Origin of the sequence: Cohnella cholangitidis (assembly GCF_014107495.1) — a bacterium.
GTDB lineage: Bacteria > Bacillota > Bacilli > Paenibacillales > Paenibacillaceae > Cohnella > Cohnella cholangitidis.
Window position 1 is genome coordinate 1,485,001 of the sequence record NZ_CP041969.1, and the last position, 461,373, is coordinate 1,946,373.

General features: G+C 51.7%; 398 protein-coding genes, 19 pseudogenes and 4 riboswitches (2 of these 421 cut by a window edge). Of the genes and pseudogenes, 88 read left to right on the top strand and 329 right to left on the bottom strand.

Features of this window, described 5'->3' with window-relative positions:
* Window positions 1-660, bottom strand: partial view of a nucleotidyltransferase-like protein gene (locus FPL14_RS07340; RefSeq protein ID WP_229263825.1) — the 5' portion only. 237 nt of this gene lie to the left of the window's left edge; the window shows 660 of its 897 coding nt (coding positions 1-660); the start codon lies at window positions 658-660; its stop codon lies beyond the left edge, outside the window.
* 198 nt (window positions 661-858) lie between these two features.
* Between FPL14_RS07340 and FPL14_RS07345 the strand changes: the two genes are divergently transcribed.
* The gene (locus FPL14_RS07345; RefSeq protein WP_182303897.1) at window positions 859-1,248 is read left to right on the top strand and encodes a DUF2614 family zinc ribbon-containing protein; all 390 of its coding nucleotides are present in this window, start codon (window positions 859-861) and stop codon (window positions 1,246-1,248) included.
* A 60-nt stretch (window positions 1,249-1,308) separates the two neighbouring features.
* On the opposite strand, the gene FPL14_RS07350 is transcribed toward FPL14_RS07345, so the two are convergent.
* The 9 genes and pseudogenes from FPL14_RS07350 to gatC all read right to left on the bottom strand — a co-directional run bounded on the left by FPL14_RS07350 (window position 1,309) and on the right by gatC (window position 9,056).
* A complete protein-coding gene (locus FPL14_RS07350; protein WP_229263826.1) occupies window positions 1,309-2,652 on the bottom strand; it encodes a glycosyl hydrolase family 18 protein in 1,344 nt (447 codons plus the stop codon).
* Window positions 2,598-3,056 carry a stalk domain-containing protein gene (locus FPL14_RS29805; protein WP_229263827.1) on the bottom strand — a complete coding sequence of 153 codons (459 nt, stop codon included), beginning with the start codon at window positions 3,054-3,056 and terminating at the stop codon, window positions 2,598-2,600. Before FPL14_RS29805 ends, FPL14_RS07350 begins: the two co-directional genes overlap by 55 nt.
* 140 nt (window positions 3,057-3,196) lie before the next feature.
* Entirely contained in the window at window positions 3,197-3,628 is a 432-nt protein-coding gene (locus tag FPL14_RS07355; RefSeq protein WP_182302374.1) for a Fur family transcriptional regulator, read from the bottom strand.
* Between the two features lie 114 nt (window positions 3,629-3,742).
* Window positions 3,743-4,450 (bottom strand): hypothetical protein, encoded by a 708-nt coding sequence (locus FPL14_RS07360; protein WP_182302375.1) that lies wholly within the window; start codon window positions 4,448-4,450, stop codon window positions 3,743-3,745.
* Between the two features lie 19 nt (window positions 4,451-4,469).
* Window positions 4,470-5,174: an MgtC/SapB family protein gene (locus FPL14_RS07365; RefSeq protein WP_182302376.1), complete on the bottom strand. Its 705-nt coding sequence runs from the start codon at window positions 5,172-5,174 to the stop codon at window positions 4,470-4,472.
* Window positions 5,175-5,263: 89 nt separating this feature from the next.
* On the bottom strand, window positions 5,264-5,740 hold the full coding sequence (locus FPL14_RS07370; RefSeq protein WP_182302377.1) for a GNAT family N-acetyltransferase: 477 nt from the start codon (window positions 5,738-5,740) through the stop codon (window positions 5,264-5,266).
* A 102-nt stretch (window positions 5,741-5,842) separates the two neighbouring features.
* A pseudogene (gene gatB / locus FPL14_RS07375) lies at window positions 5,843-7,277 on the bottom strand (Asp-tRNA(Asn)/Glu-tRNA(Gln) amidotransferase subunit GatB).
* A 12-nt stretch (window positions 7,278-7,289) separates the two neighbouring features.
* Complete coding sequence (gatA, locus tag FPL14_RS07380) at window positions 7,290-8,750, bottom strand: Asp-tRNA(Asn)/Glu-tRNA(Gln) amidotransferase subunit GatA (protein ID WP_182302378.1); 1,461 nt, start codon at window positions 8,748-8,750, stop codon at window positions 7,290-7,292.
* Window positions 8,751-8,768: 18 nt separating this feature from the next.
* Window positions 8,769-9,056 carry an Asp-tRNA(Asn)/Glu-tRNA(Gln) amidotransferase subunit GatC gene (gatC, locus tag FPL14_RS07385; RefSeq protein ID WP_182302379.1) on the bottom strand — a complete coding sequence of 96 codons (288 nt, stop codon included), beginning with the start codon at window positions 9,054-9,056 and terminating at the stop codon, window positions 8,769-8,771.
* Window positions 9,057-9,205: 149 nt separating this feature from the next.
* Here gatC and FPL14_RS07390 point away from each other — a divergent pair, with 149 nt between their 5' ends.
* On the top strand, window positions 9,206-10,282 hold the full coding sequence (locus FPL14_RS07390; RefSeq protein ID WP_182302380.1) for an EAL domain-containing protein: 1,077 nt from the start codon (window positions 9,206-9,208) through the stop codon (window positions 10,280-10,282).
* 57 nt (window positions 10,283-10,339) lie between these two features.
* On the opposite strand, the gene FPL14_RS07395 is transcribed toward FPL14_RS07390, so the two are convergent.
* From FPL14_RS07395 to FPL14_RS07490, 20 genes are all read right to left on the bottom strand, one after another.
* Window positions 10,340-10,723: an ATPase gene (locus tag FPL14_RS07395; RefSeq protein WP_182302381.1), complete on the bottom strand. Its 384-nt coding sequence runs from the start codon at window positions 10,721-10,723 to the stop codon at window positions 10,340-10,342.
* A 102-nt stretch (window positions 10,724-10,825) separates the two neighbouring features.
* On the bottom strand, window positions 10,826-11,599 hold the full coding sequence (locus tag FPL14_RS07400) for an ABC transporter permease (protein WP_182302382.1): 774 nt from the start codon (window positions 11,597-11,599) through the stop codon (window positions 10,826-10,828).
* Entirely contained in the window at window positions 11,596-12,507 is a 912-nt protein-coding gene (locus FPL14_RS07405) for an ABC transporter ATP-binding protein (RefSeq protein WP_182302383.1), read from the bottom strand. Before FPL14_RS07405 ends, FPL14_RS07400 begins: the two co-directional genes overlap by 4 nt.
* A 2-nt stretch (window positions 12,508-12,509) precedes the next feature.
* Window positions 12,510-12,704 carry a PLDc N-terminal domain-containing protein gene (locus FPL14_RS07410; protein ID WP_182302384.1) on the bottom strand — a complete coding sequence of 65 codons (195 nt, stop codon included), beginning with the start codon at window positions 12,702-12,704 and terminating at the stop codon, window positions 12,510-12,512.
* A complete protein-coding gene (locus FPL14_RS07415) occupies window positions 12,697-12,954 on the bottom strand; it encodes a transcriptional regulator (RefSeq protein ID WP_182302385.1) in 258 nt (85 codons plus the stop codon). Before FPL14_RS07415 ends, FPL14_RS07410 begins: the two co-directional genes overlap by 8 nt.
* Complete coding sequence (locus FPL14_RS07420; protein ID WP_182302386.1) at window positions 12,947-13,288, bottom strand: DUF5345 family protein; 342 nt, start codon at window positions 13,286-13,288, stop codon at window positions 12,947-12,949. The genes FPL14_RS07415 and FPL14_RS07420 overlap by 8 nt, the downstream gene beginning before the upstream one ends.
* Entirely contained in the window at window positions 13,275-13,808 is a 534-nt protein-coding gene (gene sigY, locus FPL14_RS07425; protein WP_182302387.1) for an RNA polymerase sigma factor SigY, read from the bottom strand. The genes FPL14_RS07420 and sigY overlap by 14 nt, the downstream gene beginning before the upstream one ends.
* A 149-nt stretch (window positions 13,809-13,957) precedes the next feature.
* Entirely contained in the window at window positions 13,958-15,166 is a 1,209-nt protein-coding gene (locus FPL14_RS07430; RefSeq protein WP_182302388.1) for a M24 family metallopeptidase, read from the bottom strand.
* A gap of 398 nt (window positions 15,167-15,564) precedes the next feature.
* Complete coding sequence (locus tag FPL14_RS07435; protein WP_182302389.1) at window positions 15,565-16,047, bottom strand: hypothetical protein; 483 nt, start codon at window positions 16,045-16,047, stop codon at window positions 15,565-15,567.
* Window positions 16,048-16,065: 18 nt separating this feature from the next.
* Entirely contained in the window at window positions 16,066-16,497 is a 432-nt protein-coding gene (locus FPL14_RS07440) for a hypothetical protein (protein ID WP_182302390.1), read from the bottom strand.
* The gene (locus FPL14_RS07445) at window positions 16,494-16,640 is read right to left on the bottom strand and encodes a hypothetical protein (protein WP_182302391.1); all 147 of its coding nucleotides are present in this window, start codon (window positions 16,638-16,640) and stop codon (window positions 16,494-16,496) included. The genes FPL14_RS07440 and FPL14_RS07445 overlap by 4 nt, the downstream gene beginning before the upstream one ends.
* Before the next feature lie 22 nt (window positions 16,641-16,662).
* The gene (locus FPL14_RS07450; protein ID WP_182302392.1) at window positions 16,663-16,812 is read right to left on the bottom strand and encodes a hypothetical protein; all 150 of its coding nucleotides are present in this window, start codon (window positions 16,810-16,812) and stop codon (window positions 16,663-16,665) included.
* A gap of 15 nt (window positions 16,813-16,827) precedes the next feature.
* Window positions 16,828-17,721 (bottom strand): hypothetical protein, encoded by an 894-nt coding sequence (locus FPL14_RS07455; protein ID WP_182302393.1) that lies wholly within the window; start codon window positions 17,719-17,721, stop codon window positions 16,828-16,830.
* A gap of 18 nt (window positions 17,722-17,739) precedes the next feature.
* On the bottom strand, window positions 17,740-18,675 hold the full coding sequence (locus tag FPL14_RS07460; RefSeq protein WP_182302394.1) for a type II secretion system F family protein: 936 nt from the start codon (window positions 18,673-18,675) through the stop codon (window positions 17,740-17,742).
* Window positions 18,672-20,081, bottom strand: a complete 1,410-nt coding sequence (locus FPL14_RS07465) for an ATPase, T2SS/T4P/T4SS family (RefSeq protein ID WP_182302395.1) — start codon at window positions 20,079-20,081, stop codon at window positions 18,672-18,674. Before FPL14_RS07465 ends, FPL14_RS07460 begins: the two co-directional genes overlap by 4 nt.
* On the bottom strand, window positions 20,078-20,914 hold the full coding sequence (locus FPL14_RS07470) for a CpaE/TadZ family protein (RefSeq protein WP_182302396.1): 837 nt from the start codon (window positions 20,912-20,914) through the stop codon (window positions 20,078-20,080). Before FPL14_RS07470 ends, FPL14_RS07465 begins: the two co-directional genes overlap by 4 nt.
* On the bottom strand, window positions 20,914-21,621 hold the full coding sequence (locus FPL14_RS07475) for a CpaB family protein (RefSeq protein WP_182302397.1): 708 nt from the start codon (window positions 21,619-21,621) through the stop codon (window positions 20,914-20,916). Before FPL14_RS07475 ends, FPL14_RS07470 begins: the two co-directional genes overlap by 1 nt.
* A gap of 172 nt (window positions 21,622-21,793) precedes the next feature.
* Window positions 21,794-22,420 (bottom strand): MBL fold metallo-hydrolase, encoded by a 627-nt coding sequence (locus FPL14_RS07480; RefSeq protein WP_182302398.1) that lies wholly within the window; start codon window positions 22,418-22,420, stop codon window positions 21,794-21,796.
* A gap of 12 nt (window positions 22,421-22,432) precedes the next feature.
* Entirely contained in the window at window positions 22,433-22,999 is a 567-nt protein-coding gene (locus tag FPL14_RS07485; protein WP_182302399.1) for a thioredoxin family protein, read from the bottom strand.
* 38 nt (window positions 23,000-23,037) lie between these two features.
* Complete coding sequence (locus FPL14_RS07490) at window positions 23,038-23,646, bottom strand: undecaprenyl phosphate transporter UptA (RefSeq protein WP_182303898.1); 609 nt, start codon at window positions 23,644-23,646, stop codon at window positions 23,038-23,040.
* 171 nt (window positions 23,647-23,817) lie between these two features.
* On the opposite strand from FPL14_RS07490, the gene FPL14_RS07495 reads away from it, so the two are divergent.
* A complete protein-coding gene (locus FPL14_RS07495) occupies window positions 23,818-24,270 on the top strand; it encodes a cupredoxin domain-containing protein (protein WP_182302400.1) in 453 nt (150 codons plus the stop codon).
* A gap of 60 nt (window positions 24,271-24,330) precedes the next feature.
* Complete coding sequence (locus FPL14_RS07500) at window positions 24,331-24,642, top strand: dehydrogenase (RefSeq protein ID WP_182302401.1); 312 nt, start codon at window positions 24,331-24,333, stop codon at window positions 24,640-24,642.
* Between the two features lie 77 nt (window positions 24,643-24,719).
* On the opposite strand, the gene FPL14_RS07505 is transcribed toward FPL14_RS07500, so the two are convergent.
* The 8 genes from FPL14_RS07505 to yyaC all read right to left on the bottom strand — a co-directional run bounded on the left by FPL14_RS07505 (window position 24,720) and on the right by yyaC (window position 31,236).
* Window positions 24,720-25,082, bottom strand: a complete 363-nt coding sequence (locus FPL14_RS07505) for a hypothetical protein (RefSeq protein ID WP_182302402.1) — start codon at window positions 25,080-25,082, stop codon at window positions 24,720-24,722.
* A gap of 178 nt (window positions 25,083-25,260) precedes the next feature.
* The gene (locus FPL14_RS07510) at window positions 25,261-25,644 is read right to left on the bottom strand and encodes a PilZ domain-containing protein (RefSeq protein WP_182302403.1); all 384 of its coding nucleotides are present in this window, start codon (window positions 25,642-25,644) and stop codon (window positions 25,261-25,263) included.
* Window positions 25,605-25,976, bottom strand: a complete 372-nt coding sequence (locus FPL14_RS07515) for a hypothetical protein (protein WP_182302404.1) — start codon at window positions 25,974-25,976, stop codon at window positions 25,605-25,607. The genes FPL14_RS07510 and FPL14_RS07515 overlap by 40 nt, the downstream gene beginning before the upstream one ends.
* 95 nt (window positions 25,977-26,071) lie before the next feature.
* Window positions 26,072-26,159, bottom strand: a riboswitch (cyclic di-GMP riboswitch).
* Between the two features lie 81 nt (window positions 26,160-26,240).
* Window positions 26,241-27,896 carry a histidine kinase N-terminal 7TM domain-containing diguanylate cyclase gene (locus FPL14_RS07520; RefSeq protein ID WP_229263828.1) on the bottom strand — a complete coding sequence of 552 codons (1,656 nt, stop codon included), beginning with the start codon at window positions 27,894-27,896 and terminating at the stop codon, window positions 26,241-26,243.
* Window positions 27,897-28,068: 172 nt separating this feature from the next.
* Window positions 28,069-29,238 (bottom strand): class I SAM-dependent methyltransferase, encoded by a 1,170-nt coding sequence (locus FPL14_RS07525; protein ID WP_182302405.1) that lies wholly within the window; start codon window positions 29,236-29,238, stop codon window positions 28,069-28,071.
* Complete coding sequence (locus FPL14_RS07530; RefSeq protein WP_182302406.1) at window positions 29,238-29,897, bottom strand: DUF6483 family protein; 660 nt, start codon at window positions 29,895-29,897, stop codon at window positions 29,238-29,240. Before FPL14_RS07530 ends, FPL14_RS07525 begins: the two co-directional genes overlap by 1 nt.
* On the bottom strand, window positions 29,890-30,696 hold the full coding sequence (locus FPL14_RS07535) for an alpha/beta fold hydrolase (protein ID WP_182302407.1): 807 nt from the start codon (window positions 30,694-30,696) through the stop codon (window positions 29,890-29,892). The genes FPL14_RS07530 and FPL14_RS07535 overlap by 8 nt, the downstream gene beginning before the upstream one ends.
* A gap of 21 nt (window positions 30,697-30,717) precedes the next feature.
* Complete coding sequence (yyaC, locus tag FPL14_RS07540) at window positions 30,718-31,236, bottom strand: spore protease YyaC (RefSeq protein ID WP_182302408.1); 519 nt, start codon at window positions 31,234-31,236, stop codon at window positions 30,718-30,720.
* Window positions 31,237-31,396: 160 nt separating this feature from the next.
* On the opposite strand from yyaC, the gene FPL14_RS07545 reads away from it, so the two are divergent.
* Window positions 31,397-31,618 (top strand): DUF1128 domain-containing protein, encoded by a 222-nt coding sequence (locus FPL14_RS07545; protein WP_182302409.1) that lies wholly within the window; start codon window positions 31,397-31,399, stop codon window positions 31,616-31,618.
* Between the two features lie 92 nt (window positions 31,619-31,710).
* On the opposite strand, the gene FPL14_RS07550 is transcribed toward FPL14_RS07545, so the two are convergent.
* From FPL14_RS07550 to FPL14_RS07590, 9 genes are all read right to left on the bottom strand, one after another.
* Window positions 31,711-33,735, bottom strand: a complete 2,025-nt coding sequence (locus FPL14_RS07550; protein WP_182302410.1) for a methyl-accepting chemotaxis protein — start codon at window positions 33,733-33,735, stop codon at window positions 31,711-31,713.
* A gap of 56 nt (window positions 33,736-33,791) precedes the next feature.
* Complete coding sequence (locus FPL14_RS07555) at window positions 33,792-36,284, bottom strand: family 43 glycosylhydrolase (protein ID WP_182302411.1); 2,493 nt, start codon at window positions 36,282-36,284, stop codon at window positions 33,792-33,794.
* A gap of 86 nt (window positions 36,285-36,370) precedes the next feature.
* Complete coding sequence (locus tag FPL14_RS07560; RefSeq protein ID WP_182302412.1) at window positions 36,371-38,146, bottom strand: glycoside hydrolase family 2 protein; 1,776 nt, start codon at window positions 38,144-38,146, stop codon at window positions 36,371-36,373.
* Window positions 38,147-38,188: 42 nt separating this feature from the next.
* The gene (locus FPL14_RS07565) at window positions 38,189-38,455 is read right to left on the bottom strand and encodes a hypothetical protein (protein WP_182302413.1); all 267 of its coding nucleotides are present in this window, start codon (window positions 38,453-38,455) and stop codon (window positions 38,189-38,191) included.
* Window positions 38,456-38,535: 80 nt separating this feature from the next.
* Complete coding sequence (locus FPL14_RS07570; RefSeq protein WP_182302414.1) at window positions 38,536-39,231, bottom strand: acyltransferase family protein; 696 nt, start codon at window positions 39,229-39,231, stop codon at window positions 38,536-38,538.
* A 14-nt stretch (window positions 39,232-39,245) separates the two neighbouring features.
* Window positions 39,246-40,052 (bottom strand): carbohydrate ABC transporter permease, encoded by an 807-nt coding sequence (locus FPL14_RS07575; protein WP_182302415.1) that lies wholly within the window; start codon window positions 40,050-40,052, stop codon window positions 39,246-39,248.
* A 1-nt stretch (window position 40,053) separates the two neighbouring features.
* Window positions 40,054-40,941, bottom strand: coding sequence for a carbohydrate ABC transporter permease (locus FPL14_RS07580; protein ID WP_229263829.1), 888 nt, complete (start codon window positions 40,939-40,941; stop codon window positions 40,054-40,056).
* A gap of 80 nt (window positions 40,942-41,021) precedes the next feature.
* Window positions 41,022-42,362 carry an ABC transporter substrate-binding protein gene (locus FPL14_RS07585; protein ID WP_182302417.1) on the bottom strand — a complete coding sequence of 447 codons (1,341 nt, stop codon included), beginning with the start codon at window positions 42,360-42,362 and terminating at the stop codon, window positions 41,022-41,024.
* A gap of 202 nt (window positions 42,363-42,564) precedes the next feature.
* A complete protein-coding gene (locus tag FPL14_RS07590) occupies window positions 42,565-43,497 on the bottom strand; it encodes an ArsR/SmtB family transcription factor (RefSeq protein ID WP_182302418.1) in 933 nt (310 codons plus the stop codon).
* A 216-nt stretch (window positions 43,498-43,713) separates the two neighbouring features.
* Here FPL14_RS07590 and FPL14_RS07595 point away from each other — a divergent pair, with 216 nt between their 5' ends.
* Both FPL14_RS07595 and FPL14_RS07600 read left to right on the top strand, forming a co-directional pair.
* On the top strand, window positions 43,714-43,875 hold the full coding sequence (locus tag FPL14_RS07595; RefSeq protein ID WP_182302419.1) for a hypothetical protein: 162 nt from the start codon (window positions 43,714-43,716) through the stop codon (window positions 43,873-43,875).
* Between the two features lie 45 nt (window positions 43,876-43,920).
* Window positions 43,921-44,850: a LysR family transcriptional regulator gene (locus FPL14_RS07600; protein ID WP_182302420.1), complete on the top strand. Its 930-nt coding sequence runs from the start codon at window positions 43,921-43,923 to the stop codon at window positions 44,848-44,850.
* A 46-nt stretch (window positions 44,851-44,896) separates the two neighbouring features.
* Here FPL14_RS07600 and FPL14_RS07605 read toward each other — a convergent pair whose 3' ends face one another.
* From FPL14_RS07605 to FPL14_RS07620, 4 genes are read right to left on the bottom strand one after another with little or no spacing between them, the layout of a single operon-like run.
* Window positions 44,897-45,829: a hypothetical protein gene (locus tag FPL14_RS07605; RefSeq protein WP_182302421.1), complete on the bottom strand. Its 933-nt coding sequence runs from the start codon at window positions 45,827-45,829 to the stop codon at window positions 44,897-44,899.
* 52 nt (window positions 45,830-45,881) lie between these two features.
* Window positions 45,882-47,474, bottom strand: a complete 1,593-nt coding sequence (locus tag FPL14_RS07610; protein ID WP_182302422.1) for a UDP-glucose--hexose-1-phosphate uridylyltransferase — start codon at window positions 47,472-47,474, stop codon at window positions 45,882-45,884.
* Window positions 47,475-47,488: 14 nt separating this feature from the next.
* Window positions 47,489-48,475: a UDP-glucose 4-epimerase GalE gene (gene galE / locus FPL14_RS07615; protein ID WP_182302423.1), complete on the bottom strand. Its 987-nt coding sequence runs from the start codon at window positions 48,473-48,475 to the stop codon at window positions 47,489-47,491.
* 3 nt (window positions 48,476-48,478) lie between these two features.
* Entirely contained in the window at window positions 48,479-49,660 is a 1,182-nt protein-coding gene (locus FPL14_RS07620; RefSeq protein ID WP_182302424.1) for a galactokinase, read from the bottom strand.
* A gap of 179 nt (window positions 49,661-49,839) precedes the next feature.
* On the opposite strand from FPL14_RS07620, the gene FPL14_RS07625 reads away from it, so the two are divergent.
* The gene (locus FPL14_RS07625; RefSeq protein WP_182302425.1) at window positions 49,840-50,712 is read left to right on the top strand and encodes an AraC family transcriptional regulator; all 873 of its coding nucleotides are present in this window, start codon (window positions 49,840-49,842) and stop codon (window positions 50,710-50,712) included.
* A 257-nt stretch (window positions 50,713-50,969) separates the two neighbouring features.
* Here FPL14_RS07625 and FPL14_RS07630 read toward each other — a convergent pair whose 3' ends face one another.
* The 3 genes from FPL14_RS07630 to FPL14_RS07640 form a co-directional block, all read right to left on the bottom strand.
* Complete coding sequence (locus tag FPL14_RS07630) at window positions 50,970-51,983, bottom strand: asparaginase (protein ID WP_182302426.1); 1,014 nt, start codon at window positions 51,981-51,983, stop codon at window positions 50,970-50,972.
* Window positions 51,984-52,128: 145 nt separating this feature from the next.
* Entirely contained in the window at window positions 52,129-53,139 is a 1,011-nt protein-coding gene (locus tag FPL14_RS07635) for a glycosyltransferase family 2 protein (RefSeq protein WP_182302427.1), read from the bottom strand.
* A 17-nt stretch (window positions 53,140-53,156) separates the two neighbouring features.
* A complete protein-coding gene (locus FPL14_RS07640) occupies window positions 53,157-54,968 on the bottom strand; it encodes a phospholipid carrier-dependent glycosyltransferase (RefSeq protein ID WP_182302428.1) in 1,812 nt (603 codons plus the stop codon).
* Window positions 54,969-55,098: 130 nt separating this feature from the next.
* Here FPL14_RS07640 and FPL14_RS07645 point away from each other — a divergent pair, with 130 nt between their 5' ends.
* From FPL14_RS07645 to FPL14_RS07655, 3 genes are all read left to right on the top strand, one after another.
* Window positions 55,099-55,428 (top strand): YtxH domain-containing protein, encoded by a 330-nt coding sequence (locus FPL14_RS07645; RefSeq protein WP_182302429.1) that lies wholly within the window; start codon window positions 55,099-55,101, stop codon window positions 55,426-55,428.
* Window positions 55,429-55,515: 87 nt separating this feature from the next.
* On the top strand, window positions 55,516-56,010 hold the full coding sequence (locus tag FPL14_RS07650) for a hypothetical protein (protein ID WP_182302430.1): 495 nt from the start codon (window positions 55,516-55,518) through the stop codon (window positions 56,008-56,010).
* 152 nt (window positions 56,011-56,162) lie between these two features.
* Complete coding sequence (locus FPL14_RS07655) at window positions 56,163-58,121, top strand: aliphatic sulfonate ABC transporter substrate-binding protein (protein ID WP_182302431.1); 1,959 nt, start codon at window positions 56,163-56,165, stop codon at window positions 58,119-58,121.
* A 31-nt stretch (window positions 58,122-58,152) separates the two neighbouring features.
* Here FPL14_RS07655 and FPL14_RS07660 read toward each other — a convergent pair whose 3' ends face one another.
* The 4 genes from FPL14_RS07660 to FPL14_RS07675 all read right to left on the bottom strand — a co-directional run bounded on the left by FPL14_RS07660 (window position 58,153) and on the right by FPL14_RS07675 (window position 60,133).
* Entirely contained in the window at window positions 58,153-58,488 is a 336-nt protein-coding gene (locus FPL14_RS07660) for a hypothetical protein (protein ID WP_182302432.1), read from the bottom strand.
* An 86-nt stretch (window positions 58,489-58,574) separates the two neighbouring features.
* Window positions 58,575-59,345 carry a sigma-70 family RNA polymerase sigma factor gene (locus FPL14_RS07665; protein WP_182302433.1) on the bottom strand — a complete coding sequence of 257 codons (771 nt, stop codon included), beginning with the start codon at window positions 59,343-59,345 and terminating at the stop codon, window positions 58,575-58,577.
* Complete coding sequence (gene rsbW, locus FPL14_RS07670; protein WP_182302434.1) at window positions 59,342-59,782, bottom strand: anti-sigma B factor RsbW; 441 nt, start codon at window positions 59,780-59,782, stop codon at window positions 59,342-59,344. The genes FPL14_RS07665 and rsbW overlap by 4 nt, the downstream gene beginning before the upstream one ends.
* A 30-nt stretch (window positions 59,783-59,812) precedes the next feature.
* The gene (locus FPL14_RS07675; protein ID WP_182302435.1) at window positions 59,813-60,133 is read right to left on the bottom strand and encodes an STAS domain-containing protein; all 321 of its coding nucleotides are present in this window, start codon (window positions 60,131-60,133) and stop codon (window positions 59,813-59,815) included.
* 254 nt (window positions 60,134-60,387) lie between these two features.
* On the opposite strand from FPL14_RS07675, the gene FPL14_RS07680 reads away from it, so the two are divergent.
* On the top strand, window positions 60,388-61,611 hold the full coding sequence (locus tag FPL14_RS07680) for an NAD(P)/FAD-dependent oxidoreductase (RefSeq protein WP_182302436.1): 1,224 nt from the start codon (window positions 60,388-60,390) through the stop codon (window positions 61,609-61,611).
* Here the strand turns inward: FPL14_RS07680 and FPL14_RS07685 are convergent.
* The 8 genes from FPL14_RS07685 to FPL14_RS07720 all read right to left on the bottom strand — a co-directional run bounded on the left by FPL14_RS07685 (window position 61,571) and on the right by FPL14_RS07720 (window position 70,260).
* A complete protein-coding gene (locus FPL14_RS07685; protein ID WP_182302437.1) occupies window positions 61,571-63,169 on the bottom strand; it encodes an alkaline phosphatase family protein in 1,599 nt (532 codons plus the stop codon). The two genes, FPL14_RS07680 and FPL14_RS07685, sit on opposite strands and share 41 nt — an antisense overlap.
* A 20-nt stretch (window positions 63,170-63,189) precedes the next feature.
* On the bottom strand, window positions 63,190-63,687 hold the full coding sequence (locus FPL14_RS07690; protein WP_182302438.1) for a hypothetical protein: 498 nt from the start codon (window positions 63,685-63,687) through the stop codon (window positions 63,190-63,192).
* 101 nt (window positions 63,688-63,788) lie between these two features.
* Window positions 63,789-64,628 (bottom strand): CheR family methyltransferase, encoded by an 840-nt coding sequence (locus FPL14_RS07695; protein ID WP_182302439.1) that lies wholly within the window; start codon window positions 64,626-64,628, stop codon window positions 63,789-63,791.
* Window positions 64,625-67,546, bottom strand: coding sequence for a response regulator (locus FPL14_RS07700; protein ID WP_182302440.1), 2,922 nt, complete (start codon window positions 67,544-67,546; stop codon window positions 64,625-64,627). The genes FPL14_RS07695 and FPL14_RS07700 overlap by 4 nt, the downstream gene beginning before the upstream one ends.
* Complete coding sequence (locus tag FPL14_RS07705) at window positions 67,543-68,703, bottom strand: PP2C family protein-serine/threonine phosphatase (protein WP_182302441.1); 1,161 nt, start codon at window positions 68,701-68,703, stop codon at window positions 67,543-67,545. The genes FPL14_RS07700 and FPL14_RS07705 overlap by 4 nt, the downstream gene beginning before the upstream one ends.
* Window positions 68,704-68,895: 192 nt before the next feature.
* Window positions 68,896-69,219: a YflT domain-containing protein gene (locus FPL14_RS07710; protein ID WP_182302442.1), complete on the bottom strand. Its 324-nt coding sequence runs from the start codon at window positions 69,217-69,219 to the stop codon at window positions 68,896-68,898.
* An 80-nt stretch (window positions 69,220-69,299) separates the two neighbouring features.
* Window positions 69,300-69,785, bottom strand: coding sequence for a hypothetical protein (locus FPL14_RS07715; protein WP_182302443.1), 486 nt, complete (start codon window positions 69,783-69,785; stop codon window positions 69,300-69,302).
* A 19-nt stretch (window positions 69,786-69,804) separates the two neighbouring features.
* Window positions 69,805-70,260 carry a DUF948 domain-containing protein gene (locus tag FPL14_RS07720; RefSeq protein WP_182302444.1) on the bottom strand — a complete coding sequence of 152 codons (456 nt, stop codon included), beginning with the start codon at window positions 70,258-70,260 and terminating at the stop codon, window positions 69,805-69,807.
* A 182-nt stretch (window positions 70,261-70,442) separates the two neighbouring features.
* Between FPL14_RS07720 and FPL14_RS07725 the strand changes: the two genes are divergently transcribed.
* From FPL14_RS07725 to FPL14_RS07740, 4 genes are all read left to right on the top strand, one after another.
* Window positions 70,443-70,607: a DUF1328 domain-containing protein gene (locus tag FPL14_RS07725; protein ID WP_182302445.1), complete on the top strand. Its 165-nt coding sequence runs from the start codon at window positions 70,443-70,445 to the stop codon at window positions 70,605-70,607.
* A gap of 329 nt (window positions 70,608-70,936) precedes the next feature.
* The gene (locus FPL14_RS07730; protein WP_182302446.1) at window positions 70,937-71,980 is read left to right on the top strand and encodes a nucleotidyltransferase family protein; all 1,044 of its coding nucleotides are present in this window, start codon (window positions 70,937-70,939) and stop codon (window positions 71,978-71,980) included.
* Entirely contained in the window at window positions 71,977-73,158 is a 1,182-nt protein-coding gene (locus tag FPL14_RS07735) for a glycosyltransferase family 4 protein (RefSeq protein WP_182302447.1), read from the top strand. The genes FPL14_RS07730 and FPL14_RS07735 overlap by 4 nt, the downstream gene beginning before the upstream one ends.
* A complete protein-coding gene (locus FPL14_RS07740; protein WP_182302448.1) occupies window positions 73,148-74,428 on the top strand; it encodes a hypothetical protein in 1,281 nt (426 codons plus the stop codon). The genes FPL14_RS07735 and FPL14_RS07740 overlap by 11 nt, the downstream gene beginning before the upstream one ends.
* Window positions 74,429-74,593: 165 nt before the next feature.
* On the opposite strand, the gene FPL14_RS07745 is transcribed toward FPL14_RS07740, so the two are convergent.
* The 5 genes from FPL14_RS07745 to FPL14_RS07765 all read right to left on the bottom strand — a co-directional run bounded on the left by FPL14_RS07745 (window position 74,594) and on the right by FPL14_RS07765 (window position 82,667).
* Window positions 74,594-75,382 carry an RluA family pseudouridine synthase gene (locus FPL14_RS07745; protein WP_229263830.1) on the bottom strand — a complete coding sequence of 263 codons (789 nt, stop codon included), beginning with the start codon at window positions 75,380-75,382 and terminating at the stop codon, window positions 74,594-74,596.
* Window positions 75,383-75,512: 130 nt separating this feature from the next.
* Window positions 75,513-75,851, bottom strand: a complete 339-nt coding sequence (locus tag FPL14_RS07750) for a hypothetical protein (RefSeq protein WP_182302450.1) — start codon at window positions 75,849-75,851, stop codon at window positions 75,513-75,515.
* A 466-nt stretch (window positions 75,852-76,317) separates the two neighbouring features.
* The gene (locus tag FPL14_RS07755; RefSeq protein ID WP_182302451.1) at window positions 76,318-79,365 is read right to left on the bottom strand and encodes a cyclic nucleotide-binding domain-containing protein; all 3,048 of its coding nucleotides are present in this window, start codon (window positions 79,363-79,365) and stop codon (window positions 76,318-76,320) included.
* A gap of 30 nt (window positions 79,366-79,395) precedes the next feature.
* The gene (locus FPL14_RS07760) at window positions 79,396-79,893 is read right to left on the bottom strand and encodes a GNAT family N-acetyltransferase (protein WP_182302452.1); all 498 of its coding nucleotides are present in this window, start codon (window positions 79,891-79,893) and stop codon (window positions 79,396-79,398) included.
* Window positions 79,894-79,919: 26 nt separating this feature from the next.
* Window positions 79,920-82,667: an adenylate/guanylate cyclase domain-containing protein gene (locus FPL14_RS07765; RefSeq protein WP_182302453.1), complete on the bottom strand. Its 2,748-nt coding sequence runs from the start codon at window positions 82,665-82,667 to the stop codon at window positions 79,920-79,922.
* Window positions 82,668-82,886: 219 nt separating this feature from the next.
* On the opposite strand from FPL14_RS07765, the gene FPL14_RS07770 reads away from it, so the two are divergent.
* The 3 genes from FPL14_RS07770 to FPL14_RS07780 all read left to right on the top strand — a co-directional run bounded on the left by FPL14_RS07770 (window position 82,887) and on the right by FPL14_RS07780 (window position 85,791).
* Entirely contained in the window at window positions 82,887-83,273 is a 387-nt protein-coding gene (locus FPL14_RS07770) for a DUF4280 domain-containing protein (RefSeq protein ID WP_182302454.1), read from the top strand.
* Between the two features lies 1 nt (window position 83,274).
* Window positions 83,275-85,182, top strand: coding sequence for an MORN repeat-containing protein (locus FPL14_RS07775; RefSeq protein ID WP_182302455.1), 1,908 nt, complete (start codon window positions 83,275-83,277; stop codon window positions 85,180-85,182).
* A 282-nt stretch (window positions 85,183-85,464) separates the two neighbouring features.
* Window positions 85,465-85,791 (top strand): hypothetical protein, encoded by a 327-nt coding sequence (locus FPL14_RS07780; protein ID WP_182302456.1) that lies wholly within the window; start codon window positions 85,465-85,467, stop codon window positions 85,789-85,791.
* Window positions 85,792-85,889: 98 nt separating this feature from the next.
* Here the strand turns inward: FPL14_RS07780 and FPL14_RS07785 are convergent, their stop codons facing one another.
* Genes FPL14_RS07785 through FPL14_RS07825 form a run of 9 tightly spaced genes read right to left on the bottom strand, consistent with a single transcriptional unit; the run spans window position 85,890 to window position 98,691 of the window.
* On the bottom strand, window positions 85,890-86,561 hold the full coding sequence (locus tag FPL14_RS07785) for a tetratricopeptide repeat protein (RefSeq protein ID WP_182302457.1): 672 nt from the start codon (window positions 86,559-86,561) through the stop codon (window positions 85,890-85,892).
* A 56-nt stretch (window positions 86,562-86,617) separates the two neighbouring features.
* Complete coding sequence (locus FPL14_RS07790; RefSeq protein ID WP_182302458.1) at window positions 86,618-88,276, bottom strand: hypothetical protein; 1,659 nt, start codon at window positions 88,274-88,276, stop codon at window positions 86,618-86,620.
* A gap of 18 nt (window positions 88,277-88,294) precedes the next feature.
* Complete coding sequence (locus FPL14_RS07795; protein ID WP_182302459.1) at window positions 88,295-90,400, bottom strand: phage tail protein; 2,106 nt, start codon at window positions 90,398-90,400, stop codon at window positions 88,295-88,297.
* A 26-nt stretch (window positions 90,401-90,426) separates the two neighbouring features.
* Entirely contained in the window at window positions 90,427-92,658 is a 2,232-nt protein-coding gene (locus tag FPL14_RS07800; RefSeq protein WP_182302460.1) for a putative baseplate assembly protein, read from the bottom strand.
* Between the two features lie 25 nt (window positions 92,659-92,683).
* On the bottom strand, window positions 92,684-95,779 hold the full coding sequence (locus FPL14_RS07805; RefSeq protein WP_182302461.1) for a baseplate J/gp47 family protein: 3,096 nt from the start codon (window positions 95,777-95,779) through the stop codon (window positions 92,684-92,686).
* Window positions 95,780-95,797: 18 nt separating this feature from the next.
* Window positions 95,798-96,199, bottom strand: a complete 402-nt coding sequence (locus tag FPL14_RS07810) for a GPW/gp25 family protein (protein ID WP_182302462.1) — start codon at window positions 96,197-96,199, stop codon at window positions 95,798-95,800.
* A gap of 23 nt (window positions 96,200-96,222) precedes the next feature.
* Complete coding sequence (locus tag FPL14_RS07815; RefSeq protein WP_229263831.1) at window positions 96,223-96,957, bottom strand: phage baseplate assembly protein V; 735 nt, start codon at window positions 96,955-96,957, stop codon at window positions 96,223-96,225.
* Window positions 96,957-98,057, bottom strand: a complete 1,101-nt coding sequence (locus tag FPL14_RS07820) for a phage late control D family protein (protein ID WP_182302463.1) — start codon at window positions 98,055-98,057, stop codon at window positions 96,957-96,959. The genes FPL14_RS07815 and FPL14_RS07820 overlap by 1 nt, the downstream gene beginning before the upstream one ends.
* A gap of 7 nt (window positions 98,058-98,064) precedes the next feature.
* Window positions 98,065-98,691 (bottom strand): CIS tube protein, encoded by a 627-nt coding sequence (locus FPL14_RS07825; protein WP_182302464.1) that lies wholly within the window; start codon window positions 98,689-98,691, stop codon window positions 98,065-98,067.
* On the opposite strand from FPL14_RS07825, the gene FPL14_RS07830 reads away from it, so the two are divergent.
* Window positions 98,673-99,236: a hypothetical protein gene (locus tag FPL14_RS07830; protein WP_182302465.1), complete on the top strand. Its 564-nt coding sequence runs from the start codon at window positions 98,673-98,675 to the stop codon at window positions 99,234-99,236. The two genes, FPL14_RS07825 and FPL14_RS07830, sit on opposite strands and share 19 nt — an antisense overlap.
* On the opposite strand, the gene FPL14_RS07835 is transcribed toward FPL14_RS07830, so the two are convergent.
* The 25 genes from FPL14_RS07835 to FPL14_RS07950 all read right to left on the bottom strand — a co-directional run bounded on the left by FPL14_RS07835 (window position 99,230) and on the right by FPL14_RS07950 (window position 130,265).
* Entirely contained in the window at window positions 99,230-100,303 is a 1,074-nt protein-coding gene (locus FPL14_RS07835) for a hypothetical protein (RefSeq protein ID WP_182302466.1), read from the bottom strand. The two genes, FPL14_RS07830 and FPL14_RS07835, sit on opposite strands and share 7 nt — an antisense overlap.
* A gap of 50 nt (window positions 100,304-100,353) precedes the next feature.
* Window positions 100,354-102,540 (bottom strand): hypothetical protein, encoded by a 2,187-nt coding sequence (locus tag FPL14_RS07840; RefSeq protein WP_182302467.1) that lies wholly within the window; start codon window positions 102,538-102,540, stop codon window positions 100,354-100,356.
* Between the two features lie 67 nt (window positions 102,541-102,607).
* A complete protein-coding gene (locus FPL14_RS07845; protein WP_229263832.1) occupies window positions 102,608-103,054 on the bottom strand; it encodes a phage tail protein in 447 nt (148 codons plus the stop codon).
* 9 nt (window positions 103,055-103,063) lie between these two features.
* A complete protein-coding gene (locus FPL14_RS30470; protein ID WP_324617926.1) occupies window positions 103,064-103,279 on the bottom strand; it encodes a DUF6760 family protein in 216 nt (71 codons plus the stop codon).
* Window positions 103,255-103,635 carry a phage tail assembly protein gene (locus tag FPL14_RS07850; RefSeq protein WP_182302468.1) on the bottom strand — a complete coding sequence of 127 codons (381 nt, stop codon included), beginning with the start codon at window positions 103,633-103,635 and terminating at the stop codon, window positions 103,255-103,257. The genes FPL14_RS30470 and FPL14_RS07850 overlap by 25 nt, the downstream gene beginning before the upstream one ends.
* 312 nt (window positions 103,636-103,947) lie before the next feature.
* Window positions 103,948-104,382: a phage tail protein gene (locus FPL14_RS07855; protein WP_182302469.1), complete on the bottom strand. Its 435-nt coding sequence runs from the start codon at window positions 104,380-104,382 to the stop codon at window positions 103,948-103,950.
* Between the two features lie 36 nt (window positions 104,383-104,418).
* The gene (locus tag FPL14_RS07860; RefSeq protein WP_182302470.1) at window positions 104,419-106,131 is read right to left on the bottom strand and encodes a phage tail sheath family protein; all 1,713 of its coding nucleotides are present in this window, start codon (window positions 106,129-106,131) and stop codon (window positions 104,419-104,421) included.
* Between the two features lie 164 nt (window positions 106,132-106,295).
* Window positions 106,296-107,093 carry a hypothetical protein gene (locus FPL14_RS07865; protein WP_182302471.1) on the bottom strand — a complete coding sequence of 266 codons (798 nt, stop codon included), beginning with the start codon at window positions 107,091-107,093 and terminating at the stop codon, window positions 106,296-106,298.
* Window positions 107,090-107,635 (bottom strand): Pvc16 family protein, encoded by a 546-nt coding sequence (locus tag FPL14_RS07870; protein WP_229263833.1) that lies wholly within the window; start codon window positions 107,633-107,635, stop codon window positions 107,090-107,092. The genes FPL14_RS07865 and FPL14_RS07870 overlap by 4 nt, the downstream gene beginning before the upstream one ends.
* 130 nt (window positions 107,636-107,765) lie before the next feature.
* Window positions 107,766-109,994: an ATP-binding protein gene (locus tag FPL14_RS07875; protein WP_182302472.1), complete on the bottom strand. Its 2,229-nt coding sequence runs from the start codon at window positions 109,992-109,994 to the stop codon at window positions 107,766-107,768.
* Window positions 109,995-110,012: 18 nt separating this feature from the next.
* Window positions 110,013-111,377: a PP2C family protein-serine/threonine phosphatase gene (locus FPL14_RS07880; protein ID WP_182302473.1), complete on the bottom strand. Its 1,365-nt coding sequence runs from the start codon at window positions 111,375-111,377 to the stop codon at window positions 110,013-110,015.
* Window positions 111,378-111,419: 42 nt separating this feature from the next.
* On the bottom strand, window positions 111,420-111,758 hold the full coding sequence (locus tag FPL14_RS07885) for an STAS domain-containing protein (protein ID WP_182302474.1): 339 nt from the start codon (window positions 111,756-111,758) through the stop codon (window positions 111,420-111,422).
* Between the two features lie 21 nt (window positions 111,759-111,779).
* Window positions 111,780-112,214, bottom strand: coding sequence for an ATP-binding protein (locus tag FPL14_RS07890; protein WP_182302475.1), 435 nt, complete (start codon window positions 112,212-112,214; stop codon window positions 111,780-111,782).
* A 103-nt stretch (window positions 112,215-112,317) separates the two neighbouring features.
* On the bottom strand, window positions 112,318-114,816 hold the full coding sequence (gene hrpB, locus FPL14_RS07895) for an ATP-dependent helicase HrpB (RefSeq protein ID WP_182303903.1): 2,499 nt from the start codon (window positions 114,814-114,816) through the stop codon (window positions 112,318-112,320).
* A 153-nt stretch (window positions 114,817-114,969) separates the two neighbouring features.
* On the bottom strand, window positions 114,970-116,175 hold the full coding sequence (locus FPL14_RS07900; protein WP_182303904.1) for a sugar ABC transporter permease: 1,206 nt from the start codon (window positions 116,173-116,175) through the stop codon (window positions 114,970-114,972).
* Window positions 116,176-116,248: 73 nt separating this feature from the next.
* Complete coding sequence (locus FPL14_RS07905; RefSeq protein WP_182302476.1) at window positions 116,249-117,769, bottom strand: ATP-binding cassette domain-containing protein; 1,521 nt, start codon at window positions 117,767-117,769, stop codon at window positions 116,249-116,251.
* 93 nt (window positions 117,770-117,862) lie between these two features.
* On the bottom strand, window positions 117,863-118,975 hold the full coding sequence (locus FPL14_RS07910; RefSeq protein ID WP_182302477.1) for a sugar ABC transporter substrate-binding protein: 1,113 nt from the start codon (window positions 118,973-118,975) through the stop codon (window positions 117,863-117,865).
* A 478-nt stretch (window positions 118,976-119,453) separates the two neighbouring features.
* Window positions 119,454-120,581 carry a D-xylose ABC transporter substrate-binding protein gene (gene xylF / locus FPL14_RS07915; RefSeq protein ID WP_182302478.1) on the bottom strand — a complete coding sequence of 376 codons (1,128 nt, stop codon included), beginning with the start codon at window positions 120,579-120,581 and terminating at the stop codon, window positions 119,454-119,456.
* Complete coding sequence (locus FPL14_RS07920; RefSeq protein WP_182302479.1) at window positions 120,581-122,149, bottom strand: response regulator; 1,569 nt, start codon at window positions 122,147-122,149, stop codon at window positions 120,581-120,583. Before FPL14_RS07920 ends, xylF begins: the two co-directional genes overlap by 1 nt.
* Complete coding sequence (locus tag FPL14_RS07925; protein WP_182302480.1) at window positions 122,124-123,590, bottom strand: sensor histidine kinase; 1,467 nt, start codon at window positions 123,588-123,590, stop codon at window positions 122,124-122,126. Before FPL14_RS07925 ends, FPL14_RS07920 begins: the two co-directional genes overlap by 26 nt.
* Window positions 123,587-124,564 (bottom strand): sugar ABC transporter substrate-binding protein, encoded by a 978-nt coding sequence (locus tag FPL14_RS07930; RefSeq protein WP_182302481.1) that lies wholly within the window; start codon window positions 124,562-124,564, stop codon window positions 123,587-123,589. The genes FPL14_RS07925 and FPL14_RS07930 overlap by 4 nt, the downstream gene beginning before the upstream one ends.
* A gap of 199 nt (window positions 124,565-124,763) precedes the next feature.
* The gene (locus FPL14_RS07935) at window positions 124,764-125,642 is read right to left on the bottom strand and encodes an ABC transporter ATP-binding protein (RefSeq protein ID WP_182302482.1); all 879 of its coding nucleotides are present in this window, start codon (window positions 125,640-125,642) and stop codon (window positions 124,764-124,766) included.
* A gap of 3 nt (window positions 125,643-125,645) precedes the next feature.
* Window positions 125,646-128,528: an ABC transporter permease gene (locus FPL14_RS07940; protein ID WP_229263834.1), complete on the bottom strand. Its 2,883-nt coding sequence runs from the start codon at window positions 128,526-128,528 to the stop codon at window positions 125,646-125,648.
* A 38-nt stretch (window positions 128,529-128,566) separates the two neighbouring features.
* Window positions 128,567-129,589 (bottom strand): efflux RND transporter periplasmic adaptor subunit, encoded by a 1,023-nt coding sequence (locus FPL14_RS07945; RefSeq protein WP_182302483.1) that lies wholly within the window; start codon window positions 129,587-129,589, stop codon window positions 128,567-128,569.
* Window positions 129,573-130,265 carry an ABC transporter ATP-binding protein gene (locus tag FPL14_RS07950; RefSeq protein WP_182302484.1) on the bottom strand — a complete coding sequence of 231 codons (693 nt, stop codon included), beginning with the start codon at window positions 130,263-130,265 and terminating at the stop codon, window positions 129,573-129,575. Before FPL14_RS07950 ends, FPL14_RS07945 begins: the two co-directional genes overlap by 17 nt.
* A gap of 198 nt (window positions 130,266-130,463) precedes the next feature.
* Here FPL14_RS07950 and FPL14_RS07955 point away from each other — a divergent pair, with 198 nt between their 5' ends.
* Complete coding sequence (locus FPL14_RS07955; protein ID WP_182302485.1) at window positions 130,464-131,204, top strand: alpha/beta fold hydrolase; 741 nt, start codon at window positions 130,464-130,466, stop codon at window positions 131,202-131,204.
* Window positions 131,205-131,254: 50 nt separating this feature from the next.
* Window positions 131,255-131,551 (top strand): alpha/beta fold hydrolase, encoded by a 297-nt coding sequence (locus tag FPL14_RS07960; RefSeq protein ID WP_182302486.1) that lies wholly within the window; start codon window positions 131,255-131,257, stop codon window positions 131,549-131,551.
* On the opposite strand, the gene FPL14_RS07965 is transcribed toward FPL14_RS07960, so the two are convergent.
* Window positions 131,514-131,732 carry a helix-turn-helix domain-containing protein gene (locus FPL14_RS07965; RefSeq protein ID WP_182302487.1) on the bottom strand — a complete coding sequence of 73 codons (219 nt, stop codon included), beginning with the start codon at window positions 131,730-131,732 and terminating at the stop codon, window positions 131,514-131,516. The two genes, FPL14_RS07960 and FPL14_RS07965, sit on opposite strands and share 38 nt — an antisense overlap.
* 138 nt (window positions 131,733-131,870) lie before the next feature.
* Between FPL14_RS07965 and FPL14_RS07970 the strand changes: the two genes are divergently transcribed.
* Genes FPL14_RS07970 through FPL14_RS07985 form a run of 4 tightly spaced genes read left to right on the top strand, consistent with a single transcriptional unit; the run spans window position 131,871 to window position 135,082 of the window.
* Window positions 131,871-132,740 (top strand): MurR/RpiR family transcriptional regulator, encoded by an 870-nt coding sequence (locus FPL14_RS07970; protein ID WP_182302488.1) that lies wholly within the window; start codon window positions 131,871-131,873, stop codon window positions 132,738-132,740.
* Window positions 132,737-133,465 carry a glucosamine-6-phosphate deaminase gene (nagB, locus tag FPL14_RS07975; protein WP_182302489.1) on the top strand — a complete coding sequence of 243 codons (729 nt, stop codon included), beginning with the start codon at window positions 132,737-132,739 and terminating at the stop codon, window positions 133,463-133,465. Before FPL14_RS07970 ends, nagB begins: the two co-directional genes overlap by 4 nt.
* Window positions 133,462-134,646, top strand: coding sequence for an N-acetylglucosamine-6-phosphate deacetylase (nagA, locus tag FPL14_RS07980; RefSeq protein WP_182302490.1), 1,185 nt, complete (start codon window positions 133,462-133,464; stop codon window positions 134,644-134,646). Before nagB ends, nagA begins: the two co-directional genes overlap by 4 nt.
* Before the next feature lie 55 nt (window positions 134,647-134,701).
* On the top strand, window positions 134,702-135,082 hold the full coding sequence (locus FPL14_RS07985) for a hypothetical protein (RefSeq protein WP_182302491.1): 381 nt from the start codon (window positions 134,702-134,704) through the stop codon (window positions 135,080-135,082).
* Between the two features lie 154 nt (window positions 135,083-135,236).
* Here the strand turns inward: FPL14_RS07985 and FPL14_RS07990 are convergent, their stop codons facing one another.
* Window positions 135,237-136,334 carry a ParM/StbA family protein gene (locus FPL14_RS07990; RefSeq protein WP_229263835.1) on the bottom strand — a complete coding sequence of 366 codons (1,098 nt, stop codon included), beginning with the start codon at window positions 136,332-136,334 and terminating at the stop codon, window positions 135,237-135,239.
* Between the two features lie 176 nt (window positions 136,335-136,510).
* On the opposite strand from FPL14_RS07990, the gene FPL14_RS07995 reads away from it, so the two are divergent.
* The 4 genes from FPL14_RS07995 (at window position 136,511) to FPL14_RS08010 (ending at window position 138,906) form a co-directional block, all read left to right on the top strand.
* The gene (locus FPL14_RS07995) at window positions 136,511-137,521 is read left to right on the top strand and encodes a M23 family metallopeptidase (protein WP_182302492.1); all 1,011 of its coding nucleotides are present in this window, start codon (window positions 136,511-136,513) and stop codon (window positions 137,519-137,521) included.
* Between the two features lie 5 nt (window positions 137,522-137,526).
* Window positions 137,527-137,982 carry a bactofilin family protein gene (locus FPL14_RS08000; RefSeq protein WP_182302493.1) on the top strand — a complete coding sequence of 152 codons (456 nt, stop codon included), beginning with the start codon at window positions 137,527-137,529 and terminating at the stop codon, window positions 137,980-137,982.
* A gap of 76 nt (window positions 137,983-138,058) precedes the next feature.
* Complete coding sequence (locus FPL14_RS08005; RefSeq protein ID WP_182302494.1) at window positions 138,059-138,352, top strand: J domain-containing protein; 294 nt, start codon at window positions 138,059-138,061, stop codon at window positions 138,350-138,352.
* An 11-nt stretch (window positions 138,353-138,363) separates the two neighbouring features.
* The gene (locus FPL14_RS08010; RefSeq protein ID WP_182302495.1) at window positions 138,364-138,906 is read left to right on the top strand and encodes a hypothetical protein; all 543 of its coding nucleotides are present in this window, start codon (window positions 138,364-138,366) and stop codon (window positions 138,904-138,906) included.
* 63 nt (window positions 138,907-138,969) lie between these two features.
* Here the strand turns inward: FPL14_RS08010 and FPL14_RS08015 are convergent, their stop codons facing one another.
* The 23 genes from FPL14_RS08015 to FPL14_RS08120 all read right to left on the bottom strand — a co-directional run bounded on the left by FPL14_RS08015 (window position 138,970) and on the right by FPL14_RS08120 (window position 162,787).
* Entirely contained in the window at window positions 138,970-139,245 is a 276-nt protein-coding gene (locus FPL14_RS08015; RefSeq protein ID WP_229263836.1) for a DUF1294 domain-containing protein, read from the bottom strand.
* 26 nt (window positions 139,246-139,271) lie between these two features.
* The gene (locus FPL14_RS08020) at window positions 139,272-140,771 is read right to left on the bottom strand and encodes a methyl-accepting chemotaxis protein (RefSeq protein ID WP_182302496.1); all 1,500 of its coding nucleotides are present in this window, start codon (window positions 140,769-140,771) and stop codon (window positions 139,272-139,274) included.
* A 164-nt stretch (window positions 140,772-140,935) separates the two neighbouring features.
* Window positions 140,936-141,178: a hypothetical protein gene (locus tag FPL14_RS08025; protein WP_182302497.1), complete on the bottom strand. Its 243-nt coding sequence runs from the start codon at window positions 141,176-141,178 to the stop codon at window positions 140,936-140,938.
* 5 nt (window positions 141,179-141,183) lie between these two features.
* On the bottom strand, window positions 141,184-142,848 hold the full coding sequence (locus FPL14_RS08030) for an Ig-like domain-containing protein (protein WP_182302498.1): 1,665 nt from the start codon (window positions 142,846-142,848) through the stop codon (window positions 141,184-141,186).
* Between the two features lie 551 nt (window positions 142,849-143,399).
* Window positions 143,400-143,831, bottom strand: coding sequence for a universal stress protein (locus tag FPL14_RS08035; protein WP_182302499.1), 432 nt, complete (start codon window positions 143,829-143,831; stop codon window positions 143,400-143,402).
* A gap of 5 nt (window positions 143,832-143,836) precedes the next feature.
* On the bottom strand, window positions 143,837-145,069 hold the full coding sequence (locus FPL14_RS08040; protein WP_182302500.1) for a CynX/NimT family MFS transporter: 1,233 nt from the start codon (window positions 145,067-145,069) through the stop codon (window positions 143,837-143,839).
* A 216-nt stretch (window positions 145,070-145,285) separates the two neighbouring features.
* The gene (locus tag FPL14_RS08045) at window positions 145,286-145,846 is read right to left on the bottom strand and encodes a helix-turn-helix domain-containing protein (RefSeq protein ID WP_182302501.1); all 561 of its coding nucleotides are present in this window, start codon (window positions 145,844-145,846) and stop codon (window positions 145,286-145,288) included.
* Window positions 145,847-146,387: 541 nt separating this feature from the next.
* Window positions 146,388-147,329: a metallophosphoesterase family protein gene (locus tag FPL14_RS08050; protein WP_182302502.1), complete on the bottom strand. Its 942-nt coding sequence runs from the start codon at window positions 147,327-147,329 to the stop codon at window positions 146,388-146,390.
* 19 nt (window positions 147,330-147,348) lie between these two features.
* Window positions 147,349-147,822, bottom strand: coding sequence for a DUF1904 family protein (locus FPL14_RS08055; protein ID WP_182302503.1), 474 nt, complete (start codon window positions 147,820-147,822; stop codon window positions 147,349-147,351).
* A gap of 32 nt (window positions 147,823-147,854) precedes the next feature.
* Window positions 147,855-149,258, bottom strand: a complete 1,404-nt coding sequence (locus FPL14_RS08060) for an aldehyde dehydrogenase (protein ID WP_229263837.1) — start codon at window positions 149,256-149,258, stop codon at window positions 147,855-147,857.
* A 358-nt stretch (window positions 149,259-149,616) separates the two neighbouring features.
* Entirely contained in the window at window positions 149,617-150,417 is an 801-nt protein-coding gene (locus FPL14_RS08065; RefSeq protein WP_229263838.1) for an ABC transporter permease, read from the bottom strand.
* Window positions 150,398-151,177 carry an ABC transporter ATP-binding protein gene (locus FPL14_RS08070; protein WP_182302505.1) on the bottom strand — a complete coding sequence of 260 codons (780 nt, stop codon included), beginning with the start codon at window positions 151,175-151,177 and terminating at the stop codon, window positions 150,398-150,400. Before FPL14_RS08070 ends, FPL14_RS08065 begins: the two co-directional genes overlap by 20 nt.
* A gap of 13 nt (window positions 151,178-151,190) precedes the next feature.
* Window positions 151,191-152,207 (bottom strand): ABC transporter substrate-binding protein, encoded by a 1,017-nt coding sequence (locus FPL14_RS08075; protein ID WP_182302506.1) that lies wholly within the window; start codon window positions 152,205-152,207, stop codon window positions 151,191-151,193.
* A gap of 134 nt (window positions 152,208-152,341) precedes the next feature.
* Window positions 152,342-153,007: a pentapeptide repeat-containing protein gene (locus FPL14_RS08080; protein WP_182302507.1), complete on the bottom strand. Its 666-nt coding sequence runs from the start codon at window positions 153,005-153,007 to the stop codon at window positions 152,342-152,344.
* 144 nt (window positions 153,008-153,151) lie between these two features.
* On the bottom strand, window positions 153,152-153,664 hold the full coding sequence (locus FPL14_RS08085) for an RNA polymerase sigma factor (protein WP_182302508.1): 513 nt from the start codon (window positions 153,662-153,664) through the stop codon (window positions 153,152-153,154).
* Window positions 153,636-153,782 carry a hypothetical protein gene (locus FPL14_RS30715; protein WP_407644648.1) on the bottom strand — a complete coding sequence of 49 codons (147 nt, stop codon included), beginning with the start codon at window positions 153,780-153,782 and terminating at the stop codon, window positions 153,636-153,638. Before FPL14_RS30715 ends, FPL14_RS08085 begins: the two co-directional genes overlap by 29 nt.
* Window positions 153,770-154,591, bottom strand: coding sequence for an ABC transporter ATP-binding protein (locus FPL14_RS08090; RefSeq protein ID WP_407644649.1), 822 nt, complete (start codon window positions 154,589-154,591; stop codon window positions 153,770-153,772). Before FPL14_RS08090 ends, FPL14_RS30715 begins: the two co-directional genes overlap by 13 nt.
* A 64-nt stretch (window positions 154,592-154,655) precedes the next feature.
* A complete protein-coding gene (locus tag FPL14_RS08095; RefSeq protein ID WP_182302509.1) occupies window positions 154,656-157,445 on the bottom strand; it encodes an ABC transporter permease in 2,790 nt (929 codons plus the stop codon).
* Entirely contained in the window at window positions 157,445-158,506 is a 1,062-nt protein-coding gene (locus FPL14_RS08100; protein WP_229263839.1) for an efflux RND transporter periplasmic adaptor subunit, read from the bottom strand. Before FPL14_RS08100 ends, FPL14_RS08095 begins: the two co-directional genes overlap by 1 nt.
* Window positions 158,463-159,155, bottom strand: coding sequence for an ABC transporter ATP-binding protein (locus FPL14_RS08105; RefSeq protein WP_182302510.1), 693 nt, complete (start codon window positions 159,153-159,155; stop codon window positions 158,463-158,465). Before FPL14_RS08105 ends, FPL14_RS08100 begins: the two co-directional genes overlap by 44 nt.
* Complete coding sequence (locus tag FPL14_RS08110) at window positions 159,155-160,630, bottom strand: ABC transporter substrate-binding protein (protein ID WP_182302511.1); 1,476 nt, start codon at window positions 160,628-160,630, stop codon at window positions 159,155-159,157. The genes FPL14_RS08105 and FPL14_RS08110 overlap by 1 nt, the downstream gene beginning before the upstream one ends.
* Window positions 160,631-160,805: 175 nt before the next feature.
* Window positions 160,806-162,110: a sensor histidine kinase gene (locus FPL14_RS08115; protein WP_182302512.1), complete on the bottom strand. Its 1,305-nt coding sequence runs from the start codon at window positions 162,108-162,110 to the stop codon at window positions 160,806-160,808.
* The gene (locus tag FPL14_RS08120) at window positions 162,110-162,787 is read right to left on the bottom strand and encodes a response regulator transcription factor (protein ID WP_182302513.1); all 678 of its coding nucleotides are present in this window, start codon (window positions 162,785-162,787) and stop codon (window positions 162,110-162,112) included. Before FPL14_RS08120 ends, FPL14_RS08115 begins: the two co-directional genes overlap by 1 nt.
* A gap of 224 nt (window positions 162,788-163,011) precedes the next feature.
* Between FPL14_RS08120 and FPL14_RS08125 the strand changes: the two genes are divergently transcribed.
* Window positions 163,012-165,609 (top strand): winged helix-turn-helix domain-containing protein, encoded by a 2,598-nt coding sequence (locus FPL14_RS08125; RefSeq protein ID WP_182302514.1) that lies wholly within the window; start codon window positions 163,012-163,014, stop codon window positions 165,607-165,609.
* 18 nt (window positions 165,610-165,627) lie between these two features.
* On the opposite strand, the gene trhA is transcribed toward FPL14_RS08125, so the two are convergent.
* Window positions 165,628-166,266: a PAQR family membrane homeostasis protein TrhA gene (gene trhA, locus FPL14_RS08130; RefSeq protein ID WP_182302515.1), complete on the bottom strand. Its 639-nt coding sequence runs from the start codon at window positions 166,264-166,266 to the stop codon at window positions 165,628-165,630.
* Between the two features lie 17 nt (window positions 166,267-166,283).
* A complete protein-coding gene (locus tag FPL14_RS08135; RefSeq protein ID WP_182302516.1) occupies window positions 166,284-167,867 on the bottom strand; it encodes a bifunctional metallophosphatase/5'-nucleotidase in 1,584 nt (527 codons plus the stop codon).
* Between the two features lie 163 nt (window positions 167,868-168,030).
* Between FPL14_RS08135 and FPL14_RS08140 the strand changes: the two genes are divergently transcribed.
* Window positions 168,031-169,041, top strand: coding sequence for a phosphate/phosphite/phosphonate ABC transporter substrate-binding protein (locus FPL14_RS08140; RefSeq protein ID WP_182302517.1), 1,011 nt, complete (start codon window positions 168,031-168,033; stop codon window positions 169,039-169,041).
* Window positions 169,042-169,129: 88 nt separating this feature from the next.
* On the opposite strand, the gene phnE (FPL14_RS08145) is transcribed toward FPL14_RS08140, so the two are convergent.
* The 3 genes from phnE (FPL14_RS08145) to phnC are packed head-to-tail and all read right to left on the bottom strand — an operon-like array spanning window position 169,130 to window position 171,511.
* On the bottom strand, window positions 169,130-169,957 hold the full coding sequence (gene phnE / locus FPL14_RS08145) for a phosphonate ABC transporter, permease protein PhnE (RefSeq protein ID WP_182302518.1): 828 nt from the start codon (window positions 169,955-169,957) through the stop codon (window positions 169,130-169,132).
* Window positions 169,954-170,742, bottom strand: a complete 789-nt coding sequence (gene phnE / locus FPL14_RS08150; protein ID WP_182302519.1) for a phosphonate ABC transporter, permease protein PhnE — start codon at window positions 170,740-170,742, stop codon at window positions 169,954-169,956. Before phnE (FPL14_RS08150) ends, phnE (FPL14_RS08145) begins: the two co-directional genes overlap by 4 nt.
* Window positions 170,729-171,511 (bottom strand): phosphonate ABC transporter ATP-binding protein, encoded by a 783-nt coding sequence (gene phnC, locus FPL14_RS08155; RefSeq protein ID WP_182302520.1) that lies wholly within the window; start codon window positions 171,509-171,511, stop codon window positions 170,729-170,731. Before phnC ends, phnE (FPL14_RS08150) begins: the two co-directional genes overlap by 14 nt.
* 369 nt (window positions 171,512-171,880) lie before the next feature.
* Here phnC and FPL14_RS08160 point away from each other — a divergent pair, with 369 nt between their 5' ends.
* The gene (locus FPL14_RS08160; RefSeq protein ID WP_182302521.1) at window positions 171,881-172,453 is read left to right on the top strand and encodes a PadR family transcriptional regulator; all 573 of its coding nucleotides are present in this window, start codon (window positions 171,881-171,883) and stop codon (window positions 172,451-172,453) included.
* Window positions 172,437-173,417 carry a BtrH N-terminal domain-containing protein gene (locus FPL14_RS08165; RefSeq protein ID WP_182302522.1) on the top strand — a complete coding sequence of 327 codons (981 nt, stop codon included), beginning with the start codon at window positions 172,437-172,439 and terminating at the stop codon, window positions 173,415-173,417. The genes FPL14_RS08160 and FPL14_RS08165 overlap by 17 nt, the downstream gene beginning before the upstream one ends.
* Before the next feature lie 71 nt (window positions 173,418-173,488).
* Here the strand turns inward: FPL14_RS08165 and FPL14_RS08170 are convergent, their stop codons facing one another.
* From FPL14_RS08170 to FPL14_RS08200, 7 genes and pseudogenes are all read right to left on the bottom strand, one after another.
* Window positions 173,489-174,385 (bottom strand): sensor histidine kinase, encoded by an 897-nt coding sequence (locus FPL14_RS08170; protein ID WP_182302523.1) that lies wholly within the window; start codon window positions 174,383-174,385, stop codon window positions 173,489-173,491.
* A gap of 22 nt (window positions 174,386-174,407) precedes the next feature.
* Window positions 174,408-175,169, bottom strand: coding sequence for an ABC transporter permease (locus tag FPL14_RS08175; protein WP_182302524.1), 762 nt, complete (start codon window positions 175,167-175,169; stop codon window positions 174,408-174,410).
* Entirely contained in the window at window positions 175,162-176,085 is a 924-nt protein-coding gene (locus tag FPL14_RS08180) for an ABC transporter ATP-binding protein (protein ID WP_182302525.1), read from the bottom strand. The genes FPL14_RS08175 and FPL14_RS08180 overlap by 8 nt, the downstream gene beginning before the upstream one ends.
* 83 nt (window positions 176,086-176,168) lie before the next feature.
* A pseudogene (locus FPL14_RS08185) lies at window positions 176,169-176,865 on the bottom strand (response regulator transcription factor).
* Window positions 176,866-176,946: 81 nt separating this feature from the next.
* Window positions 176,947-178,002 carry a leucine-rich repeat domain-containing protein gene (locus FPL14_RS08190; RefSeq protein ID WP_182302526.1) on the bottom strand — a complete coding sequence of 352 codons (1,056 nt, stop codon included), beginning with the start codon at window positions 178,000-178,002 and terminating at the stop codon, window positions 176,947-176,949.
* 283 nt (window positions 178,003-178,285) lie between these two features.
* Window positions 178,286-179,116, bottom strand: coding sequence for a sugar phosphate isomerase/epimerase family protein (locus FPL14_RS08195; RefSeq protein ID WP_182302527.1), 831 nt, complete (start codon window positions 179,114-179,116; stop codon window positions 178,286-178,288).
* 22 nt (window positions 179,117-179,138) lie between these two features.
* Window positions 179,139-179,948 (bottom strand): phytanoyl-CoA dioxygenase family protein, encoded by an 810-nt coding sequence (locus FPL14_RS08200; protein WP_182302528.1) that lies wholly within the window; start codon window positions 179,946-179,948, stop codon window positions 179,139-179,141.
* Between the two features lie 188 nt (window positions 179,949-180,136).
* On the opposite strand from FPL14_RS08200, the gene FPL14_RS08205 reads away from it, so the two are divergent.
* Window positions 180,137-180,955, top strand: coding sequence for a helix-turn-helix domain-containing protein (locus FPL14_RS08205; protein ID WP_182302529.1), 819 nt, complete (start codon window positions 180,137-180,139; stop codon window positions 180,953-180,955).
* A gap of 78 nt (window positions 180,956-181,033) precedes the next feature.
* Here the strand turns inward: FPL14_RS08205 and FPL14_RS08210 are convergent, their stop codons facing one another.
* The 5 genes from FPL14_RS08210 to FPL14_RS08230 form a co-directional block, all read right to left on the bottom strand.
* Window positions 181,034-182,164, bottom strand: coding sequence for a low temperature requirement protein A (locus tag FPL14_RS08210; RefSeq protein ID WP_182302530.1), 1,131 nt, complete (start codon window positions 182,162-182,164; stop codon window positions 181,034-181,036).
* A gap of 14 nt (window positions 182,165-182,178) precedes the next feature.
* A complete protein-coding gene (locus tag FPL14_RS08215) occupies window positions 182,179-182,895 on the bottom strand; it encodes an ankyrin repeat domain-containing protein (RefSeq protein ID WP_182302531.1) in 717 nt (238 codons plus the stop codon).
* A gap of 151 nt (window positions 182,896-183,046) precedes the next feature.
* Complete coding sequence (locus tag FPL14_RS08220; protein ID WP_182302532.1) at window positions 183,047-184,198, bottom strand: MFS transporter; 1,152 nt, start codon at window positions 184,196-184,198, stop codon at window positions 183,047-183,049.
* Window positions 184,199-184,797: 599 nt separating this feature from the next.
* Window positions 184,798-185,784: a Gfo/Idh/MocA family protein gene (locus FPL14_RS08225; protein ID WP_182302533.1), complete on the bottom strand. Its 987-nt coding sequence runs from the start codon at window positions 185,782-185,784 to the stop codon at window positions 184,798-184,800.
* Window positions 185,785-185,807: 23 nt separating this feature from the next.
* Entirely contained in the window at window positions 185,808-186,656 is an 849-nt protein-coding gene (locus tag FPL14_RS08230; protein WP_182302534.1) for a DUF72 domain-containing protein, read from the bottom strand.
* 304 nt (window positions 186,657-186,960) lie between these two features.
* Here FPL14_RS08230 and FPL14_RS08235 point away from each other — a divergent pair, with 304 nt between their 5' ends.
* On the top strand, window positions 186,961-187,401 hold the full coding sequence (locus FPL14_RS08235; RefSeq protein ID WP_182302535.1) for a hypothetical protein: 441 nt from the start codon (window positions 186,961-186,963) through the stop codon (window positions 187,399-187,401).
* Window positions 187,398-188,474: a phosphodiester glycosidase family protein gene (locus tag FPL14_RS08240; RefSeq protein WP_182302536.1), complete on the top strand. Its 1,077-nt coding sequence runs from the start codon at window positions 187,398-187,400 to the stop codon at window positions 188,472-188,474. Before FPL14_RS08235 ends, FPL14_RS08240 begins: the two co-directional genes overlap by 4 nt.
* 116 nt (window positions 188,475-188,590) lie before the next feature.
* Here the strand turns inward: FPL14_RS08240 and FPL14_RS08245 are convergent, their stop codons facing one another.
* The gene (locus FPL14_RS08245; protein ID WP_182302537.1) at window positions 188,591-189,616 is read right to left on the bottom strand and encodes a TraB/GumN family protein; all 1,026 of its coding nucleotides are present in this window, start codon (window positions 189,614-189,616) and stop codon (window positions 188,591-188,593) included.
* On the bottom strand, window positions 189,613-190,527 hold the full coding sequence (gene hprK, locus FPL14_RS08250) for an HPr(Ser) kinase/phosphatase (RefSeq protein WP_182302538.1): 915 nt from the start codon (window positions 190,525-190,527) through the stop codon (window positions 189,613-189,615). The genes FPL14_RS08245 and hprK overlap by 4 nt, the downstream gene beginning before the upstream one ends.
* A 130-nt stretch (window positions 190,528-190,657) precedes the next feature.
* Between hprK and FPL14_RS08255 the strand changes: the two genes are divergently transcribed.
* Complete coding sequence (locus FPL14_RS08255; protein ID WP_182302539.1) at window positions 190,658-191,014, top strand: hypothetical protein; 357 nt, start codon at window positions 190,658-190,660, stop codon at window positions 191,012-191,014.
* A gap of 119 nt (window positions 191,015-191,133) precedes the next feature.
* The gene (locus tag FPL14_RS08260) at window positions 191,134-191,802 is read left to right on the top strand and encodes a hypothetical protein (protein WP_182302540.1); all 669 of its coding nucleotides are present in this window, start codon (window positions 191,134-191,136) and stop codon (window positions 191,800-191,802) included.
* A gap of 63 nt (window positions 191,803-191,865) precedes the next feature.
* On the opposite strand, the gene FPL14_RS08265 is transcribed toward FPL14_RS08260, so the two are convergent.
* Window positions 191,866-193,257 carry an MDR family MFS transporter gene (locus FPL14_RS08265; protein ID WP_182302541.1) on the bottom strand — a complete coding sequence of 464 codons (1,392 nt, stop codon included), beginning with the start codon at window positions 193,255-193,257 and terminating at the stop codon, window positions 191,866-191,868.
* A 273-nt stretch (window positions 193,258-193,530) separates the two neighbouring features.
* Here FPL14_RS08265 and FPL14_RS08270 point away from each other — a divergent pair.
* Window positions 193,531-194,888 (top strand): IS1182 family transposase gene (locus FPL14_RS08270; protein ID WP_182299851.1). Its coding sequence is split into 2 segments (ribosomal slippage): window positions 193,531-194,101 and window positions 194,101-194,888, totalling 1,359 coding nucleotides; the frame shifts between segments, so codons are not numbered across the junction.
* 130 nt (window positions 194,889-195,018) lie between these two features.
* Here FPL14_RS08270 and FPL14_RS08275 read toward each other — a convergent pair.
* The 11 genes and pseudogenes from FPL14_RS08275 to FPL14_RS08325 form a co-directional block, all read right to left on the bottom strand.
* A pseudogene (locus FPL14_RS08275) lies at window positions 195,019-197,136 on the bottom strand (glycoside hydrolase family 52 protein).
* Between the two features lie 29 nt (window positions 197,137-197,165).
* Window positions 197,166-198,047 carry a carbohydrate ABC transporter permease gene (locus tag FPL14_RS08280; protein ID WP_182302542.1) on the bottom strand — a complete coding sequence of 294 codons (882 nt, stop codon included), beginning with the start codon at window positions 198,045-198,047 and terminating at the stop codon, window positions 197,166-197,168.
* A 13-nt stretch (window positions 198,048-198,060) separates the two neighbouring features.
* Window positions 198,061-198,942 (bottom strand): carbohydrate ABC transporter permease, encoded by an 882-nt coding sequence (locus FPL14_RS08285; RefSeq protein WP_182302543.1) that lies wholly within the window; start codon window positions 198,940-198,942, stop codon window positions 198,061-198,063.
* A 98-nt stretch (window positions 198,943-199,040) separates the two neighbouring features.
* Window positions 199,041-200,371, bottom strand: a pseudogene (locus FPL14_RS08290) (extracellular solute-binding protein).
* 112 nt (window positions 200,372-200,483) lie between these two features.
* Window positions 200,484-201,272, bottom strand: coding sequence for a response regulator transcription factor (locus tag FPL14_RS08295; protein ID WP_182302544.1), 789 nt, complete (start codon window positions 201,270-201,272; stop codon window positions 200,484-200,486).
* A gap of 2 nt (window positions 201,273-201,274) precedes the next feature.
* A complete protein-coding gene (locus tag FPL14_RS08300) occupies window positions 201,275-203,014 on the bottom strand; it encodes a sensor histidine kinase (RefSeq protein WP_182302545.1) in 1,740 nt (579 codons plus the stop codon).
* Window positions 203,015-203,165: 151 nt separating this feature from the next.
* Window positions 203,166-203,450, bottom strand: a complete 285-nt coding sequence (locus FPL14_RS08305; RefSeq protein ID WP_182302546.1) for a late competence development ComFB family protein — start codon at window positions 203,448-203,450, stop codon at window positions 203,166-203,168.
* A 60-nt stretch (window positions 203,451-203,510) separates the two neighbouring features.
* Window positions 203,511-203,720, bottom strand: a complete 210-nt coding sequence (locus FPL14_RS08310) for a cysteine-rich CWC family protein (RefSeq protein ID WP_182302547.1) — start codon at window positions 203,718-203,720, stop codon at window positions 203,511-203,513.
* 71 nt (window positions 203,721-203,791) lie between these two features.
* On the bottom strand, window positions 203,792-204,673 hold the full coding sequence (locus FPL14_RS08315; protein WP_182302548.1) for a sugar phosphate isomerase/epimerase family protein: 882 nt from the start codon (window positions 204,671-204,673) through the stop codon (window positions 203,792-203,794).
* Window positions 204,674-204,688: 15 nt separating this feature from the next.
* A complete protein-coding gene (locus FPL14_RS08320) occupies window positions 204,689-205,555 on the bottom strand; it encodes a sugar phosphate isomerase/epimerase family protein (RefSeq protein WP_182302549.1) in 867 nt (288 codons plus the stop codon).
* The gene (locus FPL14_RS08325; protein WP_182302550.1) at window positions 205,552-206,613 is read right to left on the bottom strand and encodes a Gfo/Idh/MocA family protein; all 1,062 of its coding nucleotides are present in this window, start codon (window positions 206,611-206,613) and stop codon (window positions 205,552-205,554) included. The genes FPL14_RS08320 and FPL14_RS08325 overlap by 4 nt, the downstream gene beginning before the upstream one ends.
* A gap of 120 nt (window positions 206,614-206,733) precedes the next feature.
* Here FPL14_RS08325 and FPL14_RS08330 point away from each other — a divergent pair, with 120 nt between their 5' ends.
* Window positions 206,734-207,612: a helix-turn-helix domain-containing protein gene (locus FPL14_RS08330; RefSeq protein ID WP_182302551.1), complete on the top strand. Its 879-nt coding sequence runs from the start codon at window positions 206,734-206,736 to the stop codon at window positions 207,610-207,612.
* Between the two features lie 47 nt (window positions 207,613-207,659).
* Here FPL14_RS08330 and FPL14_RS08335 read toward each other — a convergent pair whose 3' ends face one another.
* The gene (locus FPL14_RS08335; RefSeq protein ID WP_229263840.1) at window positions 207,660-208,247 is read right to left on the bottom strand and encodes a ribonuclease H-like YkuK family protein; all 588 of its coding nucleotides are present in this window, start codon (window positions 208,245-208,247) and stop codon (window positions 207,660-207,662) included.
* A gap of 116 nt (window positions 208,248-208,363) precedes the next feature.
* Here FPL14_RS08335 and FPL14_RS08340 point away from each other — a divergent pair, with 116 nt between their 5' ends.
* Together FPL14_RS08340 and FPL14_RS08345 are read left to right on the top strand one after the other, a co-directional pair.
* Complete coding sequence (locus tag FPL14_RS08340) at window positions 208,364-209,044, top strand: futalosine hydrolase (RefSeq protein ID WP_182302552.1); 681 nt, start codon at window positions 208,364-208,366, stop codon at window positions 209,042-209,044.
* A complete protein-coding gene (locus FPL14_RS08345) occupies window positions 209,041-209,883 on the top strand; it encodes a 1,4-dihydroxy-6-naphtoate synthase (protein ID WP_182302553.1) in 843 nt (280 codons plus the stop codon). Before FPL14_RS08340 ends, FPL14_RS08345 begins: the two co-directional genes overlap by 4 nt.
* A 147-nt stretch (window positions 209,884-210,030) precedes the next feature.
* On the opposite strand, the gene fliD is transcribed toward FPL14_RS08345, so the two are convergent.
* Window positions 210,031-211,167 carry a flagellar filament capping protein FliD gene (gene fliD / locus FPL14_RS08350; RefSeq protein ID WP_182302554.1) on the bottom strand — a complete coding sequence of 379 codons (1,137 nt, stop codon included), beginning with the start codon at window positions 211,165-211,167 and terminating at the stop codon, window positions 210,031-210,033.
* Window positions 211,168-211,475: 308 nt separating this feature from the next.
* Between fliD and FPL14_RS08355 the strand changes: the two genes are divergently transcribed.
* Both FPL14_RS08355 and odhB read left to right on the top strand, forming a co-directional pair.
* Complete coding sequence (locus FPL14_RS08355) at window positions 211,476-214,370, top strand: 2-oxoglutarate dehydrogenase E1 component (protein ID WP_182302555.1); 2,895 nt, start codon at window positions 211,476-211,478, stop codon at window positions 214,368-214,370.
* 5 nt (window positions 214,371-214,375) lie between these two features.
* The gene (odhB, locus tag FPL14_RS08360; RefSeq protein WP_182302556.1) at window positions 214,376-215,632 is read left to right on the top strand and encodes a 2-oxoglutarate dehydrogenase complex dihydrolipoyllysine-residue succinyltransferase; all 1,257 of its coding nucleotides are present in this window, start codon (window positions 214,376-214,378) and stop codon (window positions 215,630-215,632) included.
* A gap of 336 nt (window positions 215,633-215,968) precedes the next feature.
* Here the strand turns inward: odhB and FPL14_RS08365 are convergent, their stop codons facing one another.
* The 5 genes from FPL14_RS08365 to FPL14_RS29540 all read right to left on the bottom strand — a co-directional run bounded on the left by FPL14_RS08365 (window position 215,969) and on the right by FPL14_RS29540 (window position 221,253).
* On the bottom strand, window positions 215,969-217,993 hold the full coding sequence (locus FPL14_RS08365) for a CotH kinase family protein (protein ID WP_182302557.1): 2,025 nt from the start codon (window positions 217,991-217,993) through the stop codon (window positions 215,969-215,971).
* 14 nt (window positions 217,994-218,007) lie between these two features.
* The gene (locus FPL14_RS08370; RefSeq protein WP_182302558.1) at window positions 218,008-218,721 is read right to left on the bottom strand and encodes a DUF4956 domain-containing protein; all 714 of its coding nucleotides are present in this window, start codon (window positions 218,719-218,721) and stop codon (window positions 218,008-218,010) included.
* Window position 218,722: 1 nt separating this feature from the next.
* Window positions 218,723-219,436: a polyphosphate polymerase domain-containing protein gene (locus FPL14_RS08375; protein WP_182302559.1), complete on the bottom strand. Its 714-nt coding sequence runs from the start codon at window positions 219,434-219,436 to the stop codon at window positions 218,723-218,725.
* Between the two features lie 645 nt (window positions 219,437-220,081).
* On the bottom strand, window positions 220,082-220,945 hold the full coding sequence (locus FPL14_RS08380; RefSeq protein ID WP_229263952.1) for an IS3 family transposase: 864 nt from the start codon (window positions 220,943-220,945) through the stop codon (window positions 220,082-220,084).
* 11 nt (window positions 220,946-220,956) lie between these two features.
* Window positions 220,957-221,253: a transposase gene (locus FPL14_RS29540; protein ID WP_220471186.1), complete on the bottom strand. Its 297-nt coding sequence runs from the start codon at window positions 221,251-221,253 to the stop codon at window positions 220,957-220,959.
* A gap of 346 nt (window positions 221,254-221,599) precedes the next feature.
* Here FPL14_RS29540 and FPL14_RS08385 point away from each other — a divergent pair, with 346 nt between their 5' ends.
* Both FPL14_RS08385 and FPL14_RS30925 read left to right on the top strand, forming a co-directional pair.
* Window positions 221,600-222,862: an IS110 family RNA-guided transposase gene (locus FPL14_RS08385; protein WP_182298978.1), complete on the top strand. Its 1,263-nt coding sequence runs from the start codon at window positions 221,600-221,602 to the stop codon at window positions 222,860-222,862.
* A gap of 510 nt (window positions 222,863-223,372) precedes the next feature.
* A pseudogene (locus FPL14_RS30925) lies at window positions 223,373-224,048 on the top strand (transposase).
* A 132-nt stretch (window positions 224,049-224,180) separates the two neighbouring features.
* On the opposite strand, the gene FPL14_RS08395 reads toward FPL14_RS30925, so the two are convergent.
* The 8 genes and pseudogenes from FPL14_RS08395 to FPL14_RS08425 form a co-directional block, all read right to left on the bottom strand.
* Window positions 224,181-225,125, bottom strand: a complete 945-nt coding sequence (locus tag FPL14_RS08395; RefSeq protein ID WP_182302560.1) for an ROK family protein — start codon at window positions 225,123-225,125, stop codon at window positions 224,181-224,183.
* Window positions 225,126-225,144: 19 nt separating this feature from the next.
* Window positions 225,145-226,737 (bottom strand): putative bifunctional diguanylate cyclase/phosphodiesterase, encoded by a 1,593-nt coding sequence (locus FPL14_RS08400; RefSeq protein ID WP_182302561.1) that lies wholly within the window; start codon window positions 226,735-226,737, stop codon window positions 225,145-225,147.
* Between the two features lie 189 nt (window positions 226,738-226,926).
* A complete protein-coding gene (locus FPL14_RS08405) occupies window positions 226,927-228,672 on the bottom strand; it encodes an alpha-glycosidase (protein WP_182302562.1) in 1,746 nt (581 codons plus the stop codon).
* 31 nt (window positions 228,673-228,703) lie between these two features.
* Window positions 228,704-229,539: pseudogene (locus FPL14_RS08410) on the bottom strand (sugar ABC transporter permease).
* Window positions 229,536-229,817, bottom strand: a complete 282-nt coding sequence (locus tag FPL14_RS30475; protein ID WP_324617884.1) for a hypothetical protein — start codon at window positions 229,815-229,817, stop codon at window positions 229,536-229,538. Before FPL14_RS30475 ends, FPL14_RS08410 begins: the two are co-directional and overlap by 4 nt.
* A complete protein-coding gene (locus tag FPL14_RS08415; protein WP_324617885.1) occupies window positions 229,754-230,848 on the bottom strand; it encodes a carbohydrate ABC transporter permease in 1,095 nt (364 codons plus the stop codon). The genes FPL14_RS30475 and FPL14_RS08415 overlap by 64 nt, the downstream gene beginning before the upstream one ends.
* 91 nt (window positions 230,849-230,939) lie before the next feature.
* Window positions 230,940-232,265 carry a sugar ABC transporter substrate-binding protein gene (locus tag FPL14_RS08420; RefSeq protein WP_182302563.1) on the bottom strand — a complete coding sequence of 442 codons (1,326 nt, stop codon included), beginning with the start codon at window positions 232,263-232,265 and terminating at the stop codon, window positions 230,940-230,942.
* A gap of 82 nt (window positions 232,266-232,347) precedes the next feature.
* Window positions 232,348-233,391, bottom strand: a complete 1,044-nt coding sequence (locus FPL14_RS08425) for a LacI family DNA-binding transcriptional regulator (RefSeq protein ID WP_182302564.1) — start codon at window positions 233,389-233,391, stop codon at window positions 232,348-232,350.
* Between the two features lie 453 nt (window positions 233,392-233,844).
* On the opposite strand from FPL14_RS08425, the gene FPL14_RS08430 reads away from it, so the two are divergent.
* Window positions 233,845-236,322: a M6 family metalloprotease domain-containing protein gene (locus FPL14_RS08430; RefSeq protein ID WP_182302565.1), complete on the top strand. Its 2,478-nt coding sequence runs from the start codon at window positions 233,845-233,847 to the stop codon at window positions 236,320-236,322.
* Complete coding sequence (locus FPL14_RS08435; protein WP_182302566.1) at window positions 236,319-237,557, top strand: S-layer homology domain-containing protein; 1,239 nt, start codon at window positions 236,319-236,321, stop codon at window positions 237,555-237,557. Before FPL14_RS08430 ends, FPL14_RS08435 begins: the two co-directional genes overlap by 4 nt.
* Before the next feature lie 74 nt (window positions 237,558-237,631).
* Here FPL14_RS08435 and rnz read toward each other — a convergent pair whose 3' ends face one another.
* Window positions 237,632-238,567 (bottom strand): ribonuclease Z, encoded by a 936-nt coding sequence (rnz, locus tag FPL14_RS08440; RefSeq protein ID WP_182302567.1) that lies wholly within the window; start codon window positions 238,565-238,567, stop codon window positions 237,632-237,634.
* Window positions 238,568-238,735: 168 nt separating this feature from the next.
* A complete protein-coding gene (locus FPL14_RS08445) occupies window positions 238,736-238,948 on the bottom strand; it encodes a hypothetical protein (protein WP_182302568.1) in 213 nt (70 codons plus the stop codon).
* Between the two features lie 152 nt (window positions 238,949-239,100).
* Here FPL14_RS08445 and FPL14_RS08450 point away from each other — a divergent pair, with 152 nt between their 5' ends.
* From FPL14_RS08450 to FPL14_RS30720, 3 genes and pseudogenes are all read left to right on the top strand, one after another.
* On the top strand, window positions 239,101-239,487 hold the full coding sequence (locus FPL14_RS08450) for a hypothetical protein (RefSeq protein WP_182302569.1): 387 nt from the start codon (window positions 239,101-239,103) through the stop codon (window positions 239,485-239,487).
* Between the two features lie 16 nt (window positions 239,488-239,503).
* Window positions 239,504-241,000 carry a sensor histidine kinase gene (locus FPL14_RS08455; protein ID WP_182302570.1) on the top strand — a complete coding sequence of 499 codons (1,497 nt, stop codon included), beginning with the start codon at window positions 239,504-239,506 and terminating at the stop codon, window positions 240,998-241,000.
* 90 nt (window positions 241,001-241,090) lie between these two features.
* Window positions 241,091-242,563 (top strand): annotated as a pseudogene (locus tag FPL14_RS30720) (DUF3369 domain-containing protein); the annotation flags it as partial.
* Between the two features lie 66 nt (window positions 242,564-242,629).
* On the opposite strand, the gene FPL14_RS08465 reads toward FPL14_RS30720, so the two are convergent.
* Together FPL14_RS08465 and FPL14_RS08470 are read right to left on the bottom strand one after the other, a co-directional pair.
* Window positions 242,630-243,223, bottom strand: coding sequence for a P-loop nucleotide/nucleoside kinase family protein (locus tag FPL14_RS08465; protein WP_182302571.1), 594 nt, complete (start codon window positions 243,221-243,223; stop codon window positions 242,630-242,632).
* A gap of 26 nt (window positions 243,224-243,249) precedes the next feature.
* Window positions 243,250-244,269: a stalk domain-containing protein gene (locus FPL14_RS08470; protein WP_182302572.1), complete on the bottom strand. Its 1,020-nt coding sequence runs from the start codon at window positions 244,267-244,269 to the stop codon at window positions 243,250-243,252.
* 277 nt (window positions 244,270-244,546) lie between these two features.
* Here FPL14_RS08470 and katA point away from each other — a divergent pair, with 277 nt between their 5' ends.
* Window positions 244,547-246,004 (top strand): catalase KatA, encoded by a 1,458-nt coding sequence (katA, locus tag FPL14_RS08475; RefSeq protein WP_182302573.1) that lies wholly within the window; start codon window positions 244,547-244,549, stop codon window positions 246,002-246,004.
* A 20-nt stretch (window positions 246,005-246,024) separates the two neighbouring features.
* Here the strand turns inward: katA and FPL14_RS08480 are convergent, their stop codons facing one another.
* The 10 genes from FPL14_RS08480 to FPL14_RS08520 form a co-directional block, all read right to left on the bottom strand.
* Window positions 246,025-246,474 carry a signal peptidase II gene (locus FPL14_RS08480; protein ID WP_182302574.1) on the bottom strand — a complete coding sequence of 150 codons (450 nt, stop codon included), beginning with the start codon at window positions 246,472-246,474 and terminating at the stop codon, window positions 246,025-246,027.
* Between the two features lie 133 nt (window positions 246,475-246,607).
* Complete coding sequence (locus FPL14_RS30480) at window positions 246,608-247,105, bottom strand: carbohydrate ABC transporter permease (RefSeq protein ID WP_324617886.1); 498 nt, start codon at window positions 247,103-247,105, stop codon at window positions 246,608-246,610.
* A gap of 35 nt (window positions 247,106-247,140) precedes the next feature.
* Window positions 247,141-247,482, bottom strand: coding sequence for an ABC transporter permease family protein (locus tag FPL14_RS30485; protein ID WP_324617887.1), 342 nt, complete (start codon window positions 247,480-247,482; stop codon window positions 247,141-247,143).
* Entirely contained in the window at window positions 247,479-248,384 is a 906-nt protein-coding gene (locus FPL14_RS08490) for a carbohydrate ABC transporter permease (protein WP_182302575.1), read from the bottom strand. The genes FPL14_RS30485 and FPL14_RS08490 overlap by 4 nt, the downstream gene beginning before the upstream one ends.
* Before the next feature lie 72 nt (window positions 248,385-248,456).
* Window positions 248,457-249,902 (bottom strand): ABC transporter substrate-binding protein, encoded by a 1,446-nt coding sequence (locus tag FPL14_RS08495; RefSeq protein WP_229263841.1) that lies wholly within the window; start codon window positions 249,900-249,902, stop codon window positions 248,457-248,459.
* A 125-nt stretch (window positions 249,903-250,027) separates the two neighbouring features.
* On the bottom strand, window positions 250,028-251,356 hold the full coding sequence (locus tag FPL14_RS08500) for a response regulator (protein ID WP_182302577.1): 1,329 nt from the start codon (window positions 251,354-251,356) through the stop codon (window positions 250,028-250,030).
* 20 nt (window positions 251,357-251,376) lie between these two features.
* Complete coding sequence (locus FPL14_RS08505; RefSeq protein ID WP_182302578.1) at window positions 251,377-253,152, bottom strand: sensor histidine kinase; 1,776 nt, start codon at window positions 253,150-253,152, stop codon at window positions 251,377-251,379.
* Between the two features lie 293 nt (window positions 253,153-253,445).
* Window positions 253,446-254,276: a helix-turn-helix domain-containing protein gene (locus FPL14_RS08510; RefSeq protein WP_182302579.1), complete on the bottom strand. Its 831-nt coding sequence runs from the start codon at window positions 254,274-254,276 to the stop codon at window positions 253,446-253,448.
* A gap of 71 nt (window positions 254,277-254,347) precedes the next feature.
* Complete coding sequence (locus FPL14_RS08515) at window positions 254,348-254,905, bottom strand: SLOG family protein (protein ID WP_182302580.1); 558 nt, start codon at window positions 254,903-254,905, stop codon at window positions 254,348-254,350.
* A gap of 136 nt (window positions 254,906-255,041) precedes the next feature.
* Window positions 255,042-256,493: a tetratricopeptide repeat protein gene (locus tag FPL14_RS08520; RefSeq protein WP_182302581.1), complete on the bottom strand. Its 1,452-nt coding sequence runs from the start codon at window positions 256,491-256,493 to the stop codon at window positions 255,042-255,044.
* Between the two features lie 189 nt (window positions 256,494-256,682).
* Here FPL14_RS08520 and FPL14_RS08525 point away from each other — a divergent pair, with 189 nt between their 5' ends.
* Window positions 256,683-257,675, top strand: coding sequence for a lipoate--protein ligase (locus tag FPL14_RS08525; RefSeq protein ID WP_182302582.1), 993 nt, complete (start codon window positions 256,683-256,685; stop codon window positions 257,673-257,675).
* A gap of 139 nt (window positions 257,676-257,814) precedes the next feature.
* Here the strand turns inward: FPL14_RS08525 and FPL14_RS08530 are convergent, their stop codons facing one another.
* The 18 genes from FPL14_RS08530 to FPL14_RS08615 form a co-directional block, all read right to left on the bottom strand.
* On the bottom strand, window positions 257,815-258,279 hold the full coding sequence (locus tag FPL14_RS08530; RefSeq protein WP_182302583.1) for a YdeI/OmpD-associated family protein: 465 nt from the start codon (window positions 258,277-258,279) through the stop codon (window positions 257,815-257,817).
* Between the two features lie 50 nt (window positions 258,280-258,329).
* Window positions 258,330-258,731 carry a DUF6855 family protein gene (locus tag FPL14_RS08535; RefSeq protein WP_182302584.1) on the bottom strand — a complete coding sequence of 134 codons (402 nt, stop codon included), beginning with the start codon at window positions 258,729-258,731 and terminating at the stop codon, window positions 258,330-258,332.
* A 20-nt stretch (window positions 258,732-258,751) separates the two neighbouring features.
* The gene (locus tag FPL14_RS08540) at window positions 258,752-259,984 is read right to left on the bottom strand and encodes an amidohydrolase family protein (protein WP_182302585.1); all 1,233 of its coding nucleotides are present in this window, start codon (window positions 259,982-259,984) and stop codon (window positions 258,752-258,754) included.
* 29 nt (window positions 259,985-260,013) lie between these two features.
* Window positions 260,014-260,508 carry a hypothetical protein gene (locus FPL14_RS08545; RefSeq protein ID WP_182302586.1) on the bottom strand — a complete coding sequence of 165 codons (495 nt, stop codon included), beginning with the start codon at window positions 260,506-260,508 and terminating at the stop codon, window positions 260,014-260,016.
* Entirely contained in the window at window positions 260,505-262,028 is a 1,524-nt protein-coding gene (locus tag FPL14_RS08550) for a GGDEF domain-containing protein (RefSeq protein ID WP_182302587.1), read from the bottom strand. The genes FPL14_RS08545 and FPL14_RS08550 overlap by 4 nt, the downstream gene beginning before the upstream one ends.
* Before the next feature lie 122 nt (window positions 262,029-262,150).
* A complete protein-coding gene (locus FPL14_RS08555; RefSeq protein WP_182302588.1) occupies window positions 262,151-263,122 on the bottom strand; it encodes a cupredoxin domain-containing protein in 972 nt (323 codons plus the stop codon).
* A 149-nt stretch (window positions 263,123-263,271) separates the two neighbouring features.
* Window positions 263,272-264,948, bottom strand: a complete 1,677-nt coding sequence (locus tag FPL14_RS08560) for an alpha-L-rhamnosidase-related protein (RefSeq protein ID WP_182302589.1) — start codon at window positions 264,946-264,948, stop codon at window positions 263,272-263,274.
* Window positions 264,949-265,082: 134 nt separating this feature from the next.
* Window positions 265,083-266,189, bottom strand: a complete 1,107-nt coding sequence (locus FPL14_RS08565; protein ID WP_229263842.1) for a substrate-binding domain-containing protein — start codon at window positions 266,187-266,189, stop codon at window positions 265,083-265,085.
* Between the two features lie 134 nt (window positions 266,190-266,323).
* Window positions 266,324-267,220 carry a carbohydrate ABC transporter permease gene (locus FPL14_RS08570; protein ID WP_229263843.1) on the bottom strand — a complete coding sequence of 299 codons (897 nt, stop codon included), beginning with the start codon at window positions 267,218-267,220 and terminating at the stop codon, window positions 266,324-266,326.
* A 15-nt stretch (window positions 267,221-267,235) separates the two neighbouring features.
* Complete coding sequence (locus FPL14_RS08575; RefSeq protein WP_182302591.1) at window positions 267,236-269,152, bottom strand: ABC transporter permease subunit; 1,917 nt, start codon at window positions 269,150-269,152, stop codon at window positions 267,236-267,238.
* Window positions 269,153-269,245: 93 nt separating this feature from the next.
* Complete coding sequence (locus FPL14_RS08580; RefSeq protein WP_182302592.1) at window positions 269,246-270,922, bottom strand: ABC transporter substrate-binding protein; 1,677 nt, start codon at window positions 270,920-270,922, stop codon at window positions 269,246-269,248.
* Between the two features lie 154 nt (window positions 270,923-271,076).
* Window positions 271,077-273,446 carry an alpha-L-rhamnosidase-related protein gene (locus FPL14_RS08585; RefSeq protein WP_182302593.1) on the bottom strand — a complete coding sequence of 790 codons (2,370 nt, stop codon included), beginning with the start codon at window positions 273,444-273,446 and terminating at the stop codon, window positions 271,077-271,079.
* A gap of 180 nt (window positions 273,447-273,626) precedes the next feature.
* The gene (htpG, locus tag FPL14_RS08590; RefSeq protein ID WP_182302594.1) at window positions 273,627-275,507 is read right to left on the bottom strand and encodes a molecular chaperone HtpG; all 1,881 of its coding nucleotides are present in this window, start codon (window positions 275,505-275,507) and stop codon (window positions 273,627-273,629) included.
* A 204-nt stretch (window positions 275,508-275,711) separates the two neighbouring features.
* Complete coding sequence (locus FPL14_RS08595) at window positions 275,712-276,701, bottom strand: ketoacyl-ACP synthase III (protein ID WP_182302595.1); 990 nt, start codon at window positions 276,699-276,701, stop codon at window positions 275,712-275,714.
* 30 nt (window positions 276,702-276,731) lie between these two features.
* Entirely contained in the window at window positions 276,732-277,073 is a 342-nt protein-coding gene (locus tag FPL14_RS08600; protein WP_182302596.1) for a hypothetical protein, read from the bottom strand.
* 34 nt (window positions 277,074-277,107) lie between these two features.
* Entirely contained in the window at window positions 277,108-278,736 is a 1,629-nt protein-coding gene (locus FPL14_RS08605) for a thiamine pyrophosphate-binding protein (protein WP_182302597.1), read from the bottom strand.
* A 30-nt stretch (window positions 278,737-278,766) separates the two neighbouring features.
* Window positions 278,767-279,201 (bottom strand): GAF domain-containing protein, encoded by a 435-nt coding sequence (locus tag FPL14_RS08610; protein ID WP_229263844.1) that lies wholly within the window; start codon window positions 279,199-279,201, stop codon window positions 278,767-278,769.
* 9 nt (window positions 279,202-279,210) lie between these two features.
* Window positions 279,211-280,428, bottom strand: a complete 1,218-nt coding sequence (locus FPL14_RS08615; protein WP_182302598.1) for a methyl-accepting chemotaxis protein — start codon at window positions 280,426-280,428, stop codon at window positions 279,211-279,213.
* A gap of 187 nt (window positions 280,429-280,615) precedes the next feature.
* Window positions 280,616-280,698: riboswitch (cyclic di-GMP riboswitch) on the bottom strand.
* 283 nt (window positions 280,699-280,981) lie between these two features.
* On the opposite strand from FPL14_RS08615, the gene FPL14_RS08620 reads away from it, so the two are divergent.
* The 3 genes from FPL14_RS08620 (at window position 280,982) to FPL14_RS08630 (ending at window position 284,057) form a co-directional block, all read left to right on the top strand.
* The gene (locus FPL14_RS08620; protein WP_182302599.1) at window positions 280,982-282,061 is read left to right on the top strand and encodes a polysaccharide deacetylase family protein; all 1,080 of its coding nucleotides are present in this window, start codon (window positions 280,982-280,984) and stop codon (window positions 282,059-282,061) included.
* Window positions 282,062-282,210: 149 nt separating this feature from the next.
* Window positions 282,211-282,339: a sporulation protein YjcZ gene (locus FPL14_RS08625; protein ID WP_182302600.1), complete on the top strand. Its 129-nt coding sequence runs from the start codon at window positions 282,211-282,213 to the stop codon at window positions 282,337-282,339.
* Between the two features lie 149 nt (window positions 282,340-282,488).
* A complete protein-coding gene (locus tag FPL14_RS08630; protein WP_182302601.1) occupies window positions 282,489-284,057 on the top strand; it encodes a catalase in 1,569 nt (522 codons plus the stop codon).
* Between the two features lie 83 nt (window positions 284,058-284,140).
* Here FPL14_RS08630 and FPL14_RS08635 read toward each other — a convergent pair whose 3' ends face one another.
* From FPL14_RS08635 to FPL14_RS08705, 15 genes are all read right to left on the bottom strand, one after another.
* Window positions 284,141-285,310, bottom strand: coding sequence for an extracellular solute-binding protein (locus tag FPL14_RS08635; protein ID WP_182302602.1), 1,170 nt, complete (start codon window positions 285,308-285,310; stop codon window positions 284,141-284,143).
* Window positions 285,264-287,030: a response regulator transcription factor gene (locus FPL14_RS08640; protein ID WP_182302603.1), complete on the bottom strand. Its 1,767-nt coding sequence runs from the start codon at window positions 287,028-287,030 to the stop codon at window positions 285,264-285,266. Before FPL14_RS08640 ends, FPL14_RS08635 begins: the two co-directional genes overlap by 47 nt.
* Window positions 287,031-287,032: 2 nt before the next feature.
* Window positions 287,033-288,853: a sensor histidine kinase gene (locus tag FPL14_RS08645; protein ID WP_182302604.1), complete on the bottom strand. Its 1,821-nt coding sequence runs from the start codon at window positions 288,851-288,853 to the stop codon at window positions 287,033-287,035.
* 71 nt (window positions 288,854-288,924) lie between these two features.
* Window positions 288,925-289,758 carry a carbohydrate ABC transporter permease gene (locus FPL14_RS08650; RefSeq protein ID WP_182302605.1) on the bottom strand — a complete coding sequence of 278 codons (834 nt, stop codon included), beginning with the start codon at window positions 289,756-289,758 and terminating at the stop codon, window positions 288,925-288,927.
* 14 nt (window positions 289,759-289,772) lie between these two features.
* A complete protein-coding gene (locus FPL14_RS08655; protein ID WP_182302606.1) occupies window positions 289,773-290,720 on the bottom strand; it encodes a carbohydrate ABC transporter permease in 948 nt (315 codons plus the stop codon).
* 87 nt (window positions 290,721-290,807) lie between these two features.
* Window positions 290,808-292,139, bottom strand: coding sequence for an extracellular solute-binding protein (locus FPL14_RS08660; RefSeq protein ID WP_182302607.1), 1,332 nt, complete (start codon window positions 292,137-292,139; stop codon window positions 290,808-290,810).
* Window positions 292,140-292,435: 296 nt separating this feature from the next.
* Entirely contained in the window at window positions 292,436-293,509 is a 1,074-nt protein-coding gene (locus FPL14_RS08665; protein WP_182302608.1) for a Gfo/Idh/MocA family protein, read from the bottom strand.
* A 262-nt stretch (window positions 293,510-293,771) separates the two neighbouring features.
* On the bottom strand, window positions 293,772-294,119 hold the full coding sequence (locus FPL14_RS08670; RefSeq protein ID WP_182302609.1) for a hypothetical protein: 348 nt from the start codon (window positions 294,117-294,119) through the stop codon (window positions 293,772-293,774).
* Window positions 294,120-294,318: 199 nt separating this feature from the next.
* A complete protein-coding gene (locus tag FPL14_RS08675) occupies window positions 294,319-297,051 on the bottom strand; it encodes a glycoside hydrolase family 2 protein (protein ID WP_182302610.1) in 2,733 nt (910 codons plus the stop codon).
* 12 nt (window positions 297,052-297,063) lie between these two features.
* Window positions 297,064-297,906 (bottom strand): carbohydrate ABC transporter permease, encoded by an 843-nt coding sequence (locus FPL14_RS08680; RefSeq protein ID WP_182302611.1) that lies wholly within the window; start codon window positions 297,904-297,906, stop codon window positions 297,064-297,066.
* Between the two features lie 17 nt (window positions 297,907-297,923).
* Window positions 297,924-298,808 (bottom strand): carbohydrate ABC transporter permease, encoded by an 885-nt coding sequence (locus tag FPL14_RS08685; RefSeq protein ID WP_229263845.1) that lies wholly within the window; start codon window positions 298,806-298,808, stop codon window positions 297,924-297,926.
* A 75-nt stretch (window positions 298,809-298,883) separates the two neighbouring features.
* Entirely contained in the window at window positions 298,884-300,179 is a 1,296-nt protein-coding gene (locus tag FPL14_RS08690) for an ABC transporter substrate-binding protein (RefSeq protein WP_182302612.1), read from the bottom strand.
* Between the two features lie 270 nt (window positions 300,180-300,449).
* Window positions 300,450-301,373 (bottom strand): ArsR/SmtB family transcription factor, encoded by a 924-nt coding sequence (locus FPL14_RS08695; RefSeq protein WP_324617888.1) that lies wholly within the window; start codon window positions 301,371-301,373, stop codon window positions 300,450-300,452.
* Window positions 301,374-301,580: 207 nt separating this feature from the next.
* On the bottom strand, window positions 301,581-301,913 hold the full coding sequence (locus FPL14_RS08700; RefSeq protein ID WP_182302613.1) for a tryptophan synthase subunit alpha: 333 nt from the start codon (window positions 301,911-301,913) through the stop codon (window positions 301,581-301,583).
* Window positions 301,914-302,035: 122 nt separating this feature from the next.
* Window positions 302,036-303,118: a S1C family serine protease gene (locus tag FPL14_RS08705; protein ID WP_229263846.1), complete on the bottom strand. Its 1,083-nt coding sequence runs from the start codon at window positions 303,116-303,118 to the stop codon at window positions 302,036-302,038.
* A 186-nt stretch (window positions 303,119-303,304) separates the two neighbouring features.
* Between FPL14_RS08705 and FPL14_RS08710 the strand changes: the two genes are divergently transcribed.
* The gene (locus tag FPL14_RS08710) at window positions 303,305-303,901 is read left to right on the top strand and encodes a hypothetical protein (RefSeq protein ID WP_182302615.1); all 597 of its coding nucleotides are present in this window, start codon (window positions 303,305-303,307) and stop codon (window positions 303,899-303,901) included.
* A gap of 124 nt (window positions 303,902-304,025) precedes the next feature.
* Here FPL14_RS08710 and FPL14_RS08715 read toward each other — a convergent pair whose 3' ends face one another.
* A complete protein-coding gene (locus FPL14_RS08715) occupies window positions 304,026-304,361 on the bottom strand; it encodes a MerR family transcriptional regulator (RefSeq protein WP_220471225.1) in 336 nt (111 codons plus the stop codon).
* 158 nt (window positions 304,362-304,519) lie between these two features.
* Between FPL14_RS08715 and FPL14_RS08720 the strand changes: the two genes are divergently transcribed.
* Window positions 304,520-304,747, top strand: coding sequence for a tautomerase family protein (locus FPL14_RS08720; RefSeq protein ID WP_182302617.1), 228 nt, complete (start codon window positions 304,520-304,522; stop codon window positions 304,745-304,747).
* The gene (locus tag FPL14_RS08725) at window positions 304,744-305,058 is read left to right on the top strand and encodes a hypothetical protein (protein WP_182302618.1); all 315 of its coding nucleotides are present in this window, start codon (window positions 304,744-304,746) and stop codon (window positions 305,056-305,058) included. Before FPL14_RS08720 ends, FPL14_RS08725 begins: the two co-directional genes overlap by 4 nt.
* Before the next feature lie 232 nt (window positions 305,059-305,290).
* On the opposite strand, the gene FPL14_RS08730 is transcribed toward FPL14_RS08725, so the two are convergent.
* The gene (locus tag FPL14_RS08730; RefSeq protein ID WP_182302619.1) at window positions 305,291-305,683 is read right to left on the bottom strand and encodes an iron chaperone; all 393 of its coding nucleotides are present in this window, start codon (window positions 305,681-305,683) and stop codon (window positions 305,291-305,293) included.
* Window positions 305,684-305,772: 89 nt separating this feature from the next.
* Window positions 305,773-306,324, bottom strand: a complete 552-nt coding sequence (locus tag FPL14_RS08735; RefSeq protein ID WP_182302620.1) for a GNAT family N-acetyltransferase — start codon at window positions 306,322-306,324, stop codon at window positions 305,773-305,775.
* A gap of 128 nt (window positions 306,325-306,452) precedes the next feature.
* Here FPL14_RS08735 and FPL14_RS08740 point away from each other — a divergent pair, with 128 nt between their 5' ends.
* Window positions 306,453-307,217 (top strand): YheC/YheD family protein, encoded by a 765-nt coding sequence (locus FPL14_RS08740; RefSeq protein ID WP_229263847.1) that lies wholly within the window; start codon window positions 306,453-306,455, stop codon window positions 307,215-307,217.
* 66 nt (window positions 307,218-307,283) lie between these two features.
* Here the strand turns inward: FPL14_RS08740 and FPL14_RS08745 are convergent, their stop codons facing one another.
* Both FPL14_RS08745 and FPL14_RS08750 read right to left on the bottom strand, forming a co-directional pair.
* On the bottom strand, window positions 307,284-309,449 hold the full coding sequence (locus FPL14_RS08745; RefSeq protein WP_182302621.1) for an S-layer homology domain-containing protein: 2,166 nt from the start codon (window positions 309,447-309,449) through the stop codon (window positions 307,284-307,286).
* On the bottom strand, window positions 309,446-311,431 hold the full coding sequence (locus FPL14_RS08750) for a GLUG motif-containing protein (RefSeq protein WP_182302622.1): 1,986 nt from the start codon (window positions 311,429-311,431) through the stop codon (window positions 309,446-309,448). Before FPL14_RS08750 ends, FPL14_RS08745 begins: the two co-directional genes overlap by 4 nt.
* A gap of 248 nt (window positions 311,432-311,679) precedes the next feature.
* Here FPL14_RS08750 and FPL14_RS08755 point away from each other — a divergent pair, with 248 nt between their 5' ends.
* Window positions 311,680-312,237, top strand: coding sequence for a YdeI/OmpD-associated family protein (locus tag FPL14_RS08755; RefSeq protein WP_182302623.1), 558 nt, complete (start codon window positions 311,680-311,682; stop codon window positions 312,235-312,237).
* Between the two features lie 110 nt (window positions 312,238-312,347).
* A complete protein-coding gene (locus FPL14_RS08760) occupies window positions 312,348-313,742 on the top strand; it encodes an MATE family efflux transporter (RefSeq protein ID WP_407644665.1) in 1,395 nt (464 codons plus the stop codon).
* A gap of 81 nt (window positions 313,743-313,823) precedes the next feature.
* On the opposite strand, the gene FPL14_RS08765 is transcribed toward FPL14_RS08760, so the two are convergent.
* Together FPL14_RS08765 and FPL14_RS08770 are read right to left on the bottom strand one after the other, a co-directional pair.
* The gene (locus FPL14_RS08765; protein WP_182302624.1) at window positions 313,824-314,531 is read right to left on the bottom strand and encodes a DNA alkylation repair protein; all 708 of its coding nucleotides are present in this window, start codon (window positions 314,529-314,531) and stop codon (window positions 313,824-313,826) included.
* Between the two features lie 66 nt (window positions 314,532-314,597).
* Window positions 314,598-315,185: a DUF1349 domain-containing protein gene (locus FPL14_RS08770; RefSeq protein ID WP_182302625.1), complete on the bottom strand. Its 588-nt coding sequence runs from the start codon at window positions 315,183-315,185 to the stop codon at window positions 314,598-314,600.
* Window positions 315,186-315,516: 331 nt separating this feature from the next.
* On the opposite strand from FPL14_RS08770, the gene FPL14_RS08775 reads away from it, so the two are divergent.
* The gene (locus FPL14_RS08775) at window positions 315,517-316,059 is read left to right on the top strand and encodes a DoxX family membrane protein (protein WP_182302626.1); all 543 of its coding nucleotides are present in this window, start codon (window positions 315,517-315,519) and stop codon (window positions 316,057-316,059) included.
* 125 nt (window positions 316,060-316,184) lie between these two features.
* Here the strand turns inward: FPL14_RS08775 and FPL14_RS08780 are convergent, their stop codons facing one another.
* The 10 genes and pseudogenes from FPL14_RS08780 to FPL14_RS29820 all read right to left on the bottom strand — a co-directional run.
* Window positions 316,185-317,423, bottom strand: a complete 1,239-nt coding sequence (locus FPL14_RS08780; protein ID WP_182302627.1) for a copper amine oxidase N-terminal domain-containing protein — start codon at window positions 317,421-317,423, stop codon at window positions 316,185-316,187.
* A 54-nt stretch (window positions 317,424-317,477) separates the two neighbouring features.
* A complete protein-coding gene (gene glmM / locus FPL14_RS08785; protein WP_182302628.1) occupies window positions 317,478-318,836 on the bottom strand; it encodes a phosphoglucosamine mutase in 1,359 nt (452 codons plus the stop codon).
* Between the two features lie 5 nt (window positions 318,837-318,841).
* Window positions 318,842-319,786, bottom strand: coding sequence for a glycoside hydrolase family protein (locus FPL14_RS08790; protein WP_182302629.1), 945 nt, complete (start codon window positions 319,784-319,786; stop codon window positions 318,842-318,844).
* Window positions 319,773-321,125 (bottom strand): nucleotide sugar dehydrogenase, encoded by a 1,353-nt coding sequence (locus FPL14_RS08795; RefSeq protein WP_182302630.1) that lies wholly within the window; start codon window positions 321,123-321,125, stop codon window positions 319,773-319,775. Before FPL14_RS08795 ends, FPL14_RS08790 begins: the two co-directional genes overlap by 14 nt.
* 28 nt (window positions 321,126-321,153) lie before the next feature.
* A complete protein-coding gene (locus FPL14_RS08800) occupies window positions 321,154-321,957 on the bottom strand; it encodes a response regulator (RefSeq protein WP_182302631.1) in 804 nt (267 codons plus the stop codon).
* 32 nt (window positions 321,958-321,989) lie between these two features.
* Window positions 321,990-323,390 (bottom strand): glycosyltransferase family 2 protein, encoded by a 1,401-nt coding sequence (locus FPL14_RS08805; protein ID WP_182303917.1) that lies wholly within the window; start codon window positions 323,388-323,390, stop codon window positions 321,990-321,992.
* 68 nt (window positions 323,391-323,458) lie between these two features.
* Window positions 323,459-324,628, bottom strand: coding sequence for a HEAT repeat domain-containing protein (locus FPL14_RS08810; protein ID WP_182302632.1), 1,170 nt, complete (start codon window positions 324,626-324,628; stop codon window positions 323,459-323,461).
* Between the two features lie 22 nt (window positions 324,629-324,650).
* Entirely contained in the window at window positions 324,651-326,762 is a 2,112-nt protein-coding gene (locus FPL14_RS08815) for a hypothetical protein (RefSeq protein WP_229263848.1), read from the bottom strand.
* A complete protein-coding gene (locus FPL14_RS30280) occupies window positions 326,759-326,893 on the bottom strand; it encodes a hypothetical protein (RefSeq protein ID WP_267875408.1) in 135 nt (44 codons plus the stop codon). The genes FPL14_RS08815 and FPL14_RS30280 overlap by 4 nt, the downstream gene beginning before the upstream one ends.
* Before the next feature lie 293 nt (window positions 326,894-327,186).
* A pseudogene (locus FPL14_RS29820) lies at window positions 327,187-327,369 on the bottom strand (SRPBCC domain-containing protein); the annotation flags it as partial.
* A gap of 125 nt (window positions 327,370-327,494) precedes the next feature.
* On the opposite strand from FPL14_RS29820, the gene FPL14_RS08825 reads away from it, so the two are divergent.
* From FPL14_RS08825 to FPL14_RS30935, 8 genes and pseudogenes are all read left to right on the top strand, one after another.
* The gene (locus FPL14_RS08825; protein ID WP_182302634.1) at window positions 327,495-329,258 is read left to right on the top strand and encodes a sensor histidine kinase; all 1,764 of its coding nucleotides are present in this window, start codon (window positions 327,495-327,497) and stop codon (window positions 329,256-329,258) included.
* 29 nt (window positions 329,259-329,287) lie between these two features.
* Entirely contained in the window at window positions 329,288-330,655 is a 1,368-nt protein-coding gene (locus tag FPL14_RS08830) for an ABC transporter substrate-binding protein (protein ID WP_182302635.1), read from the top strand.
* 36 nt (window positions 330,656-330,691) lie between these two features.
* The gene (locus FPL14_RS08835) at window positions 330,692-331,477 is read left to right on the top strand and encodes a response regulator transcription factor (protein WP_182302636.1); all 786 of its coding nucleotides are present in this window, start codon (window positions 330,692-330,694) and stop codon (window positions 331,475-331,477) included.
* Between the two features lie 160 nt (window positions 331,478-331,637).
* On the top strand, window positions 331,638-332,972 hold the full coding sequence (locus tag FPL14_RS08840; RefSeq protein ID WP_407644650.1) for an ABC transporter substrate-binding protein: 1,335 nt from the start codon (window positions 331,638-331,640) through the stop codon (window positions 332,970-332,972).
* Between the two features lie 82 nt (window positions 332,973-333,054).
* On the top strand, window positions 333,055-334,008 hold the full coding sequence (locus FPL14_RS08845; RefSeq protein WP_182302637.1) for a carbohydrate ABC transporter permease: 954 nt from the start codon (window positions 333,055-333,057) through the stop codon (window positions 334,006-334,008).
* On the top strand, window positions 334,009-334,830 hold the full coding sequence (locus FPL14_RS08850; RefSeq protein WP_182302638.1) for a carbohydrate ABC transporter permease: 822 nt from the start codon (window positions 334,009-334,011) through the stop codon (window positions 334,828-334,830).
* 174 nt (window positions 334,831-335,004) lie between these two features.
* Window positions 335,005-335,156: pseudogene (locus FPL14_RS30930) on the top strand (transposase); the annotation flags it as partial.
* 16 nt (window positions 335,157-335,172) lie between these two features.
* A pseudogene (locus tag FPL14_RS30935) lies at window positions 335,173-335,378 on the top strand (transposase); the annotation flags it as partial.
* A 40-nt stretch (window positions 335,379-335,418) separates the two neighbouring features.
* Here the strand turns inward: FPL14_RS30935 and FPL14_RS08860 are convergent.
* The 5 genes and pseudogenes from FPL14_RS08860 to FPL14_RS08875 all read right to left on the bottom strand — a co-directional run bounded on the left by FPL14_RS08860 (window position 335,419) and on the right by FPL14_RS08875 (window position 343,561).
* Window positions 335,419-337,110: an S-layer homology domain-containing protein gene (locus tag FPL14_RS08860; RefSeq protein WP_182302640.1), complete on the bottom strand. Its 1,692-nt coding sequence runs from the start codon at window positions 337,108-337,110 to the stop codon at window positions 335,419-335,421.
* Between the two features lie 105 nt (window positions 337,111-337,215).
* Window positions 337,216-337,272 (bottom strand): annotated as a pseudogene (locus FPL14_RS30725) (hypothetical protein); the annotation flags it as partial.
* Window positions 337,269-342,278: a polysaccharide lyase family 8 super-sandwich domain-containing protein gene (locus FPL14_RS08865; protein WP_182302641.1), complete on the bottom strand. Its 5,010-nt coding sequence runs from the start codon at window positions 342,276-342,278 to the stop codon at window positions 337,269-337,271. The pseudogene FPL14_RS30725 and the gene FPL14_RS08865, both read right to left, overlap by 4 nt.
* A gap of 362 nt (window positions 342,279-342,640) precedes the next feature.
* Entirely contained in the window at window positions 342,641-342,928 is a 288-nt protein-coding gene (locus tag FPL14_RS08870) for a hypothetical protein (protein ID WP_182303919.1), read from the bottom strand.
* A 267-nt stretch (window positions 342,929-343,195) separates the two neighbouring features.
* Window positions 343,196-343,561, bottom strand: coding sequence for a DUF1304 domain-containing protein (locus FPL14_RS08875; protein ID WP_182302642.1), 366 nt, complete (start codon window positions 343,559-343,561; stop codon window positions 343,196-343,198).
* Window positions 343,562-343,906: 345 nt separating this feature from the next.
* Here FPL14_RS08875 and FPL14_RS08880 point away from each other — a divergent pair, with 345 nt between their 5' ends.
* Window positions 343,907-344,524, top strand: coding sequence for a TetR/AcrR family transcriptional regulator (locus FPL14_RS08880; RefSeq protein ID WP_229263849.1), 618 nt, complete (start codon window positions 343,907-343,909; stop codon window positions 344,522-344,524).
* 39 nt (window positions 344,525-344,563) lie between these two features.
* On the top strand, window positions 344,564-346,885 hold the full coding sequence (locus FPL14_RS08885) for an MMPL family transporter (RefSeq protein WP_182302643.1): 2,322 nt from the start codon (window positions 344,564-344,566) through the stop codon (window positions 346,883-346,885).
* A gap of 79 nt (window positions 346,886-346,964) precedes the next feature.
* Here the strand turns inward: FPL14_RS08885 and FPL14_RS29825 are convergent.
* The 4 genes and pseudogenes from FPL14_RS29825 to FPL14_RS08900 all read right to left on the bottom strand — a co-directional run.
* Window positions 346,965-347,078: pseudogene (locus tag FPL14_RS29825) on the bottom strand (type 1 glutamine amidotransferase domain-containing protein); the annotation flags it as partial.
* Window positions 347,079-347,276: 198 nt separating this feature from the next.
* Window positions 347,277-347,786 (bottom strand): CHASE3 domain-containing protein, encoded by a 510-nt coding sequence (locus FPL14_RS08890; RefSeq protein WP_182302644.1) that lies wholly within the window; start codon window positions 347,784-347,786, stop codon window positions 347,277-347,279.
* A gap of 182 nt (window positions 347,787-347,968) precedes the next feature.
* Window positions 347,969-348,247 carry a hypothetical protein gene (locus FPL14_RS08895; protein ID WP_182302645.1) on the bottom strand — a complete coding sequence of 93 codons (279 nt, stop codon included), beginning with the start codon at window positions 348,245-348,247 and terminating at the stop codon, window positions 347,969-347,971.
* Between the two features lie 41 nt (window positions 348,248-348,288).
* A complete protein-coding gene (locus tag FPL14_RS08900) occupies window positions 348,289-353,049 on the bottom strand; it encodes an S-layer homology domain-containing protein (protein ID WP_182302646.1) in 4,761 nt (1,586 codons plus the stop codon).
* A 369-nt stretch (window positions 353,050-353,418) separates the two neighbouring features.
* Here FPL14_RS08900 and FPL14_RS30490 point away from each other — a divergent pair.
* From FPL14_RS30490 to FPL14_RS08920, 4 genes and pseudogenes are all read left to right on the top strand, one after another.
* Window positions 353,419-354,605 (top strand): annotated as a pseudogene (locus FPL14_RS30490) (histidine kinase N-terminal 7TM domain-containing protein); the annotation flags it as partial.
* Between the two features lie 21 nt (window positions 354,606-354,626).
* Window positions 354,627-355,130 carry a sensor histidine kinase gene (locus FPL14_RS29835; RefSeq protein WP_229263957.1) on the top strand — a complete coding sequence of 168 codons (504 nt, stop codon included), beginning with the start codon at window positions 354,627-354,629 and terminating at the stop codon, window positions 355,128-355,130.
* Window positions 355,111-356,223, top strand: coding sequence for a response regulator (locus tag FPL14_RS08915; RefSeq protein ID WP_182302649.1), 1,113 nt, complete (start codon window positions 355,111-355,113; stop codon window positions 356,221-356,223). The genes FPL14_RS29835 and FPL14_RS08915 overlap by 20 nt, the downstream gene beginning before the upstream one ends.
* 22 nt (window positions 356,224-356,245) lie before the next feature.
* Window positions 356,246-356,707: a GNAT family N-acetyltransferase gene (locus FPL14_RS08920; protein ID WP_182302650.1), complete on the top strand. Its 462-nt coding sequence runs from the start codon at window positions 356,246-356,248 to the stop codon at window positions 356,705-356,707.
* A gap of 117 nt (window positions 356,708-356,824) precedes the next feature.
* Here the strand turns inward: FPL14_RS08920 and FPL14_RS08925 are convergent, their stop codons facing one another.
* The 16 genes from FPL14_RS08925 to FPL14_RS09000 form a co-directional block, all read right to left on the bottom strand.
* Window positions 356,825-357,478 carry a GntR family transcriptional regulator gene (locus tag FPL14_RS08925; RefSeq protein WP_182302651.1) on the bottom strand — a complete coding sequence of 218 codons (654 nt, stop codon included), beginning with the start codon at window positions 357,476-357,478 and terminating at the stop codon, window positions 356,825-356,827.
* 35 nt (window positions 357,479-357,513) lie between these two features.
* The gene (locus FPL14_RS08930) at window positions 357,514-359,601 is read right to left on the bottom strand and encodes a DUF6259 domain-containing protein (protein WP_182302652.1); all 2,088 of its coding nucleotides are present in this window, start codon (window positions 359,599-359,601) and stop codon (window positions 357,514-357,516) included.
* Between the two features lie 11 nt (window positions 359,602-359,612).
* A complete protein-coding gene (gene dgoD, locus FPL14_RS08935; RefSeq protein WP_182302653.1) occupies window positions 359,613-360,773 on the bottom strand; it encodes a galactonate dehydratase in 1,161 nt (386 codons plus the stop codon).
* 27 nt (window positions 360,774-360,800) lie between these two features.
* Complete coding sequence (locus FPL14_RS08940) at window positions 360,801-361,553, bottom strand: SDR family NAD(P)-dependent oxidoreductase (protein WP_182302654.1); 753 nt, start codon at window positions 361,551-361,553, stop codon at window positions 360,801-360,803.
* Between the two features lie 144 nt (window positions 361,554-361,697).
* Complete coding sequence (locus tag FPL14_RS08945) at window positions 361,698-363,215, bottom strand: extracellular solute-binding protein (protein ID WP_182302655.1); 1,518 nt, start codon at window positions 363,213-363,215, stop codon at window positions 361,698-361,700.
* A 55-nt stretch (window positions 363,216-363,270) separates the two neighbouring features.
* Window positions 363,271-364,143, bottom strand: coding sequence for a carbohydrate ABC transporter permease (locus FPL14_RS08950; protein WP_182302656.1), 873 nt, complete (start codon window positions 364,141-364,143; stop codon window positions 363,271-363,273).
* A gap of 15 nt (window positions 364,144-364,158) precedes the next feature.
* A complete protein-coding gene (locus FPL14_RS08955) occupies window positions 364,159-365,118 on the bottom strand; it encodes an ABC transporter permease (protein WP_229263850.1) in 960 nt (319 codons plus the stop codon).
* Window positions 365,119-365,134: 16 nt separating this feature from the next.
* Window positions 365,135-366,562 (bottom strand): glycoside hydrolase family protein, encoded by a 1,428-nt coding sequence (locus FPL14_RS08960; RefSeq protein ID WP_182302657.1) that lies wholly within the window; start codon window positions 366,560-366,562, stop codon window positions 365,135-365,137.
* A 2-nt stretch (window positions 366,563-366,564) separates the two neighbouring features.
* Complete coding sequence (locus tag FPL14_RS08965; RefSeq protein ID WP_182302658.1) at window positions 366,565-367,416, bottom strand: aldose 1-epimerase; 852 nt, start codon at window positions 367,414-367,416, stop codon at window positions 366,565-366,567.
* A gap of 39 nt (window positions 367,417-367,455) precedes the next feature.
* On the bottom strand, window positions 367,456-368,328 hold the full coding sequence (locus tag FPL14_RS08970; protein WP_182302659.1) for an SMP-30/gluconolactonase/LRE family protein: 873 nt from the start codon (window positions 368,326-368,328) through the stop codon (window positions 367,456-367,458).
* A gap of 534 nt (window positions 368,329-368,862) precedes the next feature.
* Window positions 368,863-369,267 (bottom strand): S-layer homology domain-containing protein, encoded by a 405-nt coding sequence (locus tag FPL14_RS08975; protein WP_182302660.1) that lies wholly within the window; start codon window positions 369,265-369,267, stop codon window positions 368,863-368,865.
* A gap of 2 nt (window positions 369,268-369,269) precedes the next feature.
* Window positions 369,270-370,568 carry an S-layer homology domain-containing protein gene (locus FPL14_RS08980; protein ID WP_229263958.1) on the bottom strand — a complete coding sequence of 433 codons (1,299 nt, stop codon included), beginning with the start codon at window positions 370,566-370,568 and terminating at the stop codon, window positions 369,270-369,272.
* 137 nt (window positions 370,569-370,705) lie between these two features.
* The gene (locus FPL14_RS08985; protein WP_182302662.1) at window positions 370,706-372,013 is read right to left on the bottom strand and encodes an InlB B-repeat-containing protein; all 1,308 of its coding nucleotides are present in this window, start codon (window positions 372,011-372,013) and stop codon (window positions 370,706-370,708) included.
* A 337-nt stretch (window positions 372,014-372,350) separates the two neighbouring features.
* The gene (locus FPL14_RS08990; protein WP_182302663.1) at window positions 372,351-377,264 is read right to left on the bottom strand and encodes an S-layer homology domain-containing protein; all 4,914 of its coding nucleotides are present in this window, start codon (window positions 377,262-377,264) and stop codon (window positions 372,351-372,353) included.
* A gap of 174 nt (window positions 377,265-377,438) precedes the next feature.
* Complete coding sequence (locus tag FPL14_RS08995) at window positions 377,439-378,572, bottom strand: response regulator (protein WP_182302664.1); 1,134 nt, start codon at window positions 378,570-378,572, stop codon at window positions 377,439-377,441.
* Window positions 378,569-381,688 carry a hybrid sensor histidine kinase/response regulator gene (locus FPL14_RS09000; RefSeq protein ID WP_182302665.1) on the bottom strand — a complete coding sequence of 1,040 codons (3,120 nt, stop codon included), beginning with the start codon at window positions 381,686-381,688 and terminating at the stop codon, window positions 378,569-378,571. The genes FPL14_RS08995 and FPL14_RS09000 overlap by 4 nt, the downstream gene beginning before the upstream one ends.
* 305 nt (window positions 381,689-381,993) lie before the next feature.
* Here FPL14_RS09000 and FPL14_RS09005 point away from each other — a divergent pair, with 305 nt between their 5' ends.
* Window positions 381,994-382,536 carry a DoxX family membrane protein gene (locus tag FPL14_RS09005; RefSeq protein WP_182302626.1) on the top strand — a complete coding sequence of 181 codons (543 nt, stop codon included), beginning with the start codon at window positions 381,994-381,996 and terminating at the stop codon, window positions 382,534-382,536.
* Between the two features lie 87 nt (window positions 382,537-382,623).
* Here the strand turns inward: FPL14_RS09005 and FPL14_RS30285 are convergent, their stop codons facing one another.
* Both FPL14_RS30285 and FPL14_RS09015 read right to left on the bottom strand, forming a co-directional pair.
* Entirely contained in the window at window positions 382,624-383,112 is a 489-nt protein-coding gene (locus FPL14_RS30285) for a penicillin-binding transpeptidase domain-containing protein (protein WP_182302666.1), read from the bottom strand.
* Window positions 383,109-384,440 (bottom strand): transglycosylase domain-containing protein, encoded by a 1,332-nt coding sequence (locus tag FPL14_RS09015; protein ID WP_267875432.1) that lies wholly within the window; start codon window positions 384,438-384,440, stop codon window positions 383,109-383,111. The genes FPL14_RS30285 and FPL14_RS09015 overlap by 4 nt, the downstream gene beginning before the upstream one ends.
* Between FPL14_RS09015 and FPL14_RS29840 the strand changes: the two genes are divergently transcribed.
* The 3 genes from FPL14_RS29840 (at window position 384,393) to FPL14_RS09030 (ending at window position 388,398) form a co-directional block, all read left to right on the top strand.
* Complete coding sequence (locus FPL14_RS29840; protein WP_182302668.1) at window positions 384,393-384,539, top strand: hypothetical protein; 147 nt, start codon at window positions 384,393-384,395, stop codon at window positions 384,537-384,539. The genes FPL14_RS09015 and FPL14_RS29840 overlap by 48 nt on opposite strands.
* Window positions 384,540-385,297: 758 nt before the next feature.
* Entirely contained in the window at window positions 385,298-386,959 is a 1,662-nt protein-coding gene (locus FPL14_RS09025; RefSeq protein WP_182302669.1) for a sensor histidine kinase, read from the top strand.
* The gene (locus tag FPL14_RS09030) at window positions 386,926-388,398 is read left to right on the top strand and encodes an ATP-binding protein (protein ID WP_182302670.1); all 1,473 of its coding nucleotides are present in this window, start codon (window positions 386,926-386,928) and stop codon (window positions 388,396-388,398) included. Before FPL14_RS09025 ends, FPL14_RS09030 begins: the two co-directional genes overlap by 34 nt.
* A 198-nt stretch (window positions 388,399-388,596) precedes the next feature.
* Here FPL14_RS09030 and FPL14_RS09035 read toward each other — a convergent pair whose 3' ends face one another.
* From FPL14_RS09035 to FPL14_RS09145, 23 genes and pseudogenes are all read right to left on the bottom strand, one after another.
* A complete protein-coding gene (locus FPL14_RS09035) occupies window positions 388,597-390,273 on the bottom strand; it encodes a M56 family metallopeptidase (protein ID WP_182302671.1) in 1,677 nt (558 codons plus the stop codon).
* 9 nt (window positions 390,274-390,282) lie between these two features.
* Window positions 390,283-390,636 carry a BlaI/MecI/CopY family transcriptional regulator gene (locus FPL14_RS09040; RefSeq protein WP_229263959.1) on the bottom strand — a complete coding sequence of 118 codons (354 nt, stop codon included), beginning with the start codon at window positions 390,634-390,636 and terminating at the stop codon, window positions 390,283-390,285.
* Window positions 390,637-390,929: 293 nt separating this feature from the next.
* Entirely contained in the window at window positions 390,930-391,511 is a 582-nt protein-coding gene (locus FPL14_RS09045) for a hypothetical protein (protein WP_182302672.1), read from the bottom strand.
* An 82-nt stretch (window positions 391,512-391,593) separates the two neighbouring features.
* Entirely contained in the window at window positions 391,594-391,887 is a 294-nt protein-coding gene (locus FPL14_RS09050) for a hypothetical protein (RefSeq protein WP_182302673.1), read from the bottom strand.
* Between the two features lie 51 nt (window positions 391,888-391,938).
* Window positions 391,939-392,406 carry a DUF2691 family protein gene (locus FPL14_RS09055; protein WP_182302674.1) on the bottom strand — a complete coding sequence of 156 codons (468 nt, stop codon included), beginning with the start codon at window positions 392,404-392,406 and terminating at the stop codon, window positions 391,939-391,941.
* Window positions 392,407-392,464: 58 nt separating this feature from the next.
* Complete coding sequence (locus FPL14_RS09060) at window positions 392,465-392,785, bottom strand: immunity protein TriTu family protein (RefSeq protein WP_182302675.1); 321 nt, start codon at window positions 392,783-392,785, stop codon at window positions 392,465-392,467.
* A 32-nt stretch (window positions 392,786-392,817) separates the two neighbouring features.
* Window positions 392,818-393,066 carry a hypothetical protein gene (locus FPL14_RS09065; RefSeq protein WP_182302676.1) on the bottom strand — a complete coding sequence of 83 codons (249 nt, stop codon included), beginning with the start codon at window positions 393,064-393,066 and terminating at the stop codon, window positions 392,818-392,820.
* A gap of 678 nt (window positions 393,067-393,744) precedes the next feature.
* A complete protein-coding gene (locus FPL14_RS09070) occupies window positions 393,745-393,912 on the bottom strand; it encodes a hypothetical protein (protein WP_182302677.1) in 168 nt (55 codons plus the stop codon).
* A gap of 263 nt (window positions 393,913-394,175) precedes the next feature.
* Window positions 394,176-395,402, bottom strand: a complete 1,227-nt coding sequence (locus tag FPL14_RS09080) for a restriction endonuclease subunit S (RefSeq protein WP_182302678.1) — start codon at window positions 395,400-395,402, stop codon at window positions 394,176-394,178.
* A 10-nt stretch (window positions 395,403-395,412) separates the two neighbouring features.
* Window positions 395,413-396,990 (bottom strand): type I restriction-modification system subunit M, encoded by a 1,578-nt coding sequence (locus tag FPL14_RS09085; protein WP_182302679.1) that lies wholly within the window; start codon window positions 396,988-396,990, stop codon window positions 395,413-395,415.
* A gap of 53 nt (window positions 396,991-397,043) precedes the next feature.
* A complete protein-coding gene (locus FPL14_RS09090) occupies window positions 397,044-397,880 on the bottom strand; it encodes a hypothetical protein (protein ID WP_182302680.1) in 837 nt (278 codons plus the stop codon).
* Window positions 397,881-397,892: 12 nt separating this feature from the next.
* The gene (locus tag FPL14_RS09095) at window positions 397,893-400,988 is read right to left on the bottom strand and encodes a type I restriction endonuclease subunit R (RefSeq protein ID WP_182302681.1); all 3,096 of its coding nucleotides are present in this window, start codon (window positions 400,986-400,988) and stop codon (window positions 397,893-397,895) included.
* A gap of 90 nt (window positions 400,989-401,078) precedes the next feature.
* Window positions 401,079-401,228, bottom strand: a pseudogene (locus FPL14_RS30730) (hypothetical protein); the annotation flags it as partial.
* Window positions 401,229-401,278: 50 nt separating this feature from the next.
* A complete protein-coding gene (locus FPL14_RS30735; protein WP_220471227.1) occupies window positions 401,279-401,374 on the bottom strand; it encodes a DNA cytosine methyltransferase in 96 nt (31 codons plus the stop codon).
* 618 nt (window positions 401,375-401,992) lie between these two features.
* Window positions 401,993-403,524, bottom strand: a pseudogene (gene rlmD / locus FPL14_RS09105) (23S rRNA (uracil(1939)-C(5))-methyltransferase RlmD).
* Window positions 403,521-404,459 (bottom strand): diacylglycerol kinase, encoded by a 939-nt coding sequence (locus FPL14_RS09110; RefSeq protein WP_407644666.1) that lies wholly within the window; start codon window positions 404,457-404,459, stop codon window positions 403,521-403,523. The pseudogene rlmD and the gene FPL14_RS09110 overlap by 4 nt, the downstream one beginning before the upstream one ends.
* Window positions 404,460-404,501: 42 nt before the next feature.
* The gene (locus FPL14_RS09115) at window positions 404,502-405,302 is read right to left on the bottom strand and encodes a sirohydrochlorin chelatase (RefSeq protein ID WP_182302683.1); all 801 of its coding nucleotides are present in this window, start codon (window positions 405,300-405,302) and stop codon (window positions 404,502-404,504) included.
* Window positions 405,303-405,497: 195 nt separating this feature from the next.
* The gene (locus FPL14_RS09120) at window positions 405,498-407,096 is read right to left on the bottom strand and encodes an ABC transporter substrate-binding protein (RefSeq protein ID WP_182302684.1); all 1,599 of its coding nucleotides are present in this window, start codon (window positions 407,094-407,096) and stop codon (window positions 405,498-405,500) included.
* Between the two features lie 101 nt (window positions 407,097-407,197).
* Window positions 407,198-408,136: a carbohydrate ABC transporter permease gene (locus FPL14_RS09125; protein ID WP_182302685.1), complete on the bottom strand. Its 939-nt coding sequence runs from the start codon at window positions 408,134-408,136 to the stop codon at window positions 407,198-407,200.
* Between the two features lie 42 nt (window positions 408,137-408,178).
* A complete protein-coding gene (locus FPL14_RS09130; protein WP_182302686.1) occupies window positions 408,179-409,066 on the bottom strand; it encodes an ABC transporter permease in 888 nt (295 codons plus the stop codon).
* Window positions 409,067-409,422: 356 nt separating this feature from the next.
* Window positions 409,423-411,039 carry a response regulator gene (locus tag FPL14_RS09135; protein WP_182302687.1) on the bottom strand — a complete coding sequence of 539 codons (1,617 nt, stop codon included), beginning with the start codon at window positions 411,037-411,039 and terminating at the stop codon, window positions 409,423-409,425.
* Complete coding sequence (locus FPL14_RS09140; RefSeq protein WP_182302688.1) at window positions 411,014-412,840, bottom strand: cache domain-containing sensor histidine kinase; 1,827 nt, start codon at window positions 412,838-412,840, stop codon at window positions 411,014-411,016. The genes FPL14_RS09135 and FPL14_RS09140 overlap by 26 nt, the downstream gene beginning before the upstream one ends.
* A gap of 180 nt (window positions 412,841-413,020) precedes the next feature.
* On the bottom strand, window positions 413,021-413,344 hold the full coding sequence (locus FPL14_RS09145) for a YerC/YecD family TrpR-related protein (RefSeq protein ID WP_182303922.1): 324 nt from the start codon (window positions 413,342-413,344) through the stop codon (window positions 413,021-413,023).
* Between the two features lie 229 nt (window positions 413,345-413,573).
* On the opposite strand from FPL14_RS09145, the gene FPL14_RS09150 reads away from it, so the two are divergent.
* The gene (locus FPL14_RS09150) at window positions 413,574-414,017 is read left to right on the top strand and encodes a tyrosine protein kinase (protein ID WP_182302689.1); all 444 of its coding nucleotides are present in this window, start codon (window positions 413,574-413,576) and stop codon (window positions 414,015-414,017) included.
* Between the two features lie 83 nt (window positions 414,018-414,100).
* Here FPL14_RS09150 and FPL14_RS09155 read toward each other — a convergent pair whose 3' ends face one another.
* The 6 genes from FPL14_RS09155 to FPL14_RS09180 all read right to left on the bottom strand — a co-directional run bounded on the left by FPL14_RS09155 (window position 414,101) and on the right by FPL14_RS09180 (window position 419,785).
* Window positions 414,101-415,045: a DUF1861 family protein gene (locus FPL14_RS09155; RefSeq protein WP_182302690.1), complete on the bottom strand. Its 945-nt coding sequence runs from the start codon at window positions 415,043-415,045 to the stop codon at window positions 414,101-414,103.
* A 51-nt stretch (window positions 415,046-415,096) separates the two neighbouring features.
* Complete coding sequence (locus tag FPL14_RS09160) at window positions 415,097-416,098, bottom strand: inorganic phosphate transporter (RefSeq protein ID WP_182302691.1); 1,002 nt, start codon at window positions 416,096-416,098, stop codon at window positions 415,097-415,099.
* Between the two features lie 30 nt (window positions 416,099-416,128).
* Complete coding sequence (locus FPL14_RS09165; protein ID WP_182302692.1) at window positions 416,129-416,746, bottom strand: DUF47 domain-containing protein; 618 nt, start codon at window positions 416,744-416,746, stop codon at window positions 416,129-416,131.
* A 262-nt stretch (window positions 416,747-417,008) separates the two neighbouring features.
* Window positions 417,009-418,079 carry a DUF3048 domain-containing protein gene (locus tag FPL14_RS09170; protein WP_182302693.1) on the bottom strand — a complete coding sequence of 357 codons (1,071 nt, stop codon included), beginning with the start codon at window positions 418,077-418,079 and terminating at the stop codon, window positions 417,009-417,011.
* Between the two features lie 157 nt (window positions 418,080-418,236).
* Window positions 418,237-418,830 (bottom strand): DJ-1/PfpI family protein, encoded by a 594-nt coding sequence (locus FPL14_RS09175; RefSeq protein ID WP_182302694.1) that lies wholly within the window; start codon window positions 418,828-418,830, stop codon window positions 418,237-418,239.
* A gap of 133 nt (window positions 418,831-418,963) precedes the next feature.
* Entirely contained in the window at window positions 418,964-419,785 is an 822-nt protein-coding gene (locus FPL14_RS09180; RefSeq protein WP_182302695.1) for an alpha/beta hydrolase family protein, read from the bottom strand.
* A gap of 203 nt (window positions 419,786-419,988) precedes the next feature.
* On the opposite strand from FPL14_RS09180, the gene FPL14_RS09185 reads away from it, so the two are divergent.
* Window positions 419,989-421,383 carry a serine hydrolase gene (locus tag FPL14_RS09185; RefSeq protein ID WP_182302696.1) on the top strand — a complete coding sequence of 465 codons (1,395 nt, stop codon included), beginning with the start codon at window positions 419,989-419,991 and terminating at the stop codon, window positions 421,381-421,383.
* Between the two features lie 320 nt (window positions 421,384-421,703).
* Here the strand turns inward: FPL14_RS09185 and purD are convergent, their stop codons facing one another.
* The 28 genes and pseudogenes from purD to FPL14_RS09320 form a co-directional block, all read right to left on the bottom strand.
* Complete coding sequence (gene purD / locus FPL14_RS09190) at window positions 421,704-422,969, bottom strand: phosphoribosylamine--glycine ligase (RefSeq protein ID WP_182302697.1); 1,266 nt, start codon at window positions 422,967-422,969, stop codon at window positions 421,704-421,706.
* Between the two features lie 260 nt (window positions 422,970-423,229).
* Window positions 423,230-424,777: a bifunctional phosphoribosylaminoimidazolecarboxamide formyltransferase/IMP cyclohydrolase gene (gene purH, locus FPL14_RS09195; protein ID WP_182302698.1), complete on the bottom strand. Its 1,548-nt coding sequence runs from the start codon at window positions 424,775-424,777 to the stop codon at window positions 423,230-423,232.
* Between the two features lie 15 nt (window positions 424,778-424,792).
* Window positions 424,793-425,446, bottom strand: coding sequence for a phosphoribosylglycinamide formyltransferase (gene purN, locus FPL14_RS09200; protein WP_182302699.1), 654 nt, complete (start codon window positions 425,444-425,446; stop codon window positions 424,793-424,795).
* Window positions 425,443-426,489, bottom strand: coding sequence for a phosphoribosylformylglycinamidine cyclo-ligase (gene purM, locus FPL14_RS09205; RefSeq protein WP_182302700.1), 1,047 nt, complete (start codon window positions 426,487-426,489; stop codon window positions 425,443-425,445). The genes purN and purM overlap by 4 nt, the downstream gene beginning before the upstream one ends.
* Before the next feature lie 244 nt (window positions 426,490-426,733).
* Window positions 426,734-428,230, bottom strand: coding sequence for an amidophosphoribosyltransferase (purF, locus tag FPL14_RS09210; protein ID WP_182302701.1), 1,497 nt, complete (start codon window positions 428,228-428,230; stop codon window positions 426,734-426,736).
* Entirely contained in the window at window positions 428,227-430,482 is a 2,256-nt protein-coding gene (gene purL / locus FPL14_RS09215; protein WP_182302702.1) for a phosphoribosylformylglycinamidine synthase subunit PurL, read from the bottom strand. The genes purF and purL overlap by 4 nt, the downstream gene beginning before the upstream one ends.
* Window positions 430,460-431,152, bottom strand: a complete 693-nt coding sequence (purQ, locus tag FPL14_RS09220; protein WP_182302703.1) for a phosphoribosylformylglycinamidine synthase subunit PurQ — start codon at window positions 431,150-431,152, stop codon at window positions 430,460-430,462. Before purQ ends, purL begins: the two co-directional genes overlap by 23 nt.
* 6 nt (window positions 431,153-431,158) lie before the next feature.
* A complete protein-coding gene (purS, locus tag FPL14_RS09225) occupies window positions 431,159-431,401 on the bottom strand; it encodes a phosphoribosylformylglycinamidine synthase subunit PurS (RefSeq protein WP_182302704.1) in 243 nt (80 codons plus the stop codon).
* A 146-nt stretch (window positions 431,402-431,547) separates the two neighbouring features.
* Entirely contained in the window at window positions 431,548-431,877 is a 330-nt protein-coding gene (locus FPL14_RS09230) for a hypothetical protein (RefSeq protein WP_182302705.1), read from the bottom strand.
* Window positions 431,878-431,884: 7 nt separating this feature from the next.
* Entirely contained in the window at window positions 431,885-432,766 is an 882-nt protein-coding gene (locus FPL14_RS09235; protein WP_182302706.1) for a phosphoribosylaminoimidazolesuccinocarboxamide synthase, read from the bottom strand.
* A gap of 35 nt (window positions 432,767-432,801) precedes the next feature.
* A complete protein-coding gene (gene purB / locus FPL14_RS09240; RefSeq protein ID WP_182302707.1) occupies window positions 432,802-434,097 on the bottom strand; it encodes an adenylosuccinate lyase in 1,296 nt (431 codons plus the stop codon).
* Between the two features lie 6 nt (window positions 434,098-434,103).
* Window positions 434,104-435,359, bottom strand: a pseudogene (gene purK, locus FPL14_RS09245) (5-(carboxyamino)imidazole ribonucleotide synthase).
* On the bottom strand, window positions 435,356-435,844 hold the full coding sequence (purE, locus tag FPL14_RS09250; protein ID WP_182302708.1) for a 5-(carboxyamino)imidazole ribonucleotide mutase: 489 nt from the start codon (window positions 435,842-435,844) through the stop codon (window positions 435,356-435,358). The pseudogene purK and the gene purE overlap by 4 nt, the downstream one beginning before the upstream one ends.
* 177 nt (window positions 435,845-436,021) lie before the next feature.
* Window positions 436,022-436,120, bottom strand: a riboswitch (purine riboswitch).
* A 318-nt stretch (window positions 436,121-436,438) separates the two neighbouring features.
* A pseudogene (locus FPL14_RS09255) lies at window positions 436,439-437,787 on the bottom strand (NCS2 family permease).
* 135 nt (window positions 437,788-437,922) lie between these two features.
* A riboswitch (purine riboswitch) is annotated at window positions 437,923-438,023 on the bottom strand.
* 823 nt (window positions 438,024-438,846) lie between these two features.
* Window positions 438,847-440,366, bottom strand: a pseudogene (gene guaA, locus FPL14_RS09260) (glutamine-hydrolyzing GMP synthase).
* A gap of 164 nt (window positions 440,367-440,530) precedes the next feature.
* Complete coding sequence (locus FPL14_RS09265) at window positions 440,531-441,745, bottom strand: MFS transporter (RefSeq protein WP_182302709.1); 1,215 nt, start codon at window positions 441,743-441,745, stop codon at window positions 440,531-440,533.
* A 145-nt stretch (window positions 441,746-441,890) separates the two neighbouring features.
* A complete protein-coding gene (locus FPL14_RS09270) occupies window positions 441,891-442,604 on the bottom strand; it encodes a FadR/GntR family transcriptional regulator (RefSeq protein WP_182302710.1) in 714 nt (237 codons plus the stop codon).
* Between the two features lie 64 nt (window positions 442,605-442,668).
* Entirely contained in the window at window positions 442,669-443,133 is a 465-nt protein-coding gene (gene bcp, locus FPL14_RS09275) for a thioredoxin-dependent thiol peroxidase (protein WP_182302711.1), read from the bottom strand.
* A gap of 172 nt (window positions 443,134-443,305) precedes the next feature.
* Entirely contained in the window at window positions 443,306-443,566 is a 261-nt protein-coding gene (locus tag FPL14_RS29845; protein ID WP_229263851.1) for a hypothetical protein, read from the bottom strand.
* A 100-nt stretch (window positions 443,567-443,666) separates the two neighbouring features.
* Window positions 443,667-444,824: pseudogene (locus tag FPL14_RS09280) on the bottom strand (xylulokinase); the annotation flags it as partial.
* A gap of 4 nt (window positions 444,825-444,828) precedes the next feature.
* Window positions 444,829-445,632, bottom strand: coding sequence for a tryptophan synthase subunit alpha (gene trpA / locus FPL14_RS09285; RefSeq protein ID WP_182302712.1), 804 nt, complete (start codon window positions 445,630-445,632; stop codon window positions 444,829-444,831).
* 8 nt (window positions 445,633-445,640) lie between these two features.
* Window positions 445,641-446,600 carry an ABC transporter permease gene (locus FPL14_RS09290; RefSeq protein ID WP_182302713.1) on the bottom strand — a complete coding sequence of 320 codons (960 nt, stop codon included), beginning with the start codon at window positions 446,598-446,600 and terminating at the stop codon, window positions 445,641-445,643.
* A complete protein-coding gene (locus tag FPL14_RS09295; RefSeq protein WP_182302714.1) occupies window positions 446,593-448,110 on the bottom strand; it encodes a sugar ABC transporter ATP-binding protein in 1,518 nt (505 codons plus the stop codon). Before FPL14_RS09295 ends, FPL14_RS09290 begins: the two co-directional genes overlap by 8 nt.
* 66 nt (window positions 448,111-448,176) lie before the next feature.
* Window positions 448,177-449,100 (bottom strand): sugar ABC transporter substrate-binding protein, encoded by a 924-nt coding sequence (locus tag FPL14_RS09300; protein WP_182302715.1) that lies wholly within the window; start codon window positions 449,098-449,100, stop codon window positions 448,177-448,179.
* A gap of 64 nt (window positions 449,101-449,164) precedes the next feature.
* Window positions 449,165-450,136: a sugar-binding transcriptional regulator gene (locus FPL14_RS09305; RefSeq protein ID WP_182302716.1), complete on the bottom strand. Its 972-nt coding sequence runs from the start codon at window positions 450,134-450,136 to the stop codon at window positions 449,165-449,167.
* 202 nt (window positions 450,137-450,338) lie between these two features.
* On the bottom strand, window positions 450,339-451,136 hold the full coding sequence (locus FPL14_RS09310; protein ID WP_182302717.1) for an ABC transporter permease: 798 nt from the start codon (window positions 451,134-451,136) through the stop codon (window positions 450,339-450,341).
* A 4-nt stretch (window positions 451,137-451,140) separates the two neighbouring features.
* A complete protein-coding gene (locus FPL14_RS09315; protein ID WP_182302718.1) occupies window positions 451,141-451,935 on the bottom strand; it encodes an ABC transporter permease in 795 nt (264 codons plus the stop codon).
* The gene (locus tag FPL14_RS09320; RefSeq protein ID WP_182302719.1) at window positions 451,932-453,017 is read right to left on the bottom strand and encodes an ABC transporter ATP-binding protein; all 1,086 of its coding nucleotides are present in this window, start codon (window positions 453,015-453,017) and stop codon (window positions 451,932-451,934) included. The genes FPL14_RS09315 and FPL14_RS09320 overlap by 4 nt, the downstream gene beginning before the upstream one ends.
* 317 nt (window positions 453,018-453,334) lie before the next feature.
* Between FPL14_RS09320 and FPL14_RS09325 the strand changes: the two genes are divergently transcribed.
* Both FPL14_RS09325 and FPL14_RS09330 read left to right on the top strand, forming a co-directional pair.
* Window positions 453,335-454,132: an LCP family protein gene (locus FPL14_RS09325; RefSeq protein ID WP_229263852.1), complete on the top strand. Its 798-nt coding sequence runs from the start codon at window positions 453,335-453,337 to the stop codon at window positions 454,130-454,132.
* A gap of 56 nt (window positions 454,133-454,188) precedes the next feature.
* Window positions 454,189-455,505 (top strand): glutamate-1-semialdehyde 2,1-aminomutase, encoded by a 1,317-nt coding sequence (locus FPL14_RS09330; protein WP_182302720.1) that lies wholly within the window; start codon window positions 454,189-454,191, stop codon window positions 455,503-455,505.
* Between the two features lie 412 nt (window positions 455,506-455,917).
* Here FPL14_RS09330 and FPL14_RS09335 read toward each other — a convergent pair whose 3' ends face one another.
* Genes FPL14_RS09335 through FPL14_RS09345 form a run of 3 tightly spaced genes read right to left on the bottom strand, consistent with a single transcriptional unit; the run spans window position 455,918 to window position 458,397 of the window.
* Window positions 455,918-456,232, bottom strand: a complete 315-nt coding sequence (locus FPL14_RS09335; protein ID WP_182302721.1) for a WG repeat-containing protein — start codon at window positions 456,230-456,232, stop codon at window positions 455,918-455,920.
* On the bottom strand, window positions 456,229-457,326 hold the full coding sequence (locus tag FPL14_RS09340; protein ID WP_182302722.1) for a WG repeat-containing protein: 1,098 nt from the start codon (window positions 457,324-457,326) through the stop codon (window positions 456,229-456,231). The genes FPL14_RS09335 and FPL14_RS09340 overlap by 4 nt, the downstream gene beginning before the upstream one ends.
* 45 nt (window positions 457,327-457,371) lie before the next feature.
* Window positions 457,372-458,397 carry a sulfate ABC transporter substrate-binding protein gene (locus FPL14_RS09345; RefSeq protein WP_182302723.1) on the bottom strand — a complete coding sequence of 342 codons (1,026 nt, stop codon included), beginning with the start codon at window positions 458,395-458,397 and terminating at the stop codon, window positions 457,372-457,374.
* A gap of 290 nt (window positions 458,398-458,687) precedes the next feature.
* Between FPL14_RS09345 and FPL14_RS09350 the strand changes: the two genes are divergently transcribed.
* Complete coding sequence (locus FPL14_RS09350; protein ID WP_182302724.1) at window positions 458,688-459,767, top strand: sulfate ABC transporter substrate-binding protein; 1,080 nt, start codon at window positions 458,688-458,690, stop codon at window positions 459,765-459,767.
* A 44-nt stretch (window positions 459,768-459,811) separates the two neighbouring features.
* Here the strand turns inward: FPL14_RS09350 and FPL14_RS09355 are convergent, their stop codons facing one another.
* Both FPL14_RS09355 and FPL14_RS09360 read right to left on the bottom strand, forming a co-directional pair.
* Window positions 459,812-460,072: a hypothetical protein gene (locus tag FPL14_RS09355; protein ID WP_182302725.1), complete on the bottom strand. Its 261-nt coding sequence runs from the start codon at window positions 460,070-460,072 to the stop codon at window positions 459,812-459,814.
* Window positions 460,073-460,117: 45 nt separating this feature from the next.
* The gene (locus tag FPL14_RS09360; protein WP_182302726.1) at window positions 460,118-460,969 is read right to left on the bottom strand and encodes an inositol monophosphatase family protein; all 852 of its coding nucleotides are present in this window, start codon (window positions 460,967-460,969) and stop codon (window positions 460,118-460,120) included.
* 243 nt (window positions 460,970-461,212) lie between these two features.
* Here FPL14_RS09360 and FPL14_RS09365 point away from each other — a divergent pair, with 243 nt between their 5' ends.
* A protein-coding gene (locus FPL14_RS09365; RefSeq protein ID WP_182302727.1) for a PilZ domain-containing protein crosses the window boundary here: on the top strand, window positions 461,213-461,373 show its 5' end (the start). It continues 520 nt past the right edge of the window; 161 of the gene's 681 nt are visible here — the first part of the coding sequence; the start codon lies at window positions 461,213-461,215; its stop codon lies beyond the right edge, outside the window.

Below are 461,373 nucleotides of genomic sequence, written 5' to 3' on the forward strand. Positions count from 1 at the left end.
TTTATTGAGGATCGTGAATTCGCAGGCTAACAGCACAAGCTGTACTCTCTGTTCAAGGGTCTCTCCGCTTGTCGTTAATTCCTCGAACAATTTATAGATGCCCGGATTCACCCTTCTCATTTGCTCCCATACCGTAAGCTCCGGATGCATCCCCTCTTCGACCAGAACGATGTGCGCCCAATAATGAAGCGAAGCCAGTACGTTCGAATAAGCATCCAACACCTGACCGTCCCTAAGGTCTTGTTTCGCTTGCAAATAAGAGCGAACGAACTGTGAAAATTCGCTCAGCAGCTTCTGCTCGCGGATAAGCGGCGACCATTCCATTAAACGATCGCGAAGGCTGGTTAAATAATTGTCGTGGTCGATCAGAATCTCGCCTTGTACTAACCAGTAGATGACATTGCGATTCGGACTGCTGACAATCCAGCTTTCCAGCTTTTCACGAGTTACTCTTCTTACCAGAATACGCGCGTCATTCCATATCCAGTGCTCGGAATCCTTTGTCGAATTCGAAGCATTCGTAATAATGAGAGCCAACCGATCCATTCCGTCAATCAAAGGCTGATAGGAGTACGGATTGGCGATGAGAAGCAGGCTGACTATCCCCTCCTCTTGGCCGAGTTGCTCTAAATAAAACGAATTGTTGTCCAGTGACGCCACATTATTCACATCCTTATTATCTTTACGATCTCATAAGCTCGATGCAAGGTGGTCTGTCCACAAAATGTGAGCTATAATAAAAAATACGAGTATGGTCTAGTTCTACAAGCTATGCCTTGTTTCCTGCTTGCCGGATGGAGCGGCTATCGGCGTGAATTGGAACTGCACCATGTGTTCTTTAAGATGGGAGACAACAACATGAAATGGAAAGCAAGCAAAATATCGACTATGCGGACTTGGGGTCTGTTGCTCGTGCTACTCGGCATGGGCGTAATGGTCTTCGGAACAAGCGGTATTCTTCTGTTCGGCGAAGTCGGCAAAATTATCGCAGCTATCTTCATGGTACTTGGGATGATCAGTTGCTTCATCAGTATGGGGATCTATTTCTGGGTCGGCATGTTATCCACTAGCGCCCCGGTTATCGATTGTCCCGAATGCTCTAAAAGGACCAAAATGTTAGGAACGACGGATCGATGCATGTATTGCCATACGATTCTTACGCTGGATCCTTCCAAAGCTACGGAAGAAGCCGCAGCCAAGGTTCCTTCCGATAATTCCGGGGATACTCCGCTGCAAACCCAATCTTAATAAACCTGTATAACAAAACCTCCGGAGCATTAGCATCCGGAGGTTTTCGTTTTTCATCTATTACTTAGCCCTGCTCTGAAGCACCTTATCCAGAGCTTGCCAAATGTCGTTCGATTCGAATCCGCGCCGCCATGACGCGACTCCGGCCAAGTTGTATTGATTAGCCAGCTTCGCACGGGCTTGGATAGACGCGGCATCCTCGATCCATATTTTTTTGATCGCCTTGCCCTCTTTGAACTCTACATAGCTTTGGCCTGTTTCCTCGGAGTTCGACGGCTTCAGCTTTTTCTCGGCAATCAACTGCTTGACGGCATCCATGCTCATCGTTTTGGAAGAAACTTTGACGCCGCCTTTGCCATCCGGTTCTTCCGTCCATATCCGCGTGTAGTAAGGAACACCCAAGATCAGTTTATCGGACGGGACTCCGTCTTCCTCTAGAATGCGCTTAATGGAGTTTTCTACCCATGGAAGCGAAGAGACCGATCCGGCAACAGGACTCGATGCCCAATGCTCGTCGTAGGCCATAACCATCATAAAATCGACCGTCGTCCCCAACCGCTCTCGATCCAGGAAAGCCGACCACATCTCGCTGTTGGATTTAGGAGTCACGTCTATCGACACGACAAGGTTTTGTTCATGGAGTAGCGGCGTTAACTCTCTCATGAACTGCACTAAATTATCTTTGTCCTTCGTATATACGTTTTCGAAGTCGATGTTAACTCCTTGCAGCTTGAAAGTTTTCGCGTAAGCCAACATCTGTTGAATCATAGCAAATCGAGATTCGTACGAAGCTAGCGCTGCTTGCGTGCGATCCGGTTCGAATCCATTGCTGAACAGCCCCCATACTTGAATGCCTTTGGAGCGTGCCCATGCCGAGTAACCCGCATCGGCTTTGCTTCGGATGTTGCCTTTGCCGTCGATCAGTTCAAACCAAGTCGGACTAACTACGTTAACGCCGGTAAGCTCTCCGATTTTCTTAGTGTCGGGATTCGCGGAGTATACGGCTTCCCAAGTCAAATTAATTCTTTGGCCGCTGCTCTTCCACGCGACAAAAGGCTCCTCGGTTGACGAGTTCGGCGGAATCGTCTCGATGGCCAACAAAGAAACCGCGCTCTTAGCCACGTATCCGATATGTCCCGTTTTCGATTGCGCCTTGTACCAGCCTTCTTCCTCTCCCCATAGCCGTAAATCTGCTCCGGCAGGCAAATCTTCAATAATAGCGAAGGATTTATTAGGACCTTCTCGTAACTTGATACCCTTGCTGGATTTATCGGGCACTTTCGCATGTTGAATGGCTTCTCCGGGCACGAAGAGCGATACGATGCCGGCAGGCTGTCCGACTTCCGCTTTTACGCCGAACAATTCCGTGAGCGGAGCCGCCGGCAAATAAAGAGTACCGTCCACTTTTTTCGCGGCGAACGCAGGGAAAACGGCTTTCGGTTCAGAGTAGCATCCAATTCGCCCGTTTTGAAATGCAGAACTTTCGTATCCGTCGTCAGAACGATGGTCTCGGACTTCTCCTCGTAATGAACTCCGTCTCCCAACAACCGCTCGGCTATTTTCAAGGGAATAAGCAACCCGTCTTCGGTTCCTTGGGCATTAACTTCGGTCCATTCCCCTTTGATCATAATCGGGGATGGACTCTCGATATATTTAGGCTGAACATATGACGTATTCGCCGAATGGGATGCTCTCCACCAAATGACGGCCACTGCCGCCACTACGAAGATTAACAAGAAGAACATCCACCTGCCGGATCTTTTACGCGAACGGCGCGGTCCGGCCACCAAATCGGAATTCAATTCCATTCACTCTCCGTTTCTGTTGCTCTGGATGCAACGCTTGTCCTCTTAAAAAGAACGGCTTTGCGGGCTGAAAAGTTGCTAAACTCAAAAAGCACGCCAAGGCGTTAATCCCCGCGTGCTTTTTTTAGATAAGTTAACTGAAATTAGGAATGCAAACCTCTGCACGTCGGGCAGAGCCCGTATATTTCCAGCCGATGACCGATGACGCTAAAGCCGGTTGAGGCTGCAGCTGCCCTCTCCACTTCAATGACCGGGGGATGATCGAAATCGACGATCGTGCCGCAGTTCGTGCAAGTGACATGGTAATGGTCGGACATATCGGCATCAAAGCGACTCGAATCATCTCCATAAGTCAGCTCACGAACGAGTCCGGCGTCTACGAATACCTTCAAATTGTTATAAACCGTTGCCACGCTCAAACTCGGATACTGCGGAGACAGCGCACGATAAATATCGTCGGCAGTCGGATGCGAGAACGATTCCATAAGATATTGTAATATTGCGTATCGTTGCGGAGTCATCCGGACACCGCCGGATTTGAGCTGGTCCACGGCATGCTCGACCTTGGATTCCATGCTCTCACAGCCTTTCGTATAACATCTGCGTGTAGAATATAAAGATATCTATATTCTACGTTTCGTGATTGAACATTGTCAATGGAAGATCAATCCCGAGATGCGCGACTGCGATTAATTCCCTTTCCGATGATGCCCGCGGCCTTCCCAGAACCAAAGTCCCACTCCCGCGCCGATCAGCACGATTGCACCGAACATGGAACCGAAGGAATTGAACAACCAATTCGTCCAATTCGTACCCGACAAGAGAAGAATGACGACTCCTGAACCCGCTAATAACAATATTCCCGTAGGAGGAACGCTGCGTCCTTGACTACCTTCAACGGCTGGCTTAACCACGTTCTCCGTCCAGACGTTAGGCGTCGCAACCGGCGATCCGGAAGCGGCTCTCCCCATAGCTTTGCGTTCATTCACCGCATCCGTGCTTTGGATGGCATCGAACAAGCTGTAGAAATAGATGATAAGAAGAACAAAGCTCAACAAAACGATAAACAACACGTTGTCGCCCTCGATAGCGGCATATACGATCGAAGTGATATCGAACGCGACGAGCAGCATGATCGCTACGGCTTTAACCATTAACCCTAAATACATATGCCCAATACCCGGTACTAAAAACGCCAAGAGCCCGGATATCCATTTTCTTTTTCTGCCGGGTAGCTTGTGTCCTTGCGAATAGCCGCTAGGAACCGCGTATCCCGGCCATTGCTCCTGTTGCTGATGCTGCCGATGCTTATATGGCTCATGCTGCAATCTATCGCCTTCGTCCGGGCTCGGCGGCAGCGGATATTCGTTGTTATTCCAATCCCCTGTCTCTTTCATCCCAATTCCTCCAACTTCGTTATTCCGCTGCTACGGACTTTACTCCAGCCATGCGATTGAATTCTTCTGCCAGCGCCATCATCTGCTCCCTATGCGGAAGAACGACGGTGATAACCATCCCTTGATGTTTGGCGTCGACGCTTACTTCATGATCTTCCGGGCCTACGAATCGAACTTTAAGCAACTTTACTCCACGTTGGTTTAGAAGCGCCTGTATGTTCTCGACTCGAGGCGATTCGCCGTTCAGCATTAGCGTAAAGGTACATTCTCGCCGGTTGTTTACATACCGCTTTTCAACGATATTTAGTCCCCACAAGATAAGCAGCACCATTACCGCCGATACGACGGCAGGCAAATAAAAACCCGCTCCGACCGTTAATCCTACGGCCATAACTACCCACACCGATGCCGCTGTCGTTAATCCCGTAATCGATTTTCCGGTAAACAGAATGGTCCCCGCACCTAGAAATCCTACTCCGGTAATAACCTGCGCGGCGAGGCGAGCAGGATCGAGCCGAACATTCGGTTCGCCCACGAAATCGGCAAATCCATACATGGAAAGAATCATAAGCAAACAAGAGCCCAAACATACCAAAGTGTGGGTTCGTAAGCCCGCCGCATGATTTTTCCGTTCTCTTTCATATCCGACTAACCCTCCGAGCAAGACGGATAAGAGTAGGCGGATGACAAGATGCACGCTGTCAATTACCCAAGGATTGTGCATTGGCATCCCTTTCATCGTTTCAATTTTTATCATTGTATCACGGTAGAATTTGACCATACAATGGTTTTCGGACGGGGGTAAACCTAGGCTCAGGTCGGAGTTGTCTCGCCGGAAGGCAAACGAATAAGCTTAACCATCTCGATTCCCTCTATCGGACTGAATGTCATCCGACGAGCAAAACCAAAGCGCTCATACAAAGCGATCGCGGGCAGGTTGCGAATTTCCGCCGTAACGGACCAGACGCAAAACTTCAGCTTTTCCGTTGTCAGAAGATGCCGTAGCAAAAGCGTTCCGATCCCTTGACGCATGAAGTCGGGGTGCACCATCATTCTGCTAATCGTATATTCGCTTGATCGGATACGTTCGTACGCAACGGCGCCGACGAGATCTCCCTCTTCGTTACGGTACCCGATGAAGGTCTCGCCGCAAGCTTGCAACGATTGAATCGTATCCTGCAGCGGTGGCAAATCGGGTACGCCGATCAAAGCAGCCTCGACGCGATAAGCCGGATGCTGCAACTCCCATACTTCCTCCGCTTCTTCCCGGCGCTGGATCTCTATCCCCACAATCCCCATCCTATAGCCTACCTTTCTTAGCATTACCGGCTGCCGCCGTCGTGAACAAAACGACAAATCCGCACTATGCGAATTTGCCGTTTTCTTGATGTTTTATGCATTTAAGCGCTCCACCAGAAGCTTGTTCACAAGCCCCGGGTTCGCTTTGCCCTTCGTTTCTTTCATGATTTGTCCGACAAGGAAGCCGATCGCCTTCTCTTTGCCGTTACGGAAATCTTCGACCGATTGCGGATTGGCGGCAATGACGGCGTCGACGATCGAGAGAATGGCGCCTTCGTCGCTAATTTGCACGAGCCCCTGCTCTTCGACGATTTGTTGCGGCGATTTCCCCGTTTCGATCAGGCCTTTGAATACCGTTTTGGCGATTTTCGTACTGATCGTACCTTTCTCGATTAGCTGAATCATCTCGCCCAAACCTTGGCCGGTAATCTTAACGTCGCCGAGCTCCAAGTTATTGGCGTTCAAATAACCGAGCAAATCTCCCATGATCCAGTTAGCGGACGCTTTCGCATCGCTAGTATGCTTCAAGCTCTCCTCGAAGAAATCCGCAAGCTTCATGGATGCGGTCAGGACGCCGGCATCGTAAGACGATAAGCCGTATTGCTGGATGTACCGCGCTTGCCGCGCATCCGGCAATTCCGGAATCGAAGCCCGAACCCTGGCTTTCCACTCGGCGTCGATATGTAGGCGAACGAGATCCGGATCAGGGAAATAACGATAATCATGCGCCTCTTCTTTGCCGCGCATGCTGATCGTTTTTCCTTGCGCCTCGTCCCACCGACGCGTCTCTTGCACGACCGTGCCGCCGCTGTCGAGCACATCCGCTTGACGCAGCTCCTCGTACTCGAGACCGCGCTGAACGCCCCGGAAGGAGTTCATATTTTTCAATTCCGCGCGGGTTCCGAACTTCTCTTGCCCGTATGGACGAATACTAATGTTGGCGTCGCAACGCAGGCTGCCTTCTTCCATCTTCACGTCTGAGACGTCGATAATATTGCATGATGGCTCTTAGTTTCTCCAGATAAGCTTTCGCTTCTTCCGGGGAACGGATGTCCGGCTCGGATACGATCTCGACAAGCGGCGTTCCGACGCGGTTTAAATCGACTAAGGAACCATAGCCCCCTTCGATATGCGTCAGCTTGCCGGCGTCCTCCTCCAAGTGAAGGCGAGTGATGCCGATCCGTTTCGTTTGGCCGTTCACCTCGATGTCGATCCAACCGTTCTGTCCGATCGGTTGGTCGTATTGCGAAATTTGGTAGGCTTTGGGCGAATCGGGATAAAAATAGTTTTTACGGTCGAATTTGCACCATTCCGCGATTTCGCAGTTGATCGCCATCGCGGCCTTCATCGCGTATTCTACCGCTTGACGGTTAAGGACTGGCAATACTCCGGGATGGCCTAAGCATACCGGACATGTGTGCGTGTTGGGCGGCGCGCCGAAAGAAGTCGAGCACCCGCAGAAAATTTTCGATTTCGTATGCAGTTCGACGTGTACCTCAAGGCCGACGACCGTTTCATATTTGGACATGTTGTGCTCCTCCTAAGACAGTGCCGGACGCAGGTCATGGAACCCGGTTTGGCTTTCGAATGCGTGTGCCGCTCTCAATACCGTCCGCTCGTCGAACGGCTTGCCGATGATTTGCAGACCGACGGGCAAACCGTCAGCCGATCCGCAAGGAATGCTGATCGCCGGCACTCCCGCCAAGCTGACGGGAATCGTGCAAATATCGTTTAAATACATCGTAAGCGGATCTCCGACTTGCGCTCCCAATTTGAACGCGGGAGTCGGCGCTGTAGGCCCGATAATCAAGTCGTATTTCTCGAACGCATTGTCGAAGTCTTGCTTGATCAACGTACGCACTTGCTGGGCTTTCTTATAATAAGCGTCATAATAACCCGAGCTTAACGCATAAGTACCTAACATGATCCGGCGTTTCACTTCCGGACCGAAGCCTTCGCTGCGGGAACGACGATACAGATCGATTAAATTAGCCGGATTGTCCGCGCGAACTCCGTAGCGCACGCCGTCGAACCGGGCCAGATTGGAGGATGCTTCGGAAGAAGCCAGCAAATAATAAGTCGCAATCGCGTATTCCGTATGCGGTAGGGATATTTCCTCCCATGCGGCGCCCATCGATTCGAACACTTTCAGCGCCTCCAACACGCGTTCCTTCACTTGAGGATCGATGCCTTGACCTAAATATTCTTTAGGAACGCCGATTCGCAAGCCTTTGACATCTCCGGTCAACGCGGACAAATAGTCGGGAATGTCGACTTTAGCCGAAGTGGTGTCTCTCTCGTCATGGCCTGCGATCGCTTGCAGGACATATGCGGAATCTTCCACGTTTTTCGTGATCGGACCGATCTGGTCGAGCGAAGACGCGAACGCGACTAACCCGAAACGGGAAACGAGGCCGTACGTCGGCTTCAGTCCGACAACGCCGCAATACGCGGCAGGCTGGCGAATAGATCCTCCCGTATCGGAACCTAAAGTAAAGTATACTTGACCGGCCGCGACGGCAGCCGCGGAGCCACCGCTAGAGCCCCCCGGTACGCGCTCTAAATCCCATGGGTTGCGAACCGGATGGTATGCGGAATTCTCGTTGGATCCGCCCATCGCGAATTCGTCCATGTTGAGCTTGCCGATCGTGACGGACTGCGCGGCGCGCAGTTTCGTAACGACCGTTGCGTCGTAAATCGGATCGTGGTTTTCCAGAAACTTGCTTCCGCAAGTCGTGCGCAAGCCTTCCGTGACGATGTTATCCTTAATGCCTGCAGGCACGCCGAATAACAAGCCCCGTTCTCCGCCAGCTGCGAGCTGCGCATCGAGAGCTTCCGCTTCTTTGCGCGCTCCCGCTTCATTCAAGGCAAGAAAAGCGCCAATCTTGTCGTCCGTATCGGAAATCCGTTTAATGGATTGCTCCACCAGTTCGGCAACGGATAATTGTTTATTTTGAAGACGATTATGTAGTTCCGCCAATCTCAAATCAAAAACCGACATGCTTGCTCCTCCTAATCTTTATTCCAGAACCGCAGGCACTTTGAACTGCCAGTCCTCTTCTTCCGGAGCGTTGAGAAGTACTTTCTCAATTGGCCAAGAAGGTTTAACGACGTCTTCCCTCATCACGTTGGCGAGAGGCAATACGTGGCTCGTCGGCTCAATGCCGTCCGTGTCCAGTTGGTCTAATTTATCGGCATATTTCAGAATCGCGTTCAATTGTCCGGTGAATTGTTCCTTCTCCGCATCGGACAGCTCAAGACGCGCCAAATTGGCAACATGCTCGACATCTTTGATCGTAATGCTCATGTTTGCATAACCCTCCTTATTTCCGCATATCCGCTCATTCTTTTCATTATATCGGACAAACTAAGGGAACTCAATGACGGGTAAATGCTTTAGGGGTTCGGAAAACGGTTAAAATAAGACGACAAACGTCCACGTAAGGAGGAATTAAGATGCCCCGTTACCATAGCGCGATAAGTTCCGCTCCATTAAGGGATTACGGGCTCGTAGAATTCGCGGCGGACGATCCGGCAATTCTTGAAACCTTATATGAAGCGATAAAAGAATGCACATCTTCGCATAACGATAAGCCTTCTCTTACGCTACGCTACGACGATCAACGGCCGCTGCTTAAGCTGATGAGCAAGCTGCAGAGGAAAATAGAGACTCCGGAAGCTCAGAAAGTGCAATGTCGGATCTCGTACGACAGCGATGATTCGGAATCGGAAGAAGCAAGCATCGAGAACGATAAAGCCGGTTGGATCGCGTTGTCCGAGTTATTCGGCGAAGTCGGCGGACGGAGCGTCTCCGATTATATTTTGTATCGGTTGTTCACGACTTATTTGCAGCCTATCGTACAGCCGAGCGGCAATATTGTCGGCTATGAATTTTTGCTGCGTCCGTTGCCGGAACAACCGCCGTTTCGCCCGGCGGAGCTATTCCGCACCGCCAGAAGAATCGGGCAACACGCTTATTTGGATAGAGCCGCCAGACATTCGGCGATTCGGCTGGGGGCATCGCATTTGCCGTCCGGCATGAAGCGATTCGTCAATTTCCTCCCCTCTTCCTTGCATCAGCCGGCCGCTTGCCTCAAAGGCACGTTCGAGACGATCAAGGAATCCGGCACCGACCCGCGGGATTACGTATTCGAAGTGATGGAGTCCGAGCCGCTTGACGACCCTAGATTAAAAAGCGTTTTTGACGCGTATCGCAACGAAGGGGTAAATCTTGCTTTAGACGACGTTGGCGCGGGGTTTGCGACTTTGGATATCGTGGACCGGTTACAGCCCGACTACGTCAAAATGGACCGAAGATGGGTCAGCCAATGCGACGCGGACCCGAAGAAACAGCGATATATCGACCGGCTGCTGGAACGCGTTTCCCGGTTTCACGGCGTTGTTCTGGCCGAAGGCGTGGAACGGCAAGAGGAATGGGATTACCTGAAAAATGCAGGCGTCCCTCTGTTTCAAGGCTATTTGTTCGGACGGGCGATGCCGGTTCCTAGCGAAACGGCGGTCGGAGTCAATTAAGAATAGAAAAAAGCACCGAAAGTCTCTTGAAGCATGAGAACTTCGGTGCCTATTTTATTAAATCCAAGCTTTCAAGTTGACTTGCCGAATAAATTCCTCGCGGCTCAGTACTTCTTTGCTCGCTTCTTCGACAGGTTCCTCTTCTTCCTTGCCGCCGTTCATGATTCGCTTAAACAGCTCCTCGTTCCGGGTAACCAAGGCGAAGTCGATCAGGGCTTCTCTTTCAATGCGGTCGACTTCGAGCTCTATCAAAGTTTCTTCTAATTCAATATCTTCACCTGGCACGTAAAATTGTCTATTAGCTTTCGGTACCCGAATAATATAATCGAACGCGCTGTCGTTGTTACGGTCATAAGCGATTACATACCCATACTCGCCCACGGGCAAATTTTGCTCGAACCGATCATCCACGATGATGATTTTCTCTCCCAGCTTCAGCATACCGATTCTCCCCTTCCCATGTTTCAGGTAATAATACTATCCTACTAGAAAATCATTACCTTATGCAAATGGAGTCGTATTTAGGCTGTCTATGAGAGTAATCTATCCTTTTTTCCTTAAGCCCGCTCCTTTTGCCGCAACCGTTAACAGCGTCGCGATGCAGATCCCCGTAACGATAGCGGAGCCTGCCCAGCTCGGCGAACTTCCCGTCGCCAGCTTGGAGATCGCCGCGGCGTCAAGTCCGGACGGCAGCCAAGAAAGCTTGTTATCGAATAGGCCATGAACCAACTGCAGAACGATCGCGCCGCCAAAGGTAATGAAAGCGGCAGCCGCGGGAGAACGAAGCAAGGCGCTGGTCATAATCGTAACCGTACCGATGAACACGAGCCAGATATAGTACAAAAACGCGGAGATAAGGGCGTCTCCCGAATTCGGAACGCCGATTAATAGATTCGTGTAGTACCACGATCCGCCAAACCCTAGACCGAACGCAATCGCGACGATCAGGCAAAGCACGACCCATTTGGATGCCACATAAGCCAACGGGGAGACGGGTTTGACGAGAATCCAATCCGCGGTGCCGTTTCGCTTCTCTCCGGCAATCGTTCCCATGAACGCCAGACATACGGCCAGCAATCCTACCGTTCCGAACTGGCTGATCGTTTGTCCCAATACCTCCCCGGGCGTTGGAACCGGGATTTGGATAAGCGTGCCTTCAGGCAGATTGCCGGCGGAAGCAAGGATGTCCGGCATGAACTTCGCCGTAAGCGGCTGAAGGAGTCCTAGCAAGAGGAATACCGCCGGCAACCAAATCAATTTAGCCGTACGAAGGGCTTCGCGCCATTCTTTGTGAAGCAATATTCCGAAGCCGCTCATGCCTGCACCGCCTCAACGAACCATTGCTCTAACGATTTGCGGCTAACCTCGAAGGTCAGCAGTTTTACTCCTTCATCCAAGGCGCTTCGCAGTACCTTATCCCTTACGGAATCCATTTCGTCCGTGTGAACGCGGCATTGGCACTTCCCGCCTTCCACCTTCGTCACGCCCTGAATCCGCCCGATTCTTCCGAGCCAATTATTCGCTGCTTCTCCTTCTTCTACGACGATATTCAAGTAGGGGTCTCCCGCGGTTTGGCGCAACTGTTCGATCTCCCCCTGCATCATGACTCGGCCGCGATTCATTAAGATCAGCTCATCGCAAACCTGCTCCGCGTCGTGAAGAACGTGGGTGGAGAGCACGATCGTCATCTCCCGCTTCCAATTGTCCAGCATCGTGAGCACGTCACGTCTTCCTATCGGATCCAAAGCGGAAACAGGCTCGTCCAACAGAAGCAAGCGTGGACGATGAACGACGGCTTGAGCCAGCCCCAGACGCTGCTTCATTCCTCCGGAATAGCCGGAAACGCGACGATTCGCTGCTTCTTTCAACCCTGCCGCCTCCAGCAATTCTTTGCCGCGCTCCGCCGCCTCCTTGGAGGATAAGCCGCATAACCTGCCGGCGGTAACCATCGTTTCGAATCCGGTCAACCAACCGAAAAACGCGGGATGCTGCGGGAGGAACCCCATCCAGCGTCGCCTGTCCGAGCTTAGATCGCTATTCATGACGAGCGTGCCGGACGTCGGATCCAACAAACCCGCTAACAGGGATAACGTCGTCGTTTTACCCGCTCCGTTAGGCCCCAGCAAGGCGATGCAACGATTCTCGCCGATGACGAAGCTGGCTTGGCTGAGCGCATCTGTTTTTCCGTATCTGCGAGATAATCCTTCTGCCTTTAGAAGATTCATAGTCATCTCTCCTTCCTTCCGAACGCGAAAAATAAGATCGGTCCAACGATATTAACGAGAACGATCACCAGAACCCATACCCACTTCTTCCCTCGAACGGAATCCATCCGGAATAAATACGTCAATGCCGTCACCAGCAAAATAAGCTGTATGAGGACTACCGGAAGCAATATTTTTAATAGATCTAATTTATCCATCGTTGGTCCCTCCATCCTTTAGTCTGTTATTTCCTTCGGCTTCAAGCTTGCGTTTGCGGTTTTTCCACCACTGCAACAGCAAGTATACGAGCGTTGGACACGGAAACTGGGTCAATCCCCATAGTCCCCAGAACCATGCCTTTCCTCCCCGGCTTCGGGCATGCACGAACAGTCCGGTGCTCTGCGCCAGCAACAGAAGTCCGAGAAAAGTCCACAGCCACCAGTTCCCCTGCATGGATGCTTCAGTCATAGGTCGACGCCCCTTTGCGCCAAGAAGCTTTAAATTCGTTAATCGCCAGGGGAATACCGACGATGACGGATATCCCTTGCAGCAGCCAAAACCACACCGATATTCCCGAACCGAGGAAAAGAACGCCGCCCGAAACAAGCGGCACCGCGACCGACCAGAAGAGGAGTAAATCTCGCCATAAGCGTCGCCTCGTAACTTGACGTTGTCTATGGACTAGGGATTCCCATACGTCTAGCGGCGCCGGATTAACGGAATAGGTTTTCTCTAGCGCTTCCCAATCTCTGCGCAAATCCGCAATGAGTTTATTATCCTGATCTTGATCAGTAGGCTTCATCCTTGACTCGCTCCTCTCGGATTTTTCGAATAACGTAATGAACTCTTGATTTGACCGTTCCTGGCGGCAGGGATATCATCTCTCCGATTTCCTCGTAGGTGTATCCGTAATAATGCTTGAGCACAAGAGGAATTCGGTCTTCATTCGCGAGCTTCTCCAGGCTCGACAGCAGCTCGCTCCATTCCGCCCCCCGCGATTCCGTTTCCCATTGCAAAGCGGATATTTGGGATTGCTGCTTCAAGCTTTCGTGTTCCCTTTTGCGTTTACGAAGGAAATCGAGATACAATCTCGTACCGATCGTAATGAGCCATGACGAGAACTTAGAGCTGCCGTCGTATCTATCGATCTTCTCGATCGCCCGAATCATCGTCTCCTGGGTGATATCCTCCGCGAGAGTTCGGTTCATCGTCGCTTTGAGTAAATAGTGAAACACGATTCCGTAATGCTCCCGGAGCAACGAAGGCAACTCGGCAGGCGAGATTCGTCCGTTGCGGGAGTGGTTCGGAGTGGATTTCGGCATAAGGTTTGACTCCCGCCTCCTTCTGAAATTCGCGTGGTTCTCAATGGGTGCAATTAATACGTTTCCCGACCGCGAATCGTTCAACCCTAAATAAAAAAACAACGATAACCATTTTCTGGGTACCGTTGTCGAGAGAATGCAGGAAATTCTCAGGGCAATGCATAAATCTTCTCCGGAGACACCGTTAATGCCTTGCAGCCGAATTCCGTAATCAGATACGTGTTCTCTACGCCGACGACGCCTCGTCCCGGAAACGTGAATTTGGGTTCGACGGCGATCGTCATTCCGGGTTCCAACGGAGCTCGAAAACCTTTGGCAAGCACCGGCCATTCGTCGATCTCGAGTCCGATCCCATGCCCCAGGAATTTAACTTGGTCGCGGCCAAACCCCATGAAATGCTCCGACAATCCCGCGGCCTTCGCCATCTCTACGGCTTGGAAATAAATCTCCTCGGGGATACCGCCCGGACGAAGCGACCGCTCGCTGATCCTCATGATCTCCGCGGCGGTATCGTAAGCGGCGCGAAGATCGGGGTCTAGCTCTCCTATCACGGCCGTACGCGTCTGGTCGATCACGTATCCGTCGACGCAGCAGCCGATATCGATCAGTATCGGTTCATTGCGGCCGATCGGGCGAAGGCTAACGCTCTTCGGGGAGGCCGGGGACAACCCCCTCCCCCCCGCGGGACCATCGAAATACGAAGGCTCCGCCGCCGCTTCTCCCGAAGCGACGATACCGGTCATAATCTCTTGGTTGTAATTGCGCATCCTCATTAATCCAATGTGCTCGTTCCTTCGAATCGAGTATTCGATAACGGACATCAATTCCAACTCCGTCATGCCTTCTCGCAAGCTGGCTAAGCCCGTCTCGAGAGCAACCGCAACGACCTCGGCCGCGCGGGAAATCCGCTCGATCTCGTAGGGAGACTTTACGCTTCGAACGTTCCTCAGAATGGCGGACGCATCGGCCAATCGCGCCCGAGGAATCGCATCGGCAAGCCTAAGGTACAATTGAGCGGGCATCACGTCCAGATCGGCTCCCAATAGAGGCAGTTCGCCCGATGGTTCCCCTAATTCGGGGTAATCGGCTTCTAACTGCATTCCGAATGAACGAAACGAGCCTAGCTCGACGGTTCTCACTCGCGATTCTTTGAGCGCCCGTTCCATGCTTCTTCGGACGTAATAGGTAGGCTCGCCCTCTACGGGCATGAACAGATAACCGGTTTGCATCGAACCCGTGAAATAGTAAATCCCGACGTTCTGCGATACCAAACAGCCTTTCATTCCGCACTCGTCTAATTTTTGTTGCAACCTGAGCTTACGATTCAACCACTCGTCTTGCGGTGGGAATTGATGCATATATTTGGCGCCCCTTTATCTTCTATCCTTCTTCACGTACTCATTACAACAAAGATGCGGCATGACGTCAACCGAATGGGGGAGCGAACCTCGTTGAGGTAACGGGGCTAAGGAATAACGGCACCGCGTGCCGTTATTCATTCGGGAAATATTAGTTTGGATGATATAACGGCACCGCGTGCCGTTATTCATTCGGGAAATGGTAGTTTGGGTGATATAACGGCACCGCGTGCCGTTATTCATTCGGGAAATGGTAGTTTGGATGATATAACGGCACCGCGTGCCGTTATTCCTTCGGGAAATGGTAGTTTGCTTTTCAAATCAAAAGGAGCCGTCTCATCGGTACCGATACTGACCGAATGGGATAGCTCCTCCGACTATAGCTTGCTAATAACCTATCAGAATACCAATTCCGCCGCCCCCTTTAAGTCCCACTCTACGGGAGCGAGTACTCCGAATAGACGTGGATACTTTACGTGGACGATTAACACGACGCCCGGTCGGTCTAGCGTCACTTCATAGTCATAGAGGGGATTGCGATACGTGAACGGGAAATCCGAATCCTCGTTAATGATCTCGAAGGCAAGTACTTCGACGGCTTCCCGAAGGAAGCTATCCGGCAATGGCTGCAGTTCCGCATCTAACGACAAATTGTGCTGCAAATAGGTCAGAGTAGCTTCTTCCGCTAACTCGGATTGAATAGAGATAACGCCCATCTCCAGCTTGTCCCGGTCTAACTGTTGGGCAGCGGCATGCGCAGCGCGGTCAACCGCTCGCTTAGCGTCATGCACCGTCCCCATCGCCACTTCTTCGTCGATCTGCAACGCATGGAGCATCCACCACACTACGATCATAAGCACGCTGAACACAAGCTTGGCCATAGTCCCGTCTGCTCCTTGTTATCGGCTGGGGACATACTCGCTCATTTTCATCCCGCCGCCGGCGATTCTAGCCTCATCGGACGGAGGCGTTACCCCGATCAAACGATCGATGTCGAGCAAATTGTCGTACGGATACGTAATACGTAGACGAATCCCGACTCCCCGTAGCAAGGGCGAGGCAGCATTGTCGGCGTCGGCTCCCGACGTGGAGGTCACTTCATATCGAAGAGAAGACGCAGTAAACCCGTATTGCGACAGCCTGTCCCTTGATTCCGCAACCATTCCCCCGTCAATGTACCCGTATCTCCCGCTAGCGCCGACTTCCAGCAAGTAGTCCGCTTCTTGTTGTAACAGGGCCTGCCGGATGACGAGCACGTGTTTATAAATCGGAGAGAACATCAACCAACAAAACAACGCGGCGAACAGCAAAAATACTAACAGTTGTTTCACGGACTGATTCGGGATATGTGATCCGCCATACGCCCGCCCGATGTTTGAATCAGCTCATCCGTGCCCCCGGTCCCCTGCGTAATAGAGCTATACAGTAAAACGACTGTAACGATCAACAGCATTGTCATTAACAGCTGTCGCATGGCATCCTCTCTTCCTTTCCGCTTAAGGCGCAAGATTCCCGAGCGTCGTGTTCGCCGAGTTGCCGTGCGTTTCAATACGCGCTCGCGTTCCCGTATTATCTTGAGCCACGATCGTATTAAACAATAAAGCCACTACGATTAACATCATGACCGTAATCAGAATGTTCCTCATCCAAACACCTCCTTCCTACGGGCTGAGGGCGTCAAAAAGCTTAGCCGCTTCTTGGACCCAGGGGTACAGAAAAATTTGGAACGTATACAAAATCGGAATACCAGCCAGTACGAACAAGAGATAGGAAGTCGTCTCTTTGCGGCTATCCTTGGCAAGCTCTATCTGCGATTTATAATCCCGTACCACTTCACGGAGCATATCGTAGATCTCGTCGCTTTCGTTCATGCGCAGGGAGCGCAAACTTTCGGCAAATCCGTAGGCCTCGTCGGTTCCTAACCGTTCCTTGAACCGTTTCAGAGCGGCATCGGCATCGTGATACCATTCGTTCAGCAACAGCCCCATTTCGCTTCGAATGTACCGGGTTAGACCGAGACATTTCATGAGCTTGCCGTGAAGATGCTGCCTTGAACCCGTGTAATACAATAGTTGGCTGCTAACGGCCACGATCTCGCGCCTTATTCGGTCCGTCCGGTAGCGCCGGATGGATTGAAGCCACATCCGATCGAATGCCGCCAAGCCGATTATGATCAAGAGCGCAATTAGCATATTCCAGGCAAGTACGGCCGAAAGCTGTCCCCTATCTTGCATTACGTACGCAATTCCACCGATAAAAGGAAGCGCGAATAACGAGCATCGGCGATAAGCCAAGTACGACTCCGGAGGATAACGTATTCCGCATCCCGCTAGCAGCATCCGTCTCTCTTGCAGGCTTACGCTTTCCCTGTCCGTCCTCCATATTCGAAGCCACCATAGAGGCATCCTCCTATCGCGCCAGCCCTTCAGATGGATTCGCCAGCGATTGCGGGGAACGAACCAAAACCTCAAAATGACGGATATACCGGCAAAGATGAGCGCAAACTGGACAAACCCGCCAATTCCGACTGTGAGTGTCTGCACGTAATCGTTCACGATCGGTCACCTCGTCCTCTATATTTTTCTCCTGGACAGATAAAGCCCCATCATAAACGATCCGAACAACAGCACGAGCGCATTAAGAAGCATCCCTCTCCCTCCGGAATCCAAAATGTAATAGCGATAACTTCCTTCCGGATTCAACCGAAAGTTCACCCCCATGAACAGCGCTAAGAACAATACCGGCGTAAAGTTAGCCATTCGAATCTCGAGCAACCGGTGGCGTTCCAATTGATTCGCCATTTGGGCTTTGCGCATATCCGAGATGAGTTCCTTCAGGTTATCCGCAACGTTGTTTCCTTCTTCGATCGCCACTTTAAGAATGCTTCCGAAATAATCCGCCCAAGCGTTGCCGAACGACAACGAAAACCGACGTAAACTACCCTCATCGTCCCCCTTGACCGATAAATTCCGATAGAGCTGTTCGAACACCGATTGTACTTCGCCGGGCAGACGACGCTCTTCCACCGTTTTCTGCAGGGCAACCCGAACGTGCCGGCAACCAGTAATCAGGTAACTCTGGTAGAACAGTTCCACGGCGGGCAAGAACTCCAATCTTGTCGCCATTTGCCTGTTGATCAACGACATGCGAAGCAGCAAATAAGGCAAGCAGCTTAGCACGCCAAACAAAATGATTACAGAACGAAAGGACTGAAACACCAGTACCCCCGCGACGATACCCATCATCCCCATTGCCAACGAACAAGTCGCGAGACCTTGCGGCTTCATGCGCCACCCCATCGCTAACAGCAGATCGGAAACATGCTGATGGGGTTTGCTTAAACGCGTCCAACTCTGCAGCGGATCCCATTTCCAACGGCTGACTTTCATCGCTTTGAGCCGTCGTTTACGAGATTGGGTATCCCACCATGCCAGCAATCCAAACCGGAAACTTACGAACAACAATAGAAAGAGCAATCCGATCAAGGATACGATGGCTAGCTTCATCATTTAACGCTGCCTCCTGAAGGGGATATTCCAATCGGCCGATTGCCTTCGGGAGAGATTCTGGCCATTTTCCGCAACGCTTTGTCCGAGAAAGATTCGGGAAAAGTCCACTGTCCCGTTGCCTCATCGTATCGAACCAAATCCCTGACCCTGACCGCTCCGTTGCACCATTCGAACTCTCCTACCCTGACGAGCTTCCGCACTCCTTGAACCATGCGCATCTCGAACCCGATATGCGTGACATGCTCCGTAATGCGCCGAATCATCGAGATCGGATTCATTCCCCGGCCATCGAGCATGCACATGTCCGTGATCGTGTCGGGGACGTCCTCCAAGCCGTTGGCATGTACGGAAGTGATGCTCCCTTCATGACCGCGGGTACAAGCACGAACGTAAATGTTGGCGTCTTCATCCCGTATTTCCGCGTGACAGATACGCTGAGGGGATTGCCTTAACGCCAGCTTGAACGCTTGACGGGGTCCGTGAAGAGGATCATCCTCGTCGGATTCGTACTCCACGACGTTCTTGTCCGGGAAGTCTCTGGCAAGCATCAGTTCATATCGGCTTTCGATCGTTACGATTCTCTCTTCGTCGGGCATCGCGGAGATAAGCGCCTTAATCAGATGAGTTTTACCGGTATTCGTCGCGCCGATCACGACCATATTCAATCGGCTGCGCACGATGACAAGCAGAAGCTCGCGCACCCGGTCATCCATCGTCAGATATTCCGGGCTGCATAACGTTTCGAGATTGAACCGTTTTACCGTATACAGACGAATCGTTAACGTTGGCTGTGCCGTAAACCCGAAGCCCGTCAAAGTGACGCGGGAGCCATCCAACAGCAACACCTCCGCCCATCTTTTACGCGGGTTGATCCTATCGTTATTGAATAGCACTAGATTCTGTTGAATTCTCTCGACATGACTCAGTTCCTGAAACCGATAAGATGAGGCCGTCGCCTTGCCGTCCCTCACTTCGAAAATTCGGGTGCCGACGACTTGCACCTCTTCCAAGCCTTCCCGGTTACGGAGCACAAGCTCGAGCATGTTCATCCCGATGACTTCCGCGAACAAAGCCTCCGCCAATGTCGCATAGGGCAAGTTACCGAAAGAAACATGCTGCAGCCTTTTGCGGATGATCCAATCGGAAATGATCGCGAGCATCTCCGCTCTCTCCTGGGGAAAGCCGATAACCGCCCGATTAAGCTTCTCGGCATATCGCCGCCGCTCCTCTTCGCTCCAGCCTCTCGGAGTCGCCAGCATATGGCGGACTTCTTCCGTATACGACCGCAAGCTAGCCAAACCATCCGAACCATCGCTAGTCGCTATAGCCGACCTATTAATCGAAGTCTGCAAGTCGGCCGCATAACCGGTAGTAGAAAACCGTTTAGCGGCGCGATCGGCGCTCAACGGTCCCTCCGCCTATGAATCATCAATCTTCTGAGCCACGGACGATCGGTTTTTTGCAGCCTTTGCGCCCAATTCAACCGATTAAGCAGGGGATTGGCCACCGCGTCGAAGGCTGCGGCATTCCTCTCTTCTGCCGCCAGCCATTCATCCAACCTGCCGCTATCCAACTGAAGATGCACGCTCTCCAGCAACTTCAGCTCCGTAAACTCGGTACAACCGGTTTCCTTGCGAATTTCCTTCATTCGAAACCCTCCCGTCGTTCGATGATTACTATGCAGCAATACCAATTGAAACTGCTCGGGCGCCATTCCGAATTGCGAACCGACTTGGCCGGTCCAGCGATGAATATCCTCTTGAAAATGGCTCAAGCTGTCCGTCGTCACTAAAAATCGGTCGTCCGCTTCTCTCATCGCGCATACGGTCGCCGCATTGTCCCAATAGGCGCTCACGTCCGCGATCGTTAAATCGAATGCTTCCCTGGAGGCCGCCAACAACCTTTCCATATCTTCCGGTTCGTAGTACTCCGCCTGCTCCCTCGCCATATTGCCGAACAAGACGTGTAAGCCGCCAAGCTTAGGAGAACGAAATGCGTATTGCCGCAATTTGTCGCCGGATAAAGTACCCGCTCTTAATTCCGGCCTTACGCCATCCAGGGTGACGTCGGGTTTGTCTACGCCCAAATACAAATGCGTTTTGGCGCTTTTCAAATTGAGGCACAAATACCCTACTTTACGTCCCGTTAACGCCGCGATGCGATAGGCCGTTCCGAATGCCGTCAAAGATGTGCCGATATTAGGCGTCGAACCCGCGAATGCCGCCAATCTTCCCGACATTATCGTTCATCCTCCTTAATAGACGAAGCCTGAAAAGCGATAATGAGCTTAGCTGTTCCGCCTTTGCACGCGGTATCTAGCGCAAGCCATTGGTCTTCGGTCAAATTCAAATTGATGGCATCGATCGTCCCGTTAGCATCCCGCCTAGACGTATACATCCCTTCTTTGTCATCGTTAGCCATGGACAGCAGGTTCGGATTTTTCGGATTGTCGATCTCCAAGTTCGCCGCGGTTTTGACGGCCGCAACCCTCACGGCATCCGCATACAGCTTGCGGGAAACCGTAGCCTCATCAGACAGATAGACGACCACCTCATCTCCGGCGCGGATCCCGTTGGAAACCGATTTGACGTATTCCCTCGGAATTTGAAAGGTCGATTGTCCCGCGCCGGGCAACAAGCGATACTTGTCTACTTTCCATCGCAGAACGGGCTCATTCCCGCCCAGGGGAATGGAAGTTTCCATTCCGACCGCTTCCGACAAGTCCGTCATCATCTCCGCCGACACGGCCGAGCGAGGCAAAGCCAGCAAGGTCAAATGATCCGTTTCCAACTTTGTCCCGGTCCCGATAAATTGCTTGGGAACGACAACCTTCGTCGTTTCTTCCAATCGAATATGTTTTAACTGAAGCGAGTAAACGCCGTACACGAGCAAACCCGATATCACCGCGGCCGACAAACTGATTGCCGCGCTTCTGCGCCTGTTCATTCCCTCACCCTCTTTTCCGGAAATAAAAAAACGCAGGCGGAAGAGGACAATTCCTCTATCGCCTGCGTTCTTCGCAGCGAACAATAGCCTATATGGGCTTGACAAGGCTCACTATATCAAATGCTAGCAGGAGTGTAAAGCCTTTTTTGACATTTCCATGCGGAATTCCCTTTTATCTGACAAAAGGATTCTCTTTCCGCTCTTCCCCGATGGTCGTCTCCGGCCCGTGTCCGGGCAGAACGAGAACGTCCTCGGGCAATACATAGAGCTTCTCCCGAATCGAGCGGTATAGCTGGTCCTGATTGCCTCCCGGCAGATCCGTGCGTCCGATCGACCTGCGGAACAAGGCATCTCCGGCAAACAAGAGATCGCCCACCAAGAAGCTCACGCTGCCGGGAGAGTGACCCGGGGTATGCTTCACGAGGAAGCTTTCCCCGATCAGCTCCAGCAATTGGCCATCCTCCAAGAACCGGTCCGGCAAATCCGTCGTAATCGGCGGCGTTACGTCCGTCCAACGACTGGAACCGTTTTTCCCCGCATCGGTCAACCATTCTTTCTCCGCCGAATGGAGATAGACCGGACAGCCATACCGTTTACGTATCGCATCCACTCCGCCGATGTGGTCGAAATGGGCATGCGTAAGGAGAATCGCTTCCACTTTTAATCCGTCTAACTTGCGCAATAGAGCTCCGTCCGGCATACCCGGATCAATAACCACGGCATGCGTGCGCTCCGAGTTTACGACTACGTAAGCATTCGTCTGTAGCGCCCCTAACGGGTAACGTTGAAAAGTCAGCATCGGTTATCGACCTCAGACCCCGGACAATATTTCGCGAATTTCCTGCAAAATAACCGTCTGATAGCCGGTACCCTCTCCGTAGCGCTGTCCCATCTCTTGTCTTGCGACCGCGATCTTCTCTTGATAGTCCGGCGCTTCGCGATCGGGATTCGCCGCTTTGAAGGCGTTCATGACTTCTTGAACGTGTTTCGGGCGAGCGCCCCATTTGCCAAGCAGATGCCCGCCGGTATCGATGAACAGAACGACCGGAATCGCTCGGCCTCCCATCGTCAGATGCTGATCCATCAAATCCAGATGCTCCTCCATGATCAGCACTTCCGTCGGGATTCCCGCTTTCTCCATCGCTTGGAACACGACAGGCACGTTGCGAACGACGTCGCCGCACCATTCGGCTGCCAGAATCATGCAACGCAGATCGTCGCGGTTGTTCAAAGAATCGTAGAACTCCTCCAATTCCGCGTCATTCCATTGGAATTGGTCATGCCAGGACTTGAAAGCATCTTGGTTCTTGGCCATGCCGTCAATGAACTGACGTGGCGTAAGGCCTTTATGTAATTTGCTCGCGATCAATTGGCTCATGCTTATTTCCCCTCACTTGTTCGAATCTGTTTAATATTTTAGATGCTTTTGCCTCTTTTGCGCAAATATTGATACAGGAAGTATACGACTAACAGGGCAAGGGCGATCAGAATCGCCGGTTGGACATACTTGGACGCCTCTTGATCGATCGTTTCCCACTTCTCGCCAAGGGTAAATCCGAGCCATACGAACAAAATCGACCAAGGAATGGAAGCCAGTACGGTTAGCCACGTAAACTGCCACAGACTCATTCGCGCCATCCCGGCCGGAATGGACACGACCTGGCGCATGACGGGTACGAACCGTCCCGTGAATACGATCATCGGTCCGTATTTGTCAAACCACTTTTCCGCGATGTCGATATGCTTCGACTTCAAGTGCAAGTACTTCCCGAACTTATCCAGGAACGGCCTGCCTCCATATCGGCCGATCGCATAGAGCAACCATTGCTGAAGGATGGCCCCGATCACTCCGCAAATGACGGCGACCGGAAAGGAGATAATGTCTTGGAACACAAGATAACCCGCGTAGCCGAGCACGATTTCGCTTGGAATCACTTCAATCGCAAGTCCGATAATAATGCCCCAGTAGCCTAAACTCTCAATCCAAACCAGAATCTGGGCCAACCATTCGTGCAACGTATCCATCATGGCATAAACCTGCTTTCTCCCCTTAATGACCGTCTCTATTCTAGCATAACCCGGCGGCCTCGTTCCAGTTATACGAAGCTCATGCGAAATCGTTGCGGGCTTGTCATGAGAGGACGGGCCCACGCATACACTGCCATAGGTGGACAAAGTTGAAGAGGAGAGAGCGGAATGAGTAAAATCGTTGTGCTTAACAAAAAAAAGATTCAGTTGTACGCGGTAATCGCGGCTGTCGTCATCCTTGCCGGCGCTTATATCGGTTGGCAGCAGTCCAAGCCTGTACTTGCCCCTACGGTAAGCGACAACACGCAAATCTTTCATCTGACCACGGGAGAATTCTCGGCTATGTCGGACAGCGGCAAGAAACTGGAAACCTATCTCTTCTATCCGGGAACCGTCGTAGTTAAAAAAGACGTACCCGTTGAATTGCGGATTTCCGGCATTAACGGCCAATCCCATCCGTTCGTCATCGAGGGATTGAATATTTCCGGGGAAATCAACAAAGGAAAAACGACAGTCGTACGATTTACTCCTAAGGATGCCGGAATCTACACCATCCTTTGCCAAACCCACGCCGATCCGAAAACCGGCGGGCCCATGGTCGGCTATCTGGTCGTACAATGACGAGTGACCTCCTCTTTCTCCCGTGCATAGGGTATGGGAAGAGAGGCAAGGTGAATCCGGATGAAGATGTTCCAAGAAAAGCATTCCTCCCCGCTTCCGACTCCGAGAAGCATTCGCAGGGCATGCGGGAACGAGCTTTATCGCACGGTTAAAAGACTGAAACAACATATCCCCGCCCCCTTGGTTAAACAAGCAGAGGAGTTGTACGTGAAACGCGTCATCGGAAATTTGATGTGGATCGCGGAAAACCGGAGCAATCGCAAAGCTCTGGCCGACTGGTGGGACGAGGAGATAAGCGGGGAAATCGCGGAGCTGTGGAACGTGGATCAAGCGAGGCTGAAACAAGCGTTTCGCGACGCCTTCGGAGGATAAACAAAAAAAAACAAACGGTTGGGACAGACTTGCTGCCCGACCGTTTGTTTTTTTATTGCCGGCAGCTTCTCCCTCGATTATCCGATGACCGCGAAAACCTCCACGCCCGCGGGAATCGTACGGGTACGGAACAAAATCCCGTTGTTGTTGAACAATCGGAGCGTGAAAGGAACATTCGTTAAAGTGCGAATGTTATTAAACCGAACGACCCCGAATCGATCGAAGCGCGCCGTAGATACTAGAGTGCTCCCGCGCGACAGGCGCGCGAAAAATCCGGTCGTATCGAAAGGAACGCCGTTGTTCTGCACCCAAACGACGGTCAGGCGGGAAAAGGTCGGATTGCTTCCGGTGCCGGACGAACGAGAATTGACTTTAGTGCGCTTAATTACTCTGGACTTAAGGGAACCCCCCAGCAACGGTTTGGAACGTCGAACAACCATGAAATCACTCCTTTGCCGCTTTTGCTTCATTGTATGTGGCAAACGAGCCGCGCATCACGGACATCCCCCCATCCGCTCGTCCATTTTCCCCCGAATCCGCGCTTGTCCGAACGATTCTCCGCGTAAACAAATAAACAGGCCTGTATAAGGCCTGCCGAGTAATCGTTATTGTCCGGAGTTAACCGTTACCGCTGCCGAAGGAGCGTTTTTTTCCTAAATCCCGCCGCGTTTGAGCATGCTTCTCCACCTGTTGTCGCAAGATCAGAGCTCTGAGCGGACGGAGCATTTCCGGCTCAAGCACTTGCATTTTGGCTCCCCAGTGCAAGCGATCCTCTTGTCTCTCCCGACGGACGATTTCCAACTCGCAGTTAAAGTCGAAGCCGATCTCCACTTTCGCCTTCAATCGAGATTTCGTCACCAAATGAGGAGCGTCTTGTCCGGAAAAGCTAATACCCGCGATGCTAATATCATGAATCGTGAGGGCAACCGATTGATCTAACGCAAGCTCTTCGCCCGAGTCGCTTAACACATGAAAAATATGGGCATTTCCGTTAATTTCCACTCGCGGGTGCTCGCGTCTCTCTTTGAAACGCTTCTGCACCTCTGGCGGTTGAAGCAATGCGATCGCGCTTCGTATTTCGCAAAGACGATCGAAGGCATGGATTGGATGCCGGCAGGCGAATATACGGTCAGCTTCACGGTTTCCCCTAGCTCGAACTGATCGAATTCAGGAAGCTCTACTTCGAAGAGTTCCCCTTCCACATGGGTCATCACGCCGGTCGTAACGAAATTTTTGCCTTCCACGACGGTCCGGCAATGGAGCAGCACGTTTAACGGAAGCAAATCCTTGTCCAACTCGGACAGCATGACTTTATTGTCCCCGGCTTGAGTCATCCCGCCAAACCACCTTTCTAGCGTCCTGATTGATAGAAAACAGACTGCCTCCCATTGGAAGCAGCCTGATTCGCCTGAATAGCCCTCGCGGAACCTTCGGCAGCCAGGCTGTCATCGTTCGCGAGAACATTAGACCCTGTGGCTTTGCGTCCTTGCTTTTCAGCAAGTTTGCCCTTAACGAAAACGTTTCAACTGGTAAGATTGTACCATATTACGAGTTAACGCGACATCTATTTCTCTATGATCCGATCAAAAAAATCCTCGTTATCGCGCCATGACGACACGGTTGCGACCGTCGTTCTTCGCTTTATACAAAGCCGAGTCCGCGCTTGAGAATACCTCTCGCAAATACTCCTTCGGATCTTCGAATCTAAGCTCTTCGCTAGATTCCGATAACACGCCCATGCTTATCGTAACATGTACTTTTTCCGACCCGGTATCCACCCAATTGTCTCCGACCGCCAGCATAATCCGTTCAGCCAATAGTTCGGCTTGCTCGCGATTCGTATGCGGCAAATAAATCGTAAACTCTTCTCCGCCGTATCTGGCCAATATATCGGTTCGTCTAAGCTTCGAACGGACAATATCGGCCGTACTGCGAATGACTTCATCTCCCACGAGATGACCGTATTTGTCGTTAATTTGTTTGAAATGGTCGATATCGAACAGGAAAATCGCAAACGGAATTTGATATCTCATGTTGAGCAGCACTTCGTGCTCCAATTGCTGCATTAAATACCTGCGATTAAAGCAGCCCGTCAGCCCGTCCGTCACGGCCATTTGCTCAAGCTTCTGGTTAACTCTGAACAGCTCTTCCTGGATCGTGATCAATTCCAAATTCCGCTCATGCAAAGCTTCGTTCTTGCGGTTCATTTCAACGACGAGTTTACGCAGCTCCGACACGTCATGGAAAGTGATAATACGGCCAAGCAGCGTCTTCCTGTCATCGAGCACCGGCGATATTTGAATGGATACATGCTTCCCCGAGTTTTCCTGCAACGAAAATTCCATTTGCATTTTCTCGTAGGGATGATGGTTATAACGATATAGAAACTCGTATACTTCCCCCTGCGCCTGCAGAGGAGCTAGAAACTTCTCCATTTCGAAAGATTCGCCCTTGGACAATTGAACGAACGGCGACGAGCCCTTGTTCACTTCAAGCACTTTGCCGTTCTCGTCCACTACGATCACTCCGGTTGTCATATGCTCGAAGATGTCCCTCTGGGCCATGCTTAAGATATCGAAGATTCCGAAACGGTATATCGCAATGACGAAGCATAAGTCGGACAGTAAAATTCCAAGCGCCAGCAATCCCGGTATGACGGGCAGCCATTGAGCCAGCAATACGTTGACGAGAACGTCAAGAAGGCCGAACCCGGTCAGAACGAACATCCCGATTAAAGCGGTTGCAAGTTGTTTGCTCTGATTCAAGGATTTGACAGTCTTGAGGGCGTGGAACATATTCATCAAAGCCGTGAAGAAATACGCAAACTGTATAAGCACGAGCAACCAGAACAAGGGACCGTAATCACGATCCAAATAATTGCCCCCTACCGGCGACATAAACAAGTTCTCCGGGTTCCAAAGAGCTCCGACTACGCAAAGGGAGGCCGGGAAAATATAGAGAAGAATCCGGCTTACCTTCAGATGCGCGGCTCGTCCGGTAAGGAAAAAAACGAAGAGAAGCCAGCCCGGTCCCAGCATTCCCATCGCTACGAAAGAGATATTAATGAAAAACAGTTGAACATCGGTAAAATCCGTCAATTTGACGGCGAATTGACCTAGCGGCCATAGCATCATAACAAAATGAAAAGCCAAATACACTTTATGGGTCTGGGTAATTCTATTAAACGCAATCACGCTTACAAATAGAATAAAAAGCATAATGAACAACGTAAAATCAGTCCATTGAAAATCCAACACATTCACCTTTTCACAAAAGGACTTTATTTAAAATAATGGATGTTCATGTTTGATTTTACCATATCGCCGATTTTTTCGACAACCATTATGCCCGCAATAGTCGGATTTTTATGCTTTTTTAGGTGATTTCAAGGACTTTTTTACTTGGTTTTTGTGACCTTTGGCATATTCACTTCATTTCTCTTTCCATAAAAGGGTTAACCCCCAAAAAATCCCTAAATCGCTCGTATTCCCGCTCCAATTCGGCAATATCCGTTTTGCCGCCCTTCACTGCGCGAATAAGAATATTCTTGGGCGTATGCTCCATGTCAATGAACTCCAGCAATTGCGTGCGATATCCCGCGATTTCAAGCAGATTAGCCCGAATCGCATCCGTTACCAGTGCGGAGAAACGTTCCTTCAGAATGCCGTGTTTAAGCAACGGCTTCAGCGTCGGTTGCGATAGTTGGCGGAAAAGCTCGTGCTGGCAGCACGGAACCGATAAAATGACGCTTGCCCCCCAGCCGATCGCTTTGATCAACGCGGCATCCGTTGCCGTGTCGCAGGCATGAAGAGTCACGACCATATCTACCGAGGAATGCCCTTCATAGTCCGAAATATCGCCGACCATGAAAGTCAATTGGTCCCAATTCAACTCTTTGGCGAGCTTCGAGCAAGTTTCTATGACATCTTCCTTAAGATCCAGACCGATGATACGGACCGGGAGTTTCTCTTTAATAGCCAACAGATGGTACAACGCGAAGGTCAAATAAGATTTGCCGCATCCGAAATCCACGATCGTCAGCGGTTTGCCGCGAGGCAAATCGGAGATCACGTCGGATACCATCTCGAGAAATCGGTTAATTTGCCGGAACTTATCGTACTTCGCCTTTACGACCCGGCCTTCCTCAGTCATAACCCCTAGCGAGACCAAAAAAGGAACCGGCTCCCCTTCCGGCAGCACGTAAGCTTTATTGCGATTATGCTCCTGCGGCACGGCTGCTCTCTTCACGGACTTGCCGCGGCTGATGAGCGCCAGCTCTCCTTTCTTATTCGCCAGAATTTGCACGTCCGCATCCTCGGTTTTGAATAACGCTTGCTTATATTGCTCCATCGTCGATTGCAGCTGTTCCTTCAACCGCTCGACGGGTACGTTCTCGTGAAAAACTTTGTTCGCCAATTGACGTTCGAATTGATAGAATACGCCTGTCTTAAGCTTGATCGGACGTACGGTCAGCTTCTTGGCCGTTTCCTCGTCTTTGCGGCGAGGCGCGCTGAAGGAAGCTTGAACGAGCTTTCCCTCCGTCGCGATTCCGTCCAAGAATGCCAGCCATTCCGCCGATTGCGTCTTCCCGTTCATTACCCATTCTCCTTCGTTAGAGCGCCCCATTGCCTGCGCCCTTCTTCCATCTCGTCCCTGGATATTCCTCCGGCCTCCAGAGCCGGGTCATCGCAAGATAACAGCCTTGCGTAGAAGGCATCGCCCTCTTCCGCGGTAACCGCTCCGTCCTCTTGCAGCTCGTATAGCAAATCCTCCGAAGCTGCGAACTCCCCGCTCCATTCGTACCATGTCCATAAAGCCCGCTTAGTCTCCGCGTCAAGCTCATAAGGAGACAGGGCTTCCAACAATTCCGCGATGCGCCCGCGAACGTCCCAGTTCTCGATTTCCATATCATTCCGTACAAGATATAGATTTAGTCGCAATGCCTTCGCGAATCTCGGCACGCTTTCGTCCGTTCTGCCCAGATCGGACAACAACTCCGCTTCTTGTTGCAGCATCGCGGCTATTACGGCCACCGATTCCGCGTTCGGACTGCCCGTGACCGATAGCATGGACAACAGATCCTCATCCGTCAAGCCCATGGCAAGACGAGAGCGCAGGCGCAGCTCTTTGCCCAGAAACTCATCTATGAGCTCAAGAGCTTCTTTCTGCTTCTTAAGCTCCTTTAATCCCATTGCTTTGCCAAGCACTAGTCCCGCTTGAGTCAGCAACCTGACCAAGTAATCCCGTTCAAACACGCCCAGTCCCCCGATTCCGCTTTAAAAAATTTACGATCGCTTCCGCAAAAGCTTGAGGCTCCTCCATCATTCCCATGTGGGCAACTTCCTTAAGGGTATGTGCCGTTACGTTGCCGCTCGTTACCGGAAACCTTTTGTCCGGCGGTATGACTTCATCCAGCTCTCCCGCAAGCAGCAGAATCGGAACTTCCAGCGATTTCAGAACATCGATTCGCTCCGGCCTTTCTCTCATGCCGAGCGCGCAGCCTATCGCGCCTTCCGCGGACGTTCCGTATCCGATTTCTATCGCTCGCTTCAGTTGCTCCGACCGGGAAGCGCGGTGCTCGGCCGTGAACAGCTTCGGCACGAGTCCTTCAACGAAAGCGTTAATTCCGCCCGTTCGAATCGCTTCTACCGCTTTCAGCCGATTCTCCTTCGCTTGCTCGGCGTCCGGGAAAGACGTCGAGTGCACCAATCCTAACGTAAGGATTCGTTCCGGATACTTCTCCGCGAAAGCAAGCGCAACGTATCCTCCCAAGGAATGCCCGAACAGGTTCGCTTGCGGCAAGTTAAGCTCGTCGAGCAGACCCGCCAGATCCTCGGCCAACCGCTCCATCGAATATACGCCTTCGCCCGCGGATGAAGCGCCGTGCCCGCGCAAATCCGGAGCGATGACCCTGCCATGCGCGGCTAACAGCGGACGAACCTCATCCCAATAACGATGGCTCCCGCAATATCCGTGCAAGACGACGATCGGCTCGCCTTGACCTTCTTCTACGTAAGCGATGGAAGTTCCGGAAATCAGCTGTGACTTCTTCATGACATACATCCTCTCTTAGGTTTAATCTTTATTCCATTGCATGCTAATCGCTTTCGAAATTTCTTGAGCCATTCCCATGACGCGATACAGAGAAGTAGACTGCAACGTCCAGTAAGGCTTCAAGCTAATGGCATTCACCACGCCGGCTATGCTGTAAGCGCCGACAGCCCCTAGGCCTCCGTTCACCGATCGGGCCGGTATCAACGGCCCTTGCCTCACCAGATATGCTCCTACGCTATCGGGTTTTCCCAGACAGGCGTCTATAGCTACGATTGTACCCTTTTCCTCCAATGCGGGCATCAGCCGGGGAAGCTTGTTCGCGTCGCATGGATCTCTAAGCGTCCCGATGACTCTCGCGAAGCCCTGCTCTTCCAATAGCGTGCCCACCCAAGGACCTAAGCTGTCTCCCGTAGAGCAATCCGTTCCGATGCATAGAAACGTCAACTCTTCCAAAGAATGCGCAGCGGCTATCCGGCTCATGAAGGCGTTCAGCCCCGCGGCATCTACTCGATCCGTTGCCCGGTTATCATAATCTATCATTCGTTTATCCCCTGTCGATCATCGAACGGCGCGTTTCCTTCAGGTTACCACTCCGCCCCGAGGAATGCCACTTTCCGGCTCTTCGATTGTTTTTTAGCGGAACCCGTTCTCCTATGTTACAATAACAGCATCCCCATTTACGCAAGAGAGGAAGTTACCCATGGACTTAAATCAACCTTCACAGCAAAACGTTGAATATATGATCGAGGCGATCAAGACGAAGCTGCGTATGGCAACCGGAGCGGCCATGCAAGCGTCCAGCTTCACCGTCGACAAGTACGAGGATCTCAAGGACATCTACGATATGGTGAACTCCAAAGAAAGATTCAGCATTAGCGAAGTCGAAGCGTTAGTATCCGAGCTTGGCAAACTGCGAGCGTAATCCGGATAAAGGAAAAACGGTTGAGCAGCATGTTAACTCTGCGGCTCAACCGTTTTTTTGCGCATCCTCGTGCACGATCTATTTTTACCCGCTCATCTTTCTTTCCATTTAAATTTTCTTAACGATTCCTGCAGCACCGCGGATAAGGAATCCAATTTCTCCGCCAATGCAACGAGTTTCTCTCCCACGTTCTTTTGCTCCATGCTAAGGGACGCTACCTCTTCGGAAGTAGCCGATGATTGCTGGGCAACCGCGCTGACATTCGCCATCGCTCCCGCGAGCTCGCCCTGGTTGATTTCAAGCTCGTTGATCGAATGGGCTACTTCATCGAGGTTCGCCGTAAATCCTTCCACCTGCTCCCTTACTTGTACGAAGATCGTGTCGGCTTCCTTGACCGCAACGATCTGCTGGCTGAAAATCGGAAGCGCCGCGGATAACAACGCGACGGTTTCATCCATTTCCGTCTGGATCTTCTCCGTGATATGCCCCACGACCAGGATGGATTGCTTGGATTGGTCCGCGAGCGTACGTATTTCATCGGCAACGACCATAAACCCTTTGCCCGCGCTCCCTGCGCGCGCCGCCTCAATGGTCGCGTTCAAGGACAAGATATTCGTCTGATTCGCCACGTTATTCAGTAAAGCGAGGATTTGGCGGATAGATTGGGTACTTTCCTTAAGCATATCTATCTTCTCCGTCATCGAACGCGTTAATCGTTCATTCGAATTCGTTCGCTCGATCAGTTCCTCCATATATTGAATTCCTTGATTACTGGCGTATTGCACCTCTCTAGCGGATGTCCCTATCTCCTCTTTGGCGGCCATTACTCTCCTTACTTGGAGTCCGATCGAGCCGGTCAGCTCATTCCCTTTCTCCGCTCCGTTCGCAAGGTTCATCGCCCCTCCTGCTATTTCTTCGGTTGCAGTCGCAATCTCCTTTGCGGATTGGGCGGTATATCTGGCAGCTTCCGTCAATTTCTCCGATGTCTCGAGCACTTCTCTAGCCGACAGCGTCGCGTTTCCTACCAGATCGCCGATGTTGCCGATCATTTCGTTAAAGCTTGTCGCGAGCTGTCCAATCTCGTCCGACCGATTCATATTCATTCGAACGGACAAGTTCCCTTGAGCTCCTTCTTTCATCAAGCGGCTCGCTTGATTCAGCGGTTTCCCGATCAGCAGGATGACCAGATAACCGATCCCCGAAGCCGCAATAACCGCGATAATGATCATTAAAACCGTGATTTGCGCGATTCTCCGGGCATCTTTATGCAGTTCCTCCAAAGGCACGGTGCCAATGGAATACCATCCCGTGCTTGTAAGTTGCTGCATGACGACCCGAACGCCCTTGCCGGCATCTACGTCGTCATATTGCTGCCCGGCTTGCCCGGAAGGATTCGAGAGAGGAGAGGCTTCCCCGAGCAGCTCGGGATTCTCGTTATAGATATAACGGCCGTCCTCGTTCAGAATGTAGCGGTTCCCGCCTTCTCCCATATTCACGTTACCCATTAATTCCTCTAAAGGCCCCGTCCTGAACTCCAGAACCAATACGGTAGGTTTCGAGCCGGCCGCCGCGCTTTTGATTAAGCGTCCCAAAGCGAAACCGCTGCTCCCGCCCTTATTGATATATCCGGACTTGGAGGTTTCCAACCATGCTATTCCGCCGTCCGCTTCGGCAATGCGGGCAAACCAATCCGGAACCGAAGACATCATTGCCGTATTCGTGGATGCGATCTCCGTTCCGTCTTCCTCATAGAACCCATAAGCGGAAATTTGATTGTGGATAAAGGGAGATGCGCTGTCAAGGAGTCGAGAAGAAGCCTCAACGGCTGCTTCCCCTCCCTTTTCCGATTCATAATAGAGTTGCAGGGAATCCCTGATGCGCAGATCGTTATCCAACTGCGCGGAAAGGTCCGCAAGCCTCGCGAAGAACAGATCCAGCTTCTGTCCGGTTTGAACGATCGTTTGGAGCGATGCATCGGATACCTTCTTCTCTATCGTGTTTTTCGAAATCACGTAGGAGGTGGTCCCCGTCACCCCGACAAAAAACAAGAGGCTCACGAAAATGATGAGAAAAAGCTTCATTCCGACCGATTTGATCCTAACCGATATTTTCGCCAATTCTACCGCCCGTCCCCTTAACTTGCCTGTTTATATGGTTTACTCTACACTCCGAATCAAGAGATCGGCGAAACCGCTACGTTGTCGAAATAAGCGGATTCTCCAACTGACTTAAGCCCCATTCCGCCTTGCATGTACGGGGATGCGCTCCTATCTTCATACACGATAACCGGCTCGGTGCCGGAACCCAAATAAACTTCTATGACCGCCCCGCGGACCCTTACCTTCAGGCGCTCCGCAATCCCTGCCGGACGCTTGATGGCGACATACTTAAGGTTCAATGTGTCGTAGTTGTGCTTAGCCAGATGAACCCCTTCGGAATCGAGATATGCATAATAACCTTGCACGAAGTCTTCGCGGTTCTGATTCCGCTCCATCCCGTTCGCCGGATTATTGACGCGAACCAAGATTCCCGCATTCCCCTTTCCGTCTTTAAGCACGATATCCGCTTCCGCGGTATAATCCGTCCACCTATGCTGCCCGAAAACCGACTTGGCGGCTTGCGCCGAAGAAGCTTTAAGCGCGCCTTTGCTTACTCCCCACATCCCTTCATAACGCGTCCATCCGAAGTCGTTGCCGTCTTCGAAATCATCGGAAGCGGAGACCACGTCCTCATGCGGAGATAAAGTAAAGGACGACAATTCCAATTTGCCCGCAATGACTTCCAATCTCCAAGCGCTCGTTCCGGCTTCCGCCTTGACCGATTCCTTCATGAGGTTAATCCATTCGTTTGCTTTTACGTCTGCCGGAATTTCAATCTCGCCCGTCATATCCGTCTCGCCGTTCCTTAAGCGAAATTTAGTCCCGCTTTTACCGGCCACGCGGAAGTGAATATCGTAGGTACCGGTTTCGGAAGCCTCGGATACGTTGACCCGATAATCCACCCATTCGCCGGCTTCCATGTTCGTGATGGCATAACCGCCTTCGCCATCCTCTCTGATCTCGACGCCCCCGGACCTGTAGAGAGACTCCTTGTCGCGGAAAGCCTCTCCATCCGCGCCGCTCTCATAATGGACGCCTTGAACGGTTCCGGGCATCGGCTTGTAAATATCCCATGCTCCGCTCCCATTTACTTTATTGCTGTAAGCGATATAACCGAAGGAAGCATCCGTACCTTCGCTCGCATAACCGATTTTCCCGCCGCCCAGCGAAGACTCGAACTTTTGCTTCTGCATTCCGTCGACGTAAAGAGCGAACGTGCTTCCAGCCTTCTCTACGCGAAGCAGGTGCCACTTGGTTAAGTCGTAACCCGCGGGGAGTTCGGCAACTTGCGACTCCCCCGCGACCCCATCCACGATAAGCCGGGTTTCCAGCACATTCGTTTTCTTATTTAGCGTAGCAAGACCGTAGTTGTCTTCATTCTTATAAGAAAAAACAGCTCCAACCTTTGCTTGCTCCTCGCCTAAGGAGTCCATCTTAATGTGATATTCCGCCGTATAATCCTTTTTCGTCTCCTCTTTCGAGACGGCAATGGCACGTTCGCCCGATGCGGCCGTCAGTCGAAGCCCTTCCTTCGGATCGATCTCCCATTTCCCTGACTTGGACTTATCCCAATTGGAACCGAGCTTCTCGCGGTCGAATCTATCCGAGAAATCCGGCAGCGCCGGAGCCGGCTGCGAATCGGACGTCGGCCCTAGAACCGACATCCGATCTCCGTTCCACACGATGGCATCCATGTTCATGTGCCGAAGCGGACCGACGATGCCCGGTCCCTCCAGGTTATGATAGATCATGTACTGCGTATCCAGATCGGGTCCCCTCACTACGCTGTTATGGCCTAATCCGACGGTTTTCCCTTCCGTCCGTATAAGCGCGGGATTGCCGGATGCGCCTTTGAATCCGGTTAACGGAGATGAACTCATAGCGGCATCCACCCGGTAAGCATTGCTAAACACATGATTGCCCGTAAGAGTCATGTAGTAATGGCCGTTTCGCTTCCATACTGCCGGTCCTTCCGTCCATCCGCCCATGAATGCCTCGGTAGGCATACTCTCCTCGAACGTCAATGGGTCGCTCATTTTCGCGGCTTCGATTCCGTAAGGACCCGCATGGTAGAAATACCATTGCCCATCGTCATCGACGAAGATGGAGCCGTCGATCGACTTGCCGATATTGCCGGTCGCCAATTCGAAAGGGCCTGTCGGGCTTTCGCTAGTCAGAACGTAATGGCCTGCTCCTGCCGGAGAAGTATACATGTAGAAGAGGCCGTTCCAATAAATTACTTCCGGAGCATAAGCCGCCATCGTAACCGGATCGTCCGTACATACCCCTCTATATTCCCATTTGACAAGATCGGTAGAGCTCCACACTTTTATCCCGGCGTCCGTATCCCTGGTACTCACGTACAAATAGTAACTACCGTTGAAGGAAAAGACATAAGGATCCCCTAATCCGTATTGCTCCCATTCGTCCGGCAAGCTGATCGGATTGGTCCAGAATACGTCGGATTTCTCTTCCTTCGTCGTTGGAGTACAGCCCGCCAACCCGGTTAAAATCATCATTAGTGCCAACAGCGCCCCAATGGATTTCCTAGTTCTCCCATTCATCATATTCGCTCCATCCCAATGGCAAAGCCGGCGGAAGCGTCACAATGACACCGCCGCCGGCTCCATTTCGTCTCGTATTTTATCGAAAATCAGGGACGCGGCAGGGAAACCGGCCATTTTCCTTCGTTGATTAGGCGAATCTCGGACAACGGCACCTTCGGCTTGCGATCATAAGTCAACAAACCGTTTATTTCTTGCTCTACGTCCGTTAACTGCGTATAGCAGAAGCCTTGGATCACCGGGGATCCGATCATCGGATGCACGACGTCCGCAAGCCTCTTCAGGAAATCCTCGTCGCTTTCGGCGCCGGAGTAGCCCCAACCTTCCCAATCGCTCTTCTTGAAAGAGATGCCGCCGAATTCCGTTATCAGGATCGGCTGATCTTCATATTCAACGCCGGGAACCAGTATCCATCGATTAGCAGGACGGGCGTTAATCGCGGATTCCGTCGTGCCGTAACGCTCCTGCAGCACTTCGCGGCGCCATTCGTAATCATGGATCGTGACCAGATCCGTCTTCATATGTTCCCAACCGTCGTTGGAGATAACCGGACGCGTATTGTCGATCGACTTCGTCATGTGATAGAGCGCCAACGCATGCTGTTGCTGTTGAGGATCGACGAGAATATTCGTCACGCCCCAGCTCTCGTTAAGCGGTACCCACGCCACGATGCAAGGGTGATTATAGTCGCGTTCGACCGCCTGCAGCCATTCGCGCGTCATCTTGCCGGCGTAGGACTCCGTAAAATGATAGGCGTTCGCCATCTCCCCCCATACGAGCAAACCGAGCTTATCCGCCCAATAGAGATACCGGGGATCCTCGATCTTCTGGTGCTTGCGCGCACCGTTGAATCCCATTTCTTTCGTATACTCGATATCTTTGCGCAGATCGTCGTCGCTAGGAGCGGTCAACAAGCCCGTCGGAAAATAGCCTTGATCCAGAACCAGCTTCATGTAGTAAGGCCGATTGTTGAGCATTAATGAACCGTCAACGATGGACACTTTCCGCATTCCGAAGTAGGAGTCGACGCAATCCGTTTGTTCGCCGTTCACGATCAGCTTCAATTGCAGATCGTACAAGTTCGGCTTTTCAGGACTCCACCAACGCCCCAAATGATGATCGTTGAAGTCTTGAATGGCTATCGAACGAATTTCGCCATCGCGCGTAACCGTATAAGTATCCTGGGAAATGAATTCCCCGCCAAAGGCGATCGTTGCCTGCAATTGAACGTTCGCCCCCGACGAAAACCCGGAGATGAACGATTGAACCGTAATCTCGTTGCGGTCAATGTTAGGCGTTAACCGAATGCGCTCCAGATGAACTTCGGATACGGGCTCAAGCCATACGCTCTGCCAAATGCCCGTTGTACGCGTATAGAAGATGCCCGCCGATTTTTCTTCCCAGTATTGCTTGCCGCGCGGAAGGGTTACGTCCTTGCTGTAATCTACCGCTTTCACTACGATAGAATTATCGCCGGAGAGCAACACGTCTGTAATATCCGCATGAAAAGGCGTATGTCCGCCTTCGTGAGTCGCCACCAGCTTGCCGTTGACCCAAACTTTAGAATCGTAATCGACGGCTCCGAAGTGCAGCAACACTCTCTTGCCTTCAAAATCGGAAGGTACCGCGAACGATTTGCGATACCAGACGACATCATGAAAGTCGGTATCGCCGATTCCGCTCAGTTCGCTCTGGTAACAGAATGGCACCCGTATCTTTTTCGGGAAGGAATGCTTCTCGTACCACGCATCCCGTTCTCCGATCGCTCCGTCATCATAGTCGAATTCCCATTCCCCGTTCAAATTCATCCATTGTTCCCGCACGAATTGCGGACGAGGGTATTCATTACGCAATGCTTTAGTCATTTTCTCCTGCTCCTCTGCGCGTTTCTATATTTCTGTGCTTGTCTATGTTTCTATCTGCGCTTTTGTATTTTTTATATCCTCCGACAGGGAACGGGGAGACTTGGTCACGATCCATACGCCGAACCCGACGATCGAGAGAAAACCGATCGCCAACCCAAAACCGTCCAAAGGACTAACGCTCAAATATTTTTGGTTGCTCTTTACCGCAAAAATAAGAACATTGGACATGACGAGGAACCAGAGCACGTTCCGCCCCATCGCTTCGAGCGGAAAGAAAGGCGAAGGAAACCGTTCCATCCATCGAGACAACAAATAGTATCCGTATAACACTAACGCAGGCCCGATTATCCACCATACGGAAGGTGGGAATCTTTCCGGAAGCGCGTCCCCTACGGCGGTTTGCCACTTCCATAGGAACGCGCCGCTCGCGATAAGCGCCCGGACAACGCTCGCCAGTCCCAGCCTATTCGATGTTTCGCGAACAGCATTCCGACGATATAGTAGGGCAAATATTGAAGAACGGGAAACGATGCGAAATCGCGCGTACCCAACAGCGGAGCTAACTGGGTCTGGTGGATAGAACCGTACGGGATATACGTCGCGGCGAGCAACAGACCCGCAACGGCGAACCCGATTCGCTTCCGCTCCGCCAACCAGCGTAAAGGAACGAAAAGGGCGAGCCCTATCATCATCAAATAAGTGAAGGAGGACAGGAATTCCGACCATCCCGGCATATCGTTCAGCAGAAGGATCGGCTTTAAGGTTGCCCATTCCAATGCTCTTTCGTCGATGAATATCCGATACGCCGTACCCGATACGTAAAAGGCCATCAACGTTTTTAATGCCGCCGTCAGCAGCCTCGGCGCCGCTTGCCGGAACGGTTTCGCGTAATACGCGAGTTGCGATACGTAACCGAAGCTGAAGACGAATCCCGAGAACGTGATTAAATTTATGAAATCAATGAACCGTTGACCGTTCGGATAGATTTGAGGATCGCTGAAAAACTGAAGCGTATGGCAGTAGACCATCCCTATCACTAGCAAGCCTTTGAAAATATCGATTCCTCTTTCACGCTTCTTCGTCACTTAAGACAAGCTCCTTATCCTTTAATTCCCGACATGCTGATCCCTTTGACGATCTGGCGCTCGAAAACGAGGAACAGGGCGAAAATCGGAATCGACGCGATCATGTTGACGGCCATCGGCATGACGTAGTCGCCCGACTGCTGCCTTAGAATAGTAGGAATTCCGATCGGCAACGTGAACATCGTATCGTCCGAGATCGCCAGGAACGGCCACAAATAGTTGTTCCAAGATGCGATAAACGTAAGGATCGCCATCGAAGCGATGGCCGGGCGAGTCAGCGGGAGCATGATGTTATAGAAGATGCGCCATTCGCCGCCGCCGTCGATCTGAACGCTTTCCAGCAAATCGTTCGGAACTCCGTCGAAGAAGCTTTTCAGTACGATAACGGCAACCGGCGAGGCGAGTACGGGAACGATCAACGCCTCGTAAGAATTCAGCATTCCAAGGTCTTTCACGACCTGATAGAGCGGAATAATAACCGCTTCGCCCGGAATCAGAAGCCCGGATAAGATAAACAGGAACATGAATGCCTTGTAGCGAAACGGGATCTTCGACATCGCGAACGCGGCAACGGCGGCAATAATAACCGTTAACGCCGTTACGCAAGCGGCGATTAGAAAACTGTTTCCGATCCAGCTCAGCAATAGCGTATCCTCGATGACTTGTTTATACATTCCGAAGGAATACGGAGGAGTAAACCAATCCACCAGCGAGGCGATACTCATTCCTTCTACCTTAATAGAAACTACGGCCATCCAAATTAAGGGGATGATAAATATAAACGCGAACAGCAACGAAACCAAGCGATATACCCATTTCATCTTAAGCGGCCTCCTTGCGATTGTTCATCCAATATTGGAATCCCGACAAGACCAGCAAAATGACGAATAGCATGTACGACATTGTCGCCGCGTAGCCAAGATCGTTCTTCTTGAAACCGGCTTCGTAAATGTATTGGATGACCGGTCTTGTTTTGTCGAGCGGCCCCCCGCCGGTGATCAGATAGATTTGCACGAAAACTTTGAACGAAGCGATAATTTGCAACATGACGATCGTTCTCGTGATCGGGTTTAGCAAGGGCAGCGTAATGCGCCAGAACGTCTGGGAGCTCGTCGCGCCGTCCAAGCGCGCGGCTTCGTAGATATCGTCCGAGATCTCCTGCATGGCCGATAGATACAGGATGAAATTAAACCCCACCGTCCACCATAGCGTGAGAAGAGTCATGGCAATCCAGGAGAGCGCCGTCTCCGTCAGCCAGAAAATCTCGGTATCCCCCGGAAGCAGCTTGATCAAATGCAGGAATGAATTTGCGAAACCCATATAGGGCTGGAATATGAATAGCCCGAGAAAAGAAGCAACCGCAACGGACAATACGCTAGGCAAGAAAAATACGCTGCGGTAAAATTTCTGCAGACGGGATTTTCGATTGGCGATTAAGGCTAATAGAATGCCAAGAATAACCATCGTTGGCGTTGTTAAAATAACGAAAATGGTAGAATGCCAAAGAGAAGCCCAGAAATCGTTGTCGCTAAGCATGCGTGTGTAGTTGTCAAACCCGACGTATTTCATTTTTTTGATTAGCGTCCATTTGTACATGCTCATCTCTACGCCTTTAATCATGGGCCAAACCGTAAAAGTAATATAAACGGCCAGGAACGGCAGCAGGAACAGCAGCGCTAGCAGGTCCGCTCGCATTTTGCCTATTTTCAAGCACATCACCTCTTCCCTGTTGATCGACAAGCTTGCGGCAGCTGCCGCAAGCTTGTCGGATCTGCTAGACGAGCACAGGCCTATTCGTCGAGTACTTTTTGAACCTCCGGCTGTATTTTCGCGATTGCGTCAGCGGGAGTCATTTTGCCGGCCCAAACCTCGTTCAGGAATTTCCACAACGCCAGATCGCGAATCTGCCAGTTTTTCGTGGACGGCTTATTGAACTTAACCGTGTCGGCTACGGATACATAGTCGCTGCGGTAAGGAAGGTCTTTGAATTCTTGTTTCTCGAATACGGAAGGCTTCGAAGGGATATGGCCCGCTTTAGCCCATACTTGACCGTTGTCCGCCACCCAGTTGGCGAATGTAATCGCCGCTTGGCGTTTCGCCGGATCTTCGTCTTTCGTCATAGGAAGGACGATCGTATGGGAGTCGCCCCATGTCGCTTCTTGATCAAACACTTTAGGAATCGGCATGGCGCCGAAATCAAGGTCTTTGGTTGTCTCCCAGATTCCGGTTGCCCATACTCCCGTCATCATGATCGCTGCGGTTCCGCTTTGGAAGTTTTTATAGAAATCGGGATCGTTTTTCTTGATATATCCGTTAGTGAACAAGTCTTGGATATAGGCAGCCGCTTTGGTTGCTTTATCCGCGTCGATTTGAGCCGTTGTCAGATCGTCCGCGATAACGTCGTTACCGCCTTGTTGGGAGTACAGCGCCCACCATAGACGATAAGGATCGTCGTTTGTAGGGGACATCGCGAACGGAGTCGTTTTGGCAGGAAGCTTTTCCTTAAGCGTCGCAAGGAATTTAACGAATCCTTCGCCCGTGTTCTCCAATACCGGCTTGCCATCATCGCCAAGAAGACCGGCGTCTTTAAGCAATTTTTTGTTGTAGTACATAATGAACGGATGGGTGTCGATAGGTACCGCATAATGCTTGCCGTCGACTACGGTCGCGTTCAGAAGGTTCTGGTTGTAAGAACTCCAATCCACGTTGGCGGCGGTAGCTACTTCGTCGAGTTCGGTGACTACGCCTTGGTTGATCAAATCCGGCAACCGCGAAGTATGGGAAATCCCGATATCGGGCCCGTTTCCGTTGCCAACGGCCGTAATCAACTTTGTGTAGTACTCGGCCCATACGAGCTTCGTATTCTTTACTTGAATATTCGGGTGCGTTTTGTTGAATTCGTCGATAAGCGCTTGCATGTTCGCGCCGTCCCCGCCGTCAAACAATGTCCAGAAGGATAAGTTCACTTTCTCGCCGTTTCCCGGATCTGCGGACGGAGCCGTGGAGCTTCCTTCCGAAGCGGCGGGAGACGCAGAAGCATCGTTGTTTCCTTTGTCGTTCCCTCCGCATGCGCTTAGCAGCATCGAGAATGCCAATACCATTGCCAGCATTAAACCGAATGACTTTTTCATGTAGTTCCTCCCCTTCGTATACAAGGCTAATAAGGTACAAAACATTATTTTTGTTTTATTACAATTTTTCTGTACCTTTGAACTCATAATATCGGGTTTAAAGCGCTATGTCAAGCGCTTTCATTCTGTTTTTTTGTATTTAATGCGGTAAATGACCTCTATTGTTACTGATTTGTTGTAATATTTAAACGATAACTCTATTCTAATTTAGCGAATAATGAATTTTCATGACGATCTCCTGCTCGTAATCGCCGAAATGCCGACCGAACAGATTAACCCCGCCCTTATGAACGGCATCCTGCTTCACCCCGATGCGAAGCCTTAGATTCGGTTTTTGAAGCAGACCTAGACGGTCTACCGTTACCTCCGACACTTTTTGCATATCCAACGTGGTACGCTCGTTATCGATCTTCCAGTTTTTCAAGAGCCCGTATTGCGTAGCCATATCCGGCCACCACGAAGGATTCCGTTTTCCTCGGCGTCCGCCGAAGTCGCCGGGGCTCGTCCATGTGCCGATATCGACTCCATTCACCCATAACGTTATATCCGACGGCCAATCGTTATCGTAATTGGGCGCTTCCGAGCACATTTCCATCGAAAACTCCAATTGTTGTATTTTCGCGTTTTGGGGAAGCTCCAGTGGAAACAAATATTCAAGATACCCTTTTCGGAACCAAATAATCTGTGCCCCGACGTGCTTTGGATGATAGAAGCTTGCTGGCTCGTCTTCCAATATGATCATGCTTTCCTGACTAGCCATTCCGCAAGTCGGCAACACTTCGCAATCGCTATAATGCCCGATCGGCATTTCCAACTCGTAGATAAGAGCTTCTTCCGCGTTAGTGGATTGAAAAGCGTTATTAAGCACGATATGGATATCGTCGAAGCTCCTGCTGCATACTTTCATCGCTCCCCTTACGGCAGGCAATAATTCGGTCGTAATCAGTTTGGCCCCCTCCAACACCTTCACGTTCGATGCGACCGTGGATACCGGGAGGCTTAACGCTTCCGCTATTTCTACGATGTTCATGCTGCGAGTATTCAATAATCGAAGCATATCGATTCTTGCCCGCGTAGATAAAGCATGCGTAACCGCGATCAATTTATCTGGCTCATTAATATTCAACTCAAGCAAGAGGGTCACTTCCTTCCAAGTCATTTCATTATTACAGTGATCATACATTGAATGAGTAATATTTTCAATAATTCTGTATTAAAACAATTATACGATAACAAATCATGGTTGCGTTTCCATCGATAAAAATGATGAACCCTATGAAAAAGGCTCGCTAACTCGTTCTCTCTCCCCCCTGATATGATGTTAAACAAATCAAACCGGGAGGCGAAATAGATGTTGATTCAAGAGTATACTGCCCTTAAAATATGGGAAAGCGATCAACGGATACGCGAAATGCAAATCGAAGCGCGGATGAATGGCCTCGATGCGAAAAAGGTCGTCGTCAAAGACGGCTCGTGGAGGATATTGGCCCTGCTGCTCGCCAGATTTGCCTAAACAACAGAAACCGGTTCTCGGTTCGCTAAGGGGCGGTGGTACGGCGTGGATTTAATTTACATGAGATCTTTCCTGGAAGTCGCACGCTGCCAAAGCTTCACGAAAGCGGCGGAAAACCTGGGGTACGTGCAATCAAGCGTCACCGCTCAAATCCAGAAGCTCGAGAACGAATACGGAGTCGTCCTGTTCGAGCGATACGGGCGGACGATTCGGCTGACTTCGGCAGGAGAACAATTGCAAGACTCCTTTGAACAGATTTTGAAAATTTACGACGATTCCAAGAGACTGGTCGCCAGACAGGCAAAAGGCAGCTTGGAAATCGGAACGATCGAATCGCTTATGGCCTTCTATCTGCCTCCGTTATTCCACCGTTTCCTGCAAAGCTTCCCCGACATCAACCTGCAGGCGAATCCGCTGGTCGAATCGGCCATTCTCCAATCCGTCAGGAACGGCCAGTTGGACCTCGGCATCGTGATGGACTTGCCCATTACGGACAACGACATCGAATCGATTATCATCCGCGAGGAGCCTTTGGTATTGGTCGCCAAGCCGGAGCATCCGCTCTGTTCGGCAGACCGCGTGGACGTCTCGCAGCTGGACGGACAATTCCTCATTACGACGGAGCAAGGGTGCACGTATCGAGCCGCTTTTGAACGGCTGCTAGGAACACACGGGGTCACCTACCATATTCATCATGAATTCGGCAGCTTGGAAGCCATTAAGCAATGCGTAAGCTATGGCCTCGGAATCGCTCTCGTCCCCCGCATCGCCGTTACCCGCGAGCTGGCGGAACAGCGGCTTGTCGCTCTGCCTTTCGCGCACCCGGACATTACTTTCTATACGCAAATCGTTCACCATAAGAAAAAGTGGCTCAATCCCGCAATCCGGCACCTGATCGAACTGCTAGCCGAGACGGATGAAATGGGCCAGCCGACCGATTCGAGCGACAGGCAAACGTCGCGAATCGGTAAATAACCCGCCTCGCGATTTTCGCGGGCGGGTTTCTTGTTCTTGCTATTCGTTATTTCTTGACGTAGGGCCGCAACGATGACACCGCGTCATCCAATCCCTTTGCCCTCAAATCCAAACCCTTCACGACTTGCCACTTTTCCGCATGTACGACGGTTGCGCCGGATTCTACTTCTTGCAGCTCGCCAAGCGTTTCCAATTCTAACATCAAGCTGTTCGTGTACAATTCGAACGATACTCCGAAGTCGGGATAAGTTCCGCCGGCGACGGGCTCGTAGCTCTTGATGAACGTATCTCCATGATTGCTGTATGCCGCCCATCCGGCTTCGTTGTCGCTTCCGAACTTATAAGGCGTCGGTCCGGTTCCTTGATCGACGATCAATTCCGATTCCGTGAATTTGATACGGGAGTCGTTGAGACGGTTATAAGGCCACAGAACGAATCTGCGGTTCGGCAGCAATCCGTTATCCGTTCCGGTCATCGGAACGACGGCACGCCCCCCCGCGCCCATTACCGATAAAGCCCATGGAGCGAAGGTAATCGGCCAAGCGCCTTCATTGGTGACGCGGTGCACGACTGTGACGCTTCCGCCGGAAGCATCCAAGCGAAGCTCGATTTCCTTCTTGATTTGATTCCAACGTTCCGCGGGAGGACGCAATACGATCGTATCGTTGCCGACTCGTTCCCATTCGACCGGTTCGTTATCGGGGTAAGTCGTGCGCGGTATCCGCTCGGGGCTTGTCCACAGACGATGCCCTCCGTAGATGTTCCAACTGCCGCCGCCAACCGGCGAGAAAGCTTCTCCGCCCTGCTGGATCTCGCCATTAACGTCCTCGAAAAACAGATTGGCTCCGCCTTGCGAGGAAAGATGAATGATTCTCGGGCCGTAATCGAGCGTAGCTAGCAGTTCGACGCTGCCATTGCGTGCGGAGACGCAACGGCCCCATTTGTCATGCTGAATTTCTTCGATCGCAATCGTAGACATAATTAATCTTCTTTCCCCTCTCGGCTATTGAATCGAACAACTTGCCAGGCGTTCAGACTAGAGCGGAGGCTTCAAGGAAGCGCCGGAACGCCGCGCGGCCGCTTTCCGTCCCTTTGTACACCCCTGCGTCCTGCAGCACGGCATAGAACTTGTCTCCTACGTCCGCTTGAAGCAATAATCGCACGGCATCGGCAGAACCGTCCGTACCGTACAGATCGACGAGCGTCCAAATCCAATCCGCGTGTTTGTTCAACGGATGCTCCGGCGCGGCGATCGCCGCTTCGTCGTAAGGAGCGCGCCCCGTCAGAATGTCCGCGATTTGTCCAAGCTCGACTTGCAGCCTGCCTGGCAATACCGCCAACCCCATCACTTCGATCAGTCCGATATTTTCCTTTTTAATATGATGCAGCTCCCGATGCGGGTGGAATATCCCGTCCGGATGCTCCTTGCTCGTTCGGTTGTTGCGCAACACGAGATCCAACTCGTATTGTCCGTTGTCCTTGAATCTGGCGATCGGCGTAATCGTGTTGTGCTCGACCCGTCCGCCTTCTATGTCGCTGAAAGCCAGCACGTCCGCTGCCTGATCGCTGTATCCTCGCCATTGCGCCAGCACATTCGCGGCTACGCTAAGGAGAGCCTGACGATTGCTCGAACGCAAACGCAGCACGGACATCGGCCATTGCACGATTCCGAGGGAGACTTCCGGCTCTTGCGAACAGTTCAGCCATTCATGCACCGGCGCCGTCTCCATCGGGAACACGTGGCGTCCCGCCTGGAAATGGTCATGATTAAGAATCGATCCCCCGACGATAGGCAAATCCGCGTTCGAACCGATAAAATAATGCGGGAATTGCTCGACGAAATCCAACAAACGGCTAAACGTAGCCGGCGATATTTTCATCGGGATGTGCTCGCCGCAAAATACGATGCTATGCTCGTTGTAGTAGACGTACGGAGAATACTGGAAAAACCACGACTCATTGTGCAGCGTGACCGGCAATACCCTCAGGTTCTGGCGAGCGGGATGGTCCGGACGGCCGGCGTACCCGACGTTCTCTTTGCAGAGCAGACATTTCGGATAGTTCGATTGAGGCAGCGACTTCAGCAGCGCGATCTCCTTAGGATCCTTCTCCGGTTTGGACAGATTAACCGTGATTTCCAATTCTCCGTCCGGAGTGCGATGTTTCCAGTACCCGTTCTTCTTGATTCGATCCATGCGAATATAGTTGGAATCGATATTGAGCTTATAGAACCAGTCGGTGGCGCCTACAATGCTTTGTTGAGCCGCCAGGCTTAGGAACTGCCGATTCGTCGCGGACGGTCTAGGCAGAAGCAAACCCATGATCCGAGCGTCGAATAAATCCCGGTACGTTAACGTGTCATCCGGGATAAGCCCTTTCTCGACCGCCGCGTCGAGCAGCGGATCCAGCAAAGAAACCGGGCTTGCCGGAAGACCGTCCGGATCGGTCAGGACTTCTTCCGCAGGCTCCTTGAGCGAAAATAAATCAAGCAGCGCATTGCGCGCGTCATCGCTATCCAATGAATCTATCATTCCGTTATGCAGCGCGAACGCGACCAATTTCTCGATCGCGAGCGCGAGCGCTTGTTCCGATGTTGCGGACGGGATTGATGTCGTTGCCTTCATGCCTTAACCTCCCATTACTTCGAGTAGCCGTTTGGATGAGCCTTATGCCATGCCCACGAACTGGAGACGATGTCCTCCAGCTTGCCGAAACGCGGCGTCCATCCAAGCTCCTTGCGGGCACGCTCCGAAGAAGCGATGAGCACCGCGGGATCTCCCCCGCGACGCGGTTCGAACTTGGCCGGAATCGGGTGGCCCGTCACCTGCCTCGAAACTTCGATGACTTGCTTAACCGAATAGCCGCTGCCGTTGCCCAGATTGTAGATGGCGCTATCCGCTCCGTTGCGAAGCCGTTCCAAGGCCAGAATATGCGCGTCCGCCAAGTCGCTGACATGGATATAATCGCGGACGCAAGTCCCGTCCTCCGTCGGATAATCGTCCCCGAATACGGAAATATGCTCGCGCTGCCCTAGCGCCACTTGAAGAATAAGCGGAACGATATGGGTTTCCGGATTATGGGCTTCCCCGATTTTGCCCGAGATGTGCGCGCCTGCGGCATTGAAATAGCGCAAGGATACGAATTTGATGCCATGGGCGACATCGAACCAGCGGATCATCTTCTCCATGGCCAGCTTCGTTTCGCCGTAAGCGTTCGTCGGAACGGTACGGTCGTACTCGTCGATAGGCACTTTTTCCGGTTCCCCGTAAGTAGCCGCCGTCGATGAGAAGACGATGCGGGATACGCCGGCTTTCTGCATTTGCTCTAATAAGCACAGCGTTCCGTACACGTTATTATGATAATATTTGCCTGGATCCTTCATGCTTTCGCCGACCAACGAATTCGCCGCGAAGTGAATAACCCCGTCAATGTCGTTTTCCTGAAATACGCGAGCAAGAAAATCCGCGTCGCGAAGGTCGCCTTCGTAAAATTTCCCGCCGAGCACGGCCTCTCTGTGTCCTTGATACAAATTATCGATAATGACGACTTGCTCGCCTTTCTCCAATAAAGCCGCGACCGCGTGCGAACCGATATACCCCGCTCCGCCCGTTACGAGAACTGCCATATGTTACGCCTCCCCTTTGATTTCGCGAACGCCGTCGCCGATGTCGCACACATAGAACGCCGGCTTCAGCCCCGTCGCCGCTTCGTATTTGCTTCCTACCTCGCTAATGAACCGTTCTACCGAATCTTGGTGTACTAGAGAAACCGTGCATCCGCCGAAACCGGCGCCCGTCATGCGCGAGCCGAGCACTCCCGGTACGGATCGTGCCGCATCTACCATCGTATCGAGCTCGATACCGGTCACTTCGTATAGATCGCGCAAAGAATCGTGCGAACCGTTCATTAATTGGCCGAATGCCGCCAGATCGTTGTTCTTCAACACTTCCATAGAGCTGGATACGCGGTGGATTTCTTCGATAACGTGCCTAGCGCGGCGGCGTACGGTCTCATCTTGGATGAGATGCTCGTTCGCTTGATATTGCTCCAGCGTTAATTGGCCCAGCAAAGTGAGCTCCGGAAAAGCCTGGCGCAAATCTTTAACCGCTTGCTCGCACTGGGAACGTCTTTCGTTGTATTTGGAGTCTACCAGACCGCGCCGCTTGTTCGTATTGCCGATGACAAGCTTATAATCGCCGGAACGGAACGGCACGAGCTCGTATTTCAAAGTATCGCAATCTAGTAAAATCGCATGCTCCTTACGGCCGTTCGCCACCGCGAACTGATCCATGATTCCGCATTTGACGCCGACGAATTCGTTCTCCGCATGCTGGGACCACACCGCGATCTCAACCGTATCGGTAGGCTTGCCTTCCAACGCGAGCAAGGCGTACGCCGTTACGACTTCGATGGAAGCCGATGAGGATAGGCCGGACCCGTTAGGAATTTCGCCATGGAACAAGAAGTTATATCCTCGGCTCAGGTCGATCCCTCTATGTTTCAATTCCCAGACGATCCCTTTCGGGTAATTCGCCCAATCGTCCTCTTCGGAGAACGCGATGTTATCCAGCGAAATTTCTTTGGTCAAAGGAAAATTCGTCGAAGCAAAACCGAGCTTACGATCTTCCCTTGGAGCGATGAGCAACGTCGTCCCGAACGTTAACGCCGCGGGAAATACCGAACCTCCGTTATAATCCGTATGCTCGCCAATCAGATTGACTCTGCCAGGCGCTTGGAATGCCGAGATGTCGGCCTCGTTGCCGCCGAAATGCTGTACGAACTTCTGTTTCAACTCTGTTAGCTGTGCCATCTGGAATATCGACTCTCCTTGGGAATTCGTTGTTTGGTTATATTATAACGAAATTTCCAGCGCGCACGAAATGGCGTGATATGCTTTCTATATGGAGAAATGTGACTTTCGGAAGAGTTCGCGTTTCGGTTTCATGTTATGATGAGGGTAATTCGCATTATGATGGAGGACGACTAAACATGAGCCTGACAACGACTTATCGCGTCGTATCCAATCCGGTCAGCTATACCGCCAGCGAGCTAACCGTCTTGTTTGCGGGGGAGAGCCAAACGAAACCTCTACATCGCATCGGACCTAAAGTCGTCGATTATTATCTGCTTCATCACGTGGTGTCGGGAAAAGGGTCGTTTCGCACCGGAGAGTTCCAGGCGGAGCTCGCGGCGGGGGACAGCTTTCTCATCCATCCCGGCCAGCTCTTTCATTATGTGTCGGATGAGGAGCATCCTTGGCGTTATCGTTGGGTCGCGTTCGCCGGCGCGCAGGCCGCGTCCCTTATCGCGGAAGCCGGGCTCGGGCTGGAGAATCCGATCGTCCATTCCGGCGGCAGTAAAATTCCTGGGGAACGATGCCGTTCCATCTTCGAAGCATTCCGCGAACGCGGCAGCTCCGCCTCATTGCTTGCCTCTGGGCATCTTCATTTGCTGTTCGCGAGCCTTCACGAAGCGACGGCCCAGGGAACGGCTTCGCCGTTGCGCCCGGATTCGCATAGCGAAGATTTAGTCCGGAAGGTGATCGGCTACTTGTCGACGCAATACGCCGAGCCGGTGACGATCGAAGGGATGGCGGAGACGCTTGGCTACAACCGGGCTTATTTGTCCCGTCTGTTCAAGCAACATACGGGCATATCGCCCGTCGGTTTCTTAACCAAGATCCGAGTCGACCACGGCAGGCGCTTGTTGCGGGAGCGGCCGGAACTGACCGTCGAGCAGATCGCGTCGTCCGTCGGATTCCAAGACGCCCTATACTTCTCCAAGCAATTCCGACGCTTGCACGGGCAATCGCCTACCGATTACCGCGTTTCCGTCGGGGAATCCTTGAAGCCTTCGCATTAATCGGAGCTTCCGCTTCATTGTCCCCGCGACGCGCCTTCCCATAGTCGGTTTTTGCGACTATGGCGGACGTTTCCCCGCAGCGCGCCTTCCCATAGTCGGTTTTTGCGACTATGGCGGCGTTTCCCCGCGCGCGCCTCCTCATAGTCGGTTTTTGCGACTATGGCGGGCGTTTCCCCGCGACGCGCCTTCCCATAGTCGGTTTTTGCGACTATGGCGGGCGTTTCCCCGCGGCGGCATTCGGCTAACCGCCACCCGAATTAAAACACGGCTTGCCAATTCCCCGCGATTTCGTTAGCGTCGTTAAGGAACTCCGCCGGGAACGTCTGCTCCAGCTTTTTTTTCGTCTCCTCGTTAATGCCGCCGATTCGTTCGAGTATCGCTTTAACAATATGCGGCCATGCGATTTCGGTGCCATCCGTAACCGCGATGGAAACTCCCAACTGCTCTCGCCGCAAGCCTAACGTAAATACGCCATGCGCTCCGCTTTTGGCGACTACGTTGGCATCGCCCAACAGAATGCTGGCCAAACGATTGCGCCCTTCCACTAATTCGGGGAACGCGTTCATCGCGCCGGTAATCCGCCGCGCCATTCCGGCAGCCGCTTGATCCTTGGCGAAATCCGGGCTAGCCAATCTTCCGTATGCGAATCCCAACTGCCATAGAGGGATGGCCGCTACAGGAAATCCGCACCCGTCCTTCCCGATCGTGACTTGATCCGCCTCGTCCTCCACCCACAGCTTCAGGCGGCGAATAATTTCTTGCTGCGCGGGATGATCCGGGCGAATGTATCCTTCCAACGGCCAACCTTTGAGCTTGCACCAAGCAAGAACGCCTAAGTGTTTGCCCGCGCAAGTATGGCATAGCTTACGGGGTTTGCTTCCCTTAGCCATCCATTCGTCCCTCGATTTGCGTCCGATCGGAAGTCCCGGATGAACAGCCAGATGATCCTCGTCCAATCCCGTCAGCTTTAGAATCTCTTCTAATGTTTCTATTTGTTCCTTGCTACCCCGATGGGAAGCGGCCAACATCGCCAGATGGCGTTCCTCGAAACCGTAAGCTTCGGCCGTCCCCGCCAGCAAGGAAGCCAAAGCTTGGATAGGCTTAGCGGTCGAACGGACGTACGTCGGCGCCTGCACGTCCTCCCATGAATGGAGCAGCTTCCCATCCGCAGCCGATACTACGCAAACCCGGCCTCTATGTACGTTTTCCGTCTGCGCGCCTCTGTTCATGACAACCAAGGGTACATCCGCCGGCATTTTTATCGTTTCCATTCTTCGCTGCTCCTTTTGGTTCATTTGTCGCAAAAATCCAGACGTCGCCGTCTGGATTCTCATAAGTAAGCAATTCGCGCAATATGAACATTATACCCTAGGTTCTTGCCAATACCCAAGCTCCCGACATTCCGAGCTCATTACGTTACTTTACGGACCCGACGCCTACGCCGACTTTTTCTTCCGCCGGTTTACGCTCCCGCGAGGATTCGTCTTCATTGGAGAAGTTGATCGCTTCCGAGACGAGATACAGCGGGCGTCCTTTCGCTTCCTCGTACGTTCTCCCGATATATTCGCCAAGCACGCCTAGCAGCGAAAGGGTAATCCCATGGAACAACAGGCTTATGGCGATCATGGACGTCCATCCCTGAGTCGTCGTGTCCGTGAACAACCTTTGATACAACACGATGAATAAATAAATGAAACCGATCGCCGACAGAACGAAACCAAGAACGCTTGCGATCTTCAGCGGTTTGGTGGAGAAAGATGTCATCGCGTCAAGCGACAGCCTGATCATTTTGCGAAGCGGATACTTCGTTTCCCCGGCAAAGCGCTCATCGCGCACGTAATCGACGGAAGTCTGCTTAAAGCCTGCCCAGCTGACCATGCCGCGGATGAAACGGCTGCGCTCCCTCATCGAGGTGAGCGCATCGCAAACCTTACGGTCCATAAGCCGGAAATCCCCGGTATCTACCGGAATATTGACCGATGTCATCGAACGCAGCAAACGATAGAACATCGCCGCGGTCATTTTTTTGAACCAGGATTCTCCTTTGCGCTCGATGCGTTTGCCGTACACGACGTCGTACCCTTCGCGCCATTTCGCGACCATATCCGCGATCAGCTCCGGCGGATCCTGCAAATCCGCATCGATCAGGACGACCGTTCTTCCGCTGGAATGGTCCATCCCCGCCGTGACCGCGATCTGATGGCCGAAATTACGCGAAAACTCGACCAGCTTCACCGAAGGATCAACGGAACAAAAGCCTTTCACGATGTCCGACGTTTTGTCCCGGCTGCCATCGTTTACGAATACGATTTCGTATGTTTCTCCAAGCTTATCCAGAACCGCCTTCAACCGGCGGTAAGTCACTTCGATAACTTCTTCCTCGTTGTACATAGGAACGACAACGGAAAGAAAACATGCCTTCTGCACGAACTTGCAGCCTCCTTCTAGAAACCCCAGCTAGGCAACCATCTGATCGCGACGTTCATCCACTCGCGGCTCACCGTCATGCCCGTATAGATCGGATAGAACCAAACAAGCAACGCCGCCGCCACGCCCGTGAAAGCCATCGTTACCCAACGTCCCTTGTAACTACGCTCCTCGAACCAGCGCAGCATCCACACGATGGATAAGATCAAGAGCGGCACCATAGGAAAATAATGATACAGGAACGTAATGCTTCGCGGAGCCACCATCCATGGAACGTAGAAGGATAAGTATGCGACCGCAAGCGTGAGCACGACTCTGTCCCTTCTCCGGAAGCCGAGCCACCAGGACGCTAGCATCGCCAGCAATCCGCCCCACCAGATCAGAGGATTTCCGATCGCCGCGATGCTTTGGGCATCGCCATTCTCTAAATCCTTGCCCCCGTAATACCATACCGGCCTGATCATCAATGGCCAAGTGTACCATTTCGAAGCATAAGGATGAGGTTCTTTGACGCCTTTATGGTAATGGTACATGTTTTTCTGATATTGCCATAAATCTTTATAGCTATCATCTGCTTTGGTCGCTTGAATATACGGTTTATAGGAAGCCGTATATACTCCGACGGGTACGGCGACGAATAAAATGACGCACGCCATCAGCGTCAAGACTAAACGTCTCACGTAATCGTAATCCCCTGCCATCTTCCCTTCCCGCCAGCGGCGGACGAGAGCGAAGACAAGCAGGATCGCTAGTCCGGCCCCTCCGTACAAGTAGTTCCATTTGACGGCGGCGGCGGCGCCGAAGAAAAACCCGCTGAGCGCAAGATAACCGATGCTTCGCCGAAACCCTCCGTTGCGCCATGCGGTTTCGCCGTATCGATACATGCCGTAGAACATAATGATCGTAAAAGTGACCCCGATAATATCCACGTTCGAGGAACGGGAGTGCACGAGATGGAAACCTTCCAGCACGAGCAACAATGCCGCAAGGAACGCGTATCTCGTCCGTTGGAACATCCCCTTGGCCGCGGCGTAGAGCACTGGAACCATCAAAGTCCCGAACACTCCGGCCATGAACCTCCAACCGTAAGGAGTCATATCGAACATTTTCACGCCGATAGCCAGAAGCACTTTGCCTAACGGCGGATGCGTATTCTCGTAAGGCTCCATCCGTTCGATGAATTCGTACGCGGTACGTCCATGGTAGATCTCGTCGAAATACATGCCGTTCCGGTAATCCGGCCGATATGGCGCGTACTCCTGCTCGTCGAATACTTCCAGCCCGCTGCCTTCGGAAGTTAATGAATTATTGCTGTCGGATTGAACGTTCATCACGGCGATCGGAGCGTAAATCCCGGTCGTGAAAAAGCCCGCTTCGTAGAGACGGTATCCCGTCGTCTCCGTCGTAAACCGCATATACCTCGCTTTAACCGATTTCTCGTCGAGCTTCCAGGTGAATACGCGGTTCGTTTTGTGTTCCACTTCTAAATAGTCTTCCCAAGATACGCCATCTATCGAGGATTCGATTTTCGTATTGCCCTTCGCTCCCGGACCCTCGTATAGATTGATCCTGTCGACCGTCCGCGTCTCCCCGAAATCGACGGTGAAGTTGTCCCCTGCTTTATCGGGTTTCCAGAATGTCTGAGGAGCCGAGCGGTCGCCAAGATCCGTAAACGTCATTAGAGCCGATACGATCGTCAATAACAATACCAAAACAATATCTAGCGGCCTCCACCGCCGATCTTCCCGGTTACGAACGGAAGTTGCTCCCCATTGCACCGGACCGGATCTGCTTGTTTCCTTGTAATCCATGTCCGTCCTCGCTTTCACGCATTTTCCACATTTTTGCCTGTCCCTATTGTAGTCGAAAGCGTTACCGGATGGAAAGAGTCCGTTTCATTTTGCCGGATAAGGGTTAATTCTCAGCAAGGACGTATTCCATGACGAGGAGGAAATGACAATGGCAGACACACGTGGAACGATAAAAGGAGCTTTAATCGGAGGGGTAATCGGAGCGACGGCGGCACTTCTTCTCGCGCCCAAATCGGGCCGCGAATTGCGAGGCGACATTCGCGACAAGTACGCTTCCGTTCAAGATCGCACGAAACGGTTGATGACGGACGCGGGACACAAAACCCAGGAAATCGCCGCGCAAGTCGGGCAAACCGCCTCGGGCATTATGGACAAGACGCGATCCGCCTTATCCGCCGCCAAAGAGGAAGTGCAAAATTGGAAGGACGAACATTCCGATGGCAAGGACGAACGGAAGCACGACGGTAAAATGAACTAGCCAGCGTTCTTCTAACCGTTAGGCGAGCCGCTGCGGCGAACATCGCCGGAAATCGGCTTAGGAGGATCATGAAGGGAGAAAACGCTCATGAAATCCAAACCAAGGATGATCATTTCCGGTCCCGCGTCCAGGATGAAGGAATATTTGTCGCAGACCGGATACGTCCGCGATTTCATTCATCGCTCGACTTACCGTTTGGAGCTGCGAGCGGCAACCGGAATTTACGTCTTTCAAGTTCCTTTCGAAGAAGCCGACGGGGCGCTGGCTTTGTATGGCGAAACGGCCTTCTTCGACGGAATCGCCGATAGCGATGTCCCCGGCGATATACAAATCGCCGCATTGGACAGATGGCAGGCGTTAAGCTCCCGCGTCGCCAACGCCCAAACCAAAGTGTACTCCCCGGACAGAGGAGATCGCCGTCCGTCCGCTCCGGTCCGCTCCAGAAGCGTCGAATCCGCTAGCAACGGTTCGATGGTGCAGGATCTCTCCGATATGAAGAGGCTTGGCAAGGACATGGAACGAATGAAGACGGAACAGCAACTTAACGAAGAAGGGCTCGTCAACGATCCCATTCAATATTAACGCCATTTGATCCGCCACGAGGCGAACTTCCCATTCCCGAATCGACAGGAATGGGATTTTTTTAGTTTGAATTGACAAACTTTAGGAGGAATGATTTAATTCATATAATTCCTATTAAATTACTTATATTTGAGTGAAGAGGAGCCGATTACATGACCCTACTCCGCAAAGGCTTAAAATACTTTCAAACGTCGAAAATCGCGGAACCGCTCCCGGACCAGGTCGTACAATCTCCGGCGATTCCGACCGTCGCTCGGGAAGATAGCGGCAAATTGCGCCAAGCTACCCGTTCCTTAACGAACTCGACGGATTCTTTAACCCATTTCGTAAAGCATGCGATCGAGAACGTGGAAACCATGTCTTTATCGATCAACGAAATCGTCAATTCTTCGACTTATCAATCCAATGAAGCCGAGAAGAGCTTGCAGGATGCGGAGAATCTCGGGCAAGTGCTCAATCGCTCCCTCACTCATATGAATGAAATGGGCTATACCGTGAGCCAATCGATGCTTGCTTCCGAGACCGGTCAAGCCGCCGTCAAATGGTTGACCGAGCAATCGACCCGCCATGCCGAAATTTCCAACCTTCTGCATGAAACGATGGAACAGTTGAAACTGCACTCCGCGGAAATCTCCAAAGCGCTGGAATTGATCTTCGGAGTATCGAGCCACATTCAAATGCTGTCGCTTAATGCTTCCATCGAGGCGGCCCATGCGGGCGAGCACGGAAAAGGCTTCGGCGTCGTCGCGCAAGAGGTACGGAAGCTGGCTCAGGAGAGCGCGGCGAACGGCAAGCAGATCAAATCTTATTTGCAAGCCGTGCAAAATCAGATCGAGAAGTTCAACGTAATCGTGGAGCATTCGCGCGAATCCTCGGAAGAGATCTCTAGCGGCGTGGAGCAGACAAGACAGCAGTTCGATGCGATCAATCGGAACTTGCACTCCGTCGTTCGGCACACGGGTGAAATCAGCGGTTTTCTCGAAATGGCGAGCCAAAAGAAAGACAAGCTCATCCACAACTTCAACACTGTCGTTTCCTTGACCCAGCAATCGTTGGCTGCGGCTTACGAAGTCGCGCATCTGTCGGAAAACCAAGCCTCCTCCGTGCTGTCGGTAGCAGGCGCTACCCAAGAACTGCAGGGCGCCAACGCGGATATCAGAAATTCGCTCTCCGATTGGTTCGACAACGGCAAGTCGGAAAGCCAGTCCGACGCCAAACAAATCCGTATCGGATTCATCCCCAATGTATCTCATGCTCCGGCCCTTCTAGTTGCCGACGACGAACGTTTTCGCGAGCATTTCGGGCATCAGGCGGAGACGAAATCTTACTCCGCGGGCCCTGCGCTAGTCGATGCGTTGCTGAACGATCAGATCGATATCGGCTACTCCGGACCGGGGCCGGTATTCGAAGCGTTCGCCAAGAACGGCGCGGTCAAAATTCTCTCCGGCGTCAACGAAGGCGGAGCCACGCTGCTCGTTAGCGCGAAATCGAATATTCGGGAGCTCTCGCAGTTACGGGGGAAAACGGTCTCCATTCCGCAGTACGGGAACGGACAGCATATTCTCCTTCGTCAGTTGCTCAGGAAACACGGCCTTAAGGACGTTTTCCGCGGCGGAGACATTCGAATTATCCAAACCAAGCTTAACTCTCTCTCCGAATTGCTTGAAAAAGGGGAAGTCGAAGCGGCATTGGTTCAGGAGCCTTGGGTGACGCTTCTAGAGAGCAAGGGCATCGCTCGCGTACTGATCGATTGGGATAACCTTTACGACCAAGGGTCCCCTCCTAATACCGTCATTGCGGTCAGCCAAGCTTATTATGATCGTCATCCGGACAGGGTTAACCGATTTCTTGATTTCCACTACCAAGCGCTGCAATCCCTTCAGCATAACCCCGATGCCGCGTACGAGACGTTATCCCGCTCGTTGACGCGCTATACGGGGCACGAACTGCCCGTGGAGTCGATCAAGAAGGCGATGGCAAGAATCGTCTGGACATCGACGACGGATCGCTCCAATCTGCAACGCTTCGCGGAGCTTATCAAACGAGAAGGATTCTTGAACAAGGAAATCGACTTCGATCGTTTGTTCGCGCAAAAAACCGATGCCCTTTAAGATGGGCATCGGCGAAAGGTAAGCTTGATTTCTAAGTTTTAAGAATCAAAGCGTTATGTTCGAGCATCTCCGTCATCGCGTCAACGGAAATATCCTTTTCCAATAGTTCCGGCACGGGGATCGACGGCATCCCTTCCTTAAGAAAGACGTTGCCTTCAAGATGGTAACCGTACTTCTTGATAAGCGTGTACATGGCGCAAAACTTATCCGCCGCGTCGATCGCCCGGCCTAACGAAACGTAATCGGCGAGCTTATTCCCGAAGCTGAGAGGGTTAACGCGCGAACCGATCGTCAAATGAAACCCGTCGTCCTTGTCCAATACGAAAATGTCGCTTCCCGAGCATGGAATCCGATATTTTACCGTCATCTTCTCCAACTCCTTTGCGGATAGATACTTCCGTAAGGACTATTACACCATCCCAGGATGGATGAAACGGATATCCAATAATAAAATCAAGAATCCTCGGCCTTTTGAATAAGCTTCTTGAGCTTATCGATCGCCCGCTTCTGGATTCGGGAGACGCTCATCTGGGATACGCCAAGCTCGTCCGCGATCGAGCGTTGCGATAGCCCGCTTTCGAAAACGAGCCATAGCACTCTCCGTTCTTCCGGCTTCAACTGCTCCATCGCCTCTTGCAGATCGAGTTTCCTCTCCAGCGCCGCGTAATCGTCCGTCGGCGAACCGATCAACTCTCCCAGCACGGACGTATTGTCCTCGTCCGATATCGGCGTATCCAACGATACGTATTGATATAAATCCCGGCCTGCCAATATTTCTAACGTTTCCTCCGTGTCGAGCCCTAAATGGCCGGCGATCTCGTCGACGGTAGGGGATCGCTCGAGCTTGCTCATCAGCTCATCGATCGCGTGTTGAACGACCAGTCCTTTTTCCTTGATCCTCCGGGGCACTTGAATGTACCAAGATTTATCTCTTAAGTAGTTTTTCATGTGGCCGATCATGCTCTTCATAGCATACGGCTCGAAAGGCATGCCAAGTTCGGGATCGAATTGCTTAAGCAGCCTGAACAGCGACATCTGGCCGACCTGGAACAGATCGTCGAACAAATCCGGCCGATTGCGCGACATTTTATTGGCGGCCATCCTAACCATCGGCTCGTAGATGCGAATCAACCGGTCGGCAAGGTCACTGCATAACGTTCTCTGGTATTCGAGAAGTATCGTGATTGCGTCGTCGGGCAAACGCGCGGAATGGGATACATTCATGCGGTCTCTTCGGATTTCATCCGTTTCTTCATTAGTGTGACCGAAGTACCGTCATCGTTCTGCACGTCCACCCGGTCCATTAGCGCTTGCATCAAGTATAAACCCAATCCGCCCGACTGGATTTCGTTAATGGATTTGCCGTGCAACGAAGCCGGCTCCTTGCTGTCGACGATCGTGAAGCTCTTGCCGTAATCCCGTACCGTTATCGAGAGCTCCTCGTCGGAACTCGCGAACGACACCTCGATCTTGCCTTCGGCCCCCCCGTATGCGTGAAGTACCGCATTGTTGCACGCCTCGGATACGGCGACCTTCATATCCTCGATATCTTCGAAGGTGAATTTCATTTTGCTAGCGACGCCGTATAAGGTAAGCCGAACCAAATCGACGTACTCCGGCAAGGCGGGAACGGTTAATGTTACGTTGCTTTCTTTAGCCATGGGATTCTCTCCTCATTCCTCTCTCGATTCTTATTCCGCTTTCGCCAGATAAGGGGTAATCCCGGTCATGTCGAATAGCTTGCGTATATGGGTTGGAATTTGCTCGACGTCGAAGGCGGCGTTGCGCGCGTGCCGCGCTTTCACGATGGAAATGAGGATTCCGATCCCCGTGCTGTCAATGTATTTCAAATTTTGGAGATTCAGCGTCAGCCGGATATCGGCTAATTCGATCAGCGGTTCCATCGCCGCCCGCATTTGCGTGGCGACCTCCAGATCGAACTCTCCCCCCAAGAATACGATCGTCTGTCCTTCCTTGCTCTCGGTTCGAAGCGTGAATTTATTCGTCACCATAACGCTCTCCTCTCTTCCTGTCCCCTAACATGAAACGTGTTTCATCCTAATTGATTGCTCTAATGATGTTATAACCCGATTGTTACCCTATTGAAACACGAAAATCTATTTAACTGAATATCGGTCCGCTAATTCGGTATCCTAAGAGATATGGTTTCGAATAACGCGATTCAGGTTAACATTTCCATAACAACAAAGCTTCCAGCTCATCAACTGGAAGCTTTGTTGTTATGCTGGAACATGGGAGGCGGCTTATGGGCTTACACTTCGGAACGTTGTTCTGGCCGGGAACAACTATATCGGCGTCTACGCGTTACCCTGCGCTGAAAGGCCTCGTTAACGCCCGTGCCGTCATTATCGGCGGAGGAATGTCCGGAGCCGCGTGCGGATACATGTTGGCCCGAAGCGGCATCGACGCCGTATTGATCGAGCAACGATCGATCGCATCCGGGAGCAGCGCCGCGAACACGGGTCTATTGCAATATAGCAACGATACGATGTTAAGCGAATTCGCCGAGCGGATGGACGTGCGACAAGCTGTTAAATTCTACAGGGCATGCAAGCAAGCCGCGGAGAAGCTATGCGTTATCGCCGGCAATCTGCAGAGAGCAACGGACTTCAAGCGACGCAACAGCCTTTATTATGCCTCTTCGCAGGAAGATGTTCCCGCGTTGCAACGGGAATACGCTATGCTCCGCCAGTATGGATTCGATGCGGAATGGTGGGATGAATCGCGCATTGCCGAGCATTTCCCCTTCCGCAGGGCGGCCGCAATCGTCACCCGCGGCGACGGAGAAGTGAATCCTTATTCATTTGTCCAAGCTTTAGCCGAGGACGCTTGCCGGAATGGTCTGGGCATATACGAAAATACGGCCATGTTATCCGTCGAGCCCCGTTCGGGGGGCTACCGGGTCATGACCGAAGACGGGGCGATCGATGCGGAACACGTTATTTACGCCGTAGGATATGCGCCTGAACTTGCCGGAGGACGATGGCTTCAACCGATTATGAACCGCTCCTTCGCGATCGTGACCGATCCGGTGCAATCGCTATCCGCTTGGCACGAGCGCTTCTTAATGTGGGAAACCGCGCGGCCTTATCTGTATGCGAGGACGACGGTCGACAATCGAATCGTCGTGGGCGGATTGGATGAGAACGTCCGTCAGCCCGTCCTATCGGAGCGGGAGCTGCGAAACCGTTCGATGAGGCTGCTCTCGGAGCTTCACAAGCTATTCCCGGGATTGGACGCGCGGATTCGGTACGAATGGTGCGCCACTTTCGGAGAATCCGCGGACGGACTGCCATGGCTGGGCGAAGACCCTGATCGGCCGGGGCAGTATTATTGCTTAGGCTACGGGGGCAACGGTTCGATCTACAGCCTGCTCGGAGCGGAAATCATCCGAGACAGGCTGCTTGGCTTAGACAACCCCATTGCTTCTATCGTGCGCCCGGACCGTCCGACGAAGGTTTCGCCGTAAGTTTGGACCCGGCAAGCTTTAGCAAATAAGGCTTCAAATCGATTAACCGGTGTTGCCGCGGCTTAAGATCGGTACCGCAAATAATCAACGGCACCAGAGATTCCGCGCGATGCAGCGAGCCGTGCCCTCCTCCTCCCCGATGGGTCGGCGAGTTGCTCGCAACGAGCTCATAGCCGGGTTCGGACGTAATCGTCAAATAGTTTCCGCGATGGGAGTTCAATGCGGAGTGTAGACGTCTAAGTCCATCGGGATATCGAGATTCGTCCAATACGCCGGGATTGCCTTCCCACGTCCATGCTTGTCCATAACGATCGATCCGCTCCCCGCCTTTCCTGAACCTAAACTCTCCGGCAACTGCTCCGCGAGTCGAATGAATCCAGTCGTTCTCCTTCCAAGCGATCAGCCCGATTCGCGAATCGGAGCGGAGGCGCGCGGCGATTTCCCGGAGCGACAACTCCGGTTTGAGGGAGTACACGTACGCCATCGTCTCGTTCACCGCAAGAGCGATATCCTGCTCTCCGGTTGCGGATTCGCCCGCTCCCAGCAAATCGTATTCCTTTAACAGCTCGGGCAAATCAACGATCGGATCTCGTCCCGCCGGCAAAATAGACGACATCCCGCTGTCGCCGGCAATGACGATAACAGCTTTCTTCAGCGCTTCCTCCGGCGAGCCGAATGCCCGCAACAGCGATTGGAGCTGCTCGTCAAGCTTCCTCACGCCTTCCAGGTCGGACGGGCCGTGCTTATGCAATCGTTGATCCAAATCGGGCAAGTACGCATATAGAAAGTCCGGCAGCTTATCGTTCCGGACCAAATATTCGATCGTCTCCAGCGCGAAACGATTATTGAAGCCGAACTTGTTCACCGCTCCGTCCGATGTCTGCTTTATCCCCTCAAGAGGATTTGAGAAATCCCCGAACGAGAAATATTCCGGTCCGCGAGTTTTGATCTCGGCCGGAAAACCGAACGGCAACTGGATGATGCCCGGCATGCGCAAAGAGTGCTCCGTCTTCCCTCTGTAAATCATTCCGTTGACGGATCCCGAGGTTAACCCTTGCTTGGCCAGATCTTCGTAGATCGTGCTGACTCCTTTATTTAGATGAAGCGCGTTCAAGTTGGAGAGAAAATCGGTCAATACTTGTTTGCCTCCCGTATCGATCGCTTCCATCGGGCCCGTTCCATAGTTGACGATTCTACGTTCGTCGGCCGAATACCAGGACAATCCGGGAACTCGATGCCCGTCGGGATATTCTCCCGTCACTATTGACGCGTCGATCGTGACGGACATCGTCGGAAACGAGCTCACGACGTCGGAATAATATTGCCCGCGCTCGATCAAATAACGGAAAGTGGGGAGTAATCCGTTCTGTACTCCCCGGTCGATCGATTGCGCCATTAAGGAATCCGCCACAAGCAAGATCACTTTCTTGCGGCCGTCCCCCTGTTCGGACTTGACGCGCAACAAATCGCTCTCTCCGTGACGGGCATGGTTGCCGAAGCAGCCCCCGAGCAAGAGGGTAATAGCTACGACGCCTATCGTTCGAAAAGTTTTTCTCATTTCTGTTCCACCCCGGAGTCTTAGCGAATTTGGCTATTCGATGACGTCGCGCCCGCTTGGCTTAGCAGGGACGCGGCGCTTCCTTCCCTATCCGTCTCCGCCAGCAGCACGAAATGCCCCGAATTCGTCGCTCTCGCGCAACGTTTCGCGGCTTCGCCCGTTACCCCGATTCGGTTAAAAGCCTCTTCGCCGTCCAATCCGTCTTCGGAATCGTATCCGTATGCCAATACGACTCCGGCCGGTCCGGCTCCCGTCGTCGTATTGCCTGCGGGGTACCAGAGCGGGGCCGAAGCCGCAATCCATGCGTCGTCATCTCCGCCCGCCTCGTTGCCGCGTGCTCCGCGAAGCTCATCCAGCGCTTCCAGCGGCACATTGCCGTCCTCGGTCAACAGCGGAGCGCCTTCCCTATTCTTTACGGCAACCCTGATTCCGCTAATGTCCTCTCCCGCTTCGTTCAACTTCCGAATCGCTTCCAGCACCTTCGCTTCCTGTTCGAAAATACCGATGGTCATCGACATGAAATTACCTCCTATCTCGGATTTGCCCTAAAGGGCCGCATACTAGCTATACCCTTAAGAAGGAGCTTTGAACCGAGACGGAGGCAAACTGCGCTCTATCGTCAACGAATTTTACGGAAGATCCGATTGCGGTCGTTGAACGTCTCGTATTTCTCCGATACGGGAGTGAAGCCGATAGACTCCTTGGCTCCGACGATCAGAATCCCTTCCGGCGCCAAACTCTCGTAGAACAGCCTGTGGACTTGATCCCGCAACTGGTTGTTGAAATAAATCATTACGTTACGGCACAGGATGACATGAAATTCGTTAAAGGAACTGTCCGTCACCAGATTATGGCGCGCGAACACGATATTCCGGCGCAGACGAGACTTAAGCATGACGCTTCCGCCATCCGTATCGTAGTAATCCGAGAGGGAACGTACGCCCCCCGCGTTCAGGTAGTTTTTCGTATACTGCTTCATCCGGTCGATCGGAATGATCCCGTCCTTGGCAACCTGCAAGGCGCTCTCGTTAATGTCGGTCGCGTATATTCGAGTCTGATCGAGCAGACCTTCCTCTTCCAGCAAAATCGCGATCGAATGAACTTCCTCGCCCGTAGAGCAGCCGGCATGCCATATCCTCACATAGGGCAGCTTACGCAGACGAGGTACGATATCCTGCCGGAAAACCTGGAACATCTCCGGATCGCGGTACATCTCCGTTACGGGAATGACAAGATCGCCAAGCAAACGTTGGAAAGCTTCGGGCTGATGAAGCACTCTTTCTTGCAGCGATGAAATGTTAGGCAAGCTTTCCAAATGAATCCGGTGCCATATCCGACGACGAACGGAAGCGTAGGAATAGTTCCTGAAATCATAACCGTACTTGCGGAAAATACCCTCAAGCAACAAAGTCGTCTCGATTTTCTCCAGTTCGTTCTCCGAGGACTTCCGATTGTTCATCGCTGTAACCACACTTTTATTAACGATAAGAGTTGTTCCTTATTTACCGGTTTCGTAATATAGTCGGAAGCGCCGGATTCGATGCATTTGTTGCGATCGTCCATCATCGCTTTCGCGGTTAACGCGATAATCGGGATCTTGCTCCATGACGGATTGTCGCGCATCCGTTGCATCGCCTCGTATCCGTCCATTTCGGGCATCATGATATCCATAAGCACGAGATCGATATCGGGCTCCTTCTCCAGTTTATCCAATGCTTCCAGTCCGTTCTCGGCATAGACGACGCGCATGTTGCGATGCTCCAGAACGCTGGACAGGGCGAACATATTGCGGGCGTCGTCGTCTACCAACAATATTTTCTTATTGTCGAAAGCTTCTTCCTTTAATTGCCGTTTGCGCGGTTTCTCGATTTCTCCTGAAGGGACGGGATCGCTCGTCGGCATATCCGGTAACGTTATGAATTCATCTCCATCGGATGCCGGTAAGCTCTCCGTTTCCTTGGTTTCCGCCGAAGCGGCAGTCAGCTCGGAAGCATGCGCCGGAAACCGCTCTTCGATACAATGATCCGGTTGACGTTCCGGCAACACGAGAGTGAAGGTGCTTCCTCGTCCCGGTTCCGTATCCAAATGAATCCATCCGCCGAGCAAGTGGGCTAGCTCCCTGCTGATCGTAAGGCCTAGACCGGTTCCACCGTATTTCCGGCTCGTCGTGCCGTCCGCTTGGCGGAAAGCTTCGAAGATGATTTCGCGCTTGTCTTGATGGATGCCGATCCCGGTATCGGTTACGGATAAAGCGATGTATCGCGTTCCTTCTTCTCTGCCGTCCGAGTTCATTTCCCGTTCGTTCGGCCTGCGTATCGTAAAAGAGACAGAGCCGGAGTGCGTGAATTTGATCGCGTTGGACAACAAATTGCGCATGATTTGTTTCAAACGATGGCCATCTGTCCAAATCGCGCCTGGCATTCCCTCTACGCTGTCGATAACTAGCGACAAGTTTTTGGCTGCGGCCATCGGCGCGAACATATTGTCCAAAAATACCGCAAGATCCCCCATAACCGTCCACTCCGAATGAATGTCCATTTTACCCGCATCCACTTTGGACAAATCCAGAATCTCGTCGATCATTTTGAGCAGGTCGTTGCCCGACACGTGTATCGTTTGCATGTATTCGCGCTGCTTATCCGTTAAGTTCCCTTCTTCGTTCTCCACTAGAAATTCGGATAGGATCAATAAGCTGTTTAACGGCGTTCTTAGCTCATGGGACATATTCGCCAGAAATTCGGATTTGTATTTGCTTGCCAGCGCCAACTGGATCGCTTGGCGTTCGAGTTCGGAGTTGGCTCTGGCGATTTGGCGATTTTGCAGTTCGACGCGATCGACATGCTGTTCCAAAGCAAGCGTCTTGACCGTAAGCTCCTGATTCGTATGCTCCAGTTCTTCCTGCTGCTGCTGCAGCCGTTGCTCCGATTTTCTCAATTCTTCCTGCTGATGTTCCAACTTGTCGTTCGTCTCCCGAAGCTCTTCCTGCTGGCAGACGAGCTCTTCGGACTGGACCTGAAGCTCCTCCGTCATCGCTTGGGACTCCCGGAGCAGTTCCTCTACCCTTAAACGGGAATAGATATTGTTAAGGATCGTTCCGAACTTGTCGCATAGCGCGAGAAGCAGTTCCTTGCGCTCGGAATCGAATCCGTCGACCGAAGCCATCTCGAGGACCCCGATCACGGTATTATCGTGCAGAATAGGCTGGATCATAAGCATTTTCGGCTCGGCCATGCCGAGGCCCGAACTTATTTTTACGTATCCTTCCGGCATATGCTCCATCACGATCGGCTTGGCGTCTTGATAACATTGTCCGGTTAAGCCTTCTCCTCGTCTGACGACGGTTGGCACCGATGAAACGCCATTCTCGCCTTCTCCTAGGATCGCGTAAGATCCCGACAACTCCAGCTTCCCTTCGTCGGAAGCGGGATCCGCCAAGTAGAGCAGCCCGTATGCAATGCCTAGCACGGGCGCGAATTCGGAAATAAAGGATTGGGCTACGAGCTTAACGTCATGTCCCTCCTGCAACAATTCCGTCACCCGCGCAAGCTGGGCGTTAACCCTTCCTTGCCTTTGCTGAATCGAGGCAAGCAACGCTTCCCTCTCGTTCTTCACTTGCAGATCGAGCGCGATTCTTTTGAACAATTGGGCCAATTCGCCAAGCTCGTCCTTCGACTTGATGTCGAACCGGACAAATCCGCGAAGCCGGCCTCTGCCGAACCGCTCCGCCATTCTTTCGAGCAAATTCAAACCTTTCGTAATGCTCGGGAACACCCACATTACGATCGCGAGGCCGAGAATCAGACCTACGATCGTGAACAAGGCAACCATCTGCACCGATTTGTCGTACAGAGCTCTGGAATCCGCCATTTCCGTTTTCATCGCGTTCTCTTGCGTCTTCACGAGTTCGTCCATGGAATCGATCAGCAGCCTCTGCTCCCCGCGAAGCTTGTCGGCGTATAACTTTTTCGCCTCTTCTACCTTCCCCTCGTCAACGAACCCTATGAACGTCTTTAATGAGGCAACGTATCCTTCCGTTACTTTCTTGATCTCGTCCATGACTTGTTGTTCCTCGCCGGTGAGGTCCAAGCCGTCTAACGTTTCGAACTGCTCGCCCGCGCCCGACAGACGATTAGTGATCTCCTCGACTCCTGCCGCGGGATCCTGGTCGCCGATCATGATGTCGTTCATCACTCGCCCGGAAGAATTGATCTCTCCCCGAACGGCGAGCGCAACCCTAACCTTCTCGAAACGATTATCGTAAAAATGATTCAACGTATAATTCATCTGGCTTAGGCGTACATAGCCGAACGACGTGATGCCGACGAGGAGAAGAAGCAGCAACGTAAATCCGACGACTAATTTCGTTTTGATTTTCATGCTTCCGCCCCTCCCTTCATCACTTCGATCGTAACGAGACATTGGTCATCCGAGCGTCCGTTGAGCGGCTTGCACGCAAACAGTTGCTCCAAGTTGCCGCTATCGGCTCTAGCTTGGTGCAGAAAAGTCGCCAAATGCCGAAGCTGCTCCTCCTCCTCCCCTTGGAAAGAGCTCAGTATCCCGTCCGTGAATAAATACAACCGGTCTCTTGCGGTCAGCGTTACGCTGTGCGTTACGATATTAAGCTTGTCGAACATGCCAAGCGGAGCGGAGCTTACCGATAACATCTCCGGTTCCGGGCTGTCCCCGCGAAATAAATAACCGGGAGGATGACCCGCGTTCGCGTATTCCAGCTTTCCGCAATCCAAGTCGAGCGTAACGTAAATGCCGGTGCAATAATAATGAATGAGCTCATTCTCCCATTGGAGCCCCATCAATCGGCGGTTCAGTTCCTTGAACACTCGCTCCGGCGACCATAACGTCCTCATGGACTCCTTCAGGATAGAAGCGACGAACATGCTGACGAGCGACGAAGATATCCCGTGTCCCATCGCGTCGATGACGGCTATCGCCCAGTGCTTGTCGTCGATTTTGTGCCATGCGTATAGATCTCCCGCGAGCGCTTCGGAAGCTTGGAAATAAGCTTGTATTCGCACGTCGGCGGCATCCACCGGATCGGGCAGCACCGATTCCTGCACCTGGCGCGCGAGCAGCAGTTCTTGCCGCATGCGCGAGTCCCGTTCCTTATGCCAGTCCAACTCCGCCTTCAATTTCAAGGCGGAACGCATTCTCGCCAGCAGTTCCGTTTTGTTGATCGGCTTCGTAACGAAATCGATCGCTCCCGCATCCAGCGCTTCGGCCAGCTTTCGGGAATCTCCGATCGCCGTAACCATGATGACGGGAATATCCTTGTAGCGATCGTTCGCTTTCAGTCTACGGCAAGCTTCTATTCCGTCCATCTCGGGCATCATCAAATCCAGCAAAATCAAATTGATCCGCGGAATCCCGATCGAGCTTCCTTCGCTGTCTTCCTTAAGCACGCCGAACATTTCCTCGGCGGAATACGCGATACGAAAATGAACGTATCCCGCTCGCTTCAGCATTTCTTGGATTACCATCACGTTCATGGCGTTATCGTCCACGATCAATACGGCCATCTTTATCTTTGTCTCCTCGTTATCTCTCGTAACAAACACTCTCGAGCATAAACGCGAATAAGGAATGAGCGGCGGATAGTTCCGCCCTCATTCCTCTATCCTATTAAAAAACGCTCTTATTTTGTTATAACCCTTCATAGATCGTTTTGAAACAGAGAAAGAATGAATCCGCGGAATCGGTCGTCTTCGCCGTTATTGCCGAGCCATGACCAGAACTTTGCCTTGATCCAATTCCGCTTCGAACCTGCTCGCTTCGTAAGGGTCGAAGCCCATCGCCTCGATCTTGTTGCGAAGCTCGTCGCCGCGGGTCCGGAACAAGTTCGCGATCGTGTCGAACATCCCTTCCTCGGACATACCGACTTTGTTCGTATCCGCCGCGTCGGCCAATCTGTCCGTGCGGTCGCTTTCGTGCGCGAGTACGTAAATTTCCTTCTCCGTGTATCCTTGGCGATGCAAATCGTTGACGACGTCGAATGCTTCCAATCCGTTATTCACTAGTTTCGCGTAAGCTCTCATGGTTTATCTCCTCCTCTAGTATGTGATGCTTCCTATTACACGTTCGGTAGTCTTTTGAAACCGCGCTCTCGCGTTTTTACTCAACCGTTGCAAGGTCCGGCGAACAAATCCAACGAGACGAGCCGGCCCCTATCGTCCACGAATACTTTAAGCGAATCGGAGCCGTTTACGACTCCCCAACCGTCTTCCGCCCGAAATTGCGGTTTGCCGAGCGCTCGCTTAAGATCCTTGTCGATCAGCTTGATATCGCGCCCGTTAACGTTGGCGGATCGCGCGGTTGCCGTCACCTGAACGAAAGAAACTTCCCCCTCGCACAAGCCGACGTTTTTCCCGTCCGCGTAGCTCCATACTTCGCATTCTTTGTGCCATTCGTCGGACTCTATCTTCCCCGGGTTTCCCAGCTCTCCCCTAACCTCGCTTGCCAAGTCTCCCAATCGGATGCCGTCTATTTGCCATTGCTTCGGCACGGATGGTTGCGGGAAAGCGGCGGTTGCGGGAACCGCGGCGGCCGGAGCCGCTCCTCCGTTCACGATCGAAGTAAACAAAACAAGCCATGAAATCAACATTCTAGATTACCTCCTTTGCTTAGGAACGATCTTTCTGTTGTTTCCAGCCTTTCCGAACGCTCATGAGCAGTCTCGAGCCTAACGCCGCCCAATGCAGCCATGACGGAACGGCGTCGTTGCCTTCCTTCGAAGCCGTCTGTTCGCGAAGCGTGCTCGCCAGGTTCCGGGTTGCTTGCCGGGCCGTGCTCGTTACCTCGCTAAGCATGATGCCAACATCCTGCACCGCATGAAACAACGGGTCCGTCGATTGCAGCTTTCCCCGTATGTCCTCGGCTGTTTCATTAACGCTTTCCGCTAGTTTCTTTACTTCGCCCTGCAAATCTTCGACGGTTTCCTTTACTTCCTGCATGGCGGATTGCGCGGTTACGAGAGATCGCTGCGCGGTCTTTAATAAAGAAATCAAAAATACGCACAAGACGACGAAAGCCATCGCCGCCAACGCGACGCTCCAGGCGATCAGTTCATTATGGTCCATGGGCATTCCTCCGCTTCTTGCTTGCTGTCATTGTCATACCCTACCTTACCCCCGCGCATAGGATCGCGAAACAGTACCCTCCGAAAGATTCACCGGCTAGCATACGGGGTAACCAAGCACTAACAACGGGCTCGGCCGACGCAGGCCGTTATGCCGATCCCGATCACAAAGGAGGAATTCACATGTTATATTGGACGGTAGTTTTTCTAATCGTCGCTATCGTAGCCGCGATATTCGGATTCACGGGTTTGGTAAGCGCGGCAGCGGGAATCGCGAAAATTTTGTTTTTCATCTTCTTGATTTTGTTTATCGTCTCCCTGATCACGGGCCGGCGCGGTCGGGTCTAGCCTTACTGCGGCAAGGGCTCCGGGCGGACAAGCCAACTGGATAATGGTTGCAGTCAATTCCTTTTTCAGGTAAAGTAGGCTATATCGTAAGCTTCCGTCTCCTCTTCGGCATTACGACCGGGGTAAAGCGAATCTCCTGAACGAAGCAGAACGTTGCAGCCTATTTTCCGGAATAATACCTCTAACCGATACAGACGCTTCCCTACGCTTTCGCGATTTGGGGAGCGTCGTTTTTTACGCCGACGGTGATTGAATCTTGAACGATTGCGTTTAATGGTAGTCATTGACCCTGCGGGGAATACATCAATTAAACGGAGGTTGGTTCTATCATGAAAGCATTATTTCTCGCCGGCGGTTTGGGAACTAGGCTGCGCCCCCTGACGGAACATCTTCCGAAACCGATGGCCCTGGTGGGCAATCGCCCATGGCTCGAACATTTGCTTCTGCATTACAAGGAACAAGGGGTAACCGAGTTCGTCATCGCCGTGAAGCATTATCGAGAATTAATAGAGAGCCATCTCGGCGACGGTTCCTCTTACGGCGTTCGAATCGATTATTCGGTGGAAAAGGAACTGCTCGGTACGGCCGGAGCGATCAAAAACGCGGAGCATCTGCTCGGCGAACGTTTCATCGTCGTGAACGCGGATATTATCCATCAGGTCGATCTGGCCTCAGCCGTGCGGTTTCACGAAAATCATGGCGGTGCCGCTACGATCTGCCTGACGGAGGTAGACGACCCTTCCCATTACGGCGTCGTCGAGCAATCGGTTAATGGACGAATCGATCGGTTCATCGAAAAACCGAAAAAAGATGACGCACCGTCAAATCGGATCAATGCCGGCATATACATTATGGAGCGGAGAGCGCTGGACTTCGTGCCGGCAGGCCGATCCGTGTCCATCGAGAAGGAAACTTTTCCGCTCTTGATAGAGAACGGCAGCGGCGTCTACGGCCATCCCATCGGAGGATATTGGATGGATATGGGCACCAAGGAGCGTTACCGCCAGCTCCATTGGGATCTGCTCGATCGGCGTTTCCCGGTCCGTATCGACGGCAAGGAAATGGAGGACAAAAGCATTTGGCTAGGCGAGAACGTCCGGGTCGGCCAAGGGGTACTGTTCGTTCCCCCGGTCATGATCGGAGACGACGTCACGATCGGGGATCGGGCGATTATAGGCCCGTACGCCGTCGTTGGCAAAAGCAGCCGAATCGGCAACCAGGTACGCTTGTCCAATTCCATCCTATGGGATCGTTGCAAAGTCCGCGCCGGCGCCCAGCTCAACGAATGCATTTTCGGATCAGGCATGCGGGTCGGCCCCCATATTTTGCACGAAGCCGTATGCAATCGTATTTTGGAGGTGTACCGCAGATGAACAACCGTCTCCCTCAGATTGCTTATGCCAGTACTTACATTCCCAAAAAATGCGGACTTGCCACTTATACGCACCACTTGCGCGAAGCGATCTCGCATGCCAAAGGGAATCGGTCGATCGATCCTGTCATCACTTTGTGCAATCCCGAAGAACGCGCGGACTACTTCGAACCTTGGATGCTCCCGCTAATCAAACAAGATCAAGACGAGTATCGTAAAATGGCGGAAGCGATCAATCAAAGCTCGGTGGATGTCGTGTCCTTGCAGCATGAATTCGGAATTTTCGGCGGCGATGCGGGTTCCCACGTTCTTGATTTTCTCAGGCGCGTGAAGAAACCGGTCGTAACGACCTTCCATACCGTATTCGAGCATCCGACTCCTCCCTATTCGGAGTTGCAGAAGGAAATCGCGCGTTGGAGCGATCATATTCTCGTCATGAATCGCAAAGGGATCGGCTACTTGCACGACAACTTCCAAATTCCTCTTGAGAAAATTACTTTCGTTCCGCACGGGACGCCGGTTCCTAATCGGTCCGACAGCATGAATGTTAGAAGGAATGCGGGATGGGACAATCGCAAAGTGTTATTCACCTTCGGATTGCTCGGACGCAGCAAAGGAATCGAGCTGATTCTTCGAGCCTTGTCGTCGGCCGTTCAGGCCGTCCCGGAGTTGCTCTACGTCATCGCCGGTCAGACTCATCCCGAGGTGCGAAAGCATGAGGGTGAAAAATATCGCGAAGAACTCGTGCAGATGATTGCCGATCTCGGCTTGGAAAACCACGTGCAGTGGATCAATCGCTACGTTCCCGAGGATCAACTGGTGTCTTTGATATCCGCTTGCGATTTGTACGTTACTCCTTATCCGGGGATGGGGCAGATCACGAGCGGAACGTTAGCCTACGCGGCCGGGTTAGGCAGGCCTATCCTCTCGACCCCCTACGTCTATGCCCAAGATTTGGTGCAGGGGTACGAAGAGATGCTGTTGCCGTACGGCGATGCGGAATCGTGGAGTTCTAAGCTTATCGAAGTATTTACTTACCCTGGGATGTTAGCGAACTGGGAACGCGTCATATCGGAAATCGGGCGAAGCATGCATTGGCCGCACGTGGGCGCTCAGCATCTGCGGCTATTCCAGCAAGTCATTACCGAGCAGAGAGACAAGATCGCCGATGTCGGCTAATGGCAAGATCAGCCGTCAAGCGACGCAGCCTTCTTTCGCCCACTTGCGCCGTTTGACGGACGATACCGGATTGCTGGAACATGCGCTCGGACGTATTCCGCGCCGCCGGGAAGGCTACACGACGGACGACAACGCTCGCGCGCTATGGACGGTTACGGAGTGGCTCTCCTTGGATGAGGATCAACTCCGGCACGAGGATCGAATGGAGCTCAGACGCTTGGCCGACATCTATTTGGCGTTCTTGCTCTGGGCCCAGAACGATGACGGATGGTGGCTTAACAACTTCGCCTATGATCGTACGCTTGAGCCGGAGGATATTTCGCACGACTGTCAGGGGCGCTCGATCTGGGCTTGCGCGGACGCATGGATCCGGCTTGACGGCCCGGTCAGGGAAACCGCGAGAGTGATCGTGGAGCGTTCGATTCCTACGCTCGTCAGAATCGATTCCTTACGCGGCCAGGCGTTTGCGATGGCGGCTTGCGCGCATATGCTGGAAGCTTCGCGGGATGGAAGAATTCAATTGCCTCTCGATGTGAAGAACGAGCTTCAACATCATGTGGCGCGATTGGAGTCGGTGCTTAATCGAGCATATCGACGCTTCTCAGGCGGCAATTGGCGTTGGTTCGAGCCTGCGATGACCTATAGCAACGGGGTACTCCCGTGGGCCATGCTGCGTGCGTACCGATACACGCGAACAAGCGAAACCTATGCAACGGGCATAGAAAGCTTATCGATCCTCCTCGAGATCATGACCGCCGACGAAGGATGGCTCCGCCCGATCGGGAACGAGGATTGGTGCACTTCCGATTCGAATACGGCAAGCAGATGGGATCAGCAGCCGCTGGAAATATTCAAGCTGGCGTTAGCGCTGGAAGAAGCTTCGCTAGCCACTAAGCTAGCCGAAGAGGATCAAGATGAACGTTTGGTCGGCAGCGCGCGCGGCAAAGGGACGACGGATTCCCGCATGGATAGAAATCACGCCATGCATTTCGGCGTACTGGGCCAATCCACCTTAAACTCGGGAATGGCCATGGGGTCGGGGATGACTGCGGGAACGAGCTCAACGACCGGAAACCCATTGCATTATCGGGCCATGCGCGATAATTGCTTAGAATGGTACTACGGCGATAACGATCTCCGCGTTCCGGTTGCCGATCCCGAAGACGGCAGTTGCTGCGACGGGCTCACGCCTTACGGCGCCAACATTAACTGCGGCGCGGAGGCGACGATCTCTTACTTGATGACGGAAGCCTTGTGCAGGCGGAATTAACGCAAAAAACCTTTCCATGCAGATCGCTGTTGCGAGCGATGCATGGTAAGGTTTTTCGTTTGCGCATTTAAGCCTCCCGGGTAGGCTTATTTTCCGCTTCGGCGCTATTTGCGTGCATTTAAGCCTGCCAGATAGGCTTATTTTCCGCTTCGGCGCCGCTTCCTGCTAATCCCGGCGGAGCCTGTTCAGCGCCTGATTGAAATCGTCGGGAAGCGGTGCGGTTACTTGCTGCTTCTCGCCCGTCCACGGGTGGTGCCAGATGAGGCGGTCGCCGTGCAAGGCTTGGCGGGACATCACTCCGCGCGAACCGCCGTACATTCCATCGCCGGCGAGCGGATGATTGATCGAGGAGAGATGGACTCGAATCTGGTGCGTACGCCCCGTCTCCAGCCGAAGCCGAACGAGCGTATGCTCCTCCAGCCTTTCCACCACTTCGAAATGGGTCACCGCGGGATCGCCCGTATCGCTTACCCGGCGGCGCGTGGAATGGTGACGGTCTTGTCCGATCGGCTTGTCGATTTTGCCTTTGTTTCCTTCCACGTAGCCTTCCGCCAACGCAAGGTAGATCCGCTCGATCGACTTCTCCCGCATCGCTTTGTCGTACTGATAGTGCGCGAACTCATTCTTCGCATACAATACCGGCCCTGTCGTATCCTTATCTATCCGATGAACATGGCGAATACGGACGTCTTGGCCAGACATCTCGTAATAAGCGGCGACCGCGTGCGCAAGCGTCTTGCGTTGGCCTTTCTCGCTCGGATGAACTTCGATGCCGGCCGGTTTGTTCACGACGAGCGTAAACTCGTCCTCGTACAAAATATTCAATTCCATCCAATCGGACGGAAAATCTCTCGTCTCCCTCGGGAACAAATGAAGCCTCAAGTTCGGCCCCTGCAAAAGGCAGCCGCGAGACTGCAGCAATTTGGAGATCAGCTTAGGCGGTAACGGCAACACCTGGCTAATAACCGACATCGGCGCGCGGCGAGATGGTCAGGCAAGCGGATATCCATCCATTCGCCTTTGATTCTGCCCATGCCGAGAACAGGCTGGCTTCCTCCGCCTTCTCTGCCGCGTCCGCCGCCTCTTATAGCAGAACCAGAGCCAGAACCGCCGTTTCCGATCCGCTTGGCGCCTGATCCCCGCTCGTTCGGTGCCCTGAACGAATCCACCCGTTCCCTGCTCGGTTTCCTATCTCCTTGAGATCCGGCGCGACTTGGCTTTTCCGTTCTCGAAATACGTTCGTTACGTCCGCCCTGCGCGCCGCGCTCTCCGTATTTTTTAGACGAACCGGCACCGTTGCCTTTTCCCGATCTTGAACCCGAACCGGCGCCGGAGCCCGTACCCCCGCGTTCTCTCCGTCCGTTTCCCTCATGGCCTCCGGTCGGCCTCTGTCCGCCACGCTGCCTATTCCGTCCTGCTCCACTCATAACTTCGATTCCTCCGATTCCATTCCGCGCCAGTTGCCCGATTCCATAAATGCTCAATCAAAGTTTTACACATCCGCCACGACTTAGAAATTAAATGGAGAAATACATCTATTTCCAGTTCAAATGTCCACATTTCGAAAATAAGCGGGACAATACAGTTATTTATCTTCATTCCGCCCAAAATGAGCTTTACCGAGCCGAATAACTGTACATTTCCATTTATTTCTCTTAGTTGACGATTTAGCTGATCAAATAAATGTAGATTTCCATCTACTTGTCTAAAGGCAATCTATTAAGCTTATAAGAAGTCTTATCCTATTGAGCATCCATTTAGCCGACCTACAAAGCATGGCTTTGCCGACCAATATACGGGAACGCCCGCGCAAAGTCAACCTCCGGGTACCCGGTCTCCTAATTCCCTGCCACCGGGCGCGAAGTCTCGAACTTTCGCGGGCTTTCTTTTTAAGAATCGATCTTCATCATCATTTCTTCCAGCAATCGAATGCGCGCTAACGAGGCTCTCAGCAATCCGATGCCGATCTCCGGATACAAGCGGACTAGCCGGGTAACGTCATCCCGTTGCAACGCCAATACGCGAACGTCGCCGAAGAACGCTTGCGCGGTAACCGAGGACGGCGATTCATCCAAAGCGGAAGTCGCTCCGCACACCTCACCTGCGCCGAGCACCCCCAGCGTTCCTTCCCATCCGGCCGCGGAGATGCTCGTTAATTCCACGTTGCCTTCGATGACGACGTACATGGCCGGATTTCTCTCCCCGCGCTTCAACAAGAAAGCTCCGTCCGCGAATCTCTCCTCCGTCGCCGATCCCGCGATCAAACCCAGCTCCTCCAACGATAGGTCGGCGAAGAACGGAACTTTTTTGAGGAATACGACTTTGTTTAACCTGCCTAGCAATCCTTGTTCTTCCTGCATGTCCGGTCTCCTCTCGCCTCGTTGCAGCTCCGACGCCATCTCTTGCCACCAGTCATCCGCCGTCTCGGCGGCTTTACTAACCGCTTCATGGGCGGATTCCGCGTTTAATCCTGCCAATCTTGCCGTATCGGCTTGCAAAGCCGCTGCCAATCGCTGCGACAACTTCCGCTCCCCGACGCCTTCCGCGAGCACTTCCAATCCTCCGCTTCGCGTCTCTTCATCCTCGTCATCCAACGTTCTGCGAAGAGCGAGAACAACCTGTTCGTCCGTCAGCCTTTCCAGAATGGACCATACGCCTTCATAGATCGTCCGTTCCAGGTCTAACTGCCTCATCCGCGCTAGTTCGGCAAGGTCCTGCCGATCAAGCTTGCGGAAGGCTTCCGGCAGAAGCGCCGTCGTTGCGATATCCGCAAGCTTTAACGTCCCTTGCTCCGCCAGCCAGCCACGCACGTTCTCGTCGGGAAGCAGCTGCGCCAACGCGGTAACGGATGCTCTCCATATTTTGGGAGTCGACTCCGGCAACCCCGACTTTAACGTATCGATAACTTTATCGCCCATATCGATCAAAGCCTGAGTCGTAACCCGATACAGCTCCTGGTCGGCAGTCGGCAATCGTTCGATTAACAACGGAACGACCCGCAACCGCTTCAACACGCCTAAGCACCCCGTAGACGCAACTCGAACCGCCGGATGGGGATCCATGAGCAGCCGTTCGACTTCAGTGGCGAATCGCTCCAGCTTCAGCTCTCCGATGACCCGGCAGACGTGAATGGCCGGCTCCCCGCCCTCTTTCAGAATCCGCTCGATGACTTCGTAGCACGCTTCATAGCTTTGTGCGCTCTCCAGCAAATACATCGCTTTGACGGCTTCCGCTACGACCATCGGAGACCGGTCGAGCAGCTTCATCCGCAAGAAGAAAAACGCCTGCGAAGACATGTGCTTCATCTGAGCTAATTTATGTACGACCTCCTTGCGAACGTCGGGTTCCGAATCCTCCAGAAGAGAAGCTACCTTTACCATCGCGGGCAAATCCGCCGTCGATAAGTTAATCGCCTTTAACGCGGCAATCTTGACCTTCGTGCTATCATCGTCGATCATGGCGAGCAATCCTGACATATAACGCTTATCCTTGCTATGTCCGAGAATATTAACCGCGATCTCTCTCGCTTCATCGCTCTCGTGGCGCAGCATCGCTTGCACGGCGTTCATCGTGCGCGAGTTCCGGTAGAACTCCTTGTAAGACTCGGCCAACTCTTTATCCGCGGCTAATCCTAATGTTTGTACGCTCCGCACCAATTCCTTCATATATAACTGACGAACCAGCCATGACAACGCGAGCAGGCCTGCCGAGCCAATCGTACCTATAGCCGCTAAAGCAGGAAAACCCCAGCCTAATCCCGTGTGAAGAAATTGAAGCCCCGCGCCTAGCAAGATGCCGAGGAATGTCGCGATGCCTTGCGCGACGAAGCGAAAGCCGTCTCTCTGTTGCAACGGCAACATTTTATAGAACAATTGGTAGGACGGCTCCGCGGAATAATAGATCAACAAGTAAGTAAGCATATATCCGCCCGAAACGGCCAGCATGACGATCGGAGAACCTATCAGCGCCCATGCCAACGCGAACGAAAGCATGTATACGGCAGAGATGGCCGTAAGCATGCTGCTAGCTCCTAACCAAGCCATTAGGCGTCCGGATACAAGCTGCAATAGAAAAGCCAACGCGAACAGCAGCGTCGTCACGATCCCGAATATTCGTCCGAAATCGGCTTCGTCTGGATACTCCGTATGCGCCGTATTAAGGAATACGAATTCCATTAAGAAATACAATGCCGGCATGATCGTCATCATGCCTAGAACGCCTAACAGGAACGGAGACCTCAACGTCCGGCGGAAATAATCCATCGAAGTAAGCGGCTCCGTTTCTTGCGCGACGTCTCCTGTTCTTTTCAACGCAAGAGGAACCAAATAAACGGCGATTGCTTTACGATAGTTAAATGAAGCAAACAAAAGGAGGACGGGACCTAGCACATAGACGATATCCGGTCCGAATAACGGGCTCACGACCTGCGTGATCAACCCTGCCGCAACCCCGCCCAGCGTGGCGGCCGCCACGAACAGAGGCATTAACCGTTTCGCTTGCTGCGTCGGGCACAAATCTACCGCCAAGCTCCATAACAATATCGTCTGCTGCCGGACGACGAAGCTGGACGATAAAAAAAGAAAAGGATAATAAAACCGGTAATCCTCCCCGGTTATTCTCATCCCCAGCAATATCAAAGCATTCAACAGCACGATCCCCGTCATTATCGCATACATCGCCCGCATTAGCCCCGGCTTGGACAGCCTGCCCGAAAGCCAAGTCATGAACCAAGCTTCCAGCGGCAAAATGACGGCCTCTGCCATGTAAACGTATGGCAGATTGGAGCTGCCGAACCGTTGGTTAAACAGGGTCATGAATCCGTTGTAGTTAAGCGTCTCGGCAATGCCGCACAAGAGGAACACCGGCACCATCAGCCATAGCTTGCGCCGGTCTTCCGCTTTGATGCCCAGCCGGCGCGACCATTGTTGTACGTCCATGGATTCTCTCTTTCCTCGAAGCGTTATAGATTAGGAGATTCGCCGCCAGTAGATAAGCCGGTCTTCTCCCTCGAAATAATAATCGGGACACTGTCCTATTAATTGAAAGCCGTTCCGTTCGAACAATCGGCGAATCGTCTTGTATTCCGGCAAGCTGCACGTATACGTCATAAGGTATCTGGCGGACGCTTGTCTCAGGTAATCGAGCAATTGTTCGAACAATGACGCCGCGATTCCCCATCTACGGTATTCTCGGTGAACGACGACGTAATCCCAGCTGTAGCCGCCCGTCTTCTGATCGTTCTCGGCGACGCAGCTCGCGCCGATAATCTCGTTGTTCTCATTCGTCGCGTACCATAAGATGACCTGTCCGTATAACGCCCTGTATGGGAGACTGCGCAATTGTTCCTCTTCGCCGGGAGTATAACGAGTATCGTCGAAGGAGTAAGGGGAGAAAAAGAACTCGACGACCCGTTCCGCCTGTTCCTCCGTGCACATCCGATGGATAGCGAATGTTCCGGTTATCATGGACGATTCCTCCCTTACCGCGCGATTTATACGGCCAACGTACCGTTCCAGCCGGTTGACGTTCCCTTTTGGTAATACTCGTCGCAAAGATAGAAGTACAATTTCGCCGCTTTATCCATTCGATTCTGCTTGATGACTTCGACGAACGTTTCCCTAGCATCGTAGAATCGTCCTTCTTGGCAAAGCATAAGTCCCCGTTCGAATAACGCCCGGGTGCGGTCCTTGGCCTGGCGCAGTTGCTCGGAGTCTCCTTCGTATACGTCAATGAGCTCGATGGCCGACTCTTGGCCTTCCGGCGTGATCCGCCCCAAAGAACGATGGCGATAACGCTCGGGCTCTCTCAACTGTTCGAACAAATCCCTCGTTACGAGCACCGATGCTCCCAATTCCTCGGACAGCTTCTCCAACGTCGCGGTCAAATGAACGTCATCCGAGATGACGTTTCCTTCCCAGCGCCGTTCTTCTCCGATAATGCCCATCATCAGCGGGCCTCTATGAATCGCGATGCCGATATCCACCGGCACGTAACCGGCCCGGCGGCGCCCTGCATTATATTCAGTCAGCTCCTGACGGATCGCGATCGCGGCGTTTAACGCTTCTTCGGCATATCCGGGGAACAAGGCCATGAAGCCCGCGCCCAAATATTTGCTGATCAACCCGTCCTCTTTCCGCACTAACGGTCCGAATCGGCGCAAGAACGAATTCATGAAATTGAAGTTTTCCATCGGCGTCAGCGTCTGCGACAGCTTGCGGAATCCTCTCAAGTTCGCGATCATAACCGACATATTTTGTTGAACCTGATCGCCCAATCGAATGTCTAGAATGCCTTTCTTGCCGAGCGATTTGAAAAACTGCTGCGGAACGAACCGATATGACGCTTCGGAGAATTGCGTAATATCCGCGATATATTGCCGAATGTATCGAGCCATTCGGTTGAATTGCTGTCCCAGATCACCGACTTCGTCCCGGCTGTTTACCCTGACTTCGACATCCCAGTTACCGTCGGCCATCTCTATGACGCTGCGGCGCAATTTTCGTACGGTCGACAACATGAGGAACGTTCCGGCAAGGATAACGATCAGGATGACGGAAGTAATGATCACGATATTTTTTAGGATGCTCTGGTAAATTTTATGATTCGCTTGATAGAGAACGCTCATGTCCCGGCCCGTCTCGTAGATGCCGACGACTTCATGCTTGCTGTTGTATACGGGACCGATTGCATATAGCCACTTGCCGTTTGCGTCTTCCCACTGGCCCGTCCGAATAACGCCTTCGTTCCGAACGGCATCGTTCTCTTCGTTCATCTCGAAAGGCTTGAACATGTTGACGCCATCGTCGTCGTCCATGAGAATATAGAGATGCCCTTCGTCGTACTTGTACAACGTGCTGTACAACCCTTGACGGTCCGCCGATTGCTCTCCTTCGAACAGGAAGTTCATTTTGCCGCGGATGTTCTCATAGTCTTCGTTGCGGTAATCCTTAGGCGAATGCAATCTTTCCAAGCGATCCCCGTCGATGATCTGCTGCCCGTTGCGAGCTAACAAGGATAACTCTCTCTGCATTTCGTCTTCCATTCTCGCCGAGAAGCTATTGTAAATAAAATTGGATAACAGAAGCATGCAAATGACGATCACCGGTACGGTAACGATCAATTGTTTAAAGAAAAGAGAAATCTTGCCGTTCATCAAGTGCTTGTAGACTAGGCGCAAAGCGAACAGAAGCAAGAGAACCCCTGCGATCGCGAATCCCCACGTCACCCAATCCGCAAATAAAATATCGTTCTGATATTTGACTTGGGAGAGTACGCCCGCTAACCGATTCTGATTATCGTAGATGAGCAATCGATCGTTAAGGACGACCGCATATCCGCCATCGCCGGTCGGGAGCACGTCCATGATCTCGTAGCTTTCCGCGCCGGGCACCGATTTCATGATGGATTCTTCGCTCAGCAATACGTCCAAGCTTTTTAATCCGGGCTCCATCGTCGTCACGGAGTTGAGCAGCCTGTCAACGAAGAACAGTTTGCCGGAGGAATCGATCGACAGTCTCTCGGGGAAGTTTTTGCGCGTGCGTTCCATGCTGGCCAAAGGATAGACGATCTCGCTCGTTCCGTCCTCCATGACGCGGAATACGGCTCCGCGTTTCGTCGTGTAATAAATTTGTCCTTTTTCCGTCCCCTTAATCTCCGATAAATAACGATCTTTGGGCATCGTGAACGAAAGAGCCTCTTCCGGTTGCCCTCCGGACAGCGGGAGCCGCATTAACGACACCTTCTCGGCGGTCGTCAGGAAAAAGTACAGGAGATCTCCCTGCACTTGGAGCCCTTTCAACTGGCCGATGCGTTTGCTTTGCCCGTTGCCCTGCCACTCGTAAAGAACTTCGGGCGAGCCGCCTTTCTCGTCGAAGCGGATAATTTGTTCTTTCTGAACAATCAATCCGTACGAATCCAGCGCCGTATCCAGCACGATGGTCCGGTTAGAACCGTCGACGACGGCTTCCGTATAATCCCTTCGGTCAGTTCCCCCATTGCCGTCATGCCTAATCTCCGCCTCTATCGCACCGTCTCTGGACAAGCGAACGATTTCCTGTTTGGACTGGCCGATGACGACGAGGGAAGAAGACTCGGCTTCCGCGACCCGCGACAGGTTTTGCAGGGAAACCCGTTTGTTCCACGGACCCGATTGGATACCGCCGTTATCCTGAATGCGATAGAGGGATAGCCCCGTAATTGCGATGGCGATCAGCAGCACCAGCAGCGAAAGCTTCTTCATATCGTTCTACCGTCTCTTTCTTTTTGGCGTACGTTTTTCCTCTTAACCCGTTACTTAACCTATTATTTCCATCGTACTATAATCTACGACTTTTTACATCCACTTTCCTAATAAAATGACATTTTTCGGGTTATGTTGTAGTATGGAAAAGAGAGATTCGAAACGGTAAAAGTTGGATGATGCCTCTGGCGTCAGCGCGAATCGGAGGAGGACGGTTTCATGGGTCAAATCGTATGCGGCGGGGCGTCGCTGCAATGTTCGTTCGGCCTTGCGCCTGGCATGCTCAACGTGCTTCCCGTCAATCGAGTTACCACGTCGATGCCAATCGCTAATATTATGGACAACAAGCCTTTCGTGAACATTACTCCTTTCGGCATGTGCAACTCCATGGCTAACCCTGCCGTAGCCTCCGCAACCGCAGCGGCGTTAGGAGCTCTGACCCCCATGCCTTGCACGCCCGTTACCGCGGCCCCTTGGGCTCCAGGTTCCCCGACCGTGCTCGTATCCAATTTTCCCGCCTTGAACAATTCATCCAAATGCATGTGCAACTTCGGCGGAGTCATTCAGATCGTCAATCCTGGACAAGTTACGATACAGGTGCCGTAAAATGATCGAAGCGATATTAAAACCGTTTATCAAACCGGTTCAACGGGCGGTCATCATGCCGCTCAAGAGAGCAAAGTCCCTCCCTAAGCTCCTCATCAGATGGCTCGTCAAATGGATGAGAAGCATCATGGGCGGAAAGCTCCGCTCGCTGGACAACTATTGGAAATTCGGAACGTTCTACATTGCCAAGAAGCTGTTCGTCATCATTCTCCTGTTAACCTTGGTCATCATTTATTTCGGCTTCATCAAGCCGCCCAAGTTCGTGGACAAGTGGTTCGCTCGGACACCCAAGATCGAAGCCTCGGCCGCAATGGCTAACGGATTTACCGGGCAAGCGAAGATTACGGACGATGCGGGCAACCTTATCTATCAAGGTCCGCTGGAGAACGGGCAATATTCCGGAGCAGGCAAGCTGTTCGGGCCGGATGGCACGCTGCTCTACATCGGAGATTTCAGCCAAGGCCTAAAGGCCGGCAGCGGCGAGCTTTACGATGAGAAGGGCATTCTCGTATATCGCGGACAATTCGAAGCCGACCAATACGCCGGCAAGGGAACGCTGTTTAAACCCGACGGAACGATACAATACGAAGGCGAGTTCGCCGGAGGCCTCTACGAGGGCGAAGGGAACTTATTCCTTGCGGACGGAGTGCCGCAATACGCCGGCGCGTTCGTAGCCGGGGTATACCAAGGCGAAGGAAAACTATTTAACAATAGCGGTAAGCTCGTCTATGAAGGCGGGTTTAACGGAGGTAAATACGAGGGACCCGGCAAGCTCTATCGCGAGGACGGATCTTTACAGCTCGAAGGCCAATTTCTTGGAGGCGCCTTGTCCGGGGAAGGAACGGAATTTTATCCTTCCGGCGTCGCTAAGTACAAAGGCGTATTCTTGCTTGGCGCGTATCACGGCGCGGGTTCGTTGATGAATGAGCAGGGCGTCGCATTGTACGCCGGCAACTTCGTTAACGGCAAGCGCGATGGCGAAGGACAAGCGTTCAATTCCGAAGGACTGGCGATATACTCCGGCAAGTTCAAGGCCGATCGATACGAAGGCGTCGGTTCTCTGCTCGATGCGGACGGCGCGACGATCTATAAAGGTTATTTCCGCGGCGGCGAGATTTATCTTCAAGGTTTTCTCGGAATTACGCTACCTAAGCTGCAAGAGCTGCTCGGGCCGCCGGATGCTCCTCCCGCTCAGGAAGAAGTCCCGTTGCCCGAAGAGGAATTGACGGACACGGGCGAGGAAACGGCTGCCGAAACGGATTCGGGGACAGGTACGGAAACAGGGACGGATACGGGGACCAAAAACGCCCCCGAGAGCGCTGGCAGTACTGACGGAGCTAGCAATCCGGCAACAGGAACGGAAACCGAGCCCGTACCGGGCTCCGGCACGGTACCGCAAGACCCGGAAGCTTCTCAATCGGCCCCATCCGCGACTGAAAACGAATCGCCATCCGCGCAGGAAACGACTGCACCAATTGATTCCGGCGAGAAGGCGACGAACTCGAACGCTTCTTCTAAAGCATCCGAGACGACCAAGATCCAAAGTTTAACCAAGAGACTAACGAAAGTATTGCCGCCATTGCCCGAAACGATCAAGCAACCTATCGAGGAAAGCGTCGCTCCTGAGCCGTTGGAGTACGCATACGGAATACATCAGCTCTCCTTCAAGCTTAAAGCGGACGAAGATAATCCCGAAGCTTACGCCGTCACGGAAATCCGAATTTGGAACAAAGCCGTTCTGAAGCAGCTGACGGATGCAATCAAAGCAAGCAAACTTAAGGGCATCAAAGAAACGATAGACGGGGATAAATACGAGATGGCGTATAGCTGGAACGATGCATTGTTTATCTTCACTTACAACAAGGACGTTCCGGTAAGACTATCCGTGAGCGCGCTAGTCAAATCCTAGTGAACAAATGATAGAACTGCCCAAGCGAAATCCGTCGCTCGGGCAGTTTTTTTCTCCACCCGCTCGTATCCGACAGCATCCCGCACCTAAAATCGCTACTTCTCCCATTCGACCTTCATAGGAACATCTGACGTTATTAGACGGATTAACTCGACTGCCCCCGCTTTCGATTAAAGCAGTCATTATACAACAAAATAACACCGTTGCCACATTTTTACTTTAGATATAACGTTGCTATTAGGGGATTGTCCCCCCTAACATGGACCCCGGGAGGTATTATCGATGGATGCTGAAGAAGTAGTAGCAATTGAAGGATTGGAAGCGGATGCAGAAGTTGAAGCCGTAACAGAAGAAGTGGAAGCTGCGGCTGAAGAAGCTGAGGTAGCTGCAGAAGAAGCTGAAGTCGTAGAAGCTAGCGCGGACGCTGAAGAATCCGCTGAAGAAGCTTCCGAAGAGGTTTCCGCCGAAGCTGCCGAAGAAGCTGTCGAGGAAGAAGCGGCAGAAGTTTCGGCAGAAGCGGAAGCAGAAGCTCTAGAGCCTGCCGAAGCGGAAGTCGCTGCGCACGAATCCGAATCTTCCGAAGAAGAGTCGGAGTCGGTCGTTGACTAATTAAGCTTATCCGTAGGATCAAAAGGGCTTTCCTGCCCGGTCGGTTAAGACCGTTTAGGAGAGCCCCTTGCCATTGACGATCGATGTGCGCGGTACGATTATGAACGTCGATGGAATAAACTGCGAATCGCCCATTTTCGCTCATGCCGCTTCATATACTTCGGTAAAGATCGGTACAGTTGACGGCATTCTTGGAACGCGGCGCTTGCCTGCGCCGGTCTTCCTAGACTCTCGTATACGGTACCTAGACGATAGAACGCCTCGCAGGAGGACGAGTTAACTTCCTTGAACTGTTGTAAGTACGCAATCGCTTTAGCCGGCTCCGATCTAGAGAAAGTTTCGGCTAAACGCAAGTACGGCTGTCCGTACTTAACCCTCGGGCTAATGGACAATGCTTGCTGCATCTCCCGTTCTCCCTCTTCCGCTTGCCCAAGCGCAAGGCTGCATGTCCCCCTATCGCTCCAATACTCCGCCGAATGGTCCATCTGATTCTCGATTCCTAGCAGGATTTCACGTGCCTGAGCATATTTCTTACTCTCGATTTGCAATCGCGCAAGCTCGGATTTGGCCGATACGTCATGCGGACTTAAATGAAGCAGCCGTTTCCATTTGGAGATCGACTTCCGCCTTCGGAACGGTCGAATAACGCTTGGCGACAGACCGATAAATCTTCGTTCAAGCACGTAAAGGATAATAAGCAACACGAGAATCGCCACGAAAGGATTCCCGAATAACCAAGTTAAGCCGATGAAAATCAATATTTTGCTCAACGGATATCACGCCCTTTCTATTAACGCGACGGTTGCCTTACCCGATTGAGAGACCGCTAATTATTTTCGTTTCCCGCAGCCGCCTCGGCTAATCCGGCTTGAAGGTTCGCGATCGCCACGTTCGCGTCGCCGGGAAGCTTCTTGAACGCCCACCATCGAACGCGCAGCGAAGTCGCCTCCGTGGCCCCGCCCAGCTTCATCCCGATCCGGAAACCGCCTTTATCCGGATAGATCAACGTCCCAAAAGTAATATTCGGCAGCGCGGCCTCATATTCCGTATCCTTGAACACGTCCGCCGAACCGAAATACACTTTGGCGCCTCCCGATCCGACGGGAGCATTCGGATCCGGGATTTCCTCGAGACCTACGACGACCGTCACTTGGCCTTCTCCGAGTCCGTGCGGGATTTCTTCGCTGACATAATTGCGTTTGCCCCTCGAGAAGAACCGCATTCCCGATCTCTCTTGCGTGTCCAGCGGCACGTCGATCGTTCCGGTCGCCATCTCGTCATTAATCGTCTGAGGCTTGGGGATGCCCAGCTTGAAATCGAAAGCGTTCCGTTCGGGATGATAAACGACGTCCAGCTCGGGTTTGCTGCCGAAATCGAGATCATAAGCTTGGGATTCCGCATAAAACCGGTGAAGCGACGAGCCTCGGTTGTTCCGGGATATACGATGCATAAGCGCGGCGTTCGGGATATATTCTCCGAAAGGAACCCGCTCCACTTGCTCGATCATATAGGTCGGTCCTAGCTGCAGCAGGCCGATTTTCGCCAAGCAGACGTTCTGGTCGGCATATCCTTCCGCCGCTTGGTCCAAGGAACGTTCATACCAGTCCTTCAATATGCGCTCGGCCACGGGTTGAGAGATTATCTCGACGGAATGGTTAACGGAATGGTCCAAGGCTACCCGATTGTCCCCGATGAGCAATTCCACCGCGCCGGAAGACACGCCCAGCTTGCCTATCGTTCCGGGACGGTCCTGTACCTTCACGCTGTAAGAGAGGCGGTACTCCGTATCTTGCTTATCGCCAGGCTCCATAAACCGAACGTGGTTTCCTTCCTTATCCAACGCGTCGAAGCCATCCGCGGAATAATCGAACGAGAGCGACACGCGAGGGGTTTGCAATGTCTTCTCCACCACGAGGGTGACATCGATGACGTCGCCTGGATTAGCGTATTTAGGCATTCTTTGAGTGACGCGAACATCATGATCCTGATAGATCGTAACGATATCCTCCATCAGTCCGGAGTGCTCGAACGACAACGGGGAAGGCGCTTCTTCCTTCACGTACAGCCTGTAGCTTTCCAAGAAGCGGTTATACTCGCTCATCTCTTCGCCGCGCACCGTGGAATTGCCGACGGAATGCACGGGTTCGCGTCCCTTTTCATCGTAAGCCACATACAAATAGACGTTTTTCTTGTATTCGTTGTTCGTAAACCCGTCGATCATCGATAGCTTCAAGGTGACCGGAGCCGAGACGACGATCTCTCTTCCCAAATAATCGATCGCTACGCCCATCTCTACCGTAATCGTCTTGTCGTCCACCGCAACGACTTGCATCCCGGCAACGACGCCGCTTCCGAATAACAAGCGGTTAAGCAGTCTCCGCTTATCGTTGAAATACTTTTGCTCCGATTCGAAGTCTCGCACAGTCAGCAATTTTCCGTAAAAATACCTGTTCCTCTCAAATGGAAACATTCTCGCCTTTTTCACCGGAAACCCTCCTTATTATTATTCCAACTCGGAATCCATTCCTAACCGCGTATGCGCGTCCATTCTCCCATCCATGTCCAAATCCACGATTAACGTATCGTTGGGCATATTGCGATCTGCATGAAGCGTGAATAGAGACGGCTCGGCCAGCACGGTGTTGATGCCAAGATAAGTATGTAAATCGAGATACATCCAGGGCTGGAGCCAGGCTAGCCGCACTTCCGTGAAAGCAGGCTTGTGCTCCTCCAGAAGTCCTCGAAGCAGTACTCGTTCTTTGTCCGAAGAGGCCTGTCGCTGATCCAACAGCACGGTGAATGTGTATGGGTTATCGCTATAGAGCCGATCGGTTAGCCATCGCCATTCCGTATTGTCCCTCATCGCCTTAAACTGGAACGGTTCAACGATAATCGGCGGGGATCCCGTAAACGTCTCCACGACCTTCTCGATGCCTCTCCTCGTCCCTCTGTAGCGATAAAGCTCCGGAGCGGCGCGGATAAGTCTCCTAACCGACTCGTCCCGCCAATGATCGCCGCTGTCCAATCCTAGCCAAGAACCTAACCATCGGAGCTGCTTGTCTTCCACCCGTTCCCTATCGAATTGTCTGGCCACGCTATCGATTTGCTCTTCTACGCTTTCGAATAACGTGCCGAAGAGAGACAAGTACCTCGCTAGGAAATCCCGGCTGCTCTCTTCCTCCTGATAAACGGCCGGCAAATACGATAAGAGAGATTCTCTCGGAAAGTGGACGCGAAGCCGGCGCAGCTCCGGAGTATGCTTCTCGCTGCCGATCCATTGCACCTTAAGCCACAAGTATCTGCCTTGCGCGCCGAAGAACAACGCGTCGCGAGGATTGACGACTGGCTTCGACCAATAAGGCTCCATGCCGGCAAGCTTATCCCGGAAGGAACGGCTTTCGTCCGTTATCCACTCGTCTACTCTCCATATCGTTCCCTCAATAGGAAGAAACTCCGAATCGGAACCGTAATAAGAAATCCGAATTTGCGTGCCGTCCGGGATGTCGGCGTCCAAAGTGAACTTATGCCATACCGTCTCCGCTTCGGTACTGTCGAATGCCTTGGACATCCATATTCCCTCCGGAGCGGAGCCTCCCTCCCAGCCCAGCGTTTGGGGTTGCAGCTCAAGCACGGTAACCGTGCGGGCTTCCCCGTTCCAAATATACATCCGGTCCCTGCCGTCGATGAGAATTCCGCTAACCCTGCCGCGGAATCCGGCTAACCGATCCTGCAATTCGCCATTCTCGCTGAAATGGACGATGAAACGGTCGTCTTCCCCTTCCTCTCCGATGATCCGTGCGTCACCGATGTAGATTTGCCTGCGAGAATCCACTCCGAGTCCGGCGAAATAGAGAGGAGGCATGAGGAATCGATTCAACGAGCGATCCGCATGCGAGACGATGTACAGCGCGCAAGTCAGCGTCTCAAGCACGTACAGATCGCCTCGCGGAGAAACGGATACGAACTGGGTCCCTCTCCATAATTCCCTCTCTTCCGGGAGCTTCGCGGTAAACCGTTCTTCGGAATAAACGTCTACCAAAGTCCCCGACAGCGTAAGATTGGCTATGGCTAGTTGCCTATAGCCCAATGAATCTACCGCCGTCATCTCGTCAGGAGGCAATCTTGTCGTCACGATATACAAGCTCTCGGAATCCGAAGCTATAGCGAGAGGATAGAAAGGCGTTTCATCCAGAAACTGCCCCGAACGCCGGAAACGCAGCTGTCCGTTCGCCATGTCGTAGGCCGAGACGGAGGGCTCGCCCGCCGTATCCGCTATGAATAAGATGTCTCCGGAGATAGCCAGCATCGCGGAAGCAGAGAATAAGTTATGTCCGGGGACGAATAATCTTTCATAATGCCGGCTTCCCCGATCGTAGGTCCATAAATCCCCATCCGCATTGAGCAGAACCAGATGACCTTGTGGGCTGACGGCGAAGGCGGTTATTTCGCCCACTCCCTCTAGATTGTCTAAATGGATCGTTTCGAGAACGCCGTATTTCTCTCCTCGGCGGATCGAAATGCCATCGCTCAATTCCAGGTTGCTGCTAACTCCTCGCCGCGACCAATGCTCGGGCCGATTTAACGAAAAATAAGTTGCCCCGCCTTCCACTGCCATCCCTCCTATCCTCGAATCTGCTAGAGCTGCGTTCTGCTAATCAATTCGATCCGGTGTTCCCCTGAATAGACGATCCCGGCGTCCGGCAGCACGATATCCCCGCCCGCGCTCTTGCGCAAGGAACGGCCTTCCGCATCCAGCCACAAATCCTGAACGTAAGCGACGCCCTTGATCCGGCTAATGGCGCTATAGATGTCGCCTTTGTGCACCGTTCTGCCGAAAGGCCATCCTTGAATGCCTCCCGGCTTATCCATCGGGGACAGCAGCCGGTTCAGCGCCGCTACGATCCGATGTGCTTCTTCCATAAAATGAGGCTCGACGACGACGACCGCATGCACGGTCACCTGAATGTATTCCGGAGCGACTACATGAACCTCAGTCGTAATTAACCGTCTATCGTCGAGGTGTTTCGCAACCGTCGCCAGAAAACCGGCGCTCGGCAGAGGAGTATCGTTTAACCCTTCCGGTACGACTACGACGGTTACCGCTCCCGGAGCGTTCTCGCGCCCGGGAGCATAATCAGGGATGACATGCACCCTCGACACCTTGAGCCCCGGCGTGCTTTTCGCTATCCGTACGTAGTCTTCGGCCGTGACCGCGCAATAAGGGTTTTGCCATTCCTGTTGAGCCCGTTCCAACGTTTGTTCTAGCGTCTCTTCTTCCCTGCCTCCGACGCCGTAGCCGGCGTTATCCGCCGTCAAATTTAGTGCGCCAAGCTCAGGCTGAATCCATTCCGTAAGAAGATGGGGTTTGATATTGCCTCTCTCTCCCCCTCCGAGCACGCAAACCGTCAAACACAGATTCGCATCCTCGTGCTGGGAAGGAATGGCCCCGTTCTCGTCATTGCCGAAAGTCAATTGATTCGTACCGGAATCATAGACGTAATGGCGGTCAAGCGGTCCGGAACGGTCAAAGTCGTCTACCGGCTCCCAATCTTCCCATAATAGCTCGCCGCTTGCGGCTTCCCGAACGCCCACTTGAAGCAAAAGCCGATCTTTCCATTTGCAAGGAAGATCGAACAACTGGAATCGCTGATTCGGCAGTCCGTTGCTGCGTCCGATCCAGCAATGAGCCAAGAAATCCTCGGCATAATGAATCCGTCGAATGTTCCCCGAGCCAAGCGGCGGAATCGCGCCTTGTACGCCGTCGCCGAAACGAACGGCAACCGGGCCGTTCAATCCGAATTCGCGTTCTACGGCGTAAACATGGCTATTCGCGTTAGCCGTCGAGAAATCGTTCGTTTCCTTCCACTCCCGCCAGCGTCCGTCCGGTTCCCGAACCTGTACCCGCATTTTACCGTACCTAGCGAGATAGCTGTCTTCCAATAGCAGCAAACCAGGCAGCCCGGTGCCGTCATATACCGTTTGCTCGCTCTTCGTATCCTGTTGCCTGGCTTTAACCGTATTCAGCAACACTTGATCGATTCGGGGCGGCAGCTCATATCCCGATTCCTCAACCGTACAGTTGATCCAATAACGGGGACGGTCCCCTGCCGGATGAACGATGACGGCTCGCGCCGGGTCGGTAACCCGAAAGGAAATTCGACCGCTGTAGGTCAAATGCAACGTCTCGTCTTCCAGCAGTTCCAGGGGCAACCAAGAAGCTCCGTGCTCCTCCGTCCAGCCGTATATTTTCCAAGCGACGCGAGCGGAAGGAACGACTCCCTCCGGTTTGCCGCTAACCCATTGCGTTTCGTTCCCGTCTTCGGCCAATCGAATATGCATCGATATCGTCTCGCCGACCATAGGCTCCCGATCGAACGCGATGTACAACCGGCTGCCCGCTTCGGCCTCTCTTCCGAATGCGTAGAACGCCACGTTTCCTCCCGTATTGGAGGCCGATCTATCGCTGGCTTCCGATTCGGTCCGGGTTACGATCCGGTCAATGGCAATCGGCAACAGCTTGACTGAGGCAACCGTTTCGAACAGTTGATCCTCCGCCCGAAGCTTCGTCCCCTTGGGAAGCACGACCGGCTCATGGACGTTGCCGAAAGAAACTTCCGTTTCGGCGGATTCGGATTCTCTGGGAATGACCCCTAGCAAATCCAGAAATTTGCGCAAGTTTCGTTCGGGCACCCGGCTAAGGTAAAATTGCTGCATTTCGCTCAGCCAGGCAAACAGCTCCAAGAAAGTCACGCCCGGGTCGTGGGTATTCTCGTCCGTCCATTCCGGCAGGCGCTGCGGAATGCCGCGCCGCGCTTCTTGCAATATGCTATCGAACGTTCTGTCGTCCAAAGGAATGCGCGGAAGCATGAGGACCAACCTCCTTTCTTAAACTCTATGACACGACGACGGTCAGTCGATGATGGCGACCGTTCGCGATAATGCCGTGCTGCACGAGGCGAATGTCGTCCGGCAGCATCTCTACGGCTTCGCCGTTCTCCGTTCTTAGTACGCTAATATGTAATTGCTCTACCCGCTGAACTCCCCTTACGGATTGAAGCAAACCGTAAAAAGCCGAAGCATGGATGGGCTCCCCGATCTCCCATCCCCGACCGTCCGATTGCCCGCTAATCGGGTCTAGAAATCGATTTAAGACGTCCGTGCACGCCATCTCGACCGGAACGATCAAAGCCGGCGAATCCACGATGACCGTAGCCGTAACCGATATTTCGATGAAGGCCGGCGCCATCACGTTTAATCTGCCTTTCGCGGCGACCAAATTGGACGATTTGCTTCGCAAAGCCGTTTCCAGCTTGCGTTTCGTCTCCGCGAAATGCTCTTTGCCCGCTTCTCCCCCCGAAGGGAGCGCCACGACGGCGAACGAGCCGGGGCTATGCTCCAGCCGAACATTCCGGTTAGGCAAGCATTTCACCTTTAGAATGCCGGGCTCTATCTCTTTGACAAGCCATTCCACGTCGGATGCGGATACGGCGCGGCCCCGATGCTTCAATTGTTGGGGCCCTCTCTGCAACGCGCCTTCCAACGACTCCGAATCTCCGCCGCCGATAGCCGACGATGGATTGACGACGCCTCTGACGAAAGCCAGCGACTGCATGATTCCGGCAATCTGGCCCGGGCCTACGTTCCCTCGCGCTCCGTCGGTCACTTGATAGGTGACCCTGACTTTGTCCCCGCCTTCTTGCGGAGGAGCCATTCCCCGTACTCCGTTGCCGAAACGGATTAGGCCCGTAGCCGGTTGAACCGTATAATGCCGGTCCTCGGCGCTAGATCCCGTCAGAGACCGAGCTTCTTCCCAACGAACCCACAATTTTTGAATGGAGCCTTCGCTATCCCTATAGATTTCGTAGCGGTCCGGATCGGATTCCGTCATTCGGCTGAGCTCGTGTTCGCCGATAAATCCGGTCTCGTCTACCCATACTTCCTGGCCCACGACCGGAGTTTGCGATAAGACGAACCCGCCTTTGCCGCTTTCGGGAAATTCGTTCAGGATCGTACGTTGCTGCACGGCCATAACCGCGTTGCGATGAATGCTCTTGACGCTCGGATAAATCATGTCCGCGGCACCGTACCGGCTATCTCTGTTGACCGCTCTAAGCCATACCCTTTCCCTTCCGAAAAAATTCGCCGGGGCGAGCCCCGCGGGTCCGACGAACTGAAGCGTTCCGGACTGCGTGAAGCTCTGGGTGTCGTCAACGGTTTTCAGCGTGACCCATGACCATTCGTTGCCGGTCTTAACGTAAGCCTCCCACTCCATGAACGGGATCTGCTCGTCCGCGGGCGGCTTGCGTCCGATCGCGAAGTGCATGCGGATCGGGCCTTTGAACGGCGGAGTATCGAAAGCAAAATAGACGGACGGGGCCGGGCAAGGAATCGGCAAGAAAGGCTTGAACGTATCTCCTCCCTGCCTCGCCGTTGCCGTAATGTTCGATAAGACGGCGTTGTTTAACGTGTACGCCGTTTCCGCGAGCCGATCGGTTGAAGTCGAATACGCGTAAGAGAAGGCAAGCTTCTCCAGCCTAGGGCTCATGTATTCCACGACTGGAGCGGTAGGCGTATCCGTTGCCGCGACTCGCGCGCGAATCCAGCAGTCTTCCCTGCCGTTAACGAACGTCGGAGCCATATCTTCCGGACACGGAAATTGCAGGACGATGTCCTTCTGTTCCTCGCCTAGAGTCGCGAAGAGCTCCTCGAACGCGCCGCTCTCCGGCAGTCTCATCCAGTTGTCCCCGTTCCAATACTCCCATTGCACCTTTCTTATATACAAACGCGGAGGCGGCTTTTTCTCGAAATCCGCCGTTCTCATGACCATTTTCCAATGGATCTCCGGGTCCGGGCCCAGCCTGAGGGCATTCGGAACGTTGCTCGCCCGGAATGCCATCCGCAGCCTGCTGCCGCGTTTGCTGAAAGCCTCCGAACAGGAAACGTAAAATACCGAATAAGGGATAGAATGTTCGCCGAACGGATAGAAGCCCGCTTTATCCAGCTCCGAGTCGTTAAAATACAACTCGGTCGGAGCGATTCCGTCCGGATCCGACTGAAGGTCATGCGATACTCGCATCGTCACGCGGTCCATCTCCGGAATCTTGCCGAGTACTTGCGGCCCGCTATGGGCATCCGCGCTCGGTTTCACTCGGCAACGAATCCAGCGACCGTCGACTCCGCCGATTTCGGCCGGTTCTACTGGGCCTGCGCTAGCCTTATACAGCTCGACTTCTTGTCCGTCAGCGGTTGCTTCCTCGAAAGGTATCCACTCGCTCCCCCGGGAGTAAGACCATTCCAACAAATCCGTCCGCGCGAAAATGGACGCCAGCTCGCCTTCCACGTATCTCCGTTCGGCGTTGTGCCACTTCAACGTAAGGCGAGCCGGGCGGTCCAGATGGAATAAATCGTCATTGCGAATATAGAAGACATGCTCCTGCAAATCGTCGCCTTCCACCGAGAATAGCGAAATTTCCGGCGTCGTACCCGCTTGGAGCCGATCGTCGTACCGCTCGCCCGCCAATACGATTCGATCCCGTTCGGGATGGACGTTGAAGAGCTCCATCAGCTTCGCCGGAGTAATAAGCAGGGCTCCTTCCGTCTCGAACGGCAGATCTTCCCCTCCGTCATTCGGCGTTGCGGTAAGCAAGGTGCCGCTCGGTACGTAGACCGGCTCGCGAACCCCATCGTTCAACGCGAATACGACATGCGCGCGAGCAGGCCGGGCTGGTTGGATTTTTACCTGAAGCAAATCCAAAAAGGCTATGAAGTTATGGAGCGGAACTCGATTAAGCCGTTTGATGTTCTCGCCGAGCATCTCCGCCGCTAGATAGAACAGCGCGGTGCCCGCGTCAGGGTCGTCCGGCGAAAATCGCCATTCCGGCGTATAATGGGGAACCATCGCCTTCATCTGTTCGATAAGAGCGTTAAGGTCCCTCCCATCGATCGCAGGCGAACGGGTTATCCCGTCTTGCCATAGCTCATTGTTCATCCGATTTGTCGCTCCCGTTTATTTCGTGCCTTCTTCGAGATAGAAGGGGTATACCTGATTAAACAAATTGTTCGTTGAACGAACGATATAGGAGATGCTGATCAACAGTCGCCCCGATAACGACTCGTCAAGCCGCGCGGTGACCTCGATATCGGTCACTCGGGGCTCCCAAACCGTGATCGCTTGCTTGATGTCGCTTTCCAGCAGTCTCATCGTCGTCTCGTCCGTCGTGCCGAACACGAAGTTTCTTAAGCCGCAACCGAAGTCGGGACGCATGACTCGCTCTCCTTTGGACGTCATCAGGATGATTCGGATCGCTTCCGCGATATCGTCTTCGCCCTCCGATAGCAGGAACCGTCCAGTCGTGGCATCTACGGCGATCGGAAACTTCCAGCCTCTACCCAAAAAGGATGCGCTCATCTTGCGTTGACCCCCTTATCCGCTTAGTTGATTTTGACCATTGCGCCTTTGATCGTGATGATCCCGTCGGCCAGCAGATCTAGCTTAGCCCCTGCTTTCAGTTTCATGGCCGCGGTCGCTTCCAAGTTAACCTGCGTGCTTTTGACCGTAATTTCTTTGGTGGACTCTATTTGGATATCGCCTTTGTTGTCGATCGTGATTTTATTCGCGCCGGACTTGACCGTGATCGTTCCCGCCGAGCTGCCCGCCAGCACGACGGATTGCGCGTCGCTCTTCGTTCCGAGCGTAATCTTCTCGTTCTGGTCGTCGATCTCCAGCTTAATGCCCTTCTTCGTCTTCACCGTAACCTTGCCCGCGTTCTCGGTATCGTCGAATATGAGTTCGTGTCCGCCTCTGGAGTAAATTTTGCGTAAATTGTTTTTTTCGTCTTTCGCCGGGGGTTTCTTCGATTTACTCCACAAGGATCCGATCACGAACGGCTGATTGAGGTTGCCTAGATGGAAAGCTACGAGCACCTCGTCGCCGACTTCCGGGACGAACAACGTTCCCATGGCGTTTCCCGACATGAGCGAAGCAATCGGCGCCCAATCGGTTTCTTGCGAGTTTTCCCTGATCGGGAACTTCAATTTTACTCGGTTTAAGCCTTCGGGGTCTTGGTTGTTCGTGACCGTGGCGACCATGACGCCGGTCACGGTACCGTTGCCCCCGCTTGGGCCGCTATCGGAACGGGAAGGAAAGAAATCGCTCATCGAAGGCATCAGATCGCATTCCCTTCCACTTCGAATTTGGTAATAAACCCTTGGCTGTTGATCGTATGGGTCACGTTATTCATCACGTACGGCTGATTAAATTGGGCTCCTAAGCCATCGACTTTGATGTGCCGGCCCGCGCGAAGCTCCGGTATCCCGATGCATTCGCCTTCGCCGCTTACCAATTCCATCGCGCGCTCATTGAGCATAGAGTTGGCGAGCTCTTGCGCTTCGTCTTGAGAGGAAGCGTTGCTATAAACCGTTTCGATCGTGTTGCTGGACAAGGCGGCCATGATGTTCTGGCCCGTCCGGCCATTGGTACCGATTTTGTTAATCCCGCTAGCGGTCGCTTCGAACGTTTCCCAAGTCTGAGGATCCGTGCCGCGGTAGATGAGCTTGCTGACTTGTTTGGAAATGTCTACCGACGCGGAGTAGCTTTTGAGATTTTTACCGTACATGAGCGTAATAACGGGACTTGCGGAAGGGCTCATCTTGCGGAAATAAAGCTTCTGTCCGACGACGAAAAAGTCATGATTCGTTTCTTCAGCCAAATCCCGCAAAAAGTGAAAATCGCTTTTGCGCATTTGCTCGATCGCCGGTTTTGGTTTCAGGGTGTCGTCCACCTTCAACTGCAGGCTATACTTGCCGCCGATTTCCTTGACGACGTCGCTGACTTTCTTGTTCAGCCATAAGTTGGACGTAACGCTTCGCATCATAAGGCAGGAGCGATCCATTCCTTGGACCATGATCGTCGGTTGGCCTTCCGACGGATAGTCGACCGTAAATCCGGTAATGATGCCGTCGAACACCATCTCCAGCCTGTCGGTGTAGCCCATCTTGATCTCGATCGTTTTCCCGACGTCGATGAGCGATCCAAGCCACTTGAACTGGCGTGCCACGGCATCATAAGCATTTTCGATCCGGAATTGAAAGGAATCCGATTTCGGATCCGTCGTGCTGTTCACGGTTAGAGAGGATACGGCGATTTTCTGTAACGTGAAGCTTTGTCCATCCACGCTGATATCGAACGCCGGCACGAAAAAATTGCGGTATTTTTGTTCCAACTGGGCGTACGTATACGTGGTGCTGTCGAATTTGATGGTCGTCACGATGCTCTCACTCCAGCCTAGGAATAATTAGTTTGCGTCCAACGGGCAGCTTGCGGGGATTGTCGATTCCGTTCGCTTCCGCTATCGATCGCCATTGTGCCGCGTCTTCGTATTCCTCCGCAGCCAGCATCCACAATTGCTCGTTCTGCTTCAACATCTTTTGCTTCGTTCTATCGGCGCTCTGGCGAGGGACGTCCTGATATTGCTCGGTCATCGATTTGACCGCCCGGAACGTGACGTTTAACGTCGCCCGAACCGGCAAGCCGGAGTCCAGGAACATCGTGAATCTCTGCTGAACCTTCTCCGCGACGCCTTTGAAATCGAGCGAGCCCCATACGAACCGGCAGAGCGGCGGCGCGTGAAGATCCCGGTCGACCTCGAGCAATCCGGATATTTTCGCGGTATGGGATCGTACGTCGGTCCCCTTCTCGTACGTGTCGAAGAAGAGATCCATCGTAAGCGACATAGCTTCGCCGCTGACGAATTGCGCGATCGGAGATTGAAGCCCCGGGATCGTCTGCCACGCGAATTGGTTCCCCGCCTGAAGCACGTATTCGTTCGGGTTAAACAGGACGTTAACCGTTTCTTGCCCATTCTCTTTGTAGATGATGATCTGTGCTTTGCTTAAAGCCAACTCCGATTCCCTCCTCTATCGGCAATTCGTATTTCCTCGATTCCGTGCCATTCTCCGCATTTAACACGGTTACAGCGGCTTATTTCCTCGATTCTGAGCCCTTTACCGCATTTAACACGGTTACAGCGGCTTATTTCCTCGATCCTGAGCCGTTTTCCGCTTTTAACACGGTCACAGCGACTTATTTCCTCGATTCCGTGCCATTCTCCGCATTTAAAACGGCCACACCGGCTTATTTCCTCGATTCCGTGCCATTCTCCGCATTTAACACGACCACACCGGCTTATTTCCTCGATTCCGTGCCATTCTCCGCATTTAACACGGTCACACCGGCTTATTTCCTCGATTCCGTGCCATTCTCCGCATTTAACACGACCACACCGGCTTATTTCCTCGATTCCGAGCTGTTTTCCGCATTTAACACGGCCACACCGGCTTATTTCCTCGATTCCGGTCCGTTTTCCGCATTTAACACGACCAGAGCGGCTTATTTCCTCGATTCCGTGCTAGCTACCGCATTCGGCAAAAGATATTCGAGTCAGTAGCCTCTCAACCTCTGCTCGAATTTCATTCGCTTCATTAGGGATTTATATACCTGATCCGCGAGTTCGTCCGGATTAAGCTGCGGCATCGAGCTGATCGCTTTTTGCAGCTGTTCGACGTTAATCTCGGGCGGAGTTGGCGCAGCCTCGACATGACTGGCAGTCTTCTCCGGTGCGGCCGGTTCCCGGACGTTGCGACGCAGTTCCAATGACGCCGCGTTAGCCGGTTCTGCACTCGCTACTTCATTTGCATAAATGCTTGATGTTTGTTCCCGGCTCGTTCCGGCAACCGACGACGTAACGTGCGACAATGAGTGGTTGGACGGATTAGGTTGGTCGCTAGTAAAAGGTGTTGAATCTTGCGATAATGTCGGCAGCCTGTTCCTCGAAGTTGCAGGAAATATATTCCGGGCGGCCGATAACGTCGGAAGTCTGCGCATTGTCGTTCCAATAGTTGGTACAGCGCTCGTCGATGGAATAGAATACGCCTGCGTAGCTTGCCGACGAGCAGTCATATTGGAGCGAGTCGGCGCAGCCTGCTTATCGTTCTCCACCCATTGACCCGCTTTACCGGAGTTTCGTGACGGCGACTCTCCGCGTTGACTTTGCGCTTGTACGAAAGGTGTTCGAAGTTCGAATGATCCGACGATCGATGATGCCGAAACGACCTGTTCGGGTTTTCTTATTAACGTTGGCATGGACTTACGGGTACCCACAGTAGCCTGAATGTAGTTAACCGACAAGGGTTGCTGCGCTTGTCCCCTGCCACGCGGCATTCGGTTGGTCATCGGTGCTTGCGTTCCCGAGCTCTTCATCTTTCCCCGGGCGACCTGCGAATCGCCTGCTTGAACTTTATTCCGCTCAGCCTTCAATGGCTGCGCCGAAGTCTCCGTGCGTCGAAACCCAAAAAGATTAGGCGCCGCGCCCATCTTTTTTCGTTGATACACGATCGAGGCCGGCTTGGAAACAGTTCCTTTTCCAATCTCTCTTGCCTGTGCGGACAAGCTGGTGAGCCCTTTTCGCCCTTTCTCGGAATCGGACACTTCTTTCGCGCGAATCGTAGCAGACATCTCTTGTTCCGTACCTTGTCTTCCGGCTGATGCCGGTTGAATCCCTTGGTTTAAGGGTAGACCCTCTCCCTGAAACGTCTCAGTACGAATCCGTTACTCGGTTTCCGGGAAGTTTCCGATAATCTCGCGAAAACCCGGTGGCTCGACGATTGCGTGACTGATTCGGCCGATTTTCCTGCCTTTGCGGATTTCGAAAGAATGCTTCGTTGAATTAATGGCAGCGATTCGCGATTATCGGGTCGAAGGATGCGACCGACGAGCATGGCTTGGGCAGAAAATCTTGCATGAGTCCATGCATTCGTTCGAGTTTTCTTCGATGTATTCGTCGTTGCCTGCGCCCTCGCCTGCCCTTGAACTTGCCCTTGAACCTGCCCTTGAACCTGCACCTTCTCCTGAGCCTTGGTCTGCCCTTGAACCTGCACCTTCTCCTGAGCCTTGGTCTGCCCTTGAATCTGCGTTTGAGCTTGCTCCTGAGTCTTATAGCCGATGCTTAAGGTAGTATTCACCGCAGAATGGCTAACGGACTTTTCCTCTATTCGCGCGTTCAATTGTTGATCGCTAGGGCTGCGCTCGACTTGGCGCCGGAGCAATCGATGAGCTAACTTTAGCGATCCCAACGCGATAGGGGATGACATTTTCGCTATTTTGCTCGGCACCTTCGTATCGGCAATTCTTATTCCGTCACCCGCGTCGTGGCGGAATGGAATTCTCCGCTTCGCAACGACCGGAGCTTCATGATCGACCACGCGACGAACGATCAAACGGGGAATCCCCAATGTTTGATTAGAAGTTCCTTGTTGCGGAACGTCCAATCCATCCGAGTGCTTAACGGCCGGCTTATACAATTTCCAAACGACGGTCTGGGTCGCATCCTTGTCGGGAGAGTCTACCGATGGGCCGACAAGAGACGGTATACTAGCCGATAGGCTTGTTGGCTCGCTTTTCGTAGCGTTTGTAGATGAATTAGTGGATGCAGGAGTAGACACGGGAGTCGACAAGTCCATCGTTGAATCAATCGCGCCGTTAACCGGCGTATCTGCCGATCTGTTGCTAGCCGAAACGGTCTTTTCCTCGCGTCGTAGCTCTCGAATTCGGGGAGCCGTACCGCTCTCGGTCCTGAACTCCATTGAAGCGCCCTTCTCGATCCTATGCGTCTCGATCGCTTTTCGGAAAGGGCCGCTAGCGTGCGAGAGGCGATAACTCGGCACTTCACGCTGGGAGTCCCCCGCAGGAATCACTCTTCCCGGAGCAGGCTGATCGCCGAACTTTACGGGAGAGACCTGGCTCTTATTCGGCTGAGTTGTCCGAAGAGGAATCTCGTTATCCGATCTTGCGGCTTGGCGGATTAACGGCTTGCGATTGATGAAAATGACTTCCGCGTAAACGGATGGACTAGGCTTCTTCTTAGAACCCTGCGATTGCTTCGGCATTTTTGCCGCTAAATCCGAGGCCGTCGCTTTCCCTGAGCCTTGTTGTTTCCCTCTCGAAACCGTTGTTTGATCCGTCGTCCTCGTAAGTTCCGTCTTCCTAGCTTCTCTAGGCTTGCGGAAAGCGACATTAGCCGTCGCAGAGATTGGCCAAGAATGGCGTCTTCCGATCGCTTCCGCAAAAGATAAACTACCGGAGTCACCTTTGCCCTGTTGCGACGCCTCGACTGGATTCCGTTGTTCAGTCAACGTTCGCTCGCCAAAGAATCCGTCATGTTCGCCATTATCCGTAAATAAGCCGCGAGAGACTGCCGAGGCCGCTTCCTCGGCAACGCGAGCTTTTCCCGGGCGACGTTTACGAGACCCGTTATCATTATAGGAACGCTCATCCTTCGAGGCGCCGCTCAGAGCCTGTTCCCTTATCTTCCGTTGCTCGACGATGATCCGATCCACTTCGCGAACGACGATCACTTTGCGCTCTACGATCGTCTCGCGTTCGACAACGCGTTCTCGTTCAATGACCCGCTCGATCACCCGATCCTTCGGGGCCGACGTACTTGAAGACGGAGCTGAAGGGGCTACCGTTGCAGGAGGAATCGGTAACGGAGCGCGGCGATCATTACCGGCTAGAGGCGATGGTTTGCGAGAACCCTTGCGGCCTTCCCCTTTCCCCGTCTTGAAGATCAAGGGCTTGCCACTGACGATACCTCGGCGGATGGAGCCGTATTTCCCGGCGATCGCGCCGGCAAACCAGTCGTGCGGAACCTTAAGACCCGAACGGGGGTTACGCCATTCCTTTTTCCGTCCCATCCTTCCCTCTCCTCTCCCAATGGCTAATGATCGATATAGCCGTTCTCCTGCTCAATTCCACATTTGGTTATGGGCGAAATATCGTCTTGATTCCGTTGTGCACGAGCTCCAACGTTTCGATAGCTACGTCGCTCGTCGCCGCGTTCAAGCTGGGGCCGGTCCACTTCGTCGGATAAGCCTCGAAAAAATTCCATCTGCACAATTCCGCGCCGTCCTGCTTGTACAGAATCACCGACCCGCTCTTGCGGGTCACCGTGCCGAGCGAGGATTGGAAATACCAGTTCCAAAGCTCCTGCGAGGACGACAATCCCCTTCTCAGAATAATCGGAGAATTCCTCACGCCCTTCGGCAATCGGTGGACGTATCCGTTAACTCCGCCTTCGCGTATTTCCTCGTACTCTATCTGCGACTCCAGTCCTTGCACTTCGGAAAATCCGGCAACGAGCATGCCATCCAGTTCGACAACGAAGCGAAACGCTCCGTTCACATTATGATTCATAGCCGCCACGGTCACGTTCCGTCGTCACCTCTTCCCGAATACGTCGAATACGTTTTGCTTTTCCGGCTCGTCGTTCAATTTCCGGTTAATTTTCGATATTTCTTCGCACCACCGCCGACGCTCTCGATGATCCATGTTCATAATGTCATCATGGGGCCAATGGAAATAATAGGCGATAAAGCCGACTTCCTCGTAGATTCGCTCAGGCGAGTGAACTACGAGAGGCCCTCCGTTACGGATAAAAAATCGACTTCCACCTCGAACTCATGATCGCACTTCGGACATGCCGTATGCAGCTTGGGCGCTTCCAAATCGTTAATCTGCCGATATAGATTTTGCAAATATGCGAGATCGGCCGTAAAAAGCTTCTCTATCGTTTTCGTATCGACGTGTTTGACGTCTCCGAGCCGAGTAATGACCCGGGCTAGCAAAATAACGGTCAAATAACCTTGGTTTTGTTGAACGCGCGGATCCCGCATCGGCAAAATTTCGTCCGCCGCGGTAGCGAGCCGCATCACTCCTCGTTTGTGCAACGTTCCGCTATCGTCCACGTAACCTCTAGGCAGCTCGAATTCATATTCGGTTTGAAAAGCCATCCTGATGTTCACTCCCAACTGGTTAAATAAAAAAGGAAAACAAGAGAGAGGGCCTCCCTTGTCGGTGAATCGCTATTTTTATTCGTGTTATGCGGTCTAACGCTTCTATCAATAGCGTTACGGCATAACGTTAAATGGGCAATTCCGTTGCGCTAACATCCATATAACGTTATCTCCTAACGTTATTGCCTTGAGAATCGGCATATTCGGCTCCTTGGCGCGCAATAGCATTATCACGTAACGCTATTGCGCATTATAGGAGTTCCTCATCGGAATAAAGTTATTTCGTAACTTTATTCCAACGTTTCATCTTTACGCCGTGCGAGTCATCCCTTCGTGAGCAAGCTCGAGAAGCTCGATCGCGACTTCCGCGCCCGATCCGTTAAAGCCCGGAGCGGTGTAGCGAACCGGCCACGCTTCAATGACTTGCCATGTCGCTACGTCTCCGCCTTCGTCATCGATGGCGATGATCGTAACCGTCTTGCGCTCGATCGTCCCTTCGATACACGACTGTACCCATTCGTAGAGCTCCATCGATTCCGTAGAGCCCCACTTCAGAGTGATATTGCCGTAGCGGGCAAGACCCGGCAGCTTGCGGGGGGTAATGACTTCATTGCCCTCCCGGTACTGTACGACGTCGAACGAAGCATCGAATCCGGCGACTTCGCTGAATCCCGCTTGCTCCAATCCTTCAATCTCCACACGGAATCTAAAATTGCGGTATGGATCATTACGTTCTCCTGGCATGGGAATCCCCTTCCGTTCAATTTATATTTCGCTTATTTATTCGGATCCGGTTTTTTGCGTAATGCGGAACACGACGAACTCGGCAGGTTTAACCGGCGCAACGCCGATCACGCAGATCAGTCTGCCGTTGTCGATATCGTCTTGGGTCATCGTGCTGCGTCCGATATCGATATAGAACGCTTCGGAGGCGCTATTCCCCATCAATGCTCCATCCCGCCAGATTCTCGTCAAGAAGGCATCGATCGTTCTTTGCACGCGAGCCCATAACTGATCGTTATTCGGTTCGAACACGACCCAATTGGTGCCGCCTTTGATCGACTCTTCCAGGAAAATGAATAAGCGGCGTACGTTGACGTATTTCCACAGCGTGTTGGAGGATGCCGTTCTGGCTCCCCATACGCGAATGCCTTGTCCGGTAAACGTACGGATCAGGTTCACGCCCGCCGGGTTCAAGATGTCTTGTTCGCCTTTGTTGTATTGAACGTCCAGGCCTACTACGCCGCGAAGAACTTCGTTGGCAGGCGCTTTCTGCACGCCGCGTGTCGTATCGGAGCGGGAATAGATCCCGGCGATCGTTCCGGACGGAGGAACGAAAATGTTCCGCTTGTCGAGAGGATCGAAGATCGAGAGCCAAGGATTGTACAAAGCGCAATAGCTGGAATCGAACAGGTTGCGGTGCGTCATGACGTCCGCCACTTTCGTTTTCTCGCGCGGAATATCCAAGATGGCGAACCGGCTGCCCAAATTCTCGCAATGAGCGACTAGAGATAATTGAACGTTGGCATCCGTGACGCCGGGAATCGCCATAATGCTGACGACATCGTTATCGATGAAAGCTTGAATGCCGGTACGGCGTCCCGGTCCGCGGTCTTCCCCGATAAAATCGGATGCCGCGATGCCGGATACGGAACCGTCGGAACCGCCGGAGAGCACGAATTCGACTTTGCCTTCCGCTCCGGCTTCCGTGATCGCATCGAACGGATGCGTCGCATCGGACGAGGTGATGAGGGCGCTAACGTTAACCAGGTTGGAGCGTCCTGCAACCTTCTCCACGAACGTAGGCGCTTCGGGATTCAAGGAAACTTTCTCGAAGCTTTCCACTTCGTCGCTATAGATGACATGCAACGAAAATTCGCAAGTCGATAAGATTTTAGTAGGCAACAAGCCTTCGTCCACGACATCTCCGGACAGGGCATCCGCAAGTTCGATTACGTTGCCTTGCACGCTGACGATGCGATTATACTGCGTTTGGCCGCCGGCGTTGTAAGCAACGACGTCGCCCGCATAGAAGCCGCCGGCGTTCTTTACCCGGTAACGCTTGTCGGTCACTTCATAGATCTGAGTCTTGGCTTTGCTCGCATCCGTAAGAACGACTTTCACCAAGTTACCCCAAGCTCCAGGGTTCTTGCTCGTGATGCTAAGCTTCTCGGAAATAGATCCCGTATTGCTTGCGAGCTCCGCATCCGAAGGCGCAACCCGCATGACGTAGCAACGGGAGCCTCCGTTCGTGAAAAACTGGTCAACTGCGTAAGCCAAGTAACGGTAGCTTCCAAACGCGCTTTCGGACAGATAGGAACCGAAATTGCGCTGAAAATCCGCCGGGCTCGTAATGAGCAGCGGCAATCCTTCGACTGCTCCCCGCTGCGCAAGACCGATAAAACCGGCCGTGCTCGTGCTTACGCCATCGAGCGGCTTCGAGCCGCTTTCGAATTCCTCCACGTATACCCCAGGCGACAAATACTCTGCCATGTTCCCCGGTTTCTCCCTCATTACGAAGGTTATGTTCCCGTCTGGATGCTCGTATGGGGAAAACCAGTTCCTCCTCTCTAATAATGGGTTTATCAAATCGTCAACCGGATACGTACTGCACGATGGCATTCGGCCCAATCAACGTCACACACGATTTCAATGTCTTACATCCGGACGGTCGGCAAAGCAATGACTTTTCCGCCTTCCGCCATCCACGCGGCAGTCCATTTGCGGGTGCCCGATTCGATATCCACGGTGACCGGACATACGGTCGGCAGCAGTCCCCGAAACGGAAGGACGACCAGGCCGTTATTGTCGGTTCTCGTCCGCACGGCAGGCAACATTCTCGTTCCGCGGCTCCATTTTCGGGTAAACGGCCGTTCCAAGCTAACCATCGACGGATCGCTTAACCGATCGACCAGCACGTTCCACTCCGTTGCCGTTCCATCGCGATCCCTCATAACGAACGAATCGCCGGGCATCAGTTTGCTGTTGCCGGGAGATATTCGAATGCAATGGTTATCGCCGTCGGCAACATCTTCGACCAATCGTCCTCTTACCGCCATATCGTCATCGATGTAGGCGGATATTTGCGCGTTTGCCAGCGGAAGCCCCGAATCGCCGCATATTGCGGCAACTAGTCCCGTTGCAGCCGGCGGAGGCGAATAAGCGCCGTTCGGCAACAGGCTCACGGTTAGAATCGGAGGCTCGGCTCCGGCTTCCGGCAGCTTGATTTCTCTGAGATGTTCTAAGTAGGTAGAGGAAGTAATCACCAAGGTGCAAGTCGTCCCGATAATATCCAGAAACGCGTAGCTGCCGTCCGAGGTACGGATAGGCTTGCGATCGGTTTCCAATAACGAGACTCGAATTGAGGAATTGCTAGGGGTCACGCCCGTCCATATATCGATCGGTCTAACGACCAACGAACAACGGGTAACGAACGTTCTTTCCGCCCGGGTCAAGTTCCTTCGCCTCCCTTGTCGCGCAACGTAATCTTGCGTTCCAAGACGCGAGGTCCAGGCTTCACGCGATTGGACTCCAGCAGAACCGGTCCGACGCGATAAGCGAGCGAAAGCTTGTAGGGATGATCTCCGAATTGCCAAAGCTGCGTAAACTGCTCCGTACTGTAATTCTCCGCGGTAATTCGCAGCTCTTCGTTGTTCTCGGCAAGCGTCCCTTCTAGATAAGGGCTGCGCAGGACTGAGTTGTCGTACAGCACCTGCATAACCTTGCCTATTACGCGATGCTCGTCCAAAATTCTCGTATGTAGGTCAGCCGTGGAATGCGCCGTCAGGATGTAATGAAGATCAACGGCCAACGGCGGATACCGGAGCACGCCCCCCTGAGGTTGCAGCTCGTTGCGTCTTGCCTCTCCATTCTCGCGAATGCTGCACAAATAGAGAGAGAGTACCATATCGCCTTTATCGACGGGCGATGCCATGCCTATCAGATCGGGACGCGGAACGGGGTCCGGAGACAACTGCTCCCGGAGCAGCTTCAACAAGCTGGAGCCGACATCCGCGATAACGGTATAACCACCGATGAGCGCTCAACCTCCCTAGTCCTGCAAAATCTGATAAATTTCTGAACAATTCGTCATCCTTGTCTATTATAACTGTAAAAAATCTGGCTGACTATCCAAATGTTTCGAAGTTACTGTCAAAAAAAGGAGAAAATGTTTCTTTGACTAGAATTTTGCCCATTTTTCTTAGCTCCTGCCGCGCAGCACGCGCGAAATGTTCCATTCCAATCGGCATGCGGTCGCCCGCTGCAAGGAAAGCCGCGGCTAAAACGATATTTTTGATATACCCTCCTGAGACGTCAAGCCGGGCTGCCAGAAAGGCGAGGTCCAAGCCGTCCGATACCGGCGCCGTCGGCGGAAGGTGGGCGCGGAAAATTTTCTCCCTCTCGTCGGGACCGGGAAAAGGAAACTTCACGACGAAGCTCATGCGCCGGATAAGCGCTTCGTCCATGTTCTGAAGCAGGTTGGTCGCCAATATGGTGACCCCGTCATACGCTTCGATCCGTTGCAGCAAATAGGCCGCCTCAAGATTGGCGTATTTGTCGTGCGCGTCCTTGACCTCCGTGCGTTTGCCGAATAAAGCATCCCCTTCGTCGAAGAACAGGATCGCGCCGCTGTTCTCCGCCTCGGAGAACAGCTCGCTTAGCCTTTGTTCCGTCTCTCCGATGTACTTGCTAACGATTCTGGACAGATCGATTCGGTAGAGCTCCAACCCGAGCTCCCCGGCGATGATTTCCGCGGCCATCGTTTTCCCGGTACCCGGAGGGCCGGAGAACAGCAAGCTTAACCCTTTGCCGTAAGGCAGTTTTCTTCCGAAGCCCCATCGTTCGTACACCGTTTCCCGATACGCGAATCGGTTGCACGCTTCCTTGATTAGGGAGTAAGGCTCCTCCGCCAGCACCAGATCGTCCCAAGTCCGGGCGGGAACGATTCTATCCGCCAGTTGGGCTAACCGATGCCTGAATTGTCCGCGGCTAGCCGTCTCGAGATCGGCCCGATTCGGAACCGTTTGTCCGCGTCCGGCAGCGAGCGCCGCAGCTTGCCTCCATGCGCTCTCGATTTGCCCCGGCGTAAACCGATACTTGTCCGCAAGCTCCTGCCACAGCGTCTCCGGCAATTGTCGGTCCGAATCCGACGCTTCGGCTTTCCAGAACATCTCGCGAACGGCAGCCGCGGGAACGGCGACCTCGCCGCAGATCCAGCCCGCGCGAGGGGGCATCGGCAACTCGGTAGGCTGTCGCCTCACATTGGAAGTCCAGCAGACCAGAGGCCTTCGCGCGAAACGCGCGTATTTGGCCAGAGCCGAATCCCATTGCTCCAAGTGAGCGACCGTCGAACCGCTGACCGCGCGATCTTCCGCAAGGCAGATGGCCGCGTCCGTCAACGCCGCTTCCCTGACGATCCGCGACATCGCGATCTCCGCGCGCTCGGAATCCGCAGGCATTCCGCGGAGGGAAACGACGAGAAGCCTTTGCCTCCTGGCGCTGGCAAGATGGCGAAGCCGCAGCCTTTTGCCGCCGCCGACGGGTCCGAACAAATGGATAAAAGGAACGTGTCCCTCGTCGAGTCGCTCGGCCAACCCGCTAACCGATCCCATAACGGGATCGTTCGGCACCAGCAACGGAAGCGTCTCGATCTCCTGCGGATCGAACGGGGTGACGATTCCTTCTAAGCGTGAATCCGTAACCTCCGTTTGCAACAAGAAACTAACCGCTCGCTCATCGAGCCTGATTGCCGTTTTGAGCTTTGGCCTGGCATAATGGCCAGCACCGTTCCCGCTCCCTGCAAACGGATCTTCCGATTCCAACAGCAGACCGCGAACGACCCCGTTTCCGCTCAAATGACTCCTCGCCCGGGATTGTTCGCCGACCGCATCGCAAAGAAGCCGAAGCGCCAAATCCGGCGTCGGCATTTTGCAAGTCGCGTCATCGTTGAAATACGCGAACCACTTCTCGTATTTGCGGCTATGTTCCGCCGCGAGGCATAACACGAGCAAACGGCGTTCCCACACCGTTAAGCGAAGGCGGGAACAGAGCAGGGACAGCGGCAAATCGATTCCCGCTTTCATCGACGCCTCCGCCGAAGCCGCAATCGATTGTTCCCAACGTCGCCTATCCTCTATGTATTGCAGCCAACTTTCCGCCGGATGATCTCCCTTATCCTCCCTCTCCAGCTCCCGCAATTCATCCGCCGTTACGACGAGACCTCTAGTACCAACGAGAGGATTGGCTTGCGGATTTCCCCCGCCGATCTCCAGCAGCGTGCGCAAACCGGCTTCAAGCCAATGAAATTCATCTGTCAGATGCTCTTGCCCGTTCCGATAAGGCACTGGATGTCCCACGGCAACCCAACTCTCCTCTTAGCGCCGCAGCAAGGTCAATACCGCGATATCGTCGGACTGCGGCGCACCGTCTGCAAACAAGAATACATGCATTAACAGCGCATCGATGATTTCCGCGCTGGACATTCCGTGCGTCATCTCCAAGAACTGCTGCAGCCGATCCGGCGAGTACTGCTCCTGCGCCGCGTTCTCGGCTTCCGTAATTCCGTCCGTATACAGAAGGAGTCGGTCTCCATGTTCCAAGGTCAAGTATCCGTCGTGATAGACGGCGTCCTCCATCGCGGCCAGAGGCAAGCTCTTCTTCAGCTTAACCGGCTCGATGGTTCCTCCCGCCCGAACGACGTAAGGCGTGCAATGCCCGCCTTCGCTCATCACGACCTTGCCCGTCGAGCAAGTAAAGACGCCGCAGACGATCGTCGCGAATACGAGAGGATTGTCTCTCGCGAGCTCGTCGTTGACCATCGTTAGCAGTTCGCCCGGAGAAAGCCCCGGTCCCATCTTTCCCTTCAGCAGCGTCAAGGTGACCGCCATGAACAACGCGGCCGGGATTCCTTTGTCCGATACGTCGCCCAGCGCGAAGAACAAATGGTCGTCGTCGATCTTGTAGAAGCTGTAGAAATCCCCGCCGACCTCCTTGGCCGACTTGAGCAAGGCGCACACGTCGTACGGCTCTTGCGAAGACGGCATCGTGCGCGGAAGGAAGCTCATCTGGATCGTGCCGGCAATTTGCAGTTCGCTTTCCAGACGTTCCTTGATCGCGGTCGTCATGCTAAGCGCTTCAAGCGATTCCTCAACCTGCGCATAGAGCCGCGCATTCTCCAAGGCGACCGCCATCGGCTGCGCGACCTTCTCGAGCAGCTGCCGATCGCGCTTCTTGAACGACCGGCCGCCTTTCTTATTGATAACTTGCAGCACGCCTTCGACGCGTTGCCGATTCAAGATAGGCACGGTTAGCAAATTGCGGGTTTCGAATCCGGTACGCACGGCTACGCGATCGGACCATCTGGAATCGCTCTTCGTATCGTTGACGATCAAGCTTTGCCCGCTTTGCGCGACGTAGCCCGCGATTCCTTCGCCCGGTTTTAACCGCAGCTCCCTGACCTCTTCGCCTTTGTCCCCTTGAGCCAGCTCGAACACGAGCTCGTCCGTGTCCGGATCGATCAGAAGGACGGAAGCCGCTTCGACGGGAAGCACCTGCTTCGCGGTATTCATAATAAGCTCCATCTGCTCACGGCGCTTCAACGTGGAGTTGAGCTGCATGCTAATATCGAACAGAACCTTGCTCCGCTTAACCCTTGCCTGAAGAAAGGCATACGTCGCCCCCGCTCCTAGCGCAACGCCCGAGAGCAATCCGATTGCCCATCCGACCCCTTGTCCGATCACCGGCTTCCGCCTCCCATCCGCGTATCCCGTTCTATCGGTTGCTTATGCGTTAACGAGCGCTATGGCTCCGTCCGTCGATTCCGCCGTCTCGAGTATGCTCAGAAATCCCGACATCTCGAATACGTCCCGCACTTGATCGCTCATATTCGCGCAGACCAGCCGTCCTTGCAAGCTCCGGACTTTCTTCGCCGCCACCAAGACGACGCGCAGCCCCGCGCTGCTGATGTACTGCATATCGGCAAAATCGAACACGAACCGGGTGCGGCCTTCGCCGGTCAAAGCCAAGAACGCCGCTTCCGCCGACTGGGCATGATGGCCGTCCAATCGCCCCTCTATGCTAATTACCGTAACGCCTTCGCGTTGAGCAGTCACAATATTCATCCGTAAAAGACCTCCTATTCGCTAAACCGTTTTGCGCAAAATAACCCGGTTGACCGAATCCGTTCGCTCGTAATAGATTTCGTCCATCGTTTGCTTTACGAAAAAAATGCCGAGTCCGCCGATCGCCCGCTCCTCTATGTCCAGCGACAGATCGGGCGCTTCCTGCTCCAGCGGGTTAAAGGGAATTCCTTCGTCTTCCAAACTCACCTCGACCAGCCCTTGCTCGGCGCTTACGCCCAAGGTGATCAGATGCCGGCCTCCTTGAGGAAAGCCGTAGTTGATCGTATTGGTCAGCAATTCCTCGCAGGCAAGCGTCAATTCCCACTTCAGCTTGTCCGGCCAGCTTGTCCGAAGGCCGATCTCCTCGAAAAACGCATGCAAACGGTCCAGCTCGCCCAAGTGGTTGGCTAACCGAATTACGGCAGTTTCCGTGCGCCCGTTCCCTTGCTCCGTCACCCTGTGCACCCGCCTCTCTTCGCCGGCGTTCGAGATTTTTCCGCTTTTTTCATCATAACATACGGATCGATCATTTAAATGACAGTTTTGGAAAGAAGTTGCCTTATTTCGAGGGTCTGACTCTCCTGGTCGCTTCCGCTTCCAACGGATTATCGGGCCAATAATGCTTCGGATACCGGCCCTTCAAGTCTTTGCGCACCTCGAAGTAAGCGTTGTTCCAGAAGCTGACCAAGTCTCTCGTGACTTGAACCGGACGTTGCGCCGGGGATAACAGATGAAGCGTTAAAGGAACCCGGCCGCCCGCGATGCGCGGAGTTTCCGGCAAGCCGAACAACTCCTGAAGCCGAACGGCGATCGACGGGGCATCGAAATCGCTATAATCGATAGGCACTCTAGTGCCGCTAGGAACAGTCCAGTGGGTAGGCGCGTAGTCATCCAACTCGCGCCGCTGCTCCCAAGTCAGAACCGATTCCAATATCTCCTTAAGATTCAGCCTCTGAAGGTCGGAACGGCCTTTCATTCCTTCTATGTAACCCGCTAGCCATTGCTCCAATGACCGGAGTAACGCCTCATCCGATAAATCGGGCCATGAAGCGTCATGACGCCGAACGAATCGCGTTCTCTCCTGCAGCTGGCGCGCGGCCTTCGTCCACGGCAGCAATTCCATCCCCTCGGCGCGGATTCCCTCTAGCAGAACTTCAAGCACGCGATCCGCGGGCGGCCGGCTCGCCGGGGTTTCCTCCAGCAGCAAAGCTCCCAGCTTCTTGCGGGCGCGGCTGCGTACCGTCTTCGACTCGGAATCCCAATAGATGTTCGTTTCCACGTTCATTTCTTCTTGCAGATGAGTCTGCAGCATTTCGAACGGCAATGCCGCCGCCAGCCGGATTCGGCTATCCGTACCCGCATCGTCAACCTCCGCCGCGACGATCCAAGGCTCGTGCGCCAGCGCCTGTCCGTATCCGAACTCCGCGCCTCTCCCGCCGCTAAGCAAATATTTGCCGTTGTCCCGTTGGCGGCCAATCCTGTCCGGATAAGCGAACGCAAGCAATAACCCGCATGCTTCCGCGGAACCGGAAGCCTTATCCGACCGAATCCCAAGCTCGCGTTGCAGTCGCTTAACCTCTTCCGCCAGCCTTCTTCGCGTTCCCTCTTCGATCGTGAAATGCGAATTTCCGCGCAGCGCCTCTATTCTGTGGCGTATATCGGCTCTCGGAGCCTTGCCTTCATAACGAATAAAGTCCCGTTCGCCTAGCACGACGGCTAATTCGCAGCCTAATTCGCCTAAGCCGATAGGCATCGCGCGCAATAGCATATGCGCGAGGCGCGGATGTTTCCCGACCTCCGCCATTCTCTTCCCGTGCGCGGTTACGGAGCCGCCGTTCTTGTCCAGCGCTCCTAGCTGAACGAGCAAATCGCGAGCTTGCTGCAACGCCGGAGCAGGCGGAGCATCGAGCCAATCCAGCTCCGCGACGTCCTGCACCCCCCACACCGAAAGCTCCAACAACAAAGGCGCCAAGTCCGCTTCCATGATTTCCGGGGCGCTCCGGGGAGACAGGCTCATCTGCTCTTCCTTGCTCCATAATCGGTAACAGGTACCCGGCATGAGCCTTCCGGCTCGCCCGCGGCGCTGGTCCGCGGACGCCGCGGACACCGTAACCGTGTCCAATCTGGACATCCCCGTACGCGGCGAGAATCGGGACACCCGCATAAGCCCGCTATCGATGACGACGGTAACGCCCTCTACCGTTAAGCTTGTTTCCGCTACGGACGTGGCCAGCACGACTTTACGCCGACCCGGCGGTAAAGGAGCCAGAGCTCGGTCCTGATCTTCCGAGGTTAGGCCGCCGTGAAGCGGACATATTCGCAAAGAATGATCGCCGGGCTTCAGCATCGCCCCGAGCTTGGATTCTACCGCGCGAATTTCTCCGACGCCCGGCAGGAAAACAAGCACGTCTCCCTCGTGGGCGCGAAGGGCATCCGCCACCGCATTCGACACGGCCTCTTCGAGCGCTGTCGCTCTGGCTTTCGGGCGATAATGCGTATCCACCGGGAAGCTCCGCCCTTCGCTGCGGACGATCGGCGCTCCCTTCAACAAATCCGCGACCGGCTCGGCCTCCAAGGTCGCGCTCATGACGAGCAGCTTCAGCTCTTCACGGAGCAGCTCTTGCGATTGCAAACAAAGCGCCAAGCCTAAATCCGCTTGCAGGCTCCGTTCATGATACTCATCGAAGATAACAAGACCGGTCCCCTCGAGCGCGGGATCGGCCTGCAGCATTCTGGTCAGCACGCCTTCCGTTACGACTTCGATTCGCGTACGAGGGCCGACCTTCGTATCCATCTTCACTCGGTAGCCGACCGTTTCCCCAACCTGTTCGCCCAACGTATCGGCCATTCGCTTGGCCGAACTGCGCGCGGCAAGCCTCCTCGGCTCCAGCATGACGATCTTCTGTCCGTTCAGCCACGCCTCTTCAAGCAAAGCAAGCGGCACGCGCGTTGTTTTTCCCGCTCCGGGCGCGGCGACGAGCACCGCGTTGGACGACGTTCGCAGCGCGTCCAACAGCTCCGGCAATGCGGCCTCGATCGGCAAAGCTTGATTCCCCACTTTTCGTTCATCCTTTCCTTGCCCGCGCCGGGACGACGCGGCAAGCTTGTCGTCTCCCCAGCTTATCACGCGAAAAAGCCGCCCTCAACTCCTTCGCGCGGACGCGGGGAGCCGGAACGGCTATTGCGTAACCCGGAAAAGCCGGAAAAATTGTTACCCTCTCTTCTTGCGCGTCATGACGTCGAAAATAACGGCCGCAGCCAGCACGCCGCCGCGGATCATATATTGATAGGAAATGCCGACGCCCATCAAGTTCATGCCGCTCGTCAGCGATGTCATGACGATCGCGCCGATGATGGACCCGGTCACTTTGCCGACGCCGCCAGCAGCGGATACGCCGCCGACGTATGCGGCCGCGATCGCGTCGAGCTCGAACAGCGTTCCCGCGGTCGTCGTCGCCGATTGCAGGCGCGCCGTATACAAAATACCGGAGAGCGCGGAGAGCAAGCCCATCGATCCGAAGACGACGTATGTGATTTTCTTGACGTTGATCCCGCTCAAATGGGCGGCCTCGGGGTTGCTTCCTACCGCGTAAATATGGCGCCCAAGCACCGTTTTGGTCGTCAGGAAATGGTAGATGATAACTACTGCCAGCATAATGATCATCGTCCAGGAGAAGCCGTTGTATCCGGCGAGGATCCACGTGATATAGGCGATGATCGCCGAGATGAACACGAGCTTGATCGCGAAAATGCTTTTGGAAACGACCTCGAAGTTATACTTGAGCTTGTTGCTCCGTTGCTTGATCTGACCAAAAATGAAGAACAGGATCGCCACGCTGCCGAGGATGAGCGTCAGCAGGTGCAGGCCGCCGACTTCGGCGATCGATGGAATGTACCCGTTGCCGAGCGCATTGAAATGCTTGTCTTCCACGAGTATGGTGCCGGTTTTCTCCGTAACTTGCAGCAGCGCGCCGCGGAAAATCAGCATGGCTGCAAGGGACGATACGAATGCCGGAATCCCGATCGACGCGACGAGCACGCCGTTGAACATCCCGATCACGATGCCGAGCACGAGAATGACGGGAACGGTCACATATACCGGCGAGCCCATTTCGGACATCATGATGGCGGCGATCGCCCCCATGAAGCCAGCCGCGAAACCGACGGACAAATCGATATGACGAATGACGATAACGAGCGTCATGCCGACGGCCAGGACGGCGATATACCCCGTCTGATCGAGCAGGTTGCTGATGTTCCGGGAGGACATGAACAAGCCGCCCGTCAAAAACCAAAACGTGACCATGATGACGAATAAGGCGATGTACATGCCGTATTCGCGGATATTACCTTTCAGTTGCGTTTTCGCTTCATTGAAGAAAGACGCAGGCGCGCCTCCTATTGCGTTTTGTTTCATCTCCGATTTCGCGTCATTGAAAAAAGTCATAGGTGTGCCTCCTGACATAGGGAGTTTGGGAACAAACTCTCTCCTATTGCGTTGCGTATTGCATGATTTTTTCCTGGGTTGCCTCTTCGATCGGAAGCTCGCCCTTGATTTTGCCCTCGGCCATGACGTAGATGCGATCGCTCATCCCCAGCACCTCGCCGAGCTCGGAAGAAATCATAATAATGCTCATTCCGTCGCGGATCAGCTTGTTCATGATCATATAAATCTCGAACTTGGCGCCGACGTCGATGCCGCGCGTCGGTTCGTCCAAAATGAGCAGTTTCGGACCGACGAACAGCCATTTGCCGAGCGAAACCTTCTGTTGGTTACCGCCGCTCAGCTTGCCGACGATTTGCTCGACGGATGGCGCTTTGACGTATAACGATTCCTTGTACTGATTGGCAACCTTGACTTCCTCATTGTCGTTGATGACCCCCCGAGCGGAGATGCCGTTCAGATTGGCGGCCGAGATGTTGCTTTTGATATCCTGGATCAAAAACAAGCCGTCGCCCTTTCGATCCTCCGTTACATAGGCGATTCCGGCTTCGATCGCGTCGCTCGTATGCTTGAACGATACCGGGTCCCCGTCCATCCATAAATCGCCTTGCAGTTTATATGCTTTCGGGTTTCCGAAGATGCTGAGCGCAAGCTCCGTCCGTCCCGAGCCCATTAAGCCGGCGATCCCGACGATTTCGCCTTGTTTCACGTGCAAATTCACGTCTTTCACGACATGCCTGCCAAGCTGAGGATCGTACGCGGACCAATCGCTCACTTCAAGAATGTTGTCGCCGTACGTCTTGTTCGCTCTTTTCGGATAAATATCGTCGATCTCCCGACCGACCATGTTTTTAATGATGGCGTTTTCGGTAATTTCGCCTTTGGAGGCGTCGAGCGTGCAAATGGTCTGGCCATCGCGGAGCACGGTGGCTTTGTCCGCGATCGAGATCACTTCTTTCAGCTTGTGGGAAATCATGATGCAGGTGATGCCCTGCTTCTTCAGTTCCCGCAACAGCCGGAGTAGATTTTCGCTGTCGTTCTCGTTGAGCGCCGCGGTCGGTTCGTCCAAAATGAGCAGCTTGACGTTTTTGCTGAGAGCCTTGGCGATTTCGACAAGCTGCTGCTTGCCGACGCCCAAATCTTTGATCAGCGTCTCGGGATTGACGTCCAGCTTCACTTTTTGCAGCATTTGCTGCGCCTGCACGATCGTCTGGTTCCAATCGACGAACATGCCGCGTTTTACTTCGTTCCCGGCGTAGATGTTTTCGTAGACGGTGAGGTCCGGAAAAAGGGCCAATTCCTGATAGATGATCGCGATGCCGGCCTTTACGCTGTCGCTGATATGGTGGAAATGTTGAACTTGTCCCTCGAAGACGATGTCGCCCTTGTAGGAGCCGGCAGGATGAACGCCGCTGAGCACTTTCATGAGCGTGCTTTTGCCCGCCCCGTTTTCGCCGACCAAACAGTGAATCTCGCCTTTTTCAACCTTGAAATTGACATCGGTGAGCGCTTTGACGCCCGTAAATTCCTTAAAAATGCGGTTCATTTCCAAAATGTATTGGCTCATCGGGTTCACTCCTTACATCAGGAGTTGACGGAGTCGACTCCTAAAATCGGAATAGTGATAGACGAATCTATCACTATTCCGCCAAGATATGGATTAAAGGTTTTTGAAATCCGACGCCGGGTAGTAGCCCGAATCGATGATTTCTTTTTTCACGGTGTCTTTGTCGACGACGATAACCGGCGTTTGTTTCGCTTTAACGTCGATTTTTTGATTGTTGTATGTGCCGGACGTCGAAGGCGTTTTGCCGTCGAGGAGATCTACGGCCATGCCCATGGCGTCTTTGACGAGCGTACGAACGTCTTTGAACACCGTCATCGATTGCTTGCCGTCGATGATGTACTGAATAGAAGCCTTATCCGCGTCCTGACCCGTAATGACAAAGCTCTTAATCGCTTTATCCGCTGTAAAAACGTCCGAGATCGCCACGGAGGTTCCGTCATTCGGAGCCAAAATCGCGACATCGCCTTTCATATCGGCGGCAGCTGCCGTTAGGTGAGTTTCCGATAAGTTTTTCGCGATGTCCGGAGCCCAGTCCGTCGTCACTTGGCCGATGATTTTCGCCATTTTGTCGCGATCGTCCGGCAATTTGAACTCAGGAACGTCTTTCAATGCTTCCGCTTCGCTGGAGTTCGCGATTTTGAACGTGCCGTCCGCGATTTTCGGCTGAAGCACTTTCCATGCGCCTTGGAAGAACAAGAAGGCGTTGTTATCGGATGCGGCCCCGGCATACAGGTAGAGCGGCTGGCCTGGACCTTTAGCATGATCGACCAAATATTGCGCTTGCGCTGCGCCTACTTGTACGCTGTCGAAAGTGACGTAGTAGTCGACCGCGTCCGTTTTCGTAATAAGACGGTCGTAAGAGATGACTTTGATTTTTTCTTTTTTGGCCAATTCTACCGCAGCGCCGGCTGCGTCGCCGTCGACCGGACAGATAATCAAAACGTCGATGCCTTTGTTGATCAGCGTTTCTACGTTTTGTTTCTCTTTATCGGATGACTTTTGGCTGAACAAAATTTCCGTCGTATACTTGGAATCCTTCAGGTAATCTTTGAACCGTTGTTCGTCTTGTACCCACCGATTTTCGTCTTTCGTCGGCAGGACGATACCGATATTGAGGTTGTCTTTGTCCTTGCTGCAAGCGGATACCAGGATCGCAACCATGATGACGACGAGCGTCAACGCGATCGATTTGAAGCCTTTTTTCATTTTTTCTTTTCCCCTCTCAAAATCATCTTGGTTCTAACAAGACTCACTATAGCACCGGATGAACGGAATGAAAGCGCTATCCAGTAGCACTCTTTTACGACCGTCTATACTTTTTTGAGGTGGTGCCCATCTTGTCGTCGAAGGGACATCGGCTACTATTTGATTGACGGAATACGATACCGGTCGCGAAGCACGCGCCGCTCCTCCTTGATCGATCAAGGCGAGCGGCTTTTTGCATTTCTCCCGTAGAGGAAGGGCGGATGTTCGAGTGGAAGCGAGCGCGAAAGATTCGATTGACATTATGCAAAAAAGAACTGCTGATTCCCTCGCGTCCGAACGCGAAAAGAATCAGCAGTTATCAGGTAAAGAAATCAAAACTCGGGCTCGTCCGTCTTTAGCGCGAGAAGTAGGCGCTTTCCGCCTCTCTTTGCAGAATTTTTCGGCATTCGCGCGGGGCGCGGGCGTACGCGGCCTTTCGTTACCTCTTCGCGAACTTGTACACGTCCTCCCGAGAGTGGAAGCCGTCCGCGATGATCGTCGCGTCGATGTTGCTAATGTCCACGGCCACAGGCGGGAGAAGAACCGAAGGCACTTCGATTTTACCGTTATTCACCTTTCTGTCCGCATCGACTTTTTCTGTTTTCGCAAGCTTGACCGCAAGCTCCGCCGCCTTTTCCGCCAGCAACTTGATCGGTTTGTACACCGTCATCGTCTGCGTCCCGGAGACGATCCGTTGCACGCCCGCGAGATCCGCGTCCTGACCCGCGACCGGCAGCTTGCCCGCCAGCCCGTGCGATTCAAGAACTTGAATGACGCCCCCCGCGGTCGCGTCGTTCGCGGAGATGACCGCATCGATCTTGTCGCCGTTCGCTGCCAGCGCCTCTTTCATATTGGCGATCGCTTTGGCGGGCAGCCAATTTTTCGACCACTGATCGTATACTATGGTGATGTCGCCTTTGTCGATCAGAGGCTGCAGGACATTGAATACGCCTTTCTTGAACAAATGGGCGTTATTGTCCGTGTCCGCTCCGCCGATGTACACGTACTTCCCCTTCGGTACTAGCCTCGTGATCGCATTCGCTTGCAATTCTCCGACTTTCTCGTTGTCGAAGGACACGTAAAAGTCGATATCGGCGTTTTTGACCAAACGATCGTAGGCGATCACCTTGATTCCGGCGGAATGCGCCTTCTTGACGATCGTCGCGACGGATTCCGCGTTGTGCGGAATGAGCACGAGAATATCGATGCCTTTGTTAATCATCGATTCCGCTTGCAGGATTTGCTTCGCGTCGTCTCCGTTCGCCGATTCAACGATCACTTCGGCCCCCAGCGCTTCCGCCGCCTTTTTGAATAGGTCCCTGTCCTTCAACCATCTTTCCTCTTGAAAGGAATCCATGGAAAATCCGACTTTGATTTTGCCGTCCCTGCCGTCGACCGATTGTCCTTCCGGTGTATACCGGTCCGGTTCCGCGTTCCGAGTCGCCGAGCCGATCGTCGCAGGCGCCGAAGCGGGCTTCGACGTACCGTCTCCCGTACACCCGGTAACGATGCCAGCCAACGCCAACGCAATTATGACGAGCCTCGAATTCCTAAAGACCGTCATCATCAGCTTCGCTTCCTTTCCTCGTTCGGTTGACCGTTCATTCCGCGAAGCGTCTTCCGATAATCCGTCGGCGATACGTCGCACGTCTTCTTGAATACCTTGCTGAAGTAATTCGGATCGTGGTAGCCGACCTCGAACGTAATTTCCTTTAAGCTTCGCTCGGGATCGGCCATCAGCTTCTTCGCTTTCTCGATGCGGCATTCGGTCAGAAAATCGATGTAGTTGACGCCAAGCTGTTCCTTGAACGTTTTGCTGATGTAGAACGGACTTAGCCCGACCCGTTTCCCGATCGCGTCGAGCGAAATGTCTTCATGGGAATGCTCGACGATGTATTGCTTAATCCGCTGGATCGTATCCGGCTCGAGCCGCTCGAGCCGATCCGCGAACGATTGCCGCATGCGGTCGAGCAGCATTCCCGATTCGGCCTGCAGTTGACGGTAATCTTGCGCTTGAAACGAGTAAAGCGGCGTGTCGGTTTCGACGCCCATTTCCGCAAGCACCCTCGCGGCGATCCAAAGCAGCTCGAGCACGCGTTGCTGCGCTTGCAGCAAGTCCGCCCCTTCGTTCTCATATCGCCGGATAAAATCCATGACGTCAGCGCGTATCTGATCCCACTGCCCGAGACGAATACGATCGAAAAGCTGCCTTTCAAGCTGCTTGGCGCGGTTGCTATCCCCCGTTCCGTCGAGCACGGGCGTGTCCGCGTAAAACCGGTATTTGACAGGCAGCGTCGGATCCATTGCCGCGATTAGCGCCTCCTGATACGATTGCCGGATATGGTCTAGCGACGAGCACGGATTGCCGATGCCTACGAACCACCCCGGACCGGCACTCTGCCCCGCGACGGCCAGCAGCTCGCGGGCGACGGAAACAGCCTGGGAGCGAAACGATTTGTCCGCCTCGCGGAACGCGATAATCGGAATTTGACGGCCGTTCAACGCGCCGACCCAACCGCTGCCCGATTGCCGAATTTTCTCTTTAACAGCGGAATAGCTGCCTTCCGCTCCCCGCGGCAGCAGCACGATCATAGCGAACCGTTCTTTCGTCGTTCTCGGCCCGAGCAGACCGACCAATTCGTCCAAATGCACTTCATGCACGTGATCGAACAACAGCTGCGTAACGACATCGGTCTCGACGAGGGGCATCGCTTTTTGCAGCGCGTCCTGTTGCAGCTTGTTTGCCTCCAGCGATTTTCGCTCCTCTTCGATCTGCTTCAGCACCTTGCCGACCGTCGCCACGATCTCGCTCGCTTTGCTCGGCTTGAGCAAATAGTCTTTCACGCCAAGCTTAAGCGCCTTCCGCGCGTATTCGAACGTATCGTATGCCGTAACCATGATGAACTTGATGCCGGAGTAGTCTTCCTTGATCCGTTCGATCGTTTCGAGTCCGTTCATGCCCGGCATCTTAATATCCATTAAGATCAAGTCCGGCTGAAATTGTTCGGCCATCTGCACGGCGACTTTTCCGTTGTTCGCTTGCCCGATGACGAGCTCGGGAAATCCTTTGGACAAAATCGCTTGCAGCCCTTCCCGCTCGATCTGTTCGTCATCCACGATCAGGAGCTTTATCATGCTTCTCGTTTCCCCTTGTTTTCGGTATTTTCATTATGACTTTCGTGCCATGCCCCGAATCGCTTTCGATCCCGATCACGTCCTCGCAGCCGTAGAAAAGGCGAAGCCGCTTGACGACGTTGCTGAATCCGATGCCGGTGGAATGTCCCTCCGTCTCCACGAAATGCTCTTCTAAAATTTGCTTGATTTTGAGCTCCGTCATGCCCGGTCCGTCGTCTTCGATCTCGATCGTCACCTGTTCGCCCGCGTCGAACACGCGAAACCAAATCGTGCCGCCTTGCTCCATCGGCTCCACCGCATGAATAACGGCATTCTCGACAATCGGTTGCAGCGTAAGCCCGGGAATCTGGATAACCAAGCACGATTCGTCGATATCGGTATGAAATTGCAGCCTCTCGGTAAACCTCGCTTTCTGGATTTCAATATATTGCCGCAGCACTTTGACTTCCTCGTAGAGCGTAACGGACCTGTCCAGTCGTTTTAAGTTGTAGCGCAACAAGCCGGCAACGCTGACCAGCAGGTCGCTCGTCTCTTCGGAGCCTTCCAAATATGCCTTCTTGGAAAGCGTATTAAGCGTGTTGAACAAAAAATGCGGATTGATTTGGCTTTGCAGGCTGCGAAGCTGGCTCTCTTGCAATAAGAGTTTGTTCTGCTGCAGTTCGTTCTCGAGCTGCGCCTTCTGTTGGATTTCGGAGATCAAGTTGTTAACGTTGATGCGCATCCGATCGAACATCTTGGCGAGGAAGGAGATTTCATCGTTGGACTCCACCTCGATCTGCAAATCGAACCGGCCCCGGGACAACTCCTTCGCCGCTTGAGTCAGCTTCAGCACCGGTCTCGTAATGCTCAGCGAGAACCAATAGGTGAACAGCAAGAGCAGAAACGTGATCAACAGCAAGAGCAAAATCCCGAGTTTCTTCAACTCCGCGGATTGCTCGATGATGCCGCGATAGAAGCGGTCGTATGTTTTCAGCTCCGTATCGAGCAAAGTAAGCGTCATCTCGGAAATGTACTTCGAGATGCGCGTCGCTTCCGAAAAAGTTTCCGCGGAATCCTCGGCTTCTTTCCCCGATTGGAACATGAGCGACCGGTCCGTCGTCTCGACGAGGCTGTCGATCAAGTTCATGTAGTTGGTTAAAGCGAAATTGTTCTCCGCGTTCCTCAGATCGATCACTTCGAGTTTCGCCCTGCGAATTTGCTCTTTGCTCTCGTTAAGCTGCACGAGATTGGCTTCCGTCGGCTTGAGCAAATAGTTATTCAGCGCCGTTATCGTCTGCTGGCTCGCGCTCGTCACTTCGTTCATGCGCAAATACCGTTGCAATATATCGTTGTACTGATTTTGGGTTTTCTGGTTGTAGTAAGTGAGGGCAATCCAGATCGACGCCATAATAAACAAGACGACAGCGGCTAACGTCCATATTTTCTTCTGGATGCTGTTCATTGCGCTTCCGCCGCCTTCAACATCCGAATATCGGTGAGATAGCCGACCGTATCGAGAGGAACCGTATCTCCGCTCAACCATTTGATCATGAGATTCACGCTGATCCTTCCCATCGTCTCGGGGGATTGCTCAATCATCCCGTCCAGCTTTCCTTGCATGAGAAGCGACAGCGCATCCGGACTATCGTCGAAGGAATAAATATCGTAAGGCTCGACCTGGGAACGCCTGCCGATTTCCTGAATCATCGCTCCCGCGATATTCGCGTTGACGGCGATAAACGCGTTCACGTCCGGTATTCGGTTCATCAGGTCTTTCGTAGCGGCGCTCACCTGCTCTCTTGAGTCGGGCGTTTCCGCATATTCCGTTCGGACGTTAGGGTAGCGCTCGAGGACTTCATGAATGCCGTTAATTCTCTGCTGCTGATAATATTCCCGGCGGCTGTCTCCCATGAGGATGACGTTACCTTCCGTCCCCATATCGGACAGCAACTGTCTGGCGATCATTTGCCCAGCCAGAAAGTGGTCGGAACCGACGTAAGTTCTTCTGAGGCTTTCTATCATCGGCACGTCGTTCGCCACGGTGATGATAGGAATGCCGTAGAACGCGGCTTTGACTCTCGTCAGGTTTTTGAACTCGTCCGTATCCAGCCCCTGAACGATAATGCCGTCCACTTTGGAAGCGATAGCGATTTCGATTTTCTTCAAGAAGTCTTCTTGGTTTTTCCCGTAACTTCCCCACACTTCGATGCTAGCCCCGTGCTTCAGGGCTTCTTCGGTCGCCGCGCCGCCGACTTTGACCCAGAACGGCGTCTCCAGCTCTTGCGTAATCAGCACAATGCGATATTCCGCCTGCTTATAGGCGGAAGTTCGCGGCAATTGCCATTCGGAGCGAAATACTTTATACGCCGACACGAACGTGAAATAAAACAAGATAGCGCATACAAAACCGAGTACGAGGATGACCGTTTTCCGCAAGAGAACAATCTCCGTTTCCCTAGTAAGTTAATTCCATCATAAGTAAGTTAATTCCATCATATCATCCGCGCGCGAATGTTCAACAACATTCGGACGCCGTCGGAATCCCTTCGTCCCGACCAATAGAAAAGGCTGTCCCTGAAACCATCTTCCGATGAACGACAGGGACAACCTTTATTTCGCTTATACCCGTTCCAGCTTACTCCGGAGAGGTCAACATAATCTTCCCGTCCGCGAGCTCCAGCTTCACCTTGTTCGTATCCTTAATGCCAATCGATTCCAGGTAGGCCGCGGGAACTTGCAGCCGCCCGGCCTTATCGAGAATCGCATACTCGACGTGGGAATCCTCCTCCGTTTGGGCGATGCCCCTTTCCAGCTCCTCCAGCTCCTCGGCGTACGACTTGCGCCGCAGCATCTCCGACGAGATTTTCCCGTCGCGGATCGCGACGACGCGATCCACTTTCTTCGCCAGCAGCGGGTCGTGGGTAACGATAACGATCGTAATTCCGATCGTCCGGTTCAGCTCGCGGAACAAATCCAAGATTTGATCCGCCATCCGCGAATCTACCGAGCCCGTAGGCTCATCCGCGAGCAGCAGCTTCGGGTGATTCGCCAAGGCGATCGCGATCGCGACGCGCTGCTGCTCCCCGCCGGATAGCTGATGCAGCTTGTTGTTCTTGCGATGCGTGAGCCCGACCGCTTCGAGCAGTTCCAGCGCGCGCAGCCGCTTGCGCTTTCCCTTCAATAGAATCGGCAGCTCCACGTTCTCTAGCGCGGTCAGATAGGGAATGAGGTTGCGCGCGTTGTTCTGCCACACGAAGCCGACGCTTTCCCGCTTATACCGAACGAGATCGCGTTCGGTCATCTTGAGCATGTTCTTGCCGTCGATCTCCAGCGTTCCCGCGGAAGGACGATCAAGCCCGCCTAGCATGTTCAGCAGCGTAGACTTCCCGCTTCCGCTGTTGCCGATGATGGCCATCAGCTCGCCCGTTTCGATTCGCAAGTCCAAACCCTGCAGCGCGAACACCTCGAGATCGGCCGCTTTGTAAATTTTGACCAAACCTTCGCAATGGATCATCGATTAATCCTCCCCCAGCTTCAGTGCTTGATGGACGCGAATACGGGAGAGCATGTAAGACAGGATGCCAAGCCCGATGATAAGCATCATGCAAACGATGGAATACAGGCGGACGAAATCGATCGCTTCGAACATGACCTTGAAAGGCGGCACGAGGCTGCTCGGGTTGAAGGCGATTTGGAAATTCGGCACGAATAGCCGACTGGCCGCGTTCCCGACGATAACGCCGATCAGGATCGCGACGCCCGAGGTCAGCAGTTGCTCCACCGCCAGCATCCCGATCAGTTGGCGAAGCGATAAACCAATGGCCCGCATGATTCCGTTCTGCAGAGTCCGCCCTTTTAACGACAAGATCCAATACAGCAAGAAACCTACGAAACTAATGACGATCGAGATAATGAAGCCCAACGTCAGTATTCCGTTAAGCGCCAGCAAGAAGGGATCGTTCTTCGCTCTCGTCAAATCTTCCTTCGTATTCGTAACGCTTGTAATGGGAAGCTCCATTTGTTCGATGCTTTCGTAGAATTCGCTCGTGGAATAATCCGGCTTCATTTTCAACCACACTTCGTAAGGCTCGAGCGCAAGCTGGAATTGAATTCGGCTCAAATTCCCGACGATCAGCATCGGCGCGTTATTCTGAGAGCTCTCGATGGAAGCATCGACGGAGCCGACGGGCGGATTCGGATTAAAGGTCGGAAAATAGTCGATAACCCCGAATACGACGAACGGCTGCGGGTTCACGTTTTCCCATCCGACGTTGATCGTGTCGCCCGTCTTGACCCCGCGCTGATCCGCTAACGTCCGGGAGACGAGCACCGCCCTAGAATCCGCGGCGAGTAAATTCAAGTAATCGTAGAACGGATAGTCGAGCAAGCGGTCGGGAAACCATGACGTTCTCCCGAAATCATCGCTATCGATACCGATGAGCGTGGCGTTGCCCGGCGAATCCGTTCCCGAGAACGTCGCTTTTTCCTTCACGAAAACTTTGGCGGTCTGCTCTACCCCGGACAATTTCGTATAAGGGTCGAACGAGGGCTCCAAATAATGAATGACTTTAGGAGCAGCCGTCGGCGTCGTTGCCATCGGCGGTCCTCCTCCGGGAAACGCGGGAGGAGGCGCATCGTTCATCCATTTCGTCTGGAGGATGAAGTCCGCCCCGTTACCGTATCGAATACGGTCCTCCGTATTCGAATTAAGCGTTCTTGCGGCGCCCGCGCTGAACACTCCGATCGCGATGGTCATGATCAGAAACACCATGAGAAATTGATATTGGCTGTTGGAACGCCCGACTTGTATTAACGTGGCATACAGCGATGGCGGCCACCATTTGCGACCGATCCAATAGACGAGCTTCAACACGTACGGATACAACCTTAGCAGCAACAATCCCGACCCGATGACGAATAACGCCGGCATGACGAACTGCAACGGATCGAGGTTCAAATCGTCCGTTTTCAAGCCAAGGCTCTGCAGATCCTTCAGCCGATTCCGGAACGTATACAAACCGTAAATGGCCACCGCTAACGCCAATACGTCAAGAAAAGCTTTATGCCAGAACGGCATCCGCTGCATGCGGGCCAGCTGCTGCTTATGTCCGACGATGGATACCCTTGTCGCCATCGCGACCGGAATGAGCATCATGAGGAAAGATACCCCGGCGGCTACCGCCCCGTATAGGAAAGCCTGATCGTTAAGATGAACCGTCATCCGGGCGCGTTGGACGAATTCCAAGAATCCGTTGGAAGCCCCCAGCATCTTCGTCAGGCCCATTCCGATAAAAGGACCCGCCAACAAAGCTGCGCCGCATAACAGCAGCCCTTCTATGGCAAACGACGAAACAATCTGCCACCTCGCGGCTCCTCTGCTGCGCAGGATGGCGATCTCGTTCTTCTGCCGGTCGATGATCAAGTTGGAAACCATGAACATATAAAATCCCAGCATGATCAAAACAGGCACGTTTAAGGACCACATCAGCTTGCCCAACTGCTTAGACCGTTCGAAATATTCCTTGAGCGTTTCCAGCGCGGGCGCCGCGAACTCCGTCTGGTAAGTGACGACTTTGCTTTTTACTTTGTCTTTGATTTGTTTGTCCGTCTCCAGAAAATCATTGGCATTCGGGATCTCCATCTTGGAGTAATCCAGTACGAAAAACCATCCGCTGGACGCAACCGGGATTTTATTCCCTTTAATGAACTCTTGGGCGAACAAATCGTCATTCATGATGAAGTTCGAGTTAAGATCGCTCAGGCTCGCGTTACGGAAATACGGATCATCGTCCTGCTTCTTGCTGAATATGCCGACCGGCTTGATTTTGACCGTTCCCAATATTTTATCGTCTTGCAATAGGAACACCTTGTCGAGCACGGTCTTGAACTTGTTGAGCGCTTGCTCCGTAAGGAGAACCTCGTAGACGCCGTCGACGGGCTGCTTGGCCGGCAATCTACCGTCTTCGATCTTAATATGCTGCTCCAAATCGTTATAAGATTTTATTACCGTGTTAACCTTCTTCGGCTGCCCGGCCTGCTCCCCTTCGGGTACGAGCAAGACGGATTTGGTCCGACGCTCGTGAACGAGCTCCTTTACCGGAATACCGAAGCCCGGTCCGGCTTGATCGGCCATGAATCGGTCCATCTCGGCGATAATCCTGGCTCTCTTCTCGGGGCTTTCATTAAAAAACCCCATCATCGACCAATGCGTGCCCGGGTACGCTCCCTTTTCGATCTGGAACGTCTCCAAATCCTTAACCAGCATGCGGTTTAGGATCGCTTCGGAATAGATCGGCATCGTGCCTACGAGCGCAACGGTCATCAATATACCGAAGAACATGCTGGATACGAGCCATTTATTTTGAACCATTTTACGGATGATCATGACGAATAAGGCCACGATAAAGCCTCCCTAACTCAAGGAATGCGTAATTTTACTTACTGAAGAACTACGACTTGGCCTTCCGTCAGCCCTTGAACGATCTCGATCTCGGTCGATCCGGTAAGACCGGGCTCCACGTCGATTTCGCGAAGCCGCTTGTCGTCTTCCAGCACCCGGACGAAGTTCCGGCCCAAATAGGAACGCAGCCCGCTGCGCGGGATTTTGAGGACGTCGTCGCGCTGCCGCGTAACGACCTTCACGTTAGGCAAGGAGCCGATCTTAGCGTCTTTGGGCAATTTCGGAACTTCTATATACAACGTCTTGGAATATTTCTCCGCCAATTCTTTGTTTAGGGTTTCGGGGGAGGAGGATGGGGTCTGGACGACCTTGCCGATAACTTCCTCTTTATTCAGGCTAACCTTAGCTTCCATGCCTACCTCGACTTCGCCAAGGTCAGTGGCATTATCCACCCTGAGGGTAACCCGAAGCTTGGAAGGATCGGCTACGATGACCAATGTCTGGTACGCCTCCACGAAATCTCCCTCGTCGAGCGTCTCCGTGAACACGACTTGGCCGTCGATGCCCGCGACCAACTGCTTGCTGTTAAGCTGCTTGGACAGCCGGTCGTACTTCAATTGCTCGACCTCGTACTGAAGCTTGGCGATCGCGAGCGCTTGTTCCTCGCCGTTAAGCGCCTGCCTGAAAGCATACTTCGCTTTCTCTAACGCCAATTGCTGCTCCTTCACCTGAATGTCCAGCCCGTCCAAGATCAATTGCACAAGCACGTCGCCCTTCTTGACTTGGTCTCCGGGATTGACAAGGATCTTATCGATCCGCCCGCCTTGACCCGTGAACTGGGAAATATCCGTAGAGACGGATTCGAATGTGCCGCTTCCGGAGATCGATTTAATGATCGTTCCCTTTTCCACGTTAACCGTCGAATAATTTTCCTGCGCGGGCTTCACGAGAGGCGGCTTTAAGGCTTCCTCTTCCTTAGGCAACAGAGAACAGCCTGCCAGGGCGCTGCCTAAAACGATAGTGAGTCCGAGAGTTACGGCATGTTTAATTGTGCGAGACAATTTGTCCATCCTCCAGTTCGTAAACATGGTCAACGATTTCCATAATGGCCGGGTCGTGCGTGGTCAGAGCGATCGTAATGCCCCGTTGTTCTACCAAGTCCCGGAAAACTTTAATGATATGAAGTCCCGTGCGGCTATCCAATTCGGCGGTAGGCTCGTCTGCTAGAATGAGCTTGGGGTTGTGGGCGATGGCCCGCGCGATAGCCGTTCTTTGCTGCTCTCCTCCCGACATCTCGAACGGCCTATGATGCATCCGCGGCTTCAACCCGACGTGATCCAGCGCCTCTATGGCCGCCGATTTCCGTTCATGGGCCGGAACTCCGGCGATTCTAAGCACGAATTCGACATTCTCGTAAGCGGACATCAATGGGATAAGCGCGAAAGATTGAAAGATAAGCCCCATCTCCGTCCTGCGAACCGCGTCTCTCTCCTTGCCGGACATGGACGTGAGTTCTCGGCCGTCGAAGACGATAGAACCCTCGGTCGGACTGTCTAACGCGCTTAACAAATTAATAAGCGTCGTTTTGCCCGAGCCGGATCTTCCTTTGAACGCTACCAGCTTACCCGGAGAGAGATGAATGTCCACTCCTTTAAGCACCGTAACGGCCCCGCTCCCCCTGCCGAACACGCGTTTAACCCCGTCCGCGCGAATAATCTCGTTTGTCACAACCGTCATCCCGCCCCTAATCTCCCCTCTATTTCCTCTTCCCGAAATGGAAATGTAAACGCTACCGTTTCACTATAATCTCCATAGTAAAAAACTGTCAATTCGGCAGAAGAAAGTGCATAATTTAAGCCACACAAAAAGAGAAATAACACCTAGTTTTCGTATTTAGTATAATTAAACTTACTATTTCTCCTGGAAGGGATATCCATGAAAAAACCATTTTACAAACGCAAACGATATTTATTTCCTCTATTTTTTCTTATTCTGCTGCTCGTGTTTCTATACTTTCCTTCCTGGACGCCGGCCATCAAAGACGCGCGCGGAAATAAGCTGCCGAATAGCATCGCCGCGCTTGAAGAAGTATCGCTCGGGGGCGTGAAGCAATCGCTGTTGATTCGCGGCAACGATAAGAATAATCCGATTCTGCTCTTTCTTCACGGCGGTCCCGGTTATCCGCAAATCGCTTACGCGCGCAAATACCAACAACGGTTGGAAAAGGACTTTATCGTCGTGAATTGGGACCAACGCGGCTCGGGCAAATCCTATCATTGGAATTTGACGGAAGAAGACATGCAAGTAGATAAGCTAGTTGAAGATACGCGCGAGCTGACGCTTTATTTAACCGAACGATTCCATCAGCCGAAAATCTTCATCGCCGGCCACTCGTGGGGCAGCACGTTAGGCGCGTTAACGGTTCAACGTTACCCGGATAACTATTATGCCTACATCGGCATCGGCCAGGTCGCGAACTCTCCTCTTGGCGAGCTGCGTTCCTACGAATTCGCCCTCCGGGAAGCCAGAAAATCAAACAACGAAAAGGCGATCATGGAGCTTGAAGCGATCGGGGCTCCCCCTTATCGCAACCCGCGCCGGGACGCTACTCTCGAGAGGAAGTGGGTTGCGAATTCGGCGGATCGGAGAGGTCTATTAATACGTACAGGGATTTGATCCGAGGTATCCTGGTCGCGCCGGAATACTCTTGGTACGACGGCGTGAAAATGGCAATGGGAAACTCATTCTCCGCGAACGCGATTTTGCCGCAAACGGAAGAGACGAACCTATTCGTGACCGCTCCGGAATGGAAGGTTCCCGTCTATTTGTTCATGGGCAGATTCGATTATATGACCCCGTCCGAAGTCGCTTACGACTACTATAAGATGTTAAAAGCGCCTGCGAAAAGTTTCGTCTGGTTCGAACGTTCGGCGCATTTTCCGCAATTCGAGGAGCCCGATCTGTTCTCGGAATGGATGACCAAAATCAAGGAAGAAACGTTGTCGTCTCGTACAGCTCCGTAACTTCGCAGCCAAGGGTACCGGCTATGGAGATCGCCACCTGCAAAGGCATCACTCTTTTGTTCCCGATAAAGTCGGAAATGCGTTCCGGCTTATATTGCAATGCCCGCGCCAGCTGCTCCGCGGTCATCGAGGCTTCGAGCAGCCTTTCGGGCAACAGGCAGCGCCCTAGTTCGACTTTCATTGAAAATTCCCCCTCCTCGATCCATAAATCCCGTTGCAAGTTAGATGCTCATACAGTACAATTAGGGCGTATCATGAAAATCATTTTCGTGATTGTTATCATTTTCAAGAAACTAATTTTCTACAAAGGATGGCAGACATGAGCATTCTGAATGCAATCCAGGAAAAAATGGACAGCCTGCATCTCAAAGAACGAACGCTGGCCGAGTATTTGCTTAAGCATCCGCAGCAAGCCGCCCAAATGACGATTACCGAGCTGGCCGCGCAATCGGGAAGCAGCGCAGCGACGATATCCCGTTTCTGCAAAACGTTCCATTCGAACAGTTTTCCCGATTTCAAACAGAAGCTGGCAACGGAGCTCGTCCAACAGACTTCTACCCCTAATCAATATCAGGACATCGTTGCGGGCAACCCGTTGCAGGACATCGTTACCGCGATTACGGCTAACCACTTAAGGTCGATTACCGATACGACGCAATTGCTCGACTACGGCCAACTGCGGTTGGCGATAGCCGCCTTGCACAACGCGACTCGGATCGATCTGTACGGTTCGGCGACTTCCGGCATCGTGGCTCAAGATTTCTTCCATAAGCTGATTCAGATCGGGAAAGTAGCCGCGGCGTTCTCGGATCCCCATCTTCAGCTTACCTCCGCCGCCTCGCTCTCGCCGAAGGACGTCGCCGTAGGAATATCCTACTCGGGGGAAACCCCGGAGACGATTCACGCCCTTCGCAGCGCCGCGGAGCAAGGAGCGACTACGTTATCCATAACCCGGTTTGGTGCGAACAAGCTGGCGGATCATGCGAATATTCGGCTTTTTACTTCCTCGGCCGAAGTCGGCATGCGGCGAGGCGATATGGCTTCGCGGATGGCTCAGCTTCATGTCGTCGACATTTTGTTTACCGGACTCGTCAGCGAGCATTTCGAGTTTTACGTCCCAAGACTGAAACAGTCTTATGAAACGGTCGCGCTTTACACCATGGAAAAAGAGGAGAGAAAATCCAAATGAATATTTTGACTTACGACAGCGACGACAAGCTTAACGAAGCCGCCGCCAATATTATCGTCGGCCAGATTCAAACGACTCCGCGCGCGGTGCTCGGTCTGGCGACCGGAGGAACTCCCGTCGGAATTTACAAACAAATCGTGCGCGATTACGAGAGAGGAATGTTCAGCTTCCGCAACGTGACGACCTTCAACCTCGATGAATACGTCAACTTGGCCATCGATCATCCCGAAAGCTATCATTCTTATATGAACGATCACCTCTTCAAGCATATCGACCTGCCGGCCGCCCAATGCCATATCCCTGACGGCAACGCTGCGGACCCCGCGGCGGAGTGCCGCAGATACGACGAGTCGATCGAGCGCGCGGGTCAGATCGACCTTCAATTGCTCGGACTCGGCCATAACGGTCATATCGGCTTTAACGAACCGGCCCATGCGCTGATCAAAGGCACGCATGTCGTCGATCTGGCGCCGAAAACGCTGGAAGCGAATGCTCGCTTTTTCGATTCGATCGACGATGTACCTAAACAAGCTCTAACGATGGGCGTCGGCACGATCCTGAAAGCGAAAAAAATATTGCTTGTCGTCAAAGGAGCGGACAAAGCGGACATCGTCCAGCGCGCGCTTCAAGGGCCGATCACGACGGACGTCCCTGCTTCTCTTCTCCAGACGCATCCGAACCTTATCGTACTGCTCGATTCCGCCGCCGCAGGTAAACTGGCATGAGCAATAACGCGGAACGCAATTTCGAAGTAGTCAACGCGCGAATCGTGACTCCCGTCGGCACTATCGAGAACGGATCCATTACGGTGATCGACGGAATCATTTCAAATATAAGCTCTGGTACCGATAAAGACGGAATCGCGGGATCGAACATCCCTAAGGTCGACGCGAAGGGCAGCTGGATTATTCCCGGCTTCATCGATGTCCACGTCCACGGCGGAGCCGGACATGACTTCATGGATGCCAATGAAGAAGGCATTCGGGCGATTACGAAGTTCCATGCCGCGAACGGGACGACAAGCATGGCGGCCACTACGTTAACCGCATCCCGCGAGGACTTGACTAACGTGATCGACCTCGTGAGCCGGTTCATGTCCGCGCCGATGCCCTACACGCAAATCGTCGGCGTTCATCTCGAAGGCCCGTTCGTCAACGTCAAATGGAAGGGTGCGCAAAATCCGGCCTATATTCTTCCGCCGCAGCCGGAATGGCTGGAGGAATGGGTTCGACGGTTTCCCGGCGTCATTAAAATACAAACGCTCGCGCCGGAATCGGAAGGTTCGCTCGCGTATATCAAGCAATTGGCGGATAACGGTATCGTGCCCAGCTGCGGCCATACCGATGCGACTTACGAACAAATCATCGAGGCAGCGGATCATGGGCTGCGGCATGCCGTCCATACCTTCAACGCGATGACGCCGCTTCATCACCGGAACCCCGGCACGGTCGGAGCCGTGCTGACCGATGACCGCATCACCGCCGAAGTCATCGCCGACGGGCATCACGTGCATCCCGCGGGCATTAAGTTGGTCACTCGCGCCAAAGGCACGCACAACGTCATTCTCGTCACCGACGCGATGGCGGCCGCGGGCATGCCGGATGGAGACTACGAGCTCGGCGGACTGCCCGTTCATATGACCTGCGGCGTCGCCAGGCTGAAAGAGTCCAACAATCTTGCGGGCAGTACGCTAACGATGATCAGCGCCGTCCGGTACTTGGTTCGCGAGGTTGGCGTAACCTTGGAGGAAGCAAGCCGAATGGCCAGCGCCAATCCCGCGCGGCAGCTCGGAATCGATGCGACGACCGGCTCGCTGGAGGTCGGCAAAGCTGCGGATTTCTTGCAGCTCGGCGACTCTCTGGAGCTGGAAGCCGTCTGGATTCGGGGAAACAAGTCCGACGGTTAATATATAAGATGCATGCGAAAGAAGGCTTCCTCTGGCGGGGAAGCCTTCTTTTTGTGTGATTTACTCGCCGGGCGGGACTTCCGGCGGTATTGCGGTGCTCTGCACCGTTATTGCTCGCCGGGCGGGATTTCCGGCGTATTGCGGTGCTCTGCACCGTTATTTGCTCGCCGGGCGGGATTTCCGGCGGTATTGCGGTGCTCTGCACCGTTATTTGCTCGCCGGGCGGGATTTCCGGCGATATTGCGGTGCTCTGCACCCTATTTGCTCGCCGGGCGGGATTTCCGGCGTATTTGCGGTGCTCTGCACCGCTATTTGCTCGCCGGGCGGGATTTCCGGCGATATTGCGGTGCTCTGCACCGTTATTTGCTCGCCGGGCGGGATTTCCGGCGATATTGCGGTGCTCTGCACCTTTATCGCTTACTCGAGAAACGGTTAATTCAAGCTTTGCGCTAAATAGCACCGCCCCGCGGTAATATTGGACTCCGACTTTAGTACCGCCCCACAGCACCCTCCCCCCGATCCCATGCACGCGCAAAAACAAAAGCGGCGAAACCGAAGAATCCTCTTCGTTTCACCGCTTTTCTATTCCGTCAACCGACTTCTGTTTGGGAAGTTTTGTTCTTCGCCAGCTTAAGGTAACCGTAGACGTTCTGCAGCTCGCTGTCTTCGACGAAACGAAGGCGCATGTTCTCCGCTGCATCCAGGATGTACGGTTTAAGTGCCGCGGCGCCGCCGCCTAGAACGTAGAAGCATTGAATATCCGGATATTTCTTCCAACGTTTGCGGATAAGATCCACGATCTTCTGCGCGGCGCGGCTGAAGTAGTTATCGACGATCGAACGAATATCAGCCTGTCCTTCGCCTACCCGCTGAATGAGGAATTCGTGCCTGCGAATGCGCTGAATGAGCTTCGTGCGGCTCGGGAAGCGATAACCGAATTGATCCTCGACGTCGCGAATGATCGAGTCCAAATACGAAGCCAAGCCTAGCTGCTCGCCCGTGCTGAATTGATTGTCGATGGCCATCCGCTTCACGACCGGGAAGTCCGTCGTAAGGGCGCCCATCTCGCAAATTCCGATACAGCCGTAATACAGCTCCTCGTCCCTCACCTGCAAATTCTCGTGCGTAGCCATATGGAACAAGGCAGCGGCGCCTTCGATCGAGACGATCGCCCTGCGTATGTTGACTCGCACCGTGCGGCCTCGCAGCTTCGGCGTGGACAAGAAGGTGACTTCATGTTCGCCGACGAGCCGTTCCTCGAACGATTGATGGTAACGGGCGTAAGTCCGTACCGGCAGCCCCGTGCCGATGACGTATTCGACTTGGTCGACCGTTTGTCCCGGCTGCAGCGAGTGGGAAACGCTCGTAACGCTCGCGTACGCCAGCGCAGTCAAGGCTACGATCAACGACTGATCGCTCGTCGCTTTGTTATCCGTTTCCTCCAGCTCAGCGTTATCTTGATCCTCGGAAGCGAGTTGGCCTACGAAATAACGTTGGCTTTTTTTCTTCAACTTCGGACTGTAAACCATGACGTCGAGCGCCTTCAACGGGGAGTCTTCCTCTTGAAGCACGTGTCTCTCATACCCGGGCGATACGATATTCGGAATAATAACCGGCTCGTTAGAACCGCTTACGACCAATTTAACGCTATCGTTACCAATATCAATTCCTGCTAGTTTAATCATCATGAACCTCCCAGGCTCCATCATTTACCGATTCTTTTTATATTGGATTCGTCTTATTACGACAAAATCCTCCTTTTCCACTATTGATTCTTCTCATTTTTTTGCGTAAAAAAGGATTATATGACGAATAGGTCGAAGTAACTTGGGATGACGATGTAGAAAGATGCAGGAGGAAAGTCATGAAATGGCGGAATAAAAAGTTTACCTTCATGGTGATTCCGGATGCTAACAGCACGGTAAGGCGTTTTCAACTGTCAGCGGTCATTCTCGTAATCGGCGTAGCCGTTCTCGTTGCGCTCATTGCCAGCAGCATTACGGCGCTATTGCTTTACCGCGGAAATACTAGCCAGATCGGACAGCTTAAGCAACAATTGTCCAAAGCGACCGGAGATTACGAAAACATCATCGAAGAAAAAAACAATCATATCGACGAGTTGCAAACCGATCTCGCCGATCTGTCGGAGCAAGCCAAAAAAATCAATTCGAGCATGAACGACATCAAAAGCCTGGAATCGGAGCTCAAAGAAATGGTCGGCATCGAAACCGAAGATTCCGCCAAGGCCAAATCGGATGGTAAGAAGTCCGACAACGACGCGGAGGACGATCAATTCGCGATGGACGGAGGAACCGGAGGCGAAGAAATCCCGGTTACGGATGAAGATATGCACCTTCTCGCGGATCAGACGCGGGACGACTTCATCGATCTCGGCTCTCAAATCGAACAATTGAAACCCGAGCTTGAGCTTACCAAAAAGGCCGTCGCCAAGCAGCAGAAGATCCTAGCCGTTACTCCGACGATATGGCCTACGGATTCCCGAAGGATTACTTCAACGTTCGGCGTACGCAAAGATCCGTTTACCAGACGGGCTACTTATCACGCCGGGTTGGATATTGGGGGCGATACAGGCGATCCGATCTATGCGGCTGCCGACGGTACCGTCATAGAGGCAGGAAGAAGCGACTCGCACGGCAACAACGTGTTAATTTCCCATGGCAACGGCTTAAAAACGCACTATTCCCATATGAGTAAAATTCTAACGACCGTCGGAACCAAAGTCAGCAAGGGCGATCTTATCGGCGAGCTCGGCTCGACGGGACGCAGCACGGGTCCCCATCTCCACTACGAAGTGATCATTAACGGCGAACATGTTGATCCACGACCTTATCTTAAAGCAACCAGAAGGAGTTAATAACCATGTTTAAGAATAAGAAAACCAAAATCGATCCTAACATGACGGACACGTTAATCGGAGAAGGAACTTCGTTCGAAGGCAAAATCAAATCGGAAGCCGGCATTCGCGTGGAAGGCCACATGATCGGCGATATCGATTGCGCGGGGGATATCACGATCGGCGAGAACGGCATTGCCCGTTCCAACATCAAAGCGCGTAACGTCATCGTAGCCGGGCAAATCATCGGTAACGTGACCGCTTCGGGAAAGTTGACGATCAAAGCGAGCGGACAGCTTCACGGCAACTTATCCGCGCTCGAGCTGTCCATCGAATCGGGCGGAATATTCCAAGGAACGAGCAAAATGGACGTGAAGGACGCGCCCGCCGTCCCGGAAGAGAAAATCGCTCCCCGCGAACCGGAAATCAAAATTCCTTCCGTAGCCGAAGCGAATGCGGGATCCGTACTTAAAACCTGGTAAGTTTGCTTGTCCTTCCGTACATCGTGTATGATTCTTAGTAGGCTGAAAGAACGGAAGGCTGACTGGAGTGAGCGACATGGAAGAATTGAAAAAAGCATACGAAATACTGGGTTTGCCCGAAGACGCGACCCGTGAGCAAGTGGAAAACCGCTATTTTATATTGATGAAGAGAGCCCGTACCGAGAAATCCCGCAACGAAGCCGAAGACGACAATCACCAACCGCTCGATCTAACGGAAATCAATCGCGCCTATAATCTCGTGTTAGGAATCGAAACCGAGAAAATCGGCACGATCGAGAAACAAACGAAAACCGCCCATTTCTTTTACTATTATAAATTTCACGTCATTATCGGCCTTATCATGTCTTAATCGCGGGTTATATGATTAAGGACGGCATCGACAAAAGAAGAGAAGCGGCCAACACGCCTCCGGCCAATCTAACGGTCAGCGTATTCGGCAACTTTTACTTCGCCGACGAAGACTTGCTGCAACAGAACATGTTGAAGCTCGTTCCCGAGTGGAAACGGATTAAGACGACTGTCGTATTCGTTCCCCCGGAGCTCAAGAGCCCGCAAGATATGGCGATGCAGCAGAAGAGCGTTCTCCTGCTGGCAACCGAGATCGACGAGCTGTACATTCTCGACGAGAAAAACTTTAACAATCTGGCTCCGCAAGAAGCATTCGTTAAGCTCGAGGATTTTGCGGCAAAGACCGGCCTGCGAATTCCGGAAGACAAGCTTCGGAAAGCACGGACCGAAGAAGATCCCGAGGAGCGCGCATACGGAATCGACATTACCGGAAACCCTATTTTCAAAGATGTCGAGCTAAGCGGAGAACGGCAGATCATCGCCATACGCGCGAAAGAAGACAAATGGGCCGACACCAAGGTACTGTTGGAGAAGATTCTGCAGACTACGCCCTAATCGATAATAAAAAAAGAACGGATGCGTAAAGGCCAGGAGCCCTCGCATCCGTTTTTGCGTTATTCAGTCGTTATACAAGAAGATAAACAGCGCCTGAGCGACCAATATGACCGGCATCCCGATGACGAACGAAGCATGCTTCGTTTTGTGCCGCCAGATTCTCATGGCGACGATTGCTCCTACGGCTCCGCCGATCGCCGCCCAGAGGAATAACGTTCTCTCGGGCACCCTGCGCCCGTGCTTTTTGGCTTGAGATTTATCATGCGCCATTAAGTACATCGTAACGACGTTAACGACGACATAGTAACCGATTAAGACTAGCATTTTCATATCCCCCATTGCTTCTGCTTCCTATTCTCCGCCGATTATTTCGAGAGCTGCCCGGAGAGCTTATTCAGTGCTTGAACGAGATCGTTCACGTTGCGTATCGATATCGAGATCTCTTCCGCGGAAGCGCTTTGCTCCCGGGAAGAAGCAGATACGGTGTCGACTTGCGTAGCGACATTGCCCGATGAACGGGAAATATCCTCTATAGACGCCATGACCTGCTCTGATCCCGCTGACATTTGTTCCGACGCGGAAGAGATGTCGTTGATCTGATCGGATATCTCTCTCGACCGATCCAGGATGACCGCGAAAGCCTGGCCCGCCTGCCGCACGACTTCTCCCCCTTTTTCTATTTCGGCCATCCCTTCCGACATAAGCTTCACGACCAAACCCGTGGACGATTGAACCTGCTCGATCAGGTCGGCGATCTGCCGGGCGGAATCATTGGACTGCGAAGCAAGCTTGCGAACTTCCTCCGCGACGATCCCGAATCCCCGGCCGTACTCGCCCGCCCTAGTCGCTTCTATCCCGGCATTCAAAGCCAACATGTTCGTCTGCCTCGAGATGTCCGCTATCGCGTCTATGATCCCGTTAATCTGTTCGGTATGCGCCGCAAGATGTGCCGCCGCTTCGGAGACGGCAAGCGAGGAGGTCCTGATCCGGTCGAACTGGGCGATCGCCCTATGTATGGATTCGTCCCCCTCCTCGGAGCTGGTCACCATCTCGACCGAGGCGTCGGCGACATGCGTAGCGGATTGCGCGATCTTCTGGATTCCGGCGGCCATCTCTTCCATGGCCCTCGCGCTCTCAACGGACGATACGGCCTGATACTTAGCGCTGCTGCTCACTTCCGCAATCGCCGCCGCCACTTCGCTGACCGCTGCCGCAGATTTGTCCGAATTCATAGTAAGCGTATCTACGATCTGAACAAGCTGGTACGAAGTATCCTTAACTTGCTCCGTCGTTTGGCGAATCAAGTGTTCTTTCTGTTGCTTTTCCATTTCGAACCTAGCGTTATGGCGTTTGCGGGAAATCAACTGCACGATCGTGGACGCGGAAGTAAGAATAAGAAAAAGCGCATGAATAAGCACCATCGAGAAGGAGTATTCATGGTCGCCGAATACGACTTCAGGCACGAAAGCGGCAGCTCCCAAATGCTGAACGGCGAATAGTCCGGTAGAGACCAGAATAAGCGCGATACTCTCGTAATAGGCGATAATGGCCAACACCATGAAGATCGAGAAGTGGAACTCAACTCTGCCGTCCGCGCCGGCGATGGTCGATATGCTTGCGAAGGTTAGCGTTAAAGTATTGAGTATCGGCACGAGATTCGCTCTTTGCCGGATCAACGCGTACACGCTCGCGGCGAGGATGATGATAGGAATCGCAAATAACAGCTGGGTAAGCCAACGATATTGGTCGCCGCTTGTCCCATGATGACCGTGTTGATTCTGATAAGCGAAAAAAGTGACGACGGATAAAATCACGACGGCGAAAGCCAACTGGGTCATCAGCTTATTCTTGGATGAGTATTGCATTCTTCAACTCTCCTGATTGATTATGATGTCATTGCCATTCTGCTACGGCATACCTTATCCATTGTACAATAGCCGTTCCCATATGAATATAGCGCGAAAAGCCCCATGTTTCGCTATGAAACATAGGGCTAGCGCACGTTTAGCAGCATCGCTGGCTCTGTTCTCTAGGTGTTAAAATAGACCACGAAAGGCTGGCTGTCCTCTTTGGTTTTTAAGCCGTTCCAACGCGCTTCATCGGTAATGACATCCCGTCTAAAGGTCATCTCGTAATTTTTGTTCGGCTGCAGCTCGTCATGAAGCTTGAGCACGACGTCGTATACGACCTTGCCCGGATCGTTAAGAACGTCATCGCCGATCGATACGTTTGCCCCGCTCTTTTCCCGGATAAAAAAGGCGGCTTCGCTCACGTTCGTTACCGGCTCGCTGAAAAAACCTTGACCGTATAACGGTCTAGAGCGATCGCCTGCGTGACGTAAGGCACCGGATTCGCGACGTCGGTTCCGGCGAACTGCTGCTTATCCGCGTCATTGGAAACGACGAGCCCCGAGACTCCCGTCACCCAGCCCGCATAGACGTGCCCCGGGCGGAACAACTCCGGATTGCTTTCTTTGGTTCGATATTGGACCGAGTACGTGTTGTCGTTTCCGGCTTTCGGTTTAACGAAGGCTACCCAATCTTTCGCGGAAATGCCGTTTCCGTTGTCCTTAGTAATCGTCAGCTTTAAGTTGTTAAGATCGTTCCCCGTTAGGGAACGGTTAAAGGTTACCTCTACGGTGTTCTGATTGATCGCCCTTATGCTTTGTAACTGGACGGGCTTCTCGGGATTCGCGATGCCCCCGAACATCCAGCCCGAACTCGTATCCATGACGTTGCCGTTCAAATCCGGTATATTCGCCACGGTTAATTGGTAGACAGTAGCGTCCTGCTGAGCGGAAGTTCGAAGCGTAACGGTCTTACCGTCGCTTTCCGCAATTGCTTGAATGACGTACAACCCTTTGTCGAGACTGTAACGGTCGTTCAGCACCGCGTACTCGGGTTTGATTTTCTCGTTGAATTTGACCGTTAGCGTCGCGTTCGCGTTCACGTTCACGGAAGTGATCTTCGGTTTCGAATTTTCGTTATTCCCTTGGATGTATAGATCGTTGCGGGCATCCATCGCGTTCCCTGCCAGATCCCTCACGTTGCGGACCGTTAACTGATAGGTCTTGCCATCCGATTGTTCGGACGTAGTGAACGTGACTTTCCGTTGGTCTGCGGATAATTGCAAAGTCGTCAATTTCAAGCCGTTGTTGAATTGATAGTTGGACGATTGAGTGGCGGATTTCTGCTCTACTTGTTCGGAGAACGTAATCTCGTACGTTCGGTTCGATAGCTTCACCGGCTGAGAGATCACCTGAGGTTTGATCGTGTCGTCCGCTGCGGACATATAATTCCACGCGATACCGTCAACCGACAGCGTATGGTAAACGCCGCCGCTTTGCCGATCCGTCCATAAGACGATCGTCATCCCGTCTTGGCTCAACGCAGCTTGGTGAACGGTGCGATTATTGCCGTAAACGTCGCTGAGAACAAACCTGCTCTTGTCGATAACCTTATCGGATGGGTTCATCCATTGCTGCAGGTTAACTCTGACGGATTGATTGGATATTTGTTCGACCGAACGTACGAGCAACGGTTCGATATGCGTATCTACGTAGATCTCGTATGCGGCATCGACCAATAATCCCCGGGTCGCGTCTACCGTATAATCGCTAAGCTGAGGGATGAGCTTGCGATCCAAGGCATGGCTGACCGCCCCTCTTGCCCACTTGGATACTTGGCCCGTTACGGGGGTCACCCCGCCTCCCGTTACTCCGTAGCTTCTCGTGAAAATAGCCGCCAGCTGCTCTACCGTCACGTTGTTTCCCGGGGAAAATATTCTTGTTTTCGTTCCGTTCATTAAGCCGGCCCGCGTCACTTTCTGGATCTCTTGATAGGACCACCTCGTCTTAACCACATCGTCATAGCTAGGCGCCGAGTTTTGGGATGGCAGGTCCAGCAACCGGGACAACACGGCCGCCAGCTGCTCGCGCGACATCGGATCGTACAGGCGGGAGCTGCCGTCCGCGAAACCCGTAAAAATATTTTTTGCTTAAGCACCTCGAACTTCTGCTCCGTCGATAAATTCGAGGCCCCGAACGCGGTTATCGGCACGCTAACCAGCATTAGCAAGACAAGCATACCCGCAATGACCTTTCTCATTCCGCAACCTCCTCATCTCCTCCGCCTTGCGTCAGCTAAGTCAAGTTGCAGCGGTTTCAATGGTTTGACGCATGAAAGATACGTTTTGTTTCGATTATGAGAGGTTTTTAAATAAAAAGATACTTTTAGTATCGTGCTTGTCCAAAAAAAGTCCGTCAGAGGGCACCGCTGCTCCCCGACGGTGTAACTATAGCCCACTACGGCTTGGCGTACCGATTTTCATCAATACCCACGCCAAATAACGGCACGGCGTGCCGTTATTGTTCGGTGAAAATAAAGTTTTAGACTGGAGTCGTTGATTTAACGCGGTTTTTGAATTAATGAATCTTCAGCTTTTGATAAAATAAGTTTTATAACAATGCATCATCTCTGCAGTCCCCGAAAGAGTTAATGCACAATCAGGACTGGGCAACTCGATAGCTGTGAAACCTTGTGGCTGACACTTCCAAGCATCATTTCTTTTATGCCACTTAGCCCACGGCTCCCAATAATAATGAGTTGCTGCTCGGTATCCCCTGCATATTTTAATATTTCATGTGCAGGATCTCCCTTAAGATGAACTGTTTCCGGGTTAATCCCCGCAGATTTTAATTTAGATTTGGCTTGTTGCAGCTGTTCCAAACTCGCTTTCTCCATTTCGTTCAATATTTCTTCCAAGAATTTCTCTGGTACATATGTCGTGCCATTCGACACATATTCCTGACTGACATTAACCAAGGTAACTTGAGTTTGTTTGTTTCGGGCTATTTCAATGGTTGCATCGAGGAGTTTGTTCGTTATTTCAGCTTTATCAATGGTCACCATAATTTTGTCAAACATATTTATCATCCTTTCCTTGGCAGCTCGTAACTATTTCGGCTACCTACAAAACGGTTTCTTGCTGCTCCCATACCGACTAAAAAGAGCAAGACCGAAGCGCCAAGCAGAATGAAAAGTGGCAGGTTCCAACTATTTGTCGCATCATGCAGATACCCTATAAGAGCAGGACCGACTGCGGCAAGAAGATATCCGATCGATTGCGCCATGCCGGACAGTTCCGCTGCTTGATGCGCATTTTCAGCACGTAACCCGAAAAACATCATGGACAAGCTAAAGGCGAAGCCGCCACCAATTCCGAGCATGATGATCCACAACAGAATGATGTTAGAGCTTCCGTAAAGAAGTCCGACCGTTCCCGTCAAAAGCAAAATGGTTGTAATGGCCACTAACATCCGTTGGCTGGACATACGCCCAGCAATAACGGGGACAATAAAGGCAAATGGAAGCATAGCTAGCTGCATGATCGAGAGGTACCATCCTGATTGGTTTAAGTCAATTCCTTGCTGCGTTAAAATTTCAGGCAACCATGCGATCAATACATAGAAAACCATGGACTGTATACCCATAAACATGGTTACTTGCCAAGCAAGCGGGGATCTCCAAACATTCACATCGTTGCTGGCCATATTTTGACTCGTCGTGGCTGTTTGCTTCGTTTGATTTCTTAATTGGGGTAACCAACAGAGGATCGATACAAAGCTTAGAATCCCCCATATTCCCAATGCTCCCTGCCATTTTAGACCTGCGTTCACGGCTAGAGGCACACTGATTCCCGATGCGATTGCTCCACATAAACTCATTGAAATGGAGTAAACACCTGTGATGGAGCCAATTTTATTTGGAAAATCCCTTTTGATTATACTTGGCAATAATACATTACATACGGCAATTGCGAATCCAAGAATTGCTGTCCCAATAAAAAGATTAGCTGCGCCAGATAAAGAACGTATTACAATACCTACAGTCAGAAAGAGTAAGGCGATCATTATGATACGTTCAACCCCATACCTTTGTCCTAATTTTGGTACTAGAGGCGATAAAAAAGCAAAGGCAAGCAAGGGTACCGTTGTAATCAGGCCTGCTAATGTACTTGAAATATGAACGTCATCTTTTATGAGACTCACTAATGGACCGACTGATGTTAAGGGAGTACGTAAATTAGCTGCAATAACAATAATGCCGAGAATGATCAGCCCTATAGAGGATGGTACGGTTTTATTATTTTGTTTGTTCGGCATTCTTAATTTCTCCTTCCTGAATTCTTACGTAATATTTGCTTCCTGCTGATTGAAAAAAACGATACATCCGCGCGAATAAACAAAGTATATTATAATATATTATTTTTATCAATAAATACTTTATAATATACTTTAGTTCATTTAAAAACAAAAATACAACCCTGAAATTCCCGTCATGGAATTCAAAGTTGTATTTAATAAGTGGAATTTTCGACTTTAGAAACCGTACTTCAAGGATATATGGAGCACTGTTTCGCTATCCGTATGATTGGTATAAGAATGAGGACAATCTGCACGAAAACTGATAGTATCATATTGATTCAATGTGTAAATCTCTCCATTGACTTGAATTTCAATGGAACCAGTCATGACTGTCGCAATTTCAGATGTATTGACATGATGACCTTCAGGCTGATACGAGCTATTTGGCTGCAAGTAAGCCCGACACATTTCAATATCGTTACTTTTAAAGACCGGTTCAATGATCCAATTCTTTTGATCATTAGAAAACCGCAGTCCTTCACCTGCTCGATACAAACTAGCAGAGTCTTCTGATTTGAACAAAGCCAATAGCGGTAAAGATATCCCTTTTGAAATTTTCCATATAATCGCCAAAGTTGGATTTGTCTCTCCACGTTCGATATTCCCCAGAGTAAGTTTACTTACGCCCGTTAGTTCCGATAAGTCTTCCAAGCTCATGTTTTTTTCTTTTCTGTACTTTTTCAAGGCAACACCGATTTGTAATACAATTTCTTTTGATTCATTGATGTCATCCATTAGATTCACCTCAACAAAAAACAGTTATAGCTAGTATATTATTTATCTAAATTCTTTTCCATACGAGTAGTATTTGATGGTGGACTACACTCCTATGAAAAAATAATCTGCCCGTTTAGCTTAATGAAACTTTGTCAGTTATTTTTCCAGTCTACAACTTTATTTTCTTCGAACAGCTATCCTTGACGTTTCGCCGACCTGCTGGCAAATAACGGCACGGCGTGCCGCTATCCTTGCCAATTTCCCCGTTCGCTGAACCATAACGGCACCGCGTGCCGCTATTACGCTTATTCATCGGTAACCACGCCAAATAACGGCACCACGTGCCGCTATCCTTGACGTTTCGCCGACCTGCTGGCAAATAACGGCACGGCGTGCCGCTATCCTTGCCAATTTCCCCGTTCGCTGAACCATAACGGCACCGCGTGCCGCTATTACGCTTATTCATCGGTAACCACGCCAAATAACGGCACCACGTGCCGTTATCCTTGACGTTTCGCCGACCTGCTGGCAATTAACGGCACGGCGTGCTGCTATTTCCTCACGCTCTGGAAAACCGATTCGGAGAATGCTTGCGCTGGCGAACGACTTTCTTGCCGTTCGCGAGCCGGCACCAAGTCTCGAAGCCCTGTCGGTGCTGCCGCAGCCGGATCACCCGAGCCCCCCTCTGATACAATAGCCTGCCGTACGTGTTATATCCGGTGGCCCTTCCATAGCATAGCTTTATCCCGTGCAGTTCGCCGATGTAATCGTTGATATGGTCATGACCGCAGAACGTCCCCATCGCGCCACCCGTTTGAACCATCGCCGCGAATAGCCCCGAATTCAACTTCGGCGATTGCACTTTCTCGTAACGATGACCGTAACAGACTCCGTAATCCCACGCCTCGCGATATTCCGGCAAAGGAATGTGAAGGAACATCAGGGACGAAACCGCGATACCCCCATTGTGCTCGCTCAGCGATAGAGCTTGCGAACGAACCCAGTCCACTTGGGACTGGCGAATCCAATCGTAGCCTTGGACGGAAGGATGCTCCGAGTAAGCCCCGCTATCGAGAAAGAAAAGCGCTGCGGCCGTCGCTCCTAGCGAATCCAATACCCGAACGACGAAGTTGCCGACTCCGTCCACGTCGACAGGACCCGCTTCGGCTATCGTGCCCGAATGCTCCAATTGAACGTTCATCAGCTGTTCCTTCGTTACGTTCTGCTCGCAATCGTGATTGCCGTATACGGCCGCCCACGGAATTCCGCTCTGCTCGGCGACGGATACGGCATCCCTATAGGACTGCAACGGATCGTTGCAGCCCATGCTCTCGATGACGTCTCCCGTAAATACGATCAGATCCGGTTGCTCTTCCGCGATCACCCGCTCCATGAGCGCTTTGGTGCGCATGTCTTCGGGATCGCCGTTCTTCCAATGCAAATCCGTGAACTGGACGATCGTAAACGTTCCGTCCCCGCGAAAAGCCAAATGCTTGTCCATTGAATAACCTCGCAGTGTTCTATTCTCTTAAGGCATCATAGAGCTTGCTGGACATGGAGGAGTTAGAACTCGATATCAAAGCTTTCCTCGCCTTGCTCAGTTCTTCCTTCAGCCGTTGATTCTCGGATTGCAGGGCTTGAAGCTCCCCGTCACCGGTTTCGGTGGAGGAAAGTTTGACGCCGTTGGCATAATAGCTATCAGCTTCATAGATCCGGAAAGCGATCTCGAGCTCGGCGATGCCGAGCGACCGGACGTGCTTGTCGATGCATTCGGCCGATAGATCCCGAACCGACTGTCCGCGTTCGAACCAATTCACTTCGATGAAGGGATAGGAAGGGACGAACTCCCCTTCGAAACAAGCCGTCGTGTGCAGGCATTCCAGCAAAATATGATCCGCGGGACATTGGAATAGCTTCGCCAGCTCGGCGACTAACGGTTGGCTGATCGCGCGAACTTGCTCGGGAGCTAATCCCCTGATAAGCAGATGAGGCATATGAACGAACTCCTTAAGTCGTATTAAATAGATTAACGAAGCATTTTACGGATGACGCGCAATCCCCACTTGGACTTCGGATAACGGAAAGGGATATCGAAGCGGTTCGACTGCTTCAGAATGCTCTTGTAATGGGAAAACGCCCTAAACCCGAATTCCCCGTGATAACTGCCGATACCGCTCGTGCCAACGCCGCCGAAAGGCAAATACGGAGTGGCGAGATGAACGATCGTATCGTTTATGCAGCCCCCTCCGAAAGCAAGGTTATCGACGATTTCCCGCTGAAACCCGGAGCTTTCCGAGAATACGTACAGCGCAAGCGGCTTCGGATGAACCCGGACCGTTGCCAGCGCTTCCTCCGTATTTTCATACTCCAGTACGGGCAGGATCGGACCGAAAATCTCCTCCTGCATCGCTTTCGAATCAAGCGTTACCCCTTCCAGCAGCGTCGGGGCCAGCTTGCAGCCCGCTTCGTCGACCTGACCGCCGTAAGTTATGCGAACGTCGTCGTTCAAGTAACCTAGCAATCTGCGGAAGTGGCGTTCGTTCACGATCTTGCCGTATTCGGGATCTTGGATCGGCTCTCGGCCGTAGAATTCCTCGATTGCTTTGACCATGCGGCTCAGCAACTTCGCTTTTACTTCTTTATGTACGAGCAAATAATCCGGAGCAACGCAAGTCTGCCCCGCGTTCGTCAGTTTGCCGAATACGATTCTTCTGGCGGCAAGCTCGATATTCGCGTCCTTATGAACGATACACGGGCTTTTTCCGCCCAGCTCCAACGTCACCGGAATAAGCTGCTTGGCCGCCGCCTCCATGACGACCCGGCCGACCGGCGGGCTGCCCGTGAAAAAAATGTGGTCGAAGGGTTGCTTAAGCAGCTCCGTGCTCGCATCCAGCCCTCCTTCGACGACCGCCGCGTAGCGCTGCGGGAACGTTTCCCGAATGAGCCTCGCCAATAGGCCGGACGTAGCCGGAGCCATCTCCGAAGGCTTCAGAACCATCGTATTGCCGGCGGCGATCGCGGCGACCATCGGCACGAGCAACAATTGAAACGGATAATTCCAAGGTCCCATGATCAACGTAGTTCCTAACGGCTCGGGCATGATTCGGCTGCTCGCTCCGAAAAGCGCAAGCGGCGTCCGTACTTTGCTTGGCTTGGCCCAACGCCGAACATGGCGCAGCGCCATGCGAATCTCGGTCAACACGATACCAATCTCCGTAGCGTACGCCTCTTGCTCGGACTTATTCAAATCCTGCTTTAACGCGGCTAGGATGTCCGGTTCGAATCGCTGGATCGCGTTCCGCAGTTTCATGAGCTGTTCCTTGCGAAAAGCGACCGGTCTCGTCTCGCCCGTCCGGTAATATTGTTTCTGACTGCCGATTATAGCATCTAACGAAGCCGTTTCCGCCGCCTGTCCTATCCTATCGGTCAAGGTCCATTCTCCTTCTTCGGCCTTACTTAGTTCGTCTCTACATTGAATTATCCAAGCAAACCGTTCTTAATGCAAATAAGTTTTGCGCGAAGCTCGGGTTGCGGCATCGGATTCCCATACGGTATGATCTAATCAAACATGGAGGTGTTGGATCAAATGGGACAATCGAAATCCAAGCAACAACGTCGCAAGTCCGAACGAGCCGGTAAATGGAATCCGGAGACGAGCCGAAATCAATGGCACAGAAAACCGCAAACGCAAGTCGTGTTGAACAAGAAAGCAGAACAGCGCCGAACGCTATGCCGCCAACAGGGCAGCCGCGACGGCGCTGATTTTTTGTTAACCGCCTGGGTGCCGTTCAAGCCTCGTAATTGTATTTTTTCCGGGCGAATCGCTCCAACACGTTCACGAAGCCGTACAGGATAACGGATAAAAGCGCCAGCATCATGATGCTGACCATAACGAGGTTCATCTGAAACACCTGTCCGCCGTAAATGATCAAATAACCGAGCCCCGCTTTGGAAGACAGGAACTCCCCCATCACTACCCCCACTAACGTTAATCCGACGTTTACTTTCAGCGTGGCGATAAAATGCGGAACGCTGGCCGGCAATAGCACCATCCTCAGCATTTGCAGCCGCGTTGCGCCAAAGGACTCCATGAGCTTGAGCTTCGTCTTGCTGATCTCCCTGAACCCGCTCTCCACCATAATAATCGTGACGATAATCGAGATGGCGACCGCCATGCCGTAGATCGAATACCGATCCCCAAGCCAAATATAGAAGATGGGTCCTAACGCGACCTTCGGCAGCGCGTTAAGCACGACGATATAAGGCTCCAGTACCTTGGACGCGAACGTAGACCACCAGAACAGGACCGCGATCGCCGTTCCCAGCAGCATGGAGACGAAGATGCCGACCAATGTCTCCCAGCCGGAAATCCAAGTATGCCGAAGCAAGCTTCCTTCGAAAGCCAGCTCTCGGAAGGAGGATAACAAAAGCGACGGCTTGCTCGTTAGCATCGGATCGATCCATTTCCACTTTGCGGCCAGCTCCCAGAGAACGAGGAATACCGCCAGCAAGGAGATGCGGGATAATGCGATCAGGCGAAGCTTGCGTCTCTGGACGGTTAAGTAGCGTTTATACAGAGGGGACGACATGCTCCTCGAGCTCCTTCCAGATTGCATTGAAGTAATCTTTGTACCTCCCTGCCTCCCGCTTCTTCCATGGAGATAAATCTTTTCCTTCGTCGAATCGTATCTCGTATACGGAAGAGATCGTGCTCGGACGTTTAGACATGACCATGACCCGATCGGCCATGCTGATCGCCTCGGACAAATCATGGGTAACGAGCAGCGCGGTCTTGCCTTGATCTTTGATGATATGGAACACTTCTTCCGACAACGTGAGCCGCGTCTGATAATCCAACGCGGAGAACGGCTCATCCAGCAGCAGAATATCCGGCTCCGCCACGAGCGTGCGAATCAGCGCAACCCTCTGGCGCATCCCTCCGGACAGCTGGGACGGACCATGGTACGCGAAATCTCCCAATCCGTACCGCTCTAACAGCTCCATCGCCTTTCGCTTCGCTTCGGCCCGATCCATCCGCCGAATTTCCGCGCCGACGAGCAGATTGCTTAGGACGTCCCGCCATTCGAATAGATGGTCATGCTGCAGCATGTAACCTACCTTCCGGGATGTCCCCGTTACCTCATGGCCGTCGATCGCTATTTTCCCTTGCGTCGGTTTCAGCATGCCGGAGATCAGGGAGAGCAGCGTGCTTTTGCCGCAGCCGCTCGGTCCCACGATGCTGATAAACTCTCCTTGCCCGATCGAGAGATTGATGTCGCGCAACGCCTCGGTCTCCTGCTTTAGCGTAAAATAACTCAGCCCTACGTCCTTCAGCTCAATTTGCGCCATACAGCCATCACCATCAGTCCGATTTCCCGATATTTTTCACGAAGCTCATATCCACGATTTCATCCATATTCGCCACTTTCTCCTCCGCCTTCAGCACGCCGTTCTCGATGAGCACGTTTTGCAGCGTATCGAACTGCGCTTGGGTAAGCTCCGGATTCGTCGACCACGTATTCTGGTTTTTATAGCTCTCTACCGACTTCAGGATGAGATCGTCGGGCGTGCCTTCGAAGAACGGCTTTAATGCCTTCGTAACGTCTTCATCGGATGCGGTTCCCAGCCACTTGGCGCCTTCCGCGACCGCATTGGAAAATTTCTGGATGATGTCCGGATTATCTTTAATGTAATCCGAGGTCGCGACGTAGGAAGTTTCCGGGAACGGCCCGAACGCTTCGGCCATGGAAGCGGCATAGTAGGCTTTCCCCTCTTGGACGAGCGTGGAAGCCACCGGCTCGAACAGTTGAATATAATCGCCCTGCCCGCTCGTGAACGCGCCGGCCATAGCCGGAGCCGCGAGGTTCGTAACGACGTCGACATCCTTCACTTGTTCTTTCAACAGCGTAGAGTTCAGAACCATTTGCGGGGCGCTTCCCGGCCTCCAGCCGATCACCGTTTTCCCTTGAAGGTCGCTCCACTTGAATTGGTCGACTTTCTCGCGGGATAGCAAAAACGAGCCGTCTTTGGACGTAAGCTGGTGGAACACTTTAAGCTTCTTATCCCCTTTTTGATTGTAGATGTAGATACTGGTCTCGGGTCCGACCAAGGAGATATCCGCCGTGCCCGCGATCAATGCGGCCGCTCCCTTGTCGGAGCCTTGGGAAGTATTCATATCCACGTTTAATCCCTGATCCTCGAAGAAGCCTTGGGACATGGCCGCGTAATGCGGCGCATAGAAAATCGAGCGGATAACCTCCGAAAATTTAACCGTCGCTAATTTATCTTCGTCTTTCCCTTTATTGCCGCACGCGGCGAGCACGATCAGAAGCACGGCAGCCAAGAGCAGCGGAACTGTTTTTCTCCAGTTGATCATCATGGTTCTCTCCCTCTGGGATTAACTTTGTCTATATGAACGGCCCGAAGCGAACCGGAATAAGAAAAAAGCCTTGAATAGGTAATATCCTATTCAAAGCTCTATGTTCGCGTTCATTGCCTATTTAATGACAATCATCAATCCTCTTTGATCGCTACGCCTAACAAATAGGCAAAGCCTCTAATCTGATCGGATCTGACGATGCAGCCCTGCAAATCTTCCAAAGTTGCGCCGATGCTCTGGAATTCGCAGGTGCTCAGATCGATTCCAGCCAACTTCGCCCCCGAGAACTGCGCTTGATCGATGGCCGTATCGGCGAACTCGACCTTGTTGAGCGAAGCATGATAATAGTCGGCCTTATCGAAATTGCTTGCCGCGAAGCCGACCGCCTTCATGTCCGCGAACCGGAAGACGGAATATTGTCCGTTGCATTGGTCGAATTTTACGTTGCGCATCGTCGAACCCGATAGATCTAACCCTAGCATTTTGCAATGATTAAACTGCACCCGGTGCATAACCGAATCCCGCAAAATGACGTTGGATAGATCGCATCGGTTAAACACGACGTCCGTAAACTCCGCTCTCTCCAAGGCGACTTGGTCAAATAGAACGTTCTCGAATACGATGCAGTCGAAGGTGACCTTGTCCGCCGATTGGTTCGCTATCGTTCCTTGGGAGAATTGACCGTTCTCGTAAGTTTGCCTATCTTGTATCTCGTAATCTTCGATCGTTAAAACTTCCGATCGGCCGGTTAATCTAGGAGCTTCCAACGTGCTCTTATTGGTTTTTTTATTCGTTGCCATGAAATCATGCCTCCGGCATCCGTTTGGATCGTAATAGGCTTCATTTACATAGTAATCATAATTCAAATGAAACCGATATACCAGTATCCGTGGCATGAACGGTGAATTCTATCCATCCGTCATCGTTGCCGGCGGCTAGTTCAGTCATGTCGACTTGTTACCTAAAACCTTATCTTCGACCAGCCACCTGGACAATTGCATTTTCCCGCGCCGGACGAAGGATTTGACGGTGTTTTCGGAGCAATCGAGCAACCGGGCGATTTCGCCGTAACTGGATTGCCCGTAGATCCGTAACATCATCGCCGTGCGCACCCGGGTCTTAAATCGCCGCAGCAATCTCCGCACAAGACTCTCGAATTCCATATTGAGGACGGCTTGCTCCGGAGTAACAAGACTTGACGTAGCTTGGTAATCAAGCGGAAGCCAGGAAATTCGTCGTTTGCGCCGCCATTGATCGACGAAGAGACGATATCCGGTTAAGCTCAGCCACTCTCTCGGATGTTCGGGTAAATTGTCCTGTTGGCATAGCTTCAGGAAAATATCTTGCACCAGATCGGCCGCTTCTTCTCGATTTCGCGTCAAATTGAGCATGAATTTATTCAAATAGACGGAGTGTGCCGTATACCATTCACCCAGATCGACCGGTGATCGTTCCATTCGTCTTATCGCCCCCCATCTGTTCGATCGGATCAGACGAGATCTCGGGCGGACCGATCATGACGCGTTTCCCGTCGAATTCGAGTACCGCTTTCCCGCCGACGTTCATCGCATCCAAGTAAGCCTTCGGGATTTGCAGCCTGCCCGCGCGTCGATGACGACGAATTCTTCATGTTTCGTGCCGAACCTTGCCTCCTGATCGGCTATATTCGAACCCTCGGCGGCAGCGTCCGATAAGGCAGCGTCCGCTTCCCTTTTCACCCACTCCGTGCTGGTCAACCCGTCCCGAATGGCGACGACGCGGTCGACCTTGTCCGCGACGGATAGATCATGGGTGACGATGACGATCGTAACCCCCATATCCCGGTTTAGACGGCGGAAAATCTCGAGAATCCGTTCCCCCGTGGCGCTATCTACCGACCCTGTCGGTTCATCCGCAAGAACGAGGAGCGGTCGGTTGGAGAGCGCGATGGCGATCGCCACCCGCTGTTGTTCGCCGCCGCTTAATTGCGCGAGGCGGTTGCCCATCCGATGCTCCAACCCTACTGCCGCTAGCAACTGCTTAGCGTATCCACGGTCAACCTTGCCCTGAATGAGCATCGGCAACTCTACGTTCTGGAGGGCGGTGAGATAGGGAACGAGATTTCTCGCGTTATTCTGCCAAATAAAACCGACGGTTGTACGCTTATATTCGATAAGCTGCTCCTTCGTCATCTTCAGCAGATTCCACGGGCCGACGATCGCTTGGCCCGCCGAGGGCCGATCGAGGCCGCCGAGAATGTTGAGCAACGTTGATTTGCCGCTGCCGCTGTTGCCGATTATGGCCATCATCTCGCCTTGCTCGACCGCCATATTCAAGCCCTGAAGCGCTACGACCTCGACTTCGTCGGTTTTGAAAATTTTCACAAGACCTTCGCAATGGATCATCGCAGGGCCTCCTTCTCCGCGACATTCGTCGTTATATCATTCATTCTTCTAACGTTCTATCGTACTATCTTTCTTCGCCTAGCTTAACGGCTTGCGAGATTCGCAGCCGCCGCAATTGGAAGATGAGCAAGCAAGCCCCGGAAGCGAGCATGATCCCGGTAGCGATGTATAGCTTCATCGTATCCTCGGCCTCGAACACGATACGGAACGGCGGTACTTGCCGGGTCCCCTCTACGCTTCCGCCCTGCAGGAACGGAAGAAACAGGCGGCTTGCGATCTTGCCTAACCCGATTCCGACGGCAACCGCCAAGCCGGTCGTGAACAACTGCTCGAGCAACAGCATGCCCGTCAGTTGTCCGCGCGACAGCCCCACTGCCCTCAGGATGCCGAGTTGAACGACCCGGCGCGACAACGCAAAAAACCAGAAAATCAAGTATCCAAGAAGCGAAACGAGCAAGGAGATCAAAAATCCGAGACTCAGGATGCCGAAGACGCCGCCTTGCGCAGGATGATTACGCCGTTCGTTGAGCTCACCGCGGGCATCCTTCGCGTCAACGACCGTTATGCCGCGCTCTGTCAGTGTTTCGATCACCGGCCCTAGCTTCGCGCCGTCTTCCATGTTCAACCATACGTCGTAGGGAATCTTCTCGATCTGCTGATATAGATAATCCAGATTGACCACGAAGAAAGCCGATTCCTCCGGATAGAGGCTAGGCCAGTAAGGCACGATGCCGACGACGACCAAATCCACTGCCTCATTGCCGTAACCGATCGTCATGCTAAGCGGATCGCCTTCCTTCAATCCGTACCGCTCGGCGAAACCGGCAGATACAAGCGCCGCTTGCTCCGTTTGGCCAAGAGCGTCGAGATAGAAGTAGGGATGAATCGGATACATATCCTCGCGGAACCAAGCCGTCTTGGCGAAATCGACGTTGTCGATGCCAACGATCTGAGCGGTGCCGACGGCTTTGCCGCCGATCTCGGCTTTGCCGGTCGCCCTCATGACTCGCGCGGCCGCTTCCACGCCTTCCAAGTTCGAGTAAGCCCCGAAAGACGGTTCGTTATAGTAGATTTTGTTCTCGTCGTTCTCATCTTGAACGCCTTCCCATGCCGCCTTCAGCAGGACGTCGCTCCCATATTGATACTTCGTGCGGTCCGACGCGTTAACGTCCATCGTTCGGGCGGCGGACGAATTGTAAACCCCGAGCCCGATCGTGAGGATCATCAAAATCATAAGGGGGTAAAAAGTCGCGGCCGATCGCGACAACTGCGTCAACGTGAGATACATCGTTACCGGCATTCGATTGTTCATCAACGCGTTCCAGGAACGCAACACATAAGGAAATAACCGTAAACATAGCAATCCTGCGGCGAACAAGAACAGTGCCGGAAAGACGAAGATGACCGGTTGAATCCCGGCTGCGCCCCCGCTCTGATCCGCGGAAGAAATCCAGCCGCTATCCAGCAAGTACCATCCGGCCGCCGCCCCGGCAAGCACTGCTACGTCCAAGTACAATCGTTGCCACAACGGCGGTCTGTCGCCGCGGGCGCGTTGCTGCGTATGCTGTACGATGGAAGACTCGGCATACGCGCGGATCGGCGCCATAGTGGCAATCACCGCGAGCGCGGTCGCGAAGGCACCGAACAACCAAGCGGCTTTGTTCCACCCGACCGGAATCGACTTGCGTCCGACGAAAGAAAGGAAGCCGCTGGAGGATCCGATCGTCTTGGCCATGAACCAAGCCAGAACGAGTCCCATCAGCATAGCCGCGCACCCGAGCAGAACGGCTTCGATCGCGTACAACGCCGTAATTTGCCTTGGACTGGCACCCCGGCTATGCAGCACGGAGATATCGCCTCTTTGGCGATCAAGCGCTTGCTTCGCGTTCAATGCAATGAAGTAGAGAACCATCGCCAGCGCCGGTGCCGCAAGCGCGAACAGCATCGCCTGCAGCAACAGACTCTGGCGATTGAAATCATGCAGCATATCGATGAACGACAAATTCACCTTCGTATTCTCCAGCATTCGGTGCAAATCGATATCCAGCCTTTGCAGTTCGCCGACGAGCGGCGATAGATCGCTAATTCGGATATCCCGCAGGTCGAACGCGTAGAACCAACCCACCGATTCCAACGCGAGTCGGCGATCCTTGAGCAAAGCGTCCATCATCGTTTTTCGGCTCACGAGCAAAGTGTCGGCTAATCTTTCCTTCCCGTCGATCGCCAAACTCAGATCCGATTCGTCTTTCAATTTATAAGCGCCCGCAATGCGAACGGTCAGCCGATTCGTTTTCCCGTCGGCATTTTTGGCATCGTAAGTAAGCGCATCGCCGATCTTCCAACCGTAACGGCTTAACGTCTCATTAAGCACAAGGGCTTCGACGACTCCATCCTGCATGCCATCCCGGGGCATCTTCCCTTCCTGCATATCGATAAGCTCGGTTATCCCGCTCTGCGCGGCGAGCTCCATACGTGCCAACTGGCTTGAGCCACCCGCGCCTACGGGTACCGAACGTACTGTAGACGCCGGCAAGTTCATGCGGCTTGAAAAGGCGTCCACAGGGAACCCGATTCGACCGGTCAGCTCTTCGCCGATCCATCTATCCATTTCCGCAAGCGCTTCCCTATCCGTATCTTCCGAACCGCCCGACTGGAATTTAAGATATAAAGATGCCGCGGGCAGTCCTTTCGTCTCTTCCTGAAGAGACTTCGCGACAAGCCTTTTCAAAGTGCCGTCGGCATACATCGGAATGCTCATCGCGAACGACGCGGCCACCGTCAGCCCAAGCAACGTGCTGAGCGTAAACCAGCGGTTCTGCCACATTTTCAGCACAAGGTAGCCGATGATCCGCATTATTTCCCCACGACCTTCTGGCCTTCCTCGAGCCCTTTGATGATTTCTACGTCAATCGATGTTTGCACGCCTACTTCTACGTCCACCTCGCCTTTGCTGCCGTCGGCATTCGATACGAGCACGTAGTTTCGGCTGTTCTGCTTCCGAAGCGCTGCTACCGGAATATGCAGCACGTTCTCCCGTCTCTCGACGATAACGGAAGCGGATAGCGGAGTGCCATGCCCAACGTTGGCAGGCGGCTTTTTCAGATCGATCAGAGCGTACGAATCGAGTGAGTCTTCCTCCATCCCGGAGGTGCTGACCGGCAACCTTCTTACCGTTCCCGCATGATCTCCGGCCGTATTGATTCCGACCGTCGTCTCCATTCCCGGAGCGATGCTCGCCAGATCGCTCGAACCGAATTGGACGGCAACGACGAGCGAGTTCATGTCGGCAATTTGCCCGACTTTCTCGTAAGCTTTCGCCATATCGCCTTTTTCAGCCGTAAAGCTGACGATCGTGCCGTCATACGGGGCGGTCAGTACCGAACCTTCGAGTTCCTTTCGTAGTTCAGCCAACTCTCCCTTCATCAACTCGTATTCCAACTGCTGTTTGCGAAGCAGAATCTCATTGCTTTCGGTTGAATCGCGCATCGCGGCTTTCATATCGAGCTCGGCTTTTTCCAGTTCGATTTCCTTTCTGAGGATCTGGCTTTCTATATCCCCCGTATCGAGCTCCGCCAGCACCTGCCCCTTTTTCGCTTGGTCGCCGGCCTTTACCCGGACATCGATGATCCGACGGTTATCTTCCGTGAACATCAGATTTTCTTCTCTCTCCGACATCAGCTTACCGGACCCGCTTACCTTCGTTTCCAACGTGCCGCGCTCCACCGGATACACCGGTTTTTGCGAAATTTTCGGCGTACGGATCGCGGGCAATTTTTCGGTTTGCTCCTCCTGAGGGAGCAGAGCGGAGCATCCGGTCAAGAGCGATAAGATCGACACGGCGATCAAAATCCGGCTTGCCATCCCGATTGTCCTATTCCGGAACGATCCGGCCATCGACCATTTGATAAACAACATCCGCCGCCCCCCATAAAGTAGAATCGTGCGTGGTCATGCAGACCGCAATGCCTTCGGTTTCCACGATTTCCCGGAATACCGAGATTACGCGCGCGGCCATAAGCGAATCAAGCTCCGCCGTCGGCTCGTCCGCTAACAACAGATAAGGCTTGTGGGCAATCGCCTTGGCGATCGCCACGCGCTGTTGCTCGCCTCCCGACAATTCGAACGGACGATGGCGCGCCCGTTTCGTCAATCCTACGAGATCAAGGCAACGCGCCACCCGATCTTTCCATTCCTTCCGCGGAACTCCGGCCATGCGCAAGCTTAGTTCGACGTTCTCCCAAGCGGTAAGCAACGGCAGCAACGCGAACGTTTGGAAAATAAACCCGATTTCCTGTCGGCGCACGACGGTTAACTGCTTGTCGCTCCATTGATGAAACGGACGACCTCGAAAGAACACTTCGCCTTCCGAAGGCCGTTCGAGCCCTCCGAGCAAATTGAGCAGCGTCGTCTTCCCCGATCCGGAACGTCCGCGCAGCATCGTAAGCCTGCCGGCCGAAACCGACATCTCGATGCCTTTCAGCACGTCGACCTGCCGGTTGCTTGAGAGGAAGCTTTTGCGTATGCCCCGCACGTCGAGGCATGGTGCCTCCTGCTCAATTGCCATTAGGGTTGCTCCGCCTCCACCTTAGCTTTGGTGAGGAGATCTTGCCCTTGCGTTTGGATCGTTCGGACAACTTCGTCTATCGATCGGGTCCCTTCCACCGCCTTCTTGATTTCCCCGGACGCGAGCTTCGCGAACGAATCCGCAAAACCTTCCGGCAACGATTGCAGCAGCAACTGCGAATTGGCTTCAAGCGCGTAGAAAGCATCGATGTTTTTCCCGTCCATCTCTTTCTTGAAGGCGGTTCTGGACGACAATGACGGAGACGACTTGGTGCTCGTCTTGGCCAGCTGTTCGCCATTGGCGTATTTCAAGAACTCCCAGGCCGCGGACAAGTTCTCGGACGCGGCGTTGATGGCAAACACGCTTTCCAAGGTCATGCTGCCGGTTACGTTCGGTTGGGAAGGATCCACGGGAAGGGTCACGACGTCCCAATCGATCTCTTTGATCGGGTTCATCATTCCTTTACCCTTGCCGGAGGGACCGTCAGCAGGTACCGTCGCGCTGACGGCTCCCGTTTTCATATTCATACCCAACAAGTTCATCATCATCGGACCGTCGATCGTCATCGCCGCTTGGCCGGTCATGAACCTCATCGAGTCGCCGCCGATTCTCACCGTCGTTTTGCCGCCCATGCCGCGCATCACAATACCGCCGCCCTCTCCTCCGCCGTCGGACGGCATCGAGATGCTGCCCGATTTGTACCCGTCGACGACCGATTGGAAGATCGATTTCCATTCCGGCGTCTCTATCGCTACCGTCCCCGCGTCCTCATCCGCGTACATCAACCCTTTCGCTTCTCCGATCGTACGGATCAACTCGAACGCGTTGCTCGTCTGAGACGATTGAAACAGCCCGTTTAATGCGTTGTCGCCGTCTTTCTTGACGGGAAAACGCGCCGCGAGCTGCATCGCTTCATCCCAGCTCATACCGTCCGTAGGATACGGAATACCGTGTTGATCGAACATATCCTTGTTGTAGTAGAGCGCTTGGCTGGCGAAATTAGGGCTTAATCCGTATAGCTTGCCGCCCCCCTGAGCCTTCAGCAGCTCGATCACGGAAGGCAGGAAGCCGTCAAGGTCGAATTCGTCCTGCTTCACGACCGCATCCAGATCGTACAACACCCCCTTCTTCGCGAGCTCCGCGTATTGCTCTTCCGTCAAGTACATTGCATCAGGCTGTTGTTCCGCGATAAGCTTCTCCATTTCGGCTACCGGATCTTCTGCGTTGAATACGGATTCGGTAGAGACGACTTCCAATTGGATATTAGGGAACATCGCCTGAAAAGCGTTGCCATACTGCATGAAGAAAGCTTCTTCGTTAAAGTAGGCCACCTTCAGCGCCCCTTTGTCTTCCCTGTCCAACCCGCTCAGCGCCGACTCCTTGTTGCCGCCCGAAGACGTGCAAGCCGTTAGAGCCATAATCAAAGCAAACGCTAAGATCAGCAAACCCGATTTCTTCCCCCGTTGTTTGTTCATCTCCTCAATCACCCTTCTACCCTTTAATGGATTGCTAGCCCAGTATGCTGCGGGTTTCTTAGAAATCGGTTAGAGAAGCTTAACGGAAGCTTAAACGATGCTGAAAACAGGGTAAAAAGAACAAAAAAAACTCCCCGGTTCATCTTGCTAGCCTGGGAGTTACTAGGCCTAACCTTTATATAGGCAATGTGACAGTAACGCGAGTACCGGTCGATAGCTTGCTTTCCAACCGGATTTTGCCGCCATGCCGCTCTACGATCCATTGGGCTATGGCAAGACCGAGACCGGACCCGCCCTCTCGCCTTGTTCGGGCTTTGTCGCCGCGATAGAAGCGGTCAAAAACATGGGGCAAATCATCGGGAGAGATGCCGATTCCGGTATCCTCGACCTCGAGCTGAACGGAGTGAGCGAATTTACGGCAAACGACGCGGACAACCCCGCCTTCCGGCGTGTATTGGATCGCATTGTCGAGCACGGTTACGAGCAGCTGGTGAAGGCGTTCTTCGTCCGCGTTCATCGGAATTGGCGAGTCGATCTCAGCATTCAAGATGATGTCCTTGACCTCCGCCAGCAGTTGCATCTTATTCACGCTTTCCTGAACGATTCTATCGAATTGAACCGTCTTTCGCTCCAACTCTAGCCGATTCGAATCCGACCTGGCTAACGTCAGCAGGCCGCCGACCAACTTGCTCATCCGCCGTGCTTCCTGCAAGACGGTGGACACATGTTTGCTGTCCTGCTCGATCGTATGGCCGGGGTGGCGCAGCAAGAGCTCCGCATGAGCCTGGATGACCGACAGCGGAGTTCGCAGCTCGTGGGAAGCGTCCGATACGAACTGTTGCTGTTTCTCCAGGGAAACCCGGATCGGGATAAGAGATCGGTTCGCTAAATAAAATCCGGCGGCAATAGCGACTAGAAGTCCGACGCTGCCGCCTAGCAACAGGATGAATTGCAAACGGCGCAGCATCCCGATTTCCGCGGAGACATTGCTCAGCAACTGTTGCGTCACGATTCGATAAGCGCTGCCGTCCGCTCCGATCACCTCGGGGATATCCAAGTCGCCGATATTCAGCACGCGAAAATACTGATCGCCCACCTTAACGTTTTTCGGCGACGAGCCGAACAGCTTCGGTTGCAATTGCTTCAGTTGTTCTTCGCTGAACGTGCTCTTGCCGAGCATCGGCATGGGCTCGTCTTCATCCGTCCAAAACAATTGGATAATCGGCCTGTCCATCTGACCTATTCGGAACGTGACGGCTTTCTGCGCGGGAACGGCCGACGCCGGCAAAGATTCCGAGTTTATCATTTTAGAGGAAACGGCTACCGTCGTGTTCGCGTTCACCTTCTCCATCGATTGGTCGACTTGAGCGAACAGCATTTTCTTCATGATAAAAAATACGGATAAATTCAGAGCAATCAAAATGACGGACAAAACGGCGGCGTTGCGAATTGTCAGCTGGGCGCGTATACGATTGAACATCAGTTTTTCTCCTTCAACATGTAACCGACCCCGCGAACGGTATGGATATACCGGTCGCAGCCGGAAGGCGCGAGTTTTTTGCGCAAGTAGTGCACGTAAACGTCGACGACGCCCAAACCCGCTTCCGAGTCGATTCCCCATACCCTATCCAGCAACTGTTCTTTCGTTAGGATCTGCTCCTTGTTCAGCAGCAAGTACTCCATCAACTCATATTCTTTCAACGTTAGCTTAAGAGGTTCGCCATTCGCGTACCCCTCCATGAATTGGTATTTTACGGAAAGCAGTCCGTAATGAAGCTCTCCGTCCGGCGCGCCGGGGGAGAGCCGACGCAGCAATACCCTAATGCGCGCCAGCAATTCGGGCGTCGCGAATGGCTTGATCAAATAATCGTCGGCACCGGAATCCAGACCCATCACGCGGTCCTCCACGCTGTCCCTGGCCGTGAGCAGCAGAATCGGCATCATGATTCCTTGCGCCCTTAGTTCGGATAGAACGGACAAGCCGTTGATTCCAGGCAGCATAACGTCCAATACGATCAGATCGTGAACGCGCTGCTGCGCCAAATACAATCCATCCGCACCGTTGTCCGCTTCATCCACTTGGTAAGCTTCTTCCCTGAGCAACGTCCCCACCGCGTCGAGCAGCGGTCGGTCGTCCTCCACCACGAGAATCCTCATTGGTCTGCCCCTTCTATTCAGGCTTAAACGCATATTCAGCAGATCTATTCTAGAGTACGAACCTTAACAAATGATTAGAAACCGATGAAGCTGTTATAAAATTCCATAGACAAAAAAGAACCCTCCCTATGAGCCAACGAAAGTTAACTCCCTGTCGATTTCGCGAATAATAGAAGGTTATAATAGAAAGATACGAAAAACCTGTCAGTATTTGCGGAGGTCCTATGAATTCGTCCTCGGAACCGATCTTGCTCCATACCAAAACAAGCCACCCCGTCTCCAGAAAAAATCTGGTGCAAAGGCAACGGCTAGTTCAGCTCATCGAACAAGGAATAGAAGGCAGGCTAACCGTCGTCAGCGCTCCAGCCGGCTTCGGCAAGACGACCCTGTTAAGTCAGTGGGTTCGTCAAACCGGGCATGCCGTCGCTTGGGTTGCCCTTGACGAGATGGACAACGACCCGGTCCGCTTCTGGAGATACGTAGCCGAAGCGCTGGCTTCCTCATTCCCTCGCGCGGACGGAAACCCATACGAGCAGTTGCTTCGCACGATGCCTAGCCTTTCGATGAGCACGTTCCTCGATGCGTTCATTCATCGTTTGCATACGGTTCCTCATCCCATGGTACTGGCTCTCGACGACTACCATGTCATCAAGGAGCCGCGCATTCACGATAGCATCGCGTACTTCATCGAACATGCTCCGAAACCTATCCATATCCTGCTCTCCAGCCGTAATGACCTCCCCTTCCCCTCCGTGAAATGGAAGGTCCTTGGGGAGCTAAACGCGATCGATGCCGCTCACTTGAAATTCACAGTAGAGGAATCGGAATCGTTCTATCGCGAAGTCGCCGGAATCCCTCTTTCTTCCCAACAGATCGAGAAACTGAATCTTCAGACGGAAGGTTGGGCCACGGGGCTGCAATTGGTATCGATCTCTCTGCGAACGGATGACGATTACGATCGTTTTATCGAGCAATTCAAAGGCTATCATCGCGACGTAGCCGATTATTTGTTTCATGAGGTTATCGCTAAGCTACCCGCCGACATTCAAGATTTCTTGCTGCGTACCTCCGTGTTCGAGCGATTGGATGCCAAAGCCTGCGATGCTGTCACCCATCTCCTCAACGGGGGGCAGATGCTGGAGAAGCTGAAAGCGATGAATCTGTTCCTCGTCTCTCTGGACGACCACGACGCCTGGTTCCGCTATCACCATTTGTTCGCGGAATTTCTGCGCAACCGCGTCCGAAAAAACGATCCCGAGCTATGGATTCGGACGAATCTCGATGCGAGCAAGAGTCTCTCGGCCAGAGGGTTAATGGATGAGGCGATCGATCACGCGATTGCCGCCGAGCAATACGAACTGACGGAAAGCTTGCTTACCCGTCATGCCTCGCACGTTCTGAAGAGAGGGGAATTCCCTACCCTGCTGCATTGGCTCGATAGCTTTCCGGAGGAGTCCGGGCTTTCGCCGGAGATGCTGCTGCTCTATGCCTTCCTCCTCGTCGTGACCGGACAACCGGAACGCGCGAATCGACAACTGGTCCGGCTGGATAGTTCCCTGTTAGGAATGGAACCCGGAGAAGCGCGCCAACAATTGCAAAGCGGGTTGCTGTTCGTGAAATCGAATTTATTGTTTACCAACGGGGATTTCGCTCAGTGGCTTACTTTCATTAGCGGAATACTGGACGATATTCTGCCGCATAATCCGATTTTCTACAATTTCAACTACAATATGACGGAGCCTCTTGTCCGCAGATCTTCTTTCGGGTTAAAGGGCGTTCTTACGGCCGAGACGGAGAAAATCGGCATGCTATTCGCCGAAGTGCTGGAAAAACACGGTTGGGGAGATTCGTTAATTAACCTATACGTCGTTCAATCGCTGGCCGAGGGTTTCTATGAATGGAATCGATTGGAGGAAAGCCAAGCTCTGCTAAACAAGGTCGAACGTGCCGCACGGCTTAAGGCCGTACCCGGACTGTTCGTGCCTAATCGAATTACTCAAGCGAAATTATACGGGGTGAGAGATCAATTCGATCTTGCCCTTGAGACGTTGGACGAGGCGCTTCAGTTCGCGGCTAAGCTGCCCGAGAGCCATTGGGCTTCTTGTTTGCTTGCGGCTAAGCTTGAGTTGCTCGTCCGCATGGCCCGGCTCCCGGCAGCCAAGAGAGAAGCCGGCAAGCTGGACATAAGAGCCAAAGACAAGCCAACGTTTAATAGGGAATTCGAGTTTATCGCGCTCGCTAAGCTGCTTGGCGCTCAGAATAAGGAAAAGGAAGCCCTTCGCTTGCTCGAGCTTCTCAAGCCGCAAGCCCGGCGCGAAGGAAGCTTAATGGGCCTGGCGGAAATTTCCATTAACCAAGCTCTCTTGCTAGATCAATTAGGGCAGCGTTCGAACGCCTTTCATTGTCTTCAGGAAGCGCTGGCGCTCGGCGAGGCCAACGGATATATTCGGAGTTTCGTGGATGTCGGTGCCCCAATGCAGAAGCTGTTGCTCAAGTATGTTTCGTCATCCCCGGAATCGGAAACCGCGAGGTCGGAAACGTATGTCCGAATGTTGCTCGATACTTTTCCGAAACCCGAATCCGGCAAGCCGGAAGGCTCGGGCGAACTCCCTTCTCTCGTGGAACCTTTGACCCGAGCGGAGATCCATCTCTTGAGCTTGATCCGACAAGGAGCCTCCAATAAGCTGATCGCGGAGAAGCTCGTTCTATCCGAAGGCTCGGTCAAAGTGTACGCTTCCCGAATCTACGGCAAGCTCGGCGTCTCTTCGCGGACTCAAGCCGTCATCGCCGCGCAACGATTGGGTTTACTTCCCGGGGAGTAACTCCTCTCGGGAGAAATTCTAAAGCACGTAGAGCAATATCGCGAAAAAGTGCATGACCGAACCTGCGACCACGAACAAATGCCATACGGCGTGATGGTAAGGGAAGGCTCGCCAAACGTAGAAGACGGAACCCACCGTGTACAGAACTCCGCCGATCACGAGCAATCTTAGCCCCTCGGGCACTAACAGCGCGTTCAGCGGTTTCCATGCGAACACGATCAGCCATCCCATAAACACATAAAACAAGGTCGACAGCACCAGAAACTTTTTCGTGAAAAACGCTTTGAATGCGACGCCCGCGATCGCCAGCCCCCATACGATACCGAATAGCGTCCATCCCAAGGGGCTTCGCAAGGTTACGAGCAAAAGAGGCGTGTACGTTCCCGCAATAAACAAGTAAATGCACGAATGATCGAACGTCTCGAACAAATCCTTGACCTTGCCTTCCGGAAAAGAATGTACCAACGTCGAGGCCGTATAGAGCAGCAGCATCGTAACGCCGAATATCGTAAAGCTGACGACATGCCATGCCGTCCCTTCCAAGCTGGCGAATACGATAAGGAGCACTAGTCCGGCAATACTGAGCAACGTCCCGATGCCGTGCGTGATCGCATTCGCTATCTCTTCCTTTTTCGTGTACACATGAGTGTCCGCCATTTTGAAGCCACCTTCCCTTAGCTGCGAACGATCCAGTTGCCGTTCGTTCCGGCGTGAACGATACCCGCCTTCGTTAAGTATTCGGCAATGAGCTCCGTCATGTCAACCGTCACTTCCCGAACGATCGGCTTGCCGCGGAACATTCGGTAGTTGCCCCCTCCCGACGCGCGATAATGATTCATTACCGCTTCGTACTCGCCTTGCGGTTCGATCGGTTTCCCTTGATATCGCAAATACTCTATTCGGCTTCCTACCGGACGGGAGACGTTGATCTCATACTCGATCCCTTCCCACATATCGTAATTGTAATGTTGCGGCTTCGGCGAAAGATAGGTTGGATCTACGATAATCGTTCCGTCTTCCCCGCATGCGAAATAAGCCGCCGTCCACTCTAGCGCTTCCAGAATATCCCGTCCGCTCAGGAGCAACACCTTAAGCGTGTTCGGAAACGGATAATTCGCCGTCACCTCCCTCATCGACACGCGCGGACCGAATCCCGGCGCCAAGTTATCGAACAACGACGTGCAAGAAATCCCTACGCCCGCCGCCTCCATTTGAATACGGTTAATGAGCTCGATCAACGGATGCTCTTCTATTCGCGCCGCCATGGGATCAACGACCCGCATCTCCCCGCGCACTTCGCACAGCGGCTGATCCAGCCAGCGCTGCGTATTGTCTTCGCAAGCTTGCACCCTGGCTATCATTTGCGGATCCGCTTGGACTTTGCCCGCTTCGCGCAGTCTTCCGCCGCTCGTCTTCACGAACCAAGCGCCATCGGATCGACGTTGCAGGTTGAGTTCGATATGGGCTAAGCAACTTCCTTGGTATCCCGGCTGAACAACAAGCGTCTTCCCTACCCGCGTTCCCTCGATCCGCTGATGTTGATGCCCGGTTATCAACACGTCGATCCCTTCCGTCTCGCGGCACAGTCGCCAGCCTTCGTTTTCCCCCGTCGGCTCCTCCGCTTCTTCCCCCGAATGGACGTCGCGTTCGAACCCGCCATGGTAGGAGACGACGATGACGTCCGCTCCGTCTTTTTTCATAATAGGAATCCATCTTTTCGCCGCGCTCACCGCCGATTCGAACGCCAAGCCGGCAATGTGATCCGGTCGCTCCCAATTGGGGATATACTGCGTCGTTAATCCGAGAAGGCCGATCTTGGCGCCGCCCTGCAAAGAATAGATCCGATACGGACAACCGAAGATCGGCTCATCCGTTCCTTCCCTGAGCACGTTGGCGGACAGCCACGGGAACTCGGATTGCTCTCGTGCCCGATTGACGAACCCGAGCCCGTAGTTGAATTCATGATTGCCCGGGATAAAAGCATCCAGCCGCAGCGCGTTCATGAGATCGACGATCGGGTGCGCCGAAGCGTCGTCCAAGCATGCATGATAGTAAGCCAGCGGGGTGCCTTGCAACAAATCTCCGTTATCGATGAACAGCACATGGCCATCGTCCGCGCGCGTCTGCTCTATGATCGCTGCAAGCTTTAATAGACCGTATTCCGTCGCCTCGTTATCTACGTAACGAATCGGTAGGACGTGGCCATGAATATCGCTCGTCGCGAGTATCGTGAATTGAATCGTCGGGGTTTCGATCATGCTGCGGTCTTCCTTTCTTCTATCGATATGGATTTGTAAAACGAATATTTTACAATCGTAAAGCTAGATTTAATACTTAACTTCATTTAACAAAATAGTTCGATGGTAGATTAAGGCATGTAGTACCCATTCTTGCCATTAGATAGAGGAGGAAACAGAAATCATGCTTAACCGTTTGCCGAAAATGCGTTTCATGCTCGTCATCTCCATCGTATTGCTCATCCTAGCCGGGTGCGGTAACAAGAACGACAATTCGGGGTCGAATGCCGAACCTTCCGCGTCTAACTCGGAGTCCGCGGCTACCGAATCCGCTAGCCCAAGCCAAGAAGCAAGCCCGAGCCCTGAAGAAACAGGATATGTTCCTACGGAATTAACCGTGCAATTCGTCCCTTCCCAGAATGCCGAAACGCTCGAAGCGAAAGCTAAGCCGTTGGAGAAGCTGCTAAGCGACGCGCTTGGCATTCCCGTAAAAGTAAGCGTGTCGACAGACTACAATACGATTATCGAAGCGATGCAATCCAAGAAAGTCGACGTTGGATTCCTGCCTCCTAACACATACGTGCAAGCGAAGGAAATGGGCGCGGCCGAAGTTATCCTGCAGGCTCAACGTTTCGGCGTAAACGATGCGGACGGTCAGCCTACGACGGAATTGGCCGACAGCTACAAATCGATGATTATCGTCAAAGCGGATTCCGATATCCAAACGCTGGCGGATCTCAAAGGCAAGAAAATCGCTTGGCAAAGCGCAACCTCATCGGCCGGATTCGTATATCCTGCGGTAGAATTGAAAAAAGCCGGCGTAGATCCCAATACCGATGTTACTGGAATCGAACTGAAAGGCCATGACAAAGGCGTACTGGCCGTACTTAACGGCGATGCCGACGCGGCCGCGATTTTCCAAGACGCCCGGAACATCGTACTGAAAGACGTACCGGACGTGTTCGAGAAAACGAGAGTGCTTCACTTCACGACTCCGATTCCTAACGATACGATTTCCGTGCGCTCGGATATGAACAAAGAGTGGATGACGAAAATCCAAGACGCGTTCATCGGTTTGGGCACGAACGAAGAAAGCCGTAAAATCATTTTCGAAATCTACTCGCACCAAGGCTATGCGAAGAGCACGGACAGCAACTTCGATTCCGTTCGCGAATATTCGAAGGCGCTGCAATAATCGCTTCAAGTTAGCTTCAACCGCGAACAACAAACCCGAACGATCCGAAGCCCTTCATGCGGCTTACGACCGTCCGGGTTTTCTCTTGTTACGCTTTCCCTTGCACCAGCCTGCGTCTAAGCTTGCCGGATATCCAATCGATGACGGTTACGAGTACGATGATGCCAAGCAGGATAACGCCGACCCTGCTCCATGTACGTCCTTCCAGCGCGAAGAGCAGCGGCGTTCCGATTCCCCCGGCGCCGACCATGCCGAGAATCGCGGCCGACCGCACGTTAATCTCCAGACGGAACAAAGCAAACGAGAGATAAGACGGAATCGCCTGCGGCACGATCGCATACCATATCGTCTGCAAACGGTTCGCCCCGCAAGCCTTCAACGCCTCGGAAGGCCCCATATCCAAGTCCTCGATCGCCTCGGAGTTCAGCTTGCCGAGCATCCCGATCGAGTTGATTCCGATCGTCATCACGCCCGCGAAAGCGCCGGGACCTACCGCTTTAATGAAAATAATGGCCATGATAATGTCCGGAAACGTCCGAATGAGACTAAGCGTGAAGGTCGAGGCGCCGGAAAACAACCTCGTTTTGATCAAATTGCGCGAAGCCCATACCGCGAACGGAATGGTGAGAAACACCGAAATGGTCGTTCCCAGCAAGGCGATCGCTAACGTCTCCGCCAGTCCTCTAAGCAAATCTTCTCCTTCCGCCAAGTAGACGTAATCCCAATCGGGATGGAATAATCCGCTGAATACCGCCTTCGTGATTTGCCATGCGGTTTCCTTGATGCCGGTAAAAGGAATGCCGGAGAATGCCCACGAATAGACCGCCGCGACGACCGCGATCGCCAACCACGTTTTCACGCGGGAATAGAAAGGTTTGGGAGGGCTCGGCATGTGCAAGCTCGTCTTGTTATTCATATGAGTTTCCCCCTGATTCTGGAGCTGATCGCGTCGATCGCGAGGACAAGAACGAGCGTAAAGAGGATAATGACGATCGTCTGGTCGTAGCGGAACATCCCTAACGTCCGGTTTAAGTAGATTCCGATGCCGCCAGCCCCGACGATACCGAGGATCGCCGCCGCTCTGATATTAATCTCGAACATATACATCGCGAATCCGATAAACTGCGCCAGCACCTGCGGGATAACGCCGAAAAAAATCCATTGCAGCTTGTTCGCCCCGACGGCGGTCATCGCTTCCATCGGACCGTTATCTATCGTTTCTATCGCTTCGTAAGCCCATTTGGAGAGAATTCCGAAAGAGAAGAAACTAAGCGCAAGCATTCCCGCGAGAGGTCCGTATCCGAATACCGTGGCAAAAAGGGCGGCGAACAGCAAATCCGGAATCGTACGGGATAAGTTAAGGATGAATCTGGCGGGAGTGCGCACGATCCAGCCTTTGGTCACGTTGCTAGCCGCCAGGAAGGAGATCGGCAAAGCGAAGATCGCCCCGAAAGTCGTACCGAGTATCGCCATCTGTACCGTCTCGATCATCGGCTTGACTACTACTCTCAAATACTCCCAATCGGGAGGGAACATTTTGGCGATAAACTTCCCCATCTCCGGTATTCCGCCGATAAGCTCCGCCAATGACGCTTCCGTCTCTGTGGCGCACAGCCAGAGCAAGATCAACAACAGGGCAACCGTCATCCACTTCTTCAGGCTGGGAGAAGGTTTAACCGGATAACCGTCAGACGGCTTCATCGGATCTGCCCCCCAATCGTTCGCTTTCCGATACCGGACGACCGTAAATAGCCGAAAAAACTTCGTCCGTCGCCTCCGCTACCGGGCCGTCGAATACGATTTCTCCCGCGCGTACGCCGATGATTCTCGTTGCGTATTCTCTCGCAAGGTCGACGAAGTGCAGGTTGACGATCGTCGTGATTCCCATCTCGCGATTAATTCTTCGCAGATCGTCCATAACCTGTCTCGTCGTCAACGGATCGAGCGAGGCGACCGGCTCGTCGGCCAGAATGATCTTCGCTTCTTGCGCCAGCGCGCGCGCGATGGACACCCGCTGCTGCTGGCCTCCCGATAGCTGATCGGCCCGTTGGTAGGCTTTCTCCAGCATGTTTACGCGTCTCAGCGCGCTAAAGGCCAGTTCCATATCATGCTTGGGGAAGAGGCCGAGCAGCGTCCGTATCGTCGAGTGATAACCGACTCTTCCGGCCAGCACATTGCGCAGAACGGAGGAACGTTTCACTAGATTGAAGCTTTGGAAGATCATTCCGATGCTCCGCCGCATCTCTCTTAACCGGCGTCCTTCGGCGGACGTAATCGACCGGCCGTCTATTCGGATTTCGCCCGACGTAATCTCGTGCAATCGGTTAATGGAACGCAGCAACGTCGATTTACCGGCGCCGGACAAACCGACGATAACGACGAACTCCCCCGCTTCGATCTTGAGATCGATCTTGTTTAAGCCGACCGTACCGCCGGGGTATACCTTGCTTACTTGTTTGAATTCAATCATCTGCCAACCTCCGCTGAGAATGCTGTCTGAATAGGTTTGAACGTGTCGCTTTCGCGCATTGACCGTGCTTTGGCCGGGGGGATAATTTGCGCGTTCGTTCAGTGATTCATACAGTAGTTCGGCGTCCCGCGGGGCATTCCTATTGGCTTTTGAAATTTAACAACGGGCTTACATTTTTGTTGTTCGGCTTACGTTCCGTTGACGAAAATGGACGATAAATCGGGATTTTCGCTTACATTCTTGTAGTAAAGATCTCCTCGGAAAACAAATGGACCGTTCCTCGTGTTTCGCTCTCCATTCGGGTATTGAACTTTTATTCCACTAATGTTATATTCCATGTGTGAAATATAGTTTAATGAGGAGTCTTGCATGCACCCCATATCGAACGTTGAATTTATCCTGCTGCAATTGGTCGCGGAATGCCGTCAGGCTTCGGGGTACGATATTATGAAGATGGTCGATCATCGAGGTTATCGGGAATGGGCGAATATCGGCACGACATCCATTTATGCCGGACTGAAAAAATTGAGCAATAAAGGATGGATCGCCTCCGGGGAATCCGACAGAAAATCCGGCAAGGGACCTGTTCCGACCCAATTTGCCCTAACCGAAACCGGTATGATCCGATTGAAAAATGAAATTGTGGACAGTCTATCGTCAACTCGGGAGCGCGACATCCGCTTCGATCTCGGCCTGGCCGCTTTGCCTCTAATCGGGAAGGACGAGGCCATCGCCGCTTTACGGGAAAGGTTGGATTTTCTTAGAACGGCTACAACGGAAATACGGCAGAAGTACGAAGCGCAAGGCGCTCAATTATTGCCGCTTAACGTAAGGACGCTGTTCCTGCATCCGATCGTCCTGATCGAATGCGAAAGAACGTTTGTTTCCAAACTAATTAACGAATTATTGGGGGATTTAGGGGAATATGGGGAGGATCATTGAGGGATTCGTCCCTTACCAAGGAGAACATTGCGAGACAACTGCCATAGGCAATTTACTGCAGTTTGCGGAAGTTCGGCTATCGGAACCGATGCTGTTCGGATTAGGGCAAGGGCTAGGATTCATTTATTGGGACTCGAAAGGGATGGATTTCCCTTTCATCGGAGGAAGGGTAAAACCGGATATATTGACGGCCAACCTTGCAAGCAGGCTGGGTTTGACCGTCAACGTTCAAGAGACGTCGTCCGTCGACAAAGCCTGGCATAACGTACGGCATTGCATCGATCGCGGCATACCGGTCGGGCTGAAATTGGACTCCTATTACTTGGATTATTTCACAAATAAGGTACACTTCCCCGGTCACTATGCGGTCCTATACGGCTACAATGACGAATATGCCTACATGGCCGACACCAGACAGCAGGGCGGTCTGGTAGAGACGCGTTTAACAAGCCTGGGCTCGGCCAGAAAGGCAAAAGGGCCCATGAGTTCGCGGAATCGTTCTTTTACGCTCGACCCGATCGGCGCCTTGCCCCCGCTTATTCCGGCCATACGCGCTGCCTTGGCCAATAATGCGTTTGACTACTTGAACCCGCCTATTCGCAATATCGGGAATAAAGGCATCGTCAGGATGAGCGACGAAATCCTGAAATGGCCTTCCCGCATCAAAAATTCCGAACATGATCTATGCCTGATAGCATTGCTGATGGAACGAGCGGGGACCGGTGGAGCATTGTTTCGGAATTTATACCGGGATTTCTTGAAAGAATGCGCCGATCGGCTGGCAGACCCGAAAATCGAACAAGCCTGCCGTATGTTTACGGAAATCGCTCCATTATGGGTCGATGTCTCTGCTTCGATCGACCGTGCGGGAAGATCAGGCAATCTCCTGGAGTTGCAGCATGCGTCAAAACTGTTGCTCGAGATTGCGGAAAAAGAACGTACAGCCATGGAGTTATTGTTGTAACCGTCGTAAAGCGACTCCTTCAAGGAAACAGTACCGTTAGGATACGATCAACATCATCCTTCTGTGATCAGTCACAGCTTCCAACCGCAGGTCATCGTTAAGTTATCTCCGCGCAGCTCCGCTGTCAGCGTGCCATTCATCTTGTCCATCAGGCTTTTGGCGATGGAAAGGCCAAGTCCCGATCCTTGGGCGGATCGGGTGCGGTCGACCGTATAGAAGCGGTCGAATAGCAACCTGACGTCTTTGTCGGATAATCCCTTCGCTTCGTTAACGATCGTTAGGACAGCCGTCTTCTGCTGCCGCTCGAAGCGAATTTCAACCTGACCGGCCGCATGCTTGATCGTATTGACAAGCAAATTCTCGACGACCCTCCGAACGGCCGATTCATCGGCGTATATAACTACCTCATCTTCCGGCAGCCGGATGTCCGCCGTAATGTCGCGTTCGTTGAACCGGTCGTAGAAACCGATCAGAATGTCGGACAGCAGGACGGTCATTCCAAGCCGCTCCGTTCTTAGGAGATAATCCGAAGATTCGATTACGGACAGCTCGAAGAAGTCGTTCAGCAGCGCCTGCAGCCGTTTGGTCCGGTTTTTAACGACCGTGACGTATTCGAGCTTCTCCTCAGGCGTAATGGACTCCGCTTCCAACAGTTGAATATAGCCGAAAATAGACGTCAGCGGAGTACGGATATCATGGGAAATGTTCGCAACCGCTTGCCGCAGCTCGTTCTCCGTCCGTCTTCTGCGTGCCTCCGCGTCGACTACGAGATCGGACTGGCGATTGATTTGTTCCGCTAGATTTTCGAGTCTTCGGTCAAATAGCGCCACTTCGATTTTTTTGCCTGTCGTCCTTTCGTTGTAGCTGCGCAGTTGCTCCGTCATCCGCCCTAATTCCCGCCTCAGCAGCAGCAGACGGACAAGAAGGAGAGCCGCTGCCGCAACCGACATGATCGTTAGGATAAGCAAGACTCCCCCGCCTCTCCCACCGTTATTTAATTTCCTTTCTGCGGTACACAAGAATACCGAGCAGCCCGGATACCGCAAACGTCAGCAACGGCACGAGCAAGAGCGCCGGCAGATCTCCGCTGTCGATGCTGATCTTGCCTATATCGCCGATCATCTTGAAGATAGAGTAATCGTACAAAGTAGTAAAGAAAGGGATCTTCGTACCTAAGCCCGCCAAAACCGAATCGATCATGAGGAAGAAAATCATCGAGAAGCCGATCGTCTTTCCGCTGTCGGTCAGCACGGAGGTGAACAGCGCCCCGATCGATGCATAGCCGGCCGCATACAACAATGTCAGCCCGAGGGATCGCGGGATAAAGAACGCGCTCCCCCCCTCTGGCAGATGACCGAAACCTGAAAGTAACGAAACTTCGATTGTGCTGACGATCGGAAATACGAGAGAGATAGCCATCGCTCCGATCGTGAATCCGATCAATTTGGCTACGAAGATCCGTGCCCTTTCGTTACCGGACGATGCGATCGTCTTCATGACACCCGTCGAATATTCGTTGGCGATGAAGAATCCGGCCAGAACGGCTACGCCGAATTTGATGACATAGGCGTTGCCCGCGATAAAGTCGAACAAAAATTCGGCTCCCGTGATTTGCGGATCCCCATCGGATATATTGTCAAAATAGTAGAGCAGCGGATACGCCAGCGAGAATGCGGCAAGTATGAGCATCAACATGCGGAACGCCCTGTCTTTACGCAGCTTGAACAGCTCCGCCTTGATCAGATTATACATGCGAGCCACCCCCGATCCGCTTCGTGAAATAGCTCTCGAGATCTTCGCCCATCGGCATAAACCGCTCGATCTCCAGGCCTGCGGAGAATAGCGCAGACGATATTCGGCCGGGCTTCTCTATTCGGCTGTACAGCTTGATGGCGCCATCCGGCATCACTTCGAAATCGGCCGTGTCCAGCTCGTTCTGAATCACCGCTGTCGCTTTGTTCGGATCGTCCACTTTAATAAACACGTACTGCTGACACTTGTCGTGCAATTCCTGAGCCGTGAGCTGCTCCAGCAACCTGCCGCGATGAATGATGCCATAATGACTCGCCAACAAAGAAAGTTCGCTTAGAATATGGCTGGAGATCAGAATCGTAATGCCTCGCTCGCGGTTAAGCCGTTTGAGGAGTTCGCGCATTTCCACGACGCCCATCGGATCAAGCCCGTTGGTCGGCTCGTCCAGAATCAGAAATTCCGGATCGCCAAGCAGAGCGATCGCCAAGCCGAGCCTCTGCTTCATTCCGAGCGAAAAATTTTTAGCCTTTTTCCTTCCCGTTCCCTGCAGCCCGACCAGTTCAAGCGTCCTTGCGACGCAATCTTTGCCGGGAATGCCCCGGAGTATCCGGTTCGCCTCTAGATTCTCGGCGGCAGTCATATGGGGGAACAACGCGGGGCTCTCGATAATCGAGCCGATTCGTTTGCGGGCGAGGGTCAACTCCCGCTCGTCGCCGGCTCCGAACAATTCGATCGTTCCATCCGTCGGAAAAGCAAGTCCGGCAACGATGCGGATCAGCGTCGATTTGCCGGCTCCGTTCTGACCGATAAAGCCGTATATGGAGCCTTTGCGGATGGACAGATTCACTTTATCCAAAGCCGCGCTGCCTTTGAACTTCTTCGATAATTGATTCGTTTGCAATACATACTCGCTCATCGCCGTCTTGGCCTCCCTTATGTGATAGACCAAGTATAGAAACCAAAACATAAGAGGATCTAAAGCCAAATCTTAAGAATGTCTTAAGGCTTGAGCCGATAACCCATGCCCCATACCGTCTCGATAAATTCGCTGTCGGGCGCGGCCTTCGCCAGCTTGGTCCGCAAATTGCTCATATGGACGTTGATCGTGTTGTCTTCTCCGAAGAATGGTTCGTCCCATACGCTTTCGTATAGATTGGCTTTCGTGAATACTTTTTTGGGCGCCGATAGAAGCAAGGCGAGAATCTCATACTCCCGGGCGGTCAGCGCGAGCTCCGTCCCATCCGCCGTCACCGATTTCGCGTCGCGATCCAACACAAGCCCCTTATGCCGCAGCACGTCGGGCAAAGCCGGCTGCGCTGACCGCGCATACCGGCGTAGATGCAAATCGATTCGCGCCGATACTTCCTCGATATCGAACGGTTTCGTAATAAAGTCGTCCGCCCCCCCCTCGCAATGCCGACACCTTGGTCCGGGGCTCGCCCTTGGCCGAAATAATAATGACCGGCACGCCGCTTGGTCCATCGCCGATCCGCTCGAGCAGCTCTTCGCCCGTCATTCCCGGCAGCATCAGGTCGAGAAGGACCAAGCTCCATTTCCGTTGTTCCAGATAGAGAAGCGCTTCCGTCCCGGAGAAAGCGGGCTGCGGCGCATAGCCGCTTTTTTTGATAATGCTGCACAACAGTTTGTTGATGTCGTTGTCATCCTCGGCAACGAGAATATTTATGGAATTGTCCATCCGGTCTCCTTGTATTATCCGTAATTAGCTGTCATCCCGATGTTCTTTAACGTTAATGATAGCCGATTGATGGGATTCTTCCTACTGTTCTGTTTCAATCGTTTCCCACAATGAATTCTGCGACACATTAATGTAATTCAGTTGCTTCATACCAGAGAGGAAATCAGGCTTCCGATTGATCATACACATTCCTAAGTCCAAGATTCGCAGGTTCTTCAGCTTCTCTAGTTCGAGCGGCAGCTCATGGATCGAGGTGTATTGAATCGTAAGCTGCTCCAGTTGTTCCAACTCTCCAATCTCCGGCGGGATCCGGTTTAGACTGATCTCTTCCTTCGGCCGGGCCCGATACCCGGGAGTCGGCCGATCCGAGCTCGCGCAATGGATGCAAAGCTCTCTCAGGTTCTTCAACTTGGCTATGGATGCGGGAATACTCTCCAAATCAGCCGTCAGGATTTTCAAGCGTTCAAGCTTGCTTAACTCGAACAGCCCTTCGGGTAAACGATAAAGATCCTGTTCAAAAATTTCTAAATCGCGTATCTCCGTAAGGTCCCGGATTCTCTCGGGCAGCTCTGTCAGCCCATGTCCACTTATATACAGCCGGTCGGTTTTATGTTTAATGGCATCATCTAGCAGACGGTCCAGGTTCCGGTGAACCTTTAATTTCACAAAAAACCCTGTAATTCGGCCCATCAGTTCGATTGCTTCTTCTTCGGTTACTTCAATTCCGTACATATGTTCATGTACAACCGAGTAAAGGTAGTCTCCTCCGCCTTCTTTCAAGAAACACAAGTCTTCCGGCAGGCTAGGATATATCCAATCCGACAGGCGGTATGCCGCTTGCTTCAGCAGGTTGCCGCTTTCTTCGCAGCATCTATAAAAATAGTAGGTTCCCGCGGTATAAAAGGCATGACTGCGATAGGTATTTCTTATTTGCGTAATTTCATCCCTATTATTGTCTTGGATTACGATTGTCTTCACCAAGTAAGGTTCCAACGCTTCCAATACGCTTGCGTAATGGCGGCCCCGTACCACATCAGCCGGAATTTTTTCTCCAAGCACAAAACATTCCGAGTTCCGAATAGCCAAATCTATTACCTGCTCATAAGCATCGCCTTTAGGATCTGTATACATTCTCATCCCATAAGTCTCCATTCCCATTCGAACTCTGGCTGGCTGCCGTCTATTATTAATAATGAAAACTGATTGCCAGGCAGTCGGCGACCTTCGCAAAACTTCCCGGCATTTTAAATATTTCGCGAATCCGTTAAACTATCCTGCTCATTAGCTTAATGTCCCTAAACGGGAGTTTCGAAATATCCGCAAACCAAAAAGCCAGATAGATCAACATGATCTGTCTGGCTATCGTTATCATTTATCCGTAACGACCGGTCATGCAGAGATCCGTTCTTACGCTTCTTCTTCAGCGACCGCTAAACATGCTGCTCCATATCGCTCGAGCCGTCTCAGCGAATAATAAGGATTGCGTCCATCTATCGCCTAACTCTCTCTGACGCTTGCCGTATTCATCTAAAGTAATGGCATATGGAGGAGGTCCGAGCTCGCAAATAAAAGGAAATGGCTTGTCATGTTCAACATCATTTAACCAGTGAGTCATACCCGATTTCCACCAACGTTCGAAATGCCGCATCATAGGATGCTCGCCGCGAACGCCTACATCGACCTGAATTTGTTCCCCGTTCGATACCCGCGCGTGAATGCTCGAGGTACGCGTAAGCAACTTCTGCAAAAGCGCTTCGGCCTCTTCCGTCACATTGAGCATTTCGCCAGCCAAGACATAATGGGAGAAATCGATGGATAGTCTTAGATCGTCTATGCGTTCTACATAATGCACCGTTCTCAATAGGTCCTGCGTAATCGTCCCCCGATGCGTTTCTATATAGATAGGGATCCCCGCATCTCGAGATAAAGCGGTCATTTCCGCAATCAGTTTTTCCGCCCCCGAACCTATGAGAAACGGGGTCATTACCTGTGCATTAATAAATGAGATGTTCCCAAAGGTTTGGGCTTTATCCAAAAAAGAGATCATGTCCTCGGCGCTTTTGGGATAAGCGTTGACGCTAAAGGAAAGCCCGTATCGGTCAAGGAGATTTCTCCACGTATCCGCTTCTTCCGGAGATGGCAAAAATCCGTTTATCCCATCAAATCCGGCCTCGGCAATACGATGAAACCGTTCCTCCAAGCTCCAAGGCCGATGGTCTCCTTCCACTCCCGTCATCGTCCACCATGACATTTGAACTTCCAAACTCCTTGAATCAGTGGGGATAGAAAACGTCGAATTCAAAACCGCAAGGCCCCCCATCCGGATTCGTTTCGAGATCTACCGGAGTTCCATCGGCACGGAACAATGGCCGATAATGATTGCCGATATGAGTCGCGGATTCGTTTGCGTAGTGACAAATGAACGCGCGCCGGAAACGATCCTTTGTTTTATTGCGGTAAGAGCCGTGAATCAGGTTGCCGTTAAAAAATAAAACGTCTCCGCGATCCATGTTCGCCGGAACTGCTTTTTTATCTTTCGGAGGTTTGACGTAATGGGTCGTGAAGGATTCATTCGGATCCGCGGCATCCGGACAAACGATATCATTGCCGTTTGTTTTCGGCACGACCATCAGCCCTCCGTTATCCTCATCGGCCGCATCAACCGCCGTCCAGGCTGCGATACAGTTGCCGGGTTCAACCTTCAAATAGAAATTATCTTGATGCAGCGCTTGTCCGCGGGCACCCGGGGGCTTGAAATAAAACATGCTTTGAGCAGCCAACGGTTCTTCTTCAAACAGATCGGTTAGCACCTCCAGTACAGGTTTGTGCAGCATGTAATTCTTTGCCGTTTCATCGAATCGATGAGGATGCATAATGCGCGGATATCGCTTTAACGGTTCTGTCGCGTCCGCTTGAAGATCCGGCTCAAAGTACCCCGGTATCGTTTCATGGCTCATTTTCTCAAATACCTCATCTATAACAGCCATGTCTTGCTGAGCGAACAATCCTTTCACGATCAAATACCCTTCCGTTAGAAACTTTTCTTTTTGCTCTTTCGTCAACGCTCTGAGCTTATAGTCCATCGCGAAATTCCTCCTGTATCTGATTGTGTACATTTCAAGTATAGAAGGTTCATCAGGTTTAAATGAATTCACAAAGATACTGATTTATCACACGATCCTGCTATATTATTGGCTGATACCTCCCTTTGAGTTATGATCGTTATTGGAACCCCATACATAATGACTTAACTCTGAACGGAGGAAACCGGATGATTTACGATAAGCCTTCATCCTACGCCGAAATTCCGAAAAACGTTGTCGTCACCGGACATTTTAACGAACCGGATGCTTATATATGCACGCGCGCCCATGGCATGAATGATTGTCTTATTACTTTTACGCTGGATGGCGAAGGATATTTCCGTACCCCTGACACTGCCGGAAAATGCAACGCCGGCGATGTCACTATCCTGAAACAAGGAACGCCGCACGAATACGGCACCGCGAAGGGGAAACATTGGCATTTTTATTGGATGCACTTTTCCGTACGCTCTCTGGAACCGGAATTGCTTCCTCGGGAGAGCTTATTTATCGATCACATCGAAAGCGAATCGACCCGAACGCGGATCGCCGATGCCTTTAAACGAATTCTGATCTACTCCAGAGAAAGGTACAATTGGAAACATGAGCTTTGCACGAACGCCTTACGGGAAATTCTGTTTTTGCTCATGCAAAAAAGGATCGATAATTTCGATCCGAGAACGGAAGAAGTATTGCACATCTTATCCAACCATTTGCGAGATCGAATAACGATCGATGATATCGCTAAATCAATAGGAATATCGCCAAGCAGGTTATCTCATATCTTTAAGAAGGATACGGGAGAAACGATTATCGGCAGACTTAATCAAATGCGCATTCAACAAGCGGCTCTGCTGATGAAACATTCCAACCGCAGCCCTTCTGAAGTCTGTCACGACGTCGGCTTTCATAATTACAACCATTTCATTAATCAATTCCGGAAATATTACCAAACTACCCCGAGCGCATTTAAGAAGGAACAACTTGCGCAAGATTCCGACCGATGAATAGAGTCTGCTTTAATAAAAAAAAGAAGCCGCTTTGCAGCGTGCTCCTCGGTTATCGTATTCCGTTAGTACGATTTTTCAAGTCGTTAATTTAGCATATACAGCAAAGAAAGCCATCACTTCTCCAATAATGATGTAGTTCGGCATTAAGAAAAACAAATCCACTGCGAAAAAAACTCCAAGCAAACCTAACAATAACGCTAAATGAGATTTCCCCAACCTTAGATGTACAGGTCTATATTTATGAAAGACCAACGAGGTCGAGAAAAAGTAAAGCAGCACGGATCCAAAAATAAAGCTTAGCATAAACGAATAATTTAATTGTTCCAAAAACAGCAATTGAATCGAAGCCGCGATCATGCTCATCGATAAATAAATGAATAAATGACCGTAAATGATCGTTTGCCCTGCGGTTTCTATCGTTTTGTTCACTTTCTTCTCGATGTTGTCAAAATACTGCCACCACATAGCGATAATCAATAAAAACGTGATTGACGCAAATGCAATAGATTGCCAAGTCCAATGGGTAGATTGCAATACCGTTAATATGCTGATAACGGCTTCGCCTAGAAGAATAAGGGTAAACAACGAGAAGCGTTCTATTAAATGGTGAGTATTTATGGGACTTTTGACCAAGTATTTCCGCCCGATTAACGGGAGCAATATGTCGATAATAATTCCCGCGTACAAAACGGCATACCGAATCCAAGAATCAAAAAATAGCGATAAAGAAGAGATCGCCAACCCGATCCAAAACCGGCTCCCTAAATAACGGGCAGTGTTCTTTCTATGCGTTTCTTCTTTCTTATTCACCGAGAGATATTGAATGGCAGTCATAGCTCTTAGTCCGACATAGCCAACTAAGAAAGGAATATAGTATTGATCGAAATTAACCGATAGGCTTGCGGTCATGATCAATACGAAAAACAATTGTAGAATCAAAAATATTCGGTGAGATACGGTATCTCGTCCAAACCGATTGACAAAAAGCGATTGCCCCACCCAAGCCCACCAGATCGGAACGAATATGAGCACGAATTTCGATAAGTATTCGACTGGAATCGAGCCGTTTTCGACATGTATCAATACATGGCTCGCTTTGGAAACGGCCGCTACAAAAAGCAAATCATAAAATAGTTCCAGCCAAGTCACTTTCTTCTCGGCAAATGCCGCATGGTGGTGTTGGAGTCCCGAATCGTGTTGATTCATTATCGTGCCCCTTTCTAAAAGTGATAAACTTCCGTACCGCCCGCACTTCGTAAATATTCGGCTATTTCGGGATGTTCCCACATAATCGCGCAATCCAAAGCCGTAAATTGTTCCGGTATATAATGCTTATTATCGCCAATAAAGTATTCGCCGTAAGGGGCAAGCGCATTTACGTCCGCTCCGGCTTCAACAAGCAGTTTAACGGTGTCTAAGTTGTTTTCCATTACCGCATGGATTAGAGGTCTGTTCGCATTCCAAGAATATTCTACGTCCGCTCCCTTGTCGATTAGTAATTTAACCAAAGCAGGACTATCGTTTTTGGCAACGGACCACGTCAGAGATTCATCTATTCCGGTATAAGCTAGAGTATCGGGAGTTACTTTATCTAAGACGATTTTTGCGACTCCGACATTCTTGCGGTAAATCGTTTCCCATAATACGGGGATATTCCCGTTATCCTTAGGATCTTCCGGATCGATTTTTACGCCTACGTCTACGCTGGCTCCATACTCGAACAACAGATGGATAATATCCATTTTCGCCTCTTTTATGGCTATAAGAAGAAATGGTCTAGGAATATCGTAATCGTATACATCGGCATACGAATCAGGACTCATCCCTTCGTCCAACCACTTCTTTAGGGTTGCCGCGTCCCCTTTAACGACGGCATTCATGGCTTCGACCCGTTCAAGCGCGGTAAATTCCCGAGGGAGATTTTCGGATGCTTCCATGTTTTCATTCTCGTTAGAACTCGTTTTGGAATTACCGTTAAAGATATAAATTCCGACAATGACTGCAATGATTATTAAAAATAAACATCCTAAATACCCCGAATTGTTCGAGTTGCGCTTATTCATTTTCTTCCCCTTAAATTCTAGATGTCTAGTGATCTTGCGTTCCAGTTGCAGGTTTTCTTACCAAATAGATTCCTAACGCCAGCCCAAACAAAGCAAACAAGCCCATTCCTCTGTATAGAACCGCTCCTCCATATAGATCGAGCAACAAACCTCCGACAGTAGAACCGATAATTCCGGAAACGCCGAAGAAAGTGGCCGTCAGCGCGGTCTGCCCGGTCGACTTCCATTGCTCCGGCACGATCCGGTACAAATATTGCAAAGCGCCCACGTAAAAAAGCACGAAGGTGAAGCCTTGAAATACTTGCAACGCGACAAGTCCGTACGGTGTACCTATCATGGAGCTCAATAGAAACCTAAGCGCGTATAGACCGGCCGCTAACGTCATCCAAATCGCTTCTTTGCCGGGTTTAATCATGCGTGAGACAAACGCGAACATAACCGTCTCCGTTATCGTCATGACGAACCACGACATACCAGTCAATCGCACATCCCCGCCCAACTCCTCCATGTACAGACCGATGAACGTATCGTTCATTTTATGAGGAATGGCGACGATCAACACGATCACGAAGAAGATCCAAGTGTGCGACTGAAGGAAGAAATCCTTCAGATGATGGAAGGACGGTCTGGCTGCCGACGCTTGAACGTCCGAGAGACTCAATGCCAGCAGGAGGGCCGCGCAGCCGACGCCGAAGAAAATCCACGAAAGGCTGTCCATTCCCCATAGTTTAAGGGCATAGCCCGCAGTAAGAGAGACGCACGCATATCCTAGAGCGCCGAACATCCGAACCGATCCGTAGTTTACCTTCTCCCGCTGCGAGGTTTGAAAGTTCAAGCTCTCGACGAGCGGATCCGTCGGCAAAAAGAACACGTTCATCAGCGCTACGAGAACGATTAAACTCCAAATTTGATGGGCGTGAAAAAGAAGTGTCCCTATTAGAATCGAGGCAAGCAACAGGAGCAGGAGAACCTTCTTGATCGTCCGCGATTTATCGCTGACCATCCCCCACAAAGGTTGCGCGACGATGCTAATCAAGCTGCCCATGCCCAAGATGAGCCCGATGTGAGTTCCCGAAACTCCGACTTCGGCGCTATAGATGGGCAAGAAGGAAAGGAACAGCGCGAACATCGCAAAATAAAAAAAGTTGAAGCCCTTTAACCTGGTGACGATCGACACGGTAATTCCCCTTAGATGCTGACTTTAGTTGACGGAGGCTTGCCATAGTCGCGTTTTGCGACAATGAGAGGGTACTTGGTTGGTCTTGACCTGCCATAGTCGCATTCTGCGACTATGGGAGGGTACTTGGTTGGTCTTGACCCGCCATAGTCGCTTTTTGCGACAATGGGAGGGTACTTGGTTGGTTCTTGACCCGCCATAGTCGCTTTTGTCGACAATGGAGGGTACTTGGTTGGTTCTTGACCCGCCATAGTCGCTTTTGTCGACAATGGAGGTAATTGGTTGGTCTTAACCCGCCATAGTCGCTTTTTGCGACGATGGGAGCGAGTTTCCGCGGACCGCGGCGCTCGCCATAGTCGCGTTTTGTGACAATGAGAGGGTACTTGGTTGGTTCTTGACCCGCCATAGTCGCTTTTGCGACAATGGGTAGGGTACTTGGTTGGTTTAGTCCCGCCATAGTCGCATTTTGCGACAATGGGATGGGTACTTGGTTGGTTTCGTCCCGCCATAGTCGCGTTTTGCGACAATGAGTGGGTACTTGGTTGGTCTTGACCCGCCATAGTCGCATTCTGCGACTATGGGAGGGTGGTAGGTTCCGATTAACCGCGATCCGCCGGATATACGATTCCCATCTGCTTGCGAGCCTCGTCCATAATCTCGATAACTTTCATGGAGTTCGCATGAGAGTTTACATCCGACTCCCTGCTGCCGCTCTTGATCAATTCGATGAATTCACGAACCTCGTAGTACATCGCGTTATCTTCCTGCGGCTGAGTGAGATCCTCGACCGTTCCGTCGCGGTACCGGATTTGCACCTTGTCCGGCCGGCTGATTTTATCGAAGAGAATTGTGCCGTTCTCCCCTTGAATTTCCGCGTTGGCGTACGAATCGACGATTTTGGAATAGTGGATGACCGCATCCATTTCCTTGTAACCAAGCAGCAAGCTCCCCGCTCCGTCAACGCCGGAGTCCAGCATGAACGCGCTAGCTTGGACCCGGTCCGGTTGACCGAACAGAACAACTAGCGGATAGATGCAGTAAACCCCAAGGTCCATCAAAGCGCCGTTGGAAAATTGAGGGTTGAATGCGTTCGGAAGCTCGCCGCGCTTATACAGATCATACCGCGAGGAGTATTGGCAGTAGCTGCCGAAATAGCGGCGCACCGTGCCGATCTTATGGAGATTATCCCGAATGACTTGGAAATTGGGCGTAAACGTGGATTTCATGGCCTCCATCAGGAGAACGCCGTTCTTTCCCGCCGCCTCCGTCATACGCGCGACCTCTTGCGCATTGGAGGCCAGAGGCTTCTCGCATAGGATGTGTTTCCCCTTATTCATGCATAGAATTGCTTGTTCGGCATGGAAAGAGTTCGGGCTTGCTATGTAGATAGCATCAAACTCGGAGCTGCTAGCGAATGCCTCCAAATCCGAGTATACATGATCGATCCCATGCTTGTCCGCGAATTGGCGGCCGGTCGCTTCCGTTCGGGAATACGCCGCGGTTAACGCGAAATCGCCAAGCCTGCGGGCGGCATTAATAAAATCCTCCGTAATCCAGTTCGTTCCGATAATTCCGAATCTAATCATATCGACAATCCCTTCTCGTCTTGTTATAGGTCGAACAAATCCAATTGCATCGGGTTTTCCGTGACGCGCAGTCCTAGCATTCGCATGAATTGCTTGGCATTCCCCGCGGCGTGTCCTCCCGAGTTATTGTTGAAAATAACCCCGATTCTCTCCGACTGCTCCGTAAGCCGGTCTATGCGTTCTTTCCATTCCGCCAGCTCGCTCTCGTCGTAATTATAGAGGTAGCGAACCTCGCGCCAATTCGGAGCGCCGCTTTGATTCCAACCGTTCACGTTCCGGCCGTGCATGCGGACCAACGTAAACTCCGTTCCGCTGGTCTCCAGTACGATCGGAATCGAGCCGACTCCGGCCTGGGGCTCATCGCACACGCTATGAATCCAGCCCTCTTCGCGCATGAACGCCAGCGTTCCGTCCCTATACTTCGGTTCGAACCAGCTCTGATGGCGGAACTCCAGCGCGCAAGGGAATCCCTCCATTCGCTTCTTCGTTTCCCTCAGCGAGCGCACGTTATCCTTCGTACAATCGAACCACGGCGGATACTGGAACAATGCCGCTGTTAATTTACCGGCTTGCATAACCGGTTCAAGGCTGTCGCGAAACGCTTGGTACATCTCGCCGTCATTGTCATAATACGGTTTCCCCCGCAAGTGGCCGGTCATTCCTTGATAGGCTTTTACGACGAATCCGAATCCATCGTGCGTGTCCCTCGCGTATCGCTCCATTCGTTCCGGCGGCTGTACCGCATAGAACGAGCTGTCCATCTCCACGATGGAGAAATGCTCCGAATAAGCCCTAAGCTTGTCCTTCGCCGCAGTTCCGGGCAAATACAACGAATCATGGTCACCCCATCCCGCCAAGCCGACGGCAATCATCCAGGCACCTCCGCTTCCGTTAACCGCGCTTCTATATGCATTACAATGATACTAAAACTTTATCGCCCGCGCATCAAGTGATACGCCTGCAACTTCGACCCCTATCCCGAGCCTTATTTCCGAAGAATTGTACCAAGTTGGTAAATACCGGGGGTTACGAGGATCATCGCGCCCGATTGGGAAAAGTATGTTACAATCCCATAACAGGTGCAACTTTTGACGTCCGAATTCGTTCATAGTACGACAAGGTTATTCTGAGTTCGTTGATCGCGACGACAACAAGAGAGGTGTAAGAAACAGAGAGATGAGAGATTTAGGAGTAGAGAGAACGCAAACCACGCTGACGGAACCTTACAGAGAGACGCCGCCCAGGAAGAAGCGCCGGGGTGCTTTTTTCATTTTCGCCCTATTATGGCTTGCACTGATCGCCGGCGGGGTTATTGGCGCGAAACAGTATTCCGATCACATTCAACGCCAAGTTTCCTCCGATCTGGAACGTCAAACCGCGAGCCAAATCGCCTTGATGCAGCAAGATTACGACAGCCGCCTGACGCAGCTTGAGAATGGCTATAAGGAACAGCTTGCCCAGATGGAAAGCAAGATCCAATCGCTTAACGAGCTGCTGACCTTCACGAAGGACAACGCCGATACGAAGACGGACAACAGCAATAAGCTGTACACGCAGCTGGCCGAAGTGAAGAAGCAGTTGAACGAGCTGAAAAAAAGCATGGACGTGCTGAAATGAGCGCGGTATCGGTTCGCTCCTTCAACCGAACGCTGCTGCTTGCCTGTACGCCTTTCCTTGGCATGTTGATCTGGATGATCGTCGAGAATGTCCGAATCGAGTTGCCGGAGAACGCTTTTCCCCGGCATGCAACCGTCCCTTCCGATCCTAGCGCAACGACCGCCAGCGTATTAGATCATCTAAACGAAGCCGAAGGGATCGCCAAATGGACGGGGAAGTCCATTCAAAAGCAACTATCGATTTACAAGAAAACCAACGCGGACATGAATAAAATCGCGTCTATTGCTTCCACCCAAGCCGCGCGCCCTTATCAAATCTACGATCGGCGGATTACGAATAAGCTAGGCAAGCCTGCAGCCACGATTCAGTCGGACAAGCTTCAAGCTCAGCTGTTCTACCTGGGAACGCAAAATTTCCGTAGCTACGCGCTTAAGATCAAACTTAAGCAAGACGACGCGATGAAGCTCGTTCTTGGCAACGACGTACAAGGCGGCTCGGAGACGACGCTTGCCGCCGTCAATCGGTACAAGGCCGCGGTTGGAGTCAACGCCGGGGGATTCGCCGACAGCCGAGGCAAACGGTATCCTCTCAGCACGACGGTCGTCGACGGGGATTACATAGGCGGTTTCCAAGCTTCTATTAAAGATTTGTTTTTCGTAGGGTTAAACGAGGACAACCAACTGATCGGAGGTAAATTCTCGAGCAAATCGCAGCTCGATGCGCTCAATCCGAAATATGGAGCGTCCTTCGTTCCCGTGCTGCTTCAGAACGGCAGAAAAACCGAGATCCCTTCCAAGTGGCAGACAAGTCCGAAACGCGCTCCGCGCACGGTCATCGCCAACTATAAAGACGATCAGATCCTATTTCTAGTCGTCGACGGTTATAACGAGAAAGGCAGCTCCGGCGCGACATTGGCCGAGATGCAAATCTTGTTGCAGCGGTATGGCGCGCTTGACGGCTACAACCTCGACGGCGGGGGCTCCACCTCGCTCGTCTTCAACGGCCGCGTCATCAACAATCCGTCCGACGGGCAGCTTCGCAAGCTCCCTACCAACTTTTTGTTCTTCAAATAATACCAAGTCCAATAACGAGAAAAGGGACGATGGAGGCTTGAAATGCACCCCAATTGTTAGACACATCTAACAATTGGAGATGCAATTCAGCTCTCCGTCGTCCCTTTCCATATCCCTTATTCAATAAACTCCACCGTATATCCCTTGTCCTCCAACAAAGAGACCAATCCCTGTTCGCCGACCATGTGCAAGGAACCGACGGCGATCAGATATGTGCCGGCTTCCCCTTCATTTAACATTTGGTCGATTTTATCAACCATTCCGATGTTCCGCTTCACCAGGAAACTATCGTTATATTCGTCGAACTCTTCGCCCATCGACTTCTTTCCTTCTTTCTCGAACTGGTCATGCGTCGATTTCAGCAGCTTCAAATCCCCCAAAGTCCACATGTCGAGCAACTGCTTGAGCCCGATCGAAGCCGCCGCTGCGCTCTCTACCGTCTGGTGAAAATAGAGCTGCTGCATCTCGTCCGAGAATCCGTCGAATATGCCGAGCTGGGACTCCATGCTCTCCAGCTCGATGATCTCTTTGCCGTCCTTATGGGCTTGCTTGGCAATATACTGGTCGATCCCGTCGTACATCATATACTTCATGGCCGGAAGGCTCTCCAATGTCATCGCCGCATACCAAGGCTCGTACTTATCGAACGCGGCTGCTCCCGCGCTAAGGATAGACTTCTTCAGGATGGATTGGAATTTAGCGTAATCTTCTTCCGCCACGTGGTCCTTCAGCGTCGTTCCGTCGGTCAGCAACGCTTTGTCGTTGACCATGTCCAATACTTTTTTCTGATCGACTTTCGTCAAATCCAGCTCCAACGCGATATAATCCGCTTGCGCTATCGCCCGCTCCAAGTCCGCGTCCAGCGGATACATTTCTTTCCTCGCGATATGGATCGTACCCGCCAAGTACCCGGAGTTCTTGCCGCCGGTAATTTTCCATAGATACCCTTTGGAACCGGACTTCTCCGGGACATCCGCCTGCTTGGAGGCGATAGGCTGCTCAGTTGCGGTAGAGGAAGCCGAAGGCGGCGTCGGCGTTTCGGCGGTTTGAAGCGTCTCCGCATTGCCGCTGCACGCCGCCAATACGGTCATGGCCGCGAGGATCATCCAAATTAACGCGAATCTGAACGCGCGTCTGTTCATTTCATTTCTCCTTCGATCCGCTTCATGAATTCTTCCGCGGCGCTGTAGCCTTGTTGCTTCAGATACCAGCTGTTGGCGGCGGCTTCGATCATTCCCGCGACGTCTCTGCCCGGCTGCAGTTGAATTTCGATATGCGGAATGCGAACGCCTAAATATTCCGTGAACTTGGGCGTCATCTCAAGATCGTTGTTCAAGGCTTGGTCTTGCCAAGGGCACAATTCGATATCGAGCACGATTCGAGTCTCGTCCTGAAACGCTTTTCTTCCGTATAACCTGACTACGTTAATAAGTCCGATGCTCCGCAGCGCCAGAAATTCCTTCGTCGTTTCGTTATGCGTGCCAAGGATCGTCTGAGAGCTTAGCTTCTTAAGGACGACGATATCGTCGGCGACGAGGCGATGCCCCCTGCGAATGAGCGTATGCGCGGTCTCGCTCTTGCCGATTCCGGATTTCCCTCTGAGCAGAATGCCGATCCCCGATACGTTCACGCATAAGCCATGAACGGCGATTTCCGGTGCCAGCGCTTGAACGAGGAACGCATCCAGCTTACCCAGAAACTCCGTCGTCGTCTCGTCCGTCCGCAATAGCGGTATGCCTTCCTGCTGGCAATAGATCATTAAATACTTCAATCCCTCTTGCTTGGCCGTCACGATAAAACAAGGAGGATGGTACTTCACTACGTTGCCGATATGCAGGTTGCGCTCCTCTTCGGTCTGCTTATGCAAATAATTGATTTCTTTCCTGCCGAGCACTTGCACGCGATTCATCGGAAAAAAATCGAAATACCCGACGAACTCCAATCCCGGGCGATGCGCTCTAGGACGGGTAATCTCGCGATGCATATGATCTTCCCCCGCCAGCACTTCCAGCTTGAATCGCTCCTTCAGCGCTTTAACCGTAATGGATTTCACGTTATTCCCCCTTATCGACATACTCTTTGATACGAAAAAGATCTTTGGCCGGTTCCAACCGGCCGAATTTCATAAAACAAGCCTCCCTCTCATACAAATCAACATAACCTTATGAATGGAGGCTTATCCGATGAACGCCGACAAGCTGGTCCGCTTCTGCCAGTTGAAGACCCAGATCAAGCAATGGGAAGACGAGCTCGAGGAGCTCCGCCGGGACATCACGAGAGATTACCCGCAGGACTCCGAGTTCCAACTGGACGACTATACGCTTAAAGTGCTGTATCAGGAAAGAAAACATTACAACGATCAATTGCTGATCGAAGCCCTTCCCGATCCGGATTTATGGAAGGTGCTGTTCAAGGCGGATTCCGCCAAAATCTCCGCTCTCGTTAAAGCGAATCTCCTAACGGAGAAGTCGCTGGAAGGCACCTACACGACCACGCGGACTCCCTATTTATACGTCACCCCTATCGTCCGCGACATTTAACGGGAACTGACTGCTTATACGAAATCTTTCCTTATAGCGAGCCTTTTGAGTTATTGGATTCGTAGTTAGGTCATACGGCCATTAACAAGCTGATGATGCTATGAGGAGAGAGATAAGCTATGGCGAATTCTAAGAAGCTGCTTGTTACCGCGATCGCCGCCGTCATTCTGCTGACCGGATGCGGCGCGGATTCGACGAACCAAGCATCTAGTACCCCCGTTGCGCAAGGCAATGGCGGAGACATCCCGCAAGATCAACGGGGACAAGCTCCCGGGCAAGGCCAAGGACGGTCGCCGATGATGGGTGCCGATTTGCTGGGAAAAATTAAAAGCGTGAACGGAGAGACGATCACGGTGTATAAGTCTTCGTTCGTACCCGGAGAGCGCGGCCAAGGCGGCGGACCGCAGCCTCCGGGCGACAACGCGCAACCGCCGAGCGGCGAAGGCAACCAACCTCCTCAAGGCGAAGGGCAGAATCGCCCTAACATGGAGAACATGTTCTCGGAAGAAACGTCGGACATTCAAATTACGCCGGTCACCAAGATCGTCAAGATCGCCTTCGAGAACCAGCAACGGACGGAAACCGAGCTTACGGCCGCAGAGCTTAAAGCCGACGATATCGTGAGCGTCGATCTAGAAGACAACACCCAGAACGCGGTTACGATTACGATAAGCGAAGGCGGCTTCGGCGGCATGGGCGGTATGGGCGGCGGACCGAGAGGGCAGCGCCAGCAACAAGGCCAGCAGCATGGCGATGCTCCCGCGGCTGAGCAGAGCAACGGGAATTAATATCGAAGATGCCTTCATCCCCACTTCCTTAGTGGTTATGAAGGCATCTTTACGTTTAATCGCTCAAGCGGACTGACTCTCCTCGGACTTTCGCCCCGAAGGCAACAATTGGGCCACGATTACTTTGATGGCCGCGACCACTAGTATGGCGATGAAGATCAAATGCATTCCATCCGCCATCTGCGTCGGCGTTTCCTCCGTAACTACCCGATTAAACAACATCCCGAATACGGCAACCGCGACCGTCTGGCCTAAAGCGCCCATAAGCGAATTCGTCGAAGTCGCCACTCCGCGCATGGTTACCGCCGCGGCGTTCTGGATCGTGACGATGGCGGGAGTACTAATGCAGCCCATTCCGAACCCGACCACGGATACGATCCCGATCATCTCCATGTAAGACGAGTTCATATCGATGAAGATCAGCCATAGCGCCCCGCATGCGACGAAGACCGTTCCGAGAAGCATGAATTTTTTTGCCCCGAGACGGAACATGTATCTTCCCGATAAACTAGCAGCCAGCGCCCAAGTGATCGACATCGGCATGAGCATCAACCCGGATTTCGTAGCGCTGTAGGCCATGACGCTCTGAATCCATAACGGAATGTAGATGGTAACGCCGGCCACGATGCAGAACCCGAAAAATCCGAGCACGTATGGAATAGCCAAGCTTCTTTCCCGGAACAGCCGCAAAGGAAGCATAGGTTCTTTCGCCTTGGATTCAATCCTGAGAAACACAAGGAGGAATAAGGTCGCAACAGCGAAAAGAACAACAATAGTCGCGGAATTCCAGGCGTACGTCTCGCCTCCGGTCAGCAAAGCGAGCAGCAAACTCGATATGCTGACCGTGAAGGTAAGCGCTCCGATATAGTCGATGCTCTTGGACATCTTAGTGAAGCGTTCATGTAAAAACCCGAATACGAGAATGAAAGACACGATGCTGACCGGAACGTTCATGTAGAAAATCCAGCGCCATGAGATCGTGTCGACGAAATAACCTCCGACGAACGGACCGATTAATCCGGCGATAGACCATACGGAGGAGAGTACGCCCTGAACCTTCCCTCTCTGTTCTCCGGTATACATATCCCCGATAATCGTAAAGGTAACAGGAGTTAACGCTCCAGCCCCTAACCCCTGAATGGCCCGAAACCAGATCAGTTCGGTCATCGATTGCGCCGCGCCGCAGAGGACGGAGCCTGCTAGAAATAAAACAAGGCCTATCGTAAAAATAGACTTTCTTCCATACAAGTCCGCCAGCTTGCCGAAAATCGGCGTCGATACGCAAGTCGTGAGCGTATAGATAGAGAAAATCCAGCTAATCAAGCTTAGTCCGTTCAAATCCTTGGCGATGCTGTTCGTTGCCGTCGTAACGACGGTCGTATCCAGCGCCCCGATGAACAGAGCCGCCAGCAGTCCAACCGTCACGAGCGTGCGATTGGTCTTTTTTTGTGACATCTTCCTAATTCCTTCTCTCCCGCGATGGATCGCCGATGTTTCCTAACTATAATTACTGTTACGATAATAGGTTGCCGCGCTTCTCCTTGTCAACCTCATGGAAGATGGATTTCGCGTCGCATCGCATCGCGAATAGAGAGGCCGGGATATCTCCCGGCCTCTCTCAGGCTGTCGAGAAAGTCTCGACAGCTTTTATTATGTCTAAATAGTTTAATACGACACCGCGTTAATTTGGTATAATAGATTTAACTATACCGAACGGATGGTGTTTCCATGCTTCGTTCTAATCGCGATAAACAACAGAACTATGAATTTGTTTCCATCGAAGATCTTGTTCCCGCCGATCACATGCTTCGAAAGATCGATAAATATATCGACTTCTCTTTCATCGATGATAAGGTACGCCCACTTTATTGCGAAGACAATGGTCGTCCCGCTGTTGATCCGGTCGTACTCTTTAAGATGATTTTTCTGGGCTACTTCTATGGCATTCGGTCCGAACGGCAGTTGGAGCGAGAAATCCAGACTAATCTTGCTTATCGCTGGTTCCTCGGCCTCGGATTGACTGACCGCGTGCCGGATCATACGACGATTAGCTGGAATAGAAGAACACGGTTTAAGGATACAACTGTATTTCAAGATATCTTTGATGAAATCGTCTTACAAGCGATCTCACACCGGATGGTCGGCGGAAGAGTCCTTATTTCCGACTCGACTCACATCAAGTCCAGCGCCAATAAACATAAGTACACCAAAGAACAAGTACAGCAAAATACGAAGGCGTATGTGGACGAGCTGAACGCCGCTGTTGAAGCTGATCGGAAGGCGCATGGAAAAAAGCCCTGAAACCTAGAGAGGAGGTGAACGAAGACAAGGAAGTGAAGGTTAGTACCACCGATCCCGATAGCGGGTATATGGTTCGGGACGGCAAGCCGGAAGGCTTCTTTTATCTGGACCACCGCACGGTTGATATGAAGTACAATCTCATTACCGATGTCTTTGTCACGCCAGGTAACGTACATGATTCGATGCCCTATCTCGAACGATTGGACCGTCAACGCGAAAGATTCGGTTTTCAGGTAGAAGCAGTAGCATTGGATTCAGGTTACCTCACAGCACCGATCTGTAAGGGGTTGGACACGCGGAAAATCTTTGGCGTTATTGCTCACCGCAGATTCCATCCTACACAAGGCCTGTACCACAAACATGAATTTAAGTATGATGACGAGCGAGATCTTTATATTTGTCCGCAAAAGCAGGAGTTACCGTACAAAACGACAGACCGACATGGTTACCGACACTATGCTTCTGATCCGCAGCAATGCGCGTCATGTCCGATGTTAAACAAGTGTACCCGGTCACAGAACCGCCGAAAAGTCGTGACTCGGCACGTGTGGGAAGAGAGCAAAGAGCGCGTGCGACTTAACCGGCTGAGCAAGTCGGGCAAGAAGCTATACCGCAAACGAAAAGAAACGATTGAGCGAAGCTTTGCGGACGCCAAAGAGCTCCACGGGTTTCGCTATTGCCGTTTGCGAGGACTGCGAAATGTGACCGAGCAAGCGCTTATGACTGCTGCTGTACAGAATATGAAGAAGATTGCCCTCCATCTGGACAGGAGGGAAATGGGGTAATAATCTCCCCAGATCCCCCTTCTTCCAGGCACCTAAATAAAAAAAGAAACCCAATGTCTAAAAAGACGTGGGTTTCTCGACGATCTGAGAGAGGCCGGGATATCTCCCGGCCTCTCTACTATTCCAATCATTATGAACGCTGCTCCTCCAGCCACAATATGCTCGTTACGCCGCGAGGATAATATTTGCTTCCCGTAATTTCGCCGGATAAGATTTGATCGCTCCAACTCCACACGGACAGCGTCGGATGCGTCAGCCATTTCACGTGGGTAGCGTCCGCGCGAAGGTCGATCTCGTCTCTCGGCCACCCGAGGATGTGCCGCGCGACGAATTGGCACAGGTAAATTTTGCTTAGCCAGCTGTTATTGCTCGTAGAGGAAATCTTCCATCCTCCGTCTTCGAATAGACAGATGCCTTCGCGAAGGACGTATGTCAAATGCCCCTTAAGCACGGATACATACCTTCCGAATCGACCGTCCTCCGAGAGCGCCTCGCGATTGCCTGTGAAATAAGGGAAGACAAGTCCTTCGATCGCCGGAATAATCTTCGAGTCGTTGCCCTCTCCGATAACGGCCGGAATGTAGCCGTCCTCCGTCGCATGGCTTGCGATCGTCTCGGCGCAACGCTCTGCCTGAAGACCCGCGTGCGCGGACAGTTCCGCCAACCCGTTATCCGCGAATATTTTCTCTAAAGCGACATAAGCAGCCCAACTTTTGCCCGCTAGGTAAATGTTATTGCGCGCTTGTCCCAGCGATACGTCCAAGCTGTCGTAAGTCGTGATCTCGGCGCCGCCCTTCACCCGCGTGCTGTCCAGCCCCATGATGCCGTTGCGCTTGGCTTCCTCGGGATGATCCCGATTCAGCATGCTGGCGAAGCAATCCGCAAATACGTTCAGGTTAGTCTTCACCCAATCCGCGTCGCCTGTCTGTTCCGCGTACGTCGCGGCGCACAGAATCCAGTTGACGAGCTGCTCATGCGTCATATGGGAGAAACAGCCATCAAGTCCATAAAGCTCATACGAAGAAAACTCCGGTCTGGATACCGTATTCGCCACGCCCATATCATGCGTGAAGCTAATTCCCCCCGGGTACTCCTTGTCGTCTCCCGGGAACCGGACGCGATCCTCGTACCGGAATCTCTTGACGAACATATCCAATTCGTTCTTCACGGTCCAAGGGTTCAGCTTCAACTCGTAGAACAACTGATCGACCGTCAAGTCGAACGTGTTCATCATCCTTTACTCGCCTTCGTTGACGATCCAGAACGGTTCACCCTCGTGGTCGAGCAATTGCGTCGAACCGTAATAGCTCCGGATGGCGTGCGCCATCATGAACCGCTGATCGTCGCTGAGGGAAGCGGATGCCAGCAGCGCGTTCTCAGCCTCCATGCGTGCCGTTAACCGTTCCCAGTTCGATAGGGCATAATTTCCGACCTGTTCGATATTCGAATAATATCGCGTGTAGTAATAAGATGCATCGATCCCCGCCGTCACGTAGCCTCCCCGATGGAAGCAAATCGCGAACCGGTACGTGCGCCGCTGGCCGGCCGGAACGTCCACGACGAGAGCGCCGACGGTACCGAGCCCGAACGTCCAATTTTCCTCGTGCTCGGAAGCGACGATATCCTCGATGCTGAAATGCATGGCCGAACGAACGTCTTCGTCGCGGCTAACGATAGAGGCGAATCGGCCTTGGCCGATCCCGGCTACTCCGGGCATCGTATCGTCGAGCCGCCGCATCGAGCTGTACGCATCGTTGCCTTGATAACCGAAGAAGGCCCGACGAGCTCGATCCGAAGAGGTATTGTCGACCGTCAGTTCAGCCAGCACCGCGGGAAGCAACGCTTCCTTCATCTCTTCATCCGAAGCGACTGCCGGGTCCGGAACGGAACAGACGGGCGAATAGATCGTGAACTTCAGGTCGCCGGCCGACCAACAATCGGTCGTCAGCCGGAAATCGCGCCGCACGGCATCTCTCGCGAACGGAATAACGATCTGAGGCTTATCCGGATTCGGATCGGGATTCTCGATATCGTATCTCTTGCTCTCGTCGCCGTCGCGAACGGCATGGAATGGAAGCGAATCGTAACCGGAACCGTCGATCCGCTCCAGTCCGATATAGACGTTCTGCCTTGGAGAGCGGCCTTGTTCGAGATCCAGGCCGCCTCCCGCGCCGGGGAAACCCAATGTAAAGCTGGCGAATGCGCCGATCGGAGAATGATGCGCGTTGAAGTAATCGTTTCTTTTCATGTCTTTTCTCCTTTCTCGTATACTCCGGCTTACCCTTTAACGGAACCGGCGGCGATGCCTTCCACGATCCGGTCGCTAAGGAACAGGAACGTAAGGAGGATCGGCAAGATGCTGATCATCAAAGTGGCGCCGATCGCGCCCCAATCGGTCGTGTATTGTCCGATGAAGTTCTGCACGCCGACGGTAAGCGTCTTGTAGACGTCCGAGCTGATGAACGTATTCACGAAGATGAACTCGTTCCAGTTGTAGATCATATTGATGATCGCCGTAGTCGCGAGAACCGAGACGGTCATCGGGAATACGATGCGGAAATACATCCGGTTGACCGAACATCCGTCGATGACCGCCGCCTCTTCCACTTCCCGCGGCAACGCATAGTAGAATCCTAACAAGATCATGATCGTGATCGGCATGTTAAACGCGACGTAGGACAATATTAAAGCCAGCGGATGATCCGTAAGGCCGACATCGCTAAACAAGCTGAATAACGGAATTAGCGTCGAATGGACGGGAATCATCATCGCTACCATGAACAGGCCAAGCACGAGTTTGCTGCTTTTCCATTTCATGCGGGTAATCGCGTAGGTAACCAAGCTGCCCAACACAACGGTCAACGCCGTGGCGACGAACGTGATCCACACGCTGTTTAAGAAATACACGTCGATGTTTCCCGCGCTCCATACTTTCTCGTAGTTTTCCCAACGAGGATTCGTCGGGAGAGACAGCGGAGGAAGGTTAAACACTTCCTGATTGTTTTTAAGAGAGAAGAATAATAGCCAGATTAGCGGATAGAGTTGCAGCACGGCAACCGCGATCAACACGACGTATAGCAAGGTCATGCCCAGCTTGCGTCCGATCCCAGCCCCCGGGTTCGCTCCGGCCGGCAACCGTCCTGCGTCCGTAGTCGTCATGAAGCGTTCCTCCTTATGAATATTGGATCGTATCTTTGGTGGCGGTGAGCTTGCGAATGACCCAAGTCGCGACTAGGCAGATGACGAGCAGGAAAAAACCGATCGCGCTTCCGTATCCGAAATCATAAGCGCGGAAAGCCTCATGATACATATAGGAAGCCATGACCTCGCTCGAGCCGTTCGGTCCGCCATCCGTCATGACGAAGATCAGATCGAAATATTTCAGGGAACCGACAAGCGATAATACGATCGTCACCTTGAACACTTCCATAACGAGAGGAAGCTTGATTTTCCAAGCGATTTGCCATGAGCTGGCCCCGTCGATCTTGGCCGCTTCCTCCAAGGAAGACGGGATGTTCTTCAACGCCGCGTAATAGATCAGAATATAGAAGCCCGCATACTGCCACAAGATCGGAACGAACAACGCATATAGAACGAGCGAAGGCTCCGCGAGCCATGCGGGTGGATTTTCGAAGCCAAGAGATTCCAGAACGCTGTTCAGGACACCGTTCGTCGGATGATAAATCTTAATCCACAGTTGGGCAATCGCAACCGAAGACAACAACATCGGAATCAAATAAATTTTACGGAACAGATTAGCCCCTTTGATGCGGGCTGCCAATACCATCGCGACAACTAAGTACAGAATAAGGCTGAGCCCGGAAAACACCGCTAACAGTAAAGAGTGCCGCGCGCTATCCCAGAACGTCTTGTCCTTAAGCAATTCTTGATAATTATCGAGTCCGATGAATTTCATGGCGCCGATTCCGTTCCACTCATGCAATCCGTAGTATCCTGTCAACACGATCGGAATATATACGATGGCCAGAATGAGGAGCAAGGAAGGCAGAACGTACAACGCGATCATTTTTTTGTTCGAAAGCACTTTATCCAAGGCGGCCGCCCCCTTTCTTTCGGTCATTGTCGGGCAAAGACCTATCCGTCAATGAAGTGGATAGGTCTTTGTACCCTTAGCGACGATTATCTCGACGATTAGTTTCCTTTGGAGATCGCCGCGGTATGCTCTTCCGCGAATTTTTCGGGCGTTGCCGCCTTGCCGAATAGCGCTTGAATCATATTAAGGTGAGTTTCGGCCGCGTTCGCCTTCATTTGAACGTCCGCGAACAGGGTGATGCTGCTTGCTTTGTTCATCTCGTTGAACAGATCGATGTACAACTGAGGCAGTTGAAGCGTCGACGTGTCGACTTTGGTCGCCGGGATGACTCCCGCGCCGGTAACGGATTGCTCGCCCCATTTGCTAACGAAATATTCTACGAACTTCTTAGCTTCCGCTTTGACCGTCGAGTTCTCGGAGACGAACAAGCCGACTCCCGGACCGCCTACCCAACTGTTAATGTCGCCTTTGCCGCCTTCTACCGTCGGGAATTTGAAGAAACCGACGCTGTCGCGGAATTCTTTCGGAATGTCTTCGTTCGTCGTGAAGTTCGGAAGCTCCCACGTTCCCATCATGTACATGGCTGCTTTGCCGTTCAGGAACTCGGACTTCGCTTCTTCGTTAGACAAGCCGTTGAAGCCTTTCACGAACGCGTTCGCGTCCACTAGCGCTTGAACCTCCGAAGCCGCTTTGGTCAGTCCTTCGTCGGAGAACGAGCCGGAGCCGTTGATTGCGTCTGCGAGAGTATCTTTGCCCGCGATGCGGTCCGCCAGGTACATATACCAGAGGGAGCCTGTCCAACGATCTTTGTTGCCGAGCGCGATCGCGCGACCCCGGCATCGGACAGCGCTTTCACGACTTGCTTGAATTGATCGTAAGTTTGCGGGATTTCCAAGTTATTCTTCTCGAAAATAGCTTTGTTATAGTAAACCGGAGCGATGTTGAACTCTAGTGGAAGCGCATACGTTTTACCGTTAATCGCATAAGCTTCGGTTGTGCCGGAGACGAATTTGCCGTTAAGCTCGCCGCCGAGAAGATCGTCAACCGGCGTGAACAGGTTGCCTTCTACGTAAGGCTGCAAGAAGCCGGCTGCCCAAGTGACGCCTACGTCCGGCAATTGATTCGATGCTGAAAGCACTTTCAATTTATTCTTGTATTGTTCGTTATCGAGTACTTCCTGCTTGATCGTGACATTCGGATTCTCGTCTTGGTAAGCTTTAATGATTTGGTTAACGATTCTGTTCTGACCGGCGGATACGCCTTCCGGCCACAAGTGCATGAAGTTAACCGTTACTTTTGCTCCGCCGGTTTCGGCGGAACCTTGGGATTCGGCAGCGCCTTCGTTGTTGCCTTCCTTGCCGCCGCAAGCAGCCAAGACTAATGTCAGGCTAAGCGTAAGCAGCATCGTGGTCCATTTTTTGTTGAACACGTTTACATCCCCTTTTTTAGTGAAAGTCCAGCGGCTTGTAACCGCTTTAACGATATTCTACCACCGCCCGGACAGCACAATAAGGATACGGGGATTGGGACTAATACCACTTTTATTGGATCGTTTCTTCGGTATCCGCGACATTTTGCCTGTACTGGCCGGGGCTAACCGATTCTTGCGAACGAAACACCTTCACGAAATATTTAGCTGTCTGATAACCTACTTTTTCGGCGATTTCCGCTATGGGCATCCGCGTGCTTACCAACAGTTCTTTGGCTCGCTGAACCCTTCTTCTAGTCAAGTAATCGCTGAAAGTGAGACCGGTCTGCTCCTTGAACAAAACGCTGAAATAGCTGGCGTTCAAGTGCAGATGCTCCGCTACGTCTCGCAACGTGACAGGATCTTGGAGCCGCTCTTCCAAGTAGCGAATCGTCTCGCGGACCGCGGGGCTATATCGCTCCTCGTGCTCTCCCGCTTCCAATAGCTTCGGGTCTACCAGCTTCTCCATCCGACCGATCCGATGCAAATCTCCTTCTCTTTTAAGCGCTTGCTCGACAGCCATAATCAGCTTATTCTTGTCCAGCGGCTTCAACAAATATTCGACGACTCCGAGTTGGAGCGCTTTCTGCGCGTAATCGAATTCCGGGTGGCCGGAAATGACGATGACGACGGGAGGATGGGCCATCCCGCTCAGCTTCTCGACCAGATCCAATCCGCCGATTTCCGGCATGCGGATGTCCGTCACGAGCAAATTGGCTTCGTTCTTCTCCAACCAAGCCAATGCTTCGACTCCGCTGGACGCCGTCACGAATCGATGCCTCCCGGAAGACCAAGCCTCCAGCGTTTTGCGAATGCCTTGCCTTGTTCTCGGTTCATCGTCCACGATCAATATCGTCTTCATGCCTAATGTCCTCCATACTCGCTAGGGATTTCGAAGCTGAAGATAGCTCCTTCGCCTTTCGCGCTTCCGATTTCCAGACCGCTCGCCATCGATTCATAGTACAATTCGAGCCTCTGCTGCACGTTGGCAAGACCAACGCCCGATCCCTTCGAGGAAACCGACCGCCCTTCCGTCATCGCTTCGCGCAAATCATTCAGCGTCGGATCATCCATGCCGGGTCCATCGTCGATGATGGATACGGTTGAGTATCCCGGCCGATCCGACGGTTCGACCCGAATGACGACCGTTCCGGGTCCGATCTTCTGCTCAATGCCGTGAAGTACCGCGTTCTCTACGAGAGGCTGGATGAGAAGCTTTGGAATCGGCACGCTCCGGCTGGCATCGTCCGCCTCGATTGTCCAAGTCAGACGATCGACCATTCGCATCTCCATGATCTGCAAATACCTCTCGGCATGGTCCAATTCGTCTCCGATCGTAACCCATTCATCCTCGTCCGGCCGGCTGATCACGTAACGGAATAAACCGGACATCGCGATGACGATATGCGCCAGCTCGTCCTCCCCTTTGTCCTCTAATGCCCAATAGAGCGCTTCCAGCGTATTAAACAAAAAGTGCGGATTAATCTGAGCCTGCAGCGCTTTAAGCTCCGTTCGGCTTTGGGTGATTTCTTTCTGGTAAACGACCTCGATCAGTTCGTTAAGATAATCGACCATCTGGTTATACGTATGATTAAGCTCGTTGATTTCCATCGTCGCGGACGTTTTCGGATTCGGCTTAAGAGAGCCGAGACGGGCTCCGCGCATCGCCTTCATCAGATTCAGGATCGGTCGGGTGATCATCGTCGATAAAATAAAAGTCAGGATCAGGAACAGCAAACCGCCGGTAACTCCGGTAACGACGATGACCGTTCGAAGCACGGAAATGCCCTCCGTCGAATAATCGACGGGAGTCAGAATGGAGAGCGTCCACCCCGTAGATTCCGATCGCTGCCGGACGGCGATATATTGCTCTCCGTCGATCTCGATGGTATCTTCTCCTCGGGCGAGCACCGCCTCCACATCGGAAGCGGGCGGAAAGCCTGAAGCGAGCGTCCGGCCCGCGCCGTCCTGCAGCACCATTAATTCCCGGGAATCGGCCGCCGAGTCGGTCAACTCGAAATAGCTTCTCTCGATCCGAACCATTAAATAACCCCCGTGCGAGAACGAACGGTCGATAATCCGGACGCTTCGAACCGCAACGACCGTATCCGAATCATTCGGATCAAGTCCGAACCAGACGAGACCGCCCTTCATATGGTCTACTCTGTTGATCCAATCGGCGGATATCCGACTATTCAGACTGAAGTCGTCGAGTGGGAACAGTCGTCTGTAATCGGTCGTATAGAGCTCTAAAGAGCGAATGCCGTTCGCATAAGCCTGATAGTTGCCCGCGATATGCTGAATCGATTGGCGTTCTCCGAAGGTGGCCGGCTTGCCGTTCGACTCCTGAATGAGCAACCGCTGTACCGAACCGTTCGTCGCGATCTGCGCCGTAAGCGTATCGATCTGCCGCAGCAGCTCCTCCAGCTTACCCGTCGCTTGGATTGCGGTTTGCTGGATATGCCGTTCCGCGCTGTTGCGCAGTAAGACGGACACCCTATCGTAAGTGAATACGCCGGCTAAGGCCAATACGATTATCATAACCAGCAGGAAACCGATAAAAATTTGATTGCGCAGCGTATTTAGGCGTCCAAGCTTGATCAAGTCGGCCACACCTTCCATCGGAGATAGAACGATATTACTGTAACACATTGGCGGGAACAGTAGAAACAGTCCCTGCCGGCAATGCGCTCATACAAAAAAATCACCTCATCTTGTGAATGGGTGAATTTTTACTGTCTCATGATCTTCTATTCTAATGATTCGGCCGCTCTTCGATCACTTTAACGGCATTCGTGATTTCCCTTAGGACATCGGATTGAAGCTGCGGATCAAGATAAAGGGCCTTGATGTATGCTTCTCCGGCTTGACTGGACGTATAGTGAGGAGGCACATGATTCAAGGTCAGCAAAATGATATCGATCTGGCATTTGTCGCAATCGCATTTCAAGGCTCCGGTTTTCACGTAATTATCCTCGAATAGGTTGCTGACGATGGGTTCCATAACATTAAGAATAGACAGGTCGCGGGAAAAAATCATATCAACACTCTCCGTTTAATAGAAGCTTATCGACTATTAAAAACTAGTATAACACATATTTTACCGCGCATCGGAAACGAACTTCTCGACGCAGGATTGGCATACGCACGCTTTCCCCCGCCGTTCGTCGGGAATCCGCTTAAGGATGTCGCGCGGAAAATCAATCCGGCTGCACCAACAAGCCCCATGCGGCAAGCCCGCTAAATTACCGCAACGATTGTCCTCCCCGCAAAGTGGACAACGAGCCGCATTAATAGGTTGCTGCGTCATAGCAGGTTAGCCCTCCCTCCGACAATCGGAAAACGAGAGCGCTTCTCCGCGCTCCCGTCCGATTGATTCTATTATTTGCCTTTAAGGAACTGTACCGCCGTAGCGATATCCGCTTCGGGGTTCGTTCCTACTTCGCGTTCGATCGTCAGATACCCATTATACCCGATATCTCGAAGGGCATTCAAATATCGGTCCCAGTCGACGCCGCCTTCGCCTAACGGCACTTCCCTGAACGCATCGCCGGATTCGGCCTGCTCCGCCAGCTTGTCATGATCAAGGGGCTCGAAGCCGAGCGCGCCGTATATCGTCCGCGGGTCCACTTCGCGGAGACGGATTCCGTCCTTCGCGTGGGTATGAACGATATAATCCTTAAGCGTGTATACGCCTTGGGCAGGATCGTCGCCGGTTACCATAACCATGTTAGCCGGATCGAAATTGACCGACACGCCTTTGGAGCTAAGCCCGTCGAGGAACCCCCTCAGCCGAACGGCTGTCTCCGGTCCCGTCTCGATGGCGAAATACGCGTTCATGCTCGTGGCGTAACGGCTCAATTCATCGCAGGCGAGATGCATCGTTTCATAGATTTCGCTGTTCCGGTCTTCGGGCACGATCCCGATATGGGTCGTGACGACGTTCGTGCCTAACTCTACCGCCAAATCGAGAATTCGTTTCGACTTCTCGACTTTCGCCGCGTTCTCGCGCTTATCCTGAAAGCCATGACCGCCAAGGTCGCCTACGAGGGCCGAAATCTGTAAGCCTAGCGACTCGATATAGGATTTCCATTCTTTCCGCGCGGCAGACGATAGATTCGAAGGATCCATCTCTCCCTTGACGGCATAGATTTGTACTCCATCGGCTCCTACGTTTTTGGCTTTAATAAGCCCCTCGCGAACTCCGACCCGAAAGCTGTCCACGATGACGCCGATTTTCCAAGGCTGAATCGTTCCCGACATCTCTATCACGCTCCTTTAATTAGAATTGACCTGCTCCCATAACCGCCTAACGTTATTAAACGCCAGCTTCGTTGCGTTCACGCAAGGCTCCATCCCTTCGAATTCGACGGACAAGTAACCTTCATAACCGGAATCCCTCACGATTCGCAGCGCAGAGCGAATATCGAGATCGCCGTGACCGACGATCGCTCCTCTCAAGTAGGAACCGCCGTTCGATTTGAACCAGCCTTCTCCCGGATCGGAAGCTTCCGGCCGAATATAGAAGTCCTTGACGTGCACGATGGAAGCATAGGAAATATTGTTGCGAACGGCTACGACCGGATTCTCGTCGACGCATACGAAATTTCCGATATCGAGCGTCGTCCGGAAATTGCTTCTGTCGACTTCGTTGATTAACGCCTGTACCCGATCGCTCGCCTGAATATAATAACCGTGATTTTCCACGCTTGTCGTAATGCCGTATTGCGCCGCGTAGTCGGCGATCCTGCGGCAAGCCTCGGCTAGCCTAGGAAGATCCTTCGCGAATTGCCGTATCGATCTGTCCGCGGAATTCGCAACGTCGTGGCGCATCAGCTTAACGCCAAGCCCGACCGCGATGTCGACCTCCCGCTTCACTCGCTCGATCTCCATCTCGTATGCCCGGTCATCCAACCCCGCGAAATTAGCGCCGATCGCATAGTTGGAAATCTCGATTCCGACCTCTGATGCTTTTTTCGTAATGGCTCCGATCAGTTCGGGGTTGTGCGCCAGATCGAAACCGAGCGGCACGATCTCTACATGCACTCCGCCCATCTCGGCGATCTTGCCGATGGCCTGCATGATATCCATCCTGCCCGCTTGCATGTCCTGCCAGAAACAATAACTGCTGACCCCTAGCTTCATAGCCGAATCTCCCCGCCTTTGGCCGCGGATTCGTAGATCGCGCACAGAATCTTCATCATCTCTACGCCGTCTTCCACCGGACTTATCGGTTTAGCGCCTTTCGCAACGCAATCGACGAAATGATCGATCTCGTTCTGGAAAGCGGAATCGAATTGGAAGCCGGCCTGGTTATCCGTCTGCGGTTGAATGTTCAAGATCGTATTGTGCTTCTCCGTCACGATGGCGATGGCCGGATCGATCTCGAATCCGCCTTTCTCCCCGTAGAGCTTCACGTATCCTTCATCCTGCTTGGCATGCAGGGAGTAACTCACGTCAACCATTAGAGATGCGCCGTTCTCGAATCGGATAATCGCGTTAGCCATATCTTCGACCGTATTTTTCGCGGCGTCGTAGTCCGCCGCTTTATAATGGGACAAGTGCTGAATGTTGGCGCGATTGCCCAGCTTCTTATACGTATTTGCGCTGACCGTTACCGCTTTCGGCCGGCCCATCAGATACCAGCAGAGGTCGATGACATGAACGCCGATATCGATTAGCGGCCCACCGCCCGAACGTTCTACGTCGGCGAACCAACCGCCGGGATTGCCATGGCGACGAATCATGGACGCTTTGGCGTAGTAAAGGTCGCCGAACTCCCCGTTATCCGCGAATTCGCGTATCATTTGCACGTTGTTGTCGTACCTGCGAACGACTCCGACTTGAAGAAGCTTGCCCGAAGCGCGAACCGTCCGTTCGACCTCCAATGCTTCCTCTACCGTACGGCAGAGCGGCTTTTCCACGAGTACGTGTTTGCCTGCCCGGAGAGCGGCAATGCTGATCGGCGCATGGGTATTGTTCCAAGTGCAGATGCTCACCGCGTCGATGTCCGGGTCCGCTACGAGTTCCCGATAATCGGTGTAAGTTTTGTCCGCTCCGTACTTCTCGGCGACTTGGCGAGCCCTAGTTTCGTTCACGTCGCAGATTGCGGCGATTGCCGCATCGGGATTGCGTGAATACGCATTCAAATGCATTTCTGAAATAGAACCTGTACCGATGACGCCGATTCGAATCTGTTTCACTTTGAACACTCCCTATGCTCACTTTTGTTCTCAATTCGTATTATAATGAGATTAACTGGCGTTACCATGCAAAAGCATGCTGTTATTTTGTACGATCGTGCTACCATTGGAGGGAATCCCTTGGACAAAATCGCCTCTCTGCGCGAACCGATGCCGATGCCCGACGCATCCTTCCCTATTAAAATCCATCCTCGCCATACCCAAGCGATGGCCGTTGGCGAAACTTTGTTCTCGCATCACTGGCACGAACATTTGGAGTTCCTGTTTTTCGTTGCGGGCAAGGCCACTATCGAATGCAGCTCGGTCCCTATTTCTTTTGAAGCCGGAGACCTCTGCGTGGTGAATAGCAACGAGCTTCATTATGGCGTATGCGACTCCGAAGATTTATCCTTTTATGCGATGATCGTCGACGTCTCTTTGCTCCATAGCCATACGGTCGACGCCGTAGAAACGAAGTACATTACGCCGATCGCCAAAAACCGGATATTATTTCAAAACCGAATATCCGGGGATGAGGACATCAATCAATGCCTGCTCGCTATCGTTAAGGAACTGGAAAACAAGGAGCTCGGCTACGAGCTCTCCATCAAATCGCATCTTTACCGGCTGCTCACGCTTCTCGTTCGCCATTATCTGGCTACGCTGACGGAGCTCGACGAATACCGGCTCAAGCTCAAGGAGCTCGAACGCCTCGCGCCCGTCCTAACCTATATCGACGAGCATTATCGGGACAAGCTTACCGTGCAGCAGCTTGCCGGCCTCGCCGGTTTGAGCCGCTTCCATTTCAGCAGGTTGTTCAAGCAGGTGACGGACAAATCGTTAGTCGATTACATCAACCTTGTCCGGATCAACAAGTCGGAGGCCATGCTGCGCGGCAAACGCATGAATATTTCGGAAATCGCGCTCGCGACGGGCTTTAACGACATCTACTACTTCAGCAGAATGTTCAAGAAGCTGAAGAAGGTGTCGCCGTCGGAATGGAGAAACAACGATTCTTAAGTTAAGCGATGGAAGCGCGCGGCTGATCGTAGCCGCGCGCTTCTTCGTTACAATACCATGCGGTTTTTCGTGAACCGGTTCGCGTAAGAGGAAGCCACGCATGCATCCGGCTTGACTCTTGGGGCGTACAAACCCATGGATTCTATTCGATCCATCATCTCTTGAACGTATAACGCCGTCTGGTTGACGACAGGTTCCGTTCCCGCGTCGATGTCGATATAGGTTTCAAGGGTCGCCCCTTGATAGACGTGCGGCATGAGCAGATCCTCCATCTGACCGACTACGCAGGCATCGAAGTACCCGGCAACCCTCTGGGAGAAGGACGTTTCTAGCGTCAGCTTCTCTCTAATCGAGGATAGCTGTCTCGGAAGGGCCAATTGGCGATAACAAGCCCAAGCGCCTCTGCCGATTCGATGGATGACGATTCCCGTAACGAATTTGGTGTGCCCTCGATGCACTTGACTGTCCGTGCCGATTACGAATTGATAGGCGCTACTGGGGTCTTGCCCGATAAAATGCAGAATTCGATCGAGTACATGGTGAATGCTCAAACGACTTTCCGACAGGTTCTGAAAGCTCAGTTCATCCCACTTGGAGATCGTGCTCATCATGGTCACGGCGATCACCTCTGCCATACTTGCTGCTCTGCATAAGTTATTGTATGGCGATGGCGACTGGACTCGAACCAATTGCCCTGGTTATTTTACTCGCGGGGAGATCGGCACTATAATTAATTAAGCAGGTTTCATTCATGCCCAACTTAAAGGGGATTAGGAAAGTGAACAAAATTCTGATCATGACCGCTGTCGATGCGGAAAAAGAAGCGGTGCTTCGAGGAGTTCGCGGCGATCGGCGATTTGAGGTCATCTCCGCGGGCGTTGGCCCGGTCGCGGCCGCCGTAAGCACGGCAATAGCTTTAGCGACGGAATCGAATAAATATGATCTGGTTGTAAGCGCAGGTATTGGAGGGGGATTCGCCGGACAAGCCGAGATCGGCACGATCGTCGTGGCCAGCGAGGTGCACGCCGCGGATCTAGGAGCGGAGACGTCCGACGGATTCGCCGGGGTGGACAAGCTAGGCTTCGGCACGAATCGGTTGACCGTCGAAGAGAATTTATCCGCACGGTTAACCGAAGCTCTACGAACCGGAGGCATTATCGCCCATTGCGGCCCGATTCTTACTCTATCCACGGTTACGGGTACTGCCGAAACCGCGGCGCGGTTGGCCGACCGCATTCCGGGCGCTGCCGCCGAAGCGATGGAAGGCTACGGAGTCGCCGAAGCGGCCCATCGCCGCGGCATTCCTTTCATTGAAATACGCGCCATATCGAACGCGGTCGGGCCGCGCGACAAAGCCGCTTGGCGAATCGGAGACGCTCTTGCCGCGTTGGAATCGGCTAGCGCTCATCTTTTGGAGGTCATTACATCATGAAAATCGCATACTCGCCTTGTCCCAACGATACTTTCGTCTTCCATGCGCTAGTCCATGGCCTTATTCCGGGTACGCCATCTTTCGATGTTACTTATGCGGATATCGATATTACGAATACCCTGTCGGCCAGCCCGAACGAGCTCGATATCATGAAAATTTCATATGCCGCCCTGCCATGGATCGCTCCCGAATATAAGCTCGTCCCTTGCGGCGGAGCCCTTGGCCGGGGATGCGGCCCGCTCGTTCTGACCTCAGGCGGCAGCGGAGGAAAATCGCAGGATGCTTCCCTCCTCTCGGGCAAAAGGGTCGCCGTTCCCAGCGAACGCTCGACGGCTTATTTGCTGTTCCGGCTATGGGCCGCGCAGAACGTTCCGGGCGGCGTCGGCGAAATCGTCGTCATGCCCTTCCATGAAATCATGCCGGCCGTGCGCGACGGGCTGATCGATGCGGGCTTGGTCATCCACGAAGCCCGCTTTACTTACCAGAACTACGGTCTCTCCCAGGTCGTCGACTTGGGCAACTGGTGGGAGAGCGATACCGGCCTCCCGATTCCTCTCGGCGCGATCATCGCTCGCCGCTCGCTCGATCTATCCGCCATTCGCGAATGGATTCAAGCTTCCGTCGAATATGCCTGGCAACACCCGGAAGCTTCCAGAGCGTACGTGCTGGAACACGCGCAAGAGATGGACCCGAGCGTAGCCCAATCCCATATCGACCTGTACGTGAACGATTTTACGGCCGACTTGGGCGATGATGGCTTCGCGGCCATAACGACTTTACTGCAACGCGCCATGGACGAAGAGCTCGTTCCTATGATGGATTTAGCATCCCTTCGTTAAAAAAACAAAGCCCGCGGAATTCCGCGGGCTTTGCTTTTATTTAGAAAATTTGATTGACCAGCAATCCGGTCGTCGGAAAAGGCAAATACGTTTGCATCGACGACTGGTAAGTCGCGTATTGCTGCATCGCATGCAACTGTTTATTCACTAAGCTGCTGGCGGAGGCATCGTTGAAGCGTTCCGTCGCTTCAGCAGCCGGTCGGCCAATCCGCCGCGGCCTCCGATCGATTTGCTCGCTTGCCCGAAGTTCGCGTTCAAGCTTTTCTCGAATGCCGCTTCGTCCAATCGAAGCGTTCCGTCGGCGTTCTGCCTGATCCCGATCGCTTCATTGGAATAAGAACTCGCTGCCTTGTCCAAGCTAGCTTTGACCGCCGGGCTAATGTACTTGCCCGCTTCGTTTAATTTATCCCTCATCGCATTGTAGCTTGAGATTAACTCTCCAACCTGCTCAACGGCTTTTTTCGCATCCGGCCGTACTTCGATATCGATCGCATCGGCCGAAGATTTAACCAGCGTCGCGGTAACCTTGCCTTTCTCAAGCTCGACTGCATTCGTTTGGGAGGTACGGATTTCTCCGCCGTTCACCGTATACGAGGCGTTAGCAGCCGCCGAAGTTACGTTAGACATGCCGGTCGATGCCGCCGCGTTGCCTGCTTCGTCTTCAACGGCGTAAGCTTGTTCCGTCCCGGTTCGATCGCCCTTCAGTACCAATCTCGCGTTTCCCGTCTCCGAATCGACCGCAACGCTTGCCGTAACGCCCGCTTTGGCATCATTGATCGCGTTTCTTAATTTATATAACGCCTGTTCATTCGTATCCGTAGCGGAAATGTGCGCCGTTATCGATGTCGCCTTATCACCGAAAGCGATCTTGAAGCGATTGGCACCGTTCTGCATCGAGGTTAAGTTGTCTTTCTTCAGATCGATTCCGCCATTGACTTGAGATTCGGCCACGGAATGGACTTTGATTTGATATTTATTGAACGCCGCGCCGTTCTTCGCGGATGCCTTAACGGCTTCCGGATTAGACGACGATGCGACTCTCTCTTGCAAGGACGACGTCATTAGCTGCAGCAAGCTCTTCGCCGACGATTGGACGGCCTGCGTAGAAGACAAGAAACCCGCAATATCCTTTGCGGCCGACTTGACTATCCGTTCAAAAGGATTCGGATAAGAATTCAGCCACGAATTCGCCGGTTGCCGATATGCGGACTGGCTGAACGGCGAATAGATAAATGGCGAAATTGGAGGTACGGTTCTGCCGACGGCCTGAGCGGAATATAACATCCAATCAACCTCCTTATCCTCAATAGACTCCTCATTTCCAATATAACACTCTCTATTTTTTTACACAATCATCCAGTTTTTGAAGCTCGCCGAATAAAATCAGTACGCAAAATTAAGAGTCAAATGAGCTTAAATGGCGCAATCTAATCTTTAATGAAGGAATTCGCTGATCGATCTATTATGTAGATCATTCCTATGCATAATAATGTCTATTTCCGAACATAAAAATGCATTAGAATGGAAACAGGTGCGCACAGCTACATAATCGGCACCGAAGGATGACTAACATGAATGCAGAGGGATGCACAATGTCTGATGACAATGAAAAAATGCAAGGACTATGGCAGCAGTTTTTCGGTCCTAATCTAGGCTACATCCAAGAGCAATACGATATCTACTTGCAAGACGCAGATTCGGTAAGCCCGCAATACCGCGAGCTATTCGCTCAATACGGGGCTCCTCCCCGCTCGGAATTCGGGGCAATCGTTCCGGGAACTAAAGATCAACCTCAAGCAAGAGGCGTGTCGGCCGCAACGGACACGAATTTGCTGAAGAAAGCAATCGCAGCCGGCCAACTGGCTTGGAATATACGCGCTTTCGGCCATCTTGCCGCGGATATCGATCCTCTCGGCCTTAGCTTCAAAGCTAGCGCGGAGATGATTGAGCCGGGCACTTACGGGTTAACGGAAGCTGATTTGAAACAATTGCCTCCCGAGTGCATTTGGGAAGACGCTCCATATACGCTGAATGACGCTTGGGAAGCCGCTCAGAAGCTTCGCGAGGTGTATACGGGACCGATCGCTTTCGAATTCGGTCATGTTCACGTGGAAGAAGAACGCAAATGGTTGAACCAACGCGCGGAAGCCGTTATTCCGTCTACCAAGATGCTGGTATCGGAAAAGGAAGCTTTGCTTAGAAAATTACTCGAAGCCGAACAATTCGAGGATTTCCTGCAGCGCACTTTCGTCGGCCAGAAACGTTTTTCCGCCGAAGGGATCGAAGCGCTTGTTCCGCTTGCGGACGAAATCGTGCACGAACTCACGAACGACGGAGTACGCCACATTGCCATAGGTATGGCGCATCGCGGTCGCTTGAACGTGCTCGCTCACGTATTAGGCAAGCCTTACGGCAACATTTTCTCGGAGTTCCATCACTCGCCTAACAAAAATCTTATTCCGTCCGAAGGTTCGATCGGCATCAACTACGGCTGGACCGGAGACGTAAAATACCACCTAGGCGCAAATCGTTCCATTCAATCCGGCGAAACCGCCGAGACCAGAATTACGCTGGCCAACAACCCGAGCCATCTGGAATACGTGAACCCCGTCGTAGGCGGATTCGCTCGCGCGGCGCAGGAAGATCGCAGCAAACCGGGCTACCCCGTTCAAAACCTGGACTTGGCGGCTTCCATCGTCATCCACGGAGATGCCGCATTCTCGGGTGAAGGTATCGTCGCCGAGACGCTTAACTTCAACAACCTGCGCGGCTATACGAGCGGCGGAACGATTCATATCATCGCCAATAACCGGATCGGATTCACGACGGAAAGCCATGACTCCCGTTCCACGCATTATGCCAGCGACTTGGCCAAAGGCTTCGAGATTCCGATCATTCACGTTAACGCCGACGAGCCGGAAGCCGTTATCGCGGCAGCTCGCATGGCGAGTGAATACCGTACGCTGTTCAAAAAGGATTTCTTGATCGATCTGGTCGGTTACCGCCGTTACGGCCATAACGAGACGGACGATCCGGAAACGACTCAACCGCTCATCTACAAAAAGGTTAGAGCCCATGCGACTGTTAGCCGCCTTTATGCGGACAAACTGGTCAAGGACGGGTTCTTATCCGCGGACGCGGCCGAGCAAATCAAGCGCGACGTTCAGAACAAGCTGAAATCCGCTTACGATCAAGTCAAAGGACAAGAGCACAAAGATTCCGTGCATCAGTCCCAACCTACCGTTTACGATCCGGCAGAAGCCAAACCGGCTACTTCCGTTCCGATGGAAAAGCTGCGCAGCATCAACAAAAACCTGCTCAAATGGCCGGAGACGTTCAAAGTATACGGCAAACTGCAGCGTATTCTCGAACGTCGCGCCGACGCGCTTAACGACGGCGAGAAGGTAGACTGGAGCCACGCGGAGACGCTCGCTTTCGCTTCGATTCTGGCCGACGGTACGCCAATGAGGCTGAGCGGACAAGACGTGGAGAGAGCAACCTTCGCTCACCGGAATTTGGTGCTTCACGATTCCGAGACGGGCGAAACGTTCTGCCCGCTTCACGAGTTGCCGGAAGCGAATGCTTCCTTCGCCATTCACAACAGCCCGTTATCCGAAGCCGGCGTGCTCGGCTTGGAATACGGCTATAACGTATACGCTCCCGAGACTATGGTCATCTGGGAAGCTCAATTCGGCGATTTCATGAACGCCGCTCAAGTCATCATCGACCAATTTATTTCCGCCGGCAAATCCAAATGGTCGCAGCGCTCCGGTTTGGTCATGCTGCTTCCGCACGGATACGAAGGTCAAGGACCCGAGCACTCCAGCGCGAGAATGGAAAGATTCCTGCAGCTATCCGGGGAAGAAAACTGGACCGTCGCTTATTTGTCCAGCGCGGCGCAATATTTCCATCTGCTTCGTCGCCAAGCGTCCATCGTGAACACGAAAGACGCTCGTCCTCTAGTCCTAATGGCGCCTAAAAGCATGATCCGTAATCCTTATGTCGCTTCACCGGCTTCCTTGCTAAGCGAAGGTTCGTTCCAAACCGTACTGGAACAACCGGGACTGGGACAAAATCCTGCTCGCGTGGAAAGACTTGTATTGTGCACCGGTAAAGTAGCGATTGACTTGGCGGAAGAATTGGACAAAACGGCCGACGTTAACCGCGATTGGCTGCACATCGTCCGCGTCGAACAGCTCTATCCGTTCCCGAAACAAGAACTCAAAGCGATCATCGACCGCTTCCCTAACCTCACCGAAGTTCTGTGGGTTCAGGAAGAGCCGAAAAATATGGGCGCATGGAGTTACGTGGAGCCTCGCATTCGCGAGCTAGTCGAAACGGCGAAAACGTCCGTCGGTTACAACGGACGCCCTAAACGCTCCAGCCCAGCGAGCGGTTATCAGCAAATTCACGCTTTCGAGCAGCAATTCATTATCAATCAAGCTTTGCTTCAGAAAAAGAAATCCGCAGTTAAATCCGGGAGGTAACAGCAATGCATGACATTATAGTACCAGCAATGGGCGAATCCATTACGGAAGGCACGGTTTCGAAATGGATCGTCAAAGTCGGAGACAGCGTCAAACAAGGCGACCTCTTATTGGAATTGGAAACGGACAAAGTAAACCTGGAAATCAGCGCGGAACAAGACGGCGTAGTGACCGAGATTCTGGCAAGCGAAGGCGATACGGTTAAAATCGGCGAAGCGGTCGGCAGAATCGGCGCGGCCGGCCAAGCGGCTGCTCCTGCAGTTCCTGCGACTCCCGTGGTTAGCGCGCCTGTTGCTCCTGCGGCGGCTCCGGCTCCGGTTGCAGCTCCGGCTCAACCTGCGGCAGTTGCTTCCAGCGGCAACGATACGTTGGCAACGCCTGCTGCACGCAAGCTGGCACGGGAAAAAGGAATCGATCTTAGCACGCTGCCCGCGCGCGATCCGATCGGTCGCATTCACGCCAACGATGTCGCTTCCGCCGGAACGGTTGCTCCAAGCGCTCCCGCTGCGCAAGCGGCGCCTAAAGCGGCCGCGGTCGACAAACCGACGTCCAACGCCAACAAACCGGAAGAGCGCAAGCGGATGTCCCGCCGCCGTCTAACGATCGCGAAACGGTTAGTAGAAGCGCAACAAACCGCGGCTATGCTCACGACTTTCAACGAAGTCGACATGACTGCCATTCTCGAAGTTCGTAAACGCCGCAAGGACTCCTTCAAAGAAAAACACGATGTCGGCTTGGGCTTCATGTCCTTCTTCACCAAAGCCGTCGTTGGCGCTTTGAAGGCATTCCCTCACCTGAACGCCGAAATTAACGGCGAAGACATCATCGTCAAAAAATATTACGACATCGGCATCGCGGTTTCCGCGAAAGAAGGCCTAGTCGTTCCTGTCCTTCGCGAAGCGGACCGCCTCGGATTCGCCGAGATCGAGCGCACGATCGTTCAATTGGCCGGTAAAGCCCGCAACAATACGCTGGAATTGTCCGAGCTTCAAGGCGGAACGTTCACGATCACGAACGGCGGCGTATTCGGCTCCTTGCTGTCGACTCCGATCTTGAATGCGCCGCAAGTAGGTATTCTCGGCATGCACAAAATCCAGCTTCGTCCGGTCGCCATCGACGCCGAGCGCATGGAAAACCGTCCGATGATGTACATCGCCCTCTCCTACGACCACAGAATCGTAGACGGAGCGGAAGCGGTACAATTCCTCGTCAAAGTCAAAGAAATGCTCGAAGATCCGGAAACTCTGCTTCTTGAGGGTTAATAGCCGAATGTCAAAACCCTCTTCGCCATCGTGGCGAAGAGGGTTTTTTTCGTGTTGGTGAGGCAGCAACAGAACCGATAATCATAAGTGTAAAACATACGTTTAGTCGGGGTTAATTTCACTTACTGAAGTAACTAAATGTAAAACCTGCAACTAATTTAGCCTCATCTTTTATTCGAATGAAATTTCTCATCAACTAGCTGTATGATTTACATTTAGATTGAGGAAGCAGGCGATTTCAATGAAACTACGTGTAGATTTTACACTTAGATCGCTGATTGAAGTAAAAATCGACGAAAGGTGAAGAGAGACGGATCTCATCATCACCATTTCGCGTTATAGCCGTTTCCGTTTGTACAACATAACGAATAGTCCAGCTAGGATGAGTATGACTAATGAGATTGCCGTAGTGGTAGCGACTTTGTAGCTGCCTTGCGTTTCCGTGCCTGGCGCGCCACCCATTCCGCCCATGCCCGGCATTCCTCCTTGACCCCGATCGAATCCGCCGCCGAACCCTCCCGGGAACCCTCCGCCAAATCCGCCTCCACCTTGTATTTCCGGCATTTGTCCGTTCTGCGCCTGTCCATCCGGCGCTTGGCCGTTCTGCGCCTGTCCGTCGGGCATTTGACCGTTCGGCACCTGTCCGTTGGGCATTTGTCCGTTCTGCGCCTGTCCATCCGGCGCTTGGCCGTTCTGCACCTGTCCGTCGGGCATTTGTCCGTTCTGCGCCTGTTCGTTCGGCGCCTGGCCGTTCTCCGATTGGTTAGTTTGCCCGTCTCCTTGCCCCTCGCCAGCAGCAGCCGAACCGTTGTTCTCGATAGCCGCGAGCACAATGTCTTCCTGCGTCTGAGCGCTTAGCGTAGCCGGAACTTCATTGGCCTGCCCATCTTCCTGCTGCGATTGGACTCCGCCTTGTCGATTCTGCCCGTTCTCCGGCAGAGTTCTTCCGGCTCCATTATCCCCGAAACCGCCAAATCCGCCTCTTCCGCCTCCGCCAAATCCGCCGCCCATACCGCCGCCGCTGCCGCTTCCGTCTCCGGACGACGCGATCGAGCCGTCTAGCTGACCGGCCACGTTGGCTACCCGGCTAGACGTAAACGAAACCAGCTGCGGCACCGCGCTTTCATATTGCTCATACGTGTAGAAAGGCCGCGGGTCTTGTTTGACGTACGGAGAGATGAGCTCCTTGATCTCGGTAACCCGAGCGGCAAAAGTATCGTCCGCCAAATATCCGTCGATCATGCTTTGAATGATCTCATGGTACTTCGCCTTATACTCCTCGACCGCCAATAGCTTAGAAACTAGCGGCCGTTCCGCCACCGCTCCCTGCGTCGGCTCGTCGATCATCACCTGCGAACTGCTTCCCATGCCGCCGAACGCCATATTGTAGTCCCACGGCAATACCGAAAATATCCCGTCATCCTCGTACAAATAATAATTTTGCTTATTGGAGCCTAAGTAGCTGTCCATATTAACCGTTACGGCGTTCAACGCGATATACTTCAACGACTCTTCGACGTCCAGAACTTTTTCATAATCGGAGCCATTGTTTAATTCGTCCAGCATATCGAGCAAAATATCGTCGTTCGAGGACTTCGACTTCCGGGCCAGTGCTCCATAAGAATCCAGATCATCGCCTTGCCATAGCAGGTCGCCGCCGTTGGAATTGTTCGAGCCCGTAGCGCCAGCCATCCCGCCTCCGGCATTCGGGCCTCCTCCTCCCATGCCGAATTCCGCTTTGTACAACGCTCCGTAAGAATTTCCGAAGTGGCGTTCCAAATACGCATCGCCGATCTGTTCAATCGCCAGATAGAAGCCCCATAGCTCTCCGTTCACGTACACATTGACGTAAGAGTATTCCGGAGTAGGCAACCCCATCGTCTCCGCGAGCTCGTAAGTCAGAAATTCCCGCATGTACGTCGTGTCGCTGTAGTTGTTGTTCAGATTAATTTTGCTGATTCCGAACAGCGTTTGGCTGGAAATATACTCATCGAAGCTGAGCTTAAAGCTGTATCGGTCCGAGTCGGAGGATACGACGCTTCGCAAAGACAGATTTCCTTTCGTCCGAATTCCGATGTTGTCCATCTTAATGCCGTTGTACTCGACGGATGCCATTTTCAGTTCTTCCGCGGATGCGTTGTCGAGCATGTCCTGAAAGTCATCCTCGTCGACCGTGATTTTCACGTCCACGACTTTATCCTTCGGAAACACCTGCTGCTCGATTTTTTCCGTCGTTTCCGTTAGGGAAGCCGCCTGAGTCACCGCTCCGTTGTCAGATGCGCTTAAATCCCAGATCAGGCTGCTGGCCAATGCCAAAGCAAAGAATCCGACAAGGAGGGGAAACGATTTGCGCGATCTCATGTCCTCGCCTCCTGTTATTGGGATACGTAATCGCCGCTGTAGCTAATAAGAACGGCGTTCTTCACTCCGCTCAGCTCCGTAATTTGGTTCACGAACCGGGTTTCTTGCCCGTTCAGCCTAACTTCTACCGTCATTTCCACGTTGTCGTTCGTTACCGTTTTTTGCTTGACGTTATATCGTTTGACCAGAGTATTCAGTTGTTTCATAATCGCTTGTTCGCTTGCATCGCCGTCGCAGTTAACGACCATCAGATAAGGCGTTTCGAACGTAGCTTTTTTGACGAACACGAACAAAACCAAACCCACGATCACCGAACCGATAATCGCCAACGAGTAAAATCCCGCACCGGTGACGATACCCGCGGCTGCCGCCCAGAACAGGAAAATGAGATCCGTCGGATCCTTGATCGGCGTTCTGAACCGCACGATACTGAGCGCGCCGACCATGCCGAGAGACAACACGAGGTTCGAGTTGATCGCGATAATGACCATGGAAGTAATCAATGTCATGCCGATCAGCGAAACGTTGAAGCTTTTGGAGTATAAAATGCCGCTGAAAATCCGCTTATAAAGGATGTAGATGAACAGTCCGACGAAAAAGGAAATCATTAATGTAATGATAATTTTAGTGATGTCGATGTCCGACGAGAAATTTTCCAGCACCGATTTTTTGATCACGTCGGTGAACGTTGTCTTCGCCTCTGCCGCCGTTGTCGTATTCGTATCCATTTTATTGGTCCTCCCAGGAATTGAATTTAATGAGTTTTTTGCATAACACGTATTTCGAGTTCGATTGTCGGACGAGTCCGCCCGTCTGGATCGCGGTTCGCACGTATTCCGGCAAATACTCGTCGAATTTCACTTCGAACACGGTAATGTCGTCGTCGAACGCGTTGATCATGCTGAGATGGGGGTCGAAAATATCGACCCGGTTCAGTCCGGTCTTCAGCTGCTTGTCGAAAGTGATCCGGACGTTGCCCGCGCCGCATACGTAAGCTTCCCGCACGTAGTCCACGATGACCTTCGGCCTCAGCAGTTTGTTTTTCATCTGGTAATACATTTCCGCAAGCAGAGGTTTGGCCGGATCGTTCAGACATTCGTAGTCGCCGGCTAAGATGGAGTCGTACATCTCCCTCGTCAACGGCTCCTTCACCTTCGAGATGTAATCGTTGAACTTGATTTTTTTCTCCAGGTGAATGACTTTGTCGGAACGGTTATAAATTCTGATCCGGTACTTCTCGCGGTCCCGGACTCCGGCTAGCTTCTCGTGAAGCGCCTTGTTGTCAATATCGTCGAAGTACAAGCTTCGGATATGGTAGTCCCCCGCAGCTCCAGCGTGCTTGTCCAACCGCAGCAGGTGTCTGAGCTGGCGTTTCATGACTTGATACTGGTATGGGTTCATGTAGTACTTAAGCTCGTGTCGGTACTTCAGGTCGGTCCTCAATGTTTTGCACCTCTTTTCTGATCTTCGTTACAAGTGAAACTTTACATTGCGTTAATGATTGTCTGCTTAATATTAAATGAAGCGAAGCTGAAGCCGGGCTGAATGTTTGCTGAAAAGCGGGGGTTGGGGAGCGCAAAAAACACCGTTGCGACGTTCGCAACGGCCACTTAGGTCAACGTAAATCCTCATCTTCAGTTCGCTTTTTCATTGCTCAAAGATTCTTCTCTTCTAGCAACGGGTGGAAAGAACAACGATTCGTACCCCCTCCCAGGTTGGGGACCGTTCAGGCGAATCAATATGCGGTAATCATAAATCGTTTTTTTGTCTTGCACCCCATTAGCGGGATTGAGCACCGTTATTTCGGCAAAAGCCTGTTAAGCTCCCCATTAGCGGAGTTGAGCACCGTTATTTCGGCAAAAAGCCTGTTAAACGGCTTCCGCCGCCCGTATGGGAGTGGTGGAAGCCGTTTTGTGTCGGCAAAAAGCCTGTTAAGCTCCGCATTAGCGGGGTTGAGCACCGTTATTTCGGCAAAAAGCCTGTTAAGCTCCTTATTAGCGGAGTTGAGCACCGTTATAGCATGCCAATAGCACATTTCTGACCATCAAATGGACCTCTGTCAAGAAAGTGGACACCCGTTAAGCGAAGTTACCCCAACATCTTGTAGTACATGGCTTCGAACCGATCCGGCGAAACGTAGCCTAAAGAACCATGAATTCTTTTACGATTATAAAAGAACTCAATATACTCGAACATCTCTTGCTGTGCTTGGACTTTCGTCCTGAAACGCGTACAGTAAATAAACTCTTTCTTGAGCACGCTATGGAACGATTCGATGCAGGCGTTGTCGTAGCAATTGCCTTTCCGGCTCATGCTGGCTTTCATTCTGTACTGTTTTAGCCGTTTGCGGTATTCGTCCGAGGCATACTGTGAGCCGCGATCGGAGTGGTGTATTAGCCCTTTTGAGGGCTTTTGAGCCTTATAAGCTTGGTCCAACGCAGCTAGCACTAAATCCGTCGTCATTCGGTCACCCAACTTCCAGCCCACGATTTTGCGCGTGTAAAGATCCATGATGCTTGCCAGATACATGCGCCCTTCGCGGCACGGTACGTAAGTAATGTCCGTTACCCAAACCTTGTTCGGAGCCGTTGTCTTAAAATTCTGATTCAGTACATTTGGCGCAATAGGGAGCGTGTGATTGGAATCCGTCGTAGTGACACGGAACTTCTTAGAAACGCATGACCGAAGCGCGTTTTCGCTCATGAGCTTGCCGACCAAACGCTCGGAAACCGTCCATCCTTCATCCCGCAGTAGCTTCGTGATTTTCGGGCTGCCGTAACGTCTTTTGGAATCTAGAAAAAGCCATGTAATACGCGCCAGTAGTGCCTTACGACGTTTCTGATAGCTATTTTGTTCGGCTTTCTCTTGAACCCAATTGTAGTAGCCGCTCCGCGATACATCTAAAACGACGCACATCTTCTCGATTCGAAACTCGGAGCGATGATCTTCAATGAACCGGAACCTTAGTTCCTTTCTTTGCTGAAGATGTGCATGGCCTTTTTTAGGATGGCGATTTCCTCCTTGAGGTCTTCGATCTGGCGCTCTTGCTCTAGAAGCTGCTCATCCTTCTGGCGGATTGTCTCGCGATCTACCAGCGGCTCGTTCTCGAACTTGCGGTACTTCGCCATCCACTGATGCAATGTGCCTACCGGTACATTCAGTTCCTCTGCAATTTGAGGTATTGTCTTCGTTTGTTCCTGAATGTACTTGACTGCTTGTTCCTTAAATTCGTCGCTGTAACGTTGTCTATGCTCACCCATGCCGGACACCTCTTCATTTTGTTGTGTTAATTATCTGCATTCTCTTATGAGGTGTCCACTTTTTATTCTAGTTGCAAAATCATATGAATGGGACTGTCCCAAAAGTCATGTTAATGACTAAGGGACACCCTTTCTTTCTATCGACTTTGTTTTTACGGAGGTGTATCTCGTTCCGGTTGCTGTTGAAATCAGGGGATTTGGATTAGGTTTTACAATGACATCCCCCGATTTCAAAGCATTCCTGTATGGCGCTAATTTTGGAGTTTGAAAGAAAACGAGCACCTTCGTAAGATAATGGTGGGGGGCCTAGACAACCCTAACACATCACAAGGAAGGTGCTCTTCTTATGAAGTTTAAACATGCTGCGAAACAAAATCAACGCATTGAAAGAATTACCGGTGACCACCTTATCATCGGGATCGATATCGCAAAATTCAACCATGTTGCACGTGCTACGGACTTTCGCGGAATCGAACGCGGAAAACATCTTGTCTTCTCTAACGATTTAGACGGTTTTCAAAAACTTCATGCATGGGTTCAATCACTCAAACTTCAGTTTAATAAAACGCGCGTTATTTTAGGGGTAGAGCCAACGGGACATTACTGGCTCAATTTAGCTTTTTGGCTTAAGGAAAACCATATGGAACTCGTGCTCGTCAATCCGCTTCAAGTTAAACGTAACAAAGAAAACAGAGATAACTCTCCAACGAAGAATGACATTAAAGATGCCCTTGTCATTGCTGACATGGTAAAGAACGGTTACTACTCGGAACTCCACCTATTGCCGGATCAATATCGCGCTCTGCGTCAACTATCGACTTGTAGAGAGTTTGTAGTGAAGCAGTTCTCGAGTGTAACTAATCAAATCCACCGTTGGACGGACATGTACTTTCCGGAGTTTCATCTGGCATTTAAAGACGTGACTTGTAAAACTGCTCTCGCAACTTTAGCCTTATTTCCGCTTCCGTCGGACCTATGCGGGCTAACGGTACAGGATATTGTTGCAAGCTGGAAACAACACCTTAAACGCGCCGGAAATCATTCAACAGCAGTTACTTTGCTTGAGTGTGCTAAGCGAACTTCGGCGGTACCGGGTTGCTTAGAAGAAGCTCGCCTCAGTATCGATTTACTCCTAAAGCAACTGGAGCTGTTCAAACAGCAACTCTCTAAGATAGAAGAAAAGATGAGTACACTTATCTCAGACATCCCAATGACAAATTCTCTTCGAGTAATAGCGGGAATCAGCGATATTACCATAGCAACCTTGTACAGCGAAGCAGGTGATTTACGTCGATTCGAACATGGAAGGCAATTGTTAAGATTAGCTGGTCTACACTTATCCGAAAATAGTTCCGGTACGATAAAAGGCAAAGTAAAGGTGACCAAGCGCGGCCGGCCCAAACTTCGAAAAACGCTCTTCTTGACTGTAATGAACATGGTTTCTGTGAATCCAGAATTCCGGACGCTGCATCAATACAACAAACATGTAAAGAAAATGAGTGCCATGCAATCACTCATGAGATTAATTGGGAAACTCGCTCGCATACTCGTTGCAATGGCACGACAAAACATACCGTACAATGTAAACCGCGTTCTGAACATCGCATAAAAAAGCTCGCTTATTGGCTCATTCGCAGGATTCCAAAAAGGCACGAAGTACCGACTACGTTTGCCTAAAGGGCTCTGACCCGTTTTTAAAGCATTGTCGGACTCCATCCCCTTGAAAGGTGTTACGAAGGAATGTAAGGGCTAATGACCCGTTGAGACATGGGAGGGACAACCTCAAGGATGTCGGTGGAGTAGTGCAATAAAAAGGAAGACTATGGGAAAAACCACATTTCCCTTATTTCACTATGACCACAATGTCTTAACTGTCTCCAGCCAAACACTTCGTATTATCATTCGTTGCAAAGTAACGGATGAAATCCTGCGAATGAGCGAGTAAATACGAGTAAACACGATCACGTTGAGGGAGGCAAACGCTTCGCTCCTACACGAGATACACCCCCTTCTCTTTTTGTCGATAGAGACGAGAAAATAGCCTTTGGAAACGCAAAAAGAAACCGTCTTTTGGTAAAATGGAGGTACCACCCAACCATTTACGAAAGGAACGGTTTCTTTGTACATTCAATATACCATGGACCAACTTTGCCTGCCAATGGACTTGGCGGACGACATCCCCCAATATCACCTCGTACGCGTCGTGAATGCGGCGGTCAATCGACTAGACGACAGTATCTTTGCTTCGGCATACCCCGACGGTGGTCGAGACAGCTATCATCCTAAAATGCTTACCAAAGTGCTCATTTATGCCTACAAGCAGCGCATCATTGCCAAAGCCGTCCGCGAGAACGTCATGTTCATGTGGATTGCTGGAAGACAGCAGCCGGATTTTCGCACCCTTAATCGCTTCCGTTCCGAGCGGATGAAATCCGTTCTGGAGTCGGTCTTCACGGCCGTTTTGCAATTTCTTATAGACGAGAAGTATGTGAAGCTGGTCTGCATGTACGAAGACCGAGGGGAACAGGGAAGTCAGCGTCAGCCTCAAGTATATGCGCTACAAAGAGCAGGTGCGGGAGAAACTCCGGAGCGAGGAAGGCTACTCGCTGTCAGTCAGGCGAATGATCGAACCGGAAAGTGTGTTTGGGCAAATGAAGAACAACCGGGGTTTCCGGCGTTTTCTGCTTCTAGGCTTGCCAAAAGTAAGCCTAGAAGTCGGGTGGCTTTCGCTCGCCCACAATCTGTTGAAGAAAGCTGCAATAGACCAAAAACGCAAAATGGCGGCACAGGAATAGTACCCCTATAGCCGCCATTTCTATAAACTGATCGATTTTCTTGCGTGCGAGTTGTCCTTAAAGCGAGCTAAATTTCCTTTTGGGACAGCCCCATTGTCATCGAATAATATCCTATTGAACCACTAACTCTCACTAAGCATTAACAAGCAAAGCGGCCCCGATAGCGCCCGCATCCTTGCCCAGCAGCGGCGAAGCGAACTTCACGCCGGAAGCCATCGTGCCGATGGCGCGATCGGCGATCGCTTCATGCATCGGATCCAGCAACGGCGCGCCGATGCTACCGGCGCCTCCGCCGATGATCACCAATTCGGGATTCGTGGCATGGATGATGCTGACCATCCCCGCTCCGAGCGCTTGACCCGCCTCTCGAAGAACACGGATGGACAAGGCATCCCCCTCTTTTGCCGCTTCGGCTACATGACGGGAGTTAATCGGGCTTCCGTTCGCTTTGGCCTTCAACGGCGCGCCTTCCTCCGGCAGTTCGGCAGCCAACTGCCCGGCCCGGCGTCCGATCGCGGTCCCGGAAGCGTATAGCTCCAAGCAGCCGACGTTGCCGCATAGACACTTGGCGCCGTTCCAGTCGATCGTAATATGGCCCAGCTCGCCCGCGCTTGAATCTCTGCCGCGGATTAGCTTTCCGCCGCTGATGATCCCGGCTCCGATACCGGTGGATACGGTAATATAGACGCAATCCTTCGTGCCGCGTCCCGCTCCGACCGCCCATTCCCCATAAGCCGCCGCGTTCGCGTCGTTCTCCAGATTGACCGGCACTCCGAAAGCTTGGGACAATACTTTACCCAAGGGAACGTTGCTCCACCCCAAGTTAGAAGCATAAGCCACGATGCCCTCTTCCGCATTCAACGTGCCGGCGGTCGCCACGCCGATGCTGACTAACTCGTGCGATGTATGCAAACACTCTTTGATTAGAGAAATCATTCGTTGCATTACCGCTTCGGGGCCTTCTTGGGCATTCGTGCCGATCTCGGACTTCGCCAAGAGCGACCCCTGCCCGTCTAATAGAACCGCAAGGATTTTCGTTCCTCCGAGATCTATCCCTGCATATACCTTGTTACTCATTCCCGTACCTCCGCGCTATCTATGAAATCGGCACGCTCGCCGTCTTGACCCAATCTCTGGCTATTATAGCCGGGAGCGGTTTGCTTAACAAGTAGCCTTGAACGCAATCGCACTCAACCTTCTTAAGATAATCCAATTGCGCATAAGTTTCTACGCCTTCCGCCACTACTTTCATCCCAAGACCGTTGGCCATTTGGACAATCAGGCCGGTCAGAGGGTGGGTCTCCAAGTTATCCGAAATTTGATCGATGAAGCTCTTATCTATCTTAAGCGTCGTAATAGGAAGCTTCATCAGATGGCTTAAAGAAGAAAACCCTCTTCCGAAGTCGTCCAAGGCGATATTCACCCCATGCTCGCGAAGCCGGGACAGCTTATCGGCGATCAAATCCAACGACTCGATGACCATCGTTTCCGTTACTTCGAGCTCCAAGCAACGCGGGTCCAAACCCGTTTCCCGCAAAATGTCCATTACCCGCTCGACGAACCGATGTCCGATCAATTGCACGACCGATACGTTAACGGAGACGGTTGGCTTGTGCGGACTGCTCTCATGGACGGATTGAATGAATTCGCACGCCGTCCGCAGTACCCATTCTCCGATCGGTACGATCAGTTGCGTCTCCTCGGCGATCTTAATGAACTGGTCCGGCGGAACATAACCGAGCTCCGGGCTGTTCCAACGAATTAGGGCTTCCAATCCTGCGACCTGCGAGCTTCCGAGATGAACTTGAGGCTGATAATGAAGCGTGAATTCGCCGTTCTCGAGCGCATGGCGCAGCAACCGCTCCATATCCGCACGGTGCTGAACCGGAACGCTTAAGGAGAAATCGTAGAAAGCGTAGCTGTTTTTCCCTTGCCGTTTCACGTGGTAGAGGGCAATATCCGCGTTCTTCATCAGTTGATCGAGCGTGCGTCCATGTGTAGGAAAATGGGAAACGCCGATGCTGCCCGTCATGTGTATCCATTGTTCGCCGACCGCGAACGGGCTATCGAACAAGCTAAGCAAAGCCTCGACCCGCATCTGCAGCCGGTCCTTAGGCTGACGGGTCACGACGACCCATTCATCGCCCCCTAGACGATACAACTGCTCCGACGGCAACAACCCGCTCGTCAATCTCGCGGACACCTCTCGAAGCAGCCGATCCCCGAAGGCGTGCCCGAGCGTGTCGTTCACGTACTTGAAATCGTCCAAGTCCACGTACAGAAGCGAGGCGTCCTTCAGCAGAGTCAGATTCTCGTATAGGGCAAGCCGATTCGGCAATCCCGTTAATTGGTCGCGGAAGGCGACCTGGCGAAGCTCCTCGCGATTGTTCAACAATTCCGAATACTGGTTATGCAGCTTGCGTTCCGCCAATCTCATTCGGAAAGTCGTCCGGTATATTAAATAAAACAACAATAGCGCCGTCATGACGATGTAAAACCAGCCCTTGATCATGCTAAACCGGGCGAACATCTCTTTATCGACAACAATGGCATTCAAAATCTGATCCGAGAACAAAATCCATAACGCTCCGCAGACCAAATAAATAAGCGAAATTCTAAGGGATGCGAATAGCGGCAATTGGGTTTTGATGGATTTCGATCGCTCAACTTCTTGGCTCTGTTGCGGCATGGTTTGTCCTCCTTGCATTCTGATGCGCTACCTTAACCACCAAGTCGACCGTTAGTTACACAATTCTCCATAAAACAAGGGAATTCCTTCATGGAAACGCGAAAATGATCGATCCTATGCCGCAAATAGCCCCCGCATCCAGCAACGCTGATTACGGGGGCTATTAAACTCGCAAGCCGTATTTTCTGTTTATCGTTTCGTCGCGATCACTCGGAAATCAAAAGGGGATAAATTCACTGAATACGCTCCTTCGGACATTCCGATCTCGTCCCCGGAGAACGCATCCGTCCATCTCCCGGCGGGCAACGGAACCGTTATTTCCCGATCGGCGGAATCCCGGTTCATCAGCACGACAACCCGTTCAGTCCGATCCGATCTTTCGTAGGCCAGAGTCCGTTCGTTCGCCTCTGCCCTCAGAACGGCAAACGCCCCGGAGCGCAACGAGGAGAACCGCTTGCGCAGGGAGATTACGCTTTGATGAAAGAGGAACAACTCCCGGTCCTGTTTCGCCGGATCCCACTCCATGCACCTGCGGTTGTCCGGGTCGAATTCGCCCTCCATCCCGATCTCGTCGCCGTAGTAAACGCAAGGAGCTCCCGCCGAGGTAAATTGAAACAAGATAGCTAACCGCATCAACCGCTTATCCCCCTTGCATAAAGTCAGAAGCCTGACCGTGTCGTGGGTGCCAAGATGATTGAAAGAAGCTTCGATCGCCTGCTTTGGATAACGGACCAGCAATTCGCTTACGCGATCCGCGAATTGGCGCGCGTCGTGGCGGCCGAACACGAAGAAGTCGAGAGCGGCATTCGCGAACGGATAGTTCATGACGCCGTCGAACTGGTCCCCTTGCAAAAACATGATGGAGTCATGCCACACTTCTCCTAAAATGTACGCTTCCGGGTTGGCGCCCTTCACGACCTTGCGGAAATCCCGCCAGAACGAATGGTCGACCTCGTTGGCAACGTCGAGACGCCATCCGTCGATACCGATCTCCTCGATCCAATAACGGGCAACGTCCAACAAATAACTCCTGACCTCGGGGTTGCTCGTATTCAGCTTAGGCATAGTGGACTCGAACGCGAACGTCTCGTAGGTCGGAATCCCTTTTACCACCCGCAAGGGCCATTCCCTGACGTGAAACCAATCCGCATACCGAGAGCCGGCTCCCTTCTCCATGACGTCCAGGAATGGCGGGAACGCCTGCCCGCTATGGTTGAACACCGCATCCAGCATGACGCGGATCCCTCGATCGTGGCAAGCCTGCGCAAGCCGTTTGAGCAAGCCGTTCGTGCCGAAATGAGGATCTACTCTCAAGTAATCGATCGTATCGTACTTATGGTTAGCCGGCGCCTCGAAAATCGGGTTAAAGTAGATCGCCGTGATCCCGAGCTCCGTCAAGTGGTCAAGCTTGTTCAAGACGCCTTGCAGATCTCCTCCGAAGTAATTGAAATATTCGGGAGCGCCGCCCCATGGCTGCACGTTCGGCGGATCGAGCGTCGGATCGCCGTTAGCGAAACGCTCGACGAAGATTTGGTAGAACACCGCATCCTTCACCCATGCCGGCGGCTTGAACACGTCTGCGGGATGAACGATCGGATACTCGTACAGCCCCAAATGCTGAGTCGGAGCTTCCCGGGAGAATCCCTTTTCCGTCGCCCACCAGATCTCTTCGCCCTTGCTAAGGATAAATCCGTAACATAACCTCCGGTAAGGGGGCTGAACTTGTATCTCCCAATAATCGTACCGCTCATCCGACGCCGTTACCGCCATCGCTTCTTCGGTCATCCCGTTCCAGGGCAAGCATTTATCTCCGTGAACGATAAGGACCGCGTCGACATCCTCTCTTTTGGTACGAATCCGAATGTGAACCGTCTTTTCGTCGAGGGCGTAAGCCCAATTCAACTTCGGCCGATGATAATAGGCTTCCAATAACATACGGTGCCGATCTCCTTTCGATAGCGGTGCTCTATCCTTTTTCCGCCCCGGCCGTTAACCCTTCGATCAGATACCTTTGCAGGAACACGAACAGGAGCGTAATCGGGACGGCCACGAGCACGCAACCGGCGGCGAACAGAGTGAATTCGGTGGCGAATTTAATCTTGACCATCTTGAACAAACCGACGGCAAGCGTAAGCTTGTCGTTATCGGTGAGAACCATGTTGGCGAAAATAAAATCGACGAAACCGCCGCTAAACGATGTTAAAGCGATAAAGACGAGCATCGGCTTCGAGAGCGGCAGCATGATCCGGACGAACACCTTCCAATGGCTCGCCCCGTCGATCTTGGCCGCGTCGATCAAGCTGGACGGGATCGTATCGAAGAAGCTTTTGACATATAAGTACCCCATTGCGGAGCCGGAGGAATAGACGACGATCAAAGCCAAATGCGTATCGAGCAGCTTCAATTGAAGGAGCAGGATATAGATCGCGATCATGCTCATGAACCCCGGGAACATGCCGATCACGAGCAGCCCGAGCATCATTTTTTGCGACCTTTGAACCTGAACCTCGAAAATACGTACCCCGTCAACGTGACGATGATCGTGGAAAACACCATGGTGAAAAAGGAGACCTTCAACGTATTCATGAACCATTGCGCGAAAGGATATCTTTCGAACAAAGCGCGGTAATGTTCTAAAGTGAACGTGCTTGGAATTAAATGCTCGCTGTAAAGCGCGGTTCCCGGTCGAAAGGACGACATGACTACCCACAACGCCGGATAGATGCACGCGATTCCGACCAGGATAAGCCCCAGATAACCGAAGGCTAGTTTGATGCGGCTAGTTTTTCGACGGCCCGTCAATGGAATTCACCTTCTTCTTTGAAAGCTTTCGTGCGCCTGATATTCCAGATGGACAAGGAGCCGATGATGACGAAGATAAATAAGCCGATAACCGACGCGTAATTGTACTTCCCTTGGGTCAGCGTCAAATTGTACAGCCAAGTAATCAAGATGTCCGTGCTGCCCGCGAACTTATAATCCGCATTGGCCGGCGCCCCCCCGGTAAGCAGGAAAATCAAGTTAAAGTTGTTGATATTCCCCGCGAAAGACATGACGAGAATCGGGCCGAACGCGTACATGATCGACGCGCCGTGATCGCTTTGAATTGTTGGTATCCGCTCGCTCCGTCCATCTCCGCGGCCTCGTACAAATCCTTCGAAATCGTGGAGAGAATCCCGATAATCATCAACATCGTGATCGGGAATCCGATCCAAACGTTGACGACGATGACCGTGACCTTAGCCCAGAACGGATCGGTCAGCCAAGGCAGCTTGCCTAAACCGAAGTAGGACAAGTATTGGTTGATCGGACCGAATTGGCCGTTGAACATGTTCTTCATGATGAGAAGAGAAATAAATTGCGGAATCGCGTACGGAATAATGAACAGCGTGCGCCAGAACCCTTTGAAGCGGATTCCTCTCATTTGGACGAGCAAAGCGACCGCGAATCCGCCCAGGAACACGGTTATCGTGGCGCTTGCCATCCAGACGAGCGTCCAGACGGTTACGCCGACGAAAGTACCGCTCCAAGCTTTGACGTTAAACATGTCGACGAAGGACTTGAATCCGGTCCAATCGACCAGCTTCGCCGGAGGAAGGAAGTTCGGAAACGAGAAATTCGTAAAAGCGAGCAAAATCATGAAGAGAATCGGCATCGCCGTAAAGAACACGATAAGGAGCATCGGAACGGACAACACCAATAAGGGAAACCGCTCTTCCATGATCGCCTTCACGGTTCTCCCGATCCCGTTGGCGCTGCCGCCTTCGTCCCGAAGCTTGCCGACCCGATAGGCATCGCGAATGTTCACGGCATAGAAATAGACGAATACAAGAAACGCTAACAGCGCGATAATCCCTTTTACCATTAGGAAAATGGAGTGGTCTCCCCGTACGTTGACGTAAACCCTGCCCACTTTCTCCAAGCGGTCGGCCGCTTCCCCTAAAGTAATCAAACCCCACAGCGCTTTGGGTAATGCCGCAATGGTAAAATAAAGTCCCGTTATCTCCAGGAGCAACAGGAGAATACCTTTCACGAGCTGACGGTTATAGAGCTGCCCCAAACCCATGCCGACGATAGATAGCGTCGTTGCCGTCTTCCGATGCCGTGACATTTGCCACCACCCCTTAATGCCCTTTTTCGTCTAGCATTCAAGCCATCATCCGCCAAACGTAACGGATGATGGCTTGCTTGCCGCCGGTCGATTAGTCGTTTTGCGTGGAAATGCCGATCCGGATGTCTTCCACGGCTTTGTCAAGAGTCGCCTTAACGTCCCCGCCGTTCCAGATCAATTCGAGCGCCTGCTGGATTGGCGTCCAGACAGAGTTCATCTCGATGATCGAAGGCATCGGCTGCGAACTCTCAAGCTGCTTCAAAGCTCCGACGACCATTTCGTTGTTCTTGATCGCAGGCTCCTCATCCATGCCTTTGCGGGCGGGAATAAAGCCGGTGATTTCGAAGTTTTTCAGCAATGCTTCTTTCGACGTCGCGTATCTGGCGAACAGCTTCGCCGCGTTCGGATATTTCGAGTAGGCGCTGACGTAGTAAGCTTTGACGCCCGCAAAGGAAATCGGAGTCTGTCCGTTAGGGAACTTAGGCAACGGAACCATCGTCACGTCGAAGCCGAGCTTCGAGAAGTTGCCGATATTCCACACTCCGTCCAAGTTGATCGCCAACTTGCCGTCTTGGAACAAAGAGGTCTTGATATCGTCGGACGCATCGGCCGGAGCCATCGGCAATATTTCCTTCAACGTGCTGAAAAATTTCATTCCTTCGACGGAGCCTTCGTTATTCAAGCCGATATCCTCCGGATCCGTGCCGTTGTTGCCGAACACGTATCCGCCGTAACCGGAGAAGAACGGGTAGGTGTAGTAGAGCGTATCGAGCTTGGTCATAAACCCGTACTTGTTGTTCTTGACGTCGTTGAACGATTTCGCGAAAGCGATGACGTCGTCCCAAGTCTCGAGCGGGGCGTCCTTCGCCAGATCTTTGTTAACGAAAAGAGCGTAAGTTTCCATGTTTCTCGGATACCCGTACAGCACGCCGTTATTCGTAACCGCATCTACCGCAGGTTGAATGAACTCGGCTCTCGTTTGCTCTTCGTAGAAATCGTTCGGCAACACGAACCCGCTTTTTACGGCATTGCCGAGGTCGTTATGGGGTTGCGTCAGAATATCGGCGGCGGAACCCGCAGGTCCGTCCGTCTTCATTTTCTCCAGTTGCTCGGGACCGCCTTGCTCTTGAACTTCGACCGGAATTCCGTATTCCGCCGTGAAATCCTTGGCTATCTCCTGCAGGAATGGCAAGCCGTCCTTGCCGTCCCATACGAGCAATTTGGCACCCGGTTCAGGCTCGATGTCGCCGGAGGCCCCCTCGCTGTTCCCCGACGGACTTTCCGCCGCTTGCGACTGCGATGGCGCTGGCCCGGTTCCCGTCGCGCTTTCGCTGCTGCCGTTATTGCCGCTTCCGCAAGCCGCCATGGCGAACACCAAAGCGAATGCGAGCAAACCGAAAATAGATCTCTTTAACATAGATGACACCTTCCCCTTTTATAATGGTTTTTCGATCTAGAATGAAAGCGCTTACACATAAGGCACAGGCAAAGAAGCTTGCCTATTTGACACGATTTTCATGATTAGGATGACTGACCGGCGCTGTGCTTTGCCTAACCTTCAAGCTGACCGGCAACACCACCTTTCGAGAATCGGAACGGCTCTCCTCGCTGATTTGTTCCAGCAGCAATTGGACCGTGATATGGCCTCTCTCCGCAATGTTCTGTTTAACGGTCGTAAGAGACGGAATCATGAAGTCGGTATAGAACAGATCGTCGAAGCCTACGACGGATATATCCCTAGGAACTTGAACCCCGAGCTCTTGAAGGCCTTTAATCAATCCCATAGCGCCGACGTCGGAAAACACGAACACCGCCGAGATGTTCCTTCGCGAATCGGTAATGTATTGCGCCGCTTGGTAACCGCCCACGGTCGAAACCGGTTCTTCCCTGATCAATTCCGCATCGTAAGGAAGATCGGCCTCTTCCAAAGCTCTGCGATATCCGAGCCACCTCTTGTAGTTAACCCCGTCCTTCTGAATTTTACCCGTAAGGAGCGCGATTCTTCGATGGCCGAGGCTGATCAGATGTTTCGTGCCCAGATACCCTCCCATCTCGTCATCCAAATAGATTTGGTAGAGGTTAGGGTCCGACAAGTAGCTGTCCATGAAAACGCAAGGAACGTCTAACGATAGTATTTTCTTGAAAATCGGCGATTCCTCGTAAGTACCTACGACAATCAATCCATCCAGATGTCTCTCCTTCACGAAGGAAAAGCTTTCTTCGTCGTCAACCCCTAGAAGAATGACGTGAAGCTGATGATTGCGCGCCCCTTCTTCGATTCCGAGCACGAGCTGCCAATAGAACGGGTTATCCTGAAGACGGCCTTTCTCCAGGAACGGTACGACTACGGCAATCAAATGGGATTTTTTGTCCCGTAAGTTGCGCGCCGAGGCGCTTGGCGAAAACTCCAGCTCCTGAATCACTTGCCTAACCTTGCGAATCGTGTCCGGCGATGTCCGGCCGGAATTGTTGAGAACGTTCGACACCGTCGTGACCGAGACGTTCGCTTTCTTGGCGACATCCTTGATCGTTACTTTTCCCACTCTATTCACCTATCCAAATGTGATTTAACGTTTCATCCACTATCCCGTAAGCTATACCGAATATAGCAGAAGATCGAAGCTTAGTCCAATCCAAGCAATTCAACTAAGAAGTTCGTTTAATTACTTGGAATTGATGAAACGTTTCATCAACATGACCATAATATATTACAAGGATTTGGCAATGTCAACGTAATTTTTGATAAAACGTTACCTCAGCTTGTACGGCTTGTTTTCCGCCCGTTACTAGTAAGATAAATAGCTGCTTCTATCGGAATTTACAATTCTATTAAATTAATCGAAATTTTAGAAACTACCAATTCCCATAAACCGGTTTCCTAAACTATAATAGGTTAGATATGAATGACACTTTTTTCCTTTATTTCCATAAGGGGACGATGCGTCTTCATTCCGCGGGAATCGCGACGCATTATATTAATCAGGGGGTATATGCATTTGTCCATCGCCAAATCGAAAGATTCACCGTTTCTCGGAAGCTATTATTTTTACTCCGTGCTTCTAGCTTGTTTCATCGCTCTGATCTTCATAGGAGACAAAGCTCATGCAGCCCCGGCAGCACCGATCAAACAACAGTACGCGCAGCCTAACGGCATTACTTTCTACGCGCAACAGCATGGCGATGAAACTTTCAACTGGAAGACGGCCTCCAACGGCGCAGTCATTGCGAAAAACGCGGACGGATACTGGTCTTATGCGGTTATGCAAGGCAATCAATTAATCGCGGGACCGGCGAAGGTCGCCATCCAGCCTCCTCCGGCTCATTTCTTGACATCCAAGGACGTCCTCGAGCTCTATCAGCAGCATAGCCAGTTAAAGAACGCTTCTTCGGCTCCGACATCGCAAGCTTTGCGGTCCCCCGTTTATTCAAGCGGAGAAATTTCGACCGATCTGGATATGAGCTCTCCTCACCCTCTACTGGTCGTTCTAGTAGAATTCAATGACATTGCGATGACGACCGCCGAATCGGACTGGAATAGCCTTGTGTTCGGATCGACGGGCAAAACCGTAAATGCTTTTTACAAAGAAGCTTCGAATAATCAATTCTATTTTACTCCCGCTAACGAGACGGGCGGTACGGCCAATGACGGCGTTATTAAAGTAAGCCTCCCGCAAGCTCATCCCGATACCGCTGATGACGCTTCCTTGGCGGCATTGGAAATCAACCAACAGATCGCGGCCGCGGCGGTAACCGCCGCTAACTCTCAAGTGAACTTCGCCGATTACGATACGGATCATGACGGTTACGTTTCACGAGACGAGCTTCACGTGATGACCATCCTAGCCGGACAGGAAACTTCCTTCGGGGAGGTTGGAGTTACGCCAAGCGTTTGGGGACACTTTAGCGCGCTCGAAGACGCCGATTCCCCTTCCGTCGACGGCGTCAAATTGTTAGCCGGCGATAAAAACGGCGGATACACCCAATTTGGCGAGTATCACGGCGATCATCAGGCCACGATCGGAATCATCGTGCATGAATTAGGCCACGATCTCGATTTGCCGGACTTATACGACGTTAATACGGTAGACAATGAAGACACTGGCGGCGTAGGCGGCTTCAGCGTTATGGGAGCTGGATCTTGGGCACACGTCCTCAGCGACAACGACGAACCCGGCGAAACTCCCGTTCACTTCGACGCTTGGTCGAAAGTATTTCTCGGCTTCGAGACGCCAATAGAGATTCCTTATGGAACCGATATATCCGTAACATTAAACGCAATCGCGACCTCGAATCCGGATTCTTATAACGTCTACAAAGTACTGACGCAAAACCCGGATCAATATTTCTTGCTTGAGAATCGCCAACAAAACGCGAACAGCGGGTTTGATCGCGGATTAAAACTATTTACTGACAAAAGCGGCATAGCGATTTGGCATATTGATTCGTACTACATCGAAAATTATTATTGGAACGTGAATGACGAACGGCCTTTGGGAGTCGACCTGGAAAGCTTCTACGATGCTCCGTTAGATCCTTTTTACCATGACGGGTACAGATTTGATCTTTACAGTAATCCTGGCAGCATCTATAACAATGGAGATCCAACTGGGATTTCCATCTATACGAACTCCCCGGCATCATCGGCCATGTCCGTTAATGTTGGAGTGTCTCCAAGCATAAATGCTACGCCAACTACTAATGCAACTGCGACTAGCGTTTCTTATACTTTACAATGGAACGAAGCTGTTTCCGTACATTATGTGGTTCTTCCTTCAGAAGATGCCGAGCCTACTATTGGGCAAGTTCTTCAAGGCGAAGACGGCAACGGCAATCCTGCTAGTCTGTCAGGGCAAATATCGGCTGCAGCAAATGCTCCAAGCACGTTTACCTTAAACAATTTGACGGTATCGACTTCATATACTATTTATCTGGTCAGCGAAGATTCGTCCGGTCATCGATATGCAGCCATCGATTATTTCTCAACAGGATCCCCTATATCGGTAGGCAGTCCAGTAATCAACGAAGCCGCAGCTAACGACGGCAGCATTACGGCGACGCAGACGGTGACCGTTACGAACGCGACATATGGCGGTTCGGTTACGGATGCGACATACGGCACATTCGATCCTAGCATTGCATCCGGAGACATTACTATCCACAACCTGCCTGCGGGCCTAGGTTACACCGTAACAAGAACTGACCCGACTACGCTAACGATTACGTTCACCGGAAAGGCAACGAACCATGCGAACGCCAATGACGTTAGTAACGTCAGCATTAAGGTCGCAGCGAATAAAATCATTGGAATATCGGTTCCTGCCACTACAAATACATTCGCTATTAACTTCAACGACCCAACGCCAATCACTGGAGGCGGTGGCGGTGGCGGCTTCATCGGCGGCGGCGGTGGCGGAGGAGGAGGGGCTCCCTCCCCTGAAGTGTCCGACAAAGGCGATCAAGGAGTGTGTCCTTGATCCAACTGAAATCCGAAATCGGCAAAGATAGCAGCGGCAAGCCGATCGAAACTTGGAAAGTCGAGTCCGATTTGTTGAACAAAGCTATCAGCGCATTAAGCAACAAACAAGGCTCCGCGAAACGGGTAGTCATCCCAGTAACCTTGACCGCGGACAAATCGGCTACGGTCGAGCTCCCGGCGGACGCTCTAGCCGCTGCCGGCACGGGATCGCCAACCGCGATCATTACGGTTACGTTCGACGGAGCCTCTTACGACCTGCCGGTCAACGTGCTGGACTTGAAGGCCATAGCGAAGAGCCTCGGTTCAGATCTGAAAGACACGAAAGTAAGCATCACGTTGAAACAAGTGACCGGACAATCCGCCGAGGCTCTCGCTAAGAACGCCAAAGACGCGAGCTTGAACCTCCTTGGCCAAGCTATCGAATTCAGCGTAACGGTATCGGGCAATGGCAAATCCCAAGAGATTGCGAATTATGGCTCAACCTACGTGACCCGCACGATCACTCTTAACCAATCCGTGAACGGAATAACTCCGTCGGTTGTCGTATACGATGCGGCTAGCGGCAAATTCTCTTTCGTGCCCGCTACGTTCTCCGTCGTTGCCGGCAAAACGTTCGTCACGATCAAACGGAACGGCAATAGCGTCTATGCCGTAGTCGAATCCAAAAAAACATTCTCCGACATCCAGAAGCATTGGGCACGCGCAGACATCGAGTTGCTCGCCTCCAAGGCGCTGCTTAAGGGAATTAGCGAAGATACGTTTGCTCCGAACCAACTCATTACGCGCGCGGAGTTCGCAACTCTTCTTGCCCAAGCGCTAGGACTGCGCGAGGACAAATCGGCAGCCAAGTTCTCGGACATTACCGGGACCGAATCTTACGCCGGATATGTAGGAGCTGCAGCCAAAGCGAAGATCGTTAGCGGCAAAAACGACGGAAGCTTCCGTCCTGACGAGAATATTACCCGCGAACAAATGGCGGTCATGATCGCGAACGCGATCCGCTTCGTTGGCAAAAATTCCGGCAACAAAGCCGACGCGGATAAAGTGCTCGCCAAATTCAAAGACCAAGCCCAAATCAGCAAATGGGCCAAACTATCGGTGCTCGAAGTTGTCGAGGCGGGAATTATGAACGGAGCGAAAGCCGATCGGTTCTCTCCTTCCGAGTTCGTAACCAGAGCCGAAGAGGCTGCCATCGTCAAACGGTTGCTCGTACACCTCCGTTTCATAAATTAATCAGTCTGACCCCTTCCATTGGAAAAGCCGAGTTTCAATGCCATCGCGGCAATGAAACTCGGCTTTTCCTTACGTTATTCGCCGTCGGTTGGTCGAGCAATCTCATAAGGCTTAAGCTCAATGGCCGCCTCCGTTTCCGTGAATACCGTTCTTGCCTCGGCTTCCAGCTTAGCCAAATCCTCCGGTTTATAACGCGAGCTAAAATGCGTGATCAACAGCTTGCGCGCTCCCGCGGATCGTGCGGTTTCCGCTGCCTGCATGGCGGTAGAGTGGCCATATTCTTCCGCTTTCTCCACGAGATCCTGAGCGAACGTCGCTTCGTGAACGAGCATATCCGCATCCTTGGCAAGCTCCACGGCGTTGTCGCACGGCTTAGTATCCCCCAACACGGCTACGACTCTGCCCTGAACCGGATCTCCGATCACGTCCGCCGACCGGATCAATCGTCCGTCATCCAGCTTCACGTCTTCGCCGCGCTTCAAAGTGCCGTATACAGGTCCGGGAGGAACCCCTATTTCGGCAAGCAGCTTAGTATTAAGAGTACCGGAGTGCGGAAGCTCGGTTACCCGGTAGCCGAAGCAATCGATCCGATGATCCAATTGAGCAGCCTCTACTTTAAAAGCATGATCTTCGAATACCGTTCCTTCCCCGATCTCGTGTATTTGCAGCGGATATCCGAGATGAGTTCCGGTAATTCGCAACGCCGATTCCGTATACTCGCGTAGCCCCTCGGGTCCGTACACTTCCAGTGGATCACTTCCGCCCAGCGATGCCCGGCTGCTTAACAGTCCGGGAAGACCGAATAGATGATCCCCGTGCAAATGAGTAACGAACACCTTCTCTAGGCGGCTTAAGCGAAATGGCGAGCGCAGCAATTGGTGCTGGGTTCCTTCGCCGCAGTCGAACAACCAGAACGTTCCTCTCGTCTGCGGCATGCGTAACGCGATAGAGGTCACGTTCCTGCCCGCGATCGGCATCCCCGCGCTCGTGCCAAGAAACCATAACTCCATTCCAACACCTCCTCTGCTAGTTTGTTCCTCGTATGGTCGCTTTAACCTCGTCGGCATCAAAATTAAAGCAGCCCTTCGGGCCTCTTACGGCTTTCGGGACTGCTTCTCTGCTAACCGGCTTTACGATTGTTGCAGGCGTATTTTAAGCTCGGCTGAAAATTCCCGCGCTTATACGCCCGTGCGCCTCTTCTGGTTATTTTGCACCTTGTGGATCTGGGTTTTCATCTTTTTGCCTTCCGTGGAGGAATGGCCTTGTCTGCCGCCGGCATTCTGTTGAGCTTGCTTCTTCCTCTCGAGAATGCGTTTAATAGCGTCGGCTTGGCTCGGCTTCTTCGGTTGTTCGGCGCTAGCGTCGGCCGGATTCGTATGGTTGTCGCTCATAGGATCACCCCAATAATATGCTATTGATTATTTTACTACCGCCCCAATATTTCGTCCATCTTCACCGTTCGAACGACGGTAATAATTTCCTACATTTCTAGTCGATAAGCCTTATAATAGAGTAAATAGTTAATCCGAAATAGGGGGAAATCATGAGAAATTTAGCCTTATTACTCTTTTGCTGTCTATTGCTGACGGCATGCGGCACCGGAACGAAATCGAATTCCGGATCCCATGATGCGCATGCCGCCCATAAGCCGACTTTGGATGTCGCGTTAGACGTGCAAGGCAACCAAGTAACCGTGACAGTGAACACGGATATGGCCATTTCTCCAGAACACTACGGAATGGCGCGCAAGGCAGGGGAAGGCCATATCCATATGTACTTGGACGACCAGAACAAGATCAGCGTCAAAGAAAACCAACACATTTTCACCGATCTGGCCGCCGGCAAGCATTCATTGAAAGTATCGCTGCACAACAATGACCATACCCCCTATGACGTGACGAATACCTATGAGTTCGAAGTCCAAACCTAAAATCGGGAGAATCGTCATGTTAAGAAAAATCAGCCTGCAAAGCCGTATCCTCGCCCTCGTCACCGCGGTTACCATTCTATTGATGTCCGTAATCGTGTGGTTTGATTCCTACAGTCTTCAGAAATCCGTAGAAGAAACCTATGTGAGCCAATTGGACGGAATGACTACGGCGATCAACGGAAGGTACGAGGAATCCCACTCCGTCAAAGACGTTCAGCAAATTTTCGACTACATCCAGTACAAGGAAGGAAACGTGCTGCAGCTCACATTGTACGGCAAGGAAGCCGTTCTCGCCTCCACGGACAGGTCGTTGATCGGCCAACCCTCGCCGCCGGACCTTCTAGCCGCGCTGGAGATGGAACAGACGCTCGTATCGCACATTCGCCATGACCGGGACGGCATTCCTAAAGACAAGCTCACCGCCCCGCTCAAGGAAGACGGGGTTACGATCGGAGCCATCGAGCTTCTCGTGAACACTTCGGAAAGCTCGGAGTTGATCAAAGACCGGATTCGATTCATTATCGGCGTCGGAATCGTCATTGCCGTTCTTCTGCTAATCTCGCTATCGTACATCATTCGCAAATTGCTCATCCGGCCGTTGCTGAAGATTCGCGAAGCCGCCATTTCCGTGAAGAAAGGCTCGGCATATAAGGAAATCGAGCTTGATTCCAGCCAAGAAATCAACGAGGTCGCCTCCGCGTTCAATGAAATGGTCTATAACCTGGAAGGCCGGTACAAGGAGCTTCAGCATGCGCAGAAACAACTCGTCGAATCCGAGAAGATGGTTGCTCTCGGCAGCCTCGTAGCCGGGGTATCTCATGAGATCAACACTCCGATCGGCATCGGCGTAACCGCGGCGTCCTATATGGACGAGAAATCGAAAGATTTCCAAGCACTGTTCCAAGCCAACAAAATGAAGCGATCGGATCTGGAAGATTATTTGCGTGCGGTTCGCGAAACGACGGGAATGATTCAGACGAATCTGTTTCGCGCATCCGAGCTGATCCGCAGCTTCAAACAAGTTGCGGTTGACCGTTCCAACGATACGAAGCGAAGGTTCATGATGAAGGAATACGTTCAGGAAGTTCTCGTCAGCTTGCAGCCTAATCTGAAGAAGACGAAGCATCGCGTCTCGCTTACGGGGAAGGACGAGCTGATCCTGTTCAGCGATCCCGGCGCGATCTCGCAGATCGTGACCAACCTGATCATGAATTCCCTAATCCATGCTTACGGACCTGATGACGAAGGACAGATCGGGATTCATATTTCCTCCCATCTCAATGAACTGACCCTGCACTATTCCGACGATGGCAAAGGGATGCCCAGGGAAATCGTCGAGCAGATTTTCGATCCCTTCTTCACCACGAATAGAGGCGGAGGCGGAACCGGGCTCGGCATGCATATCGTCTATAATCTAGTAACCCAATCTCTGGGCGGCACGATCCGGTGCGAGAGCACGGAAGGATCGGGCACTCACTTTATTATCCATATTCCAATGACGAACGAGGGATGACCGAATGGAACGCGATCAGCAGGATGACTTCCTTATCTTCGCCGACGACGAGCAAGACGGAGGAATCGAATATCCCCACGTTAAAGAAACGTGGAAAGTCATTATCGTCGACGACGAGCAAGAGGTCCACAACGTTACTAAGCTCGTTCTTAGCGACTTCGAATTCGATGGCAAACGATTGGAGTTCATTAGCGCTTACACCGAGGAAGAGGCCCTTGAAGTCATTAGGGACCACAAGGACACGGCCATTATTCTGCTCGACGTTGTCATGGATCAGGACGATTCCGGACTTAAGATCGTCAAATACATACGCGAACAATTGAAATACCAGTCGGTACGTATCATTCTGCGTACGGGACAGCCCGGGCAAGCACCGGAAAAGATGGTCATCACGAACTACGACATTAACGATTACAAAGAGAAAACCGAATTAACGTCGCAGAAGCTTTTTACGACCATAATGTCGGCGCTCCGTTCTTACCGCGACATTATGGTTATCGAGAACAACAAGATCGGCCTGGAAAAAATCATTAATTCGTCCGCCGATCTGTTCGAGCTGAAGTCGATGAGAAAATTCGCTTCCGGGGTTCTGACCCAATTAACCTCTATCATGAACTTGAACAAGAACGCCGTTCATTGCAACAGCTACGCCGTCTCCAAAGGACAAGAGGAAATCTACATTCTGGCCGCGACGGGCGACTATAGTCCGAACGAGAACGATAAGATCGGGGATGTCGTGCCCGAGCATGTGTTGAGGAGTATCGAGAATGCTTTCCGCAATAAGAAAGGCGACTTCTTCGACGACCATTTCACATGTTATTTCCAGAGCAAGACGGCAGCGAGAACGTCATCTACTTCGAGGGTTCTACCAAATTAAACGAATGGAACAGGTACCTCATCGAAATCTACTGCTCCAACGTATCCGTTGCCTTCGAGAACATCTATCTTAATGAAGAAGTCGAGAATACGCAGAAGGAAATCATATTCACGTTGGGCGAAATCGCGGAAACCCGGTCCAAGGAAACCGGTAACCACGTGAAAAGAGTCGCGGAATATTCCAAGCTGCTCGCCCTTAAATCCGGCATTCCCGAAGAAGAAGCCGAAATCGTTAGACTGGCCTCTTCCATGCACGACGTCGGCAAAGTCGCCGTTCCCGATGCGATCCTGAACAAACCGGGCAAGCTGACTCCCGAAGAATTCGAGACGATCAAGAACCATACGAATCACGGCTACGCCATGCTAAACCATTCCAGTCGCGAGATTATTAAAGCCGCGGCCATCATCGCCCATCAGCATCACGAGAAATATAACGGTCAAGGGTATCCGAACGGACTAGCGGGAGAAAACATACATATTTACGGCAGAATCGCCGCGATCGCCGACGTGTTCGACGCTCTCGGCAGCGAGAGGGTGTATAAAAAAGCTTGGCCGCTTGAAGATATTCTCGAGTATTTCCGCCAAGAGAGCGGGCAGCACTTCGATCCGCGGCTCGTCACTATATTTTTCGATAATTTGCAAGGAATACTGAAAATTCGGGATCAATATGCAGAAATCTCGAAGAACTAAAACAAGGAGAGTCCTCGACAAGAGGGCTCTCCTTGTTTGGCGGCAACCGATGCAACCGATGAATCATCGGCTTGTCCCGTACACGAACCGTTTGATAACAGCAAGTCGCTCTTCGTTCAGAGGCTGCGAATTGTCGAAATAGAGAACGGATTCCTCGGGAAGGTCCCATTTCGGAACTCGCATAGCCAACGAGCGACTGAATTCGGCCCAATGCTCGAGCTTCCAGCGATCCAGTTCCGTCCCCCTCTGTCCGATCCTCTCGCGATAAACCTCCAGTCCCGCTAGATGAACGACGATCACTTTAACCTCCACAGTTTCCGCAGAGACTCCTATTTTGAGCAACTCTTCCTTAATCCATCGGGGATTTTCCGTCTCCTTGGTGAAGGGTCCGACCACGAATACGTCCGTTCCGATCGCGACGTTCTCAAGCGCGGCATCCATCGTAATCCGATAGCCTAAGTCCCGGCACAGCTTCTTATATTCCGAGGAATCCCGGTCATTCGGATCCAATCCCGCTAACGTCATAAGCGCAATCGCCGCAGGCCTGAGCAACGTGTCCATATCTAACATCGGAGCTCCGCGCTTACCCGCTATCGCTTTCGTCAATGTCGTCTTTCCGGCTCCCGCTCCCCCGACGACAAAGATAAGTTTCGGCATGCTTTATCTTCCCTTCGTTCTTCAAGTTACCAGAAAATTTCTTCGTACGTATATCCGTCCTTACCCTTTAAGTTAACTAATCCTGACGATACTTCCTCGCCTATTCGCAATAAATACCCGCGCTTGTCCCCAATCTCGACCTTTAATTTCTTCGTTTGTCTATTATCGTATATGGACACCACGCAAGAATGGATCTCTAAAAGCTTGGCTTTGTCGAACAGGACAATGCTGAGATAGCCATTGAATTTTTGAAAAGCAAATCCGTACTCGTTCTCCTTCGTACCAACCATAATGTCATCTTTGCCTAACTTCCCGTTGCGGAGTCGGTGAATCGCATACGTACTCGTTTCATGCTCCTTCACCTCCAAGACGATTGCCTTATATTTCGAATCTATCTTGTAATCGACGATTGGCAGCTTGTTTTCTTCGATATACGCTTGAAGTTCTTCATCCGTGATCGGCTTTGCGGACTTATCATCCCAATAGACGGGATATTCGCCCATCTGCGCTTCCCACTCTTCCACCGAATACAGCTCTCGCCTGTACTCCTCATCCGTCTCCAATATGACCGACTTAGCTTGATTATCCCATTTCACTTGCAAGCCTAGAGCTTCCGCAATAAGTCTAAGAGGAACCATTGGTTCTTCGCCGTGGAGATAGGGAAGAGCATTCGTATCGTGAACTAGGGAATCTTTCCCCTCGCTGTCGGTAATCCGGAACAAGGGCGCTCCTTTTCCGAAGATCAAATTGACTTCGGCAGCGTGGTTATCGATCAACAGATAATAGGTTCCCTTATCTTCCGAAAATATGTAATCTCCTTGTATCTGCGGATGTTGAAAAAAACGAACCGGCACGAAGGCTCGCCCTTTGCTTACTTCGGCAGGAATCGCGCTCGGCAAAGACACGGACTCGTTATTGAGTGCGATTAGAGGACTTGTCAAAGATAATGGCAACGATTGCGATTGTGCCCCTGCTGCGTTCATCCCTAACAATAAACACGATAGCGCGCCTATTAGCAGCAAGAAGCTTCGAAATTTTATTCTCACATTGTCCATCCCTTCACATCGTTCTGCCTATTTATTCGTTGATTAGTCTTCGAATCCCTTTATTCGACAGATCTTAAGGCAGGAACAAAAAAAGATTCGTATCTTTCCGCGTTAACGATGAATATCAGCGTAGCCAAGCCCATAAGCATGATTATCCCGATTTATTTTTTATCATTTTTTCACTTTATTTAGAATAATTCTAAATAAGTATTGATTATTTGTTGATAATATTTATCATTATAAGTACGTTCCAATTTAATGAAGGAGTGATTGCGAGATGAGTACGCCTAATAACAAATTGACAACTAGCTGGGGGGCTCCCGTAGGGGACAACCAAAACTCGATCACGGCAGGTGCACGCGGTCCTACGCTCATTCAGGACGTTCATCTGCTAGAGAAGCTCGCGCATTTTAATAGAGAACGCGTACCCGAACGGGTCGTTCATGCCAAAGGGGCAGGCGCGCATGGTTACTTCGAGGTTACGAACGACTTATCGAATTATACGAAAGCGAGCTTTCTATCGGAAATAGGCAAACGCACTCCTATGTTTATTCGCTTCTCCACGGTTGCCGGCGAGCTCGGTTCTGCGGATACGGTACGCGATCCTCGCGGATTCGCCGTGAAGTTTTATACGGATGAAGGCAATTACGACTTGGTCGGCAACAACACGCCCGTCTTCTTCATCCGGGACGCGATCAAGTTTCCCGACTTCATTCATACTCAGAAGCGTCACCCACAGACGCATCTGAAAAATCCGAACGCGGTATGGGATTTCTGGTCCCTCTCCCCCGAATCTCTGCACCAAGTGACGATCTTGATGTCCGACCGGGGCATTCCCGCAACGCTAAGACATATGCACGGATTCGGCAGCCATACGTTCAAATGGGTGAACGCCGATGGCCAAGCGGTGTGGGTGAAATATCACTTCAAGACGGAGCAAGGCATTCAGAACCTTGACGTCGGACTCGCGGCCAAGCTTGCCGGAGACAATCCGGATTATCATACGGAGGATCTGTTCAACGCCATCGCTAACGGGGACTACCCCGCATGGACGCTCTATGTGCAAATCATGCCGCTGGAAGATGCGAATACTTACCGCTTCGATCCATTCGACGTTACGAAAGTATGGTCGCAGAAGGACTATCCGCTTATCGAAGCGGGCCGCATGGTGCTGAATCGAAATCCCGACAACTATTTCGCCGAGGTCGAACAAGCGACCTTCTCGCCGGGATCGTTCGTTCCGGGAATCGAGGCGTCTCCGGACAAAATGCTGCAAGGCCGTCTATTCGCCTACTCCGACGCGCATCGCTACCGCGTCGGCGCCAATCACAACGCGCTGCCGATCAACCGTCCGCAATCCGAAGCGAACACGTATCAACGCGACGGGCAAATGCGCTTCGACGGCAACGGAGGCGGTTCGGTCTACTATGAGCCGAACAGCTATGGAGGACCGAAAGAATCGCCCGAACACAAAACGGCTTCTTTCGAGGTGTCCGGCGAAGCGGCTAGCGTAGCCTACGACCATCATGATCACTACACTCAACCGGGCGACTTATATCGCCTGCTGAGCGAGGAAGAACGCGCTCGTCTGGTAGACACGATCGTAGGTGCGATGAAACCCGTTGAGAAGGATGAAATCAAGCTTCGCCAGATCGCCCATTTCTTCAAAGCCGATCCGGAGTACGGCCGGCGCGTCGCGGAAGGGCTTGGATTATCCGTTCCGGAGAACGCATGAAAAACAAAACCAGCCGAGCGTTAAGCTCGGCTGGTTTTTCGTTTGCGCCAATAATCCAAAGCAAAATGTACGAGGAGGAGCAGCACGCCCAGCTCGATCGCATGATCGGCTACGTTCAGAATGCCGCCCGAACGAATGATGAAATCCGTGACCTGGCCGTAAATAAGCCGGTCAACTCCGTTGCCGATAGCCCCTCCGACGAGGAATCCCAAGCCGCAATCGAGTAAAGCGCCCCTCTTCGCTCCCGTTCTCCGATAATAAAGCACGCCAAGAACGAATAGAATCGCGATTACTCCGAACAGTCTTCCGTATCCTTGGAATAAGCTGCTGGCCATTCCGCTATTCTCGTAATGCGTGAATTCTATTCCGCGCCACGTTATATATTCACCGATGTCTACGTGAATGCGGACGAGAATTTTGGTCGCGTGGTCCGCTAGGACAACGAATAGAGCGATAATGTAAAATAACATGCCGAAACTCCCTCTTCCTAGCGATTCGAATCCATTTCCTCCTCCAAGTATAGCCTAAAGCTATGCGACAACAAAAAAACAGCAAAAACCACCCTCCAAGGAGAGTGGTTTCCGCGAAGCTTCCTCACCTGAGCTAACCTTTCACCGCACCAAGGCTTAAGCCTCCGATAATATACTTCTGAAAGAAAAGAAACACGACTAAGGGCGGCAGCAATGTCATGCTTAGAATAGCGAAACGGACGTTCCAGTTAATCGTCGAACCAGGATAAATAATTTTCGTATATATCGCTGCGGCCAGCGGAAGCTTGTCTTCCTGCATGACCAAGCTAGACCAGTAGAAGTCGTTCCAAGTTGTAGCAAAGCCCAGTAAGACTAAAGTAATCAAGATCGGCACGGAGAGCGGAATAGCGATGCTGAGGAAACATCGAAACTCCGAAGCCCCGTCGATTCTCGCCGACTCGAACAGTTCCTTGTGGATGCCGTCGAAGAAATTTTTCAGCAAAAGCAAGAAGAACGCGTTCGCCCCGGCCGGAAGCCAGAAAGCCCAATAACTGTTCAACACCCCTAGCTCCTTGAGGTTCAGGAAGTTCGGAATCAAATACGAAGCCGAGGGAATAAGCAAGGTGGACATGAAATAAAGCGTGACCCACTTCTTGTAAGGTACCCTCAGATGGGATAGCTGAATGCCGCCAGTCCAAGGAAGGTCAATGAGAAGAACGTGTTCCCGGCGAAAATCAGGATCGTATTCTTAAAATGCATGCCTATCTTGAGATAGGTTAAAGATTCCTTATAGTTCCCCCACAGCCACTCGCTTGGAAAAAAAGGCGCGGGGAACGCGAAAAATTCTTCCGTGGATTTCAGCGAGTTCAGGAACGTATTCACGAACGGATATAACATCGAAAGCGAGATCAGTACGATGCACGCGACCATACAAGCGTACACGACCTTCACGCCGGATTTGCGGAAGTCGTAGCGCGACATGATCGCGCGGTCTTGGGCTGCCTTCAAGCTTCGTCGCCTCCCTTGCGGGTCTTGATCGTCAATATCGAGAAGACGACCAAGACGATGAACATGATGACCCCCATCGCGCTAGCTTTCCCGAAATTGAAGTAGGTGAAAGCTTCTCTCGTCGTCAATAGGAGATACGTTAACGTCGCGTTATCCGGCCCCCCGCCGAACATGAGCAACTGGGATTGGAACGCCTGCGAAGTCGCGATCAGTTGCAGCACGAGCAGGAGCAGAATCAATCCTTTCAAGCTTGGAAGCGTTACGTAACGAATACGGGCCCATACGCCCGCTCCGTCTAATTCCGATGCCTCGTATAAGTCTCTCGGAATGGCAGCTAGGCCGGCAATGTAGATCAGAGTCGCGCTTCCGAAGTTCTGCCATGTCTCCAAAATAATCAAGGAAAATACGGCATGCTCCTTGCTATAGAAATCGAAGCTAGGCAAGCCTATGAAATTCAAGAATGAATTGATCGGTCCAACCGGATCGTAGAACCATTGCCACATTCCGTACAGCACGATAGCGGGAATGATGCTGGGCAGGTAGCCTACGATTCTGGCCGGCCCCTGAAACCACTTCAACTCGGACACCGCTATTGCCATCGCGATCGGCACCCAGAACCCGATTAACACCGCCAAGCCCATGTACACGAGCGTGTTCTTGATCGCCGTATAGAAATCGGGATTGCTCAGCACCTCGTCGTAGTTTTGCCAGCCCACGAAAGTATTTCCGCTGACGAAATCCACGTTATAAAAGCTATAAGCCACCCCTTTGAAAATCGGTACCCACAAAAAGATAAAAAAGATAACGATCTCCGGTATCAGAAAGAGCATCCCCCAGAAATACCAGCGAGTCCGTTTGCGCAAGCCCGGTTTCGCGATCGGAGAATCCAATTGCAGCTCCATGCGTACCACTCCCCCTCTATGGATCAGGGTCTATACTGGTTTCAGCATAGACCCCTCTCGTTTTCTCCGCCGCTACTCGATTTTCACTTTGTCGAAGGAGCCTTTCTGAAGCTTGGCTGCCGTATCGTCGAGAATTTTTTGCAGGTCTAGGTCGCCCTTGCTCGTGAACACCTTCTGGATCGTGTTGGCCATCTCGCCATAGAAGGCTTGCGTCTCATACGTCGCTTCGGGCTTCGATTCCATCAACTTGCTTAATTCCGGGGAATACTTGTAGACGTTATCATGCTTCGCCAAGATAGCCTCGTATTTCTTGCCATACTCGGAGCTATCGTTCCAGTAGTTAATCAACTGCGGGACGTAAACTTGTTTTTTGGCTTTCTGCGAAGTAATTTGCGCGTCGATCGAATCCAAGTACGCATCGGTGAAATATTCGTCGACGACAAAATCGAATGCGGCTTTCTGCTGTTCCTTCGTAGCCAATCCATTGATGACTTTATAATTTCCTCCGGCTACTCCGACATGCTTGCCGCCTTTCGTGACCGAAGGGATCGGATACAGCAGCACGTCGTCTTTGTTGATTCCGCCTTGATTGATCGCTCCGTCGAGCGCATTGCCGCTTCCGCACATGACCATCGCGCCGCGTCCTTGATTGAATAGCGTTAGCGCGTCTCCGTACCCTAACGCCCAGTTTTTCGGAATGACGTTCGCGTCCTTCAAGTCCTTGTAGAATTGCAGCGCCTTAAGCCCCGCTTCCGAGTTGAAGGCTGCGGTTACTTTGCCATCGGCAACGGTCTGAACCTCGCCGCCCGCGGAATAAAGGAAGTTCGTCCAGTTCCATCCCGCTTCCGTGCCTTTGCCCATCGGAATGAAGCCCGCAATGCCTTTGGCCGGATCGTTGACTGCTTTCGCCGCCTCGATCAGTTCATCCCATGTCCAATCGAGCGGAGGCAGCGGAACGCCCTTCTCTTCGAATAGCTTCTTATTGATCGTGATCGTCATCCCGTAAGCATCGATCGGAATGCCGTACGTTTTGCCCTCGATAATGTACGGCGCCATGGCAAACTCGTTTAGATCCTTAGCGTAAGGCCAACTGGCCAGATGATCTGTCAGATCGATGATCCACTTTTTGCCCGATAACAGTTTGCCTTCAGTCGCCCACGTAGTGAATTCGGTTTGCGCGCTGTTGGAAGCCATCTTGATCGCGATCTCCGTATTCTCATACTTCCAGTATTTAGGGGTAATCTTTACATTCGGATTTTTGGCTTCGAAGCGCTTGATCTTCGCGTTCAAAGTGGCGTTTTCCTCGGTTTTGTCCGCAGGGAACGCGTACGCTATGATACTGACAGGATCCGCATTGGCCGGAGAAGGCGATGCTTCCGCCGTGCTTCCCTCCGTTGGTTCCGATGAAGATGCCTTAGGCGACGCCCCGTTCGATGCCGACGGACTATTATTGCCGCTTCCGCATCCGGCCAGCACGATCACGAACGCCAGCATGCTCACTAGTAAGCTCTTTTTCATTTTCAACCCTATCCCCTCTCGGTTTGATTAGTTTTACATTTTTATCATAAAGTCCCGTTATATCCCACGTCGATGTGCGATATATCGTTTGAGAAGGGATAAATTATGATCGGCGCCTTTTTTGTTTAATTTTTGAGTTCCGATGGATTGACGCCGAAATGCTTCTTGAAAATTTTACTGAAGTGCTCCGGGGATTCGTAGCCGATCTCGTCGGAAATCTCGTATCTGCGCATATCCGTCGTCAGAAGCAACCGTTTGGCCTCATCCATTCGCAGCTTCGTCACGTAATCCCACAGGTTCATGCCCACGATTTTTTTGAACAAGTAACTAAGGTAATTCGGGCTTAAACGGATCGATTCCGCGATCTCCTGCAGTTTAAGCCCTTTCTGGCGGAAATTTCCGTCGATATACTGAATGGCGCTATGGATAAAAGAGTTGTTGTCGTCGATGATCTGCTTCGTGACGGGAATGCCCCCGGCGGAAGGCTGCTCCTCATGCCTGCCGAAATCGCCGATGTAGAACACGTTATGATCGCTGTGCACCCCGCTCCATCGGATCGCTTCGTTCGCTTCCCGGAAGAGCGCCACCCAGCTAGGGATCCCTTCCCGGATACGGCTGATTCCGATCACGTTCCTCAGATGAATGAAATTCAAAAGATTGTTGTGCAGCAATTGGGCGATCATCGTCTGTTCGTTCAATCCCGTCGGACTAGCCATCTCCTCCTGCGTGAACTGCAGCACGATCGCGATCGAGTGGCTTCCGCAATAAAAAACGATGCTGTCCCAGCGACTCAACGTCTCCTCCACGACATTCAGCGCGGCGTACCTTAACAAGTTGCGATCGCGGAAGGAGCGAATATCGGCCTCGAATAGGCCTGCTTTCGATAAGTTCAGCTCTATGGCTAGAATGCAGTAATAAGGACCTTCGAATCGGCAACCCAAGAAGGCGGACACTTCGTCGACTTCATCGTCCGCGATCCCTTCCGACACAAGCTCGTTCAGAATATGGTTGCGATTCGACGCCATATCCTCGAAGACGAACTTCTGATTAAACGTGGAATCGGTTAACGAACGTTGCCGGGTATCCCGTTCCGTCAGGAACGAATGGACAGCCCTGACTAGCTCCGCTGGAACGACCGGCTTCACGATGTATTCCTTCACGCCGAACCGCAGCGCCTTCTGCGCGTATTCGAACTCTCCATGCGCCGACAAGACGACGATGGGCACCATCGGATTTTCCGTGAATATCGTTTCTATTAATTCGATTCCGCTCATCAAGTCCATCTGAATATCGGTGATGATCAGGTCGATTTCCTCCAAGCGGATATAATCGAGCGCTTCGAATCCGTTATTCGCAATGAACACCTCCGCGATACCGATCCCCGAGTTCATCAATACGGTTGCGACGCCCGTGCAAATCATCGGTTCATCGTCCACGACCAGAACGTGATACATACGTTTCCCCTCTCTTTCCCCTACTCGCTTGCATGGTCCGTAGTTGTCGGAATCGTCATGACGACGCGGGTTCCGCCCCCCGTTCGTTGCTCGAAACGCAAGCCGTAACGCTCTCCGAAATGCAGCTTGATCCGTTTGTTAACATTCATAATACCGAACCCCTCCCGAGTATGGGTACCGTCGGCGATGGCGTTCAATTTGCCGATATCCGCCGACCTATACCCGTTATCCTCGATCGAGATCAGCACTTCATGCTCCCGGGTTTTAATCGCTATCCGCAATTGCCCTTCCTTGTCCATTTTGCGGATTCCGTGCAGGATCGCGTTCTCTACGAGAGGCTGCAGCACGACTTTCGGAATGAGATTCGGCTTGGCCTCGTCGTCGATGTCCCAATGGGTCGCGAAAGCATAGTTGTTGCGCTTCAACTGCAATCTCAAATAGGCTTCGATATGGTTAAGCTCTTCCGCGATCGGGATCAGCGTTTTCCCGCGGCTTAAGCCGATGCGCATCAACAGAGAGAGGTCCCGGATCATCTCGGCCGATTCGGCGTTGCCCTCGATCGTCGTTCGCCAGAAGATCGATTCCAGCGTGTTATACAGCAAATGGGGATTAATCTGGGAATGCAGGATGGTGAGCTCCGCTTCCTTATGCTTAAGCTCCAGTTCGTACTTATCGTGAATCGTTTGGTTAAGCCGTTTGGTCATCTCGATGAACGCATTGTTAAGCAGGCCGATCTCGTCTCTGCGACTCACCTTGTATTCGTTCGTAAGCGGTCTTCCGGGCTCGAATGATCGGCTAAGCCTGGCCAGCCTGGATAGAGGGCTCAGAATATGCCTGAAAAAATAAATGCTCGCGACGAGCAGTACGCAGAAATAGACGATCATCAGGTAGTTGACGAGTTGTCGCATCGCTTCGTGCTCTCCGATGATAGAGCTGATCGGTATCTTAAACAAAAGTTTAGTATCGCTGTTCATGCTCTTATGAATCGCATACAGCCACGAATCGCTCCCATCGCGATCGATATATACGCCTTCGGGGGAACGGAAAATATCCTGCGGAAGACGGAAAACCGAGCCGATGTCGAGCCCGGACGTGTTCGCCAGCACCTCATTGGCTTGATTCAAGAGGACGATTTGCCCGTCCTTCGGAATCTTAAGCGACTCCAGATCCTTCTGGAGCAGCGAATCCAAGCCCGTCATCACGATCACGCCGCTCGGCGTCCCGTCGTCCAAATCGTTGTTCATGCTTCGTATATAAGCGGCAGTCTTGATGCCCTTCCGATTATCCCCCAGTTGGTTCATAATCCGGATAATGCCCGTTCCCCGCGCGTTAATCGCGAATTGGAACCAACTGTTCGAGGAAGTATCGCATGCGAAAAACACCCCGTTCGGCTTAACGTCGGAAGGAGGCGCGAAAGGATAATCGTCCGCTATGGCGGGAATGAACACCGCAAAGTTGATGGCATTCTTCGAATAACTCGTCAGCAGCTTATCGAGAAGAAGATATTTCTGCAACCGATCGTACTCGCTAAGCTCGATCATATTGAACATCAGTTGGGTTTCGGGGGTGAACATCAGCTTCTCCGTCGTCCCGTCGACCGACATAATATCCCGATCCAAGGTCAGATGGCTTGTCTTGGCCAATTCGAACAGCGTATCCCCCATCTGGTCTTCGGTGATCTCCGCTACCTTAACCGAGACGATCCAATAAGCAAGCAAGATCGGGATAACGATAAGGAAAATAATGAACACGATCAACTTCTGAATCAAATTCATTCTCGTTAACCATTTCAACATAATCGAATCATCCGTCCTACATCCGTATTGTCAAACCTAACGCTTCGCCTGTCTCAAGCCGGCTATAGGCGTTCGAATGGAGCATTCAGATGGCCTCTACAACTAATCATAGGAGCAGCAAGTGCCGGACACGAGGTTTGATTTCATGAATAAGCGGTGTTTTGTTACGATTTCAGCGCTTCGGATACTCCAGTTTCTCAAAACCGTTACGCCTTGCTTGATGACACTCGAAAGGCACAAACGCATACAGAAAAAAAGCTTCACTCACCCTCAACGGGAGGCGAAGCATTGCTTTATCCGTTCTTCTGAGCGTACAAGAAGTCCTTAACCGCATTGTTAATCAATAGAAGAAGGCAGGCAGCAATAGAATAAGCTATCTGGACTATGATCAGAACCGCAAGTCCGGCGGTCATCAGGTTTGAATCATAGCCTCCGGTCAGCACGTAAAAGTGGGAAAGCACGCTTAACGCCGCGCCTACCGCGAATAAGTAACGGATCCAAGTAACCCCCGCAACTAAAGCGATGGATAACGCTACCTGGATAATCAGGGCGAATAGATTAAATTGTACGAAAGACGAGAGAATCGTGCTGACGACATTTATGCCGGCAATCGTGAATACGATGGCCTTGCCCATCGCATACTGCCTTTTCTGCCGCTTCAGATAACGCTCGTATTCCCGTTCTCTCTCTTCCTTCGTCTCGCTGTCGTATTGCCCGAAATTAGGCGTGATATCCCGCTTCGGCAGGGGCAGATTCGCCGATACGCTCTTCAATCGCTGGGCCAGCTTATCTACGCCGTTCAGTCGGCTAACCTCTATTTGGGCTAGCGCTTGAAGAATTTCCGCTTTGGCTTGCACGTCCGCGCTTACGTTTATTTTATACGCTTCTACCACTTCGGCGATTTTATCCGGAGACTGTTTCATTTTCTTAATCTCGTCGATGGAAAAAAACAACTTGCGCAGGTCGGCGACCGTAGTCAGCTCCGCGATATCCCGCTCCGAATAATCGCGATACTCCCTGCCGTTAACCAGGCTCATCCGCGGTTCGATCAGCTTCTCCTCTACGTAGAACCGAATCGTCCTTTCCGTTAATCCCGTGCGCGCGCAAACCTCTTTCATTTTCATGGCATCATCCCCTTCTGTTCCCACCTTACTTTCTTACGTAACGTAAGTGTCAATCCTTTCGGGCAAAAACATTACTCAAACCCTCCGAACTCCTCTTCGTTCGCCATGTTTTGAATGTCCTCGGCGTTGATGCTGATATATCGGTACCCGTCCGTCTCGTTCTTGCGCAGCGCCTTCTCTTTCATATACTTCGGACTCCCCTCTCCGGCATCCTCGTCGTAGATCAGGATAATTCCGTCCGTTTTTCTTAAGAGAAGCTCGTCTCGTGCCGCGAATTGCCAAGGTCCGCTATACGGCTGTTTGCTAACGGCGCCGACATAGTCCACGCTTTTTAATATCCCTTGATAGTACTCCTTCTTATCGTCTTTCCACTTTTCCTCCGGATTGCTGAACGCGGTAATGATCGATAATTTCAATTCGGGGTATCGTTCCTTCAGCTCGATCGCGACATCGCACGCCCATAGATCCACGCCGTATTGCCCCGGAGTGATGACCCATTCCAACCCTTCCTCCAAGAGAGGAACGAGCTTGGCGGCGATCGCTTTCTTGATGTAGGCAATGCCTTTATGCTTCTGATCGAAAATCCCCAGCTCGTGAGCACGATATCCTGTGATCAACACGTTTTTCATATCTATGGTTAAGCTCCTCGCCTATAAGTTGCAGGTGAAACGATATTCTTTCTTAATCTTAGCAGATTCGGCCTTACGATTCGCATGAATAGCGAAAAAGAACCACCTGCTCGAGATGGTTCTTCTTCATTGAGGGTTATTTCCGTAAAATCGACAGCGAAGTAATATTCGATGATTCATCGCTTGAGTAAAAATAAACTCCTATGTCCCCATATTGATAATCATAGTAATATTCTCCTAACATTTCATCGACGCCTTTAGACTCGGGCTCTCCCATAGCCTTCCTGATATCCTCGAACGTAAGCCGTTTCAGATGATCTTGGTATATGAGGAGAGCAAACAAGGAATCCGTGTCTTCTATAGCCGCGGAGAAGCAGAAGGCAACACCCGTCGCTTGCTCGAACTCATAGAAATCTCCGCCCTCGTAGTAGAAATCACCCGTTTGTTGACCAAGGATCGCGGAAACCTCCGATTTCTTCATCCCGAGAACCACATCAAGCCCCGGTATGATTCCTTGGCGAATCTGCTCCGGGAAGCTCTCGTCGACTACGAGCTTTTTCGGTTTCTCGCCCTTTATTACCGCACGCCCATTCATTGGTTTTACATTCAATTGTTCCGGGACGAACTTGCCATCCTTGAATGCATAATTCACTTCCAATTCAGCTATGTAGTCCGCATTACTCAAAGGGCCGTATACCATAAACGACTCTTTCAGCGTGTAGGAGCCATCACCCGTTTTCACTTCCGTGCGCTCATGGGATTTCCATCCGATATCTTGGCTTTCCTGCGCTTTTTGTTCCTCCGTCAAATCGATATAAAGATACTGCTCAAGCAAATCCGAAGAAATCAGTAGGCGGTCATCCTTAGTTACGGTCGTCGCGATATCGAACAGCAACGTGTCCTGATTAAACAAATTCAAGTATTGTCCCTGTTGATGAGAAATCAGCGTATCGAACGAACCTCCCGCCGAACCGCCGAGCCCTACGGCAGCTTTAACATCGGCGATCCCTTCTCCCGTGAAATCTCCGACAACGAGCTTGCCAGGCAGGCCGGCCATGATATTCGCGTCTCCGCGTTCATATGCGATCGTAGATGATCTCGGGTCAAATACGAACAAATCGATTTTCTCGTATTCGCCGACCTCGCCGTAAGAAGCCGGATTCCCCTGCAGTACGATTAATTCGGGATGCTTATCTCCATCAACGTCCGCAACGACGCTATCGATGATTTCTTTTCCTTCATGGCGATTGGATGCTTCGAACTGCTTGAGATAGGCCTCGCGCAGTAGGGGTATAAAAACACCGCTATCGCTTGCCGCCGCAAGTCCTTGTTCTAATATACGCACGGATTGATCGGTCTGCTGTTGAAGCTTGTATATCTCTGACAGGGACAGATAACCGTCTGCATTCGCGGTATCTTGCGCAACGACTTCATTCGCGAGCTTCAGAGCTTCATCGAATTTCTGTTCGTCCGCGTATTCCTTAGCCTTATCAAGCTTCTCCTGCAAAGTAAGTTCGCGCCCGCATCCTGCCGATATAAGCAATGTAAATCCTAATGTAAACAGAATGCGTCCGTATTTCTTATACATACGTAGATTGCCTCCGAAGACTTTGGTATGGATCGATTATACAGAGCGAAAATACGGGATGAACAGTTATAATTTTCCATAAAATAAAACTGACGCTTCTCCAAAGTGACATCGGCGATCCTGAGAGTTAAGATAAAAGGATATCCGGGCATCTGCCCGCTCAGACATCCAAACACGGAGGAGAACACCATGCGTTTCATAAGCAACCGGAACATTACCGATCCGTCGCTCAATCTGGCATTAGAGGAATACGTTCTACGCTCTCTGCCCGATCGGGACGATTACTTATTGTTTTATATCAACGAGCCGTCGATCATTATCGGCAAAAACCAGAACACGGTCGAGGAAATTAACGCGGAATACGTGGAAGAGAACGGAATTCGCGTCGTTCGAAGGCTTTCGGGGGGCGGCGCCGTTTATCACGATCTCGGCAATCTGAACTTCAGCTTCATCATGAAAGATGACGGCCGCTCGTTCCATAACTTCAAGAAATTTACCGAGCCAGTCGTCCAAGCTCTTCGCAAGCTGGGAGTGGAAGCGGAATTGACGGGGCGCAACGATCTGCAGGTCGGCGAACGCAAAATATCAGGTAACGCGCAGTTCTCCACGCGAGGCAAAATGTTCAGCCACGGAACGCTGTTGTTCGATTCGGAAATGGAGAACGTCGTCTCCGCGCTGAAAGCGAACGCCGAGAAGTACGTCTCCAAAGCAACGAAGTCCATCCGAAGCAGAGTCGCCAACATCTCGGAATTTCTGGCGGAGCCGATGACGATCGAGCAATTCAAGACGAGCCTGCTCACATCGCTCTTCGAAGGCGAGAAGGATATTCCATATTACGAATTGAGCGAGCAGGACTGGGAGAACGTCCGCAAGCTGGCGGACGAACGTTACCGGAGCTGGGAATGGAACTACGGCCGTTCGCCGGCGTTTAACGTACGCCAGACGAAACGGATCGAAGGCGCGGGAACGTTCGACGTACGCCTGCAGGTTGAGGACGGAATCATCGCTGGAGCGACGATCTACGGCGACTTCTTCGGCAGAGGGGATATCGCGGAGTTCGCAGACAAGTTCGTAGGCGTCCGTTATGAAGCCCAGTCGCTTCGAACGCTGCTACAGGATATCGATATCGCCTATTACTGCGGTCCGGTGACGCCGGAGCAATGGCTGGAGCTCATGCTATAACGCATAGATAAAGCGAACGCCTAACCCGTGCCGGGTCAATTCGATCCGGCGAGGAGTTAGGCGTTTGTTTTTCGTACTTACTAAGGTTTCACCTATTGTAAGGGAAACGAAGGCACTTTTTTGGCCTTGGCGCTTCAAGTTACTTTAATTTCTTCCCTTCCGCCAAGAGCGAGATCGACTTGGCGATCCGGGTTCGTCTCGTTTCGAGCTTCTTGGCCGCTTCTATCCACGTCACGTATTCCTTCTGATAGGAATAAGCCAAATCGTTGAAAAAGGCGTTCGCTACCGGATGTTCTTCGAGTTCCGCTCGCAAGTCGTCCGGCACTCCTACCGCCCTGACTTCCATATCCGATTCCATCGTCACGTGAACGACGGACCCGGTCGTTGCTCCTACGGCGTCCCGCAAAACTTTGTTAACGACCATGAAATGATTTCCCGTTCCATCCGGCATTAAGGTCCCTCTATAATCGTTTCCGTTCAATGTCCCTTTTACTTTCACATGAGATTTGCTTCCATAAGCTTCCTCTACGTTGAAGGGTACTTTCAGGAACGTCCAAGTTCCCGTCCCTTCCGGCCTGATTAATTCCGCGTTGAATCGTTGCAATCCGACTCCCCCATCCAGCCTATCCTATTCGTTTGCGCCTCAAGGTCTTCTCATTTGGCTCGCATCCGATTGTTTCTTGGATTATGCTCTACTTCGGCGAGCCCTAACTCTTCCATTAACGGAGGGACGTACATACCGAATCTTCCGCGAAAACCCTTCTTTAAACCGTACCAGCCGCCGATCGGATTGTCCGGGGAACGTCCCCAAGCTTCGACTGTCCCTTCTTTGGCGGGCTTCTGTTCGTCCGCGCTGCCAAGCTCAATCCAGTCTCCCTTCTCTTTCAGCATCTGATGAAGATCCGCCAGACAACGATAGTCATAATGCAGAACCGTTTTGCCGACGGTACAAACCAATATTTCCTTTCCGTCCTTAATGTCTTTATACATCTCGTACTCCGAAGATTGAGGCGGCGTTTTCAGTTTCCATGGGTTATCTTTCGTTCCGAATTCCATTGTTGTATCCACGCTCCTCCTTATTCCGTATGTATGGATCCCGAGACGATTACGCCCTCATGTATGACGGCCTGTCTTGGCGCCCTCCTTGCTAGCGCTTCCGCGGAGCAGCTCGCTTGGGCGAGCACGAACGATGCTTTGTCACCGACTGCCGGCCAGATCCTTTTCCCATCGTCGCTTAAAGGCAGCAAGCCGCCGGTAATGAAACGAAGCGCCCGGGATAAAGAATATTCGTCCGAATAACGATAGAGCTCCGCTAAACGCCCGGCTTTCTCCAAGTTGTCTCCGTTCCCGAACGGAGACCAATGATCGGTCAGGCTATCCGTTCCGAGCTCTACCTTTACGCCTTTGCTATCAAGCATCGGGATCGGCATCATCGATCGGCCGATGGGCACGGTTGACGCGATGGAAATTCCGGCTTCGGCGAACCGCTCGGCAAGCCCTTCGGCATCCCGGGAAGACGCGCTCGCGAATCCGAAAGCGTGGCTAACCGTAACCCTGCCTTGCCATCCCGCTTCTATCGTCAAATCCGCCAATCGGTTCATCGCCGCAAGCCCCGCCGGACCTTGTTCGTGGAGATGCATATCGACGGGCGCGTTCGTCTCCGCGGCGATGTCCATCATGGCCTGCAAGGAACGCTCCATATCCCCGTCCACGACGGTCGGGTCAAGCCCGCCGACATGAGTAGCCCCTAGCCTCATCGCCTGTCTGACTAAATCCGTCGATTGAGAATGCAGAAGACCGTGCTGCGGAAAAGCGACGATCTCATAACTCATTTTGTCTTTATTGGCTTCTAACGCAGCCTTGGCGACCTCTAATCCTCGCATGCCGCTTGTCGGCTCAATGTTCACGTGACCGCGCACGAAAGTCGAACCGTGCTTAAGCAGCAATTCCAGAATTCTCCCCGCTCTATCAGGTGCTGTCGGCAGGAGACGGGGAATCAATTCCTTCTCTTCCTCGATTCGGTCGAAAATGCTGTCCGCGGGATTAACCGCCTTCCAAGGTCCGCCATAGTACGTTTTGTCCAGATGGATATGCATATCCTTAAAGGAGGGAAGCAACAGCAGATCTTTGGCGTCCAATCTCGTCAGCTTGTCATCCGGGGCAATTGCGCCAAACGTAATTTCCGCTATCGTCCCGTCATGAATTCGAATATGGGCGATCCGGGTTTCCGTTCCCGACACTCTGCCCTTCTCGTATTGAAATCCGGTTTCCAATCTTGCATTTTGCAGCCAATAAGAGGTTGGGTTCATATTCGCATCGCCTTTTCTAGTTGTCGTATTTATGAGAAACGTTTGTTATGGATTTGCTTATATACTTCCCCGATCATTTCATCCTTAGTAGACGGCAGAATCAGTATGCACGCGCAGATCCGCCTATAAACCTCCGCTTTGATTTTCCCGTCCAACAGAAGCTGATCCAGCAACGGAAGACGAAATTGTTCAATCGGCAAATAGGCGATAAGCTGGGCATTCCCTTGTCCAGGGTTCAGCACTACGCGAATCCCGTTCAATTGCGGATAGATCCAGGAGCCGAATTCCTCTACGATCGCGAAGTTCTCCTTGTTAGCCCGCATGATGTCCGGTTGATTCGTAGGCAACGAAACGGTATATACCATTCGATCGAAAGAAAATTTAACGTCTTCCAATTTATAACCTAATCGCATCAGTTTTCTCGAAGCGAACAGCCTTAAGGCTAAGCTGTAGTTCTTTCTATTGAATAACAATCCGATTATGAAAATACCGAACAAACAGACGGACGCTATCATCGAATTCACGGCAGAACCACTCCTTCCGCATGGACGATTACCCGGTTTTTGCCGCTGCGCTTCGCTTCATAGAGAGCGGAATCGGCCATGTCCTGCAGGTGCTGAACGCTCATTCCCGGATGATAGGAAGCCAGCCCGACGCTTATCGTCAGCTTGCCCGAAGGCTGATTCTCCCCGTTGCGGAACGGATGACGTTCCACGGCGGCGCGAATGTCCTCGGCAATCTTCAGAGCCTCGTCGGGAGATACGTCCGGCAGAAGAGCTACGAACTCTTCTCCTCCGAACCGACAGGGGACGTGCGTCCCGGTAACCAAATTCGCGATGATGTTCGCTACCCCGATGAGCGCATTGTTTCCTTCCAGATGCCCGTTCGTATCGTTGTAATGTTTGAAATAATCAATATCCGCGATGATCAGCGACAACCTGATATCGCCCCGCTCGGCTTCAAGAGCTAGTTTATGCAACGTATCTTGGTAATAACGTTGATTGTACAGGCCGGTTAAACCGTCCGTTATCGACATCCGTTGCGTTCGCTCGTATAACCGGGAGTTCTCGATCGCTACGGAAGCCTGCGCCGCTAGCGGAACGATGCTATCGATCTCTTCGAGATCGAGCGGCTGATGGTTAACGTTATTGTCTACGACGATCACGCCGAGCATTTTACCCTGATTAAGCATGGGTACGACCGCAAAGGAAGACATGCGGAACGTCTCCGCCAGCTGGCGTTGAACGGTGTCCGCCCAGTCGAGATCGCGAACGATGATCGGCTTCTTCTCCGTTAATGCTTGATGAAACACATGATCCCCGGAACGCAACGGAATTTCCATCCCGCGAAGCAGTTCAATCAAGTGGAAATCGCGGAATTGAGCATCCTCCCTCAACTCGATGAAGTCTCCCAAGTTCATTCTCCTGCTCACGACGTTGTTCCAAGTTCGGATCCCCTCGTCCTTGCTCATGGATCCGATCCCTACCGCTCCTTGCAGGAAGGTCTCGTTCTCATTTACCAAGAAAAGAAGAGCCCTGTTGAATCCTAACCCGTATCCGGCGGTAATCGCGGTCAGAATAATATGAAGCAGCTTGCCGACCTCCATCGTACTCTGTATCGCGATACTGATTTCTTTAAGGATGGATAGATGCCTGGACTGCTTGTATAGTTGACCGAGCCACACCCTGTCGGACAACTGCTTCCTTTGTTTCTGCCGGTAGAGCAGCACTCCGAAAACCGCGGCCAACGCGAGCACCATCGTCAGGTACCAGCCCGTCTCGCTCTTTGCGTACGTTAATGTTGCAGCAACGACTACCGATGCGAATGCCCCATATATCGAGAAGCTATAGGAAACCAGAAACACGAATACCGCATATAAAATAAACGCAAATTCGCCTAACCCGCCATATAGGGAGATCGTTTCTACCATCGCGAAAGAAACAAAGCACAAGAGAAGCCTGTTCCAGAACGGGGATAGATAAAAACGGACAAACGATCCTGCCAGTACGAACGTGAAGGTAAAAGCAAACTCAAGCGGGATCATAGCGTGACTCCTCTCGATGATATCGAAAGTATACAATTCGACGTTTTTCGAGGTTTTCCTTTTGCCTTCATTAATATAAAAAAGCCAGGGAATCGCTTCCCTGGCTTTCTTGCGCGTACTCGTTATGCATTAGAACCCGGATATACTTTCAATTCCGAAAGCGTGAATCCGATGTCGCCGTCCGAGCTCTTCGGCGTATCGTAAATTTTATCGAATCGAATGATGAATAAATGCGAATCTTCCGGATCGGACTCAAAGGTAATCTCCTTCGTATCCCCGGCGTTCACCCTTACCTCGTCGTCTCCCGACCCTTCCGCGGTAACGTTGAGGTCGGACGTGCCCGTATTCTTAAACTTAAAAGTCACTTTAGTCGCATTGGATTCGGAAATGACGATTTGCGAGAAATGCGATTTATTGTTCACGAACTTACCGTTCGAGAGCTTCAGGTCTTCGTATTCCAGCATAAACAGGTCTATCAAATCCTGAGTCGTAAAATAATCTCCGCTTGCCGCAGACGAATCGTCGAGATCGAGGCCGCTATCGTCCTCGGCTGCCAGATTATCGAAATAATCCTCGCCGTACCGATCGGTCAGCAACGCGTTCAGTTTGGTTTGAACTTTGTCCGGGAGGGAATCCGCATCTTCGATCCGCTTGCTGTCTCCCGTTTTCTCGGTAACGAACTTAACGACTCCCTTGGAATTGAGCAAATAAACATAGACCGTATAATCCGCCACGGTGAATCCTTCGGGCGTTGCCGTTAATAAGTAACCCTTCAACTTAAATCCTTGGCCCAAACTCTTGGTCGCGGCGCCGTACTTCGTAATGTTCAAATTAAAATGCTTAAGGTAACCGTCGTTATCCACTATAAAATCCTTGATCCCTTCGAACGCCTCTATAGACGAGGAAGTCACTTTGATCGACGGATGCAGGATTTTTTTGATTAAAGTCAAATCCCCGGTTTCGACCGCGGTCAAATACTTCGAAATGACGGCTAACTGCGCTTTGCTCGGTGCATTGGAATTAGCGGCGAATACCGAACTGCCGTTAGCTAACGCCAAAACAAACAATAACAATACGGAAATGGCTTTTTTCATGTACGCTGACAACTCCTCTAGTTTAACTTCCCCGTATTTCTATACGACTTTTTCCTACATTTTCCTCTTTGTTTCGCATGAAAATACAAAAAAAGCTATCCCATTGACCCATTCGGGTTCAGTGGGATAGCCAAGCTTGCAGTCATGCGTCATTCCGTAATAACACGGATTGGTTCAGGAGCCTCGATCTGAGAGATAACCGATCCATCCCGCTGCTTCTCATGCCGTACTCGGATTTCTCCGTGCGGCGTCGGATAAGTCCCTTCCACCCAATCCAAATCTCCAAGCCGCGGCTTGATCCGCACGGTCGCGCAACCGGGTTCGATCGTTTGCACGCCTAGCACGTATTCGGACAACCAAGCGGTCGGACCCGATGCCCAACCGTGGCAGAGGCTATGCCGGAAACCAACGTAACAGTAGTCGCCGTACGTGCCGTGGACGTCCACTTTGCCTGGCGGCGTCAATTCGTCGATCCGCGCCGCGTTCTCGAGCCAGCGGATGTCGAAGTCTTCCCAGAACGTCGTCGCTCCCAGAGCCAGCATACCGCCCCAATATTGCCTGATGACGTCCAAGCTTCCCGTAATATCGCCCGCTTCTCCCTTTGCCTTAAGCACATAATAACCAAGAAAAGTCGATATTCGGTGAGCGCCGTCTACGGAGAGCACCTCGTCGTTCACGGTGGCCGGGTCGGCCAACCCCGACAATGCCATGAGCGCCGCCGCTTGCTTGCTATTGCCATGCCCCGGAATAGGCTTGCGCAGTTTCTCTATGGCTCCTTGACACCGTTCCGCCGTTGCGTGCTCTTGCAAATGCTCGCACAAAGCTTTTCCCGCGGCTATCGCCAATAACGCCAGAGCATGAACTCCCGCTTGAACCGCTCGTTCGTTCGACCTTGTCGGCCAATCCAAAAAAGGTTCGGGCGCTTGGAAGCTGCCGTCCTCCGCAATTTGCTCGATGAGCTGCGACAGAAGCCCGGTCAAGTAGGTCCGTTGTTCGGCTAAATAACGCTTATCCCCATGTTGGAGATACCAATCATGCTGTATCAATATCCACCACATCGAATAACTCGGGAAGTTGTTCATCCATCTCGGAAGAGGAGTCTCGTCTCTGATGAGGTCCAAGCTGTCGGACACCACTTCATTGCGTCCGAACACCGCATGAATCGTGGAAATTTCCGGGTGCAAGTCTCCAACCCATACGAGCCGGTCTCTCTTGATCCCATCCCACAAGTAATTTTGCATATTCAAGTGAACGGTATACGCGCCGGTCATCCAGATTTCGTCTAGCAGCGGATCGCTGGAACGAAAGCTTCCTTTGTATTCAAGATCCCGATAGAGCGCCACGGCGCGAATGCTTTTGATCTGGATGTAGCTGTTACGATCCAATAGATCAATTCGTACAAAACGGAAACCCGTCTGGCCGATCTCCGTTGTTCCCATGAAGCTGCTGATGGGCACGATCAGATCTCTGACCGCGTGATCGTTCGTTGCGCTTCCCCCCTCTATTTCGCTCATGGCTTCCATGACCGATTCTCCGAAACGCACTCGGATTCGCGAGGTTTTCCTCATCTCCTCCGCCGTCCATACCGTGATCTCGATTCCGCCATGGCATTCTTTGCCGAAATCAAGCAACAGGCCGGCTGACGCTTCCTCTTCATTGCGCAACAAGCAGGCTTCGCTAGCAGTCAGAGTAGCTTGGCCATTATGTTCCCTTAACAGTACTTCCGCTCCTTCTACCGTAGCGCTCTCTTCCGAGGATTGCCAAACGATCCGCTTGGGCGTAATATAAGCCCGGGTTCGAGAGTCTTTCTTATCGCCGATTATCATTTTGCATCCTCCAGACCATGAATCCTTTCTATTAAGTATACATTATACACGTAATATATACTTTATAACAAGCGAACTATAGATCGATTAATTAATAGATATAAAAAAAACGCCTCTCGGCGTTTTCTCAAACTCTATACTCCCAATGCCCTCGTCGTATTCCGCACTATGAGCTTAGGGACGATTTCGTCTTTGACGAGCAAGTTCGAATTTTTCGGAATTTCGTTCAACAAAATCTCGATAGCGCGCCGGCCGATCTGCGCGGTATTCTGGTTAATCGTGGTCAAGTGCGGATAAGTGAAAGAACTGATCCTCAAGTCGTCGTATCCGACGATGCTAACGTCATTCGGAACGTTCAATCCCATATCCTGCGCGGCTTTAAGAGCGCCCATAGCCTTAATATCGCTCGTTACGAATACGGCGGTAGGCGGATTATCGGTGCGTTTGTATAATTGCTTGAATCCCTCATACCCCATATTTACGTTTTCGAACGGACCATCCATTACGCACACCAGCTCCGGGTCGAAGGGGATCTGATGTTGTTGCAGCGCTAAGCGGTAACCTTGCAGACGCAAGGAAAATTCCTGATTCAGGTCCAGCATGGACTGGCCGGTCAGAATAATTCCCGTCCGCTTATGGCCGAGCGACAGCAGATGCTGGGTCGCCAGGAAACCTCCCGTCAAGTTGTCCGCGATAACGTAAGGAATCGAGAGATGAGGGTAATAAAATTGGACAGTAACCATTCGCTTGCCTTCGTTCTTCCATCTTTCCAACGATGGCTGATCGGAGTTATAAGGCGCCGTGACGAGCACGTACGCCGCATGCGGATCCTCCGGCAAAACGTAGTTTTCCCCCGTGCCGGAAGCCCAAATGTAAAAGTTAACTCCGTTCTCGTCGCACTCTTCTTTCATCGATTCCAGCATATCGCTCCAATAGCGATGGTTCAATACGTCGACGGTGAGATCATTGTATACGAAATAAACCGTTCGTATAGCGGACGGGGAGGACTCTCTGGATTCACCGTCCGTAATAAAGCTTCCTTTGCCCCGAATGCGGTAAATGTAGCCCTCTTTAACCAATTCAGCCAACGCGCGGCGCGAAGTAATCTCGCTCGTGTTGTATATCTTAGCCAAGTCGATCTGATTCGGCAGAGGTTTATCCATCTCAAACTCGCCGCTCTTAATCTTGGATTTCATATCATCGATAATATGTTGATACATCGGCACGGATTTGTCCGACATGCGATTGATCACCCCTGATTCTGTTTTTAAGTATACTTTAAGAAGATAGGGTGCGCAAGCAGTCGATATCGAAACAGCCTACAATTACCTGAACGGGTAACTGTAGGCTTGCATGCTTCAATGAAAACTACATCTTACATTTTCAAAGCGCCTTGGGTCATTCCTTGAACGTAATATTTCATCCCGAAAGCGAAGGTCAGAACTAACGGAATCGAAGAAATGGCATACGCCGCGAATTGGGGTCCCATCTCGACCATCCCGTATTTGCTGAACGCCGTCGTTAATCCGACGGATATAACCTGAATGGAACTATCGCGAATCGTGAGCAACGGCCATACATAGTCGTTATACACGCCGACGGAATGCATGATGAATAAGGTAGCGAGAATCGGCAGAGAGAGGGGCAGCACCATCCGCATAAATACGGTAAGCTCCGACGCCCCGTCCATCCTGGCGGCTTCGAACATTTCGTCCGGTATTCCGGCCATCGAGCTTCGGCATAGGAAAGTTCCGAATACTTGTCCCCCTGCGGCGCTTGCGATCAGGATGACCCACGGCGTATTGGTTAGTCCCATATTCTCGTAGAGCACGTAAGCCGGAATAAGGGTCAAGACGCTGGGGATCATCATCATGGCCAACATCACGAAGAACAGCACTTCCTTGCCGGGAAAAGATTTCTTCGCGAAAATATAGCCTCCGACCGCGGACAGCGCCATCACGAGCACGCTTGCGGTTACCGCATATAGAATGGTGTTCAGCATATACCGCCATATTTTATCGTACGCGAGTCCGTAATTATCCCACTGCGCCGGCGAAGGCAACGACCAGAAGCTGCTTAGAATTTGGGAGTTGTTCTTCAGCGAGCTGACGACCATGAATAAGATCGGTACAAGCGTGAGGATGACCAGCGCGCTAAGAATGACAACGATGACGACTTGGTTAACTTGGGGGCCAAGGAACCCTTTTTTCCTGCCACCAGCCGGAGGCATGGCTGCCGCTGCCTGCGATGCGTTCGTGTTTTGCGTAATCAACTGCCATCCCTCCTTCTAGTCCTCGTTCGTTTTTAACACTTTCATATTAATGATCGTAATTGCCATGATAACAAGGAACATCATTACGCCTAACGCGGAAGCGTATCCCAAATCATCGAATTTCGTAGCCGCGTAGTACATTTGAAGAGCGGGAACGTAAGTCGAATCCATCGGTCCTCCGCCCGTAATAATGAGAATGGCATTGAAATCTTGAATGATGCCGATCAAGCTAAGGATGATCAAGAGCTTAAATTGCCCTGACAATAAAGGCAAATGAATGGAACTGATAATTCTCGGAAGAGTTGCGCCGTCCATCTTGGCCGCTTCGATCAATTCTGCCGGAATCGACAGCAATCCCGAGTATAACACCAATAACTGAAGTATGCCGACAAACGGAAATCCTATGAAAATAATGGCCCACAATGCCGTCTTCGGATCGCCCAGCCAACCGTGGCTCAAGGAACCTAGTCCAAGCACCTCTAACAAGTTGTTAATGAGACCGACATTGGGATCATATAGGTTTTGCCAGATTAGTAACATGGCGACGACGGGAATGACCATCGACGCGACGAATGCCGTTCGCAAGCCGTATTGCAATTTCTTGCTTCTCAGATGATAGATGAGTTCCGCCACGATCAACGGAGGAATTATCGCTTTGATCAGGCCCGTAACGACGAGTATGCCCAGATTGCCGATTCCTTTGGTTACATAAGGATCTTGGAAAATTCTTACGAAATTATCAAAACCGATGAAAACGGAACGCCCTCCGGGATTCCAATCGTATAAGGAATGGTATAGCCCCGATATGGCGGGGACGTACTGAAACACGATCAACAGACCGAAGCCGGGCAACAAACACAAGTAAATAAATTTGGACCGCCACATGGTTACGAATACGCCTAGCCGATTTTTCCGCTTCATCGCGTACAATATCGCGGCCGCAATGACGATAGCGAGCAGAATGACGGCGTAACCGATAATTTTATTCTTTAACGCCTGCTTCTCGGCGCCTTTGACGGCGGATTCGACGTCGTATTGAAGAACGGAGCCCCGATCGGTGCCTCCGAACAGAGTTAGGCCTTCCTTGTTGAATTCGACCGCTCGTCCCGCGCTGTCGCCGCGGGATTCCCATAGCTTCTTGCCCCCGCGATCGAAGACGTAGAAATAACCCGAGAAATCGGTAACCGCGATTAACTCGCCGTTAGCGGACAAGGCCACATCCATCACGTCGTCCTTCACGGACAGTACAGAAGTCCGCTCCCCTTCTTTGCCGTAAACCTCAACCTTATATCCGGACGTACCGAGCGCGATGTCGCCTTGTTCCGATATCGCGGCCGCGGCGATTTTGCCCCCCGCTCCCAGCTTATGGACTACGTTCCCCTCGTCGTCCAGCACATAGGCGTACTGATCCGTCGCGGCCGCTAACGTCCAAGCGCCGTCCGACGATACTTCGATATCCTGGATCGTCATCCCGATCGGAACGCTTCGAACATCCTCGCCAGTATTAGCGTCAATATACCAAACATCCGTGCTCCTCTGTACGGAAACGGCAACGATTCGGCCATCGTCGGAAGCGGCTACGTCCTTGACCGACCTCTTCATAACGCGATCCCAGACCAACTTTCCTTGGCCGTCATACGCGTACAGATGACGATCGTCGGACGACACGAGAAGCGTGCCCGAATCGAGCAGCTTAACGCCCGTGACGGAATTCTTGGCGTCCGCCTGTAATTGTTTGCCGCCTTCCGTGTCGAATACGTAGGCTTTGGCCGCCAAGCTTCCGACGGCAATCCGGCTGCCGTCCCGAGACACGGACATGGAGCTGATACTCGCCGTTTCGTCCAAAGTCCATTTCTCTTTGGCGTGGGCGAACTGCGGATCGATAGATAACCAGATTAGAATGACAGCAAAGGTATATATTAGTTTTCTCATGTCGCATTCCACCCTTCCGTCCCAAAAGGGCGGATCGCAGAAACCGCGATCCGCCATGCTACATCCCAGTCGCAGAACCGGACAGAACGAAACTTAGTTTCTGACTGGCGGTTCGCGTTCGGGCGTTTCCAAATCGGACAATTCGTACTTGAATTCTTTCAGAGCGCCGGCGAAGTTCTTGTCTACGTTGCTTTGCAGCTCGTTCAAATATTGATCGACCGTGATTTTGCCCGCGAAGTATTTCTGAATGGAACCTACCCATTCTTGAACGGACGGTTGATAATCCCACAGTCCGCGAGCCAGATGGTTGGCGGCGCTGAAGAATCCTTCCGTGTTGCCGATCGGTTCGAAGTTGGCGAATGCTTTGCCCATTTCTTCCGGCAACGTAATATCCTTCAGCGCGGGAGAACCGGACAACGCCGCGTCCGTGCTCTTCTGAATAGCATCCAGATAGACGCCGTAACCTTCCGGACTTGTCACGTACATAAGGAAGTCGGCGCCGATCTCGTTCTGTTTGGCATCCTTGGATACGAGTCCGTAGAAACCGATCGGAATTTGAATCGTACGGGCGGGAGCCATGACTTCGGGCCCTTCCATCGAAGGCATATTGAAGAATCCGTATTCGAACGGCTTCACGGCGCCGCCGTTGCCGTTCTTTTCGGCTTCGGCGAAATCTTTAGGAAGCTGCCAGTAAGCTCCCGGGCTGCCCATCATCGTAGCCGCTTTGCCGCTTAAGAACAAATTGTAGGCTTGCTTTTCGTTGACTCCGAAAAATCCTTCAGGGGTATAGCTGAACAACGTCTTTAAGTTTTCCGCATAAGCTTTCCATTTAGGATTACCCGCGATTTTGTATGGGCCTTCTTTGTCTTTGATCGCTTTCCATTGACGAACCTTGTTCTTCGTTACGTTACTATTCGAATCATTGTAAGCATTAGTCAGGTCGTATTTCCAATTATCGTCCATCCCCGGCAAGAAGGAGTAATCTTGCTCCTGGGAACGGATCACGTTGACGTAGTCGCGCATATATTGGTCGGCATAGATTCGAACGAGCCATCCCGCTTGACCGCTCCATACCGAGTTGGCGTCTCCACCGATCGCAAGCGGCGTGTATCCGGCCGCTTTGATTTTCTCGAATGCGGCCATTAGCTCGTTAAAGGTTTTCGGAGCTTCCGTCACGCCGACCTTCGCGAAGATTTCTTTATTATAAACCCAAACGATCTGCACCGACTCGAAATTCAAAGTATAGTAATGGTCGTTCTCTCCGACCGCGTCCAGATTGACGCCCATCGCATCAAGGTCCAAGCTGTCCTTCCAAGCTTTGCCCGTGTAAGGATTCATTTTCTCGAATAACGGATACATATCGACGAACTTCTTATCCTTCTGAAGACCTTCTACCTCGTTAATGGTGGCCAAATCTACGTCGGGCGTGCCCGCCGCGAACTGTGCCGTTAACCATTCTTTGTAGCCTTGCTGAGGTTTATTGTCTACCGAGACTTTCACGCCCGGTTGTTTTTTCATATACGCTTCGGCAACGGCGGTCCATAAGGACTGGGATTGATTCGATAACGAAATGTTCAACGTTCCCGTTAATTGCGGAATCGATTCGGGACTTGATTCGGAAGATGAAGCCGGCGATTGGGATGAAGGAGCAGGAGTATCTGCAGGTTTGCTTGCCGTGTTGGCATTGTTGTTATTTCCCGAACAAGCGGACAACAACGAGATGACTAGCGTTGAACAGAGAAGCAGTTTCATCCAAGCTCTTTTTTTCATTCAACATTCCCCTTTGTCTGATTTGTTTCCTTAAGCGCTTTCAGTTCATCCATGCGACTTTCTACTCAAGTAGGTATACACAATGTCGATTATTATCGGTTTTCATCTTTTATCGTGTATACTTTACATTTCAAAGTATACATTATACGTATACTTAATGCAACAGCATTTTTCGTTGAGCCTCGAACGTTCCTTTTATCTTCCGATTTTCCCCTTCTTGAACCGCTTGTATATCTAATAGGCCCTCTCCCGTCCATTGCAAATCTATCGGCAAAGTCGCTTCGAATTCGTACGAGCCGTCGTCCTTCCGAGCCCAAGCAGCCTCGATTTCACCGATCGGGGTCGGAACGATCCCTCTTGCCCAGGTCAGCTCGCCTACCGCCGAAGGACGGAAGTCGATGCGGCCGGCACCTAAATTCGATACATCCACGCCTAACACTTCCCTTGTCAGCAAGTAGGTAGGCGACGCCCCCCACCCATGCGAGAAACTAACGGGAATGGCCGCTTGCATATAGGTCGGAGTATGCCCCATATAAGGGCTCGGAACCGTACTCGCGGGCAACGTAGGGTCGAAGGTTTCCCACCAAGTCGTGGCCCCCCGGTCAAGCATGGATCCCCAGAAAGCGCGAATTTCGTCGATCGCTTCTTCGCTGAACGGGTAAGCAAACAAGGTTTCAAGCACGATATGGTAGAAGAAAGCGCCTTTAATCGGCGGCAGTTTGCTCGCCAAATAGTAGCTTCTAATAAAGCGTTCGGCTTCTTCCGTCTCCATGACTCCCGACCAGATCGCTGCGAAGTTCGTCTGCGCGGTAATGCTATCGGATAATCCATTGCCGGTTAAGCAATCCGCGAACACGCCGTCCCGGGTGCGCATCCTGCCGCGGATCGCGGCACGAAGAGCCGTCGCTTTCCGTTCCAGTCGCTCCGCCCTTTCCGGCTCTCCCATGCAAATCGCCAGTTCGGATACCGATTTAAGCATTTTATAATAATAGCAAGATACCGCCGTTACTTTATCCTTGCGTTCGATATCGTCGGACCAATCGATGAAGCACCACCAGCCTTCGCGGTCCGCCTTGGCGAACAGCCCGTCGTCGTCTTCCTGCAGCTCGAACCAGTCCGCCAGCCTCAGAATCGACGGCCACACTTCCGCAAGGAACTCCTCGTCCCCGCTGTATTCCATGTATTCTTTTACCCCGAACAGCCAATGCGCGCAGAAATCCGGAAGAACGAACGTATTTCGTTCAGGTCCCGTTCCCGGAATCGAACCGTCCTCATTCTGAATGCGAGCGGACTGAAGCAGGCTCTTCCTGACGATGTCCTTATCTCCGAACGTCTGGTAGACGACCCTCGCCATCACTACGGCATCCGCAACCCATAGAGCCCCTTCCCGATGCGGACAATCCTCGAAATGGCTCTGGCTGTTGACGACCGTCGTATATTTGCCGACTTCCCAAATCCGGTTAAGCCTGTCGTCGCTGCAAGCAAAACTGCCGTTCTCTTGATAAGGATAATGCACGAACAACATCCGCAAGCTCGTCACCGTTACCGGTACGGGCGTCGCTTGGAAAGCCAGCTTCAAGTAGCGGAACGCGCGTCTTCCGAACGGTTGGAGCCTGTTCTCTCCCTTCTTCAGCATGAACGTATCCGTTAGCTCCATCTCGAGCCCTTCCCCGTAGAACAAATGAACGACCCCGCCCTCGGGAGCCTCGATCGTCAGTTCCGGATAGCCGACGACTTCTCTGCCGTAATCGTAAGTAAGCTGCGGGTAGGAGCCTGGCGCCGAGGCATCGACCGCGAGGGGCTGAGCGGAACCGCCCATTGACTCCAACACGTAATCGGCATTGCGAATCGAACCCAGATACGCTTGTTCTCCGACAAGCGAGAGCGGCCGCAGCAACGACTCCTTCAAAGGCGGAATTTCCCTTGCCAACAGCCGAGGCCAGGTCGAGGCTGCATCTTCGGCTTCGGCTACGACGACGGCCGAACTCCAAGCGGAATCGTCGTATTCGGGTCGCTCCCAGCCGTCTTCTTGATTAGCCAAGTAAATTTCGCGATAACCTCCCCACATGTGCATACGGATCGAATCGCTTCTCCAGCGCGGAGAAACCCGGCATTTCCAATCGGCATCCGAAGCCAAGACGCGCTCGGGCAGCGCCGATTCGAAGCCGGAATAAAGATCGAGCTGGCATAACAGACCTCCCGGTCCCTGTCTCTGGCCCGTAACGATAACGTCGTCCCCGAAGTTGTATGCCGTTATGGCGATTGCATTGTTTCCCGGCTTTAGCCGCGAAGCGACGTCGTAGGTATCGAAATATTGGGAGCCGTTATCGCAAGGCGAAGGCCCCCTCCCTACCTCGGCGCCGTTAACGAACAACTTGTATTCTTGATTGGCGGTAATTCGTACGATCGATCGTTCCGGAAGCGTTTGAAGAGAGAAGGTTTTGCGTGCTTCTACATACTGGTTGTTGCCCCTATCCTGCTCCCGTACCCAAATCCATTTCGCTGTCCAATTTTTGTTCGCCATTGCTTAAGTACCTCCAGCATAATCCTATATAAGAAAAATCATAATTTGGTATACTTAATATTACTTTAATATACTTTGGATGTCCATAGGATATATAGAGGGGGGTGGAAGCAAAAAATGGAAGCAAAAAAAAGCCCAACCCCCTGTTAAGCGAGGTTGAGCCCTATCGTTAACTTATCGTTATACCATGACCTTGCAAATATCGTTCGTGAATTCCACGGGATCGCCGATCGGCAAACCTTCGATGAGCAACGCTTGATTGTACAGCAAGCTTGTATACAGGTTAAGCTTCTCTTGGTCTTTCCCGAAAGCGTCCTTCAACGACTGGAACACCGCGTGGTTGACGTTGATCTCCAGCACCTTGTCGGCCTTGACGTTCGGATTGTTCGGCATCGCGTTCAGGATTTTCTCCATCTCGATCGTCACTTCGCCTTCGGTGGTCAGGCAGACCGGATGGCTCTTCAATCTCTTCGAAGCCCGAACGCTCTTCACCTTGCCGGACAGGAACTGTTGCATAGAATCGAACAGCTCCTTGTTGTCGTTAGCTTCCGCTTCGGATTCTTTATCTTTCTCGTCCGCTTCGATGCCGAGATCTCCGCTCGATACCGATTTGAATTCTTTGTCCTTGTACGACATGATCATCTTGATCGCGAATTCGTCGATATCGTCCGTGAAATACAAAATTTCGTATCCTTTGTCGGTTACCAATTCCGTTTGCGGAAGCTTCTCGATTCTCTCGATCGATTCGCCGGACGCATAATAGATGTACTTCTGATCTTCGGGCATTCTCTCCACGTACTCATCCAAAGTAACGACTTTCTTCTCTTTGGAGGAATAGAACATCAACAAATCTTGCAGCACGTCTTTGTGCATGCCGTAATCGTTGTATACTCCGAATTTAAGCTGCCTGCCGAACGACTGGTAGAACTTCTCGTACTTCTCCCTCTCGTCCTTCAAGAGGCTTTGCAGCTGGCTTTTGATTTTGTTCTGGATGTTCTTGGCGATCAGCTTCAATTGCCGATCGTGCTGCAGCATTTCCCGCGAGATGTTGAGGGACAAGTCTTCCGAATCGACCATCCCTTTCACGAAACCGAAGTAATCCGGCAGCAGATCGGAGCACTTGTCCATGATCAATACGCCGTTGGAATAGAGCTCGAGCCCTTTTTCGAATTCCTTCGTGTAATAATCGAAAGGCGTATTCTCGGGAATATACAAAATGGCTTGGTATCTCACCGCGCCGTCTACGCTAAGATGGATATGTTTCAGCGGCTTGTCGAAACCGTAACGCTTCTCGTTGTAGAAGTTCTCGTAATCCGCATCGGTCAGCTCGCTTTTGTTTTTGCGCCAGATCGGAACCATGCTATTGACGGTTTGCTCTTCGGAGTAGTCCTCGAACTCGCCCTCGGCGTCTTCCTTAGGACGTTTGCCCGTTACGTCCATCTTGATCGGATAGCGGATGAAATCGGAATATTTCTTAATGATCGCCTTCAGCCGGTACTCTTCCAAGTACTCGTCGTACTGGTCTTCCTCGGTATTGTTTTTGATCTTCAGGACGATCTCCGTTCCTACGGAATCCTTGGCTGCCGGCTCGATGGTATAGCCTTCCGCTCCGGTAGATTCCCATTTGAACGCCTCGTCGCTGCCTAGCGCCTTGCTTGTTACGGTGATGACGTCCGCCACCATGAAAGCCGAGTAGAAGCCGACCCCGAATTGGCCGATGATATTATGCCCGTCCTGGGCTTCGTTCTCCTTCTTGAAGGCGAGCGAGCCGCTCTTCGCGATGACCCCGAGGTTGTTCTCCAATTCTTCCTTGGTCATCCCGATTCCCGTATCGGCGATCGTTAACGTTCTGTTCGCCTTGTCGGCGGTGATTTTAATATAATAATCCTCTTTGTTGAATACCAATTGGTCGTCGGTTAATGCTTTGTAATAGATTTTGTCGACCGCGTCGCTAGCGTTGGAGATCAGCTCGCGCAGGAAAATTTCCCGTTGCGTGTAGATGGAATTAATCATCATCTCAAGCAACCGTTTGGACTCTGCTTTGAATTGTTTCTTAGCCATTAGATTGGTGCTCCTTTCGATATGCATTCCTTAACAAAGATCTGTTCGGTCGCAGCGGTTAGCACTCTGACCGAACGAGTGCCAATACTTATTTTTTATCATTCCTCGATTTTAATGTCAATATTGCTATAGCTTTTGGACTATCTATTTAAAATAGAGCGAGGAGCTCAAGGCTTTCCCCGAGCTCCCCGTTTCTCTCGCTTCTCAATACTGCAGCAACAGCGACACGTTCTGCCAACCCGCGCCTACTGTCCAGAAGACAAGATAATCGCCCCTGGCGACCTTGCCTTCCTTCAACGCTTCATACAGCGCCACGAACGGACTGTTCGCAGCCGTATATCCGTATCTATCGCCGATGTACGGAACTTTGTCGACATCGATCCCCAGACGTTCGGATACCAGCTTCAAATTGCCTATCGAGAATTGGGAGAACAAGAAGCTCCCGATCTCTTCTTTCGCCAAGCCGTTGCGTTCCAGCAAAATCCGAACCGTGTCTACCGCCGAATCCACGCATACGGAATCGTCGAACGGCACGAATTTGATCTGCGCGTCCTTGGCCGTATACTCCTCGCGATAGAGATTGGACAACCCTTGGGCGGGGAATAGCGAGTTGTCGATGACCGAAGTATCCGTTTGGTACACCGAATCGATGAATCCCCGGGTATCCGAGGATCTCTCCAGAATAACGGCCACCGCCGAATCCGCGAAGTTGGAATGGTACACCGGCTCGTTCGGACTATGAACCGAGATCGAATCGGCGCCCACCACCAACGCCCGCTCGATGCGGGGATTCCCAAGCATGTAGCGGCTTGCTTGTTCGACCGCGACGAGCAATCCCGCGCAGTTCGCGTTAATATCGAAGCAGACCGTATTCAGATCCCCGCCCAACGCGTTATGTAGCTTCAGAGCATTGCTCGGGAGCAAATATTCGGGTGTCTGAGACGTGAAAATAATGAGGTCGATATCCCTTCCCGTCAGACCGGAGCTTCGCAGCACGTTATTGGAAGCTTCGATCGACATCGTCAGCGAGTTCTCGCCCGGGTCGTCGATCACGTATCTTTTGTCTCTGCCCAGCGCCCTAAGCAGTCCAGTAACGTCAGTGCCTTGCTTTTGAAATCGTTCGATATAATAATCGTTCGCCACTTCGTTGGCCGGATGATAAATCCCGATATCGCGAATTCGGACCGCTCCCATGCTCTTCCCCCCTCGATTATGCTCCATGAATTAAACTTCTACGATTTCAAGATTATTCAGTTGAACCGCGCGCCCTACCCGTGACAGCTGCATCTTCAGAATCGGATTTTTGGCGATACGCAGAACGACTTTCTTGAAGCCGTCCTTCTTATACAGTTGGAAGCAGCCTTCCAGAATCGGCAACGTATCGGGGGAGGAGACGTTCAATTTCGTGCAGTCGATCTCAATATCGTAATCCGGAACGGAGATCGAAGCGATGCTCTTCTGATAAGCCTCTATCGACTTCATTCCATCCTCGGTCGTGAACGTTCCCTCGACTTGCGCCTTGAATACATTGTTTGCTTGATCCAATTGAATGTTAAAGCTACCCATAATAAATTCCTCCATTTAGTCGCGAATTTTATTTTTACTTCATAAGCGCCTTCAATCGGTCCAATATCGGAGCCGGCTCGCTGCCGTCCGTGTTGACCTCGATGATGCAAGGCCCGTCCAGCTCCCTGACGAAATCCGGGATGTTCCGAACGTCTTCCATCCGATCGACGGACATCGCGCGAATGCCGGCCACGCCCATCATTTCCGCGATCGAGATTCTCTCCTGCTTGTAGTCCGGTATCGTCCGGTCGTAGAGAAACTTCTGCCCCCTCACCACGTAAGAAAGCATCGCATTATTGATGATGAAGTACACGACCGGAATCCGATATTCCTTAGCCGTCAATATATCCATGCCGTTCATGAAGAAGCAGCCGTCTCCGGCGAATACCGCCACCGGGCGGCTCGGATCGGCAGCGTACAGCCCCGTGCCTCCGGCGATCGCGGATCCCATCGCGCCGTAATCCAGATTAATCTCGAAATCTCCGCCGTGCGGCACCTCGAGAAACTTCAATACAAAATTCGTGAATTCCCCGATATCGCAAACGTATCGCGTATCGGAAGGCATAGTCGATTTGAGCCGTTCCAGAAACAACCTCAGCGATAGGCCGGTATGATTGCGCTCGTACGGCTCGTTCAATGCCATGCTCCGACGATAATCCGCCTTGGAAGAACGGCGGCTGTTCCGAATCAAATAGGGCAACACCTCCTTTAAATCTCCGCGAACGGATACATCCGTCTTGAACACTTTGCCCAGCTCTTTCGGATCGCGATCGACGTGAATAACGGTTCTTCCCGCAACGAGCACCTCGTTAAAGTTGCAGGTAGAGGCTTCCCCCAAGCTTGTTCCCAAAATGAGAATGCATTTCGGTTGACTTGAATTCACGTATTCGCTAGCCGCATCGGTACTGGAAAAGCCATAGTTGCCTAGATTCAACTCGAAGTCGGTCGGAACGACGCCTTTGCCCGCCGGGGTCGTAATGATCGGCCATTGAAGCCGTTCGCTTAGCTGCATGATCTCGGAGGAAAATCCTCTTCCTCCGCGACCTACCATAATCAACCCTTCGGAGCTTTTGTTCATCAACTCCGCCGCGCGTTCCAGCCGTTCTCTTTCAGGGATGACCGCTTGAAGTTCAGCAAGGTTTAGAGGCTCGGGCAAAGAACCGTGAACCTCGCCTCGTTGCACATCGATCGGAATCGACAAGTACACCGGGCCGCAAGGCGGCGTCATGGCGATTCGGATCGCTTTGTCCAATTCGGTCATCACGTCGGCCTCATCCATCACCGTAGCGCTGTATTTGGTCACCGGCTTCACCATTTGCTCGCCGTCAAGCTCTTGGATTGCCCCTTTGCCCATCTGCCAACGGTTAATGTAACCCGCGATAACAAGCATTGGAGCTTTGGCGCGTTTCGCGTCCGCAATCCCGTTCATCATGTTGCCGACGCCGACGGCACCCGCTCCCACGCAAACCGACAGCTTGCCCGACGTACTGGAATATCGGGCGGCCATGTACGCGGCCCCGGCTTCGTTCTTCGTGATGATCGGCTTAATGTCGACATCGATCAATGAATCGTACAACGGACCGACGATGCCTGCAGGTATTCCGAATAGGTATTCCACTTCATTGGCCTTCAAAACTTTTAAAATCGCCTCTGCCATCTTCATGCGAATACCTTCCTCTCTCCTCCGATATCTCTAAAAAATCTCTATATGCTGTTCGACCAATCGTTCCGCATTCGCAATTTCTTGCTCGCTGAACTCATGAAGCTGCCCGATCGAGGCCACGACCACGATCCCCTCCACGTCCGCGCCTTTCATAACGGGAATAATCAACAAACTATCGATACCGAATAGAAAAAACTCCTCCGACGAGCGCCTATCGTTTTTGACATCCTGAATAGCCACGGCGCGAGGCTCCCGTACCACGTCCGTAAGCAAAAAATCATGAGCGATATATACCGGGCTTTGCGCATGTACGCTTTTCCAGCGCTCGATGCCCAGAGCATCGGTATTGGTCTTTAATACCGGATTAATGCGGCCGTCCGCAATCCGGTGATAAGCGATATCCTGCACACCCGTTGCTCCGCTTAAGAGCTCGAACAGATGGTTTAACCTTTCCGCGTTCATCATCTACCCCCTCTATACCTCGAATAAACCGATCTGCTCTTTGAGCTGCTTCGCTTGTTCTTGTAACTTGCGGGCCGACTGCAACGACTCTTCCATCGCCCCTAGCTGTTCCTCCGAACACGTCGCGATTTCCTTCGTTCCGGCCAGGGCGGTTTCCGTTATCGTCGCGGTTTCCCTTACCGAGCTTAGAATTTGATCGGCGCTGGAGCTTATTTCTTCGGTGACGCTGGATACCTCCTGCACCTTGTAAGACACCTGCTCCGTCAGCTGAACGATCTGGTGAAAGGACTGTCCCGCCTCCGTTACCAACCGCGTACCGGATTCCACCTCGATCATGACCTGATTCATCGCGTCCATCGACAAGCGGGAGCCGTTCCGGATATCCGTTACCGTCTTGGCAATATCCTTCGCCGAAGACGAGGATTGATCAGCCAACTTGCGAATCTCGTCAGCCACGACGGCGAAGCCTCGTCCGTACTCGCCCGCCCGAGCCGCTTCGATCGCGGCGTTCAGCGATAGCAAGTTAATCTGGCTTGCGATCTCCGCCATGATGACGGTTACGCGGTCGATATCCTCCGTACGCCGGTTCATCTTTCCGACCGCATCCGATGAAACGAGAGCCGTTTCGTGGATCGTCATCATCTGGGCAATCGCATGGTCGACCGTCCGATTGCCGTCGCTTGCGCGTTGGGCTACCTCCGCCGTTTCGTGCGCCAACCCCTGTGACGATTCGGCAATGTGTTCCATTCCCTTGCTGACTTCCTCTAGCGTCAGCATGTTAACCCGCGCGCTTTCGGCGATCGACTCGCTCCCCGAAGCAATCTGCCGAATGGATTCGGAAATCCCCACGACCATGTCCGTGCAAAATTCCGTATTGCTTGCCAGCGAGGATGACGTGCCCGCCACGGAATCGGATAACTCCGAGATGCGACCGAATACTTCTCGCATGTTGGCGGTATGGGGGATCGAGCCGGCATTCACCTCAACCGAGTACCCGCCGCCCGTCGGCGACGCGCCGATCCCGATGAACCGGCATAGGCGGTCCGCGATCAGATAAGAACCGACGACGCCGGCAATCCCGAACAGTACGGCAATACCGGCGCTTTGCCAAAACGCGCTCGTTCGGACGAACAGGATAATGCCGTACGCGAGCGAAAATGCCGCAACGAATAGTGCCATCGACAGCGCAAGTTTCTCAGCAGCCCTGTCCCTTAAGCGGAATAATCTCAATTTCCTTCTCCTCCAACGAAATCTGATTCGGTCATTCTCGATCATGCCCCCGATTATTTCATCCTCAACCGCCTCCTTTGTCTTCTCTGTTTGTCCGGACCGTGCACAGAGCCATAAATGACAACAAAAAAGGACTTTCTGCTTAGAAAGTCCTAGCTGCCAATTAACGAAAACCTAAATGAATAAGATTGGCAGCCCGGCGATCATAGCGGATGCTTTAGACCCGTGGCTTTGCGTCCCAGCCTTTCGGTTGGTTTGCGTTTTACACCTTATACAATTTATGCCTGATTTAATAATCCTCTGTAATGAATATACTAATTTGTTTTTAATAAATAATCTAGCAAAATTCGATATTTTATTGTACTTTTTCCTCATTTTCCATGGGAAAATATTGAAAACGCTGTCATTTTGTAGGTCGTTTGTCATGACCGCCATAAGGACCTTTAGTTCTATCTTAATTGTCTAAGTCGCTCTGATTAATAGCGAGATCATGTTATGATTAATGCACGGCTTTTCAAGATTAACCGGATTTTGAAGGAGAACCCTTTCACTCATGTCAACAAAAACAAAATTTATTTCCTTATCCCTGCTGCTCATCGTCGGAATGATTACCGTCAGCTTATTGGCGATTCAATGGTATCCTTCTCATTTTCAATGGCTTAAGAAACCCGCATCGCCCTATCACGGGCTGAAGCCCGGACCCCAAGAACCTAATGGCACCTACTATTCCAATCAGGTGCTCGTGCTTATGTATCATGACGTCGGTCCGGATAACGGCGATGGGAAATCTTTATCCGTCGCTAACTTCGACAAGCAGCTGGAGCTGATGAGAGACAATAATTTTCACTGGATCACGATGGACCAATATAGGGACTTCATTCTTCGTTCGACGCCCGTCCCGGACAATGCCGTTCTGCTAACCTTCGACGACGGGTATGAATCGCTATACGCGCATGCCTATCCTTTGCTGCGCAAATATCAAGCTCCGGCAGCGGCTTTCTTGATCGTTAATAAGGTTGGCGATCCTAAGGATGCATTCCCAAGGGTTACCTGGGAACAAGTTAAGGAAATGAATAACAACGGAATCGATTTCCACAGCCATACGTTCGATTCGCACCATTACGTCCCGACAACGTCGGAGACGGGCGGACTCAAGTCTATGATCGCCCGCCGAATGTATCTAAAGGACAAGCAGCGCCAGGAAACCGAGCAAGAGTACGAGCGGCGCGTAACGGACGATCTGAGCAAAGCCAATGACGTCCTGGAACAGAAGCTCGGCAAGCCCAACCATATATTGGCGTTTCCTTACGGGGCGTTCTCCGAACCGCTCTTGAGCATTGCGAAGCGGCTCGGCATCGACGTCACCTTGACCGTCAAAAGCGGAATGAACGCGCCCGGTCAAACGAACGGATTCCGGTTAAACGCGGGAGGGACGGACAACGATCCCACCCTGCAGCTCGCCCTCATGAAACAGGCGGATCAACTGCTCGGCGACGGACATTTCGATGCTCCTTCCCCCTTGCGCCCATTCGCGATCATCGCGGCTTTCGGTCTTCTCGTCCTGATCGGTCTCGCTTGGATCTGGACCGGCTGGCGGTTCATGAGAGGCAAGAAGCCGCGCATAAGCCCATAAGCATATCATGTTGCCGTTCGCGACGGAGTTCCAAAAATGTGCGTTCGCGGATTAATGATTAATCTGTGCGAATGTACTGCCAGTGCTCCAGCCCCCACATATACTATCAACGTAAATTCAAATCCCAACAAAACAGGGGGTGGATCCGAATGAGTTACCCTGTTGCTGGAGCAGGTTATGACGGATGCGGCAAAAACGTCGGCGGCGCGCAAGCAGCTGCGTTCGTGCTTGTGCTCTTCATTTTGCTGGTTATTATTTTGAAAGCCGGTTACTGCTAAAATGTAAGCGCGATGAGCCCGCTGCTCCTAATGGAGCTAGCGGGTTTTGTTCGACTTGTCGCAGGCATAATTATCTAATTTTACGGAAAAATACCTTTAGCCCTGAATGAACCCATTACAATAAGCAAGGTAACTAGGAGGATCTACAGATGTCGAACGAGCACGATCAAACCTTAACCAATCGGCAAGGTCACCCGGTTACGAACAACCAGAACCTGAGAACGATCGGCAATCGCGGCCCCGCAACGCTGGAAAACTACGATTTCATCGAGAAAATCAGCCACTTCGATCGCGAACGCGTTCCCGAACGCGTCGTCCATGCCCGGGGCGCCGGCGCGCACGGTTATTTCGAAGCTTACGGTACGGTCGGCAACGATCCCGTATCCAAGTACACTCGCGCGAAGTTATTTCAGGAAAAAGGCAAACAAACGCCGGTATTCGTCCGTTTCTCCTCCGTTATCCATGGAGGCCATTCTCCGGAGACGCTTCGCGACCCTCGCGGGTTTGCCGTTAAATTTTATACGGAGGACGGCAACTGGGATTTGGTCGGCAACAACTTGAAAATATTCTTCATTCGAGACGCGATCAAATTCCCCGATATGATTCATGCTTTTAAGCCGGACCCCATCACGAACATTCAAGACGGGGAACGTTTCTTCGACTTCTGCTCCTGTTCGCCGGAGACGTTCCATATGGTTACGTTCGTATACTCTCCATGGGGAATTCCCGCGAATTACCGCATGATGCAAGGTTCCGGGGTGAATACATACAAATGGGTGAACGACTCGGGCGAAGCCGTCCTCGTCAAGTATCATTGGGAGCCCAAGCAAGGAATCAAGAACTTGACGCAACAAGAAGCAAGCGAGATTCAGGCGATCAATTTCAACCACGCTACTCAGGATCTCTATCAAGCGATTGAGAGTGGCGATTATCCGGAGTGGGAGCTGCTCGTCCAAATGATGAGCGACGACGACCATCCGGAATTGGATTTCGATCCGCTGGACGACACGAAGCTGTGGCCGGAGGAACAATTTCCATGGCTGCCGGTCGGTAAAATGATCCTAAACCGCAATCCGGTCGATTATTTCACGGAAGTGGAGCAAGCCGCGTTCGGAACGGGCGTACTGGTCGACGGCCTGGACTTCTCGGACGACAAAATGCTTCAAGGCCGAACGTTCTCCTACTCCGATACGCAGCGTCACCGCGTTGGAGCAAACTATTTGCAACTGCCGATCAACGCCCCGAAAAAAACAGTCGCGACGAACCAAAGCGGCGGACAAATGCAAGTCCGTCTCGATCGCGCTCCGGGCCAGAATCCTCATATCAACTATGAACCGTCGCTGCTAGGCGGCCTGCACGAGGCAGAACAGACAGGAAAAGAATATACGCCGCTTATCGAAGGGAAACTCGTCCGCGAATCGATCGACCGACAAAGCAATACCAAACAAGCCGGTGAAACGTATCGTCAGTTCGAGGAATGGGAAAGAGCCGAGCTGATCTCTAATCTGGTTAACGATCTTGCGAGGTGCGACAAAAGGATTCAAGATCGTATGGCCGCTCTCGCAGCCGAGGCGGACGAGGAATACGGCCGGCGATTGCGCGAGGGATTAGCCCATGCGTCTCAAAGCGGATCCAGTCGGAAACCTCTTGGCAACCGCGGCGGCGACCAAGGGCCGGACTTAGCCGTTCAAAAAGGTCATGAGGCTGAACCTTATTGAGGGATTCTTAACGGGACGAGTAAAACGATAACCTCCAAAGCGGAATCGCTACCGCCTTGGAGGTTATTTGCCTAATGCGTTTCTTATTGTCTCAACCACTTCTCGATCTGAATCGCGAGCTGTTCTAGTCCGAGCTCGATAGGGACGCGGCCGCGCAGAATTCGTTCCAGCGATTCGTTGAATTCCTTGTCGATCTTCGCCCAATTCGTCACCGGCGGACGAAGGAACGAGGCGTTCAGGCTGTCCACGTAGGGACGGATCGTCGGACTGAAGCTCTCTTCCGATTGGCTCGCCTCGACGTTCGTCGGCAGCAGCCCGGTCTTGAACATGAGCTGCTGCGCCGGAGCGCCGGCCATCCATTTCATGAACGTCCAAGCCGCCTGCTTATGGCGCGAGCTGCTCATGAGCACCAAATTTTCTCCGCCGACAATGGACCCTTTCTGCCCGGGGTTGTGCGGGAACGGAGCTAACACCGTATTCGCGAGCAGTTCCGCATTGTCGTCTCCCGATACGTGGGATAATATGGAATAATACCAAGGCCCTTCATCGATCATGAGCAGCCGGCCATCCTGAACCGCTTGCCATCTCTCAAGCTTGCCCGAGAGGACGTCCTCGCTGATAATCCCCTCGTCTAGCAGCCTCTTGAGCGTATGAATCGCTTGAATGCTAGTCTCGCTATCCAAGTACCCGACGGATCTCGTATAATCCTCATTGGTAAGTTGGCCGCCCAGTCCAGAAAAATAAGGAAGGATCGACCAAGTGTTGATTCCGTTGACCCCTAATTGCCAGCCGGTTCGTTCGCTAAGGGCCACCAGCTCATCCATCGTGGAGGGAGGGTGGTCTAATCCCGCTTGCTCCAAGAGCTTCCGGTTATAGATCGCTGCTTTGGTATTCATATTAAGCGGAAGCCCGTAATAACGTCCCTCGTATTTCCCCGATTCGAGCGCCGTCTTATGGAGCTTCATCGAAACCTGAGCGAACTCGGGAAGCCTATCGATCGGATCCACGAGACCTAAATTGGCGAATTCCGGAAGCCAGGGCATATCCAGCCGCACGACATCGGGGCCGCTGCCCGAAGTGGTTTCGGCGATTAACGCGCCTTTAAAACTTTCATAAGGCCGTCTAACGGAAACGACGTTTATCCCGGGATAGGTCTGCTCGAACGCGGGAATGACTTCCTGCTCGAACGTCCAAGACTCTACGTCGCTATACGTATGCCACACCGTTATCTCTTCGTTCGCGCTCGGCTGCATGACCTTCTCGACGTCGCTTCTGCCGATGATGCTCTCGCTCGAACCGCAGCCGGATAGGATGACAACGCTCGTTAGCCATGCGGCGACGGCAGGGAGTATACTCCCCCGTATCCCCATCCTCCGTCTCGTCAAAGCTCTCCTCCTTGCCATCGGCCTGTCGCAGCTGGCATTCGCGGTAGTCGACCGGCGAATGTCCGGTCATTTTCTTGAACAGCTTGCTGAAATACTTAACGTCGTTGAACCCCGCTCTCTCCGCTACCTCGTAGATTTTCATGCTAGGGTCGCCGATAAGCTCCTTCGCTTTGCCGATACGCAATCGAATCAAGTAGTCGATAAAGTTAAAGCCGGTATGGTGCTTGAACTGCAGGCAGAAGTAGTTTTTGCTCATGTGGACGTGATCGGCTAGCTGCTGAAGCGTAATTTCTCCCGTGTAATGCGCGGAGATATAGGCGATCGACTTGTCGATCAGTTGCTTGTTCCCTCTGAAAGTGTGCGAGCCCGCGGCGAACGAATTGCGGTACCCGCGAATTTGCGTCAGCAACAGCCCGACCAGCTCTTCCAGCGTTTCCGCCCGCTTTAGATCCTCGAATCCTCCGAGCAGAACGCTCATCTCCTGCTCGTTCACGAACAAGGCCGTTATGATCTCGAAAGCTTCCCTGCGAACGGTATTCGGCGCCGTCCTTAGAGCCGGCCATCGATCCGTCCATATCCGAACGATACGATCGGTCGCTTCTTTGTCCCGAGCCTGCGCAGCCGACTTAAGATCCCTTAACAGAGAATGCGTAGGTTTAACCTCTTGCGCAGGCCGAGGCTCCGGCGGAGCATCGGTTTCCGTCAACCTATACTCCCCTTCGCCCTCATAGAATCTCCGCTGCGCGGCAAGCCCGCTCAACCGATAGACCGAACGTAACGATTCGATGGTCGAGCCTACCGCATATCCCACCGTTACGCGAATTTTTAACCGGGACGACCACGCGGAGCGGATCTCTTTGAGAAGAGGTTCCGGCGGTTCGGTGCCAGAAGCCGGAATGCCGATCACGAGCGTTCGTTCCCCTGCAAGGAACGAAATGCCGACCTCCGCCGTTTCGTAGAAAATCTCCTGCATCTCCTCTAGCAACATGCCGGCATGCAACTCGCCGTATTTCTCCTCCGTCTCCAGCAAACCGCTAATGAGTACGCTGCATAAGGCATACCCTTCCGCCATCCAAGCGGGAACGGCCTCGGGCGATAGGCGTTCCTCCTCGTGAACGAGGGCGCGTTTGATATCCGTTTCCTGCTTTCTGCGACCATTGGTTAATCTGGTCGCTCGGATCAACTGCCGATCATCCTCGTATTTACGCTCTTCTTCCAGGAGTCCTAGACATTTGCGGACGAGCTCGAGCAAACCTTCCGGTTCCAAGGTCGGCTTGAGCAAATAATCCACGACGCCCAGCTTGAGCCCTTGCCGAACGAATTCGAAATCGTTGTAGCTGCTGACGAGAATGACTTTCGTCTTCGGATGCCGCTCGAGCGTTCGGCGAGTCAGCTCGAGTCCGTCCATGACCGGCATCTTGATGTCGGTAATCAGAATATCGACCGGCTCGTTCCCGATCTTCCGCCACGCTTCTTCCCCGTTAGCGAAATCGCCTGCCAGCCCGATGTTCTCGCGCCCCCAATCCACCGAAGCCCGAATGCCGAAGCGAATAAAAGGCTCATCGTCCACGATTGCGACACGATACATGGCTATGCCCCCTCCCGATACTCGTCGTCTTCAACGGGCTTCATCAGCTTCATCCGCACGATCGTTCCTTTCGGCTCGCCGGATAAGAGGGTGAGCTCCGAACCGGCGGGATAATACAGCCTGATCCATTCGCGAACGTGCATCAGTCCGATTCCGGTCATGCCCGCGGGTTTCGTCGTCTCGCGATCGTCCGGCTTTTCGGCGAACTCCCGCGAAATCCCTCTGCCGTTATCTTGGATCTCGATCTCGACGGCATCCGGCGAGGAGCGCGCTTGAATCCAAATATCCCCGCCGCCTCCGGTCGGCACGAGCCCGTGAAATACGGCATTTTCCACGATGGGCTGGATAAGCATCCTCGGAATTCGGAACAGCTCCGTCTCCGAGCCGATATCCAGATGCAGCCGGAACGCCGTGTCGTAACGGATCTCAAGAATGCTTAGGTATTTGCCGACGATGTCCAGCTCTTCCGCCATCGTAACGAAGCTGCCCTTCTTGCCCATGTTTGCCTCTAACAACAGCACGAGAGCGGATAATGCTTCGTAAGCTTTCGCGGATTGATTGTACATGACAAGCCATTTGATCGTACTCAGCGTGTTGAACAGAAAATGCGGATGAATACGATGCATGACCGCCCTAAGCTCCGCTTGCCTCTTGCTCTCCTGGACGTTATGCACCTCTTGGACGAGCTCGTCGATACGCTTGATCATCTTGTTGAACTGCCGGCTCATATGACCGATCTCGTCCTGCGATCTTACCTCCGTACGTACGGTGAAATCGCCGCTCTCCGCTACTTTCATCTGAGAGGTCAGCTGAGTGATCGGTTTCGTGACGAGCCGGGCTAAGAAGAGGCCTATCAAGATAGCCACCAGGGCGAAACCTACGGCAGACGTCCAGATCAACCGGCGCATGCTCGTTAATTCGTCCGTAATCTCATGGATCGGCACGGAGCCGACGACGCTCCAGCCGTTGGCAAGCGGCTGCTTGATATTGTAATAACTGACGCCGTCCGCTTGATGTTCGAATTCCGCCGCGCTCCCATGGCCGGCCCACTCGCGCAAGCCGATGTCGGATAGGGGCTGGCCGATGCGCTCTTCCCGTCCGTCGATGACGATGACCCCCTCGTTGTCCACGACGTAAAATCCGCCCGTCTCACCAAGACGAATTTGCCCGATTCGGTCCACGATTTTCTTCCCGTCGAGATTCACGAGCAAATACCCGATATCGGCGAGAGACTCGAAATCCTTGATGACTCGAGTAACCGGCAAAATCAGGTCGTTGCGATCTCCTATTCCGCTATAGGGGTCGTAGTCGAGCTGCCCCCACACCGGTTCGCCGTCCTTCTGGCGGGCAAGCCGAACCCACTCCAGCTCGCGAACCGGTTGGCTGTATATTTTGGAAAATTTAAATGAACCGCTGCCCCAGCTCGTTCCTTCCTCCCTGAGCACGTAGATCGTCTTCACGAAGGAATTGGAGCCCACGAAATTGTTCAGCAAATTCGACATGTCTTCGCTGTTCCGTTTCTCTTCTTCCGGCGTCGGTTTCGTATTGCGCACGGCTTGCTGCAGCTTGACGTCGCTGTACAGCACGTTCGAGGCATCCGTTCCCGCGACCATGATCGAGGATAACGCATCGGCCGCCTGCCGAACTAGCTGAAGCGAAGTCACCCGAACGTTCTTTTTGACCAGCTTCGAGGAAGCCGAATAGAACAGCACGCTGGTCAGCGTGGGAATAAGGATGACCACAAGAAGGGCGAGAACCATCTTCGTTGCGAATCTTTTGCCCCACTGAAGCCGTTGTTTTCTCCGATGCTTCCAGAAGCCCATGGCGATCGCCCTCCGTGTACCTATTGTACAACGCCCGGAGGAGTCGTTGAAAGCCCTTTCACGATATCTCGTCAGCCTTTAACGGCACCTTCGTTGAAGCCCGATTGCACGAATTTTTTCTGGAAAACGACGTAGATCAAAATAACCGGCAACAGCGCGATGATGGAGGCGGCGAAAATCTGTCCATAGTTCGTCGCGTATTTATCGTTGAACATCAAGATCGCGATCGGAAGCGTGCGAAGCGCTTCGCTCTTGATGATCGTCAACGCCAGGAAATATTCCTCCCACGTCCCTTGGAAAATGAAGATCGCCAGCGTCCCCATCGCCGGAAGCGACAGCGGCAAATAAATATTCCAATAGATGCGCCAGTTCCCCCCGCCGTCGATCAGCACCGACTCCTCCAGCTCCTTCGGAATACTCTCGAAAAAGCCGCGCAAGAAAAACATGTTGCCGATGACTCCCGCGGCGATGTAGATCAACCATAATCCGGCATAAGTGTTCACAAGCCCCAGGTCTTTAATGATGATGAACTGCGGAATAATGTTGATGACCGACGGGATCATCATCGTGAGCAGGAACAGCCGGAAGACGGCCTCCTTGCCGGGAAACGCGAACCGGGCGAAGCCGTAAGCCGTCAATGAGCTCACGAGCAGAGCCCCGACCATCGCCACCGATGTGATGAGCAAGCTGTTCGCGAAATACCGGGCAAAGTGGTTTTTTCCCCAAACGACTTCGTAATTAATCAAATTCGGCACGACTTGAAACACCTCTTCGGGTTTAGGAAGCGAGAAAGTCGCCGTGAAGAAGCTGGTCAGAATCATATAAATAAACGGAAACACGAACAGCAGGGCGCCGGCCACGATAATGGCGTATACGGCAAGCTTAGTGAACCATGGCGTAGTCATTGCGATCCCCCTCTCTAGAAAAGGCGTTGCTTGCCTATCTTGGTCATCTGATAATAGGTCACAGTGAATACGAGCAGCCCCATCATAACGCCCATAGCCGCCGCTTCCCCGAAATGAAAATGCTTGAACGCCTCCATGTAAATAAGGCTGGGAATGACTTGCGTCTGGTTCATCGGGCCTCCTGCCGTAATGAAGTACACCTGCGGGAAAAATCCGAACGCGCCGTTGATAAGGTTAATAAGCACGAACAACGTGATCGGGCGCAGCATCGGCAGCGTCACGCGCAAAAATTTGCGGGTCGGCGATGCGCCGTCCATATCCGCGGCCTCGTACAAATCGCGGGGGATTCCTTGGAGCGCGGCCATGTAGATGACCACGCCCCAACCTACCGTCTTCCAAATATGGAACAGCCAGATCATGATCATGGCCGACCAATAATGGCTTTTCCACGCAATCGGCTCCGAAAGAAAACCAAGGTTGAGCAAAACGTAATTGACGAACCCGCCCGATCCATCCGCGAACAAATACTTGAACAGCAGAGCCACGACGATCCAGGACGTCACGATCGGCAAATAATACAACGTCCTGAACGTCACCTTCATTCTCACGAATCGCGCATGGATCAAGGAGGCGAAAAACACGGCCAGAAACCAGTTGATCGGCACGGTGACCGCGACGTTAAGGAACGTATTCTTAAGCGCGATCAAAAATTTGCGATTCGGATCGTCGAACACGTCCTTGTAATTATCCCACCCCACCCAAGGACTCCGGGTACCGGGCAAAATGTTGAATTCCTGAAAACTGACCTTCACGTTCTGGATCATCGGATAAACCACGAAGACGAGTACGCCGACAATGCCGATCGCGACGAACGGCAGAACGTTCAGCCATTGGGTAAGGCCGATGGTTAACCGGGATTTGCGAGGCTGCTTGGAGTTGTCGGACCCTATCGCTTGCGCCATGGCTAGAGCCTCCCTTCTATCGGATGAAGGCGACTGCGCCGAACGGAGATCCGTTGGTGCAGTCGCCGGTTAAGTAGCACAAGTTTGTTATTCGCTTAAGAGAGCCGTCATTTGTTGGGCCGCATCGTTCAGCGCTTCCGTCGCCGTCCGATCTCCGCGAATCGCCTTCTCGAAGCTGAGGTTGAAGATCGTCTCCATCTCTCCCCATTGCGGAATCGGAGTACGGGGCAATGCGGTATTCAATTGTTCGATGAAAGGCGCGATATACGGATTTTTGGTCGTATCGATCGCATTGGCCGCGTTCTTGTTCGTCGGGACCATTCCCGCTTCGACCATGATTTGCTGCGGCTCCTCGCCCAACATCCACTTCATGAAAGTCCAAGCTTCTTCCGGATGTTTGGAATTGGAGAAGGAGACGAGATCTTCTCCGCCGACGACGGAGCGGCTGCCCCCCGGCCCGGACGGCAACAAAGCGCGAACCGTTTTCTCGATCGGATTGAATTTGTTTTCCGCGTCTCCGAGCAGAATGCTGAAGAACCAAGGACCGTCGTCTATCATCATATATTGGCCGGATTTGAGTCCGTCCCACGATCCGGGCTCCCCGCCCAATAACGCTGGGATAACGAGCCCTTCCTCGTTCCAGCTGATTATCGTCTCCAATGCCTGAATGCTGGCCTGGCTGTTCAAGTAACCGTCTACCTTCGTATAATCCTCGTTCGTCACCTGTCCGCCCAAGCTCCAGAAGTAAGGCAGCAGACCCCAAGCATGAATACCGGAAATCCCTATTCCTTGTTTGTTATTTCCCTTCAGCGCACGCGCGGCTTGAACGAGTTCTTCCATCGTGGCGGGCGCATGGTCGAGACCGGCTTCCTTCAGCGTATCGGCATTGTAGACGGCGATCTTCGTATTCGTGTTCAGAGGTACGCCGTAATAATCTCCCTTATAAAAATTCGTCTGCATGGGACTCTCGAATACGCTCGCTTTCACGTCGTCGAAGCCGGGTAGATCGTTCAGCTTCTTAAGGGCTCCCTTGGAAGCGAGCTCCGGCACCCAGATGATGTCCATCCGCATCAGATCCGGCGCGGCATCGCCCGCGACCGCGGCGATAACCTGATCCTTCAATCCTTCATACGGCATCCGGGTCAGCTTCAGCTTAATGTTCGGATACGCCGATTCGAACATCGGTTTGATTTTCTCGACGAGCACCTTCTCTTCGGAATCGGAATACGTGTGCCAATATTCGATCTCGACCTGCTCCTCCGCGCTTGGCGACTTCTCCTCCGACGACTTCGCCGAACTCTCCGCCGGCTTCGCCGAACTCGCGTTTCCGCCCGAACTCTCCTCGCTATTGCCTCCGCTGCATGCCGCCAGTACGAATACGAGCGCCAAGGCCACTAAACAGGATAATTGCCTTCTCATCGGCCTGTTTCCCCCCATAACGTGGATTTGCTTTCGTTTCGTCTTCATTATGGAAGGAATTCCGTCGTCAAGTAACCGCTTACAGTCCGCAAATGGAGGAGATCCTTCCTGCATTGATCGTTCATCGCGGCCCTAGAAACTAAAAAGGTGTCAAACCTTCCGATTACCTTTCGGAAGGTTCGACACCTTTCAGGCGTTCATTGCCGACGGTCTGCCAAGGCAAAAAAGTGCCTTGGCTGCGCTCGCGAGCGGTTGTGGCGCATGCCAAGGTACTAGTAGTCACTGTGTTCCTGCGCTCACACGTCTTCAACCTTTATGATCGCGCCGCTCCGGTGCGCTTGAACAACGGCCTCCAACAGCAACTGATTCCGATACCCGTCCTCCAAAGTAGCGAACTCAGGATTCGCCTCCCGTTCTCCGCGAATACGCGAAGCGAATTCGCGCCATGGATTCAAGCCTTCTTGCTCAGGCACCTCGATCGTCTCGGTGACCGTACCGCTTCCGTCTTCCCTTGGATACGTCCAGACGGCTTGCCGATCGTTGAGCGTGCTGACATGAAGCGTCCCCGCTTCCCCGTACAAGGTGATCTCATGTTGATTGCCGCAGCCGAGCGCGTTGCGCGACGTCTGGAACACGCCGACGGAGCCGTTCTCGAACCCGGCGTTGAAGCAAGCAAAGTCGTCAACGAGAACGGTGACGGCCTCGCCCGTCCGCGGATGCGCGCGTTCCGGCACGATCGTCTGCAGCATCGCTTGCAAGCGCTCCATGCGCGAACCCGTCAAGTATTCGGCGATGTCTATCATGTGCGAACCCAGATCCCCTAATACGCCAGTTCCCGTGACCGCCTCGTCGAAGCGCCACAGGAACGGGGTGTTTTTGACCGTTGATCCCCAATCTTGCATGTATTGCACGAACAGATGGTTGATCCTGCCAAGCTTGCCTTCCTTAACGAACTTCCTCGCGAGCTGAAAAGCGGGTCCGTTGCGGTAAGAAAAGTTGATGAGGATTGGAATCGGACAAGCGCGGTACAAGGCCAACACCTCCGCCGCTTCCTCAAGCGTCCTGGTCAACGGCTTCTCCGCGAACAACGGCTTTCCCGCTTCCATGCAGGCTTTAAGGACGACGGCATGGGAATCGTTCGGCGTGACGGAGACGATCCCTTCCACCGATGGATCGTTAATCAGCGATTCAATCGACGCGTACCGTTTCCCTTCGGGTATTTCCAACAGCGCGCCGACTTCCACCAGCGCTTGGGGACTGACGTCGCACAGGGCGGCAATCCGTACGCCCTCTACTTCTCCGAGCTTTTCAATATGATAGCGCGACATTCCCCCGAGCCCTATAATTCCAATGCCGACTGTTCTGTCCATTCCGTTACCTTCCTTCTTTGCGAGTCTATTGTATTCGATTCGCAACCGAAAGCGGGAATCCTTCTAACATGAAGTAACATCTGAATATATTCCACTTCGAGGAACAATCTCCACAGGATCCATCATTCCTTCCCAGTCAATGCTCATCTCGTCTGGTGAAGATACCGCTTGATTAGGCTTTGCGAATAAACCGCATCGCGATCGCCGCGCAAAACCTGAAAGAAGCCCAAGATGATCTCATCTTGAGCTTCTCGTGAGGGTATTACCTTTGATTCGCTGCCACGCCTGCCGCTTTTTTCTTTCTAACTAATTCTCTATGCCCTGCGTAACTCATCAGCGTGAAAATGAGCCCTATTACCGCAAACGCGATATGGCTTGAATCTACTCCCAGCCCCGTAACCAAAGCTAACAGCGAAGAAATCAATAGAAACACCACTGCCGTTCTAGGCATCGTGAACACGAAGGAGAAAGCTATTGATTGAAAGAACAAGATGATCTTGGCCATCGCATTCAGAATTTCTCCGTTCTCCGCGGTCACTTCGACCGTTAACGCCTGGTACCACATAAAAATAAGATACAAAGCAAGCAATAGTCCTGTTGCCACTCTCATTTTTACAAAGTTCCCCTCTATTTTGTGATCAAGGAAATATTTCCAACGGTTATTGTATCATGATAGATGAGATGTGCAATCCAATATTTGGAACTATGTGGATACGAAGAAAACCCGAATCGGCGCTCCGGGTTTTCTTCGTATTTGCCTATTTTCTTACTGTCGCCACACAGAGAGCTTGCGCGCCCCCTCTTCAGGTCTAGCGCTTAGCTTTAGCTTTCGAAAGTAACGAATCGACGATCCGCGTAGCGATCGGATGCGTTCCATAGTTGTTCTTCAACTTCCAAGTCGTCACGGTTAGGCTGCCTTGCGCGCTCTGCTGAACGAGGAACGAGCCTCCCGCCTGTCCGATCCATCCTTGGAAATACCCGGAGACGATCTCGCTCGACTCCGTAATGCTCTCATTGCCGAACATATAGACGACCCGACCGATCGTTCCGCCTAATTTGTTGTAGTTGCTGAAAGGAATAATGAAGTCCGGGAACAGCCCGTCCATCTCCCAGCCCATCTCATGACGGAGAGGGACATCGGGGAAGAAGGACGGATCGACGTAATTAAAGGAAGATGTACGATCCCAGCTCTCTCCCCGTACAAGTTCGCGGAAAGTAAATTGCCCCTTATCGGATAGGCCGTCGCCTTCTTCCGCCAAGAACACCACATGTCCGCCGTTCCGGTAATATTCCAGCACCGAATTATCCAATACGGACGTCACGACAACATCCGAAGTAGAAAGTTCATCGGTCAACGCCCTGCCGTTCGCTTCAAGCCGGGAAGCGAAATCGGCACCCATTCGGTATGCGCACACCTTAACGCTGTCGGATTGGCTTCTCGGCGTAAACGTCAACTCTTCTTCGTTGCGCGCCGCGAATTCCCCATCTAGTTCAACCGATAGTTTCAACGTATAGAACGCGGATTGGCCAACCTGCGGAACGGTGAACCGAATCGCTTGCGACTTTCTGACGTGCGCGGACTTTCCTTCATTCAGCGGAATGCTGCCCGTTAAATCCGTACCTTCGATCTCCCAATTCAGAACGCCTTGAAGGGGACGAAGATCGTGATTGGAGATGACGATATCCCATGCCTGCGACTCTCCGCTCCAGACGTTCCGATTGACTCCGTCGGCCATGACGACCAGGCTTCCGTTGAAATCCGCGGCCCGTTCCATGCCTAACTTCAAGCTTCTCGTGTAATCCATCCAGCCGTTCGTTTCCCATTCGATATCCGTAAACTCGGTCACGACGTATCCGTTAATCTGCGGACGCTTGCGCATCTCTTCGATCAGGGATTTGACCGCTCTGAACATTCTCCGCTGGGAATGGACCGACAGGTTCTCCAAATCGCCGAACACCCGGTCCAATTGATATTTCTCGAAATTCCGATAAGCCGTCAGAGGCATCTTAAAGTCCTCGCGGTGCGTATCGTCGCCGAGGTTCGCGAACCAAGACGGCTCGCCTTCGTAAAACTCCAGCAGCTTCTTCACGCTGGGAAGTCCCCATACCCCGAACTCGGATACAATAATCGGTTCTCCCTTAGGCGCGTACCCCGTCACGTAATTTTGCTCCGGATGGCCCGCCATATACTGATCGATATCGGACTTCCACTCCTGAATCTGTTCCGGCACGACGAAATAGCGGTGATAGTCGTTAATGTCCGTCTTCACGTGAATCCAACCGGAATTGTCGCAGATCAGCCGGGTAGGATCCAATTGCTTGATTTCATCGTACAGCGCTATGACGTGCTCTTGCTTCTCCGCGTCGTTCGCCAAATCCCATTCCAAGCCCCACTCTTCGTTATATAACGACCAAATCAGAATGGACGGATGGTTAAAATCGCGTTCGATCATGCCTACCAGCTCGTCGTGGAATCTTGTGCGGCTTTGCGCCGACCACTTCACGACGTTAGGCGGCTCCGCCCAGATCAGCATGCCCATTCGATCCGCCCAATAGAGATAACGAGGGATTTCGATCTTAATATGCTTGCGCAGCAGATTAAATCCCATTTCTTTGCCGAGTCGAATTTCGTTCCGGATCCATTCGTCCGATGGAGCGATGAAGATCGTATCCGGATAGAATGCTTGGTCTAACGCCCCGCGAACGAAGAGCGGCTGACGGTTAAGATATAATTGCCCGTCGGCAAACTCGATTTTCCTCATTCCGAAATAAGTGCTGTATTCGTCCAAGACAACGCCGCTGCCGCTATCTTTTATTTTAATGATCAGATCGTATAAATGAGGAATATCCGGCGACCATAGAATGGCGTCTTTAAGAGGGATGGCGCGTTGCATCCGACCGTCCGTCAGTGCCTCTTCCTCAACGGCGAGAGGGAGCTCCGGATTCAGGTGGTCCGTAATGAAATATTCGACGACATAAGATTTTTGCAACGGACCGGAAACCGTCAACCGGACCTCCGCAATTTCCTTATCAATGTCAGGCAAGACATAGGCTCGTTGAATATAGCATTCCGAACGTAACTCCAACGACACTTCTTGCCAGATTCCGCTAATGCGCGTATACCAACTGCCTTGCTTGCCGATCGGGATTTCCGCGTTGTCCTGCGGATCGAATACCCTGACGGTCAATCGATTCGTTCCATTCGGATTGAAAGCTTTGGTAATCTCGAATTCAAAAGGCGTAAACCCGCCTTCATGCTCCCCGATATACGTTCCGTTCAACCAAACCCTCGCTTGGAAATCGACCGCGCCGAACGTCAGATACAAATTCCGCCCCGCTGGGATCTCGACCCCGTCGAATGATTTCTCGTACCAAGCGGTACCGCAATAGTGCACGTGCTCGTCTTCTCTTTGCCAAATATGCGGAACTTCGACTTCCCGGGATTCCGCTAATGCGCTCGCGTACCAAGCTTGTCTCTCTCCGTGATCGTTACGGTCGATCCTAAAACTCCATGCTCCGTTTAAACTCTGTTTCTCTCTCATGCTTCTCCCCCATTACTTGATGCCTGTCATTGAGATACCCTTGATGATATGGCGTTGAAATAGCAGGAACACAAGCAACGCCGGAAGGCTTGCCAATACGTTCGATGCCATAGGAACCGCCAGGTCGGTTGCGAAAATACTTTGGAAGGTCGGTATGCCTACGGGAAGCGTCATCATTGAATTGTCTTGCGCCACGAGCATCGGCCACAGCAGGTTGTTCCAAGATTGTATGAAAATAAAAATGCTCACCGCGGCCATGGAGCTGCGCGATAACGGCCAAATCATTTTCCACCAAATTCTGAACATGCCGGCGCCGTCTATCTTCGCGGCTTCCAACAGTTCTCCCGGCAACTGATCGATGAATTGCTTAAGAATGAGGAAGGCAAGCGGAAGCATCATGCCCGGCCAGATCAGCGCGCTGTAGCTGTTGGACCAGCCCATTGCCGTAACCATCTCGAACAGCGGAACGACGATCGATTCCACCGGCACCATCATCCCCATCAAGATGACGGCAAAGATGATCGTCTTGCCCTTAAACTGAATTCGCGACACGGCGAACGCGGCCCACGAGCTGAATACGACGGTAACCGCCGTCTGCACGACGCCGACGATAACGCTGTTCAACGTCCATCTCCACATCATCGCCGTCCCGTCCGGCTTTAGAACTTTCGCGAAGCTATCCAGGGAGAACGGCGAATTGAATAACTTGCTTAACACCGTTACCGTAGAGCCGGGCTGCTTGAACGCGGAGATAAGCATCCAGAGCAAGGGAGCGATCATCAGCAGAGCTAACGCGTAGCTGAACAAATACGCCCCTAATCTTACGCCGTTTATTCTAGGTTTCGTATGACTCAACTTGATTCACCTCTTGTTTATTTCTTGCTCATGAGCAGCTTGAATTGAACCAAAGAGATCAGGGCGATCGTCAAGAACAGAACGAACGATACCGCGGAAGCGTAACCCGAATCCCATTGCCGGAAGGCGATTTGATAAATATAGTGAACGAGCGGCGTCGTGGAAGTTCCAGGCCCGCCTTTCGTAATGAGCCAGGTTTGACCGAAGAGCTTAAACGAGTTGATCGTCTGCAGGATAATGACTAACGTCGTAACCCCTTTCAGCGATGGCATCGTAATATAGCGGAATTTCGCCCACCGGTTGGCTCCGTCGATATCCGCCGCCTCGTACAAGTCCTCGGGAATTTCTTGCAATCCTGCAAGGAACATAATCATATTGAATCCTACCGTCCACCAGATCGTCGCGATCAAGATGGACAGCCAACCCATTCCCCAGCTTCCGAAGAAAGAAAATCCCATCGTAGTGCCGAACGAACTTAGCGTTTCCGCGATTAATCCCGTACGGGACTGCAAAATAAATACCCAAATGCTCCCCATAACGGACACGGACAGCATAAACGGCATAAAATAAGCGGTTCTAAGCAGCGTCGTTCCTCTAAGCTTCATATTGACCAGCAACGCCATCGCCAGGCCCAGAATGACGATCGAAGGCGTAGAGATCAAGATAAAGTACAACGTATTCCAAAAAGAACTCCAAAACTTATCGTCATCCAGCATATATCGATAGTTATCCAGACCGACAAAGGTTTTCGGAGCCCCTAAAGTGCCCGTGGTTAAGCTTGTCGTAAATCCTTTAATGATCGGATAAATCCAGAACCACAAATAAATAATCATGAAAGGAGCCAAAAAAGCCAGCGCGGTCAAGTAATTTTTCAGGATGAATGGGCTTTTGGATTGCTTCAAAATGTTCTCACTCCTTCAAACAAAGACGATGCGGGACAACAGTACCCTATCCCGCATCATCCCGCATCTCAATGATTATTTGCTCAGCAGTTTTTCCGCTTTCTCTTGCGCATCTTTCAACCCGTCGTCGATCGATTTGTTGCCGTAGTTGATTTGAACGAGCGATTCAAGAACCGCATCGTTGATAGCGCCCAATTTCGGCGTATCCGGCATGTACTTCACGTCGTTCATAACGGCCGCGTATCCTGCGCGATATGGCAACGCTTTGTATTCTTCCGTCTCCAATACGGACGGCTTGGATGGAACGTGACCCGCTTTGGCCCACATTGCGCCGTTATCCGCTAACCAGTTGGCGAATTTGACGGCGGCTACTTGTTTCGCGCGGTCGTCTTGTTTAGGAACGATCAGCGTATGGGAATCTCCCCATGCCGCGGGCTGCGAGAACAATTGCGGGAATGGAACGGCAGCAAAGTCCAAGGACGTTTCTTTCTCGAAGTTGCCTGTCGCCCATACGCCGGTGAACGTAACGGCCGCTTTGGAAGTTTTGAAGATATCGTAGCTATTGTCGCCGATATCCGGAAGCGTTAAGCCTTCGTCCAGCCATGTTTTCATAAGCTCCATCGCTTTTTTGCCTTCAGGCGTATTGATTGTCGCTTGACCGTCTTTCATGTAAGTTCCGCCTTGTTGTTGGACGAGCGCGTACCAAATCCAATACGTGAAAATGTTGTTGCTTCCGATGATCATAGGCGATACGTCTGCCGGCAATTTCTCTTTTAACGTTCTCAGCATTTGCGTAAAGCCTTCAGCGCCCGGCTCCATCTTGATCGTTCCGTCTTCGTTAAGCAAGCCGGCATCGCCAAGATACTTCTTGTTGTAGTACATGACTACCGCATGCGTATCCAGCGGAACCGCCACATGTTGACCGTCGCGGATAACGGAGGTTTCTTGATTTTTGGAATAAGAAGCCCAATCGAGCCCTGCATCCTTAGCCAACTCGTCCAGCGGTTCAACCATGCCGGTCGGAATCAGTTCAGCCAAGTGCGATACGTGCGCAACGGCTACATCCGGCGCGGACTTGGCAATAAGAGAAGACAGAAGCTTCGGATAGTAGTTCTCCCAGTTGTTGTTCATGAATTCGACTTTGATCTCGCTTTGGGACTCGTTGAATTTCTTGACCATGCCCTCCATGAATTCTCCGTCCGATCCGCTGAACGGCACCCAATACTTAAGCTCGATTGCCTTGCCGGTGCCTCCGCCGGCATTTGAAGCGTTTTCATTACTCGGCTGCGAATTATTTCCGTTCGAACAACCAGCCAATACGAGTCCGAGAATGAGTGTGAGAATAAGAAGACCATTCAACTTTCTTTTCATACTTTTGCCCCCTAAGTCATGAATATGTGAATTACAAAACTTATATTACATCTTTTCATGTTTTATATCAATATATTTTGTAATAAAAAATAGAGAGTTAAAATCGGATTTAAACAAGAAGATCACCTATATTAAAGCCAATGTTAAACAAAAAGAAAAACCGTTTACAGTTTTTCTTTTTGTTATTCCACTATCTATTTAGTTGTTATAAAAGGAATGAAGAAACAAGACCATTCAGGCCATGGCATTCATGGTCCGTTCCGCAATGCCTTACTTGCTGTAGCGCACGTTCATAATCACGCCTTGCCGATAATTTCCGAAGTTCGGCCCGAACAGATTAAGTCCCCCTGCGTTAACGGCATCTTCTTTTACGCCTATTCTCAAAGAGACGAAAGGTTTGTCGTTCAAATTCAAATCGTTGATCGACACGTCGGAAATTTTGGTTCCATCGAGAAAGCTTCCGTTGTGGTTGATTTTCCAGTGCTTGAGAAGCCCGTATTGGGTAAAGTTAGTGTTCCACCATTCCGGAGTAATAAACCCCCGCTGCCCTCCGAAATCTCCGGGCGAAGTCCAGGTGCCTATGTCGACGTTATTAACCCAAAGCGTAATATCGGAAGGCCAATCCAGCTTATGGTAAGGGGCTTCCGAACAAATTTCCGCGCTGAATTCGATCTCCGTAGCCTTAGTGCCGTAAGGAATCCGGTTAGGATATCGATATTCTACGAAGCCGAGACGGAAATAAAGCAATTGCGCTTCCCTTCGTCCGGGCTCATAGAAAGAACGGGGGTCGTCTTGAATGCCGATATAATCGGTATCACCGACTAATCCGCAGCTCGGCTCGGCCTGACAATCCACATATTCGCCGATCGGCATGTCGATCGTGATCACGTTCTTGTCCTTCTCCTTATCCTCCGTAAACAGATCGATCACTATTCGGTCGTAGTTCTTGGAGTTGATCTTCTGCGTCCCCCGTCCGGGCACCAGTTCGGTAATGATCAGCTTCACGTCCTCCAGCTTCTTGACGTTCACCGCGGTCGTTGAGAAAGGCAATCCCAGTTTTTCCGCTAATTCATTTACGTTATGTGGACCCGTGCTTAGGATTTTCAGAATGTTCATGCGGTGTTCATTGGCAATCACTTTGCCGATTTCAACCGCTTCATCCATCGTCAGCTGCAATACTTTAATGTCGAACACCTCCGGTTTTATTACAACAATTCTTAATATAATCAATATAGCTTGAAAAAGGATTATTGTCATCTTTGCGTTGATTCGGGAGGAAACGCAGGAATAACGAGAGAAAATAAAAACAGGGTTCTCCGCCAAGCAGATCTAGCTCCCGCTTGATGGATAACCCTTTTGACTTGCATGCCTCTATGGGATCAAACCTGATTTGTTAAACGCTTATAAACTTACCGACTTCAGAAACCGCTCAACGCCAGGAAGCCCATCTCTCTCCAACACGTTCAGCAATTGCGTTCCAATAATGGCGATATCGCATTTCCCTTGCAGGAAAGCCACATCTTCGGCGTTCTGTATTCCGAATCCGACAGCAACCGGCGTATTGGCGAAGCAGTGTACCCGGTTCAAAACTTGGTATTCTCGACAAGCATTCATATAGGTACCGCTCTCCTCCGGATAAGCATCCGGAACGATCAACCCGCGGATACCGATATCCGCGCATTCCCTTACAAGCTCCTCGATCCCATACTGAACCAAAATATTGTAATACGTCATGAAAAGAAAAGACCGGCTTCCGCATTTACGCAATTCCTACTTAAAATGCACTAGGCAGAAGAATGAGTCTCTTCCCACTAGCGCATTTTAAGTCGTAAAGCCATTTTCACGGTAGATAGGGTTTAGAAAGACTTAACCTGCGAGCTACCCAATAATTCCTCCAATACATTTTTGATCGTCGATGTCGGAATGGCAAACCCGATTCCTTGGGCTTCGGAGTTCACTGCCGTGTTAATGCCGATAACTTCTCCTTGCTCGTTGAGCAGCGGTCCGCCGGAATTGCCTGAATTAATGGAAGCATCGGTTTGCAGCAAATGCTCGTATTTATGCTCGCCTTGTTCGTCGGCAATCGTAATCGGCCGTTCCTTCGCGCTAAGCACGCCCATCGTAATCGTATGGTCTAATCCGTATGGATTCCCGATCGCGATAACCCAATCCCCGATACTCGCTTGATCCGAATCGCCGAGCGTCAGCGCGGGAAATGTTTTCCCGTCCGGACTATCTACCTTCAATACCGCTAAATCGAGTTCGTAACTGGAGCCTACGACCTTCGCGGTAAGCGGTTCATCGTAGCCATGCACGGTAACCTTAAGCTCCGCGGCGTCCGCGACGACATGCTCGTTCGTTAGAATATATCCGTCTATATTAAAGAAAAAACCCGTTCCCGATCCTGTCAGCACCGGTTCGCTGCTTCGTTGCTGCAGCTGCTGTCTTTGTTGACCGTTCCCGCGGCCTCCGAAAAGGAAATTCGTCCCGTTCCGCGCCGAGTTGGTTTGCGACGCGTAATTTTCGATTTTCACGACCGCCGGATTCGCCTTTTCATACACGTCCGCGATATTGCCGCTAGTACCGACGGATGCCATAACGACTCCAGAATTCTGTTTTGACGGAGCTCCGCTTGCGCTCGTCGTCGTTCCCGCGTTGCCGCTGAACAGATTTTGTTTATCCGCCGCGTAGGAAAGTCCTCCGATAAGCATTGCGCCAACCAAGAACGACGCGAATAACGTTTTGAACGAAGGGCCGTCGGTGCCTCTGTTATCATGATCGTCGCCCTGCTTAGGCTGCGTACGACTCATTGCAGCCAATTCATTCTCATAAGATGCCTTCATCGTCGATAAGTTCTTCGCGGAATCGTAATGATATACCGTGACCGGCTCGCTTGGGCGATCCGTTTCATTTGTTTCTAGAGTATTATTTTCGTTCATAGCGATCATCCTCCCGTTGCTTTCTATGACTCTATCATGGAGGATGTACCTTAAACGGAACTTAATCTAAACTAAAGGATACATAAGAAGATACGAACAAATGTTTTTATTTATTTAAAAATTTTGCTATATTATACTTAGAAATACTGCTACGAATACCCCATTCTCTTACTATGAGGTGAAGCTGTGGAACAGTTAAGAGAAATGCTCAAGGAAGTATTGCAGGAATCGCATAACGAGTTGAAATCAACGCTTCGGCAAGAGCTTAAGTCTACATTGGAACAAGAACTGCAGACCACGTTGAAGCAAGAGCTTAAGTCTACATTGGAGCAAGAACTGCAGGCTACGTTGAAGCAAGAGATAAAAGCCACGTTAAAGCAAGAGATAAAGTCTACAATGCAGGATGAACTAGCGCCCATTCACGGTCGACTGGACAGTCTGGATAGCCGTATGGCTTCTATGGAAGGTCAAATGCTATCTATGGACGGTCGAATGACGTCTATGGAGGTTCAAATGCTATCTATGGACGGTCGAATGACGTCTATGGAGGTTCAAATGATTTCTATGGACGGTCGAATGACGTCTATGGAGGGTCAGATGACTCAAATTAAAGATCAGTTAGATCGAATGGAACAGGCCCAAAACGAGGATGTCGTATCCATGTTGCAAGAAATAGATAAGAAAATAACGAAGCGTACGGATCGGCACGAGCATCAAATCAGCGTTCTGAATGATAGATTACTGACTGTCGAAGCCGACGTTCACAAGCTGCTAACGACTTAGGTTCTGTTTAAACGATAATACCTCCATCTTTCGATGGAGGGTATTATCGTTTATCGCCTTCTCCTCGCTGTAGATCCATTCGCAAAGAGTGACCACCCTACCTTGAATCGCTCTAACAAGTTTGTTAACTGTCCGATCTATGTTCGGACGGCCGAGCCAGCTTCATGAACGCCTCGTTAACGTTCTTCATCCGAGTCTCCACCTTTTTGGCCGCCGCATCCAACGTATAACCGTCATCCATTAGTTCCTTGACCAGAAGGATCTTCTTCACGCTTAAATAATCGTATTTCCTCGTCGTGCCTTCGGCTTCTTTCACCGATTGAATAATCCCCTTGTCTTCCCAATAGCGGAGCTGCCTTGTCGGCACGCCCGTAATTTCCGAAACTTCGCCGATCCCTACGACTAATTTGCTCAACAGGTCGAAATCGACCAGAAAACTCAATTCCTCATTCGAACTCAATAGGATCACCATCGCTATATGTCTTTGAGCATGATTTTACTACACCCGGTCATGCGTGACAACAAATGCAATTATATTGACAACGATTGTAATTTGGTTACAATTAATGTTGTGCAGATACATTTGACTGCAACTTTATTTCAAAGGAGTTATTAACAATGCCGATTATCAACGTGGATTGCTGGGAAGGGTTCAACGAAGAACAGAAGAAACAATGGATCAAGGAGTTAACCGATGCGACCGTGAATCTTTTTAATATTCCTCCGGATAAGGTGTTGGTCATTCTGCGGGAAACATCGGTAACGAATTGGGGCCAAGGAGGAGTCGCAGCGTCGGACCCGGACTTCTTGGAGAAGAGCAGAGCCACGTCATACGCCGGTTCATGAACATAACGACGGATGAGGAACATTATGGGGATGCGCTGGAACGCGCTTTGAGGCTGATCGAAGTTCCGTCCGGCTATTCTCTAACGAACGTACGCAGCGCGTACCAGAACGATGACGAGGCATGGATTTACCGCTACGAGAAAAGCTCGGGAGAAAACGGAGGGTTGGGCGGCGAACATTATTCGTTCGTTATCCGCAAGAGCGACGATAAGTTGCTTGGCTCTACTTGGCTGGATAGCCGATTGTCCGTTCCTCCTCTACCGAACAAGACAATAACGGAGCAGACGGCACGACGAAACGATCGCCGTTAACCGCGAAGGGAGACGTCTTCCGATAACGATCCCGGGGATGAAGTACAAATGTTATGCCAAACTCAGCGATGACTATACATGGGTCGTTGTCGGAACAGGCGGATCAATCGTCACTTTCGAGCAAGGAATCAAATGAGTTAACGGAAGAGTGACGGAGAAGTGGCTGCACGACGGATGGTTGGAGGGGTAGCAGCCCCTCTTTTTTCCGTCGACGATCATAATGTCAGTATGATCATGGTTTTTTCTTTTTCGCTTTGCTTTCCGCTTTTTCGATATTTTGGGCAACCCTAAATTTCACGATCCTGCTTATTAATTCGTAAGGAAGCGGCTTGTCTATCGGAAATTGCACCGATCCCTTTGCTCCTTTATACGTCGATAACTCCTGCTGGAATGCCTCGATTCCGCTAGCCCCCGGATAGAATCCGATGTGCTTTTGATAAGCCGCGAAGTGTACCAGATTGCCATGCAAATCGAAAGTCGGCATTTGATAGCTAATCTTTTCCCTTGCTTCGGGTGCCGATTCTTTAATGACTTTTCTTAACTGATTAAGAATGGCCTGAACTTCGGAAGGGAATAGGGATATGTATTCATCGGTGGATTCATAAGCGGTTTTGACTTCTTTCATAACTAATCTCCTCTCATTGAAGCACATCGCTCACCTACTAAACAAATTCGTTACGCGATCGCAATCCCCTCCCCAAGAAAGTCCGCGATCTAGTGAATATATTCTTCTCTCAAAATGGAATAATGCGCGCTGTCAACCAATACGCCGTTTGCCGCATGGTTTTTCCGAAGGATCCCTTCCAGGGTCATCCCTAACCTAATCATGACTTTCCCGGAAGCCGGATTATTAACGTCATGCATCGCATAGACTCGCTCTAGACCCAGCACTTCGAAAGCTAATTTCAATATTAATTTTCCAGCTTCCGTCATATAGCCTTGTCCCCAATAATGCCTATTCAGAGTAAAACCCAACTCTCCGCTTTTATTGGCTTCGTTTACCCTGAACTCGATCGTGCCGATCATTTTATTGCTTTCTCGCAACACGATCGCGTATTTCCCCAGATGTTCTTTCACATAATAATTGACTATTAATTGAATCGTTTGATTCCTATCCTTAGGCTTCGCAAAAATAAATCGCGTAGTTTCTTCATCGGATGTGTATTCGAACATATCCTCCGCGTCTTCAAGAGTAACCGGGCGCAATTCGATGCGCTCGCCTGCCATTCGCATATGCGTAACCAACAAATACGTTAGGTTCTCCATCGTTCACTCTCCAGATTAATTTGTATATCCAAAACATTTCCAATTGAAGAACAGTTTTATGCATACCCCTAGACAAGTGCATACTCAAGCATCCGCATCCTCTCATATGCTAGGGAAGTTGAGGGGAGGTGGACAGCATCGGTTATAAAAGCACTTCGATTAGGAGCAAATGGGTTAAAACGAAATGGCTGCTTAAAAGCGCGAATATGCGAAAATACGTCCCTCAAACCTTGCCTTTCAGTCGCGGCAGTCTTAGCAGTATGCTCGCTCGATATTCGACCGTCTATTTCAAGCCAACCGGCGGTACGGGCGGTTTTAATATTATACGAATCCAAAAGCGGGAACAAGGCTATCTCCTGCAACACAACTCGACGAAAACCCGCTACTCGTCATTCAACGCACTCTATCTGCAGTTGAACAAACGCGCCAAAGTTCGCTCCTATTTGCTGCAGAAGGGGATCAAGCTTGCTACCACGAAAGGCAGACCCTTCGACATTCGCGTGATGGTTCAAAAAACGAATAAGGGCACTTGGAAAAATACCGCTACCTTCACGAAAATAGGAATACCGGGCAAAGTCGCGACAAACTACCACCAAGGCGGCAGGCTGGCATTTTTACGGCAGACGCTGTCAGGCGCAGGGTATAGCAAGACCGCTATCGAACGGAAGGAAAACGAGCTGGCGAAGCTCGGCAAATCCGTTGGAAGACTATTTACCACACGCATAAAAGGATTTCGGGAGCTCGGACTCGACGTTGCTCTGGACAACAAAGGCAGAGCCTGGATTCTGGAAGTCAATACAAGACCCCAGTTCTATCCTTTGAAGAATATGAGGAACAAAGCGATGTATCGTCGCATTATTTCCTACGCCAAGAGTTATGGAAGGAAGAAATAAATACAGAGGCTTAGCATTAAGGCTGTTATATCCCGCCTTTTCGCTAAGCCTCCGTTCCGGCTTTCTTTATTTGCTCTTATGCGCCAACAGTTTCAGAAGAACCGTCACGGCTTCCGCTCTTGTCGCCCCGACATTAGGATCGAATCGATTCGAACCTTTGCCCTGTAGATAGCCAATTTTATTAATGGCTGCAATTGCGCCTTTCGCCCATTTTGGAATGTCCTTATCGTCGGCGAAACCGGTCGAGGCATTCGCTTCCAATGACAGACCTGCCGCATGCGCCACCATCATCGCCATCTCGGCTCGGGTAATGGCCGCATTCGGACGGAATGTCCCGTCGGCGTAGCCTTTAATATAACCGGCCTGCACCGCTTGCCCGACCGCGCTCTTCGCCCATGCGCCGATCATCGCCGCATCGGTGAAAGCCGGTTTCGATTCGGCGCCTTGCCGCTTCGCCGCATTCATCAACATCACCGCGAATTCCGCGCGCGTCACGGTATTGTTAGGCTTAAACGTTCCATCCGAATATCCCGTGACGATCCCGTAAGCTACCGCTTGCTTAATCGGAGCCTCGGCCCAGTGACCGGCGATGTCGTTCAAGTTAATCGTCGGTTTCGGGTTTGCCGGAGGTTGCTGCGCGGCGAACACGGCAAACTTCGTAAAGTGATTAACCTTCACGGCAATGCGGTTTCCGCTCACCTTGCCCTCGGGCACTTCTACCCAGCTTTTCTTCTCCTCGTCATAGTAGTACACAACCGCCGTTTCGTTGCTCTTCAGTTTCGCGGAATCGAAAGTAATGGTTATCGTGACCGGATTCTTGAAGTTATCCGGGAAATCCTTCAGAATCTCGTATACCTTGCTTATTAGAACGCCGTTATTTCCGAGAATCTTCTGCAAATCCGTTACATTGTCTATCGTTACTTTTAATGGTTTGTCTGTCGCGTTGGCCGGAATCGATAAGATGATCTCGTCGTTCAAACCAACCTCGCCTGCTTGGCCTGCCGAAAGCGTCAACCTGCCGTTAGTCGATGTAACGAGGGGATTGGTTGGAGCTGCGGAACCCCCGCCGCCTCCACCGCTACCGCTTCCATTCGGCGCCGAGTTCACCGTTACCGTATACATCACCTTCGTCGTACCGTCTTGCGCTGTAACGATAACCTTCTTGCCCGTCGACAGCGTAGTCGCTACGGTCGTTCCGTCCGCGTCGTAGACTTCGAACGTCGCATTCGCTGCGGGCGTGATCGCGGCCTTGAACGCGGTTAAAGTCGTGCCGTACGGAACGTTCGTAATCGTCCCGTTTGCCGATCCTCCCGTGCTGACAAGACCGATCGAAGACGTCAAGGTTGCCGCGCTGCTTAACGGCCCATTCACCGTCACCGTATACGTCACCTTCGTCGTACCGTCCTGCGCGGTAACGATCACTTTCTTGCCCGTCGACAGCATAGTCGCTGCGGTCGTTCCGTCCGCGTCGTAGACTTCGAATGCGGCACCCGGTGCCGGCGTGATCGCTGACTTAAATGCGGCTAGAGTTGTGCCATAAGGAACGTTCGTGATCGTCTCGTTCGACGTTCCTCCCGCGCTCGCTTGACCGATCGAAGAGGTCAAAGTAGCAGAGTTACTTAACGGCGCATTCATCGTTACGGTATACGTCGCCGTCGATATGCGGTCTTGCGCGGTTACGATCACCTTCTTGCCCGTCGCAAGCCCGGTCGCTACGGTCGTTCCATCCGCGTCATAAATTTCGAACGTCGCGTTCGAAGCCGGAACGATCGCCGCCTTCAGCTCCGCCAATGTAGTCACGAACGGAACGTTCGTAAGGCTTTCGTTCGTCGTACCTCCCGTGCTTACGGTTCCTATCGCGGAGGACACCGTCGCTACCGCGCTCGCGGGATTCCATTCCGCGTACAAAGCGACATTGGAAGCGAGCAGAATGGGGTCTCCAGGCAAATAGGAATCGCCTTCCCCGTCCGCTTGCGTGTTCCATCCGCCGAACAAGCTTCCCGTTTTTCTTAAATCCAGCGTTCCCGAATAAATGTCGACGGTTGTTCCCGGCATGAAGGAGGCGCTGTCCGGAACGGTACCGACTAAACTTCCGTTCTTGTCATAGCTAATGAAGGCTTGAATGTCCCGCAAATAAGGATAACCCCCGTTAAGCGAGGAATCGATCGCCCAGCGATCCGCAAAATCCCAGACGTTCAAGCTGTCTTGTTCATAGGTGCTTCTATCTTTCATCTGCGCGGTCGGCTTGCCCGTTCCGCGCCCGAAGCGGATTGCCCGGTTGCTTCCGCATCGTAGAAACTATTCGTGATGTCGCTAGCGATGCTTTTTCCGATTAAACCGCCAAGGTCTATGCTAAACTCGTCTTTTCCGTTCACGGATCCTGAGGCGTAGCTGTTGCGAATTTCTCCGTCAACGCTGTTATCGTTGTAGCCGATTAAGCCGCCGACGCTATAATGTCCGCTCACCGCGGAGGAAGCGTAGCTGTCGTTAATTTCTCCATAATAGTTGAGGCCGATTAAACCGCCGACGTCCCCGGCTCCGGTCCCCATTCCCGAAGCATAGCTGTAGCTGACCTTTCCATAGTAGTTGACGCCGACCAAGCCGCCTATCTCCGAACTATTGATCCCCGTCACGTTTCCCGTAGCGAAGCTGTGAACGATCTCTCCATAGTTGCTCGTGCCGACTAATCCGCCCGCGTCTTTTCCGCTCACGTTCCCCGTGGCGTAGCTATAGCGGAGCGTTCCGTTGAAAGTTCCCGCCAAGCCCCCGATAGAGTTCATTCCGCTCACGTCAGCCGAGGAAAAGCTGTTGCTGATCTCCCTCACGGAGCTGCCGCCGAACAAGCCGCCGACATAGTTGGCTCCGCTCACTCTTCCCGTAACGGAGCAATTTTCTACGGAGGCGCCATTATTGCCAACCAAGCCGCCTACGTAAGATCCGCCGGTAATATTCACGTCTCGCAGCTTCGCGTTCTTGATAGAACCGGTCGTCTCCGTCCATCCGAATAAACCTACGTTGTTCCCTCCGGAATTGATCGTTAGCCCCGAGATGATATGTCCGTCCCCGTCGAAGTGCCCGTAAAAAGGGTCGGTATTGGCGCCTATCGGATCCCAGTTCGGATATCCGCTCAAATCGATATCGGCTATCAATCGATAATGCTTGTTGATCCTCATGTCCGTTCTAACGCCATCCAACTGCTCGGCAGTCGCAATCAGAAAAGGGTCGGTCGACGTACCCGTTCCGGATTGCGGTCCCTCGTACAGCTTGTTGACGGTTTGGCTTACCGTTGCGTTCGAATAGCCCGTTGCCGCTATCGCGAGACTGTGCGTGCCTTTAGCGAGCACGCCGGCTTTGATCGTGATTATCCCCGGTCCGACCGTAAATTGCGTCCCTTCCGTTAACGGGCTTGCTCCGTTCTCAACCGCGGTAATCGCTCCGCGCCATAGAGGATCGTCCGCGAAAGAGATCTCGAGGTCGTTCACGGTATAGTTATCCGTCACGTCCGGGCTTAACGCGGGGGGACTGAAGCGGATCGGATCAATCTCGATCGTCCGGTTGTGCAGCTGGCCCGAGCCGTCTACGAATGCCCCGCTCTCTATCCTAATGGCGTTGTCCGCGCCCGATAACGCGTTTTCGAAATAGATTTCAAGCGTGCTCGAGATCGGGGTAGAGGTGGCGTTCACCACGGCGTCGTTCAAACCTAGCGGCTCGTAGCTGCCTCCGCTCGTCTTTTTAACGGTAATCTTGCTCTTCAGATCATTCGTCGTTCCCGCTTGCATGGCATATACGCTAAAAGTAACCGTCACGACCTTGTTGAGGTCGCTGACCGTCGTCGTGATTTCTCCGCTATCCAGCTGCGGGCTGCGGTAGTAACACTTTTTCGCGACTCCAAATGCGGGATCCGCGCCGCCGAAAGAAGCCGTCGAGCAATCTATGCTGTTCGTGGCGACCTTAGTTCGATAGCCGATCGTAGTTTGGCTATTGTCGTCGTATCCCCAGTACCGGACTTCCATCGTTCCCGGGAAGGCGCAAGTCGTCCCCTCGTCCGCGCAATAAGTCCAACCGGGACTTCCGTCCGGTCCGACGTTGCCTCCGCTTGCCGACGCATTCGCCGACAGCGAAGACGAGAACAAACTAAGTAGCATCAATCCAACCAACAAACGAATCGTAAACCCTCTCAACGCTCGCGCAGAACCTAATTTTAATTGAAACATATTCGTTCGCGGACTCCTTTTCATCCATCTTTCTGGCACAGTTTACCTAGAAGTTTACTGCGGCCCAATAAAAGAATAATGAAAGAATTCGCGCTAAAAGGAACAAAAACCGCGTAGCGTCGTGCCTTCGCGGTTTTTGTCGACTGCGAAAATTTATTTTATTATCGAACGCTGACAACCTGCTGTCAGCTATAGTTGCTTATAATAGCTATTAAAACCGATCTAGAATCCAGAGGTGACCGGAACGAATGATAATCGATAAAATCGTGCAAGTTCACAATCGGCAAGAGTGGAGAAAGTGGTTGAGCGACAATCACGGTACGGAAGATTATTGTTGGTTAGTTTCAACCACTCCTTATTCCGCAAGTTACATAGATTTTGTCGAAGAAGCCTTGTGTTTCGGCTGGATCGATAGCACCAAAAAAGGGGATGGTACTCAAACGGCCCAACGCTTTTCGCCCAGGACAAAAAAGAGCAACTGGACAGAACTTAATAAGGAACGCGTCCGACGGTTAGATAAATTAGGTTTAATGACGGAAGCGGGAAAAAGAGTATTGCCCGACATGAACGCCGAATCTTTTATCGTTCACGAAGAGATCTTGGCGCAATTGCGTCAGGACGAAGAGCTCTATCGCAATTTTCTAGCCTTGCCGGATCTATATGTTAGAGTAAAGATTCATAATATCCAGTCCGTGCGGCACGATGCGGCTTTGTATCATAATCGATTGACAAAGTTTATTGAACAAACTCGCATAAATAAGATGTATGGGCAATGGAACGATAATGGTCGTCTTCTAGAGTACTAAACGTTGAGCCGTCGGCAAATTAAACTAAACTAAGAGGTTCATTGAAGTTGGAATATAGAGTAGAATACAGGTATTCCTTCAAGTCATACAAAAAAAGCAGTGATGATCGATTGAATCTGACAAACGGAGCCCTGAAGAAAAGAACGGATTTTCTGCTGAACAAGTACTTCACGGGAAATTCGATGGATTACAAGCAAATATTCGGGATCACCTTGCCCATATTCGTCGATACCTTGTTTATCGTCCTGATGAGCATTCTGAATACCGCGATGATCAGTTCCTCCGGCGTTGCCGCAATCAGCGCCGTTAGCACGGTGGATACGCTCAATATTTTCATCGTAAGCGTGTTTATCGCCGTGGCTACGGGAGGAACCGTTATCGTGGCTCAGTACAAGGGCAGCGGGAATCGCAGGATGGTCTGCCGCGCCGCCTCGCAGGCGATTGCCGCGGTGACCTCCTTCGCGCTCTTGATTAGCGTCATCGTCATTCTCTTTCATAATCAGACGTTAGACCTGTTGTTCGGCAACGTGGATGACGACGTATTTGAAATGGCGACCCTTTTCCTTATAGGCAGTTGCATCTCGTTCCCGTTCCTGGCCGTGCAGCAAGCCGTCGCCGGAGTGTTGAGAGGAGTCTCCGAGACGAAAGCCAGCTTAGTTCTCTCTCTCATTATGAATCTAGCCTATCTCGTTCTGAATTTCGTCTTCATCAAAGGCTTCGATATGGGAATCGTCGGACTCGCGATTTCTCTGATCGCAGCCCGAGCAATCGGCGCGGTCGCTTCAATCGTCTATTTGCTCAAGTATAACCATACGCTGCATTTCACCTTGAAGAGGCTGCTGAAGCTGGATGCGGGCATTCTGAAAAAGATGATGTTCATCGGACTCCCGTTCGCCGCCGAGCAAATGTTCTTCAACGGGGGGAAATTGTTGACGCAAACCTTTATCGTGCAGTTCGGCACGTTGGCCTTGACCGCCAACGCGATCAGCAACTCCATCGCGATGCTCCTTCAAATCGGGGGCAGCACGCTGAGCGTCGCGATCGTGACGGTCGTCGGCCAGTGTATCGGAAGCCGGGATATTCAGGATGCGAGGAAATTTATCAAATCCTTCCTTTGGCTTTCCGTTATCCTTTTTCTCTTACTAACCGCGATCATTCTGCCTTTATTCCCGATGCTGATGAACTTGTACGCTTCGCCGGACGAGATCGTTCCTGCGACCCTCAAGCTCGTGCTGCTGATCTCCATTGCGCAGCCTATCCTGTGGGCTCTGAGCTTTATCCTGCCTTCGGCCTTGCGCGCGGCAGGCGACTCGAAGTTCACGTCCATCTCTTCGCTGCTATCCATGTGGCTATTCCGGATCATCCTCGGCTATGTACTGGGAATTACCTTCGGCATGGGGATTTTCGGAATCTGGGTCGCCATGGTCGCTGAGTGGGCAGTACGCGGAGCGATTTTTTGGTGGCGTTTCAGGGGAGACAAGTGGTACAGGCATAAGTTGGTGTAGAACGGTTTACGATTGGCAAAAAGGCGGTTTCCCGTGAGCCGAAAACTCCCGGGAAACCGCCTTTCGCTAGGTCAAAAGCGTTTAACACCTTACATGTTTGCGTTTGAAACCGATTTGCCCTTTGTCAATGGCCTTTTGAATATTATCGAAAGCGTTTATGAACTTGCTTTTTGCCTTGTCCCGATTGACCTCTACCGGCCCTACCGTTCTCGCGGTCTCGACCGCGCGATCATGGAGCGGCAAATAAGATACGCCCACCGTGTAAATAAAATTATTCATCGCGTATTTGGCTCGCTCCGGAGCATCGTGAATCGTATTTTCCGCGAGTTTAAGCATATCGGCAAGCTTGCTTTCGGAAAACTCCCCGTCCGGCCGATTACCCAGAAGCCAGCAGTAGCAGCTCCACCCCGCCGACATTCTCAGTTCTTCTCCGCTAGCGATCCATTTATCGGCCACTTCTTGCGCGATATCCGCTTCCGCCAAGGTTACGGCAACCACGAAATCGGACAGCATATAGAAATAAGCCTTATCCATCCAACGGTCAAAATCCGCGGGAGTCATGGCTTTAGGGTCCGCAATAATGCCGGCAAAGTACATGGCGTCGTAGTTCCCCGTGGCGTAGAGCTGCTCGGCCAAAGGTTGATTGATTTTCGTTTTCCTGAAAATAGGCTTCATCTCGCCAGTAGCCACGCCAAAAAGCGGTTCGCGCGCGCCGTTGGATATGTATATTTTCTTGGTTCGTTCTTTGCCGAGAGCCTCAAGCTCCTGCATAACCGTTTCTAAATTCATCGTTTAACACTTCCTTTTATTTAAATACTCTCATAAGTCAACGAGCTATTTGCTTGAGGGGGAACGTTATTTATGGGGGTCCCATTTGCATTTCGTTATCTCCATCTCGCTATATACGGCTTCAAAGGAAGAGTTCTCGGGGCTGCAAGCGTAAACTCCCATTTGAATCTCTCCTCCGCCTTCGAAGAGATGGAAAATTCGCATCTGTTTGTATTCTACGCCATCGTAAGAATTTTCAATGCAGTAGTCGCTCCCGCGGCGGCTAAGCCTGTAAAACATCGTTTTGACGGTAGAATGAATATCCGTAGTCGCCCAGTCCGAATATCCGTTGTTCGTAACCACGCTGCCTAATCGTTGATATTCTTCATTTTCATACTCGATCGATGCTTTAAACCAATTATCGCTGTTTTGATAGATGATCACGCCGCATTGGTCAAAACGCCTTTTGCTGTCAAACTCGGTTTTGACGATAAACGAAAAGTAAGGTTCGGTTATTTTCAATAACAACGCGGGAGCGGAATCATTTCTGAAACCATAGTATGTACGCTGCCAGAAATCGGTCTCCGGATCTGTTTGAATAACGATTTTATTGTCTTGAATGGAATAATTAGCAGGCTCATTTACCCAAAAAAGTTTATTCGGATCGTAGCTCATTGAAGTTCCTCCATTCTGCCCTTAAGGTTTAAGCAAACTTACAATAAAGACTATATCAGATTTCCGTAAGTATTTTTAGTTTCGCTCCCATCTAGCTTTTAATAGATCTTATTTAGATACTTTCACTCCTCATTTCAAAGTTTGTGATTTAATTCACATTATTTCATGGGAATTAGATTTATAATCAAGACATGAAAGACAAGAAAACAAACGAGGATGGTGATCCCGATGTTGAACCAATTTCGATCTCGAACATCGGCGAGACATACGATAAACCGATCATTACAATTCGCCGCTTTCACTTAATACACTAAAATTAGGAGTGAGTGTCATGTTAAAATTATGGAGAGAGAATCGTATAGCCGCAGTCCTCGTCACCATTGTCCGTTTCGTGGTCGGATATGCTTGGATCACCGCAGGATGGCATAAAATCACTGGCGCAACGCCTTTCAACGCCGGAGGATTCTTGAATGGAGCCATTAATAATCCGGTCGTCGATAAGGCAACGGGCGAGGCGGTCTACCCGACTTACCTTGCTTTCCTAGAAAACTTCGCGCTGCCGAACGTTAAAATCATAAACATCTTGATTCCTTGGGGAGAGTTCCTAGTAGGTCTTGGTCTCATCCTTGGTACGTTGACCCTGACGGCCGCATTCTTCGGACTCTTAATGAACTTCATGTTCATGTTCGCCGGAACCGTAAGCACGAACCCTTGGCTAACGCTTCTCGGATTGCTGGTCGTCGTCGCCGGAACGAACGCGGGTCGCTTCGGACTTGACCGTTACGTCCTTCCGCTCCTTCACAAAGGCACGGATCGCCTCTTCCACCGCAAGCCGAAAGATCCGGCTACGGGCGCAGGCATTCTAGCTAAATAACAGATCATAGTTATAACTCTTCGTATGATGAAAGACCGTCGGGATGATCTCAACTCATCCTGACGGTCTTTTCTATGATGCGTATAAAGTTTTTTCGTTTGGCCGGCCCGATCAGAAATGCCTGTTTACTCGGCTTCCCCAACCATTGCAGCCCAGCTTTTGTAGTCATGAATAGCCATTCCCGCATAGCCGGCAAATTGGGAAAGCTCCCGATGCGCGGTCTGCAGCTCTTGCTCCATGTATTCGGCGCTCTTGGCATAGAACGAAACGCGATCGCCCTCCAAGCTTTTGGCGGTCTCCACCGCCACGATCGCCTGCTTGTTAAGCGCGGAGGCTTCTCGCAATATGTCATGGGCATTGTCGACGATCCCGTTGTTCCCCAGCGCATGATTGCGGTAATCCATGATGACGAGGCAATCGAACTTCTCCAACAGCCACGCGCTCAGGCTGTAGTCGGTGTCGGGCACCTTCATGTCAGGAAGCCAATAAGGAACGTCCATCGTCATCTTCAATCCGCTTCCTTCGGCTTCCTGTTCAATCCATCTCAGGTTATGTATCCATTGTTCAAGAATGCGCTTGGAGTTGGTTTGCCAATCGGCCAACAGATACGGTTCGATATCGAAATGCAGGCCGTCGAAACGCGCCTCCTCCCCGACGGAAGCATTGTATTGCAGCGTCCAGGAAATGAAGGATTTAATAGGGGCCCGATTCGTCGTTAAAGCCCACTCGGGGCGACCGGCCAGCGCCTCCACCCGGATTTGCCGCTCCGTGGCCCTTCGAACAAAATCTTCATACACGGCAGGCGCGATATCCCTATTCACGTGAAGGTAAATCGCAGTCACGTCTTGCTCGCTTGCAAAGCTCAGGATACGATCCCGCTCTTTCTCGATAAGGCCGGCGTCCCAGATCCACGTGCCTTTTGGAATTTTCGCCGAAGTCGTCACGACGGCCAGATTGCTTTTCGCGTCCCATTCCACCTGCGCTTGAAAGATTTCGCCGATCAGCCGAAGCGGAATCATCGTACGGTTGTTTTTGGTCGTCGCGGGCGGATCGAAGGCTACCGGCTTTCCGTTCACTTGCGCCACGTTATGGCCGATCGTCAAGAGAACCGTTTGATCCCTATACGCGAAAGTCATCTGGTTCAATCGTCCGTTCCATTTCATCTTGGCGTCCAGCGTTTCGGCTACGAATCTGGCCGGTACCATCGTACGGCTGGATTTACGATCGACATACGGAGGCTCGTCCGGGAAAGTCACAACCTGCCCGTCGACGACGACTCGGATCCGGGAAGCGGCAGGCGCGGTTGGCGCGAAAATAGCGGCGCTAAGGGCGATCGTTAACAAACAGATGAGCCATCTCTTCATAGCCTGCCACCTCGGGAAAAAGTAAAAGCCCCGTCATGGGCGGTTTCGATCTCGTTAAGCCGGATGGAATGCCAGCTCTTCCTTGACGACTTCGACAAGAAGATCGACAAAGTTGGCAAGCCGTTGCTCATCCGGCCCCTCAGCCATGACCCGGACGATCGATTCCGTGCCCGAAGGACGAACGAGCACTCTTCCGCTTCCGCCCATCTGGTTTTCTACCGACCTGACGGTTGCCTCGATTCGGGGATTGCCCGTCAGCCTCGACTTGTCCTCTACCCGTACATTTACAAGAAGCTGCGGATACTTGACCATGCCTTGGGCAAGCCCGCTTAACGGCCGGCCTTCGGCCTTCATCGCGTTCATCAGCTGAATCGCGCACAGCATGCCGTCTCCGGTCGTACTGTAGTCCAGCATGACGACATGACCCGACTGTTCCCCGCCCAGGTTGTATCCGCCTTGTAGCATTTCCTCCAACACGTAGCGATCTCCGACCTTGGTTTGTTTGGCTTCTACCCCTTTGCTCTCCAGCGCCTTGTAGAAGCCCAGATTGCTCATCACGGTAGAAACCACGGTGTCGCGATTCAACCGTTGGTGCTTCTTCATGAATTCGGCCAGGATAAAAAGAATGTGGTCCCCGTCCACGATCGCTCCCTTCTCGTCGACCGCAATGAGCCGATCCGCGTCCCCGTCGAAGGAAAGACCCAGATGGGCCCGATGCTCCAGAACCGCCCGTTGAACCGCTTCGGGGTGCGTGGAGCCGCAATTCTCGTTAATATTCAGCCCGTCCGGTTGATCGGCCAGCACGATCGCGTCCGCGCCCAAATCGCGGAAAAGCCGGGGCGCGAGCCTCGATACCGCGCCGTTGGCGCAATCCAGAACGACCTTGAGCCCGTCGAAGCGTTGATTGACCGTCGATTTCAAGTAGGAAACGTAGGCTTGCCCGCCTTCGAGATCATCCAGTGCCGCCCCTACTTCCGTGCCGATCGGGCGAGGAATCCGATCTTCATCCGCGTCCAGCAGCGATTCGATCTCCGCCTCCAGTTCATCCGACAGCTTAAAGCCGTCGCCTCCGAAAAATTTGATCCCGTTATCCGCCACGGGGTTATGCGACGCGGAAATCATCACCCCGGCATCCGCCCCCCTAGCTTTCGTCAAGTACGCCACGCCCGGCGTAGAGATGACCCCCAAGCGCAGGACGTCCGCGCCGATCGATAATAGGCCTGCCACAAGAGCCGCCTCCAGCATTTCTCCCGAAATGCGCGTATCCCGCCCGATGAGAATAACAGGGCGTTGCCCTTGCTTATTCCGAGTCAATACGTAACCGCCTGATCGGCCTAATCGAAATACCAGCTCCGGAGTCAGCTCCCCGTTCGCGACGCCTCTTACTCCGTCCGTTCCGAAATATTTTCCCATACGCGTTATCCTTCCCTTCCTTCTTGCCTGCCGGACTCCGAGGCTTCCCTCCAACTCTTGAAGTCATGAATGGAGAAGCCTCCATATCCGGAGTACCGCCGCATGAACCTATGGCTCAACTGCATTTGCCGATGCATGCCGGCAGTCCCTTGTCCATAAAAAGTAACGTGCTCCCCCTCGTCGGTAGGGGCCGTTTCCAAACCAATGATCACCGGTTTCCCAGCTTTAGTGCCTTCTTTGATCATCGGCAGGGCGTTGTCTATGATGCCGTTCTCTCCCACGGCGAAATTCCGGTAATTCATGAGCACAACGCGGTCGAGCCGTTCGAGCATCCAGGCCCCCAGGCTCACGTTCTCGCGGGTCGGAACCTTATGAATCCAGAAAGGAAGATCGGCCGATATGCGCAAGGATGCATGCGGCTTCATCCTGTCGACCAAATACGCCATATTGCCCATCCATTGGCGTACGATCTCGTCGCGCTCCCGCTCCCATTCCTCCAGCAGATAAGGCTCGATATCTACGTGGATACCGTCGAACGCGGCCCATTCGCCCGCGGCTTCGCGATAGTCTTCGAGCCACTCGATAAAGGAGTCGATTTCCCGTCGATATTCGGTTAATCCCCAGGTCGGATCTCCTCCCAGCGCCTCGACTTCCATCCCCAATTCATGCGCCTCCTCGACGAAGGCCCGATACGGTGCGAAGTCTTCGGATTTCCGATCGACGTGCAGGAAGATCACATTCACTCCTTGGTCTTCGGCAAAATCGAGCAAGTCGCTTCTGTCCTTCATTAAAGATTCCGTGTCCCATACCCAGGTTGCGATGACTGGCGGCCTTTCGAATTCTCGTCTCAGCATAAGAACCGTTGCGATCGCCGCGCAGACGAGCGCGGCGATCAAAATGATTTTAATGAGTACTGCCTTTCTTGGAGATTCGAGATTAGGCACCGACAAGAACTTTCGCTTCTTTGTATTGGATTCCGGTTCCCAGCTTATGAATGTTGTCCGACTTGATATCGGCAAAAGCGTTGCGCGTATCGATGATCGGAACGCCCATCTCCGCCAGCTCATGATAGCTGAAGCTTCGGTGATTGGTGATCAGCACCATGCAATCGTATTGAGCGAATGCGTCGGGATCGTATTTGACCGAGTGAACGACGCGGTCCTGCTCGTCTTTGAACGAGGTCGCATACGGATCGTAATAGTCGACCTTCGCTCCGCTTGTTTTGAACAATTCATAGATTTCCAGACCGGGAGATTCACGCAGATCGTCGATATCCGGCTTATAGGACATACCTAAGATCAGAACCTTCGAATTGCGGATCGACTTGGCGTATACGTTCAGCACCTGGGCCGTTTTGTTCAATACGTACTCCGGCATATTATCGTTAATCGATTGAGCCAATTCGATAAACTTGCTGTAGAAGCGGAATTCCTTGGCTTTCCAGGACAAATACATCGGGTCGAGCGGGATGCAGTGACCGCCGATTCCCGGCCCCGGGTAGAAAGTCATGAACCCGAACGGCTTCGTGGAAGCCGCCCGAATGACTTCCCATACGTCGATCGCCATGCGATCGCACATCATGGCCAATTCGTTGACGAACGCGATGTTGATGCTGCGAAACGTATTTTCAAGCAGCTTCGACATCTCCGCGACTTTAGGCGAAGACACCGGAACGACGGTTTTGACCACGTTGTTGTACAGCGTGACGCCAAGCTCCTTGCACCGCTCGGTCGTTCCGCCGATGACCTTGGGCGTATTGTAAGTATTGAAGTTGGGATTCCCGGGATCAACGCGTTCCGGCGAGAAGCACAGGAAGAAATCCCGGCCAGCCGTTAACCCCATAGCCTCAAGCTCATATTGAATCAATTCCTCCGTCGTTCCGGGATACGTCGTGCTTTCTAGAACGATCAAGGTTCCCTTCTTGATATATTTCTTGATCTCGTTCACGACGCTCACGATGTAGGAGGTGTCCGGGTCCTGGTTCTCGCTTAACGGGGTCGGTACGCAGATGCTGATCGTATCCAATTCCCGAATCGTCTCGTATCGGTTCGTCGGCACGAGCTTCCCGCTGATCACGGCATCGGCCACCGCGGAGCTGGGCACGTCTTGAATATAGGACTCCCCGCCAAGAAGGGTCTCCACCTTATGTTGGTCCAAGTCGATTCCGTATACGGTGAAGCCGCCCTTGACCATCTCCATCGACAGCGGCAATCCGACGTACCCCAGGCCCACGACGCCTACCTTCGCCGTTTTATTCTGCAAGTTTTCTTTTAACAAGGTGTATTTCATCTATGATCCGCTCCTCGATCTCGCAAGATTATGAGTTTGTCGTCAGTCTCTTGATTTTCCATTCCAATTCGGAAATCGACAGCGGCTTGGTCACATAGTCGGCGGCTCCCGATTCGTAAGCGCGACTTCTGTTTTCCGAGAGCTGCTTGTCCGTCAGTACGATCGCCTTGCCCTCATGCGAATCATGGCGTTGAATGCTGCGAATGAGCTGGTATCCGTCCAGGATAGGCAAGTTCAATTCGGTAATGACAAGGTCCGGAAACGTGCGAACGAACACGTCGTAAGCCTCCTGTCCGTCCTTGGCCTCATAGACGCGATATCCCTTCAGCTCCAACCGAACCTTGATGAATTCGCGAACGAGATCGTCGGGATCGGCAATCAGGACGGACGTCTCGGCATTGGTCGCCGTAAAGAAGTGAATATCTCCTTCTTCCCCTTTGCTTCGGATCGCCCGCTGCAGGAATGCCCCGATTGCGGACTCCGTCGGTTTTCCGCTCTCCGGAAAGCCGGCGACAACCACTTGCCCTTGCAGCAGATGCTGGCTGTGGAGAAAATCCTTTAAAGCGAGGGACGCGTAATGGGCGCTGCCCAAGGTCGCTCCCTCCAATACGGCGCACAGAACCTGATTCGGATCGTCATAGCTCAACTGAACCGATAGAGAGGCATCGTTGCCGCTCATCCGCAATTTCGCCTGTTCAAGCGCTTTGGGGTTCATACTCGCGCAAGGAGCCAATACGACTCCGCACGAAGCGCTCTTCTGAGTCGCCAAATGAATAGAATGCAGTAGCTGCAGCGTGATGTCCTGAATGCTGTTGCGAATCACAACGGCCATTTTCTCCACTCCTTTAATCGATGGGCATGATCTTATTTATTAAAATTGGTTCTAACCATCGTTCCCCACGAATTGTTGTTGCGGAAGAAGTCGATGTGTCCCAAGAACCTCCAGAGAACGCCGACCTGACGATATCCGAGAAACATAAGGAAAGAGTAGAGCATCATCTTATGGAGATCGCTCAGCTTCGGATAGCGGCTGAACGCCTTTTCCTCAATGAACAAAGCGCCGAGGCTAAGGATGAAGCAGGAGAAGAAGTTCACCAGCATAAAGACGGCGACCGTCTTCCAATCCGCCATATTCAGCAGCCAATAGCCGATCATGGCGATTAAGCCGCTCAAACGAAAGTACGGGTTTAACGTTTCGAACAGAATATTGTATGGAAGCGTCAACAGCCCGAATACTTTGTAGCGGGGGCGGAAGATCATATGAACGCCTTCCTCGACCATGTTCTTCAGGTTGCCGCGGCCCCAACGCATCCGTTGGCTGCTTAGAATCCGATACGTATCCGGCGCTTGCGTCCAGCACACGGCATCCGGGCAAAAAGCGACATGATAAGGGATTTTGTTCTCCAGGCAGTAGCGATGCAGCTTGATGACGATGTTCATGTCTTCCCCGGGATATCCGCCGCGGTAGCCGCCAACCGCGATTACTTTATCCTTCTGGAACACGCCGAAGGCGCCGGATACGATAATCAATCCGTTTATGGCGCTCCAGCCGATCCGACCGCCCAAGAAGGCTTTCATATACTCGACGTTCTGGAGGGCCGGCCACCATTGCTTGGGGAACCGGATGTTCTTGACCATTCCGTCCTCTACCGTGCAGCTGTTGACGATTCGAACGTTGCCCCCGACCGCCACGGTCTCTTCGGGATTTTCCATGTACACTCGGGCGATTCGGGTCAGCGCATCCTTCTCCAGCAGCGAATCCGCATCGATCGTAGAAATCAACGGATGGCGGGAAAGGTTGATCCCGGCATTCAAGGAGTCCGCTTTCCCTCCGTTGTCCTTATCGATGAAATACAGGTTCGGATATTCGGGATTGTGATAATAGCCTCTGACTCTTTCGGTTTTGATATGGCTTGCAACAATAGGCTTGATTTCACGGAGCTGGAACTCTTCGATCATGATGTTGGCCGTATTGTCTTTCGAGCCGTCGTTCACGACGATGACCTCGTATTCCGGATAATTCAAAGCCAATAGAGAACGCACGTTTTCTTTAATCATTAACTCTTCGTTATACGCCGGGACCAATAAGGACACCGCCGGTACGTGCTCCGAGCCGGACAGCTTCTGTACGCGATTGTATCGGATCCCCCGTTGAAGAGGGAGCGTATGCCGAATCGATAGGCCGAAGATCAGGAAATAGATGAACGTAATCGCCAATGCGTAATACATGGCGAAGTAGCCGTAGCCTAGTAGAAAGTCGCGCAAGAAGTTCAAGGCTTGCTGCAAATAGTAATCCAGTACCCTCATTTTCGTTTCCCTCCCAAACCTGTTAGCTACACAACCCGATAGATTCGTTTGTTCTTGCCGAACTTTTTCTCGTAATGATAAACCAACGAATTATACCGGGTGAGTCGGTCAAGGTCATGGAGCCGCGACGATAGAGATTGGATATGATCCTCGATAAGTCCGCGGAGGAATTCCCCTTGCGCCGACCCCCTTGCCTCTGCGGCAGCCTCGCACAATTGGGCGATTCCGCCTTCTCCAAGAAGCCATAACCCTTGCGCGCTGGCCTCGGATACCCGCCGGCTTTCATCCAGCAAAGCGTTTCTCATGACATCGATATACGTCACCAGCCTCAGATCGGCGATCGCTTGAACCGCGATGACGCGCACCTCGTCCGTCGAATGCCGAAGCAGCTTCTGCACGACGTTGCGGGGAATAAAATGAACGGATTTCAGATAGATTTCCACGGCCTTATATTGAATGGCGGCGTCCGGGGAATCGATAAGCCGATAGACCGCCGATGCTACCTTCGGCTCGGTATAGTCCTTCAATCCGCGCAAGCCGACGTGTATGAATTCATGGCTCTCCCGTTGAATGAATTCGGCGAACAGAGCCCCGTGGTCGACATCCGCTTCTTTCACCATGTCGACCAGCAAATCGTAAAATCCCTTGTTATGCCTCAGAACAACCTGCACCATGTCCTTGACGTCTTGTTCGTTGCGAGCGCACTTCGCAATCGAACGGGCGATGACGAAGAGAGAAGAATTCCGTTGGTGCGATTGGAGAAGCCGAAGCAAAGCCGGAACGGCTTCCCGCACTCTCATGCAGCCCAAGTGATACGCCGCATCGAGTTTCACGGAATAGGAGCCTTTGTTCAATCGGTCCATGTGGTATTGCACCATGCCCAATCGTTCGCAGAGCTCCCTGCATTTGTCGCGAGCCGTTCCGGTAAAGTTCTCGATCATATCGTTCAAGCGCTCCTGCATCGCGCGTTGCTCCGCTTTGTTCCATGCAAACGGCGGTGGATTCAACGCTTCTTTTCCTTCGATATTGGCCAGGACATAGGTGAAGTAATCCTTGATTTTGAGCTCGAACCTGCGCTCCGTTCCGGTTCTTCTCAGATTTTTGATTTTCAGGGCATACACCACGACGGCGAAGGCCGCATTCAAAGCGATGAGAACATACAAAAATCGGATCGCCACATCAATGTTGATATACACAAATAGAACCCTTCCTTCATGGTTACTTGGATACCGGTTGATTCACCGGTTGATCCGCTTCCCGCATCGCTTTTTGCATGATTCCGTAGCTCTGTTTCGGGCGTTCCACGTACTCGACGTCGATATCTTCCCACCTCTGCCAAGTGTAGAGCGGAAGCTGCGATACCCGATAAGGACCGCTGTCTTCAAGTCCGACGACTTCCTTCGAACCCTTGCGGACAATCCATGGCACAATGCGAACGCCCTCGACCTTCACGGATTCGAATTCCTTCGATCCCGTGTCCGTATAGCTAATGGCGTTGAGCGAGCTAGGATCGCTGAATCCCAGCAGCATCCAAGGAATCCGAATTTCCAGCACATTGCCCTTGGCCTGCCACATCGTCTTGGAATTGTAGTTCGGATCTTGCGGATCGCTCGTTCCTCTCTGCAAATCTCCTACTCCAATATCGCCGAAGGGATGATCGACGCGGGCATCCGGGTGTTCGAGCAAATAATTCACGACCAGCTTCCACGGTTTGAACAGTCCGCTGTCGTCCTCCAATTCTTCGGGATCATAATCCAATATGTTCGATAGCTTGCCATAGAATCGGGTATGGAGGTCGTAGTTGGAGGCAATCATCATCTGCCCTTTATCCTCGTTATCGAGTTCGATCAGCGTTTCCAGGCCTTCGTCCAGCGTCTTTCCCTGAAGCTGCGGCGCATGGCGATTGCCTCCCTTTAACGTATCGAACCCCAAATAAATAGAATGATTAGAAAATTCTAAAGATTCGGATAATTTAACCAAGAGATAGAGATACCCTTCATCGTGAGTGGCCCATATTTCATTGAAGCCTTCGATTTGCATATCCAGCTTGGTCTTATCCCCATCCTCAAGCTTGTCCCAGTCCGAAGCATCCCCGTCAATGCGAATCACGTCGTCCTTGCCCGGATACATGCCGAGCACGCCGAAATGGGATTCGTTCGTGAGCGCGTTGTACCAATAGGCTCGCCGGTCGGGAATGTCGTAATGCATCGTGTTCCAGGTTTTCTTGAACCACTCGTCCTGCCAGGTGAACAAGATCGCGCCGGAGTATCCCTCCTGATGGATCTGACGGAACATATCCGCATCCATCTCTCCTTGCGTCTTATCGTCGTGTCCTCCCTGATTGCGTCCGAGCATCCCTGTATGGGCAATGCCTTGAGAGGCCGGAACGCCAAACTCGGTAATCATGATCGGCATATCGCCGTGGTATTTCTTGAGCTTGCGAAGATAGGTTTTGTAGCTATCCGCTTCCCCTTTATCGTTCTTCAACGTCTGAAACGACTTGTCGAAGGTGAAGAAGTCCGGGTAATAAGGATACACGTGATAGGAGGCAAAATAACCGGCACCCCAATCTACGGCGGCGATGTGCGTCGGGTCGACGCTGACCATATCTTCGGCGACCAGCGGCTCGCCCGGATGTTCGAGCGGGTCGGTAGTCACCCAATTGGAAAAGGCGATCGGATGCTGCCATCCGTGCTTCGCTTCCGTTGCGGCCGTGATGTCGACCATCTCGGCCAACCATTTCTCAAAGGGATTTGCCCCGGGTTTGCTTTGAAAATGTTCACCCTTATAGTCGGCCGCATCCGGATTGTTCTTATTCGTTCTATGCACCATCACCGGATCCCATTCCGTTCCGACGATCCATCCCATGAGATAAGGCCCGGCATTAAATACGTAATTCCCGCTGGCCTTGCCGGAATGCGCCTCGGCTTCGAGATCGATATTTCCATATACCGCTTCTACGGCTTCTTGAATCTCTTTTTCAAACTTCTGTTTGACCTTCGGATCAAAGGCGTTCTGGCCGGCGATCAGCTGCTCTTCCGGGCTCCATACTCCTTGAATGAAGAAGAGCGGATTATCCTGATGCTTCGCATTGTATCGGACCAACGATTCGTAAAACTCCGGCTTCAGAATGGTGTACACGCGGATGACGTTGGCGCCCATCTCCTGAATCATCCCGAACCATCTCATATAATCGTCCTTCGAAATCTCAAGCTCGCCGGGAAAGTGTCCGGGAACGGCGGCTCCCATATTGACCCCTTTAGCAAAATAAGGGTTCCAAGATTGGTTGCGATATTGTTCGATTTGGGTTCCGTTCGTCTTGAATGTCACCTTGACGCCATTGCCGAGCTCGCGCTTTCTACCTTGGCGACAGGAGGCATCAGCCAATACGCAAGCGCTCCGCCCGCGATTGCAAGGACAAGTCCCAATCTGACGAATCCGTTCTTGAATAACTTTTTCATCGCGACCTTCCTCGTGTTTGTCATCATACCAAAAAGGATGGCTTTCCCATCCGGGGGTTGCGCTCCAATAATGTAGCACACCCCAATTAAGCCGTTCAACCAAACTCGGGCCTTCCCGGCATTAATAATTTTTTAGAACTTTAATAATAAATGAGAGAATGCCCGGCAATCTTAAGCGGTTTATTCTCATCAAACCGGAGTCGGGGGAAGCATTTTTAGACAGACGATAAGCGGCGGTCATCTGGAGCATCATTGCGAGGATGACCTATTACTAACTCATACAGCAGACTTGCCAGTTTAGTCTTCCCGTCCAGATCCTCGAAGATGGCTGTCGCCAGATAATGAGGAATTACGGCATGTCGGATGACGTTTCGCTCGGGTTTGACGATCTCGACAAAAACGTTGGTGTTGGGGAACTCAACGCCGACAGGACCGTGCATGATAATTTCCCACGTACCGCCCGGCTTCAGATCAAACTCTCGATCCTCTTTATTTTCTTCTCTATTTAACCAACTTCGTGTTATTGTATATGGACATGAATCACAAATGGAAATGACAGCGCTTTCATAGTTTTCATCGATTGGGGAGGCACAATAAAGCCATGTCGCGAACCGTTTCGATCCGGTCCATTTTGTTAACGGCAATCCTGTTTCTCATGATCTTTCCGCTTGTCGTCATCACTTTCATAACTTACCAGAAGCAAAACGATCTCTTCCAAAATCAAGCCAGCCAATTCGTACAGCAATCCGTCGCACAAACCAAAAGCACGTTGGATACAAACCTGAACGAGATCGATCGGCTCACCTGGTCGCTGCTTTATCAGCAATCGCTCGAATTTATCGCCGCTCCGCTGGATACAACCTATCAGCTCAACGAAGCAAACCGCAAATTCAAAGAGAAGGTGTATTCCGATTTATTCAGCGGGAAGCTGAACCATATTCGAACGATCTCCTTTGTGACTCCCGACAGCTACGTGCTGTCTACGGACAGTTCCCTGGCTCATTATGACCAGTTGGATCGGAAAAATTACAACTATATCGTCAACCAGTTCAACGAGGAGCCGCTAAAGATGCATTGGCTCAACAACTCGCAAGCGATCTATCAATCCAAAGCGGGGTTCAACACCCCCGTTCATGCTTCCGTGACGGCGGCGCGTAGAATCGTCGACAGCAATACCGCCGAGCTGAGAGGCTATCTATTCATCCAGCTAAACGACCTCTTTCTGGATGAGTATCTTCGCGGCGTTCGGATCGGATCGACAGGCTCCCTTCAAATTACGGATCATTTCGGCGAAGTCATCTACAGCCAGCAATCCGATCTGTTTAACAACCCCAAAATTACGTCGGCGATTCAAGAACTTCCCTCCTTCGGCAGCGGAACGATCACCGTAGATGGCAAATGGCTTCTATCCTATGACACTTCGGCGGTCAGTAATTGGAAGTTAACTGCCGTCGTTCCTCTGAATGAAGTGCTCGGACCTAATCAGCAAATCCTCAAGGTGCTATTGATTATGTCCGGCCTTGGAGCGATCGTCTCTTTCGTTGTCGCCCTCCTATTCACGGCGGTTCTTTCGAAGCCGGTCATCGGTTTGGCTAAAGTCATGTCGGTCGCTTCCATTGACAATTTAAACGTAAGAGAACAAATGAGCTCAATTAGGGAAATCAGTATTTTACAACGCAATTTCAATCGGTTGGTGGACCGGACGCAACAGTTGCTTATCGAGAATGAAAACGCGCAGAAGCAAAAAGGCGACGCTCAATTGAAAACGCTGCAAATGCAAATACAACCGCATTTTTTATACAACACGTTGGATACGATCTACTGGATGTCGAAAAAGCATGGCGCCGAGCCGATCAGCAAGCTGGTCACCGCGCTCGGAAAATTTTTCAGATTTACGTTGAACTCGAGCTTGGAGCGCGTGTCCTTGGAACGGGAAGTGGAGCATGTCGAGAACTATTTGCGAATTCTCGCTTTCCGATACAGGGATAAACTAGACTATCGAATCACGATGGAGCCGGAGCTGAACGACGTCTGGACGATGCCGCTCATTTTGCAGCCGATCGTCGAGAACGCGATCGAGCACGGCATAGCCAGGTTAAAGACTGGCGGTCATATCAACTTGGATATTTACCGATCCGGTCATGAAGTGCTGATCGATATCGTCAACGACGGAGACGATACCGATCTAAGCCGCATGAAACAATTGCTGGAGGATGAAAAGCAAAGCGATCATGTCGGGCTTCGAAACGTTCATCAAAGAATTCAACTCTCGTTCGGCGAAGCGTTCGGCATACGATTAATCGATCGCGTCAACGGCAGAACCTTGGTCAGGCTTTGCATTCCTCTCAGCAGGGAATCGGATTGAGATCGCGGAACAGGAGGCTGTATACGTACATGAATCGTCTTGGATTTAGAAGCTTGCTGCTCATCACGATATCCCTTCTCGTCCTCTGGACGCTGAGCGGAATCGCCTTGCTGGACAAAATCAAACTGAGCGAACCGGTGAACAACGTGGAAGAGCCTATTATTCGCGTATTGATCCGCACCGGAACAGAGTCGTCCGCGCTTCGCAAAATCGCCGAACCGTTTACGAAGTCCAGCGGCATAAAAGTCGAGTTCGTCGAGCTAGGGCGCGACAACTTCTTTACCGCATTAGGCACTCAACTATTCGCGGGATCGGAGGCATTCGACGTTATGTTCATGCCGAACACTTCGATCGCCCAATTCGCGTCCGCGAATGCGATATTACCGCTCGATCCCTTTATCGAAAATCCGGAATTAACCGACCTGGAATCCTTCAATCTGGACGATTTCCTGGCGATCTACCGGTATCGGAACGCCATCTATGCCCTGCCGACCGATATTAGCACGCACTTTTTATTTTACCGCAGCGATCTCATTTCCCGTCCACCGGATACTTGGGATGAATTTTACGAGGTAGCGGAGCGTTTCACGAGTTCCATCACGCCCGGCTCTCCGACCAGATGGGGAGCGACGATGCCCGCGGTTGTTCCCGAGGAGCGATCGAAGATTTTCGCTTCCTTGCTCTGGTCCTTTGGGGGAGACGGCATGCAGGAAGATACCGGCCAAGTGATGCTCGATCTCCAGCCTTCGATACGCGCCGGCGAGTTCTTGGCGAAAATGATTCAAAACAAAGTCATTCCCGTTGATCTCCTGTCCTGGGATTTCGCAAGAACGCGCGACGCTTTGCTTAGCGGCGAGGTTGCGATGGCCGCGCCGTACTGGAACGCTTCATACAAGGATATCTTGCAATCGACTAGCCGCTACAAGGATTCCATCCGAATCGCTCTCATTCCTGGCATTAAAGGCGAAGACGGCAATATTCGCCGGGCGACCTTCGAGCATAGTTGGACGCTTGCCATCAATGCCAATTCGGCGAATCCGGCCGATGCGTGGAAATTTCTCGAATTCGCGACAGGAGAGGTCGGCGGCAAGATCTATGTTGAAGCCGGAGGCATCCCTGCAAGACGCTCCATTCTCGGAGACGAACGCTACCGGGAAAGCCGGCCCGACTTCGGCTTGCTGCTCGAAAGCCTACGGACCGCGCGCAACGAGCCCTATGTCCCTTACTATAACGCCCTGGTAGAAATCGAAGAACGCGCGCTCGCCAAAATCATTACGCTTCATTCCGAGCCGGAACTGGCTTTCCGCACAGCCGCCGATGAACTGCGGCATCTGTACCAGTCGATCCAGATCAATAACGCCAAACAATCCAAACATAACCCGAAAAACAGCGAGTGAACCGATCATCCAATAGAATCATAAGGGGGATAACGCATGAAAACGCCTTGCCGTGCAGCAATAATAGACGATGAATCATGGATTCGCGAAGGATTAAGCGAACATATCAATTGGGAACGGATCGGCATCGAGCTTGTAGGCAGCTTCGAGGACGGACGCGAAGCGCTGCAAGAAATTAAAAACAACCCGATCGACATTATTATGACGGACATTCGAATGCCGAATATGACGGGGCTGGAGTTTCTGGCCGAGCTCAGGAAAATCGAAATGGATCATCCGGATACGCCCTCCACCAAAGTGGTCATCATGAGCGGATTCGACGATTTCAAATACGCCCAGGAAGCGATACGGCTTGGGGCCTCCGATTATTTACTTAAGCCGACGGACGTCGAGGACACCGAAGAAATTCTGCTCAAGCTTAAAGCCCGCTGCCAGGACGAGAGGAACGCCCGCTTAAAGCTTCCGAAATTGCCGAAGCCTGCGGACGGGATCGACGAAAACGCCTCTTTTCTGGTCAAGAATGCGATAAAGCTCATGAACGAGAAATTCACCGAGGACCTGCACCTGGTGCAAATTGCCGAGGAACTGTACATTACGCCGAATTATCTAAGCCGAATTTTCAAACAGGAAACGGGCAAGTCTTTCAGCGACTATTTGTCTGCCAAGCGGATTGAGAAATCATGCGAGCTGTTGACCAAAAGCACTTTGAAGATCTATCAGATCGGGGAAGCCGTCGGTTATCCGAACCCCCGTTACTTCAGCGAATGGTTTCAAAAGCAGACCGGGATGTCGCCCGGCGAATATCGCAAATATCATAGCTAACCATCGTCCAGCCTTGCGGGGAGCAATCCTTGCAAGGCTGGATTTCTGTGTAAAATAACGGAACAAAAGATAGGATCGCCACATATTAAACCCGATTGTAAGCGTTTATCATATTAAACGTAAAGCGATTACAAAACCTTGTTCTGAAAGGGGAAGTCAAGTGAAACGGAAATTAGGCATGATACTTTCCACATTGTCGGTTGCTGGCATGGCGTTAACGGGATGTGGAGACAACAACGGTCCTGCGGCATCAAAGGGCAGCGAGGGAAGCGCCTCTCCTTCTCCATCCGCCAAATCGGAGCAATCCGTTGACCAAAAGGTCGAAATCTTCAGTTGGTGGACGGGAGCAGGCGAGGAAGCCGGCTTGAATGGCTTGATCGGGTTATTCTCGGATAAGCATTCGGACATTGAAGTCATTAACGCCGCCGTTGCGGGCGGAGCGGGAACGAACGCCAAGGCCGTGCTCGCGAGCCGCATGCAGGGCGGAGATCCGCCGGATGCCTTCCAGGTACATGGCGGTGCCGAGCTGAATACCGGTTGGGTGGCAGCGGATAAAGTAATCGATCTGAACGATTTGTTCGCGGAAGAGGGCTGGAACGAGAAGTTCCCTAAGGAATTGATCGACCTCGTCAGCAAAGACGGCAAAGCCTACTCCGTACCGGTCAATATCCATCGCGGCAACGTGATCTTCTACAACAAAAAAATATTCGACGACAATAACCTTCAGGCGCCTAAGACATTCGACGAGTTCTTCGCTGTCGCCGACGCTTTGAAAGCAAAAGGCATTACGCCGCTTGCGCTGGGCGATAAAGAGCCCTGGACGGCAACGATGCTGCTCGAAAACATTATAATGGGCGAGCTGGGCGCCGACGACTACAAAAAACTGTGGACCGGCGAAGTGAAATTCGACGATGCGCGGATAACTTCTTCTTTCGAAAAATTCAAAAAGATGCTGACTTACGCGAACGACGATCATGCGGCGCGCAACTGGCAAGACGCTTCCCAACTCGTCGCCGAGGGCAAAGCGGCAATGACGAACATGGGCGACTGGGCTAAAGGCTACTTCACAACGGATTTGAAGCTCGTTGCGAACGAGGATTTCGGCTGGATCGAAACGCCCAACACCGGCGACAGCTTCATGGTTATCACAGATACGTTCGCCATTCCGAAGGGTGCTAAAGACCAGCAAGCCGCTCGCGAATTTTTGAAGGTGCTTGGCTCCGTCGAAGGTCAAGACGTGTTCAATCCGCTGAAAGGATCGATTCCCGCTCGGATCGACGCAGACAAATCCAAATACGATTCTTACGGACAAGAAACGATCGACGACTTCAAAGTAAGCAAGCTCGCTCCAAGCTTAGCGCATGGTTCCGCAGCGCCGGAAGGCTTTGCAACGCAAGCGAATCAAGTCGTAAATATTTTCGTAACGAACGGCGATGTGGATCAAGCTCAGAAAGCGCTCGTATCCGCCGCGCAATCGAGTGGAATCGGCAACTAATCGACGGGATCTCTAAACAGAACATAAAACGGGGTCAGATGCGATCTGGCATCTGGCCCTGTTTTTTTCGGGAGTGACGCTTATGACTTCTTCGGTCGGAGAGATCGGTGCAAGCAAAAAGAAGAAAAACCGGGAGCTGTTGCTTCCCATACTGATGCTGTTGCCCTCTATTGCTGCGATTGCCATATTTATTTATGGATTTATCGCCAAGACCGGCTATACTTCCTTTACGGATTGGAATACCCTTGTCCAAACCGATAACTTTATCGGCTTCGACAATTATCGATTTTTATTTTCAGATTTCCGCTTTCAATCGGATTTAAGAAATACATTGGTGTTCACGATCCTCTTTATTGCCGCCACGATGATGATCGGTTTATTCTTGGCACTCATGATCGACCGCAAAGTTCGCGGGGAATCGTTCTTTCGCAATGTGTTCATCTTTCCGATGGCGGTATCCTTTATCGTCACAGGCGTTATCTGGCAGTGGCTGCTTAATCCGACTACCGGATTCAACCTGATCCTGAGAAACATCGGCTTTGACTCGGTGCCTAAATGGTATACAAGCACGGAAATCTATCTCGGATTACCCATCGGACAGATCAAATTCGGTATTCCGATTGCAATAATCGCAGTGGCGATCGCGACTGTATGGCAAATGTCCGGCTTTGCAATGGCGATGTATCTTGCAGGCTTGCGCGCGGTTCCCGACGATTTACGCGAAGCGGCCAGAGTCGACGGCGCCAAGGAAAGCCAAATTTTCTTCAAGGTCATCCTGCCTCAGTTGACGCCGATCACGATGAGCTTGATCATTATTCTCGCCCATATCTCCTTGAAAATATTTGATTTGGTGTATGCGATGACGGGACCTGGAGCGATGTTTGTTACCGACGTGCCCGGGGTGTATATGTTCGAAACGACATTTCGCGGCAACCATTATGCGCAAGGCGCCGGAATCGCCATGGTCATGCTTGCGTTCATCTCTCTGCTCATTATCCCGTATCTGTTTTCCAGTCTTAGAAAGGGGGATAAGTAAATGAGAGGTGAACGCGTAAAACGTACGCTGCTCTATCTGCTCCTTTGCGCATTAGCCGTTTTATTTCTGATTCCGATCTATGTCGTCGTCCTGACTAGCGTAAAAGGATTGGATTCCATCACGCTGGAGAAAATGTGGGATTGGCCCACGAAATTCGATTTCTCGGGGTACAAAATCGCCTTCGAGAAGCTGGCGCCCAACTTGGCCAACAGCTTCTTGCTCGTTATTCCCGCTACTTTGCTGTCGGCGTTCCTCGGATCGATGAACGGCTACATTTTATCCAAGTGGACATTTAAAGGCTCCAATATGCTCTTTGCCCTCATGCTGTTCGGCATGTTCATCCCGTACCAGAGCATATTGATTCCGCTCATTCAGTTCATGCAGAGCATCAACCTGTACAATTCGCTTGCGGGACTCATTCTGGTTCACGTTGTTTACGGTTTGCCGATCTGTACGCTTATGTTCCGGAATTTCTACGTCGGCATTCCAACCGAGTTGCTCGAAGCGGCCAAAATCGACGGGAACGGATTCTTCGGCATCTATCGCCATGTCATCGTTCCCTTGTCCGTCACCGGATTCGTTGTCGTCGGCATATGGCAATTCACGAATATTTGGAACGAGTTTCTGTTCGCGGTTACCCTCACGACGCAGAAGCAGCAGCCGATCATGGTGGCGCTGCAAAATCTGTCGGGCAGCCAAATCGTGCAGTGGAACGTTCAGATGGCAGGCGCCCTTCTCGCTGCGCTTCCGACGCTGCTCGTCTACATCTTCCTGAGCCGTTACTTCATTCGCGGCTTGCTAGCAGGATCGATTAAAGGCTGAGCCGAAAGAACAGGGAATCACCTTTGTAGCTGGCATCTTCCAAGTAAGCAGACTTATCGCCCTTTCACTTCCCGACAGGAAGCTGGAAGGGCGTTATTTGTTTATCGATTGAATTTATAAGGGGGATATATCTCCCTCTTCCCTCATCGATTTCTCTCAATAAACGGTTAATAACGCATCGCCAAAGCCGTCAGAGAAAATGTCATGTTTAACGGATTGCCGGCAGACAAAGTCCGGACTTTCGCATCATCAATCGTTTCCGCTCCGAGCGCATGAAAGACGTGCTTGAAGCGATCTTCACCTCCGTACTTCAATTGCTCGTTCAAGGAAGTCATCGCTGGAAGTGAAGAGGGCTATGCGTTATTGGTGAAACGCATGATCGAACCGGAGAACGTGTTTTGGACAAGAAGAATAACCCGGGATTCCAGCGTTTTCTGCTTCGGGGTTTACCGAAAGTCAGCCTTGAGGTCGGATGGCTTTCCCTTGTCCATAATTTGCTCAAGAAAGCTGTGGTGAACCGCAATCGAGAAAAGGCGACTCAGGGATAACCTCCCTGGTCGCCATTTCTTCATTTCATGCCGCTAAGAACTATCTGTTATACAAGTTGTAAATGATAACCGCTACTTCTGCCCTTGTTGCTGTTCCCTTCGGATTTATGGAATTGCCGCTGCCTTTAATAATTCCTGCCTTGATTAAAGCTGCCACATCATTGAACGCATAACGGCTTATTTGCGCCGAGTCAGAATAGCCTTTCAGTTCTGAAGTCTGTTCCAAAGGTTTACCGGCTATATTCATTGCTTTTGCTGCAAGAACCATCATGTCTTCCCTTGTAATCTTTCCTTTTGGATTGAAATTGTTGTTGCCAACCCCCGTTGTCATTCCAAGGGTTTTGGCTATGGCCAGAGCTTCTGCATAATATGCGCTTGAGCTTACATCTGCAAAGTTGCCTTGCGTTTGTACGGATAACCCAAGAGCCTTCACAAGCAATAGTACGAAGTCTGCCCGCGTAATATCGGCAGAAGGATTGAAGGTTGTTGCAGAAGTGCCGCTTATCACCCCTTTAGAGGCCATTACTTCTATTGCTTTTCTTGCCCATGAATGTTGGCCAATGTCGCTAAAGCTCTTCTTAGCATATGCCACCGCATACTTGCCAAGGTGTGTTGTTGTAAAGGTCACCTTACCCGTTGCGGAATCATATTGGCCAGTGGGTACCGCCACTGCCTTTCCTGCTTCATCCATGTACCATACGACGATAAACTCTGGGTCGGCAAGCTCAGCTGCTGTAGGCGTATACGGTAATTCCACGGTCACAGGCGCTTTAGATCTGCTCTGTGTGATCCTGGTGCCGTTTATACTTACATAGAGCTCTACTACAGGTCTCTTTCCTATTTGTGACTTTACTGCCGAATCAACCTCGTTTACGTCTGCTTTTGCTATAACGAGGCTTACAACCTGGGCCCCTGCTACATCAATTGAGGTGAGCATGTTTCCAGTTACGGATACCTTACCGAGTTCAGTTACGATTTCGATCTTCTTGGTTGCATCTCCTGACGTCAGAGCTGTCGTCGGCAAGACCGATGCATATGCACGGGCTTCTTCAGCCTTAGGTACAATAATGATTACTGTATTAGAGGCTTCGAGAGCTTTGGTCAACGTATCTGCATCAAGAGTAGTTGTTGCTACGCCTGCTGTATTCACTACAGGTGCAGGCGCCTGAAGGGTAACCGGTCCATCTCCTGTCGGCGTTGTTGTCGGTTGCGTTACGGATGAACCACCTCCGCTAGGATCGCTTCCTCCACTAGGATCGCTTCCTCCGCTAGGATCGCTTCCTCCATTGCTTTGTCCGCTTCTTCTGACGGTTACAATACACGTTGCTACTCTACCGCCGTCTTCTGTCATTACGTTTATTATGGCTGTTCCTACTGCCACAGCGGTTACCTTGCCGTTACTGTCGACAGTTGCAACCTTGGTGTTGCTGCTTGACCATGTTACATTCTTGTTTACTGCTGTGGATGGCGTTACGGTAGCCGTCAATTGTCCGCTTATTCCTACAGTCAGATTCAATGTGCTCTTGTCAAGCGTTACTCCACTTACTTTCTTGGAGGCTTCCACCAATTCTTCATACTGTATTTCTGCAGCTACCAATCCTTCATAATTATCCACTAATGCTTTCTGGTCATCAGTCAGATGATTATAAGCTTCCCGTGCAGCGTCGATCTCTCCCTTGCTATTCAAGGAAACCATGCCGATTGCATTTATCAATGCCTTTACAGTTTCCACTTCTGGATCAACTACTCTTATGACCTGTTCATACACCAGCTGCGGATTAGCAACGCTGACTGCTCTTACGACTGCGGTTCCTATGCTGATTGCTTTTATTAAACCTTCGTTGGTTACGAGGAGTACGCGTTCATCGCTGGAGGACCAGTGAATGTTCTTTATTGATGCATTATCAGGGTAACCGAAGCGTCAAACTGGGCGGTTGTCCCTTTATCGATAATGGCTACGCCGCCTCGCACCTCAAGACTGGAAACCGGTATGGGAGCACCAATGTAATCCGTTACCGTGACTTCAGCGGTGTCATAAACAGCTTCCGAAACCGTTGAGTAGGCCTTAATGAAGGTCGACCCCGTTGTTATCCCCGTAACAACGCCTTTATTGGATACCGTCGCTATTTCAGGGTTTAGACTGACGAATTCAACGCTCCCCTCATTCACATAAGGCGGATTTGTAATGATCGCAGCCGTTTTCTTATGGTTCCTTAACACAGAAAGCTTATCTGAAGCAAACTGAATGGAACTAACCGTTGTTTGCGCCAAACTTCCATAGACCTCGAACTCATATAAAGAATATCCATAAGTGGAACCGCGCTTAATGCCTTGCATCCGAACGTATCTTCCCTCTAACGGCTCGTCAAGCACATATCTCTTCCATCCGGGAGCACCGTTTCTTTCAATGACTGCAGTAGTAACCGTACTCCCGCTGTCATCCAGCACCTGAATATCGTACTCTTTACCGTAAGCGGACTCCCATAGCAAATTAATCTGATGGATTTTGCTTGTAGCGCCTAAGTCAATGGTATACCACTGGCTATCTGTTCTCGCAGACGCCCAGCGCGTTGAGGTATCCCCATCTATCGCAGCTTTAGGAACGCCATTAGTAGAGTCATTGCCACTTGTTGTTGCTGTTTTTCCCAGTGCAAGATTTTGAAGTACAACTCCGTCTACCCCTCTTTGAGGCTGAAACGAGAGAACGCGGAACTCATAGATCGAATAGGCCGCAGTAGCTTTCGTACCGCTCAATCTGACATATCGGTATTTTTGTACTTCGTCAAATTCAATCCAGACCTTACCGCCACTGCCGTTCGTCTCCGTATAAAGAGTGGTCCAGGCGTTGCCATCCATAGAGCCTTCAACCGCATACTCGGTTGCATATTGCTGCCAGTTCAGTTCGATTGCTCCAAATCCTTTAGGTGATCCCAAATCGACCTGCAGCCATTGAACATTTCCTACGCTGGACTCCCAACGGGAAAGAGCATCGCCATCAATGGCTTTATTCGCAGAGTACACGCCATTGACAGAGCTTGCAGTGATATTTGCGTTCAGTGCAAGGTTTTGTGAAGTACGGACAATCATATTTGCCCTTACATCTGCATCGGTTCCAAGGACCGTAGCTGTAAGAACCGCAGTTCCGAGCGCCCTAGCCTGCAGTGTCCCCGTTGAATTGTTCACAGTAGCAATGTCCTTGTCTGAGATCGTATATTCTATTTCACCTGTCGCATTCATCGGTGCTAGTTTGACTGCCGGGGCCAAATCATACTTCATCACCGCTTCATGCTGTTTATCCCTAAAGCGAATTTTTTGTACGCGTGCAATGTCATGGACGTATGACAATGATAGGTCGGCAATAGCAATTGAATCGGCTTCCCCGCTTATTGTAAGCAGTAGATAGTTCGTACCCTCCTCTAATTCAGGAATGCTGTAAACCACTTTATGATAGTCCCCGAAATCATCGCCGGCAGTCTCTTGACCGGAAGCAACGGGCATAAAGCTTTCCCCGTCTTTGGAGGACATAACCGATAGGGTACCGCCATTTTCTTTGGCAATAAAAGCTGTAAGCTTGGCGTTTCTTATATTGGTATAACTATAGAGCATGGTTGCATTCTCGGAACCGCTTTTAATCAGAATATCCTTATCGCCGCCGAATTTAACGCCGTCTCCCGTCCTATAAGCGGCATCGCCTTCTACCTCATAGGTTCTGGAATCATCCAGCATCGTATCCATGACCACACGGTCAGAGGTCCAGGCATAATTTATTGCCAGCTTTGAGAGCTGCGGCGCCCAAATCTTGGTGTTGTTGGAGACGCCAATCTTGATATACTTTATGGAGTTATCCAATTCGGCTGAATTGGTATAGACAACTTTACTCCACTTATCTTTGACTACGGTTCCGTTTTTGGCTGCCGGAATGGGAAACCAGTTCTCGTTATCTGTTGAACCGTAAAACTGAAGAATGGTATTATCCCCTGCACTAGCTAAACCGTAATCATAGGTCGTCAGCTCAAAGCTTTTGGGTGATGGAACATAATAGGTGATATATTCCTCTCGCCTTGGATTCGTCTTATCCGCGTCATTTCTCTTAATCCGAGTGACATCTCCATCATAATAAGTGCTCGCATTGGAAGCGTCGGTTGCCCATCCTCCGGAATAACTGACTGTCTTGGAGAAATCTTCGAATTCCTCGATCAAAGAACGCGTATTGCCGATGCTATAGGATTTTTCTTGCGATAAGCCGCCTTCCCCTGAGTCATTAATCGCTTTAACCGCAAAATAATAAGTCGTATTGGCATTTAATCCTTTGATCTTCGCCGTGTTTCCGGAAGTCACGAAGGATTCCGAATAACTTCCGCTTTCCGTGCCATAAACCAGCTTATAACCCGTTGCTCGCGAGGCTTTGGCAAATTCAAGACTTAAGGTGTTATCGCTTAATGCCATGTTTGTAATGGAGGTTTCTCCAGGCACCTCAAGTTCTTTGAAGGCGAACTCAGCTTCGATCGGATTCCCGAAAGACTGATTGACATCCAGCTCAAACCTAATGGACGGAGAAGTTTGAATCACTTTAATCCGGCTGTCTTTGGAAATAACCCCGACGGCCGCCCGGTTAATATCCACGGTAATTGTGCCCGAATTTTTCTTAGTCGGATCTGACAGGGCAAAGCTGAGTTTATTGTCGTCTTCTTTAATCATAATTGAAGAGGCTCTATCAACAGACAGATAATCCTTTACCCCTATTGCATCAATGGATTGATCGCCATCCTGCCAGAAATTCACGCCGAGGGTATGGAGCGTTTTCTCATATACGGCGTGTACATCATTATCCTGGCGGATGATTTCAATATCGCTGGAGTCTGCGTAGTTTTCAACCTGCGCTGCGGTCGTTCCCGGCAATAGAACGTAGGCATAGCTTTCATTCACCGGCTTTGAGCCATGATCAATCCACATCGTAAGGTAATTGGCTGATTGCACATTTTCATCTACGTTATAAGAGCCCAAATCCGTCCATTTTCCTGTACGGGTTTTACGGACTGCGCCGATCTTGGTTTCTTTCGGAAAATAAACGCCGATATTGGATCCTTTAGCGTTCCCTTCTATTAATGCCCACTTGGCATTATCGATTTTACCGTTCCATCCAAGCTCGTTCGACTGTTTTTCTCCATTTATAATTAGAGCATTATCGCCCGTAATATAATGGTTGTCGATCGTGGTTTCAACATTGTTATTATGCGTGGAAGTAATCCCCGTTCCTACGGCTACGACCTCGTCATCGAACATAAACCACGATTTTTTTGCGCTTACTTTTGTGGCGCCGGATGAAATCTCAAGACCGGCAGTGCTGTAAGTTTCATCTAGAGTTGTGCTTCCTGCAAAGGAGTTTGCATTTGTATGGCTGCCCACGGAAATCCCGTTAACGGCAGTTACACCAGATAGTCGATACCAATCAAGCGTTGGTTTTTGATAAGTATATTGTCCGATATCAGGCGTATAAATATAAGTCTGTCCAAGGCCCGTGTACCAGCCTTTTGTATTACTGTCGCCTTGCTCGAAGGTTGTTATATCGTTGCTGTACATGGAAAGACCGAAAGTGAAGTTGTCCGTAGTATGAACCGTTCTTGAGCCTTTGCCAAAGGTATAGCTTTTTCCTGCATTTGATACGGGTTCGATTGAATCATCCTTAAGGATTTCCAATGTTTTAGAGAGATTGTATACGGGGAACATATACCAGGCCACGCCGGCACCCTCATTTAAAGTACGTATGGCGTTTTCATTATTCAGCCATTCCTTAATCATTCCCTTAAGCCTCTTCCCCTCTTCCTCGGGCACCGATTCGGAGTATAGCAGAACATCAAGGCTGATGGTGATGCCGGCATAGGCATCGGTCGTATCTGTGCGGGTGATTTCACGTCCCCTGACCATATCCATGAAGACACCCTTATACATGAAAGGCACATAGCTTTTTTCTACAATTGTGCTCATATTATCTCTTTCGGGACCGGTAATTTCCCATGGAGAGCTATCAAGCATATAAATGAAATGACTAATATCAGAAAATGCTTCTTTACCGTAGCCGCCATTATAAACCACATTTCCGTGCTGCATAAATGTACCGTCTTTGTAATAGCCGTCACCGCTTGTCACATAACCCATATAGGAAGGTACATCGTTCTGTACATAGGCAAGGATTGAGCTGTCTTTAAGAAGAATACCCGAATACAGGCGGACACGATCTCTCCACAAAGCATTTGCGCCAACATACATATAAGCGGCTCCTCCGGTTTTGATTGCACCCTGAAGAGCAGTTGTTACATAAGTCTGGATCTGTTCTGCTGTCAGATAATCATACATAAGCAGAACTGTCTCGCTAAAATAAATCGGGCTCCCGATTTCCCAAGTAAACCAGTTCCCATAAGAATTCGTTTCTACTCCGATCTTAAAATGATTTTTATAAATATAATCCATTCCTCGCAGTATCTCGCTTTTCAATCTTTCATTCTGATAAAGCTCGCAGCCTTTGGTCTGAAAGGCCAATGCCATAAACTTAAGGCCTCGAATCGTAAACTGAGTATTATTGGAATCGCTATATGCAGAACCGCGATTGCCAAGCATATACTCCGCCCAAAGGTAATCATTGTTTCCCCAATCCGGTGTCGGACTCGGATTGATCCTGTCAAGAAGATCCTGCGCCACATGATTTATCGCTTGAAGCAGCCCTTGCATATTCGGGTCATTAGGATCATAATCCCCGCCCATGGCCAAGTACTGCCATTTCTCCCGCAGCTTATCGAACTCATCAACCGTTTTCCCCGCTGCGAAACTAGTCATACTGTTCAAAATCATGGTCAGCATCATTACAAGAGCCAGAACAATACTCACTATACGTTTTTGCTTCATGACGATTCTCCCCCTTAAAGTAATGTTTCCTTCTGTGCTTCACGAATCGAAACGCATGGACAGTCAATGCCGCCGCAGCCCGACAACACCAAGCCGATCCCGGCCGGTGTCGATTGGTTTTGCCCTGCTCAGCATTTGTGTAACCGCTTTCCAAATCTCATTCTATCGAAGCGTAGAGGCGAGCGCTAGCGGGGTGAATCTATCTTTTATTCCGATTTTTCGCCCAATCGTCCCCTGTTCCGCGCGTCGTTATGCCCCTGTCGTTTCGTATCGGAAAACGTCGCATGAAAAAAAGCCTCCCGGCGCTTGCGCTTGGCAAGCGGAGCAGACTTTTCGAACAGACATAATGTCTGAAGCGCTTATTACTTGCGCCCATTTTCCAACGTCGCTTGATCCAGCATGGATTTCCAATCCGCGAAATTCGTGTCCCTCGCGACATGCCGATCAAAAAGCTCGTCGGGAATGTTAGCTATATCTTCTTGGACCCGTACTTGAAAGTTACCTTTCTCCAGAAACTCTGCAAAACTCTTAGAGTTAGAATGCTTATTCATGAAAGCTTCATTAAACAATTCGTCTAACGAAATATGATTCGGATCTTTTTGGATCGTTTTCTGTCCTTGCAATTCCAATAACAGGTCGTCAAACGACATCGGTTTCTGCTTTTTCAAAAGTAAACCACCTCAAGTTTCTGTTTTATCGATTCCATTCTTTCCGTTGTTCCTCTTACCTAGCTCTTCCACGGCAGCTAACCGCTCTCCAGATTGTACCATTATTCTAACCAGTCAAACCGCCTTTATCCTTTATCATTATGTAGCATAATGTATGCTTCGTAAATAAAAGAAGAAACCCTGCCTCCTAATACGAGGCAGATTTAAGTCGAATAGGTTTTATTTCGTCAATACGACTTCGGAAATCCATTATGAACGAACAAGAACAAATATAAAAGCAATTAGCGCCGGTAGACCTTGAGTAAATAGAATGGATCTTTTCGCCGACAAGCCGCCGTAAACCGCGGCTACTAGCACGCAGATAAGAAAGAACAATTGAATCTGACGTCCGAACGCAGGATCGGGATGCACAAGTCCCCATATCAGACCTGCCGCTAGAAAACCATTGTAAAGTCCCTGATTCGCTGCCAAAGATTTTGTTTCTTCGGCAAAAGGCTTGGTTGTTCCGAAAATTCGCATCGCCCGCGGCTTGGTCCATAGAAACATCTCCAGAATCAGGATGTACACATGTTCCAAGGCAACGACCGCTACAAGGATAGCGCTGATCAAGATCATTGGGCTTCACTACTCCATCTTCAAAATTTCGATTAGAAATAAGACAAGGGTTATCCCCTAAGCAGTTTTTCTACCGCGTTAAGGATAACCCTTGTTGGTTAAATTTACAATCGGTTCAATTTGACGATCTATATAAGCAACGCTGCTTTTCGCCTACGCCAGCCGCACAGGATCAATTCTCAGCGTTTTTGGGTGGATATCGAATTTATTTTTTTTGTCGACGGCTATCCGCGTTGAAGCTCCTTCTCCTCACTCGCCACAAATCCGTAACAACTTGCCCATTGTGCATATTTGCCCATTGGGCAATAATATAATTATGAAAAGAGGTGGGCGCTTAAGCGTGATATGATGAACAATCAAAGCCTACGCCATATGAAGAGGGAAGCAACCGCGACTGCGCTTGCCGATGCAGCGTATGCACTAGCTCTGGAGAAGGGGATGGACGGCTTCGTCGTCGAGGATATCGTGCAGCACGCCGGCTACTCCAGAAGAACGTTCGCGAACCACTATTCCTGCAAGGAGGAAGCGGTAGCGTCTGCGGCCATCGTCTTTCACGGTGCCGAAGAAGTCGAGAATTGGATTGGAAGTCTTAACGAGAATATGCCTCCGCTGGATATCTTGTACCATTTAATGAAACTGCAACTAACCGCAGAACATCTCGGGAAATTGCAACAGCTCATGTCGCTGTCGAAGGAGTATCCGACGCTTAAGCCCTATATCCTCAGCGCGTTGCGTCGTTTGCAAATAACGGCACAAGAGACGTTAAGCGAGTTATCCCATGGTCGATATCCCCCGGGGTACACCCATCTTCTCGTTGGCGCCGTTTACGGCGCGATGCTGCCTTTGCTTGACGGCAGCCTGGACGTTCCGTTGCCAGTTCAATCCTCCGCGGAAGATTCGAAAACCGATACGTTCGATCATTATTTGGACACTATGTTCGGCTACTTGCGCAACGGATTCTAACTCGCGTAATTTACACATGCAAAGGAGAAACGTTAACGTATGTCAACTTTCCTGTACAGGTTAGGCAAGTCAGCCTATACCAAACCTTGGTATTTCATTATTAGCTGGATCGCGATCTTGGGCGTTGTGCTCGCCATACTAGGAGCGAACGGAATACATGTCAGTTCGGATATGAAAATCGAAGGAACGGAATCGCAAAAGGTGTTGGATCAGCTGACGGAAGAACTGCCGGAGGCTTCGGGCGGACAAGCCAGCATCCTGTTTAAGGCACCCAAGGGCGAACGCCTGGACACGCCGGAGCGATTAGACTCCATTAGCAAAGCCGTTAATGAGATATACAACCTTGATTATGTCATTAATGCTATAGAATTGGCCGCAAAAGCCGGAGCCTCGATGTCCGGCGGCGATCAAGGGAATGCAGCCGCGCAATCAAGCTCAAGCGAAGCGTCTCCATATGGTCCTCTGATCGTGAACGGTGTCCCTGTACCCGGCGTTATGCTTGCTTCCGATGGCAGCGTTGCCTTGTTCCAGTTCCAATTCACCGTTCAGCAAATGTCGCTGCCCGAATCGGTTCCCGATTCCGTAATCGATGCCGCAATGTCTGTCGAACAGACTGGTATTTCCGCGTTGCCTAGCGACTCGCTATCGAGCAAGCCTGCGATCGGCTCGACTGAAGCAATCGGTATCGTAGTTGCCGCCGTTGTACTGGTTATCACGCTAGGTTCCGTAGTCGCTGCAGGCTTGCCGCTGCTGACCGCATTATTGGGAGTCGGAATCAGCGTAGGGGGAGCGTATGCTTTCTCTAAAATGTTCCATATGACCGATCTCACGCCCGTTCTGGCGCTTATGGTCGGGCTTGCCGTCGGGATCGATTACTCGCTGTTCATCGTTAACCGTCAGCGCCGCATGATTCTCGATCAGCGACTGAGCGCTCGGGAAGCCGCAAGCAGAGCGGTCGGCACCGCCGGGAGCGCCGTATTTTTTGCCGGTTTGACCGTTATTATTGCATTATGCGGCATGCTTGTGATCGGAATAGGCTTCTTGTCCGCGATGGCGCTTGTTGCCGCATTGGCCGTCCTCGTCAATGTTCTCGTTGCCCTAACCTTGCTGCCTGCTTTGCTCGGTCTGGTAGGCGAACGCATCTGCTCGGCCAAAGCGCGCGCGAAGAGCAGCGCCCCAGCGAACAAAATGTCTCTAGGTCTCGCACACCGCTGGGCAACCGGAGTAGCGAAAAACCGCTGGTTTATTATTGTAGGAGTCATTGTCCTATTAGGCGCGGCAGCGCTTCCGGTCTCCAAAATGGAGATGGGTATCCCTTCCGGCGCTACGGCGAATCTGGACACGGCATCCAGACAGAGCTACGACGCGATTTCGGACGGTTTCGGCGAAGGCTTCAATGGTCCGCTTCTCCTTGTCGCCGAGCCCAAAGGCGCTTCGGACACCATCACGCTAGAAACGCTGGGCGGGCTGGTTCAAGAGCTCCAGCAGCATGACAACGTTAAGCTCGTAACGCCGATGGGCGTAAACAAAACCGGAGATATGGCGATTATTAGCCTTATTCCGCAAACAGGACCTACGGATGCGGAGACCAAAGATCTGGTACAAGAGCTTCGAGCTTCCGATTCGAGTATGGCACAGACGTATGATATGTCGATCGGCGTTACCGGATTTACCGCGATCAACATCGATATGTCTTCGAAGCTGGCCGAGGTGTTCCCGCTCTACGTCAGCATCATCGTCATCCTTTCGCTGATTATTCTGCTGCTCGTATTTCGCTCGATCATCGTGCCGGTCAAAGCAACGGTCGGTTTCCTTCTCAGCGTGCTTGCCACGTTCGGGATCACTACCGCCGTATTCCAATGGGGATGGCTTCATTCCCTCTTCGGCTTCGACACCGGCGGCCCGTTGCTCAGCTTTATGCCGATCATGGTTACCGGTATTCTGTACGGGTTAGCGATGGATTACCAAGTTTTCCTGGTCAGCTCCATGCGCGAATCGTACGTCCATGGACATCATGGAACGGAGAGCGTCGTTCACGGTTACAATCAGGCCAGCCGCGTTGTCGTAGCCGCAGCCGTCATTATGGTATCCGTATTCGCAGGCTTTATTTTCGCTCATGATATCATGATCAAACAGATCGGTTTTGCGCTGGCAATCGGTATCCTTATTGACGCCTTCATCGTCCGCATGGCACTCGTCCCGGCTGTCATGGCGATCTTCGGCGATAAGGCCTGGTGGCTGCCGAAATGGATGGATCGCATGCTTCCGAATCTCGATGTCGAAGGCGATAAGCTGCTCGCCGAGCTGAAGCAGCAGGAAGACTCCGCCGACATTAAGGCTAACTATCGTAAGGCTTACTAATTTGTAGCAGAACAGAGAAAATAGGAACGCCGGAGAGCCTCCTGTCGGACAGGAATGTTCTCCGGCGTATTTATTTCGATTAACCGAGCTTTTCGATGACCGCTTGCGTTACCGCCAGAGTAGACTGAGGATTTTGTCCCGTAATCAGATTGCCGTCCACTTCGTAATGCGAAGACCAATTCGGAGCCGCCAGCCTAGCGCTAGAGAGCCACCGCATAATTCGTTAGTTTGACTGGTTGCTATTCCGTTTAAAACGGCGAATAATCATACAAAGAGGAAAAGCAACTTACGGAAACCGTTGATATCCATCTAACAGCCGAAAAGGGACGGTAAAACATGAAGTTATCTGAAATGCAGCACGACGTAAAGATCTTCAGTGAAGAAAAAGGGTTTAGTAAGTCAAGCATAGAAGCGGTCCGAAATAAGTAATGTCCGAATACTTTGCCATTACAGGCAGCTGATCCGGAGAAAACTTTCCGCGAATGCTGAAATTTTCAAACTTGTGAGAATCGGTTTCTGGGTAGTAATACATCAATAAGCCTATGTTGGGATTGGAAAAAGATATAACATTCAATTCCTCTTTAATTTCATTTAACAATTGAATTTGTTTAAATGGCTCTTGCGCATTATTCATCTCCTCAATTAGCTTATTGGTTCCAATCCCGAAGGCCAACTGCTGAGAAACATGGTTTACGTTATTTAATGTATTTTCTAAATAGGACAAGTCCTGTTCCAGCTTGCTTTGCAAGGTATGTTCCACTTTATTGCTCAATATGGAATCAATAGTGTAAAAAGAAATAACGCCAAGAAAAACAAAAGGAATTAAACTGCTAAAGAGAAAAAGAAATATGATTCTATTCTTAAATGTCACTTGCCTCATGCTAGTGTAATGAATGTTCAAATCCCCCTCACCTCTCAAGCTGGCTATTTTAAATTGGCTACGATATGAAGATTATATCACGGGCGAATCCGTCGATAGGCTTTACGGGACGGTCGGTGACGAACAAAAATACACCCCCTAGAATTTCATCGGATTAACCCAAGGGGTTTTCCCAATGTTTATTCTAAGGGGGTGCGCTTCAACTACGATCTACTGCTTTTTCGGCTAAGCCGATTGGAAATTTGGACGGATGCCATTTTTATCCCGTACATCGTTTCGATTTGGCCGATATGAAGCCGCAGACGATAAGTCGCCATCCCCAGCGTCTTCATCCGGCTCGACCACGTACCCGGCACAGGGATCGTCGTCACGGGCGGCGCAGAAGCAAGAAAGTCTTCATGCGCGAGTAGCCGATTCGGATAAAACTCCCATTCCCCGTTCAAAGGAACGACGCCGTCTTCCGAGAACGACCAGGCAGTCAACGCTGATAAGCACGTGCAGGATAACCTCATGTTAGCGAATATCAGATTAGATCGGAGAGCTGAAGCAGGCGTTGCACAATGGTTGCAGCCTCGGCTCTCGTCACGAAATCCTGTGGCGCAAGCTTTGCGCCGCTTTTCCCCTTTACGACACCTGCCTGGATACTATCCGCAATACCATCCAGCGCCCAGCGTGAGGCAGAAGCCGTATCCGTAAACGGAAGATGAAGTGCTTCATCTGCCGCATGACCGGGCAGCCTGGCTTTAAGTCCGGTGAATGTCATGGCTCTGGATAACATGACCATCGCTTGCTCTCGAGTAATCGTATCCTTCGGATGAAACGTCCCGTCTCCAAAGCCGGTAAGCAAGCGATAGGTATACGCTGTATGCACGACATTGTTGAACCAAGCCGCCCGGGGAATATCCGAGAATGGAGCAGCCTCATTTTCCAAAGGCAGTCCTAATCCACGAACGAGGATGGCGGCAAACTCCGCTCGGGTAACTTCCCGATCCGGCTCATACAAGTTGCCTGTGCCTTCAACGATCATCCGCTTACCCATGTCACGGATGGCTTGTCCGGCCCAATGATTCGACACATCACTGAATTCCACATTAGGACGAGATACAAGGGCGAACGCGCCGTTGGTCAGACTGCTGATTTTCGCATAATGCCGGTTCTCAATCTTAATGACTTGAGTCGGTACACTACGGAAAACACCATCCGGTTCAACGACAACGGCTGCTGTCACCGAATCCGGGTTCACGTTGTCCGGAATCGCAATCCAATGTTCCAGGAAAGTGTTGAACTTCGAAACTTCGACTGTTGTCTCACCGTATATCGCCTGGATGTTAAATTCAATCGGCGGCACTAGGAGGGTGAACATGCCTTTGGATACGGCATCATTGATCGAATTAGCCGTGTTCTGTGCTCCCCGTGCGTTAATCTCTAATTTTAGTTTGATGTCCTGCAGGGCAACCGAATCGCCAAACCGGCTGGCTAAAGCTTCAAGGTTGAGTTGCCGCACTGGCAGCACATACTTGGCTTTGTCGGTTTTGAGAGTAATGACAGCTTGCTTTGTTGCCATGCTTTTGACCAATTGGAAGTCCATCTCGGCCACAACCCTATCAAAGCTTGAGTTCGCCCGATAGGTAATGATCGCGCCTTGTTCTTCCGCTGCAAGTCGATTCTCAAGCTTGGTCCGATCGACAACGATCGTCAGCATCTTGTTGCCGTGATCCACTGTAGTTTTCGCTCCCGCTTCAACCACTTGATGGTTAAGAAGGACATCCGCGAGGTGAACCGCACTCTCTTCGTTATCGGTGTTGTTGCCGTTACTGTTGCTGCTGCTATTGTTGTTGCCGCCGGGCGGGGAACTTGGGATGACTGCATTGGATGCAGCAGAAGCCATGCTTTTTCCGACATCATTAATCGCTTTAACTGTAAAGGTATAACTTATGCCGGGAGTCAGGCCGGTTACCGTGATCGGGCTTGAGGCTCCGCTTCGCACAATTCCTCCCGATGAAGCAGCCACTTCATAGCTGGTGATGGCATAACCGCCGTCATTGGCCGGTGGAATAAAGGAAACGGTTGCCCGTTCTTCCCCAGCAACGGCTATTACATTTATAGGCGCGTCAGGAAAAGTACCTGGTGTCGCGACGGCTTCATTCGACGCCGCACTCAAGCCTTCTGTATTGCCCGCTTTTACGATAAAGTAATAGGTCGTGCCGTTCGTCAGCCCGGCCATGTTGTATTTCGCGTCCGTAACCGTAACAGCAGCCGGTTCGGTAAACAGACCTTGAACAGTCGATACGTACACATTGTAATAGGTTGCACCCGTCACTGAAGCCCAGTTTAAGTTGACCTGACGGTCTGCTCTATCCGCTGTCAATTGTTGCGCGCTTGCAGGAGCGATTTTCACGGTCACTACGTAATTATGCGTGGAGCCATCCGCTGCGGTCACCGTGTATGTAACCGGGTTGGTGAAGTTCTGCGCCACGCCACTATCCGGCGAGATGCTCGCGCCTGTATGCGCAATCGTCGGCGTCAGTGATGTGACGTCCGTGCCATAGGGTACTTTGACGGAGACCGTATGGTCCGCTTCGTTCACCGTACCATTAGCAGACAGACTAGCAAAGCTGAACGCCGTGATCGCTTTCGCCGCCGACGGCGTAGAATCCATTACGGTTACCGGCAGCGACAGCGTCGTTCCCGAGCCGAACGTGAACGTCAGGTTCATGGTACCGATGGGCTGAGCGGCAAGAAAATCCTTCTTAATGGTGACCGTATTGCCCGTTACCGAATAATCCGTGCCGCGCACAAGCGGCGTTGCACCGCTGGCAATGCTCGCGACCGGGTAGCCGTGTAGGGTTAACGTTGTCGTTATATCTGCATGCGCCGCCGCTCCGGCGTATTTGTCGAAGCTCGCCGCGGCAGGATTGATCGTGTTCTCCGGAAGCATGTTGAACGCATAGGCGCTTGCGATTCCGGCCGACACGCCATCCCCTTGTGCTTCGAGAGCCAACGCATAGAGCACATGCCGACCGTAGGTGGCCGAGGACACCGTCGCCGCCCAATCCTCGCCGAACGCATCCGCCCGCTTCCATTCTCCGCGCGTATCATCAAGCTGGTAATACAAACCTAGCACCTTCGTGGGATTCGGGTGATAAGCATTCGTAATCCGGAAGGTAAACGCGTCGTTTACTCCGCTTGCGACATGGCCCGGCAAAGGTAAAATTTCAACCTGCAATGGATTCGACGTACGACCGGCGCCATCTATGACGCTCACGGATTCGCTATATTGATTGGTAACATAGATACGGTTCGTCGCCGTATTCACTGCAATATCTCCAGGCACAATCCCCACAGCTATCGTCTCCGTCGTATTGCTGTTGCCGTCAATGACGGTAACGTTGTCGCTGAAAGCATTGAAGACATAGATTTTATTCGTGGCCGGATTGATCGAAACTCTCCGAGGACCGTTTCCTGCCGCCACAGTTATTGTCGAATTGTCTGCCCCGTCTATGACGGTCACCGTATCGCTAATTTCCGCCGAGACATAGATTTTGTTGGTCTTGGCGTTCACTGCAAGATAACCGGGAAAGATTCCCGTCGCGACCGATTCTGTCGTATGGTCTTCTCCGTCAATAACGGTCACCGTGTCGCTGTATTGATTCGCGACATAGATTTTGTTCGTAACGGAATTGACCGCAATTGCGTGAGGGTCAGCGCCCACCGATATCGTCTCTGTCGTGTTGTCCGCACCATCGATGATGGTAACATCGTTGCTGACGAGATTAGTGACATAAATTTCGTTCTTGATCGGATTTACCGCTATCGCAAAGGGCCTAGTTCCCGTTGCGATCGTCTCCACCTCGTTAGTCGAGCCATCTATGACGCTCACCGAATGGCTGATTTGATTCGCGACATAAATTTTATTCGTGATCGGATTCACCGCAATGGCAGACGGAGCATTGCCCACGTCTACGATCTCCGTCGAAAGGTCCACACCGTCTATAACGGTAACCGTATTATCTTGATAATTGGCGACATAAATTTTGTTCGTTACTTCATTTACCGCAAGATTATAAGAGCTGCCTGCGGCCACCGTCTCGATCGTATTGTCCGCGCCGTTGATGACAGTAACCGTACTGCTGAAGAAATTGGTGATGTAGATTTTGTTCGTCACCGCATTCACAGCGATCGCGTATGGATTGTTTCCCGCCGATATCGTCTCCGTCTGATTAACCGCGCCGTCTATGACGGTCACCGTGTTGCTCAGTTGATTCGCGACGTAGACTTGGTTCGTCACCGGATTCACCGCGATCCCGTATGGGCCGTCTCCAGCTGCAATCGTCTGCGGCGTGTTGCTTGCGCCGTCTATGACGGTAATATCATCTCCGAGAAAATTAGCGACGTATATTTTATTCGTTACGGAATTTACCGTGAGGAATCGGGGGCCGTTTCCTGCCGCTACTATCTCCGTCGAGTTGTCGGCGCCGTTAATAACGGTCACCGAATCGTCGCCTTGGTTCGCCACATAGATTTTATTCGTTACCGGGTTCGCCGCGATGTGGGTAGGCGAGACTCCCACTGTCACTCTTTCAGTCGAGTTGTCGGCGCCGTCTATGACGGTCACCGAACCGCCGCCTTGATTCGCGACGTAAATTTTATTCGTGATCGGATTTACTGCGACCGCACTGGGCAAGCTTTCCACCGTTACCGTATTCGTCGAGTTGTCCGCACCGTCTATGACGGTGACGTTATGGCTCGCTTTATTCACGACATAGATTTTATTCGTCAATGCATTGACGGAGATTCGATTGGGCTCGTCCCCCGCTCCAACCGTCTCTATCGTATGGCTCGCGCCATCTATGACGGTGACATCGTCACCGGCGATATTGGCGACATAGATTTTGTTGGTCACCGCATTCACCGCGATATCAACCGGGCCATCTCCTACATCGATCATTTCCGTCGCATGGCTGGCACCGTCAATAATGCTCACTTTGTCGTCATCCCGATGCGTGACATAGATTTTGTTCGTCACCGGATTCACCGCGATCGCGGTTGGATGGTTCCATGCGGCAACGATCGTCTTTTCATTCGTGGCACCGTCAATCACGGTGATTGAATTGTCTTGTTCATTCGCGATATAGATATGATTCGTTACCGGATTCACTGCAGTGCTGTAGGGACCATTTCCTGTTGTCACTTCGGCCAATTTCGTATCTGCCGATGCCGGTTTCGGCGCTAACGACCATGACCCGCTCAGCATCGCCAGAACAATCATCATTCGTAGCAGCATGGGGGATTTAATCCTCATAATCCTTATACTTAACGGATGGTTCCTTTGCATATCATGTTCTCTCCTTTGTTCGCCTTCCTTTAATAACCGAAGGAATAATTCGCCAGTCTTTTGACAAAAACCAGCATATCAAACGGCTATGAAAGAACTATAAAAGAACTATAAAAGAACTATGAAAGAATCGCACAAGTGAAAGATCTTTACATATAGTATGATCGATAGTAAATGGGAGATTGCTAAATGAAAAATGGCGATGGCTGGCTGTCATGAGTTACATATAGGAAATCCTGATGTTTTCTACCTTAAGGAGAATTTGCAGCTATGAGTGTAACGCTATCCAATGTGGTCATGCTGGTCTCCGTTTTTTTGATGATCGCGTTCTTAGGCTACGCCTTTCTGTATAGCCAGGAACGGGGAATCCGATATTTTGCCTGGGTCATGGTTTGTCGCGTGATTTATGCCGGAAGCGTGATCATGGAAATCAACAGCGAAAGTTTATCTTTAAAAATGCTGTTCCGAAATATGGAACAAACCAGCTTGTTGTTTGTGGTGCCGATGATGATTTTTTTCGTGCTGGCCTGTTCGGGAAAGACGAATATTTACGCCCGTTTCGCATGATGCAGATTCTATCGATATTCGTGTTATGGTCAGCGTTGATATGGACGAACCCCTATCACCATCTGCTTTTTTGGAATATAGAGCTGGGCCAAGGGCATTTGGTAGTAAGCAAAACCGTTTATTCTCTTGCGTTTAATATCATCTGTTATCTGATTCTTGCTGTTAGCGTCTTTTATTTGTTCGTCTATCTGCGGCGCGTTCGTCCCGAACTTCGCAAACCCGGCATCTGGTTGGTACTGTGCGGCTGTATCCCCGCTGCGACGGAAGTTGCCAAATCCGCTTATTCCGGCTTTACGCCGTGGCTTCTTCCCATCTCGGTATATTGTGGATTTTTGGGAATGACCATGCTGTGGATCGTGATCCGTTACCGGATGTTCTCGGTCGTGCCGCTTGCAAGAAACGTTGTGGTTGAGACGATGGAAGAAGGGATACTCATTGTCAATCACAGAGGCAGCGTAATCGATAGCAATGCGTATGTTGAGTCCTTATTTGCGGATTCGGGACAAGGTTCGATTGCAGGACAGCCTATCGACAAATTGTTGGCCAACTGGCCGGAATGGTTGCGTGTCTGCAAGCATATGGAGACGAGCGATATAGAGATCGACGCCCAGGTGAACGGAGAATCCCGGGTCTATTCGGTCAAGGTGTATCCACTTGCCTCCCGGGGAGGGCCTGCGCAAGGAACCGTATCGGTATTGTTCGATATTACGGACAAGCAAAGACAGATGGAGCAGATCGTTCAGCTCAATCAGCTAAAGGACCATTTGTTCGCAATCGTTTCCCACGATATCCGGAATCCGCTAGCGGTTCAGGCTAGCTTGATTGAAGTACTGGAAGCAGATAAAACGATGTTTAACCGCAATCATCAGGAAGTGATCGATGCGTTAAGCGGGCAAATTCAAAATACGTTCGCGATGATCGAAAATTTGCTGGAATGGTTTCGTAGCCAAAAGGAAGGCATGCTGCTGCAACCCGAACGATTGCGATTGTCCGACGTGGTCGAAGAAGTGTGCCGAACGCTGCGAATAAAAGGCGAAGCCAAACAAATCGCCATACCTATCGAGATCGACGGCGACATTGCGGTCTATGCGGATAGAGAAGCGGTCAATTTGATCGTTCGTAACCTGCTGACGAATGCAATCAAGTTTTCCGAGCGAGGCGGGAAAGTTGCGGTTAGCGCCGAAACGAAAGCCGGGCAGGTAATCGTATCGGTTAGCGACAATGGCGTGGGTATGGAGGAAGATCGGGTTCGGGAGTTGTTCGATCCGCTGAGACTCGTGTCTACGACGGGGACTGCCGGGGAGAGGGGAACCGGACTGGGATTGCAAGTCTGCCAACAATTCGTGCGGATGAGCGGCGGACAAATTTGGGTGGAGAGCGTGCCGCGCCAGAAAACTGTTTTTTATTTTTCGCTTCGCGCTGCGGACTCGGAAAGGGACAACGATGAAAGTATTGCTTATTGACGACGAACAGGCGATGTTAACGGCATTGAGCCAGCTATTGTCGCGAATAGAAGGCGTGGTTATCGTCGGGATGGTACGCAGCAGTGCAGAGGCGGTTGCGTTTGCCGCACGGCATGTCGTGGATCTTGCCTTCGTCGATATCAAAATCGCGGAAGACAGCGGATTGACATTAGCCCTTGAATTGCGGAAGATGAACGCCGATTTGGACATTGTGTTCGTGACCTCCCATAAGGAGTTTGCGTTGGATGCTTTTGACGCTTATCCATTGGATTATATCGTAAAGCCTATTTCCTTGAAGCGATTGGAAGAAACCGTTGGGAGAGCCCTGAGAAGGCGGGCTGAGAAGCTCGGCTCCGGTCACGCGGACAAGCCGAAGCGATTGTCGGTTGCAAGCTTGGGAGGTCTGCAAATCAGCGGCGAGCAAGGAGAATCATTGAAATGGATGTCCCGCAAAAGTCAGGAGTTGTTCGCGTATTTGTTGCTCTGTCGCGGGAATCGTGCGGCCAAAGTCCGTATTCTGGAAGATTTATTCCATGATAGAGAGGGGAAAAATTCGGAATTTTATCTCAATACTGCGCTATACCAGCTGCGCAGGACGCTGTCTACGCATGGAATGAAGGAAATACTTTCCTCCGATCGCGAACATTATCAGATGAGTCTGGAACAAATCAAGGTCGATTTTATAGCATTCGAAGAGCGCTTGTCCGGTTTCCGCACCATGGATGAAAACAATGTAGAATCCGCGATAGCCGTTGAAAAAATGTATACAGGCGATTTGTTCGAAGGTAAGCCGTACGAGTGGGCGCTTGCCGAGCGCGAGCGGCTCAGCGATGTCTACGACGCGTTTGCCAAACGTCTAATAAATTGGCTGCTCGAAAATAATCGGATTCGTCAGGCCGTTCAGATTTCAAAAAGGCTGGTGCGGCGCAACGAATTGGATGAAGAAGCGAATATGCTGCTTATGCGCGGATTTGCCGCTTTGAAGGACAGGCTGGCCCTCCAATCACAATACAAACAGTATGAATCGCTGTTGAAACAAGAACTCAATCTTCAGCCATCGGCAGAGCTGGCCGAGTGGTACGGTCGATTGTAGCCACGAGAGAGGTGAATGCTTATTGTTGCAGAGATACATTAGATCAGACCAGGATCAGTTGGAAGAATTTATGGAAACCATGTATGTTTCCAGAGGATATGTCTTTGATCCTGAAGGGTCGCATTCAGATATTAGAAGTATCGAACTGATATATTTTGGTACGGGAGGCGGATTCTGGCTATTGAAGGAAGAACAGAGCGTTATTGGGACTATTGGTTTAAAGAGTATTGATTCCGAAAACAGAATTGGTGAAATAAAGAGGTTCTTCGTCTTACCTGAACATCAAGATAAGGGTTACGGCAAAAGCATGATGAGCCAAATAATAGAATTTGCAAGACAAGCTGGATTAATAAAGCTGAGGTTGGACACTGAGAAACAATCTTATAAAGCGATGTCGGTGTTTCGAAGTTTTGGCTTTTATGAGATACCGAAATACAATGATAATGATATTGCCGAAATATTTATGGAATTATCCATAAAGTGATCGCCGAAAAAACCAAACGACCTCCGTCCCATGAAATCCAGGACGAAGGCCGTCTAATTGATTTTTTTGTATGGTTTACTTGACGAGTGAAGTTCACTTTTGAAACAGCCTCATCCCTTAACTTCCCATAGCTTTCAGCAAATCCAGCATTGCTCCCTCGCTGTGAGCTTGAACGATCTTCACCAGCGCGTCGGCGTCCTGATTTTGCAAAGCGTCGATCATGAGCCAGTGCTGCTTGACCATATCGGCCAGACGTTCGGAACCGTAGCCGTACTTGTTGCGCAACGATCCGATCAAACCGACATACTTCTCGTAAATCAGCATGCCCTCCGGATTGTTGCTATTTTCATATATCGCAACATGGAATTGCCTATCCAGCTTCACCAGTTCCTCTGCGACGATGCCCTCTTGGACCATCCCCTCCATCTGCCGGTTCAACTCTTTCAACCGGTTAAGACCGGATAGCGTCAGATGAGGCATGCTCCGTTTGGCCAGCAGCCCTTCGACGACTCCCCGAATTTCGTAGATATTGGTCAAATACTGCGGAGTCAAGGACAGTACTCTAGCTCCCCGATGGGGAAGCAGCTCGATGAATCCTTCGCCTTGCAGAATTTGAAACGCCTCGCGCACCGGCATCTGGCTGACGCCGTATCTTTCGATGATCTCCGCTACGGTAATGCGCGAACCCGCAGGAATCTCTCCGGAAAGAATGCTTTCTTTAATCCATTCCTTGACCTGGGCATAAGCGGTAACCTTAGCGCTTTTGGTCACATAAATCCCTCTTTTCCGGCGATTAGAACTGACAGTTATACCCCGTCTTCATATAATGCCACAGCAATTTGTTGCGGAGCCAGCGTATGCGGCATTGAAGCGAAGGTTCCCTCGATCGTGGATACCTCGACAAGCCGGCAGCCGGCCGCCTCAATCGCAGGAGCGACGGCTTCGGACGTATCGTTCCACAATGCAACCGCCAGCAGTCCATCCTTTCGATAAGCTTTGGCGATCATATCCGGAGCGCGATTTACGATGCCGTCTCCGTCCTGAAATTTGCCGTGACCCAGCACATGCCAATACTTGGCGCGAAGCTCCGTCACCTGCTTCGCATACTCGCGATAATTCGCATAGCGATCCGCCAGAAGATCTTCCCGGTCTTGCGCGTAACGAATTTCCAGCTCGTACCGCAGCCCGAAGGCAAACGCGTAATTCGCCGTGCGCGGCGCGATATACGGGTACGGATTGCGGATCGTCACGACCGTATCCGGGAAGCAATAACGGAACAGCTCCGGATAATTCAAGCGTTCGACGATCTCGTCATTCGCCTCCGTATCCTTGCGGCCGGATGCCCTGAAGGGTTCCGCAAACATGCCGTGCAGGCAATCCACATACCCGGAATACAAATCCGTCACATGCTCGGTGAAAAACGCATACTCCCGATCCAATTCCTTGGTACGGGTCTGTATGTCTTCGAGCAGCTTCATTCGGCCTTGGGACATGGACAGAGAAGGTTTGCCCTTCTCGTGCGGATGCTCCTCGTTAAAACATGGATACGCCGGCATGCCGCCGATTTGGTCGAACAGCACTCCGTCCGCGCCAAAGTCGGCAATGAAATCCGTCTTCTCCCTCATCAGCTCTCTCCATTCCGGACAGGACGGACAGGAGATCGAGAAGGATTTGCTCGTATAGCTGTCTAGGAACGAGCTTTCATGCGACTTGTTATAAAATTCATAGTAGGGGGCATTCCATCGGCTTCTGGATTCGAGCCGATTTCCGCCGTTCTTGTAGAAGTCAGATGAAATATCGATCAGATGCCCCTGTTGATACAGGGTTACCTTGCCGCCCGCAGCTTGTACCTCTTTAATATTCGACTTGAGCGCTTCTACTCCTCCCAGAGATTGTCCGGCATTCACATGCGGATACTGGTTGTCATGGCCGCTGTCGTACCAGCCGAACAAGCCGAGCGTGTCGAAGCCATGCGCCTGCGCGAGCTCGTACAGGTGCGGCAGCTCGTCGTATTTCCACATTTCCGTGCCGAATTGTTGCTTGTTGATGACCAGAAAGTAGCCTTTCATATCTTTAACCCATTGAGGCGTCTTTGCTTCATAGCGCCAGGATGCCGACCACTCCGCATATTCTTGCGCGCCGCGGTGCCAGCTTCCGGTATACAGCATAAGCAAGGAGGACGGCGACGTCCAAGTCTCCCCTTGCTTCACGAACGGCATTTTTTCCAGCGTCAGCACGACGCCGTTATCATAACGGCTCCCTCCTCTGGCGAGCAGCTCCGAAACGTAGAACTCGGAATCGTGACCGGCCAGGTACAACGTTTGGTCGCCGTCAGCCAGCGCCATCCATTGCATGCTTCCGCCGTATGGATGACCTCCGGGATAATTCAAACGAAGCGTATTGGAATGTCTCTCCCGCGTCTCCGTCATATCCGCCAAATGCTTGGCGACATTCGTAATTTTCTGCCCGCATTGCTGCGGCCAGTACAAGGAGGGCTTGCCGCCGGACAACGAATGAATAATACCGATGTTCGGATATTCGAAATCGGTGATCAACACATCCTCGCGGTTGTCGATTACCGCTCCGAAGATCAGCCGATCATCCTGCAATTCGACTGTAAGCTTGATCGAGATGTCCGCCGATGAACCGCGAACGTACAAGCTGTCGGCCGCAAATTCAAGACGGTTGCCCCTTTGGGTAACCCGATAGGACTGCTCGTTGCCCCAAACCGCATTTTCCCAATCATCCCCCCGTTTGAATACGAGCTTGAAGCTTCCCTCTGCGGGCGAAGAGATGACATTCCCGAAAGTAGTCTTCCGACTGGCAAGCCCCGTCAACTTTCCCCGTTCGTCGAACCTCGCGGATAATTGGTCATTCGTCAATTCATACAACATCAAGTTGCCTCCTAGAAGTAAGGTAACGTCTCTGGCGGACGGATATCGGTCAATGCGCCGGTATAATGTCTCAAATCCTTCGGCACGTAAGGATGCTTGCGCGCCTCTTCCGTATTGAGCTCAATGCCCAGTCCGGGACGATCCGGGATATGCATATAGCCGTCCTCGAATACCAGTTGCTCGTCGGTCATCTGTTGTCGCCACGTCACGTCTGTTTCCATAATCTCCAAGTAGAAAAAGTTCGGCGTACACGCGGCCAATTGCAGCGTCGTCGCATTCGCGATCGGACCGCTTGGATTGTGGGGAGCAAACGGAATATAATAGCTTTCGGCCATGGATGCAATCTTGCGACATTCCAGCAGCCCGCCCGCATGGCTGACATCCGGTTGAACAAAGTCGAGCGCCCGCTTCTCCAGAGCTTCCCGGAAGGCGTGACGGGAGTATAGTCTCTCGCCTCCGGCAATCGCTACGTTGGATTTCATTTTCACCTGTACCATCGCATCCAGATTATCCGGCGGTATCGGTTCTTCGAACCAAACCGGCTTAAACGACTCGATCTCGCGCGCGATCCGAATCGCGGAAGGCACATTGAATCTACCGTGCCCTTCGATAAACAAGTCGACATCCGGGCCAACGGCAGAGCGTACGGCATCGATGCACACCAGCGCCTTCTCCAGTTCCTCGTTGGAGATGGTCATGTACGCCTTGCCGAACGGGTCCCATTTAAGCCCCTTGAAGCCCCGTTTCACCGCTCTTTGCGCAGCGGAAGCGAATTGCTCCGGACTGGAAGCGCCCGCGAACCAACCGTTGGCGTACACTTTCACCTTGTCGTGATACTTCCCGCCCAGCAAGCGATGCACCGGAACGCCGAGCGCCTTGCCGTTAATGTCCCATAGGCAGGCTTCGACGGCGCTTAAAGCCGACATGAGAACCGGCCCGCCTCTCCAGTAGGCGTCGCGATACATTTGATGGTAGTGAAGCTCGATCTGCGTCGGATCTTTCCCGATCAAATACTGCTTTAAATGCTCGATCGCGCCCACCACGGCTTGCTCTTTATACTCTAGCGTCGCTTCGCCAACTCCGCTTACTCCTTCATCCGTCAATATCTTGACGAAAACCCAATTCGTACGATAGCAAAAAACCGTATAGATCTCCACATCCGTAATTCTCACCTGGTTTCCCTCGCCATCTGTAGGTTTCTATCTGTAATGAAGCCCGCCGTTGACGTCAATCGTAGTCCCCGTCAAGTAGCGCGCCTCCTCGCTGGCCAGAAAGACGACCGCCGCCGCAACATCTTCCACCGTTCCAAGGCCCAACGGAACATTGCGGGACAATTCGTCCAACCGGGACTTTCCATGAGTGTTGCGCAGCAACTCCGTATCGATAATGCCAGGAGCTACTGCGTTTACGGTGATGCCATGGGGCGCGGCCGTGCGCGCAAGCGACTTCGTGAAGCCAAGCATGCCGCTCTTGGTCGCCGCGTAATGTACATGCCCGAACACCGCTCCCTGATGCGCCACAACCGAGCTAATCTGAATGATCCGCCCGGACGAACGGCGAACCATTCTTTCCATCGCTTGTTTCGAGCATAAAAAACAACTCGTCAGATTCGTATCCATCACGTGCCGCCAACTATCCAGCTCCGTGTCCATAATCGACTCCGATCGGGACGTGCCCGCGTTGTTAACGAGAATATCCAGCCTGCCGCAATGTCGATCGATTTGCTCGAACAGGCTTGCAACCTCCGTCTCCGAAGTGACGTCCGCTTGAATAAAATGCGCCTTCCTACCCAACGCTTCGATCTGGCGGATCGTCGCTTCCGGGTCGTCTTCCGAGGTGTGCGAATTGAGAATGATATCTGCGCCCGCCTTTGCCAATCCAAGGGCAATTCCTTTGCCAATACCTTTGCTTGAACCCGTTACCAGCGCCGTTTTCCCGTTAAGCTCGAACACGGTTTATCCTCTCCTCCGCGAGGTCTTTCCTCGTGCATGTTCCGGCTGTACCGCGAGCCGTTGAAAAGCGAAAGCCGGCGGTATGCCGCGCCGACTCCCGCTCTCCCTATCGGCTAGACAAGCTATTTGCTTAGAGTGCGCCGCTTATTTTCTGGTCGCCTGCTCTTCCGCATAGATTTCCGTAGCCTGCTCAATCCATTCGTTTCCGCCTTCAGCCAAATATTTTTGCTTAAAGCTTTCGTACAACTGGTCGATATCGCCGGATGCCAGGATGGCTTTCGTTCTGAACTCTTTTTCCATGTCGTTTAGAATCGTGCCCTTATCAATCTGAACCTGCGGCAGCGTGAACAGCTTGACCTCTTCGATCAGATTGTCGGCGGCCAGCTGTCGGCCTTGCTTGGTCACGTCGTTGAACAGCGATTCCCTCATACCGTCTTTTTTGTTCAGCAGCACGGAATAGACGTAACCGCCGGAATCGCGCAGCTTCACCGCATCCTCGTAAGGCGAAATCCACTGGAATTTGCCGTCTTTGTTTTCGTAATGAATGCCTTCGACGCCCGCCCAGGTTAGCGCGTCCCCTTCGTCGCTGACTAGGAAGTTCAACATCTGCATGGCCGCCTCGGGGTTTTTCGACTTGCTGGAGATAACTGTATAACTAGGGCTGTTGGCCAGATTCGGATCCAGGTAGCCGCCATGGCCGTCCGGACCTTTAATGAGCGTATAGACGAATTCCGGCAACGGTTTCTCCGTGTAACGGCTGAGCCAGTTTTGCGTAATGCCGTCCGCGTTGAAGTTATAAGCGCCGATCTTGCCGTTCCATAACTTCTGGTACGATTGCAGAGACGGAATCGTCATAAATTCCGTATCGACCAGGCCCTCATGATAGAGCTTATTCAAGTACTTGACTGCGTCCAAATAGCCGGGAGCCAGCATCCAAGGCGTTACTTTTCCGTCCACCATCACCTGTCTGCCCATCGGAACGTTATACGCTCCGAAGATGTGCACCCAGGACTCCATGACCTGGACGGATAGCCCTAGTCCGATCGTATCCTTCTGCTGATTGCCGTCCGGGTCGTCATTGACGAACGCCTTCAGCACCTTCTCGTACTCATCGAGGGTAGTCGGCACGGGCAGATTCAGCTTGTCCAGCCAGTCCTTGCGAATCGCCAAGGAGTTGCCGGTCGCAAACCCCTCCGGAATTCCGTAGATCTGTCCATCGACATACGCGCCGCCCTTCAGATCGTCCCCTCTGTTCTCCGTAATGTTGGAGCCGTTCTTCTCCAGCAGCTCATTCAAGGGAAGAATCGCTTTATTGTCGATTAGTTCCTTGATCTTCGTGGCGTTTACGGTAAAAATATCCGGCGCATCGTTGGAAACGAGCAGCGTGTTCAGTCTTTTCTCGTAATCGTCGTAGGACACGGTTTGTACCTGAAGATCGATTCCCGATTTTTTGCGAATTTCCTGAATGACCGCATTATCCTCCGGAAAATCGGTCGCCTTCTTCATTAAGGCCTTCACGACCGGAGCTTCCTTTGATTCTCCGCCGGAATTCCCCTTGTTGGAAGCCGGTTCATTCTTGCTGCACGCAGCTGTCAGCAATGCAATAATCAACAAGACAACAATACCGCGAGTCGTAATTCCGGATTTTTTCCCCTTGAACATATAGACCCTCCTCGATCGCCTCAATACGTATTTGACTTGCCGCTTCCAATCGGGCTTACCCTTTCACCGAGCCGATAAGCACCCCCTTAACGAAGTACTTTTGCAGAAACGGATAGATGAGCAGCATCGGCAGCATCGTCGCGATGATGGTCGCCATCTTGACCGATTCCTCCGAGATGTTGGCAATCATCATCGAATCGCTCATCGAACGGGTCGATTCGGTTGCGCTGAAATTCATCATCGATCTCAGGAATAGGGTCAAAATCTGCTTATCCTGGGAATGCAGATAGAGCACCGCGTCAAAGTAAGAGTTCCAGTGCCACACGCCGTAGAACAGGGCGATGGCAGCGATGACCGGCATAGACACCGGAAGAATGATCGCAAACAGGGTGCGAAGCGGCGAAGCGCCGTCTATGTTGGCCGATTCCTCCAACTCCGGCGGAAGACCCTGAAAGTAATTTTTCATGATAAAGAAGTTCCATGCGCTGATCGCGGACGGAACGATCAACGCCCACAGAGTGTCCACGAGTCCCAGACCGTTGACCAGCAAATAGGTCGGAATCATGCCGCCGTTAAACAGCATCGTGAAGAAAATGAGCAGTGTAATAGGCGTCCTTCCCATGAATCTGCGGATCGACAACGGATAGGCCAGCATCGCCGTCAACGTAACGTTAACCAATGTCCCCACGAACAGGCGGAACAAGGAATTGGAATATGCGTCGAAGATCAAGGAGTTGCGGAACAGCATTTCGTACGAATCGAGCGCAAAGCCTCGCGGCAGCAGGAACAGCCCCCCGCCCATCGCTTGCTTCGGATCGCTAATGGAATACATCAGAACGTGCCAGAACGGGTACAAGGTCGCGACCGAGATCAGGCCCAGGAGGAAATAAAGCAGTCCGAGCCCCCATCTGACCGGTTGTTTTTTCATACCGTTTTCCTCCTTTTAGATAAAGCCGCTGTCCCGATCGATCTTCTTCGCCACATAGTTGGTGAACAGCACAAGGGTCAATCCCACCAACGATTTGAACAGCCCGGAAGCCGTCGCCAGATCGTACTTCGCACTTTCGAACGCGAGCTTGAACAAGTAAGTATCCAAAATTTCTCCGACCTCGTAGACGGCAGGGTTGTATAGCGCGTACACCTGCTCCAGTCCAACATTAAGGAAATTGCCGACATGGAAGATGAGCAGAATGACAATCGTCGTGCGCAGACCCGGCAGCGTGATGTGCCAGAGCTGACGCCACTTGTTCGCTCCGTCCACCTTGGCCGCCTCATACAAGGAAGGGTCGATCGTTACGATCGTAGCCAAGTACAGGATGGTGCCGAAGCCGGCTTCCTTCCAGATGCTTGAAGATATCAAAATACTGCGGAAATACTCGGTGCTGCCCATCAGGTTGATCACGGAATCGCCCAGGTCGAACCAATCGGCCACTTCTTTGACAATACCGGTCGTCGGCGACAATATGGCGTACAGAATGCCGCCAATGACGATCCAGGACACGAAATGCGGCAAATAAATAACGGTTTGTACGAACTTCTTGAAGCGCGTATGCATCACTTCATTGATCATAATGGCCAATATAATCGGTGCGGGGAAGACGAAGATCAATTGATAGAAGCCGATAATTACCGTATTGAGCAGCGCCCTCCTAAACCCCGACGACTCGAACAAATCCTGAAAGTTGGCCAACCCGACCCATTCGCTGGAAAAAATGCCTTGATAAATGTTGTAATCCTTAAACGCGACGATCAAGCCGTACATCGGCCCGTAATGAATACGAGAAAAAAAAAGTATGCCCGGCAAGGCCATCAAATAGAGCAGCTTGTCCTTCCTGATGGCGGCAAGCTTCTGCAACAAGGCCGATTCCTTACCGCGCCGCAGCGTTCCGGTCGAATCCTTCAATCTGGTTCCTCCTTTCTTACTGGACTCCGTTGACGCTCAGGTTCAAGGAGTGAGTGGTCGGGAGCGGAGAAGCAATCTTATAAGGCTCCACCAACCACAGCGTAAATCCGTAGGGCTCTAACACCTGGCGGATGTCGACCCCTTGCTCCGGCCCCTTCACCCACTCGTTCCAGCGGTTCGTCAGCCCTAGCTCGGTGCAGACCGGTCCGGTAAGCCGGTTATTATTCAGCGCATCGACCCGATATTCCGTTATCGTCACATGATCGTAGCGGATTTGGCGCAGCATCAGATCAACGGCTAGCGGCTTGTCGGTCGGATTCGTCGCCAGTACGGCATAACCGGTCTCGTCACCCGTGGCAATGATTTGATACTGCTGCTCGCCCTGCGTCTCCAACTCGTTCTTCTTCAGCATGCTAAGCATGCGCATTGCGTTTCCGTTAGGCGTGGAAGCGTATTGTCCGTCTTCCAGCAGCAAGTATTGCGTGAACGACATCTGATAGGACGGATTGTGGAATGTGCACCACGGGAAAATATGCATGCCGGGTAACTGCGTGGACAAGATCATGGCCGAGAGAACCCCGGAAGCGTTTCTCAAACTGTCCGTCCAGATGCCCGTCGTCTGCGTGAAACCGTATTCATCGACGAAAATCGGAAGATCCGGCAGACCAAGCTCCTTGATCCACGCATGATGCATTTCGTAAAATATTTTCATCCGTCTCGGATGGCCATCGTAATCGTGCATGGAATAGTAGTTGATTTGACGGTTCTCGTCACTATCATTCGCCAATTGCTGCAGGAATTCTCGCCACAGATGCGGACGGTCCATTACGGCATTGATGGCCATGCCGCCGATCTCCAGCGGAACCGCGTACGCATAACGCTCGTTCAGCTTTCTGACCGCCCTATAGGCGCGCTGGTACAGCTTGTAGTAATGTTCCGTATCGATGCCTCCGAAGCAGACATAGTCGCTCTCGTTGCACGGTTCGATGTAACGGATGTTGGGATAGAGGTTTTTGTAATATTCGATGACCTTCTCGACAACCTCTTCGTACTTGTCCAAGGAGACGATTCCCAGCTGTGTTTCCTTCTCGTATCTCCGCAGATTGAGCAGGATTTCTTCGCTGGTCCGGCTGTGCGCGGACAAATAATCCTGAACGTCCACCTCGGAAGGCACCGTCGAGCCCCAATCGTACTCGTGATGCTGCGGATCGTCCTGATAGCGGTTAACCCCTATCCGGTAATTCCAGAAGTATTCGTCCGTACGGTAGTCCCAAACCTCGTCGAGCGTCACCCAGCAGCGCATAATGCGAGGACGGCCATGCTTCTCCGCCCAGAATTCCGGAAAATCGGCCGGCGGCGCGTAGCGCAGCGTCGAGTTTTGATAGCTTTCCAGGCGCGGCCGCTCTCTTACCGTCTTCGAAGTGTCGATGTGTACCTTAGCCATGCTCATGCTCCTTCTCGGGAAACGGCGGTCCAGAACCGCGCGCTTTCCCCTATTTTTAATCGTAGATAACCGTCCGAGCGATTCAGCCCGTTGACTGGTCCGCTTTGCGGCTCTACGCACAGGAATCCCTTGCCGCCTCCACCGTTGAACAACACCCATTGCGTAAAATGATCCGATGTGCAGTAACTAAAACCGCCGATTTTCGCCTCTTGTTCGGTAGCCGTATAGTAACCGGAGATCGGCTCTCCGCCGGTACGGCAGCCTTCGCGGTATTCTCGCTCTCGCTCGGTAAGCTCCAGCATCCGGCCGGTTGGCAAATGCCGATCGTTCGTTGCCCAACGTTGCCCGATAGGCACGCGGAACGAGCTTGGCTCGGCGAAGGTCGTGTGAATGCCCAACATAACGGGCATGTCGGTGTCGCCGGAATTCAAGATGGCAATCTCCTGGCGAAAACCATCTTCGTTCAAGGATGCCGAGACCGTCATCCGAAAGGGAAACGGATAGCGTTCCCCCCGATTCTCATATTCGCATACCGCCTCGTTCCCGCTTGCCCGTACGATCGTAAATGGAGCGTCCGCCATGCCACCGTGAATGTGGTTTGAATTCTTAGGCTCGTTGATCTCAAGGCGGTAAGTTCTTCCGTCAAAGTCGAACGTCCCGTCCTCCACCCGATTGGGGGGAAAGAGCAGCGGCATGCCGTAGACGTGGGGGTTCGCCATGAGATGCTCTATCCGGTCGGGACAACGTAAAATTTCCTGATCCTTGTAGCGAAGGCGTACGGTATTGGCGCCGAAGCCCGGCAAAACCGTCGCTCTCCAGTGTCCCGACGCTAAATGAAGACCGTTTTCCAGCATCCGTTATCCCATCCTGCCTTGAAATTTGACTCTTTCCGCTCAGCCTTTGAACGCATTCGTCCTCATGCCCTTGACCGAGGTTCGAAGACGGAACAAGCCGCCGGAATAGGGGTACTGCCGCAGCGCCTGTTCGTCCAGCCGGATTCTCGCCGTCGTAATATAGAGATCTTGCCTGTCCGTCCCTCCGAATACGCACGAGGTAACGCGCGGAGCAGGTACGGAAATCGACTCCAGCATCTCCCCGGTTCGGGGGTTCCATCTCGATACTTGACCTCCGTCCCAATGGGCGATCCACAACATCCCTTCCTCGTCCGTCGTCATTCCGTCGGGAACGCCGTGCCCTTCGCGAAAACGAACGACGCTACGCGGACGATCGATGATGCCCGCGGTTGGATCGTAATCGAATTCGGTTACTTCCTTCGTCGGCGAATCGATCCAATACATCTTCGTGCAGTCCGGGCTCCATCCCAACCCGTTAGATACGCTTACACCAGACTTCACAATCTCCATGAGGCCGTCCGTATTAAGGCGGTATAACGAGCCTGCTTCTTTCACGCCGCCCATATTCAGCGTTCCCACCCACAGGCGCCCCGCCGGATCGCATTTGCCGTCATTAAATCGATTGTCGGTCCGTTCGTTCTCCAGCTTCGCCCGGCATTGCAAGCGTCGAGTGCGCAAATCCAATTCGTAGATGCCATCCTGCAGCGCCACGATAACGCTTTCAGCATTTCGCGGCGTTACCGTGCCGATCTGCTGCTCGAGTTGGATCGTTGTATTCAGACTCGTGGCGGGATCAAACCAATGCAATTGCTTCTCCACGATGTCTACCCACCACAAGCCGTTCAAAGTCTCGTCCCAGCACGGTCCTTCGCCGAGAGTCGCCTGTGCGTCCAGTATGAGTTCCAGGTTCACTTGACCCCTCCATATAGTATACAATCGTTTATATTGTATTATTATATTTATGATTATATACAATTCGATAATTATGTCAACGCTTTCTTTTGGTAACCGACCGGCCCCCAACAAGAAAACGGAACCTCAATAAGGTTCCGTTTTCTTATTTTTATAGGGGGTTCACATGCGTTATATATGGAGCTGTAGGAAACTTATATCCGCCTCCAAAACAAAATCGTAGTATCCAGTGATAGTGGATTCTCCGGTTATTCAGAATTATTGTCTAAATCCAATTACGTTCTGGGAATTTTCTTTCAAAAAAAGCTCAAGCGATAACAACGCCTGAGCTTTCACGAGTTAGGTAAATGCGGCTTTGATATGTTTCTACTTAAATAATAACACTACGTACTCCACATGGCTTGAATGTCCGTAGCACTTGCACTTAATTGAGGCCATCGATACTCAGCGGTACAGTCAAGGCGCTTCGCCAGAAAATGCGAGAGGGCCGTACCGACTTGGGACGTCCCATATCGCCAATTTCGTTCGCAATACTTATATCAACTCGGATTTTTGCAGCAGCTTTTGCACGATCTCAGCCACTTCCGCTCTCGTTATAAATGCTTTCGGAGCAAGCTGCGTTCCGTTTCTGCCGCTAATCATTCCTGCTTGCAGGCATGAGATCATTCCGGGTTGCGCCCACTTCGATACGCTGTCCGCATCTGCGAACGGACGCAGCGACTCGCTTGCTTCCACGGCAGGAAGCTTCGCCTTCAAGCCCGTAATCTCCATCGCCTTCGCAAGAATAGCAATGGCCTGCTCCCGCGTAACGCTGTCCGTTGGACGGAAGGTTCCGTCGTTCAAACCGTCGATCAGCTTGTACGAATAAGCGGTTTGGATCGCGCTGGCATACCATTCCGCACCCTTGACGTCCGAGAATGGAGAAGCTCCGTTTTCCAACTTCAGCCCGAGCCCCGTACGATAATCGCCGCAAATTCAGCGCGCGTAATATTCTGGTTCGGATCGAACAGATCGCTGCCAATGCCGCTGATGACCATCCGCGAACCCATATCGTTGACGGCCTCTTGAGCCCAGTGGCCGGCTACGTCCTTGAATTCGACCGGATGCCAGACTAAAGAGTACGTACTGTTCGTCATGCTATTTACTTTCGCGTAATACCGACCATCGACAACGACGATTTTCGTCGGCACGTGACGTACCGTTCCATCGGGCTCGACTACAACGCCAGTCGTTATCTTGTTCGGATTCGTGCCTTCCGGAATCGCAATCGTGCGCTCTACATAAGCCGTAAACTTGTTTACATCGATCGTTGTATTTTCATGTACCGCTTTGACCGTAAAATCAAGCGATGGCAAAACAAGGCTGAACGTACCTCTCGCCGCAGCGTTCTCGACCGCTTTCGCCATATTCGCTGTCGGCGCGCCGATCGAGATAAGGATTTTAATATCAGAGAGCGCGACACCCTTACCTATTCGATCCGATATTGCGTTAAGGTTGATCTGCACCGCCGGCAACGTGTAAGTTGCGTACGCCGTTTCAATTTCGAGGACTGCTTCTTTCCGTTCAAGGCTTCGGGCGATTTCGCCGTTAAACTCCCCGATCACCACATCGGACTGAAGCTTAACCGGAATCTTAATGACAGTTCCTTGCCCTGCATTCGACAACCGATTCTCCAGCTTATTCGGATCGACGATAAATGTCGTAACGGATTGCCCGTTTACCTGTTTGGTCGTCAGCGTACCGCCGTTTTCCGGATTGCCGTTAACGAGCACATTTACTTCTGTCGTCGGCTTCGGTGTCGGCGTCGGCGTAGACGGCCCTGCGGATACGGAGGAGCCGCCGCTTGACGCAACGGCTGAATAGTAAGCGGTGTACGTAATCGATGCCGTCACCGTCGTCGCTTCGACCTGCGCCTTCGTCAGCAGCGTCGCCCCTCCGTCGCTGCTCCAACCCGCGAGCGCATAGCCGCTGTTCGCCGTCGCCGTCGGCACCGCTGCAGGGCTGCCGCCATCGGCGACCGTCTCGCTCGTGCCGCCGCTCAGCGTGCCGTTGATCCGGTCGTGTACGTGACAACATGCGTGTTCTGCATGTAATACGCCGTGTACGTAATCGATGCCGTCACCGTCGTCGCTTCGACCTGCGCCTTCGTCAGCAGCGTCGCCCCTCCGTCGCTGCTCCAACCCGCGAAGCGTAGCCGCTGTTCGCCGTCGCGGTCGGCACCGCTGCAGGGCTGCCGCCATCGGCAACCGTCTCGCTCGTGCCGCCGCTCAGCGTGCCGTTGATCCGGCCGCGTACGTGACAACATGCGTGTTCTGCATGTAATACGCCGTGTACGTAATCGATGCCGTCACCGTCGTCGCTTCGACCTGCGCCTTCGTCAGCAGCGTCGCCCCTCCGTCGCTGCTCCAACCCGCGAAGCGTACCCGCTGTTCGCCGTCGCGGTCGGCACCGCTGCCGGGCTGCCGCCTTCGGCAACCATCTCGCTCGTGCCGCCGCTCAGCGTGCCGTTCGATCCCGCCGTGTACGTGACAACATGCGTGTTCTGCATGTAATACGCCGTGTACGTAATCGATGCCGTCACCGTCGTCGCTTCGACCTGCGCCTTCGTCAGCAGCGTCGCCCCTCCGTCGCTGCTCCAACCCGCGAATGCGTACCCGCTGTTCGCCGTCGCGGTCGGCACCGCTGCCGGGCTGCCGCCTTCGGCAACCATCTCGCTCGTGCCGCCGCTCAGCGCGCCGTTCGATCCCGCCGCGTACGCGACGACATGCCGCTCTCCCAGGCGCTTTATCAAATCCCCGGAAATACTATACTGATAAACCCCGCGGGATTGCGTATCCAATACCCATATTCCATCTCCATCGGCAAATACGCCGGATGGACTGAAATTGTTCGTAGGCATAAGGCTCATCGCCAAGGAGCCGTTAGGGAGAAAAACTTGCGTTCGTCCCGAGTCGGTAACATATACCTTATTATCAGGGCCGACAAACACATAATCAGGATTATTTAAGTGGGTATTGTCATTTCCGCTTTGTCCTGCAACACCGGCAAAAATGGATTGATAGACGTAAGATCCGCCAACTAACGAGTACTTCGCGACCGTATGCTCCCAATATCGGGTAACGTATAGATTGCCTGCCCCATCCCCAGCGGCGCCTATCACGGAAGATCCCGTAATTGTCTGAGTAGACTGGTCAGGAAAAATAATTAAAATACTATTATCTTGGGCTACAAACAAGGTACCGGATGCATCGATTGTAATGGAACGTGCGTTTTGAATCGTAGACTCCAGAGGGATTGTGCCGGAGTAACTATATAAACCGGATGCATCTTGATAGCCGTAAATTTGAATTCGTATATTTTCACGATCCAATACATATAAACTTTTCGTGACAGGGTGAACGGCAACCGAAATCGGACCTTTGAACCGGGTGTTGTCGGATCCGGCGCTTTGGGCAATGCCCAGAATTTGATTCAAGCTCTCGTTGCTATTAAAAATTCGGACGACATGGGCATCGTAATCCGCAACGATGACTCGATCTGCGGAATCTTTAGTAATCCCTATCGGGTAATTCCAATTGCTCCAGTCCGGAGCGGTTGCGGCCCAAGAAACGGGTACGGACAACGTAAAAAATACGAGAGAACTCATGAGGACGGCGAGGATGCGACGATACGGTTTTGAAAACATTCGAACAAGCTCCTTTTCTGTGTGTAGGATCCGAGGTAGAGTGATGAATTGGATACTTCCTTATACCGACAAATTTTGCTCCCTAAACGTTCCTCATGCCGCTGTGTTTTCGACCATTTTCGCTATAACCGCTGTCGGCGCAACGACCGGGATAAGGAGTGAGTATAGGTTGCGTACGCCGTTATCATTTCGAGGACTGCTTGCTTCCGTTCAAGGTCAGAAACCATCATAATTCGAATGATAGGAAATTGTAGTCCTCCTAAAGTAGTACATCGTAAAGAATGAAGCAGCCGATATGGCCGCTGCTTGACGCAACTTAAAAGTCGGAGCGTATGCCTTATTCATTAATGAGATCCGACTGCTTAAGCAGTCTCTGGATCAGCGTCGCCGCTTCGGCGCGGGTGACATTGGCTTTGGCTTCGAACTTGCCGCCGCTTCGTCCGCTGATCAGCCCTGCCTTGGCCGCCAACGCGATGCTGTCTTTGGCCCACGTTCCCATATTGGCGCCGTCCGCAAACTTGCCGAGCACAGCATCCTTATCGGTTGCGCCCGTTGCCTTGGCGAGACCTGTCAGCTTCATCGCCTTGGCGATGATAACCATTGCCTGCTCGCGCGTGATCTTGGCGTTCGGCTGGAAGGTGCCGTCCTCAAAGCCCGTGACCAGACCGTAGGCTACGGCCGTCTGAATGGCGCCCGTATACCAAGCGTCCGTTGCGACGTCGCCGAAGCTCTGCGCCCCCTCGCCCAGCCTCAGTCCCAATCCGCGCACGATTATCGCCACGAACTCGGCGCGGGTGATGTCCGCGTCCGGATTGAACGTTGTCTCGTTCACGCCATGGATGACGAGGCGCGACCCCATGTCGTTCACCGCTTCCTTGGCCCAATGCTTCTCCACGTCGGCAAAAGCGAGCGGATGCCAAACGACCGTGTACGTGCTGTTAGTCACGCTATTGATTTTCGCATAGTATTTGCCTTCTACGAGAACGATCTTGGTCGGTACGTGCCGCACCGTGCCGTCGGCGTCAACGACGATGCCCGTTGTAATTCGGTTCGGGTCGATGCCGTCCGGCAAAGCCACCATGCGTTCGACATAGACGTTGAATGTCGTGACTTCGACCGTTTTCCCGTCGTAGGTTCCCGTGATCTTGAAGTCGAGCGCGGGCACGACAACGGAGAACTCGCCCTTCGCCGCCGCGTTCTCAACTACTCTTTCCATTGCGTCCGGCGTCTGCGCAACCGTGATTTTCAACTGAATATCCGCCAGCTTCACGTTGCCGCCGAGCTTGCGGGCTATTTCGTCAATATTGATTTCCTGGGCCGGCAATGTGTAGGTTCCCTTGTTCGTCTGCAGAACGAGCGTCGACGAGAGGTCCTCCATATTCTTAACCATCTGGCCGTTCAGTTCGCCGACAATGACGTCCGACGCAGACTTGACCGGAATGGCGACGACTGCATTCGCGCCCTCCGCATTCAGCTTCGCCTGCAGTTTGGCCGGATCAACGGCGATCGTCGTCGTCTTGACGCCGCCCGATTCCGTCGTTGTTGCTTTGCCCGCACTTTCAACCTTCCCGTTAACCAGCACGTCGACCGACTCTTCGTTCGGACTTGTCGTTCCGGTCGAAGATTCGTTCGGACCTGTCGTCCCGGCCGAAGATTCGTTCGTAGGCTGAGTAACCGTCTGTTCGGCGATAACACTCGCTGCCGTTTGACCGAACTTCACGACTTGTCCTTGCGCGTCTACCTCGGCTACGCCGATCTTGTCGCCGTTCGCAGCCGGGATCAAGCGGTTCCTTGGCACGTTCAGGTAACCGCTAAGCGTGTCGCCGACATTCGGCACGTCTACGGTGCCGCTGCCGAAGTTGAAGTAGACCAACCGGTGCGCACCGTCGGCGGTAGGCGTTACCTCAATTCGGGTTTTGCCATCGTTTGCCGCGCCGCTAGGATCTATTGCGGTTACCGTCAAACCTCCAGCCGGAACGGAAGCATTCGTCGTGAAGATCAGCGTAGTTGACGGTCCCGCCGGAACGGAGCCGCTGGCAGCCACCCGCACCTGAACCGTATGCTCGCCGCTCAGTTGCGGCATGTTGGTTCCGTCATATCGGACGTAGGCTTCGCCGTCGACCGAGAATTCCATCGTAGTGTCCAAACCGACAATCGCATTGCTCGCATCGTCGGCACTCACATTCGGCGCCTCCGGAATGGTTGCATCCGAGTCATGGAGGGTTACCCGAGCGGGGATGGAGGCAAACGCCGATTCTGTTGCATCTACCCGTACATCATAGATGCCAGGCGCTAGCCCGACAACCGACGTACCGGTTATATTCGTCCATGTTTCCGTATTCCCTATTTTATAAGACATCGCGAGATTTACGTTGAGAATAGAACCGTCATTAGCTCCGCGATAGGTGATATCCGTCACGGTTATACCAACCGGAGCTGCCGGACGGGACGGCAGGCTCAGCGTCTGCGCCGCGCTGTCGGTCGTCGTCGTGCCGTTTCCCTTCTTCACCACGTTCACGGTCGCACCAATCCAGCTGCCGTCGATCGCCACTTTGCCGCTGCCGTCCGCCGTCACCGCCGTACCGTTAATGGTGTAGGCGCCGTTCGGAACCAGTCCCGTCAGCTGCTCCGCCGCATAATCGATCCCCGCCGTCGGCGTCGGTTCCGGCGAAGCGATGAATGCCGCGATCGTTACCGTCTGCGCTAAAGATGCGAAGGCCGAAGCCGTTGCTTTGACGCGCACGGCGTACGTATCCGGCGCCAGCGCCGTTACGCTCGTTCCTCTTATGTTTGTCCAGTTGCCGCTTCCCTTCTTGTACTCCATCGCCGAAGATACGTTCGTCAACGTCCCGTCGCTTCCATTAGCGGACGTCTCGTCCGTCTTCCCTGCGGTCGGCGTCGCCGGGCGAGCCGGCAGGCTCAACGTCTGCGCCGCGCTGTCGGTCGTCGTCGTGCCGTTGCCCTTCTTCACTACGTTCACGGTCGCGCCAATCCAGCTGCCGTCGATCGCCACTTTGCCGCTGCCGTCCGCCGTCACCGGCGTACCGTTAATGGTGTAGGCGCCGTTCGGCACCAGTCCCGTCAGCTGTTCCGCCGCATAGTCGATTTCCGCCGCCGGCGTCGTCTCCGCCGCTGGCGCTACCGTGACCGTAATCGTCGCGGTCCCTTTTTTACCGCTATTCACCGTTGATGTAGCCGTGATCGTATAATCGCCTAGCGCGGCGTCCGCCGCCACGGTCACATTACCCGAGCTATTCACCGCCACTTTATTGGTAACATCGCTGCTGGTCCACGCGACCGTCGTCGCCGCCCCTCCCACCGCGTCTACCGAAGCCGTGAGCTTTTTGCTTCCGCCCTGCGCTACGCTGGAGATGCCCGGAGTGACGGTTACGCTGTTGATTGCAGGCGTTGCGAGGACGGTAACCGTCGCCGTTCCTTTTTTACTATTATTGACCGTAGATGTCGCCGTGATCGTATAATCGCCCGGCGCGGCGTCCGCCGCAACGGTGACGTTACCCGTGCCGCTTACCGCTACTTTATTGCTAGAGTCGCTGCTGGTCCATACGACCGTCGTTGCCGTTCCTTCCACCGCGCTTACTACAGCACTGAATTGCCTGCTTCCGCCTTGCGTAATGCTAGCTCTAATCGGGCTAACCAACACGCTGTTAACGGTAGGAAGCGTGACGGTAATCGTCGCCGTTCCTATTTTGCTGTTATCGAAAGTAGATGTCGCCGTGATCGTATAATCGCCCGGCGCGGCGTCCGCCGCAACGGTGACATTACCCGTGCCGCTCACCGCCACCTTATTGGAGTCGCTGCTTGTCCACGTGACCGTCGTCTCTGCTACTCCCGACGCGTCTACCGTAGCATTAAGTTGCTTGCTTCCGCCTTGCGCTAAGGTAACGGGACTCGGAGTCACCGTTACGCTATTGACGGCCGGAGGCGGCAAGAAGGCTACCCGAACTTGTTCAATCGTACTGTTCTTCTCCTGCCACGCTACGAATGTCGCATTATTTAGCGAGGTTATGGCAGGAAAAAAGGCAGCCTTCGTCGGATCCACGATAAAACCGTTTAAGCCGGCTTCGGCGCTCTTCCAATCCGAACCGTTATACTTCTTCGCGCGAATCTTGAATATGGGATTAGCGCCGCCCGCGCCCGTATATTCCGACCACACTGCATAGACTTCATGATTAACGACCGCTAATTTCACGTAGTAGCCTCGGATACCGGGAATTACGTTGAGTCCATACGTTCCGTTGCCGTCAATGCTTGTCCAGTCGTTGCCATCGTATTTCTTAACCCGAATTTGGTCGTCCGTCGTCGAATCTGCCGGTTCATGCCAAGCTACGTACAAGGCGCCATCGGCCGCCGCTAACGACGGGTAGTACGCGCTTCTCCCGGTCGCTATATTTAACCCGGTCGCGGCGCCTCCATCGATCGGCGTCCAGCTGGTGCCGTTGAACTTTTTCGCCCTGAGCTGGTAAATGCTCCCGTTCAATTCCGACCATACCGCGATTAAATCATTTCCCAATACGGCTAAAGCAGGAAAAGCCGCGCCGTTGTTCGGTTCTATATTTAATCCGTTCGCACCTCCGTCGACGCTCGCCCACTCAGCGCCTATATACCTCTTCACGCGAACTTTACCCGCTTCCGACCACGAGGCATATAGGGCATTTTTATATTCAATCAATGTAGGAAAGTTAGCATCCTTTGTCGGATCGTCGTTAATTCCGGTCGCGCTTCCTTCGGCGCTTTCCCAGCTCGAGCCGCCATTATATTTCTTGACCCGAATTTGACCTTGGGACGATGTAACCTCTTCGACCCATGCGACATATAAAGCTCCGTTGAATACCGCCATCGTCGGTCTCGTTCCCGATTTGCCCCGGTTCACGTTGATGCCATCCTGGCCATTGCCGTCGACGCTTATCCAGCCTGTTCCGTTATATTTCTTGACCCTAATCTGATTTGCGGTTACGCCCGGAACGACTTTTTCTTGCCACGCGACATAAACTTCGCCGTTCCATACGGCCAAGGCGGGATATTCGGCCCTATTAGCTGAATTTACGTTAAGACCGTTGGGTCCGCCGCCGTCGATGAACGACCAGCCGGACGCTGCCCAAGCCTTGCCGCCACCGCTTGAAAGAAGCGGTATCCATAGGATAACCGCGAGCAGTAGATAAGCCGTTCTTCGAATTCTATCTTTATTCTTTCTCTTTTCTTGACTCTTTTCTTGACTCTTCTTCGGGATCAAAACGCATCTTCCTCTCCTGATGGTCGTTCTTCCTCAAGTCCCGCGAGATCGTCCACGTGACCGTCATCGCTGTGAAGCTCACACGGTGACATTATAAGGGAAACGATGTTGCAAAATTGTTGCAAAACAAAAAGGAACCCGTTAGGATAACGAGCTCCTTCGTGCGATATCGGGTTAATCCGTTAAGTTGCGAAGCAACGCGGTAAGCGTGTCGCCCGGTACGGCTCCCAGTTCGGTATGGATCAACTCGGCGTATGCTTCATAGTAGGCGGCCGCGCGTTGGGAACCGCCGAAGCGATGGTGCTGCTTCAGAGCCGCTTCCCGCAACGATTCGTCGTAAGGGTCGTGTTCGACCAGCAGATCGGCCAACCGCAGCGCCTTGAGCGGCTCCGCCTCGGTTTTCTCGTAGTACAAGAGCAGCTTTTGCCCCAAGTGCAGGAAATATTGGCGATACCGCTTGCGGTAAGGCTCGCACCAGGCGCCGTCGAATTCTTGCAGGAACGGTCGGCTGCAGCGGAGAACGAGCTGCTCGACATACGCCAGATTGCCCGCGTTCGGCTCGGCGGCCCCTAGCACGAAAAGCTCCAATTCCGCCGCGTCCACGGAGAGCGCTTCATCGGACAAAGCCAGCCTGTAGCCGTTCTTGACGGAAGCCAGCGCCATTCCCGAGCGGCAGTCCCGTAACGTCTTGTTGATTCGGCTGACCGTGCTTCGAAGGTTGATGCCCGCCTTCTCCTCGTTCTGGGTCGGCCAGAGCACCTCGAACAGCTCCCACTTGCTGACCTCTTTTTCCCAAGACTGCAACAGCATATACGCGAGTAACTCCGCGCACTTGGCCGTTACCCACCGAACCGGTTCAAGGGCATCATCCATATGCAGCGTGAACTTGCCGAACAACGCGGCGACGGCCGTCCGTTGTCCACCGCTGCCGACGGCGCCTCCGCGATGCTGCCGTCTTCTGCCGACGCGTTCCAGCGAACGCTCCAAATCCTCCTCCATCACCGGCTTTAGCAAATAATCGAGCGCATTCACCCGAAATGCGTCGATCGCGTATTGATTATGAGCGGTAATGAACACGACCTCCATGTCGAGCTTGTCCGCGTACACCCGCTCCGCGATTTCCAATCCACTCAGCTCCGGCATTTCAATATCCAGAAACAGGACATCGGGCTGCAGCTCTGCCGCCATTCCGAGCGCTTCGTGCGGATTCACGCAGCGCCCCAATACCTTCACGCCGGCATGGACCAGCATTCTGTCGATTTGCTCGGCAACGAGCAGTTCGTCGTCTACGACAATCGCTCTCATCATCCTGCGTCGTCCCCCTCTCCGTCTGCTCCGGCCGTTCCCGCGCGGGAAGGAATCAAGATGGCGACGGTCGTGCCCTTGTCCGGAACGCTCTCGATCCGCAAGCCCTGCCCGTATTCGTTCAACAGCCGCTTATGCACGTTAATCAGACCGATGCTTCCTTCCAGCCGCTCCGGCTTCACGATTCGATCCAGCTGCTCTTCGCTCATGCCGACCCCATCGTCTTGAACGGCCATATGCAGCCCCTGCGGCTCCAGCTTCGCCCGAATGACCACCGTGCCTCCCGACAACCGCTTCATGATGCCGTGGCGAATCGCGTTTTCGACCAATGGCTGCAGGATCAACGCCGGAATCAACGTCTCCGTCCGGACATCCACCTCCCATTCCACATTCAGCCTCGCGCCGAAACGGGCCATCTCCAGCTCGACGTAGGATTTGGTAAGCGACAGCTCCCGCTTCAAGCTGATCTTGGCATGCCGGGGGTCCAGATCGAAGCTGAGCCGCAAATAGTTGCTGAATTCGCCCAGCAGCTTGCCTGCCCGAGCGCCGTCGCTATAGCATAACGAGATAATGCCGCTCAAGGCATTGTATATAAAATGCGGCTTGATCTGCGATTGCAGGAACAGCGACTCCATGCGAATGGCCTGCTCGACGGCTTCCTTCATTTGCAGCATCGTCTGCACCCGGGCCAGCAGTTCTTTGCCGCTGAACGGCTTCACCAGAAAATCGTTGGCCCCCGCCTCGAGGCCCATCGCGATATCGGCCGGCGAGCTGCGCACCGTCAGCAGTAGAACGGGCAGCTTGTAGAGCGGGTTCTCCTCCCGGATTCGCCTACATACTTCATACCCGGAAAGCTCGGGCATCATGACATCGAGCAGAACAAGCGACAGATCGTCGCGATGCCGCTGAATCAGCTTGAGCGCGTCCGCTCCGTTGTACGCCGCGAGAACGCGATAGCGACTCGATGCGAATAACTCCTGCAGCACCTTGATATTGGAGGCATCGTCATCCACCAGCAAAATCTTGACCTTGCCGGGTCTTTCCATCGCTTGCGGCGACGTCTCTTCCGCCCTCGGCGAGCTTGCCTTGAAAAGTATCGGCGACTCCACGGCGACAGAGGCTTCCGCCCAGGCGGTCTCCGATTCCCTTTGCGTTGCCGACGCCTCCGGCAGCCGTAGCTCGAACACGGAACCTCTTGCCGGCTCCGACCACGCCAACTCCAGATCGCCGCCCATTTGCACCGCGAGCGCCTTCGATATTTTCAGACCTAGACCGGAAGATTGAAACATCGAAACCGTCGGCTCTCCGCCGCCTTCGAACAGATCGGCTTTGAATAGCCCCCGCTGCCGCTCCTCGCTCATCCCGGTGCCGGTGTCCGCGAACGTCAAGCCCAGCCAGCCTTCTCGCGACTCCGCGGCCACCACTACGCTTCCCCGTTCCGTAAATTTGAGGGCGTTGCCGACCAGGTTCACGAGAATTTGCTTCAGGCGGTTTTCGTCGGTGAACAAATAATAGGTTCCCGGCGGAACCTGGTTGACCAGCCGTACTTGATCGTTCCTGCGCATGAATGTCAACGCTTCGAGCGTCGCCTGCACCGTGCCGCTGACATCGAAGTACCGATTGTGGAACGTCAGGCTGCCGCTCCGCAAGCTTTGAAAATCGATAATATCATTCACCAGCGTTGACAGCCGGTTCGCTTGGGCAATGATGAAGTTCAGATTGTCGCGATGCCGGTGCGCCATCTCTTGGCCGCCCTGGTCGATGACCACCTGCGCCAGATTGATAATGCCGTGCAGCGGCGTCTTGAACTCGTGGGACGTATGGATGAGAAACTCGTCTTTTTGCCGATCGTACGCGATGAGTTGCTCGGCCAATCGTTCGTTCCGCACGAACGCGTCGCGCATCCGGTCCGACATGAGGAACGATTGCGATAGAACGAGAAGCAGCGGCGTGACGATCATATAATACGGGTTGTCCAACGCTAGCTGATAGCGCGTCTGGGCATACGCCCAGCTAATGATAAGGAAAAATAGACCGAGCAAAATATAGTAAACCTGCACCCCGCCGCTCCGATAACGAAAAATCCAACGAATCATGAACGCGAAGGCGACCGCTTGCAGGACGATCCCGAGCCAAAGAATATCGACCAAGTAGTCGTTCGGCAAGCCGACCAATAAGATTAAATAGACGTAAGAGACCCGTCTCAGCCACTTATATTCCATGCTCCCCTTAAGGTCCAGGTACAGATAGACATAGAGAGTGAACGAGAAGACGGATACGTAAGGCAGGATGAAGAGCATTTTCTGCAGCAACAGGAAGGGGATCCCCGGGAACAGGGTCGCCATGACAATCTCGTTGTCGATGCTGAAGAATAACCCTAATGACAAGCAGAACAAACTGAAAAAGAAGAGATACGGCTCTTTCTTCCATTGTTTGAACGTACCTGCGAAATACATCCCGAATACCAGCAGCGCGGTGATGACGATCATATCCGCCAGACGGCCATTATCGCGCCTGGCCATTACATCGTCGGTTAATCCGAATTCCGGCGCTTGCACCAATCCGCCTTCCAGATAGCGGTAGCTAGCTATCTGAATGATAACGTCAATGGTGTCGGTATCCGCTTTAATCGTACCGAAAAACGGAAGATTGCTAGGTACGAATCGATCCGCCGACAATTCCGGTTTTCCGGTAGCGCCTAGATCCGATCCGTCCATATAGATGTGGCTGGACATGCGAATCTTCTTGCCTCTCAGGCTATAAAAATCAGGATCGCGAACCTCGATTCGCAGACGGTACGTACCCGCGCCATAACCGCTGCCGGAGGAAACGACACCCTTCCACCCTCCGGGAACGCGAACGATTCGGCGCTCCGCCTCAAGTGTCTTGACGCTTGTGCGGAAATCTTGCGGAGTCAGCAGCTTGTTCTCGTAGAACTCCCACTCTCCCCGCAACGGCACGATCCCTTGCTTTGCAAAATCCCATTGTCTGGCGTCCAGCACCCCTTCCCGCGCTTCCGGGTACTGAAACGTGGGGTTCAACCATTCATAAATAAACAGCGACATCACGACGGCGAAAACAGCCATCATGCCGATCAGTACCGACAGTTGTTTTCTCATGGAGTCCGTTTCCCTTTTTCCCCAAATCATCATAAGGATATTATACACTTGAGAATGCTTAGAGTTGGTTGTTATGCGCAGAAAAAATGAAGCGGAGGCATAGAGTTTTTTGATATTGTGATTTAATTCACATTATTGCATGGGAATTAGATTTATAATCAAGACAAGAAAGACAAGAAAACAAACGAGGATGGTGATCCCGATGTTGAACCAATTTCGATCTCGAACATCGGCGAGACATACGATAAACCGATCATTACAATTCGCCGCTTTCGCTTAATACACTAAAATTAGGAGTGAGTGTCATGTTAAAATTATGGAGAGAGAATCGTATAGCCGCAGTCCTCGTCACCATTGTCCGTTTCGTGGTCGGATATGCTTGGATCACCGCAGGATGGCATAAAATCACTGGCGCAACGCCTTTCAACGCCGGAGGATTCTTGAATGGAGCCATTAATAATCCGGTCGTCGATAAGGCAACGGGCGAGGCGGTCTACCCGACTTACCTTGCTTTCCTAGAAAACTTCGCGCTGCCGAACGTTAAAATCATAAACATCTTGATTCCTTGGGGAGAATTCCTTGTAGGTCTTGGTCTCATCCTAGGTACGTTGACCCTCACGGCCGCATTCTTCGGACTCTTAATGAACTTCATGTTTATGTTCGCCGGAACCGTAAGCACGAACCCTTGGCTAACGCTTCTCGGATTGCTGGTCGTCGTCGCCGGAACGAACGCGGGTCGCTTCGGACTTGACCGTTACGTCCTTCCGCTCCTTCACAAAGGCACGGATCGCCTCTTCCACCGCAAGCCGAAAGATCCGGCTACGGGCGCAGGCATTCTAGCTAAGTAACAGATCATAGTTATAACTCTTCATTAAAAGGACCGTCAGGATGACTTCAAATCATCCTGACGGTCTTTTCTATGATGCGTATATGAATTACTCCTCTTTTCTCCCCTTCCATTCCTTTTTCTCTTTATCCTGCTTATCTTTTTTATCTTTCTTATCCTTCTTATCTTTCTTTTCATTTTTATCTTTATTTTTATCTTTCTTATCCGCTTTCCCTTTCTTATCTTCTTTATTGCCATTCCCTTTATTTGATTTCCCAGTAGCGGGACGCTTAAACTCGGATACCGGAACACCCTTTAAGGCCAATGACATCATCTCTTTGAAAATTAAAGCCGGATATTGCCCTCCCGATGTCGTTAAATAATGCTTACTATCCGTATTGTCGTAACCCAGCCAAACCGCCCCAACCAATTCCGGCGTATAACCGACAAACCAAGCGTCTTTCGCACCGCCGGTAATCCCTGAGAACTGTTTACTCTGCGGAAGCTGTGTCGTACCCGTCTTCCCCGCTACCGGACGATCCATCGCCGCGTTCCTTCCCGTTCCTTCCCTGACCACACCCATCAACAGTTCCGTCATCGCGTGAGCATTCTCCGGTAACATAACGGCAACCGATCGAGCTCGGCCTCGGCCAGAACTCTTCCGTCCGTCGTAGTGATTTTAGTGATCGTATGGGCTGAAACCTCTGTCCCAAGATTAGGAAAGATACTATAGCTTTGCGCCATTTGAAGCGGAGATAACCCTTGGAATAGTCCGCCCAGCGCCAAACTTAGATTGTTATCTTCTTCACTAAGCGGAATCCCGAGCTTCTCGACAAACGATTTTCCGGTTTGCAGCCCAATCTCGTTCAATAACCAAACCGCCGGAATATTCCTCGATTGGATAACCGCATCTCGAAGCGATACCTGCCCCAAAGTTCGATGATCCGAATTTTCAGGTTTATAACCATTAATATCTAACGGACCATCGTAGAGCGTCGATTGCGCATCATAGCCCTTTTCCAGTGCGGGCGCGTAGACCATCAGGGGTTTGAATGCCGATCCGGGTTGTCTTACAAGCTGTGTCGCATGGTTGAAACCTCGAAATACATGTTCACCCCGTTGCCCCACGATTCCTCGAACACCTCCAGTAGAGGGATCCAAGATGACTGCTCCGCTCTGCACGAGTTGATCGGGAGCGCTTTGCGGAAACAGGGAATCATTACGGTACGTTTCTTCCATCGCATTTTGAACGACAGGATCTAGCTCTGTGAAGATCAGAAGATTTCCCGCTAACAGCTGGCGCTCGGTAAATCCATATAATTCAATAGCCTCATCGATCACTTCGTCGGTATATGAAGCAAATTGACCTAGCAAATGATTTTGCTGTTCAGAGGGAACCTTCTTGAGTACATGAATGGGTTCAACAATGGCTTGGTTATACTCATCATTCGAAATAAAATCTTCATCGCGCATTAAGCTGAGCACAAGATTTCTTCGCTCCAACGCGAGCTCCTTATTCTTAAGCGGAGAATAACGACTGGGCGCTTTCGGCAGCGCGGCCAATAAGGCGGATTCAGCCAACGTCAAATCCTTCGTATCTTTGCCGAAATATCGCTTAGCTGCTCTCTGTATCCCCCATTGACCTTCACCGAAGTAAATTTGATTCAAATACATTTCAAGAATCTGGTCCTTATTATAAGTAGATTCAATCTTGAGAGCATAGGCTGCTTCCGTCAGCTTGCGTGAGAACGTTTTTTCACCGGTCAAAAATACGTTTTTGGCGAGTTGCTGGGTAATCGTGCTTCCGCCCTGCGCTGCGCCGCCTTCCTTCACATTGCGGAATACAGCCCGAATAATGCCAAAGGCGTCCACTCCGGTATGATCGTAATATCGCTTATCTTCGACCGCGACGATCGCTTGCCGCATATGCAGCGGAATTTGGTCGAGCGATACGGACTCGATTTTGACGGAAACGATCTCGGAGCTCGGATTACCATTCTTATCTATCAATTGAGTCGGAGCTAATATGGGAACAACCAACTTCTCAATATCAAGAGAATTTACCCAATAGACTCCGATAGCCGCAAGCGTCGTAAACACTAGAAGGAATGCGATGATCAAAATACGAAATCTTTTCCTAAGTTTATAGATGCCGGAAAGGCGTGACATTCTGGAGTCGCTGCGAGTATTTCCTTGTTCCTTATGTAAATTCTGCTCTCTCATAGTTGTCTCCTACTGTGGTAAAACGTATCATTAACCCGAAATAGAACACGAAATAGATGGTTTCTAAGTCTATATAATAGTGGGGGAAAATTCGACTTATCGTCAAATGAAGATTATTCCAAGCGAAAAAGAGATGACTTCTGCACAGCACAGAAACCATCTCTACAAGTCTTTTTTGTTTTGTTCAGCGATATTAGAAGTATTCATGTACGAACTTTTCTAAGTGAAATAAATCAAGCACGGGACTTTTACCTCTAGTCATTCAAGAAATTCTATTATCTAGCATAATAGCACCGCTAATCTCATAAATCTCGTTTTTAGATACATAATTTGTTTTTTTTAACCATTCAATCTTATCTTCTAAATTTTTATGAAACGTCCACCCCCCCGGACGGTTCATTACCGTGCAACCCCGTAACACACTTCACTTATGATCATCTGCTTTATCATCAACCTGCATACGATCGAATGGGATTCATCTTAAAGTTTTTACGAGTTATTGACGATACTATTGAAAGATAGCCCATACCGCAGTACCCATAGTGAAAGGAATTGGCTGTGTGAAAAATAGAAAGTTTCTCTCTCTAATTATGATTGCTATTACTCTCTTGACAACGTACTTTGTCCTTCATTCCTTTCGTATATTCGACTCCAGTACATTCGCGGCAAAAAATGGCGTTCTTTCGTTGCAGCATTGGGATCGTCAGGATGAACTTGAGCTTGATGGAGAATGGGACTTCTATCCGGAAGAATTAATCGTGCCAAACCCGGACGAGGATGTCTTTGATCGTTATAAGACCAAACGCCAATCCATACCGGTACCCGCTCCATGGAACCGCTATAAATCTGAGAAGGCAGTTCCTTACGGGACAGGCACCTATCGCTTGCTCATCCAAGTTCCGGAAGATGACCTGTATGGCGTAAAGCTGAATACGATTCGTAATGCCAATAAAGTGTATATAAACGGACAGGAGCTCGGATCAGCAGGCGTTCCTTCCCAAAGAGCCGAAGAATATCGCTTCGATTACAAAAAGTATGTCGTGTTGGGAAACAGTAAGAACAAACAAATAGAGCTTGTTATCCTCGTTGCCAATTATGACTATGCCGTTGGCGGGATTGTCAGCTCGCTCGATTTCGGTCTAGCCGATCAAATATTATCCGAACAAGGCCGTGCCAAATTCGTTGAAGGCTTTCTTATTTCCGGCTATCTGCTGTTTTCGTTTATATACTTTACGGCATATGTACAACACAAACGGAGATTTCGGTATGAGCTATATTTCAGTCTATTCTGTTTGGCGCAAGCTTTACACATATCCACGATAAATGAAAGGTGGATCTACTTACTATTCCCTGAGTTAAGCCCGTCTTCTCAACTAGAAATACAAGCCATCTCACTTACGCTTTTCGTGTTGTTTTTCCTATTGTTTGTGTATCATTTCTTCAACTTGACCGCCAGCAGAAGGATCGTCGCCGCATTAAGCGCAATGCTTGGAATTCAAGCCTTGGCCGTGTATACGTTAAGCATAACGTTCGATCTAATGGTAAACGTTTCATTTACGCTCATTCAACTCATTATTTCAGGGACTACCGCTATCGGTTACGTGTATATTTTTATCCTGCTGCTAAAAGCCTACAGACAAAAAACGGATGAGTCCAACTATGTGCTGATCGTTGTTTATACTTTTGCTCTTTACGGTATCCTGCTTCTCATTGTCCTGCTATTTGAAGTAGATATCGAAATACCGTCATTTCTTTTGTTTTTAATTATGGTAATGAGTTTAGCGCTATTACTGAGTCACCGTTCTCAGCAAGCGTATAACAAGGTAGAGGAAATGTCTAATGAATTGCTTGAATTCGACCGAATGAAGGATGAATTTCTAGTCAAAACCTCACATGAGCTTGGCACTCCGCTCCATGGGATTATGAATCTGTCTCAATCGCTGCTGGAGGGGGTAGAGGGGCCTTTAAAAAGGAAACAGCAAGAAAGCGCAATATTAATACACTCGGTGAGTAGAAGATTGGCAGGGTTGGTTAAGGATCTTTCTTTCATTTCCAAAATAAAGCGAGGCGAGGTTTCTTTCACAGCCAAACCGATCGATATCCGAATGGTTGAAGAAGTGCTCGCTGAGATTGCTATGTCATGCCCCCCTCTCCGTCTGTTCAAATTATCAATAAGATCCCGGCAAATTTGCCGCTTGTCTACACGGATGAGCAGAAGCTAAAGCAAGTATTCTTTAATCTGATCTACAATGCGATTAAATTCACCAAGCAGGGAACGATCACGATTTCAGCTCGAATCCTAGAGGAACAGGCGCACATATCGGTTGAGGATACGGGTCCGGGTATTGCTGCAGAGCACCACGGCCTTATCTTTACAACATTCTATCAAGTTGAAAGCAGCCGTGCCAGGGAATCGGAAGGTCTGGGTCTGGGATTAAGCATTACCAAGAAAATTGTGGAGAGTGCAGGCGGACGTATTTGGGTCACTTCCGAAATAGGTAAAGGTTCTTGCTTCACCTTCACGGTCCCGCTGGCTACTAACGAGCAGCTAATGGGACATAAGGAAATAAGCAGTAGCGAAGCGAACGAACAAGCTGCGTCTGCCCAAGGGATAGATCGAGAGATGAAGCTGTCGCTGCCTGCCCTGTCTACAAGAGTGGAAGGATCAAAACCGTATACCATATTAGTCGTAGATGACGAGCCTGCCAACTTGAAGGCGCTTATTAATATGCTTCATTCGCTTCATTATAGTGTAATTGCAGTAGGCAGCGGGCAGGAAGCACTCGACATCATTGAATCGGAACAGGTGGATCTATTAGTTTTAGATTTGATGATGCCCCAGATGACGGGATATGAGGTCTGCCAAACGATTAGACAGAAGCGAGACTTGGTGGATTTGCCTATTATCATATTAACAGCAGCAGGACAATTGTCCGACTTAGTTATATCCTTCCAATTAGGGGCCAACGATTACTTGCAAAAGCCTGTTAATTTGAAAGAATTAGAGATGCGAATCGAGTCGTTGCTATTAATGAAAAAATCAGCGCACGATGCTGTAGAGCATGAACTCAGCTACTTTTACGCTCAGATTACGCCGCATTTTTTGTACAACACACTCAATTCGATTATTGCGCTAAGTTGGTCTGACCAGGAAAAAACCCAAACTGCATTAGAACATCTTTCTACCTATTTCCGTGGAAAGCTGGATTACCAAAAGCAGCGCTCACTGGTCCCTTTGGGGGAAGAAATACAATTAGTAAAAGCTTACTTAGCGATCGAACAAATGCGCTTTGAAGAAAGACTTCGAATCGAATATAACATTGATGAAACCATTCAAACCTATATCCCGGCACTGACCATTCAGCCGCTAGTGGAAAACGCTGTGCGTCACGGGATAACAAAAAGAAAAGATGGCGGAACGCTGCGTCTTACGATCGAGCGGGAACAGCAGCATATCAAAATCACGATAGAAGATAACGGGATCGGGATTCCTCTTGAAAAGCAGCAAGAGCTATTGCGTGGGCGAAACGAGCGATTAGGCTTTACAAATCCATTTATTAAGCTTTCGCTGATTAAAGGAACCCGTTTTCAATTGAATAGTGAGATGGGCAAAGGGACAACCATCATCATTCATATGCTCGAGATCAAAACCGCACATTGATAGCCATGGCGAATGGATATTCGAAGGGACAGAAGATTTTGTCCGCCAAGCGTTTGAGGAGAAATTCGACCTTCAGGTTAAGCTCATAAGCACCCCACAGGGCCCCGTTTATGCCGCAGAACTAGAGGGGATGAACGAATAGACGCCGATCATTTAGACCGACGCCAATTGGTACTTCATAAAGGACGGTAACCCACATTATTTCGTCACGATAAAGTTAGGTAGATTTTTTTCAAGATCCTTCATTCTTTCCGAATAATCTTGTTCTGCATGAGTTTCCGAAAGGATATTGTTCGACACTAACAAGTCATAAAACGATTTCAGCATCTGGGCTGATATAGCGGAAGTAATCATCATTCTTTGACCGTCGATCAGAACGGAAGATATTTTTTCAGGCTGTACAAGTTCAATTTGTACGCCGTTCCTGTCGATTATGAAATACATTTCCTTTACGTTTTCAAACACTAAATGTTTTACTTCTGCCCCGTTGGCCAAGCGACTCTGAACTTCTTTGATTGAATAGCCCGGATTCGGATCATTTATCAGCAGCCATTTTGCAAATTCTTTTGCATCGACTTCATCCGTATCGTATGTTTTCCAAACAGCGCCATTATCTTTGCTTATCTGTATTGCGTTATCCATCGTGACACGAAGATAGATTTCGTTGTCCATATAAACAGCACGATACTTCGAATCCATAAGGCTGCCTATCAACTTCGGCACATCGTATTTCTTGTTGAATGTTAAATCGTACGGCATTAAATCCGTAATGGTGGCGCCTTGAGATAATGCGGGCACAATCTCGGTAGTGATAGCACCTTGATAGAATGCTGGCGCTGCTTCGGCTGAAGGTTCGGCTGTAGAATTGTCAACATCCGTAACAGCTTCCGTTTTGTCCAATGCAGAAGTCGCGAAGATGATAACGACACCGGCTACAAGCCCAACAGCGAGCAGCATCGTGGCGATCGTGATTTTCTTGGTTTTCATAATCGATATAATCCTTTCTTCGGTCGAGCTTTTGGAAAAGCTGCTAATCATCGGCGATAAACCGATTTTCTTTTCTTCCAAACGTACAAGTGCCCTAGCATAAGTAGGTTTCGTGTTTTCCCCAAATTTCCGTATGACTGTTTCATCGCAGAATAACTCTATATCGCGGTTGGCAAGGATATACATGCCCCATACAAAAGGGTTGAACCAATGGACGCATACGCTAGCGGCAAGAATCCATTTTTTTAGCGTGTCGAATCGCTTGATGTGCGTAAATTCGTGGGTCAGGATAAGCGCAAGCTGTTTCTCATCGTCATAATCTAAATTTTTCGGCAAGAGTACAACAGGCCGATAAATACCGTATGTAAGCGGAGTTGAAATATGATCTAGTTGCCTGATTTGAACATCTCGCCATAACAAATTTGAATGCTGCCATTTTCCTATAAAATCGTTTCTAATAGGCACAGCCATTTTGTAGATTTTGCGATACCTTAAATGCGGAATGATAAAAAATAAAGCACACAACGTAAAACCAACTAACCACACCCACACAATAGGCGATATTCGTGAAGCCGTCTCCAATGGCATAATCGGCGCGTTCAATTGTTCTGTAATTGGTGGCATGATTACCGTAGTTCCATTAATAAATGTTGAACTTTCCGGCGTGGAAATCAACTTTGGCGCTGTAAACATTCTGCTTAAATATTCCGCTGCCGTAAAAATGCTAAATTGCGATTGAACTGAGACAGGTACAAGCAATTGAATTAATGCAACGCCCCAAAGAAACATAAAGGTCATTTTGGGCAGCTTGTGAATAAGCAAGGAACGTAAGAAAATAACTGCAAGAATAAAGACGGAAGCCGAGATACTTATTTGAAGTAAAGACATTCCCTCACCTCATTCCATGCTATCGATAAGACGTTTCAAGCGGCTAATTTCTTCTGTCGACAGTCGTTTCTGTCCCAACAATGAAGCAATCAGTCTGTCGGGGGCACCATCATACATTTTATTAATAAGTTCCGTAGTTTCGTGTTCTTGCGCCTGCTCTCGCGTAACAAGCGCATGGCAAACAAAATTAGGTTCCCGTCGTTCAATCGCCCCTTTATCAAGGCATCTCTTGATAATGGTATAAGTTGTAGTCTTACTCCAACCTATTTTTTCCTTTGTAATTTCTGCAATCCTCTTTGCAGCTGTATCGCCATCTCTCCACAAGATTTCCATAATATTAAGCTCGCTATCGAATAACTTCATAACCAAATGAAAACACCTCGTTCATATTTATTCTACTGCTGTAGAATCATACATTTATATTCTACTTGAGTAGAATCAATATGTCGATAGAGTCCTATAATTTTCTTACACCAATTTCCCCATCCCCCATGCAGCCCTTCTTGATTGCTTTTTGAATATTAATATTCAAACAAAAAAGACGCCGATTATTCGACGTCAATCCATCGTTTCATATCGCTTAAATTATAAATTTGAATTTCATTTGATAACCCCTTTATTCAAAAAAGCATATCCGTTAGTTTAGATGTACTGTTTCAAAAAGTCCTTATTTTCCGTTCCATTGATTTAGAGTAACCGAAACATTCTCTAAATAACTTCCTGCCTATATATTGTTGAAATTTTTTATGTTTAAATCTGTAATATTCGTTCCAGTAGCTAATCATTCTATTATAGCTTTTGCAAAACGACTCAACATTTTCAAGACAAAATTTCTTAAAACGTTCTGTATCCTGTCCTTTTAAAACATCATAATTCATTTCTAATATTTCAACGACATATTCATCACATATTTTTACGATATAAGGAATAGCCCAATCTTCGTAATCCATCTGAAGCAACGAATACATATGTTTTTGGCGAACAAACCCGTCACAACTTCTTGAATAAATGCAATGCAAAATCATTTGTTGTCGTGCACTTAAATTTTGTATAACTTCATTTGGAATATCAATGTAGTAGATACGATAAGGAAACCTAATCACGTTATTATCTTTAGAATATTGAATAATGTCCTGGGACATACCAATATTGATGTTATTAAAAGTTTTATGAGGAATCAGTCCCATCGCCTGTTTCACATCATCACTCAAAAAATTTGGAAATCCATCTTGAAACATACATTCACATCCTTGCTTCACATAATTCTTAGTTCAACAAAACTGCCCGTTAGTCGAACGACAATATCATCATTTGTGTCAGCTATCTAATTAACCAGTCCTTGTCATTTACTTTGTGACTATGTTTTGCACTTTCCTTTGCATCCTCTATAGTTGCGAAATCAAAATCCCCAATGACCTCCCAATCTGAATCACATGAAAATAAATAATATCCTCTACTTCCGTCATACTGGCATATAGCCATTGCGGTGATTGGTAATTTCTCGACTATTTCATTTTTTTCATTTAATATTCCAACAGTTCCATATTGATTAGACATAGAGTTTGATGTGTATTGAATCACTTTTGCACCATCTAACTCATTGGGGATACTCATTTTTAACACCCTCATTTTAATCATTTCCCGTTAGTGGAATAATACAGGCTTTTACCAGACAGAAAGCCTTGTCCTTGTGTCGTTTTCGTTGGTAACATACTCAACGTTCTCAAAGCCCTTTTCTATCGCATTCTGATATAAATGATTAAGCATAACGATATCCTTGCAATAAATGGTGACATATGAAGAATCAACAACTAACACAACCAAATGGCATTGACTGTTTAAGAATTCTTCATAGGTGAGCACATCTTTTATACTTACACCTTGCGGATACGCCTTTAAATTCGCAAATATGATGTAATACAAGTTTGATTTCAGAATATCGCTGAGATCTTGCCCCTTCATTCCATATATCTCACCATGGAACAAAGGTTCAACTTTGCCCCCCTCAATGTCTTGATATGTTTCTTCTCCCCCAATGTACCAATCGAAGTGACTTATTTTGAAAGGTTCCAGTACCTCTCCAAGATGACTACCCCATTCGTTCGGTATTTCTAACTGGATTCCCCTTTTCATTTGGACTCTCCTTTCGGTTGTTACACTATCTTTCTAGATTCATTTGTTTAGTTATGTATCACGGTTTTAAACCCGTCTGTAGCACATCGAAAAATTGCTTTAATATCTCATTGAAATCGGGTTCGTCTGGCAACCTCCCAATGTATTTCCACAATATCATTTCTTCTGAATCAATATTAACGACCTCATATTCCATCTGTCTGGACTTCCAAACTATCACCTGTCCTAAACATCTTTCAGATTCATAAATAACGCCTGTAGAGGGATCAGGAATACGTCTCTCATCAGGGTTTTTATGCATTACATATTCCATCGCTACAGAAACAGCCTCAAGCTCACTCTTTTTGCTTTCTACCCATTGTTGAAACTTGGTTCGCACTCTTCCGATCCCTCCATCCGAACGTCATTTTCTTAAAACTTTTTATAAACAAGGATATTATTATCGCCATATCGAGAGCCAAATCTTCCGTAACCATAATCCAAAGTCATAGCTTTACAATCACATTGAAAATCATCTTTCGCGGCTCTCATAAAACCACCGCAATTAGCACATCTATAAAAAATATCAGTCCCGGTGCTCCAGCCTGATTTATCGCAACCTCTTCTTAGATATTGGTACCCTATAATTTCAATATCGAAATTAGGAATGATATCTTTCATGTTCTTCCACCTTCTCCTTTACTTCGATGCATTCAAAATTGGGCTAATTTCACCTTCATCAATTGCGATTGAAATGGGTTCGGAATCCTTTTTCTTTTCCCAGTTTAAGTTTATTTTTGGGAATTAACAACGGATTTATATTAAGCTTTGCAAGTAACGCAATATACTTTCTTTTAAGATATTTGCTGTAACGTGATTTCTTGGTCCCTATTTCATTTATGTCTTCGAACACCTACGAATTTATCGTTAAGAAACTGTGGAATTAAATATCCTTACCTAACTTCCGACACAGACTACTCAACACTGATTTTTTCCCGACTAGAACATTTTTCTTGGTTCTTACAACTTCCTTTTCAGAACGAATGATTTATCATACTCGAAAACTCGAAAAAAATAAGAAATAACAGACTTAATATTGCCGAACAAAAAAAACAGCCCTCTTGGATGAGGGCTGTTCGAAGTTCTCAGAAGGTTGAAGTGGCTCGATAGGGATACCTACTTACAACAATCCGATTTGCTTCACAAACTAATTGATCGAATTGAAATAAAAGCAGATGGGAGTCCGAGAATCTTCTATAGATTCTCGGACCCCACTGCTTAATCTTTACTCCTAACTATCAACACACAGCACTCCACATGTGTGGAGTGCTTAATATTGACGTAATTACAGGGGACGAATTACCCCCCAGGAGACAACGGGTTACCAAAATTATTGTAGATAACAATTCCACCATCCAACTCAATGTCGATACGTTCAATTAAACGCTGCAGCAATTCTTGGAGGGCTTCCTCGTCTTCGATTTGCAACTCTGTAAAGCGCCTGACTTCTTCCTTGATTTTCTGCACGATACGTTCATTGGCTTCACACTAACTCAGAATCGCCTCCAAGATGGCCGCTCTTGCCTTCATAGCATGTTGTTCATCCTTTAAAGCGGTATTGCTCATCTGAAACGTATCATCATCGATCAGCTCACGAGTCATAGCGCGCGAACCAATTTCTAACTGCTCTAATTGAAGTTGCTGTGTTTTCCTGCAGAAAGCATATTTGCACATCATTCAAGAGTTAGAGAATCAAGATAACGATAAAATCGTACGGCATTTATCCGAGCTCATATAAACATCCTTTGTATATACGCCGCCTTTAACTGTCGTAGCTGCTCAAGTTTAGCAGTTTGGGCTGCGATTTGCTCGTCGAAATTCTTGAAAAAGTCAATGATTCTGTTTTGTTCAGAAATTGTGGGTGCTAAAACGATTATCTTTAAAAAATCCCTTTCGTGTATGCGCCACTGTCCGTACATTACACCTTGTCGATAATGAATCATTTTATTAATGAAGTCTTTCCGTTTGGATAGTAATCCAACAAATAGACTCTCTGAATCGTTGCTTGAATAAAAAATGCTATATACGGGCGATATTACTGCCTTGCCTGTTCTATTAAGACCAATAGACCCAGTTTCTAAGTTGTTTGAACTGTATATAAAGTCATTCAGTTCGGTTTTTTTATATTTTTTTCCATCACCTTTTACCAAAAAACTTCTGTCATACTGTTCCCCCTTGGGTACAACACCAACATTCCCAACGAACGACATCAATGGGTAATCTTCCGATTCCTCAAATTGCTCATTTCTTTCAGTAAGCATTTCTTCCAGCCGCCGCTTTTCCCAATTACCTGTAAATCCTGCGAATCTTACTCTTGGAATGACTTCATTGGCTGCCGGAAACATCTGCTGTAGAAATCCGTCCTTCAGCGTTACGAGCCCATCCAGCTTACGCTGATGAAGGAAGATGAGGTTGTCGAATTGTTTGAAGAACTCCCCAATTTGAACCTGTTCCTTTTTAGAATTAGGCATCTTTACACCACATTTTCCTATATCCCCAAGATTTATCTTTTTTGGAAATGCAGTATGGATAATTCTTATGTGTAATTCATTTTTAAAGAACGGAGAATTAATGTACTTTTCTAGATATAACGGCACAATAGATTTAGGGCGAATCAGTGCTAAACTTACGTAGTAAGCTAATGGATCATCTTGTTCTACTAATGCGGTATCACCAATAACCCCTGCTGTAATTCGGGTCATAAAAATATCATTAATCTGAGGCTTTATCTTAAATTGCTTTTCATAGTCATTTTCACTAATGTATTTATCAGATTCCCAAATGTTTTTGATGTTCTCAACACTAATAAATTTTACACCTTCATCTGTGTACTTAGGTGTTTGATGTGTTCCGTCATAATAATCTGCTACATCAGATAACTTACGCTGTTCCCAAGTGTCAGTGAAGGCATTAAATCGAATTGCGGGTACTAACTTCTGTTTGTGTTCTGTCATCATCACCACCACCTCACATAAACATCCGCTTTGTAGCTTCGATTATCTCTTTTGTTTCGTCAGTCATAGCAATCTCATCAAGCAAGGCTAAGAAATCCGTTTCTTTTTGTTTTATTTGCAAATTTAAGTCCGCCATTTCAGGCCCAAGTGCTAGAATGTCGATTTGTTCTTCTTCCTCGAAGGTATCTACATAGCGAGGAATGTTGAGATTGTAATCATTCGCCACGATTTCATCAAAATTTGCTAAATGTGCGTATTTCACAATCTTCTCACGCCTTTTATAGGCATCCACAATTTTCAGAATATCTTGCTGGCGTAAGGTGTTTTGGTTCTTCTGCTTTTCATAATCATTAGAAGCATCAATGAAAAGCACATCACGACTTGCACGGTTTTTCTTCAAGATAAGAACAACCGTGGGTATTCCTGTTCCATAGAAAACGTTAGCGGGTAAACCAATTACAGCTTCGATTGCGCCCATTTCAAGAAGTACCTTGCGAATGATACCCTCGGCAGCACCACGGAACAGAACACCATGCGGCAGTACAATTCCCATCGTACCACTGTCTTTTAGGTGGTAATAGCCATGGAGCAAGAACGCAAAGTCGGCTTTAGATTTTGGTGCAAGTTTTCCATAGCGTTCAAAACGTGGGTCACTTAAAAACTTATCGGAAGCACTCCAATTCGCAGAGTACGGAGGATTCATAACAACAGCGTTAAAAAGGAAAGGCTCGTCTGTCGGCCAGTCTGCATCTAACGTATCGCCATTATTGAGCCGCATTTGCTCACGGTCAACGTTGTGTAGAATCAAGTTCATTCGAGCAAGGTTGTAAGTGGTGGTGTTTAGCTCCTGTCCGTGAAAATACACCTTTTCGGGATTGCTTAGAAACTGACGGATATTCAACATCAGCGAACCCGAACCCATAGCGGGGTCGTAAATATGGAATGGTGCTAGTTCCTCTTGCCCGATACTAACAATCTCTGAAATGATTTTTGAAACAGCTTGCGGGGTATAGAACTCTCCGGCTTTCTTGCCTGCGCCTGCGGCAAATTGGGCGATAAGGTATTCATAAGCATCGCCAATAACGTCACCTTCATGCCCAAACAAATCTATCTCATCTAAAGTTTTTATAACTTCCATAATGGTTGTGCTTTTTTGCTGTGCGTGTGATCCGAGCTTCGTAGAGTTTAAGTCAACATCATCGAACAAACTGATAAAACTTTCGCCTTGACGAGAAAGCTCGATAAAGGCAGTCTGCAAGTCATCAATTTGAAATTCATATTGTGATGCTTTATTGCGGAGCATGTAAAACAGATATTGCGGCTCTATAAAATATCCGAGTTTGCGGCGCATGATGTTCTTTAGCTCTTCGGCATCATCATTATACCAATCAGTAAGCTCGGCAAATTGGATATCACGAGATGGGTATTCATCGGGCTTTCCGTTTGCTTCTTCGTACACAGCGCGCAACTCTAAATCGGAAAGATACTTATAGAAAACTAGACCGAGCAAATAGTTTTTATATTCGCTCGCATCCATTTTCCCTCTAAGAATATCGGCGCTTGCCCATAGTTGTTGCTCTAGACGACTCATATATACACTCCCCAAAATTTTTAATTTATCTTAGAATAATAGCCTTACAAGCTCTAACTTATGTTGGCGCTATCATAGAATTTCTGAGCCGCAATCCTAAAATTCTTTTTTAGCTCCACATTGTTTATTATGCTAGTAACTAACGTATATAGTATTCCAAAGTATTTAATTGCTTCTTCCTCACTTCCATCGCCATGTATAATATTGCTTAGTTTGCTGTAAAGGTCATACCTATCAACTAAAAAATCCTGCGGAATAATTAAGTATTTCTTATCTACTTCTTCTAATACTTTTTTGAAAGAACGCCTCCATCCATTATTTTCATAAACGGGTATTGGGGCATTACCAGAATCAGCAATATTATATATTAGAGCTTCAAATACTTTTCTCAAATATATAACTGCACCTGAACCAAGTCCATCTCTGTGTGCTCGGTTTGCTTTTTCGAGCCATTCGCTAAACTCACCGTATTTCTCAGATTGTAATTTTACACGTTCGGTTAACTTTTCTCTAAAATGCAATATGCGTACTTTAGGTGACTGATACCGAATATCCTCTTCGGCTTCGACTAAATACCAAGTATGGACAACTGAACCACAATTGCATTGCAAAATGCAATCAATGCTAATTACTTGTTTATTTACAATAATTCCTCGAAGCCCTTGCTCTTTATCAGAATTAAAAGTGCGTAAGTCCTCACATTCTGTGCAGTAGTAGTTCAAAGATACTTGTCCAGCCTCTAATATTATATGTCGCCCAATTAGCAGGGAGGTATCATCCTCATTTTCATCACTATATTCATAGTCTTCCCTTTCTTCTGGAACCCAGAACGTGTCAACTTGTTGGTAATCCTCCGCTGGCGGTTTTCTCAATAATTTACTCAAATCCATATCATCGCCACCCTAACACTCATCTTTTAGCGGTATTAATTTTTCATCTAAAACAGTTTTCCAATACTGTTCTATAACGAGAAGACGCTTTCGGTATTTTTCGTTAAACATAGCTTCAAAATCTTCTTTGCTTAACCCTGATGCTTCGCTTATTACATTGATGAAAGGCACAACCCCGCTATTCGGGCGATATTCGTTAAAGCTGGTTTGCAGGTTAGCGACAGGTACTTTCAATATTTCAGCAGTATTCTGTAGTATATAATCAATCTCATCAGCGAAATAAGCCGTCCAATCCTTTGTCGGTCGATTGTCGTCAATGACGTCTAAGATGGCATTATATATTGCCTGAACGGATGCGGGCTTTGTATTAATCTCTTTCATAATTTTTTCACGCAAATCATATTTATCTGTTTTGTCCGAAGACTTCTGATATCTGTTCAGAAGCTGATTTATGTAGAAGCTATCAATGCGTTCCTCATGCACAGCCCTTTGTTCGCTCGTAAATTCGATGTCTTGGAGCAAGTTTTCCATCTCATCCCCAGTTTGATCCTCTAACTCGGCTCGAATTTCAGCTTTCAGATTTTCACAATGTCCTTTTTCTTCGGGAAGAACCTTCACAATATGTTCAAATTCCTCAAAATCTTCTTGATAATTCTCATAGCTTTTCATGGCTCTTTGGATTTTTTCAAGTTTTTGATAGGCTCTTACTTGTGCAATCTTGTTTTTTATATTATTTGGGTCGTCTTCCAGATCGTCTTTTGCTTGTTGAAGTTCCTCATGTGCCGTTAAAAATGCGGCTTTCACCTCAGCATATTCTCGTGGCACTAAGACTTCCCAATTTTGCTGTTGGTTCGTAAAAAGTCGAATGGCATCCTCTACATTTTTTCGCATAGTAGCAGGTTTTCGGAACGATACCACGATGCCATGCTCTTTGCCATGTGCAATACGATTTGTGCGTGAAAATGCCTGTAGCAGCTTTTGATATTTCAGTTCTCGGTCAACATACAAAGTCTGTATCGTAGGCGCGTCAAATCCTGTCAGCAGACGGTCAACTACAATAACCATATCAAGCCATTTTCCGTCCTTTTGATATTGAGCGTCTTTTCGTGCTAAACGGCTATTAATATTTTTGTTAAACTGATCGGTATCTGTGTAATTCGTACCAAAAACAGTGTTGTATTCCTGCATAATGGCATTGATTTCTGCTTGCGCTTCGTTCATCTCACCTTGAGTTTCGCTAGTGGAATAAGTGATTGTCACTCTCGGAAAATCAGGGTCACGAAGCGTGTGGCGTTCATCTAACTCTCGCCCATTTAACAAAATTCCACTACTTCTCATTTCTTGTAGCTTGTGATAAATACGCTTAGCTTGAGCGATAGAGTGTGTTGTTAAAACAGCACTCATAGTCGGGTATCCGTTTAACACCTTGAAACGCTCTATCACGGATTGGCGCTTGAATATTTTTTTAAGCATCGCTTCAATATATTCATCACGCTCAAATAACTCTCTGTCTTGCAGTTCCTCTTTTTCAATTTCTGTCATGTCGGCAAGTTTTTTGATAGGATCAAGCTTCGGGTATTTTTCTTTTACCGTTCTATACAAAAATTCTGCTTTGCTATCCTCATCTAATAGGCAATGGTACTCCACTTGGAAGTTCAAAACGGAGTTATCGTCCATAGCATTTTTCGTTGTGTAGGCATGGAGTAAGTTTCCATACTGTTGTTGTGTTGTTCTTGCGAATGTTCCGTTTTCTTGTTTTTGGTTTTCCTCAAAAATTGGCGTACCAGTTAAGCCGAACCATGTTGAGTTAGGCAGGAGCTTTTTAATTTCTTTCATCTGCTCATCGCTGACTGCACGATGGCACTCATCCACCACAAAAACAATATGTTCGCTTTTCAGCTTCTCGAATTTATTGTTTTCCGTTTCTTTAGCACCTCTGACAGCCGCACTCAATTTTTGAATGGTTGTGACGATAATGGTGTTGTTATTTTTATTGCTTAATAGGCTATTGCTAAGTTGACGTTGATTATCAACGCCGACAATAAGCGCATTATCTTTAACATTGCCCGATGCCAACCCTGTGTGGAACTCAGATGCAAATTTACTAAACTCATCTTTGGTTTGGCTGTCTAAATCTGTTCTATCAACAACCATAACGGTGCGGTCTACGCCGATGGATATCTGTGCTAAAAGTTTGGTTGCCACAAAACTTGTTATTGTTTTCCCTGAGCCGGTGGCATGCCAAACAAAACCTCCCTCATGCTTCGCCGCTTGACCGATAATCTTTTGAATAGCGTGGACTTGGTACGGTCTTAGTACCATTAAAAACTTTTGGTTTTTCTGATCGTCCACCAAAATAGTGAATTTGCTAATCAATTCGTGGGCAGAAGGGATACTCAAAACCTGCCTTGTGAAATCGTAAAGATTTTCAACAGGCTCATTATCCGACGTTCTCCAGTTGAACAGGAATTTCTTTGCCGCTTCAAAGGCTTTAGAAGTGTTGGCTCCAGGACGTGCAAAGTATTTTGTAGATACTTTGTTACTAACTACGAAAATTTGGGTGGTCGCAAAAATGCCATCAAAAAATCCTGCTTCTGCATACCGTTGTATCTGCTCGAACGCTTGCATAAAACCATCTTTGGCAGATTCAGCTTTTAATTCAACATGAATAATCGGCAAGCCATTTATCAATAGGGTTACATCGCCACGCATATCAGTATTTGTATCTGGCTTAATTTGGTTTACAACTTCATAGCTTGAAATGCCGCCAGCAATATCCTTATTACTGAATAGAACAACAGACACCCTGCCACGTTTCACATCTTCCCGCTCAACATGAATGGCGGCAACACCATTTTCGCCTCGTAGCCATTGAGAAGCGTTAAAAGGAGTAGCTGTCAGTCTCATAAATTCAACTTTTAACTGTTCAAACTCTTTGTCTGTAAGCGGCACACCGTCCAGTCGCGCCATGTTAATACGATTGATATGTCTACGCAAATTATCCCACAGAGCAGCTTCGGTCTTTATATCATCACGATATGTCCATTGGTTTTCCCGTTGAGTTAAGATTTCAATGAAACTCTTTTCTGTTTGGGCTTCGTGGTTCATTTGCTTAATCCTCCGTAATTAAGATTTTTCCTGAATTCTTCACCGGCAACAAAATTATCGAATAAGGAAGAATAGTGTTATGCTCTATCGCTATCCCCTCATGTTCTGTAAAGTTGGGAACATTATCCATAATAGGGAGTTTGGCTTATGATATCTCAACACTTTTAATATGCGGTAAACCAAGTTTCCTGATTTTTCATCTTGAAAACCGTTTTGTTCACCATCCTTTGAAAACGGTTGACAAGGAACCCCCCACTTTTATTTTTCTTATATCCCCATGTGGCTCGATATCAATGTTTCGAGAGAGCAAAAACGCATGTATGTCCTAGGCTACTTAAAGCTAGATGAAAGCCACCAAGCCCAGCAAACAAATCTATTAATCCCATATTGTAATTCCCCCGTATCTAAGAAACTCGTTTCTGACCAAATATATTGGGAGTAATTAAATTAAGACATAAGATCTCTATAATACGACTAGTGTACTACAATATCTACATTTTTAGCCATAATCAGAACCACCTGTCCAATGGACTGCACCTGCAATAGTTAGATAATGTCAAACTTTATGGAATCACTTCAATAGCAGGTGGTTATATGTTTCGCGCGTTTCACGCCCTCAACTGGCTAAAGCCTAAATAAAAACTCTCACCGACAATCATTCGGCGAGAGTTTTTGGCGACAATCTTGGAGACAATTCAAAAGAATTTTGGTCTCTGAAAGTCATATGAGTTTTACCTAAACGGCATAAAATCAACGTTTTTCAGTGTATAGAGTGTTGCTTAATTATTCCCACTCGATCGGCGTTGGTGGTTTTAAATTTATTACAGTGGATCAGATCCGTTTTTAATTGTAATAGATAATTTTATTCTATTTTCTTGTGTTCCCACACTCCATATCAATTACAACTTTAACAGTGATGAAGTTTTTGAGTTGCTTATTTCGGCTTTTTTCACCGTCATTATTAAACACCATATGCTTCACAAAGTGCCTAAATACAAGGATTTCTATGTATCTTGACGTTGTAGTGAAACTACCGCCTCCACATGCCCCGTATGAGGAAACATATCCACCGGCTGAACCTCAACCGTCCGGTAACCTCCATCTTCGAGCAGCCTCAAGTCCCGTGCCAAAGTCGAAGGATTGCACGAAACATACACAATCCGCTCCGGCCTTAGCTCAAGCATCGTCGAGATGAGCGCAGGATCGCAGCCTTTGCGCGGAGGGTCTACGACGATGACGTCGGGCGACACTCCTTCCGCTTGCCAGCGAGGCATGATGACTTCGGCGGGCCCGACAGCAAACTCCGCGTTCCGAATCCCATTGAGCCTAGCGTTGCGCCGAGCATCCTCGATCGCCTCAGGGATAATCTCTACTCCGTATACGCGATCGGCATGTCTAGCGAGGAATAGGGAGATCGTCCCCGCTCCGCAGTAAGCGTCAATAACCATCTCGCGACCCGTCAATGTCGCATATTCGACCGCTTTGCCGTATAGCCGTACCGTTTGCTCCGGGTTTACCTGGAAGAAGGAACGCGGAGAGATCGCGAATTGAATGCCGTCGATCTCGTCGTAGATGACCTCTTCCCCCCACAGCACTCGGGTCTCTTCCCCGAACACTACTGGAGTTACCGATGTATTCACGTTCTGACAAATGCTTACGACGCCCGGTACTTTCTCGCGGATCAGGGAGACAAGTTCCTGAGCGAAGGGGATATCGCGCCCGTTCGTGACGAGGACGACCATGCGTTGTCCGGTCGATCGGGCATGGCGCACGACGACGTGACGAAGCAAGCCGCGACCGGTGACGCGATTATACGCGCCTATATCCAACATTCGAGCGGCCTCTTTCACCGCGCGAACCGTTTCTTCGTTCTCTGCCTCCTGAATAAGGCAAGCATCCATCTCAACGATGTCGTTGCTCCCTTGTTCATAGAAGCCTCCGATCAACCCTTCCGCATCGAAGCCAATCGGCACCTGCGCTTTATTCCGATATCGCCAAGGATCGTCCATGCCGATCGTGGGATGAACGATAACCGGCTCTCTTCCTTCGACGTTCGAAGCCACACCCGCTTCCGCCACCGGAAGTTCCCGATCCGAACGAGATTGTCCACGACGTGCTGCCGCTTCCAGCGAAGCTGCTCCCCGTACGCTAAGTGCTGCAACTGACAGCCGCCGCAAGTATCATGAATAGGGCACAGCGGCTCCACTCGACTACCGGCCGCGCTTTCCAGCAGTTCCATCATCCGAGCCTTCCCGAACGATTTGCCGATACTCACAACTTCCGCCCGCACCTTCTCGCCCGGAAGCGCATGACGAACAAAAAGGGTATAGCCCTCGACCCGGCCAACCCCTTCTCCGTCATGCGTCAATCCGACGATCGCGCATTCGATTTGCTGACCAACGACGACCGGAACTCCGGCAATCGCCCGAGGCGCTTCGCCGCTCGGTGTTCTTCCCTGTCTGCCACCCGCAGTTCCTAGTCGCGAGTTCGAACCCGACCTTCCTCTATTCCCTCTATTCCCGTTCCGACCGCTCATAGCTGCAAAGCCCGTCCGGGTCCGTTTTTCCGATAGGACGATTCCCCGTGCTCGTCCACGACGACGTTGAGATGTGCGGGCAACAAATTAAACGAGCAAGGAAGCGTGCCGCCGAACTCGCCGTCCACGTTCAATTGCACGCGATGATCCGATTCCACGACGACTTTATTCGTCTTGAAATGGATGAAATGCGAATCGTTCAACACCGGCTCTCCGCGCATGACCAAAGTCGCGATCCGCAGAAACTCCGCTAGATTGCATTTGCGCAAGGCCAGCACGTCGAATACGCCGTCATTCGTGCTCGCGTCCGGCGCCAATCGATCGAAGCCGCCTACCGAATTGCTATTCGCGATCAAGAACAGCATGAATTCCTCATGGAACTCTCCGATTCCTTCGGCATCGATGCGCATAAGAGTCGGATTCAGACGGGTGATCTTCTCCAAACCCTTCATATAATAAGCAAGCTGACCGACCATCGTCTTCAGCTTGCTAGGAACTTCATAAGTCAGTTCCGTCAGCGAACCGCCGCCGGCGATATTAATGAAATAACGATCGTTCGCCTGTCCCACGTCGACCGGAGTCGTATAACGACGGGTCAACAAATCGCACGCATCCTCCCACTTCCGGGGAATTCCGTGCGCGCGCGCGAAATCGTTAGTCGTACCCAAAGGTAAAATGCCTAGCGCTGGCCTGCGATCATGAATCGAGATCCCGTTCACAACTTCATTCAGAGTGCCGTCCCCGCCTGCGGAGATGATCATGTCGAACCCGCGTTCTACCGCGTTCGAAGCGGCCCTGATCGCATCCCCCTTCGATTCCGTGGCGTGGCAAGAGGTCTCGATTCCTCCCCGTTCCAATCTTTGCAAGATAGCGGCCAGCTTACGCTTGACTTCCTCCCGGCCGGAAGTCGGATTATAGATTAACCGGGCACGAATCGTATCCAAAACCGGATCCCCTCTTCATCTTACGTTCATAGTCTAATCTTTATCTTTGTCCGATCTCTCTAACCATTCTAGCGCTTGACGGACAACCCAGCTTGTCACTTTCGGATGCGGCATAAGCGCGCGTCCGGTATATTTGACGACCGAATCGCGGTCCGAGCTTCTCAATCTGCGAGGAACGACTTCCTTCGTGAAATACCCTTCGCTCAGAAACAAGCCCACGACCAGCACCTCATGATCGGGATGGCTTATCTGAATCGCGTTCAGGCGTTCGTCTACCTGATTGGGCAGCAAAAGCGCCGCAGAACAGGAACCATATCCGCCTTGCGTCAATACCTGTTCGGCGACCGAACGAAACCCTCGCTCCCACGCTTCTTGGAATCCGCCGCGGTCGCTGCCGTGCCCGACGAGAAGCACGCTCTCCCGCAATGGCTGGATGGACATTTCTTTTAAGCGATCCAGTACAACGTCAACCAACTCCGGATCGTCATCCATAGGCTCGCCATAAGTGAGCCGTAACGAGGAAGTATCGTAACGTTCAAGATCCGTGTCCGACTTAGGCTCCGGGTAAGCTCCTAACGCCCAGCCGATTTCGTCCACGTGCGTACTGCCTGCGGATACGAATAAAGGCAAGGCAAGCAAATGAGTCACTCCAGCCGCTAACATCCGATCAATGCCGTCCTGGATGAGCCGCCCTTCCACCAGCTCAAGGAATACGGCCTCTATCGTCAGGGTTTCCCCTAGTTGCGCTCGAGCAGCTTCGACCGTCTCGTCTACTAGAGCTACCCAGCCTGCTTCCCTAGAACCGTGGGTAATGACCAGCAAACCTGGTTTCATGGAGAAGCAAACCCCTTTCATTTCCTGACTGTTCCACCTTCTTATTCATGCTAGCGAATCGTTAACCCAATGTCAACGCCGACGCGCAAGAGTACACACATACGTAAAATTCGCCTATTCATGAAGAAAACCGCCAAGCAACTGCTTGGCGGTTCCCTCCGCGACCCTAAGGTCGACTAGAATCAAATCTTCTTATTATTTGGAAGCCAAGAACGCATCCAATTGTTTTTGTTTCTCTGCGATAACATCGTCAAGACCGTTCTTTTTCAGCTTAGCAAGGTATGCATCGGCTTTGGAAGGATCTACAGCTCCCGTATCAAGACCTGGAGCGAACTCGCTTTGAACGTTTTTCAATGCCGCTACTTGCGATTTAACTGGCTCCGTATCGAACGTGAAGCCGAGTGCCGGAGAGTTAACGGCGCTTTGGTTGAATGCCGTGAATTGAGCCCATTTGTCCGGAGACTCCGTATCCCATACGTAGTTCAGGAATTGGTTACCAAGCATCCAAGCAGCTCCGATGGAGTAGTCTGCTTTTTTAGGACCGTCGGAGATGATTTCTCCGTTACGAGTATAGTGTTCGCCTTCGATACCGAAGTTGATCAAGTTGTTCAATTCTTTGTCCGTGTAGAGCAGGTTGATGAACATCATAGCGCGAGCCGGATCTTTCGAAGTGGAAGAGATCGCAAGCATCGAACCAGTCGTTTCGCCAGTGGAAGTCGTCAGAGCCGTCATGCCGTGTTGAGCCAATTTGCCGATCAAACCAGTGGAAGCAGCCATTTCAGCGTCTTTACCCGGTTTCAGCGGGGATACGACCATGAACACGTTACCTTTTTTCAGTGCGTCTTGCGGGGACAATTGCGAAGTCGCCGCATCTTGGTTAACTAATTTCTTAGTGTACATTTCGCGTGTTACGGCCAAAGTTTCTTTGTAAACCGGGAAGTCCATAGCAGGAACGACTTTCGTGTCCGTGCCGGTTTTCATGATTGCGCCTTCAAGCTTCGTATCGCCGAAGTAATCGTATTTCGCGAAATAGTGGGAGTTGAAGTTTTCGCCGTCTTTCAGGTGAAGAGGAATCAATTCCGGTTTTTTCGCTTTTACTTCTTCTAGGATAGGAATCAAGTCTGCAGGCGTTTTAGCCGCTTTGATTTTGTCCGTCAAGCCAAGCTCGTCGGCGATATCGGAACGGTACAGAACGCCGCCTTCTTCAGCCATTTCTTTAAGTGCAGGTACGCCGTAGTTTTTGCCTTTGATTTGAGCGCCGCCCAAGATAGCATCGGATACGACTTCTTTAATGCCTTTACCGTAAGTTTCGAGTAAGCCGCCCGCTTCGTTCAACGGAAGGTATGCGCCTTTAGCTACGTTGGTAGCGTGGCCGTTCCAAGCCGCCGTGAAGATGATATCCATAGCTTCGCGTCCGGAAACGGACAACGTCATCTTCTGGTCGTATTGTCCCCAGTCGATCATGCGGATATCAACGGTTGCGTTGATAAGCGGTTTGATATGCTCATTGATTTTAGCTTCGATTGCTTTTTCGTCTTTCGGAGGAGTTCCAGGGAAGTAAAGAGAGATTTCATACTCTGGCAAATCGGAAGCCGCCGGTGTTTCGGAAGCCGCTGCGGAAGATTCGGCAGCCGGAGTCGTTTCGGATGCTTTGGCGGAAGCCGAAGGAGATGCGGATTCGGAAGATTTTTCGTTGTTGTTGTTGCCGCCGCAACCTGCCAGTACGATCGAAAACGTCAGTACCGTCGCAAGCATTAGAGACCAAGATTTGCCTAACTTACTCTTTCTAAGCATTGTGTTGCCTCCCTTTTCTTGTTCGATAAATGTATGCTTAACCGGCCGGTAACCGGTGAAAGCCAAACCTGATTTGAGGGATACCCTCTTCTTGCCTTAAGTTAGCCCTTAACCGCGCCTACTGTCAATCCTTCGACGAAGAAACGTTGGAAGAACGGATAAGCGAAGATAACAGGCCCGATCCCTACGACCGCCATCGCCATCCTTGCGGTTTCGCCCGGCATCGTGAAGTTCGGATCGTTCGCGGCTCTTGCCGAGTAAGCGGCCGCATTGGCGCTTAGATACTGGATGTCGAGCATCGTCTTGTACATCCGGAACTGGATGCTTACGACCGATTCGTTGTCGTTGATGAACAACATGCTCAGGAACCAATCGTTCCAGTAGTTCAAAGTCGTGAACAAGCCTACGGTCGCTAGTACCGGCAAGGATAATGGCAATACGATCTGAACGAAAATACGCCATTCCCCTGCTCCGTCGATTTTAGCCGACTCGTACAACTCTTTCGGAATCGAGTTCGCGAAGAACGTACGAATCAGGAGGACGAAGAACCCGCTAATGAACAGTGGCATCATGAGTACGATCAACGTGTTCTGGAGGTGCAAGCCCTGCGTGTACACGAGATAGAAAGGCACCAAACCGCCGCTGAACAAAATCGTGAAGAACATGAAGAACGAGAAGAAATTGCGATAAGGATAGTCTTTGCGGGAAATCGGGTAGGCGTACAAGGCCATGAGCGATACCCCGACTACCGTTCCGCATATCGTAAGAATGATAGAGTATCCGTAAGATTTCATAATCGCTTGCCAATCTTCGAGAAGAAACTTGTAAGCGCCTAAGCTCCACTTTTCGGGCAAAAGGCTGTACCCGTTAATGAGAATCGTATTCTCGTCCGTGAACGAGGCGACGATTACGGTAATTAGAGGAACTACGCACAGTAACGTATATATCCAGAAAATCGTGTTAATCGCAAAATTGGCACCGCCCGACACTTGTTTCGCGAGCTTTAAGTCTGATGCTTTCACTGCAGCACCTTGAGCCATTCGTCTTCCTCCTTGCTTGCATATGCATACATCGATTGGGTTTTAGAATAATGCGTCATCTTTGCTGATCCGTCGAATGATCAAGTTGGCTCCGAATACGATTACGAATCCGACAACCGATTGGTACAACCCGGCCGCTGATGACATTCCAATGTCGCCCGCATTGATGAACCCTTGATAGACGTAAGTATCGATTACCCGAGTCGTCTCGTAGATAGCTCCCGAGTTGCGGGTGACTTGCCAGAACAATCCGAAATCCGCGGCGAAAATTCTTCCGACCTGCAGCATGACCATAACGATAATAACGGGCTTGATGAGCGGGAGCGTAATGCTGACGATTTGTTTCCATTTCGTTGCTCCGTCGATCGTAGCCGCTTCATAATACTCGTCATCGATACCGATGATTGCCGCCATGAAGATGATCGCGTAATAACCGATCCCTTTCCAAGTGTTCACGAGGGGCAGGATGACCGGCCACCATTTCGGATCGGAGTACCATTCGATCGGTTCTATTCCGAAGATCGGGAAGATGACCTTGTTCATTAAGCCGACATCGTTATTCAAGAAAGCGTAGACGAGATACGATACGATAACCATCGATAAGAAGAAAGGCAAGAACATCATCGTTTGGTGAAGTTTGGCCAGTTTCTTGCTTCTCATCGAATTGAACATGATGGCGAAGGCAATCCCGATTACGGTGTTCAAGAAAATAAAGATCGCATTGTAGACTACCGTGTTGCGGGTAATCGTCCAAGAGTCCGACGTCTGGAACAGGAACTTAAAGTTGTCCAGCCCGACCCATGCGCTGTTCAAGAAGCTTTCGAAGAACGTCTCGCCCGGACCGTATTTGATGTCCTTAAAAGCGATCAAGGAACCTAGCATCGGGAGATAGTTGTTGATCAGTAGAAAAACAATTGTTGGAGCCATCATAATGTAGAAGGCACCGAAGCGTCTGAAGTGACCTTGTTTGAGCTTAGCTGGCTTAGACTTCAAGCTAGGCTGGGGTGATAATGTTGCAGCGGAGGCTTGTTCCAATCCCATCACAATCCTTTGTCTTATTGTCATTCTCTGTCTGTGATCTCATTTTATCTCGCTATGCGCTGCCCCATCTATCTACTGAGGTGACCTACATAGCACTATTGTGACATTCAATAAAGAGTTATGTTATTTCTTCTAATCCACTTCAGCACGTAAAAAAAGCATCTCCGCCGCGTACAAAAACCTATCCCGGTAAGGGCGGTTCTTGATGCGCGGCAAGAGATGCTTGGCACGGTATCCCTATGCGATTAACGAAGAACTTGATGTTTCTTGCGATACTCCTGCGGAGATAATCCCGTTACTTTCTTGAACAGCTTGGCAAAATAGGAGAAATGAACGTAACTTAGTCCTTCGGCGATGTTGCTGATCTTGTCGTTCGTCTCGGCCAGCAGCTTCTTGGCTCTCTCGATTCTCGTCTGCGTAATATAGTCCGTCAACGATATCCCGGTTTCCTTGCGGAACAGCCGGGAGACGTACGCCGGGTTGCGGAATACGGAATGGGCGATATCGTCGCGGTTCAATTCCTTCTGCAGGTTATCCTGGATATAAGCCTGCACTTTGGCGATGATCGCCGAGGAATCGCGCTGCTTCTCCTGGAACGATTCCAAGCATTTCTGAATCGTTCTCGCGGCCCATAGCTTCAGCAATTGAGGCGACCTTACTGCTTGAGCGTCCAAGAGCTCCGTCATCTCCATCGCCTCATAGATAGAAATGCCTTTGCGATATGCCGCCTGATAGAGCATATGGAGGAACCCGTACTGAAACAGCTCGAGCGTCTCTCGGCCGACCGCTTCGGCTTGAAACTGATCAATCGTCGTCTCTATCAGGCGTATCAATTCTTCCTGCTGCCCGTTATCGAGCAGAATCGTCCATTCCAAGAACGAAGGCAGGGCGATAAGCGAACCTCCCGGAGTTCCTCCCTCCGAAGTCGATGCATCGACTACCGTCTGAGCGGAAGACACGTTGGAGCGCTCTATCTGCATTAACCGTTCCAAAGCCGCGGGAAGCTCGCCGACGCGGACGGAGACATCCACGTAACAGGAGACGCGGCAATGAAAATAATCGTTGCACGCTTTCACGAAATGGCCGCACTTGTGCAACAGTTGCTTCCGGTCCGGAATATCGGCCTCATCCAAGTAGAGCAGCGCCAAATTAAGCTCGCCCGGTTCCTGCACGACAGTCCCCGGCAACTCTCCGAGTATCGTTTCCGCCGCGGCCTTGCGCAGCGCGTATTCCATAATGCTCTCGTCTCTCGAATCCAGCTCGACGTCCCACTGCTCGATACTGAGCAGAATCGGGAGCACTCTGCCCCGTTCAACGGTAAGGGGGATTTCCAACTGCTCGAATTGACGATTCAACCGATCCGCGTTAGCGCCTACGCGTCCGGCTAGCAACTCCTGCCAGAAGCGGTCAACCAAGATCGGCAATTGATTCTTCCATTGTCGGCGATAACTGTCCAGCGTGCTCTCGAATTCGGCCTGTTGCTTGCGCGCATCGATCTCGACGATCGCCCGTCCGACGATTTCCTTCAGCACGTCATGGTCGACCGGCTTGAGCACGTAGTCGAAACATCCCATATGCAACGCTTCTTGCGCATATTCGAACCGGGCATGTCCCGTCAGGAAGATCGTCAGCGTCTGCGGGCTCGCTTCGCGGATATATCGAAGCAGCTCCAAGCCGTTCGCTCCAGGCATCTCGATATCGGAAATAAGCAGGTCTACTTTATTTTCTTGGATATGCTTCTTCGCTTCAAAGACATTCTCCGCCTCTAGAATGCGGCCGATCGGCATTTCGCTCCAATCGATGCCTTGCGTAATCCCTTTGAGCGCGTACATTTCATCATCGACGACCAGCATCGTCAGCATTTAAGTTCTCCTCCCTCGCAACCGCGGCGGACGCGTCCTCCGTGTCGAACGAATGATCCCGCTCCCTTGGCAATCTCACCTTAACGACCGCGCCGCCTGCTTCGTCGTTATAGAATTGAATGCTTCCGTTTCCTCCGTACAACATTTTGAACCTGCGTATGATATTCCATATCCCCAAATGATTTTCCTTCGAATGCGAAATGTAAGTGTTGCTGTTCAGTTCCATGAGCATCGTTTCCGGGAACCCCGGTCCATTGTCCCGAATGATCAATCCCACGTATTGGTTAGAATCTTCCCGGTCTTCCTCGCATTGAATCTGAATCCGGAAAGGAGTGCCGTCTTGGACCCTCTTGTTAAACCCATGAATCACGCAATTCTCTACGAAAGGCTGCAGCATAAGCGGCGATACTTCCCAGCCCAGATAATCGGGATTAGACTCGATCGAATACTCCAGCTTGGACACGTACCTGACCTTCTGGATCTCCAGGTAATGCTCGATATGCCTGAACTCGTCCTCCAGCCTCACGACCGTTCGGTCGCCCAGCATGAGGAACCGGAAGTAGTCCGCCAAGTGCAAGCTCAGCTTCTGTACCGTCTTGAAATCTTTCAGCGCCGCCAAATTATAAATGATGTTCAAGCTATTCATATAGAAGTGCGGATTAATCTGAATTTGCAAATGCTTGTATTCCGCTCTTTGCAGCCTGATCTGTTCCTCGTAGACGTCGATCTTCAAGCTCTCGATCTGTTCGGCCATCTTGTTGAACGTGCCGGTCACGAAGCTGAACTCGCTGCTGTCCGCCAGCACCGGCAGCCGGGTATCGAACTGGCCCTGCCCTAGCTTCCTCATTCCCCGTATCAATCGAACGAAAGGCTGGAACATAACCCGCTGCAGGAAAAGCAAATACAGCGACAGAATAACGGCTACGGCCAAAGGCATCCAGAAATTCAAAACCTTTTGAAAGAAAGGGAGGCTCTTCAGAATATAAGATTCTTTCATTACTAACGTATATCGGATATCCGCGTATTGAGACGGTTGCGACAGCACGATATACGATTCTCCCTTGTACTTCAAGCCCGTCTCCATGCCGACCAAACCGCTGATTTTTTGCACGAACTCCTTATCTTTGAGCGGACCGTATTCGTTGTTGACCAGCGCGTTCCCTTGCGAATCGAGCAAGAACACCGACCCGTCCGGACCGACGTCGAAATTGTTCATCACTTTTTGCAACGTTTCCGCTTGGATGAGCGCTCCGGATATCGTCCGGTTGCCCAGATCGTGCGTCTTCATCAGGAACATTTGCCCGGAAATTCTCATCAAGCTCCAGTTGCGTTCGTTATCGGGCATCCCCTTAGGAACGTTTTCTTTCGCCCATGCCGTCAACACGTCAAGCTTCTCCAGCGAATTGTATACGTATTGCGTAGCATACATCAATTCCTTGGACTTATCGGGATAGACGAAGAAGGTATCGATTAGCGAGCTATAGAAAATCGAGTCGACCGCAAGCTGCTCGCGCAGCCTAAGCTTGGAGAACGTATACTCGTCGTCTTCCACATCCAGCAGCGGCATCGCCTGAATCTCGGGATCCCGTTCCAGATTAATGAGGTAATGGTAATAATCCAGCATGCTTTTGTCGTTGCTCCGCACGTACTCCGTGAGTAAAATATTGTAATGCGACGAGATCTGCTCCTTCACGACCCTTATCGCATATACGTTGTTATAGATAATGAACAAGACCATAGGCGTAAGGATGACAAAAAAGCCGATCACGATTTTGAAACGGACGGATTGCCAGAAACGCATGTGTTTCCCCCCGGAGACGACTGTCGGATATTTGCTATAGCATAACCCACCGTTTCGTTGGCGGGCAACTTGAACTTTCGCCGTTCGACGATCGGACGGGAAAAGCTTGCATATCCTCTCATAACAAAACCGTTAAGGTTGCCCCTAACGGTTCGTATCTTCCCTATTCTATCCGACCTGCTATTTGTCTCCCTCCGGCTTGCTTTCGTTACCGAAACGCCCCAAGCGTTCCAATGTCAGCTTATAGCCGTCATTCCCGTAATTGAGACAGCGTTTCACGCGGGAGATCGTCGCCGTGCTGGCCCCCGTCTCCGTCTCGATCTGATTGTAGGTATTTCCTTTCCCTAGCATCCGGGCGACTTCCAGCCTCTGCGATAGAGATTGGATCTCGTTTACCGTGCACAAGTCATCGAAGAACACGTAACATTCCTCTACGTTCTTCAAAGTAAGTATGGCTTCGAACAATTGATCTATGGATTTATCATTCAATTTCTTCAGTTGCATGAGTTCGCACCCTTTCCCTAACTCCGGTTGCAAAGGCGAAGGATCGGTTGCGCTGCCGATGGCGTGCAAGTTCGATCGCGCTTTGGTTCCATTGTACTGCGTACCTGCTAATAGTTCAAGCGTCACCGTATTCACGCATTACAGGAGTAAAATGTTCCGAACCCGGGCATCCGTCCATTCCACTAGTCGATAATCCTCATACCCTGATATTAAAAAAGGGTGTGACTCTATGAACGAACGGCAATCGCGCTCCCTGACCAGCTGGACGCCGGGCTTCGGACAGGAACAATTCCCGGGAATCGAAGAAACGTTCTCCGGTCCTCCTGCTGCCATAAATACGACTACGACTGCGACTACCGTTCTGCCCGCGGAAGTAGTGGAAGCCGCCCCGGCCAAAGGCGGACTGCCCTTCAATCTTTCCAATCTCAGCGATCTCAAATCGATGGTCGATCGCATGGGCGGAATCGATGGAGTATTGGCCACGATGGGGAAAGTCCAGAAGTTCATGTCCACGTTACAGCAAGTCGCTCCGATGATCAAATTGTTCATGGGCAAAAAAGGCAAAGCCGCCGCCGCTGACAAATCCAAAGGCACGCCGGAACGCAGACGCCCCGTCAGAAGGCGGACGAACAACAAGTCGCGCACCCGTAAGACATCATATAAACGGCGCTGAGCGCATCCGTGCCGTCCCTCCGCCCATATCGGACATGTAAAAAGAGGCTTTCCTTTCCCCAAGGAACAGCCTCTCGTTTCTTGTTATGTCTCGTATTCCAGAAAAGGATCGGGAATATCGATTACGTGCGCCTCCGCGTCGCTTACTCCCGTATAGAGCGAAGCGGTGCCGTCCTTATGCCGCACGAGTCCTCCGCTGAAGATCACGTCCACCAAATCCGGACGTTTCGCCGGACCGTCGGGGAACATGCCGCGGGTTGCGATCAGTTTAATCGGACTATATCGGTGGTCAACCGTATTGTAGGCGAATACCATCGGATAATAATGCCTAATGTTGTTGTCTTCCATCCTCGCGATATGGCCGAGCACGCCTACGATCCCGTTCTTCAGCAGGTGGGCTTCGTTCGCCCCTCCCCACTCCTCGGGGAGAAACTGATGGCGAAGCAATCCCGCTTCGGAGATGACATCCTCCGATAATTCCTCCAACGCCCCGATCTCCGTATATCCGATCAGTGCCCGAGCCCCTTCCACCATCATCGGCCGGGTAAAAACTCCGATTCGGCCATTCGCCAATTCCACGAGGCGAATATCCTTCATCGTCCTAGGCCCTTTGGCAAACGGTTCCAAATCGTTAATGGAATAACCTCGGTAAAAAACGGTGCACCACGAAGTCACGTAATGCGGGTCATCTCCATCGAAGTAGACCTCGACGCCGCCGAACACCAGTTGTCCGTCTATGAAGGTAAAGAACGGATCCTGCAAAGCGAATACCGGAGCGCCGTTTCGAGGCACCCATTCCCCGCTCCGCTCGACGAAGAACATCACTTCCGACGATTCGTTGCCGCGATCTTCAACCCTTCCGGCAATGACCGGTTCCCCGTCGTCCATGAACGGAGCGCTGATGTTATATACGTCACGGCGCCCGACTCCGGAGAAGACCAGCTTGCGTCCCCTCGAAGCCCGATCGACCGATAGGAATTCGTTCAACAAATCGACACTCGATTTCGCCTGTTCCGTATATGGGATCATAGGTGTCCTCCAGACCAAATAGAGATGACGGTAACCTTTAATCTTGCCGAATTAGTGGAGGAACAAACTGAGAACGTAATAAATCAGCATAGCCAACACTCCGACGACCGGGATCGTGATCACCCACGTGATAACGATCCGTCCCGCCATGCTCCACTTCACTTCCGAAAACTTCTTGGCCGAACCGACCCCTAAAATGGAAGAGGTAATCGCATGCGTCGTACTGACCGGGAGATGCGCCAACGTTGCGGATAGGATAACCGATGCGGATGCCAAATCCGCGGAAAATCCGTTGATCGGCTGGATTTTGAAAATTTTCGTCCCCATCGTCTTAATGATTTTCCATCCCCCAACGGACGTTCCGAGAGCCATTGCGATGGCTGCCGAAAACTTAACCCATAAAGGTATGTCCAAGTTGTCCTGAATTCCTGCGACAACGAGCGCCATCGTAATAATTCCCATAGCTTTCTGCGCATCGTTCGTCCCGTGCGTGAACGACTGGAACGCGGCGGTGATGACCTGTCCGTTCCGGAATACTTTATTGACGTGGTGCGGACTGGATTTCGCGAATATTCGCTTAAACAAGAACATGATGCAGAAACCTATCACGAAGGCAATAATAGGAGATAAAATCAGCCATTTGACGATGGTCGTAAAGCCTGAATAGTTGATCCCGTTCCAACCTTCCGACGCGATCGCGGCTCCAGCCAATGCGCCGATGATCGCATGCGAGGAGGACGAAGGAATTCCGAACCACCACGTAATCAAGTTCCACACAATCGCTGCGATCAGCGTCGCGATGACGACCGTCAGGCCGTGCTCCAGCTTGAAGGGGTCCGTTATTTTGCCCCCTATCGTCTTGGCCACTCCCGTAAAACTTAACGCCCCTACCAAATTCATGGAAGCGGCAAGGATAATGGCCCGCCGAGGAGTTAAAGCACGCGTTGAAACGGACATCGCGATGGCGTTTGCCGTATCGTGAAATCCGTTTATGAAATCAAATGCAAGTGCAAGTGCGACGATAACGACAACTAACCACATTGTGTAATCCATTATATTCTATTCCGTCCCCGCTTGCGCCGATTAAGAATTGCGCATGATTATGGATTGCAGCGTATTGGCGACATCTTCGCACGAGTCGGTCGTTTCTTCCAAACGCTCGTAAATTTCTTTATGTTTAATAAGCTCTATCGGATCCTTCACGTTCTGGAACAGGTGCTTGATGCCTTGGCGCATCAAGTCGTCTCCCTCGTTTTCGAGCTCGTTGATTTTGACCAAATGCGGCTGCATGGCGAGCAGCTTCTTCTGCGTGAGCAAGTAAATAGCCGATTTGATCTCTTGCGAGCTTTGACGCAAGCACTCGCCGAATTTGCGGATATAGGGATCGGCTTTCGTGATTTGATACATTTCGAACCGAGATGCGCAAGCTTCGATTCCGTCGAGCACGTCGTCCAGCTTCTTGATCAGTTCCATAATGTCTTCGCGCTCGATCGGAGTGATGAACGTCTTGTTGAGCTCCGTAAGAATGATATGGGTGCATTTGTCGCCTTTATGTTCGAACTCCTTCATTTCCTTGGCGAATGCTGACACATCCGGCAGATCGCCGTTGACGGCGGTCGCGAAATGATCTACCGTCTGGAAGATAATATCCGACATTTCTTCCAATGTCATAAAAAAGATGTCTTTTTTCTTTCTGAACACGGATAGCCCTTCTTTCCCATATATGTAACTGAGTGATTTTACGATCCGCTAACACACCGATTACACTGCATTAACTTATTTATTTTATCACAGCGCGTCCAAGCTTTGTATAGCCTCAATTTCCGCACATGTGACACTTTTTTTAAGTTTGACCCATTAGTGGAAATGCTACTCCGAAACCCCAGATGTTATTTTGTCAAAAAAAGCGGGGACCGAATGAAGTCTGCCATGACTTCGTTCGGCCCCCCGCATATTACGTTTATTATTGATAAGTTACGTGTTTGTCCAATGTCGTTGAGTTCGGCACGACATGGTAATACGTTACGCCCGGCAAGAAAGGCAGTTCCTGGCCGTCTTTCACCAGCCGGATGACGTCGCCGTCCTTCCGTTCCCATTGGCACGGAATCGCTTTGCCGTTCTGGAACAGAATCGCGTCCCCGCCCTTATCCAGATCGACGACGAGCCTTCCTACGTCGTCCTTGATATCGTGCTTCGCGTTCAAGACGACGAGATTCGTTGCCGTTAATTGCTGATCGTTATTCTTATCGATATGCGGTTTGCCGTTAATCGAACGGGCGTATACGGCTTTGGCGCTATCATAAGCATAGGAAACTTTGTAATCCGACAACATGAACTTGATGTCGATCTGATTGGCGGAAGCGGCCGTCGCAAGCGCCGGAGGCGTTGCGTTGAAAGCCATAAGAGGGACTTCCGCGGTAGACTTGTATTTGCGTTTCTCGGTTCCTTCACGCAGCTTCTCTAACGTCGTATAGACGTTATGAGGGGCTTTGCGGGACTTATCCCTGTAGAAGTAAGCGCCGGCATTCGTGATTTCGTCCAGATCTTCCTTCTTCTGTTTTTGCAAGATCGCGAAAGCATCGTTGCTCGCCCCAGCGTGCACGACGATCCCGCTGTAAAATTCGCCGATTTGAATAAAGTATGGACGTATGCTGCGAACCGGTCCGATCGGATCGGTAAATTCCTTGCTTTGGAAGATGGCGACAAAACGCGTAATTCCGCCCTCCGCCAGAACCTCCCACACCGTATCGGCTTGCGTCATGCCGGATTGAGGCCTTGCCGGGGCCAAATTGTTGATACTTACCGCGAACGGTCTATTCGTAACTTCCTTCTCCGCGGGCAAGCCCGTTAACGGTGCCAGAAAAGCTGCGTTAGGCGTCGGGGTCTCGCCGGCCGACTCGGTGGCGCTTACCGTCGGCACAGCCGTCTCGACCGGCTCCGTTGTCGTCTCCTTCGACCCGCCGCTGCAAGCGGTTAAACCTACGAGCACGGCTGCAAGCGTAAGCTGCATCGCTATTCGTAATCGTTGCGTCATGCTCATTCTCCCTTCGCGAGTATGTACTCTTCCATTAAACCATACGAGCCCCTCTGGAAAAAGAGCCTCGATCCCCTTTTTTCGACAACCTTCGGCGATTTTACCGGACAATAAAAAAGATGAGCAGACTAGGTCTGCTCATCCCGCTAACATGCGCTTATTGAACGGATGATGATAATTCCTTGTTCGAAGCCTGCCGCAGCAGGTTTAGGAACTCGCGCATGAAGCCGGGCAGATCCGGCCAAGCATGGCCCGTAACCAAATTACCGTCGACGTGCAGCGTTTCGCTCGCATACTGGGCGCCGAGAGATTCGACCTCCAGCTTGCAAGCGTTATAGGCCGTCAACGTACGGCCCTTAAAGTAAGTTCGATCGCTCAGCGCGAGGAACACTTGAGCGCCGTGGCAGATCGCTCCGACGATTTTGTCGGCGTCCAGAAAGTGCTGAACGATACGCGGAAGGTCCGCATCGTTGCGTATAAACTCCGGCGCGCGTCCGCCGGGGATAATCAACGCATCGTATTCGGAAGGATCAACGTCGGCGAAGGCGATGTCCGCCGCTAGAAGATGAGCCGGTTTCTCCGTATAAGTGTCCCAACCCTCGACGAAGTCGTGGCATACGGTGTTCAACACCTTTTTCTTGGGAGAAGCGATAACCGCTTCGTAACCTTCTTCCTTGATTCGGTAAAAAGGATAATACACCTCTAGCACCTCTGCGCCGTCGCCTGTCAGAATAAGCACTCGCTTGGACATGGAACACTCTCCTTACTGAGGATGAGATGACAACCATTTCCATTATGGAATGCCCCCAAAGCGTCGTCAATGCTCCTGCGGTCAGGGGCTCTGCCGTCAGATGATGTCGAATATTTCCCATTGACCGTTAAGATTAGATGCTCCAATGCTGCCAATCCTGCTGACGCTTCTCGTGACTCGCCAGCCATTCGAACGTCGTTTGGTACAACTCTCCCTTATGCACTCCTTTGGAGTAAGTGTGATCCGCTTGAAATACGATATTTTTGTCGCAGCGTCCTTCGCCTCTCAGCCAGAACGTCTTTTCCAGCAGGAAGCTATAGTCGGCGGGAATAATATCGTCCGACGTTCCGTGCGCGATGAACACGTCTCCGTGAAACTTCGGCGCCTCCTGGAAAGGCTGGTGCTGCTGCAACGATTCGAAAAATTCCGGCTTCAGCTTGTAGCCGAGATAGTCCGCTTGGCCTTTTTTGACGGTCTCGTCATACACGTCGCGTCCTACGATTCTCAGGATATCGTTGAACGGATACGCTACGGGCGACCATAACGCCAGAGATTTGACGCGGCGATCCTTCGTTCCCGTTAGCAGAGCAACCGCTCCGCCAAGGCTATGGCCTAACAATGTCACCCTCAGCGGATCTACGCAGTCGAGGCTCAAGCCGTAATCCAATACCGCGCGAGTCTGGGCAATCATCGAATCCAATCCGTGTTCCCCATACACTCCGTCGCTTTCTCCGCAGCCCGCGTAATCGAATCGAATGACAAGGAAACCCCTTTTTGCAAGCTCCCTGCTTGCTAACAAGAACAATCTATCAACTCCGATACGGCTGCCGATAAATCCGTGGCAGATAACGACGAGAGGCATCTTCTTCTCGGAGCATCCTCCGTCATTGGCCGGATAATGGATCGTAGCCGTTAAATTCAAGTCCTCATGGCGAATCGTCAAAGGTCTTTCCATAATCGAATCCCTCATTCCATTAATTCCGATGTATTTACTATGAATTAAACTTTAACACCGTTCCATAAATCTGTCAACCGATTGAGATTAATAAAATTGTTGTAATATAACCTAACATAAAGGTATAATTCTCAGTAGATTTTGCGATTGGTGTGATATAATATAACGCAAAAATCAAATTACAACTTAGGAGATTGATCCCGATGAAAAGATCAAAACCGCTTTTATGGAAAGTGATGTTAGCCGGAGTTCTCTCAATCGTAGCCGTTACGCCGCATTATGGCAAAGCTTCCGCAGCTTCTTCCCCCGCAATTTCGTCTGTCGGCTGGTCCGAGTTAACAGATGTAATTAAACCTATCATCGATTTGGCCAATAAAGCCGGAATCCGGGTATCCGTTGGCGTTAGAGATCTTAGCGGAGCATACGGCAACGAGAAAATCCTTCTCGGCGACGATTCCGTGTACAAGCCTGCTAGCACGATTAAGCTAGCCTTAGTATCCGCATTGATGCAGCAAGTTGATTCCGGCACGAAAAAATTAAGCGATACCGTAAAGGTCGAGCCCGAAGATGTCGTTGGAGGAACCGGTTCTCTGCAAAAGGAAACTTTCCCGCAAGACGTCACTATCGACAGATTAGCCCGGCTGATGATCACTCAATCCGACAATACGGCCACCAACGTGCTAATCGATGCGGTCGGTCTGGACAACGTGCAGAAGGTAATGGATCAACTGGGGTTGAAAGTGATGCACCTCGGCCGCAAGATGTTCGCTTCCGCGCCTACGCCCGAACAGGACAACTATATCAATGCGGAAGACCTCGCGACATTGCTTGAAAATATTTATAAAGGGAGTTTCTTGAGCGACAAATCGCGTAACCAGATCATCAGCTGGATGTCCGCTCAGGAAGTGAACACGAAGTTCGGGGCCGCTTTGCCCGATGCGCCGATCGCCCACAAAACCGGAGAGAACGCGAACGTCACCCATGACGTCGGCTATTTCTTGGTTCCCGGACACGAGATCGCCATCTCCGTTATGACGGAAGTAAACACGACAACCGATTTCGACACCGCGCAGAAGATCGGCAATCCAATCGTTCAGAACGTAGCCAAAGCGGTATACGGTTATTTGCTCAACGGCGATTCATCGAGCGGCGATTCCACGCCGTTAACGCGCGCGGACTTCGTCAAATTGATCGTTCCCGTGCTCGGACTTCACTCCTCGGAAAGAGATTATTCTTTTACCGACGTCACCGCGGATAACCCGCTAGCGCCATATATCGCAGCCGCCAAGAAAGCCGGTATCGTCAATGGCGTCGCGTCCGGCCGCTTCGGTCTGGACACTCCGATCTCCCGCGCGGAGCTGATCTCTATGTACGTTCGCGCATACGAATACGTTCATGGCGAAATCTCGGGCTATTCCTCCGAGCTAAGCTATAAGGATAGCGATGAAATCGCCGCATGGGCGCATGAGTCTCTGTTGAAAGCCCAGCACTTGGGCGTAGCCAAAGGATACCCGGACGGCACCGTTCGCCCGTCGCAACAAGCAACGCGGGCGGAATCTCTAAAGATGGTCGAGCGCCTTTGGTTCCCGAACAACTAACGCTAGCCGATAAAACCGGACGAGCCTAGCTCGGCCGGTTTTTTTGCGGTTTGGATTCCGAGCCGTTAGGGAAACCTAAACCCCATCTAGCAAGATGCCAATCCATCCCTGACATCCATGATAAGGAGTTGACGAATATGGAAAGCTTCGTCCAATGGATATCCGACCACCCCGAGATCGCTTTGCTTATCGTCGTATCGGTGTTCGCGGTCGGTTACGTCATCGCCCACCGAAAAGCATTATTCTACAAAGAATAAGCCGCTGGATCGCCTTGATCAAGGCGATCTCAACGGCTTTATTATGCGTTGAGCTCTTTTAAGTTACACAAGCGCTTTAGCTGCTATGTCCGTACGGTTCTGTTTGCCTTCGAACGTAATGCCGGCAGCCGCGGCGTAAGCGTTGGCCCTCGCTTCGGCAATGCCCGCGCCCCGGCCTACAATGCCTAGCACGCGTCCTCCGTTCGTGACGACCTTGCCGTCCTTCAACGCGGTTCCCGCGTGGAATACCAAAGCTCCCGGAGTATTAACTTGATCCAAGCCTTCGATCGGGAAGCCTTTCGGATACGAGCCCGGATAACCTCCGGAAGCCAGCACCACGCATACCGCGGCTTCGTCGCTCCATTGGATATCGATATCCTTCAACGTTCCGTCGATGGATGCCAAGAAAATATCGAGCAGATCCGTCTCGAGACGGGGCAGCACGACTTGCGTTTCCGGATCCCCGAAACGGGCGTTGAACTCGATCGTTTTCGGACCGTCCTTCGTGATCATCAGACCGGCGAACAGTACGCCCCGGAACGGACGACCTTCCGATACCATGGCCCGGGCGGTAGGCTTGATAATATTCTCTATCGAGTCGTCGATGATCGATTGGGGGATGTGCGGCAGCGGAGAATAGGTTCCCATTCCGCCCGTATTCGGCCCTTTGTCGTTATCGAACACTTGCTTGTGGTCCTGCGCCGGCGACATGGCGCGAACGGTATCTCCGTCCACGAACGCCAAGATGGACATCTCTTGTCCTTCGAGGAATTCCTCGATGACGACTTTGTCTCCTGCCGCGCCGAACGACTTGTCTACCATTGTCTCTTCCAAAGCCTTGTCCGCTTCCTCGCGCGTGAAGCAGACGGATACGCCTTTGCCCGCCGCAAGCCCGTCCGCTTTAATGACGATCGGCAGAGACTGTTGCTTGAGATATGCCGAAGCGGCCTCAAAGTCCGTAAACGTTTCGTATTTGGCAGTCGGAATATTGTATTTGCGCAACAGATCCTTCATGAAGATTTTGCTGCCTTCGATTTCCGCCGCGTTCTTCCGCGGTCCGTATACCGGAATCGACGCGGCTTCGAATTCGTCCACGATACCCGCCGCTAACGGATCGTCGGGTCCGACTACGACCAGATCGATCGCTTTCTCCTTCGCGAACGCCACGAGACGCGCGAATTCAAGCTCCCCGATATCCACGTTTTCCGCCAATTGGGCGATTCCCGCGTTCCCCGGCGCACAGTAAATTTGGTTGATCTTCGCGCTTTTCCTCAGCGCCCAGATGATCGCGTGCTCGCGACCGCCTCGTCCGATGACTAGAACTTTCACTTTCGTGCCCTCCTCATTTGCGTTATCGACGTTAATCGTCAATTTGAACGGTATTCATAACGTTATCGGATAACGCTATTTCAACCCTTCCGTGACCATTCCAGAAAAATAACGTTACCGCGTAACGCTATAAGCCTCACCAAGCCCGAATATTCAACCTTAGCGGCTCATTAACGTTATCCGGTAACGTTATTGTGCAATATTGCGTCTATCTATGGAAATAGCGTTACCGCGTAACGCTATTTCCTGGTCGTGTTCGATTAGTGTTTGAAGTGACGGACACCCGTTACGATCATGGCAATATTGTTGGCATTGGCCGCGGCGATCGATTCCGCGTCTTTAATGGAACCGCCCGGTTGAATGATAGCCGTGATTCCCGCTTTGGCGGCAAGCTCGACCGTATCTCCCATCGGGAAGAACGCATCGGAAGCGAGCACGGCGCCCTTCGCTTTGTCTCCCGCTTGTTCGATCGCGATACGAGCCGCGCCTACGCGGTTCATTTGACCCGCGCCGACGCCAACCGTCATGTTGTCGCTGGCCAGCAAAATCGCGTTCGATTTTACGTGTTTGACGACTTTCCAAGCGAACAGCAATTGCTTAAGCTCTTCATCCGTCGGCTTGCGATCCGTCACTACGGTGATATCCCCGTCGCTTAGGCTGTGCACGTCGCTTTGCTGCACGAGCATTCCGCCTTCTACGCTCGTAACGAGCCATTCCGGGTTGCGTTCCGCGGCGGAAGGAAGTTCGCCGATGCGCATCAAACGGATGTTTTTCTTGCGCTGCAAAATTTCCAACGCTTCCGGAGTGAATTCCGGCGCGATGATAATTTCCAGGAACAGTTCGCTCAGGCGATTCGCCGTTTCCGCTCCGATCGTCCGGTTAGCCGCGATAATGCCGCCGAAAATCGAAGTCGGATCGGATTCGTAAGCTTTCACGTACGCCTCGTCGATGTTGGCGCCAATCCCTACGCCGCAAGGGTTCATATGCTTAACCGCAACGACCGCCGGCTCGTTGAATTCCTTAACGATCGCCAGCGCAGCGTTCGCGTCGTTGATGTTGTTGTAGGACAGTTCTTTGCCATGCAGTTGTTCCGCGGAAGTGATATTCCCCGCAGTGGATAGCGGCTTGCGATAGAAGGCAGCCTTCTGGTGCGGATTCTCGCCGTAACGGAGCTCCTGAACTTTCTCGTAAGTGACCGTAAGGCTTTCCGGCAACGGATCGTCCAGCTGTTTGGCGAAATAGTCGGAGATCAAAGCGTCGTAAGCGGATGTGTGGCGGAATACTTTGGCAGCCAGACGCTTGCGCGTCTCCAGCGTCGTATCGCCTCCGTTGCGCACTTCCTCCAGCACTTGCGCATAATCGCCGGCATCGACGACAACGGTAACGAAAGCGTGATTTTTCGCCGCGGAACGAAGCATCGTCGGACCGCCGATATCGATGTTCTCGATCGCGTCTTCGTAAGAAACGTTCGGTTTGGAGATCGTTTCTTTGAAAGGATAAAGGTTAACGACAACGAGGTCGATATAATCGAGGTTCAGTTCTTCCATCGCCTTAATATGCTCGGCGTCGTCGCGGATCGCTAACAATCCGCTATGTACCGCCGGATGCAACGTCTTCACTCGCCCGTCTAGAATTTCAGGAAAACCCGTTACTTCGGAAATGCCGATGACCGGCACGTTTTCCTTCTCCAGCAACGTTTTCGTTCCGCCTGTCGATATCACTTGCACGCCTTGCTGCGCGAGCTCACGGCACAAATCCACGATTCCGGTTTTGTCCGAGACGCTGACCAGCGCTCTTCTGATCGCCACGAATGAATCCTCCGTTCAATTGTTTATCGTTACTTTGCGTCCGTTCAGCGTTACCCGCCCTTCCGCAATCCAACCTACTACCGTAGGAAGCAGTCCATATTCGGCTTGTTGAATGCGGGAACCTAACGTCTCCGCCGTATCGTCGTCTCGAATCTCCACCGCTTGCTGGGCGATGATCGGCCCGGTGTCCGTACCCCCGTCGACGAAATGCACGGTAGCGCCTGTTATCTTCGCGCCGTATTCCAACGCCTGCCCGATCCCGTTAATTCCCGGAAAAGCCGGAAGCAACGCGGGGTGGACGTTAATCATTCGGCCATAATAAGGTTCGACGAGAACGTTAGTCACGAGCCGCATATAACCCGCCATTACGATCAGGTCGATGCCATGCGCTTGCAGCTTGGCTACGATCTCTTCCTCGTAGGCTTCCCTTGAAGGGTACTGCTTGGGAGAAAACGAGTAAGTCTCGATCCCGAAATTGCGCGCGCGCTCCAGGACGAATGCGGAAGGCTTGTCGCACACGACGAGTTCGATCGTCGCATGGACTCGCCCATCCCGCACCGCCTCGGCCAGCGCTTGAAAGTTGCTTCCGCTGCCGGAAGCGAATACCGCTATTTTAAGCGGAGCGGAAGACGAAATCGCCTTTCCGTCTCCTCCGTTGCCCGCTATCATGGCAGCTCAACGCCTTCGAACGTAACGATCTTGGATCCCGCCGTTACCGTACCGATGCGATACGCTTGCTCGCCCTGCGCCTTCGCGACCGCCAACGCTTGCTCTGCTTGCTCGGCCGGTACGACGAGCACCATGCCGATCCCCATGTTGAACGTCGTGTACATGTCGCGATCGGTAATGCTGCCCGCTTGCTGCATCAATCCGAAAATCGGCAACACCGGCCAAGAACCGCGGTTAATATCCGCGTTTACGCCTTCCGGCAATACGCGCGGAATGTTCTCGATGAATCCGCCGCCCGTAATATGCGCCATCCCTTTGATCGTGATGCTTTCCAGCAGCTTCAGGATTTGCTTCACGTAGATGCGCGTTGGTTCGATCAAGACGTCGCCAAGCGTTTTCCCTTCCAATTCAGCCGGTTTATCCGTAAGGGAATAGCCCTTCTGCTCAAGCAGAAGACGGCGAACGAGGGAAAACCCGTTGGAATGAATACCGCTCGAAGCTAGTCCGATAACCGCGTCGCCGGCTTGAATCGTCGAACCGTCGACCGCTTTCTTGCGATCTACGATACCGACCGTAAATCCCGCGATATCGTATTCGCCATCGGAGTACATACCCGGCATTTCAGCCGTTTCTCCGCCGATCAAGGCGCAACCGGCTTGCTCGCAACCGTCCGCGACGCCTTTGACGATCGCTTCGATTTTCTCGGGCACGACTTTGTCGCATGCCAGGTAATCAAGGAAGAAGAGCGGCTCCGCGCCGGTTACGATAACGTCGTTAACGCACATGGCCACCGCATCGATTCCGATCGTGTCGTGCTTGTCCATCGCGAACGCCAGCTTCAGCTTCGTTCCGACGCCGTCCGTACCGCTTACGAGAACAGGCTCTTCGTACTTGTCTTTGTTCAGGCTGAATAGCCCGCCGAATCCGCCGAGCCCTGTTAACACTTCCGGACGGAACGTCTTCTTGACGTGTTTCTTCATCCGTTCGACCGCTTCGTTGCCGGCTGCGATATCGACTCCGGCTTGTTTGTACGCTTCGGACAATGGTTTCACTCCCAGGTATTGTTTGGCTGCAGCCGCGGTTACGCGACGAACTATCGGGTTTCGCCTGCTGTTGTATTCGCGTAATCATGATGAGATTAAAAGGTTATCACGCGAATACAAAGGCAGGACGTAAACTCTACACCCGATAGTTGTCGCTTCACCGCTCTGACCAAACGTTTTTTTATTGGTTTGTTATAACCGTGTTGGAAACTCGCTACCGCGGGCAAAAGCGAAACAACTTCTATCAATCACACCCGCAAGAAGTCAACTTAGCGTCTTCGAATTCGACAGGAGTCGGATAATCGTTGTTGAAGCAGGCCAAGCACAGACCGCGATTGTACTCGTTATCGTGGCCGCCTACGGAATCGATCAAGCCCTTCTCGCTTAGGAAGTAGAGAGAGTCCGCGTTAATCGCTTGACGGATCTCCTCCACCGTCTTGCTGGAAGCGATCAGGTCTCCCGGGTTCGGCGTATCGATCCCATAATAACAAGGATTCATGAATGGCGGCGAAGTTATTCGCACATGCACTTCCAGGGCGCCTGCTTCGCGAAGCATGTTCACGATCCGGAGCGAAGTCGTGCCCCGCACGATCGAATCGTCGATCATGACGACGCGCTTGCCTTCGACGACTTTGCGTACGGCGGACAGCTTCATTTTCACGCCTTTCTCTCGAAGCTCTTGAGAAGGCTGAATGAAGGTACGTCCGGTATATTTATTTTTGATTAAACCTAGCTCGTAAGGAATGCCGGTCTGCTCCGCGTAGCCGATCGCCGCCGAAATACTCGAATCCGGAACGCCGGTTACGATATCCGCGTCGACGAACGACTCCTGCGCGAGCTGCTGGCCCATCCGTTTACGGGAGGAATGCAAGTTCACGCCGTAGATGTCGCTATCCGGTCTTGCGAAATAGATGTATTCCATCGCGCACACCGCACGGCGCTGCATCGGAGCAAAGCGATCTTCGCGCAAGCCGTTCCGATCGATCACGAGCAGCTCGCCCGGTTGTACATCGCGTTCGTAAACCGCGCCGATCGTTTCCAAAGCGCAAGACTCGGAAGCGAAGATGTACGCATCTCCTAAACGCCCCATCACGAGAGGACGGAGACCATGCGGATCGCACGCCGCGATCAATTGGCCTTGCGTCTGGATAAGGAAGGCGAACCCGCCGATCAATCGGGCGAACGCATCCTTAACCGCCTCTACGAGATCCTTGGGAGAACGCGCGATAAGATGGGCGATAACCTCGGTGTCGCTTGTCGTCTGGAAGATCGATCCCATGTCTTCAAGCTCTTTGCGCACGCCCGGTTCGTTAACCAAGTTGCCGTTCGTGCAGACGGCTAAATCTCCGCCGCGGTATTTGAACACGAGAGGCTGCGCGTTAGCCAGTCCGCTTCCGCCCGATGTCGAGTAACGAACATGGCCGATCGCTTGACTGCCCTTTAACGATTCCAAGCTGTCGCGGTCGAACACTTCTTTGACCAGCCCCATCCCGCGATGGTAATGGAACGTACCGTCATCCGAAGTGCAGATCCCGCAACTTTCTTCGCCGCGGTGCTGCAACGCATGCAAACCATAGTAGGATAGGTTAGCCGCATCGGGATGACCGAACACCCCGAATACGCCGCACTCTTCCTTTACTTTGTCGAAAATAGAGTCGTTGCTGTTATTGCCCTCGTTGTAATAGTCCCCGGTCCAGAGCTGTGTCACTGCTGTCCCCCCATTTGCAACACTTGGTTTCATGCTTGATTACCGACCATATGATTAGGAATCGCTTGCTTCCATACTTGGCGAAGCTCGGAGATGGATGCGTCGATCGCGTCGTTGCCGCCGATATTAACCGTCAAGCGGTCGCCCGATACCGTACCCAGACGTTGAAGAGGAACGCCGGCGAGCGTAATCGCGACTGCAAGCTTATCCGCTAGCTCAGGCTTAGCCGTAAGCAGAATACGGGATTGCGATTCGCTGAACAATGCGATATCCGGACGCAGATTCGTTTCGAACGTGACGTTCGCGCCAAGTCCGCGACCGAAGCCCGCTTCCGCGAGCGCCGCCGCCAAGCCGCCTTCGGACAAGTCATGCGCCGAAGCGACCAAGCCTTGTTGAATAACGTTAAGCACGGTTTTGTGCAGCTTCTGTTCAGTATCCAGATCAAGCTCCGGAGGACGGCCTTCCGTTACGCCGTGAACCGCGTATTGGAATTCGCTTCCGCCGATTTCCGCTTTCGTATCGCCGAGCAGGAAGATGACGTCGCCTTCCGCTTTGAATTCTTGCGTCGTAATGTGGTCCGTATCGTGTACGAGACCGACCATGCCGACGACCGGCGTCGGGTAGATCGCGCCGCGCGTATTCTCGTTGTACAAGGATACGTTACCGCCGATAACCGGCGTATCGAGCACGCGGCAAGCTTCCGCCATGCCGTCTACCGCTTTTTCCATCTGCCAGAAAATTTCCGGTTTCTCCGGACTGCCGAAGTTCAAGTTGTCCGTAATCGCCAGAGGCTCGGCTCCGGAACATACGATGTTACGTCCCGCTTCCGCAACCGCGATTCTACCGCCCACTTCAGGGTCCAGATAGACGTAACGGCCATTGCAATCCGTCGTCATCGCCAGACCTTTGCGCGTGCCGCGAATCGTAACGACGGCAGCGTCCGAACCCGGACGAACCGCGGTCTCGGTGCGAACCATGTAATCATATTGGTTATAAACCCACTCTTTGCTCGCCAGCGACGGGGAACCGAGCACTTTTTTCAGCGCGGCGTTCAGGTCGAGTACTTGCTCGTAGCGGTTCGTATCGATCGATCCGTTTTTCAAATAGTATTCCGGAATTTGCGACGGTTTGTCGTAGATCGGGCAATCGTCGACAAGCGCGTGAACCGGCATGTCGCCGACCAGCTCGCCTTTGTGGAACAGCTTCAGGCGGCCGTCGTCGGACACTTTGCCGACCTTCGCGCAGTGAAGTCCCCAACGCTCGAAAATGCCTTTAGCTTGAGCTTCGTGTTGAGGCTCGCAAACGAACAGCATCCGCTCCTGCGATTCGGACAACATCATCTCGTAAGCGGTCATTCCCTCTTCGCGCTGAGGAACCTCGTCGAGATACAGCTCCATGCCGTTACCGGCTTTGCTCGCCATCTCCGCGCTCGAACAAGTCAATCCCGCCGCGCCCATATCTTGAATTCCGAGCACGATGCCGGAATCGATAAGCTCCAGCGTAGCTTCCATAACGAGCTTCTCCATGAACGGATCGCCGACTTGCACGGCCGAACGCTTCGCTTCGGATTCCGCCGTTAAATCCTCGGACGCGAACGTCGCGCCGTGGATCCCGTCGCGGCCGGTAGCAGGTCCTACGTAGAACACCGGGTTCCCGATTCCTTTGGCAACGCCGCGTTGGATTTTGTCGTGGTCGATCAAGCCTACGCACATCGCGTTGACGAGCGGATTTCCTTCATATGCCTCATCGAACATGACTTCCCCGGCAACCGTCGGAATCCCGATGCAGTTACCGTAGCCCGCGATCCCGCTGACGACGTGCTCGAACAGGTAACGAACGCGGTCGTTCTCGAGACGACCGAAACGCAGGGAGTTAAGCAAGGCAACAGGACGAGCGCCCATCGAGAAAATATCGCGAATGATACCGCCGACCCCAGTCGCCGCTCCTTGGTAAGGCTCGACAGCGGACGGATGGTTGTGGGATTCGATCTTGAACACGACCGCTTGGTTGTCGCCGATATCGACGATACCCGCGCCTTCGCCCGGTCCCATCAATACGCGAGGACCCGAGGTCGGGAACTTCTTCAAGAGCGGTTTGGAGTTTTTGTACGCGCAGTGCTCGGACCACATTACGCTGAATACGCCGATTTCCGTGTAGTTCGGTTTACGTCCCATGAAGCCGCAAATCAAATCGTATTCTTTGTCCGATACTCCGAATTGCTTATATATTTTCTGTTCTGCGATTTGCTCGACAGTTGGTTCTTTAGCGGATACTTGCTGCGCCATTACGTTCCCTCCAAGCGTTTAATACTGACGTAAACATCTTCGCGCCGTCTGCGGAACCGAGGATGTCTTTCACCGCGCGCTCCGGATGCGGCATCATGCCGACTACGTTGCCCGCTTCGTTGCACACGCCGGCGATGTTGTCTACCGAACCGTTCGGATTGTCGCCCGCATAACGGAATACGATCTGGTTGTTCGCTTTCAGCTTGGCCAACGTCTCGTCGTCCACGTAGAAGCTTCCTTCTCCGTGAGCGATCGGGATATCGATGACGTCGCCTTGGTTGTAAGCATTCGTAAAAGCAGTCTTGGCGTTCTCGACGACCAAATCTACTTGGTGGCAACGGAATTTAAGCGAATTGTTGCGGATAAGCGCCCCTGGCAGAAGCCCTGCTTCGGTAAGGATTTGGAACCCGTTGCAGATCCCGAGGACGAATTTGCCGGCTTCCGCCGCTTTTTGAACTTCCGCCATAACAGGCGCGAATTGCGCGATTGCGCCGCAACGCAAGTAATCCCCGTAGGAGAAACCGCCCGGCACGAGAATCGCATCGTAAGCGGATAGATCGGTTGCCGTGTGGAAAACGTAATCGACGGATTGTCCTACCGTGTCTTCTACCGCTTTGTAGCAGTCGATATCGCAGTTGGAGCCCGGAAATACGAGGACAGCGAATTTCATGGATGCTCAGTCCTCCAATTCGAAGCGATAGTCTTCGACGACGGTGTTCGCCAGAAGCTTCTCGCACATGACTTTGAGCTTTTCTTCCGCTTGCGCGCGGTCGTTCGTATCCAGATCCAATTCCAGGTATTTACCGATTCTCACTTTGCCGACTTCGTTGAAGCCGAGAGTATGCAGCGCGCCTTGCACCGCGTTCCCTTGCGGGTCGAGCACGTTCTGCTTGATCGTTACGTAAACCTTTGCTTTCATTGGAGTTCCTCCTGATATGGGGTATGGATTTGGTTATTAGTTAACATGTGCGATTTGAAAATGCGGCGATAATTGCGGCATTCCGTGCCGTTATTCCGTGCGCCGAACGGACTTTGGGCGATATAGCGGCATCTGGTGCCGTTATTTCATACGCCGACCCGACATTGGGCGAAATAGTGGCATTCCGTGCCGTTATTCCGTACGTCAGCCCAACTTTGGGCGAAATAGCGGTATTCCGTGCCGTTATTCCGTGCGTCAGCCCGACTTTGGACGAAATAGCGGCATTCCGTGCCGTTATTCCGTGCGTCAGCCCGGCTTTGGACGAAATAGCGGTATTCCGTGCCGTTATTCCGTGCGTCAGTCCGACTTTGGGCGAAATAGCGGCATTCCGTGCCGTTATTCCGTGCGCCGAACGGACTTTGGACGAAATAGCGGCATCTGGTGCCGTTATTCCAGCCCGCCCGACGCTCGAGCAACCGATTCTTACTTCATCAACCTGCGAGCGATATCCTGATATCTCGACGTTGTCGCCTCGACGACCGATGCGGGCAACTGAGGCGGCGGACTGTTCTTGTCCCAATCCGATCCCGCCAAGTACGCTCTCACCGGTTCTTTGTCCATGCTGTCGATCTCAACGTCGAGCTTGTAATTTTCCTCCGCCCAGAAGCGCGAGGAATCGGGAGTAAACAATTCATCGATAAGAACGATTTCGCCGTCGATCAATCCGAACTCGAACTTGCAATCCGCGAGGATGATGCCCCGCTTAGCGCAGTAATCCCGGCCGAATTCGTACAGCTTCAGGCTGCGGTCCCGCAACCCTTCGGCCAACTCGGCGCCGACGCGGCGCGACATCTCCTCGAAAGGAATGTCCTCGTCATGTCCGACGTCGTTCTTGCCCGCCGGAGTGAAGATCGGCCGCTCAAGCTTCGAGTTCTTGTGCAACCCTTCAGGCAGCTTAATACCGTTAACTTCACCGTTCGATTGGTATTGCCGCCATCCGCCGCCCGTAATGTAACCGCGCACGACGCATTCGATATCGATCCTTTTCGCTTTGCGGCTAACCATGATCCGACCCGCAAGCTTGTCCGGCTCGGATACGATATCCCCGAGCAGCGCCACGTCCGTGTGCACGACATGGTTAAGCTGAATCGCCGCCGTTTGCTCGAACCAATAAGCGCTTAAGCCGTTCAACACGCTGCCTTTGCCCGGTACGGGCGGATCCAGCACGTAGTCGAAAGCCGAGATCCGGTCCGTTACTACTATTAATAGATGTTCTCCGAGATCGTACAACTCCCGGACTTTGCCCTTATGGATAAGGGGGGCGTTAACGAGCCCTTCGGCCGTAGCCAAAGCTTGGGTAGTCATGTCTGCCTCCTTGGGGCGGTTCGCCGCCGCTTGCCTTATTTCAAACCCAAACGGTCGAAAATCGTGTTAACGTGCTTAAGATGCCAAGTCGGATCGAAGCATTCCGCGATTTCTTCGGCGGACAGCACGTCCGTGATTTCCTTCGTCGATCCCACGATATCGCGGAAATCGCGTTGTTCTTCCCACGCCTGCATCGCGCGCGGTTGAACGGTATCGTAAGCTTGCTCGCGGCTGAAGCCTTTGTCGATCAGCTTCGTCAGAACGCGGCCGGAGAAAGGCACATTATAGGTACGGGTCATGTTGCGTTTCATGTTTTCCGGGAATACCGTCAAGTTCTTCACGATGTTGCCGAAACGGTTGAGCATATAGTTCAGCAACATAGTCGCATCCGGTAAAATAACTCTCTCCGCGGAGGAGTGCGAGATGTCGCGCTCATGCCACAGCGGAACGTTCTCGTAAGCGGTAAGCATATGTCCGCGGATGACGCGGGACAAGCCGCTCATGTTCTCGCAACCGATCGGGTTGCGCTTGTGCGGCATGGCCGACGAGCCTTTTTGGCCTTTGCCGAACGGCTCTTCGACTTCGCGGAATTCGCTCTTCTGCAAGCCGCGGATTTCCGTAGCGAACTTGTCGATCGATGTCGCGATCAACGCCAATGTCGACATGTATTCCGCATGACGGTCGCGTTGAAGCGTCTGCGTCGAGATCGGCGCGGCTTTGATGCCCAGTTTGTTGCAAACGAATTGCTCCACTTGAGGATCGATGTTCGCGTACGTTCCGACGGCTCCGGACATTTTACCGAATTGAACTCCGTCCGCCGCGCGCTCGAAACGCTCCAGGTTGCGTTTCATTTCTTCGTGCCACAACGCCAGCTTCAATCCGAAAGTCGTCGGCTCGGCATGAACGCCGTGCGTACGTCCCATCATCGGAGTATCTTTATATTTGATCGCCTGATCGCGAAGAATCGAGATGAAGTTTTCGATGTCTTTCTTCAAAATCGCGTTAGCTTGCAATAATAGATAACCCATAGCCGTATCCACGACATCCGTCGAAGTCAGCCCGTAATGCACCCATTTGCGTTCGGCGCCCAAGCTTTCCGATACCGCGCGGGTAAAGGCGATAACGTCATGGCGAGTTTCAAGCTCGATCTCGTTAATGCGGTCGATGTCGAACTTCGCGTTTTTGCGAAGCGCTACCGTGTCTTCATGAGGAATATGGCCTAGCTCCGCCCATGCTTCGCAAGCGCATAATTCGACTTCCAGCCAAGCGTTGAATTTGTTCTCTTCCGTCCAGATTGCCCGCATCTCGGGGCGGCTATAGCGTTCTAACATGTCTGATTAGACCCTCCATATATTCGATTGGGCTATCCATTCCAGCGCCGCTTCCACGTTCGGTGCAAGCACGTTCAGGTGTCCCATTTTTCGTTTATGCTTTGCCTCTGCTTTGCCATAAAGGTGTACCTTAGGTTCGACGCCGAGACGTTCAGCCGTCGTGTCACGTTTCGCCATCCAAGCGATCAGCGGTTCCGTGTGCTCTCCGAGGATGTTGGCCATAACCACCGGCGTAAGAAGCGCCGGATCGCCGAGCGGCAAATTGCAGATGGCTCGCACGTGCTGTTCGAACTGCGATGTCCGGCAAGCCTCCATCGTATAATGGCCCGAATTGTGCGGCCTTGGCGCGAGCTCGTTGACGTACAGTTGTCCGTCGGCGGTCAAGAATAGCTCAACCGCGATAAGTCCGACAACGCCGAGCGTCTCCGCGATCGAGATCGCCAGCTTCTCGGCTTCTTGCCGCACCGCGTCTTCAATACGTGCCGGTACGATAGATAAGTGCAATATATTATGAACATGGACATTTTCCGCAGGCGGGAATGTTTTCACTTCGCCCGAAGGACTTCGGGCGCGATTACGGAAATTTCCTTGTCGAACTTGATGAATTTCTCCAGAACGAGTTGCGTACCGGTACGGCTTGCTTCGTTCCATGCCGGCTCCAGCTCGTCGTCCGCGCGCAAAACCCATTGCCCTTTGCCGTCGTAACCTCCGGTCGCCGTCTTCAAGACGGCCGGCAAGCCTAACGATGCAGCCGCTTCGCGCAAGCTCTCCAGACTGACGATTTCGGCATAAGGAGCCACCTTCACGCCCGCAGCTTCGACCGCGCGTTTCTCGCGAAGACGATGCTGGGTCGTATATAGCAACGCGCTGCCTTGCGGCACGTAAGATTCCGTCTCCAGCATGGCCGCTACGCCGGCATCGACGTTTTCGAATTCATAGGTAATGACGTCCGAGCGGGCAGCCAGCTCCCTGGCAGCATTCTTATCGTCATAATTCGCCACGATTTGAGCCGCCGTCTGGCCGCAAGGCGAATCGGGAGTCGGATCAAGCGTCAAGAATCGATAGCCTAGACGGTTGCCCGCATGAGCCAGCATCCGGCCTAATTGGCCTCCGCCGAGCACGCCGATGGTGGCACCTGGCAGAATCGTCCGAGGCTGCGCACCCTTCGCGCCCTCTTCTCCCCCGACAACATCGCATCCGAAAGCGTCGCATGCGGCGCCTTCGCCGCCGAATAAATTCACAAGCTTATCTCCGCTGCTCATGACGGCAACTCTCCATTGTCGAGAACTTCTTGCGTGATCCGGTCGCGCCGCGCCGACAAGCGGGCCTGCACTTCGGGATCGAATGAACCGATCATTTGCGCCGCCAGCAAACCTGCGTTCGTCGCGCCAGCGGCTCCGATCGCGACCGTCGCGACGGGAATGCCGCCCGGCATCTGAACGATCGATAGCAACGAATCAAGCCCGTTCAAGGCCTTCGACTGAACAGGCACTCCGATAACGGGCAGAACGGTTTTGGCTGCGACCATGCCCGGCAGATGGGCAGCGCCGCCGGCACCGGCGATTATGACTTTCAGGCCGCGAGACACGGCGGTCTCGGCATATTCGAACATCAAATCCGGCGTCCGATGCGCGGAGACGACTTTTTTCTCGTACGGAATGTTAAGCTCCTCGAGCACCTCGCACGCTTTTTTCATCGTTTCCCAATCCGACGTACTTCCCATAATGACGCCGACAAGTGAAGACATGATTCCACCCTTCCCCAGATGCGATCTTGAGTCCCATGCGACCAGAAATAAAAAAAGATCAATGGGAATACCGTCAGTATTCCCCAATCGACCTTTAAGTTCTCTACACCTTATAGGCAACGCTCGACGGCGACAAGAGGAAGCCCGAACCTTCGCCGGTCCGCGCTTCAATATCGATGTCGTTGACGATTGCCGCGTAGTCCGGAAATTAGGGTTTCCGGGTAGAGACGTTCGGGCCGATTCCCGACTTATACGCGCATTGTTTCTAGCCTTGGAACAAGGCGAAAAACAGGCTCTTTTAACGCTTCTTAGTGTACCGCAGACTAGGGTAAACTGTCAAACAAAGACGAACACTTTGGTTGCCATGAAATATTAACGTTCGGATTTTGATACGATTATACGATTTGGAGCCCCCATCCATCCGGATCTGTACACCCATTTTCATATATTGTTAGGTTTTCCCAATCGTTATCGCGCCTTCATTCTTCCGGCATCTCCGGAAAAATGAAAACCCCGCCCCACCTCCGTCGTTTCGGAAGTGAAGCAGGGTTGGTTTATGCCATGAACCATACCTTTCGGTTCATAAACGCTTAATTATTCTCCGCCAACGAACACGTAACGCGCGATTACGATGACGAATACGATCCACATCAGCCAATGAATCTTGTGCTTTTTCTCGCCTGTAAGGCCGGCCACGAACGCAAGCACGACATAAGAAACGATACCGAAGGAAATTCCGTTGGCGATATTGTAAGTGAACGCCATGATCGTAATCGTCAAGAATGCCGGAATTCCGATAACGAGGTCGGTAAAGTCGATTTCTTTAACAGATTGAACCATCAACACGCCGACGATGATCAGCGCTGCGCTCGTCGCGGGAGCCGGAATAAGCAACGCGATCGGCAACAAGAACAGAGCAAGCAAGAACAACACGCCCGTAGTTACGGAAGTCAGGCCCGTGCGACCGCCCGCGGCAACGCCGGCGGAGCTTTCCACGTAAGCCGTAACCGTGCTCGTTCCGAGCATCGCGCCGCCGCTGACCGCAACCGCGTCGACGAACATCGCTTTACCGACTTTTTTGGTGCCTTCTTCTTTATTTTTGAAAAATCCGGCGCGGTTGGCCGTACCGACCAGCGTACCGAAAGTATCGAATAACTCAACGAAAGTAAAGGTAGCGATAGCCGTCAAGAGTCCCGTCGTAAAGAGATCCGCGAAATCCATGCTCCAGAAATTCAATTCGCCGAAGTCGGGAGCCCAGTCCGCGCCTTTCAAGGAACCGAAGTCGACCAAGTCGACGCCTGGAAGCGCTCCGATCAATGTGATGATGACCATTCCGAGCAGAATCGCGCCTTTAACGCGCAATACCATGAATATTCCGATAATCGCCAAGCCTACGATAGTTAACCATACGCTTGGGTTTTCCAAGTGGCCCATCGACAGCAGCGTGCTGCCGTCGCCGAATACCAAGATCGTCACGAGCCCGCTTGTTTTCATACCGACGATCGCGATGAACAAGCCGATACCGACCGTAATCGCATGCTTCAGTCCGTCGGGAATCGCAACGATAAGCAGCTGGCGAATCTGAGTAACCGTTAGGATGAAGAAAATAATCCCTGAAATAAAGACCGCGGCGAGCCCCATTTCCGGCGTAATCGGATTACCCGTCGCCTTCGAAGTGACGATCGTCGTAGCGAAGAAAGCGTTAAGACCATCCCCGGGGCCAGCGCTACCGGAAAGTTAACGAACAATCCCATCGCAATCGTGAAAATACCTGCGGCGAGCGCAGTCGCAAGGAATACGGAAGTGAAGCTCAAATCCGCCCCCGACAAAATACCTGGGTTAACCACGAGAATGTAGGCCATCGTCATGAAGGTCGTAATCCCTGCCATGATCTCTGTGCGTACATTCGTCCCCAGTTCCTTCAGCTTAAAGAAACGTTCCATGTCTCAATAAACTCTCCCTTCAAAATTTGAATGAATGCGGAAAACCTAAGACTGAACATACAAAAAACCTAGAAGATTACCCTCCTAGGTTCCGCACAACCGGGAAAATTCATACCAGCGGAGACGTTAATCCCCATGTATGGCTTCCCTTTCCGTAGACAGATCATTTGCGGTGACCTCGTAGAGACTCCCGAGCCTATTCCCGGGATTATACGAAAAGATTATTCAGTTGTTTGTCCAATCCATATTCTAGGTCGTAGGACCTTGTCTGTCAACGGTTATTTACGAATATTCGACCCCTTTTTCACCTTGAATCGTTCGGAATTTACAGTGTTTTCTATTATGTTAGCGTTTCATTCCCAATGAAAGCGAAAACAAGGCAAACTTCAACAATGGTTCACCTTCCTTCGGCAAGACCATTGCGATCCTATACCTCTCGCAACAATGTCCAGCATTCTCCATGAAATAACGGTGCCCAGCACCGTTATTGGGGCGCTGGGTTGGAGTTTCGGCGATATAACGGTGCCCAGCACCGTTATTTGGGCGCTGGGTTGGAGTTTCGGCGATATAACGGTGCCCAGCACCGTTATTTGGGCGCTGGGTTGGAGTTTCGGCAAGACCATTGCGATCCTCATACCTACTCGCAACAATGTCCAGCATTCTCCATGAAATAACGGTGCCCAGCACCGTTATTGGGGCGCTGGGTTGGAGTTTCGGCGATATAACGGTGCCCAGCACCGTTAATTGGGCGCTGGGTTGGAGTTTCGGCGATATAACGGTCCTCATACCTACTCGCAACAATGTCCAGCATTCTCCATGAAATAACGGTGCCCAGCACCGTTATTGGGGCGCTGGGTTGGAGTTTCGGCGAAAATAACGGTGCCCAGCACCGTTATTTGGGTGCTGGGTGGGAGTTTCGGCGATATAACGGTGCCCAGCACCGTTATTTTGGCGCTAGAAGGAGAGTCCGGCGAAATAACTGTGCCCAGCACCGTTATTTCGGTGCTGGGCACAGTTTCCGTAGTGCGGTTCGCTTATAAAGAGGGGATACTTAGCGCCTTACTCCCACTCGATCGTAGCAGGAGGTTTGGACGTAATATCGTATACGATCCGGTTAACGTTCTGTACTTCGTTAACGATGCGATTGGAGATTTTCTCCAGCACGTCGAAAGGAATTCTAGCCCAGTCGGCTGTCATTCCGTCGATCGACGTAACGGCGCGGATGCCGACGGCGTACGAATACGTGCGGCCGTCGCCCATGACGCCGACGCTCTTCATGCCCGGCAGCGCCGTGAAGTATTGCCAGATTTCGCGGTCGAGACCGCTTTGGCGATCTCGTCGCGAAGGATCGCATCGGACTCGCGCACGATCTCGAGCTTCTCCGCCGTCACTTCGCCGAGCACGCGGATCGCCAGACCCGGTCCCGGGAACGGCTGGCGCATGACGATCGCTTCCGGCAAGCCGCATTCGGCGCCGACTTTGCGCACTTCGTCTTTGAACAGAGTCTTCAACGGTTCGATCAATTTGAATTTCATGTCTTCCGGCAAGCCGCCGACGTTATGGTGAGATTTGATCGTCTGCGCCGTCGCCGTGCCGCTCTCGACGATATCGGTGTAGAGCGTGCCTTGAGCGAGGAACGTGAAATCGTCGAACTTCGCGGACTCCTCCTCGAACACCCGAATGAAGTCCGTGCCGATGATTTTGCGTTTTTTCTCCGGATCGTCGACGCCCTTCAGGTTGCCGAGGAACCGTTCGCTCGCGTCGATCTTGACGACGTTCATGCCGAACTTGCCGACGAACGTCTCCATGACGCTCTCCGCTTCGCCTTTGCGAAGAAGACCGTGGTCAATGAACATGCAAGTAAGCTGATCGCCGATCGCTTTATGGATCAAGACGGCAACGACGGAGGAATCCACGCCGCCCGATAATGCGCAAAGCACTTTCTTGTCCCCGACTTCCTTACGGATGTCCGCGATCATATCGTCGATGAACGAGCCCATCGTCCAGTCCCCGCGGCAGCCGCACACTTCGAACAAGAAGTTGCGGATCATTTCGTTCCCGTAGACGGAGTGGCGAACTTCCGGATGGAATTGCACCGCGAAGAATTTCCGGGAAGGGTCGCTCATCGCCGCAACCGGAGCGTGCTCCGTGCTCGCGTCGACTCGGAATCCCGCCGGCAGCTCGGTTACGTGGTCGCCGTGGCTCATCCATACCGTTTGGCGTGCGTCCAAGCCTTTAACCAGATCGGAGCCGGCTACGAAATCCACGTCGGATTTGCCGTACTCGCGCTTGTGCGCGGGCTCTACTTTACCGCCTTGTTGGTGAGTTATCAATTGCATGCCGTAGCAAATCCCTAGAATCGGAACTCCCAATTCATAGATAGCCGGATCTACCTTCGGAGCACCTTCGGCATATACGCTAGCCGGTCCTCCGGAGAAGACGATCCCTTTGGGCGCAAGCGCGCGAAGCTTGTCCGCCGAAGTGTTGAAAGGAAGCAATTCGCTGTACACGCCCAAATCGCGAATGCGACGGGCGATCAATTGGTTGTACTGGCCACCGAAGTCCAATACGACGATCATTTCATGTTGGTGAGTAGTCACTGGGTAAACCGAGCCTCCTAAGCGTAAACCTTAAATCGCCATTGCTGACGGTCCTATCCGTTCCGCGGGGTAAAATCAATTGAAGTAATTATAGCTTTGCGGCTTCGACAGCGTCAAGGCGATAAGGCTCGGCCGGAGTCTCTTCATTCCGCCAGTTTCAATTTACGGTCCGTCGGCAGGAACGCGGCCAATAATCCGATAAGCGGCAAGAACGCGCACAGCTTAATGACGAAAGAGATGCTCGTCGCGTCGGCCAGAGTGCCGAGAACGACGGAGCCGATGCCCCCGAGTCCGAACGCCAATCCGAAGAACAGACCCGATACCATGCCTACTTTACCCGGTAGAAGCTCCTGCGCGTAGACGATGATGACCGAAAATCCGGACAGAAGGATAAAGCCGATAAAGACGAGCAACACGGCCGACCAGAATAGGTTGGCGTAAGGAAGCAACAGCGAGAACGGAGCGGTCCCCAGAATCGAGAACCAGATCATGTTCCTTCTGCCGAACTTGTCGGCTAGCGGCCCGCCCAAGAAAGTACCTACCGCGCCCGCGGCCAATAACGCGAAGATGAACACTTGCGCGTATTCCGTGGAGATCCGGTGATGATCGATCATGTAAAACGAAAAGAATCCCGTCATGCTGGCCACGTATACGAATTTCGAGAACAGGAGCAGGATTAGAATGGTCATCGCGTAAGCGATCGTTCTCGTAGGAAGCGGCTCTCTCTTAACGGCTTCCTTCTTCTTCGCGGTTTGCCGGCTGACGTAAGCTTTGTACCATCTCGCCACGTAAATCTGTACAACAAATGCGGCTGCGGCAGCGATCGTGAACCAAATGATTCCGAATTGACCGATGGGAACGAAAATAAGCGCGGTAAAAACGGGAGCCAAAGCTTGCCCTATGTTACCTCCCGTTTGGAAGATCGATTGCGCCAACCCTCTGCGCGGGCCAGCTGCCATATATGCGACGCGGGAAGCCTCCGGATGAAGGACGGCGGAGCCGAATCCGATCAGCACGACGGAGAGAATAACTTGCCAATAACTCTCGGCAAAGGCCAGCACGACCATGCCGACAAGCGAGAACAACACCCCTGCGGGGAGTAAAAACGGCTTCGGTTTCGAATCGGTATATAAACCGATCATCGGTTGCAGCAAGGAAGCCGTTACGTTAAGCGTGAAGGCAATCCATCCTATCTGCGCGAAGCTAAGCTTCATGGACTCCTGCAAAATCGGAAAGATAGCCGGTATTACCGATTGAATGGAATCGTTCAGCAAATGAACGAGACTGATGGAGAATAAAATGGAATAGACCGTGTTTATTTGTATATTAGCTACGCTGGCCGCTTGTTTAGAGCTCATGCCGAACATCCTTTCATCTTATCATCTGATGTTTAATAGGAAAGATAATATCCCCTAAACTAATTTCTAATCGTTCTCCATAATCGACAATTTCGTCTTATCATCTGACGTTTAAAGTCAGATGAAACCTTAAGACTGTTCTACCTTAGGTACGCCCCATTCTTTCCCGGAGTTGGCCCACCGTTCCATCCAGGTTCCGAAGCGTCCAATGCTCGGCGGCCGAGACGTCCTTGTTCTTGATCGCTTCGTATATTTTTTCGTGTATTTCGGTGTTCGGATCGTGTCCCTCCTTTTCTTTCGCCAGCTTGTAGAGCGCCTCTCTTAACGCGGAAGAGAACGTCCGGTACAGATCGACGACGACATGGTTTTTGCTGGCCACAGCGATGGCGATATGGAATTCGATGTCCGCGTTCAAATAACCGTGCGTATCCCCCTTATCCAATGCCTCTCGGCGTTGGTCGAGATGGCGGCGCATGTGCTCAAGATCCTGATCTTCGCGACGTTCGGCGGCGAGTCTGGAAATTTCCAGCTCAAGCATTTTACGCACCTCGTACACTTCGACGATTTCGGCTCTTCTAAGCCTATGCTCGAGAGGCTCTTGAATGACCGGCGTCGAAGCGAGATACGTTCCGAAGCCTTGTTTCTTCTCCAGCAATCCGGCATGCACGAGTACCCTGACCGCTTCGCGGATCGTGGAACGGCCCACGCCGAACTGCTCCATGAGCTCGGGTTCGGTCGGGATTTTGTCCCCATGCTTAAGCTCGCCGCTCGAGATCGTCTTCTGAAGCTGGATGACGACGTCATCGACGAGCTTCGTCCGGTTAAGGGCTTGGAACGAAACCTTCGAACTGGAATTCATCAGATCATCTCCTGTTTAAAGGATGGTACCATAGTAGGCTTATTCTGAACATCCCTATTTTTTATTATTTCAGCAGAGCCTGCTTGACGTTCTCGACGTGGCCTTTCACTTTAATATTGCGCCATTCCTGTACAAGGATCCCTTTCTCGTCGATCAAGAAAGTGGAACGCACGATTCCCATGTACTTTCTGCCGTACAACTGCTTCTCCTGCCATACTCCGTACAGCTCGCACACCCGATGCTCCGTATCCGCGAGCAGCAGAAAAGGCAATTCGTACTTTTCAATGAATTTGTAATGTCTCTTCAGCTCATCCGTGCTGATGCCGAGAACGATCGCGTTCTTGTCCTCGAACGTCGCATTCGCGTCGCGAAAATCGCACGATTCCTGCGTGCACGCCGTTGTCATATCCTTAGGGTAAAAGTATAGAATCACCTTGCGTCCGCGATAATCCCTAAGTCGAATCGTTCCCCCGTTCGTGGCGGGAAGCTCGAAGTCCGGGACCGGTTGTCCCGCTTTCAACTGCGCCATGCGTAATTCTCCTTCTGTATCTTTAGCGCGAAACGTCGCGATAAACTCTATTCGTCATGTTAGTAATATATATTATAGCAGTATCGACAAAAAGCCCAGTGCAAGCGAGTCCACGGCTGGACTAGCTTGCACCAGGCTATTGCCTAGGGAAAAGCGCGTATTGAATAATCGCCTAAATGACGGAACCGGATTCGTCTGCGAACAATGGAGCGATGGCCGGATAAATTCGCTTATACTTTGCGTACTGCGCGTCATAGTGCATCCGAAGCTCCCCGTTCGGCAAGAAAGTTTCACCCTCTTGCAGCCCTTTGAACTTTTGGCACAACGAAGCGTATTCCCCGCACCAACCGGCTTGGCGGAAAGCTAATGCCGCCGCGCCGAGGGAGGGTAAATACTGCGAATTGTTCGGAACGACCAGTTCGCACCCAAGCACGTCCGCGATGATCTGGCACCAGGATTTGCTCTTCGCGCCTCCCCCCGATCAGCGTCACACGCTTGCTTTCTTCGGAATCCGCTACCAGCTCCAGCACTTGCCGCATCGAGAAGGCAACGCCCTCCAACACGGCGGCGCCCATCTGCTGTCTTGTCGTCGTCGGCTTCAAGCCGATAAAGCAGCCCGATGCGTTCACGTCTTGAACGGGGCAACGCTCGCCGTTCAAATAAGGCAGAAACAACACGTTCCCGCTTCCCCGTTCGGTCTGCCCCATAGCGCGTTCGAATTGCTGGTACGACATTGAATCGCCCGCGCGTCCGCCGTCGCCGAACGCGCTAACCGCCCATTGGTGCGCATTGCCGGCATTGGAGAGCGGAGCGATCGCGATTTGGCGTCCCTCCTCTACGTAAGCCAGGTTAAATGCTCCGCTTTCGACGTCGATATATCCTGACGAAGCGGCCGCAACCCAACCGGACGTGCCGATATAAGCGTAAACTTCCCCGGCTTCGTAAATGCCCGCTCCGAGCGTGGCCGAGCCGGCATCTCCGATTCCGCAAAGCACCGGCGTGCCCGAAGCGAATCCCGTATCCGAGGCTCCTCGTTCATTTACGGTCCCGACGATGCAATCCGACGAGACGATGGCAGGCATTTTCGCCGGATCCACCCCATATCTCTCCAACCAGGAACCGATCCACGTTCGGGACCGAATGTCCATGCAGCCGGTCGTCGCCGCGGACGTCGGATCGGTTACGCATGCTCCGGTCAACTTGGCGATGACGTAATCCTTGGAACTGACGAGAAAACTTCTTGTCGCCCGAAATACGTCCTCCTCGTGTTGCCTTATCCATAATATTTTAGGGAACGTTAACGTCCCGTCCATATGATTTTCCGTTAAACCGTGAATGGCCGATTTCCCGATATCCCCGAGCAGCCGCTCGGACTGCTCAGTCGCGCGCCCATCGGCGTACAGTATCGCCGGACGCAACGGCTCCAAGTCCTCTCCGACCGGAATGCAATCCTGCATCTGGCCGCTGAACGTCAGAAACGCGATATCCTTCGGTTTGATGCCTACCTTGAACCAGGATGCGGCGATTAGCTTAACCGCTTCATACCATTGCTTCGGATCCTGTTCGACGGCTCCGCCATGCCGGATTACCTTCAGCTCGATGTTTTTCTCCAGAAAAATGCCCGCGTCTTCGGTAACCAAAATTCCTTTGACGTTCGTTGTTCCTATATCGAAGGAAGCGATATATCTCATCTGCTCAACCCCTTGTCGAGGAGCCCATCGTCTCCAGTTTCATTTCGGCCACGAGGCGGTACAAGTAATCCTTCTCCCGGTTCTCGCAGCGACTGACGAGCACGGAACCGACGACGGCTCCGTCGAACCCGCTTTGCACCGCTTTGCCTACCCGATCCGGCGAGCGCAGACCGAAGCCGGCAACCAGCAGGCCCTCCGGCAGATGCGGCCGAATACGATCGCAAAGTACGGACAAGCCATTCACGCTGGCCATGGGATCGCCCGTCGTGCCCGAGTAGGATTGGGCATAGATAATCGTCGCGCCGTCGCATATTTCGCGAATCGTCGCGTCGTCCATCCCGCTGTTGATGAAGCGGATGACGTCGATGCCGGACTCGCCAACCTCCCGTTGTATGCGGATTTGCTCTTCCAGCGAGCTATCCGGCAACACGAGAGCATCGATCAGCCCCTCCGAGACCAATCGGCGATACAACCCTTCGTCCACGAGTTCATTCTTATATCCCATCGCCCAGATCGGACGAGGCACCTCTCGCCTTACCCGGCGCCACAGATCGAGCAACCCTTCCGACGCCGAAGCGCCGGCATCAAGGGCCCGCTTGTGCGCGCGCTTAATGACTTCGCCGTCGATGAACGGATCGGGACTCGGCACCCCCAGCTCGATGATGTCGATTCCCGCTTGGGCACTGGCCTGGATCATCTCGAACGACTCTTCGATCGTCGGATCTCCCGCTACCAAGTACCCGACAAGCAATGCTTCCCCTCTCTCTTGGGCTGCGCGATAAGCTTCTACGTTTAGAGGACTGCGCATGCTCGACATCATCCTTTACCACGCCCGAGCTTCTGCATCAGAACGGCCGCGATGACGATGCAGCCCGTAATGACGTCCTGCATGAAAGTCGGTACTTCCAGAATAGTCAGACCGTTAGCCAGAATCCCGATAATCGCCGCGCCGACGAACGTACCCCAGATATTCGGAACGCCTTCCTTGAAAGAGGTCATTCCGAGGAACGCGGCCGCATATGCGGACAGGAACAAGCCGTCTCCTCCCGTCGGGTGCGCAGAACCGAGACGCGAAGCCATCAGAATGCCGGTTAACGCGGCCAACATGGCGCATAGCGCGAAAGCCATATTTTTGTTTAGGGCAACTCGCACGCCCGCTACGCGGGAAGCCGATTCGTTGCCGCCGATCGCGTACAGCTTGCGACCGAAGGGCATATGGGACATAACATACCAGAAGATCAGCGTTACCAGCAGCATGATAAAGGATAATACCGGAATGCCGCCCCACTCGCTTTGGCCAAGATAACGAAACGCGTCCGGGATGTTCTCGAACACGGTCGCTCCTCCCGTCAGGCGGAAGTTCAAGCCGCCGAGAATAGTGCCCATCGCGAGCGTAGTGATGAAGGAAAGCACGCGGAAACGCGTGACGATCCAGCCGTTCACGAACCCGATAACGAACGCGATAGCCATAGGTGCCAGAAAAGTCGACCAGATCGGGTAACCCGCGACCGCCATTTGGGCTGCGAATACGCCGCCGAAGCTGGCCACGGCTCCGACCGAGAGGTCGAATTCGCCGACGGACATGACCAGCGTCGCTCCTAACGCGATGATGACGAGGAACGAGATTTGACGGCTAATATTAATGGCGTTGTCGATCGTCGCGAACGAATCCGGACTGAGCAGAGAGAACGCCAGTATAATCAGAATCCCGGCAGCGACCGTGCCGTAAGTGCGGATAAGTCTAAGGTAAGAGATTCCCGCGCGCGCTTCAACCATGATGTTCACTTCCTTTTCCTTGACTGTAGCAATATCCGAGCACTTGCTCGGGGGTAACGCCCTCGTTATCCAGTTCGGCCACGATTCGGCTATCGTGAAGAACGTACAAGCGATCTGAAATATCCAACACTTCTTGCAGGTCGGACGACACGAACAGCACTCCGCAGCCTTTGTCGGCTTGGGCTTTAAGAAGGCGATGGATCTCTTCGCGCGTCATGACGTCTACCGCTTGCGTCGGTTCGTCGCACAGGAACAGCACCGGGTTCGAGAGCAACGCTTTGGCGAACACGACTTTCTGCTGGTTGCCTCCGCTCAGCTGGCCGACCGATTGTTCCGAACCGGCCGCTTTCACGTTCAGCTCCCGCATCCAGGAATTCACTTCCGAGCGCTCCGTCCGAGCGCGAAGCTTCAACAAACCCGAGAACCGCTTCAATACCGGCAGCGTCATGTTTTCCCGGATCGACATGCCCAAGACGAGCGCGTCGCGCTTGCGCTCCTCCGGAATAAGGACGACGCCGTTCTCGAGCGAGCGCTTCGGCGTAGGAGCCTTCACCTTGCGTCCCGCAACCTCGATGCTCCCGCCGGCCGGCTCCCGTAGGCCGTAGATCGTCTCCAGCAGTTCCGTCCTACCGGCGCCCGCCAAGCCGAATATACCGACGATTTCGCCCTTGCTCACGTTTAGGCTCGTATTCTTTACTTTTCCGTCCTTCGTGGACAAGCCGGTCAATTCCAATACCTTTTCCCCCGCCGATGTCTTGCCCGTCCTCTTCTCGGATTTTTTTACTTCCGCGTTGCTCATCAGCCGGATCAAGCTGTCCTTGTCCGTCGCCTCCGTGTCGACCGTGGCAATCCGCTGGCCGTTGCGGAAAACGGTAATCCGATCGGACAGACGGAAAATTTCGTCCATCCGGTGGGACACGTACAGGATGCCCGTGCCTTGAGCGGTCAATCTCCCGATGAGGGCGAACAACCGCTCCGCCTCTTGATCGGTGAGAGAAGCCGTAGGCTCGTCCAGAATCAACAATTGGCACTCCAGCATCATCGCCCGCAAAATTTCCAGCATCGTTTTCTCGGGAGGAGACATTTTGTCGGCCGTTTTGTACAAATCGATCTCGACGCCGAAGTCGTTCTTCAGCTGTTCCGCGCGCTGCTTCATCCGTGTCCAGTTCACGCCGACCCGCGACTTGTTCGTCGGATAGTCAAGTCCCAGAAAAAGATTCTCGTATCCGGTAAAAGAAGGAACGAGATGGCGATCCTGATGGACCACGTTTATACCCAGCCTTCTGGAAGCGCCCGGGTCCGGAATATCGACCTTCTCGCCCTTCCATTCGATCGTCCCGGCATCAAGTCCGTATACTCCGGTCATGATTTTAATGAACGTCGACTTGCCCGCTCCGTTCTCGCCGACAAGCGCGTGCACTTCGCCCGGCTCGATCTCGAAGCCTACGCCAGAGAGCGCGTAGTGCTGCCCGAACACTTTGTCCAGTCCTTCGACTCTCAGTAGGGTCAATGGGGGGCCCTCCTTGCCTTAGAATTAAGCAAAGCGGCCGAAGCCGCTTTGCCGCCGTATGATGAATTAAGCGTTGTCTTTCGTAATCAGGCTGGCCGGAGCGTACAACTCAGTGCCTTCCGCAGCTTTGCCTTGGAACACGAGATCCATTTGCTTGACGACGATTTCCGTCATGCCCGTGAAATTCTGCTTCACCGTGGCAACGAGCGGAGAGCCTTTCTTGATCATTGCCACCGCTTGGCTGTTTCCGTCGATGCCCGTTACGATGATATCTTTCCGGCCTGCAGCTTCAATCGCTTGAGCCGCGCCGATGGCCGCTTCGTCCCAGCCTGCCCACACCGCCGTGATCGAGCCTTCTTCTTTGTTGGACAACAGCAAGCTTTCCATCTGCTTGCGAGCGTTCTCGATCGGTCCGGGAACCTCTACTTGCTGCTCGGTCAATTTGGAAACCTCGGGCTTGTCCTTCAGCAATTCATCCAGTTGCACCGTACGAGCCAATACGCCCGGATGCGGACGGTGAGTCAATACGACGATTTCGCCTTTGTCTCCGATCGACTTGAACAGGTGATCCGAGATCAGCTTGGACATTTCCTTGTTGTCGCTCGTTGCGTTCATGACCATGCCTTCGATGTAGCCCGAATCGGCGCCGAACACCGGGATTCCTTTTTCTTTGGCGCGCTGAATTTGGCTCTTCAATTGATTCGGATCGGTGCTGACGAGGACGATAGCGTCGGTTTTGGAAGAAATAACGTCTTCCATGCGGCTAGCGAGCTGTCCCATATCGCCTTTCGTATCTACGACGTTCGTTTTCCAGCCTTTGTCCGCCGATTGTTTCTTCAGCGATTCGACCATTTCGTTCGTCGTAACGGACGAGAGGTAAGGCGTCATGATCGATACCGTCTTGGCTCCGTCTTTACCGGTTTTACCTCCGCATGCCGTTAATCCGATAACCAATAAAAGCGCTGCCAAAACTATGATCCCTTTTTTCATAACTTGGATTCCCTCCTTGTTTGTATAAAGCGGTTTGTTATGTTGATTCGCGAACCCGCCCGGTTTATCGGGCAGGATTCTTGCGTTGCCATTCCAACAACTGCTTTGCCGTTTCCATGTCCGTGACGAGCACGTCCATGCATTTGCCCCGAAGGGCCGAAACAATCGCTTCTACTTTGTCGTCGCCGGTAGCAACCGCGATGACGTTGGGAATCGATCTTATTTCGTCGATAGTAAGCCCGATCATGCGCGATTCACCATCATAACGAACGCGTTCGCCGCTTTCGTTCAAGAATGACGTGGATACGTTGCATACGGCACCATTCCCGCGTACTTCCGCCATTTCCTCGTCGCTGAAATAACCGGACTTGACGATCGTAGCTTGCTTGGTCACTTGACCGATCCCGATCAGCGCCAACGAAACGCGCTTAGCCGACTCTAACACCTTCGATATTTCGGACTCGTTGATAAATAAATTCCTGGCTTCCGGCGATGCGACGACGGCCGGCGCATTTAGCAGCAAATGGCGCGCTTTGAACTGCTCCGCGAACACTCTCGCGTTCGTATTGGCATGCCATGCTCCTCCGTCCGATCCGAATCCGCCGATCATCGGCACGAATTGGACTTCTTTCCTTCCGACGTAATGCATCTCCCTGGCGATGGAAGCAATCGTTCTCCCGGCCATTATCCCGACGACGTCGCGATCCTTGATCGCGCTTTCGAGCAGCGCCGATGCGGCGCGGGCTACATGCAGGTCGATCACCTGACGGTCGGCGTCCGGAACGTGCACGACGATAACGTCATGGATTCCGAACGTTTCCGCGATGGCTCTCTCGTAAGCCTGTTCCTCCGAAAACGGATTCCGGATACTAATCTGAACGATGCCCTCCGACTTGGCGGCGGCGAGCATTCTGCTGATCTGCGGACGCGAGATGCCCAGACGTTCCGATATTTCCTGCTGATTCAAACCGTCCATGTAATACATGGAGCTCACTTTGACCAACAGCCTCTTTTTCTCGTGGCTTGCATCGATCACAACGTTCCTTGCCCCCCTCCCTTTTGAACAAATGTTCATAGCGGAATCTTTGTTCTGATGTAATCATACTCCAAAATGTAAGGGGTTTCAAGAACAAATTTTCGTTACTGCTCAAATGTTCGAGAAAGGGCATCTTTTAGCAGCCAACTTAGAATTAAGGGCAACGCCTAAGCGTCGCCCTTATTAAGGAAGATCGTACAGACTAACTCCCCGCGCCGCGGTAACGTCTAACGCCGTAGTTCCAGAACCAGAGACCGAGCGAGAGCACGACGACCCCGACGACCGGGGTAAGCCACGCCATCCACCACTCGTCCAGTCGACCAAGGAAGAACGATGCCGGGTATACGCCGACGAAAGCGAAGGGCAACACCCACGTGAGCAAAAATTTGATCGTTTTGTTGTAGATCTCGACCGGATACCGGCCATAGTTCTGAATGTTGTAGATCAGCGGACCGATACCCGTCGGCGCGTCCGAATAGAATGAGATGGCGGACAACGCGGTATAGATGCCCATATAGATAAAACAAGAACCCAACACCATCACGATCAGCGCGAGCGGATCGTACCAGTGGAACGGCAGGCCGAGCGTCGTCCATGAAACGATCATGATCACCAATCCGACAATCGAGCCGACAATCGCCGGGGGATCCATATTTTCGAGCATAACCTGCGACAAGGAATGAGCCGGACGGGTCAAGATCCGATCCATTTCCCCTTTGACAATATACCGCTCGCTGAAGTTCCATGCGCTGAAGAAGGTCGAAAACAACCCCGATGCGATCATAAAGTAGCCGTAGACGAACACGACTTCCGATTCGCTCCAATCCCCAAGCGTCGGCGTGTGCAGGAACACGATAAAGATGAACACCAGATTCAGCCCGTTGAACATCAGATCCGACAATACCTCGATCCAGAAGTCCGCGCGGTAGCTTAGTTTTGTTTTCATATAATTGGCGAAATAGTCCCGATACAAGCTCAACATGAACGCGAATCGACTCATACGATCAACCCCCTTGCACGAACAGACGACGACGCGCCGCCCGCCATACGAGCAAAATCGGAATGATTAACACGACCGTCCAAATGACCTGTACCAACAACGCGTTCCATACGTCGGCACCCTGAATTCTTCCGGTAAAAACGGAACCCGGCAAATACGTAATCGCTTGGAACGGAAGCCAATTCATGACGGATATGGCCCACCCCGGGAAGAAAGCGATCGGGACGATAACTCCGGATAGCAAATCCACCATGATTCTTTTCATCATCATGACGCCTTGGTTATTCTCGAAGAAGAACGCGCTTAGCCCCGTTAGAATGTTTAGCTGCGAATTAATGAGAAAGCTGAACCAGATCATAACGAAGAACACGAGCCATTGCACCGGGTCCGTCGGAAGCTCGATAGGAAAAATAAACGAAACGATAATCATGCCCGGCACCATGAACAGCCCCAAACGGAACAGGCCTTCGCCGAAGCCTTGCATCATCTTCACCAGCAGGTACGAATAGGGACGGATAATCTGGATCGCTACGCTGCCGTCTACGATCTCGCCCGATATTTCGCGGTCTAGGTTATTAAAGTAAAAAGCTCTCGCCATCCACGACACGGCCACGTAAGTGGACATCTGGATGACCGTGAAACCTTGAAGCGTCTCGGCTTCGCCGAAAATCGCCTTCCATAGGAAATAATAAGCCCCGATATTAATCGCATAGATGACGATACCGCTGTAGTAATTGACCCGATAAGCAAGCATCATCAGAAACCGGATGCGGACGAAATCCAAATATGCGCTAGTCATGATTCGCCTGCTCCCGTCTTGACCGGCTCTTTGCGAGCCGCGCTATCCGCGTCGGCGGTCAAGGCCGACAAGTCTCTCGGAGCGTCGGCGCTGCCCGATTGGTAAATTTCGCGGACGATCTCGTCCGTATTCGTCTCGAAAATCTTGATATCGCTAATATCCTGATGGCCCACGACCCGGGAGAGTACCTCGGACACGTTCATCTCGCGGGGAATCCACACTTTGGCGGTCACGTCGTTCTCTAGCGACCAACGAACGGCAAGGTCTCCGGTCATCGCGGTCACTTTGGGCAGCGTTACGGCTTCCGTGAATTGGAACTGAACCTCGCGGCCTTTGCCCCAACGGGACTTGAGCTCATCCAGACCTCCGTCGTAAATAATCCGGCCGTCGTCCAGCATGATGACCCGCGAGCACAGAGCCTCGATATCCTGCAAGTCGTGCGTAGTCAACAGGATCGTCGTGCCCTGTTCCTTGTTCAGCCGCTTGAGGAATTCGCGTATTTCCGTCTTCACTACGATATCGAGACCGATCGTCGGTTCATCGAGAAACAGGATAGACGGATTGTGCAGCAGAGCCGCCACCAACTCGCAGCGCATCCGTTGGCCGAGGCTTAGCTTGCGAACGGGACGATTAAGCAAATCCTGCAATTGCAACGTCTCCACCAATTCGTCGAGCCGATGGCGGAAATCCGCTTCGCTCACCCGATATACTTTGCGCAGAAGCCGAAACGACTCGATTACTCCGATGTCCCACCATAGCTGGCTGCGTTGCCCGAACACGACTCCGATTTCCTGCACGAATTTCTCGCGATCCTTATAGGGAACATAACCGTTTACGACAAGTTTGCCCGAAGTAGGCACCAGGATGCCGGTCAGCATCTTGATCGTCGTCGATTTGCCGGCGCCGTTCTCCCCGATGTACCCGCATATTTCGCCTTGCGGAATTTGGAAGCTGATATCTTTAACCGCGGTTACTTCGGTATGCTCGCGCTTGAATAGATCCTGAATCGCTCCCTTCAGTCCTTCGCGATTTTTCTGAACCTTGAATTGCTTGCGTAATTGATGTACGTCTATGGCTAACATATGAACCTCCTGTGATCAAGTCGAGTTCATTAGGATGACTTAACTTGCGTATTCCATTGCCGAAACTTTATAATTTTAACATATAGAAACCCGAGAGGACATACATTCATGAGCAGAAAATGGAAGATTATACTCTTCAGCATATTGAGTTTGGCATTTATATTTATTTGTGCGGTTGCTGTGTGGGTTTACCTTATTGACAACAAGCTATCCCAGGCCCAGAAACCGAAAGAGGAATCGCGGTTCGGCCAATTCGAAGAAAACCGGAATACGAGCCCCCGGAATGGACAGGCTCGGAGCGCGTTAACGTTCTGCTCATGGGCGGCGACGATAGAGGGCTAAGAGAAGGCGAGGTTGCCCGATCCGACTCCATGCTGGTCGCGTCCTTCGATCCGGTAACGAAGAAGATTCACCTGTTCTCGGTGCTTCGCGACACGCACGTGGAAATTCCGGGCTTCAAAGACAATCGGGTCAACACGGCGATCACCCTCGGAGGTCCCGAACTTGCGATGAAGACGATCGGCAACTTGATGGGCTTGGACATCCAGTATTATGTTTATGTCGATTTCCAAGGATTCATTAAATTGGTCGATGCGCTCGGCGGAGTCGATTTCTACGTGGAAAAGGACATGAAGTATTCGGACGCCGCGGACGGCCACAAGTTCGATATCGATCTGAAAAAGGGCCAGCAGCACCTCGACGGGGAGAAGGCTCTGCAATACGTTCGCTTCAGACACGACAAGCTTTCGGATTTCACCCGCACCGAACGCCAGCGCGATTTCCTTAAAGCCGTCGCGGCTAAGCTCAAATCGGGGTGGAATCTGATTATGCTGCCGGATATCTTAGGGGACGTGGTCCCTTACGTAGAAACCAATATGTCTACCGGGGATATGCTGAAGCTAGGCACCTTGGGGTACAAATCCCATCAGGCCGGCTCCGCGCAAATTCCTCCGATGGAGCTCGTAACGGACGAGAACGTTAACGGTTCGGCCATGCTGGGCGTTCGGAATCGAGATGCGCTTAAGGGGTACGTGCAAGAAACTTTGAACAAAGACGACAGCCTGGCATCGCCTAGTCCGACTCCCTCTTCCAGCGCGAATACCGGCAGTAAATAGCAACAAGCAGCGAGCAATAAGGAAACAAGGTTACAGTTAGCGGAGGTTAAGCCTACATGGAGAGATTACGTTCATCGCAATTATACGAAGAAGCCCAGCGGCATATCGTCGGCGGGGTCAACAGCCCCTCCCGTTCGTTCAAAGCGGTAGGCGGAGGAGCTCCGGTTTTCATGAAACGGGGCCAAGGAGCGCATTTCTGGGATGTCGACGATAACCGTTACATCGATTACCTGGCCGCTTTCGGACCGATCATTACGGGACACGCGCATCCGAAAATAACGGAAGCGATTATCCAAGCCGCGACTACCGGCACGTTATACGGCACCGCGACGGAGCATGAAATTCGGTTGGCCGAAGTACTGAAAGCGGCCATTCCGTCAATGGACAAAGTCAGGTTCGTCAACTCCGGCACGGAAGCGGTCATGACGACGATCCGCGTCGCGCGGGCGTTCACCGGGCGCAACAAAATCATTAAATTCGCCGGCTGTTACCACGGTCACGCCGACTTGGTACTCGTTGCCGCCGGCTCCGGCCCTTCTACGCTAGGCATACCGGACAGCGCCGGCATCCCGCCGAGTATCGCGAGCGAAGTGATCACCGTACCCTTCAACGAGCTGGACGGATTAAAGGCGGCGCTCGAACGCTGGGGCGACCAAGTCGCCGCCGTCATGGTGGAACCGATCGTCGGCAACTTCGGCATGGTCATGCCGAAGCCCGGATTTCTCGAGGGAGTCTGCGCCATGGCGCGGGAAGCCGGAGCTCTCGTCATCTACGACGAAGTAATCAGCGCTTTCCGGTTCCATTACGGATCGAGCCAGACGTTATCCGCATTTCCCGACCGCGAAGCCATTCGTCCGGACTTAACCGCGCTCGGCAAAATCATCGGAGGCGGCTTGCCGATCGGCGCATACGGCGGCAGAGCCGATCTCATGGCGATGATCGCTCCGCTCGGACCGGCTTACCAAGCGGGGACGATGGCCGGAAACCCGGCTTCCGTTCTGGCCGGGCTCGCTTGCTTGGAAGTACTGCGGGAGCCGGGCGTCTACGATCGAATGGAGGAATTGGCGATTCGTCTGTGCGACGGTTTGCAAGCTTCGGCTGATCGCCACGGCGTCCCGTTAACGATCAACCGGATTGTCGGAGCGTTCTCCACCCACTTCTGCGGGCATCCGGTAACGAATTACGTAGAAGCCCAAGGCTCGGACGGCGAGCAATTCGCCCGCTTCTTCCGCTTAATGCTAGACCGCGGCGTATATCTTGCGCCATCGAAATACGAAGCGTGGTTTTTGACGACCGCGCACAGCGACGCCGACATCGACGCTACTCTCGCCGCCGCGGAAGAGTCCTTCCGCGAAATGGCCTCCGGCAAGTAAGCGAGACTAGCTCAGGTTCGTGAACGGTAGAAGGCGAAGTAACGGCACGGTGTGCCGCTATTTCGCCTTCTATCCCTATCTCCCGCAAAGTAACGCCACGGCGTGCCGCTATTTCGCCTTCTAGCCCTATCTCCCGCAAAGTAACGGCACGGCGTGCCGATATTTCGCCTTCTAGCCCTATCTCCCGCGAAGTAACGGCACGGCGTGCCGCTAAATAACACAAAAAGCCACCGGGCATCCCGGTGGTTATTTCGCCTTCTATCCCTATCTCCGCAAAGTAACGGCACGGCGTGCCGATATTTCGCCTTCTAGCCCTATCTCCCGCGAAGTAACGGCACGGCGTGCCGCTAAATAACACAAAAAGCCACCGGGCATCCCGGTGGTTTTTCGCTCATTCATCGTTACATTTGTTTTATTTCGATGCCTCAGCCGCATCGGGAGCCGGAACTTCGACGTCGGGAGCCGCCGCGTCCGCCACGACGTTGCCCTTAACATCGATCAGCTTAGCTTCCGTACCCGTGATCACCCGCGCTAGTCCCTTATCGAACGCTTCTACGGAATCGTATTGGGCTTTAATGACGACTTCGCCTTTTTTGTTGATGAATCCGTATTTGCCGCCTTCCTCGAAGGAAGCCAATCCGTCATGGAAATCTCCCGCGTCTTCGTATTTCGTGCTAAGCACGATTTCTCCTTTGCGGTTCACGTAGCTGAACGCCCCGTCGATCACGACGCGGCAACTCCTTCGCTGAAGGAGAAGCCTTGGGCGTAAGTCGCGGCGATCGCAAGCTCGCCTTGGGCATTCACGTAACCGAAGGAACCTTCGCCGTCCGCGCCTTCCGCCTGCACGAGTCCGAGTCCGTCGCTGAAATCGAAAGCGTGCTGGTATACGGCCGGAATGACTACTTTACCCGTCGTATCGATATAGCCGTACTTCCCTTCGATCTGTACCGCGGCGAGTCCGCCGGAGAAGTAAAACGCGTCTTCGAACTGCAGCGGAATGACTTCTTTGCCCGAATGATCGATGTAGCCGAACAGATCGCCCGTACGTACGAGCGCCAGTCCTCCGGAGAAATCGAACGCTTCATCGTAATTCGGAGTCAGCACCGTTTTGCCTTCAGGATCAATGTAAGAGGCTTTGCCGTCTTTCACGACCAACGCGAGACCGTCCGAGAAGTCGTAAGCTTCCGTATATTGAGGCGAGATCACGATTTTCCCCGCGGCGTTGATGTAACCGTACTTAGTGTACTTGTTAACGATTGCCAGCCCTTCGCTAAAGCCGTTCGTTTCATCGTATTTCGCGGTAATAACTTTGTCTCCGAACACGTTCACGTAACCTTGTTGCCCGTTGCTTTCGAACGGGTGCAATCTCGGCGAAATTTGGAGCGTCGACGTTGAGCCGTTCCAAGTTACCGTCGCGCCGAATTGTTCTCCGATGGAGCGTGCCGGAACCCACAACGTTCCGTCCTTCAACAGCGTCGCGGCCGACAAAGCTACGCTTTTGCCGTTCACGACGGCCGTCTTGGAGTCGGCGCTTAAAGTTACCGTTCTGCTGCCTTGAACGATCGTCGTCGCGTTGGTTGCTTTGTCCCGCTTCAGGGTTGCTCCGATCGCGGAAGCGAACGTTTTGGCGGGCAAGTAGGTCGTTCCCTTGATCGTTGCGATCGTCCCTCCGGATTGAACGACGCCATCTACGGAAATGCTCGCGCTTGCCGTGGCGGCGGACGCGGGGGAAGAATAGCCGAAGCTTGCGATTTGAACCGCCGCCAGAGCGGCGGCTGCGATTAATAAGCCTTTGCGGATCGTTGGACGGGTATGGGACATAGGGATAATCTCCTTCTCTAATAGGGGATATAATGACTCTTTCGATTATTTTTTCAAGTAAATTTGGTCGAAGGTTCCTTTATCGGCAAAGTGCTCCGCTTGGGCTTTGTTCCACCCGCCGAAATCATCGATCGTGATCAGGTTCAGGGCAGGGAAGTTTTTGGCGAATTCCTTCGCCACTTTGGCGTTGATCGGGCGATAGAAGTTTTTGGCGGCGATTCGTTGGCCCTCTTCCGTGTACAGGTAATCGAGGTAAGCCGTAGCTACTTGGCGAGTATCGTGCTTGTTGACGTTCTTCGTTACGACGGCGACCGTCGGCTCGGCAAGAATACTCAAGGAAGGAGTAACGATCTCGAATTTATCGCCGTATTCCTTCTTAGCCAAATACGCTTCGTTCTCCCATGCGATCAGAACGTCGCCGATTCCTTTTTCGATAAACGTGTTCGTCGAGCCTCTCGCTCCGGTGTCCAGTACCGGCACGTTCTGGAATAGCTTCTTAACGAAATCCTTAGCTTTGTCCTGGCTATTGTTGTTGTGCTTTAGGGCGTAACCCCATGCGGCCAAGTAGTTCCAACGCGCCCCCCCCGATGTTTTCGGGTTCGGAGTAATGATCTTCACGTCGGATTTAACGAGATCGTCCCAATCTTTGATGTTTTTCGGATTGCCTTTGCGTACCAGGAATACGATCGTCGATTTGTAAGGCGCGCTGTTGTTCGCAAGACGCTTCTGCCAGCCTTTGGCGATCAAGCCTTTGTTCTCGACCGCGACCACGTCATACTCGAGAGCGAGCGTGACGACGTCCGCTTCCAGACCGTCGATGACGGAACGGGCTTGCGCGCCGGAACCGCCATGGGATTGCTTGATTTTGACCTTCTGGCCGGTTTTCTTCTCCCAATACTTCGCGAACGCCGCGTTGTATTCTACATACAATTCGCGAGTCGGATCGTAAGAGACGTTTAGCAGGTTGACGCTTTTCTTCTCGGACTTCTTCGTGACGGCTCCAAATACGGTTGTCGTCGATAGTACGAATGCCAATGCGGTAAGCAAGATGAGGCGGAATGATTTCTTCATGCGAATGACTCTCCTTTTTATTTGTCAAATGGAGTGAACGCAAAAGGCCCCGATTTCGGCCATCCGCATAGCGCAATCTCTGCAGCTCGCGGATGTGAAGTCGAGGCCTCCGGTTTACCGGTCGGCGCGATGGCACGATCCTTTTGAATAATCCCATCATATTCCATACTATTCCTAGTTGTCAACTATGAATTAATCGTTGACAACGACTTTATCCTGTTGCTACAATCACTTCAATAAATCCAATTATTTCTATTGGAATTAATTACTCCAAAAAAAGGGGAACCTCTATGCACAAGCGCAACAGCACGCGAACGCGCGCTACTCTTATCGGTTTATTGGCACTAATGATGATCCTAATCCTAATTACCGCATGCTCGGGAAACAAAGAAAACGAAGTTAACGAAGAAGAAACGCCGAAATCCGACTATTCGAAATCCGTCGCATTGATCAATGCCGTATCCGACGACACCGCGGAGGCGTATAAGGAGATCGACCAGGCTTTCATTGCCAGCTGGAAAGATCGAACCGGTCAATCCATTACGATCGAACAGTCAACGGGGAGTTCTAACGCTCAAAAGGACTCGATTATCGGCGGCCGGTTAAAAGCGGACATTACGACGCTCGGAGTGGGCATCGATATAGACGAGCTCCAAGCCAAGGGTTTTGTCGGCGAAGGTTGGCAGCAGCGATACGACTATAATAGCTCGCCGTTCTCGACGGCCGTGGCGTTCGTCGTACGATCCGGCAATCCGAAAGCGATCGCGGAATGGGAAGATCTGCTTCAGCCCGACGCTCAGATCGTGACGTCCAATCCTACGACCGACTCCGATGCCCGTTGGTACTACGCGGCTCCGTGGGCTTATTCGTTGGATAAGCAAATCGACGATACAGACGCTGCCAAAGCTTTCGTAACCGACTTCCATCAGCATGTCACGGTACTGGCAGCAAACGATAAAGAAGCGGAAGCCGTCTTCGTGGACCAAGGGAAAGGCGACGTATGGGTGACGACGGAAAGCAATGCTCTTCGAATTGCCAATACGTCGGGCAAAGGAATAATCGAAGTCGTCGTTCCTTCCGTTACGCTGACCGTAGAACCGATCGTATCGGCCGTCGATAGCAACGCCGACGCGAAAGGAGCCCGCGAGGCGGCGAATGCGTACGCGGATTACTTGTTCACCGAAGAAGCGCAGACAATCGCGGCAAAACATTTTTTCCGGCCAAGATTCGCCTCCATCCTGGAGCAATTCCCGGGCGTATACGCGGATGTTACGCTCTTAACGGTCGATGACAACCTGACCGGATGGGAAGATCTTCAGCAAGCGCTGTTCGCGGATGGCGGCCTGTTCGGGCAACTGCCGGCGAAATAAATCCACTCGCATAAGCACGTTAATAAAGAAGAAGGACATTCCCTCTATCGGGAATGTCCTTCTTCTTTATCGTTAGTCGTTTCGTCTTCTACCTTAACGCCCTCGTATCTGCCATCCACTTCCTTAGCGATGGACCGATAAGCTTTCGTTTCCTCGACGACCGGATCGAACTTCGCCTGAACGCGTACTTCCCATCTCGGGTGGAGCCTTCTCGTTGCCTCGGCTTCCGCAACCTCGGCCGACTGCTCCGGCGTCTCTTCGGTTAATTGTCGGGCAAGCAGCTCTTCGGCTTCTTTATGGTCCAAATCCTTCGCCCCCTTCTTCCATAGGATGGTCGAAAGTTACTCGACTCATGTATTCGCCGCAGTATGCAGCTCCTGAATGAGTTCATCGTGAACGAGTCCGTTGGTAGCGGTTATATTCCGTACCGCGAGATGATACGGCTGGCCGGCTACGTCCGACAAACGGCCTCCCGCTTCCTCGATCAAGAGCGAACCCGCCGCGATGTCCCATGCGCTCAAGTTGTATTCCCAGAACCCGCTGAGCCGGCCGGCCGCGACATATGCAAGGTGCAGAGCGGCAGATCCGGCCACCCGCAAATTGCGAACCTTCGGCGCAAGCGCCTGAATGCCCTTCAAATTCGCAGGAAGCGCTACGTGCTGATCCGCGGGGAATCCCGTGGCGAGCAAGCTATGATTTAACGAACTCTCTTCCGACACTTTCATTTTGCGGCCGTGCACGTATGCGCCCTTGCCCCTTTCGGCTACGAAGAGCTCGTCCCTCGACGGATCGTATACGACGCCGACAATGACTTGTCCGCGATGCGCCAACGCGATCGACACGGAATAGAAAGGAAAGCCGTGCACGTAATTCGTCGTCCCGTCCACGGGATCCACGATCCACAAATATTCGGAATCGCTCACTTCCTGCAACGCTTTAGCCGATGCCTCGGGGCCGGGCTCCACGCCTTCCTCCCCCAGGAAAGAATGCGTCGGGAAATGCGTGGCGATCAAATTGCGGATCATCCGTTCCGCGCCCTTGTCCACTTCCGTAACGAGATCGTGCATCGAGTACTTCGTATCCAATTGGGTAATGCTACCCATTTTGCTCTTGATCCATTCTCCGGCTTTGGCCGCGCAGTTAACGGCTACCGCCGTAAAGCTCTTGCCGCCGATAATGCTGTCCGGCTGGTTGGCGTCCATTATCCATCCCTCTAATCCAAAAGATTCGTTCATTAAGAACAAGGTTGTCCTTCTCTATATCATATACGAAAATGCATCGTTGCGGTTGCGATGAATGTACTGGCAGCAATTATATTTCCAACCGCTTGGCTTTCGCTAAAATATTATCATAATCTTTCCAGTTCGACATTGTATTACATAGTTCAATTGTATAATATGAAGTCATATTGTAATTCTTTCAAAATTAATCCAATGGTGATGACGATGGAATGGGATCAAGCATCGCTTAAAGGCATCATTTCTCCTCAAATGTATATCAGCCTCATCCTTGTCGGAATCCGCAAAGACGCAACGCCGTTTTGTTTCGAAGAACGATTTTCCCTCGTGAGCATGAATAAGCAAGAGCTGGTCGTATCTTTCGATTA

Bases quoted from the DNA above. Each gene is read 5' to 3' on its own strand.
- FPL14_RS07345 (WP_182303897.1), top strand. From the start codon at position 859: ATGAAATGGAAAGCAAGCAAAATATCGACTATGCGGACTTGGGGTCTG.
- FPL14_RS29805 (WP_229263827.1), bottom strand. From the start codon at position 3,056: ATGGAATTGAATTCCGATTTGGTGGCCGGACCGCGCCGTTCGCGTAAA.
- FPL14_RS07355 (WP_182302374.1), bottom strand. From the start codon at position 3,628: ATGGAATCCAAGGTCGAGCATGCCGTGGACCAGCTCAAATCCGGCGGT.
- FPL14_RS07360 (WP_182302375.1), bottom strand. From the start codon at position 4,450: ATGAAAGAGACAGGGGATTGGAATAACAACGAATATCCGCTGCCGCCG.
- FPL14_RS07365 (WP_182302376.1), bottom strand. From the start codon at position 5,174: ATGCACAATCCTTGGGTAATTGACAGCGTGCATCTTGTCATCCGCCTA.
- gatA (WP_182302378.1), bottom strand. From the start codon at position 8,750: ATGTCGGTTTTTGATTTGAGATTGGCGGAACTACATAATCGTCTTCAA.
- gatC (WP_182302379.1), bottom strand. From the start codon at position 9,056: ATGAGCATTACGATCAAAGATGTCGAGCATGTTGCCAATTTGGCGCGT.
- FPL14_RS07390 (WP_182302380.1), top strand. From the start codon at position 9,206: ATGCCCCGTTACCATAGCGCGATAAGTTCCGCTCCATTAAGGGATTAC.
- FPL14_RS07395 (WP_182302381.1), bottom strand. From the start codon at position 10,723: ATGCTGAAGCTGGGAGAGAAAATCATCATCGTGGATGATCGGTTCGAG.
- FPL14_RS07400 (WP_182302382.1), bottom strand. From the start codon at position 11,599: ATGAGCGGCTTCGGAATATTGCTTCACAAAGAATGGCGCGAAGCCCTT.
- FPL14_RS07405 (WP_182302383.1), bottom strand. From the start codon at position 12,507: ATGAATCTTCTAAAGGCAGAAGGATTATCTCGCAGATACGGAAAAACA.
- FPL14_RS07410 (WP_182302384.1), bottom strand. From the start codon at position 12,704: ATGGATAAATTAGATCTATTAAAAATATTGCTTCCGGTAGTCCTCATA.
- FPL14_RS07415 (WP_182302385.1), bottom strand. From the start codon at position 12,954: ATGACTGAAGCATCCATGCAGGGGAACTGGTGGCTGTGGACTTTTCTC.
- FPL14_RS07420 (WP_182302386.1), bottom strand. From the start codon at position 13,288: ATGAAGCCTACTGATCAAGATCAGGATAATAAACTCATTGCGGATTTG.
- sigY (WP_182302387.1), bottom strand. From the start codon at position 13,808: ATGCCGAAATCCACTCCGAACCACTCCCGCAACGGACGAATCTCGCCT.
- FPL14_RS07430 (WP_182302388.1), bottom strand. From the start codon at position 15,166: ATGCATCAATTCCCACCGCAAGACGAGTGGTTGAATCGTAAGCTCAGG.
- FPL14_RS07435 (WP_182302389.1), bottom strand. From the start codon at position 16,047: ATGGCCAAGCTTGTGTTCAGCGTGCTTATGATCGTAGTGTGGTGGATG.
- FPL14_RS07445 (WP_182302391.1), bottom strand. From the start codon at position 16,640: ATGCGACAGCTGTTAATGACAATGCTGTTGATCGTTACAGTCGTTTTA.
- FPL14_RS07450 (WP_182302392.1), bottom strand. From the start codon at position 16,812: ATGAGGAACATTCTGATTACGGTCATGATGTTAATCGTAGTGGCTTTA.
- FPL14_RS07460 (WP_182302394.1), bottom strand. From the start codon at position 18,675: ATGATGAAGCTAGCCATCGTATCCTTGATCGGATTGCTCTTTCTATTG.
- FPL14_RS07470 (WP_182302396.1), bottom strand. From the start codon at position 20,914: ATGTCGGGAAGATTGGCGGCATTCGCGGGTTCGACGCCTAATATCGGC.
- FPL14_RS07475 (WP_182302397.1), bottom strand. From the start codon at position 21,621: ATGAACAGGCGCAGAAGCGCGGCAATCAGTTTGTCGGCCGCGGTGATA.
- FPL14_RS07480 (WP_182302398.1), bottom strand. From the start codon at position 22,420: ATGCTGACTTTTCAACGTTACCCGTTAGGGGCGCTACAGACGAATGCT.
- FPL14_RS07485 (WP_182302399.1), bottom strand. From the start codon at position 22,999: ATGAGCCAATTGATCGCGAGCAAATTACATAAAGGCCTTACGCCACGT.
- FPL14_RS07490 (WP_182303898.1), bottom strand. From the start codon at position 23,646: ATGGATACGTTGCACGAATGGTTGGCCCAGATTCTGGTTTGGATTGAG.
- FPL14_RS07495 (WP_182302400.1), top strand. From the start codon at position 23,818: ATGAGTAAAATCGTTGTGCTTAACAAAAAAAAGATTCAGTTGTACGCG.
- FPL14_RS07500 (WP_182302401.1), top strand. From the start codon at position 24,331: ATGAAGATGTTCCAAGAAAAGCATTCCTCCCCGCTTCCGACTCCGAGA.
- FPL14_RS07505 (WP_182302402.1), bottom strand. From the start codon at position 25,082: ATGGTTGTTCGACGTTCCAAACCGTTGCTGGGGGGTTCCCTTAAGTCC.
- FPL14_RS07515 (WP_182302404.1), bottom strand. From the start codon at position 25,976: ATGACTCAAGCCGGGGACAATAAAGTCATGCTGTCCGAGTTGGACAAG.
- FPL14_RS07525 (WP_182302405.1), bottom strand. From the start codon at position 29,238: ATGAACGGGAAGACGCAATCGGCGGAATGGCTGGCATTCTTGGACGGA.
- FPL14_RS07535 (WP_182302407.1), bottom strand. From the start codon at position 30,696: ATGAAGAAGTCACAGCTGATTTCCGGAACTTCCATCGCTTACGTAGAA.
- yyaC (WP_182302408.1), bottom strand. From the start codon at position 31,236: ATGATAGATTATGATAACCGGGCAACGGATCGAGTAGATGCCGCGGGG.
- FPL14_RS07545 (WP_182302409.1), top strand. From the start codon at position 31,397: ATGGACTTAAATCAACCTTCACAGCAAAACGTTGAATATATGATCGAG.
- FPL14_RS07555 (WP_182302411.1), bottom strand. From the start codon at position 36,284: ATGATGAATGGGAGAACTAGGAAATCCATTGGGGCGCTGTTGGCACTA.
- FPL14_RS07560 (WP_182302412.1), bottom strand. From the start codon at position 38,146: ATGACTAAAGCATTGCGTAATGAATACCCTCGTCCGCAATTCGTGCGG.
- FPL14_RS07575 (WP_182302415.1), bottom strand. From the start codon at position 40,052: ATGAAATGGGTATATCGCTTGGTTTCGTTGCTGTTCGCGTTTATATTT.
- FPL14_RS07585 (WP_182302417.1), bottom strand. From the start codon at position 42,362: ATGAAAAAGTCATTCGGTTTAATGCTGGCAATGGTATTGGCATTCTCG.
- FPL14_RS07595 (WP_182302419.1), top strand. From the start codon at position 43,714: ATGTTGATTCAAGAGTATACTGCCCTTAAAATATGGGAAAGCGATCAA.
- FPL14_RS07605 (WP_182302421.1), bottom strand. From the start codon at position 45,829: ATGTCTACGATTGCGATCGAAGAAATTCAGCATGACAAATGGGGCCGT.
- FPL14_RS07610 (WP_182302422.1), bottom strand. From the start codon at position 47,474: ATGAAGGCAACGACATCAATCCCGTCCGCAACATCGGAACAAGCGCTC.
- galE (WP_182302423.1), bottom strand. From the start codon at position 48,475: ATGGCAGTTCTCGTAACGGGCGGAGCGGGGTATATCGGTTCGCACGCG.
- FPL14_RS07620 (WP_182302424.1), bottom strand. From the start codon at position 49,660: ATGGCACAGCTAACAGAGTTGAAACAGAAGTTCGTACAGCATTTCGGC.
- FPL14_RS07625 (WP_182302425.1), top strand. From the start codon at position 49,840: ATGAGCCTGACAACGACTTATCGCGTCGTATCCAATCCGGTCAGCTAT.
- FPL14_RS07630 (WP_182302426.1), bottom strand. From the start codon at position 51,983: ATGGAAACGATAAAAATGCCGGCGGATGTACCCTTGGTTGTCATGAAC.
- FPL14_RS07645 (WP_182302429.1), top strand. From the start codon at position 55,099: ATGGCAGACACACGTGGAACGATAAAAGGAGCTTTAATCGGAGGGGTA.
- FPL14_RS07650 (WP_182302430.1), top strand. From the start codon at position 55,516: ATGAAATCCAAACCAAGGATGATCATTTCCGGTCCCGCGTCCAGGATG.
- FPL14_RS07655 (WP_182302431.1), top strand. From the start codon at position 56,163: ATGACCCTACTCCGCAAAGGCTTAAAATACTTTCAAACGTCGAAAATC.
- FPL14_RS07660 (WP_182302432.1), bottom strand. From the start codon at position 58,488: ATGACGGTAAAATATCGGATTCCATGCTCGGGAAGCGACATTTTCGTA.
- FPL14_RS07665 (WP_182302433.1), bottom strand. From the start codon at position 59,345: ATGAATGTATCCCATTCCGCGCGTTTGCCCGACGACGCAATCACGATA.
- rsbW (WP_182302434.1), bottom strand. From the start codon at position 59,782: ATGGCTAAAGAAAGCAACGTAACATTAACCGTTCCCGCCTTGCCGGAG.
- FPL14_RS07675 (WP_182302435.1), bottom strand. From the start codon at position 60,133: ATGGTGACGAATAAATTCACGCTTCGAACCGAGAGCAAGGAAGGACAG.
- FPL14_RS07680 (WP_182302436.1), top strand. From the start codon at position 60,388: ATGGGCTTACACTTCGGAACGTTGTTCTGGCCGGGAACAACTATATCG.
- FPL14_RS07685 (WP_182302437.1), bottom strand. From the start codon at position 63,169: ATGAGAAAAACTTTTCGAACGATAGGCGTCGTAGCTATTACCCTCTTG.
- FPL14_RS07690 (WP_182302438.1), bottom strand. From the start codon at position 63,687: ATGTCGATGACCATCGGTATTTTCGAACAGGAAGCGAAGGTGCTGGAA.
- FPL14_RS07695 (WP_182302439.1), bottom strand. From the start codon at position 64,628: ATGAACAATCGGAAGTCCTCGGAGAACGAACTGGAGAAAATCGAGACG.
- FPL14_RS07700 (WP_182302440.1), bottom strand. From the start codon at position 67,546: ATGAAAATCAAAACGAAATTAGTCGTCGGATTTACGTTGCTGCTTCTT.
- FPL14_RS07705 (WP_182302441.1), bottom strand. From the start codon at position 68,703: ATGGCCGTATTGATCGTGGACGATAACGCCATGAACGTGATGGTAATC.
- FPL14_RS07710 (WP_182302442.1), bottom strand. From the start codon at position 69,219: ATGAGAGCTTACGCGAAACTAGTGAATAACGGATTGGAAGCATTCGAC.
- FPL14_RS07715 (WP_182302443.1), bottom strand. From the start codon at position 69,785: ATGTTGATTTCATGGCTTGTTTTGTTTACTTCGATCGTGAACGGAGGA.
- FPL14_RS07720 (WP_182302444.1), bottom strand. From the start codon at position 70,260: ATGGACCATAATGAACTGATCGCCTGGAGCGTCGCGTTGGCGGCGATG.
- FPL14_RS07725 (WP_182302445.1), top strand. From the start codon at position 70,443: ATGTTATATTGGACGGTAGTTTTTCTAATCGTCGCTATCGTAGCCGCG.
- FPL14_RS07730 (WP_182302446.1), top strand. From the start codon at position 70,937: ATGAAAGCATTATTTCTCGCCGGCGGTTTGGGAACTAGGCTGCGCCCC.
- FPL14_RS07735 (WP_182302447.1), top strand. From the start codon at position 71,977: ATGAACAACCGTCTCCCTCAGATTGCTTATGCCAGTACTTACATTCCC.
- FPL14_RS07740 (WP_182302448.1), top strand. From the start codon at position 73,148: ATGTCGGCTAATGGCAAGATCAGCCGTCAAGCGACGCAGCCTTCTTTC.
- FPL14_RS07755 (WP_182302451.1), bottom strand. From the start codon at position 79,365: ATGGACGTACAACAATGGTCGCGCCGGCTGGGCATCAAAGCGGAAGAC.
- FPL14_RS07760 (WP_182302452.1), bottom strand. From the start codon at position 79,893: ATGATAACCGGAACATTCGCTATCCATCGGATGTGCACGGAGGAACAG.
- FPL14_RS07765 (WP_182302453.1), bottom strand. From the start codon at position 82,667: ATGAAGAAGCTTTCGCTGCTGGTGCTGCTGATCGCCATCGCAATTACG.
- FPL14_RS07770 (WP_182302454.1), top strand. From the start codon at position 82,887: ATGGGTCAAATCGTATGCGGCGGGGCGTCGCTGCAATGTTCGTTCGGC.
- FPL14_RS07775 (WP_182302455.1), top strand. From the start codon at position 83,275: ATGATCGAAGCGATATTAAAACCGTTTATCAAACCGGTTCAACGGGCG.
- FPL14_RS07780 (WP_182302456.1), top strand. From the start codon at position 85,465: ATGGATGCTGAAGAAGTAGTAGCAATTGAAGGATTGGAAGCGGATGCA.
- FPL14_RS07800 (WP_182302460.1), bottom strand. From the start codon at position 92,658: ATGCTTCCGCGCATTCCTTTGGACGACAGAACGTTCGATAGCATATTG.
- FPL14_RS07805 (WP_182302461.1), bottom strand. From the start codon at position 95,779: ATGAACAATGAGCTATGGCAAGACGGGATAACCCGTTCGCCTGCGATC.
- FPL14_RS07810 (WP_182302462.1), bottom strand. From the start codon at position 96,199: ATGAGCGCATCCTTTTTGGGTAGAGGCTGGAAGTTTCCGATCGCCGTA.
- FPL14_RS07815 (WP_229263831.1), bottom strand. From the start codon at position 96,957: ATGCCTTCGATGAGCGATTTCTTTCCTTCCCGTTCCGATAGCGGCCCA.
- FPL14_RS07835 (WP_182302466.1), bottom strand. From the start codon at position 100,303: ATGTCTGCTACGATTCGCGCGAAAGAAGTGTCCGATTCCGAGAAAGGG.
- FPL14_RS07840 (WP_182302467.1), bottom strand. From the start codon at position 102,540: ATGGGACGGAAAAAGGAATGGCGTAACCCCCGTTCGGGTCTTAAGGTT.
- FPL14_RS07850 (WP_182302468.1), bottom strand. From the start codon at position 103,635: ATGGCTTTTCAAACCGAATATGAATTCGAGCTGCCTAGAGGTTACGTG.
- FPL14_RS07855 (WP_182302469.1), bottom strand. From the start codon at position 104,382: ATGCCAGGAGAACGTAATGATCCATACCGCAATTTTAGATTCCGTGTG.
- FPL14_RS07860 (WP_182302470.1), bottom strand. From the start codon at position 106,131: ATGGCAGAGTATTTGTCGCCTGGGGTATACGTGGAGGAATTCGAAAGC.
- FPL14_RS07885 (WP_182302474.1), bottom strand. From the start codon at position 111,758: ATGAATATTGTGACTGCTCAACGCGAAGGCGTTACGGTAATTAGCATA.
- FPL14_RS07900 (WP_182303904.1), bottom strand. From the start codon at position 116,175: ATGAAACAAAACGCAATAGGAGGCGCGCCTGCGTCTTTCTTCAATGAA.
- FPL14_RS07905 (WP_182302476.1), bottom strand. From the start codon at position 117,769: ATGAGCCAATACATTTTGGAAATGAACCGCATTTTTAAGGAATTTACG.
- FPL14_RS07910 (WP_182302477.1), bottom strand. From the start codon at position 118,975: ATGAAAAAAGGCTTCAAATCGATCGCGTTGACGCTCGTCGTCATCATG.
- xylF (WP_182302478.1), bottom strand. From the start codon at position 120,581: ATGATGACGGTCTTTAGGAATTCGAGGCTCGTCATAATTGCGTTGGCG.
- FPL14_RS07920 (WP_182302479.1), bottom strand. From the start codon at position 122,149: ATGATAAAGCTCCTGATCGTGGATGACGAACAGATCGAGCGGGAAGGG.
- FPL14_RS07925 (WP_182302480.1), bottom strand. From the start codon at position 123,590: ATGAACAGCATCCAGAAGAAAATATGGACGTTAGCCGCTGTCGTCTTG.
- FPL14_RS07935 (WP_182302482.1), bottom strand. From the start codon at position 125,642: ATGATCCATTGCGAAGGTTTGGTCAAAATTTACAAAGCGGCCGATCTC.
- FPL14_RS07950 (WP_182302484.1), bottom strand. From the start codon at position 130,265: ATGACGGTTGTGACAAACGAGATTATTCGCGCGGACGGGGTTAAACGC.
- FPL14_RS07955 (WP_182302485.1), top strand. From the start codon at position 130,464: ATGAAAAAACCATTTTACAAACGCAAACGATATTTATTTCCTCTATTT.
- FPL14_RS07960 (WP_182302486.1), top strand. From the start codon at position 131,255: ATGGCAATGGGAAACTCATTCTCCGCGAACGCGATTTTGCCGCAAACG.
- FPL14_RS07965 (WP_182302487.1), bottom strand. From the start codon at position 131,732: ATGAAAGTCGAACTAGGGCGCTGCCTGTTGCCCGAAAGGCTGCTCGAA.
- FPL14_RS07970 (WP_182302488.1), top strand. From the start codon at position 131,871: ATGAGCATTCTGAATGCAATCCAGGAAAAAATGGACAGCCTGCATCTC.
- nagB (WP_182302489.1), top strand. From the start codon at position 132,737: ATGAATATTTTGACTTACGACAGCGACGACAAGCTTAACGAAGCCGCC.
- nagA (WP_182302490.1), top strand. From the start codon at position 133,462: ATGAGCAATAACGCGGAACGCAATTTCGAAGTAGTCAACGCGCGAATC.
- FPL14_RS07990 (WP_229263835.1), bottom strand. From the start codon at position 136,334: ATGATGATTAAACTAGCAGGAATTGATATTGGTAACGATAGCGTTAAA.
- FPL14_RS07995 (WP_182302492.1), top strand. From the start codon at position 136,511: ATGAAATGGCGGAATAAAAAGTTTACCTTCATGGTGATTCCGGATGCT.
- FPL14_RS08000 (WP_182302493.1), top strand. From the start codon at position 137,527: ATGTTTAAGAATAAGAAAACCAAAATCGATCCTAACATGACGGACACG.
- FPL14_RS08005 (WP_182302494.1), top strand. From the start codon at position 138,059: ATGGAAGAATTGAAAAAAGCATACGAAATACTGGGTTTGCCCGAAGAC.
- FPL14_RS08010 (WP_182302495.1), top strand. From the start codon at position 138,364: ATGATTAAGGACGGCATCGACAAAAGAAGAGAAGCGGCCAACACGCCT.
- FPL14_RS08015 (WP_229263836.1), bottom strand. From the start codon at position 139,245: ATGGGGGATATGAAAATGCTAGTCTTAATCGGTTACTATGTCGTCGTT.
- FPL14_RS08020 (WP_182302496.1), bottom strand. From the start codon at position 140,771: ATGCAATACTCATCCAAGAATAAGCTGATGACCCAGTTGGCTTTCGCC.
- FPL14_RS08030 (WP_182302498.1), bottom strand. From the start codon at position 142,848: ATGTCGCGCGAGCAGCTGGCGGCCGTGTTGTCCCGGTTGCTGGACCTG.
- FPL14_RS08035 (WP_182302499.1), bottom strand. From the start codon at position 143,831: ATGTTTGACAAAATTATGGTGACCATTGATAAAGCTGAAATAACGAAC.
- FPL14_RS08040 (WP_182302500.1), bottom strand. From the start codon at position 145,069: ATGCCGAACAAACAAAATAATAAAACCGTACCATCCTCTATAGGGCTG.
- FPL14_RS08045 (WP_182302501.1), bottom strand. From the start codon at position 145,846: ATGGATGACATCAATGAATCAAAAGAAATTGTATTACAAATCGGTGTT.
- FPL14_RS08050 (WP_182302502.1), bottom strand. From the start codon at position 147,329: ATGGACAAGCATTTGGCTTTTCGCGGGGACGGAACGTTTACGATCGTC.
- FPL14_RS08055 (WP_182302503.1), bottom strand. From the start codon at position 147,822: ATGCCTCATCTGCTTATCAGGGGATTAGCTCCCGAGCAAGTTCGCGCG.
- FPL14_RS08065 (WP_229263838.1), bottom strand. From the start codon at position 150,417: ATGTCGTCCCCTCTGTATAAACGCTACTTAACCGTCCAGAGACGCAAG.
- FPL14_RS08070 (WP_182302505.1), bottom strand. From the start codon at position 151,177: ATGGCGCAAATTGAGCTGAAGGACGTAGGGCTGAGTTATTTTACGCTA.
- FPL14_RS08075 (WP_182302506.1), bottom strand. From the start codon at position 152,207: ATGATGATCAACTGGAGAAAAACAGTTCCGCTGCTCTTGGCTGCCGTG.
- FPL14_RS08080 (WP_182302507.1), bottom strand. From the start codon at position 153,007: ATGGCAACGAATAAAAAAACCAATAAGAGCACGTTGGAAGCTCCTAGA.
- FPL14_RS08085 (WP_182302508.1), bottom strand. From the start codon at position 153,664: ATGGAACGATCACCGGTCGATCTGGGTGAATGGTATACGGCACACTCC.
- FPL14_RS08090 (WP_407644649.1), bottom strand. From the start codon at position 154,591: ATGATCCATTGCGAAGGTCTTGTGAAAATTTTCAAAACCGACGAAGTC.
- FPL14_RS08095 (WP_182302509.1), bottom strand. From the start codon at position 157,445: ATGCGGATCATCGGCTACCTTGTGCTGAAAATGTGGCAGAACCGCTGG.
- FPL14_RS08100 (WP_229263839.1), bottom strand. From the start codon at position 158,506: ATGTTGTTTATCAAATGGTCGATGGCCGGATCGTTCCGGAATAGGACA.
- FPL14_RS08105 (WP_182302510.1), bottom strand. From the start codon at position 159,155: ATGGCAATTGAGCAGGAGGCACCATGCCTCGACGTGCGGGGCATACGC.
- FPL14_RS08110 (WP_182302511.1), bottom strand. From the start codon at position 160,630: ATGAACAAACAACGGGGGAAGAAATCGGGTTTGCTGATCTTAGCGTTT.
- FPL14_RS08115 (WP_182302512.1), bottom strand. From the start codon at position 162,110: ATGTTCAATCGTATACGCGCCCAGCTGACAATTCGCAACGCCGCCGTT.
- FPL14_RS08120 (WP_182302513.1), bottom strand. From the start codon at position 162,787: ATGAGGATTCTCGTGGTGGAGGACGACCGACCGCTGCTCGACGCGGTG.
- FPL14_RS08125 (WP_182302514.1), top strand. From the start codon at position 163,012: ATGAATTCGTCCTCGGAACCGATCTTGCTCCATACCAAAACAAGCCAC.
- trhA (WP_182302515.1), bottom strand. From the start codon at position 166,266: ATGGCGGACACTCATGTGTACACGAAAAAGGAAGAGATAGCGAATGCG.
- FPL14_RS08135 (WP_182302516.1), bottom strand. From the start codon at position 167,867: ATGATCGAAACCCCGACGATTCAATTCACGATACTCGCGACGAGCGAT.
- FPL14_RS08140 (WP_182302517.1), top strand. From the start codon at position 168,031: ATGCTTAACCGTTTGCCGAAAATGCGTTTCATGCTCGTCATCTCCATC.
- phnE (WP_182302518.1), bottom strand. From the start codon at position 169,957: ATGAATAACAAGACGAGCTTGCACATGCCGAGCCCTCCCAAACCTTTC.
- phnE (WP_182302519.1), bottom strand. From the start codon at position 170,742: ATGAAGCCGTCTGACGGTTATCCGGTTAAACCTTCTCCCAGCCTGAAG.
- phnC (WP_182302520.1), bottom strand. From the start codon at position 171,511: ATGATTGAATTCAAACAAGTAAGCAAGGTATACCCCGGCGGTACGGTC.
- FPL14_RS08160 (WP_182302521.1), top strand. From the start codon at position 171,881: ATGCACCCCATATCGAACGTTGAATTTATCCTGCTGCAATTGGTCGCG.
- FPL14_RS08165 (WP_182302522.1), top strand. From the start codon at position 172,437: ATGGGGAGGATCATTGAGGGATTCGTCCCTTACCAAGGAGAACATTGC.
- FPL14_RS08175 (WP_182302524.1), bottom strand. From the start codon at position 175,169: ATGTATAATCTGATCAAGGCGGAGCTGTTCAAGCTGCGTAAAGACAGG.
- FPL14_RS08180 (WP_182302525.1), bottom strand. From the start codon at position 176,085: ATGAGCGAGTATGTATTGCAAACGAATCAATTATCGAAGAAGTTCAAA.
- FPL14_RS08190 (WP_182302526.1), bottom strand. From the start codon at position 178,002: ATGAGAATGTATACAGATCCTAAAGGCGATGCTTATGAGCAGGTAATA.
- FPL14_RS08195 (WP_182302527.1), bottom strand. From the start codon at position 179,116: ATGTCATGGTGGACGATGACGGGAGTGGAAGGAGACCATCGGCCTTGG.
- FPL14_RS08200 (WP_182302528.1), bottom strand. From the start codon at position 179,948: ATGGACTATAAGCTCAGAGCGTTGACGAAAGAGCAAAAAGAAAAGTTT.
- FPL14_RS08205 (WP_182302529.1), top strand. From the start codon at position 180,137: ATGATTTACGATAAGCCTTCATCCTACGCCGAAATTCCGAAAAACGTT.
- FPL14_RS08210 (WP_182302530.1), bottom strand. From the start codon at position 182,164: ATGAATCAACACGATTCGGGACTCCAACACCACCATGCGGCATTTGCC.
- FPL14_RS08215 (WP_182302531.1), bottom strand. From the start codon at position 182,895: ATGGAAGCATCCGAAAATCTCCCTCGGGAATTTACCGCGCTTGAACGG.
- FPL14_RS08225 (WP_182302533.1), bottom strand. From the start codon at position 185,784: ATGATTAGATTCGGAATTATCGGAACGAACTGGATTACGGAGGATTTT.
- FPL14_RS08230 (WP_182302534.1), bottom strand. From the start codon at position 186,656: ATGATTGCCGTCGGCTTGGCGGGATGGGGTGACCATGATTCGTTGTAT.
- FPL14_RS08235 (WP_182302535.1), top strand. From the start codon at position 186,961: ATGAGAGATTTAGGAGTAGAGAGAACGCAAACCACGCTGACGGAACCT.
- FPL14_RS08240 (WP_182302536.1), top strand. From the start codon at position 187,398: ATGAGCGCGGTATCGGTTCGCTCCTTCAACCGAACGCTGCTGCTTGCC.
- FPL14_RS08245 (WP_182302537.1), bottom strand. From the start codon at position 189,616: ATGAACAGACGCGCGTTCAGATTCGCGTTAATTTGGATGATCCTCGCG.
- FPL14_RS08255 (WP_182302539.1), top strand. From the start codon at position 190,658: ATGAACGCCGACAAGCTGGTCCGCTTCTGCCAGTTGAAGACCCAGATC.
- FPL14_RS08260 (WP_182302540.1), top strand. From the start codon at position 191,134: ATGGCGAATTCTAAGAAGCTGCTTGTTACCGCGATCGCCGCCGTCATT.
- FPL14_RS08265 (WP_182302541.1), bottom strand. From the start codon at position 193,257: ATGTCACAAAAAAAGACCAATCGCACGCTCGTGACGGTTGGACTGCTG.
- FPL14_RS08280 (WP_182302542.1), bottom strand. From the start codon at position 198,047: ATGACGACTACGGACGCAGGACGGTTGCCGGCCGGAGCGAACCCGGGG.
- FPL14_RS08295 (WP_182302544.1), bottom strand. From the start codon at position 201,272: ATGAAGACGATATTGATCGTGGACGATGAACCGAGAACAAGGCAAGGC.
- FPL14_RS08305 (WP_182302546.1), bottom strand. From the start codon at position 203,450: ATGATTTTTTCCCGCGACCTGTCTATTCTTAATGTTATGGAACCCATC.
- FPL14_RS08310 (WP_182302547.1), bottom strand. From the start codon at position 203,720: ATGACGCAGCAACCTATTAATGCGGCTCGTTGTCCACTTTGCGGGGAG.
- FPL14_RS08315 (WP_182302548.1), bottom strand. From the start codon at position 204,673: ATGTCGGGAACGATTCAGCCTTGGAAAATCGGCGTCATCGTGGACAGC.
- FPL14_RS08320 (WP_182302549.1), bottom strand. From the start codon at position 205,555: ATGAAGCTAGGGGTCAGCAGTTATTGTTTCTGGCAGGACATGCAAGCG.
- FPL14_RS08335 (WP_229263840.1), bottom strand. From the start codon at position 208,247: ATGGCAGAGGTGATCGCCGTGACCATGATGAGCACGATCTCCAAGTGG.
- FPL14_RS08340 (WP_182302552.1), top strand. From the start codon at position 208,364: ATGCCCAACTTAAAGGGGATTAGGAAAGTGAACAAAATTCTGATCATG.
- FPL14_RS08345 (WP_182302553.1), top strand. From the start codon at position 209,041: ATGAAAATCGCATACTCGCCTTGTCCCAACGATACTTTCGTCTTCCAT.
- fliD (WP_182302554.1), bottom strand. From the start codon at position 211,167: ATGTTATATTCCGCTCAGGCCGTCGGCAGAACCGTACCTCCAATTTCG.
- FPL14_RS08355 (WP_182302555.1), top strand. From the start codon at position 211,476: ATGTCTGATGACAATGAAAAAATGCAAGGACTATGGCAGCAGTTTTTC.
- odhB (WP_182302556.1), top strand. From the start codon at position 214,376: ATGCATGACATTATAGTACCAGCAATGGGCGAATCCATTACGGAAGGC.
- FPL14_RS08365 (WP_182302557.1), bottom strand. From the start codon at position 217,993: ATGAGATCGCGCAAATCGTTTCCCCTCCTTGTCGGATTCTTTGCTTTG.
- FPL14_RS08370 (WP_182302558.1), bottom strand. From the start codon at position 218,721: ATGGATACGAATACGACAACGGCGGCAGAGGCGAAGACAACGTTCACC.
- FPL14_RS29540 (WP_220471186.1), bottom strand. From the start codon at position 221,253: ATGGGTGAGCATAGACAACGTTACAGCGACGAATTTAAGGAACAAGCA.
- FPL14_RS08385 (WP_182298978.1), top strand. From the start codon at position 221,600: ATGAAGTTTAAACATGCTGCGAAACAAAATCAACGCATTGAAAGAATT.
- FPL14_RS08395 (WP_182302560.1), bottom strand. From the start codon at position 225,125: ATGAGTAACAAGGTATATGCAGGGATAGATCTCGGAGGAACGAAAATC.
- FPL14_RS08400 (WP_182302561.1), bottom strand. From the start codon at position 226,737: ATGCCGCAACAGAGCCAAGAAGTTGAGCGATCGAAATCCATCAAAACC.
- FPL14_RS08405 (WP_182302562.1), bottom strand. From the start codon at position 228,672: ATGTTATTGGAAGCCTATTATCATCGGCCGAAGTTGAATTGGGCTTAC.
- FPL14_RS30475 (WP_324617884.1), bottom strand. From the start codon at position 229,817: ATGTACGCGTTCGGCCCGATTCTCGTCATGTCTTTCGCGGGGAATATC.
- FPL14_RS08415 (WP_324617885.1), bottom strand. From the start codon at position 230,848: ATGTCACGGCATCGGAAGACGGCAACGACGCTATCTATCGTCGGCATG.
- FPL14_RS08420 (WP_182302563.1), bottom strand. From the start codon at position 232,265: ATGTTAAAGAGATCTATTTTCGGTTTGCTCGCATTCGCTTTGGTGTTC.
- rnz (WP_182302567.1), bottom strand. From the start codon at position 238,567: ATGGAGTTATGGTTTCTTGGCACGAGCGCGGGGATGCCGATCGCGGGC.
- FPL14_RS08445 (WP_182302568.1), bottom strand. From the start codon at position 238,948: ATGAGCGACAACCATACGAATCCGGCCGACGCTAGCGCCGAACAACCG.
- FPL14_RS08450 (WP_182302569.1), top strand. From the start codon at position 239,101: ATGAGAAATTTAGCCTTATTACTCTTTTGCTGTCTATTGCTGACGGCA.
- FPL14_RS08455 (WP_182302570.1), top strand. From the start codon at position 239,504: ATGTTAAGAAAAATCAGCCTGCAAAGCCGTATCCTCGCCCTCGTCACC.
- FPL14_RS08465 (WP_182302571.1), bottom strand. From the start codon at position 243,223: ATGCCGAAACTTATCTTTGTCGTCGGGGGAGCGGGAGCCGGAAAGACG.
- katA (WP_182302573.1), top strand. From the start codon at position 244,547: ATGAGTACGCCTAATAACAAATTGACAACTAGCTGGGGGGCTCCCGTA.
- FPL14_RS08480 (WP_182302574.1), bottom strand. From the start codon at position 246,474: ATGTTATTTTACATTATCGCTCTATTCGTTGTCCTAGCGGACCACGCG.
- FPL14_RS30480 (WP_324617886.1), bottom strand. From the start codon at position 247,105: ATGTCCACCTTGCTTATTCCCTCGGCTTCGTATTTGATTCCGAACTTC.
- FPL14_RS08490 (WP_182302575.1), bottom strand. From the start codon at position 248,384: ATGGAGCTGCAATTGGATTCTCCGATCGCGAAACCGGGCTTGCGCAAA.
- FPL14_RS08495 (WP_229263841.1), bottom strand. From the start codon at position 249,902: ATGAAAAAGAGCTTACTAGTGAGCATGCTGGCGTTCGTGATCGTGCTG.
- FPL14_RS08500 (WP_182302577.1), bottom strand. From the start codon at position 251,356: ATGTATCACGTTCTGGTCGTGGACGATGAACCGATGATTTGCACGGGC.
- FPL14_RS08505 (WP_182302578.1), bottom strand. From the start codon at position 253,152: ATGTTGAAATGGTTAACGAGAATGAATTTGATTCAGAAGTTGATCGTG.
- FPL14_RS08510 (WP_182302579.1), bottom strand. From the start codon at position 254,276: ATGAAAATGAAAGAGGTTTGCGCGCGCACGGGATTAACGGAAAGGACG.
- FPL14_RS08515 (WP_182302580.1), bottom strand. From the start codon at position 254,905: ATGAAAAACGTGTTGATCACAGGATATCGTGCTCACGAGCTGGGGATT.
- FPL14_RS08520 (WP_182302581.1), bottom strand. From the start codon at position 256,493: ATGTATAAGAAATACGGACGCATTCTGTTTACATTAGGATTTACATTG.
- FPL14_RS08525 (WP_182302582.1), top strand. From the start codon at position 256,683: ATGCGTTTCATAAGCAACCGGAACATTACCGATCCGTCGCTCAATCTG.
- FPL14_RS08535 (WP_182302584.1), bottom strand. From the start codon at position 258,731: ATGGAATTCGGAACGAAAGATAACCCATGGAAACTGAAAACGCCGCCT.
- FPL14_RS08540 (WP_182302585.1), bottom strand. From the start codon at position 259,984: ATGAACCCAACCTCTTATTGGCTGCAAAATGCAAGATTGGAAACCGGA.
- FPL14_RS08550 (WP_182302587.1), bottom strand. From the start codon at position 262,028: ATGATCCCGCTTGAGTTTGCTTTTACCTTCACGTTCGTACTGGCAGGA.
- FPL14_RS08555 (WP_182302588.1), bottom strand. From the start codon at position 263,122: ATGAAAAAAGCCATTTCCGTATTGTTATTGTTTGTTTTGGCGTTAGCT.
- FPL14_RS08560 (WP_182302589.1), bottom strand. From the start codon at position 264,948: ATGATAATCGGCGATAAGAAAGACTCTCGAACCCGGGCTTATATTACG.
- FPL14_RS08565 (WP_229263842.1), bottom strand. From the start codon at position 266,189: ATGTCGGACAAATCCGTGCCGATGTATCAACATATTATCGATGATATG.
- FPL14_RS08575 (WP_182302591.1), bottom strand. From the start codon at position 269,152: ATGAGAAAACTAATATATACCTTTGCTGTCATTCTAATCTGGTTATCT.
- FPL14_RS08580 (WP_182302592.1), bottom strand. From the start codon at position 270,922: ATGAAAAAAAGAGCTTGGATGAAACTGCTTCTCTGTTCAACGCTAGTC.
- FPL14_RS08585 (WP_182302593.1), bottom strand. From the start codon at position 273,446: ATGGCGAACAAAAATTGGACAGCGAAATGGATTTGGGTACGGGAGCAG.
- htpG (WP_182302594.1), bottom strand. From the start codon at position 275,507: ATGGCTAAGAAACAATTCAAAGCAGAGTCCAAACGGTTGCTTGAGATG.
- FPL14_RS08595 (WP_182302595.1), bottom strand. From the start codon at position 276,701: ATGGGAGCGGTCCGAATTCGCGATATCGGGATTTATCATCCGGCCAAC.
- FPL14_RS08600 (WP_182302596.1), bottom strand. From the start codon at position 277,073: ATGGGTAGCTTTAACATTCAATTGGATCAAGCAAACAATGTATTCAAG.
- FPL14_RS08605 (WP_182302597.1), bottom strand. From the start codon at position 278,736: ATGAAGATGGCAGAGGCGATTTTAAAAGTTTTGAAGGCCAATGAAGTG.
- FPL14_RS08610 (WP_229263844.1), bottom strand. From the start codon at position 279,201: ATGATGAACGCGGAAAGGTTAAACCATCTGTTCGAGCTCTTAAGCGGA.
- FPL14_RS08620 (WP_182302599.1), top strand. From the start codon at position 280,982: ATGTCAACAAAAACAAAATTTATTTCCTTATCCCTGCTGCTCATCGTC.
- FPL14_RS08625 (WP_182302600.1), top strand. From the start codon at position 282,211: ATGAGTTACCCTGTTGCTGGAGCAGGTTATGACGGATGCGGCAAAAAC.
- FPL14_RS08630 (WP_182302601.1), top strand. From the start codon at position 282,489: ATGTCGAACGAGCACGATCAAACCTTAACCAATCGGCAAGGTCACCCG.
- FPL14_RS08635 (WP_182302602.1), bottom strand. From the start codon at position 285,310: ATGCAGCCGAGCGCGAACGAAGAGATAACGGTGTGGCATACGTATAGC.
- FPL14_RS08640 (WP_182302603.1), bottom strand. From the start codon at position 287,030: ATGTATCGTGTCGCAATCGTGGACGATGAGCCTTTTATTCGCTTCGGC.
- FPL14_RS08645 (WP_182302604.1), bottom strand. From the start codon at position 288,853: ATGGGCTTCTGGAAGCATCGGAGAAAACAACGGCTTCAGTGGGGCAAA.
- FPL14_RS08650 (WP_182302605.1), bottom strand. From the start codon at position 289,758: ATGACTACGCCATGGTTCACTAAGCTTGCCGTATACGCCATTATCGTG.
- FPL14_RS08655 (WP_182302606.1), bottom strand. From the start codon at position 290,720: ATGGCGCAAGCGATAGGGTCCGACAACTCCAAGCAGCCTCGCAAATCC.
- FPL14_RS08660 (WP_182302607.1), bottom strand. From the start codon at position 292,139: ATGAGAAGGCAATTATCCTGTTTAGTGGCCTTGGCGCTCGTATTCGTA.
- FPL14_RS08665 (WP_182302608.1), bottom strand. From the start codon at position 293,509: ATGGACAGAACAGTCGGCATTGGAATTATAGGGCTCGGGGGAATGTCG.
- FPL14_RS08670 (WP_182302609.1), bottom strand. From the start codon at position 294,119: ATGAGAGTGGCAACAGGACTATTGCTTGCTTTGTATCTTATTTTTATG.
- FPL14_RS08675 (WP_182302610.1), bottom strand. From the start codon at position 297,051: ATGAGAGAGAAACAGAGTTTAAACGGAGCATGGAGTTTTAGGATCGAC.
- FPL14_RS08690 (WP_182302612.1), bottom strand. From the start codon at position 300,179: ATGAAAAGAAAGTTGAATGGTCTTCTTATTCTCACACTCATTCTCGGA.
- FPL14_RS08700 (WP_182302613.1), bottom strand. From the start codon at position 301,913: ATGACGTATTACAATATTTTGGTTCAGTATGGGATCGAGGAGCTTGTA.
- FPL14_RS08705 (WP_229263846.1), bottom strand. From the start codon at position 303,118: ATGAACGAAAATAATACTCTAGAAACAAATGAAACGGATCGCCCAAGC.
- FPL14_RS08720 (WP_182302617.1), top strand. From the start codon at position 304,520: ATGCCGATTATCAACGTGGATTGCTGGGAAGGGTTCAACGAAGAACAG.
- FPL14_RS08725 (WP_182302618.1), top strand. From the start codon at position 304,744: ATGAACATAACGACGGATGAGGAACATTATGGGGATGCGCTGGAACGC.
- FPL14_RS08730 (WP_182302619.1), bottom strand. From the start codon at position 305,683: ATGAAAGAAGTCAAAACCGCTTATGAATCCACCGATGAATACATATCC.
- FPL14_RS08735 (WP_182302620.1), bottom strand. From the start codon at position 306,324: ATGGAGAACCTAACGTATTTGTTGGTTACGCATATGCGAATGGCAGGC.
- FPL14_RS08745 (WP_182302621.1), bottom strand. From the start codon at position 309,449: ATGAAAGATAGAAGCACCTATGAACAAGACAGCTTGAACGTCTGGGAT.
- FPL14_RS08750 (WP_182302622.1), bottom strand. From the start codon at position 311,431: ATGTTTCAATTAAAATTAGGTTCTGCGCGAGCGTTGAGAGGGTTTACG.
- FPL14_RS08755 (WP_182302623.1), top strand. From the start codon at position 311,680: ATGATAATCGATAAAATCGTGCAAGTTCACAATCGGCAAGAGTGGAGA.
- FPL14_RS08765 (WP_182302624.1), bottom strand. From the start codon at position 314,531: ATGAATTTAGAAACGGTTATGCAGGAGCTTGAGGCTCTCGGCAAAGAA.
- FPL14_RS08770 (WP_182302625.1), bottom strand. From the start codon at position 315,185: ATGAGCTACGATCCGAATAAACTTTTTTGGGTAAATGAGCCTGCTAAT.
- FPL14_RS08775 (WP_182302626.1), top strand. From the start codon at position 315,517: ATGTTAAAATTATGGAGAGAGAATCGTATAGCCGCAGTCCTCGTCACC.
- FPL14_RS08780 (WP_182302627.1), bottom strand. From the start codon at position 317,423: ATGAAGAGATGGCTCATCTGTTTGTTAACGATCGCCCTTAGCGCCGCT.
- glmM (WP_182302628.1), bottom strand. From the start codon at position 318,836: ATGGGAAAATATTTCGGAACGGACGGAGTAAGAGGCGTCGCGAACGGG.
- FPL14_RS08795 (WP_182302630.1), bottom strand. From the start codon at position 321,125: ATGAAATACACCTTGTTAAAAGAAAACTTGCAGAATAAAACGGCGAAG.
- FPL14_RS08800 (WP_182302631.1), bottom strand. From the start codon at position 321,957: ATGGCCGTTGTGATTCGCAACAGCATTCAGGACATCACGCTGCAGCTA.
- FPL14_RS30280 (WP_267875408.1), bottom strand. From the start codon at position 326,893: ATGAAAAAGTTATTCAAGAACGGATTCGTCAGATTGGGACTTGTCCTT.
- FPL14_RS08825 (WP_182302634.1), top strand. From the start codon at position 327,495: ATGTCGCGAACCGTTTCGATCCGGTCCATTTTGTTAACGGCAATCCTG.
- FPL14_RS08830 (WP_182302635.1), top strand. From the start codon at position 329,288: ATGAATCGTCTTGGATTTAGAAGCTTGCTGCTCATCACGATATCCCTT.
- FPL14_RS08835 (WP_182302636.1), top strand. From the start codon at position 330,692: ATGAAAACGCCTTGCCGTGCAGCAATAATAGACGATGAATCATGGATT.
- FPL14_RS08845 (WP_182302637.1), top strand. From the start codon at position 333,055: ATGACTTCTTCGGTCGGAGAGATCGGTGCAAGCAAAAAGAAGAAAAAC.
- FPL14_RS08850 (WP_182302638.1), top strand. From the start codon at position 334,009: ATGAGAGGTGAACGCGTAAAACGTACGCTGCTCTATCTGCTCCTTTGC.
- FPL14_RS08865 (WP_182302641.1), bottom strand. From the start codon at position 342,278: ATGAAGCAAAAACGTATAGTGAGTATTGTTCTGGCTCTTGTAATGATG.
- FPL14_RS08870 (WP_182303919.1), bottom strand. From the start codon at position 342,928: ATGTCGTTTGACGACCTGTTATTGGAATTGCAAGGACAGAAAACGATC.
- FPL14_RS08875 (WP_182302642.1), bottom strand. From the start codon at position 343,561: ATGATCTTGATCAGCGCTATCCTTGTAGCGGTCGTTGCCTTGGAACAT.
- FPL14_RS08880 (WP_229263849.1), top strand. From the start codon at position 343,907: ATGATGAACAATCAAAGCCTACGCCATATGAAGAGGGAAGCAACCGCG.
- FPL14_RS08885 (WP_182302643.1), top strand. From the start codon at position 344,564: ATGTCAACTTTCCTGTACAGGTTAGGCAAGTCAGCCTATACCAAACCT.
- FPL14_RS08900 (WP_182302646.1), bottom strand. From the start codon at position 353,049: ATGCTGCTACGAATGATGATTGTTCTGGCGATGCTGAGCGGGTCATGG.
- FPL14_RS29835 (WP_229263957.1), top strand. From the start codon at position 354,627: ATGCTGCTGCAACCCGAACGATTGCGATTGTCCGACGTGGTCGAAGAA.
- FPL14_RS08915 (WP_182302649.1), top strand. From the start codon at position 355,111: ATGAAAGTATTGCTTATTGACGACGAACAGGCGATGTTAACGGCATTG.
- FPL14_RS08930 (WP_182302652.1), bottom strand. From the start codon at position 359,601: ATGTTGTATGAATTGACGAATGACCAATTATCCGCGAGGTTCGACGAA.
- FPL14_RS08945 (WP_182302655.1), bottom strand. From the start codon at position 363,215: ATGTTCAAGGGGAAAAAATCCGGAATTACGACTCGCGGTATTGTTGTC.
- FPL14_RS08950 (WP_182302656.1), bottom strand. From the start codon at position 364,143: ATGAAAAAACAACCGGTCAGATGGGGGCTCGGACTGCTTTATTTCCTC.
- FPL14_RS08960 (WP_182302657.1), bottom strand. From the start codon at position 366,562: ATGGCTAAGGTACACATCGACACTTCGAAGACGGTAAGAGAGCGGCCG.
- FPL14_RS08965 (WP_182302658.1), bottom strand. From the start codon at position 367,416: ATGCTGGAAAACGGTCTTCATTTAGCGTCGGGACACTGGAGAGCGACG.
- FPL14_RS08980 (WP_229263958.1), bottom strand. From the start codon at position 370,568: ATGGCGGCAGCCCTGCAGCGGTGCCGACCGCGACGGCGAACAGCGGCT.
- FPL14_RS08985 (WP_182302662.1), bottom strand. From the start codon at position 372,013: ATGTTTTCAAAACCGTATCGTCGCATCCTCGCCGTCCTCATGAGTTCT.
- FPL14_RS08995 (WP_182302664.1), bottom strand. From the start codon at position 378,572: ATGATGAGAGCGATTGTCGTAGACGACGAACTGCTCGTTGCCGAGCAA.
- FPL14_RS09000 (WP_182302665.1), bottom strand. From the start codon at position 381,688: ATGAGAAAACAACTGTCGGTACTGATCGGCATGATGGCTGTTTTCGCC.
- FPL14_RS09005 (WP_182302626.1), top strand. From the start codon at position 381,994: ATGTTAAAATTATGGAGAGAGAATCGTATAGCCGCAGTCCTCGTCACC.
- FPL14_RS30285 (WP_182302666.1), bottom strand. From the start codon at position 383,112: ATGACGGAACTGTTGATGGGTGTGGTCAGGGAAGGAACGGGAAGGAAC.
- FPL14_RS29840 (WP_182302668.1), top strand. From the start codon at position 384,393: ATGATCGTAATATCGCTTATCTTCGACCGCGACGATCGCTTGCCGCAT.
- FPL14_RS09015 (WP_267875432.1), bottom strand. From the start codon at position 384,440: ATGCGGCAAGCGATCGTCGCGGTCGAAGATAAGCGATATTACGATCAT.
- FPL14_RS09035 (WP_182302671.1), bottom strand. From the start codon at position 390,273: ATGTCTTTACTTCAAATAAGTATCTCGGCTTCCGTCTTTATTCTTGCA.
- FPL14_RS09040 (WP_229263959.1), bottom strand. From the start codon at position 390,636: ATGAAGTTATTCGATAGCGAGCTTAATATTATGGAAATCTTGTGGAGA.
- FPL14_RS09045 (WP_182302672.1), bottom strand. From the start codon at position 391,511: ATGTTTCAAGATGGATTTCCAAATTTTTTGAGTGATGATGTGAAACAG.
- FPL14_RS09050 (WP_182302673.1), bottom strand. From the start codon at position 391,887: ATGAGTATCCCCAATGAGTTAGATGGTGCAAAAGTGATTCAATACACA.
- FPL14_RS09055 (WP_182302674.1), bottom strand. From the start codon at position 392,406: ATGAAAAGGGGAATCCAGTTAGAAATACCGAACGAATGGGGTAGTCAT.
- FPL14_RS09065 (WP_182302676.1), bottom strand. From the start codon at position 393,066: ATGAAAGATATCATTCCTAATTTCGATATTGAAATTATAGGGTACCAA.
- FPL14_RS09080 (WP_182302678.1), bottom strand. From the start codon at position 395,402: ATGATGACAGAACACAAACAGAAGTTAGTACCCGCAATTCGATTTAAT.
- FPL14_RS09085 (WP_182302679.1), bottom strand. From the start codon at position 396,990: ATGAGTCGTCTAGAGCAACAACTATGGGCAAGCGCCGATATTCTTAGA.
- FPL14_RS09090 (WP_182302680.1), bottom strand. From the start codon at position 397,880: ATGGATTTGAGTAAATTATTGAGAAAACCGCCAGCGGAGGATTACCAA.
- FPL14_RS09095 (WP_182302681.1), bottom strand. From the start codon at position 400,988: ATGAACCACGAAGCCCAAACAGAAAAGAGTTTCATTGAAATCTTAACT.
- FPL14_RS30735 (WP_220471227.1), bottom strand. From the start codon at position 401,374: ATGGGATTAATAGATTTGTTTGCTGGGCTTGGTGGCTTTCATCTAGCT.
- FPL14_RS09115 (WP_182302683.1), bottom strand. From the start codon at position 405,302: ATGAAACCAGGTTTGCTGGTCATTACCCACGGTTCTAGGGAAGCAGGC.
- FPL14_RS09120 (WP_182302684.1), bottom strand. From the start codon at position 407,096: ATGCTTAGAAAGAGTAAGTTAGGCAAATCTTGGTCTCTAATGCTTGCG.
- FPL14_RS09125 (WP_182302685.1), bottom strand. From the start codon at position 408,136: ATGGCTCAAGGTGCTGCAGTGAAAGCATCAGACTTAAAGCTCGCGAAA.
- FPL14_RS09130 (WP_182302686.1), bottom strand. From the start codon at position 409,066: ATGATGGCTCCAACAATTGTTTTTCTACTGATCAACAACTATCTCCCG.
- FPL14_RS09135 (WP_182302687.1), bottom strand. From the start codon at position 411,039: ATGCTGACGATGCTGGTCGTCGATGATGAAATGTACGCGCTCAAAGGG.
- FPL14_RS09140 (WP_182302688.1), bottom strand. From the start codon at position 412,840: ATGCGTTTCTGGCAATCCGTCCGTTTCAAAATCGTGATCGGCTTTTTT.
- FPL14_RS09145 (WP_182303922.1), bottom strand. From the start codon at position 413,344: ATGCAACTGAAGAAATTGAATGATAAATCCATAGATCAATTGTTCGAA.
- FPL14_RS09150 (WP_182302689.1), top strand. From the start codon at position 413,574: ATGAACGAACGGCAATCGCGCTCCCTGACCAGCTGGACGCCGGGCTTC.
- FPL14_RS09155 (WP_182302690.1), bottom strand. From the start codon at position 415,045: ATGATCCCATATACGGAACAGGCGAAATCGAGTGTCGATTTGTTGAAC.
- FPL14_RS09160 (WP_182302691.1), bottom strand. From the start codon at position 416,098: ATGGATTACACAATGTGGTTAGTTGTCGTTATCGTCGCACTTGCACTT.
- FPL14_RS09170 (WP_182302693.1), bottom strand. From the start codon at position 418,079: ATGACGCAACGATTACGAATAGCGATGCAGCTTACGCTTGCAGCCGTG.
- FPL14_RS09175 (WP_182302694.1), bottom strand. From the start codon at position 418,830: ATGTCCAAGCGAGTGCTTATTCTGACAGGCGACGGCGCAGAGGTGCTA.
- FPL14_RS09180 (WP_182302695.1), bottom strand. From the start codon at position 419,785: ATGGAAAGACCTTTGACGATTCGCCATGAGGACTTGAATTTAACGGCT.
- FPL14_RS09185 (WP_182302696.1), top strand. From the start codon at position 419,989: ATGAAAAGATCAAAACCGCTTTTATGGAAAGTGATGTTAGCCGGAGTT.
- purN (WP_182302699.1), bottom strand. From the start codon at position 425,446: ATGATAGCGGGCAACGGAGGAGACGGAAAGGCGATTTCGTCTTCCGCT.
- purF (WP_182302701.1), bottom strand. From the start codon at position 428,230: ATGAAACCAAGTGTTGCAAATGGGGGGACAGCAGTGACACAGCTCTGG.
- purL (WP_182302702.1), bottom strand. From the start codon at position 430,482: ATGGCGCAGCAAGTATCCGCTAAAGAACCAACTGTCGAGCAAATCGCA.
- purQ (WP_182302703.1), bottom strand. From the start codon at position 431,152: ATGAAATTCGCTGTCCTCGTATTTCCGGGCTCCAACTGCGATATCGAC.
- purS (WP_182302704.1), bottom strand. From the start codon at position 431,401: ATGAAAGCAAAGGTTTACGTAACGATCAAGCAGAACGTGCTCGACCCG.
- FPL14_RS09235 (WP_182302706.1), bottom strand. From the start codon at position 432,766: ATGACTACCCAAGCTTTGGCTACGGCCGAAGGGCTCGTTAACGCCCCC.
- purB (WP_182302707.1), bottom strand. From the start codon at position 434,097: ATGTTAGAACGCTATAGCCGCCCCGAGATGCGGGCAATCTGGACGGAA.
- purE (WP_182302708.1), bottom strand. From the start codon at position 435,844: ATGTCTTCACTTGTCGGCGTCATTATGGGAAGTACGTCGGATTGGGAA.
- FPL14_RS09265 (WP_182302709.1), bottom strand. From the start codon at position 441,745: ATGAGCTCTAAACAAGCGGCCAGCGTAGCTAATATACAAATAAACACG.
- FPL14_RS09270 (WP_182302710.1), bottom strand. From the start codon at position 442,604: ATGAATTCCAGTTCGAAGGTTTCGTTCCAAGCCCTTAACCGGACGAAG.
- bcp (WP_182302711.1), bottom strand. From the start codon at position 443,133: ATGGCGCAGTTGAAAGCGGGACAACCGGTCCCGGACTTCGAGCTTCCC.
- trpA (WP_182302712.1), bottom strand. From the start codon at position 445,632: ATGCGCAGTCCTCTAAACGTAGAAGCTTATCGCGCAGCCCAAGAGAGA.
- FPL14_RS09290 (WP_182302713.1), bottom strand. From the start codon at position 446,600: ATGGTTGAAGCGCGCGCGGGAATCTCTTACCTTAGACTTATCCGCACT.
- FPL14_RS09300 (WP_182302715.1), bottom strand. From the start codon at position 449,100: ATGAAAAAAGGGATCATAGTTTTGGCAGCGCTTTTATTGGTTATCGGA.
- FPL14_RS09310 (WP_182302717.1), bottom strand. From the start codon at position 451,136: ATGAGTCGATTCGCGTTCATGTTGAGCTTGTATCGGGACTATTTCGCC.
- FPL14_RS09315 (WP_182302718.1), bottom strand. From the start codon at position 451,935: ATGACTAGCGCATATTTGGATTTCGTCCGCATCCGGTTTCTGATGATG.
- FPL14_RS09320 (WP_182302719.1), bottom strand. From the start codon at position 453,017: ATGTTAGCCATAGACGTACATCAATTACGCAAGCAATTCAAGGTTCAG.
- FPL14_RS09325 (WP_229263852.1), top strand. From the start codon at position 453,335: ATGGGCGGCGACGATAGAGGGCTAAGAGAAGGCGAGGTTGCCCGATCC.
- FPL14_RS09330 (WP_182302720.1), top strand. From the start codon at position 454,189: ATGGAGAGATTACGTTCATCGCAATTATACGAAGAAGCCCAGCGGCAT.
- FPL14_RS09340 (WP_182302722.1), bottom strand. From the start codon at position 457,326: ATGTCCCATACCCGTCCAACGATCCGCAAAGGCTTATTAATCGCAGCC.
- FPL14_RS09345 (WP_182302723.1), bottom strand. From the start codon at position 458,397: ATGAAGAAATCATTCCGCCTCATCTTGCTTACCGCATTGGCATTCGTA.
- FPL14_RS09350 (WP_182302724.1), top strand. From the start codon at position 458,688: ATGCACAAGCGCAACAGCACGCGAACGCGCGCTACTCTTATCGGTTTA.
- FPL14_RS09360 (WP_182302726.1), bottom strand. From the start codon at position 460,969: ATGGACGCCAACCAGCCGGACAGCATTATCGGCGGCAAGAGCTTTACG.